The organism is Streptomyces sp. NPDC043996 (genome assembly GCF_056435225.1).
Genome location: NZ_JBWKEY010000001.1, coordinates 281,635 through 739,769, shown reverse-complemented (window position 1 = coordinate 739,769; position 458,135 = coordinate 281,635). Strand labels below are relative to the sequence as shown.

Annotated in this window: 396 protein-coding genes, 5 pseudogenes and 1 riboswitch (1 of these 402 running past the window's edge); of the genes and pseudogenes, 224 read left to right on the top strand and 177 right to left on the bottom strand. The window is 71.7% G+C overall.

Going from position 1 to position 458,135, the window contains the following annotated elements; genetic code table 11:
• A protein-coding gene (locus AC07A4_RS03320) for a DoxX family protein (protein ID WP_478592206.1) crosses the window boundary here: on the top strand, positions 1-206 show its end. 322 nt of this gene lie to the left of the window's left edge; 206 of the gene's 528 nt are visible here — the last part of the coding sequence; its start codon lies beyond the left edge, outside the window; the stop codon is at positions 204-206.
• Here the strand turns inward: AC07A4_RS03320 and AC07A4_RS03315 are convergent.
• Together AC07A4_RS03315 and AC07A4_RS03310 are read right to left on the bottom strand one after the other, a co-directional pair.
• Positions 203-445, bottom strand: coding sequence for a hypothetical protein (locus AC07A4_RS03315; RefSeq protein ID WP_478592204.1), 243 nt, complete (start codon positions 443-445; stop codon positions 203-205). The two genes, AC07A4_RS03320 and AC07A4_RS03315, sit on opposite strands and share 4 nt — an antisense overlap.
• A complete protein-coding gene (locus AC07A4_RS03310) occupies positions 432-1,763 on the bottom strand; it encodes a PspC domain-containing protein (protein ID WP_478592201.1) in 1,332 nt (443 codons plus the stop codon). The genes AC07A4_RS03315 and AC07A4_RS03310 overlap by 14 nt, the downstream gene beginning before the upstream one ends.
• Positions 1,764-2,172: 409 nt before the next feature.
• Here AC07A4_RS03310 and AC07A4_RS03305 point away from each other — a divergent pair, with 409 nt between their 5' ends.
• Together AC07A4_RS03305 and AC07A4_RS03300 are read left to right on the top strand one after the other, a co-directional pair.
• Positions 2,173-3,462 (top strand): PspC domain-containing protein, encoded by a 1,290-nt coding sequence (locus AC07A4_RS03305; RefSeq protein WP_478592199.1) that lies wholly within the window; start codon positions 2,173-2,175, stop codon positions 3,460-3,462.
• On the top strand, positions 3,459-4,229 hold the full coding sequence (locus tag AC07A4_RS03300) for a LuxR C-terminal-related transcriptional regulator (protein ID WP_478592196.1): 771 nt from the start codon (positions 3,459-3,461) through the stop codon (positions 4,227-4,229). Before AC07A4_RS03305 ends, AC07A4_RS03300 begins: the two co-directional genes overlap by 4 nt.
• 38 nt (positions 4,230-4,267) lie before the next feature.
• On the opposite strand, the gene AC07A4_RS03295 is transcribed toward AC07A4_RS03300, so the two are convergent.
• Positions 4,268-5,341 carry a C40 family peptidase gene (locus AC07A4_RS03295; protein WP_478592193.1) on the bottom strand — a complete coding sequence of 358 codons (1,074 nt, stop codon included), beginning with the start codon at positions 5,339-5,341 and terminating at the stop codon, positions 4,268-4,270.
• A gap of 338 nt (positions 5,342-5,679) precedes the next feature.
• On the opposite strand from AC07A4_RS03295, the gene AC07A4_RS03290 reads away from it, so the two are divergent.
• Complete coding sequence (locus AC07A4_RS03290) at positions 5,680-6,033, top strand: hypothetical protein (RefSeq protein ID WP_478592190.1); 354 nt, start codon at positions 5,680-5,682, stop codon at positions 6,031-6,033.
• 140 nt (positions 6,034-6,173) lie between these two features.
• Here AC07A4_RS03290 and AC07A4_RS03285 read toward each other — a convergent pair whose 3' ends face one another.
• Entirely contained in the window at positions 6,174-7,448 is a 1,275-nt protein-coding gene (locus AC07A4_RS03285) for a C40 family peptidase (RefSeq protein ID WP_478592187.1), read from the bottom strand.
• Between the two features lie 8 nt (positions 7,449-7,456).
• Positions 7,457-7,625: riboswitch (cyclic di-AMP (ydaO/yuaA leader) on the bottom strand.
• A gap of 232 nt (positions 7,626-7,857) precedes the next feature.
• Here AC07A4_RS03285 and pcrA point away from each other — a divergent pair.
• Positions 7,858-10,317 carry a DNA helicase PcrA gene (gene pcrA / locus AC07A4_RS03280; RefSeq protein ID WP_478592184.1) on the top strand — a complete coding sequence of 820 codons (2,460 nt, stop codon included), beginning with the start codon at positions 7,858-7,860 and terminating at the stop codon, positions 10,315-10,317.
• Between the two features lie 85 nt (positions 10,318-10,402).
• Here the strand turns inward: pcrA and AC07A4_RS03275 are convergent, their stop codons facing one another.
• Complete coding sequence (locus AC07A4_RS03275) at positions 10,403-11,917, bottom strand: M23 family metallopeptidase (RefSeq protein WP_478592182.1); 1,515 nt, start codon at positions 11,915-11,917, stop codon at positions 10,403-10,405.
• Positions 11,918-12,171: 254 nt separating this feature from the next.
• Positions 12,172-13,044, bottom strand: coding sequence for an esterase/lipase family protein (locus AC07A4_RS03270; protein ID WP_478592179.1), 873 nt, complete (start codon positions 13,042-13,044; stop codon positions 12,172-12,174).
• A 384-nt stretch (positions 13,045-13,428) separates the two neighbouring features.
• Between AC07A4_RS03270 and AC07A4_RS03265 the strand changes: the two genes are divergently transcribed.
• Complete coding sequence (locus AC07A4_RS03265) at positions 13,429-13,845, top strand: cobalamin B12-binding domain-containing protein (protein ID WP_478592177.1); 417 nt, start codon at positions 13,429-13,431, stop codon at positions 13,843-13,845.
• A gap of 99 nt (positions 13,846-13,944) precedes the next feature.
• Here AC07A4_RS03265 and AC07A4_RS03260 read toward each other — a convergent pair whose 3' ends face one another.
• Both AC07A4_RS03260 and AC07A4_RS03255 read right to left on the bottom strand, forming a co-directional pair.
• Positions 13,945-15,573, bottom strand: a complete 1,629-nt coding sequence (locus AC07A4_RS03260) for a DUF5691 domain-containing protein (RefSeq protein ID WP_478592174.1) — start codon at positions 15,571-15,573, stop codon at positions 13,945-13,947.
• 136 nt (positions 15,574-15,709) lie between these two features.
• Positions 15,710-17,074, bottom strand: a complete 1,365-nt coding sequence (locus tag AC07A4_RS03255; protein WP_478592171.1) for an SWIM zinc finger family protein — start codon at positions 17,072-17,074, stop codon at positions 15,710-15,712.
• Between the two features lie 202 nt (positions 17,075-17,276).
• On the opposite strand from AC07A4_RS03255, the gene AC07A4_RS03250 reads away from it, so the two are divergent.
• The 5 genes from AC07A4_RS03250 to sucD all read left to right on the top strand — a co-directional run bounded on the left by AC07A4_RS03250 (position 17,277) and on the right by sucD (position 24,946).
• Positions 17,277-18,431 (top strand): ATP-binding protein, encoded by a 1,155-nt coding sequence (locus AC07A4_RS03250; RefSeq protein WP_478592169.1) that lies wholly within the window; start codon positions 17,277-17,279, stop codon positions 18,429-18,431.
• Positions 18,428-21,142 (top strand): DUF5682 family protein, encoded by a 2,715-nt coding sequence (locus tag AC07A4_RS03245; RefSeq protein WP_478592167.1) that lies wholly within the window; start codon positions 18,428-18,430, stop codon positions 21,140-21,142. Before AC07A4_RS03250 ends, AC07A4_RS03245 begins: the two co-directional genes overlap by 4 nt.
• Positions 21,143-21,363: 221 nt before the next feature.
• Positions 21,364-22,485 (top strand): VWA domain-containing protein, encoded by a 1,122-nt coding sequence (locus AC07A4_RS03240; RefSeq protein ID WP_478592165.1) that lies wholly within the window; start codon positions 21,364-21,366, stop codon positions 22,483-22,485.
• 372 nt (positions 22,486-22,857) lie between these two features.
• On the top strand, positions 22,858-24,039 hold the full coding sequence (gene sucC / locus AC07A4_RS03235) for an ADP-forming succinate--CoA ligase subunit beta (RefSeq protein ID WP_478592162.1): 1,182 nt from the start codon (positions 22,858-22,860) through the stop codon (positions 24,037-24,039).
• 22 nt (positions 24,040-24,061) lie between these two features.
• Complete coding sequence (sucD, locus tag AC07A4_RS03230; protein ID WP_478456357.1) at positions 24,062-24,946, top strand: succinate--CoA ligase subunit alpha; 885 nt, start codon at positions 24,062-24,064, stop codon at positions 24,944-24,946.
• 65 nt (positions 24,947-25,011) lie between these two features.
• Here sucD and AC07A4_RS03225 read toward each other — a convergent pair whose 3' ends face one another.
• Complete coding sequence (locus AC07A4_RS03225; RefSeq protein ID WP_478592159.1) at positions 25,012-26,103, bottom strand: sigma factor-like helix-turn-helix DNA-binding protein; 1,092 nt, start codon at positions 26,101-26,103, stop codon at positions 25,012-25,014.
• A gap of 108 nt (positions 26,104-26,211) precedes the next feature.
• Here AC07A4_RS03225 and AC07A4_RS03220 point away from each other — a divergent pair, with 108 nt between their 5' ends.
• Entirely contained in the window at positions 26,212-27,750 is a 1,539-nt protein-coding gene (locus AC07A4_RS03220; RefSeq protein WP_478592157.1) for a cell division protein PerM, read from the top strand.
• A 262-nt stretch (positions 27,751-28,012) separates the two neighbouring features.
• On the opposite strand, the gene AC07A4_RS03215 is transcribed toward AC07A4_RS03220, so the two are convergent.
• Positions 28,013-28,912, bottom strand: a complete 900-nt coding sequence (locus tag AC07A4_RS03215) for a hypothetical protein (protein ID WP_478592154.1) — start codon at positions 28,910-28,912, stop codon at positions 28,013-28,015.
• Between the two features lie 287 nt (positions 28,913-29,199).
• Between AC07A4_RS03215 and purN the strand changes: the two genes are divergently transcribed.
• On the top strand, positions 29,200-29,820 hold the full coding sequence (gene purN / locus AC07A4_RS03210; protein WP_478592151.1) for a phosphoribosylglycinamide formyltransferase: 621 nt from the start codon (positions 29,200-29,202) through the stop codon (positions 29,818-29,820).
• A complete protein-coding gene (purH, locus tag AC07A4_RS03205; protein WP_478592148.1) occupies positions 29,817-31,406 on the top strand; it encodes a bifunctional phosphoribosylaminoimidazolecarboxamide formyltransferase/IMP cyclohydrolase in 1,590 nt (529 codons plus the stop codon). Before purN ends, purH begins: the two co-directional genes overlap by 4 nt.
• A gap of 154 nt (positions 31,407-31,560) precedes the next feature.
• On the opposite strand, the gene AC07A4_RS03200 is transcribed toward purH, so the two are convergent.
• Positions 31,561-32,274: an RDD family protein gene (locus AC07A4_RS03200; protein WP_478592145.1), complete on the bottom strand. Its 714-nt coding sequence runs from the start codon at positions 32,272-32,274 to the stop codon at positions 31,561-31,563.
• A gap of 246 nt (positions 32,275-32,520) precedes the next feature.
• On the opposite strand from AC07A4_RS03200, the gene AC07A4_RS03195 reads away from it, so the two are divergent.
• The 4 genes from AC07A4_RS03195 (at position 32,521) to AC07A4_RS03180 (ending at position 36,285) form a co-directional block, all read left to right on the top strand.
• Positions 32,521-33,378: a bifunctional methylenetetrahydrofolate dehydrogenase/methenyltetrahydrofolate cyclohydrolase gene (locus AC07A4_RS03195; RefSeq protein WP_478592142.1), complete on the top strand. Its 858-nt coding sequence runs from the start codon at positions 32,521-32,523 to the stop codon at positions 33,376-33,378.
• A 16-nt stretch (positions 33,379-33,394) separates the two neighbouring features.
• A complete protein-coding gene (locus AC07A4_RS03190; protein ID WP_478592139.1) occupies positions 33,395-33,958 on the top strand; it encodes a DUF3017 domain-containing protein in 564 nt (187 codons plus the stop codon).
• A gap of 480 nt (positions 33,959-34,438) precedes the next feature.
• Positions 34,439-35,599 carry a sensor histidine kinase gene (locus AC07A4_RS03185; protein WP_478592137.1) on the top strand — a complete coding sequence of 387 codons (1,161 nt, stop codon included), beginning with the start codon at positions 34,439-34,441 and terminating at the stop codon, positions 35,597-35,599.
• Positions 35,596-36,285: a response regulator gene (locus AC07A4_RS03180; RefSeq protein WP_478592134.1), complete on the top strand. Its 690-nt coding sequence runs from the start codon at positions 35,596-35,598 to the stop codon at positions 36,283-36,285. The genes AC07A4_RS03185 and AC07A4_RS03180 overlap by 4 nt, the downstream gene beginning before the upstream one ends.
• A 49-nt stretch (positions 36,286-36,334) precedes the next feature.
• On the opposite strand, the gene AC07A4_RS03175 is transcribed toward AC07A4_RS03180, so the two are convergent.
• Positions 36,335-36,751, bottom strand: coding sequence for a hypothetical protein (locus tag AC07A4_RS03175; RefSeq protein ID WP_478592131.1), 417 nt, complete (start codon positions 36,749-36,751; stop codon positions 36,335-36,337).
• Between the two features lie 335 nt (positions 36,752-37,086).
• Here AC07A4_RS03175 and AC07A4_RS03170 point away from each other — a divergent pair, with 335 nt between their 5' ends.
• The 7 genes from AC07A4_RS03170 (at position 37,087) to AC07A4_RS03140 (ending at position 45,709) form a co-directional block, all read left to right on the top strand.
• On the top strand, positions 37,087-37,887 hold the full coding sequence (locus tag AC07A4_RS03170) for a peptidoglycan-binding protein (RefSeq protein WP_478592128.1): 801 nt from the start codon (positions 37,087-37,089) through the stop codon (positions 37,885-37,887).
• Positions 37,884-38,846, top strand: a complete 963-nt coding sequence (locus AC07A4_RS03165; RefSeq protein WP_478592125.1) for a helix-turn-helix domain-containing protein — start codon at positions 37,884-37,886, stop codon at positions 38,844-38,846. Before AC07A4_RS03170 ends, AC07A4_RS03165 begins: the two co-directional genes overlap by 4 nt.
• Positions 38,847-39,460: 614 nt before the next feature.
• A complete protein-coding gene (locus tag AC07A4_RS03160) occupies positions 39,461-40,813 on the top strand; it encodes a DUF2690 domain-containing protein (protein WP_478592122.1) in 1,353 nt (450 codons plus the stop codon).
• Between the two features lie 603 nt (positions 40,814-41,416).
• On the top strand, positions 41,417-42,406 hold the full coding sequence (locus AC07A4_RS03155; RefSeq protein WP_478592120.1) for a malate dehydrogenase: 990 nt from the start codon (positions 41,417-41,419) through the stop codon (positions 42,404-42,406).
• Between the two features lie 209 nt (positions 42,407-42,615).
• A complete protein-coding gene (locus AC07A4_RS03150; RefSeq protein ID WP_478592118.1) occupies positions 42,616-44,469 on the top strand; it encodes a hypothetical protein in 1,854 nt (617 codons plus the stop codon).
• Between the two features lie 32 nt (positions 44,470-44,501).
• The gene (locus tag AC07A4_RS03145) at positions 44,502-44,888 is read left to right on the top strand and encodes a hypothetical protein (RefSeq protein WP_478592116.1); all 387 of its coding nucleotides are present in this window, start codon (positions 44,502-44,504) and stop codon (positions 44,886-44,888) included.
• Between the two features lie 5 nt (positions 44,889-44,893).
• The gene (locus AC07A4_RS03140) at positions 44,894-45,709 is read left to right on the top strand and encodes a hypothetical protein (protein WP_478592114.1); all 816 of its coding nucleotides are present in this window, start codon (positions 44,894-44,896) and stop codon (positions 45,707-45,709) included.
• Here AC07A4_RS03140 and AC07A4_RS03135 read toward each other — a convergent pair.
• Positions 45,678-47,117, bottom strand: coding sequence for an MFS transporter (locus tag AC07A4_RS03135; RefSeq protein ID WP_478592112.1), 1,440 nt, complete (start codon positions 47,115-47,117; stop codon positions 45,678-45,680). The genes AC07A4_RS03140 and AC07A4_RS03135 overlap by 32 nt on opposite strands.
• Positions 47,118-47,209: 92 nt before the next feature.
• Here AC07A4_RS03135 and AC07A4_RS03130 point away from each other — a divergent pair, with 92 nt between their 5' ends.
• A complete protein-coding gene (locus AC07A4_RS03130) occupies positions 47,210-48,142 on the top strand; it encodes a LysR family transcriptional regulator (protein WP_478592110.1) in 933 nt (310 codons plus the stop codon).
• 102 nt (positions 48,143-48,244) lie between these two features.
• Here the strand turns inward: AC07A4_RS03130 and AC07A4_RS03125 are convergent, their stop codons facing one another.
• Positions 48,245-48,697 (bottom strand): hypothetical protein, encoded by a 453-nt coding sequence (locus AC07A4_RS03125; protein ID WP_478592108.1) that lies wholly within the window; start codon positions 48,695-48,697, stop codon positions 48,245-48,247.
• A gap of 358 nt (positions 48,698-49,055) precedes the next feature.
• Between AC07A4_RS03125 and AC07A4_RS03120 the strand changes: the two genes are divergently transcribed.
• Both AC07A4_RS03120 and AC07A4_RS03115 read left to right on the top strand, forming a co-directional pair.
• Complete coding sequence (locus AC07A4_RS03120) at positions 49,056-49,301, top strand: helix-turn-helix transcriptional regulator (RefSeq protein ID WP_478592106.1); 246 nt, start codon at positions 49,056-49,058, stop codon at positions 49,299-49,301.
• 3 nt (positions 49,302-49,304) lie between these two features.
• Positions 49,305-49,859 (top strand): hypothetical protein, encoded by a 555-nt coding sequence (locus AC07A4_RS03115; protein ID WP_478592104.1) that lies wholly within the window; start codon positions 49,305-49,307, stop codon positions 49,857-49,859.
• A 20-nt stretch (positions 49,860-49,879) separates the two neighbouring features.
• On the opposite strand, the gene AC07A4_RS03110 is transcribed toward AC07A4_RS03115, so the two are convergent.
• Positions 49,880-50,707: a hypothetical protein gene (locus AC07A4_RS03110; protein ID WP_478592102.1), complete on the bottom strand. Its 828-nt coding sequence runs from the start codon at positions 50,705-50,707 to the stop codon at positions 49,880-49,882.
• A 187-nt stretch (positions 50,708-50,894) separates the two neighbouring features.
• Here AC07A4_RS03110 and AC07A4_RS03105 point away from each other — a divergent pair, with 187 nt between their 5' ends.
• From AC07A4_RS03105 to AC07A4_RS03085, 5 genes are all read left to right on the top strand, one after another.
• Positions 50,895-52,424, top strand: coding sequence for an aldehyde dehydrogenase family protein (locus AC07A4_RS03105; RefSeq protein ID WP_478592100.1), 1,530 nt, complete (start codon positions 50,895-50,897; stop codon positions 52,422-52,424).
• A 112-nt stretch (positions 52,425-52,536) separates the two neighbouring features.
• Positions 52,537-54,096 (top strand): GMC family oxidoreductase, encoded by a 1,560-nt coding sequence (locus tag AC07A4_RS03100; RefSeq protein WP_478592097.1) that lies wholly within the window; start codon positions 52,537-52,539, stop codon positions 54,094-54,096.
• Entirely contained in the window at positions 54,089-55,198 is a 1,110-nt protein-coding gene (locus AC07A4_RS03095; RefSeq protein ID WP_478592094.1) for a quaternary amine ABC transporter ATP-binding protein, read from the top strand. The genes AC07A4_RS03100 and AC07A4_RS03095 overlap by 8 nt, the downstream gene beginning before the upstream one ends.
• The gene (locus AC07A4_RS03090) at positions 55,198-57,165 is read left to right on the top strand and encodes an ABC transporter permease (RefSeq protein ID WP_478592091.1); all 1,968 of its coding nucleotides are present in this window, start codon (positions 55,198-55,200) and stop codon (positions 57,163-57,165) included. Before AC07A4_RS03095 ends, AC07A4_RS03090 begins: the two co-directional genes overlap by 1 nt.
• A gap of 1 nt (position 57,166) precedes the next feature.
• Positions 57,167-58,150: an ABC transporter substrate-binding protein gene (locus tag AC07A4_RS03085; protein WP_478592088.1), complete on the top strand. Its 984-nt coding sequence runs from the start codon at positions 57,167-57,169 to the stop codon at positions 58,148-58,150.
• 154 nt (positions 58,151-58,304) lie between these two features.
• Here the strand turns inward: AC07A4_RS03085 and AC07A4_RS03080 are convergent, their stop codons facing one another.
• The 3 genes from AC07A4_RS03080 to AC07A4_RS03070 all read right to left on the bottom strand — a co-directional run bounded on the left by AC07A4_RS03080 (position 58,305) and on the right by AC07A4_RS03070 (position 59,993).
• On the bottom strand, positions 58,305-59,024 hold the full coding sequence (locus AC07A4_RS03080) for an isocitrate lyase/PEP mutase family protein (RefSeq protein WP_478592085.1): 720 nt from the start codon (positions 59,022-59,024) through the stop codon (positions 58,305-58,307).
• Positions 59,021-59,473, bottom strand: a complete 453-nt coding sequence (locus AC07A4_RS03075) for a carboxymuconolactone decarboxylase family protein (RefSeq protein WP_478592082.1) — start codon at positions 59,471-59,473, stop codon at positions 59,021-59,023. The genes AC07A4_RS03080 and AC07A4_RS03075 overlap by 4 nt, the downstream gene beginning before the upstream one ends.
• Positions 59,474-59,534: 61 nt before the next feature.
• Positions 59,535-59,993: a carboxymuconolactone decarboxylase family protein gene (locus AC07A4_RS03070; RefSeq protein WP_478592905.1), complete on the bottom strand. Its 459-nt coding sequence runs from the start codon at positions 59,991-59,993 to the stop codon at positions 59,535-59,537.
• A 134-nt stretch (positions 59,994-60,127) separates the two neighbouring features.
• Here AC07A4_RS03070 and pdxR point away from each other — a divergent pair, with 134 nt between their 5' ends.
• Positions 60,128-61,561, top strand: coding sequence for a MocR-like pyridoxine biosynthesis transcription factor PdxR (gene pdxR, locus AC07A4_RS03065; protein WP_478592079.1), 1,434 nt, complete (start codon positions 60,128-60,130; stop codon positions 61,559-61,561).
• A gap of 288 nt (positions 61,562-61,849) precedes the next feature.
• Here the strand turns inward: pdxR and AC07A4_RS03060 are convergent, their stop codons facing one another.
• Positions 61,850-62,602 (bottom strand): SDR family oxidoreductase, encoded by a 753-nt coding sequence (locus AC07A4_RS03060; protein WP_478592076.1) that lies wholly within the window; start codon positions 62,600-62,602, stop codon positions 61,850-61,852.
• A gap of 132 nt (positions 62,603-62,734) precedes the next feature.
• On the opposite strand from AC07A4_RS03060, the gene AC07A4_RS03055 reads away from it, so the two are divergent.
• Positions 62,735-63,208 carry an RrF2 family transcriptional regulator gene (locus tag AC07A4_RS03055; protein ID WP_478592073.1) on the top strand — a complete coding sequence of 158 codons (474 nt, stop codon included), beginning with the start codon at positions 62,735-62,737 and terminating at the stop codon, positions 63,206-63,208.
• A gap of 34 nt (positions 63,209-63,242) precedes the next feature.
• Here the strand turns inward: AC07A4_RS03055 and AC07A4_RS03050 are convergent, their stop codons facing one another.
• The 7 genes from AC07A4_RS03050 to AC07A4_RS03020 form a co-directional block, all read right to left on the bottom strand.
• On the bottom strand, positions 63,243-64,556 hold the full coding sequence (locus tag AC07A4_RS03050; protein ID WP_478592071.1) for an ABC transporter permease: 1,314 nt from the start codon (positions 64,554-64,556) through the stop codon (positions 63,243-63,245).
• Positions 64,553-65,239, bottom strand: coding sequence for an ABC transporter ATP-binding protein (locus tag AC07A4_RS03045; protein ID WP_478592069.1), 687 nt, complete (start codon positions 65,237-65,239; stop codon positions 64,553-64,555). The genes AC07A4_RS03050 and AC07A4_RS03045 overlap by 4 nt, the downstream gene beginning before the upstream one ends.
• Complete coding sequence (locus AC07A4_RS03040) at positions 65,236-66,438, bottom strand: peptidoglycan-binding protein (protein WP_478592066.1); 1,203 nt, start codon at positions 66,436-66,438, stop codon at positions 65,236-65,238. Before AC07A4_RS03040 ends, AC07A4_RS03045 begins: the two co-directional genes overlap by 4 nt.
• Before the next feature lie 80 nt (positions 66,439-66,518).
• On the bottom strand, positions 66,519-67,412 hold the full coding sequence (locus AC07A4_RS03035; protein ID WP_478592064.1) for a hypothetical protein: 894 nt from the start codon (positions 67,410-67,412) through the stop codon (positions 66,519-66,521).
• 30 nt (positions 67,413-67,442) lie between these two features.
• Positions 67,443-67,841: a hypothetical protein gene (locus tag AC07A4_RS03030; RefSeq protein WP_478592062.1), complete on the bottom strand. Its 399-nt coding sequence runs from the start codon at positions 67,839-67,841 to the stop codon at positions 67,443-67,445.
• Positions 67,842-67,849: 8 nt separating this feature from the next.
• Positions 67,850-68,260 (bottom strand): hypothetical protein, encoded by a 411-nt coding sequence (locus AC07A4_RS03025; RefSeq protein ID WP_478592060.1) that lies wholly within the window; start codon positions 68,258-68,260, stop codon positions 67,850-67,852.
• Positions 68,261-68,667: 407 nt separating this feature from the next.
• Positions 68,668-69,492, bottom strand: coding sequence for a hypothetical protein (locus AC07A4_RS03020; protein WP_478592903.1), 825 nt, complete (start codon positions 69,490-69,492; stop codon positions 68,668-68,670).
• A 250-nt stretch (positions 69,493-69,742) separates the two neighbouring features.
• On the opposite strand from AC07A4_RS03020, the gene AC07A4_RS03015 reads away from it, so the two are divergent.
• From AC07A4_RS03015 to AC07A4_RS03005, 3 genes are all read left to right on the top strand, one after another.
• Positions 69,743-70,825 carry a glutathionylspermidine synthase family protein gene (locus tag AC07A4_RS03015; protein WP_478592058.1) on the top strand — a complete coding sequence of 361 codons (1,083 nt, stop codon included), beginning with the start codon at positions 69,743-69,745 and terminating at the stop codon, positions 70,823-70,825.
• Between the two features lie 81 nt (positions 70,826-70,906).
• Positions 70,907-71,545, top strand: coding sequence for a hypothetical protein (locus AC07A4_RS03010; protein WP_478592056.1), 639 nt, complete (start codon positions 70,907-70,909; stop codon positions 71,543-71,545).
• Between the two features lie 98 nt (positions 71,546-71,643).
• Positions 71,644-72,081: an ankyrin repeat domain-containing protein gene (locus AC07A4_RS03005; RefSeq protein WP_478592053.1), complete on the top strand. Its 438-nt coding sequence runs from the start codon at positions 71,644-71,646 to the stop codon at positions 72,079-72,081.
• Here the strand turns inward: AC07A4_RS03005 and AC07A4_RS03000 are convergent.
• From AC07A4_RS03000 to AC07A4_RS02985, 4 genes are all read right to left on the bottom strand, one after another.
• The gene (locus AC07A4_RS03000) at positions 72,078-72,956 is read right to left on the bottom strand and encodes a hypothetical protein (RefSeq protein WP_478592051.1); all 879 of its coding nucleotides are present in this window, start codon (positions 72,954-72,956) and stop codon (positions 72,078-72,080) included. The two genes, AC07A4_RS03005 and AC07A4_RS03000, sit on opposite strands and share 4 nt — an antisense overlap.
• 112 nt (positions 72,957-73,068) lie before the next feature.
• The gene (locus AC07A4_RS02995; protein ID WP_478592049.1) at positions 73,069-73,350 is read right to left on the bottom strand and encodes a DUF397 domain-containing protein; all 282 of its coding nucleotides are present in this window, start codon (positions 73,348-73,350) and stop codon (positions 73,069-73,071) included.
• Positions 73,347-73,580 (bottom strand): DUF397 domain-containing protein, encoded by a 234-nt coding sequence (locus AC07A4_RS02990; protein WP_478592046.1) that lies wholly within the window; start codon positions 73,578-73,580, stop codon positions 73,347-73,349. Before AC07A4_RS02990 ends, AC07A4_RS02995 begins: the two co-directional genes overlap by 4 nt.
• Positions 73,577-74,413 carry a helix-turn-helix domain-containing protein gene (locus AC07A4_RS02985; RefSeq protein ID WP_478592900.1) on the bottom strand — a complete coding sequence of 279 codons (837 nt, stop codon included), beginning with the start codon at positions 74,411-74,413 and terminating at the stop codon, positions 73,577-73,579. The genes AC07A4_RS02990 and AC07A4_RS02985 overlap by 4 nt, the downstream gene beginning before the upstream one ends.
• Before the next feature lie 148 nt (positions 74,414-74,561).
• Here AC07A4_RS02985 and AC07A4_RS02980 point away from each other — a divergent pair, with 148 nt between their 5' ends.
• Positions 74,562-74,990, top strand: coding sequence for an ATP-binding protein (locus AC07A4_RS02980; protein WP_478592044.1), 429 nt, complete (start codon positions 74,562-74,564; stop codon positions 74,988-74,990).
• Between the two features lie 15 nt (positions 74,991-75,005).
• Here AC07A4_RS02980 and AC07A4_RS02975 read toward each other — a convergent pair whose 3' ends face one another.
• On the bottom strand, positions 75,006-75,530 hold the full coding sequence (locus AC07A4_RS02975) for a DUF6879 family protein (protein WP_478592042.1): 525 nt from the start codon (positions 75,528-75,530) through the stop codon (positions 75,006-75,008).
• Positions 75,531-75,686: 156 nt separating this feature from the next.
• Between AC07A4_RS02975 and tnpA the strand changes: the two genes are divergently transcribed.
• From tnpA to AC07A4_RS02950, 5 genes are all read left to right on the top strand, one after another.
• Positions 75,687-76,109, top strand: a complete 423-nt coding sequence (gene tnpA, locus AC07A4_RS02970) for an IS200/IS605 family transposase (RefSeq protein ID WP_478592897.1) — start codon at positions 75,687-75,689, stop codon at positions 76,107-76,109.
• A complete protein-coding gene (locus tag AC07A4_RS02965; protein ID WP_478592039.1) occupies positions 76,106-77,314 on the top strand; it encodes an RNA-guided endonuclease InsQ/TnpB family protein in 1,209 nt (402 codons plus the stop codon). The genes tnpA and AC07A4_RS02965 overlap by 4 nt, the downstream gene beginning before the upstream one ends.
• 126 nt (positions 77,315-77,440) lie before the next feature.
• Positions 77,441-77,965: a DUF6879 family protein gene (locus tag AC07A4_RS02960; RefSeq protein WP_478592037.1), complete on the top strand. Its 525-nt coding sequence runs from the start codon at positions 77,441-77,443 to the stop codon at positions 77,963-77,965.
• 1,199 nt (positions 77,966-79,164) lie between these two features.
• Positions 79,165-79,686: a DUF6879 family protein gene (locus tag AC07A4_RS02955; RefSeq protein WP_478592034.1), complete on the top strand. Its 522-nt coding sequence runs from the start codon at positions 79,165-79,167 to the stop codon at positions 79,684-79,686.
• Positions 79,687-79,820: 134 nt separating this feature from the next.
• The gene (locus AC07A4_RS02950) at positions 79,821-80,495 is read left to right on the top strand and encodes a hypothetical protein (protein WP_478592032.1); all 675 of its coding nucleotides are present in this window, start codon (positions 79,821-79,823) and stop codon (positions 80,493-80,495) included.
• Positions 80,496-80,515: 20 nt separating this feature from the next.
• On the opposite strand, the gene AC07A4_RS02945 is transcribed toward AC07A4_RS02950, so the two are convergent.
• From AC07A4_RS02945 to AC07A4_RS02935, 3 genes are all read right to left on the bottom strand, one after another.
• Positions 80,516-83,503 (bottom strand): tetratricopeptide repeat protein, encoded by a 2,988-nt coding sequence (locus tag AC07A4_RS02945; protein WP_478592030.1) that lies wholly within the window; start codon positions 83,501-83,503, stop codon positions 80,516-80,518.
• 533 nt (positions 83,504-84,036) lie between these two features.
• Positions 84,037-84,375 (bottom strand): hypothetical protein, encoded by a 339-nt coding sequence (locus AC07A4_RS02940; protein ID WP_478592028.1) that lies wholly within the window; start codon positions 84,373-84,375, stop codon positions 84,037-84,039.
• Positions 84,376-84,509: 134 nt separating this feature from the next.
• Positions 84,510-85,376, bottom strand: coding sequence for an MmyB family transcriptional regulator (locus AC07A4_RS02935; protein WP_478592026.1), 867 nt, complete (start codon positions 85,374-85,376; stop codon positions 84,510-84,512).
• A gap of 136 nt (positions 85,377-85,512) precedes the next feature.
• On the opposite strand from AC07A4_RS02935, the gene AC07A4_RS02930 reads away from it, so the two are divergent.
• From AC07A4_RS02930 to AC07A4_RS02920, 3 genes are all read left to right on the top strand, one after another.
• Entirely contained in the window at positions 85,513-85,800 is a 288-nt protein-coding gene (locus tag AC07A4_RS02930; protein WP_478592024.1) for a tautomerase family protein, read from the top strand.
• Positions 85,801-85,803: 3 nt separating this feature from the next.
• Positions 85,804-86,892 (top strand): Kelch repeat-containing protein, encoded by a 1,089-nt coding sequence (locus AC07A4_RS02925; RefSeq protein WP_478592021.1) that lies wholly within the window; start codon positions 85,804-85,806, stop codon positions 86,890-86,892.
• Positions 86,893-86,980: 88 nt separating this feature from the next.
• A complete protein-coding gene (locus tag AC07A4_RS02920; RefSeq protein ID WP_478592018.1) occupies positions 86,981-87,331 on the top strand; it encodes a hypothetical protein in 351 nt (116 codons plus the stop codon).
• A 90-nt stretch (positions 87,332-87,421) separates the two neighbouring features.
• Here the strand turns inward: AC07A4_RS02920 and AC07A4_RS02915 are convergent, their stop codons facing one another.
• The 3 genes from AC07A4_RS02915 to AC07A4_RS02905 all read right to left on the bottom strand — a co-directional run bounded on the left by AC07A4_RS02915 (position 87,422) and on the right by AC07A4_RS02905 (position 89,902).
• Positions 87,422-87,868 (bottom strand): hypothetical protein, encoded by a 447-nt coding sequence (locus tag AC07A4_RS02915; protein ID WP_478592016.1) that lies wholly within the window; start codon positions 87,866-87,868, stop codon positions 87,422-87,424.
• Between the two features lie 220 nt (positions 87,869-88,088).
• The gene (locus AC07A4_RS02910) at positions 88,089-88,964 is read right to left on the bottom strand and encodes a polysaccharide deacetylase family protein (RefSeq protein ID WP_478592013.1); all 876 of its coding nucleotides are present in this window, start codon (positions 88,962-88,964) and stop codon (positions 88,089-88,091) included.
• Positions 88,965-89,155: 191 nt separating this feature from the next.
• Positions 89,156-89,902 (bottom strand): polysaccharide deacetylase family protein, encoded by a 747-nt coding sequence (locus tag AC07A4_RS02905; RefSeq protein ID WP_478592011.1) that lies wholly within the window; start codon positions 89,900-89,902, stop codon positions 89,156-89,158.
• On the opposite strand from AC07A4_RS02905, the gene AC07A4_RS02900 reads away from it, so the two are divergent.
• A complete protein-coding gene (locus AC07A4_RS02900; RefSeq protein ID WP_478592958.1) occupies positions 89,901-90,065 on the top strand; it encodes a hypothetical protein in 165 nt (54 codons plus the stop codon). The genes AC07A4_RS02905 and AC07A4_RS02900 overlap by 2 nt on opposite strands.
• A gap of 6 nt (positions 90,066-90,071) precedes the next feature.
• Here the strand turns inward: AC07A4_RS02900 and AC07A4_RS02895 are convergent.
• The 4 genes and pseudogenes from AC07A4_RS02895 to rocD all read right to left on the bottom strand — a co-directional run.
• Positions 90,072-90,269, bottom strand: a pseudogene (locus tag AC07A4_RS02895) (NADPH oxidoreductase); the annotation flags it as partial.
• Positions 90,270-90,774: 505 nt separating this feature from the next.
• Complete coding sequence (locus AC07A4_RS02890; protein ID WP_030359456.1) at positions 90,775-91,431, bottom strand: class I SAM-dependent methyltransferase; 657 nt, start codon at positions 91,429-91,431, stop codon at positions 90,775-90,777.
• 230 nt (positions 91,432-91,661) lie between these two features.
• Positions 91,662-93,071: a transposase gene (locus AC07A4_RS02885; RefSeq protein ID WP_478592009.1), complete on the bottom strand. Its 1,410-nt coding sequence runs from the start codon at positions 93,069-93,071 to the stop codon at positions 91,662-91,664.
• Between the two features lie 307 nt (positions 93,072-93,378).
• Positions 93,379-94,581 (bottom strand): ornithine--oxo-acid transaminase, encoded by a 1,203-nt coding sequence (gene rocD / locus AC07A4_RS02880; RefSeq protein WP_478592006.1) that lies wholly within the window; start codon positions 94,579-94,581, stop codon positions 93,379-93,381.
• Between the two features lie 338 nt (positions 94,582-94,919).
• Here rocD and AC07A4_RS02875 point away from each other — a divergent pair, with 338 nt between their 5' ends.
• A complete protein-coding gene (locus AC07A4_RS02875; protein WP_478592004.1) occupies positions 94,920-96,197 on the top strand; it encodes a serine hydroxymethyltransferase in 1,278 nt (425 codons plus the stop codon).
• Between the two features lie 4 nt (positions 96,198-96,201).
• Here AC07A4_RS02875 and AC07A4_RS02870 read toward each other — a convergent pair whose 3' ends face one another.
• From AC07A4_RS02870 to AC07A4_RS02860, 3 genes are all read right to left on the bottom strand, one after another.
• Positions 96,202-96,909 (bottom strand): hypothetical protein, encoded by a 708-nt coding sequence (locus AC07A4_RS02870; RefSeq protein WP_478592001.1) that lies wholly within the window; start codon positions 96,907-96,909, stop codon positions 96,202-96,204.
• Positions 96,910-97,094: 185 nt separating this feature from the next.
• On the bottom strand, positions 97,095-97,925 hold the full coding sequence (locus tag AC07A4_RS02865) for a hypothetical protein (RefSeq protein ID WP_478591998.1): 831 nt from the start codon (positions 97,923-97,925) through the stop codon (positions 97,095-97,097).
• Entirely contained in the window at positions 97,918-98,550 is a 633-nt protein-coding gene (locus AC07A4_RS02860; RefSeq protein ID WP_478592894.1) for an RNA polymerase sigma factor, read from the bottom strand. The genes AC07A4_RS02865 and AC07A4_RS02860 overlap by 8 nt, the downstream gene beginning before the upstream one ends.
• A gap of 277 nt (positions 98,551-98,827) precedes the next feature.
• On the opposite strand from AC07A4_RS02860, the gene trpS reads away from it, so the two are divergent.
• Positions 98,828-99,841: a tryptophan--tRNA ligase gene (gene trpS / locus AC07A4_RS02855; protein ID WP_478591996.1), complete on the top strand. Its 1,014-nt coding sequence runs from the start codon at positions 98,828-98,830 to the stop codon at positions 99,839-99,841.
• 112 nt (positions 99,842-99,953) lie between these two features.
• The gene (locus tag AC07A4_RS02850; RefSeq protein WP_478591993.1) at positions 99,954-100,526 is read left to right on the top strand and encodes a 2'-5' RNA ligase family protein; all 573 of its coding nucleotides are present in this window, start codon (positions 99,954-99,956) and stop codon (positions 100,524-100,526) included.
• 21 nt (positions 100,527-100,547) lie between these two features.
• Here AC07A4_RS02850 and AC07A4_RS02845 read toward each other — a convergent pair whose 3' ends face one another.
• Together AC07A4_RS02845 and AC07A4_RS02840 are read right to left on the bottom strand one after the other, a co-directional pair.
• Entirely contained in the window at positions 100,548-101,303 is a 756-nt protein-coding gene (locus tag AC07A4_RS02845; RefSeq protein ID WP_478591990.1) for a decaprenylphospho-beta-D-erythro-pentofuranosid-2-ulose 2-reductase, read from the bottom strand.
• 525 nt (positions 101,304-101,828) lie between these two features.
• A complete protein-coding gene (locus AC07A4_RS02840; protein ID WP_478591987.1) occupies positions 101,829-103,256 on the bottom strand; it encodes an FAD-binding protein in 1,428 nt (475 codons plus the stop codon).
• Between the two features lie 144 nt (positions 103,257-103,400).
• Here AC07A4_RS02840 and AC07A4_RS02835 point away from each other — a divergent pair, with 144 nt between their 5' ends.
• The 4 genes from AC07A4_RS02835 to AC07A4_RS02820 are packed head-to-tail and all read left to right on the top strand — an operon-like array spanning position 103,401 to position 106,294.
• A complete protein-coding gene (locus AC07A4_RS02835; protein ID WP_478591984.1) occupies positions 103,401-103,913 on the top strand; it encodes a phosphatase PAP2 family protein in 513 nt (170 codons plus the stop codon).
• A gap of 34 nt (positions 103,914-103,947) precedes the next feature.
• Positions 103,948-104,916, top strand: a complete 969-nt coding sequence (locus AC07A4_RS02830; RefSeq protein ID WP_478592891.1) for a decaprenyl-phosphate phosphoribosyltransferase — start codon at positions 103,948-103,950, stop codon at positions 104,914-104,916.
• A complete protein-coding gene (locus AC07A4_RS02825) occupies positions 104,913-105,386 on the top strand; it encodes a GtrA family protein (protein WP_478591981.1) in 474 nt (157 codons plus the stop codon). The genes AC07A4_RS02830 and AC07A4_RS02825 overlap by 4 nt, the downstream gene beginning before the upstream one ends.
• Positions 105,374-106,294, top strand: a complete 921-nt coding sequence (locus AC07A4_RS02820; protein WP_478591978.1) for a YihY/virulence factor BrkB family protein — start codon at positions 105,374-105,376, stop codon at positions 106,292-106,294. The genes AC07A4_RS02825 and AC07A4_RS02820 overlap by 13 nt, the downstream gene beginning before the upstream one ends.
• Here the strand turns inward: AC07A4_RS02820 and AC07A4_RS02815 are convergent.
• On the bottom strand, positions 106,245-107,498 hold the full coding sequence (locus tag AC07A4_RS02815; RefSeq protein WP_478591977.1) for a D-alanyl-D-alanine carboxypeptidase family protein: 1,254 nt from the start codon (positions 107,496-107,498) through the stop codon (positions 106,245-106,247). The genes AC07A4_RS02820 and AC07A4_RS02815 overlap by 50 nt on opposite strands.
• A 112-nt stretch (positions 107,499-107,610) precedes the next feature.
• On the opposite strand from AC07A4_RS02815, the gene AC07A4_RS02810 reads away from it, so the two are divergent.
• Positions 107,611-107,853: an SCO4848 family membrane protein gene (locus AC07A4_RS02810; protein WP_478591975.1), complete on the top strand. Its 243-nt coding sequence runs from the start codon at positions 107,611-107,613 to the stop codon at positions 107,851-107,853.
• Between the two features lie 2 nt (positions 107,854-107,855).
• Positions 107,856-109,103 carry a metallophosphoesterase gene (locus AC07A4_RS02805; RefSeq protein WP_478591973.1) on the top strand — a complete coding sequence of 416 codons (1,248 nt, stop codon included), beginning with the start codon at positions 107,856-107,858 and terminating at the stop codon, positions 109,101-109,103.
• Here the strand turns inward: AC07A4_RS02805 and AC07A4_RS02800 are convergent.
• Both AC07A4_RS02800 and AC07A4_RS02795 read right to left on the bottom strand, forming a co-directional pair.
• The gene (locus AC07A4_RS02800) at positions 109,069-110,541 is read right to left on the bottom strand and encodes a sensor histidine kinase (RefSeq protein WP_478592888.1); all 1,473 of its coding nucleotides are present in this window, start codon (positions 110,539-110,541) and stop codon (positions 109,069-109,071) included. The two genes, AC07A4_RS02805 and AC07A4_RS02800, sit on opposite strands and share 35 nt — an antisense overlap.
• An 86-nt stretch (positions 110,542-110,627) precedes the next feature.
• On the bottom strand, positions 110,628-111,362 hold the full coding sequence (locus tag AC07A4_RS02795) for a response regulator transcription factor (protein WP_478591971.1): 735 nt from the start codon (positions 111,360-111,362) through the stop codon (positions 110,628-110,630).
• Positions 111,363-111,546: 184 nt separating this feature from the next.
• Here AC07A4_RS02795 and AC07A4_RS02790 point away from each other — a divergent pair, with 184 nt between their 5' ends.
• Positions 111,547-114,249, top strand: coding sequence for an MMPL family transporter (locus AC07A4_RS02790; RefSeq protein ID WP_478591969.1), 2,703 nt, complete (start codon positions 111,547-111,549; stop codon positions 114,247-114,249).
• Positions 114,250-114,332: 83 nt separating this feature from the next.
• Here the strand turns inward: AC07A4_RS02790 and AC07A4_RS02785 are convergent.
• Positions 114,333-114,869: pseudogene (locus AC07A4_RS02785) on the bottom strand (RNA polymerase sigma factor); the annotation flags it as partial.
• Positions 114,870-114,928: 59 nt separating this feature from the next.
• The gene (locus tag AC07A4_RS02780; protein ID WP_478592885.1) at positions 114,929-115,354 is read right to left on the bottom strand and encodes a hypothetical protein; all 426 of its coding nucleotides are present in this window, start codon (positions 115,352-115,354) and stop codon (positions 114,929-114,931) included.
• A 326-nt stretch (positions 115,355-115,680) separates the two neighbouring features.
• Here AC07A4_RS02780 and AC07A4_RS02775 point away from each other — a divergent pair, with 326 nt between their 5' ends.
• The gene (locus tag AC07A4_RS02775; protein WP_478591966.1) at positions 115,681-115,857 is read left to right on the top strand and encodes a hypothetical protein; all 177 of its coding nucleotides are present in this window, start codon (positions 115,681-115,683) and stop codon (positions 115,855-115,857) included.
• A gap of 164 nt (positions 115,858-116,021) precedes the next feature.
• Here the strand turns inward: AC07A4_RS02775 and AC07A4_RS02770 are convergent, their stop codons facing one another.
• Entirely contained in the window at positions 116,022-116,438 is a 417-nt protein-coding gene (locus tag AC07A4_RS02770; protein WP_478591964.1) for a VOC family protein, read from the bottom strand.
• Positions 116,439-116,616: 178 nt separating this feature from the next.
• Between AC07A4_RS02770 and AC07A4_RS02765 the strand changes: the two genes are divergently transcribed.
• Positions 116,617-117,240 carry a Uma2 family endonuclease gene (locus tag AC07A4_RS02765; protein WP_478591962.1) on the top strand — a complete coding sequence of 208 codons (624 nt, stop codon included), beginning with the start codon at positions 116,617-116,619 and terminating at the stop codon, positions 117,238-117,240.
• 55 nt (positions 117,241-117,295) lie between these two features.
• Here AC07A4_RS02765 and AC07A4_RS02760 read toward each other — a convergent pair whose 3' ends face one another.
• The 5 genes from AC07A4_RS02760 to AC07A4_RS02740 form a co-directional block, all read right to left on the bottom strand.
• Positions 117,296-118,057 carry a succinate dehydrogenase iron-sulfur subunit gene (locus tag AC07A4_RS02760; protein ID WP_478591960.1) on the bottom strand — a complete coding sequence of 254 codons (762 nt, stop codon included), beginning with the start codon at positions 118,055-118,057 and terminating at the stop codon, positions 117,296-117,298.
• Positions 118,057-119,811 carry a succinate dehydrogenase flavoprotein subunit gene (gene sdhA, locus AC07A4_RS02755; RefSeq protein WP_478591958.1) on the bottom strand — a complete coding sequence of 585 codons (1,755 nt, stop codon included), beginning with the start codon at positions 119,809-119,811 and terminating at the stop codon, positions 118,057-118,059. The genes AC07A4_RS02760 and sdhA overlap by 1 nt, the downstream gene beginning before the upstream one ends.
• 16 nt (positions 119,812-119,827) lie before the next feature.
• Positions 119,828-120,310: a succinate dehydrogenase hydrophobic membrane anchor subunit gene (locus tag AC07A4_RS02750; protein WP_478591956.1), complete on the bottom strand. Its 483-nt coding sequence runs from the start codon at positions 120,308-120,310 to the stop codon at positions 119,828-119,830.
• Between the two features lie 8 nt (positions 120,311-120,318).
• Positions 120,319-120,699 (bottom strand): succinate dehydrogenase, cytochrome b556 subunit, encoded by a 381-nt coding sequence (gene sdhC / locus AC07A4_RS02745; protein ID WP_478591954.1) that lies wholly within the window; start codon positions 120,697-120,699, stop codon positions 120,319-120,321.
• Between the two features lie 148 nt (positions 120,700-120,847).
• Complete coding sequence (locus AC07A4_RS02740) at positions 120,848-121,372, bottom strand: 2-oxo-4-hydroxy-4-carboxy-5-ureidoimidazoline decarboxylase (protein WP_478592882.1); 525 nt, start codon at positions 121,370-121,372, stop codon at positions 120,848-120,850.
• A 285-nt stretch (positions 121,373-121,657) separates the two neighbouring features.
• Here AC07A4_RS02740 and AC07A4_RS02735 point away from each other — a divergent pair, with 285 nt between their 5' ends.
• The 3 genes from AC07A4_RS02735 to AC07A4_RS02725 all read left to right on the top strand — a co-directional run bounded on the left by AC07A4_RS02735 (position 121,658) and on the right by AC07A4_RS02725 (position 124,603).
• Positions 121,658-123,283 carry a beta-N-acetylhexosaminidase gene (locus AC07A4_RS02735; RefSeq protein ID WP_478591951.1) on the top strand — a complete coding sequence of 542 codons (1,626 nt, stop codon included), beginning with the start codon at positions 121,658-121,660 and terminating at the stop codon, positions 123,281-123,283.
• Between the two features lie 108 nt (positions 123,284-123,391).
• Positions 123,392-123,895, top strand: a complete 504-nt coding sequence (locus AC07A4_RS02730) for a hypothetical protein (RefSeq protein WP_478591948.1) — start codon at positions 123,392-123,394, stop codon at positions 123,893-123,895.
• Positions 123,896-123,991: 96 nt separating this feature from the next.
• Complete coding sequence (locus AC07A4_RS02725) at positions 123,992-124,603, top strand: hypothetical protein (RefSeq protein WP_478592880.1); 612 nt, start codon at positions 123,992-123,994, stop codon at positions 124,601-124,603.
• Between the two features lie 28 nt (positions 124,604-124,631).
• Here the strand turns inward: AC07A4_RS02725 and AC07A4_RS02720 are convergent, their stop codons facing one another.
• Entirely contained in the window at positions 124,632-126,038 is a 1,407-nt protein-coding gene (locus tag AC07A4_RS02720; RefSeq protein WP_478591945.1) for an FG-GAP and VCBS repeat-containing protein, read from the bottom strand.
• A gap of 240 nt (positions 126,039-126,278) precedes the next feature.
• On the opposite strand from AC07A4_RS02720, the gene AC07A4_RS02715 reads away from it, so the two are divergent.
• Positions 126,279-127,166: a hypothetical protein gene (locus tag AC07A4_RS02715; RefSeq protein WP_478591942.1), complete on the top strand. Its 888-nt coding sequence runs from the start codon at positions 126,279-126,281 to the stop codon at positions 127,164-127,166.
• 81 nt (positions 127,167-127,247) lie between these two features.
• Here AC07A4_RS02715 and AC07A4_RS02710 read toward each other — a convergent pair whose 3' ends face one another.
• From AC07A4_RS02710 to AC07A4_RS02685, 6 genes are all read right to left on the bottom strand, one after another.
• A complete protein-coding gene (locus AC07A4_RS02710; RefSeq protein ID WP_478591941.1) occupies positions 127,248-127,616 on the bottom strand; it encodes a hypothetical protein in 369 nt (122 codons plus the stop codon).
• 121 nt (positions 127,617-127,737) lie between these two features.
• Positions 127,738-128,103: a hypothetical protein gene (locus tag AC07A4_RS02705; protein WP_478591939.1), complete on the bottom strand. Its 366-nt coding sequence runs from the start codon at positions 128,101-128,103 to the stop codon at positions 127,738-127,740.
• A gap of 105 nt (positions 128,104-128,208) precedes the next feature.
• Positions 128,209-129,216 carry a radical SAM/SPASM domain-containing protein gene (locus tag AC07A4_RS02700; protein ID WP_478592877.1) on the bottom strand — a complete coding sequence of 336 codons (1,008 nt, stop codon included), beginning with the start codon at positions 129,214-129,216 and terminating at the stop codon, positions 128,209-128,211.
• 646 nt (positions 129,217-129,862) lie between these two features.
• Positions 129,863-130,336 carry an NUDIX domain-containing protein gene (locus AC07A4_RS02695; protein ID WP_478591936.1) on the bottom strand — a complete coding sequence of 158 codons (474 nt, stop codon included), beginning with the start codon at positions 130,334-130,336 and terminating at the stop codon, positions 129,863-129,865.
• Positions 130,337-130,576: 240 nt separating this feature from the next.
• Positions 130,577-130,783 (bottom strand): hypothetical protein, encoded by a 207-nt coding sequence (locus tag AC07A4_RS02690; RefSeq protein WP_478591934.1) that lies wholly within the window; start codon positions 130,781-130,783, stop codon positions 130,577-130,579.
• On the bottom strand, positions 130,780-130,953 hold the full coding sequence (locus AC07A4_RS02685) for a hypothetical protein (RefSeq protein ID WP_478591931.1): 174 nt from the start codon (positions 130,951-130,953) through the stop codon (positions 130,780-130,782). The genes AC07A4_RS02690 and AC07A4_RS02685 overlap by 4 nt, the downstream gene beginning before the upstream one ends.
• 168 nt (positions 130,954-131,121) lie before the next feature.
• On the opposite strand from AC07A4_RS02685, the gene AC07A4_RS02680 reads away from it, so the two are divergent.
• The 5 genes from AC07A4_RS02680 (at position 131,122) to AC07A4_RS02660 (ending at position 134,894) form a co-directional block, all read left to right on the top strand.
• Positions 131,122-131,949 carry a Scr1 family TA system antitoxin-like transcriptional regulator gene (locus AC07A4_RS02680; RefSeq protein ID WP_478591929.1) on the top strand — a complete coding sequence of 276 codons (828 nt, stop codon included), beginning with the start codon at positions 131,122-131,124 and terminating at the stop codon, positions 131,947-131,949.
• Positions 131,946-132,128: a DUF397 domain-containing protein gene (locus tag AC07A4_RS02675; protein WP_478591926.1), complete on the top strand. Its 183-nt coding sequence runs from the start codon at positions 131,946-131,948 to the stop codon at positions 132,126-132,128. Before AC07A4_RS02680 ends, AC07A4_RS02675 begins: the two co-directional genes overlap by 4 nt.
• 93 nt (positions 132,129-132,221) lie before the next feature.
• Positions 132,222-132,638, top strand: a complete 417-nt coding sequence (locus tag AC07A4_RS02670; RefSeq protein WP_478591924.1) for a hypothetical protein — start codon at positions 132,222-132,224, stop codon at positions 132,636-132,638.
• A gap of 382 nt (positions 132,639-133,020) precedes the next feature.
• Positions 133,021-133,692 (top strand): RNA polymerase sigma factor, encoded by a 672-nt coding sequence (locus AC07A4_RS02665; protein WP_478591921.1) that lies wholly within the window; start codon positions 133,021-133,023, stop codon positions 133,690-133,692.
• Positions 133,692-134,894, top strand: a complete 1,203-nt coding sequence (locus AC07A4_RS02660) for a hypothetical protein (protein WP_478591918.1) — start codon at positions 133,692-133,694, stop codon at positions 134,892-134,894. The genes AC07A4_RS02665 and AC07A4_RS02660 overlap by 1 nt, the downstream gene beginning before the upstream one ends.
• 462 nt (positions 134,895-135,356) lie before the next feature.
• Here AC07A4_RS02660 and AC07A4_RS02655 read toward each other — a convergent pair whose 3' ends face one another.
• From AC07A4_RS02655 to AC07A4_RS02645, 3 genes are all read right to left on the bottom strand, one after another.
• Positions 135,357-136,310, bottom strand: coding sequence for a L,D-transpeptidase family protein (locus AC07A4_RS02655; protein ID WP_478591915.1), 954 nt, complete (start codon positions 136,308-136,310; stop codon positions 135,357-135,359).
• Between the two features lie 82 nt (positions 136,311-136,392).
• Entirely contained in the window at positions 136,393-136,896 is a 504-nt protein-coding gene (locus AC07A4_RS02650) for a MarR family winged helix-turn-helix transcriptional regulator (RefSeq protein WP_478591912.1), read from the bottom strand.
• On the bottom strand, positions 136,893-138,386 hold the full coding sequence (locus tag AC07A4_RS02645) for an FAD-dependent monooxygenase (protein ID WP_478591909.1): 1,494 nt from the start codon (positions 138,384-138,386) through the stop codon (positions 136,893-136,895). The genes AC07A4_RS02650 and AC07A4_RS02645 overlap by 4 nt, the downstream gene beginning before the upstream one ends.
• 28 nt (positions 138,387-138,414) lie before the next feature.
• Between AC07A4_RS02645 and AC07A4_RS02640 the strand changes: the two genes are divergently transcribed.
• Entirely contained in the window at positions 138,415-139,080 is a 666-nt protein-coding gene (locus tag AC07A4_RS02640) for a TetR/AcrR family transcriptional regulator C-terminal domain-containing protein (protein ID WP_478592875.1), read from the top strand.
• Positions 139,081-139,143: 63 nt separating this feature from the next.
• Here AC07A4_RS02640 and AC07A4_RS02635 read toward each other — a convergent pair whose 3' ends face one another.
• Together AC07A4_RS02635 and AC07A4_RS02630 are read right to left on the bottom strand one after the other, a co-directional pair.
• Complete coding sequence (locus tag AC07A4_RS02635) at positions 139,144-140,103, bottom strand: CU044_5270 family protein (protein ID WP_478591906.1); 960 nt, start codon at positions 140,101-140,103, stop codon at positions 139,144-139,146.
• Positions 140,100-140,648 carry an RNA polymerase sigma factor gene (locus AC07A4_RS02630; RefSeq protein ID WP_478591904.1) on the bottom strand — a complete coding sequence of 183 codons (549 nt, stop codon included), beginning with the start codon at positions 140,646-140,648 and terminating at the stop codon, positions 140,100-140,102. Before AC07A4_RS02630 ends, AC07A4_RS02635 begins: the two co-directional genes overlap by 4 nt.
• A 529-nt stretch (positions 140,649-141,177) precedes the next feature.
• On the opposite strand from AC07A4_RS02630, the pseudogene AC07A4_RS02625 reads away from it, so the two are divergent.
• Together AC07A4_RS02625 and AC07A4_RS02620 are read left to right on the top strand one after the other, a co-directional pair.
• Positions 141,178-142,088 (top strand): annotated as a pseudogene (locus AC07A4_RS02625) (glycosyltransferase family 2 protein).
• A complete protein-coding gene (locus tag AC07A4_RS02620) occupies positions 142,085-143,425 on the top strand; it encodes a polysialyltransferase family glycosyltransferase (protein ID WP_478591901.1) in 1,341 nt (446 codons plus the stop codon). Before AC07A4_RS02625 ends, AC07A4_RS02620 begins: the two are co-directional and overlap by 4 nt.
• Before the next feature lie 18 nt (positions 143,426-143,443).
• On the opposite strand, the gene AC07A4_RS02615 is transcribed toward AC07A4_RS02620, so the two are convergent.
• Both AC07A4_RS02615 and AC07A4_RS02610 read right to left on the bottom strand, forming a co-directional pair.
• On the bottom strand, positions 143,444-144,784 hold the full coding sequence (locus AC07A4_RS02615; RefSeq protein ID WP_478592872.1) for a polysialyltransferase family glycosyltransferase: 1,341 nt from the start codon (positions 144,782-144,784) through the stop codon (positions 143,444-143,446).
• 113 nt (positions 144,785-144,897) lie between these two features.
• Positions 144,898-145,878: a glycosyltransferase family 2 protein gene (locus AC07A4_RS02610; protein WP_478592870.1), complete on the bottom strand. Its 981-nt coding sequence runs from the start codon at positions 145,876-145,878 to the stop codon at positions 144,898-144,900.
• A 198-nt stretch (positions 145,879-146,076) separates the two neighbouring features.
• Here AC07A4_RS02610 and AC07A4_RS02605 point away from each other — a divergent pair, with 198 nt between their 5' ends.
• From AC07A4_RS02605 to AC07A4_RS02545, 13 genes are all read left to right on the top strand, one after another.
• The gene (locus AC07A4_RS02605; RefSeq protein WP_478591898.1) at positions 146,077-147,522 is read left to right on the top strand and encodes a DUF6716 putative glycosyltransferase; all 1,446 of its coding nucleotides are present in this window, start codon (positions 146,077-146,079) and stop codon (positions 147,520-147,522) included.
• A 125-nt stretch (positions 147,523-147,647) separates the two neighbouring features.
• Positions 147,648-148,934 (top strand): cytidylyltransferase domain-containing protein, encoded by a 1,287-nt coding sequence (locus AC07A4_RS02600; RefSeq protein WP_478591895.1) that lies wholly within the window; start codon positions 147,648-147,650, stop codon positions 148,932-148,934.
• Positions 148,935-148,948: 14 nt separating this feature from the next.
• On the top strand, positions 148,949-149,890 hold the full coding sequence (locus AC07A4_RS02595; RefSeq protein WP_478591893.1) for an N-acetylneuraminate synthase family protein: 942 nt from the start codon (positions 148,949-148,951) through the stop codon (positions 149,888-149,890).
• A gap of 223 nt (positions 149,891-150,113) precedes the next feature.
• Positions 150,114-151,268, top strand: coding sequence for a hypothetical protein (locus AC07A4_RS02590; RefSeq protein WP_478591891.1), 1,155 nt, complete (start codon positions 150,114-150,116; stop codon positions 151,266-151,268).
• A gap of 670 nt (positions 151,269-151,938) precedes the next feature.
• Positions 151,939-153,189, top strand: a complete 1,251-nt coding sequence (locus tag AC07A4_RS02585; protein ID WP_478592868.1) for an amidohydrolase — start codon at positions 151,939-151,941, stop codon at positions 153,187-153,189.
• 327 nt (positions 153,190-153,516) lie between these two features.
• Positions 153,517-154,608 carry a BMP family lipoprotein gene (locus AC07A4_RS02580; protein ID WP_478591889.1) on the top strand — a complete coding sequence of 364 codons (1,092 nt, stop codon included), beginning with the start codon at positions 153,517-153,519 and terminating at the stop codon, positions 154,606-154,608.
• A 406-nt stretch (positions 154,609-155,014) separates the two neighbouring features.
• On the top strand, positions 155,015-156,070 hold the full coding sequence (locus AC07A4_RS02575) for a BMP family lipoprotein (RefSeq protein ID WP_478591887.1): 1,056 nt from the start codon (positions 155,015-155,017) through the stop codon (positions 156,068-156,070).
• Between the two features lie 213 nt (positions 156,071-156,283).
• A complete protein-coding gene (locus AC07A4_RS02570) occupies positions 156,284-157,915 on the top strand; it encodes an ABC transporter ATP-binding protein (RefSeq protein ID WP_478592865.1) in 1,632 nt (543 codons plus the stop codon).
• Entirely contained in the window at positions 157,912-159,042 is a 1,131-nt protein-coding gene (locus AC07A4_RS02565; protein ID WP_478591884.1) for an ABC transporter permease, read from the top strand. The genes AC07A4_RS02570 and AC07A4_RS02565 overlap by 4 nt, the downstream gene beginning before the upstream one ends.
• Entirely contained in the window at positions 159,039-160,301 is a 1,263-nt protein-coding gene (locus tag AC07A4_RS02560; protein ID WP_478591882.1) for an ABC transporter permease, read from the top strand. The genes AC07A4_RS02565 and AC07A4_RS02560 overlap by 4 nt, the downstream gene beginning before the upstream one ends.
• Entirely contained in the window at positions 160,298-160,690 is a 393-nt protein-coding gene (locus AC07A4_RS02555; protein ID WP_478591880.1) for a cytidine deaminase, read from the top strand. The genes AC07A4_RS02560 and AC07A4_RS02555 overlap by 4 nt, the downstream gene beginning before the upstream one ends.
• Positions 160,691-160,790: 100 nt before the next feature.
• On the top strand, positions 160,791-162,068 hold the full coding sequence (locus AC07A4_RS02550) for a thymidine phosphorylase (protein WP_478591878.1): 1,278 nt from the start codon (positions 160,791-160,793) through the stop codon (positions 162,066-162,068).
• A 356-nt stretch (positions 162,069-162,424) separates the two neighbouring features.
• Positions 162,425-162,781: an STAS domain-containing protein gene (locus tag AC07A4_RS02545; protein ID WP_478591875.1), complete on the top strand. Its 357-nt coding sequence runs from the start codon at positions 162,425-162,427 to the stop codon at positions 162,779-162,781.
• Here the strand turns inward: AC07A4_RS02545 and AC07A4_RS02540 are convergent.
• On the bottom strand, positions 162,692-163,675 hold the full coding sequence (locus AC07A4_RS02540; protein WP_478591873.1) for a sigma-70 family RNA polymerase sigma factor: 984 nt from the start codon (positions 163,673-163,675) through the stop codon (positions 162,692-162,694). The genes AC07A4_RS02545 and AC07A4_RS02540 overlap by 90 nt on opposite strands.
• Before the next feature lie 176 nt (positions 163,676-163,851).
• A complete protein-coding gene (locus tag AC07A4_RS02535) occupies positions 163,852-165,144 on the bottom strand; it encodes an MFS transporter (protein ID WP_478591870.1) in 1,293 nt (430 codons plus the stop codon).
• A 63-nt stretch (positions 165,145-165,207) separates the two neighbouring features.
• On the opposite strand from AC07A4_RS02535, the gene AC07A4_RS02530 reads away from it, so the two are divergent.
• Positions 165,208-166,170: a LysR family transcriptional regulator gene (locus tag AC07A4_RS02530; RefSeq protein WP_478591868.1), complete on the top strand. Its 963-nt coding sequence runs from the start codon at positions 165,208-165,210 to the stop codon at positions 166,168-166,170.
• Between the two features lie 378 nt (positions 166,171-166,548).
• Positions 166,549-168,270, top strand: coding sequence for an FAD-binding oxidoreductase (locus AC07A4_RS02525; RefSeq protein WP_478591865.1), 1,722 nt, complete (start codon positions 166,549-166,551; stop codon positions 168,268-168,270).
• A 97-nt stretch (positions 168,271-168,367) separates the two neighbouring features.
• Here AC07A4_RS02525 and AC07A4_RS02520 read toward each other — a convergent pair whose 3' ends face one another.
• Entirely contained in the window at positions 168,368-169,132 is a 765-nt protein-coding gene (locus tag AC07A4_RS02520; RefSeq protein WP_478591862.1) for an alpha/beta hydrolase, read from the bottom strand.
• A gap of 102 nt (positions 169,133-169,234) precedes the next feature.
• Here AC07A4_RS02520 and AC07A4_RS02515 point away from each other — a divergent pair, with 102 nt between their 5' ends.
• Both AC07A4_RS02515 and AC07A4_RS02510 read left to right on the top strand, forming a co-directional pair.
• Positions 169,235-170,428: an adenosine deaminase gene (locus AC07A4_RS02515; RefSeq protein WP_478591860.1), complete on the top strand. Its 1,194-nt coding sequence runs from the start codon at positions 169,235-169,237 to the stop codon at positions 170,426-170,428.
• Between the two features lie 131 nt (positions 170,429-170,559).
• Positions 170,560-171,018, top strand: coding sequence for an ATP-binding protein (locus AC07A4_RS02510; protein WP_478591858.1), 459 nt, complete (start codon positions 170,560-170,562; stop codon positions 171,016-171,018).
• A 70-nt stretch (positions 171,019-171,088) separates the two neighbouring features.
• Here the strand turns inward: AC07A4_RS02510 and AC07A4_RS02505 are convergent, their stop codons facing one another.
• The 5 genes from AC07A4_RS02505 to afsQ1 all read right to left on the bottom strand — a co-directional run bounded on the left by AC07A4_RS02505 (position 171,089) and on the right by afsQ1 (position 174,905).
• Positions 171,089-171,292, bottom strand: a complete 204-nt coding sequence (locus AC07A4_RS02505) for a PspC domain-containing protein (protein ID WP_478591856.1) — start codon at positions 171,290-171,292, stop codon at positions 171,089-171,091.
• Positions 171,293-171,392: 100 nt separating this feature from the next.
• Positions 171,393-171,941: a VanZ family protein gene (locus tag AC07A4_RS02500; RefSeq protein ID WP_478591854.1), complete on the bottom strand. Its 549-nt coding sequence runs from the start codon at positions 171,939-171,941 to the stop codon at positions 171,393-171,395.
• 92 nt (positions 171,942-172,033) lie between these two features.
• Entirely contained in the window at positions 172,034-172,639 is a 606-nt protein-coding gene (locus tag AC07A4_RS02495) for a hypothetical protein (protein WP_478591852.1), read from the bottom strand.
• Positions 172,636-174,330, bottom strand: a complete 1,695-nt coding sequence (locus tag AC07A4_RS02490; protein ID WP_478591849.1) for an ATP-binding protein — start codon at positions 174,328-174,330, stop codon at positions 172,636-172,638. Before AC07A4_RS02490 ends, AC07A4_RS02495 begins: the two co-directional genes overlap by 4 nt.
• Positions 174,228-174,905 carry a two-component system response regulator AfsQ1 gene (gene afsQ1 / locus AC07A4_RS02485; RefSeq protein WP_030562528.1) on the bottom strand — a complete coding sequence of 226 codons (678 nt, stop codon included), beginning with the start codon at positions 174,903-174,905 and terminating at the stop codon, positions 174,228-174,230. Before afsQ1 ends, AC07A4_RS02490 begins: the two co-directional genes overlap by 103 nt.
• A gap of 212 nt (positions 174,906-175,117) precedes the next feature.
• Here afsQ1 and AC07A4_RS02480 point away from each other — a divergent pair, with 212 nt between their 5' ends.
• Entirely contained in the window at positions 175,118-175,897 is a 780-nt protein-coding gene (locus AC07A4_RS02480; RefSeq protein ID WP_478591846.1) for a SigE family RNA polymerase sigma factor, read from the top strand.
• A 232-nt stretch (positions 175,898-176,129) separates the two neighbouring features.
• On the opposite strand, the gene AC07A4_RS02475 is transcribed toward AC07A4_RS02480, so the two are convergent.
• From AC07A4_RS02475 to AC07A4_RS02465, 3 genes are all read right to left on the bottom strand, one after another.
• Entirely contained in the window at positions 176,130-176,819 is a 690-nt protein-coding gene (locus AC07A4_RS02475) for an ATP-binding protein (RefSeq protein ID WP_478591844.1), read from the bottom strand.
• A 730-nt stretch (positions 176,820-177,549) separates the two neighbouring features.
• Positions 177,550-177,939, bottom strand: a complete 390-nt coding sequence (locus AC07A4_RS02470) for a peptidase inhibitor family I36 protein (protein WP_478591842.1) — start codon at positions 177,937-177,939, stop codon at positions 177,550-177,552.
• Positions 177,940-178,715: 776 nt separating this feature from the next.
• A complete protein-coding gene (locus tag AC07A4_RS02465) occupies positions 178,716-179,108 on the bottom strand; it encodes a hypothetical protein (RefSeq protein WP_478591839.1) in 393 nt (130 codons plus the stop codon).
• 434 nt (positions 179,109-179,542) lie between these two features.
• Between AC07A4_RS02465 and AC07A4_RS02460 the strand changes: the two genes are divergently transcribed.
• The 5 genes from AC07A4_RS02460 to AC07A4_RS02440 all read left to right on the top strand — a co-directional run bounded on the left by AC07A4_RS02460 (position 179,543) and on the right by AC07A4_RS02440 (position 186,294).
• On the top strand, positions 179,543-182,323 hold the full coding sequence (locus AC07A4_RS02460; RefSeq protein WP_478591837.1) for an nSTAND1 domain-containing NTPase: 2,781 nt from the start codon (positions 179,543-179,545) through the stop codon (positions 182,321-182,323).
• A 585-nt stretch (positions 182,324-182,908) separates the two neighbouring features.
• The gene (locus AC07A4_RS02455; RefSeq protein ID WP_478591835.1) at positions 182,909-183,487 is read left to right on the top strand and encodes a hypothetical protein; all 579 of its coding nucleotides are present in this window, start codon (positions 182,909-182,911) and stop codon (positions 183,485-183,487) included.
• Between the two features lie 122 nt (positions 183,488-183,609).
• A complete protein-coding gene (locus AC07A4_RS02450) occupies positions 183,610-184,956 on the top strand; it encodes a hypothetical protein (protein ID WP_478591833.1) in 1,347 nt (448 codons plus the stop codon).
• The gene (locus tag AC07A4_RS02445) at positions 184,953-185,537 is read left to right on the top strand and encodes a hypothetical protein (protein ID WP_478591830.1); all 585 of its coding nucleotides are present in this window, start codon (positions 184,953-184,955) and stop codon (positions 185,535-185,537) included. The genes AC07A4_RS02450 and AC07A4_RS02445 overlap by 4 nt, the downstream gene beginning before the upstream one ends.
• Before the next feature lie 10 nt (positions 185,538-185,547).
• Positions 185,548-186,294, top strand: coding sequence for an ABC transporter ATP-binding protein (locus tag AC07A4_RS02440; RefSeq protein WP_478591828.1), 747 nt, complete (start codon positions 185,548-185,550; stop codon positions 186,292-186,294).
• Positions 186,295-186,355: 61 nt separating this feature from the next.
• On the opposite strand, the gene AC07A4_RS02435 is transcribed toward AC07A4_RS02440, so the two are convergent.
• Positions 186,356-186,928 (bottom strand): HAD domain-containing protein, encoded by a 573-nt coding sequence (locus AC07A4_RS02435; protein WP_478591826.1) that lies wholly within the window; start codon positions 186,926-186,928, stop codon positions 186,356-186,358.
• 97 nt (positions 186,929-187,025) lie between these two features.
• Here AC07A4_RS02435 and AC07A4_RS02430 point away from each other — a divergent pair.
• Positions 187,026-187,704: pseudogene (locus AC07A4_RS02430) on the top strand (transposase); the annotation flags it as partial.
• Between the two features lie 216 nt (positions 187,705-187,920).
• Here the strand turns inward: AC07A4_RS02430 and AC07A4_RS02425 are convergent.
• From AC07A4_RS02425 to AC07A4_RS02415, 3 genes are all read right to left on the bottom strand, one after another.
• Positions 187,921-188,559, bottom strand: coding sequence for a response regulator (locus tag AC07A4_RS02425; RefSeq protein ID WP_478591823.1), 639 nt, complete (start codon positions 188,557-188,559; stop codon positions 187,921-187,923).
• Positions 188,560-188,739: 180 nt separating this feature from the next.
• Positions 188,740-189,246 (bottom strand): zinc finger domain-containing protein, encoded by a 507-nt coding sequence (locus AC07A4_RS02420; RefSeq protein ID WP_478591820.1) that lies wholly within the window; start codon positions 189,244-189,246, stop codon positions 188,740-188,742.
• Positions 189,247-189,435: 189 nt separating this feature from the next.
• A complete protein-coding gene (locus tag AC07A4_RS02415; protein WP_478591818.1) occupies positions 189,436-189,837 on the bottom strand; it encodes a hypothetical protein in 402 nt (133 codons plus the stop codon).
• A gap of 411 nt (positions 189,838-190,248) precedes the next feature.
• Between AC07A4_RS02415 and AC07A4_RS02410 the strand changes: the two genes are divergently transcribed.
• The 7 genes from AC07A4_RS02410 (at position 190,249) to AC07A4_RS02380 (ending at position 197,640) form a co-directional block, all read left to right on the top strand.
• Positions 190,249-190,866 carry a TetR/AcrR family transcriptional regulator gene (locus AC07A4_RS02410; RefSeq protein ID WP_478591816.1) on the top strand — a complete coding sequence of 206 codons (618 nt, stop codon included), beginning with the start codon at positions 190,249-190,251 and terminating at the stop codon, positions 190,864-190,866.
• A gap of 726 nt (positions 190,867-191,592) precedes the next feature.
• Positions 191,593-192,483: an excalibur calcium-binding domain-containing protein gene (locus tag AC07A4_RS02405; protein WP_478591814.1), complete on the top strand. Its 891-nt coding sequence runs from the start codon at positions 191,593-191,595 to the stop codon at positions 192,481-192,483.
• Between the two features lie 232 nt (positions 192,484-192,715).
• Positions 192,716-193,321, top strand: coding sequence for a hypothetical protein (locus AC07A4_RS02400; RefSeq protein ID WP_478591812.1), 606 nt, complete (start codon positions 192,716-192,718; stop codon positions 193,319-193,321).
• Between the two features lie 1,199 nt (positions 193,322-194,520).
• Positions 194,521-195,180, top strand: a complete 660-nt coding sequence (locus AC07A4_RS02395; RefSeq protein WP_478591810.1) for a DedA family protein — start codon at positions 194,521-194,523, stop codon at positions 195,178-195,180.
• Positions 195,181-195,248: 68 nt separating this feature from the next.
• Entirely contained in the window at positions 195,249-196,445 is a 1,197-nt protein-coding gene (locus tag AC07A4_RS02390; protein ID WP_478591808.1) for a sensor histidine kinase, read from the top strand.
• Positions 196,436-197,080 carry a response regulator transcription factor gene (locus tag AC07A4_RS02385; protein ID WP_478591805.1) on the top strand — a complete coding sequence of 215 codons (645 nt, stop codon included), beginning with the start codon at positions 196,436-196,438 and terminating at the stop codon, positions 197,078-197,080. Before AC07A4_RS02390 ends, AC07A4_RS02385 begins: the two co-directional genes overlap by 10 nt.
• A 116-nt stretch (positions 197,081-197,196) precedes the next feature.
• Positions 197,197-197,640, top strand: a complete 444-nt coding sequence (locus tag AC07A4_RS02380; protein WP_478591803.1) for a hypothetical protein — start codon at positions 197,197-197,199, stop codon at positions 197,638-197,640.
• Between the two features lie 79 nt (positions 197,641-197,719).
• Here the strand turns inward: AC07A4_RS02380 and AC07A4_RS02375 are convergent, their stop codons facing one another.
• The 4 genes from AC07A4_RS02375 to AC07A4_RS02360 all read right to left on the bottom strand — a co-directional run bounded on the left by AC07A4_RS02375 (position 197,720) and on the right by AC07A4_RS02360 (position 203,536).
• Positions 197,720-198,625, bottom strand: coding sequence for an aldehyde dehydrogenase family protein (locus AC07A4_RS02375; protein ID WP_478591800.1), 906 nt, complete (start codon positions 198,623-198,625; stop codon positions 197,720-197,722).
• Positions 198,626-200,083 carry an aldehyde dehydrogenase family protein gene (locus AC07A4_RS02370; RefSeq protein WP_478591797.1) on the bottom strand — a complete coding sequence of 486 codons (1,458 nt, stop codon included), beginning with the start codon at positions 200,081-200,083 and terminating at the stop codon, positions 198,626-198,628.
• A 5-nt stretch (positions 200,084-200,088) separates the two neighbouring features.
• A complete protein-coding gene (gene deoC, locus AC07A4_RS02365; RefSeq protein WP_478592863.1) occupies positions 200,089-201,066 on the bottom strand; it encodes a deoxyribose-phosphate aldolase in 978 nt (325 codons plus the stop codon).
• Positions 201,067-201,277: 211 nt separating this feature from the next.
• On the bottom strand, positions 201,278-203,536 hold the full coding sequence (locus AC07A4_RS02360; protein WP_478592860.1) for a glycosyl hydrolase family 18 protein: 2,259 nt from the start codon (positions 203,534-203,536) through the stop codon (positions 201,278-201,280).
• A 413-nt stretch (positions 203,537-203,949) separates the two neighbouring features.
• Here AC07A4_RS02360 and AC07A4_RS02355 point away from each other — a divergent pair, with 413 nt between their 5' ends.
• Positions 203,950-204,597: a PH domain-containing protein gene (locus tag AC07A4_RS02355; protein ID WP_478591794.1), complete on the top strand. Its 648-nt coding sequence runs from the start codon at positions 203,950-203,952 to the stop codon at positions 204,595-204,597.
• Between the two features lie 184 nt (positions 204,598-204,781).
• Here the strand turns inward: AC07A4_RS02355 and AC07A4_RS02350 are convergent, their stop codons facing one another.
• From AC07A4_RS02350 to AC07A4_RS02335, 4 genes are all read right to left on the bottom strand, one after another.
• Complete coding sequence (locus AC07A4_RS02350; protein WP_478591792.1) at positions 204,782-206,002, bottom strand: mannosyltransferase family protein; 1,221 nt, start codon at positions 206,000-206,002, stop codon at positions 204,782-204,784.
• Positions 206,003-206,198: 196 nt separating this feature from the next.
• Entirely contained in the window at positions 206,199-207,884 is a 1,686-nt protein-coding gene (locus tag AC07A4_RS02345; RefSeq protein ID WP_478591789.1) for a phospho-sugar mutase, read from the bottom strand.
• Positions 207,885-207,933: 49 nt separating this feature from the next.
• A complete protein-coding gene (locus tag AC07A4_RS02340) occupies positions 207,934-208,758 on the bottom strand; it encodes a purine-nucleoside phosphorylase (protein ID WP_478591786.1) in 825 nt (274 codons plus the stop codon).
• Between the two features lie 238 nt (positions 208,759-208,996).
• Entirely contained in the window at positions 208,997-209,434 is a 438-nt protein-coding gene (locus AC07A4_RS02335) for a gamma-glutamylcyclotransferase family protein (RefSeq protein ID WP_478591784.1), read from the bottom strand.
• Positions 209,435-209,831: 397 nt separating this feature from the next.
• On the opposite strand from AC07A4_RS02335, the gene AC07A4_RS02330 reads away from it, so the two are divergent.
• Together AC07A4_RS02330 and AC07A4_RS02325 are read left to right on the top strand one after the other, a co-directional pair.
• The gene (locus tag AC07A4_RS02330; protein WP_478591782.1) at positions 209,832-211,280 is read left to right on the top strand and encodes an NAD(P)H-quinone dehydrogenase; all 1,449 of its coding nucleotides are present in this window, start codon (positions 209,832-209,834) and stop codon (positions 211,278-211,280) included.
• 215 nt (positions 211,281-211,495) lie between these two features.
• Complete coding sequence (locus AC07A4_RS02325; protein WP_478591779.1) at positions 211,496-212,479, top strand: DeoR/GlpR family DNA-binding transcription regulator; 984 nt, start codon at positions 211,496-211,498, stop codon at positions 212,477-212,479.
• A gap of 193 nt (positions 212,480-212,672) precedes the next feature.
• Here AC07A4_RS02325 and AC07A4_RS02320 read toward each other — a convergent pair whose 3' ends face one another.
• Both AC07A4_RS02320 and AC07A4_RS02315 read right to left on the bottom strand, forming a co-directional pair.
• Positions 212,673-213,221 (bottom strand): TetR/AcrR family transcriptional regulator, encoded by a 549-nt coding sequence (locus AC07A4_RS02320; protein ID WP_478591777.1) that lies wholly within the window; start codon positions 213,219-213,221, stop codon positions 212,673-212,675.
• Between the two features lie 147 nt (positions 213,222-213,368).
• The gene (locus AC07A4_RS02315) at positions 213,369-215,141 is read right to left on the bottom strand and encodes an acetyl/propionyl/methylcrotonyl-CoA carboxylase subunit alpha (protein WP_478591775.1); all 1,773 of its coding nucleotides are present in this window, start codon (positions 215,139-215,141) and stop codon (positions 213,369-213,371) included.
• Between the two features lie 358 nt (positions 215,142-215,499).
• Between AC07A4_RS02315 and AC07A4_RS02310 the strand changes: the two genes are divergently transcribed.
• Positions 215,500-215,973: a hypothetical protein gene (locus AC07A4_RS02310; protein ID WP_478591773.1), complete on the top strand. Its 474-nt coding sequence runs from the start codon at positions 215,500-215,502 to the stop codon at positions 215,971-215,973.
• 19 nt (positions 215,974-215,992) lie between these two features.
• Here the strand turns inward: AC07A4_RS02310 and AC07A4_RS02305 are convergent, their stop codons facing one another.
• Positions 215,993-216,604, bottom strand: coding sequence for a Maf family protein (locus AC07A4_RS02305; RefSeq protein ID WP_478591770.1), 612 nt, complete (start codon positions 216,602-216,604; stop codon positions 215,993-215,995).
• 50 nt (positions 216,605-216,654) lie between these two features.
• Positions 216,655-216,783 carry a morphogenic membrane protein MmpB gene (gene mmpB, locus AC07A4_RS02300; RefSeq protein WP_478591768.1) on the bottom strand — a complete coding sequence of 43 codons (129 nt, stop codon included), beginning with the start codon at positions 216,781-216,783 and terminating at the stop codon, positions 216,655-216,657.
• A gap of 134 nt (positions 216,784-216,917) precedes the next feature.
• On the opposite strand from mmpB, the gene AC07A4_RS02295 reads away from it, so the two are divergent.
• A complete protein-coding gene (locus tag AC07A4_RS02295) occupies positions 216,918-218,381 on the top strand; it encodes an FG-GAP-like repeat-containing protein (protein WP_478591765.1) in 1,464 nt (487 codons plus the stop codon).
• Positions 218,382-218,421: 40 nt separating this feature from the next.
• On the opposite strand, the gene AC07A4_RS02290 is transcribed toward AC07A4_RS02295, so the two are convergent.
• Together AC07A4_RS02290 and AC07A4_RS02285 are read right to left on the bottom strand one after the other, a co-directional pair.
• Complete coding sequence (locus tag AC07A4_RS02290; RefSeq protein ID WP_478591762.1) at positions 218,422-218,628, bottom strand: acyl-CoA carboxylase epsilon subunit; 207 nt, start codon at positions 218,626-218,628, stop codon at positions 218,422-218,424.
• Between the two features lie 27 nt (positions 218,629-218,655).
• A complete protein-coding gene (locus AC07A4_RS02285; protein ID WP_478591759.1) occupies positions 218,656-220,302 on the bottom strand; it encodes an acyl-CoA carboxylase subunit beta in 1,647 nt (548 codons plus the stop codon).
• A 127-nt stretch (positions 220,303-220,429) separates the two neighbouring features.
• Between AC07A4_RS02285 and AC07A4_RS02280 the strand changes: the two genes are divergently transcribed.
• From AC07A4_RS02280 to hutH, 5 genes are all read left to right on the top strand, one after another.
• Positions 220,430-221,293: a biotin--[acetyl-CoA-carboxylase] ligase gene (locus AC07A4_RS02280; RefSeq protein WP_478591756.1), complete on the top strand. Its 864-nt coding sequence runs from the start codon at positions 220,430-220,432 to the stop codon at positions 221,291-221,293.
• A 236-nt stretch (positions 221,294-221,529) separates the two neighbouring features.
• The gene (locus AC07A4_RS02275) at positions 221,530-222,669 is read left to right on the top strand and encodes an adenylate/guanylate cyclase domain-containing protein (protein WP_478591754.1); all 1,140 of its coding nucleotides are present in this window, start codon (positions 221,530-221,532) and stop codon (positions 222,667-222,669) included.
• Between the two features lie 84 nt (positions 222,670-222,753).
• Positions 222,754-223,548, top strand: a complete 795-nt coding sequence (locus AC07A4_RS02270; RefSeq protein WP_478591752.1) for an enoyl-CoA hydratase/isomerase family protein — start codon at positions 222,754-222,756, stop codon at positions 223,546-223,548.
• A gap of 138 nt (positions 223,549-223,686) precedes the next feature.
• Positions 223,687-224,826, top strand: a complete 1,140-nt coding sequence (locus AC07A4_RS02265; RefSeq protein ID WP_478591750.1) for a GGDEF domain-containing protein — start codon at positions 223,687-223,689, stop codon at positions 224,824-224,826.
• Positions 224,827-225,020: 194 nt separating this feature from the next.
• Positions 225,021-226,568 (top strand): histidine ammonia-lyase, encoded by a 1,548-nt coding sequence (hutH, locus tag AC07A4_RS02260; protein WP_478592857.1) that lies wholly within the window; start codon positions 225,021-225,023, stop codon positions 226,566-226,568.
• Positions 226,569-226,592: 24 nt separating this feature from the next.
• Here hutH and AC07A4_RS02255 read toward each other — a convergent pair whose 3' ends face one another.
• The 6 genes from AC07A4_RS02255 to AC07A4_RS02230 form a co-directional block, all read right to left on the bottom strand.
• Complete coding sequence (locus AC07A4_RS02255; RefSeq protein ID WP_478591747.1) at positions 226,593-228,056, bottom strand: APC family permease; 1,464 nt, start codon at positions 228,054-228,056, stop codon at positions 226,593-226,595.
• Positions 228,057-228,191: 135 nt separating this feature from the next.
• Positions 228,192-233,228, bottom strand: coding sequence for a glycosyl hydrolase family 18 protein (locus AC07A4_RS02250; protein WP_478591744.1), 5,037 nt, complete (start codon positions 233,226-233,228; stop codon positions 228,192-228,194).
• A 146-nt stretch (positions 233,229-233,374) separates the two neighbouring features.
• Positions 233,375-233,563: a DUF397 domain-containing protein gene (locus tag AC07A4_RS02245; protein WP_478591741.1), complete on the bottom strand. Its 189-nt coding sequence runs from the start codon at positions 233,561-233,563 to the stop codon at positions 233,375-233,377.
• Complete coding sequence (locus tag AC07A4_RS02240; protein ID WP_478591739.1) at positions 233,560-233,748, bottom strand: DUF397 domain-containing protein; 189 nt, start codon at positions 233,746-233,748, stop codon at positions 233,560-233,562. Before AC07A4_RS02240 ends, AC07A4_RS02245 begins: the two co-directional genes overlap by 4 nt.
• Positions 233,745-233,942 carry a DUF397 domain-containing protein gene (locus AC07A4_RS02235; protein WP_478591737.1) on the bottom strand — a complete coding sequence of 66 codons (198 nt, stop codon included), beginning with the start codon at positions 233,940-233,942 and terminating at the stop codon, positions 233,745-233,747. The genes AC07A4_RS02240 and AC07A4_RS02235 overlap by 4 nt, the downstream gene beginning before the upstream one ends.
• Positions 233,943-233,952: 10 nt before the next feature.
• The gene (locus AC07A4_RS02230) at positions 233,953-234,804 is read right to left on the bottom strand and encodes a helix-turn-helix domain-containing protein (protein WP_478591734.1); all 852 of its coding nucleotides are present in this window, start codon (positions 234,802-234,804) and stop codon (positions 233,953-233,955) included.
• A gap of 144 nt (positions 234,805-234,948) precedes the next feature.
• Here AC07A4_RS02230 and AC07A4_RS02225 point away from each other — a divergent pair, with 144 nt between their 5' ends.
• Genes AC07A4_RS02225 through AC07A4_RS02215 form a run of 3 tightly spaced genes read left to right on the top strand, consistent with a single transcriptional unit; the run spans position 234,949 to position 236,398 of the window.
• Positions 234,949-235,422, top strand: coding sequence for an ATP-binding protein (locus tag AC07A4_RS02225; RefSeq protein ID WP_478591733.1), 474 nt, complete (start codon positions 234,949-234,951; stop codon positions 235,420-235,422).
• Positions 235,419-235,808 (top strand): hypothetical protein, encoded by a 390-nt coding sequence (locus AC07A4_RS02220; RefSeq protein WP_478591731.1) that lies wholly within the window; start codon positions 235,419-235,421, stop codon positions 235,806-235,808. The genes AC07A4_RS02225 and AC07A4_RS02220 overlap by 4 nt, the downstream gene beginning before the upstream one ends.
• Positions 235,805-236,398, top strand: coding sequence for a Uma2 family endonuclease (locus AC07A4_RS02215; protein WP_478591729.1), 594 nt, complete (start codon positions 235,805-235,807; stop codon positions 236,396-236,398). Before AC07A4_RS02220 ends, AC07A4_RS02215 begins: the two co-directional genes overlap by 4 nt.
• Before the next feature lie 7 nt (positions 236,399-236,405).
• On the opposite strand, the gene AC07A4_RS02210 is transcribed toward AC07A4_RS02215, so the two are convergent.
• Positions 236,406-236,648, bottom strand: a complete 243-nt coding sequence (locus tag AC07A4_RS02210) for an LAETG motif-containing sortase-dependent surface protein (RefSeq protein WP_478592854.1) — start codon at positions 236,646-236,648, stop codon at positions 236,406-236,408.
• A gap of 142 nt (positions 236,649-236,790) precedes the next feature.
• Between AC07A4_RS02210 and AC07A4_RS02205 the strand changes: the two genes are divergently transcribed.
• The 3 genes from AC07A4_RS02205 (at position 236,791) to AC07A4_RS02195 (ending at position 242,214) form a co-directional block, all read left to right on the top strand.
• On the top strand, positions 236,791-237,126 hold the full coding sequence (locus AC07A4_RS02205) for a hypothetical protein (protein ID WP_478591727.1): 336 nt from the start codon (positions 236,791-236,793) through the stop codon (positions 237,124-237,126).
• A gap of 245 nt (positions 237,127-237,371) precedes the next feature.
• Positions 237,372-238,622, top strand: coding sequence for a L,D-transpeptidase (locus AC07A4_RS02200; RefSeq protein ID WP_478591725.1), 1,251 nt, complete (start codon positions 237,372-237,374; stop codon positions 238,620-238,622).
• A gap of 319 nt (positions 238,623-238,941) precedes the next feature.
• Positions 238,942-242,214 (top strand): S8 family peptidase, encoded by a 3,273-nt coding sequence (locus AC07A4_RS02195; protein ID WP_478591722.1) that lies wholly within the window; start codon positions 238,942-238,944, stop codon positions 242,212-242,214.
• A gap of 41 nt (positions 242,215-242,255) precedes the next feature.
• Here AC07A4_RS02195 and AC07A4_RS02190 read toward each other — a convergent pair whose 3' ends face one another.
• A complete protein-coding gene (locus AC07A4_RS02190; RefSeq protein WP_478591719.1) occupies positions 242,256-242,645 on the bottom strand; it encodes a YybH family protein in 390 nt (129 codons plus the stop codon).
• Positions 242,646-242,670: 25 nt separating this feature from the next.
• Between AC07A4_RS02190 and AC07A4_RS02185 the strand changes: the two genes are divergently transcribed.
• The gene (locus AC07A4_RS02185; RefSeq protein ID WP_478591717.1) at positions 242,671-243,087 is read left to right on the top strand and encodes a winged helix-turn-helix transcriptional regulator; all 417 of its coding nucleotides are present in this window, start codon (positions 242,671-242,673) and stop codon (positions 243,085-243,087) included.
• On the top strand, positions 243,084-243,881 hold the full coding sequence (locus tag AC07A4_RS02180) for a globin domain-containing protein (RefSeq protein WP_478591714.1): 798 nt from the start codon (positions 243,084-243,086) through the stop codon (positions 243,879-243,881). The genes AC07A4_RS02185 and AC07A4_RS02180 overlap by 4 nt, the downstream gene beginning before the upstream one ends.
• A 126-nt stretch (positions 243,882-244,007) precedes the next feature.
• Here AC07A4_RS02180 and AC07A4_RS02175 read toward each other — a convergent pair whose 3' ends face one another.
• Positions 244,008-244,904, bottom strand: coding sequence for a helix-turn-helix domain-containing protein (locus AC07A4_RS02175; RefSeq protein WP_478591712.1), 897 nt, complete (start codon positions 244,902-244,904; stop codon positions 244,008-244,010).
• 159 nt (positions 244,905-245,063) lie between these two features.
• Between AC07A4_RS02175 and AC07A4_RS02170 the strand changes: the two genes are divergently transcribed.
• The 3 genes from AC07A4_RS02170 (at position 245,064) to AC07A4_RS02160 (ending at position 247,204) form a co-directional block, all read left to right on the top strand.
• Complete coding sequence (locus tag AC07A4_RS02170; RefSeq protein ID WP_478592851.1) at positions 245,064-246,158, top strand: NAD(P)-dependent alcohol dehydrogenase; 1,095 nt, start codon at positions 245,064-245,066, stop codon at positions 246,156-246,158.
• 117 nt (positions 246,159-246,275) lie between these two features.
• On the top strand, positions 246,276-246,635 hold the full coding sequence (locus tag AC07A4_RS02165) for a DUF1330 domain-containing protein (protein WP_478591709.1): 360 nt from the start codon (positions 246,276-246,278) through the stop codon (positions 246,633-246,635).
• A gap of 179 nt (positions 246,636-246,814) precedes the next feature.
• On the top strand, positions 246,815-247,204 hold the full coding sequence (locus tag AC07A4_RS02160; RefSeq protein WP_478591707.1) for a VOC family protein: 390 nt from the start codon (positions 246,815-246,817) through the stop codon (positions 247,202-247,204).
• Here AC07A4_RS02160 and AC07A4_RS02155 read toward each other — a convergent pair whose 3' ends face one another.
• The 4 genes from AC07A4_RS02155 to AC07A4_RS02140 all read right to left on the bottom strand — a co-directional run bounded on the left by AC07A4_RS02155 (position 247,205) and on the right by AC07A4_RS02140 (position 251,238).
• The gene (locus AC07A4_RS02155) at positions 247,205-248,008 is read right to left on the bottom strand and encodes an alpha/beta fold hydrolase (RefSeq protein ID WP_478591704.1); all 804 of its coding nucleotides are present in this window, start codon (positions 248,006-248,008) and stop codon (positions 247,205-247,207) included.
• The gene (locus AC07A4_RS02150; RefSeq protein ID WP_478591701.1) at positions 247,978-249,228 is read right to left on the bottom strand and encodes a phosphorothioated DNA-binding restriction endonuclease family protein; all 1,251 of its coding nucleotides are present in this window, start codon (positions 249,226-249,228) and stop codon (positions 247,978-247,980) included. The genes AC07A4_RS02155 and AC07A4_RS02150 overlap by 31 nt, the downstream gene beginning before the upstream one ends.
• A gap of 102 nt (positions 249,229-249,330) precedes the next feature.
• Positions 249,331-250,038: a peptide-methionine (S)-S-oxide reductase MsrA gene (msrA, locus tag AC07A4_RS02145; RefSeq protein WP_478591700.1), complete on the bottom strand. Its 708-nt coding sequence runs from the start codon at positions 250,036-250,038 to the stop codon at positions 249,331-249,333.
• Between the two features lie 81 nt (positions 250,039-250,119).
• Entirely contained in the window at positions 250,120-251,238 is a 1,119-nt protein-coding gene (locus tag AC07A4_RS02140; RefSeq protein WP_478591697.1) for a hypothetical protein, read from the bottom strand.
• 121 nt (positions 251,239-251,359) lie between these two features.
• Here AC07A4_RS02140 and AC07A4_RS02135 point away from each other — a divergent pair, with 121 nt between their 5' ends.
• Positions 251,360-252,514, top strand: coding sequence for a cystathionine gamma-synthase (locus AC07A4_RS02135; protein ID WP_478591695.1), 1,155 nt, complete (start codon positions 251,360-251,362; stop codon positions 252,512-252,514).
• Positions 252,515-252,546: 32 nt separating this feature from the next.
• Here AC07A4_RS02135 and AC07A4_RS02130 read toward each other — a convergent pair whose 3' ends face one another.
• The 3 genes from AC07A4_RS02130 to AC07A4_RS02120 form a co-directional block, all read right to left on the bottom strand.
• Complete coding sequence (locus AC07A4_RS02130; RefSeq protein ID WP_478591693.1) at positions 252,547-252,801, bottom strand: hypothetical protein; 255 nt, start codon at positions 252,799-252,801, stop codon at positions 252,547-252,549.
• Positions 252,798-253,286: a sigma factor-like helix-turn-helix DNA-binding protein gene (locus AC07A4_RS02125; RefSeq protein ID WP_478591691.1), complete on the bottom strand. Its 489-nt coding sequence runs from the start codon at positions 253,284-253,286 to the stop codon at positions 252,798-252,800. Before AC07A4_RS02125 ends, AC07A4_RS02130 begins: the two co-directional genes overlap by 4 nt.
• A gap of 266 nt (positions 253,287-253,552) precedes the next feature.
• Positions 253,553-254,059 carry a MarR family winged helix-turn-helix transcriptional regulator gene (locus tag AC07A4_RS02120; RefSeq protein ID WP_478591689.1) on the bottom strand — a complete coding sequence of 169 codons (507 nt, stop codon included), beginning with the start codon at positions 254,057-254,059 and terminating at the stop codon, positions 253,553-253,555.
• Positions 254,060-254,230: 171 nt separating this feature from the next.
• On the opposite strand from AC07A4_RS02120, the gene ilvA reads away from it, so the two are divergent.
• The 3 genes from ilvA (at position 254,231) to AC07A4_RS02105 (ending at position 257,702) form a co-directional block, all read left to right on the top strand.
• Positions 254,231-255,460: a threonine ammonia-lyase gene (ilvA, locus tag AC07A4_RS02115; RefSeq protein ID WP_478591687.1), complete on the top strand. Its 1,230-nt coding sequence runs from the start codon at positions 254,231-254,233 to the stop codon at positions 255,458-255,460.
• Positions 255,461-255,840: 380 nt separating this feature from the next.
• Positions 255,841-256,860 carry an ATP-binding cassette domain-containing protein gene (locus AC07A4_RS02110; RefSeq protein ID WP_478591685.1) on the top strand — a complete coding sequence of 340 codons (1,020 nt, stop codon included), beginning with the start codon at positions 255,841-255,843 and terminating at the stop codon, positions 256,858-256,860.
• Entirely contained in the window at positions 256,857-257,702 is an 846-nt protein-coding gene (locus AC07A4_RS02105) for an ABC transporter permease (RefSeq protein WP_478591684.1), read from the top strand. The genes AC07A4_RS02110 and AC07A4_RS02105 overlap by 4 nt, the downstream gene beginning before the upstream one ends.
• A 62-nt stretch (positions 257,703-257,764) precedes the next feature.
• Here AC07A4_RS02105 and AC07A4_RS02100 read toward each other — a convergent pair whose 3' ends face one another.
• Together AC07A4_RS02100 and AC07A4_RS02095 are read right to left on the bottom strand one after the other, a co-directional pair.
• Positions 257,765-258,280, bottom strand: coding sequence for a GNAT family N-acetyltransferase (locus AC07A4_RS02100; protein ID WP_478591682.1), 516 nt, complete (start codon positions 258,278-258,280; stop codon positions 257,765-257,767).
• A 69-nt stretch (positions 258,281-258,349) separates the two neighbouring features.
• Positions 258,350-259,675, bottom strand: coding sequence for a tetratricopeptide repeat protein (locus AC07A4_RS02095; protein WP_478591679.1), 1,326 nt, complete (start codon positions 259,673-259,675; stop codon positions 258,350-258,352).
• A 328-nt stretch (positions 259,676-260,003) separates the two neighbouring features.
• Between AC07A4_RS02095 and AC07A4_RS02090 the strand changes: the two genes are divergently transcribed.
• Complete coding sequence (locus AC07A4_RS02090; RefSeq protein WP_478591677.1) at positions 260,004-260,210, top strand: hypothetical protein; 207 nt, start codon at positions 260,004-260,006, stop codon at positions 260,208-260,210.
• Between the two features lie 239 nt (positions 260,211-260,449).
• A complete protein-coding gene (locus tag AC07A4_RS02085; protein WP_478591674.1) occupies positions 260,450-260,923 on the top strand; it encodes an NUDIX domain-containing protein in 474 nt (157 codons plus the stop codon).
• 253 nt (positions 260,924-261,176) lie between these two features.
• Here the strand turns inward: AC07A4_RS02085 and greA are convergent, their stop codons facing one another.
• Both greA and AC07A4_RS02075 read right to left on the bottom strand, forming a co-directional pair.
• The gene (gene greA / locus AC07A4_RS02080) at positions 261,177-261,674 is read right to left on the bottom strand and encodes a transcription elongation factor GreA (RefSeq protein ID WP_478591672.1); all 498 of its coding nucleotides are present in this window, start codon (positions 261,672-261,674) and stop codon (positions 261,177-261,179) included.
• A 176-nt stretch (positions 261,675-261,850) separates the two neighbouring features.
• Positions 261,851-262,282, bottom strand: a complete 432-nt coding sequence (locus AC07A4_RS02075; RefSeq protein ID WP_478591669.1) for a DUF4307 domain-containing protein — start codon at positions 262,280-262,282, stop codon at positions 261,851-261,853.
• A 124-nt stretch (positions 262,283-262,406) separates the two neighbouring features.
• Between AC07A4_RS02075 and mca the strand changes: the two genes are divergently transcribed.
• Together mca and AC07A4_RS02065 are read left to right on the top strand one after the other, a co-directional pair.
• Positions 262,407-263,288: a mycothiol conjugate amidase Mca gene (mca, locus tag AC07A4_RS02070; RefSeq protein WP_478591667.1), complete on the top strand. Its 882-nt coding sequence runs from the start codon at positions 262,407-262,409 to the stop codon at positions 263,286-263,288.
• Positions 263,289-263,549 carry a hypothetical protein gene (locus tag AC07A4_RS02065; protein WP_478591665.1) on the top strand — a complete coding sequence of 87 codons (261 nt, stop codon included), beginning with the start codon at positions 263,289-263,291 and terminating at the stop codon, positions 263,547-263,549.
• Between the two features lie 82 nt (positions 263,550-263,631).
• On the opposite strand, the gene AC07A4_RS02060 is transcribed toward AC07A4_RS02065, so the two are convergent.
• The 4 genes from AC07A4_RS02060 to AC07A4_RS02045 form a co-directional block, all read right to left on the bottom strand.
• Positions 263,632-264,651, bottom strand: a complete 1,020-nt coding sequence (locus AC07A4_RS02060; RefSeq protein ID WP_478591663.1) for a hypothetical protein — start codon at positions 264,649-264,651, stop codon at positions 263,632-263,634.
• Complete coding sequence (locus AC07A4_RS02055) at positions 264,648-265,943, bottom strand: CHAT domain-containing protein (RefSeq protein WP_478591660.1); 1,296 nt, start codon at positions 265,941-265,943, stop codon at positions 264,648-264,650. The genes AC07A4_RS02060 and AC07A4_RS02055 overlap by 4 nt, the downstream gene beginning before the upstream one ends.
• A gap of 4 nt (positions 265,944-265,947) precedes the next feature.
• Positions 265,948-268,377 carry a tetratricopeptide repeat protein gene (locus tag AC07A4_RS02050; protein WP_478591658.1) on the bottom strand — a complete coding sequence of 810 codons (2,430 nt, stop codon included), beginning with the start codon at positions 268,375-268,377 and terminating at the stop codon, positions 265,948-265,950.
• Positions 268,378-268,442: 65 nt separating this feature from the next.
• Positions 268,443-271,667 (bottom strand): tetratricopeptide repeat protein, encoded by a 3,225-nt coding sequence (locus AC07A4_RS02045; protein WP_478591655.1) that lies wholly within the window; start codon positions 271,665-271,667, stop codon positions 268,443-268,445.
• Positions 271,668-272,003: 336 nt separating this feature from the next.
• Here AC07A4_RS02045 and AC07A4_RS02040 point away from each other — a divergent pair, with 336 nt between their 5' ends.
• On the top strand, positions 272,004-274,028 hold the full coding sequence (locus tag AC07A4_RS02040) for a thioredoxin domain-containing protein (protein WP_478591652.1): 2,025 nt from the start codon (positions 272,004-272,006) through the stop codon (positions 274,026-274,028).
• Between the two features lie 270 nt (positions 274,029-274,298).
• Positions 274,299-274,817 (top strand): hypothetical protein, encoded by a 519-nt coding sequence (locus AC07A4_RS02035; protein ID WP_478591650.1) that lies wholly within the window; start codon positions 274,299-274,301, stop codon positions 274,815-274,817.
• 83 nt (positions 274,818-274,900) lie between these two features.
• Here AC07A4_RS02035 and AC07A4_RS02030 read toward each other — a convergent pair whose 3' ends face one another.
• Together AC07A4_RS02030 and trhA are read right to left on the bottom strand one after the other, a co-directional pair.
• Positions 274,901-275,668 carry a Mut7-C RNAse domain-containing protein gene (locus AC07A4_RS02030; RefSeq protein WP_478591647.1) on the bottom strand — a complete coding sequence of 256 codons (768 nt, stop codon included), beginning with the start codon at positions 275,666-275,668 and terminating at the stop codon, positions 274,901-274,903.
• 89 nt (positions 275,669-275,757) lie between these two features.
• A complete protein-coding gene (trhA, locus tag AC07A4_RS02025; RefSeq protein ID WP_478591645.1) occupies positions 275,758-276,489 on the bottom strand; it encodes a PAQR family membrane homeostasis protein TrhA in 732 nt (243 codons plus the stop codon).
• A 264-nt stretch (positions 276,490-276,753) separates the two neighbouring features.
• Between trhA and AC07A4_RS02020 the strand changes: the two genes are divergently transcribed.
• The gene (locus AC07A4_RS02020) at positions 276,754-278,586 is read left to right on the top strand and encodes a phosphoenolpyruvate carboxykinase (GTP) (RefSeq protein ID WP_478591642.1); all 1,833 of its coding nucleotides are present in this window, start codon (positions 276,754-276,756) and stop codon (positions 278,584-278,586) included.
• Between the two features lie 260 nt (positions 278,587-278,846).
• Here the strand turns inward: AC07A4_RS02020 and AC07A4_RS02015 are convergent, their stop codons facing one another.
• Together AC07A4_RS02015 and AC07A4_RS02010 are read right to left on the bottom strand one after the other, a co-directional pair.
• Positions 278,847-279,272, bottom strand: a complete 426-nt coding sequence (locus AC07A4_RS02015) for an SCO4983 family protein (protein ID WP_478591639.1) — start codon at positions 279,270-279,272, stop codon at positions 278,847-278,849.
• Positions 279,273-279,362: 90 nt separating this feature from the next.
• A complete protein-coding gene (locus tag AC07A4_RS02010) occupies positions 279,363-280,574 on the bottom strand; it encodes a pyridoxal phosphate-dependent aminotransferase (protein ID WP_478591637.1) in 1,212 nt (403 codons plus the stop codon).
• Between the two features lie 216 nt (positions 280,575-280,790).
• Here AC07A4_RS02010 and AC07A4_RS02005 point away from each other — a divergent pair, with 216 nt between their 5' ends.
• Complete coding sequence (locus AC07A4_RS02005; protein ID WP_478591636.1) at positions 280,791-281,684, top strand: S1 family peptidase; 894 nt, start codon at positions 280,791-280,793, stop codon at positions 281,682-281,684.
• Between the two features lie 10 nt (positions 281,685-281,694).
• On the opposite strand, the gene AC07A4_RS02000 is transcribed toward AC07A4_RS02005, so the two are convergent.
• Both AC07A4_RS02000 and AC07A4_RS01995 read right to left on the bottom strand, forming a co-directional pair.
• A complete protein-coding gene (locus AC07A4_RS02000; protein ID WP_478591633.1) occupies positions 281,695-283,311 on the bottom strand; it encodes an N-acyl-D-amino-acid deacylase family protein in 1,617 nt (538 codons plus the stop codon).
• Between the two features lie 256 nt (positions 283,312-283,567).
• The gene (locus AC07A4_RS01995; RefSeq protein ID WP_478591631.1) at positions 283,568-284,869 is read right to left on the bottom strand and encodes an alanine racemase; all 1,302 of its coding nucleotides are present in this window, start codon (positions 284,867-284,869) and stop codon (positions 283,568-283,570) included.
• A 339-nt stretch (positions 284,870-285,208) separates the two neighbouring features.
• On the opposite strand from AC07A4_RS01995, the gene AC07A4_RS01990 reads away from it, so the two are divergent.
• From AC07A4_RS01990 to AC07A4_RS01975, 4 genes are all read left to right on the top strand, one after another.
• A complete protein-coding gene (locus AC07A4_RS01990; protein ID WP_478592849.1) occupies positions 285,209-286,312 on the top strand; it encodes a sugar kinase in 1,104 nt (367 codons plus the stop codon).
• Entirely contained in the window at positions 286,309-287,073 is a 765-nt protein-coding gene (locus AC07A4_RS01985) for an IclR family transcriptional regulator (protein ID WP_478591628.1), read from the top strand. Before AC07A4_RS01990 ends, AC07A4_RS01985 begins: the two co-directional genes overlap by 4 nt.
• Positions 287,070-287,489 carry a RidA family protein gene (locus tag AC07A4_RS01980; protein WP_478591625.1) on the top strand — a complete coding sequence of 140 codons (420 nt, stop codon included), beginning with the start codon at positions 287,070-287,072 and terminating at the stop codon, positions 287,487-287,489. The genes AC07A4_RS01985 and AC07A4_RS01980 overlap by 4 nt, the downstream gene beginning before the upstream one ends.
• A 186-nt stretch (positions 287,490-287,675) precedes the next feature.
• A complete protein-coding gene (locus AC07A4_RS01975) occupies positions 287,676-289,187 on the top strand; it encodes a GntP family permease (RefSeq protein WP_478591622.1) in 1,512 nt (503 codons plus the stop codon).
• A gap of 83 nt (positions 289,188-289,270) precedes the next feature.
• Here AC07A4_RS01975 and AC07A4_RS01970 read toward each other — a convergent pair whose 3' ends face one another.
• A complete protein-coding gene (locus tag AC07A4_RS01970; RefSeq protein ID WP_478591619.1) occupies positions 289,271-289,540 on the bottom strand; it encodes a hypothetical protein in 270 nt (89 codons plus the stop codon).
• 334 nt (positions 289,541-289,874) lie between these two features.
• Between AC07A4_RS01970 and AC07A4_RS01965 the strand changes: the two genes are divergently transcribed.
• From AC07A4_RS01965 to AC07A4_RS01950, 4 genes are all read left to right on the top strand, one after another.
• Positions 289,875-291,032 carry a macro domain-containing protein gene (locus tag AC07A4_RS01965; RefSeq protein ID WP_478591617.1) on the top strand — a complete coding sequence of 386 codons (1,158 nt, stop codon included), beginning with the start codon at positions 289,875-289,877 and terminating at the stop codon, positions 291,030-291,032.
• A gap of 333 nt (positions 291,033-291,365) precedes the next feature.
• Positions 291,366-292,049 carry a hypothetical protein gene (locus tag AC07A4_RS01960; protein ID WP_478591614.1) on the top strand — a complete coding sequence of 228 codons (684 nt, stop codon included), beginning with the start codon at positions 291,366-291,368 and terminating at the stop codon, positions 292,047-292,049.
• Between the two features lie 2 nt (positions 292,050-292,051).
• On the top strand, positions 292,052-292,723 hold the full coding sequence (locus tag AC07A4_RS01955; protein WP_478591611.1) for an RES family NAD+ phosphorylase: 672 nt from the start codon (positions 292,052-292,054) through the stop codon (positions 292,721-292,723).
• Positions 292,720-296,733: a CHAT domain-containing protein gene (locus AC07A4_RS01950; RefSeq protein WP_478591608.1), complete on the top strand. Its 4,014-nt coding sequence runs from the start codon at positions 292,720-292,722 to the stop codon at positions 296,731-296,733. The genes AC07A4_RS01955 and AC07A4_RS01950 overlap by 4 nt, the downstream gene beginning before the upstream one ends.
• On the opposite strand, the gene AC07A4_RS01945 is transcribed toward AC07A4_RS01950, so the two are convergent.
• Complete coding sequence (locus AC07A4_RS01945; RefSeq protein ID WP_478591605.1) at positions 296,714-298,792, bottom strand: caspase family protein; 2,079 nt, start codon at positions 298,790-298,792, stop codon at positions 296,714-296,716. The genes AC07A4_RS01950 and AC07A4_RS01945 overlap by 20 nt on opposite strands.
• Before the next feature lie 169 nt (positions 298,793-298,961).
• Between AC07A4_RS01945 and AC07A4_RS01940 the strand changes: the two genes are divergently transcribed.
• The 5 genes from AC07A4_RS01940 to AC07A4_RS01920 all read left to right on the top strand — a co-directional run bounded on the left by AC07A4_RS01940 (position 298,962) and on the right by AC07A4_RS01920 (position 303,940).
• Positions 298,962-299,456 carry a hypothetical protein gene (locus AC07A4_RS01940; RefSeq protein WP_478591602.1) on the top strand — a complete coding sequence of 165 codons (495 nt, stop codon included), beginning with the start codon at positions 298,962-298,964 and terminating at the stop codon, positions 299,454-299,456.
• Between the two features lie 59 nt (positions 299,457-299,515).
• Positions 299,516-301,291, top strand: coding sequence for a hypothetical protein (locus AC07A4_RS01935; RefSeq protein WP_478591599.1), 1,776 nt, complete (start codon positions 299,516-299,518; stop codon positions 301,289-301,291).
• 80 nt (positions 301,292-301,371) lie between these two features.
• On the top strand, positions 301,372-301,596 hold the full coding sequence (locus AC07A4_RS01930) for a hypothetical protein (protein ID WP_478591596.1): 225 nt from the start codon (positions 301,372-301,374) through the stop codon (positions 301,594-301,596).
• Positions 301,593-302,213 (top strand): hypothetical protein, encoded by a 621-nt coding sequence (locus AC07A4_RS01925; RefSeq protein WP_478591593.1) that lies wholly within the window; start codon positions 301,593-301,595, stop codon positions 302,211-302,213. The genes AC07A4_RS01930 and AC07A4_RS01925 overlap by 4 nt, the downstream gene beginning before the upstream one ends.
• A gap of 161 nt (positions 302,214-302,374) precedes the next feature.
• Positions 302,375-303,940, top strand: coding sequence for an AAA family ATPase (locus tag AC07A4_RS01920; RefSeq protein ID WP_478591591.1), 1,566 nt, complete (start codon positions 302,375-302,377; stop codon positions 303,938-303,940).
• A gap of 70 nt (positions 303,941-304,010) precedes the next feature.
• Here the strand turns inward: AC07A4_RS01920 and AC07A4_RS01915 are convergent, their stop codons facing one another.
• Positions 304,011-305,354 carry a M14 family metallopeptidase gene (locus tag AC07A4_RS01915; RefSeq protein WP_478591589.1) on the bottom strand — a complete coding sequence of 448 codons (1,344 nt, stop codon included), beginning with the start codon at positions 305,352-305,354 and terminating at the stop codon, positions 304,011-304,013.
• 298 nt (positions 305,355-305,652) lie between these two features.
• Here AC07A4_RS01915 and AC07A4_RS01910 point away from each other — a divergent pair, with 298 nt between their 5' ends.
• Positions 305,653-307,002, top strand: a complete 1,350-nt coding sequence (locus AC07A4_RS01910) for an Nramp family divalent metal transporter (RefSeq protein ID WP_478591586.1) — start codon at positions 305,653-305,655, stop codon at positions 307,000-307,002.
• A 67-nt stretch (positions 307,003-307,069) separates the two neighbouring features.
• Here the strand turns inward: AC07A4_RS01910 and AC07A4_RS01905 are convergent, their stop codons facing one another.
• Positions 307,070-308,107, bottom strand: coding sequence for a chitinase (locus AC07A4_RS01905; RefSeq protein ID WP_478591584.1), 1,038 nt, complete (start codon positions 308,105-308,107; stop codon positions 307,070-307,072).
• A 1,603-nt stretch (positions 308,108-309,710) separates the two neighbouring features.
• Between AC07A4_RS01905 and AC07A4_RS01900 the strand changes: the two genes are divergently transcribed.
• The 13 genes from AC07A4_RS01900 (at position 309,711) to AC07A4_RS01840 (ending at position 329,977) form a co-directional block, all read left to right on the top strand.
• A complete protein-coding gene (locus AC07A4_RS01900) occupies positions 309,711-312,422 on the top strand; it encodes a laminin G domain-containing protein (RefSeq protein ID WP_478592846.1) in 2,712 nt (903 codons plus the stop codon).
• A 114-nt stretch (positions 312,423-312,536) separates the two neighbouring features.
• Positions 312,537-319,556 carry a polymorphic toxin-type HINT domain-containing protein gene (locus AC07A4_RS01895; protein ID WP_478591582.1) on the top strand — a complete coding sequence of 2,340 codons (7,020 nt, stop codon included), beginning with the start codon at positions 312,537-312,539 and terminating at the stop codon, positions 319,554-319,556.
• A gap of 671 nt (positions 319,557-320,227) precedes the next feature.
• Positions 320,228-321,133 carry a hypothetical protein gene (locus tag AC07A4_RS01890; RefSeq protein ID WP_478591579.1) on the top strand — a complete coding sequence of 302 codons (906 nt, stop codon included), beginning with the start codon at positions 320,228-320,230 and terminating at the stop codon, positions 321,131-321,133.
• A gap of 116 nt (positions 321,134-321,249) precedes the next feature.
• Positions 321,250-321,966, top strand: a complete 717-nt coding sequence (cpaB, locus tag AC07A4_RS01885) for a Flp pilus assembly protein CpaB (RefSeq protein WP_478591576.1) — start codon at positions 321,250-321,252, stop codon at positions 321,964-321,966.
• Between the two features lie 110 nt (positions 321,967-322,076).
• Positions 322,077-323,702 (top strand): CpaE/TadZ family protein, encoded by a 1,626-nt coding sequence (locus AC07A4_RS01880; protein ID WP_478591573.1) that lies wholly within the window; start codon positions 322,077-322,079, stop codon positions 323,700-323,702.
• 179 nt (positions 323,703-323,881) lie between these two features.
• Positions 323,882-324,304, top strand: coding sequence for a TadE family protein (locus tag AC07A4_RS01875; protein WP_478591570.1), 423 nt, complete (start codon positions 323,882-323,884; stop codon positions 324,302-324,304).
• A gap of 4 nt (positions 324,305-324,308) precedes the next feature.
• A complete protein-coding gene (locus tag AC07A4_RS01870) occupies positions 324,309-325,649 on the top strand; it encodes a CpaF family protein (protein ID WP_478591567.1) in 1,341 nt (446 codons plus the stop codon).
• 64 nt (positions 325,650-325,713) lie between these two features.
• Positions 325,714-326,661, top strand: coding sequence for a type II secretion system F family protein (locus AC07A4_RS01865; RefSeq protein ID WP_478591565.1), 948 nt, complete (start codon positions 325,714-325,716; stop codon positions 326,659-326,661).
• A gap of 64 nt (positions 326,662-326,725) precedes the next feature.
• On the top strand, positions 326,726-327,616 hold the full coding sequence (locus AC07A4_RS01860) for a DUF5936 domain-containing protein (RefSeq protein ID WP_478591563.1): 891 nt from the start codon (positions 326,726-326,728) through the stop codon (positions 327,614-327,616).
• 276 nt (positions 327,617-327,892) lie between these two features.
• Positions 327,893-328,087 carry a hypothetical protein gene (locus AC07A4_RS01855; protein WP_478592844.1) on the top strand — a complete coding sequence of 65 codons (195 nt, stop codon included), beginning with the start codon at positions 327,893-327,895 and terminating at the stop codon, positions 328,085-328,087.
• Positions 328,084-328,701 carry a pilus assembly protein TadG-related protein gene (locus AC07A4_RS01850; RefSeq protein ID WP_478592842.1) on the top strand — a complete coding sequence of 206 codons (618 nt, stop codon included), beginning with the start codon at positions 328,084-328,086 and terminating at the stop codon, positions 328,699-328,701. The genes AC07A4_RS01855 and AC07A4_RS01850 overlap by 4 nt, the downstream gene beginning before the upstream one ends.
• A 32-nt stretch (positions 328,702-328,733) precedes the next feature.
• A complete protein-coding gene (locus AC07A4_RS01845) occupies positions 328,734-329,327 on the top strand; it encodes a hypothetical protein (protein ID WP_478591561.1) in 594 nt (197 codons plus the stop codon).
• Between the two features lie 47 nt (positions 329,328-329,374).
• On the top strand, positions 329,375-329,977 hold the full coding sequence (locus tag AC07A4_RS01840) for an OmpA family protein (RefSeq protein ID WP_478592840.1): 603 nt from the start codon (positions 329,375-329,377) through the stop codon (positions 329,975-329,977).
• A gap of 13 nt (positions 329,978-329,990) precedes the next feature.
• Here the strand turns inward: AC07A4_RS01840 and AC07A4_RS01835 are convergent, their stop codons facing one another.
• Positions 329,991-330,500, bottom strand: a complete 510-nt coding sequence (locus tag AC07A4_RS01835; protein WP_478591559.1) for an N-acetyltransferase — start codon at positions 330,498-330,500, stop codon at positions 329,991-329,993.
• Positions 330,501-330,922: 422 nt separating this feature from the next.
• On the opposite strand from AC07A4_RS01835, the gene AC07A4_RS01830 reads away from it, so the two are divergent.
• The 12 genes from AC07A4_RS01830 to AC07A4_RS01775 all read left to right on the top strand — a co-directional run bounded on the left by AC07A4_RS01830 (position 330,923) and on the right by AC07A4_RS01775 (position 345,619).
• The gene (locus AC07A4_RS01830; RefSeq protein WP_478591557.1) at positions 330,923-331,252 is read left to right on the top strand and encodes a hypothetical protein; all 330 of its coding nucleotides are present in this window, start codon (positions 330,923-330,925) and stop codon (positions 331,250-331,252) included.
• A gap of 135 nt (positions 331,253-331,387) precedes the next feature.
• Positions 331,388-331,699: a pore-forming ESAT-6 family protein gene (locus AC07A4_RS01825; protein WP_478591554.1), complete on the top strand. Its 312-nt coding sequence runs from the start codon at positions 331,388-331,390 to the stop codon at positions 331,697-331,699.
• 83 nt (positions 331,700-331,782) lie between these two features.
• A complete protein-coding gene (locus tag AC07A4_RS01820; protein ID WP_478591551.1) occupies positions 331,783-332,202 on the top strand; it encodes a DUF6507 family protein in 420 nt (139 codons plus the stop codon).
• On the top strand, positions 332,199-335,093 hold the full coding sequence (locus AC07A4_RS01815; protein WP_478591548.1) for a hypothetical protein: 2,895 nt from the start codon (positions 332,199-332,201) through the stop codon (positions 335,091-335,093). The genes AC07A4_RS01820 and AC07A4_RS01815 overlap by 4 nt, the downstream gene beginning before the upstream one ends.
• Complete coding sequence (locus tag AC07A4_RS01810; RefSeq protein WP_478591546.1) at positions 335,068-335,955, top strand: pentapeptide repeat-containing protein; 888 nt, start codon at positions 335,068-335,070, stop codon at positions 335,953-335,955. The genes AC07A4_RS01815 and AC07A4_RS01810 overlap by 26 nt, the downstream gene beginning before the upstream one ends.
• 60 nt (positions 335,956-336,015) lie before the next feature.
• The gene (locus AC07A4_RS01805) at positions 336,016-336,327 is read left to right on the top strand and encodes a hypothetical protein (protein ID WP_478591543.1); all 312 of its coding nucleotides are present in this window, start codon (positions 336,016-336,018) and stop codon (positions 336,325-336,327) included.
• Positions 336,328-336,343: 16 nt separating this feature from the next.
• Positions 336,344-337,678, top strand: coding sequence for a type VII secretion integral membrane protein EccD (eccD, locus tag AC07A4_RS01800; RefSeq protein ID WP_478592838.1), 1,335 nt, complete (start codon positions 336,344-336,346; stop codon positions 337,676-337,678).
• A 12-nt stretch (positions 337,679-337,690) separates the two neighbouring features.
• Complete coding sequence (locus AC07A4_RS01795) at positions 337,691-338,854, top strand: CpaE/TadZ family protein (RefSeq protein ID WP_478591541.1); 1,164 nt, start codon at positions 337,691-337,693, stop codon at positions 338,852-338,854.
• A gap of 13 nt (positions 338,855-338,867) precedes the next feature.
• On the top strand, positions 338,868-342,932 hold the full coding sequence (gene eccCb, locus AC07A4_RS01790) for a type VII secretion protein EccCb (protein ID WP_478591538.1): 4,065 nt from the start codon (positions 338,868-338,870) through the stop codon (positions 342,930-342,932).
• Positions 342,929-344,359 (top strand): DUF6177 family protein, encoded by a 1,431-nt coding sequence (locus AC07A4_RS01785; protein WP_478591536.1) that lies wholly within the window; start codon positions 342,929-342,931, stop codon positions 344,357-344,359. The genes eccCb and AC07A4_RS01785 overlap by 4 nt, the downstream gene beginning before the upstream one ends.
• Positions 344,360-344,391: 32 nt before the next feature.
• Positions 344,392-345,147 (top strand): class I SAM-dependent methyltransferase, encoded by a 756-nt coding sequence (locus AC07A4_RS01780; RefSeq protein WP_478591533.1) that lies wholly within the window; start codon positions 344,392-344,394, stop codon positions 345,145-345,147.
• Positions 345,148-345,244: 97 nt separating this feature from the next.
• The gene (locus AC07A4_RS01775) at positions 345,245-345,619 is read left to right on the top strand and encodes a winged helix-turn-helix transcriptional regulator (RefSeq protein ID WP_478591530.1); all 375 of its coding nucleotides are present in this window, start codon (positions 345,245-345,247) and stop codon (positions 345,617-345,619) included.
• A 294-nt stretch (positions 345,620-345,913) separates the two neighbouring features.
• On the opposite strand, the gene AC07A4_RS01770 is transcribed toward AC07A4_RS01775, so the two are convergent.
• Both AC07A4_RS01770 and mgrA read right to left on the bottom strand, forming a co-directional pair.
• On the bottom strand, positions 345,914-346,276 hold the full coding sequence (locus AC07A4_RS01770; RefSeq protein ID WP_478591527.1) for a DUF192 domain-containing protein: 363 nt from the start codon (positions 346,274-346,276) through the stop codon (positions 345,914-345,916).
• A 329-nt stretch (positions 346,277-346,605) separates the two neighbouring features.
• Positions 346,606-347,643 carry an L-glyceraldehyde 3-phosphate reductase gene (mgrA, locus tag AC07A4_RS01765; RefSeq protein ID WP_478591525.1) on the bottom strand — a complete coding sequence of 346 codons (1,038 nt, stop codon included), beginning with the start codon at positions 347,641-347,643 and terminating at the stop codon, positions 346,606-346,608.
• Positions 347,644-347,950: 307 nt separating this feature from the next.
• Here mgrA and AC07A4_RS01760 point away from each other — a divergent pair, with 307 nt between their 5' ends.
• From AC07A4_RS01760 to AC07A4_RS01745, 4 genes are all read left to right on the top strand, one after another.
• Positions 347,951-348,712 carry an isoprenyl transferase gene (locus AC07A4_RS01760; RefSeq protein ID WP_478591523.1) on the top strand — a complete coding sequence of 254 codons (762 nt, stop codon included), beginning with the start codon at positions 347,951-347,953 and terminating at the stop codon, positions 348,710-348,712.
• A 296-nt stretch (positions 348,713-349,008) separates the two neighbouring features.
• The gene (locus tag AC07A4_RS01755; protein WP_478591520.1) at positions 349,009-350,331 is read left to right on the top strand and encodes a PhoH family protein; all 1,323 of its coding nucleotides are present in this window, start codon (positions 349,009-349,011) and stop codon (positions 350,329-350,331) included.
• A 522-nt stretch (positions 350,332-350,853) separates the two neighbouring features.
• Entirely contained in the window at positions 350,854-351,591 is a 738-nt protein-coding gene (locus tag AC07A4_RS01750; protein ID WP_478591518.1) for an aggregation-promoting factor C-terminal-like domain-containing protein, read from the top strand.
• A 164-nt stretch (positions 351,592-351,755) separates the two neighbouring features.
• A complete protein-coding gene (locus tag AC07A4_RS01745) occupies positions 351,756-353,384 on the top strand; it encodes an AI-2E family transporter (RefSeq protein ID WP_478591517.1) in 1,629 nt (542 codons plus the stop codon).
• 127 nt (positions 353,385-353,511) lie between these two features.
• On the opposite strand, the gene AC07A4_RS01740 is transcribed toward AC07A4_RS01745, so the two are convergent.
• Both AC07A4_RS01740 and AC07A4_RS01735 read right to left on the bottom strand, forming a co-directional pair.
• Complete coding sequence (locus AC07A4_RS01740; protein ID WP_478591514.1) at positions 353,512-354,042, bottom strand: alkyl hydroperoxide reductase; 531 nt, start codon at positions 354,040-354,042, stop codon at positions 353,512-353,514.
• Positions 354,043-354,044: 2 nt separating this feature from the next.
• A complete protein-coding gene (locus tag AC07A4_RS01735) occupies positions 354,045-354,599 on the bottom strand; it encodes a peroxiredoxin (protein WP_144320706.1) in 555 nt (184 codons plus the stop codon).
• 132 nt (positions 354,600-354,731) lie between these two features.
• Here AC07A4_RS01735 and AC07A4_RS01730 point away from each other — a divergent pair, with 132 nt between their 5' ends.
• On the top strand, positions 354,732-355,670 hold the full coding sequence (locus AC07A4_RS01730; RefSeq protein WP_478591510.1) for a LysR substrate-binding domain-containing protein: 939 nt from the start codon (positions 354,732-354,734) through the stop codon (positions 355,668-355,670).
• A 125-nt stretch (positions 355,671-355,795) separates the two neighbouring features.
• Here the strand turns inward: AC07A4_RS01730 and AC07A4_RS01725 are convergent, their stop codons facing one another.
• Genes AC07A4_RS01725 through AC07A4_RS01715 form a run of 3 tightly spaced genes read right to left on the bottom strand, consistent with a single transcriptional unit; the run spans position 355,796 to position 359,441 of the window.
• Complete coding sequence (locus tag AC07A4_RS01725) at positions 355,796-358,234, bottom strand: FtsX-like permease family protein (protein ID WP_478591507.1); 2,439 nt, start codon at positions 358,232-358,234, stop codon at positions 355,796-355,798.
• A complete protein-coding gene (locus tag AC07A4_RS01720) occupies positions 358,231-358,917 on the bottom strand; it encodes an ABC transporter ATP-binding protein (RefSeq protein WP_478591505.1) in 687 nt (228 codons plus the stop codon). The genes AC07A4_RS01725 and AC07A4_RS01720 overlap by 4 nt, the downstream gene beginning before the upstream one ends.
• Positions 358,914-359,441, bottom strand: a complete 528-nt coding sequence (locus tag AC07A4_RS01715; RefSeq protein WP_478591503.1) for a PadR family transcriptional regulator — start codon at positions 359,439-359,441, stop codon at positions 358,914-358,916. The genes AC07A4_RS01720 and AC07A4_RS01715 overlap by 4 nt, the downstream gene beginning before the upstream one ends.
• Before the next feature lie 308 nt (positions 359,442-359,749).
• Here AC07A4_RS01715 and AC07A4_RS01710 point away from each other — a divergent pair, with 308 nt between their 5' ends.
• Positions 359,750-362,224 (top strand): transglycosylase domain-containing protein, encoded by a 2,475-nt coding sequence (locus AC07A4_RS01710; protein WP_478591501.1) that lies wholly within the window; start codon positions 359,750-359,752, stop codon positions 362,222-362,224.
• 96 nt (positions 362,225-362,320) lie between these two features.
• On the opposite strand, the gene AC07A4_RS01705 is transcribed toward AC07A4_RS01710, so the two are convergent.
• From AC07A4_RS01705 to AC07A4_RS01690, 4 genes are all read right to left on the bottom strand, one after another.
• Complete coding sequence (locus tag AC07A4_RS01705; protein ID WP_478591498.1) at positions 362,321-364,393, bottom strand: SpoIIE family protein phosphatase; 2,073 nt, start codon at positions 364,391-364,393, stop codon at positions 362,321-362,323.
• 56 nt (positions 364,394-364,449) lie between these two features.
• Entirely contained in the window at positions 364,450-365,127 is a 678-nt protein-coding gene (locus AC07A4_RS01700; RefSeq protein WP_478591496.1) for a class I SAM-dependent methyltransferase, read from the bottom strand.
• A 116-nt stretch (positions 365,128-365,243) separates the two neighbouring features.
• The gene (gene fomD, locus AC07A4_RS01695) at positions 365,244-365,930 is read right to left on the bottom strand and encodes a cytidylyl-2-hydroxypropylphosphonate hydrolase (RefSeq protein ID WP_478591493.1); all 687 of its coding nucleotides are present in this window, start codon (positions 365,928-365,930) and stop codon (positions 365,244-365,246) included.
• Positions 365,931-366,212: 282 nt separating this feature from the next.
• A complete protein-coding gene (locus tag AC07A4_RS01690) occupies positions 366,213-367,616 on the bottom strand; it encodes a class II fumarate hydratase (protein WP_478591491.1) in 1,404 nt (467 codons plus the stop codon).
• Positions 367,617-367,778: 162 nt separating this feature from the next.
• On the opposite strand from AC07A4_RS01690, the gene AC07A4_RS01685 reads away from it, so the two are divergent.
• Positions 367,779-369,347 (top strand): ricin-type beta-trefoil lectin domain protein, encoded by a 1,569-nt coding sequence (locus tag AC07A4_RS01685; RefSeq protein ID WP_478591488.1) that lies wholly within the window; start codon positions 367,779-367,781, stop codon positions 369,345-369,347.
• Positions 369,348-369,470: 123 nt separating this feature from the next.
• Here the strand turns inward: AC07A4_RS01685 and AC07A4_RS01680 are convergent, their stop codons facing one another.
• A complete protein-coding gene (locus tag AC07A4_RS01680; protein ID WP_478591485.1) occupies positions 369,471-371,141 on the bottom strand; it encodes a fumarate hydratase in 1,671 nt (556 codons plus the stop codon).
• A gap of 221 nt (positions 371,142-371,362) precedes the next feature.
• On the opposite strand from AC07A4_RS01680, the gene AC07A4_RS01675 reads away from it, so the two are divergent.
• Together AC07A4_RS01675 and AC07A4_RS01670 are read left to right on the top strand one after the other, a co-directional pair.
• Positions 371,363-372,031, top strand: a complete 669-nt coding sequence (locus tag AC07A4_RS01675) for a DUF1707 SHOCT-like domain-containing protein (RefSeq protein ID WP_478591483.1) — start codon at positions 371,363-371,365, stop codon at positions 372,029-372,031.
• Between the two features lie 180 nt (positions 372,032-372,211).
• The gene (locus AC07A4_RS01670) at positions 372,212-372,631 is read left to right on the top strand and encodes a WhiB family transcriptional regulator (RefSeq protein WP_478591481.1); all 420 of its coding nucleotides are present in this window, start codon (positions 372,212-372,214) and stop codon (positions 372,629-372,631) included.
• A gap of 143 nt (positions 372,632-372,774) precedes the next feature.
• On the opposite strand, the gene glpX is transcribed toward AC07A4_RS01670, so the two are convergent.
• On the bottom strand, positions 372,775-373,809 hold the full coding sequence (glpX, locus tag AC07A4_RS01665) for a class II fructose-bisphosphatase (protein ID WP_478591479.1): 1,035 nt from the start codon (positions 373,807-373,809) through the stop codon (positions 372,775-372,777).
• 191 nt (positions 373,810-374,000) lie between these two features.
• Between glpX and AC07A4_RS01660 the strand changes: the two genes are divergently transcribed.
• Entirely contained in the window at positions 374,001-374,549 is a 549-nt protein-coding gene (locus AC07A4_RS01660) for a DUF4245 domain-containing protein (protein ID WP_478591476.1), read from the top strand.
• A gap of 94 nt (positions 374,550-374,643) precedes the next feature.
• Here AC07A4_RS01660 and AC07A4_RS01655 read toward each other — a convergent pair whose 3' ends face one another.
• The 4 genes from AC07A4_RS01655 to AC07A4_RS01640 form a co-directional block, all read right to left on the bottom strand.
• Positions 374,644-375,234 carry a malonic semialdehyde reductase gene (locus AC07A4_RS01655; protein ID WP_478591473.1) on the bottom strand — a complete coding sequence of 197 codons (591 nt, stop codon included), beginning with the start codon at positions 375,232-375,234 and terminating at the stop codon, positions 374,644-374,646.
• Between the two features lie 272 nt (positions 375,235-375,506).
• Positions 375,507-375,746: an exodeoxyribonuclease VII small subunit gene (locus AC07A4_RS01650; RefSeq protein WP_478591470.1), complete on the bottom strand. Its 240-nt coding sequence runs from the start codon at positions 375,744-375,746 to the stop codon at positions 375,507-375,509.
• A gap of 9 nt (positions 375,747-375,755) precedes the next feature.
• Positions 375,756-376,964: an exodeoxyribonuclease VII large subunit gene (gene xseA, locus AC07A4_RS01645; protein ID WP_478591468.1), complete on the bottom strand. Its 1,209-nt coding sequence runs from the start codon at positions 376,962-376,964 to the stop codon at positions 375,756-375,758.
• Positions 376,965-377,030: 66 nt separating this feature from the next.
• The gene (locus AC07A4_RS01640; protein ID WP_478591466.1) at positions 377,031-378,434 is read right to left on the bottom strand and encodes an APC family permease; all 1,404 of its coding nucleotides are present in this window, start codon (positions 378,432-378,434) and stop codon (positions 377,031-377,033) included.
• A gap of 95 nt (positions 378,435-378,529) precedes the next feature.
• On the opposite strand from AC07A4_RS01640, the gene AC07A4_RS01635 reads away from it, so the two are divergent.
• On the top strand, positions 378,530-379,516 hold the full coding sequence (locus AC07A4_RS01635) for a 4-hydroxy-3-methylbut-2-enyl diphosphate reductase (protein ID WP_478591463.1): 987 nt from the start codon (positions 378,530-378,532) through the stop codon (positions 379,514-379,516).
• Positions 379,517-379,592: 76 nt separating this feature from the next.
• Positions 379,593-380,342 (top strand): polyphosphate--glucose phosphotransferase, encoded by a 750-nt coding sequence (gene ppgK, locus AC07A4_RS01630; RefSeq protein WP_478591461.1) that lies wholly within the window; start codon positions 379,593-379,595, stop codon positions 380,340-380,342.
• A gap of 139 nt (positions 380,343-380,481) precedes the next feature.
• Here ppgK and AC07A4_RS01625 read toward each other — a convergent pair whose 3' ends face one another.
• Complete coding sequence (locus AC07A4_RS01625; protein ID WP_478591459.1) at positions 380,482-381,147, bottom strand: DUF6542 domain-containing protein; 666 nt, start codon at positions 381,145-381,147, stop codon at positions 380,482-380,484.
• A 289-nt stretch (positions 381,148-381,436) separates the two neighbouring features.
• Here AC07A4_RS01625 and ychF point away from each other — a divergent pair, with 289 nt between their 5' ends.
• A complete protein-coding gene (ychF, locus tag AC07A4_RS01620) occupies positions 381,437-382,525 on the top strand; it encodes a redox-regulated ATPase YchF (RefSeq protein WP_478591457.1) in 1,089 nt (362 codons plus the stop codon).
• A 260-nt stretch (positions 382,526-382,785) separates the two neighbouring features.
• Here ychF and AC07A4_RS01615 read toward each other — a convergent pair whose 3' ends face one another.
• The 7 genes from AC07A4_RS01615 to AC07A4_RS01585 all read right to left on the bottom strand — a co-directional run bounded on the left by AC07A4_RS01615 (position 382,786) and on the right by AC07A4_RS01585 (position 393,690).
• A complete protein-coding gene (locus tag AC07A4_RS01615) occupies positions 382,786-384,675 on the bottom strand; it encodes a tetratricopeptide repeat protein (protein WP_478591455.1) in 1,890 nt (629 codons plus the stop codon).
• Positions 384,672-385,814, bottom strand: coding sequence for a Wadjet anti-phage system protein JetD domain-containing protein (locus AC07A4_RS01610; RefSeq protein WP_478591452.1), 1,143 nt, complete (start codon positions 385,812-385,814; stop codon positions 384,672-384,674). The genes AC07A4_RS01615 and AC07A4_RS01610 overlap by 4 nt, the downstream gene beginning before the upstream one ends.
• Positions 385,786-390,285 carry a coiled-coil domain-containing protein gene (locus AC07A4_RS01605; RefSeq protein WP_478591450.1) on the bottom strand — a complete coding sequence of 1,500 codons (4,500 nt, stop codon included), beginning with the start codon at positions 390,283-390,285 and terminating at the stop codon, positions 385,786-385,788. Before AC07A4_RS01605 ends, AC07A4_RS01610 begins: the two co-directional genes overlap by 29 nt.
• A complete protein-coding gene (locus tag AC07A4_RS01600; RefSeq protein ID WP_478591447.1) occupies positions 390,278-391,081 on the bottom strand; it encodes a hypothetical protein in 804 nt (267 codons plus the stop codon). The genes AC07A4_RS01605 and AC07A4_RS01600 overlap by 8 nt, the downstream gene beginning before the upstream one ends.
• Entirely contained in the window at positions 391,059-392,579 is a 1,521-nt protein-coding gene (locus AC07A4_RS01595) for a hypothetical protein (RefSeq protein ID WP_478591445.1), read from the bottom strand. Before AC07A4_RS01595 ends, AC07A4_RS01600 begins: the two co-directional genes overlap by 23 nt.
• A 455-nt stretch (positions 392,580-393,034) precedes the next feature.
• Positions 393,035-393,427 (bottom strand): PIN domain-containing protein, encoded by a 393-nt coding sequence (locus AC07A4_RS01590; protein ID WP_478591443.1) that lies wholly within the window; start codon positions 393,425-393,427, stop codon positions 393,035-393,037.
• Positions 393,424-393,690, bottom strand: a complete 267-nt coding sequence (locus tag AC07A4_RS01585) for a hypothetical protein (RefSeq protein ID WP_478591440.1) — start codon at positions 393,688-393,690, stop codon at positions 393,424-393,426. Before AC07A4_RS01585 ends, AC07A4_RS01590 begins: the two co-directional genes overlap by 4 nt.
• 377 nt (positions 393,691-394,067) lie before the next feature.
• Between AC07A4_RS01585 and AC07A4_RS01580 the strand changes: the two genes are divergently transcribed.
• The gene (locus tag AC07A4_RS01580; protein WP_478591438.1) at positions 394,068-394,778 is read left to right on the top strand and encodes a hypothetical protein; all 711 of its coding nucleotides are present in this window, start codon (positions 394,068-394,070) and stop codon (positions 394,776-394,778) included.
• Between the two features lie 221 nt (positions 394,779-394,999).
• Positions 395,000-395,182, top strand: a complete 183-nt coding sequence (locus AC07A4_RS01575; RefSeq protein WP_478591436.1) for a hypothetical protein — start codon at positions 395,000-395,002, stop codon at positions 395,180-395,182.
• A 210-nt stretch (positions 395,183-395,392) separates the two neighbouring features.
• Here AC07A4_RS01575 and AC07A4_RS01570 read toward each other — a convergent pair.
• From AC07A4_RS01570 to AC07A4_RS01555, 4 genes and pseudogenes are all read right to left on the bottom strand, one after another.
• Positions 395,393-395,973, bottom strand: a pseudogene (locus AC07A4_RS01570) (Uma2 family endonuclease).
• Between the two features lie 232 nt (positions 395,974-396,205).
• Positions 396,206-398,086: a DNA/RNA helicase domain-containing protein gene (locus AC07A4_RS01565; RefSeq protein WP_478591434.1), complete on the bottom strand. Its 1,881-nt coding sequence runs from the start codon at positions 398,084-398,086 to the stop codon at positions 396,206-396,208.
• Between the two features lie 110 nt (positions 398,087-398,196).
• On the bottom strand, positions 398,197-400,260 hold the full coding sequence (locus tag AC07A4_RS01560) for a DUF2075 domain-containing protein (RefSeq protein WP_478591432.1): 2,064 nt from the start codon (positions 400,258-400,260) through the stop codon (positions 398,197-398,199).
• Positions 400,261-400,422: 162 nt separating this feature from the next.
• Complete coding sequence (locus AC07A4_RS01555) at positions 400,423-400,551, bottom strand: DUF6408 family protein (protein WP_478591430.1); 129 nt, start codon at positions 400,549-400,551, stop codon at positions 400,423-400,425.
• A 284-nt stretch (positions 400,552-400,835) separates the two neighbouring features.
• On the opposite strand from AC07A4_RS01555, the gene AC07A4_RS01550 reads away from it, so the two are divergent.
• Positions 400,836-402,266 carry an amidase gene (locus AC07A4_RS01550; protein WP_478591427.1) on the top strand — a complete coding sequence of 477 codons (1,431 nt, stop codon included), beginning with the start codon at positions 400,836-400,838 and terminating at the stop codon, positions 402,264-402,266.
• 59 nt (positions 402,267-402,325) lie between these two features.
• Here AC07A4_RS01550 and AC07A4_RS01545 read toward each other — a convergent pair whose 3' ends face one another.
• Complete coding sequence (locus AC07A4_RS01545; protein ID WP_478591425.1) at positions 402,326-403,564, bottom strand: MFS transporter; 1,239 nt, start codon at positions 403,562-403,564, stop codon at positions 402,326-402,328.
• A 39-nt stretch (positions 403,565-403,603) separates the two neighbouring features.
• Positions 403,604-404,239, bottom strand: coding sequence for a malonic semialdehyde reductase (locus AC07A4_RS01540; RefSeq protein WP_478591422.1), 636 nt, complete (start codon positions 404,237-404,239; stop codon positions 403,604-403,606).
• 276 nt (positions 404,240-404,515) lie between these two features.
• Between AC07A4_RS01540 and AC07A4_RS01535 the strand changes: the two genes are divergently transcribed.
• The 8 genes from AC07A4_RS01535 (at position 404,516) to AC07A4_RS01500 (ending at position 414,764) form a co-directional block, all read left to right on the top strand.
• Positions 404,516-405,022, top strand: coding sequence for a MarR family winged helix-turn-helix transcriptional regulator (locus AC07A4_RS01535; RefSeq protein ID WP_478591420.1), 507 nt, complete (start codon positions 404,516-404,518; stop codon positions 405,020-405,022).
• Between the two features lie 380 nt (positions 405,023-405,402).
• Entirely contained in the window at positions 405,403-406,986 is a 1,584-nt protein-coding gene (locus AC07A4_RS01530) for a S8 family peptidase (protein ID WP_478591418.1), read from the top strand.
• A gap of 286 nt (positions 406,987-407,272) precedes the next feature.
• A complete protein-coding gene (locus AC07A4_RS01525; RefSeq protein WP_478591417.1) occupies positions 407,273-408,025 on the top strand; it encodes a GntR family transcriptional regulator in 753 nt (250 codons plus the stop codon).
• 204 nt (positions 408,026-408,229) lie between these two features.
• Positions 408,230-409,975, top strand: coding sequence for a purine-cytosine permease family protein (locus tag AC07A4_RS01520; protein WP_478591415.1), 1,746 nt, complete (start codon positions 408,230-408,232; stop codon positions 409,973-409,975).
• A gap of 207 nt (positions 409,976-410,182) precedes the next feature.
• Positions 410,183-410,365, top strand: coding sequence for an SPOR domain-containing protein (locus tag AC07A4_RS01515; RefSeq protein ID WP_478591413.1), 183 nt, complete (start codon positions 410,183-410,185; stop codon positions 410,363-410,365).
• A 24-nt stretch (positions 410,366-410,389) separates the two neighbouring features.
• Entirely contained in the window at positions 410,390-410,785 is a 396-nt protein-coding gene (locus tag AC07A4_RS01510; protein ID WP_478591411.1) for a (deoxy)nucleoside triphosphate pyrophosphohydrolase, read from the top strand.
• 333 nt (positions 410,786-411,118) lie between these two features.
• Complete coding sequence (locus AC07A4_RS01505) at positions 411,119-411,559, top strand: ATP-binding protein (protein WP_478591408.1); 441 nt, start codon at positions 411,119-411,121, stop codon at positions 411,557-411,559.
• A gap of 142 nt (positions 411,560-411,701) precedes the next feature.
• Positions 411,702-414,764 (top strand): SpoIIE family protein phosphatase, encoded by a 3,063-nt coding sequence (locus tag AC07A4_RS01500; protein ID WP_478591405.1) that lies wholly within the window; start codon positions 411,702-411,704, stop codon positions 414,762-414,764.
• Between the two features lie 63 nt (positions 414,765-414,827).
• Here the strand turns inward: AC07A4_RS01500 and AC07A4_RS01495 are convergent, their stop codons facing one another.
• Together AC07A4_RS01495 and AC07A4_RS01490 are read right to left on the bottom strand one after the other, a co-directional pair.
• Positions 414,828-415,523 carry a PspA/IM30 family protein gene (locus AC07A4_RS01495; protein WP_478591402.1) on the bottom strand — a complete coding sequence of 232 codons (696 nt, stop codon included), beginning with the start codon at positions 415,521-415,523 and terminating at the stop codon, positions 414,828-414,830.
• A complete protein-coding gene (locus tag AC07A4_RS01490; RefSeq protein WP_478591400.1) occupies positions 415,520-417,238 on the bottom strand; it encodes a coiled-coil domain-containing protein in 1,719 nt (572 codons plus the stop codon). The genes AC07A4_RS01495 and AC07A4_RS01490 overlap by 4 nt, the downstream gene beginning before the upstream one ends.
• A 102-nt stretch (positions 417,239-417,340) precedes the next feature.
• On the opposite strand from AC07A4_RS01490, the gene AC07A4_RS01485 reads away from it, so the two are divergent.
• The gene (locus AC07A4_RS01485; RefSeq protein ID WP_478591398.1) at positions 417,341-418,075 is read left to right on the top strand and encodes an SMI1/KNR4 family protein; all 735 of its coding nucleotides are present in this window, start codon (positions 417,341-417,343) and stop codon (positions 418,073-418,075) included.
• Here AC07A4_RS01485 and AC07A4_RS01480 read toward each other — a convergent pair.
• The 5 genes from AC07A4_RS01480 to AC07A4_RS01460 all read right to left on the bottom strand — a co-directional run bounded on the left by AC07A4_RS01480 (position 418,063) and on the right by AC07A4_RS01460 (position 423,637).
• Positions 418,063-419,328: an alpha/beta hydrolase family protein gene (locus AC07A4_RS01480; protein WP_478591395.1), complete on the bottom strand. Its 1,266-nt coding sequence runs from the start codon at positions 419,326-419,328 to the stop codon at positions 418,063-418,065. The two genes, AC07A4_RS01485 and AC07A4_RS01480, sit on opposite strands and share 13 nt — an antisense overlap.
• A 174-nt stretch (positions 419,329-419,502) precedes the next feature.
• On the bottom strand, positions 419,503-420,372 hold the full coding sequence (locus AC07A4_RS01475; RefSeq protein WP_478591392.1) for a succinate dehydrogenase/fumarate reductase iron-sulfur subunit: 870 nt from the start codon (positions 420,370-420,372) through the stop codon (positions 419,503-419,505).
• On the bottom strand, positions 420,369-422,297 hold the full coding sequence (locus tag AC07A4_RS01470) for a fumarate reductase/succinate dehydrogenase flavoprotein subunit (RefSeq protein ID WP_478591390.1): 1,929 nt from the start codon (positions 422,295-422,297) through the stop codon (positions 420,369-420,371). The genes AC07A4_RS01475 and AC07A4_RS01470 overlap by 4 nt, the downstream gene beginning before the upstream one ends.
• 97 nt (positions 422,298-422,394) lie before the next feature.
• Complete coding sequence (locus AC07A4_RS01465) at positions 422,395-423,228, bottom strand: hypothetical protein (RefSeq protein ID WP_478591388.1); 834 nt, start codon at positions 423,226-423,228, stop codon at positions 422,395-422,397.
• Between the two features lie 94 nt (positions 423,229-423,322).
• Positions 423,323-423,637 (bottom strand): hypothetical protein, encoded by a 315-nt coding sequence (locus AC07A4_RS01460; RefSeq protein WP_478591385.1) that lies wholly within the window; start codon positions 423,635-423,637, stop codon positions 423,323-423,325.
• 791 nt (positions 423,638-424,428) lie between these two features.
• Between AC07A4_RS01460 and AC07A4_RS01455 the strand changes: the two genes are divergently transcribed.
• The 14 genes from AC07A4_RS01455 to AC07A4_RS01390 all read left to right on the top strand — a co-directional run bounded on the left by AC07A4_RS01455 (position 424,429) and on the right by AC07A4_RS01390 (position 442,458).
• The gene (locus AC07A4_RS01455; RefSeq protein ID WP_478591382.1) at positions 424,429-426,822 is read left to right on the top strand and encodes an ABC transporter family substrate-binding protein; all 2,394 of its coding nucleotides are present in this window, start codon (positions 424,429-424,431) and stop codon (positions 426,820-426,822) included.
• A 211-nt stretch (positions 426,823-427,033) separates the two neighbouring features.
• Positions 427,034-428,941: a translational GTPase TypA gene (gene typA, locus AC07A4_RS01450; RefSeq protein WP_478591379.1), complete on the top strand. Its 1,908-nt coding sequence runs from the start codon at positions 427,034-427,036 to the stop codon at positions 428,939-428,941.
• A gap of 502 nt (positions 428,942-429,443) precedes the next feature.
• Positions 429,444-431,075: a peptide ABC transporter substrate-binding protein gene (locus tag AC07A4_RS01445; protein ID WP_478591376.1), complete on the top strand. Its 1,632-nt coding sequence runs from the start codon at positions 429,444-429,446 to the stop codon at positions 431,073-431,075.
• An 80-nt stretch (positions 431,076-431,155) separates the two neighbouring features.
• A complete protein-coding gene (locus AC07A4_RS01440; RefSeq protein ID WP_478591374.1) occupies positions 431,156-432,082 on the top strand; it encodes an ABC transporter permease in 927 nt (308 codons plus the stop codon).
• Entirely contained in the window at positions 432,075-433,031 is a 957-nt protein-coding gene (locus AC07A4_RS01435) for an ABC transporter permease (RefSeq protein WP_478591371.1), read from the top strand. Before AC07A4_RS01440 ends, AC07A4_RS01435 begins: the two co-directional genes overlap by 8 nt.
• 11 nt (positions 433,032-433,042) lie before the next feature.
• Positions 433,043-434,095 (top strand): ABC transporter ATP-binding protein, encoded by a 1,053-nt coding sequence (locus AC07A4_RS01430; protein WP_478591368.1) that lies wholly within the window; start codon positions 433,043-433,045, stop codon positions 434,093-434,095.
• Positions 434,088-435,245: an ABC transporter ATP-binding protein gene (locus AC07A4_RS01425; protein WP_478591366.1), complete on the top strand. Its 1,158-nt coding sequence runs from the start codon at positions 434,088-434,090 to the stop codon at positions 435,243-435,245. The genes AC07A4_RS01430 and AC07A4_RS01425 overlap by 8 nt, the downstream gene beginning before the upstream one ends.
• Before the next feature lie 165 nt (positions 435,246-435,410).
• Entirely contained in the window at positions 435,411-435,977 is a 567-nt protein-coding gene (locus AC07A4_RS01420; protein WP_478591363.1) for a SigE family RNA polymerase sigma factor, read from the top strand.
• Positions 435,970-436,629: a hypothetical protein gene (locus AC07A4_RS01415; RefSeq protein WP_478591360.1), complete on the top strand. Its 660-nt coding sequence runs from the start codon at positions 435,970-435,972 to the stop codon at positions 436,627-436,629. The genes AC07A4_RS01420 and AC07A4_RS01415 overlap by 8 nt, the downstream gene beginning before the upstream one ends.
• A gap of 170 nt (positions 436,630-436,799) precedes the next feature.
• Positions 436,800-438,419: a peptide ABC transporter substrate-binding protein gene (locus AC07A4_RS01410; protein WP_478591358.1), complete on the top strand. Its 1,620-nt coding sequence runs from the start codon at positions 436,800-436,802 to the stop codon at positions 438,417-438,419.
• Positions 438,420-438,486: 67 nt separating this feature from the next.
• Entirely contained in the window at positions 438,487-439,410 is a 924-nt protein-coding gene (locus AC07A4_RS01405) for an ABC transporter permease (protein ID WP_478591355.1), read from the top strand.
• Positions 439,403-440,371, top strand: coding sequence for an ABC transporter permease (locus AC07A4_RS01400; protein ID WP_478591353.1), 969 nt, complete (start codon positions 439,403-439,405; stop codon positions 440,369-440,371). The genes AC07A4_RS01405 and AC07A4_RS01400 overlap by 8 nt, the downstream gene beginning before the upstream one ends.
• Positions 440,372-440,378: 7 nt before the next feature.
• Positions 440,379-441,443, top strand: a complete 1,065-nt coding sequence (locus AC07A4_RS01395) for an ABC transporter ATP-binding protein (protein WP_478591351.1) — start codon at positions 440,379-440,381, stop codon at positions 441,441-441,443.
• Complete coding sequence (locus AC07A4_RS01390; protein WP_478591349.1) at positions 441,391-442,458, top strand: ABC transporter ATP-binding protein; 1,068 nt, start codon at positions 441,391-441,393, stop codon at positions 442,456-442,458. Before AC07A4_RS01395 ends, AC07A4_RS01390 begins: the two co-directional genes overlap by 53 nt.
• A 363-nt stretch (positions 442,459-442,821) precedes the next feature.
• On the opposite strand, the gene AC07A4_RS01385 is transcribed toward AC07A4_RS01390, so the two are convergent.
• On the bottom strand, positions 442,822-445,008 hold the full coding sequence (locus tag AC07A4_RS01385; RefSeq protein WP_478591346.1) for a S9 family peptidase: 2,187 nt from the start codon (positions 445,006-445,008) through the stop codon (positions 442,822-442,824).
• Between the two features lie 170 nt (positions 445,009-445,178).
• Between AC07A4_RS01385 and AC07A4_RS01380 the strand changes: the two genes are divergently transcribed.
• The 8 genes from AC07A4_RS01380 to AC07A4_RS01345 all read left to right on the top strand — a co-directional run bounded on the left by AC07A4_RS01380 (position 445,179) and on the right by AC07A4_RS01345 (position 452,998).
• Positions 445,179-445,373 carry a hypothetical protein gene (locus tag AC07A4_RS01380; protein ID WP_478591343.1) on the top strand — a complete coding sequence of 65 codons (195 nt, stop codon included), beginning with the start codon at positions 445,179-445,181 and terminating at the stop codon, positions 445,371-445,373.
• Positions 445,374-445,485: 112 nt separating this feature from the next.
• Positions 445,486-446,394, top strand: coding sequence for an N-acetyl-1-D-myo-inositol-2-amino-2-deoxy-alpha-D-glucopyranoside deacetylase (mshB, locus tag AC07A4_RS01375; RefSeq protein WP_478591341.1), 909 nt, complete (start codon positions 445,486-445,488; stop codon positions 446,392-446,394).
• A 137-nt stretch (positions 446,395-446,531) separates the two neighbouring features.
• Positions 446,532-446,900 (top strand): DUF6113 family protein, encoded by a 369-nt coding sequence (locus AC07A4_RS01370; RefSeq protein ID WP_478592836.1) that lies wholly within the window; start codon positions 446,532-446,534, stop codon positions 446,898-446,900.
• A 140-nt stretch (positions 446,901-447,040) separates the two neighbouring features.
• Positions 447,041-449,113, top strand: coding sequence for a hypothetical protein (locus tag AC07A4_RS01365; protein ID WP_478591338.1), 2,073 nt, complete (start codon positions 447,041-447,043; stop codon positions 449,111-449,113).
• 165 nt (positions 449,114-449,278) lie between these two features.
• Positions 449,279-450,238 (top strand): ABC transporter ATP-binding protein, encoded by a 960-nt coding sequence (locus AC07A4_RS01360; RefSeq protein WP_478591336.1) that lies wholly within the window; start codon positions 449,279-449,281, stop codon positions 450,236-450,238.
• Positions 450,239-450,315: 77 nt separating this feature from the next.
• Positions 450,316-451,107: an ABC transporter permease gene (locus AC07A4_RS01355; RefSeq protein WP_478591333.1), complete on the top strand. Its 792-nt coding sequence runs from the start codon at positions 450,316-450,318 to the stop codon at positions 451,105-451,107.
• The gene (locus AC07A4_RS01350) at positions 451,104-452,342 is read left to right on the top strand and encodes a sensor histidine kinase (RefSeq protein WP_478591331.1); all 1,239 of its coding nucleotides are present in this window, start codon (positions 451,104-451,106) and stop codon (positions 452,340-452,342) included. The genes AC07A4_RS01355 and AC07A4_RS01350 overlap by 4 nt, the downstream gene beginning before the upstream one ends.
• Positions 452,339-452,998, top strand: a complete 660-nt coding sequence (locus AC07A4_RS01345) for a response regulator transcription factor (RefSeq protein WP_478591328.1) — start codon at positions 452,339-452,341, stop codon at positions 452,996-452,998. The genes AC07A4_RS01350 and AC07A4_RS01345 overlap by 4 nt, the downstream gene beginning before the upstream one ends.
• Positions 452,999-453,037: 39 nt before the next feature.
• Here AC07A4_RS01345 and AC07A4_RS01340 read toward each other — a convergent pair whose 3' ends face one another.
• The 3 genes from AC07A4_RS01340 to AC07A4_RS01330 form a co-directional block, all read right to left on the bottom strand.
• Entirely contained in the window at positions 453,038-453,940 is a 903-nt protein-coding gene (locus AC07A4_RS01340; protein WP_478591325.1) for a transglutaminase family protein, read from the bottom strand.
• A 446-nt stretch (positions 453,941-454,386) separates the two neighbouring features.
• Positions 454,387-455,241: a transglutaminase family protein gene (locus tag AC07A4_RS01335; RefSeq protein ID WP_478591323.1), complete on the bottom strand. Its 855-nt coding sequence runs from the start codon at positions 455,239-455,241 to the stop codon at positions 454,387-454,389.
• Between the two features lie 114 nt (positions 455,242-455,355).
• The gene (locus AC07A4_RS01330; RefSeq protein WP_478591320.1) at positions 455,356-456,396 is read right to left on the bottom strand and encodes a GNAT family N-acetyltransferase; all 1,041 of its coding nucleotides are present in this window, start codon (positions 456,394-456,396) and stop codon (positions 455,356-455,358) included.
• A gap of 143 nt (positions 456,397-456,539) precedes the next feature.
• On the opposite strand from AC07A4_RS01330, the gene fdxA reads away from it, so the two are divergent.
• The gene (fdxA, locus tag AC07A4_RS01325; protein WP_030686520.1) at positions 456,540-456,860 is read left to right on the top strand and encodes a ferredoxin; all 321 of its coding nucleotides are present in this window, start codon (positions 456,540-456,542) and stop codon (positions 456,858-456,860) included.
• A 94-nt stretch (positions 456,861-456,954) separates the two neighbouring features.
• Positions 456,955-458,049: a bifunctional succinyldiaminopimelate transaminase/glutamate-prephenate aminotransferase gene (locus tag AC07A4_RS01320; protein ID WP_478591317.1), complete on the top strand. Its 1,095-nt coding sequence runs from the start codon at positions 456,955-456,957 to the stop codon at positions 458,047-458,049.
• Positions 458,050-458,135 lie beyond the last annotated feature (86 nt).

Here is a 458,135-nt window from a genome sequence, read left to right as displayed (position 1 = left end):
TCGCCCGGATCGCCGCGCTCGGCGGCGCCCTGATCTCGCTCAGCCTCTGGCTGACGATGAGCTGGTCCGCCGAGCCGTACTACTACGGCAACGACCTCGCCTACCTGATGGCCTGGCTGCCGCTGGTGCTCGCCGGGGCGTCCTACCTCTCCGTGGACGCCTGGCTCGCCCAGCGCCGGGGCGCGTTCGGCCCGATGCCGCGCTAGGGGGCCTCGCCCGCGTCGGTGACCGCCGCGTCCTCGGCGCGGTTCGCGCGGGCCTTGCGTATGCCGTGGGCGACGGTCGCCGTGGCGCCCGCCAGGCACAGACCTCCGACGATCATCGGGATGATCGCGAACCAGGGCGTGTCCCACAGCCCGCCCGCGTCGCCCGCGAAGACGAGCCCGGCCAGGGCCACGAAGAAGCCCGCCACCAGCCTGCCCGGCTGGAACTCATGACGCAGCACGTGCCACCTCCGCCTGTCCGACGCCGACCTCGAGCCGCAGGTCGAGCGTGCCGCCGCCCTTGGCACCCGCGGGTGGGTCCAGGGTCACCGTCTTCTCCTTGCCCGGGGCGATGTCCACGTCCTGGCTGCTGTCGCTCGGCAGCTGGATGTCTCCGACGCCCACCTCGACCTTCAGATCCACCGTGGCGTCCTTCGGCACGACCACCTTCAGCCGCCCGGCGCCCACCTCGGCCCGGGTGCGCAGCGTCTGGTCCCCGCGGAGGTCGATCCGGCTCAGGTCCAAGGTGGCGACGCCTGTGCCCAGCTCGTACCTCGGACGCACGTCCGCCGTGGCGGCCGGGGTCCAGTCCCTGCGTATCCACTCCGTCGTGATGTTCTTCGGCAGGGCTGCGGAGCCCGCCATGAGGGCGGCGACGATCACGGCGAGCACGAGGGAGCCCGCGCCCGTGCGCCCCAGGAAGGAGCTGATCGCGATGCCGAGGCCCAGCACGGCGAGCGCGCAGGCGAAGCCCGTCTGCAAGCTGGTGCCGAGCGGGTGGTCCTCCCAGGTCACGCCGGTGCCGACGCAGGCCGCGAGCAGGGCGGCCAGGAACACCCAGCCGCCGAGCCGGCGCGGCCCGCGCGGGGCGGGCTCCTGCGCGGCGGGGGACGGGGCGCGCCAAGGCGAGGCGTGGCGGTCGTCCGGCTGATACTCCACCGCGATCGAGTCCGGGCCCCAGAAATAGCTGACCGTCCCGTCGAGCTCCTTGGAGAGGGGGCCGCGCCACCATGAGGGTGCCCCCGCCATGGGCGGGGCCTTGGTCTCTGGCGGGGCGTCGGCCACGGCCTGGGCGGCCGCCGGGTCGGGATCGGGGGCGCCGCGCTGTCGCGACCAATACCCCGCGCCCGCGAGGAGCAGGCCGAGGACCGCGGCGAACGTCAGCGCCTGGCCGTTGCTCAGCAGGGTCAGGAACACGCCGCAGCCGACGAGCGCGAAGAGCACGGCCGCCAGCGCGTGGCCGTCCACGCGGGCGGTCAGGAGGCGGCGTGCCTCGTTCTCCTCCTCGTCCTCGTAGGGAATGAGGAGCCAGGTGAAGCCGTAGAAGACGAGCCCGAGTCCGCTGGTGACCGCGAGCACGGCGAGGCCGATGCGGAAGATCACCGGGTCCATGTCGCAGTGCCGCCCGAGCCCCGCGCACACGCCGCCCAGCTTGCGGTGCCGGCGGTCGCGGCGGAACTTGCGCTCGCGGGCGGCCTCCGCGCCCGGCTCATCGGCCGGGGCGGAGAGACCGTCGCGTGGCGGGGCCTGAGGGCCCGGCGCGGGCTGCTGATCCGTCATGGCTCCATGGTGACGGTCCCGGACCGCCCGCGGCAGCCGGGACAACCCTGGCCGAACCCTGATATCGCCCCTGACCGACCCGGACGACCGCCCCTGATCGACTCGACGACCGACTCGACGATCGCCCCGGAGCCGGAGCCGGAGCCGGAGCCGGAGCCGGAGCCGGAGCCGGAGCCGGAGCCGGAGCCGGAGCCGGAGGCCCGACGGGTGTGGGCCGAAGCCTGGCGCGGGCAGCGGCCGCGGGCGGTCCGGCCGCTCTGAACTGTTCCGGGCGGCCGCGGCCGGTCCGGCGCTCTGGGCGGTCCGGCCACTCTGGGCGGTCTAGGCGGTCCAGGCGGTCCGAGATCAGGGGAGTCTCCGGGGTTGACCCTGATGCCCCCGGCCCCGCCCCCGTGTGACCATCGATGACATGCCCGAAGCCGCAGCTGTATCCATCGAAGACGAGCGGCCGCTGCGGAAGCTGTACCGCAGCGGTGAGGGCCGCCTGCTGGGCGGGGTCGCGCGCGGTCTCGCCGGGCACCTCGGGCTGCCCGTGATCTGGGTGCGGCTCATCTTCATCGGGCTGTTCACGGCGAACGGCCTCGGCGCGCTGCTCTACGCCGCGTTCTGGTTCTTCGTGCCGCTGGGCGTGGGCGGCGTGGCGGCGGCGCAGCGCCCCTCGGTGGTCACCACGGAGACGGCGGCGGACGGCCGCCGCAGACTCGTCGCCCGCAAGCCCGACAAGGGCCAGATCGTCGCGCTCCTCGCGATGCTCGCCGTCGCCATGGTCTTCGTCGGCAGCGTCGAGCTCGGCGGTCCGACGAAGGCGTATCTCTGGCCGACGCTGCTCGTCGCCGCCGGTGTCGCCCTCGTCTGGCGCCAGGCGGACAACGCCCGCAGGGCCCGCTGGATGGAGGTCGGCCGCAAGCGCCGCACCCTGACGATCGCCCGGACCGCGGCCGGGGTGCTCCTCGTCGGCGTCGGTGTGTCCGGCATCTTCGTGCTGCGCGGCGCCGGGTCCGACCTGGGCGCGGCGCTGCAGGCGGCGCTCGCCGTGCTCGTCGGCATAGCCCTGCTCGCGGGCCCCTATCTCATCCGCATGACCCAGGACCTCTCCGAGGAGCGGCTGATGCGCATCCGGGCCCAGGAGCGGGCGGAAGTCGCCGCCCACGTGCACGACTCCGTGCTGCACACCCTGACGCTGATCCAGCGCAACGCGGACAACGCGGGGGAGGTCCGCCGCCTCGCCCGCGCCCAGGAGCGCGACCTGCGCGCCTGGCTCTACAAGCCGGAGGGCACCGGCAAGGACGAGGCGGAGGAGCCCGACACGCTCGCCGAGGCGGTGCGGCGCGACGCGGCGGAGGTGGAGGACAAGCACGGCGTCCCCATCGAGGTGGTCGTCGTCGGCGACTGCCCGCTCGACGAACGCCTGAAGGCACAGACGCAGGCCGCGCGGGAAGCGATGGTGAACGCCGCCAAGTACGGTGGCGAAGGCGGCGCGGTGCAGGTCTTCGCCGAGGTCGAGGGGGAGACGGTCTTCGTGTCCGTCCGGGACCGCGGACCGGGCTTCGACCTGGACGCGGTGCCCGAGGACCGGATGGGCGTACGAGAATCGATCATCGGCCGTATGCAGCGCAACGGCGGCACGGCGCGGCTGCGCGCGGTGCCGGGCGGCGGCACGGAAGTCGAGCTGGAGATGGAGAGGACGGCGGCGACATGAGCGACGCGACCGGAGCGGGCGGGCCCGAGCGGCAGGGGGCGCCCGGGGCGGCGGAGCCCGGTGACCGGCCCGCCGGGGCCGAAGAGGCCGTCGGCGCGGGCCCGGGGCGGCACGTGCGGGTCGTCCTGGTCGACGACCACCGCATGTTCCGCACGGGAGTGCAGGCGGAGATCGGCCAGACCGAGCGCACGGGCGTCGAGGTCGTCGGCGAGGCCGCCGACGTCGACCAGGCGGTCACGGTGATCACGGCGACCCGGCCCGAGGTCGTGCTGCTCGACGTGCACCTGCCGGGCGGCGGTGGCGTGGAAGTGCTGCGCCGCTGCGCGCCGTTGATGGCGGACCTGGAGAGCCCGGTGCGATTCCTCGCGCTCTCCGTGTCGGACGCCGCCGAGGACGTCATCGGTGTCATCCGGGGCGGTGCCCGCGGCTATGTCACCAAGACCATCACCGGTACCGACCTGGTCGACTCGATCTTCCGTGTCCAGGAGGGCGACGCGGTGTTCTCGCCGCGGCTCGCCGGTTTCGTCCTGGACGCCTTCGCGTCGACGGACGCGGCACCGGTCGACGAGGACCTGGACCGCCTCACCCAGCGCGAGCGCGAGGTGCTGCGCCTCATCGCGCGCGGGTACGCGTACAAGGAGATCGCCAAGCAGCTCTACATCTCCGTGAAGACGGTCGAGTCGCATGTGTCGGCGGTCTTGAGGAAGCTCCAGCTGTCCAACCGGCACGAGCTGACACGGTGGGCGACGGCGCGGCGCCTGGTGTGACACCGCGGGACGGCTGAGGGCGGTCGGCACGGCGCGCCTCAGGCCACCCGCGTGGCCCCCGCGAACGGCATCTGGTCGATGGGGGCGAGGCGGACGGGGGCGCTGGGGTTGGGGGCGTGGATCATCTGCCCTCCGCCCACGTAGAGGCCGACGTGGCTGATGCCGGAGTAGAAGAACACCAGGTCGCCCGGCTGGAGTTCGGAGCGGCCGACGCGGCGGCCCGCGTCGATCTGGGCATAGGTCGTGCGCGGGAGCGAGAGCCCCGCGGAGCGGTACGCGGCCTGGGTGAGGCCGGAGCAGTCGAAGGCGCTCGGGCCCGTGGCGCCCCACACATAGGGGCTGCCGAGCGCCTTGTAGGCGTACGACACGGCCTGTCCGGCGCGGGCGGTGGGGGCCTTGGCGGGGGTGCCGGAGGCGGCGTCCCGCGTGTTCCCCCGCGACGCCTGCTCCTGGGAGCCGTCGGAGCCGTCGGTGCGCTCGGCGGCGGCCAGGCGGGCGCGTTCGTCGGCGGTCAGCCGGGCGAGCAGCCGCTTGGCCTCGCCGAGCTTGCCGGTCACGGTCTTCTTGTGCGTGCGCAGCTCCGCCTGGCGGGACCTGAGGTTCGCCAGGGTGTCGTCGGCCTCGCCGCGGAGCTGGTCGAGCTCGCGGACCTGCCGCTGTACGTCGCTGACCTCGGCGGCCTGGCGGCGGCCGACGCGGTCGGCGACGCTGGCCCGGTCGAGGAACGCGTCGGGGTCGGAGGAGAGCGCCAGCTGGACGGACGGGTCGACGGCGCCGGTGCGGTACTGAGCGGTGGCCAGCGAACCGAGGCCCTGGCGCGTGGAGTTGAGCCGCTCGGTCTTGCGGGCGGCCTCGTCGCGCAGGTCCTTCAGGGACTCCTCGGCGCGGTCGGCCTTCTCCTTGGCGCCGTTGTACTTCTCGGTGGCGACCTCGGCCTCGCGGTAGAGCTCGTCGACCTTGGCCTTCACCTCGCCGGGGGTGAGCTGCGGCTCGGCGTGCCCGGTGCCTTCGAAGGCGGTCGCCGTGGCGGCCGAGGCGAGGGCGAGGGTGGCCGCGGTACGGGCCGTATGGCCGCTGAGCGGGCGCTGTCGGGGCTTGCGGTGCTGCGCCACGGAGGCTCCACGTCCTTCCACTGCGGCCGGGTCCGGTGTCCGGCGACGCCGCGCACAGGGGGAGCGTGACGCCGCCGGACCTCTCGGCGGTGGTGTCCAGCTAGCCGCCCCTGGTCCGGACGGCGATGGGGAGCCGGTCACCGGTGAAGGACGCTAAACCTGGCCGTCACCGGGTCGTGTCACGTTGTGCGGAAGTGGCGGGTGCGGGCCGCTCGCGACCGGACCTGACCGGCTCGCGGGCCGCTAGGCGCCCGCTTCGCCCGTGCCCGCGACCGATGTGGCGGTTGTGCCCCACCTGCCTGAAGGAAGCTGATACGGGCCCGGTTAGGCTCCGCCCCATGGACGTACTCATCCATCTCTTCGTCGGCCTGCACATCATCGGCATCGCCTCGCTCCTGGGCGGCTTCCTGACCCAGATGAAGGCGATGGGCGAGGGCACGGCCCGCTTCAGCCCCGCGATGCTGCACGGGGCGCTGACCATGCTGGTCACCGGCGTGGCCCTGGTCGGCCTGAACCAGGCCGACGACAACGAGGTCAACAACATCAAGATCGGCGTCAAGCTGGCGCTGCTGATCGTGATCCTCGCGCTCGTGTACGTGAAGCGGGACGAGGAGAAGGTCGAGAAGGCGGTGTTCGGCGCGGTCGGCGCCCTGACGACGGCGAACATCTTCATCGCCGTCCTGTGGACGTAGGGCGCACACCGCCCGCCACGCGCGCGTGGGCCCGCACCCCCTCCGGGTGCGGGCCCACACACGTATCAGCCCTCTACGTACGCGTATCAGCCCTCTACGTAGAGGGCGGGTTCGCTATCGCTCCTCTACGGAGACGGCGGTCACGCGGGTCGTACCACGCTGTGGATCGGCATGTAGTAGATCGACTCGACGCGGACGTTCGCGCCGGGCTTCGGGGCGTGGATCATCTTGCCGTTGCCGATGTAGATCCCGACGTGGCTGATGTCGTCGTAGAAGAAGACCAGGTCGCCGCGTTTGGCGCTGGACGTCGACACCTTGGTGCCGGTCTTCACCTGGTCCCAGGTGGTGCGCGGCAGCGAGATCCCCGCGGTCTTCCACGCGGCCTGGGTGAGCCCGGAGCAGTCGTACGAGCCGGGCCCGGTGGCGCCCCACACGTACGGCTTGCCGATCTGCTGCTCGGCGAAGGAGATCACCTTCTCGGCCTTGGCGGCGTACCCGCTGTCGGTGTCTCCGGACCCGGACCCGGACCCGGTTCCGGATCCGGTGTCTGACCCCGTCCCGGCCCCCGAACCATCGCCGGAACCCTGGTCCCGGTCCCGGTCCTGGTCGCGCTCCCGCGCGCGCTCCCGTTCGGCGGCCTTCTCGGCCTTCTCAGCCTTCTCAGCCTTCTCGGCTTCCTCGGCCTTCCGCTTACGCTCCGCCTCGGCGTGCTCGCGCGCCAGCTCGGCGGCCTTGCGCTGGGCCGCCTCTTCCTTCCGCTTCTCGATCGCGGCGAGCCGTGCCTTCTCCTCGGCGGTCAGCTTCGACAGCATCGAGCGCGCCTGGGTGAGCTTGGTCTGGACGGTCCGTTTGCTCGACTTCAGGTCGTCGCGCGAGTCGCTGAGCGACCGCAGGCTCTTGGTGGCTTTGGCGCGCTGCTTGGCCGCCGCGACCGTCTGCGTCTGGTAGTCGTCGACCGCCTTCTTCTGGCGGCTGGTGAGCCGGCCCGCCAGGTGGTTCTGGTCGAAGAACCCCTTCGGGTCGTCGGCGAGGAGCAGCGCGGCGGTCTCGGAGACGGCCCCGGTGCGGTACTGCGCGGCGGCGAAGGAGCCGAGCTCCTGACGGGCCTCGTTCAGCCGGTCCGTGCGCTGGGCCACGTCGTCGAGGATCCGGTCGACCTTCTTGCGCTGCTTGTCGGCGCGCTCCTTGGCCGAGTTGTACTTCTGGGTGGCCACTCCCGCCTGGTGGTAGAGGTCGTCGACCTTCTTCTGGACCTCTTCCAGGGACGGCTTGCCGGGCTCGGACGGGGCGGACGGCGCGGCGTTCGCGCTCTGCGAGAGCACGGCCACCGAGGTCAGGGCGGCCGTCGTGATGCCGAGGGCGGGGGCGTTGCGGATGCGGGCGGGTCGGCTGCGCGGCTTGCGGTGCGACGCCAAGGTCGGCGACTCCTTCCGTGGACCGCCTACCGGGTTAGCTGTCGGGTTCGGGCGGGTGGTTCGGAAGGCTGCCCTACCGTCCCGTACTGCGTACGGGACCGATTCACCCCGGGATCATGGTGGGTCCCCGGCTCCACGAGCGTCGCGGCGACGCGTCGGACTCGGCGGAGGCCACGCGTGACCGGCGGGGATCGCCGGTGGGGGACGTGCGGCCCGCCGAGCACGCTAGCCAACTCCTGTGGCGTCGGGGAAGGTTGATGTTCGATATGCCCGATACGTTTTCGTTACTTTACGAAGCCCTTGGCGTGACCCTGATGCGCTGTCGCGCAGGGTGACGGTGCGGGGGCGGAGCGTGGATGGCCGGAACCCGGAGCGGGTTGTCAGTGCGGCCGCCTAGACTCGGGAGGCGATGAGCAGCCTCTTTGACGACAGCTTCCTGGCGGACCTCAAGCCCTCGCAGGGCACCGAGGAGCAGCCCCCGCCGCCGCCCGAGGACAGCGCTCCGGAGCCGATGCCGGACGATCTGTTCGACGGGAAGTTCGACGCGCCCATGACCTCGGACGCGTACTACCGGGACGGCGCCCCACGCCCGGCGATCGACCCGGCGACGCTGCTCGACGGCCTGAACGAGAACCAGCGCGCGGCCGTCGTGCACGCGGGCTCCCCGCTGCTCATCGTCGCGGGCGCGGGCTCCGGCAAGACCCGCGTGCTGACCCACCGCATCGCGTATCTGCTCGCCGAGCGCGGCGCGCACCCCGGCCAGATCCTCGCGATCACGTTCACGAACAAGGCCGCGGGCGAGATGAAGGAGCGCGTCGAGCAGCTCGTCGGCCCGCGCGCGGCCGCGATGTGGGTGTCGACGTTCCACAGCGCGTGCGTGCGCATCCTGCGCCGCGAGTACAAGAAGCTGGGCTTCACGTCCTCGTTCTCGATCTACGACGCCGCGGACTCCAAGCGCCTGATGGCCCTGGTCTGCCGCGACCTCGACCTCGACCCGAAGAAGTTCCCGCCGAAGTCGTTCAGCGCCAAGATCTCGAACCTGAAGAACGAGCTGATCGACGAGGAGGACTTCGCGGGCCGGGCCGCCGACGGCTTCGAGAAGACCCTCGCCCAGGCGTACGCGATGTACCAGTCGCGGCTTCGCGAGGCCAACGCCCTCGACTTCGACGACCTGATCATGACGACGGTCCACCTCCTGCGCGCCTTCCCGGACGTCGCCGAGCACTACCGCCGCCGCTTCCGCCACGTCATGGTCGACGAGTACCAGGATACGAACCACGCGCAGTACGCCCTCGTGCGCGAGCTCGTCGGCCCCTCCGGGGACGCCGCCGACGGCGACGGGCCCGGCGAGCTGTGCGTCGTCGGCGACGCCGACCAGTCCATCTACGCCTTCCGCGGCGCCACCATCCGCAACATCCTCCAGTTCGAGGAGGACTACACGGACGCGACCACGATCCTCCTGGAGCAGAACTACCGCTCCACCCAGACGATCCTGACCGCCGCCAACGCGGTCATCGAGCGCAACGAGTCCCGCCGCCCGAAGAACCTGTGGACGAACGCGGGCGCGGGCGCCCGCATCACCGGGTACGTGGCGGACACCGAGCACGACGAGGCGCAGTTCGTCGCCGACGAGATCGACCGCCTCACCGACGCGGGCGACGCCAAGGCGGGCGACGTCGCGATCTTCTACCGGACGAACGCGCAGTCCCGAGTCTTCGAAGAGATCTTCATCCGCGTCGGCCTGCCCTACAAGGTCGTCGGCGGCGTCCGCTTCTACGAGCGCAAGGAAGTCCGCGACGTCCTGGCCTATCTGCGGGTCCTCGCCAACCCGGAGGACGGCGTCCCGCTGCGCCGCATCCTGAACGTGCCCAAGCGCGGCATCGGCGAGCGCGCCGAGGCCATGGTCGACGCGCTCGCACAGCGCGAGAAGATCTCCTTCCCGCAGGCCCTGCGGCGCGTCGACGAGGCGTACGGCATGGCGGCCCGCTCGACGAACGCGGTCAAGCGCTTCAACACGCTCATGGAGGAGCTGCGCACCGTCGTGGAGTCGGGCGCGGGCCCGGCGGTCGTCCTGGAGGCGGTACTCGAACGGACCGGCTATCTGGCCGAGTTGCAGTCCTCCACGGACCCGCAGGACGAGACGCGCATCGAGAACCTCCAGGAGCTCGCCGCGGTGGCCCTGGAGTTCGAGCAGGACCGCCCGGACGGCGAGACGGGCTCGCTCTCCGACTTCCTGGAGCGGGTCGCCCTCGTCGCCGACTCGGACCAGATCCCGGACGAGGAGGACGACGGCTCCGGCGTCATCACGCTCATGACGCTGCACACCGCCAAGGGCCTCGAGTTCCCCGTCGTGTTCCTCACGGGCATGGAGGACGGCGTGTTCCCGCACATGCGCGCCCTCGGCCAGACCAAGGAGCTGGAGGAGGAGCGGCGCCTCGCCTACGTCGGCATCACGCGCGCGCGTGAGCGGCTCTATCTGACGCGGTCCTCCATGCGCAGCGCCTGGGGCACGCCGTCGTACAACCCGCCGTCGCGTTTCCTGGAGGAGATCCCGGAGACCCATCTGGACTGGAAGCGGAAGGGTTCCGTCGGCGCGCCCGCGTCGTCGGGTCCCGCCGCCGGGGTGGCGTCCTCGCTGTCGTCGTCGCGTTCGCGCGCGGGCGGCGCGCAGGGGTTCGCCACGCGCCGGGCGTCCGAGAAGCCGGTGGTGTCGCTCGCCGTCGGCGACCGCGTGACGCACGACCAGTTCGGCCTCGGCACGGTGGTCGGAGTGAAGGGCACGGGCGCGAACGCCGAGGCGTCGGTGGACTTCGGTGGCGGTAAGCCGAAGCGGCTGCTGCTGAGGTACGCGCCGGTGGAGAAGCTCTGACAGCGTCGCTCGCGGGGCCCTCCGGGGCCCCGTAGAGGGCGTCGCGTCACGGGGGCGTCGCGCCGGTTTGCAGTAGTGGCGCGTACTACGTCGGGTCGAGCCCGTGGCTGCGCAGCCACGGCAGCGGGTCGATGGCCGAGCCGCCGCCCGGCCGGACCTCGAAGTGGAGGTGCGGACCGGTGGAGTTGCCGGAGTTCCCGGAGTAGGCGATGACGTCGCCCGCCTTCACGGGACCGCTGGCCACCTTGTTCGTGGAGAGGTGGCAGTACCAGGTCTCCGTGCCGTCCTTGGCGGTCACTATCGCCATGTTGCCGTAGGCGCTGTTCCACTTCGTGGAGACGACGCCGTCGGTCGCGGCCATCACGGGCGTGCCGTACGACACCGGGAAGTCGATCCCGGAGTGCGCCGACATCCAGTTGACGCCCGCCTGGCCGTAGTACGCGCTCAGGCCGTGCTGCGAGACCGGCAGCGCGAACTTCGGGCGCAGCCGCTCCTTGCGGGCCGCCTCCGCGATCGCCTTCTTGTGCGCGGCGTCCTTCGCGGCCTTGAGGTCAATACGTTCCTGCGTACGGCTGGCCCGGTCGGCGAAGTCCCCCGCGTCGGCCGAGAGGTTGGCCAGCTGGGTGTCGAACTTGCTGTTCGCCGCGGACGGCTGCACCGACGCCGAGTCCGGCGCGGAGGCCCGCGCCTCCTTGTCGTCGTCGCCTCCGCCGAGGCCGCCCACCGTCGCGGCGGCCACGCCCGCGACGCCCATCACGCACGCCGAAGGAACGGCGACGGTGAGCAGCGCGGAGCGCTTCGCGGGGGAGCGGCGCGAACGGGAACGCGTGCGCGGGGCGCCACCCCGGGGGGCTCGCGGGCGCTCGGCGGGGGCGTGTTCGTCGTGCCCCGCACCAGCTTCGATGTCGCCGAGTTCGTCGGCGGGCGTGTCGTCGGGGGTGAACTCGTGCGGCTCGTAGGCGTCGCCCGTGTCGGCCGGGGCGCCGTTCGCCGCGTACGCGTCGTCGTACGTCTCGGACGTGGGCGTCGTCGCGCCGTACGCGTCCTGCTCGCCGTCCGAGTTCCAGGCGGTGGCGTCGTAGGCGCCGGTGTCGAAGACCTGGGTGGACCACTGGCCGGTCCCCGGGGCGTCGGTCCAGGAGTCGGTGGACCAGGCGGCCGTGCTGTCGGGGCCCGGCTGCGAAGGAATGTCCGTGAGCTGCTGGTATCCGGTGCTGCCCCACAGCGTCGCCGCGTCGTGGCCGCCCGTGTCGTACGCGGACTGGGCCGGGGCGCTGAACGCGTCCTGGCCAGGGGTCTGCGGGGCCGTCGTGGCCCACTGGCCGGTGTCGTAGCCCTGGCCGGGCAGCTCGCCGAAGAGCGGGTCGGAGGGGAAGCCGCCGCCGGGGATCGCGAAGCCGGAGCCAGAAGTGTCGAAGACACCCGTGCCGTCGTGCGCACCCGGCGCGTTGAACCCGGTGGCGGTGAACGTGCCGGTGGAGTAGCCGTCGTACCCATAGCCGAGGTGCTGTGCGCTCTGGTCGTAGGACCCATAGGGCGCGTAGTCGGCGTCGGGTGCCGGGGCCGGAGCGGGGGTCCCCGGCGGGTGACGGTCGTTCACCAACTTCTCTTTCGCCTCGACAGCATGGGCTGGCAGCGCAGTGCCCGCGACTGTACCCGGCGGTATGCGGGCGCGACAATCTTCGGCAGGTTCCGTGCTCGCCGGAAACGGGCATTCGGCCGTCTTTCGGCGGACTGCGGACGCAGGCTTGGCCTGGCGTTCGAGGAGTGTTCGAGGTCGGCCGGGGTGCGCGCGCCGTTTCGGCAAGGGGGCGCGCCGACCGGGCGGGGGTGTTCCGCGCGGCCCCGGCGGTGTCAGGCGACCGTCAGACCTCCCGTCGACGCGGAGGCGCTGGCTCCGGGCTCCACGAGGTCGAGGGCCTGGCGGATCGCCGACGCCATGGCGGGGTGCACCGGCAGGGCGAGGTGGCCGATGCCCGAGACGCGGACGTTCCGCGCGATGAGGTCCGGATGCTCGACGCAGGCCGTCTCGACCGGGTCCATGATCTGGTCCAGCTCGCTCCAGAAGCTCACGAACCGCGTACGGCAGCCGGGCGCGGGCCGCCGCAGCTCCTGGACGACGTCCGAGCCGGGGCGCATCTGGCGGACGATCGGGTGCGCGTCGGCGAGCGGCGCGACCCGGGTGCCGCCGTGCGGGGTGCCGAGCGTGACAAGGGCGCGGACGCGGGCGTCGCCGCCGAGCCGCTGCGCGTAGTAGCGGGCGATGAGGCCGCCGAGGCTGTGGCCGACGATGTCCACGCGCTCGTGCCCCGTGCGCTCGCAGATCTCCTCCACATGACGGCCGAGCAGTTCGGCGGCCTTGCGGATGTCGCAGGTCAGCGGGGAGTAGTTGAGGCACTCGACATGCTGCCTGCCGTGCTGGGCGAGGCTGCGGCGCAGCAGCACGAACACGGAGCGGTTGTCGATGAAGCCGTGCAGGAGCAGGACCGGGGGTTTGCCCTGGGACGGCAGCCGCGGCGCGTCGGGCGGCGGGGACGGAGGTGACGAGCGGCCCTCCTGGACGATGCCCGAGGGATACAGGAGCAGGTGTCCGGCGAGGATCGCGAGCTCCAAGGCGGTCGCCTTCAGCAGGGCGAGGGAGAGCCCGGCCAGTCTGGGCGCGAGCAGCGCACCGCAGAGACGAAAGGGCTGGGCCTTCGTGGCCGTCTTGACCCTCGTGACCGTCATGTCGACCTCCCGGTCGGCACGCGGGCAGACACTCCTGTCCCCCGTGTGCCTCTCATGGGAAGCCGTGGCCTAGGCCTGCTGAACCGCGCTGCGCCGCGCCGGGCGCGACGCACCGCGACCACCGTGCCGTGCGGCTGAACGGCGCGGTGGTGCGGCGGCCTCGCGACGGCTCCCCTCGCGCGCTCCCCAGGCGCCCCGTCGTACGGGAGCCGCGCGTGGCTAACGTGTCCCACCGTGTGATTTCCCCCTCCCTCTCCACCGCGAAACGGCGGGGTGCGGGATGCTGGAGATAACGTTCGTTCACTTACCCTGCCGGTGCGGTGCGGGGTATCCGTGCCGGGACGGCTGGATTCCCGTACGGGATGTCTGTACATGGAGGCAGTGATGGGTGTGGGAGCCGGTCCGATCCGCGTGGTGGTCGCCAAGCCGGGGCTCGACGGTCACGATCGCGGAGCCAAGGTGATCGCGCGGGCGCTGCGCGACGCCGGCATGGAGGTCATCTACACCGGCCTGCACCAGACGCCCGAGCAGGTGGTCGACACGGCCATCCAGGAGGACGCCGACGCGATCGGCCTGTCCATCCTGTCCGGCGCGCACATGACCCTGTTCGCCCGTGTCATCGAACTCCTCAAGGAGCGCGACGCGCAGGACATCCAGGTGTTCGGCGGCGGCATCATCCCCGAAGAGGACATTCCGCCGCTCAAGGAGCTGGGCGTCGCGGAGATCTTCACCCCGGGGGCGACGACGACGGCGATCGTGGAGTGGGTCAGGGAGAACGTGCGGCAGCCGACGGAGGCGTAGCCTTCGGCGGCGCGCGGGGCCCGGCGCGCGCGGGGTGCGGGGGTTTCGCTCCGCACGGCGCGGACGCGACGGCTCGGTGTTCGCCCGGCGGCTCGCTGCTCACCCGGTGAGCTCCTCCCGCATCGTCGCGCGCAGGCGCAGCGTGGTGACCAGGCGTTGGAACGCCTCCGACCAGTAGCCCCCGGCCCCGGGCGAGGCGTCCTCGGGTTCGTCCGTGCGGGCCGTGAGGGCGTCGAGGCGGACCGCTTCGGCCGGGTCCAGGCAGCGTTCCGCGAGCCCCATCACGCCGCTGAAGCTCCAGGGGTAACTGCCCGCGTCCCGGGCGATGTTCAGCGCGTCCACCACCGCGCGCCCCAGCTCCGGCGACCACGGCACCGCACAGACGCCGAGCAGCTGGAAGGCCTCCGACAGGCCGTGCGCGTCGATGAAACCCGCCACCCACGCGGCCCGCTCGGGCGCGGGCAGGGCGGCGAGGAGCTTGGCGCGCTCCGCCAGGGACACCGCGCCCGGTCCCGCCGCGTCGGGCGCCGATGGAGAGCCGAGCAGGGCCCGCGACCAGGTCGCGTCCCGTTGGCGCACGGCCGCGCGGCACCACGCCGCGTGCAGTTCGCCGCGCCAGTCGTCGGCCACCGGGAGCGCCACGATCTCCGCGGGGCCGCGGCCGCCGAACCGGGGCTGCCAGGTCGCGAGCGGCGCGGCTTCCACCAACTGGCCCAGCCACCAGGACCGTTCGCCGCGCCCCGCGGGCGGTTTGGCGACCACGCCGTCGCGCTCCATGCCCGCGTCGCACTCGTGGGGCGCCTCCACGGTGAGCGCGGGCGTGCCCGCGGTGCGGTCCAGGGCCACGCAGGAGGAGGCGCGGTCGGCCATGCGGGCGGCCAGCGCCGACTCCGGCAGGGCGGAGAGGAGCTCCGCCGCCGTGGAGCGGACGTTGCGGCTGCGGTCGCCGAGCGTCCGCTCCAGGAACGGCTCGTCGGCCGGGCCGAGCCCCGTGCGCAGCGAGTCCAGGAACATCAGCCGGTCCTCGGCGCGCTCCGTCGGCCAGGTCCCGGCGAGCAGTTCGCGCCCGGCGTCCGGGTCGCGCGTCCGCAGGGCGGTGAGCAGGGCGACCCGCTCCGCGAACAGCCCCTCCTGCCACCGGCGTTCGACCTCCTGGCCCTCGTCCTCCTGTGGGCCGACCGCTGGCGCGCGGTGCGGGGCGGCGCGCAGGGCGAACTTCCAGTCCGGGTTCAGCCCGGCCAGCCACAGGGCGCGCGGGCCCGCGAAGGCCAGGGCCTGGGGGCGCAGGTCGGTGCGCCCGCGCGCCGCGTTCAACAGGGCGGGCAGCAGCTCCGGTGGCGCCTTGAAACCCTGGTCGTTGGCCAGGGCCAGCCACTGCGGGAGCAGCTCCATCAGGTCGGGCGCGGTGCCGCGGCGGCCGCCCCCTGACGCCGGGTGGTCGGTCAGCAGGGAGGCGAGCCTGCGCCCGGCCGCGGGCGGGACGACGGGCCGGGTGTCCTCGGGGGCGGGCTCGGGGAGCGGTGCGGCGGGGGCGGGGCGCAGGCCCGCGCGGCGGCGCACCGTCTGGACCGCCGCCGCGTCCAGGAGCGCGGCCGGTGCCTCCTTGCCGGGGGCGGTGTGCGGTGGTGTGCGGCGGTCGGTGCCCAGGAGTGCCGCCGTGACGAGCTCCTCCCAGGGGGTGCCGGTGAACGCCGCGGCTGCCCGCGCGTGGGTGGTGGGTGTGGTCATCTTCGCTCCCTCGGTGGGGCGTTGTGGATCACGTATGGGCTGGGGCTGGCCCCGGGTCAGGCGGCGGGCTCGTGCGGCGGACTCCGCCGTCCTCACAGCCGTACGGTCTCCGGCTTGCGGTCGTACGGCCTCGGCCTCACAGCCGTACGGTCTCCGCCTTGTCGTCCGCCCAGGCCGCCAGCGGTGTGAAGCCCTGGTGGCCGCATTCGCCGAAGACGGTGAGCGGGGCGCCTCCGGACAGGGCGACCAGGCGCCAGAGGCCGGAGCGCGAGACGGCGGAGCCGGTGAGGGGCAGGGCCAGGTCGCCGTCCGCGTCGGACAGTTGCCAGCCCGTGCCGTCCGGGACCGGTATCACCCCGTCAAGGGTGGCGGGCCAGGCGTCCAGCCAGGGGTCGGCGCGCAGCGCGTCGCCGTAGCGGGCCGCCGCCTGGGCCGGGGTCAGCCCCGGCGGGTGGCCCGTGGCGGGGCTCGGGGCGCTGAGCTGCTCGCCCAGGTCGGCGCGCAGGCCGGGAGAGGCCGGGTCCGCGGCGTACGGGACCAGCTCCGCGTCCAGGGCCGTGCCGACCGGCAGGCTCAGGGCGGGGGCGCGGCCCGCGGCGCCGTACGAGAGGAGCAGGGCCGTGCGCCCGGACCGCTCGCCGTGCAGCCAGACGCGGCGCGTGGTCAGCTTGCTGTCCGCCGTGTCGTACTGCGCGAGGACCTGCCAGACGTCCCGCACCGGCGGACCCTGGGCCGGTGCGGACAGGCCGACACGGGAGCGGACCGTGGCCGCCAGCGGCTCCGGCAGCCGCTCGCGGCGCAGCCAGCCCGAGGTGAGAAGCCGCAGCAGTGCGCACTCCTCCAGGAGCCGGGCGGGCCAGCCCGCGCCGGAGGACGGTATGGCGCCCAACTCCCGGACGCGGGCGGCGAGTCCCGGGGCCTGGGCGTCGACCATGCGCGCGGCGGTCTCCTCCCATAGGCCGTACCCCGCCTGCTCGGCGGTGGCCAGGCCGCCGCGCAGCAGGTCGGCGAGGCGCCGCTCCAGCTCCGTGGCCCCGGCCGTGATGTGCTCCGCTCTGCGCTCCGCCCGCTTGCGGGCCGCGTCCGGGTCAGCGGTCCGTCGCGGGGCCGTGGCCGGACTCCGCTTGGCCTCCGCCTTCTCGCGTCGCGCCGCCAGCCACTGCGCGGCCCACTCCGGCCGCTCCCCGGCATCCGGCACCAGGGCCGCGCCCTCTTCGCCGGCCCAGAGCAGCAGCAGGCCGAGCGCGTGCTTGCACGGGAACTTGCGGCTCGGGCAACTGCACTTGTACGCCGGGCCCGCCGCGCCCGCCACGTCGACCACTGTCTGGTACGGCCTGCTGCCGCTGCCCTTGCACAGTCCCCATACCGCCCCCTCGCCGGAACTTCCCGCTCCCGACCACGGCCCGGCCGTGCCGAGCCTGCTTCCCGCCTTGCGTGACGATGCGTCAGGTGCCAGTGCCAGCACCTGGTCCGCCGTCCAGCGCACCCCCTGCTGAGTCATGTCTCCGACGGTAGGTCCCGGCACTGACAATCAGCGGTCGACAGGGCGTTCGCGCAGTTCAACGCCGTGCCGGGGTCGATTGTCAGTGGCGTGGTGCACGGTGGAACCACATCGCGGCCAAGCCGTCGGCCAGGCCGCGTCGTTGCCGACGCATGCGCGTTCCGGGGTCGCTGGCGCATGCCCGAGCTGGAGGGGGACCACCATGACCGTTTCCGTGGAGCGGACCGGAGGGGGCGCCGCGCCCGAGGTGGCGCGCGAGGGCGGGGACGAGGCCGCCGCGCAGGCGCTCAGGCCGCACGCCGAGACCGCCTTCGCCGCCGAACTCGCCGCCCTCGCCGCCCTTGACGACCGGCCGCGCCCGGCCCGCTGGCGGCTCTCGCCCTGGGCCGTGGCGACGTATCTGCTCGGCGGCACCCTGGCGGACGGCACCGTGATCACGCCCAAGTACGTGGGCCCGCGCCGCATCGTCGAGGTCGCCGTCACCACGCTCGCCACCGACCGCGCCCTGCTCCTGCTCGGCGTGCCAGGCACCGCGAAGACCTGGGTGTCCGAGCACCTCGCCGCGGCGGTCAGCGGCGACTCCACGCTGCTCGTGCAGGGCACGGCGGGCACCCCCGAGGAAGCCATCCGCTACGGCTGGAACTACGCGCGGCTGCTCGCCCACGGCCCCAGCAGGGACGCGCTCGTGCCCAGCCCGGTGATGCGTGCCATGGCCGAGGGCATGACGGCCCGGGTCGAGGAGCTCACCCGCATCCCGGCGGACGTCCAGGACACGCTCATCACCATCCTGTCGGAGAAGACCCTGCCCATACCGGAGCTGGGCGAAGAGGTGCAGGCCGTCCGCGGCTTCAACCTGATCGCCACGGCGAACGACCGCGACCGCGGGGTCAACGACCTGTCCAGCGCCCTGCGCCGCCGCTTCAACACGGTCGTGCTCCCGCTGCCGGAGAGCGCGGACGCCGAGGTCGACATCGTCGCGCGCCGCGTCGACCAGATCGGCCGTTCCCTCGACCTGCCCGCGGCGCCCGACGGCATCGACGAGATCCGCCGCGTCGTCACGGTCTTCCGCGAACTGCGCGACGGCGTCACGGCGGACGGCCGTACGAAGGTGAAGTCGCCGAGCGGCACCCTGTCCACGGCGGAGGCGATCTCCGTGGTCACCAACGGCCTGGCGCTCGCCGCGCACTTCGGGGACGGCGTGCTGCGCCCCAGCGACGTCGCCGCGGGCATCCTCGGCGCGGTCGTGCGGGACCCGGCGGCGGACCGCGTGGTCTGGCAGGAGTACCTGGAGGCGGTCGTGCGCGAGCGCGACGGGTGGAAGGACTTCTACCGCGCGTGCCGTGAGGTGAGCGCATGACCAGGACCACGACCACGGCCGCCCCGCGCGCGGGAGGCCCGCTGCTTCTCGGGGTGCGGCACCACGGTCCCGGCTCGGCGCGGGCGGTGCGGGCCGCGCTCGACGCGGCGGAGCCCCGCGTGGTCCTGATCGAGGGGCCGCCGGAGGCCGATGGCCTGGCGCCGCTCGCCGCCGAGGAGGGCATGCGGCCGCCGGTCGCGCTGCTCGCGCACGTCGTGGACGAGCCGGGGCGGTCGGCGTTCTGGCCGCTCGCCGCGTTCTCCCCGGAGTGGGTGGCGATCCAGTGGGCCGTACGCAGGGGCGTGCCGGTGCGGTTCATGGACCTGCCCGCCGCGCACGCGCTCGCCCGCCGCGCCGAGGAGCCCGAGGCGGAGCACGTCGACGGGGCCCCGGGAGCACGGCTCCCCGCGCGCAGGGGGGACCCCATCGGGTCGCTCGCCGAAGCCGCCGGGTACGACGATCCGGAGCGCTGGTGGGAGGACGTCGTCGAGCACCGAGGGGCGGGCGGCGACCCGTTCGCGCCCTTCGAAGCGCTCGCCGAAGCCATGGGGGTGCTGCGCGAGACGTACGACGAAGGCCACGGCGACGGCCACGACGGTGACGGCGATGCCAGCGATGGTGACGGCGACAGCGGCGATGGTGACGGCGACGGCAGCCATGACCGGGACCTCCTCCGCGAGGCCTACATGAGGCTCCAGGTGCGGGCGGCGCAGCGGGAGTTCGGCGCGGACGGGACCGCGGTCGTGTGCGGGGCGTGGCACGTGCCCGCGCTCCGCAGGAAGACGACGGCGGCCGCCGACCGGGCCCTGCTCAAGGGGCTGCCCAAGGTCAAGGTCGACATGACCTGGGTGCCGTGGACGCACCGGCGCCTGGGCCGCGCCAGCGGGTACGGGGCGGGCATCGAGTCGCCCGGCTGGTACGGCCATCTCTTCGCGGCGCCCGACCGCCCCCTGGAGCGATGGCTGACGAAGGTCGCGCGGCTCCTCAGGGCGGAGGACCGGCCGGTGTCGTCCGCGCACGTCATCGAGGCGGTACGGCTCGCCGACACGCTCGCGGCGATGCGCGGGCGGCCGCTCGCGGGCCTCACCGAGACGATGGACGCGGTACGGGCCGTGATGTGCGAGGGGTCGGACGTGCCGCTCGCGCTGGTGCGCGACAGGCTGGTCGTGGGCGATGTCCTCGGGGAGGTGCCGGAGTCCGCTCCCGCCGTCCCGCTGCAGCGGGACCTCACCCGGAGCCAGCGGGCGCTGCGGCTCAAGCCGGAGGCGCTGGAGCGGGAGCTTGAGCTGGACCTGCGCAAGGAGAACGACGCGGCGCGCAGCCGCCTCCTGCACCGGCTGCGGCTCCTTGGCGTCGCGTGGGGCGAGCCCGCCGAGTCCCGCGGCAGCACGGGCACGTTCCGGGAGACCTGGCGGCTGCGGTGGGAGCCGGAGCTGTCCGTACGGGTCGCCGAGGCCGGGGTGTGGGGCACGACGGTGCTCGGCGCCGCGACGGCACGGGCGGAGTCGGACGCGGTGGGCGCGGAGGCCCTCGCCGACGTGACGGCGCTGGCGGAGCGCTGCCTGCTGGCCGAGCTGCCGTCCGCGCTGCCGGTGGTGATGCGGGTCCTCGCCGACCGGGCGGCGCTGGACGCGGACGTGGGCCACCTGGCGGAGGCCCTGCCCGCGCTGGTGCGGTCGCTGCGCTACGGGGACGTGCGCGGGACGGACACCGGGGCCCTGGGAGAGGTGGCGCTCGGCCTCGCGGAGCGGGTCTTCGTGGGCCTTCCCTCGGCGTGCGTCGGGCTCGACGCGCAGGCTGCGGAGCGGGTGCGGGGGCACGTGGACGGGGTGCACGGCGCCGTCGGGCTCCTCGGCGACCTGGCGGCACCGGCCGCGCCGGGGACCGGTCCGGCGGCACCCGGCACCGGCGGCGGCCTCCGCTCCCGGTGGCGGAGCGTGCTGCGTGGGCTCGCGGAGGGGGAGCGGGTCGCGGGAGTGGTCCGGGGGCGGTGCGCCCGGCTGCTGCTGGACGACGGAGCGCTGGCGGAGGGGGAGGCGGCACGGTTGATGGGCCTTGCGCTGTCGCGCGGGACCGAGCCAGGGGAGTCGGCCGCGTGGATCGAGGGGTTCGTCGGCGGCGGCGCGGGCGGCGGCATGCTGCTGGTACACGACGAGCGGCTGCTCGGCCTCGTCGACCAGTGGCTCACCGGGGTGTCGGACGAGGCCTTCGTCGACGTCCTGCCCCTGCTGCGGCGGACGTTCTCCGCGTACGAGACGGGCGTGCGGCGCACGCTGGGCGAGCTGGTGCGGCGGGGCCCCGGCCAGGCCGGGGCCGTGACGGTGACCGAAGGGGTGCCCGGCTTCGCGCCGGAGCTCGACCCAGGGCGCGCGGACGCCGTCCTGCCCGTCCTTGGCCTGCTGTTGGGGCTCGGCGAAGGCGGCGGCGGGCGCGGCGAAGGCACCGTGCGCGACAGCGCGGACGACGGCGACACCGGCTGGGGCGGCGGGCGCGGGGACGGGCGCGGCAACGGCGGTTCGAGCGGGGGCCGCAGCCCGGCGGCACGGGCGCGGGTCGGCGGCCTGGCGCTCAAGGGCACGGGCACGGCGGTGCGGAGCAACTGCCTGGTGGGGGACGCATACCTGGCGGGGGACGCAGGCCCTGCGGGGAACGGAGGCCTTGCCGGACGCGGGGACCTGGTGGATCACGGCGGATGGGCGGGGGCGGCCTGATGGCGGACGTCAGCGAGGCACGAGCACAGGAACGGCCCCAGGCGCTGGCACCGCCACAGGCGCTGGCGGCGCCCCATTCCCAGTCCCAGCCTCAATCCCAGCCCCAGCCCCAACCTCAACCTCAACCCCAGCCCCAATCCCAGCCTCAACCCCAGCCTCAACCCCAATCCCAACCCCAGCCCCAACCCCACGCACAGGACGAGCGCCTGCGGCGGTGGCGGATGGTGCTCGGGGGCGGGGAGGCGGACGGCACCGGCTGCGCGCTCGGCGGGCGGGACGCGGCGATGGACGGTGCGCTGTCCGCGCTGTACGGGCAGGGGGACAAGAAGGCGCGGGGGCAGGGGCGCGCGGCGGGGCTCGGGGCGTCGGCGCCGTCGGTCGCGCGCTGGCTCGGGGACATCCGGACGTACTTCCCGTCCTCCGTCGTCCAGGTCATGCAGCGCGACGCGATCGACCGGCTCGGGCTCTCCGCGCTGCTCCTCGAGCCGGAGATGCTGGCGGCGGTGGACGCGGACGTCCACCTGGTCGGCACGCTGCTCTCGCTGAACAAGGCGATGCCGGAGACGACGAAGGAGACGGCGCGCGCCGTGGTGCGCAAGGTGGTCGAGGACCTGGAGAAGCGCCTCACCACCCGCACCCGGGCCACCCTCACCGGCGCCCTGGACCGCAGCGCCCGGGTGAACCGCCCGCGCCACCACGACATCGACTGGAACCGCACGATCGCGGCCAACCTGAAGAACTACCTGCCCGAGTACAAGACCGTGGTCCCCGAGCGGCTCATCGGATACGGGCGGGCCTCGCAGGCGGTGAAGAAGGAGGTCGTGCTCTGCGTCGACCAGTCGGGGTCGATGGCGGCGTCCGTCGTCTACTCCTCGGTGTTCGGAGCGGTGCTCGCCTCCATGCGGTCCATCGACACGCGCCTAGTGGTCTTCGACACGAACGTGGTCGACCTGACGGAGCAGCTCGACGACCCCGTGGAGGTGCTGTTCGGCACGCAGCTCGGCGGGGGCACCGACATCAACCGGGCACTGGCCTACTGCCAGGCGCGGATCACCCGGCCCGCGGACACGGTCGTGGTGCTGATCTCCGACCTGTACGAGGGCGGCATCCGGAACGAGATGCTGAAGCGGGTCGCGGCGATGCAGGCGTCCGGGGTGCGTTTCGTGACGCTGCTCGCGCTGTCCGACGAGGGGGCGCCCGCCTACGACCACGACCACGCCGCCGCGCTCGCCGCCCTCGGCGCCCCCGCCTTCGCCTGCACCCCCGACCTCTTCCCGGAGGTGATGGCGGCGGCGATAGAGCGGCGCCCGCTGCCCATACCGGACGTGAATACGCACCGGTAACAGGAGGCGTCACCTGATCGCGCAAGCGAACGAGCGGGCCTCGTCGCCCTCGCGTCGCGACGGGGCCCGGCCCCTCCGGAACCCGTGGGCCCCGGCGCCGCACGGCGCCTCGCACCCCCTGCGCCCCCCTCCGCATAGCACCGCGCGCACGATCTGTGACCGTCATCACCGCGCAAATGTGATCTGCGATTTAGGGACGCGCGGCCCACGGCGATAACCTGCGAGACGGACATGCCGCGTACCGGACTCTTCGGCTACGCCTCCCTTGTGACAGCGCAGTCACGTTGCCCTTCGCGGCACGCCCACGCAGAGCACGCAGAGACTGAAGCCGCTGCACGGCGGCGCGAGATCACTGAAAAGGGACGGACGCGCGTGGACCTGTTCGAGTACCAGGCGAGGGACCTCTTCGCCAAGCACGGTGTACCGGTGCTGGCCGGTGAAGTCATCGACACGCCTGAGGCGGCGCGCGAGGCCACCGAGCGGCTTGGCGGCAAGTCGGTCGTGAAGGCGCAGGTGAAGGTCGGTGGCCGCGGTAAGGCCGGCGGCGTGAAGCTGGCCGCCAGCCCGGACGAGGCCGTCGCTCGCGCGACGGACATCCTCGGGATGGACATCAAGGGCCACACGGTCCACAAGGTGATGATCGCCGAGCTGTCTCCGGAGATCGAGGCGGAGTACTACGTCTCGTACCTCCTCGACCGCACCAACCGCACCTTCCTCGCCATGGCGTCGGTGCAGGGCGGCATGGACATCGAGGAGGTCGCGGAGAAGACCCCCGAGGCCCTCGCGAAGGTCCCGGTCAACGCCGTCGAGGGCGTGACCATCGAGAAGGCCCGCGAGATCGTGGCCCAGGCGAAGTTCCCGGCCGACGTGGCCGAGGGCGTCGCCGAGGCGATGGTCACCCTGTGGGACACCTTCGTCGCCGAGGACGCGCTCCTCGTCGAGGTGAACCCGCTGGTGAAGACCAAGGACGGCCGCATCCTGGCCCTGGACGGCAAGGTCTCGCTCGACGAGAACGCCGACTTCCGCCAGCCCGACCACGAGGCCCTCGAGGACAAGGACGCAGCCAACCCGCTCGAGGCTGCCGCCAAGGCCAAGGGCCTCAACTACGTCAAGCTCGACGGCGAGGTCGGCATCATCGGCAACGGCGCGGGCCTGGTCATGTCGACCCTGGACGTCGTCGCGTACGCCGGCGAGAACCACGGCGACGTGAAGCCCGCCAACTTCCTCGACATCGGTGGCGGCGCCTCCGCCGAGGTCATGGCGAACGGCCTGGAGATCATCCTGGGCGACCCGGACGTCAAGTCCGTCTTCGTCAACGTCTTCGGCGGCATCACCGCCTGTGACGAGGTCGCCAACGGCATCGTGCAGGCGCTCGCGCTGCTCAAGTCCAAGGGCGAAGAGGTCAGCAAGCCGCTGGTCGTCCGTCTGGACGGCAACAACGCCGAGCTGGGTCGCAAGATCCTCTCCGACGCCAACCACCCGCTGGTGCAGCGCGTGGACACCATGGACGGCGCGGCCGACAAGGCCGCCGAGCTCGCTGCGGCTGCGAAGTAAGGGACGAGGGACTCAGACCACCATGGCTATCTTCCTCAACAAGGACAGCAAGGTCATCGTCCAGGGCATGACCGGTGCCACGGGCATGAAGCACACCAAGCTCATGCTCGGTGACGGCACGAACATCGTCGGCGGCGTGAACCCGCGCAAGGCGGGCCAGTCGGTCGACATCGACGGCACCGAGATCCCGGTCTTCGGCACCGTCGCCGAGGCGATGGAGAAGACGGGCGCCAACGTCTCCGTCCTCTTCGTGCCGCCGGCCTTCTCCAAGGCCGCCGTCGTCGAGGCGATCGACGCGGAGATTCCGCTCGCGGTCGTCATCACCGAGGGCATCGCCGTGCACGACTCCGCCGCGTTCTACGCGTACGCGAAGTCGAAGGGCGACAAGACCCGGATCATCGGCCCGAACTGCCCGGGTCTGATCACCCCCGGTCAGTCCAACGCCGGCATCATCCCGGGCGACATCACCAAGCCGGGCCGCATCGGCCTGGTCTCGAAGTCCGGCACGCTGACGTACCAGATGATGTACGAGCTGCGTGACATCGGCTTCTCGTCGGCCGTCGGCATCGGTGGCGACCCGGTCATCGGTACGACGCACATCGACGCGCTCGCCGCGTTCGAGGCCGACCCCGACACCGACCTGATCGTCATGATCGGCGAGATCGGCGGCGACGCCGAGGAGCGCGCGGCCGACTTCATCAAGGCGAACGTGACGAAGCCGGTCGTCGGCTACGTCGCGGGCTTCACCGCGCCCGAGGGCAAGACGATGGGCCACGCCGGTGCCATCGTCTCCGGCTCCTCCGGCACGGCCGCCGCGAAGAAGGAGGCCCTGGAGGCCGCCGGTGTGAAGGTCGGCAAGACGCCGACCGAGACGGCGAAGCTGGCGCGGGCGATCCTCGCCGGCTGACGCCACGGCTCCGCAAGGCGGGCCCGCACCCCATCACGGGGTGCGGGCCCGCCTTCGTCGTGCGGCTAGCTCGGTTGCGGGGTCAGGCGTTCGGGGCCCGGGTGGGGGGCGGACCGAAGCTTCTGCTTCAGGGTCTCGTCCTCGTAGCTGAGGGGCCCGGGGCCCATGCGCGGGGGTACGCCGCTGATGGCGCGGCCGGGCGCCTGGGGCGCTTCGTAGTGGGTGGGCGCGGTGCGCAGGGTGAGCGCGGTGGCGGTGACGATCAGCGCGGTGAAGGCGATGGCGGCGTGGGTCCACAGGCGCGCGCGGCGCTCGCTCCCGGCGCGTACGCGGGCCGGGCGCGGGACGGCGAGCCGTTCCGCGCGGCCCAGTGCGGCCAGGCGCTCGGGCAGGGCTTCGGGGCCGAGGTCCGCGAGGTGGGCGGCGACCGTCTCGCGGGCGCGCAGTAGCCGGCTCGCCGCGGCCGGGGTGCTGGCCTCCGTCTCCGCGGCGGTCTCGGGCAGGTCGAGGCCGACGCCGTCGTAGAGCATCAGGGTGCGGCGCTGGGCGGGCGGCAGGTCGAGGAGCGCGTCGAGGACGGCGCGGTCGGCGGGTGCGGCGGGCGGGGCCTCGGGGTGCCGAAGGCGGGGGCGGAGGCGGTGCCAGGGCGACATCGCGTACTCGTACGCCGCCGCCCTGACCCAGCCCGCCGGGTCGCGGTCCACGGCGACCTCCGGCCAGCGCTGCCAGGCGAGTTGGAAGGCGCGCTCCACGGACTCGGCGGCGAGGGCGCGGTGGCCGGTGAGGGCGTACGCCTGCCGCAGCAGGGCGGGGGCCGTGCGGACGCACAGGGTGTCGAACGCCTCTTCCGGGGTGGCCGCGGGCTCGGGGGCGTCGGGGCCCTCCGGCGCCACGACGGCTTCGGCGGCGGGCTCGACGGCCGTCTTGGCAGCGGCCTCGGCGGCCTCGGCGGCCTCGGTGGCCAGGGACTCCAGGAGCCTCGCGTACGCCGCGCGTCTGCTGCCGCGGGGGTCCGTGCGGCCGGACTCCCAGGAGCGGACCGTCTCGCGGGCGACGCCCACCAGCGCGGCGAGTTCGGCCTGGCTCAGCGACTTCGCCTCGCGCAGCCTGCGGCGTTCCTTCGGGGGCGGTAGGGGGACGGCCGGGCTCTGGGTCATGGGCAGCCGTTCCTCCGTACGGAAAAGAACATAAACGTATATTGAGCGACACATCCGGTATTCGCGTGTTACGCGGAGAAAGCGCGTGTCGTTGGGAGCATGGCGCGCGTGACCCATGTGACCGAACCTGGCTCCGGCTCCGACTCCGAATCCGGCGCCTGGCCGCCGCCGCAGGAGCAGCCGCCTCCGGCGCCCCCGGCGGCCCCGGCCGGGACGGCGCGTGACGCGACGTCAGGCATCGCCACGGGGGTGCTGGGCGGGGCGATCGCGGCGGGGCTCGGGCTCGGCGCGTTCGCGGTGCTGGTGATCGCGCTGTGGATCAGTTCGCCGTACCCGGACAGCGGGCTCGACGGGGCGCTGCACCTGGCGGCGTCGCTGTGGCTGCTCGCGCACGGCACCGAACTGATCCGCGCGGAGACCCTGTCCGGGGTGCCCGCGCCGGTGGGGGTCACCCCCCTGCTGCTGCTCGCGCTGCCGTGCTGGCTGCTGTACCGGGCCGCGCGGGACGCGGCGGACCCGGACGGGCGCGCGCTGGGCCTGCGGGCCGCGTGGTGGGGCGTGGTCGCGGGCTATCTGCTGGTGGGCACGGCGGCGACGCTGTACGCGGCGGACGGCGACCTCGCCCCGTCCTGGCCGAGCGCGGCCTGGCACGTGCCGCTCCTCGCGGTCGCCGCGGCGGGCTGTGGGGTGTGGGCGGCGCACGGGCGCCCGCGCGGGCCGCTGCCCGCGCCGCTGCGCCGGGCCTGGGAGGCGCTGCCGACCCCGGTGCGCCGCCCCTTCGGTCTCTTCCGGTCCTCCGCTCACGTCGTACGGGAGCGGGTGCTCGTCGCGGTACGGGCCGCCGTGGCTGGAACGGTCGTTCTAGTGGGCGGGGGTGCACTGCTGGTGGGGGTGTCCCTGGTGTTGCACGGCGGCCTGGTGCGGGAGTCGTTCCTGGACCTGACCGGGGTGTGGTCGGGGCGGTTCGCGGTGCTGCTGCTCGCGCTCGCCCTTGTGCCGAACGCGGCGGTGTGGGGTGCGGCGTACGGGCTCGGGCCCGGGTTCGCGCTCGGCACCGGCACGGTGGTGGGGCCGCTCGGGGCCGGGGACGCGCCGCTGCTCCCGGTGTTCCCGCTGCTCGCCGCGGTGCCGGGGGCCGGTCCTGGCTCGCCCCTCACCTGGGCGGTGGCGGCGGTGCCGGTGGCGGCCGGGGGCGCGGTCGGCTGGTTCACGGCGGCCGCGTGCGCCGCGGGCGACCGGGACGCGGCGTGGACGGCGGGCCGTACCGCCCTGGTGGCCGTCGGGGCGGCGCTGGCCTGCGGGGTCGCGTGCGCGGGGCTCGCGGGGGCGGCCGGGGGTGCGCTCGGCGTCGGGGTGCTCGCGGAGTTCGGGCCCGTGTGGTGGCTCACCGGGGTGGCGGCGGTGGGATGGACGGCGGCGGTGGGCGTCCCGCTCGCCCTGGCGGTACGGGCCTGGCGCCTCCGCGAGCCGCGGGCGCCCCGGCCCTGGTGGCCGCGCCGACTGTGGGCGGCACACGCACCACGGTGGCACCGCCGCCCCGCCCCCACACCGCCCCCGCCCCCGGAGGCGTCACCCCCGCCCCCGCCTCCGATCCCCCTGTTCGAGCCGTACGACTTCCTGCCGCCCCCGGGGGACCCCCAGGACTAACGCGCCCCCGGCGGCTTCGGGCTGTGCCCACCCGTTCCGCCCTCTGGGCGGACCAGCTGCCCACAGCGCGGGGGTGAAAAGGGCGGCCGCCGGCCCGCCCGTCCGGTGGGCGAGGGCAAGCGCGCAGCGCGGAGATTCAGCCCGTCCGGCGTTTGAGGACGAGGCGCGAAGCGCCAATGGTTTTGAGCGGGGGGACGGGGGCGGCCAGCACCCGGAGCGGGAAGGGGCGGGCCTGGGGCGCACCGCGAGGGCGAGCGCCCGGCTAGTCGCGGTCGGTCAGGAGCGGCCGCAGCTGCTTCGGCAGGAGGTCGTCGCAGGCCTGCCGCGACTCCCCGGTCAGCGCGTCGTCACGGCACGTGTAGTAGTCCTGGTAGACCAGCTGCGCCCCGAACGTCGCGAGCACCATGACCAGCGCGAGCGACGCCGTCACCAGGCCGCTGATCGCCGCCGTGGTCTGGGGCCGGGAGCTGCCCGCGGGGCGCGCCTCCGGCGTTGCCGGGTCCGGCCGCCGGGGCTTGGCCCGCAGCGCGCTGATGCCCCAGTACGCCCCGAGCGCGCCGAGCAGCAGCGCGACGTAGTCCCAGCCGAAGAGCGCGAAGAAGAACGCCCACATGCCGGAGAGCAGCGCGTAGCGCGCCCGGCGCTGGGCCGGGTCGGTGGGGTCCCAGCGCAGGCCGCCCTGGCCGCCGGAGCCACCGGGCCCGTCCTGGCCTTGGCCCTGGCCCTGGCCGCGAGGCCGGTCGCCGAAGCCGCCCTGGGAGCGGCCGGGCTGCTGGTCGCTCCACTGGCTGCCCCAGGGGGAGCCGCCCTGGCCGCCGTCCGAGCCGTTGCCGCCCTGATCGCCGGAGCCGGAGCCAGAGCCGGAGCCCGGCCCGTGCGCGGGCCGCCGCGGCTGCCACGGCTGCTCCGGCGCGTTCTCGGGCGGCGGCGCGAAGGGGTTGTCCTCCTTGGCACCCGGCGCCGCGGGCGAGCCCTGCCCGCCCTCCGAGTCCTCGGGCGCCGAAGACGCCGAGGATGACGAAGACGAAGACGACGCCGCCCCCGGCCGCCCTTCCCGGAGCAGCACCGAACCCGGACCGGGTGTCGAGCCGTGGCGCCCTTCGTGGGGCAGGCCGTGCGCGGCTGCGAAGGGTGGCGAGAGGCGGAGGCTGCGGTCCGGCATCAGGTGTGCGTCTTCCCCTTGTGTAAAGCCCTTGTTCAGAGCCTTGGTCGAGCGTGGCGGCCCGGCTCTGCGGAGCAGGGCAACTCGGCGATGAAGCTTGGCGACTCGGCGTTCGGGCGTCTGCCCCCACAGACGCTACCTTCCGGGCGCGCCCCCGTCCCGTGAGGGGCCGTCTGGTGTGCCGGTATCGTTGCTGACGGTCGGCCGCTTCGTAGAGTTCCCCGTATCGGGGGACGCGAAGCCTTCGTACGACCATACAAAGAGCACTCCCGAGAAAGGGCCCCGTCGTGGCCAAGGCCAAGCGCCTCGTCGTGCTGGTCTCCGGATCAGGCACGAATTTGCAGGCATTGCTCGACGCTATCGCCGAGCACGGCCCCGACGCCTACGGCGCGGAGATCGTGGCGGTCGGCGCCGACCGCACCGGCATCGCGGGCCTGGAGCGCGCCGAGCGCGCGGGCCTGCCGACGTTCGTGTGCCGGGTGAAGGACCACGGGACGCGGGCGGAGTGGGACGCGGCGCTCGCCGAGGCGACGGCCGCCTACGCGCCGGACCTGGTCGTCTCCGCCGGTTTCATGAAGATCGTCGGCAAGGAGTTCCTCGCGCGGTTCGGCGGGCGCACCGTCAACACCCACCCCGCGCTGCTGCCCAGTTTTCCCGGGGCCCACGGCGTCCGCGACGCGCTCGCGTACGGCGCGAAGGTCACCGGGTGCACCGTCCACTTCGTCGACGACGGCGTCGACACCGGCCCGATCATCGCGCAGGGCGTGGTGGAGGTCAGGGCCGAGGACGACGAGAGCGCGCTGCACGAGCGCATCAAGGACATCGAGCGAAGCCTGCTCGTCGACGTCGTGGGACGCCTCGCCCGCGACGGCTACAGCATCGAGGGACGAAAGGTAGTTATCCCGTGACCGCCGAAGGTACGACGACCCAGACACCCCAGAGCGGAGCCGATCAGCGGCCCGTCCGCCGCGCGCTGATCAGCGTGTACGACAAGACCGGCCTGGAGGACCTGGCGCGCGGCCTGCACGAGGCCGGGGTGGAGCTGGTGTCGACCGGTTCCACCGCCGCGCGGATCGCCGCCGCGGGCGTCCCCGTCACCAAGGTCGAGGAGCTGACCGGCTTCCCCGAGTGCCTGGACGGCCGCGTCAAGACGCTGCACCCGCGCGTGCACGCGGGCATCCTCGCGGACCTGCGCCTTGAGGCGCACCGCAAGCAGCTCCTGGAGCTCGGCGTCGAGCCGTTCGGCCTGGTCGTGGTGAACCTCTACCCGTTCCGCGAGACCGTCGCCTCCGGCGCGAGCGTCGACGAGTGCGTCGAGCAGATCGACATCGGCGGCCCCTCGATGGTCCGCGCCGCCGCCAAGAACCACCCGTCGGTCGCGGTCGTGACGAGCCCGTCCCGGTACGCCGACGTCCTCGCCGCCGTCCGCACCGGCGGCTTCGGCTTCGCGGCACGCCGTGCGCTCGCCGCCGAAGCGTTCCAGCACACCGCCGCGTACGACATCGCGGTCGCCAACTGGTTCCTGGAGACGGAGTCCGGAGCCGACGAGCGCTTCCCGGCCTTCATCGGCGCCGCCTTCGACCTGAAGAACCAGCTCCGCTACGGCGAGAACCCGCACCAGAAGGCCGCCCTCTACACGGACGGCCGCGGCGGCCTGGCCGAGGCCGAGCAGCTGCACGGCAAGGAGATGTCGTACAACAACTACACGGACACGGACGCCGCCCGCCGTGCCGCGTACGACCACGACGACCCGTGCGTGGCGATCATCAAGCACGCCAACCCGTGCGGCATCGCGATCGGCGGCAACGTCGCCGAGGCGCACCGCAAGGCGCACGCCTGTGACCCGCTGTCCGCGTTCGGCGGCGTCATCGCCGTCAACCGCCCGGTCACCAAGGAGATGGCCGAGCAGGTCGCCGACATCTTCACCGAGGTCATCGTCGCGCCCGACTACGAGGACGGCGCGCTCGAGGCGCTCACCAAGAAGAAGAACATCCGGGTCCTGCGCGCCCCGCAGGCGCCGTCCGCGCCCGTCGAGGTCAAGCCGATCGACGGCGGCGCGCTGCTCCAGGTCACCGACCGCCTCCAGGCCGACGGCGACCACCCCTCCAGCTGGACCCTCGCGACCGGTGACGCGCTGTCCCCGGGCGAGCTGGCCGAACTCGCCTTCGCCTGGCGGGCCTGCCGCGCGGTGAAGTCCAACGCGATCCTGCTTGCCAAGGACGGCGCGTCCGTCGGCGTCGGCATGGGCCAGGTCAACCGCGTCGACTCCGCGAAGCTCGCCGTCGAGCGGGCGGGCGAGGAGCGGGCCCGGGGCGCGTACGCCGCGTCCGACGCGTTCTTCCCCTTCCCCGACGGCCTGGAGGTCCTGACCGCCGCGGGCGTCAAGGCCGTGGTGCAGCCCGGCGGTTCGGTCCGCGACGAGCTGGTGGTCGAGGCCGCGAAGAAGGCGGGCGTGACGATGTACTTCACGGGGACGCGGCACTTCTTCCACTGAGCGGTACGTCTTCCGGCAGTACGTCTTCCGGCAGTACGTCTTCCAGCGGTACGTCTTCCAGCGGTACGGATACGGCCGCTGGGCGGTCCGGATACGGCGCGGGCGCCGCACCCCTGTCGGGTGCGGCGCCCGCGCCGTCGCGTGCCGTGGCCGGTCAGTTGTTGGACCGCTGGATGACCATCGTCTTGGCGACCTTGTCGTGCCAGCCCTGCTGGCGCCCCGACTTGTCCCAGAACGGGGACAGATAGACGAGGAACTGGCCGATGCCGCAGGCCAGGGAGCCCACGAGCGGGATGATGTAGCGGAGGAACGCGGCCCCGACCCCCGGGTTCCTGCCGGTCTCCGCGTCGACGACGCGGATGCCGACGGCGAGCTTGCCGAGCGTGCCGCCGGCCAGGGCGGTCATCAGCCACTCGTACACCAGGCCGACGACGCCGATGACGACGACGACGGCGCCGATCTTGGCGGCGAGGTCGGAGGACGCGTCTTCGATGCAGCTGTCGTAGTTGGCGGTGCCGGGCTCGCAGTCCTTCGCCTTGTTGAACGCGCTGACGGCACCGCCGGCGGTGAGCAGCGCGAGGATGATGGCGAACGCGACCCCGTCGATGACGCGGGCCCCGAAGCGGCGCCCCATCGAGGCCACGGTCGGGCCCATCCCGCCCGGGTAGCCGTAACCGCCGGGCTGCTGGGGATAGGCGCCGTACGGCTGCTGGGCCTGCTGCGGGTACGGGGCGTAGCCCTGACCCGGATAGCCGCCCTGCTGCGGCGGGACGCCCTGGGGGGCCTGCTGGGGGTAGCCGTACCCGGGGCCGTGGCCCGGCGGGGGCTGGTTGGGGTCTTGGGGCGGGGGCCCGTAGGGGTTGCTCATGGTGGGGATTCCTCCGTGGGGAACGCGTGCGGGGACGGCGCGGCACGCGCGGAGGAAACGTTCACCAGGAGCGTCGGTCCCCCCGACACCGGCCGCGGCACTGAGGATGCATCGTTCTGTAGCGCCGCCGTGTTTGTCCAGTTGCGCCCCTAAACGTTGTGCGAGTGCAATCACCAGGCAGCACACGGGTGCGCGGGAGCCCCACCGGATTGGTGCCCGGGCGTGCTCATCCGGGAGGATGGGGCCATGACCGCCCAGATTCTCGATGGCAAGGCCACCGCAGCAGCGATCAAGTCCGAACTGACCGCCCGCGTGGCGGCCCTGAAGGAAAAGGGCGTCACGCCCGGCCTCGGCACAGTCCTGGTCGGCGACGACCCGGGCAGCCAGAAGTACGTCGCGGGCAAGCACCGCGACTGCGCGCAGGTCGGCATCGCCTCCATCCAGCGCGAACTGCCCGCGACCGCCTCCCAGGAGGAGATCGAGGCGGTCGTGCGGGAGCTGAACGAGGACCCGGCCTGCACCGGCTACATCGTGCAGCTGCCGCTGCCCAAGGGCATCGACGAGAACCGCGTCCTGGAGCTGATGGACCCGGCCAAGGACGCCGACGGCCTGCACCCCACGAACCTGGGCCGCCTCGTCCTGAACGAGCCCGCGCCGCTGCCCTGCACCCCGTACGGGATCATCCGGCTGCTGCGGCAGCACGACGTGGAGATCAAGGGCGCCGAGGTCGTGGTCATCGGCCGCGGCGTCACCATCGGGCGCCCCATGCCGCTGCTCCTGACCCGCAAGTCGGAGAACGCCACGGTCACGCAGTGCCACACCGGCACCCGTGACCTCTCCGCGCACCTGCGCCGCGCCGACATCATCGTGGCCGCCGCGGGCGTGCCGCACCTGGTCAAGCCGGAGGACGTGAAGCCGGGCGCCGCCGTGCTCGACGTCGGCGTCTCGCGCGACGAGAGCGGGAAGATCCTCGGCGATGTGCACCCCGGCGTGGCCGAGGTCGCCGGATGGCTCTCGCCCAACCCGGGCGGCGTGGGCCCGATGACGCGCGCCCAGCTCCTGGTGAACGTGGTCGAGGCCGCCGAGCGCGGTGCCGCGGCCTGAGCCGGGAGTGGCCGCCATGAGTGCTGACGCCAAGGACGGGACCGAGCGGCCGGGAGCCGCGGCCCGGACGGAGCAGCCGGAGGAGCCGGGGCAGTCGGGGCAGCCCAACGGGCCCACGGAGCCCACGGAACGGGATGAGCCCACCGCCAAGGGCGCCGTGAGCGCGCCGGGACCCGACGGCGCGCCCCGCAAGACCTCCCGGCGCTTCCCCCTGTTCACGCGGGACACCGCGCGGCCCGAGGGCGGCGGCCGTGCCGCGCCGGGGGACGCGCCCGCGCCCGCGCGGCAGTGGCCGCTGCTCGCCGTCGTGTCGGTGGTCGCCTTCGGGCTGCTCCTGACCGCGTTCGACGTCTTCCGGGTGGGGACGATACTGGTCGGGCTCGGGCTGCTCGCGGGGGCCGTGATGCGCTGGACGCTGCCGAGCGTCGGCATGCTCGCGGTGCGCTCGCGGTTCACCGACATGGTGACGTACGGGGTCCTCGGCCTGGCCATCGTGCTGCTCGCGATGATGGCGCAGCCCAAGCCGTGGCTGGTGATCCCGTTCCTGGACGACACGCTGCACTTCACGATCAGCAGCTGACCGCGCGGCAGCTGGCCATGCGGTAGCTGATCACGCAGTAGCTGTCCGCGGCCCCGGACGCCCGGGGCCCGGACACACCGACGGCCCGTACTCGCCAGGAGAGTACGGGCCGTCGGCCATGGGGCAGGTGGTGCTCTGGCGGCCGTGTGCCCGTTTCCCCCGCGCGCCCCCGCACGAGGCCACGACCTCAGTGGTCTCTGGTGTGCCGCCGCGTCGCCGCGACGGCTGGGAGCGGGCCCGAACCCCCGTGCAAACCCCCGTTCATCGAGCCCGCGTCCCCTTCCCCCGTGCGCGCCGTTGGTGGGGCGGCGCGGGTGGTGGTGCTGAGCCAAGAAACTACGCGCGGTGGGTACCCCCCGTCGTCCCGTGCCGGGTTGACGTTCGTGTACTGCCCTGGGAGTAGGCGTGTCCGGACTGCAACCAGCGTGGTACGGCGAAGGGTTGATGTTTACTCGTCGGTACGCGCGTTACGCTGCGGCGATGCGTCTCCGCCCGTTCACCGTCGATGTGCTGCTCGTCCTGGGGCAAGCGGCCAACGTGGCGTTGACCGGACACCAGGCGGAGAAACTCGGCTGGCCCGCGCTCGACCTCCGCGGCTACACCCTCGTCGCCCTCGTGATCCTGCCGACCCTCGCGCGCTCGAAGGCGCCGGTCGCCGTCTGTCTGTCGACGTACGGCATCTGGGCCGTGTACATGGCCTACGGCTACTGGCCCGTGGTGACGTCCGTCGGCCCGATGGTGTGTCTCTACACGGTCGCGGTCCAGCGTTCCATACGGACGTCCGGGTACTGCGCGTGTGTGCTCGTGGCCGTCTGGATCTTCGGCGGTGTGGTCAGTGACTACCCGGACACCATCCCCACCATCACCGTCCAGGCGATCTGCTTCAACGCCCTGGTGTGGCGCATGGGTTACCTCGCGCGCCGCTCCGCAGAACTGGCCCGCAAGACGCGCGCCGAGCAGCAGGAGAAGGCCCACCGGGCGGTGCTCGAGGAACGCGGGCGCATCGCGCGCGAGTTGCACGACGTGGTCGCCCACCACATGTCGGTGATCTCCGTGCAGGCGGGCCTCGCGAAGTTCGTCTTCGACTCCGACGCGAAGACCGCGCGCGCCGCGCTCGGCACCATATCCGGCACCAGCGCCGAGGCCCTTGAGGAGATGCGGCGCATGCTGCGGGTGCTGCGGGACCAGGAGGCCGAAGGACTGGTGCCGGACGCGCCGATGCCGGGCCTCGCCCGCATCGAGGAGATGGCCGAGCGGGTGCGGGCGGGCGGCGTCCCCGTCGAGTTCCGGGTGACGGGAACGGCGCGGCCGATCGCCCCCGGTGTCGAACTGTGCGCGTACCGAGTGGTCCAGGAGGCCCTCACCAACGTACTCAAACACGCCCGGCGGGCGAGCGCCGTGGTGGAGCTGAACTACCACCGCGACCACATCGAGGTGTCCGTCACGGACGACGGGGAGGGGGTGATACCGGACAGAGCGGGACGGAGCAGCGGGCATGGCTTGATTGGCATGCGGGAGCGGGCCAAGCTCTACGGCGGGACGATCAGCATCGGGCCGCGCAGTGTGGGTGGGTTCGCCGTCAGGCTGACTCTGCCCACGTCGGCGCGGGCCTCGCCGCCGGGAGACGATGCCACCGCATGACAGCACGCATCAGGGTCCTCGTCGTGGACGACCAGTTCCTCATCCGCGCTGGGCTCGCCGGCGTGCTGCGGGCCGCGCCCGGCATCGAGGTGGTGGGGGAGGCGGGCGACGGCGCGGAGGCCGTGGAACTCGCCGCGCGGACCCGGCCCGACGTGATCCTCATGGACATCCGCATGCCCGGCATGAACGGCATCACGGCCACCGAGCGCATCCTCGCGGCCGCCTCCGAACCGCCGCCGCGCGTGCTCGTCCTGACCACGTTCGACCTCGATGAGTACGTGTACGGGGCGCTGCGCGCGGGCGCGGCCGGGTTCCTCCTGAAGGACTCCGGGCCCGAGCGCCTCCTCGCCGCGGTGGCGGCGGTGGGCAGCGGGGACGCGCTGTTCGCGCCGAGCGTCACGCGCCGTCTGGTGGAGGCGTTCGCGGTGCGTTCGGGGGTCGTCCCCGAGGGCGTCGAGGCGCCGCCCGACCTCGCGGCGCTCACCGGCCGCGAGGTGGAGGTCCTCAAGCTGATCGCGCGCGGCCTGTCCAACGCGGAGATCGCCGACCGCCTCTACATCAGCGAGGCGACGGTGAAGACGCATCTGAACCGCACGATGAACAAGCTGAACCTGGACACCAGGGCCCAGGCCGTGGTGATCGCCTATGAATCGGGCCTGGTGACACCGGGCGCCTCGGGCCTGTGAGAGCCCGTCCCCGGGGCGCCCGGGTCCCTCGTTCATCCGTGGCTGTCTCTCAGCAGGTCACGGTCTTGTCGTAGGAGCCGAAGGGCCAGCTGTAGCGGGCCCACGCCCGGTGCTTGAGGGCGTAACAGCGGGAGTCGGGACCGTGCTTGACGACGATCTTGACGCGCATGAGGCGCCCGCAGCGGTTGTTCACGGTGGCCGAGCGGCCGCGCACCGACCGCTGGACGCAGGCGGGCGCCGTGCCCTGCGCGGCGGCCGCGGACGCCTCGGCGGTCCGGTTCCCGGCGGCCGCGGTGGGTGCCGCGGCCGCTTCCGGGGCGAGGGCGAGCCCGCCGCCGAGGACGGCCGTGACCGCGAGGCCGACGGCGGCTCCCCTGGCGTAGGACCGGGCGCGCGCGGCCGCCCTGCCCCAGCCGGTGTCGTGGGTGTCGATGGTGTTCATGTGGACGCGTGTGCCTTTGGGCATGGAGTGATTCCCCCCGTGGATGCGGCGTACCGCCGTGAATGCGGTGTTCCGTGGTGGATGCGGTGTTCCGTGGTGGTGCGCCATCGACTGTGCCGAGCCGAATCGGTCTCGCTCCACAGCGACGGGGCGTGGTGGGCGGCTGTGGGACGTCCCATGCACTGACCTGCGCGGATTCTGCGGCCGTGGGCGCGGGAGTGGGACGTGGGAGGCGCCGGGGGATGGCCATTTCACGCGTGCGGGACCGGCCGGAGGGAACCGGAATGGGTGCATCCGGCATCTTTCGAAGCACAAGGGGCCACGCGCCCGGGGGACTTGTGCGCGACTGGGGTGGGAAGATGCCGCGTTGGAAAGAACTGCCCGCGCACCTGGAGGAGCAGGAGCGCCAACTCCTCGTGCAGCTGCGGAGGATGAAGGACCACAGCGGGCTCAGCCTGGCCTCGCTCGGGGCCAGGACCTCGTACAGCCGCTCCTCGTGGGAGCGCTATCTGAACGGCAAGAAGCCCGTTCCGCGCGCCGCCGTCGAGGAGTTGGCCCAGGTGTGCGGCGCGGACCCGACCCGGCTCCTCGTGCTGCACGAGGTCTCCCGGGTGGCGGACGGGGTCGAGGACGAGGTGCCGGAGCGCGCCGCCGAGGGGCCGTCGTCCTCGCCGGTGACACGTGAGAGCGCGGCGACCGCACCGGGCGCGGCCGCGCCCGCCGCGGCGCCCGTCGTGCGGCCCGCGCCCCGCACGGTGCGGCTGCGCCCCGCGCTGACGGCCCTGGGGCTCGCCGTGGCCGCCGCCTTCACGGGCGGCCTGTTCGCCGGGCAGGCGTTCTCGGGGGACCGGGGCGACGAGGGCCGTGGTGTGTACGCGTACGAGGAGGGGCGTACGTACGCGTGCGAGGACGGGCGTGCCGACGGCGCGCGGTACGCCGGGTACAGCATGAGCCGGACCGCGATCCTGGACCGGGGGTCCAGCGGCTGGGAGGCCGTCGAGGCGCAGTGCCTCCTGAAGCGGCACGGCTTCGGCGCCGGGGACGTCGACGGGGCGTACGGCGACGGCACCAAGGCGGCGGTGAAGGAGTTCCAGCGGGCGCGCGGCCTGGTGGACGACGGGATCGTCGGGCCCGACACCTGGGGAGAGCTGCGGAAGTGAGAGTGCGGGAGGAGCGAAGGGACCGGCGCGGGGACGGGCCCGCCCTCGCGCCTCCCGCGTGTCTGCGGCTGGCCGGGGCGCTGCGGGAGTTGCGCGAGCGCACCGGCCTGAGCCTCGTGGCCCTCGGCAGGCGCACCGCGTACAGCAAGTCGTCCTGGGAGCGGTACCTCAACGGCAAGAAGCCCGTGCCAAGGAAGGCCGTGCTCGCCCTGTGCGCGCTGGCCGAGGAGCCGCCGGGGCGGCTCCTCGCGCTGTGGGAGCTGGCGGACGCGGCGTGGAGCGGCCGCTCGGCACGGCCGCGGGACGGGGCCGGGGCGGCCGTGGGGGCGGCCGCCGGGGCCGACGGCGCGGCGGCGGACGGGCCCGGGGGATCGGCGCACGACACGGTGCACGGCACAGCGCACGGCACAGCGCACGACACGGCGCACGACACGGCCGAGGGCGCCGGGGCGGCCCGGTCCGGGCGGCGCTGGGCGGTGGCCGGGCTCGTGGCCGCCGTCGTGCTGGCGGGCGGCACGGTCGCGGGGCTCGCGGTCGCGGACGGCGGCGACGCGAGCCCGCGCCGCCCCGCGAGCGCGGCCGGGCCCTACGAGCCGCGCTGCGTGGGCGCCGCCTGCGAGGGCAAGGAGCCCAAGGCGATGGGCTGCGGCGGCCCGGGGCAGGTGACGTCGGTCGCCACCCGGTCCCTCGCGCCCTCGCGCCGGGTCGAGCTGCGCCACGGCACGGCGTGCGCGGCCGTGTGGGTGCGGGCGAAGGGGCTGCTGCCCGGCGACCGCGTGGAGCTCACGGTGCCGGGGGCCGCGCCGAAGCGGCTGCGGGCCGCGACGGCGGGCGACACCCGGCGGTATCTGGCCACCCGGATGACGGCCCTCAAGGGCGGCGCGGGCGGCGGCGTCCGGGGCGCGAGAGTCTGCGTGACCCTCGTGGACGGCGCGGGCAAGGAGTGCTTCTCCGGCTGATGTCCGCAGGTCACACACGTGAGACGGCGCCCGTCCTCTCCCCCGTGGGAGGACGGGCGCCGCCGTCTTTCCGGAGTCGGTCGTGCGCTCTCCGTGTGACTCAAGCGTCATGGACGCGCCATGTCCGCTTCAAGGGCCGCCTGTTCCCTGTGGCATGGAAGTGACCATTCCGCAACGGTGTGCCGGGGGCGCTACGGCTGCGCGACGGGGTGCGGACGCCGTTCCGCGCTGGGGCGCGGGCGCGGGCGGCAATCCCCCTGAAAGGTCTGTTTTCGGCTCCTGGGGCGCCGTGTTCGATAACACGGCACCGGAGAGGCGCATTTCAGTGTCAACCCCTACAACCAGGACGGTTCTTGGGTGTCCGGGTGCGGGAGCCGGGGTTCCGCATCGTGGAGTGCGATGTCGGTGGGACACTGTGCGTGGACCGCGGAGCGTGCGACGGGGCACATCTGGCCCAAATGCTCCCGTGCGCCCCCAATCCGGGAACTGTCATCCTGGCTCGACGCATCTCTCTGGGTAGTGCCAGAACCGGAGCGTTCGGGGGCTGTGCGGGTCACGGGCCAGGCGGCACGATGCGTGGGGGATCAAGCACGCACGGGGGGATTGGGGGAGCGATGCCTCGTTGGAAAGCGCTACCGGACGACCTCGACCCACAGGTCAGGGAGTTCGCGAGCCAGCTGCGCAGACTCGTCGACCGCAGCGGGCTCAGCATCGCGGCGGTGGCCGACCGCACCGGCTACAGCAAGACGTCGTGGGAGCGCTATCTGAACGGGCGGCTGCTCGCCCCCAAGGGCGCGATCGTCGCCCTCGCCGAAGTGACCAGTACGCCCGCGGTGCACCTCGTCACCATGTGGGAGCTGGCGGAGCGCGCCTGGAGCCGCTCCGAGATGCGGCACGACATGACCATGCAGGCCATTCGCATCTCCCAGGCCCGCGCGGCCCTCGGCGAGCTCGGCACGTCGGCCCCGGCCAAGGACAAGGGCCGCGAGAAGAGCAGGGAGAAGAGCCGGGAGAAGAGCGGCGACAAGAGCGGTTCGGGTACGGGCAGGCCGCGCGGCGGCGTCGGCGCCGTGACCGGCGTCGCGGGCCCCGCCGGGGTGTCCCCGACGGTGCCGCCGCGCCAGGACGGCGTGCGCTACGGCGCGCAGGCGGCCGGGGGCGCCGCCAGGACCAGGCCGGAGTCGTACGCGGGGCCGGGGGCGGCCTCGGGTGCGGGTGCGGTGGCATCGCCGACCACGCCGTCCGGCCCGGCAAGCCCGGCCGCCCCGGCTGGTTCGCCCGAGGGTTCGTCCCCGTACCCGTCCTCACTGTCCTCCTTGTCCTCGGCCTCGGCCTCGTACGACGCCTCGGCGACGCCCCCGACGGCGGCGGCGTCCGCCCGTGCCTCCGCCGCGACGTCGTACGGCGGCGGGGCCCCGACGGCGCCGCGGCCCTCGGCCCCGGCGGTCGGCCCCGACGGGAAGTCGCCCGACGGGCAGCGGCGCAAGCGCAAGCTGACGATGTTCCTCGCGGGCGTCGTCGGCGCGCTGGTCGTCATCGCGGCGGCCGTGTTCCTCACCGGTGTCGGCAAGGACGACGACGGCAAGAAGGCGGGCCCGTCCGTCGCGCCCACCACCTCCACGGCGGACCTGCCCGCGGGCGTCGAGTGCAGCGGCGCGCAGTGCACCGGCAAGGACCCCGAGAACATGGGCTGCGGCGGCGAGTTCGCGCGGACCACGGCGCGGGTGACCGTCGGCCCGAAGACGCTCGTCGAGGTGCGCTACAGCAAGACCTGCGGGGCCGCGTGGGCGCGGATCACCCAGGCGAAGCCCGGGGACAAGGTGCAGATCCAGGGGGGCCGGGCCCGGCAGAACGGCACGGTGGACGCGGACGCCGACGCGTACACGCCCATGGTGGCCGTGAAGTCCGGGGCCCAGGCCAAGGCCTGCGCGACGCTGGCGTCCGGCACGCGCACCTGCACGAAGTAGCTGCCGCTGGCTTGCGGGGTGCCCGGGGTGCCGGGGGCCCTTGGCGTTGCGGGGTGCCCGGCGGCTTTGGGGCTGTGCCCACCCGTCCCGCCGTGCGGGACGATTGCCCACAGCCGGTGGGCGGGTGCGGGTGGGAGGCGGCTTCCGTTCCGCGGCGGGGGCGGCTGGCGGTGCGGGTGAGGGTGGCGTTGCGGAGCCGTGGGGTGAACGGGCGGGTGGGTGGGAAAGCCCGCGGCGAAGCCCCGGGGCGCGGGCCGGGTGGCGGGGAACTTCGCCGGGGGCGGGGCGCATGAGGCGGGCTGACGGGGGCAGGCGCACCGTACCCCCACGGGAGTGGTCACACCCCCACAGGCGGCCGCCACATCACCCTCTCCCGAGGTGGCGGCCGCCACCCCTGGCGGGCGGGTCAAGGCCCAGGGGCCAGGACTTGTGGGGTGAGCCACACCGCCCTGGTGCCCCCGGTGAGAAACGGCGCGATAGCCTGACCGCGGATCTCTCTTGATGCCAAGAGATCGATCATCGAGAGGCGATCGAAGGGGCGTCGGCGGGGATCCAGCACATGGGGCAGGGACCCCCACCGCCAGCTGTCTTACGGAGATCGCCATGACCCGCACTCCCGTGAATGTCACCGTCACCGGCGCGGCCGGCCAGATCGGCTACGCGCTGCTGTTCCGCATCGCCTCCGGCCACCTGCTCGGCGCGGACGTTCCGGTCAACCTGCGCCTGCTGGAGATCACTCCGGCGCTGAAGGCCGCCGAGGGCACCGCGATGGAGCTCGACGACTGCGCCTTCCCGCTGCTGAACTCGATCGAGATCAGCGACGACCCGAACGTGGCCTTCGACGGTGCCAACGTCGCGCTGCTCGTCGGCGCACGGCCGCGCACCAAGGGCATGGAGCGCGGTGACCTCCTGGAGGCCAACGGCGGCATCTTCAAGCCCCAGGGCAAGGCCATCAACGACCACGCCGCGGACGACGTGAAGGTCCTCGTCGTCGGCAACCCGGCCAACACCAACGCGCTCATCGCGCAGGCCGCCGCCCCGGACGTACCGGCCGAGCGCTTCACCGCGATGACCCGCCTCGACCACAACCGCGCGATCTCGCAGCTGGCGAAGAAGACCGGCACCACGGTCTCCGAGATCAAGAAGCTCACGATCTGGGGCAACCACTCGGCGACCCAGTACCCGGACGTCTTCCACGCGGAGATCGCGGGCAAGAACGCCGCCGAGGTCGTCAACGACGAGCAGTGGCTGGCCGACACCTTCATCCCGACCGTCGCCAAGCGCGGCGCCGCGATCATCGAGGCCCGTGGCGCGTCCTCGGCCGCCTCGGCCGCCAACGCCGCCATCGACCACGTGCACACGTGGGTCAACGGCACGGCCGCCGGCGACTGGACGTCCATGGGCATCCCGTCGGACGGCTCCTACGGCGTCCCGGAGGGCCTGATCTCCTCCTTCCCCGTCACCACCAAGGACGGCAAGTACGAGATCGTCCAGGGCCTGGAGATCAACGAGTTCTCCCGCGCCCGCATCGACGCCTCCGTCAAGGAGCTCGCGGAGGAGCGCGACGCCGTCCGCGCCCTCGGCCTCCTCTGATCCACGTCTGATCGACATCTGACCGGCCTCGCGGCCGTGTCACCCGCCGCCCCCGGCGCCGCTGTCCCACGCGGCACCGGGGGCGGTTCGTGTCTCGTCAGTTCGAGGGACATCCGTCCATTCCCCCCACCCCGCGCCCGCGCGCCCGATACGGTTCCAACGCCGTTGAGGGCAATCGGAGTTGAACGTGGCATCGGGGGTGCCGGGAGATGCAGGAGACACCGCCCGCGGGGCGGTACGCGCACACCGAGGCGACCCGGCTGCTGAGCGCCGGGGCGCGCGAGAACGCCGACTTCCGCAGACGAGTCATCGGCGAACTCATCGGCCACGCCGAACGCCCGGTCGCGCCGCCGCTCGGCGCGGACGTCCTCCCGGTGCTCGCGCACGCGCTGCGCGCCCGGCGCGAGGAGATCGTCACCGCGCTGCTGCTGCTCGCCGTCTGGGCCGGGTTCCTGGCCACGGACGCGGTCGTCGCGTGGGACAACCTGGCGGACAGCTCCGGCGGCGAGACCGACCTCTCCTTCTGGGACACCGTCATGCTCGCCCTCAACGGCGAGGACTTCGGCGGCGTCGAGGCCGACGCGGGCGGCCTGGTGCCCGGCGGCTGGGCGCCGCTGTACGCGGCGGTCAGCGTGCTCCTGTGGTGCGGCCGGGTCGTCTCCGGCCGGGACACGGGCGTGGGGGCGCCGCTGCGGCCGGTGCGCCTTCCCGCCGTCCTCGCCTGGCTGCGCGCCCGCTTCGGCTGGCTGGTGACGTTCAACGCCCGCCTCTTCGCCTTCGTGTACTGGTTCGCCGCGTTCACCGGCGTCAAGGACACGCCGTACCCGGTGATCTTCCCGCTGCTGCTCGCGGTCGTCGTCTGGCGCCACCGGTTCCGCGGCAAGCGCGTCCTGCGCGAGCAGCTGTCCCGGCAGGTCTTCGCCGAGACCGGGCAGCCGTCCCTGCCCGCCCGCTATGAGCGCATCGCCGCGTGCGTCCGCCGCGAGCAGGACACCCCGCTGACCCTGTACGACGCCAACCGCCCCTTCGTCGGCGCCGGAACGCCCCGCAAGCCCTGGTCGGTCGTCCTCGAACTGACCCGCGCCGGGGGCGACGGCGTGCCGTCACAAGGCGGGCGGCCGCTGACCGCGCGCGAGGTCATCGACATGATCGACCCGCGGCTCCGGGCCCTGCGCCAGTCCGCGGGCGCGACCAGCAGGGACCGCCTGCGGGACCTGGAGATCGAGGAGTTCGTCTACCTCCCGGCCGGAGCGGGCCGCGACGAGGAGCTGTACACCGGGCAGGACGGCAAGACCGCCCTGGTGTACGACGCCGACGAGGCGCGGCGGCACATCCTGGAGGCGGTCGGCGAGGGCGGGGAGGCCCGGCGGCACTTCCTGCGCATCCGGGTCGGCGCCTGGAACGAGCAGGTCGTCGTCTCCCTCCTGGTCCGGGTGCACACCCAGGGCGGGATGCTGGTCCTCGAAGTGGTGCCGCACGTGCTCGGCCCCGTCCTGCCCGAGTTCCGCCGGGTCGACGCGGTCGCCGCGAGCGAACCGGAGGGCCCCGTGCGCGACGCCCTGCGCGCCTGCGTGGACGGGCCCGCCTACGGCGTCGCGATCGGCATCGACGCCCTGCGCGCGCTGCCGTCGCTGCTCCCTTCGCTGCGGCTGTGGCTCACGGCGGAGCCCGAGGAGCCCGCGAAGTCCGCCGGGGGACACGCGAAGCCCGCCGGGCCGCTGCCGAGGGCCCTCCGGCTGCTGCGCGCCCTCGGCGCCCGGCTGCTGCCCGCGCCCTCGGCGCCGCCGGACGCGCCCCTGGTCTCGCTGCGCCAGCTCGCCGCCACCGACGATCTTTCCCTGTTCCAGGAGATGGACGTCGCCCGGTACACCCGCACGCTCCAGGACCGCATCGGCGAAGGCGTCCGCGACGCCCTGCGGGCCAGCGGCTACCGCACGGACCGCCTGGAGCAGCACATCACGCAGATCAACAACAGCGGCGTCTACATCAAGGAGATGTCCGGCGGCGCGCTCGCCACGGGCACCCACGGCCAGGCGACGCACACGGACAAGACAGCGGTGTGAGGGAACGTCATGAGTGAGGGGCTGGGGAAGGCATGAGCGAGGACGAGAAGACCGGCGGCGGCGCGAACGTCAGCATCGGCTCGGTCAGCGGGGGTTCGCTGGCCTTCGGCGAGCACGGCAAGGCGGAGTCCACCAACTTCACGACGGTGGTGGCCAAGGCGGAGTACGCCGAGCTGCTCACGGCGGTCCGCAGGCTCCGCGGTGAGCTGGCCGGAGCCGCGCGCACGGCCGACGACGACGCGCTCGACGCCGAACTCGCCGAGGTCGAGGGCGCGCTCAACCGCACGGGCCGCGTCGAGGCCGGGCCGCTGCGGCGGCTGCGGGACCGCCTGACGGGGTACGCCTCCGCCGCCACGACGGTCGGGGTCGTGACGGCGGTCGCGCAGGCGGTCGGCCAGGCCCTGGGCGCGGCGGGCTGAGCAGCGTGCGGATCTTCGACAGGGACCGCGGCGAATGGGTCGGCCGCGAGCAGGAGCGGGAGGTCGCCGCGCTGCAGCGGCGGGACGCGGCCCGCCAGCGCACGGCGGTGCGCGGCACGGTCGCGGTCCTCGCGGCGTGCGGGCTCGCCTTCGGCACCTGGGCGCTCGGCTGGAAGGACGAGCCGGAGCCGTCGGTGTACTTCGTCGCCCCCGAGTCCGCGGACGGCGCGAACGCGAGCGACTCGGCCTCGGGAGGCTCGGACCCGGCCGACGGGAGCACGCCGTCGCCCTCGTCGACGGACGGCGCGCTCGGCTCCGAGGCCGCCCCGCCGCAGGGGTACGAGACCGTGACGGACCTGGAGGGCTTCCGGGCCGCCGTGCCGGTCGGCTGGAGCCGCACCAGCACCGACGCGATCCACGGCTTCGACATCGTCCACTACCGCAACGCCGACCGGACCAGGCGCCTGCAGGTGTACGAGGTCAGCGAGCCGACGCCGTACGAGTCGCTGGAGACCTACGTCGACGACGACCGGGTGAAGGAGGACAGCGGCTTCCAGAAGCTGTCCCTGAAGCGCCTGGACGCCGACGGCCGCCCGGCCGCCCGGCTCACGTACCTCAAGGACGAGATCGACGGCGAACCGGACGTCGGCGGCTGGTACATCGTGGACCACCGCTTCCAGGCGGCCGACGGCAAGCTCTACGCGCTCACGGGCTACGGCCCCGAGTCGGAGGGCAGGGACGCGGTGCGGGAGCTGGTGACCAACGCCCTCGACTGGTTCTGCCCGCCGCTCACGCAGTGCCCGGCTCCCGGCGGCGGCTGAAGCCCGCCGTCACCAGGGCCGCGGCGATCACCACGACGACGCCGACCACGCGCAGGGCCCCGGCCATGCCCGCGGTGAAGTCGGCGGCCCCGCCGGTGTGCCGGGGGCCGGTGTGCGCGGCGAGGACCGTGCCCGTGACGGCCACGCCGAGCGCCGCGCCCACCTCGCGGGCCGAGGTGCCGAGCCCGGAGCCGAGGCCCGCCTGGTGCGGGGGCAGCGAGGTCACCACGCCCATCGTCAGGGCGGGCATGCACAGTCCTGTGCCCGCCGAGATGACGAGCAGCCAGCAGGCGTACAGGGCGTAGGGCGTGCCGGAGCCGGCGGTGGAGGTGCCGAGCAGGCCCGCGCCGATGAGCAGGAGGCCGCCGCCGATCACCGGGCGCGGCGAGGCGGACCAGCGGGCCGCGAGCCGCGGCACGAGGGCCATGCCGATGGTCAGCGGCACGATGGCGAAGCCCGCGCGGGCCGCCCCGTACCCCTTCACGTACTGCAGGTACTGCGAGTTGACGTAGAAGAGCGAGAACAGGCCGAAGAACGCGGCGGCCGTGCCGAGCGCGGAGGCGCTCAGGCGCCGGGAGCGGAAGACGCGCGGGTCGAACAGGGGCGCGCGGGAGCGCAGCGCGTGCGCGGTGAACGCGCCGAGCAGGGCCGCGCCCGCCGCGAAGGCGCTCAGGACGCGGGCCGAGCCCCAGCCGTGGAGCGGGCTCTCGATGATGCCGAAGAGGACCGCGACGAGACCGGCGACGAGCAGCAGCGTGCCGAGCGGGTCGAGGGACGGGGCCGCGTCGGAGGGGGCGGTGCGCGGGACGGCGCGGGCGACGGCGAGGGCGAGGAGCGCGGCCAGCGGCAGCATGATCCAGAACAGGGCGCGCCAGGGCTGGTACTCGCCGATGAGCCCGCCGAACGCGTTCCCCGCGAAGCCGCCGAGGCCCGTGGCCAGCGTCCAGGAGGCCAGGGCGCGCGGCCGCTCCTCGGGGGCCGCGACGCGCACCAGGATGGACATCGTCGCGGGCATGATCAGCGCGGCCCCGGCGCCGGAGACACCGCGTCCGGCGATCAGGAGCGCGGGCGAGGTGGCGAGCGCGCTGACCGTGGCGCCCGCGGCGAACAGGCCGAGCCCGGTGAGCAGCGCGCCCTTGCGGCCGTACCGGTCGCCGAGCGCGCCCGCCGGGATAAGGAGGCCCGCGAAGACGATCACGTACGCGTCGACGGTCCACAGGACCTGGCTGGCCGAGGGGTGCAGCGAGGACGAACTCAGCTGCGGGATCAGCAGGTTGATGGCGGCGACCATGCTCTGCGCGACGAGGACGCAGGCGCACAGGACGAGGAGCGTGGACCGCTGGAGCGCGGCCCGTGGGCGGGCGGCCGGATCCGTGGCCGGGGCGTCGTTCAGGGCAGCGGAAGGCAAGGCTCCTCCTCGGGAGCGGGGTGGTGGGGGATGCGTGGCCACCGTAGGCTCGCCCGGTACCTGCTTTCCAGTGCAACTTTCGCAAGGAGTGATTGCGTATGACGCAATCAGGCGATCCCCTCGCGCCGCGCCCCGACGTCGACCTGAATCTGCTGCTCGCCCTCGACGTCCTGCTCGACGAGCGCAGCGTGCGGGGTGCCGCGGCCCGGCTGCACCTGTCGGAACCCGCGACGAGCCGCACCCTGGGCCGCATCCGCAAGGCGCTCGGCGACCCGGTCCTGGTGCGGGCGGGCCGCCAGATGGTGCCCACGCCGTACGCGCTCGCGGTGCGGGCGGAGGTCAGCGCGGTGGTGGAGCGCGCCCGCGGCGTTTTCGCGGGCCCCGGCGCGCAGGACCTGCGCACCGTCGAGCGCACCCTGACGATCGTGGGCCAGGACGCGCTGGCCGCCGCCTACGCCCCGGAGCTCTTCGCCCGCGCGGCCGCGGAGGCGCCCGGGGTGCGGCTGCGGTTCCTCCAGGAGAGCCATGTGGACGCGCCGGTCCTGCGCGAGGGCGTCGCTGACCTGGAGGTCGGCGTGATCGACACGACCGCGCCCGAGGTGCGCGCCGAGCACTTCTACGACGACGTGATGGTCGCCGTCGTGCGCCCCGGACATCCGCTCCTGGAGGGGGAGATGACGGTCCGCAGATTCGCGGGGGCGGACCATCTGACGGTGTCGCGCAAGGGCCGGATGTCGGGGCCGCTGGACGCGGCGCTCGCCGAACGGGGGCTGCGGCGGCGGGTGGTGGGCACGGCGGGGACGTACCCCTCGTCGCTGTTCATCGTGCTGCACACGGACCTGGTCGGCCTCGCGGGCTCCTCCTGGGCCCGCCCCCTGACCGAGACCCTGGGCCTGGTGACCTTCCCCGTGCCGCTGGAACTCCCGCCCCTGAAGCTCGGGATGGCCTGGCATCCCCGCCACGACGCCGACCCGGCCCACGCGTGGCTGCGCGGGTGCGTGCGCGACGTGGTGCGGCGCGTGTGAGTACGTGTGAGTGCGGGCACGGGCCGGGCGCGGTACGTGCGCGGGCCCGGGCCGCCGTGCGGCGGTCCGGGCCGTTGGGTCCACGAGGAGGGGGTGGGCCGATCAGAACTGCGGCTGCTGCTGTTGGGTCATCGGTGACTGCTGCGGCTGCTGCTGCTGTTGCTGCGACTGGTGCTGGGACTGCTGGATGGCGCCCCTGGGCACCTCGATCTCCACGCCGCGGACCAGCATCCGGTCGTCATAGGCGACGCGGACGGCCTGGCCGGACTGGATCGCGATGACGACGGCCTGGATCGCGAAGTCGCTCGGGTCGAGCAGCTGCACGGGGCGCCCGTCGACCAGCAGGAGCATGGCGCGCTCGACGCCGGGGAACGGGACGATCGGGGCGCGGACGGCCTGCGCGTAGCCCACCTGGTACTGGCCCTGCGGCTGCGTGCCGGGCTGCTGGCCCAGCTGCTGGAGCAGGCCCTGGAACGGCTGCTGCTGGCCGAACTGCTGGAGCTGCTGCTGGAGCTGCGGGGGAATGAGCCCCGTGCTCTGCGGTGCGAACGTCATGCCTGTCCTTCCCTTCGCTCCGGTCTGTCTGGTCTCTCCGGTCTCCCGGCTTCGTTGGGGGTGGGGTGCCTCCGGTCGCCACCTTCGTACCGGGTGGTGGACCTGGGTAGCCGCACAACGCGACAAAACGGAGAGACGGGGTGAGGGTGTCGATACAAGACATGGTTCGCTTTTCACGGGCCGCCCGCCCCCGTCCGTACGAGGTCGGACGCGGGCCCCCGCGCCTGGCGCGGGGCGTCAACCCGGCTTCCGGACGATTCGCCTCCGGGCGTCCTGGCCGGGCGCCGTCCACGATCTCCGGCCGGAAAGTGGCCCTTCGCTGTTGCCCGTCTGCTGAGGAATGTAGTACTTCTTATACATGAGCGAGCAAGTCCACAACAGGCTGGCCGTGGTGCGCGCCGAGCGAAAGGTGTCGCGCCAGAGCCTGGCCGAGGCCGTGGGCGTCCACTACCAGACCATCGGCTACATCGAGCGCGGGCAGTACAACCCGAGCCTCGACCTCGCCCTGAAGATCGCGAAGTACTTCGGGCTGCCCGTCGAGGCGCTGTTCGCCCTTGAGCCGTTCCGCCCGCTCACGGACCAGCTGTACGGGAGGGACCAGTAAGTCATGGAGCGCCAGGAGCAGTTGACCGCGTACGACCGCCGCATGCACGCCCTGATGAACCGCACGGAGGGCGCGCCCCTGTATCGCACGGCGGCCCGCCGCCGCGCCGCCGTGTGCGCCCACATCGCCCTGACCGCGGGCGCCGTCGCCGCCTGGCTCGGCCTGGTCGTGGGCGACGCGGCCTGGTCGGGGTATGTGATGTTCGGCCTGATGTTCCCCTGGAGCGTGGCCACCGGGGTCATCAACGGCGCCACCCGCGGCCTCCTCGAACTGCGCCCCCGCGCCCTCGACGAGCGCCAGCGCGCCGAGCGGGACCGGGTGCGGGCCCGCGCCCACCAGATCATGACCTGGCTGCTGCTCGCGGCCGTGGCCGGCACGGGCGTCGCCGGGTTCGCGGGCGCGGACGTCAAGGCGCTGGTCTTCCAGGTGATGTTCTGCGCCTTCGTCACGCACTGGCTGATGCCGCTGTGGGTGGCGGGCCTGTCCGCGCGGGACGAGCCCGCGGAGGACTTCGCGGACGACGCGGACGACTGCGCGGACGGCCTCGTCGTCGCCTAGGGCCCGAGCGGTCCCTCACGTCACGTGCGTCCCAGCTGCTCCTGCAGCTTCCCGATGTCCACGGACTCGCCGGCTGACGGCGTCTTCGTGGGCACCGGCTTGTCGTAGTCCGAGAACGTCGTCGTCTGGTCCGTGTCGCTGTCCTTCTCCGTCGCGCGGATCGGGTACGGGGTGCCTTCGGAGGCCACGTACAGCGTTTTGTCCGTGCCGTCCTCGGTGCCTGTCAGCGGGATGACCTTCGTGCCCGCGACCGTCGTCTCGGCGCCCTTCTTCAAGTTCTTCACGTCACCGGAGTCGTCGGAGTCATCGGAGCCGTCGCTGTCGCTGGCGTCCTCGTTCACGTTCCGCTGGAGCTCCTTGAGGTCGCACACCTCGGCGAGGTCCTTGAGCATCGCGTCATTCGTGGTGCCGTGCAGATAGCGGCCCTTGAACAGCTCGGCCGCCGCCGCGCCCTGGCCCTGGGGGACCTGGTTGCGCCAGAACGCCTCGTCGGGCTTGAGCCACACCTTGTCGCCGCGTTTGACCAGGTCGGCCGTGCCGCCCTCGCGCGCGAAGGTGAGGGTGCCCGCGCAGTTGCCGTCGCGGTCCAGGGTGAGGTCCATGGTGGCCGGGTCGTCCTTCTCGGCGTCCGGGCTCTTGTCCTCCAGCTTGACGCGCACGGACGTGGCGTCGAGCAGCGCCTGCTTCGCCTTGTCCGAGATCTCCTGGGCGCTGAGGTCCGCGGTCTTGTCCTTGTCGCTGTCCTTGCCCTTGCTCTTGCCGCCGTCGCCGTCGTCCGACGAACACGCGGGGACGAACAGCGCCAGGGCCGCCGTGGCGCAGACCGCGGTCGCGGTCCGTGTCCGCATACGGGACATTCGACTCATCACGTCACCTCCGGTGACAGAACGTGCTTCGAGCGTACGTTCCACCCCGTATACCCGCACACGCAGTGACACAGCGCACCTTCGGCCACTGATTGCGCATGGATCTTCGAGGCCAGGGCAGGTGCACCCGGCTACCACGAGTGATCAGGTGGGGCAATCAGGGCAGAACATGCCAGGAACGGAAGGCAACAGGGACGTGTCCGCACAACAGACCATCCACGTCGGCGGCGAATGGCGCGTGGCCGTGTCCGGCGCCACGCGCGAGATCCTCGACCCCGCGGACGGCAAGCCCTTCGCGCTGATCGCCGAGGGCGGCGCCGAGGACGCGGACGCCGCGATCGCCGCCGCGCGCCGCGCCTTCGACGAGGGCCCCTGGCCCGCCACGCCCGTCGCCGAGCGCGCCGCGCTCCTGCGCCGCGTCGCCGACCTGCTGGTGCGCGACCGCGAGGAGATCGGGCTCCTGGAGAGCCGCGACGCGGGCAAGACCCTCGAAGAGGGCCGGGTCGACGTCGACTGCGTCGCCGACGCCTTCCGGTACTTCGCCGACCTCGTGATCGGCGAGGGCGCGGGCCGCGTCGTCGACGCCGGGTCCGACGACATCCACAGCGTCGTCGTGCACGAGCCTGTCGGCGTCTGCTCGATGATCACGCCCTGGAACTATCCGCTGCTCCAGGCCAGCTGGAAGATCGCGCCCGCCCTCGCGGCCGGGAACACCTTCGTCATCAAGCCCAGCGAGATCACCCCGCTCACGACGGTCGCGCTCATCGAGCTGCTCGTCGAGGCCGGTCTGCCCGAGGGCGTCGCCAACATCGTCACCGGGCCCGGCCACACCGTCGGCGCCCGCCTCGCCGACCACCCCGACGTGGACCTGGTGTCCTTCACCGGCGGACTCGTCTCCGGCACCAAGGTCGCCCAGGCCGCCGCCCTCGGCGTGAAGAAGGTCGCCCTCGAACTCGGCGGCAAGAACCCGAACGTCGTCTTCGCCGACGCCTGCGCCACCGACGAGGCCTTCGACACGGCCGTCGACCAGGCCCTGAACGCCGCGTTCATCCACAGCGGCCAGGTCTGCTCCGCGGGCGGCCGCCTCATCGTCGAGGAGTCGGTGCGCGAGCGCTTCGTGGCCGAACTCGCCCGCCGCGCCGAGAAGATCAAGCTCGGCCGCGGCACCGAGGACGGCGTCGAGTGCGGCCCGCTCGTCTCCGCGCAGCAGCGCGAGAAGACCGAGGGGTACGTGGCCTCCGCGCTCGCGGAGGGCGCGGTGCTCCGCTGCGGCGGCAAGCGGCCCGAGCCCTCCGCCGCCCGGCCCGCCACCGGCTACTTCTACGAGCCGACCGTCCTCGACCAGTGCCACCGCGAGATGAAGGTGGTCCGCGAGGAGGTCTTCGGCCCGGTCCTGACCGTGGAGACCTTCCGCACCGAGGACGAGGCCGTGGCCCTCGCCAACGACACCGAGTACGGCCTCGCGGGCGCCGTGTGGACCGCCGACGCCGGGCGCGCCCGCCGCATGGCCCGCCGCATGCGCCACGGCACCATCTGGATCAACGACTTCCACCCCTACCTGCCGCAGGCGGAATGGGGCGGCTTCGGCAAGAGCGGCGTCGGCCGCGAGCTGGGCCCGGCCGGGCTCGCCGAGTACCGCGAGGCCAAGCACGTGTACCAGAACCTGGCGCCCGCGCCGGTCCGCTGGTTCAAGGGCTGACCCCCGCCAGCACCAGCCCCCCCAGGGCCCGCGGCCCCGCACCCGAACACCCGCTTACGCACGACCCCCTTTACGCGCAAGCACCTTGGCAGCGACGAGGAGCAGTACCCCCATGACTGGAACGCCTGAGAACCCCGAGGCAACGGCCGAGTTCGACTACGTGATCGTCGGCGGCGGCACCGCAGGATCGGTGATCGCCTCACGGCTCACCGAGAACCCCGACGTCACCGTCGCCGTGATCGAGGGCGGCCCGAGCGACATCGACCGCGAGGACGTCCTGACGCTGCGCAAGTGGCTCGGCCTGCTCGGCGGCGAGCTCGACTACGAGTACACGACGACCGAACAGCCGCGCGGCAACTCGCACATCCTGCACAGCCGCGCCAAGGTCCTCGGCGGCTGCTCCTCGCACAACACGCTGATCTCGTTCAAGCCGCTGCCGTCCGACTGGGACGAGTGGGAGGCCGCGGGCGCCACCGGCTGGAACGCCCAGGCGATGGACCCGTACTACGGCAAGCTGCGCAACAACGTGGTGCGCGTCGCCAAGAAGGACCAGAACCAGATCGCGAGCGACTGGATCGAGGCCGTCAAGGAGGCCCTCGACGTCCCCGAGGTCGTCGGCTTCAACGACCGGCCCTTCGACGAGGGCGTCGGCTTCTTCGACCTGGCGTACCACCCGGAGAACAACAAGCGCTCCTCGGCGTCCGTCGCCTACCTCCACCCGCACATGGAGGCCGGTGACCGCCCGAACCTCCACCTGTTCCTGGAGACCTGGGCCTACCGCCTGGAACTCGAAGGCACGACCGCGCGCGGCGTCCACGTGCGCGCCAAGGACGGCGCCGAGAAGCTGCTCACCGCCCGCCGCGAGGTGCTCGTCTGCGCGGGCGCCGTGGACACCCCGCGCCTGCTCCTGCACTCGGGCATCGGCCCGAAGGCGGACCTGGAGGCCCTCGGCATCCCGGTCGTCCACGACCTGCCGGGCGTCGGTGAGAACCTCATCGACCACCCCGAGTCCGTCATCGTCTGGGAGACCAACGGGCCGATCCCCGGCAACTCCGCGATGGACTCCGACGCGGGCCTGTTCGTGAAGCGGGACCCGGCCCACAAGGGCCCGGACCTGATGTTCCACTTCTACCAGATCCCCTTCACCGACAACCCCGAGCGCCTGGGCTACGAACGCCCCGAGCACGGCGTGTCGATGACCCCGAACATCCCCAAGTCCCGCGCCCGCGGCCGCCTCTACCTCACCTCGGCCGACCCCGAGGTCAAGCCCGCCCTGGACTTCAGGTACTTCGAGGACGAGGGCGACTACGACGGGCGGACCCTCGTCGACGGGATCAAGCTGGCCCGCAAGGTCGCCGAGGCCGAGCCGTTCAGGAAGTGGCTCAAGCGCGAGGTCTTCCCCGGCCCGGGCATCACCGACGACGCCGAGATCGGCGAGTTGGTGCGCAAGGCCGCACACACCGTCTACCACCCTGCGGGAACCTGCCGAATGGGTGCTTCCACTGATGAACTTGCCGTCGTCGACCCGGATTTGAAGATCCGCGGCCTCGATGGAATCCGTATCGCGGACGCATCCGTCTTCCCGACGATGCCCGCCGTGAACCCGATGATCGGAGTGCTCATGGTCGGGGAGAAATGTGCCGAGCTGCTGGGGGGTGACGCCCGTGAGTGAGGCCGTCACCGCCACCGCCGCCACCACCACCGACACCGCGTCCGGGGCGCCCGTCTTCGCCGTCGAGAACCTGTGGAAGGTCTTCGGCCCCAAGTGCGAGCGGGTCCCGGGCGATCCGGAGCTGACCTCCCTCACGCCCGCCGAGCTGCGCGAGCGCACCGGCTGCACCGCCGCCGTGCGGGACGTGTCCTTCGAGGTCAACAAGGGCGAGGTCTTCGTCGTCATGGGCCTGTCCGGCTCCGGCAAGTCCACGCTCGTGCGCTGTCTGACCCGCCTCATCGAGCCGACGGCGGGCTCCGTCGCCATCGACGGCGAGGACGTCCTCGCGATGGACAAGAACCGCCTGCGCGAGCTGCGCCGCCACCGCGCCTCCATGGTCTTCCAGCACTTCGGCCTGCTTCCGCACCGCACGGTCCTCGACAACGTCGCCTACGGCCTGGAGATCCAGGGCGTCTCCAGGGCCGAACGCCGCGAGCGGGCCGCCGAGGTCGTCGCCAAGGTGGGCCTCGAAGGCCTGGAGCAGCGCAAGCCCGGCCAGCTCTCCGGCGGCCAGCAGCAGCGCGTCGGCCTCGCCCGCGCCCTCGCCGCCGACCCCGAAGTCCTCCTGTTCGACGAGCCGTTCAGCGCCCTCGACCCGCTGATCCGCCGCGACATGCAGGAGGAGGTCGTGCGCCTGCACCGCGAGGAGGGCCGCACGATGGTCTTCATCACCCACGACCTCAGCGAGGCGCTCAAGCTCGGCGACCGCATCGCGCTGATGCGCGACGGCCGCGTCGTCCAGCTCGGCACGCCCGAGGAGATCGTCGGCTCCCCGGCCGACGACTACGTCCGCGACTTCGTCCGGGACGTGCCGCGCGAGCAGGTCATCACGGTCCGCAGCGCCATGCGCCCCCTCGACCCCGAATCGGAGCAGGACGGGCGCGGCCCCGCGGTCGCCCCCGACGCCACCGTGTCCGAGGCCATCGAGGCCGTCGCCCGCTCCGGCTTCCCCGCCCGCGTCATGGACGAGGGCCGCTGCCTCGGCGTCGTCGACCAGGAGCACCTGCTCGGCGTGGTCGCGGGCGTGCCCGCGCGGCGCGCGGCCGGCGAGGGGGTCAAGTAATGGCCACCGCCACCGCCTCCACTCCCGTACGAGATACCGGCGTCGGGGCCCTGCTCCGCCACCGCGCCGTCACCAAGCTCCTGCTGCTCGCTGTCGTCGCGGCGGTCGCCGTCCCGATCGTCAACGCCAAGTGGGCCTCCGGCGCCTGGCCGGACGCGCTCACCGTCGACCTGTCCGAGCCGCTCGGCAAGGCCAGCGACTGGATCATCGACAACCGCGACAGCCACCCGCTGTTCACGTACTTCCTCGGGCACGTCTCCAACGCCGTCGTCCTGTCCGTGCGCGGCGTCTACCTGGTGCTTCTCGCGGCGGGCTGGGCGGGCGTCACGGCCGCCGCCGGGGTCATCGCCTGGCGCGTGGCGGGCGCGCGGCTCGCCGTGACGGCGGCCGCCGCCTTCGGGATCTGCGGTCTGCTCGGCATGTGGGTGCCGACGATGCAGACGCTGGCCCTGATGACCGTCGCGGTCCTGGCGTCCGTGCTCCTCGGTCTGGCGCTCGGCCTCGCCGCCGGTCTCAACGACCGGATCTTCCGCATGATGCGCCCGGTCCTCGACACCATGCAGGTCCTCCCGGCCTTCGCCTATCTCCTGCCGGTCGTCCTGGTCTTCGGCATCGGCGTGCCCGCCGCCGTCTTCGCGACGGTCGTGTACGCGGCTCCGCCGATGGCCCGCCTCACCGCGCTCGGCCTGCGCGGCGCCGACGGCGGCGTGATGGAGGCCGTGGCCTCGCTCGGCGCGACCGGCCGCCAGCGGCTGCTCTCCGCGCGCCTTCCGCTGGCCCGCAAGGAGCTCCTCCTCGGCCTCAACCAGACGATCATGATGGCGCTCTCCATGGCCGTCATCGCCTCCGTCATCGGCGCGGGCGGCCTCGGTGACCGCGTCTACCAGGCGCTCGCCTCCGTCGACGTGGGCCAGGCCCTCGCCGCGGGCATCCCGATCGTGCTGCTCGCCGTGGTCCTGGACCGCGTCACGGGCGCGGCGGGCGAACGCCTGGGCGCGCACGCGGTGGACACCTCACCGCTCCGGGGCTGGCGCGGCTGGTCCCTGGCCGCCGCCGTGGCCCTCGCCGCCGCGCTCGCCACCCGGTTCGCCGACCGCCTGGAGTGGCCGACGAGCTGGGTCGTGCAGATCGCCGAGCCGGTGAACACCGCCAAGGACTGGATGGTCGACCACCTGTACACGGGCGTGCCCGTGGTGGGCGGCACCGCCGACTGGGCCGCGCACTTCACGACGTACGTACTCGACCCCGTGCGCGACGGCCTCCAGGGCCTGCCCTGGTGGTCGCTGCTCCTCATCGTCGCGGCCCTCGCCTGGGTGATCGGCACCTGGCAGACCGCCCTCACGGCCGTCCTCGCGATGGCGGCGATCGGCGTGCTCGACGTGTGGAACGCCTCCCTCGACACGCTCTCGCAGGTCCTCGCGGGCGTCGCCGTGACCCTGGTCCTCGGCTTCGCGATCGGCGTGGCGGCCTCCCGCAGCCGACGCCTCGAACGCGCCCTCCGCCCGGTCCTCGACGTCTTCCAGACGATGCCGCAGTTCGTCTACCTGATCCCGGTCGTCGCGCTCTTCGGCGTCGGCCGCGCCCCCGCGGTCTTCGCCGCCGTCGTGTACGCGCTGCCCGCCGTCGTCCGCATCACCACGCAGGGCCTCAGGCAGGTCAGCCCCGCCGCGATGGAGTCCGCGAAGTCCCTGGGCGCCACCAACTGGCAGGTCCTGCGCCAGGTCCAGCTGCCGCTCGCCCGCCCGGCGCTGCTCCTCGCCCTCAACCAGGGCGTCGTGCTCGTCCTCGCCGTCGTCGTCATCGGCGGTCTGGTCGGCGGCGGCGCGCTCGGCTACGACGTCCTCGCCGGGCTCGCCCGCGGTGACCTGGCGACCGGCCTGGTCGGCGGCATCGCGATCGTCTGCCTCGGCCTGATGCTGGACCGGGTCACGCAGCCGACGGAACGCCGCGCGAAGAAGGGAGCCTGACATGGGTACGCGTACGACACGTACGACGTGTACGCGCGTCATCGCCTCGGTCGGCGCGGGCGCGGCCCTGCTCGCCCTCTCCGGCTGCGGCAAGGCCGACATGAGCAAGCAGGCGTCCCCGTACGCGAACGCGGCGGGCGCCAAGACCGTGACGCTGTCCGTGCAGTCCTGGGTGGGCGCGCAGGCCGACGTCGCCGTCGCCGAGTACGTGCTCAAGCACGAGCTCGGCTACCGCGTCGACAAGGTCCAGATCGACGAGATCCCGGCCTGGGACGCGCTCAGCCAGGGCCGCGTCGACGCGATCATGGAGGACTGGGGCCACCCGGACCAGGAACAGCGCTACATCAAGGACAAGAAGACGATCGTCCCCGGCGGCGACGTCGGCGTCACCGGCCACATCGGCTGGTACGTCCCCACGTACTTCGCGAAGAAGCACCCCGACGTCACCGACTGGAAGAACCTCAACAAGTACGCGAAGGACTTCCGCACCCCCGAGTCCGGCGGCAAGGGCCAGCTCATGGACGGCTCCCCGTCCTACGTCACCAACGACAAGGCCCTCGTCGAGAACCTCGACCTGGACTACAAGGTCGTCTTCGCGGGCTCCGAGGCGGCCCAGATCACCCAGATCGAACAGTTCGCCAAGCAGAAGAAGCCGTTCCTGACCTACTGGTACAAGCCCCAGTGGCTGTTCAAGAAGGTCCCCATGACGGAGGTCAAGCTGCCCGCCTACAAGGAGGGCTGCGACGCCGACCCCGCCGCGATCAAGTGCGCCTATCCGCACACGCCCCTCCAGAAGTATTTCAACGCGGACTTCGCGAAGAACGGGGGCGCGGCGGCGGCCTTCCTGAAGCGCTTCAAGTGGTCGGAGGCCGACCAGAACGAGGTCTCCCTGATGATCGCGGACAAGAAGATGTCCCCCGAGGACGCGGCGGAGCGCTGGCTCGCGGATAACGAGGCCAAGTGGAGGGCGTGGCTGCCGAAGTAGCCCGCACCCCGTATCGGCGCTCCGCGCCTCGTCCTCAAACGCCGGACGGGCTGGAACCACCGGTAGGTTCTAGCCCCTCCGGCGTTTGAGGAGCGGGGTCTGGGGCGGAGCCCCCGTTCGGGAAGGGGCGGGTCTGGGGCGTCCCACGCGGGCCCTAGCGCAGCTGTCGCGCCATGTCCCCCAGCGCCGCCATGGCCCGCCGGTGCAGCCCAGGCCCGAACGTGACCCGGGTCGCGCCGAGTTCCCCGAGCTCCCGGGGCGAGGCCCCACCGGTCACCGCGAGAGCGTTCAGCGGCGCCCCAATCGCGGAGCGCAACGCGGGCAACACCTCCACCGGCGCCTTGATCACGTACACGCAGTCCGCCCCGGCCTCGACGTACAGCCGCCCCCGCGCCACGGTCTCCTCGAAGTCCGCGACCCCTCGCAGATACGTGTCGACGCGCGCGTTGACGAACAGCTCGCGCCCGGCCACCTCCCGCACCGCCGCGAGGTAGTCGGCCTGTTCCCGGGAGTTCTTCAGGCTCCCGGCGGCCGAGGAGTCCTCCAGGTTGCACCCCACGACCCCGGCGTCGAGCAGCCGCCCCACCAGCTTGCGCGCGGGCAGCCCGTACCCGTCCTCGACGTCCGCGCTGACCGGCACGGACACGGCCCGCGCGATGCGCCCGACGGCCTCGAACATCTCGCGCGGCGGCACGGAGCCGTCGGCGTATCCGAGGGCGGCGGCGACGCCCGCGCTGGGCGTGGCGAGGGCCGGGTGCCCGGCCTCCTCGAAGACGCGGGCGCTGGCCGCGTCCCACGGCCCCGGCAGGACGAGCGGGTCGTCGGGTGCCCGGTCGCGGTGCAGGGCGCCGAAGGCCTCGGCGGTGGCGGTCACGCGTGCGCCCCGGGCTGGTAGGTGGGCGGGTTGCGGATGCTGACGTTGATCCGGTTCCAGGCGTTGATGATGGTGATCATCGAGATGAGCTGGCCGAGTTCGGCCTCGTCGAAGTGGGCGGCGGCCCGCTCGTACACGGCGTCCGGCACGAACCCGTCGGTCAGGACGGTGATCGCCTCCGTCAGGGCGAGCGCGGCCCGCTCCCGCTCGGTGTAGTGGTCCGCCGCCTCCTCCCAGGAGTTGAGGAAGTAGATCCGCTCGTCGGTCTCGCCCGCGATGCGCGCGTCCTTGATGTGCATGTCGATGCAGTACGCGCAGTGGTTGATCTGCGAGGCCCGGATCATCATCAGATGCTTGAGGTGGACGTCCATGCCCTTGGCGGCGGCGTTGTTGGCCTCCAGGAGGGCGTTGAAGACGGCGAGTTGGATCTTGGCTCCGCGATTGCTCATGGAATGTCAGCTCCTACGGGTAGTACGGGTAGTACAGGTAGTACGGGTGGTACGGGGGACGTCAGTCGGCCGGGCGGTGGGCGGTGGAGCCCGGGGTGTAGTGGCCGGGGACCATGCGGCTGGTCACGGCGAAGCGGTTCCAGCCGTTGATGAGGGTGATCGCCGCGATCAGATGGGCCAGTTCGGTGTCGTCGAAGTGGGCGGCGGCGCGCGCGTACACCTCGTCGGGGACGAAGCCGTCGGTGAGCACGGTGACGGCCTCGGTGAGCTCGATCGCCGCGATCTCCCTGGCGGTGTAGAAGTGCCTGGACTCCTCCCACGTGCTGAGCTGCACGATCCGCTCGACGCTCTCGCCCGCGGCGAGGGCGTCCTTGGTGTGCATGTCGAGGCAGAACGCGCAGTGGTTGATCTGCGAGGCGCGGATCTGCACCAGTTCGAAGATCACCGGATCGACGCCGTTCTTCGCGGCCGCGGCGAGCCGGATCATGGCTTTGTACGCCTCTGGGGCATGCTCGGCCATGTTGAGGCGGGGAGTGTGCTCGGGGAGGCGGTCGTCGGAGCCGCGGTGCGGGGGAGCGGCGGATGTCTGCGGTGTCGTGGTGGCCATGTCCTCGAACCTACGCTTCGATTAGCCCACCGGTATGGTCCATTCCCATGGAAGAATCGTGGGCCACTTCGGCGGGTGACGACGCGTCCGGCACGGGTGGCTGGAGCGTTGACCTGCATCTGGACGCGGCCGGCGCGGGGCCGCGCGCCGGGGTGCGCAAGAGCCTGACCGACGCGCTGCGCGAGGCGGTGCGCGGCGGCCGCCTCGCCCCCGGCACCCGCCTGCCCTCGTCCCGTACGCTCGCCGCCGACCTCGGCGTCGCCCGCAACACGGTCGCCGACGCGTACGCCGACCTCGTCGCGGAGGGCTGGCTCACCGCCCGCCAGGGCTCGGGCACGCGGGTCGCGGAGCGGGCCGTGCCGCGCCCGGCGGCGCCCGCCCGCCCCCGGCGCACCGGCGGCGCCCTCCGCTACGACCTGATGCCCGGCACCCCCGACGTGACGTCGTTCCCGCGCGCGGAGTGGCTGAAGGCGGCCCGCCGCGCGCTCGCCGCGGCCCCCGACGACGCGTTCGGCTACGGCGATCCGCGGGGCCGCGTGGAGCTGCGCACGGCGCTCGCCGCGTACCTCTCCCGCGCTCGCGGCGTGCACGCCGACCCCGACCGGATCGTCGTCGTACCGGGTTTCATGCACGGTCTGACCCTCCTGTCCGGACTGCTCTCCGCGCGCGGGGTGCGCCGGATCGCCGTCGAGTCGTACGGCCTCGATCTGCACTGGGACCGGCTCGCGGGCGCGGGCCTGCGCACGGTGCCGCTCGGCGTCGACGCGCTCGGCACGCGCACGGACGGCCTCGACGGGCACCGGGCGCTGCTCGTCACCCCCGCGCACCAGTTCCCGACGGGCGTGCCGCTGCACCCCGACCGGCGGGCGGCGGCCGTCGACTGGGCCCGGAGTGTGGACGGCCTGATCCTGGAGGACGACTACGACGGCGAGTTCCGCTACGACCGCCAGCCCGTCGGCGCGCTCCAGGGCCTGGACCCCGACCACGTCGTCTACCTCGGTACGGCGAGCAAGTCCCTGGCCCCCGGGCTCCGCCTGGCGTGGATGGTGCTCCCGGCGGCGCTCGCCTCCGAGGCCGCCGAGCTGAAGTACGCGGCCGGTGCCTCGAACGGGGTCCTCGACCAGCTGACGCTCGCGGAGTTCCTGACGTCCGGCGCGTACGACCGGCATGTGCGCGCGGCGCGGCTGCGGTACCGGCGCCGCCGGGACCAGTTGGTCGCCGCCGTCGCCGAGAGCGCGCCCGAGGTCCAGGTCACCGGCATCGCGGCGGGGCTGCACGCGGTGCTCCAACTGCCGCCCGGTACCGAGGAGTCGGTGGTCCAGGCGGCGAGCTGGCAGCGCCTTGGCCTGCAGGGCCTGTCCCGCTTCCGCCACCCGGAGGCGACGGCTCCGCGCCGGGACGGCCTGGTCGTCGGCTACGCCACGCCCCCCGACCACGCCTGGCCCCCCGCCCTCGCGGCCCTGACCCGGGCCCTCCCCTGACCCCGTGTCCTCAAGCGCCGGACGGGCTATCTCCCACCCGCCCACCCTTACACCTGCGGCTGCAACCGCACCCCCCGACCTAGCGGCTCGCGCGTGGGTGGGTGGGAAAAACAGCCGGAGCAAGCGACGGTTTCAGCCCGTCCGGCGTTTGAGGACAAGCGCGAAGCGCGGTGATTCAGCCCGTCCGGCGTTTGAGGACGAGGCGCGGAGCGCCGAAAGGCTGTGAGCGGGCCCCGAGGGCAGCCGCCCCGGAGCGGGAAGGGGTGGGCCTGGGGCGCGCCGCGAGGCCTACCCCCGGCCCCCCTCCGCCACCAGCCACTCCTCAAACGTCGTCGGCACGATCCGCGCCCCCGCGCCAGGCAGCAACACATCCCCCGCCATCCCCGGCCCGAACACCCCCGACCACGTGGGCACCAGCGAAACCACCCGCCCCCGCGCCTGGTGCGTACGCCGCGCCATGTCCACGAGATCCTGCGTCCCGGGCCCGGCCACATCGGCGTACCGCCCCTGAGGCGCCCCCGCCACGACCTCCGCGAGCACATCGGCGACATCCCCGGGCGCGACCGGCTGCACGAGCAGCGGCGCGACGGTGGCGACCCCGTCCCGCTCGGTCCAGCCGGCGACCATCGCGGCGAAGTCGTGGAACTGGGTGAACGGGACGATGGTCCACGGCACCGGCCCCGCCTCCACGAGGCGCTCCTGCTCGCGCTTGCCCGCGTAGTGGGCGTTGCCCTCGATGCCGTGGATGCCCACGATCGAGAGCAGCACGTGGTGCCGGACCCCGGCCCGCTCCCCGGCGGCGAGCAGCTGGCGCGTGGTGGCGCCGAAGAACGCGACGGTCTCGGCGGGGTCGGTGGCCGTGCAGTTGGTGGTGTCGACGACGGCGTCCACCCCGGCGAGGGCGGCGTCGAGGCCTTCCCCGCTGACCAGGTCCACGCCGAGCGACCGGCTGATCCGTACGACGTCGTGCCCGGCCTTCTCCAGCGCGGTGGCGGTGCGGGCCCCGATGTTCCCGGTGGCTCCGGCGACGGCGATGCGCATGACGTACCCCTCCACATGAGTCTGCTGCCCCTGCGGCGTCCCGAATGACCCCGTGGCGCCCCACGACAGTATCCAGGACTAAATAGATCCGCAATATCCGAGATCTGGGATGTCCGAGATAGACTCACCGCCATGAAGCTGCCTGTGAGCACGGAGTGGGTGTTGCACTGCGCCACGTCGCTGGCGCAGCTCGACCCCGGGGCGACCGCGTCGGCCGCGCAGCTCGCGGGCTACTTCGAGCTGCCGCAGGCGTATCTCGCCAAGCAGCTCCAGCCGCTGGTGAAGGCGGGGGTCCTGGCCGCGACCACCGGCCCCCGGGGCGGTTTCCGCCTGGCCCGCCCGGCGGCCGACATCACCTTCCTGGACATCGTCGAGGCGGTGGACGGCGCCGCCGCTCCCTACGAGTGCCGCGAGATCCGCCAGCAGGGGCGGGGGGCGCTGCCCCCCGAGCAGTGCCGTGCCGTGTGCCCCATCGCCGCCAAGATGGCCGCCGCGCACGCCGCCTGGCGCGACAGCCTGGCCGGGGTGACCCTGGCGGACGTCCTGACGGAGATCCCCGAGGAGGCCCCGGCCCGCACCCGGCGCTTGCTGACCGGCGCGGGCTGACCGGCGCGGGCTGAGGGCCGCCGGGGCGCGAGCGTCACCGGCGCAGTGCCTCCACCGGCTGCACCCGGCTCGCCCGCCACGCGGGATAGAGCCCGGCGAGGACGCCCGTGCCCAGGCCGATCGCCGGTGCGATGGCGACGGTGGCCGGGTGGATGACGGGCGTCCAGTCCCGGGCGATGGCCACGGCGAGCACGGTGCAGCTGCCGACACCGCTGCCGACGAGGCCGCCGAGCGCGCCGAGCATGCCCGACTCGGCGAGGAACTGCCCGGCGATGTGCCGGGCCCGCGCCCCAAGGGCCCTGCGCAGCCCGATCTCGCTGGACCGCTCAAGGACGGAGACCAGCGTGATGTTGGCGATGCCGACGGTGCCGACCGCCAGGCAGATCGCCGCCAGGAGCAGGAACAGGTCGTTGAGGTCGGAGGTGACGGACCCGCGCAGGGACTTCGGGTCCGGCGGCGAGGCCGACTTGAACCTGCTGACGTGCGCGGGGTCGAGGGCCAGTGGCGCTTCGGCGGCGATCTGCCGGGCCGCTCCCATGTCGGTGGTGATGAGCATCTTCGCGCTCTTGTCCCGTGGGGCTCCCCAGAGTTCGCGCGCGGTGGTGTCGGGGATGAGCACCGACATCAGGAGGTCGGGCTTGCGCTGGACGTCGGACAGGACGCCGATGACCACGAACGGCTTCTCGTCGATGAACAGGGCCGGGCGGGTGCTCAGCGTGGTGATGCCGAGGCTTTCGGCGAGGCCGGTGCCGATGACGGCGACGCGGTCGCGCTCGGTGGCGTGGAAGGCGTCGAAGGTCCGGCCTTCGTACAGGACGGGTTCGATGGCCCGCAGCAGCCCGGGGGTGGCGGCGACGACACCGGGCTGCTCCCCGGCGGAGCCGTCGAGGGGGGTGGCGCGGACGGGGAGGCCGCCGCCGGTGCCGGAGACGTTCCAGTACACGCCGGTGCCCCGCACTCCGCGCAGCCCGCCGACGCGGGCGTCGGCGTCGCGGGGGAACGGCGGCCCCGTCGTGTCGTCCTCGCCGGTGTTGTCGGACACGGTGACCTCGGTGGCCTTCAGGGTGTCGAAGCGCGAGTCGATCTGGGACGAGGCGGTGGCCGTGAGCCCGAGGATGGTCACGAACGTCGCGACGCCAAGGACCGTGCCCAGGGCGGTGAGGGCCGAGCGCAGGGGGCGTTGCAGCAGCCCGGCGGTGGCCTCGGCCGCCAGATCACGCGCCGAGAAGCGCCCGGAGCGCGTCCGGTGGAGTCTGCGGAGGCGGGGGAGGCGGGGGAGGCGGGGGAGGCTGCGGAGGTGACGGAGTCGAGGGCGCCGGGGCCCGGCGCGGCGGAGCGTCGGTCTCACGGCCGCCCCACCACCCGCTCGCTCACCACACCGTCCCGAAGGGCGATCCCGCGCTGCCCGCGCCGGGCGACCTCGTCGGAGTGCGTGATGACCACCATGGTCATGCCCGAGGCGTGCAGGTCGTCCAGGACGTCGAGTATCTGCCGGGCGGTGACGCTGTCGAGGTTCCCCGTCGGCTCGTCGCACAGCAGGAGCGAGGGCCGCCCGGCGAGGGCCCGCGCGATCGCGGCGCGCTGCTGCTCGCCCCCGGAGAGGGTGCTGGGGGAGGCGTCGAGGCGGTGTCCCAGGCCGACCCTCCGCAGTTCCTCCCGCGCCCGCCGCGCGCGGACCGCGCGGGGCACGCGCTGGTACATCATCGAGAGTTCCACGTTCTCGGTGACGGAGCGGTGGGGCAGCAGGTGGAAGGCCTGGAAGACGAAGCCGATCCGCTCCGCGCGCAGCCGCGCCCGTTCGTGCTCCTTGAGGGAGGCGACGTCGGTGCCGTCGAGGCGGTAGTCGCCGCCGCTGGGCACTTGGAGCAGGCCGAGGATGTTGAGGAAGGTGGACTTCCCCGACCCCGACGGGCCGACCACGGTGACGTACTCGCCTCGGTGGACGCGCAGGTCACAGGGTTTGAGGGCGGGGACGGGCGGCGGCCCCGGGTAGGTCAGGCCGACCTGGCGGAAGTCGATGACGGGTGTCACGGGCCGCCACCGCCGTGACGCGCGCGCCCCACGATGACCTTGTCCCCTTCATCCAACTTCCCCTGGACGGCGGAGACATGGACGTACCCGTCCCCCACGGACCCGGTCCGCACGGCGACTTGGCGCGTGTCGTCGCCGGACACGACGGTCACCGTGGTCCGCGCGTCCGCACGGGCCGTGACCGCCGAGGTGGGGACGACCAGGACCGCGCCCTTGGACGCGGCCGCCTCGATGGCGAGTTGGACGTCCTGTCCCATCAGGGCGGCGGGCAGGGGCCCGTCAGGTTCGATCACCGCCGTGGACCCCGCGCCCCCTTCCTCTGAACCCTCAGCGCCCTCCGCGTCTTCAGCGCCGCCCTTGGAACCCGCCGCCGACGCGGTCCGCGTGACGGACGTGACGCGCCCCGTGGCCTCAGCCCCAGACGTCTCCGCGGTGATCCGTACGCGCTGTCCGCGCCGTACGAGCCCTTCTTCGTGCTCGCCGAGGCGGCCCTTGACGATCAGATCGCCGCTGGAGACCGTCATGACCTCCTCGTGGGCCTCGTCGCCGACGCTCGCCCGGAGCTTGTCGACGCGCGCGGGAAAGGCGGGCAGGAAGACCACCTCGTTCGCCGGGACCATCGCCCCGGCGGCGCCCCGCCCCTCGCTCCTCGGGCCCTCGCCCGTCCGGACGGGCGCGTATCCCATACGGGTGTACAGCGCGGCCACAGCCGCCTCGGTCCCGGGGCCGAAGTGCCCCGGCCGGTCGCTGTTGCGGGGGCCGCCCAGGCTCGCCAGGGCCTTCTGCAGCTGCTTGATGTCGTCGCCGCGGGCGCCCGGCTTCAGGTCCCGGTAGGCGGGGATGGCCCCGCGCAGGGCGAAGACGGGCCGCCCCGACACCTCAAGGAGCATCTTGCCCGGGGTGACGCGCCCTTGGGGCGTGACCCGGACCTTGGTGACGATCGCCCGCGACGCCTCCGTGTCCCGCGCCTCGGCCCTCACCTCGACGGTGCGACCGGCCGACACGCTTCCCCTGACGACGAGGTGGTTCTTGAGGACGCGGCGCTCGACGTCCGCCGTCAGGACGTCGGGCCGGGGCGGCCCCTTCTCCGCGGCCACCTGCCGCGGTGACTTCACGAAGGACCCCGCGGTGACCCCCGCCACGCCGAGAACGACGGAACCGGCCACGATGACGGTCCCGAGCCGCCGCGGCCGCGACATCTTCCTTCTGGCCTTCAACCTGGCCCTCAACCTGGCCTTCAACCTGGCCTTCAACGGCCCCTTGCGCGCGAGCATCGGACTCAGCGGCCCGCCGTCCGGCCGGAGAGCACGTCGTTGGCCGCGGAGACCTGCTCCTTGAGCTTCGTCCTGACCTCGTCGAGGGCGGCCGCGTTCTCCTCCACGGCCCGCCGCTGGTACCCCATCTCGACCGAGGACCACACGCCGACGACGTTCGCCTTCCGCTTGCACCGGACGTCCGCGACGGCCAGGTTCCGCTCCCGGCTTGTGGGCTCGTCGGACACCTTCCCCTCGCGTTCCAGGACGTTGATCGGTGTCTGGTGGGAGTACCCCTTCTCCTTCATGCAGGCGCTCCACTTCCTGAACACCGCGCGCACGCGGCTGTCGTTCCTGGCCTGGTCGCTGGATTCCAGGACCAGTTCGTCCGCGAGGCGCACGTCGACGTCCCTGGGGCCGCTGGCGAGGATCGTCCTGCTGGACTGCCGCAGGCATCCGCCCTGGGGGACCTTGATGCCGCGCTGTTCCTTCACGCGGCCCATCAGCACGGCGTCCTCGTCCTTCGAAGTGGTCGACGGGGGGCGGGTGGCCGACCGCGGGGCGCTGGGGTTGCGGTAGCCGTAGCGGCGGGCTTCGCCCTCGTCGGTCACTCCGTAGACGCGCGGCTTCGGAAGGTCGTCCGCGGCGGCCCGCGCGCCGAAGCCGTAGCGGAACCCGTACGTGCGCATGCACTTCGCCGTCAGCATCTCGATGGCCTGGTCGAGCGCGCGCCCCTCGGCGGGCGAACCGCGGTAGCTGTCCAGCGGATACGTCAGTCCGCTCGCGCTCACCCGGTGGACGATGTCGACGTCCGGCTCGCGCCCCCCGGTGTCACCGGAGTCCTGGTCGCCGCACCCGGCCAGCGTGAGCACCGCGGCCATGGAGACGACAGCGGCCACCGCGTGCCTTCCGCTGATCATGATGACTCTTCCCTCCCTGAGGAAGACCGGTCAGTTCGGGTGCTTGCCGAACCAGTTCACGAGGTACTGCCGGGTGTTCAAGATGGGCCCTTTGGACCGGTTGAGGTCGTCGCCTCGGGTACGCATCGACTTCTGCATGCCGTCGATCCTGCGCGTCGGCTCACGGAAGCGCCCGGCGTCCGAAGAGCCCTTCATGGCGGTCTTCAGGCGGTCCAGCTCCTCCGAGACGCTCAGCAGGTAGTCGCCGCAGTCGCCCTCGCCGCACCCCGACTGCAACGTCGCCTGCACCCGCGCCCAGGCGTCGCTCACCGGCTCCACGGCGGCGTCCTCGCGGCGGTCGGGACCGTCGTCGGACGACTGGGCGCACGCGGTGACGTGACTCAGCAGCAGCGCGCAGACAGCAGCGACACCGGCGCGGTATCGAGACACGGAGGTCCCTACCTGTAGTGCAGGTGGGAGCTGAAGGCGTTCTTGCGGCTGGCGGGCAGCTCGGGCCAGTCGCTGTACCCGATCGGGCCGCCCTCGCCCTCGCTGCCGTACTTCCAGACCTTGAAGCACCAGCCGTCGTAGTCGTAGTACTGGCACGCCTTCACGTTGTACTTCTTGTCCCGCAGCTTCACCGAGGCGCTGTTGTTGTTGATCTTCCCGCCGCTGCCCCGGTACTTGAGGCTGCCGTAGGCGCCGAAGGAGAAGGCGAAGTCAAAGATCCCGGACCGGTACGCGCTGTTGTAGTACAGGCAGAACTGGTCCGCTTTGCACTTCATGCTGGCCGCGGCCTCGGCCCCGGACGCGGTGGCCGAGCCCCCCACCGCGAGCAGTCCGGCGGCCATGGCCCCCGCTGTGGCCATGCTGGCAAGCCGATGGAATGTCACGTCTGCCTCCGTCTGGATCGGTCGACTCACTGTAGGTACGGCCCACATTTTTCACGGTTGTTAATTTCAGAGGCGGCAAGCAACTGGCTTGAAAACAACCACAATCGGAATGCTCAGGTATCACCTACAGCCCGCATGAGACGTGCACGCGCGGAGGGAAATGGAACGGTGAACCAAGTATTCCGCATCAGCACAGGTTGGCTGGTTAACGATGACCAACACCCCTAGATTTGCTGCCGGGACCCGTAAAGCCAAGCCGGCGAGGTGATCAAGGCCGTCCGGCGTTTGAGGACGAGGCGCGAAGCGCCAACGCAGTTGAGCGGAGGGCCGGGGGCAGCCGCCCCCGGATCGGGAAGGGGCGGGCCTGGGGCGCCCCGCGAGTCCTAGCCTTCGGCCGTCCCCTCCCCGAACCGCGCCAGCCCCAACGCCCCCACCACAGCCACCGCGAACCCCACCACGGCCAGCCACCCAAGCCCCTCCCGCGTCTGGTCCCCGAGCCAGGCCACCCCCACCACCGCGGGCCCCACGGTCTCCCCGATGACCATCCCGGCGGTGGCGGCGGTCACCGAGCCGCGCTGGAGGGCGGAGGTGAGGAGCAGGAAGGCGGCGCCGCCGCCGAGAAGGAGGGCGTAGACGGCGGGGTTCGAGGTCAGCGCCCCCGGAGAGACGCCGTCGACGAGGCGCACCCCCACCTCCACGACCCCGAACCCGAGCCCGGCCCCGAGCCCGAGCAGCGGCCCCCGTGCCCGCTCCGGAAGCCGCCCCGCCGCCGCGCCGAGCAGCAGGACGGCCAGGGCGACGCCCAGCATCGCGTACCGCAAGACCATCGAACCCGACGATTCCCCTTCCCCACCGGACGCGAGCCCGAGCATCGCGAGGCCCGCGCACACGACCCCCACCGCACCCCACTCCCTCCCGCTCAGCCGCACCCGCAACAGCCGCGCCGCGACGACCGCCGTCACGGCCAGGGAGGCGGCGAGGGCGGCGCCGACGGTGTAGAGGGGCAGGGAGCGCAGGGCCACGATCTGGAGGAGGAACCCGAGCCCGTCGAGGCCGAGCCCGACGACGTACCGCCACTGCCGGGCCGCGCGCAGCAGCAGCGCGGGGTCGACTCCGGACCCCGTGCCGGGCGCGGTGGAGCGCGCGGCCATCGCCTGCAGCACCGAGGCCGTGCCGAAGCAGACGGCGGAACCGAGCGCGCAAATCATCCCAAGGGTCACAAAGCGACTTTAGGGGAGGGGGGAGCGGGGAAGCACGGGCGGCGGCTCTCTAAGGTGGGGCGCTGATCGCGTACGTACAAAGTGCGTGGCAGGAGTACGACACGGGGGAGTGTCACCTGGCATGGCGGCAGAGAAGAAGCAGAGAGCGGAAGAACAAGGACCCGCGCGGCTGCGGCTTCGGCCGAGCGGCGTCGCTCCGGGCCGTCCCGGCATCCGGGGCGGGTGACCCCGGACCGCCATGGAACGCCGCACCACCACACCCCGCCCCGGCTGGCAGCGCACGGTCGAAGGGCAGGGCCTGAGCTGCCCGCTCACCCGTCACGCGGACGGCGTCGCGCGCCCGTACTGGGACGAGTCCGCGTACTACGTCTTCACCCGGACCGAGGTGAGGGCGCTGGCGGACGTCGTCGAGGAGCTGCACGCCATGTGTCTGACGGCGGCCGCGCACCTGGTCGAGCACGACCGCCTGGCTGACGTCGGCATCACGGACGCGCGCCTGGCCGCGCTGGTCACGCAGGCGTGGCACCGCCGCGCCGAACTGCCGTCGCTGTACGGCAGGTTGGACCTGCGCTACGACGGCGTCGGCCCGGCCAAGCTCCTGCGGTACGACGCGGACACCCCGACGTCGCTCGTGGAGGCGGCGCGCCCGCAGCGGCATTGGCGGGAGGAGCGCTTCCCGGACGCCAGCCAGTGGAACTCCCTCCACGAGCGCCTCGTCGCCGCCTGGCGGACGCAGGCCCGGTCGCTGCCGCCAGGCACCCCGGTGCACTTCGCGCACTCGGCGGGCGACGGCCTCGGCGAGGACCTGATGACGGTCGCCTATCTGCGGGAGACGGCCGATGAGGCGGGCCTCGCCACGGAGTCCATCTGCGTGGAGGACATCGGCTGGGACCGCCTGTCCGGCCGGTTCGTCGACCTGCGGCTCGGGTACATCCGCTCCTGCTTCAAGCTGTACCCCTGGGAGTCGTTGACGACGGACCGCTTCGCACCGTACGTCCTGGACACCCTCGACAACGGCGGCGGCGGTACGGGTACTACGCGATGGATCGAGCCCGTGTGGAAGATGCTCCTGGCCAGCGAGGCGCTCCGCGCGGTCCTCTGGGAGCTGTACCCGGGCCACCCGAACCTCCTGCCCGCGCACCTCGACGGCTCCCACGCCGACGCCGCCGCCCACGTCGACGGCAACCGGGTCGTGCTCGGCGCGTGGGTCGTGGCCGACGAGGCGGCGGGCCTCGGCATCCGGGAGTACGCGGGCCCGGCCACGGACGCGTACGCGTACGCGTACGAGTACGCGCGGTTCGTACCGCACGTGGTGCTCTGACCTCGGCTACACACCGTCCGCCCCCCTTATTCGTCACCCCCCACCCAGTCCCCCCACATGAATCACAGGATCAGGAAGCACATGAGCACTCAGCGAGCAGTACAAGTCCGTCGGCGTCTCGGCCTGGCGGCCACCGCCGTGATCACCGTCGTGGCCGTGGCCGCGTGCGGCGGTTCCGACGGCTCGGGCAAGAAGCGGGGCGGTTCCGGCGGTTCCGGCGGCGCGGCCGGTGAGGCGTCCGAGGCGCCCAAGAACCTCAAGGTCGGCCAGGCGGGACCGGTGCAGGAGGTCACCCGCTACAACAAGACCGGCAAGTTCGAGATCACGCCGACGAAGGTCAGCCTCGGTAAGTCGGAGGACCTCAAGGAGCTCAACGACCCGAAGAAGTACAAGGACCAGAAGGTCGCCTGGATCTACGTCAAGGCCAAGCACGTCGGCGGTCCGGCGGTGAAGGAGCCGATGGTCATGAGCAACGTCGGCGCGGAGACCGTGAGCGGCGGTCCCGCGCGGAAGTTCATCGTCATCGGCTCGCTCTCCAGCCAGCCCGCCGACTGCAAGGGCAGTGACGCCAAGAAGCAGTACGGCAAGGACGACTTCTGGAAGCCGGGCGAGGAGCGCACGGTGTGCGAGCCGTACCTGATTCCGGCTGACACCGAGGTCAAGGCCGTGACGTACTCCCAGGGCTTCTACAAGGAGCCCATCAAGTGGGCGCTGCGGTAGCCCTGTCCAGGGGCGGGGGACGGGCTTGGGGCCCGTCCACCCGGCCCGGTGCGCCGAAGCCTCGGATCCCCGTGGCACCGGCAGTTAATCTCAGTGCCATGAACCACCGGAAGCAAAAGAAGCTCTCCCAGCGCCTCTTCAGCGCGACGCTGATGGGCGACACCGCCACCGTGAAGGCGGTACTGCGGGCGGGCATCGCCCCCAACAAGCCGTACAGCGATGGCACCACCCCTCTGTATCTGGCATCCGTCACTGGAGAAGCAGACATAGTCCGCCTCCTCCTCAAGGCCGGTGCCTCCCCCGACGCCGAGAGCAAGGGCGGAATGGGCTCGGAGGGTACTCCGCTGTGCGCGGCCGCGTGCTGGGGACGCACCGGAATAGTGCGGGAGCTGTTGGCGCACGGCGCCGATCCGAACGCGCGCGAAGACCACGGAAGGGGCCGCTCCCCGTTGGATTGGGCCAACCAAGGTCCCCACCCTGAAACCGCCGAACTTCTCACCGCGGCGGGAGCTCTCGACCAGCTGGTAACGGCCTAAGCGCGGTGCGCGCGCAGCGCCGCGCGCACGGCGGGCGCGCCCCGGGCCGTTTCGGCGGCTCCGTGGCGCCTCCCTGCCTCCGCCCGCTCCTGGCGGCACGGCCCGCACCGGTCCTCCCCGGCCACCGGCCGGAACAGCGTCGGCCGCGTGTGCGGGCCCGCGCACTCCCGCAGGGCGGCGACCTGGGGCTGCTCCGCCGCCGTCGCGCGGGGCGGGGCCGGGTCGCTGAGCAGGTAGCGGACGAGGCCTCCTGGCCGGTGGATGACCGGGGGCAGGTTCCGTCGGATCTCGTTGCGTACGTCGTCGGGGGTGTGCCCGAGGGCCAGCCACCGCCCGGCGAGCTCGGTGAGCTGGGGCAGCATGCCGCGTGGGACGCGGAGCCGGGGGTCCAGGTCGGGGAGTCCTTCGACGAGGCGGTGCGCCTCCGGCTGCTCGGCGCGCTCCGGGGGAGGTTGGGGGGTGTTCACCGGGGGTGTCGCTTCTGGAAGGCCGCCGACGGTTCGGCACTCGGGTGCGCCGACGGTCGGCTGCCGGTCACTCGGCGGCGCGGCCCCGTCCCGTAACGCGACGGCCTCCGCCGATGCCAGCGGTACGTTCGCGATGAGCTGCCGGGTGCTCCAGCGCCCCCGCTCGCGCTGCTCACGCCACTCGTGGAAGTAGCCCTCGGCCTTCAACTCCCGCTTGGCCCGGTTGAATCCGGCCCGTCCGATGCCTGCGCTGCGCGCGGTGGCGGAGAGGGGTTCGTCCACCCCGTCCGGCAGGGAGAGCTGCCAGGTCAGGAGCCGTACCGCGTCCGAGCAGAGCCGGGGGTGGCGGAGGATCTCGTTCGGCACCTGGGAGAAGAAACGGGCCGGGGCGATAACATGGCGATGCATTGTCGGGTGCTCCTTTGTCAGCACTCGGCGTGAAGGCCCTCGCTGCTGGTTGCCGCCAGCGCGGGGGCCGTTTATCTGCGGTCACCGTACATCAACACGCGTGTGCGTACGGTCACTTCGGGGTGCGCCGTATGAAGTCCTCCCAGGCGGCGGGCGTGACGGTGAGGTGGGGGCCTTCGGGGTTTTTGGAGTCGCGGATGTGGATGGTGGTGGGGGTGGGGGCGACTTCGACGCAGTCGGCGGTGTCGGCGGTGCTGTGGGTGCTCTTGCGCCAGCCGACTTCTACGCACTCGGGCTCATCGGCGCTGCTGTGGCTGCTCTTGTGCCAGGCCACTTCGACGCAGTCCGGCCCGTCATCGGTGCTGTAGCTGCTCTTGAACCACTCCCGTGTCATGTGTCTCCCCGTACTTTCTCGATGAAGCCCACCCAGGCGGTGGGGGCGACGGTGAGCTGGGGGCCTTCGGGGTTTTTGGAGTCGCGGACGTGGATGGTGGCGGGGGTAGGGGCGACTTCCACGCAGTCCGCTGCGTCGGCGGTGCTGTAGCTGCTCTTGCGCCATGCCACTTCGACGCAGTCCGGCTCGTCGGCGGTGCTGTAGCTGCTCTTGAACCACTCCGTTGTCATGTCTCTCCCCGCACTTTCTCGATGAAGGCCAGTGAATCCCGAGGTGTGAGAGCCTGCGCCCGGATCATGCCATAGCGCATTTCGAGGATCTGGAGCTCTCGCGGATCGGTGATCACTCGGCTGATGAACTGGACTTCGAGGTGTCCGAGCGTGGTCCCGTTCTTGAGCTTGAGGAGCCGGAGTGGCCCGCCAAGCCCGGCGTTCTCCTCACGGTCCAACGGCAGGACCTGAACGGTGACGTTCCGCAACTGCCCGACCTCCAACAGGCGTTCGAGTTGCCTCTGCATCACCATCCTTCCCCCGTTGGAGCGCCGCAAAGTCGACTCACACTGCACAAAGCCGAAAACGGGTAGGCCTGACGCGTTGTCGACGATCTTTTGTCGAGCCACTCGGGCAGTCACGCGTCGCTCGACCTCGTCCTCAGGGAAGGGGGGTTGCCGGTTCCGGACCTCGGCTTCCGCGTACTCCTTCGTCTGCAACAACCCCGGGATCACCGTGTTGTTGTACGAGCACACCTCGACGGCCCGCGCTTCAAGCTTGGCCAAGTCCCGAACCTTCTTCGGATACCGCGCCTTCTCCGCATCGGGCTTCAGTGCCGCCAGGTGCCCACCCGCCCCCAGGAGCTCATCCGCCCGGTCTAGAAACTCCGGCCTCGGAATCCGCGCCCCACGCTCCACCTTGTGGATCAGGTTCTCCCCGTACCCCATCCGCTCCCCGAACTGCACCACCCGCAGCCCCGCGGCCTCGCGCCAGCACTTGATCTGCCGCCCGATGAGTTCGGCGATGGCGCTGGACTCGTCGTCGGTCTCGACCTCCCAACCCACTTCGTCCATGCCCTCGTTACCGTTACCGTTGCCGTCCAAGGGGTACCTCCCGTGGTCACGGGTACGGTTGGTACGGGTGGGGACACCTTCGTACAGCCACCGTACGTACTGGCATCGTCACTGTTCAGGCTAGGCGCCAGCCGCCACGCTCAGTTATGTGAATCCAGAAATCACCCGAACCACGCGTTCCGCGTGGCCCGCGCGGAGCTACCGCGTGCTGCTGCCCGCCACGCATCGTGGCGCACGCCGCGCCAGGCTGCTGGCGATCGAGAAACTCCGGTCCTGGGGACTGCCGTTCGAGGACGCGGGCCAGATCACGGCCGAGCTGGCGTCGAACGCGGCGGTGTACGGGCGTACGCCTGCGCGGGAGTTCACGCTGGTGCTGGAGGCGAGAGGCGACGGCGTACTACGCATCGAGGTGACGGACACGCGCGGTGACCGGCTGCCGGTGCTTCGGGACCCGGACGGGGAGGACGAGTCGGGCCGGGGCATGCTGATCGTGACGGCGCTCGCGGACCGCTGGGGCGTGGAGGTCGAGACGGGGGCGCGGCCGCGCAAGACGGTGTGGGCGGAGCTGAACGGCTGAGGGAGACGCCCGCGCTCAAGACCGCTGGTGCCGCTCCCAGTAGGCGGCGAAGGGCACGGCGGCGGCGAGGGCCCGGTCGCGGTAGCCCTGGTACTCGCTCAGCCGGTCCCCGGGCAGCAGCTCACCACTGATGAACGCGCCGGTGTCCGAGTAGTGCATGCGGTACACGTCCCGGTCGTCGAACACCCAGAAGTCGTGGTCAGGCAGGCCGTCCACGGTCTGCTCGGCGCGGTCGATGATCCCGATGGATTCACCGGCGGTGATGTTGCCGGGGTAGGCCGCCAGTTCGTACCGCAGATAGTCAGTCAACGGGGAGGTGAGGACGTGGACGCGGGACACCCGCTTGCCCTGGTCGGTCATGGACCGGACCCAGGGGTTGTCGTGCCACTCGGGACCCATGTCGCCACCGGCGAGGAAGCGGGCGATCTCGTCCCGCTCCTCGTCCACGTCGTACTGGGACAGGGTCTCAAGCCGAAACGCGGTCCGCTCGAAGGTGTCGAAGAGCCGCCCGAAGGCTTCACCGGTCAGCTGGGTGTCCATCAGGACCTAGCCAGGGGACGCCCCGCTTTAGCGGGGTGGGGAATGGCTTCTGGCCCCTGCTCTGACCTCGACTGTGCGTACGGAGTCGCACTGTTCACCTGGGCCCACCTTTCTGCCGCACTAGACCTGTGGCGTACGTATAGTGATTGTGTGACCGTGGCCAGGAAGGTTCGCCGATTCTCCGGTGGCGTGTACGACCTCGGGCTCCACATCGTGTGGTGCCCGAAGTACCGCCGTCCGGTCCTCGCCGGCCGGGTCGCGGAACGACTGGACGAACTGATCCGGCAGAAGGCCGACGAACGCGGATGGGAGATCATCGCCCTTGAGGTGATGCCCGACCACGTGCACCTGTTCGTGAAGCACGGCCCGAAGTCGTCGGCCTCGTACGTGGCGAACCAGTTCAAGGGCTTCACGTCACGCGTGCTGCGCGAGGAGTTCCCGCACCTGAAGTCGCGGATGCCCACGCTGTGGTCGTCGTCGTACTTCGCGGCCTCGGTCGGCGCTGTGTCGGCAGCCACGGTCGAGAAGTACATCAACACCCAGTGGGAACGCCCTTGGAAGAAGGGGGACGGCTCGTGATCCGCGCCTACAAGTTCCTCCTGCGCCCCACGGCCCGTCAGACGGCAGCGCTCGGCGAGATGCTGCGCGACCACCGCTCCCTCTACAACGGCGCCCTCCAGGAACGCCGGGACGCCTACCAGCACATCTCGAAGACCAGCGTCCGGTACGGTGACCAGTCCGCCCAGCTCAAGGAGATCCGCTCGTTCGACCCTGAGCGTCAGGGCCGCTGGTCGTTCTCCTCCCAGCAAGCCACCCTGCGCCGCCTCGACAAGGCGTTCCAGGCGTTCTTCCGCCGCGTCAAGGCCGGACAGACGCCGGGCTACCCGCGCTTCAAGGGCGTCGGGCACTTCGACACCGTCACCTTCCCCAAGGACGGCGACGGCTGCCGCTGGGACTCCACCCCCTACGACGCGCAGACCCGCGTCCGTCTGCAAGGTGTCGGGCATATCCGCGTGCACCAGCATCGGCCCGTGCAGGGCCGCGTCAAGACGATCTCGGTAAAGCGTGAGGGAAACCGTTGGTACGTCGTCCTCTCCTGCGACAACGTGCCCGCCGAGGAACTGCCGCCCACCGGGGGAAACGTCGGTATCGACATGGGCGTCGCCCACTTCCTGACCGCCTCGGACGGCGAACACGTCGCCAACCCGCGCTTTCTTCAAGCGAAGGCCGACGAACTGGCCGAAGCGCAGCGGCACCTCGCGACGTTCCCGAAGCGGACCCGGCAGCGCACCAAGCGCCACCGCGCCGCCGCCCGGAAGGTCGCCAAGCTGCACGGCAAGATCCGGCGGCAGCGCGCCGACTTCCACCACAAGACCGCCCGTACGCTGATCGCCGACCACGACGTGATTGCGCACGAACGACTCAACACGGCGGGCATGACCAAGAGCCCCGCACCCAAGGCCAACCCTGAGCAGCCCGGCAGCTTCCTGCCGAACGGTGCTGCCGCGAAGGCCGGACTCAACCGCAACATCCTCGACGCGGGTTGGGCGCAGTTCCTCGGAATCCTGGCGAACAAGGCTGAGAGTGCCGGTCGCCTGGTGGTTCCGGTGGACGCGCGCAACACCTCCCGCACGTGCCCCGAGTGCGGGCATGTCACGAAGGAGAACCGCGCCACCCAAGCGAAGTTCGAATGCACGGCGTGCGGGTTCGCGGCGAACGCGGACCACGTCGGCGCGACGAACGTCCTCAACAGGGCCGGGCTGGCCCTCTGCGCGGCGGCTTAGCCACCGACACAGGAAGCCCGCGCGTTTACGCGTGGGTGGAGTCACGTTTTCCCTTCGTCCGCAGGGCGGAGCGGGAAGGATAGCGTGAGCCGCGCATTCGGCTGCGGGTTCTGAGGGAGGCTGACCGTGCTCTTGGACGGCGACGGCTGGCGTCGGTTCTTCGACGCCTTCGAGCGGGAAGCGTGGCGGTTCGAGGCGCAGCCCACGTACATCATGCCCAAGGAGCAGGCGAACGTGGCCCGTTTCCTGCGGGGCGAGGACAAGCCCGCCGACCACAACGTCCGCTGGCACGATCGGGTGCGCGGATACGCGGAGTCCGGCAGGCGAGTCGGCCGTGTCCGCGTCGTACGCCAACCGCTTACGGACTACCAGCGGTACCAGTTCGCTTGGGGCATCCCCGGCAACATCGCGGCGGGCGAGGACATCCGGGTCCTGGACGTGACGCGGGACGACCACGGCCTGCCACTGACCGGGCGGGACTGGTGGCTGTTCGACGAGACCCGCGTGGCCCACCTGAACTTCCGGCCGGACGGCACGCAGATCAACCGCGAGGCCTATGAGGGCGACCCCGCCCCCTACCGGGAGTGGAAGCGGATCGCCCTGGAACGCGCGGTGCCCTTCGGGGAGTACATGAAGGGCTTTGACGTCTGACCCTGGCCCAGCGATTACTGTTCACCGCAGACTCTGTACGCCTCGTGGATAGGTATCGTAAACAGTCGGATCAATAACTCGGCCATGTTCAACCCGCTCCGTCAGCACCTCTTCCCGTTTAGCGATCGACCTCCTACGCTTCTTCGCGCAAGTGAAGCCGAACAGGAAGCAGGTGGCGGATGAGAACGATGGCTCCGTGGCCCATCAATGCCATCGACAAGTCCGGATGCGATCATCGGGTCTGGGTTCACAAGAATGTGAACAAAAAGGTGATGAGTACTGTATTCGGCCGGGGCAGTACGCTATCGGAATGCGTAAGATCAAGTATCCTGCCTGGATTGTCGTCGGCGAAAAGAAGACGTGCCCTCCCGGCACGGGCCCTTGATGGCATGCGGAACCCCGCCGATGCCGCATCGGCGGCAGTGAGAGTGTGAGGTATGCCGGAGCTGTTATACGAGTTCGCTCTAGTGTCATCCGATGAAGTGGCTCTGAGCACTGGCGAGATAGAAAACTATGCTGACGAACCCGAAGTGGCTCCTGCCCACTTCACGACGTATGCGGTTTCGTGGGTGGACTCCATCTCATGGCACATCACGGCTCCCTCCCCGGAACCTCTCCAGGTGACAGGGGAATTTCCCTCAGGCGTGAAGTTCGACTACAGTGCCACGCCAGGAATTCCAGGAACTCTGGAGGATGCTCGACACGTTTCGGTGTTCAGTCGCATCGAAGTGCCCGGGCGCACCAGGGCAGTGGTGTCAGTGGTTGGGACTCACCGGCTGGAAAAATGTGCGGTGTCGGGACCTGTTGTCGGTGAGATGACCAGCTCGCGCATCAGTGAAATCCGACTAAAAGTCACGCTGCTGACGCCCGAAGGGGAACATCGGGAAACTCGATACCTAAAAGCCGCAGTCTCCGCAGTGGGACGGCGTCATCCGGGAACGTAGCGAAAGCGACGCACCAGCCTCTTCGCTGGTGCACACCGCCATCCCGGCATGACGCAAGGCATCGAGGGCACGGGCCACGGTGCCACCGGCCAAGCCCGACGCGTCCCACGGCGGCGACGAGGGCCCGGTCGCGGTAGTCCTGTTACGGGGTCCTCCGATGCCCGGGCGGAGCGGACATGGACGCGCTGTCACGCACTCCGTATGGTCGTGGTCGACAACGGCTCGATGGCGAGCCCGTGTTGAGGGAGGCCTTCCGTGTTCCTGGATGGTGAGAGCTGGCACGAGAAGTTCCGCACCTTCCGGGCGGAGGCATGGCGGCTCGAAACGTTGCCCGCCTACAACGTCCCGCAGGAGGCGGAGGAGATTCGGGCCTTCCGTTCCGGCGAACGCATCGACCCGCATGCGTACGCGAACGACTACACCGAAGACCTGAAGAGAGTGCGTGGCGAGGGGAAGTCCAAAGGGCGCGTGCACATCGTCACCCGCCCGCTCACGGAGTACCTCCGCTACGAGTTCATGTACTACCGCCCGCACGTGTGGGCCGGTGAAGACATCCGCATCATGGACGTCACCGACCGCGTGAACCCGTTGGCAGATGTCCAGGACTTCTGGATGTTCGACAAAGCGGAAGTCGTCCTGATGCACTACGAGCCGGACGGCACCCAGATCAGCCGTGAGGTGTACGAGGGCGACGTCCGTCCCTACCTCGAGTACCAGCGCATCGCCCTGGCCGAATCGGTGCCCTTCGAGGAGTACGTGCGGGGCCTCGACGTGTGAGCCAGGCGTACCGGCCGGGTGCGCGACCCCGCCCCCGTTTAGGCCGTGTTGATCACCTGTTGAACCCCCACTGGCAACGTCCCCTCACGGCGGCCGCAGACCACGGTCGCCGGTAAACGGAGGGGAACACAGGGATGAAGCGCTCGCTCAGAGCACTGGTGGCCGGTGCGGTGGCCACCGTCGCGCTTGGCGCCAACGTCGTCGCGGCCGGGAGCAGTTCGGCCGACACCTGGCGCGGCAGTGGGTTCGACCGCAACTGCGCCCGGGGGAATGGGTCGATGGACCACCTCAGGTCCGGGATGTGCCTGCGCGCGGGGGACCACATCTCGACGCCGATCATCTTCGGCAGCTCCGGCCTCGGCGGCATGGTGGCCACGCAGGAGGGCTACCGCGCCGACTACCAGGAGGACGGGAACCTCGTCATCTCGCACTGGAAGACGTGGATCCCGCCGGAGGTCGGCGGCCCGCCCAACTTCACCAAGCTCGCCAAGCTGATCATGAAGTGTGCGGTGGGCGGCGACTGCGGCGAGGGCGACACGGTCGTCGACGTGCTCTGGACCTCCGGGACGAGCGGCAGGAGCGCGGGCGCGGCGGTCATGCAGGAGGACGGCAACTTCGTCGTGTACGACGACGACGGCCGCGCCGCGTGGAGCAGCGGCACCCACCAGTGCCAGGGCCGGTCCGTGTGGGCCCGCATGCAGAAGGACGGCAACTTCGTTCTGTACAAGGGGTACGCGGCCGGTGAGGGCGAGAGGCAGTGGCGGGCCGTCTGGTCCACCAAGGGCGGCCGCACGGGCGAGCCCTGCTGAGGCGCCCCTGACGTGCCGGGTCAGCCGGTGCCGCCGTGTCGTTCGGTGAGGAGGCGGTGGCACTGGCGGGCTCGGGCGGCCAAGGGGCCGTCGAGGGGGAAGAGTTCGGCCAGGTACAGGAGCGCTTCCCTGGTGGTCCTGTGGCCAGGGCGCGATGACAGGAAGTCGTCGGCTGCCTCGGCCACGTCGTGCTCCGGTTCGAGGACCACTCGCTGGAGCAGGCGGACGACGCGCCTACGGGAGGACTGCGACAGGTCGCGTGCGAAGAGCGCGGACCACTGCTCCGCGCTCGCCTCGGGGCCCGACTCGACCGTGTTGAGCATCGCCGTCTCGAAGAGGAGCGCGATGGTGTCGCCTTGGAGCGCGACGGCCCTGGTGAGGTCCTCGCGCGCTCGGGAGAGGTCCCCGGACCGCCGGTGGGCGACGCCGCGCAGGCGCAGGGGGCGGGCGTGCTCGGGGGCGGTGTCGAGGACGGCGGTGAGGTCCGCCACGGCGTCCCCGCAGCGCCCGGCGAGGAGGTGCGCGTCGCCGCGCTGAATGAGCACGCTGAGGTTGCCGGGCTCCGCGTCGATCACGGTGGTGAGGTCCGCGACGGCGTCGTCGAACCGGCCTGCCTGCTGGTGGATGGCGCTGCGGCACAAGAGCGCCAGCGTGTCGGCGGGGTTGACTTCGAGCACGGCGGCGATGTCCGCGAGGGCCGGTTCGTGCCGCTCGGCGTGGTAGTACGTGGCGCCGCGCAACGCGCGCGGAAACATGTCCGTGGGGTCGTGCTCCACCGCCGCGGTGAAGTCGGCGATGGCCTCCTCGTACCGACCGGCCTCCCGGTGGAGCACCGCCCGCTGCGTGAGCGCGATGGTGTAGGTCGCATCGAGGCGGAGCGCGGAGGTGTAGTCGGCGATCGCCTCCTCGCCCCGGCCGAGCTTCCGCAGGGCCGTGCCGCGCTGCACGAAGGCGAACGCGGAGTGGGGGCCGAGCTCGAGGGCCGCGGTGAGGTCCTTGACCGCGTCCTCGTACCGCTCCGTCTTGACGCGCGCGCAGCCGCGCAGCATCAGGGCCCTCGCATGGGCCGGATCGATGGCGAGGACAGCCGTCAGATCGGTGATCGCCTGCTCATAGTGGTCGGCCTGGAGGTGCAGGGCACCCCGCACGACCAGCGCGAGGTGATCGGCGGGCCGCAGTCCGATCACGGACGTGAAGTCGGCGATGGCGTCGTCGAGCTGGCCGAGCCCCTGATGGGCCCTGCCCCTGAACCCCCACGCCGTGGCGTCGCGGGGATTCAGGGCGATGGCACGGCTCAGCTCGGCGAGGGCCTCCTCGTGGCGCTCGGCCCTGCCGAAGCAGCGGCCACGGTGGCGGTGCGCCCGCCCCCGCCCCTCCGTGCTCAGCGGGCCGTGCTCAAGCAGCTCCGCCAGCGCCGTCAGGGCGGGCTCGTCCCCGGTGACCGCCGCCTCCAGCCTCCGGGCCCACGCCAACAACCCCGCGTCCGCCGTGTCGTACGCCGCAAGCTGCAGCACGTCCACCCACTGCCTCAGGACCGCCACGTCCCGCCCGGCGGCGTGGACGGCCTCCTCCAGGGCCGCCGTCAGTTGGCACGTCGGCTGGGCGCACAGGCGGTGGTACGTCTCGTCCAGGCGGTGCCGCAGCCAGCGCGCGTCGGTCCAGCGCTTCGACGGGGGCAGGTCCCGCTCGGCCGCGGCACGCCACGCGGCGTGCGCGTCGGCGAGGCGCAGATGGGTCTGGGTCCACCGCTGCGGGGAGTGCGCCAGCTGCTGGCGCACCATGCTGGCCCGTACCACCGCGTGGTAGTGCTTGAAGTCCCCGTGCCCGCTGACGAACGGCTGGCCGCACAGCCACGTCCACCGGCCCCGCGCCTCCTGCGGCACCGCCGCCGCGAAGACGTCCTCGTTCAGGCGGGGCGCGAGGGCGCACGCGAGGACCGCCTCGCGGTCGTGGGGATCGTTGACCCACTGCACGAACCGGTCCACGGCCACGTCCACGACGTCCGCGTCCGCGCCCACGTCCTCGGCGCTCTCGGGCTCGGCCAGGGCGAGGAGTTCGACGAGCAGCGGCAGGCCGAGGGACAGGCGCAGGACGGCGTCCACCACGCCCGGCTCCGTGACCCCGCGCGCCGCCAGCAGCGTCCGCGTCTCCGTCTCGGTGAACTCCGCGAGCGGTACGTCCACCACGTGCGCCCGCAGCGGCGCCCAGGGGCGCTCGGCCAGCACGCCACGCCCGGCCATCACCACGATCACGTTCATGGGCAGGGTGCCGGAGGGATCCTCCAGGAGGTCGCGCAGCCATGCGTCAAGGAGGCCGCCCGTCTGCTCCCACGTGTCGAAGAACAGCACCACCCACGGGTGCCGTCCGCACAACCGGCCGAGCTCCGCTACGAACGCCCGGTTCATGCCCGACGCGTCGACCCCCCGGCCCTTGCGGCCCCGGGACCGCGCCCCGGCACGCAGCCGGTCCAGGCCCTGCGCGGCCGCGTCCGGGTTCGCCATCGACGTGGCCGCGCCCACCCCGGGCAGGAACGACGCCGCGCCGAGCACCGCCTGCGCCGCGACCCGGCTCGACACCGAGGGGTCGGCCTGGACCGCCTCCGGTCCCTCCGCCAGGAGCAGTTCGGCGGCGGCCGCCTCCTGGTCCTTGCGGTACTGCTCCGCCGCCTTGTCGAACTCCTTGAGCGGGCCCGCCTGTTCGGCCAGCTGCCGGGCCAGCTCCACCAGGGCCTGCGGCACCCCGTGCGCGTCGCCCTCGTCCACCACGGCCGTCAGCGCGCCCGCCCGGCGCGCCGCCTCCTGCCACTGCCGCAGCAGCGTGGACTTGCCGACGCCGCCGACGCCCCGCACGTGGAACAGGAAGTCCGCGGGGTCCTGGGCCGACGCCGGGTCCTTGCCCAGGTTCTCCGAGAACAGCGACACCTGCGCCTGCCGGCCCACGAACCGCGCCCGCGTGCGCTCCCGGATCAACTCGCCCCGCGACCGCCCCCGGCTCCCCGCCCCAGCCATGCCCCTACCTCCACCCGGCGCGGTGCCCCCACCCCGGTCTACGCGAGCCCAACGCCCGCCATGCTGCCACTCACCGCACCGCCACGCGGGCGGTATGCGCAGCAGAGACGTTGTGAGCAGGGGAAGTTGGACTGGAGCAGGGAAGGAGCCTCGGTACCCTGCTGCTCATGGAAGCTGACCGAAGAGGCCAGGAGACGGGGGATACGTCTGCTCACGAGGCCGAGTTCACCCGCACTGAGTGCAAGGCGTGTGGGGCTGAGGTCCTGGGGCTGAACGGCCGCTTCGCTTGCACCCTCTGTGGGTGGTGCAACCACTGGTCAGAGGGGCACAACGAGTTGCCGTCCGCTGAGGAGGACCCGGACTCCCCCGGGAAGCGGTCGAGCCGTTAGCTAGAGCGCAGGTGAAGACGGCCCCGGCATGCCTTCTAGCGGAGCAGAGCGCTCCGCGCGGGGCATGGTCACCGGGACCGGTCAGGTGACGGCGGGGCCGGGAGAGGTGGCCCCGCCGTCACGTGCGGTGGGCTGGACCGCGATCTAGCTGAACCACACGCTGTGCGGGAGGGGCTCGAAGTAGCCCCGCTCGTCCCCGGGCGGCAGCGTGTCCATCTGCCGTTCACAGCCCCGGTCGTAGTAGACCGTGGCGGTGGCGTCCGTGAGGTTGTGGACGCTGTCCGCGCCCTGGAGGAGGAGGTAGCACTCGCCGTTGTCCGGGTCGGTGATCTCCAGGTCGCCGGACTCGGGCGAGTGGTAGTACAGCGTGCCCTCGGCGGCGTGGGCGGTGCTGGTGGGCAGCGCGGCGAACAGGGCGAGGGCGGCGCCCGCCGCCAGGGCTACGCGGCCGAAGCGCGTCGCTGAGAAGCGTGTGGTGGTCATGGACCCACGGTGTCGCGCGAGCGGGCGCGGCGGCCAGGGAGTCCACTCCCAGAGGGCCGGGAAGGCGGAGCGGGGGCGTGGGGTACGCGCGGGGTGCGCGCCGCCGCGCGCACCGTCGGCGCGCCCCGCCCCGGCTAGCGCGGCGGCCGGTCCCCGGCGGGCGCCATGTCCTGCGTCCCGATGACGGACAGCAGCTCCAGGCGCGCCGCCCCCTCCGTGCCGGGCGCCGCGGTGAGCCACAGCAGCCGCTGGTGGCCGTCCTCGCTGAACAGGGTGTGGCAGTCGACCTCGATGACGCCGAGCGCGGCGTGCGCGATCCGCTTGTGGTCGGCGCGGCGCACGGCCACGTCCCGGGTGTCCCACAGCGCCGCGAACTCGGGGCTGCGGCGGCGGAGTTCGGCGACCATGCGCGTGACGTCCGGGTCGCGGCCCCGGCGCGCGGCCACCGCGCGCAGGTCCGCCACGAAGACCTCCGCGTGGTGCGGGTGGTCCTCGGGTGGATAGATGTCGCGCGACGCCGGGTCGGTGAACCAGCGGTACACGAAGCTCGCCGCCGGCCCGCGCACCGCGGGCGGCGGCCCGAACAGGGTCGTGGCCAGGGCGTTTTGGACCAGCGTCTCGTGCAGGTCGGTGAGGACGAGGGCGGGCGTCGCCGCGTCGAGGCGGTCCAGGAGGCTGAGCAGGCCCGGCTCCACATGGGCCGTCGGGCCGTGCGCGGCCGGGGGGACCCTGCGCTCCGCCAGGTGGAAGAGGTGGTCGCGCTCGTCCCGGGTCAGGCGCAGCGCGCGGGCGAGGGCCGCGAGGGTCTGGTCGGACGGCTGGGCGCCGTGGCCGCGCTCCAGCTCCGTGTAGTAGTCGGCGGAGAGACCGGCGAGCTGCGCCACCTCCTCGCGGCGCAGGCCGGGGACGCGGCGCCGGGGCCCGGCGGTCAGGCCCACGTCGCAGGGGCGGACGCGGTCGCGCCGGGAGCGCAGGAACGCGGCGAGTTCGGGGAGGTCCACGCGGTCCATCCTGACCGGCGCGGGCGCGCGGAGCCAGGGGGTGGCGACCCCAGGGTCGGCGGCGGTCTGGCTCGCGCCGCGCCACGCCCCGAGGGTGGAAGCCGTCCGTCACCGGCCCGCGAAGGAGCTGCCCGCCATGCCGTACGCCAACTTCAAGGTCCCCGCCGGGACCCTCGACGCGCCCCAGAAGGAACGGATCGTCACCGCCGCCACCGAGCTGTACGTCAGCCTGTACGGCGAACGCGCCCGCGCCACCACCCTCGTCCTGGTCGAGGAGGTCCCCGACGGCGGCTGGGGCATCGGCGGCGACGTCCTCACCCTGGCCGTGCTCCAGCAGGGCCAGCCGAGGCAGCAGAGCCAGCAGGGCCAGCCGAGCCAGCACAGTCAGCCGAGTCAGCCGAGTCAGCAGAGCCAGGGGAGTTGAGTCGTGGCCGGTCACAGCGCCCCGCGCCGCCGCGCCGTCCTCGCGGGCGCCGCCGCCCTCGCCGCCGCGCTCGCCGCGCCGTCCACCCGGGCCCTCGCGCACCCGGGACACCCCGGGCCTGGACCGGTGCGGCCGGGCCCCGCACCCGAGTACGGCCGGGGCTGGCGGCCCCTGCCGCGCATCGGCGGCGGCCCCCGCCAGGAGCACGCCGTCGCCGCCATCGGCCGCACGGTGTACGTCGTCGGCGGCATCCACCCGCTCCCGGGCGGCACCTTCACCACCACCGGCCGCGTCGAGGCGTACGACACCCGCACCGGCCGCTGGACGACCGCCGCGCCGCTGCCCGTCCCCATGAACCACCCCAACCTCGCGGCCGTCGGCGGCAGGCTGTTCGTCCTCGGCGGCCTGGCGGGCGGCGCCTCCTGGGAGGCGGTCGGCGACGCGTTCGCCTACGACCCGCGCGCGAACCGGTGGCAGCGGCTCGCGCCCGTGCCGCGCGGCACGGAACGCGGCAGCGCCGCGATCGGCGCGCACGGCACGAAGGTCTACCTCGCGGGCGGCATGCGCACCCTCGCCCCCGTGCCGGGCGGCCTCCAGGACACCGTCGACACCGTGACGTCGTACGACGTCACGACCGGCCGCTGGCGGGAGCTGCCCGCGCTCCCCGACGCCCGCGACCACGTGGGCGGCGCCTTCGTCGACGGGCTCTTCTACGTCCTCGGCGGGCGCGTACGGGGGCAGGCGAACGTGCGGGGCGACGTGTTCGCGTACGACCCGCGCGCCCGCCGCTGGCAGGCGCGCACCCCGATGCCGACCCCGCGCGGCGGCCTCGCCGCGGCCGCCGTCGGCCCGGTCGTGTACACCTTCGGCGGCGAGGGCAACCCGGCCGGGGGCGCGCACGGCGTCTTCGCCGACACCGAGGCGTACGACACCCGGCGGGACCGCTGGCGGGTGCTCGCCCCGATGCCGGTGCCCCGGCACGGCACGGCCGCGGCCGCCGTCGGCGGGCGCGTGTACGTCCCCGGCGGCGGCACGGCCCTGGGCGGAGCCCCCGTGGACACGCATGACGCGTACGCTCCCTCGTCCGGGTGAGTCCTGGAATAGGGGGATATGGCGGTGGGGAGGGGCAACTGGGCTGGCAGAAGCCAGCCCGCCTACACCCCCCGAAAGGACCGCGCACATGCGCTTCCGTACCGCCCTGGCCGCCGCCGCGGGCGCCCTGACTCTGATCGTCACCGTGCCGACGTCGGCCACCGCGGCCGTGGGCGAGTTCCAGTACACGTACGTCGGCCTCGACGGCAATCCCCGGATCGGTATTCTCTTGGACCCGGAAGGCGGGGAGTGCATCACTTTGCCCGAGGTGGCGGACCCGGACTCCAGCTCGCCCGCCCACTCGCCGCGCAATAGGACGGACGCGTACGCCACAGTCTTCACGGGGCCGGACTGCGTCGGCGACGCGTTCACCCTGCGGCCCCACACCGGCTACGGCTCCGAGCGCCTCAAGCTCCGCTCGGTCGTGTTCTCCTCCTGAGCACCGGCTGACCCCCGCCGCGACGGCGCACGCCGCCCGCGCGCCTCACGCGCGCGGGCGGCGTGCCGTTTCAGGGCCGGTGGGCCCTCGTCACTCGCTCTCGACCGGGGAGACGTACTCCAGGGTCCAGGTCTCCTGGAACTCCGGCTTCGGCGGCGCGGCCTCGATCTGGGCGCCCCGGTGCCCGGCGCGCAGGGCGAGGCCCTTGTCGGTGAGGATCCTGACGCCGCCGATGACCCCCTCGAACGTGAACGCCGCGAGCTGGTCGCGGGCGGCGCTGTTGACCCAGAGCTTGTCGTCCTTGATCAGCAGGCCCGCCCCCTCGTGCGAGGAGAGGCGGATCACGTACGGCGAACCCGGCACCGGCTCCTTGGGCTCGATGATCCACTCCTGCTCGATCGGGAGCGGGTTGAACCGGTCGACGATGACGGGGGCACCGTGTTCGGTGACGTGCTCGGTCGCCGTCAGCAGCGACGACGGGCCGATGATGTGCGCGTGGATCTTGTAGACGCCGGGCTTGATCGGGATCGGAGGCATGGGCGGCACGTCCTCTCTCGCAGTCCGTCGTCCTCCGCGGCGGGCCGCCGTGGAGGACAGCAACCACCTTCGGCGAGCGCTCGCGGTTGACACACCACCAGAAATCGCCAAGTGGAATACGGCTCGGACTTATCGGTCCTCATGGCGAAAGAGCGGTCCTCATGGCCAAAGAGCGGCTCTCATGACGAAAGAGCAGGCCGAAACCTGCTCTTTCGTCTCGTTACGCGCTCTCGCCCCGCTGGGCCCGGTAGTGCTCAGCGATCTCGTCCGATGTCGTCGTCCACACGCCCGGGTGGTTTACGAGGTACTCCAGGGCCTGGTCCAGGTACTTGGCGCGGAACGCCTGGCCGATGACGAAGGGGTGCAGGGCCAGCGGCATGACGCGCCCGCTGTCCGTGGCCTCCGCCTCCGCGTGCAGCTGGTCGACCTGGTCCTTGAGCATCTGCACGAAGTCCGGGCCCGAAGTGGTCTTCCCGACGAACAGGTTGATGTCATTCAGCTCGACCGAGTACGGCACGCTGAGCACGCCCGGCTCGTTCAGTTCGAACGGCTGGTCGTCGGCCGTCCAGTCCAGGACGTAGTCGATGCCCAACTCCTTCGCCAGGCGCGGCGTGTTGAAGGTCTGCGTCAGGCCGGGGCCCATCCAGCCGCGCGGCCGCGTCCCGGTCGTCCGCTCGATCGTCTCGACGATGTCCTTGAGAGCCGCGCGCTCCTCGTCCTCCGTCAGGCCGGTGTGGAGGTCCGAGTTGGTCTTGCCGTGCGCGAGCCAGGCCCAGTTCCGTTCCTGGCCCGCCTTGATGATCTGCGGGTAGCGGTCGCCGACGTCGGAGTTGAGCAGGGCGCTGGCGCGCACGCCGTGCCGGTCCAGGGTTTCCAGGGTGCGCCAGAAGCCCACCCGCGCCCCGTAGTCGCGCCAGCCGTGGTTGAGCGGGTCCGGGGTGAGGACCGAGGTGCCCGGGTAGATGCTCGTGGACGGCTTGTCGACCTCGAAGTGCTCGATGTTCAGGCCGATGTAGAAGGCGACGCGCTTGCCCTCGGGCCAACGGATCGGCTCGCGCTCGACGATGGGGCTGTAGTCGTAGAGCTTGTTGTCCATCACACTCACCTCTGAAGTAACCCGTACTGTCCGTCGCTGTCCGCGGTGTCTCCGCTGTCCGCGGTGGCGCCGTGACCTCATGGTCGAACCCTCACACTGATGTGAAGGTCAAGACGGCCCGGGAAGTGGCCTCGGTCACGCGGTGTCGGTCACGCGGTGTCGCTCATGCGGTGTCGCTCACGCGATGTCGGTCACGCCGCGTCGAGGTAGTCCCGCAGGGCCGCCGGACGCAGTCCCGCCGCCCGCGCCGCGTCGAGCACGCGGTCCAGGTCGGCGGCCAGGTTCTCGTTGAAGTGAAGCAGCACGATGTCGCCCCGCTGGAGGTCGGGGGCGGCCGGCGGGCGGGCCGGGTCCCACGTCGTCTGGTCGTGCGTCCAGGTCACGACCGCCTCCGCGCCGCACGCGCGCGCCACGTGCCGGGTGTTCTCGTCGTACGTGCCGTGCGGGGGCCGCAGCAGCCGCGGCGCGTCGCCGAACGCGGCGAGCTGGCGGTCGCGGGCCCCGCACACCTCCCGCCGCTGGGCGTCGGCGCCGAGCCGCTCCAGGCGCGGGTGGCTGAGCGTGTGGTTCTCCACCCGGGCCGGTCCGTGCGCGAGGAGCCCCTGGAAGTACGCGGCCCCCTCCGGGTCCCGGTACGCGTCCGGCAGCAGGAACAGCGAGGCGGGGACCCGGCGTTCGAGCAGCACCTTCCGCGCCGCCGGGTCGCGGACCCAGCCGTCGTCGATAGTGAGGAAGACGACGGGGTCCGCGGTGGCGACCCGGGAGAGGACGGGCGCCGGGCGCTCGTCGGCGGCGAAGGACGGGGCCGCGGCCGCGGGGGTCACCGGGGCCAGGGGGAGGAGCGGGGCGAGGACGGCGGCGAGGGCCGCGGCGAGGAGCGCGGGGCGGAGGCGGAGCCTTGTCGCGCGGGGGCGGAGGCGAAGGCGGGGTCTCGGCATGTCCGCATCATTGGTGCAGACCAATTCCCGTGTCAACGGCGGGTCCACGCCCCGGACCAGGCCCACCGCGTACCTCACCGACCGGCTCGCCGAGCACCCCGTCAAGGGCCTCGTCAAGGGCCTCGTCCACGACCGCGAACGCGCTTTCGCCCGCCGTCAGTGAGCCGTACACGAACCGGACCGAGGACCGCTCGGGCGCGATGCCGCAGCACTCCGAGATCCCCGTGCGCAGCACGTGCGTCAGCGTCTCCTCCGAGCCCGCCGCCACGAACCGCTCCCGCTGGTACGCGGTCAGGCCGAGCCACAGCATCCGGGTCCGCGCGAGCGGGGAGCCGTCGCCGCCGTACGCGAAGCCGTGGTTCCACACCCGGTCGATCCAGCCCTTCAGGGGCGACGCGGTGGCCCCCGGCGGCGAGCCGGTCCCGGGCGTGCCGGGCGCCGCCGACTACGACGAGGCCGCCCGCCTTCAGCACGACGGCATGCGCGGCGCCGAGGAACTCGAACTCTGGACCGAGGTCTCCTTCCGCCTCTCCCGGCTCGGCCGCCTCGCGCTGCTCACCGGCGACGACGCCCGCGCCACCGACTACCACGAACGCGCCGCCCGCCTCGCCGCCCAGCGCTCCCACCGGCCCGCGCAGCAGTTCGCCGAGACCGGCCTCGCGCTCGGCGGCCGCCGCCGCGGCGACGCCGACACCGCCGAACGCCTGCTCCTTCCCTGGCTCGACTTCAACCGCCGCTTCGGCATCGCCTCCGGCACCGCGCTGATCCTCGCCCAGCTCGGCTACGTCGCCGAGGCGCGCGGCGACGCCCCGCGCGCCGAGCGGCTCCACCGCGAGGGCCTCGCCGCCGCCCGCGCCACCGATCCTGCTGGCTTATTGTGCGGTGGCCTCGACGGTGTCCTCCGACTTGCGGGCCAGCAAGTGGGCGTCGAGGAAGCCCCGCTCGGAGGCCGGGTCGTGGAGCAGCCGCGCGAACGTGACGAGCCCGGACCGGGCCAGCAGCTCGGCGAACCGGTCCGCCGGCCAGCTATAGGCGGGCGTCACCTTGTGGTCGAAGCGGACCGGCTCAGGCCCCTCGGTCCCAAAGAAGGACACCAGGAGCAGGCCCCCTGGTGCCAGGACACGCGCCTGCTCGGCGAGCAGCGCGGGCAATTCCCCAGGCGGGGTATGGATCATCGAGTAGTGGGCCAGCACGCCGCCGAGCGCGCCGTCCTCGACTGGCAGGGCCTCCATGCGCGCCTCGTCGAACTGCAGCGCCGGATGGGCCCGCCGGGCGTGGTCGACCATGGCTGGGGAGAGGTCGAGCCCGAAGGCATCCAGCCCCAGGTCATGCAGCATGGCCGTCAGATGTCCGGGCCCGCAGCCGACATCGGCCGCCCGCGGGTTCCCCGTCCCGCGCACGAGCTCGGCGAAGGTGCCGATCATGTTCCGCGAGAACGGCTGCGTCTCCAGCCGGTCAGCGAACATCGACGCATACAGCTCGACGACCCCGTCGTAGGCCGCCCTGGTCTCGTCCTGGTGCTCCGCCACGGGAAGGAAGTTAACACCCGCCGTTCGCAGCTGTTCTCCCACCTCGTGCCGAATCCCGCGCCCGTCGCCGCAGACGCTCTCGCTACCACGACAAGACCACCACCCGGCTCCGCAACGAGGCCGGTGGGACCCGGAGCCGATACGCCGTTGGCAACCCAGTCGGTCACCAACTGGCTGGGTTCCTCGGGAAACCGGCGACAGTTGATTAGGCGATCACACCAGTAAGACCCCTATTCGGTCACGCGGCGAGGGAGAGGTCGAGTCGGGCAAGGTGGCTGACGCGGGTGCGGTCGAGCGGGTGGCCGTTCCACCAGGCATCGAGGCGGATGAGGTGGAGCGCAACGGCGGAGAAGACGTGCTCCAGGTGGGTCTTCTGGAGACCGAGGTAGCGGGCACGTCTCATCCCGGTGACCGCGACGGCCTGGTGGATGGTTCCCTCGATGCCCGCGCGGGTTCCGTACCTGGCTCGCCACTGCTCGTCGTCCTGCTGGAGGCGGGCATGGCCGAGGACTTCTTGCAGCTCGCGGGGTTGCAGGGAGAGGGTCCGGCCGTCGGCCTTCGAGGTCGCGCACCGGGCAGGCAGCGAGCATGTGATGGACCGGTTCGGTCATTTCCGCGTCGGTCACTGGGGCGTCGGTGGTCGCGATACCGGTGATCAAGCGCGGCGGCGGCCCCTCGGCTCCAGGGGCCAGCGCCTGGCCGCCGACAGCCGGACCCTGGTCATCGGGATCGTCACAGGACTCACTGATGTGGATCTTGTAGCCGCTCCACCAGGAGCCCTGTTTGAGGCCGTAGCGCGCGTCGGTGTCGTACGGAGAGGCCAGCCTCAGTCTGCCGGGCGGGAGGTCTTTGCTCTCCCGCCGCTTCACCTCCGCTCCGGCTTCGGACACGGTGCGGTGGTAGTTCTGCACCCACATCGTGCGCAGGACCTGCACCGCCGGGAGTTCGCGCAGCCAGGCCGGCACGTCAGGGGCGTGCACCGCCTCCAGCAGCGCGAACCCGTCCCGGCCGTAGACCAGAGCCATCTCCTCGCGTTTGCTCGTGGAAGCCGGCGGATGCCAGGAGTGAGTCCGTGGGCCGTAGCGGTCGGCCCATTCCCGAACGGACACCGCCCCGGCCAGCCAGTCCGGGGCCGCGCAGGCCAGCGCCTCCAGCGTGGTCCGCAGTGTTTCCCCGGCCAGCTCCAGCCTGTTCAGGTCGCGGACCGCCGCCAGCACGCGGGTGGAGTCGGTGCGCTGCCTGCCTCCCGCCTTCACCAGGCCCCGGTCCTTGAGGGCGGTCAGCAGCAGGTCGAGCACCTTCTCCTCCATCCCGTGCTCGACCAGCCGCGTGCGGAACTCGGACAGCACTGAGGCGTCGAACCCGGGATCATCCAGCTCCAGGCCGAGCGCGTACTTCAGGTCCATGCCGTACCGCACCCGATGCGCTGCCGCCCGGTCGGTGAGGTTCTCGGCGAACTGCAACACCGTCACCAGCGCCAGCTGGCCCGGTGACCAGCCCGGCCGCCCTCTGGCTCCGAACGCCTCGGCGAACTCGGCGTCCGCGAACAACTCGCCCAGCTCGTCACGGACCCGCATCGCCAACGGATACGGGCCCCGTGCCGCCACCGCCCGCGCCACCTGCGCGGTCAGCTCAGGCACCTTCGGCTACGGCCTCGGCCGCATCGACTTCCACACCCCACCCGCGACCGGGAACGCCAAGACGGCCGCTGCTGTCCCGCCCAACGAGCCGCCAGCCCCGCCGGGCACGGAATAAGCCAGCAGGATCGCCACCGGGGACAACCGGGCCGGGGCCGTCGCCCTCGCCCTCGAAGGCCTCGCGGGCGCCCGCTCCCTCGCCGCCGATCCCGCCGACCCCGCCGACTCCTCCGGCCCGGCTGAGGCCGCCGTGCCGCCGCCGGGGACGCGTACGAGGAGGGGCGGGCCGGGCCGTCCCCGTTCGCGGCGGTTAGCCGAGCACCGTCCGCAGCTGGTCCAGGCCCCAGTCCAGGTCCTCCTTGCTGATCACCAGCGGGGGAGCGATCCGGATCGTCGAGCCGTGGGTGTCCTTCACCAGGACGCCGCGGTCCATCAGCTTCTCGGAGATCTCCCGGCCCGTACCGCACGACGGGTCGATGTCGACGCCCGCCCACAGGCCGCGCCCGCGCACCGCCGTCACCTTCCCGGAGCCCGCGAGCAGACCGAGCTCGGCGTGCAGATGCTCGCCCAGCTCCGTCGCCCGCTGCTGGAACTCGCCCGTCTCCAGCATCGCGACGACCTCAAGCGCCACCGCGCACGCCAGCGGATTGCCGCCGAACGTCGACCCGTGCTCACCGGGCCGGAACACCCCGAGCACCTCCGCGTCCGCGACCACCGCCGACACCGGCACCACGCCCCCGCCCAGCGCCTTGCCCAGCAGATACACGTCCGGCACCACGCCCTCGTGCTCGCACGCGAACGTCCGCCCCGTGCGGCCGAGCCCCGACTGGATCTCGTCCGCGATGAACAGCACCCCCCGCTCCCGCGTCAGCTCCCGCACGCCCGGCAGATATCCCGGCGGCGGCACAAGGACCCCCGCCTCGCCCTGGACCGGCTCCAGGAGCACCGCCACGGTGTCCTCCGTGATCGCGTCCCGAAGCGCCCCGAGATCACCGAACGGCACGATGTCGAACCCCGGCGTGTACGGGCCGTAGTCCGCGCGGGCCTCGGGGTCCGTCGAGAAGCTGATGACCGTCGTCGTCCGGCCGTGGAAGTTGTCGCGCGCCACCACGATCCTGGCCCTGCCGTCCGGGACGCCCTTGACCCGGTACCCCCACTTCCGTGCCGTCTTCACCGCCGTCTCCACGGCCTCCACACCCGTGTTCATCGGCAGCACCATCTCCTTGCCGCACAGGGCGCCGAGCCGCGTGCAGAACTCCGCGAAACGGTCGTGGTGGAACGCGCGCGACGTCAGCGTGACGCGGTCCAGTTGCTTCTTCGCCGCCTCGATGAGCCGACTGTTGCCGTGGCCGAAGTTGAGCGCCGAATACCCGGCGAGCATGTCGAGGTAACGGCGCCCCTCGACATCGGTCATCCACGCGCCCTCCGCGGACGCGACGACTACGGGGAGCGGGTGGTAGTTGTGCGCGCTGTGCGCTTCGGCAGAGGCGATGAGTTCTTCCGTGGCAGTCACGGCGTCTCCGTTTCTCGCGTTCGCACCTCGTTGTGCGAGTTCCTACGGCTACTAACGGCGCAGGGGGTGTTCTTGCGGTGTTTCCCAGGCACGTGGCCCAATTCCTATGGTCGCTCGCATCCTGGACGACGCACCCTGCCACCTTGTCGACCCCGATACGCTGGCTTCCACAGCGCGGCGACTGGCGCACAGGGAATCGACCCTGAGGAAGCCGCGCGAGGCAGAACCTTCGAGGTGCCGCCCTTCCCCAAGCTCTCGGCTCCGCTCGAGCAGGGGAGACCCCATCGGCACCCCGGGACCACGACCGGACACCATCACCGCTCGCCCCGGAGGACGCCATGACGCATCCCGTCACCCCCCAGCACCCCGCGCTCGCCGCCACCGACCCCGAACTCGCCGCCCTCGTCACCGCCGAGGAGCAGCTCCAGGCCGACACGCTCCGCCTGATCCCCAGCGAGAACTACGTCTCGGCCGCCGTCCTCGAAGCCTCCGGCACCGTCCTGCAGAACAAGTACAGCGAGGGCTACCCCGGCCGCCGCTACTACGAGGGCCAGCAGAACATCGACCAGGTCGAGCGCCTCGCCGTCGACCGCGCCAAGGCCGTCTTCGGCACCGGCCACGCCAACGTCCAGCCCTACTCAGGATCCCCGGCCAACCTCGCCGTCTACCTCGCCTTCGCCGAGCCCGGCGACACCGTCATGGGCATGGCCCTGCCGATGGGCGGCCACCTCACCCACGGCTGGGGCGTCTCCGCCACCGGCCGCTGGTTCCGCGGCGTGCAGTACGGCGTCCGCGAGGACAACGGCCTGATCGACTTCGACGCCGTGCGCGACCTCGCCCTCAAGGAGCGGCCCAAGGTGATCTTCTGCGGTGGCACCGCCCTGCCCCGCACCATCGACTTCGCCGCCTTCGCCGAGATCGCCCGCGAGGCCGGGGCCTTGCTCGTCGCCGACATCGCCCACATCGCCGGGCTCGTCGCGGGCGGCGCCCACCCCTCGCCCGTGCCGTATGCCGATGTGATCTCCACGACCACGCACAAGACCCTGCGTGGGCCCCGCGGCGCGATGCTCCTCGCCCGCGACGAGCACGCCAAGGCCATCGACAAGGCCGTCTTCCCCGGCCTTCAGGGCGGGCCCCACAACCAGACCACCGCCGCGATCGCCGTCGCCCTCCACGAAGCCGCGCAGCCCTCCTTCCGCACTTACGCCCACGCCGTCGTCGCCAACGCCAAGGCCCTGGCCGACGCGCTGCTCGCCCGCGGCTTCGACCTCGTCTCCGGCGGCACGGACAACCATCTGATCCTGATGGACCTCACCCCCAAGGACGTGCCCGGGAAGGTCGCCGCGAAGGCCCTCGACCGGGCCGGGATCGTCGTCAACTACAACACCGTGCCCTACGACTCCCGAAAGCCGTTCGACCCCTCCGGCGTGCGCATCGGCACCCCCTCCCTGACCTCGCGCGGGCTCGGCGTGGAGCACATGGCCGCGGTGGCGGACTGGGTGGACCGGGGCGTCCGCGCGGCCAAGGCCGAGGACGAGGACGCCCTTGCGAAGATCCGGGCCGAGGTGGCCGAACTCATGGCGGCACATCCGGCGCCGGGGCTGCCCACGGCGTGAGCCCTCACGCGTCCAGGAGCTCCTGACGGGGAGGCTCCCCCCGCGCAGGGGTGCGGCGGCGGTAGCGCAGCGCCGCCGCCGCACCCGCCAGGGCTCCCGCCGCCGCGCTGGGTATCGCCCACCGCCAGGCCGCCTCGTCCGCGGAAGAGCGCGGGCGGGGTGCGGCCGCCGCCGTGGTGGCCTTGGGCTCCTTGGGCTCCTTGGAGTCCTTGATACGGGCCGGGTACGGCTGCGCCGGGGATATCCCCTCGTACCCGTCGTCCGATTCCTGGCCCAGGACGCGCAGGGACTTCAGGAGGGCGCGCACGGCGCCCGGCCGCTGCGCCTTGTGCCAGGTGCCGGTCATCGAGTCGAGGTCCGTGGTCGTGTGGATCCAGACGGCGCCCTTGCCCTCGGGATAGACGTGGTCGAGGCGCCAGGGGCGGACGTCGTGGATCATCCAGGTGACGTTGATCTGGCGGCCGCCGAGCACGGTGAGCCCCGGCGCGGACTCCCGGGTGGTGCTTGCCGGGTCGCCGAGGAGCGCGGCCAACTGGTCGTACTCCTCGTCCGCGTAGTACAGCGAAGCCGACTCCGCGCTCGCCGGTGACGTCACCAGCACGCTCGTCGGGCCGCCCGCCGATGCCTTCGGTGTGGCTATGAACAGCGTCAGGATCAGCGCCAGGAACAGTGCCGGGACCAGTGCCGGGATCAGTGCCGGGGGCAGCGCCACGACAGGCACCGCCGCCGTCAGCCCCCAGGCCGTGTCCCTGCGCGAAGCCCTGCCCCTTCGGATGCGCACCATCGGCATCAGCCCCCTGTGGCTCTCCGGCGCGGGCCCTCCGCGCCGCCGTCGCACGTCACTTCGTCGCACGTCACTTCTGGTACACCGCCCGAGCCCGGCGGGTTCCCCTTTCGTCAGGACGACTTCGCCAGCTCCGTCGCCCGCCCCTTCGACGGCACCCCCTCAAGCCGCAGCGTCAGCCGCTCGCCGTGGGACCACAGCAGCGTCGGGCCCGCCGTGCGCACCGTGCGGGACCAGCGCTCGCCCGAGGCGTCCCGCAGCCAGAACTCCAGGCGGTGCGGCCGGGGGAACCACAGGGCCGGGGCGCCGCCGCCCAGGTCGACCCATTCGGGGTGGCCCTTGATGAGCTTGCTGAAGCCGGGGTCCAGGGGCGCCGGAAACGCGTCCAGGCGGATCGCGCCGCCGTCCTGGCCGCGCCAGCACAGGGTGATCCAGGAGCGGCCGCCGGGCGCCCGCGTGACCGTCACCGCGCGCGGCTCGCCCAGGGCCTTCGGCACCACCGGCCGGAACCCGGCCTCGCGCGCCGCCCGCTCCAGGGACACCGAAGGACCGCCGCAGCCGGGGGCGCCGCCCGAGGTGGGCGCGGGCGACGGGTCGTACCGCACCTCGACCCCGCCGAAGTCGAACCACTCGAAGACCGCGGCGCGCACCGGCGGCGTCAGCGCGAGGACCGTGAGCAGGCCGCACAGCGACGCCGCGACCGCGCGCCACCGCGACCGCAGGGCCCGCCGCAGCCGCCGCCACGCCTCCCGGAGCCGGTCTCCGGGGCCCGGGCGGCGCACCACCGCGCCCTCGGCGATGATCTGCGCCAGGACCCGCTCGACCATCGTCTCGCCGGTCTCCGGCCGGTCGAGCTCACGCCCGAGCGCCCGCAGCTCATCGGGAAGCCCCTGGGGCGGCCCCGCACCCGGCTCCCGCCGGTCGTCCCCGCCGGTCTCAGCCACGCCGCTCACCTCCCTCCAGCCCTTCCGGCCCTTCCGGCCCCTCCGGTCCCGACCCCCGTGCTCCCTCCGGCAGCAGCCGTTCCAGCTTGCGCAGCGCGCGGTTCAGCCGGGACTTCACCGTGCCGCGCGGCCAGCCGAGGGCCTCGGCCGTCTCCGCCTCGTCCATCTCGAGCAGATAGCGGTACGTCACGACCAGGCGGTGGTGCTCGCCCAGGCGGTCCAGGGCGGACAGGAGCACCGCACGGCGCTCGCGCTCCAGGGCCGCGACCGCCGGGTCCGCCGATTCCGGTATCAACGGATGCGCCTCGGTGAGCGCGGCCTCGCGGCCCGCCACCGAGCGCCGCCGCGCCGCCGACCGCACTGTGTTCCTCGTCTCATTGGCGACGATCGAAAGCAGCCACGGTCTGAACGCCGCGCCGTCCCGGAAACCGCCCAGCGCGCGATACGCCTTGAAGAAGGACTGCTGCACCACGTCCTCGGCGTCGGCGCCCGCGCCGAGCGCGGCCGCGGCTCTGAGCGCCGTGCCGGTGAAGGCGCGCACCAACTCGGCGTACGCCTCCGCCTCGCCGGCGCGCACGCGTGCGATGACCGCCGCCTCGTCGACGCCGATGCCGTCCCCCTCCAGCGCCCGCTCCGGCTCGAGCCCGCGCCCCGCCCGATGCCCCGGAGCATCCTCCAGAACCTTCCCCCGTGCACTCACACCTTTGGTACACCGCCCGGACCGAATCGGTTCCCACCCGTCGCGCCTCTGTCCTCGCCTCTGTCCTCGCTTCTGTCCTCTCCTCTGTCCGCTTTGTTCACGACTCTGTCCGCGCCTGTGTCCGCGCCTGTGTCCGCGACGAGTCCGCGACGAGTCCCGACCAGTTCCCGACCAACCGGCGGCACCTGAGAGAATGCTGGGCATGGCCTCTGACAGTCCTCGCGTGCTCTCCGGGATCCAGCCCACCGCGGGCTCGTTCCACCTCGGCAACTACCTGGGCGCCGTCCGCCAGTGGGTGGCCCTGCAGGAGTCCCACGACGCCTTCTACATGGTGGTGGACCTGCACGCGATCACCGTCCCGCAGGACCCGGCCGAGCTGCGCGCGAACACCCGCCTCGCCGCGGCGCAGCTGCTCGCCGCCGGTCTCGACCCGGAGCGCTGCACGCTCTTCGTGCAGAGCCACGTGCCCGAGCACGCCCAGCTCGCCTGGGTCATGAACTGCCTCACGGGCTTCGGCGAGGCCTCCCGCATGACGCAGTTCAAGGACAAGTCGGCCAAGCAGGGCGCCGACCGCGCCTCCGTCGGCCTGTTCACGTACCCCGTCCTCCAGGTTGCCGACATCCTGCTCTACCAGGCCAACGAGGTCCCCGTCGGCGAGGACCAGCGCCAGCACATCGAGCTCACCCGTGACCTGGCCGAGCGGTTCAACGGGCGCTTCGGCCCGACGTTCACCGTTCCCAAGCCGTACATCCTCAAGGAGACGGCGAAGATCTACGACCTTCAGGACCCGTCGATCAAGATGAGCAAGTCGGCGTCCACGCCGAAGGGCCTGATCAACCTGCTCGACGAGCCGAAGACCACCGCGAAGAAGGTCAAGAGCGCGGTCACCGACACGGACACGGTGATCAGGTACGACACCGAGAACAAGCCGGGCGTCAGCAACCTCCTCACCATCTACTCGACCCTCACGGGCACGGGTATCGCGGAACTCGAGCAGAAGTACGTCGGCAAGGGCTACGGTGCGCTGAAGACCGACCTCGCCGAGGCCATGGTCGAGTTCGTCACTCCGTTCCGGGACCGCACCCAGGAGTTCCTGGACGACCCGGACACGCTCGACAAGATCCTGGCCAAGGGCGCGGACAAGGCGCGTGCCGTCGCGGCGGAGACCCTCGCCCAGGCGTACGACAAGGTGGGCTTCCTGCCCGCCAAGCACTGAGCCCCACCCCGGGCACCACCGTCGCCGCACGGCGCGGCGGTGTGCCCTGCCCCTGCCCCTGCCCCTCTTCGCCCCCTTCTCAACCGCCCGCACACGACGACAGGAGTACGACGTGGGGACCGTAACGATCGGTGTGTCGATCGCGGTCCCGGAGCCTCACGGCAGCCTGCTCCAGGAGCTGCGCGCGGGCTTCGGTGACCCCGCCGCGCACGGCATCCCCACCCACGTCACGCTGCTGCCGCCGACCGAGGCGGACGCGGGCGCGCTGGCCGCGATCGAGGACCACCTGGTGGCCGTCGCGGCGGCCGGGCGCCCCTTCCCGATGCGGCTTTCCGGCACCGGTACGTTCCGCCCCCTCTCACCCGTCGTGTTCGTCCAGGTCGTCGAGGGCGGCTCGGCCTGCTCATGGCTCCAGGAGCGGGTCCGCGCCGCGTCCGGGCCGCTCGCGCGCGAACTGCAGTTCCCGTACCACCCGCACGTCACCGTCGCGCACGGCATCGCCGAAGAGGCCATGGACCGGGCGTACGAGGAGCTGTCCGGGTACGAGGCCGAGTGGCCCTGCACCGGCTTCGCCCTGTACGAGCAGGGGGCCGACGGGGTGTGGCGCAAGCTGCGGGAGTTCACGTTCGGCGGGAGCACGGTGCCGCCGCAGGCCGCCGCCCGGGACACACTGCCCGCGCGCTGACCCTCCCGGCACGGCGGCGCCTCACACCGGCAGCCGCCGGAACAGCGGGCGCGGCACATGCCGCAGCGCCGACATCACCAGGCGCAGCGAGCCCGGCACCCACACCGTCTCCGAGCGGCGCCGCAGGCCCGTCTCGATCGCCTCGGCCACCGCCTGCGGCGTCGTCGCCAGCGGGGCCGCCTCCAGGCCCGCCGTCATCTTCGACCGTACGAAGCCGGGGCGTACGACCATCACGTGCACGCCCGTGCCGTGCAGGGCGTCGCCGAGGCCCTGGGCGAAGGCGTCGAGGCCCGCCTTGCTGGAGCCGTAGATGAAGTTCGAGCGGCGGGCGCGCTCGCCCGCGACGGAGGAGAGCACGACGAGGGAGCCGTGGCCCTGGGCCTGCAGGGCGCGGGCGCAGACCAGGCCCGCGGAGACGGCGCCCGTGTAGTTCGTCTGCGCCACGCGGGCGGCCGCCAGGGGGTCGGCCTCGTCCTTGGCCTGGTCGCCGAGGACACCGAACGCGAGCAGGACCATGTCGATGTCGCCCTCCGCGAAGACCTTGCCCAGGGCGGTCTCGTGGGACTCGGGGTCCAGGGCGTCGAACGCGACGGTTCTGGCGTGGGCGCCCTGGGTGCGGAGCGCTTGCGCGGACCTTTCGAGGGTGGGGGAGGGGCGGCCCGCCAGCCAGATGTCGCGCGTGCGGTGTGCCGCCAGGCGGTGGGCTGTGGTGAGGGCGATCTCTGAGGTGCCGCCGAGGACGAGGAGGGACTGGGGGGCGCCGAAGGCGTCTTTCATGGGGGGCCTTTCTGGGGTGTGTGTCTGTTCGGTTCTGTTGGTGTTCCGCCGCGGCTGGTGTCGCCTCGCGGCACGCCCCAGACCCGCCCCTTCCCGAACCGGGGGCTGCCGCCCCCGTCCCCCCGCTCAAAGCAATCGGCGCTCCGCGCCTCGTCCTCAAACGCCGGACGGGCTGAAACACCGCGCTCGCCCTCAAATGCTGGACGGGCTGAAACACCGCGCTCGTCCTCAAGCGTCGGACGGGCTGGAGACTCTCGCCGCACTCGGACTAATCAGCCCGGCCGGGGAACTCCAGCCTGTCCGGCGTCTGAGGACAAGCCGCGAAGCGGCGAGCCTTTGAGCCCGTCCGGCGCTTGAGGACGAGGCGCGAAGCGCCGATGGGTTTTCAGCCCGTCCGGCGTTTGAGGACGAGCCGCGGAGCGGCGATTGAGGGGCGGGTGGGTGGGTGGGGAGAGAGTCTGTCCGGCGATTGAGGACGAGCGCGTCAGCGTGATGGGGGGCGGGCGGGTGGGTGGGGGAGTGAGGTCAGAGCGTGAGGCGGCGGGAGAGGTCTGAGCGGAAGAGGGAACGGGGGTCGAGGTCGGCGCGGAGGGCTCGGAAGGCGGGGACGCGGGGGTACATGGCCTCGAGGAGGTCGGGGCGCAGGCGGGAGTCCTTGGCTAGGTAGACGCGGCCGCCGGCGGCCGCGACCTCCTCGTCCAGGGAGTCGAGGAGCGCGGCGAGCCCGGGCAGCCCGGCCGGGATGTCCAGGGCCAGGGTCCAGCCGGGCATGGGGAAGGACAGCCAGCCGGGATCGGCCTCGCCGAAGCGCTTGAGGACGGCGAGGAAGGACGGGCACCCGCGCCCCGCGATCCGGTGCACGATGCGCCGCAGGGCCTCCTCCTGCCCGTACCCGACGACGAACTGGTACTGGACGAAGCCGCCGCGGCCGTAGACGCGGTTCCAGTGGGGGACGCCGTCCAGGGGGTGGAAGAACGTCGAGAGCCGCTGGAGTTCGCCGAGGCGAAGGCGTGGGGCCCTGCGGTACCAGAGCTCGTTGAACAGGCCCACGGTGGTGCGGCTCAGCAGGCCCTCGGGGATGAGGGAGGGGGCGGCGGGGAGCAGGCGCGGGCGGAAGGACAGCGGGGCCCGGCGCGCGCGGGCGGGCAGGGCGTCCAGGGGGGCGTGGTCGCCGCGGGTGAGGACGGCGCGGCCGGTCGCCGCGCCGCGCGCGAGGAGGTCGATCCAGGCGACGGAGTACCGGTAGCGGTGGTCGGTGGCGGTCAGGCGGGCCATCAAGTCGTCCAGGTCCGTGGCGCGTTCGGTGTCCACGGACATGAAGGACGTCGCGACGGGCACGCACTGGATCCGCGCCTTCAGGACGACGCCGGTCAGGCCCATGCCTCCCGCCGTCGCGTTGAAGAGCTTGCTGCCCGGCTTCACCGTACGGACCGTGCCGTCCGCCGTGAGCAGGTCGAAGGAGCGCACGTGGCGGGCGAACGAGCCCGAGACGTGGTGGTTCTTGCCGTGGATGTCGGCGCCGATCGCGCCGCCGACGGTGACGTAGCGGGTCCCGGGCGTCACCGGCACGAACCAGCCGAGCGGCAGCAGGACTTCCATCAGGTGGTGCAGGGAGACGCCCGCGTCGCAGACGACGGCGCCCGTGTCGGCGTCGATGGTGTGCACGCGGTCGAGGCCGGTCATGTCGAGCACGGCGCCGCCCGCGTTCTGGGCGGCGTCCCCGTAGGCGCGGCCCAGGCCGCGCGGGATGGTGCCGCGGTCCGCGCAGGCGCCGAGCGCGGCCACGGCCTCCTCACGCGAGCGGGGGCGCACCAGGCGGGCGGCGGTGGGGGCGGTGCGGCCCCAGCCGGACAGGGGGACGGCGGCCGCGGTGGGCCTCGCGGGCGCGGCGGACGCGGCGGTTTCCAGGGGCTTGGCGGGCGCGGCGGGCGCGGCGGCGGGCACGGCTGGCATGGCGTGACCGTATCGCCCTGATATGTTCCGCTTGCTCCCTCTGAGGGACTGTCCCGTGTTATTCGCCCTTAGTCTCACCGGAATGGGCGATTAAAAGAGTGTCACCCAACAATCCTGCAATTCGTGGGGTGTTGCCTAGGGCGCATGCATGACATGGACCACCGGCTCCTGACGGCCCTGCGCGACTGCGGCGGCGATCCGCGCGTGGCCGCCGCCGCCCGCGCCCTCTCCCACGGCGGTGAGCACGGCGCGCTGTGGATCGCCGCGGGCCTCACCGGCGCCGCCCTCGACCGCGAACGGCGCGGCGCCTGGCTGCGCGCCACCGCGCTCACCGCCGCCGCGCACCTGGCCAGCATGGGCGTCAAGCGCCTGGTGCGCCGACCACGCCCCGCGCACGTCACCCCCCTGGTGCGGACCGCGGGGCGGCACTCCTTCCCCAGCTCGCACGCCACCTCCGCGGCCGCGGCGGCCGTCGCCTACGGCGCGCTGCGGCCCGCGGGCGCCCGGATCGTGCCGCCGCTGGCCGCCGCGATGTGCGTGTCCCGCCTGGTCGTCGGCGTCCACTACCCGACCGACGTGGCGGCGGGCGCCGCCCTCGGCGCGGCCACCGCCTACGCGGGCGGCCCCTGGCTGAGGAGGGCCCGCCGCGATGGCTGAACGCACGTCCGCGATGGCGGAACACACCGCCGCGATGGCTGAACACACCGCCGAGATGGCTGATCGCGCCACCGCCCTCCTCGCCCCGCCCCGTTCCCCCGAGCCGCGAGGCCCCGGCCCCGGCGGCCTGCCGCTCGGCCTCCTGCGGACCGCCCGGCCCCGCCAGTGGGTCAAGAACGTCCTGGTCATCGCCGCCCCCGCGGCCGCGGGCGAGCTGTTCTCGCGGCACGCCCTGACCCAACTCGCGCTCGTCTTCGCCCTGTTCACGGCCGCCGCGAGCGCGGTCTACCTGATCAACGACGCCCGCGACGCCGACGCCGACCGCGCCCACCCCACCAAGTGCGCGCGGCCCGTCGCGGCGGGCACGGTCCCGGTGCCCCTCGCCTACGCCACGGGCGGCCTGCTCGCCCTCCTCGCGCCGCTCGCCGCCGCCGCGCTGTGCACCCCGCTCACCGCGGGCCTGCTCGCCGCGTACGTCGTGATGCAACTCGCGTACTGCGTCAGCCTCAAGCACGTGCTCGTCGTCGATCTCGCCGTCGTCACCACCGGGTTCCTGATGCGGGCGATGATCGGCGGGGTCGCGCTCGGGATTCCGCTCTCGCGCTGGTTCCTGATCACGACCGGCTTCGGCGCGCTGTTCATGGTCTCCGCCAAGCGCTACTCCGAAGCCGTGCAGATGGCGGGCAAGGCGGGCGCGACGCGGGCCCTTCTCACCGAGTACACCACCGGCTACCTGCGGTTCGTCTGGCAGCTCGCGGCGGGCGTGGCGGTGCTCGCGTACTGCCTGTGGGCCCTGGAGACCGGCTCCGCCGAGGGCACCGGCGTGCTGCCGTGGCGGCAGCTGTCGATGGTCGCCTTCATCCTCGCCGTCCTGCGGTACGCGGTGTTCGCCGACCGGGGCACCGCGGGCGAGCCCGAGGACGTCGTCCTGCGCGACCGCGCCCTCGCCCTGATCGGGCTCGCCTGGCTCGCGATGTACGGGCTCGCGGTCGCGGACTGGTGACCTCCGTGCGCCCCGCCCCGCGCGAGCTCCTCGGCTTCGCCGCCGTCGGGATCTGCGCGTACGCCGCCGACCTCGGGCTCTTCGTGTGGCTGCGGGGGCCCGCCGGGCTCGACCCGCTGACCGCCAAGGCCCTGTCGTTCGTCGCCGGGTGCACCGTCGCATACGCGGGCAACGCGCTCGGCACCTACCGGCGTACGGGCGCGCCCGGCGCCTCCCGGGCGCGCCAGTACGCCGTGTTCCTCGCCGTCAACGTCGCGGGCGCCCTCGTCCAGCTCCTGTGCCTGGCCGTCTCCCACTACGGCCTCGGCCTCACCTCGCAGCGCGCGGACACCGTCTCGGGGGCGGGAATCGGCATGGCACTCGCCACTGTCCTGCGGTTTTGGGGTACCCGGACCTTGGTATTCCGCTCACAGGCCCCGGAGACCACGCGGGCCGCACCAGGAACGGGGCAGGCGACATGGACTGGCTGAAGAAGGTGCCCGGCGTCGGGCCGTACGTCGAGCGCCTCACGCGCACCCACGCGTGGCGCTCCTACGAACGGCTCGACGAGGTCCACTGGGCCCGGCTCGCCGCCGCGATGACCTTCATCAGCTTCATCGCCCTGTTCCCGCTGATCACGGTCGCCGCCGCGATCGCCGCGGCCACGCTGTCACCCGAGCGGCAGCGCAAGATCGAGGACAAGATCTCCGAGCAGGTCCCCGGCATCTCCGACCAGCTCGACCTGAATGCGCTGATCGCCAACGCGGGCACCATCGGCCTCGTCGCGGGCGCGCTGCTGCTGTTCACCGGCGTCGGCTGGGTCGGCTCGATAAGGGAGTGCCTGCGGGCGGTCTGGCTCCTGGAGGACACCGAGGAGAACCCGTTCCTGCGCAAGCTCAAGGACCTGGGCGTGCTCGCCGGGCTCGGCGGCGCCGGGCTCGCCTCGCTGCTCGCCTCCGCCATCGCCTCGACGGCCGTCGGCTGGAGTGCCGATCAGCTCGGCGTCGACAAGGAAGGACCCGGCGGCGTCCTGCTTCAGGCGGCCGCCTTCGCCATCGCCGTCCTCGCCGACTTCCTGCTCCTGCTGTACGTCCTCACGCTGCTGCCCGGGGTGCAGCCGCCCCGGCGCGCGCTGATCGTCGCCGGACTGATCGGCGCGGCCGGGTTCGAACTCCTGAAGCTGCTGCTCGGCGGCTATATGAAGGGCGTCGCCGCGAAGAGCATGTACGGCGCCTTCGGCGTGCCCGTCGCGCTGCTCCTGTGGATCAACTTCACCGCGAAGCTGCTCCTGTTCTGCGCCGCGTGGACGGCGGTGCCGAGGAAGGAGCGGGAGGAGACGGCCGCGGCCGTCAGCCCCGGCGCCGCCGCGCCGACTCCGACAGCGGCCAGCGACGGTTGAGCAGGAACGCGCCGCCCGCGACCAGGACGACCACGCCACCGGCGATGCCGAGCGCGACGCCCATGCCGCCGGAACTCTTCTCGGAGGCCCGCGCCACGGTCTTCGCGTCGGCGCCGCTCTCGCCCGGGGCGCCCTTGCCCGCGCCGGTGTGCGCGCCCTTCGGCGGCACCAGCTCACCGACCGGCTTCACCTTGCCGTGGGCGGCGAAGCCCCAGTCGAGCAGCCGGGCCGTCTCCTTGTAGACGGCGTGCGGCTCGCCGGAGGAGGGGTTCATCACGGTGACGAGGAGCACCTTGCCGTCGCGCTCGGCGACCCCCGTGAAGGTGTTGCCCGCGTTGGTCGTCGAGCCGTTCTTCACGCCCGCGATGCCCTTGTAGGGCTCGACGCCGTCGGCGCCGGTCAGCAGCCGGTTGGTGTTCTGGATGCCGAAGGGCTCGCGCTTCGTCTTGCCCTTGTCGTTGCCCTTCTTGATCTTCTCCGTCTTGCCGGGGAACTCGGCGGTGGCCGTCGAGCAGTACTCGCGGAAGTCCTTCTTCTGCAGGCCGGAGCGGGCGAACAGGCTGAGGTCGTACGCCGACGACACCTGGCCCTTCTCGTCGTAGCCGTCGGGCGTGACGACGCGCGTGTCGAGGGCCTGGAGGTCCTCGGCGTGCTTCTGCATGTCCCGCACGGTCCGCGGCACGCCGCCGTTCATCTCGGAGAGGACGTGCACGGCGTCGTTGCCGGAGCGCAGGAAGACCCCCAGCCACAGGTCGTGGACCGAGTACGTCTCGTTCTCCTTGATGCCGACCAGGCTGCTGCCCGCGCCGACGCCCTGCAGGTCAGACAGCGCGACCTTGTGCTTCTGCGTCTTGGGGAACCTCGGCAGGATCGTGTCCGCGAACAGCATCTTCAGGGTGCTCGCGGGGGCCAGGCGCCAGTGCGGGTTGTGCGCGGCGAGCACCTTGCCGGACTCCGCGTCCGAGACGATCCAGGACCGGGCCGAGAGCTTCTTGGGCAGCACCGGAGCGCCCGCCCCCAGATCGGCCTGCGTGCCCGGCTGACCAAGGCGGGCACCGCCGACCGTCGACATCTTGGCGGGCGGCTTCGGCTGGTCGTCCTTCTTGCCGCCGGGCTTGTCGTCGGCGAGCGCGGGCACCGTCGCCGACAGGGAAAGCAGGGTCGCGGAGGTGATGACCAGGGCGGTCTTCTTCAGAGCGGGCACGGACGAGAACGTACAGGGCCGGGCCGGGCCCGCCGCCGCCGAGGTCACCCGGACGGTACGGCGCTCCCCACCCCGAAGGCGGCGGGCGAGGGCGGCTGGTGATACTGAGCCCATGAAGCTCAGCCGCCCCGTCTCCTGGTTCCTGCTCGCCTTCGGCGTGTGGAGCTGGGTCATCTGGATCACTTTCGTCAAAAACCTGTGGAAGGACGGCAGCGGGCTCGCCTTCGACGACGCGGACAAGCCCACCGGGTACTTCTGGGTGCACCTGACGCTCGCCGTTGTCTCCTTTGCCTTGGGGACGGCGGTAGGGGCCATCGGGTTCCGTGGACTGCGCGCACTGCGCCGAACGTCATAGCGGTGGGCGTCCTCGGGGTCGTCCTCGTCGTCATCGCGGTGGCCGCCGTCTTCTGCGCCCTGCTCTGGTACGTGTGGCGACGGATGGTGCGGGACACCACGGCGCGGGGGTCGTGGGGGCGGCGCCTGGGCACCGCGGCGTACGTCGCGGGCCCGCTGCTGATGTTCGCGGCCCTGGCGGCGGAGCGCGGCGGCGCCCCGTTCTGGCTCCAGCAGGCCTTGGCCTGGCCGGGCTTCCTGTGGATGGCGTTCGCGCTGTACCTGCTCCTGGCGCTGGTGGTGGGGGAGGCCGTACGCCCGCTGTTGCGACGGTGGCTGGAGCGCAATCCAGCCCGTCCGGCGCTTGAGGACGAGGCGCGAAGCGCCGATGAAGCGGGGAAAGGGGCGCAGCCCCAGACGAATGACCAGGCCGAGGGCACCCGGGACCTCTCCCGGCGCCTCTTCGTGGCCCGAACAGTAGCCGCGGGCGCAGCCACCGTCGCGGCGGGAACGGTGGGCTACGGCACGTACAGCGTGCTCCGCGGCCCCCGCGTGAAACGCGTCACCGTCCCCCTCGCCAAGCTGCCGCGCGCAGCGCACGGCTTCCGGATCGCCGTGGTGAGCGACATCCACCTGGGCCCCGTCCTCGGCGAGGGCTTCGCGCGGCGCGTCGTGGACACCGTCAACTCCACGCAGCCCGACCTCATCGCGATCGTCGGCGATTTGGTGGACGGCGACGTCGAGGACCTCGCGGGCGCGGCCCGCCCCCTCGCCGACCTGCGCGCACGCCACGGCAGCTTCTTCGTCACGGGCAATCATGAGTACTTCTCCGGAGCCGAGCAGTGGGTGGAGCACGTGCGCTCGCTCGGACTGCGGCCCCTGGAGAACGCCCGTACCGAACTGCCGTACTTCGACCTCGCCGGAGTCAACGACGTCCAGGGCGAGGACGAGGGCCAGGGCCCCGACTTCGCCAAGGCACTCGGCGACCGGGACCGCACCCGCGCCTCCGTGCTCCTCGCCCACCAGCCGGTGGTCATCCACGACGCCGTCGAGCACGGCGTCGACCTCCAGCTGTCCGGCCACACCCACGGCGGCCAGCTGTGGCCCAACAACTTCGTCGCCGACCTCGCCAACCCCACGCTCGCGGGCCTGGAGCGCTACGGCGACACCCAGCTGTACGTCACGCGCGGCGCCGGGGCCTGGGGCCCGCCCGTGCGGGTGGGCGCCCCCTCGGACGTCACGGTCGTGGAACTGGCTTCTCGACAGGCGTGAGCGGGCCCGGCACGGCGGGCGGCACCGGCACCCGGGGCAGCGTGACCAGGACCGTCAGACCCCGGCCGGGGGCCGTGCGGACCTCGGCCGTGCCGCCGTGCGCCGCCAGGACCCCGCGCACGATCGCCATGCCCAGGCCGCTGCCCGCGCCCCGGCCCGCCCGGAAGAAGCGGTCGAAGATCCGGGCCGCGTCCGCCGCGTCCATGCCGGGGCCGTCGTCGGCCACGGTCAGGCGGACGAGTCCGTCGCTCCGCTCCAGGGCGAGCGCCACCGGCGTCCCGGCGGGGGTGTGGGCCCGTACGTTGCCCAGGAGGTTGGCGAGGACCTTGCGCAGGCCCTGCTCGTCCGCCTGGACGAGGATCGCGCCGTCCGCGCGCACCGACAGCGGCCGGTCCGGATCCTGCGCCCGCAGGTCGTCCGCCGCGTCCCGCACCAGGCGGCTCACGTCGACCGTCCGCAGCCGCAGCTCGGGCCGCTGGTCGAGGCGGGCCAGGGTGAGCAGCTCCGCCACCAGGTGGCTCATGCGGTCGGCCTCGGCGTGCATCCGGGTCCACGCCCGCGAGCGGTCCTCCGGGTCGCTGAGCATGCCCCTGTCGTACAGCTGGAGGTAGCCGCGGATCGCGGACAGCGGGGTGCGCAGCTCGTGCGAGGCGTCCGCGACGAACTGGCGCAGCTGGGCCGCGCTGCGCTCACGGGTGTCGAAGGCCGCCTCGACCTGCTGGAGCATGGAGTTGAGCGCGAGCCGCAGCTGTTCGGTCTCCAGGACGGCGGCGCCGCTGGAGGGCACGCGCCGCTTCAGGTCGCCCTCGGCGATCGCGGACGCCGTCTCGACCATGTCCTCCAGGGGCCGCAGGCGCTGCCGCGCGGAGATCAGCGTCAGGACGGCGAGCAGCCCGAGCAGCACGGCGCCGAAGGCCAGGTCGAGGCGGAGCGCCTGGCGCACGCCCGCGTGCACGTCCTCCGTCGAGATGGCGATGGCGAGGACCGAGCGGTCGGCGAGGTGCACGCCGATCGCGCGGTAGGGGGCACCGCTCAGGGTGACGTCCGTGGGCGTCGAGCGGCGGCCGAAGCGCTGGGCGTCGCCGATGGCGGCGACCAGCTGGCGCTGCAGGCCGGACGAGGGGACGTAGCTGATGTCGACGGACTCGCCCGAGCGGTCGACCGCCACGATCACCGACTGCGTCGGCGTCAGCTCCTTGGCGCCGTCGGGGGTGCGCCGCAGCTCCTCGATCACCTCGTCGATCCCGGTCAGCGCCTGGAGCTGGGCCAGCGTCAGGGTGGTGTCGCGGAGCGAGGCGCGGGAGGTGGCGAGCTCGGAGTCGATCCTGTCGAGGAGGTAGTGCTTCATGCCGAGGACGCTCACCGCGGTCGCCGCCGCGATGCCGAGCGCGAGCAGCGCCACGTTCACCAGCGTGAGCTTGGCGCGCAGCGACTTCATGCCGAGGCGGCCGCGGCGCGCCGAACGCCCGGGGCCGGCGGGGCGGGTGGTGCGGGCGAGCCCGCCGAGCGGCCGGAGCGGACGCCTCATGCCAGGCCGTACCCGACGCCGCGCCGCGTGGTGATCAGCGGCGGCCCCAGCTGGTCGAGCTTGCGCCGCAGATAGCTGACGTACGTCTCCACGACGGTCGACTCGGCGGTGTGCTCGATGTGCCAGACGTGCCGCAGGAGCTGCTCCTTGGGCACGATCCGGCCGCCGTTGCGGACCAGGAAGCGCAGCAGGGCGTACTCGGTGGGGGTGAGCTGCACCGTGCGGCCGCCGCGGCGCGCGGCGTACGTCGTCTCGTCCAGCTCCAGGTCGCCGTAGCGCAGCGGCGGCCGCCGCGGCAGCACGTCGCCGGTCCGGGTGCGGCGCAGGACCGCGCCGACGCGGGCCACGACCTCGTCGATGTGGAACGGCTTGGTGATGTAGTCGTCGCCGAAGCCGAGCGCGCCCACGACCTCCGCGGGGGCGTCCCGCGCGGTCAGGAACACCAGCGCCAACTCCGGGCGGCGCGCCCGCAGTTCACGGCCGAGCGCCCGGCCGTCGCCGTCCGGCAGCATCACGTCGAGCAGCGCGCAGTCGGGCCAGGCGCCCTCGGCGAGCGCGAGGGCCTCGCGCACGGTGCCCGCCGTCATCACGTCGAAGCGGTGGAAGCGCAGGGCGATGGCGAGCACGTCGGCGATGCTCGGCTCGTCCTCCACGACCAGGACGGTGGCGTGGCGGGGCGCGGGGGCCGCCTCCGCGACAGGTGTTCCCCGGTGACCTTCGGCGTGGCTCATGTCCCCAGTATCGGGCGCTCGTTGAGCATCGTGCGGGCCCGCGTCTTGGAGTTCCTTGTGAATCAAGGAGGTTCACGCGCCGTCCGGGCACCGCGCCGCCGATGGTGGGGCGCGGGCCGGTGGGCCCGGCGGGACCGGCCGGGCGGACGGCGCCGCGGACGGCGCTGACGAAAGGGCGGACAACGTGGTGGCATGGGCGCGCTGGTGCTACCGGCACCGGCTGGTGGTCCTGGTGCTGTGGCTGGGGGCGCTGTGCGGCCTCGGCGTCGCGGGCGGCTCGGCGGGCCCCGACTACGCGAACGTCTTCTCCGTGCCCGGCACGGACTCCCAGCGCGCGCACGAACTCCTGACCGAGGCGTTCCCGGAGCGCGGCGGCGACACCGACACCGTCGTCTGGGAGGTCACGGGGCCCGGCCGCGACGCCTCGGTGCGCGACGCCTCCGTACGGTCGCGGATCGAGCCCGCGCTCGCCCAGATCGCCCGCCTCGACGGCGTCGGCGAGGTCGCCGGCCCCTACGCGCCGGGCCCGGCCGCCGCCGCCCGCGTCAGCGCGGACGGGCGGATCGCGTACGCGCGCGTCACCTTCGCGCGGCAGGCCGCCGAGGTCCCCGAGCGCCTGGTGCGGGACGTCGTCGACGCCGCCGAGCGGGCCGAGCGCCCGGGCCTGCGGGTCGAGCTGGGCGGCCAGGCCGTCGCCCGCGTCCAGGAGCCGCCCGCGGGCACCTCGGAGGCCGTCGGCGTCGCGGCGGCCTCGGTGGTCCTCTTCCTGGCCTTCGGCTCCCTGTTCGCCGTGCTCCTGCCGATCCTCACCGCCGTGTGCGCCGTCGGCGCCGGGCTGCTCGCCACCGTGCTGCTCAGCCACGTCACCGACGTGCCCGAGGTGGCCCCGCTGCTCGGCTCGCTGATCGGGCTCGGCGTCGGCATCGACTACGCCCTGTTCATCGTCACCCGCCACCGCCGGGGCATCCTGCGCGGCCTCGACCCCGAGGAGTCGGCCGCGCGGGCGCTCAACACCTCGGGGCGCGCCGTGCTGTTCGCGGGCGGCACCGTGTGCGTCGCGCTCGCCGGGATGCTCGTGACGAACCTGCGGTTCCTTGACGGGGTGGTCATCGCCGCGTCCCTCACCGTCGTCCTGAGCGTCCTCGCGGCCCTCACGCTGCTGCCCGCCCTGTTCGGCGTGCTCGGTGCGCGCGTGCTCAGCCGCCGCCAGCGGCGCCGCCTCGCGGCACAAGGCCCCGAGCCCGAGGAGCCGAGCGGCCTCGCCGCGCGCTGGGCCGCGTGGGTCCAGCGGCGCCCGCGCACCGTCGCCCTCGTCGCGGTGGCCGTCATGGCCGCCCTGTCGATCCCGCTGCTCTCGCTGCGCCTTGGCGCCACGGACCAGGGCAACCACCGTACGTCGACGACGACCCGGCAGGCCTACGACCTGCTCGCCGAGGGCTTCGGCCCGGGCTTCAACGGCCCCCTCCAGGTCGTCGTGGAGAAGGCGGACCCGGCCGCCACCGAGGACCTGGTGACCCGCATCCGCGCCACTCAGGGCGTCGCCGAGGCCACCACCGCGCCGCCCGCCGCGGCCGGGGACACCGCCGTCATCCAGGTGGTGCCCGCCACGTCCCCGCAGTCGAAGGAGACCGGCGCCCTGATCCACCGGCTGCGCGACGACGTGCTGCCCGAGGCGGGCGCGGACGCCCACGTCGGCGGGGTGACGGCGGTGTTCGAGGACTTCGCCGCCGTCACCGCGGGCAGGCTGCCGTACTTCGTCGGCACCGTCGTCGCCCTCGGCTTCGTGCTGCTCCTCGTCGCCTTCCGCTCCCTGGTGGTGCCGCTGACGGCGGCCCTGATGAACCTGATCGCGGCGGCCGCGTCCTTCGGCCTGCTGGTGGCGGTGTTCCAGTGGGGCTGGGACGCGGGACTCCTCGGCGTCACCGAGGGGGGCCCGATCACGGCCTTCCTGCCGGTGATCATGCTGGCGCTGCTCTTCGGCCTCTCCATGGACTACCAGGTGTTCCTGGTGAGCCGCATGCACGAGGAGTGGGTCCACACGCGGGACAACGCGCGCGCGGTCCGCGTCGGCCTCGCGGAGACCAGCCGGGTCATCAACTGCGCCGCCCTGATCATGATCTGCGTCTTCGCCGCCTTCGTGCTCAGCGGCGACACCGAGGGCGCCATGGCGGGCATCGGCCTCGCGGCGGCCGTCGCGCTCGACGCCTTCGTCCTGCGCACGGCCCTCGTCCCCGCCGTCATGCACCTCGTCGGCCGCGCCAACTGGTGGCTCCCGCCCTGCCTGGAGCGCCGCCTGCCGCACCTGGCCGTCGAGCCGAAGGACGCGCCGCCGCCCGCCCCCGAGGAACTGGAGGCCCTGGTGGCGGCGGCCCTCGGCCCGGCGACACCACCGCCCGCCCCGGCCACGGCCACGACGGCCCCTGCCGGCTGCGGGGGCCCCGGCGGATGCGGGGCGACGGGCACGTACGACGCGGCCGATCCGCTGCTGACGCCGGGGAGCTGCGAGCCGTACGAGCCGTACAAGCCGTATGGCCCGTACGGGCCGCGCGGCGAGGTCCCAGAGGAGCGGGCCTACGGCAACGGGCGGCGCGAGCGCGGCCCGCACACCGTCCACGGCTTCGTCATCACGCCCGACGGCGAGCCGATCCACAGCGTGCGGCTCACCCTGCTGTCCGCGGCGGGACGCCAGCTGGACCGGGTCTCGTCCCTGGCCGACGGCTCCTACGTCCTCGCGGCACCCGCCCCCGGCGTGTACCTGCTCGCGGTGACGGCTCCCGGATACGCCTCGAAGGCGCGGCACATCGTGCTGACCGGCGGGCCGTTGACGTACGACCTGGAGCTGGTGGAGGCGGTGGGCACCGGACCGCCCGGCGGGTCCGGCGGCTGAGGGCGCGCGCGGAGCACCAGGGCGCGCCCCGCGCGGCGGCGGCGCACAAGAGCGAGGGCCGCCCCCGGCGGCCCCGGTGACGGCCCCTTCAGCTGCGTCCGCAGCCGCCGCAACCCCCGGTGCAGCGCCATCCGGACGGCGCCCGGGCGTTTGCCCAGGACGCGGGCCGCGGCCGGGCCGTCCAGACCGACCACCACGCCGAGGTACACCGCCCGGCCCTGGTCCGGCGGCAGCGAGGCGACGAGCCCGAGCGCGTCGTCGGTCGACAGCGCCTCCAGCGCCTCCTCCGCGGTGTCCCGGGCGTCCGGCACCTCAAGCGCTTCGTCCTCGGAGAAGCCGATCCTGGGCCTGCTCAGGCGGCGTCTGAGGTGGTCGCGGGCGCGGTTGCGGGCGACGGCGCGCGCCCAGCGGCGGAAGTCGGCCCCGTCCCCCGTAAACCGCCGCAGATCCCGGGCGATCTGGAGCCACGCCTCCGACGCCACGTCCTCCGACTCGTCCCCCACGAGCCCGCGCACACAGCCGAGCAGCCCCGGGTGCACCCACTGGTACACGAGCGCGAACGCCGCCTCGTCGCCCTCCTTGGCCTCGGCGATGGCCCGCGTCAGCGCCGCGTCCCCGATCTTCGCGCGCCCTGGGCCCCCGGGCCCGCTCCCGTACCGCGACCGCGTGCGCGACGCGGTCACAGCGAACGGGCCGGTTCGGCCCCAGGCGGCGCCTTCTCGGCCCGTTCGGAGTGCCGCCCCGGCAGCGTGAGGTAGAAGGTCCGCAGGGACTCCTCGGCGCCCCGCTCGTACCGGTTGACGACCTTCCCCAGCGGGCTGCGCACCCGCCCGTCGGGCATCCGCACCCCCACGGCCTGCCCGAAGTACTGCCGCTGCGCCGCGTCGAAGTCGACCCAGACGGCGCCCGCCCGCCGCACGAGGACCTCACCGACGTACGCCCCGCACCCGAAAAGCGCGTGCGCGACCTCCGCGCGCTCCCGCCCGTCCGCGCGCAACCCGTCGAGCAGGCAGTCCACGACGCGCAGGCTGCGCACCGAGAAGTCCAGCGGCAGCCGGTGGCGCCGCGTCACCCGCGCGACGAACGCCCGCGCGCACCCCCGCATCTCCTCCGCACGCGGCGTTCTCTTCCCCTCACCGGCCACCGGTCCCCACCCCTTCGGTTCCGCTCCCTGCGTGGACGAGAGCGACGACCGCCCTCTCCGCATTAACAAGCGCAACCGGTATCCCTAGCGTCACACCCTTATCCGGTGCGCCTTCTCACACCCCAACTCGCCCTGGACGCACAACTCTTGAGCCGTATTGCGCGTCCCGGGCGTACTGGTTTGCCGTTTCGGTGCCACCCGACTTGCCCGGTTGTTCCGCTGAGTGGAACCAGGTCCAGACCATGCGGTACACCGTGCGGTCACCGATGAGTGAGAGGAGCCGACCGATGCGCGAGACGGGGGAGCCCGGGGAGTCCGGACTGTCGGAAGCCGTCGTCGAACTGACCGAGGAGGAACGGGCCGCGCTGGTCGGAGAGGTGCCCGACCGACGCGTGGCACTGAGCTGCGGCCTGCTGCTCGTGCTGTCCGTGGGCGCGTTCTTGTACGGGATGTGGCGGGGCTAGGCGGTGCGGGGCGGGCCCGCGGGCGGGCGGCTTCGCCTGGACGTGCGGAAGGCCGCGCCGCGGGGCACTCCGGAGTTCCGGCGGGCGGTGGCGGCGCGTGCCGTCGCCCGGTGCCGGAGCCCGCAGGTGGCGCGGCCTCGTTGGCGTCCGCGAAGACCCCGGCCTCAGGGCCGGGCCAGCTCCGGGCGCTTGGAGTAGTCGGTGAACCCGATGACGTTCCCCCACGGATCCGCGATCTCCACCGTCCAGCCCGTGGCCACGGACAGGGGCTCCGCGAGGACCGGGATGCCCGCGTCCGCCAGGGCCCGCGCCTTCGCCCGCGCGTCCCTGACCTCCAGCCAGACGCGGGGCGAGGGCCAGGGCGGGGGCCGGCGGACCGCGCCGTCCTCCACGCGCAGGAGCAGGCCCGGGGTCTCCGGACCCGCCTTCAGGATGGCGAGGCCCGCCTCGTCGAGGCGGTGCGCGACGGGGAACCCGGCGCGCTCGTAGAAGCCGACGGCCTCGGGCAGGTCACCCACGGGGAACAGGGTGTTGTCGAAGCCGAGGGGGGCGGTGGGGTCGGGTGGGGGGCTGTCTGACATGGCGTCAGCGTACGGACGCGGGGCCGGGCGGTGGTGGCGCCCTGCCGGGGTCGTCGCGGCCGTCTCCACCCCGGTGGAATCGCAAGGCTGGGGGACGTTCACTCGTTCGGCGGATAGTGATCCAAGGCCGTTGGGTACGCTGAAACGACAGGCGAGACTCCGTCCCATGGGAGCAACCATGAGCGCCGCACCCGACCAGGAGCACGAGCTTCAGGACGAGCCGGAGCAGTACCACTGGCCGATCCCGCCCGCCGGGGGCTGGACCGCGGACGACCTCGACCGGATTCCGGGCCTCCCGCCGCATACGGAGTTGATCGACGGGAGCCTCGTCTTCATGAGCCCGCAGCGCAGGTTCCACACGCGCACGATGTACCTGCTGGAAAGTGCCTTCCTGCGGCAGGTGCCGGACCACCTCGATGTCGACCGGGAGATGACGGTGAAGCTGGACGCGCGGAACCGTCCCGAGCCGGACATCGTGGTGTATCGCGCCGAGGCGGACACCGGAAGCCACCAGACGTGGTTCAAGCCGGAAGACATCGTCCTCGCCGTCGAAGTCGTCTCCCCCGACTCCGTCGACCGCGACCGCGAGGTCAAGCCCCGTAAGTACGCCGCGGCCGGTGTGCCCTACTTCTGGCGAGTCGAACAGGACGGGACCACGGATCTCCCCGTCGTCCACACCTTCGAACTGGACCCGGGTACCAAGGCCTACGGCGACACCGGCATCTTCCACGACCGCCTCAAGACCTCCCGCCCCTTCGACATCGACATCGACCTGACGGCCGTCGACCGCCGCAGGCCGTGAACACGAGGGCCCCGCCTCCCGAAGGGGAGACGGGGCCCTCGCGCGCGTGGGCGGCTCAGAAGCGGCGCGTGATCAGCGCCCGCTTGACCTCCTGGATCGCCTTGGTGACCTCGATGCCACGAGGACAGGCGTCCGTGCAGTTGAACGTGGTGCGGCAGCGCCACACGCCGTCCTTGTCGTTCAGGATCTCCAGGCGCTGCTCGCCCGCCTCGTCACGGCTGTCGAAGATGAAGCGGTGCGCGTTGACGATCGCGGCCGGGCCGAAGTACTGGCCGTCGTTCCAGAACACCGGGCACGACGACGTGCACGCGGCGCACAGGATGCACTTCGTGGTGTCGTCGAAGCGCTCGCGGTCCTCGGCGGACTGCAGCCGCTCGCGGGTCGGCTCGTTGCCCGTGGTGACCAGGAACGGCATCACGTCCCGGTACGCCTGGAAGAACGGGTCCATGTCCACGACCAGGTCCTTCAGGACCGTCAGGCCCTTGATGGCCTCGACCGTGATCGGCTTCGACGGGTTGAGGTCCTTGATCAGCGTCTTGCACGCGAGGCGGTTCTTGCCGTTGATCCGCATGGCGTCCGAGCCGCAGATGCCGTGCGCGCAGGAGCGGCGGAACGTCAGGGTGCCGTCCTGGTCCCACTTGATCTTGTGGAGGCCGTCGAGGACGCGCTCCTTGGGGTCGATCTCCAGCTGGAAGTCTTCCCACACCGCGTCCGCCGAGATCTCCGGGTTGAAGCGGCGGATGCGGAAGGTGACCGTGATGAGGTGGGACGAGGCCGCGGCTTCCGCCTCGACCTTGTCCATCGTCGGAGTTGCCATCAGTACTTACGCTCCATCGGCTGGTAGCGGGTCTGGACGACCGGCTTGTAGTCGAGACGGATCGAGTCCGTGCCGTCGTCGCCGACCTCGCGGTACGCCATGGTGTGGCGCATGAAGTTGACGTCGTCGCGGTTGGGGAAGTCCTCGCGGTAGTGGCCGCCGCGGGACTCCTTGCGGGCCAGGGCGGAGACCGCCATGACCTCGGCCAGGTCGAGCAGGTTGCCCAGCTCGATGGCCTCCAGGAGGTCGGTGTTGAAGCGCTTGCCCTTGTCCTGGACCGAGACGTTCTTGTACCGCTCGCGCAGCTCGGCGATCTTCTCGACGGCCGTCTTGATGGTTTGCTCCGTACGGAACACCATCACGTTCGCGTCCATCGTCTCCTGGAGCTCCTTGCGGATCTCCGCGACCCGCTCGGTGCCCGTGGACTCGCGCAGGCGCTCCACCAGGTCGACCACCAGCTCGGCCGGGTTCTCCGGCAGCTCCACGAAGTCGGCCTTCGCCGAGTACTCCGCGGCGGCGATGCCCGCGCGGCGCCCGAAGACGTTGATGTCGAGCAGCGAGTTGGTGCCCAGGCGGTTGGCGCCGTGGACGGACACGCAGGCGACCTCACCGGCGGCGTACAGACCCGGGACGACGGTGGTGTTGTCCGCGAGGACCTCGCCCTCGACGTTCGTCGGGATGCCGCCCATGGCGTAGTGCGCGGTCGGCTGGATCGGGATCGGGTCCGTGTAGGGCTCGATGCCGAGGTACGTGCGCGCGAACTCGGTGATGTCCGGGAGCTTGGCGTCCAGCTGCTCCGGCGGCAGGTGCGTGAGGTCCAGGTAGACGTGGTCGCCCTCGGGACCGCAGCCGCGGCCCTCGCGGATCTCCGTGTAGATGGAGCGCGAGACGACGTCACGCGAGGCGAGGTCCTTCATCACCGGCGCGTACTTCTCCATGAAGCGCTCGCCGTCCTTGTTGCGCAGGATGCCGCCCTCACCGCGGGCGCCCTCCGTGAGCAGGATGCCCATGCGCCAGATGCCGGTCGGGTGGAACTGGAAGAACTCCATGTCCTCGAGCGGAAGACCGCGCCGGTAGCAGGCCGCCTGGCCGTCACCGGTCAGGGTGTGCGCGTTGGAGGTCACCTTGAAGAACTTGCCGGTGCCGCCCGAGGCGTAGATCACGGCCTTCGCCTGGAAGACGTGGATCTCGCCGGTGGCCAGCTCGTACGCGACCACGCCCGCCGACTTCTTGACGCCGTCGACCTCGGTGATCAGCTGGTCGAGGACGTAGAACTCGTTGAAGAACTCCACGCCCTCCTTGACGCAGTTCTGGTACAGCGTCTGGAGGATCATGTGGCCGGTGCGGTCCGCGGCGTAGCAGGACCGGCGCACCGGGGCCTCGCCGTGGTTGCGGGAGTGGCCGCCGAAGCGGCGCTGGTCGATGGTGCCGTCCGGGGTGCGGTTGAACGGCAGGCCCATCTTCTCCAGGTCGAGGACCGCGTCGATGGCCTCCTTCGCCAGGATCTCGGCGGCGTCCTGGTCGACCAGGTAGTCACCGCCCTTGATCGTGTCGAAGGTGTGCCACTCCCAGTTGTCCTCCTCCACGTTGGCGAGCGCGGCGGCCATGCCGCCCTGCGCGGCGCCCGTGTGGGAGCGGGTGGGGTAGAGCTTCGTCAGGACGGCGGTGCGGCTGCGCTTCGTCGCCTCGATGGCGGCACGCATGCCGGCGCCGCCCGCGCCGACGATGACGGTGTCGTACTTGTGAATCTTCACTTCGGTCGCCTCGGCTCTAGCGGATGTTCGGGTCGAAGGTGAAGATCACCAGCGTGCCCAGGAGGATGGTGAACACCGTGGCGGTGTACAGCAGGCCCTTGAGCCACAGGCGCGTGTTCGGGCGCTCCGCGTAGTCGTTGATGACCGTGCGCAGGCCGTTCGCGCCGTGCAGCATGGCGAGCCACAGCATCAGCAGGTCCCAGACCTGCCAGAACGGGGACGCCCAGCGGCCCGCGACGAACGCGAAGCCGATCTTCGAGACGCCGCCGTCGAGGACCAGCTGGATCAGCAGGTGCGTGATGACGAGGACGACAAGGACGACGCCGGACAGGCGCATGAACAGCCAGGCGGCCATCTCGAAGTTGCCGCGCGTGGCGCGCGGCGTCTTCGAGGTCCGCTTGCGCGGGGCCTCGATGAGGGGCGCGGGGTGGTCGACGTCGTAGAGGGACGCGCCCTCGACGGGGCCCACTCCGGACTTCTCAAGCGTGGTGTCGGACATGTCTGGCCTCAGCTCCCGAAGACTTCGCGGACGGCGTGGCCGAGCACCGGGTACAGCGCGCCGACCATCAGCACGACCCAGATGCCCACGACGGTCCAGAGCATCTGCTTCTGGTAGCGCGGGCCCTTCGACCAGAAGTCGACGGCGATGACGCGCAGGCCGTTCAGGGCGTGGAAGAGGATGGCGGCGACCAGGCCGTACTCGAGGAGCGCGACGATCGGCGTCTTGTAGGTAGCCACGACCTCGTCGTACGCCTCAGGCGATACGCGGACGAGAGCGGTGTCCAGGACATGTACGAACAGGAAGAAGAAGATGAGGACGCCGGTGACTCGATGAGCCACCCATGACCACATTCCTTCCCGGCCGCGGTACAGCGTTCCAGCCGGCACGGAAGAACCCTCCGGGAGCGGGGATTGGGGCCGGCCGGCTTCTCTGTCGGACGAGCCCGGCCGGGTACGGTCCACCGGCCGCTCGTCATCGTATCGACGAGTTGTCGGTGGACTTGCCCGGGGTCCTCAGGTGTGATCAAACAAGCAATCAAACTGGTACGTACGGGCTATCGCGGCGGGCCTCGCCACGCCTCGCCGGGGGCGCGGCGGCCTGGGACCAGCCGCGGACCAGGCGCGTGAGCCGGGCCCTGGCCACCTTGCGCAGCTCCTCGGCGGCCAGGGCGCGCTCGTCCTCCTCGTCGTTGCCGAGCCGGGCGCGCAGGGAGTCGAGCAGGTGGTCGAGGGCCTCGCCGGGGGCGACGCCGTCCAGACAGACCACGAAGGCGTGCCCGAAGCGGCTCTCGTACGCGGCGTGCGCGGCGCGCAGGGCCGTGGCGGCGGCCGAGTAGGCGGAGCCCGGCGGCAGCGCCGGTTCGATCGGCTCGGCGGCCAGGGCCTCGGTGAGGTCGGCGGGCGTGAGGTCGTACGCGGCCTCGTCGGCGGCGGCGAGCAGGGCGTCCAGGTCCGGATAGGGCCGGTGGGCGACCACCTTGGCGGCCCAGTGACGGCTCGCACAGCAGGTCAGGAGGGTGCGCTGGGCATCGTCGGCCGCAGCCGCGTTCACGGTGTCCATGGCGTCCGTGACCTTCATGGCCTTCATGACCTTCATGACGTGCGGGGGATTCACGGCGTTCATCGGGTGCGGCGGTTCCGGTATGGCGCGGTGCGACGGCAGGGGGGCTCCTCGGCGGAGGGCAAGCGGGTGGAAGGTGCGGCGCCACGCTATCGAGGGGGTGCGTGAGGTCCGTGTCCGCTTCCTGGGATCGGTGTGTCGAATTCACTCGGATAGGAGAGTTTGGCGGTACGAAGTGGACGGGCGGGCCCCGGTCGGCCGGGGCTAGCGTGGGGGTGTGCAGGCATGGACACGTGGGGCCGGTGGGGCTCGGCGGCCGCTCCCGGGGCCGCCCGCGAGCAGGGGCGCGCGCCGGTGAGGCGGCGGCCGCTGGTGCTCGCCGGTGCCGCCGTCGCGGCGGGCGCCGCCGTGCTCACCCTCGCGCTGTGGCCCGGGGGTGACGGCGGCGGCACGGGCGGCGAGGCGGCCGCGCCCACGCCGCGGCCCACCCGGTCGTACGCGCTCTCCCAGGCCCCCGAGACCATCCCCGCCGTGCGCGAGCACACGCCCGCGCGGGGGCCGGGGTGGCGTCCCGGGCGCGAGGGGCGCGTCGTCGTCGGTGACGTGCGGCTGCGGGACGAGGCCCGGCTGCTCGCCGGTGAGCTGCGCCTTCGCTACGGCGGCGAGGCGCGGCCGCGCCGGGGAGACGTACGCCTTGACCTCGCGGGACGCGGGAACCCGGAGTCGTACACCCTCACCGTGAAGGACCGCGTGGTCCGTATCGCCGCGCCCGCGGAGGCGGGCGTCTTCTACGGCACCCGCACCCTCAAGCAGTCCGTGCGCGGCGGCGGCACCGCCCCCGAGGGCGTGGTGCGGGACGCGCCCGCCAAGCCGCGGCGCGGGTTCATGCTCGACGTGGCCCGCAAGCACTTCCCCGCCGAGTGGATCGAGCGGCGCGTCGAGGAGCTCGGCGACCTGAAGTACAACGAGCTCGGCCTGCACTTCTCCGACGACCAGGCCTTCCGGATCGCCTCCGAATCCCACCCGGAGGTCGTCTCCGCCGACCACCTCACCAAGGAGCGGGTGCGCCGCGTCGTCGACCTCGCCGCGCGCCGCCACATCACCGTCGTCCCGGAGATCGACTCGCCCGGCCACCTGGGCGCCGTCCTCAGCGCCCACCCGGAACTGCGGCTGCGCGACACGCGTGGCAGGGTCGCCCCGGGAGCCGTCGACATCGCGAACCCCAGGGCCGGGCGGATCGTCGACGAGCTCCTGCGCGAGTACGACGAGCTGTTCCCCGGCGCACGCTGGCACATCGGCGCCGACGAGTACCCCGCCCTCCTGGCCCGCGACCCCGAGGCCTCCTACCCCGGGCTCGCCGCCGCGGCCCGCGACCGGCTCGGGCCCGGCGCCCGCGTCCAGGACCTGGCCACGCGGTGGCTGAACGACCGGGTGCGCGCCATCAGCCCCGCGCGCTCCGTGCGGGCCTGGAACGACGGCTTCTTCCCCGGCGGCGTCGAGCGCGCCGACGCGGGCATCGAGGTGGCGTACTGGACCGGCAAGGAGCTCGGCGCCCGCGAGCCCGTCGCGTATCTGAAGGAGGGCCGCGAGGTCCTCAACTACAACGACGAGTACCTCTACTACGTCCTCGGCGAGCCCAACGACTTCACCTACCCCACCGGGCGGCGCATCTACGAGCAGTGGACCCCGCTGGTCCTGCGCGGCACCCGGCCCGTGGCCGCCGCCTACGACCGCCGGATACTCGGCGGCTCCTTCGCCGTCTGGTGCGACCTCGCGGGAGCCCAGACCACCGAGCAGGTGGCCGCCGGCATCCGCATGCCGCTGCGGGCGACGGCCCAGAAGCTCTGGGACGCCCGGCGCCCCACGCGGCCGTGGCCGGATTTCGTACGCCTGTCCGAGCGGATGGGCTGACGGCCGTCCGGCACGCGATGACGAGGCCCGACGGGCCGATTTCCGGCCCGTCCGGCGTTTGAGGACCCGGCCCGAAGGGCCAAAATGGCGGGAAAGAGTGGGGGGCACATGGGCTACTGGGGGTATTACGTCGTCGGCCGGAGCGAGCGCCCCCTGGGCGAACTCGGCGCCCTGGCGGCGGTGCGCGGCGAACTCGCGCTCCTTGAGCGGCGGTCCGACGGGTGGCAGGTCTGGGAGTGCCCGAGCGACGGCTCGGTCGACGTGGGGAACATGAACGTGCTCGCCGGTGAGACCGGCGCGCCCGCGCTCTTCGGCTTCGTCATGAACAGCGACTGCGTGGTCGTCGAGGCGGCCGCGCCGCGCGGCGGCGCCTGGGCCACGTGCCTGGCGCGGGACGCCATGGCCAAGTACCTGGGCGCGGACGACCTGACCGTCGAGGACTACTTCCTCGAACCGGGCGACGCCGCCGCGAGGGCACTGGACTGGGCCGCCGAGTCGGGCAGGTCCGCGCGGTCCGCCGCGCTCCTCGACGTGCTCAACGCCGACCCCGAGCCCTCGGCGGAGGAGCTGTTCTTCCGCTTCCTCGACCGGCTCGGAGTGCTGCCGCAGTAACCAGGTGCCACCCAGCGGTTTTCGGCCGCAGTGACGGAAACGGGCCGCTGGACGCTGTAAGGGCATGTGAAGCCTGAAGAGTCATGCGCGAGCTTGGTGGAGCTGATCGCCCAGGCCGACGAGACGGGGCTCGCCGCGAGCGGGCTCGCCTGCCTCGACCGGTGCGTGCCGCTGTTCGGCGACGGCGTCGACGACCAGGTCCTGCGGCCGCTGTGGGCGAGCCTCGCGGACGGCACGGCCTGGGAGGGGGCGCTGGCGGAGGTGCGCCGGGTCCTTGAGGGGGATGCCCAGGGAGCCGGGGGCGCCGGTGCGTCTCCTCCGGACGAGGTGGGCGGCGAGGGCGGGTCAGGTGGAGCGGGTGGAGCGGGTGGAGCCGGTGGAGCCGGTGGAGCGGGCGGCGTCGAGGCGGCCGTGCTCGCCCGGCGCATGCTCGCCGCGACGCCCGCTGCCCGCACCCCCGCCACGCTGCGCACCTGGGCCGACGGCTGCTCCGCCGCCGCGCTCCAGATCCACCGCCTCCTCGACGCCAGGGACCAGGGCGTCGCACCCCTGGTCTCGGCCGAGCTGCGCCGCCAGGTGCGGGTCCTGGAACTGCTCGGCGCGGCAGGGCCCGGCGGCGGCCTGCGCCAGGTGCTGGACGTGTCCACCGAGGGCCGCCGGGTGCTGCGCGCGGTCGTGTCGCGGCGGGCGAGGACATCGGGGGCCTAAGCCTTTAAGGCGGGCCCCGGCCTCTGGTTCACGGCGTCAGCGACTGGCCGACGCGCGCCCCGGCCGGGGTGCCCAGCTGCGCCTTTCCGTAGAGCACGCCGCTCGTCCGCAGGACCGTGCCGTCCTTGGCGGTGTCCAGCTGGAGCACCGTGCCGGCCCCCTGGTCCTCGCCCTCCGCGCCGATCGCGAGGTCCGGGCGGCCGTTGCCGTCGAAGTCCGCGAGCGCGACCGCGGAGCCGAGCTGGTCGCCGCTCTCGGTGACGCCGGGGACGTCCGGCTCGTCCTGGCTGACGGCGAGGGCGCCGGTGCCGGTCAGGCCCGTGGGCGAGCCCTTCAGGAGCAGCGAGGTGCCCGCGTTCACGCGGGGCGTGCCCGCGCGCGTGACGTCCTCGCCGGGCGCGCCCGTCAGGACGTCCGCGCGGCCGTCGCCGTCGACGTCGGCCGCGGCCACCGACCAGCCCATCGCGTCGCCCGCCTCGGCCGCGCCCGGGACCCCGGGGGTGGCCTGGTGCACGGTCGTCGCGCCGGTGGCGGTGAGGCCGCCGGGGCCGCCGTTGACGACGGTGACCTGGCCGCCGGTGTGCGCGCCTGACTCCGCGGTGTAGGGCTGGCCGATGGCGAGGTCGTCGTGGCCGTCGCCGTTCACATCGCCCGCCGCGAGCGAGCGGCCGCCCTTGACGGGCAGCTGGCCGACGCGGCTGAGGCCGGAGCGGGTGCCCTTGAACCACAGGACGTGTCCCTGGCCCGCCGGGTCGAGGTAGGACAGGGCGACGTCCGCGTACCCGTCGTGGTTGAAGTCGCCGGACGCGGCGTCCGGGTGCGCGAGGGCCCCGGCGGCGGACGTGAGCGTGCCCGCCGTCTCGTGGCCCGCGGCGAACCTGGCCGCCCAGCTGCCGCCGGTGCCCGTGGCCACGGTGAACACATCGGCCTTGCCGTCCGCGTTGAAGTCGCCGACGGCCAGGGCCGAGCCGAACCGGGCCCCGGTGTACGCGAAGTCCTCGGAGAGCTGCAGATCGGTGCCGGAGGTGAAGCGCGGGCCGTACAGCATCGTGACCGCGCCCCGGTCCGCGTGGCCCGCGGTGTCGTCCTCACCGGGCGCGCCGATCACCAGGTCGGCGCGGCCGTCGCCGTTCAGGTCGCCCCAGGCGGTCGCGGCGGCCCACTCGTCGCCGGGCTCGCTCGCGCCGGGGACACCGGGGCTCGCCTGGGTGAGGGTCTTACGGGAACCAGCGGCCGGGCCTCCGGGGCCGCCGGGCAGCACGGTCAGGGAGCCTTTCGCCTGGTCGGCGCGGGGGGTGGCGGCGCCGAGGCCGGCGGCGGGGGCGGCCTCCGCGGTCCCCTGGGGCGCCGCCGCGGCGGGCGCCATCGCTCCCGTACCGCTGAGGACCACGGCTCCCACGGTCAGCCAGATCCGGCGCGTCGTCCCGTACCCCACCGATAGGTCACCCCTTTTATGAGATCCCCGTGAACCCGCGAGTTACTAAGACACCGATGGGGCGCGAAGGGTTGCACGGAGCGAGGCGGAAAGTCGCGTGACGTATCCCGCATCGCGCGGATGTGACAACCGCGCCGCCGCGTGCGCAGGGTTCATGAGAAGCGTATGAGAGATCCGACGGACGGCTGACGCCCGACGAGCGGGTGAGCCGACGGGCGGATGAGGACGGTGGGGACTGTGGTGGCGAAGGCACGGCGCGGGACACAGGGCGGCGGGCACCGCCGGTGGACGCGGGCCGCGGCGGCCGCGCTCGCTGTCGGGTCGCTGGCGACGCTCGTGACGGCGTGCGGCGGCGAGCGGAAGCCGGTGCGGCTCTCCGGGGGCACGTTCGAGCGGGAGCTGCCGCGCGACGAGGCCCGGGGCCAGCTGCTCACCGAGGAGGCCGTCGACCTGCTTGAGTCGGCGCGCTCGATGCGGATCACCGTGGCCCAGACCAAGGGCTCCACGACCGGCGGCACCGCGCGGCGCCAGGAGGTGACGCTGCACGCCGACCGCGACAGCAACTGCGTCGGCACCATCAAGGAAGGCCCGATGCGCGGCGACCTGATCATGGTCGGGGGCCGTATGACGTACCTCCGCTTCCAGGACTCCTCCCTGGACTCGCTGCGCGCCCTGGCCCAGGCCCGCGGCCCCGAGGTCGCGGCACAGATGGAGCGGCGCCTCGCGAAGGTGCGCGGGAAGTACGTGAAGTTCCCCACGGGGGACGGCAGTTCGGGTCGCCGCGTGATGCCGTCGGCGCGGTGCGACCTCGACCAGCTGCTCAGCGGCCTCAGCGACATGGAGGGCGAGACGACGATCCGGGCGCAGGACCCGACGTGGCGCTACGGCCGGAAGGTCATACCGCTGGTCGAGAAGCAGAACGGCGCGGTCACCAGCGTGTACCTCGCCGCGGAGGGCAAGCCCCACATCGTCGCCATGGAGATGGAGGAGCGCTCGGGCACCCGCATGACCATGCGGATCTCGGACTACGACAAGCCGGTGGAGGCGGAGGCACCGCCCGCCTCCCAGACGATCGACGCGACGGAACTCCAGGGCCCGGGTCCTGGGTCGGGGTTGTTCGACGTCTGACGGCTCGAACGCGGGGAGGGCCGGGGCCGGGCCACCCCGGTTTGATGAGCGCCGGAGGGGCGCATCCAACCGGCGTGTGTCCTAGCCGCCCAGGCTGCCCTCGATGGCCTCGAAGATGTCCGCGTCGGTCTCCTGCTGCCATTTGGGGAGGTCGGGCCAGTCAGCGACATACCCCGGCTTCGGGTCCTCGAAGTGCTTGAACATCTGCGCGGTCCAGCACGTCGCCACGAACCGGCTCTTCTGCTCCCGGGAGAGTCTGGACGCGTGACCGCCGCTGATCTCGACGAACTGGCGGACCTGCTCGTACACGGCGCCTGCGGCCTCGCGCTCCCACTGGGGCGTGTCGCCCCAGGGAGTGACGTACCCCGCTTTGGGCTCTCCGGGGAAGTGCTGGTGAACTCCCGCGATCCACGCTTCCCGGAACAGTCGTGCACCGGCGATTTGCGACATGCCAACCCCTCTCGCTACAGCGTGCTCAGCGTGGCGATATCCGCCCTCAACTCCGCCACACGGTGATCCCTGCTGAGGGGGCCCAACTTCGTGCGGAGTGGACAGGGCCTGGACCAACGGGTCAGCGCTTGTCCGGTGGAAGAAGGCTCTTGAGGTACTGGCTGGCAGCGCTGACGAACTCTTCTCGGGCCTTCTTGAAGTCCGCCCAGTTCGGCTGTGCTGGGTCGCCCCTCTCCATGTCCCTAAGACGTTCGACGAGGGCTCGCCCCTCCTTGACTGGCCCTACCCCCTCAACGTCGATGACGTTGAACTTGGCCCGGGTGGTGTCGTATGCGCCATCGATTGCGGCGAGGGCCTGCTGATTGTCGTCGTACCGTCCAGCTTCGCGGTACCAAATGACCGTTCGCTCTGCGTCTACGGCGTTCAGGAACTCCGCATAGGCGTCCCGGCGGGCGAGATATAGCGTGATCTTGGCGGTGTCGTTCATACGCGGTACTCCAGTGGTGCACGCGGACTGAGGGCCGTTACGTTACCGATGCCGCCTCTAGATCACGGAGGAACGGGCACGATGCACTGGTTGGTGGAGGGTTCCTCAGCAGCCGGTATCGGAGATCCCCGGGTCTCGGTACCGGACGCTGCGACGCGGGGACATGCGAACCGGTTCTACGGTGCTGCGTTGCTGCCCGGCATGACCTTTGCCGCCTCCGTTGCCATCGCCGCCCGTGGGGGCACATTCGGCATCGGGCGCGCATGCCAGCTGCGGGGCGCAGGTCTCGAAGCTGGGGTTGCAGTTGGGCAAGCACATGTCTGGCTGGCAACCGTTAGCCCGGGGCTTGGTGTGGGGAAACGCCTCTTCGAGCACGCCGCGGACGTTACGCATCGCATCGCCGTCGTAGATTTCCGCGAGACTCTGCGTGTGGACGTTTCCCAGAGACATCCATCGGGCGAAGACGCACGGCCAGACCTCGCCGTTGGGGGATATCGCAAACTTCCCTCGCCCACAGCGCCCGCACAGATTGCCCACGGACGGTGTCGCTCCGTCCGCACCGCGGCCGTAGGGGCGGATGGTGTCGGTTCGCACATCTCGAACGCCGAGTTGCAGCAGCTCAGATGCCGCGTAGTCCGCGCGCTGTCCTCGGAGAACTGTGATCACGCTGCCGCGCATCTCGATTCCGAGGGACCGGGCCCGTTCGATGTTGGCGCGCGTACGGGCATGGGAGCCGCGCCCCTCCGTCACGTCCTCGTGGTCCTCGGGCGTATCGCTGTAGTAGCTGAAAGCGATGCGTACGCCGGGCAGCTGGAGCACTTCCCACACATCTGGATTGATGTGGGTCATGTTCGAGAAGACTTCGATGCGCATGGCGTACTTGCGTGCGTGCCGAACGAAGACGGGCAGGCTGGGGTGAAGCGTTGGCTCCCCGCCGATGAACTGCACATCTCGGACGCCTAAGCCGTTCAACTCATCGATGACCCGAAGCCAGTCATCGTCCTTCATGTCTCCGTGATCCCCTTGAGGAGATGAACCGGCGTAGCAGTGGCGGCACGCTAGATTGCAGAATCCCGTGATCTCCAACCATGCGAACCTGGGCCGAAGAGCCATGGCACTCATGTTCCCTCCTTGATGTCATCCTGGCCCGTGTCAAGAGGTCGTGGCCTGCGTGGCCACGCGCATTCCTCGCGCAAGGGCCTCGCGGCTCGTTTGCGCACCACCTTGATAGGCATCGTCGCCTCGGCCTCGAACATCGCGCGGCCTTCCTCTGCACTCGGGCTGAGCCAAGGCGCTGCCCATTCATCAGCGGAGACCACCTCCTGGTCAGTCTGCTCCGCGAGGCGGTCAGTGGAGCACCATTCCGGTGCGGGCCGTGGAGGTTCGGGCAGCTGCTCCAGAAGCCACACCAGCACTCGATCAGTGATGCAGCGCATGTCGCCCTCCTCCCCTACCAGGGATCTGTTGGCCTTGCCGAACAGCGGGCCCCCGGCCGGTGCGGTTGTTCCGGGGCCCGCTGCTGGCCCGGCAGCTCCACAGCCGGGGCCGGGCCATTCGCGTTCGCGTGATGGAAACGAACGCGCGGGCTTGTGAGGCCCCGGCTGGCGGAGGGACCACCTCGCATCGCCAGCCGGGGCCCATGGACCCACCACACCGTTGCCAGAGCTCAGGGAGGACAGCGGTGGGTGGACTGCCCTCGCCTACTCCGGTCCCTGCAAGGGGGTGGGAGACCCATTAGGCGAGGCCAGGGCTTGGGCGCTTACAGCGCGGGCTTTCCGCAGTTCAGGTAGGGAACTGCGTCTGGCTTCGCTTCATAAGCACGTAGGGCCGCACGGATACGTCGCTCTTGATAGGGCTCCGTGTGTGCCGCCACCTCTCGTTCGGCAACCCACGAATAGTGCCTGCATACCGTCGTGTCGATCAGGATGTCTTTCGCTTCTCCGACAGACCCGCAGCCGAAGACGAACACGTACTCCTCTGGTCCGTCGGCCTCCGGCATGATGTCCACGAGGAGCAATCTCTGCGGCCGCACGTCCAGCCCGGTGGCCTCGCGCACTCCACGCCGCAAAGCCACCTCAGGCAGCTCTCTGGCACGCACGCGGCACCCCGGGAGGGCCTTGCCTCGCATGCTGGTCGGCTGGATCAGCAGAATGCGATCTGTTTCGTCGACAACGACCGCGCCGACGCTGACCGTTCGCCGGGGCGGTGCCGAGAGCGCATCGCCATCACACATGGGTGAATCTCCTTGAATGCCTTGAGACGACTACAGGGTTGCTGCCTCGCCCCCGCCGGGATCCCGTTACGCGTGTGGTTCCATCCGGCAGGGGCGAGCCTTCTCCGCCCCCTTGAAGAGGGCGGAAGCTCTACGTCTGGCCCTTCACGGCCACGACGACGGCCATGACGATCAGCACGCCCAGGAGCAGGAGAGCGGCCACGCCCCCCGCGACTTCGCCCAACCGCGCCTTGGGGGCCATCACAGGCCCCATTTACTGAGAGGCTTGGCGGTGTCGGAGCTGAGGGCTTCCAGCGTGGTGGCCGGGCAGAGGTCCTTCGGGTTTGCGTCCCACTCCATCCCGCCCTTGAGTGGGCGGAGTTGAACGTACGGACCCTCGAAGCCCATGACTTCGCCGACGCGCTTCGTCTTTGAGTCGAAGACGACCTTGCCCAGCTGGGGCTTCACAGCAGCCTCCGCAGCCTGGCCTCGACGGCCTTCAGGTCGATGGTGTCCGGATAGCCGCCCCTCGGTTGCCACAGCACTAGTCCCCACGGCCCGAGCACTCGAGTGTGCTGCACCAGTCGCGCTATGTCGTCACTGCCGGGCTGGACGGCTGTGCCAATTTGGTCAGCCATCGCTTTACGCCCCTTGCGCGCCGGGGGGTCCCCGAAGGGTCGGATCGCAACGGGCGCCTCCGCGCTCCTTTGCATCGCGCTGCTGCTGGTCATCGGCTGTACCTCGTAGGGGAGTTGGCTCTTCCGTAGGACTCCCAGCCTGCTCACCTGCGGGTACGTTTACTAGGAGTGGAGATTCCGGAACCGGACTGCGGAACGAGGCATATGCCAGGCGCGAACGAGCTCGACCCAAGCGAGAGCCTTGAGGCGTACATCGGCGCCCAAGTCAGGGAGGCACGGCGAGCGAAGGGTTGGACGCAGGTAGACCTCGCCGGGAAGGTCTTCAGCAGCAAGAGCCGTGTTTCTGAGGTGGAGAACGGCGCACCGCTAGACCGCGACCTGGCGGCCAAGCTGGGTACCGTCCTTGAACTGGGTGACGCTCTTGTCGACTTGGTCAGGATCCTTGAGCAGACCACCGTTCGGGACTATGCGAAGCCGTATCTGACTAAACAGGACAAGGCGCAGATGATTCACACTGCGGGGTTCATCGTCCCTGGACTGCTTCAGACACCCGACTATGCCCGGGAGCTTCTGCTATCTGGGCAGGGCGGAGACCCAACGGGCGTCGAGTCGTACGTGAACCAGCGCATGGCCCGACAGAAGGTGTGGGAGCGCGAAGACCCACCATGGATGTCAGCCGTCATAGACGAAGCCGCACTGCACCGATCAAGTCAGGCACAGTTGGAGAAGTTGCTGGAGGTCCAGCAGACCCCCAACATCACCGTTCAAGTACTGCCGTTCGACGCTGGTCAGTACCTCACTGGAACGATCGTGATCCTTACCCTCTCCGATGGGAGCAGGGGCGCGTACACGGAGGGGTTCTACACCGGCAACTACTGTGAGGAATCAGCGGAGGTCATCCGATATCAAAAGTTCTATGATCGGGTCGCCGCAAGCGCGTTGACGGCCGAAGCGTCCACGAGCAGGATCCACGAAGCACTGAAGAGGTCGAAGTGAACGAGACCCCCAACTGGCGCAAGTCCTCCCACAGCGGAAGCTCCGCTAACGACTGTGTAGAGGTTGCCGACAATCAGCCACGCATCATGATCCGTGACACCAAGGACCATGCGGCCGGGGTCATCTGTGTGGCCCCCTCAGCTTGGGCCGCGTTCGCTGACCACATGAGCCGCAGCTGAAGCCATCACCTCGTAGCAAGGCACAGAACGACTGAAGGCCCCTCCCGATGCCCAGGAAGGGGCCTTCTGCTGCTCTCAGGCGGCGTCGTACTCGTGCGGTCGACCGCCGCGCTACTCCACCCACCGCGGATCGTCCAGCAGGCTCTCAGCGTCTGGCAGCTCGGCCCACGTTGGGTGGATCAAGGGCTTGTCTTCGCTCGTGATGGATACCGGCTCCGTGAGGAGGGGATCACGCCGGGAGGGCCGCAGGATGCCGGGCAGGTCAGTGCGCGGTGGCGGAGCACCAGGGGGAGGTTGGATCTTCCCGAGCGGTTCCGCATCCATGACTGGCGGCACAGCAAGGTCACGAACGATCTGGATGCCGGTGAGAACCCTGTGGAGGTCTCGGCGAACGTGAGGCACAACTCGCCCGGGTACACCATGGCGAACTACGGCCAGCGTCGAGTCGAAGGGGCCCTCAAGCTCGCTTCCGGTACGGCTGAGCGCATTGGCCTGGGGAGGATCGCATGAGGAGCGGGACGCGTTGGTCACGCTGTTGGTCACGCGAGCGGTTGGAAGCCGGAATCGCCGCTGACCAGGGCGGCAGGCGACGTGGGAACGGCCGGGGCCGCCACCCCCCACAGGAGAGGCCCCGGCCGTCACACGGTACGAACCGCGTGGCGGTCCGTACTCCCTACTGCGTCCGTGGTGCGTTTTCTGTCACACCTCGCTGAGTCACCCGCTAGTTGCATGTTGTACAAACATGGACGCGCACCGCTTTCACGCCGTAGCGTGCAGTTTCGCGCCGTGTTGCGACCCACCACCGCGGGCCGTCGCGGACGACCGCGAGCGGCGGACGGCGCGCAACGAGACCCGTGAGAGCCGCGCCGGGCCAGGCGCAGAGGGGCACGCAGTGCAGGGGGAGGACGACGCTGAGCTGACCGCCGCCGTGCTCGCGGCACAGGCCGGGGACGAGACCGCGTTCCGGACCGTGTACCGCGCCGTGCACCCGCGGCTGCTCGGTTACGTACGCACGCTCGTCGGTGATCTCGACGCCGAGGACGTGGCGTCCGAGGCATGGCTGCAGATCGCCCGCGACCTCGACCGGTTCAGCGGCGACGCCGACCGCTTCCGCGGCTGGGCCGCGCGCATCGCCCGCAACCGCGCGCTCGACCACATCCGCATGCGCGGCCGCCGCCCCGCCATCGGCGGCGACGAGACCGAGCTCACCGGCAAGCCCGCCACGGCGGACACCGCGGGGGAGGCCATGGAGTCCCTGGCCACCGACGCCGCGCTCGCGCTGATAGCCCAGCTCCCGCAGGACCAGGCCGAGGCCGTGGTGCTGCGTGTCGTCGTCGGCCTGGACGCCAAGAGCGCGGCCGAGACGCTCGGCAAACGCCCCGGAGCGGTCCGTACCGCGGCCCACCGCGGCCTGAAGCGACTCGCCGAACTGATGGGCTCCGCCGGGGACGCCCAGGCGCCCGGACTCGGCGCCGTACCCCCGCAGCCGGACCCGCACGGACGCGCGGTGCCCCCGTCCCGCTGTGTGACGCATTCGCGTACGCGGACGCAGAAGGACATGTGATGGCCGACGAGCAGGACAAGTGGCTGGACCGTGCCGCGGCGGAGCGTTTGCTTCGCGGCGAGCGGCTCGACGGCGTCGCCCATCACGACCGCGAACAGGCCGAGCGACTCGCTCAGACGCTCGCCGCGCTGTCCGCGCCGAAGCCCGCGAAGACCGGGGCGGACGGAGAACTTCCCGGTGAGAGCGGCGCCCTCGCCGCCTTCCGGGCCGCCCGCGGCGGTGACACCTGGGCTTCGGAAGCGGCTCCGGTGAGGCCTGATGCGGGTGTGACGGCTGGTGCAGCCGGTGCAGCTGGTGTGTTCGGTGCCGTGAGTGCGGGTGCGGGTGCGGGTGCCGGTGCCGGTGCGCGGGATGTGCCTGGTGTACGTGATGTACGCGGTGCGCCCGCTGCGGGCGGCGGTGACGAGCCCGTGCGCATCGGTGCCGCGGCGGTCCGCCCGGTGCGGTGGGGGCGGCCCGTGCGCCTCGGCATCGCGGCGGCGCTCGCCGCGTGCATGGCGGGCGGGGTCGCGGTCGCGGCCGGTGCCGGGGTGATCCCCTCGCCCTTCCAGCGGGCCGAGCGCACGCCCGCCACCAGCGCCTCCCCCCTGGAGCGGCCGGAGCGGCCGCTGCGCAGCCCGGCCACCGACAAGGCCGTGCCGCCCGACGAGGTGCCCGACGACGAGAGCTCCGCCCCCGAGGAGGAACCCTCGGACGACCCGGAGCGCTCCGTCCCCCCGAAGGAGTCCGAGACCTCCGAGGGCACGGACGGCGACGAGCGTCCGGAGGCCACGGAGAACCCTGGTCCGGGCGCCGAGTCCGGCGAGCGCGGCAGGAAGAACGGCCGCAAGTGGTACCGGCACGTGGTGTCGGCCTGCCGCGACTACCGCAACAACGCCCTGGGCGGCGACAAGCGCCGCCGCCTGGAGGAGGCGGCGCGGGGCGCGGACCGGGTACGGGAGTTCTGCGACCGGCTGCTTGACGGCAAGGGCGGCCAGGGTGGCAAGGGTGGCAAGGACGATGAGGACGAGGACGGGCAGCAGGGCGGCGGGGAGCACGGGCGCCCCGGCGGCGGTGACGATGACGACGACTCCGGCCACGGCCGCCCAGGCGGCGGTGGCCAGCACGGCGGCCGCCCCGGCGGCATCGGCCATGTCCCCCCGGTGACCCTGCCCCACCAGCCTCGGCCCGTCCCGTCCTACTCGGCTGCCCCGGTGTTCTGAGCCCCCTCCGGCGCTCCGCGCCGTGTCCTCAATCGCCGGACGGGCTATATCTCCCACCCGCCCACCCTTACACCTGCGGCTACCACCGCACCCCCCGACCTAGCGGCTCGCGGCTGGGTGGGCAGTTCAAGCCCGTCCGGCGTTTGAGGACGAGGCGCGAAGCGCCGATTGGCTTTGAGCGGGGGGACGGGGGCAGCCGCCCCCGGAGTGGGAAGGGGCGGGCCTGGGGCGCCCCGCGCGGGTGTGACCCAGGCCGCATCCACCCCCAGTAACATTCCACGCCCCCCCGGCGCAGTAAGTAGTGAGCCGACTGGTCATCGGCCCGCGCACGAGCCGGGGGTTCCCCCCGTACCTACGGCTCCGTGCCATTGGCGCGGGCGGAATTCGTTCCCCCGATTCCGCCCGCGCCCTCAACCCGCCCCCACCGGCCGCACCAGCCCCACGGCCCCGCCGGGCCAGGGCCTACCGGTAGATCACCACCCGGTCCCCGTTCTCGACCTCCCCGAAGAGGTCGGCGATCCGCTTCTTGTCGCGCACGTTCACGCAGCCGTGCGACGCCCCGTTGTACCCGCGCGCGGCGAAGTCGGAGGAGTAGTGCACGGCCTGCCCGCCGCTGAAGAACAGGGCGTACGGCATCGGCGTGTCGTACAGCGTCGAAACGTGGTCCCGCGACTTCCAGAAGACCTTGAACGCGCCCTCGCGCGTCGGCGTGTACTCCGAGCCGAAGCGCACGTCCATCGTGGAGACGACCTTGCCGTCGATCATCCACGTCAGGGTGCGGCTCTTCTTGCTGATGCACAGCACGCGCCCGGTCAGACAGCGCCGGTCGGGCTTCGCGGGCGGCATGCCGCCGTCGGGGTAGAGCTCGGCGCGCGAAGGATCGCGCGTCATCCGCCGCAGCCGCTCCCAGGTGCGGGTGTCCGTCGCACCGGTGGGCGAGAGGCCCCGCTTGCCCTGGAAGCCCTGCACGGCGGCCGTGGTGGCCGGGCCGTACAAGCCCGTCGGGTACTGGCGGAACCAGTCGAGCTGCCGCAGCCGGGCCTGGAGCTCGCGCACCATCGACCCCTGCTTGCCCCGGGCGAGGAGCACGGGCCCGGGCGGGGGAGGCGGCGACGGAGTGCTCGCGCGGGGCCGCGTGGGCGCCGGGCTCGGCGCGCTGGACGGCGGCAACTCCGCCCGCGAGACCGGGGACTTGATCCTCGGTGTGGGGGAACGGGTTGGCGTGGGCGGGGAGTTGTCCGAGGGTGAGCGGGCCGGAGGTCGGGCCTTCGCGTCGTCCTTCCCCGCCTGCCCGACGTCCCGCTCCGCGTCCTGCCCCGCCCTGTCGACCGCCTGCGCCGTGCAACCGCAGGCCAGGGCCAGCGCGACGGCCGCTCCCGCCGCCGTGCGTCCCCCGGCTGTCGCGCGCCTGCTCATGGACCCCCCATGTCACTTCGTGTCACTGCGATGGCCAATCCCACGAAGTGTTTCCCAAGAGCGAAGGATTGTGAACCCTGCCTCAGTGGTGCCAGGCGGTCCCCCGCACGTTGTGGATCATGCGCTGGAGCACCTTCAGCGCCCGTACGTACTCGGCGTCGTCGATGCCGTCGTGGATCTCCGCGCGGACCTGTCCCTGTCGCGCGGCGACCCGCGCGCGCAGCGCGTCGCCCTCGTCGGTGATGCGCAGGGTGCGCGTCCCGCCGTCGGTCGTCTCCTCGGTGAGGAGCTTGCGGCGGATCAGGGCTTCGATGTTGTGCTGGATGCCGCCCTCGCCGAACTCCAGGTAGCCGCGCAGGATGTCGATGACGGCGGCGCGGTCGCGGGCCTCGCCCGCGGGGACCTGGTTGAGGACCCACCACTGGGGCTGGGTGAGGCCCTCCTCGGCGAGCATCGTGCGGATGTGGTGCACGACGGCCTGTCCGGCCGCCGAACTCCAGTAGCCGATGGGCTGGTTGACCAGCTCGGCGTCGCTGTGGGAAGGGGTGAAGGGCGTCTGCGCGGCGTTCGTGCTCGTGTTCGTCATGCCTCAGAACGTATGACCTCAAGTTTGGTTGAGGTCAAATAGTTCTTCAGGCCCTCCGTGGCCTGGCCCGCCCAGGCGATGTAGCCGTCCGGGCGGATGAGGAAGAGGCCGGGGCTGTACGGGGTGAGTGTCTCCGTCTGGTGGGTGTGCAGCGACGGTCCGCCAGGGAGGGGGAGGCGGTGGTCGCCTCCGACCGCGAGCAGGGTGAAGTGCCCTCCCCGGAGCGCGTCGAAGACGCGGCCGGCGCCCAGGGGGCCGTCCGGGGCGCGATCGCCCGCGCGCGGGCCCGTCGGCCCGGTGCGCTCGTCCAGGGACAGCGAGGAGTCCCGGTACTCCAGGCCGAGTTGGCGCGTGGCCGCGCCCCTGCGGGCCTGGCCCCGGTGGATGCGGGTCGACAGGTCCAGCATCCGCGCCGCGTTGGGACGCCGCTCCTCCTCGTACGTGTCCAGGACGGCGTCGGCGAGGTGCGGGTGCCGCAGGGCGAGGCCGAGCTTCCAGCCCAGGTTGTACGCGTCCTGCACGCTGGTGTTGAGGCCCTGGCCGCCCGCGGGGGAGTGCACGTGCGCCGCGTCTCCCGCGAGGAACACGCGGCCCGCGCGGAAGCGGTCCGCGAGCGCGGCGCGCGGCCGGAAGTCGGAGGACCAGCGGACCTCGGTGACGTCGGCGGCGGCCAGATGCGTGCGGGCGGCGACGGCCTCGCGCACGCCCTCGGGGGAGGTGTCGGGACCGGAGCCGTCCGTGAACTGCGCGGTGAGCTGGAAGTCGGGGACGCCCGGCAGCGGGCACAGCGCGGTGAAGCCCACGCTCCCGTCGGCGGACGGCGGGAAGATGTGCCAGTTGTCGCGGTCGAGCGCGGCCTCGCGGAGGCGCACGTCGGCGACCAGCACGGGGTGCGGGTCGACGGTCTCGCCCGTCATGCCGACGCCGAGCGCGCGGCGCACCGCCGAGCGCCCGCCGTCGGCGGCGACGGCGTAGGCGGCCCGGACGGTGCCGCCGTCCGCGAAGCGCGCGGTCACGCCGTCCGCGTCCTGGGCGACGCCGGTGACCTCGGCGCCGAAGACCACCGTGCCGCCGAGCTCCGTCAGGCGCGCGTGGAGGATCTCCTGCGTGCGCCACTGCGGCAGCAGCCACGGGCCGGAGTAGGGCGCGCCGTCCGTCGGCTCCGGCTCGTCGAACATGCGGTGCTCGCCCTGCCGGACCCCGCCGGACCACACCATGCCGACCGGCGCGGGGCCGCCCGCGGCGAGCACGGCGGCCACGACGCCGAGGTCGTCGAAGACCTCAAGGGTGCGGGGCTGGAGCCCCTTGCCGCGCGAGCCCGGGAACAGGGCGGGCGCCTGGTCCACGACGAGCGCGCGCACCCCGCGCCGGGCCAGGTCGCAGCCGAGCGTGAGCCCGGTGGGGCCCGCTCCCACGATGAGTACGTCCGTGTGCGCGGCCGGGCCCGGGGCCGCGCCGGAGCCCACGTCCTTAACGTTGTTAAGTGCCATGCCCGGAGCATGCGCTTAACGGTGTTAAATTGTCAAGGTGGCTACGACACGACTGGACCGCACCCGCGTGGCGCGCGTCGCCCTGGACCTGCTGAACGAGACCGGCCTCGACGGCCTGAGCCTGCGCGCCATCGCCCAGCGCCTCGACGTCAAGGCCCCGGCGCTGTACTGGCACTTCAAGGACAAGCAGGCGCTGCTCGACGAGATGGCGACGGAGATGCTGCGCCGCATGACGGCGGACCTGGAGGGCGAGCCGGACGCCGACTGGCCCACCGCCCTCACCGCCGCGATGCGCGGCCTGCGCCGCCACCTCCTGCGCTACCGCGACGGGGCGAAGGTCTACAGCGGCACGCACTTCACGGACCTCTCGTACGCCGCCCCGATGGAGGCCCAGCTGCGCCGCCTGACGCGCGCGGGCTTCACCCCGGGCGCGGCGGCCCGCGCCTGGCTGACCGCGTACAGCTACACCATCGGGTACGTCATCGAGGAACAGGCCACGGGCCCCGGCCCCGACGAGGGCGCGGGCGAGGGCGGCTACGACCTGGCCGCCCGCGCCGAACGCCTCAAGGACTACCCGCTGGCCGTGGCGGCGGGCGAGGAGCTGTTCCGGGGCTACGAGCACGGCTTCGAGACGGGGCTCGCGGCGGTGGTCGCGGGGATCGGGGCGACGCTGCGCGAGGCGCCGGGGGCGTGATCCCGTCCGGTGAAGTGGGCTGCTGACGCGGTTGGTTCAGCTGGTGCGGTCGGTGTCGTCGGTTTAGTCGATGCGGTTGGTCCAGCCGGTCTTGAGGAAGGTCTTCCGGGTCGCGGGGCCGCCGCCGGGCGGGGTCTGGGTCTCCAGGACGCGGGCGGTCTTCGGGTCGATCACGAAGTGCGCCGAGGGCTGTTCGGGGGAGGGGGTGCGGCCCTTGCCGCGGGCCGTGGTGAACGTGACCGCCATGCCGGAGCGGCCACGGCTGTCCTTGACCGGGCCGCCCAGCTCCACGCCCGGGGTGCGCGCGAGGACCTTGAGGAGCGCGAAGCGCAGCCAGGGGCTCGCGGGCGACTCCTCCAGCAACTCCGTGACCTGGTCGAAGCGTTGCGCGGGCGCCTTCGGGAAGTCGTTGATGAGCCGGTCCGGGTCCGTGGGCAACTTGTCGAGCTGGGTTCCCGGCAGCCACCGCGAGCCCACCAGCCAGGCACCGACCTTCTCGCCCTTCCCGCGGACCGTCCCGTGCGGCCCCGTCTCCCAGCGGTTGCCCCGGAGGTCGCTGTGCCACGTCCGGACGCCTGCCCCCGCCGTCTCGGCGCGGACCATCCAGTACTTGTCGGGCTTCAGCGCGGGCTGGTTCGACGCGACAGCCGCCATCTTGGCCAGGAACGCGGTCGTCGACCTCGCCGACGCGGGAGCCCCGGCCTCGTCCGGCGCCGGACGCGCGACGGTGACCACGACGGTGCTGGCCACGGCGACGGCGGCGACCGCCGCCGTGGCCAGCACTCCACGCCGCGCGCGACGGCTCCGCTCCGGCGCCGCGCGCGACGGCTCGTGGGTCCCGATGACGACCAGCGGCTCCGCCCGCTCGGCCTGAGGCTCGCGCTCGCGTTCCGACTGCCGCGCCCACCGCTCGCGCGCGGCGGCGAGGGCGGCCGCCGACGGGGGTGCGACGGCCCCGGCGGCGATCAGTTCGTCGGCCCCCGGGAAGTCGAGGATCTCGTCGCGTTCCGTGCGTTCGGTCATGTCGGGTCTCCAGCCATGTCGCACGCGGTGCCGGAGCGCATGCGGTTGCGGGCGCGGTGCAGCCGGGTACGGGCCGTCGCGGCCGGGACGCCGACCACGCAGGCGGCCTCGCTCGGCGTCAGCTGCTCCCAGGCGACGAGCAGCAGCAACTCCCGCTCCACCGGCGGGAGTTCCTTCAGAAGCGTCCGGAGCCTGGGCGCCAGGGCGGCGGCCACGAGCCGGTCGTCCACGGCCTCCCACGGATCGTCGCTCCCGGCGGGCCTGAGCCCGTGGGGGCCCTGCGCGGCGAGAGCGCGCCAGTGCGCGGAGAGCACGTTCCTGGCCACGCCGAACAGCCAGGCGCGCGCGGAACCGCGCGCGGGGTCGAAGCCGCGCCGCGCCGCGTACGCGCGCAGCCACAGCTCCGCGTGCAGGTCGTCGGCGGCCTGGGGCGCGCGGCGCGCGAAGTAGCCGTGCAGAGCCGCCGAGTGCCGTTCGACCAGCGACGCGAAGGCGGCCGGGTCCCGCACCTCGTGCCGCTCCTGCTCGTCCGGGTCCTTGGCCACGGGCCCTCCCTCTCAGGGACCGCCCGTCGGCGGTCTCGCCCTGTACTTGTCGGCGGGCCGCCGGTGCGTTCGCGGGGCGTGCTCCACCGGCCCCCGGCCGTGGACGCCGACGCCGCGTCCGTGTCTCCGCGCCCGCGTGTTCGCCGCCGGGCGCCGCCGCGTTCGCGCCGAGGCCCGCGCGAAGCCACTTTCCGCTGCGCCTTCGATGCGGATCCGACGGCCAAGTTCCGTATCCCACCTGCCATTTCACGGGAGGGCGACGCCCGCGGGGGCGGCGTTCCAGTACGGGTTCATCGACGCGTGGCGCCTGGTTCAGCGCGAATTCACGGAGAAAAGGGCCGGGAGCCGACGGCCGGGGGATCCGGCCGTTGAGCGGGCCGGAATCCGCCTGTCAGCATCGGGCCGCCGCCGGGCGTTCGGCCCGGGAACCCCGAACCCGCGCGGCCCCGAAGGCGCCACGCCTTCCCGTACCGCAGGACCCGTACCGCAGACCCGTACCGCGAGTCCCTGAGAGAGCACAGGTGCGCGAGTGAGCAACCACCCACCGAAACTGTCCGTGATCGTGCCTTGCTTCAACGTCGAGGCGTACGTCCCGGACACCGTGACCAGCCTCGTCAACAACGACCGCGACGACTTCGAGTTCGTCTTCGTCGAGGACCGTTCCACCAAGGACCGGACCTACGAGGCGCTCCTGGCGCTCACGCGGCGGCTGGGGCGCGGCAGGGTGGTCCGGCACGAGCGGAACGGCGGTCTGGCCACGGCGCGCAACACCGGTCTCGACGTTGCCGAGGGGCCCTACCTCACGTTCCTGGACGGCGACGACTGGCTCGCCCCCGGCTATCTGGCCGCCCTCGTGGACCGCGCCGAGCGCCTCGGCACCGACTTCGTCCGCACCGACCACGTTCAGACGAACGGCACGGCCCGCGAGATCCACCGCGCCCCGGAAGGACGCAGGGACACCCCGCTCGACCCCCGGTCCTCCATCCTCCCCGTCGACGCCACGACCATGGTCGACTACCCGTACGCCTGGGCGGGCGTCTACCACCGGCGGCTGCTCGACCGCGGCCTGCTGCGCTTCCACGACGGGCTGCGCACGGCCGAGGACCGCCCCTGGATCTGGGCGCTGCACCGCGAGGCGGAGTCCTACGCCGTCACCAGCCTGCGCGGGGTCTTCTACCGCCGGGGCGTCACGACGTCCCTGACCCGCGTCGGCGACGTGCGCCAGCTGGACTGCGCGGCTACTGCGTGGTCATGGCGCACCAGCTCCTGGACCGCGACCGCTTCGACCGGGGCGTCCACGCCGAACTGCGGCGCAGGAGCGCCGAGGCGCTGGCGCGGATGACGGACGCGGAGCTCGACGAGGCGCTTGTGGGCATGGGGGAGAGACGGGTGCGGGCGCTTCGGGCCATACGCGGCGGCATGAAGCGGATCGCGACGTGATCCAGATCTTCTTCGCGGCCACCCAGTACGCCGCCGTCACCGTCACCGCCGCCCTCCGGGCGGGCCTGTTCGGGCCCCGCGCGGCCCACCGCCGCGTCCTCGTCGTCAGCAACGTCGCGGCCGTGCCGGAGGTGACCACCCCCTGGGACCGCGCGGCCGGTTCCGGCGCACTGCGCGCCGAGTTCGACGCCGTGCACTCCTGGAACGCGTGCATCGCGCCGCACCACCCCGCCGGATGGTCCCCGCGCGCCCAGGACGCCCCGCTGTGGGAGCGGGCCGTGCGCCTGGCCTGGGACCTGGGCGAGGAGCCCGTGGAGATCGCCTGCGAGTCCCTCCAGGCCAACCCCTCCCGGGCGGTGGCGGAGATCTTCGCCGACAGCCCGATCCACGTCTACGCCGACGGCCTGATGAGCTACGGGCCGACCCGCAACCGCGTCCCCCAGGGCATGAACACCCGGATCGTCCGCGTCCTGCACCTCGACCTCGTGCCGGGGCTCCGCCCCCTGCTCCTGTCCGAGTACGGCGTCGTCTCGGAGGCCGTCCCCACCGACGCCGTCGTCGCCGTCCTCGCCCGGATCGGCCAGGACGGCGCCCGGGCCCTCGCCGACGTCCTGACCGGCTCCGGCCGCCCCACGGCGGTCCTGCTCGGCCAGTACCTCTCCGCCCTCGACCTGATCACCCCGGACGAGGAGGCGGAACTGCACGCCCGCATGGTGCGGGCCGCCGCCCGGGCGGGGCACGACAGCGTGCTGTTCAAGCCCCACCCCAGCGCGCCCACCGCGTACGGCGCGTCGCTGGAGGCGGCGGCCGCCGCGCTCGGGGTGCGCCTGACCGTCCTGCGCGAACCCGTGCTCGCCGAGACGGTCTTCGCCCACCTCAGGCCGCGGCTCGTCATCGGCTGCTTCTCGACGGCGCTGCTCACCGCCGCCGCGTTCTACGGCATCCCCGTCGCCCGCGTCGGCACGGACCTGCTCCTCGAACGCGTGAAGCCGTACGAGAACAGCAACCGCGTCCCGCTCACCCTCATCGACGCGGCCCTGCCCGACGCCGAGCACGACGCCGTCGGCACCCCGCTGGCCCTGGACTCCCTGGCGCGCCGGGTGGGCCCGCTCCTGACCGCCGTCGGCTACTGCATGCAGGCCCGCAAGCACCGCGGCCTGCGGGACGAGGTGGCCGCGTGGCTGGACGCCCATCTCGCCGAGCACGCCCGGTACTTCAAGCGCCGCCGCCTGACCAGCCTTGGGCTGCCCGGCGGCAGCCCCGTCCGCGCGGCGGCACTGCGCCGCAACCCGGTGGTGCGGCGCGTCGTGCGCCGGCTCAGGGCCGCGCGGCCCTGATGCGCGCGGGCCGTGCCGTCACCCCAGCGCGGCCCGCTTCAGCGACCGGGCGCGGCGCGCCACCTTCCGCATCGCCGCGTTGCGCGGGATGAACGCGAGCTGCACCGGGATGCCGCCCGGCAGGGCGAGCGCCGTCAGGCGGCGCTTCTTGAAGTACCGCCACGTGCGGTCGTTCAGGTGCGCCGCCAGATACGACTCCGTGGCCGGGCGAAGCGCCGGGTAGATCTTGGGCTGCATCGCGAAGCCCACCGCGCGCACCAGGGAGGTCAGCGCCCTGAGGTCGGGGCGCGCGTCCTGGTGGACGACGGCGTCGCGGTCGGCCAGGTCGGGCAGCAGGGCGTCGACCAGGGTGACCGGGACGCGGTTGCTGTTCTCGTACGGCTTCAGGCGCTCCAGGAGCAGTTCGGTGCCCACGCGGGCGACCGGCAGGTCGTAGAAGGCCGACGCGGTGAGCAGCGCCGTCGAGAAGCAGCCGACGACGAGGGCGGGCCGCATCCGCTGGTAGAGGACCTCGGCGAGCACCGGCGTGTCCAGGACGGTCAGCTCGACGCCGAGCCGCTCGGCCTCCTGCTCCAGGCCGCGCGACCAGCGCGCCGGGGCCGTCGGGTGCGGCTTGAACACCACGCGCGTGTGCCCGAGCGCGGCGACGCCGCGCAGCATGGAGGCGTGCAGCTCCTCCTCCTCGTCGGCGGTCAGGATGCCGAGCGCGGAGAGGTACTGGCCGAGCAGCAGCGCCGGTTCGCTGACCTCGGGGAGCGCGTCGATGACGCCCGCCCGCTCCTCGTCGTCCGCGAGCTCGCCGAGGACCTTCACGAAGGTCTCCGTCGGCACCAGCTCCTGCTCCACGCCGAACTCGGTGAGCAGCAGGGGCTTGAGGCCAGGCACCAGGTCGAGGTGGAGCAGCCTGCGCACCCGCGTGCCGACCAGCGGGTCGAGCTTGCTGCGGGTGGGCCCGTAGCTCATCAGGCCGTCGGCGTAGACCTCGACGGGCGCGCCCTCGAAGATCCGCGCGACCGCGAGGGCCGGGTTGACCTGGATCGACTCCACGACCAGCTCGACGTTGTCGTCGCCGAGGCCCCAGGACAGGCGTACGTAGCGCTCCCACAGCGGCAGGTCGTCGCCGCGCGGGGACCAGCCGCCGGGGTGGAAGGGGGAGATCGTCTCGTTCCAGGACAGCACGCCGTCGAAGCGGGTCCGCAGCTTCGCGAAGCCGGGCATCGTGTCGATGGACGGCGTCGTCTCGGGCGTCGCGGAGTTGTTGGCGACGAGCAGGAGCCGCCGGTCGGCCGGGCCGAAGCGGTCGGCGTCCAGGGCGGCGGCCAGCGTGGCGACGCCGTACAGCGTGGACGCGAGGAAGATCTGCGTGGTCGCGCGGCTCCGGTCGGGGCGTGCGGCGACGAGGGCGGCGGCGTGCGGTGTGCGCGCCGGGGTCTCGGCGGTGCTCACGAGGGTGGTGTTCACGCGGGCGGTGTTCACGCGGCCACCTCCCCGGCGCCGACCGGACGGCGGCGAAGGCGGCGAAGCCGGGTGGCGCGCTGCAGGTCCATGGAGTCGAGGGCCTCGTCGAGCACGCGCTGCGGCATGCGCTTGAGGGCGGCCGCGCTCAGCGTCTTCAGTTTCCGTGCCACGGCGGGCTCGAACCTTTCGATGGAACCCAGGTGATGGGAGATGATCGCGCAATAGGTGCGGACCGCTTTGGGAAGCAGCTTGTCCGCGTCGCGATCTTCCGCGGTCTCCCGCACCACCTGGTCGAACGCCTTGATGAAATCGAGTTGGCGCACGTCGCCGATCTGTGTGAGCGACGAGGAAACACCGCGCCGGTAAAACACGCCGAGCAGGCTGACCGCGGCGAACGATTCCGCGTCCCGGTGCAGCCGCCAGATCCACGGCCGGTCCTCCGCCGTGCGCAGGCCGTGGGTGAAATGCAGCAGGCCCTGGTCGAGGAGCCGACGGTGGTAGATCCCCGCCCAGGCGAACGCGTAGTCCACCGACGTGGACCGGTCGGCGGGCAGTATGACGTCGCGCGGGCTCATGACGACCCCGCGCCTGCCGTGCGGGACACGGTGCACGCTGCGCGCGCGGGCCGTGCACTGCACATGGTCGGTGCGCAAGAAGTCGCACCCCAACTCCTCGATCGACGCGAGGAGTTGCTCGTAGTATCCGGGGGCGAGCCAGTCGTCCCCGTCCAGGAACGTGAGGTATTCGCCGCGCGCGGCGTCCAGGCCCGTGTTGCGGGCGGTGGCCAGGCCCCCGTTCTGCTCGTGTCTGAGGTGCACGGCGCCCGGGAGCTCGCGCGCTGCGCGCTCCAGGATGTCCGGCGTCTCGTCCGTCGAACAATCGTCGACGAGAATGAATTCGAAGTCGTCACGCGCGTTCGCACGCAAGGACTTCAAGGTGTCGGGCGCGTATTGCTGCACGTTGTAGAACGGCACGATGACGGAGAGCTTAACCACGTGCGAGACGTTAGGTGTCGGCCCGGCATTCGTCTTGACCGGTGGTGGGATGTCAGGTGAACGAAGCGTGGCGGAATGGTTAACCGGGCCTCCCGTCACCCGTATGCCGGGCTGATTCGCCATTCGTCGGCGCGCTGTTAACCGTTTGTTGCACCTGAGTTGGGCCGCGAATCGAAATGCCTTCCTAGCGTCTGCGATGTGCCAGTAAGCAACAAGACGACGCGGGTCGCCGTGCTCGCCGACTCCGACACCCGGTGGAAGTGGGGCGCGCTCACCGCGCGGCGCCTCGCCGGAGCCGCCGAGGGCGCTGAGACCGCCGGGGCCAGCGAATCCGCCGGGGCCAGCGAATCCGCGGAAGCCGCCGGAGCCGCCGCGGCCGCCGGAGCCGCCGGAGACGATGCCGCCCCGGGCGCCCTGGCCGGTCTGGCCGACGTCCACCTCGACGGGTATCTGCTGCGCGGCCGGGCCACACCGACGCCCCGCCAGCTCCAGGAGGTCGGGGTGCGCGCGGACAGCCTGCGCGAGGTCACCGCGATCGAGTTCCTGAACGAGATGGGCCGGGACGAGCAGGCCCCCGACATCCTCGTGCTCGCGCTCGTCGGCGGCGGCGTCCAGGCCGTCCTGCACGGCCTCGCCCGCGTCTGGGCCGGATACCGGCGGCGGCCCGTCGTCGTCACCGGCTACGTCGGCGTCGTCTACGAGAAGCTCGCCGACGGCCTGCTCCTGCGGCACGGCGCGGACGTGGTCCTCGCCAACTCCCGCCAGGACGCCGAGCGCTTCCGCGCCGTGTACGAGGGCGTGGGCGCCGACGCCAGCGGCGTCGTGGAGGCCGCCCTGCCCTTCCTCGGCGGCGAGCCCTACGCGCCCCGCGACCCGCACACGGTCGTCTTCGCCGCACAGCCCTCCGTACCGGACAAGCGCGCCGACCGGCTCTACCTCCTGGACCGCCTCATCCGGCACGCCCGCCGCCACCCCGACCGCGAGGTCCTGCTCAAGCTGCGCAGCAAGCCCGGCGAGCACACCACGCACATCGAGGAACTGCCGTACCAGAAGCTGGTCAAGGGCCTGGACGCGCCCGCCAACTTCCGCCTCGTCTACGGGCACATGGGCGAGGTCCTTGACCGCACCGACCTGCTCGTCACCATCAGCTCCACCGCCGCGCTCGAAGGCCTGCACCGGCGCGTGCCGACCGCCGTGCTCACCGATCTCGGCGTGCGCGAGGCGCTCGGCAACCACGCCTTCATCGGCTCCGGCTGCCTCGCCTCCTGGGACCAGCTCGACGAGGGCCACACCCCCGAGCCCGACCCCGACTGGGTCGCGCGGCAGGGCGTCGCCGCCGACGGCACCTACGCCACCGCCTACGACGAGGCGCGCCTGCGCGTCGCCGATCTCACCGGGCGCGCCCGCGCCGAGGGCCTCGCGCCGCTCGCGCCGTACTACACCCGCACCACCGCGCCCGGCTACCTCCCCGGCATCCTCGCCCGCCACCACCTCGGCCCCGACGGCGCGCCGCTGCCCGGCGCCCCCACCGCGGAGCGCGACCCAGGCCCCGTCCGCCAGGCGGTCCGCACGGCGGCCCGCGGCGCCTACCGCCACGGCGTGCAGCGCGTGGCGCCGGTGATCCGGCGGATGGGCGAGCTGTGATCCCGGCACCCGACGACGGGCGCGGCGGACGAGCGGGGCGCACCGGACGAGCCCCGATCCCGCCGCAAGGCCCGCACCCCCCACCCGGCACCACCGACACGCCAGGCACCCCTGAAGGAGCCGCCATGTCCCACCCCCACCCAGAAGGCGCCCGCCGCGTCCTCGCCGTCATCCCCGCGCGCGGCGGCTCCAAGGGGGTGCCCGCGAAGAACCTCGCGCCGGTCGGCGGCGTGCCGCTCGTGTCCCGCGCGGTCCGGGCGTGCACCGAGTCCCCGCTGGTCACCGATGTCGTGGTGTCCACCGACGACACGGTGATCGCGGAGACGGCCCGCGCCGCGGGCGCCGAGGTGGTGCTCCGCCCCGCGGCCATCGCGGGCGACACCGCCACCAGCGAGGCGGCCGTCCTGCACGCCCTCGACGCGTACGAGAACACGCACGGCGTGACGGTGGACGTGGTCCTGCTCGTCCAGTGCACGAGCCCCTTCATCGTCCGCGAGGACGTCGACGGCATCGTCGCCGCGATCGTCACCGGCGGCGCCGACACCGCCCACACGGTCGCCCCCTTCCACGGCTTCATCTGGCGCGACGCGGGCGACGAGCCCCCCGCCATCGAGGGCGAGCGCACCGCGGCCGAGGGCGGCTCGGGCCCATCGGTCCAGGTCACCACCACCGCCACCTCCGGCGGCTACGGCGTCAACCACGACAAGTCCTTCCGCCCGCGCCGCCAGGACCGCCCCCAAGACCTCCTGGAGACCGGCGCGGTCTACGGCATGGACGTGACGGGTTTCCGTACCCACAAGCACCGCTTCTTCGGCCACACGGAGCTCGTCCGCACCGACCCCGCGCGGGTCCTGGAGATCGACGACCCGCACGACCTGGCCCGGGCGCGCGCCCTGGCCCCGCTCTTCGACGCGGACCGCGACAGCGCGCTGCCCACCCGCGACGACATCGACGCGGTCGTACTCGACTTCGACGGCACCCAGACCGACGACAAGGTGCTTATCGATTCCGACGGACGGGAGTTCGTCACCGTGCACCGCGGTGACGGCCTCGGCATCGCGGCCCTGCGCAGGTCGGGCCTGACGATGCTGATCCTGTCCACGGAACAGAACCCGGTCGTCGCCGCCCGGGCCCGGAAGCTCAAGATCCCGGTCCGCCACGGCATCGACCGCAAAGACCTCGCACTGAAGCAGTGGTGCGAGGAGCAGGGCATCGCTCCCGAGCGCGTGCTCTACGTCGGCAACGACGTCAATGACCTCCCGTGCTTCGGCCTCGTCGGCTGGCCCGTGGCGGTCGCGAGCGCCCACGACGTCGTACGCGGCGCCGCACGCGCGGTCACCTCCGTCCCCGGCGGTGACGGCGCGATCCGAGAGATCGCCGCCTGGATCCTCGGCCCCTCCCTCAACAGTTAAGGAAAGTTCCTGCCATGAGCACTACGGCCTCCAACTCCCGCCTGCGCACGCTCGGTTCGAAGACCGCCGGGCCCGGCCACCCCGTCTACGTCACCGGCGAGATCGGCATCAACCACAACGGTGACCTGGAGAACGCCTTCGCGCTCATCGACGCGGCCGCCGACGCGGGCTGCGACGCGGTGAAGTTCCAGAAGCGCACGCCCGAGATCTGCACCCCGCGCGACCAGTGGGACATCGAGCGCGACACCCCCTGGGGCCGCATGACGTACATCGACTACCGCCACCGCGTGGAGTTCGGCGAGTCCGAGTACCAGGCCATCAGCGAGCACTGCGCCAAGCGCGGCATCGACTGGTTCGCGTCCCCGTGGGACACCGAGGCCGTCGCCTTCCTGGAGAAGTTCGACGTCCCCGCCCACAAGGTCGCCTCCGCCTCCCTCACGGACGACGAGCTCCTGCGCGCCCTGCGCGCCACGGGCCGCACGATCATCCTCTCCACGGGCATGTCGACGCCGAAGCAGATCCGCCACGCGGTCGAGGTCCTCGGCTCGGACAACATCCTGCTCTGCCACGCCACCTCCACGTACCCGGCGAAGGCGGAGGAGCTGAACCTCCGCGTCATCAACACCCTCCAGGCCGAGTACCCGAACGTCCCGATCGGCTACTCCGGCCACGAGACGGGCCTGCAGACCACCCTCGCCGCCGTCGCCCTCGGCGCCACGTTCGTCGAGCGCCACATCACCCTCGACCGCGCCATGTGGGGCTCCGACCAGGCCGCGTCCGTCGAGCCGCAGGGCCTCACGCGCCTGGTCCGCGACATCCGCACCATCGAGGCCTCGCTCGGCGACGGCGTCAAGAAGGTGTACGAGTCGGAGCTCGGCCCCATGAAGAAGCTCCGCCGCGTGGCCGGGGTCGTCGCGGAGACGGAGACCGCGGACCGCGAGCCCGTCGCCGTCTGAGGTCCTGACGTCCGCCACGGCGTACGGCTCGTGGCCCCCGCCGACGGGCGCGGCGCCCGCGCCCGTCGGCCCCCTCGGCGCCCCCGGGAGCGCACCGGTGCCGCTCCCGCACCACCCGCTCCCGGGCGGCCCCTTCTTTTCCTGTTCCTGCTCCTGCCTCCGCCTTCTCTGTTTTCTCCACTGACTCGCACCGACCCGCCCCATCCCGCACGGGAGGACCCCCATGTCAGCACGGAGCGCTCGCCGCGCCGCGAGGGCACCGCACGGCACGCTGGCGTTCGTGGAGTCGCCCGTGCAACTGCTCAACGTGCTGGAGTGGGCGCACGCGTCCACGACGCGCGCCCCCGGCTCCGCCGTCGCCCCCGGCGACCTGACCCTGGTGGTGCTCGCGCCCACCGACCCCATGACACGGGGCCAGCTGCGCCGCATGGCCGAACTGGCGCGCGCGGAGGGCCACCAGCTGCGCTGGGAGGAGGCGCGCGGCGGCGCCGCCGCGCCCTTCCACACGATCGGGGGCCTCGCGGGCCCGCTGCGCCGCGCCGCCCGGATAGTGATCGGCGACCCCTTCTCGCGCTACGTCCAGCTCCTGCTCACCATCACCCGGGCCCGTGACCTGGTCGTCGTCGACGACGGCACCGCCACCATGGAGTTCGTCTCCCAGCTCGCGGGCGGCGAGCGCCTGGTGCGCTGGCACCGCAGGGGCGGGCGCCCCGGGCCCCGGGACGTGGTGTTCATGCCGGTCTCGTCCTCGGCCCGCCGCCGTCTCACCCCGAGCGCGAAGGGCGGGCGCAGCGTGGAGGTCTTCTCCTCCATGCCGATCGACAAGGTCCCCGAGGGCGTGGCGGTCACCGCCAACGACTTCGCGTGGACGCGCTCCCGCTTCGGCCCGCCGCGCCTCACCAAGGGCTCCGACCTCGTCGGCACGTCCCTGGTGGAGACGGGCGTGGTGGACCTGGACCGCTATCTGGAAGCGGTGGCCGCCCTCTCCGGCACCCACGGCGCGGCCCGCTACTTCGCACACCGCCGCGAGAGCGCCGAGAAGCTGCACCGCCTGGCGGTGGAGACGGGCCTGCAGGTGATCCGCCCGGACCTCCCCCTGGAGCTGATCGCCCGCCGCGGCCCCATCGGCCGCACCATCCTCAGCTTCCCCTCCACGGTCGTCCACACCCTCCCCCTCGCCCTGGCCGGAACGGAGGTCAAGGTGGCGGTCATGGACATCGACCCCTCCTGGCTGACGGACACGGCGTCCCCCCGCGCCCAGGGCTTCCTCTCCGGCGTGACGGGCACGGCCCGCGACGTCCACCGCCTGGCCTCGGTACGGCACACCGCCCCGGCCCTCCCGACACAGCCCACCCGGCAGGCGGTGGCTCCGGCGTGAGTGTGCGGGCCGGTGGGAAGAGCACCGGCCCGCACGTCCGCCGCCCTGGTGGGGCCACCAGCGTCACGGCGGAGGGCCCCGGGCCCACGACACGGGGAGGCGTCGAGGGGCGAGGGGCCGTCCGGAGGGGCCGGCCTGATGGGGGGCGGCTCTCCTCCGCGCGACCCGTGACCCCACCGCCGTGGGGCCCAGGACCGGGCCGCGTGTCCCTATATTCGGCGGGGCGCGCGGGGCGGATTGGGGGTGCTGGATGATTTTTCGCCTGCCGGCGCGGCGCCCTCGGGCCCCGGCGCGAGCGGAGCCTTGGGCTCCGTCCGTTGACGGAATCAAGCATCCCGCCCCGCCCTGTCCCGGTACAGGACAAGCCCACCCGCACCCGCCCGCGCGTTCGACCGCCAGTTGGACATCCGCTCGACACCCGTCGGGCCCCCGTGTTGCGCGCCCGCCCTCGGCGCCTCACCGCGAGAATGAGTCGTTGGCCGAAAAGGAGGCTGTGCTGACCTGCGGTGATCGCATGGGGTGCGTAGGAGGTAACTGAGGTATATACCCTCCGCACCAGTCACACATGCGCACGCGGGCCAGGTTTCTTACCTCAATCTGGCTGAACTTTTGTTGATCGAGGCCGAGTTGACGGGCGGGGCGCCCTACCCTTCACAGGGTGAACCAATTGATGTCCCGCGCGTCCGAAGACGCGTCCGAAGGAGCCGAGTCCGCGCCGCCCGGCAACCTGTCCGGCGCGCTGCCCGAAGCGCTGCGCGCCGAACTCATCGCCTTCCGCCGCGACTTGCACATGCATCCAGAGCTCGGCAACCAGGAGTTCCGCACCACCGCGGCACTCAAGGCGCGCCTGGAGAAGGCCGGGCTCACCCCCCGGGTCCTCCGCGTCGGCACCGGGCTCATCTGCGACATCGGCGGCACCCCGGACGCCGCCGGGCGGCCGGTGATCGCCCTGCGCGCGGACATCGACGCGCTGCCCATCCCGGACACCAAGACGAGCGTGCCCTACCGCTCGACGGTCCCCGACCGGGCCCACGCCTGCGGCCACGACGTCCACACCACCGTCGTCCTCGGGGCGGGCCTCGTGCTCGCGGAGCTGGCGCGCGCGGGGCGGCTTCCGCACCCGGTGCGGCTGATCTTCCAGCCCGCCGAGGAGGTGCTTCCGGGCGGGGCGACCGACGCCGTCGCCTGCGGCGCGCTCGACGGCGTCGCCCGGATCATCGCCGTCCACTGCGACCCCCGCGTCGACGCGGGCCGCATCGGCCTGCGCCACGGCCCGATCACCTCCGCCTGCGACCGGCTCGAGGTCGCCCTCGACGGGCCCGGCGGCCACACCGCCCGGCCCCATCTGACCACCGACCTCGTCACCGCGGCCGCCAGGGTCGTCGCCGACGTCCCGGCGCTCGTCGCCCGGCGCGCGGACGCCCGTTCGGGGCTCTCGGTCACCTGGGGGCGCATCGACGCGGGCCACGCCTGCAACGTGATCCCGCAGCACGCCGAGATGTCCGGCACCATCCGCTGCCTGGACCTGGACACCTGGCGGCAGGCCCCCGACCTGGTGCACGCCGCCGTGCAGGAGATCGCCGACCTGCACCGCGCCAAGTCCACGATCAAGTACGTGCGCGGGGTGCCGCCCGTCGTCAACGACCCTGCCGTCGCCGACCTGTTGAGGGACGCGATGGTGGCCCGGTGCGGCGCCGACGCCGTGGAGAGCACCGAGCAGAGCCTCGGCGGCGAGGACTTCTCCTGGTATCTGGAGCACGTCCCGGGCGCGATGGCCAGGCTCGGCGTCCGCACCCCCGGCGAGCGCGGCGTCCGCGACCTCCACCAGGGCGACTTCGACGCCGACGAGCACGCGATCACGGTGGGCGTGGAGCTCTTCACCGCGGCGGTGCTCCTGGACGCCGCCACGCGCACCGCCTGACCGAAGGGGAAGGGCCCGCACCCTCCCCGTACGACCTCTGAAACACCCCCGCACCACCCGCCCCACGCGCCAGAAGCGCACGGCACACCGCGGCAGCACCACCGCCGGGCACCGGAAGACCGCGGCCGACTCCCAAAAGGAGTACGGCCGACACCCGGGAAACACCCGCGCGACACGCGCCGCCAGGAATCCGCGACGCCCCGCCACGAATCGATAACGGCCGTCGCCGAACCCGTTCCCCTCCCTTTCTACGCGCGTTAATGTGCGCCGGAATCCGCGCCGTCACGGGCGCGTCGGGGAACGTTCGAAACGTAAGGGGTGCGTCCTATGCGTCGACGTCGTCTGTCCAGGATTTCCCAGGTGGCTGTGGCGGTGGCGACGCTCGCCCTCGTGGCCACCGCGTGCGGCGAGACCAGCAGCGAGGCCAACAAGGACGACGGCGACGGCGGCGACGGCGGTGGCGAGAAGGGCGGCTACCGCGGCAAGGGCATCGGGCTCGCCTACGACATCGGCGGCCAGGGCGACCAGTCCTTCAACGACGCCGCGTTCAGCGGCTACGAGCGGGCCCGCGAGGACTTCAAGATCGGCGGCGTCGACATGGAGCCGGGCGACGGTGAGTCCAGCGCCGACAAGACCCAGCGCATCGAGCAGCTCGCCCGCCAGGGCTACGACCCGGTGATCGGCGTCGGATTCATCTACGCGCCCGCCATTCAGGAAGTCGCGAAGAAGTACCCGAAGACCACCTTCGGGATCGTCGACGACAACACCGTCAAGGCCGCCAACGTCGCCGATCTCGTATTCCACGAGGAACAGGGTTCCTATCTCGCGGGCGTCGCCGCGGCGAAGGCGACCAAGGTCAAACACGTGGGATTCATCGGCGGCGTGGACATCCCGATCATTCACAAATTCGAAGCCGGGTTCGTACAGGGCGTGAAGTCGGTCGACCCGAAGATCAAGATCGAGAAGCGCTATCTGACCGAGAAGCCGGAAGAAGGCGGGTTCGCCAGCCCGGACAAGGGGCAGGACGCCGCGAGCGGACAGCTCGAAGCGGGCGCCGACGTGCTATACCACGCCGCAGGGCTCTCCGGCCAGGGCGTGATCCAGGAGGCCGGGTCGAAGAAGAAGTGGGCGATCGGCGTCGACTCCGACCAGTACCGGCAGAAGGCGCTCGCCAAGCACAAGCGCTACATCCTCGGCTCGGCCTTCAAGGACGTCGGCGGGGCCGTCTACGACCTCACGAAGTCCGTCGTCGAGGGCAAGCCGACCACCGGCACCCAGCGCTACGACCTCAAGTCCGGGCGGGTGGGTTTCTCGGACTCCAATCCGGCGTACAAGGAGATGAAGGACGTTGTGGCCGCGGTCGAGCGGGCGAAGAAGGACATCATCGGCGGCAAGGTGAAGGTCAGGACCAGGCCGTAGCGATCAAGCCGGTCCGGCGGCCGAGGGCCCAGGGACCCGCCGTCGTGGGGAGGTTCACGTCGTACGTATAACCGGCGCCCCGCCCCCGGCACCCCCGTTAAGGAGTCGTACGTATAACCCGTTGCGCCCCGGCGGATCCGTCCCGCCGGGGCCGCGTCGCCGAGTCGACACCCGGCCGACGCCCGGTGGCCACAGCTCGATAACGGAGGGGACAGAAGGGTTCTTATGTCAGGTCTACGCGCGTTACGCTGCGGCGAAATCGCGCCGGGTGAGGCGCGCCGCACGTACGTCCTCGCGTACGCCTCCGTACGTTTTCGCAGCGTATGCACGCGCAGCCGCGCACCCCACGCAGCCGCCGCGACGTATCCGCGTACACGCCAGGTCCTTGTCTAAGGAGTTCGTCCCTATGCGCCGGGTGTCCCGAATCGCGCTCGCGTCCGCCGCGACCGCCGTGCTCGCCGTCACCGCCACCGCCTGCGGTGGCACCTCAAGCGATGCCGCCAAGAACAAGGACGGCGACAAGAACAAGGGCGTCGCCATCGCCTACGACATCGGCGGCGCGGGCGACCAGTCCTTCAACGACGCCGCGACGGCGGGCATGAACAAGTCCGCCAAGGACTTCAAGATCGGCAAGAAGGCCGTCGAGCCCACCGACGGCGAGTCCGACGCCGACAAGATCCAGCGCCTCACCGAGCTGGCCAAGCAGGGCTACAACCCGGTCATCGGCGTCGGCTACGCCTACGCGCCCGCCATCAAGGAGGTCGCGGCCAAGAACCCGGACGTCACCTTCGGCATCGTCGACGACGCCACCATCAAGGCCGACAACGTCGCGGACCTGGTCTTCAACGAGGAGCAGTCCTCGTACCTGGCCGGTGTCGCCGCCGCCAAGGCCACCAAGTCCAAGACCGTCGGCTTCATCGGCGGCGTCGACAACCCGCTGATCCGCAAGTTCGAGGCGGGCTTCGTCCAGGGCGTCCAGGCCACCGACAAGTCGGTCAAGGTCAAGCGCCAGTTCCTCACCGAGAAGGCCGAGGACGGCGGCTTCTCCAGCCCGGACAAGGGCAAGGAGGCGGCCAGCGGCCAGATCGAGGGCGGCGCCGACGTGGTCTACCACGCCGCGGGGCTCTCCGGTCAGGGCGTCATCGAGTCCGCCGCCGCCAAGAAGGTCTGGGCGATCGGCGTCGACTCCGACCAGTACCGGCAGAAGGCCCTCGACAAGTACAAGAAGTACATCCTCACCTCGGCCACCAAGGACGTCGCAGGCGCGGTGTACAACCTGGTGAAGTCGGTTCAGGATGACAAGGCCGAGGGCGGCATCGTGCGCGCCGACCTCAAGTCCGGCGGTGTCGGACTGGCCGACTCCAACCCGGAGTTCACCAAGATGAAGGACCTGCAGGCCGCTCTGAAGAAGGCCGAGCAGTCCATCACCACCGGCAAGATCAAGGTCAAGACGGCGCTGTAACCGCGCCGTCCCGGCCGTGGAACGGGGCGGGGGAGCGATGACGGGTCCGTGTTCCCGTCGGCCCGCTCCCACGCCCCGTTCCCACGGCCAGGGCCTCAACCACCGCACAGGACGCCGCAGTCGGCGGACGGGTGGCCACTGAGGCGTGAAGCAGGGGCACACCGCGTGCGCGGCGCAGGCCCCTTTCCTTTAAGTCCCCGAGGAGAGTGCGCCATCGACGCGTCCACCAGCCCTCCGCCCGCCGCCCGCACCGCGTGCGCCGTCGAACTCGCCGGCATCACCAAGCGGTTCCCGGGCGTCGTGGCCAACCACGACATCCACCTCAGCGTCCGCAAGGGCACCGTCCACGCCCTCGTCGGCGAGAACGGCGCCGGCAAGTCGACGCTGATGAAGATCCTCTACGGCATGCAGAAGCCGGACGAGGGCACCATCGCCGTCGACGGCGAGCAGGTCGCCTTCGCCAGCCCCGCCGACGCCATCGCGCGCGGCATCGGCATGGTGCACCAGCACTTCATGCTCGCCGACCAGCTGACCGTGCTCGAGAACATCGCCCTCGGCAGCGAGAAGCTGTACGGCATCGGCGCCGGGGCCCGCCGCAAGGTCCTCGAACTCTCCGAGCGGTACGGACTCGGGGTGCGCCCCGATGTGCACATCGAGGACCTCGGCGTCGCCGACCGCCAGCGCGTGGAGATCCTCAAGGTCCTCTACCGCGGCGCCACCACCCTGATCCTCGACGAGCCGACCGCCGTCCTCGTCCCGCAGGAGGTCGACGCGCTCTTCGACAACCTGCGCGAGCTCAAGTCCGAGGGCCTGTCCGTCATCTTCATCTCGCACAAGCTGGGCGAGGTCCTGTCCGTCGCCGACGACATCACCGTCATCCGGCGCGGCACCACGGTGGGCACGGCCGTCCCGGCCGAGACCACCCCGCGCCAGCTCGCCGAGCTGATGGTGGGCAGCGAGCTGCCGACGCCGGAGACCGCCGAGTCCACGGTCACCGACCGGCCGATGATCGAGGTCGAGGAGCTGCGGCTGCTCGCCGACGGCGAGTCGGGCCGCGCCCTGCTCGACGACATCTCCTTCACCATCCACGAGGGCGAGGTGCTCGGCCTCGCCGGAGTCGAGGGCAACGGCCAGACCGAGCTCATCGACGCCCTCATCGGCCTCAAGCACGCCGACTCCGGCACCATCCGGCTGGCCGGTGAGGACATCACCGCCTGGGCGACGCGCAAGCGCCGCGAGGAGGGCGTCGGCTACATCCCCGAGGACCGCCACCGCCACGGGCTCCTTCTGGAGTCCCCGCTGTGGGAGAACCGCATCCTCGGCCACGTCACCGAGAAGCCCAACACCCGCGGCAAGCGCGGCCTGCTGCTCGACATCAAGGGCGCCCAGGCCGACACCCGCCGCATCGTCGAGGAGTACGACGTCCGTACGCCCGGCATCGACGTGACCGCGGCCTCGCTGTCCGGCGGCAACCAGCAGAAGCTGATCGTCGGCCGCGAGATGAGCCACAAGCCGCGCTTCCTCATCGCCGCGCACCCCACGCGCGGCGTCGACGTCGGCGCGCAGGCGCAGATCTGGGACCAGATCCGCGAGGCCCGCCGCGAGGGCCTGGCGGTGCTCCTGATCTCCGCCGACCTGGACGAGCTGATCGGCCTCTCCGACACCCTGCGGGTGATCTACCGCGGCAGGCTCGTCGCGGACGCCGACCCGGCCACGGTCACCCCGGAGGAGCTCGGCTCGGCGATGACGGGCGCGGCCTCCGGCCATCTGGAGCACGTGGAGGCGGCCGCCGCCGCGGACTCCGTACACGAAGCAGCTGCAGGCCCGGAGGACGAGGCCCGATGAAGAAGTTCGACAAGGAGCGGGTGCTCCTCGCGGTGGCCGGACCGGTCATCGCGCTCGTCGCGGCCATGGTGCTGACCTCGGTCGTCCTGGTCGCCTCGGGCAAGAGCCCGATCGAGCCGTACAGCCTGATGTTCACGCAGGCCACGTACTCGGACACCCAGGTCCTGATCATCAACCAGGCCGGGATGTACTACCTGGCGGCGCTCGCCGTGGCCGTCGGGTTCCGGATGAACCTGTTCAACATCGGCGTCGACGGCCAGTACCGGCTCGCCGCCATGGTCACCGCCGTCGTCGGCGCGCACGTATCGCTGCCGTCGGGCCTCCAGATCCCGCTGCTCATCCTGGTCGCGATGCTCACGGGCGCGTTCTGGGCGGGCGTCGCGGGCATCCTCAAGACCACCCGCGGCGTCAGCGAGGTCGTCGCGACGATCATGCTGAACGCGATCGCGACGAGCGTCATCGGCTATCTCACCCTGGACGAGAACTTCGGCGTCCCCGTCGGCAACAACCAGACCACGGGCGTCATGCACTCCTCCGGCTGGTTCCCCGGCATCGAGATGGGCGCGGCCGGTGAGATCTACGGCTTCGTGGTCGTCGCCGTCCTCGCGGGCGTCCTGTACTGGCTCGTCCTCAACCGCACCCGCTTCGGCTTCGACCTGCGCGCCACCGGCGCGTCCCCGTCGGCGGCCGCGGCCTCCGGCGTGAACGCCAAGCGCATGGTGCTCACCGCCATGCTGATCTCCGGCGCCATCGCGGGCCTCGCGGGCATGCCGATCCTGCTCGGCGACGTGCACACGTACAGCCTGAGCTTCCCGACCGGACTCGGCTTCACCGGCATCACCATCGCGCTGCTCGGCCGGGGCAACCCGGTCGGCATCGCCTTCGCCGCCCTGCTCATCGCGTTCCTCGACAAGGCGTCCCCGGCGCTCGACTACGAGGGGTACGACAAGGAGATCGCGGTCATCATGCAGGGCCTGATCGTGATCGCCGTCGTGGTCTCGTACGAGGCCGTACGCCGCTGGGGCCTGCGCCGTCAGCAGCAGCGGGTCGGCGAGGAACTCGCCGCCGCCGCCCGCGACGCGGGGCCCGGCACCAACGACTCCGTGAAGGAGGTGGCCGCGCGATGAGCACCGCCACCGTCACCAAGGCCGCGCCCAAGCCGTCCGCGCCGGGCCGCCGCCGCATCTCGCTCCCCGTCCTCCTCCTGATCATCGCGGGCGTCCTCGTCCTCACCTCGCTGGTGCGGATGATCACCGACGCCCATGGCATCACCTCCACCGGCCAGATGTCCGGCGCGCTGCGCCTGGCCGTGCCGATCGGCCTCGCGGGCCTCGGCGGCCTGTGGGCCGAGCGCGCGGGCGTGGTCAACATCGGCCTCGAGGGCATGCTGATCCTCGGCACCTGGTTCGGCGCCTGGGCGGGCTACCAGTGGGGGCCCTGGACCGGCATCGTCTTCGGCGTGCTCGGCGGCGCCATCGGCGGCCTGCTGCACGCGATCGTCACGGTCACGTTCAACGTCAACCACATCGTGTCCGGCGTGGCCCTGAACATCCTCGCCCTCGGCACCACCCGCTATCTGTCGACGTACGCCTTCGAGGGCACGGACGGCGGCACCTCCAAGCAGTCGCCGCCGGTGGACTCGCTCGGCAAGTTCTCCGTGCCGGGGCTCTCCGACTGGCTGGTGGACCTCAACCAGAAGCACTGGTTCCTGGTCTCCGACCTCGCGGGCCTGCTCGGCGGGCTGCTCACCGATGTCTCGCCGCTCACCCTCATCGCCGTCGCCATGGTGCCGCTGAGCTGGTTCGTCCTCTGGCGGACCGCGTTCGGCCTGCGCCTTCGCTCCTGCGGTGAGAACCCGGTCGCGGCGGAGTCCCTCGGCGTCAACGTCTACAAGTACAAGTACATCGCGGTCGTCGTCTCCGGCGGTCTCGCGGGCATGGGCGGCGCCTTCCTGTCCCTGGTCGCCTCCAACATCTACCTGGAGGGCCAGACCGGCGGCCGCGGCTACATCGGCCTCGCCGCGATGATCTTCGGCAACTGGATGCCGGGCGGACTCGCGCTCGGCGCGGGCCTGTTCGGTTACACCGACAGCCTGAAGCTGCGGGGCGGCGGCACGAATGTCCACGCGCTGCTGCTTCTGATCGCCATCCTTCTCGTCATCGGTGCGATCTACCTGGCGTGGCGCAAGCGCTATGTCCCCGCGGCCGTCACCGCGGCGGTCTCGGCGCTGATGTTCGCCTGGTACGGCCTCACCGACGAGGTGCCGAACCAGGTCGTCACCGCCACGCCGTACGTCGTCACGCTGCTCGTGCTCTCGCTCTCCGCCCAACGCCTTCGGATGCCGAAGGCGGACGGCATGCCGTACCGGAAGGGACAAGGGAAGTGACCACCGCCGTCGACTGGGAGGCCCTGCGGGACGCCGCGCGGGAGGCCATGTCCCGTGCGTACGCGCCCTACTCGGGCTTCCCCGTCGGCGCGGCGGCCCTGGCCGACGACGGCCGCACGGTCACCGGCTGCAACGTGGAGAACGCGTCGTACGGCCTCGGCCTGTGCGCCGAGTGCGGTCTGATCTCCCAGCTCCAGCTGACCGGCGGCGGCCGTCTGACGCACTTCACCTGCGTCGACGGCAAGGGCGACATCCTGATGCCGTGCGGCCGCTGCCGCCAGCTCCTGTACGAGTTCGGCGGCCCCGGCCTGCTCCTGGAGACCTCCTCGGGCGTACGGGCCCTCGGCGAGATGCTGCCCGACGCCTTCGGCCCTGAGCACCTGAACTGAACGAAAGGCCCCCGCCGTCGGCGGGGGCCTTCTTCAACCCCCCTCTCTATGCGCGTAGAGTCCCGTCTGCGCACGACTTTCACTGCCGGAAGGACTTGTTATGGACGTCATCTCCGTCATCCGTACGAAGCGGGACCGGGGCGAGCTGAGCGACGAGCAGATCGACTGGGTCATCGACGCGTACACGCGCGGCGCCGTCGCCGACGAGCAGATGTCGGCCCTGGCGATGGCGATCCTCCTGAACGGCATGAACCGGAGCGAGATCGCCCGCTGGACGGCGGCGATGATCGCGAGCGGCGAGCGCATGGACTTCTCCTCGCTCTCCCGCCCCACCGCCGACAAGCACTCCACCGGCGGCGTCGGCGACAAGATCACGCTGCCGCTCGCCCCGCTGGTCGCCGCGTGCGGCGCGGCCGTGCCGCAGTTGTCGGGACGCGGCCTCGGCCACACCGGCGGCACCCTGGACAAGCTGGAGTCGATCCCGGGCTGGCGCGCCCTGCTCTCCAACGAGGAGATGCTGGACGTCCTGAACGGCGTCGGCTCGGTCATCTGCGCGGCGGGCGACGGCCTGGCCCCCGCCGACAAGAAGCTGTACGCGCTCCGCGACGTGACCGGCACCGTCGAGGCCATCCCGCTCATCGCCTCCTCGATCATGTCGAAGAAGATCGCGGAGGGTACGGGCTCGCTGGTCCTGGACGTGAAGGTCGGCACCGGCGCCTTCATGAAGACCCTCGACGACGCCCGTGAGCTGGCCTCCACGATGGTCGGCCTCGGCACCGACCACGGCGTGCGCACGGTGGCGCTCCTGACGGACATGTCCACGCCGCTCGGCCTCACCGCGGGCAACGCGCTCGAGGTCCGCGAGTCCGTCGAGGTCCTGGCGGGTGGCGGTCCCGCCGACGTCGTGGAGCTGACCCTCGCGCTCGCCCGCGAGATGCTCGACGCGGCGGGCCTGCCCGACGCCGACCCGGCGAAGGCCCTCGCCGACGGCTCCGCGATGGACGTCTGGCGCCGCATGATCGCCGCGCAGGGCGGCGACCCCGACGCGGCGCTGCCGGTGGCGCGCGAGACCCACGTCGTGACCGCGCCCGCCTCCGGCGTTCTCACCCGCCTCGACGCGTACGACGTGGGCGTCGCCGCCTGGCGGCTCGGCGCGGGGCGGGCCCGCAAGGAGGACCCGGTGCAGGCCGGGGCGGGCGTCGAACTGCACGCCAAGCCGGGCACCGCGGTGGTCGCCGGGCAGCCCCTCCTCACCCTCCACACGGACACCCCCGAGCGCTTCGCGTACGCCCTTGAGTCCCTCGAAGGCGCCTTCGACATCGCCCCCACGGGCACGGCGTTCACGGCGACCCCGATCATCCTGGACCGCCTGGTCTGACATCCCTCGCGGGGCGCCCCAGGCCCGCCCCTTCCCGCTCCGGGTGCGGCTGCCCCCGTTCCCCCGCTCACAGACATTGGCGCTTCGCGCCTCGTCCTCAAACGCCGGACGGGCTGAAACACCCGCACCCGGGCTTGAAATACCCGCATCCGGGAGATCAAGCCCAGCCCGGCACCATCAAGCCCGTCCGGCGATTGAGGACAAGCGCGGAGCGCGGCGATTCAGCCCGTCCGGCGTTTGAGGACGAGGCGCGGAGCGCCGATCACGGGGTCCGGGGCGGAGCCCCGGTTTCGGGAAGGGGCGGGGTGGGGGACAGCGCACCGATGAGTTCGCCCGCCCCGCCCGGTCCCCCCTACGTGGCAACCTCCCCGAACCTCATGGTCATCACGGGCCCCGTCCGCCAGGACGACATCCCGGCGCTCTGCGCCGAGCTGCGCCGCCTGGCCGAGGCCGGCCCTCCCGAGGTGGTGTGCGACCTGCGCGCCGTCACCACCGCGGACCTGCCCACGGTCGAAGCCGTCGCCCGCCTGCGCCTGGCCGCCCGCAGGGCGGGGACGGGGCTCCGGCTGCGGGACCCCACCCCGGCCCTGTGGGCGCTCCTGGGCCTCGTCGGCCTGGCGGAGCTATGCGTCGAGGTGGAGCGGGACCCCGAACAGCGGGAACCACCGCTCGGTGTCGAGGAAGCAGTGGAATCCGGCGACCCGGCCTCCTGAGATCTCGATGACCTGGACCGCCCAGGGGCTGAAGCCGCCCTTCTCGGGATCGGGCTTGTACTGCGCGAAGGCGGGCGTGCCGTTGGCCTCGACGGGGATGAGCCGCGAGCCCGCGCAGGCCGCGCCCATCGTGGACATGAAGCCCGTGATGTCCTGCGGGCCGCGCAGCCACAGGTCGAACGGGGGCATCGTCATCACGGCGTCCTCGTGGAGGAGGGCGGTGAGCGCCGCCATGTCGTACCCCTCGAAGGCCTTCACATAGCGGTCGAGGAGCTTGCGCTGCTCGTCGTCGAGCGGGTCGGACGTCGCCGTGTCGTCCGCCGGGCGCTCGGCGAGCGTCGCGCGGGCCCGCTGGAGCGCGCTGTTGACGGACGCGACGGTGGTGCCGAGCAGCTCGGCGACCTCGCTGGCCTTCCAGGCGAGGACCTCGCGCAGGATCAGCACCGCCCGCTGCTTGGCGGGCAGTTGCTGGAGGGCGGCGACGAAGGCGAGCCGCACGGACTCCTTGGCGACGGCGGCCTCCTCGGGGCCGCCGGCGGTGGGCAGCACGCGCGCGTCCGGTATCGGCTCCAGCCAGACGTGGTCCGCGCGGGGGTTGAGGGCGGCCTGCGCGAGGGGCGTGGCGGCGGTCAGGTCCATGGGGCGGGCGCGGCGGTTGCCCGCGTTCAGCATGTCCAGGCAGACGTTCGTCGCGATCCGGTACAGCCAGGAGCGGAGGCTGGAGCGGCCCTCGAACTTCTCATAGCTGCGCCAGGCGCGGACCATCGTGTCCTGCACGGCGTCCTCGGCCTCGAAGGCCGAGCCCAGCATGCGATAGCAATACCCCGTCAGCTCGACGCGGTGCTTCTCCAGGCTCGCGTCCAGCTCCGACGTCGCCCCTACGGTCCTGCTCATCCCGACCCACCCCTGTGCCTCTGCCGTACCGATGCGGAAGTGCCAGCACCTCGGAAGCTACCGCAGCCCACTGACAACGGCTTCCGGAGCGGTGAAAACGGCAGCTCACAGGGGTCGTTTGCGCTATGGGGGCGGCGCGGGCCCGACCGCCCGCGCCGCCCCGGCGCACCATGGCCTCAGTGGTGGGCGCCCACGGCCGTCACCCGCGCCACGCGCGTCCCGTACAGCGTGATCCCCACGACGCCCGCCACCGCGAGCACGCCGAGCGCGACCGTGCCGCCCCAGCCGCCGGAGTGGAAGGCCATCGCGCCGAGCGTGCCGCCCGCGCTGGCGCCCGCGTAGTACGCGGACTGGTAGAGGGCCGAGGCCTGCGCGCGGCCCGACGTGGCCGTGCGGCTCACCGAGGAGGAGGCGACGGCGTGGCCCGCGAAGAAGCCCGCCGTGATCAGGACCAGGCCGAGCAGGACACCGCTCAGCGACGACGACAGGGAGAGCAGCAGCCCGCCGGTGGTGGTGCTCGCGGCCAGGTAGAGGGCCCCGCGGCGGCCGAGCCGCGCGACGAGCTGCCCGGCGGCCGCCGAGGACGCCGTACCGACGAGGTAGACCAGGAAGATCGACCCGATGACGCCCTGCGGCAGCGAGAACGGGGCCTCGGTGAGGCGGTAGCCGATCACGGTGTAGACGGCGCCGAACACCGTCATGAACAGCGCGCCGATCGCGTACAGACGGCACAGCAGCGGGTTCGACAGGTGTGAACGCACCGTGCGGGCCAGGGACTTCGGGCTCAGCGTGCCCGGGGTGAAGTGGCGCGCCGCGGGCAGCAGCGCGCGGAAGGCGAGGGCGCTCAGGACCGCGAGGACGCCGACCACGCCCACCGCCCAGCGCCAGCCCCAGGCCTGCGCGACCCAGCCGGTGACGATGCGGCCGCTCATGCCGCCGATGGAGTTGCCCGCCACGAACAGGCCGATCGCGCCGACGAGCGCCCGGGGCCGCACCTCCTCCGCGAGGTAGGCCATCGCGGAGGCGGGCAGTCCGGCGAGCGCCGCGCCCTGGACGGCGCGCAGCGCGATCAGCGCGCCCACCGACGGGGCGAACGGCACGAGCAGGCCGACCGCGGCGGCGACGGCCAGCGATGCGGTCATCAGGGTCCGGCGGCCGAAGCGCTCCGAGAGGGCGCTCAGCGGCAGCACGAACAGGGCGAGCGCGCCGGTCGCGGCGGACACCGTCCAGCTCGCGGTGGACGCGCTCGCGCCCAAGTCGGCGGAGATCAGGGGGAGAAGGGCCTGCGTGGAGTACAGCAGGGCGAACGTGGCGACGCCCGCCAGGAAGAGCGCGAAGCTCATGCGGCGGTAGCCGGGGCCTCCGGGTGCCATGCGGGTGTCGTGCGCGGCGGTGGGCTCGGGAGCGGGGGACGACGGAGTGAGGGCGACCGCGTGGGTGGCGGACGCCCCGCTACTGGCAGGAGGCATGTCACGAACGTAGGACCGCCCGGTCTCATGCGTCCAATGCATAAAACGGCGATAATCCATCCCATGATGCATCAGCAGAGGTCAGCGGCCCGTCTGTCGCAGAACAGTGACACAGAGGACACAGATCACATCGTGCGGCTGCTCGCCCCGCGCCTGGCGTACTTCGCGGGCGTCGCCCGCACCGAGCACGTCACGCGCGCGGCGCGCGAGCTCCAGGTGCCGCAGTCCACGCTGTCGCGCGCGCTGGTGCGGCTCGAGCGGGACCTCGGCGTCGACCTGTTCGCCCGCCACGGGCGCACGGTCTCGCTGACCCCGGCCGGGCGCACCTTCCTGGCCTCCGTCGAGCGCGCGCTCGCCGAGGTCGGCCGGGCGGCGGAGTCCGTGCGCGCGGACGCCGACCCCGCGTCGGGGAAGGTGGCGTTCGGGTTCCTGCACACCATGGGGTCCGAGACCGTGCCGGGGCTGATCCGCGCCTTCCGCGCCGATCATCCGAGGGTGCGGTTCAGCCTCGTCCAGAACTACGGCGAGGCGATGATCGAACGGCTGCGCGCCGGGGAGCTCGACCTGTGTCTGACCTCGCCGGTGCCGGACGCCCCCGACCTCGTCGCCCGGCGCCTCGACGAGCAGCGCCTCAGGCTCGTGGTGCCGGACGACCACCGCCTCGCCGGGCGCAAGCGGGTGCGGCTCGCCGAGGCCGCCGACGAGGCCTTCGTGACGCTTGAGCCGGGGTACGGCCTGCGCCGGATCACCGACGCGCTGTGCGCCGAGGCCGGGTTCAAGCCGCGGATCGCGTTCGAGGGGGAGGAGGCGGAGACCCTGCGGGGCCTGGTGGCCGCCGGGCTCGGCGTCGCGCTCCTGCCGCCGCCCGCCGTGGCCAGGCCCGGCGTGGTGGAGCTGACGGTCACCGGGCAGCGGGCGGTCAGGGAGATCGGCGTCGCCTGGCTGGACGGGCATCCGGACACCGCGCCGGTGGCGGCGTTCAAGCGCTTCCTGCTCGGCAGGCGGGGGCAGTTGCTGCCGCGGTGAGGGCCACAGGGCCACAGGGCCACAGGGCCGCCGGTAGCGCCCGGGAGCCGCCGGTCGCGCCCGGCAGTCGCCCATAAGGCCCCCGGAAAAGTCCCAAAAGGCCACGGGAGACGTCCCGTTAGGGCCCGGGGTGAGTACGGGGTGAGCACGGGGTGCAACGGCCCGACGGAATGCCCTGAACACACCGGAAATGAATAGGACTTGCCAGTAGGACGAGTTGCACATGGTGCAACCAAATAGGTTTTCGCTGGCAGTTCGGACAGTTTTATCGATCCAGGTATTGCGTCACACCAGTAATGGTCATCTAGGCTCACGATCGATCATCGTTCGATGCTCCTTCAACTTCTTCACCATCCTTTCCTTGGGAGGAGTCTGACCATGGGCAAGATCGACCAGACCGGACCCGAAAGACCTCTGGGACGCAGGTCCCTCCTGACCGGCGCCGCCGCCGTCGCCGGTGGGGCGGCCCTCGCCACGACGGTGCCCGCGAGCGCCCAGGCCGCACCCCGCTCCGGCGCCGCGGCCGCCGCCTCCGCCGCGGCCGACCCGCAGTCGGCCGCGACGCCCGACTACGTCACCGTCAGCCCCAGCGACCCCCGCTTCCCCGACCTCGTGCGCGGCACCAACCAGCGCTGGGTCGCCAAGCCCGACTACGTCCGCCTGGTCACCACCACCGCCCAGGCCGTCCGGGCCGTGCAGGACGCCGTCACCGCGAACAAGCGCCTGACCGTGCGCAGCGGCGGCCACTGCTACGAGGACTTCGTCTACAACAAGGACGTCCAGGTCGTCATCGACATGTCCGGGATGACGCAGGTCTACTACGACAGCGCGAAGAACGCCTTCGCTGTCGAGAGCGGCGCCTCCAACCTCCAGGTCTACGAGACGCTCTACAAGGTGTACGGCGTCACGCTCCCGGCGGGCTCCTGCGCCTCCGTCGGCGCGGGCGGCCACATCTCCGGCGGCGGCTACGGCCTGCTCTCCCGGCTGCACGGCCTGACCGTCGACCACCTCTACGGCGTCGAGGTCGTCACGGTCGACAAGAACGGCACCGCCAAGGCGGTCGTCGCCACCCGCGACTCCACCGACGCCGCGCTCAAGGACCTGTGGTGGGCGCACACCGGCGGCGGTGGCGGCAACTTCGGCCTGATCACCCGCTACTGGCTGCGCACGCCCGGCGCCACCGGCACCGACCCCTCCAAGCTGCTCCCGAAGCCCCCGTCCGAGGTCTTCGTACACGCCACGGCCTTCCCCTGGAAGGACATGACGGAGGCGTCCTTCACCCGCCTGCTCCAGAACTGGGGCACCTGGCACGAGCAGAACTCCGCGCCGGACTCCAAGTACAACTCGCTGTTCGGCCTCCTGAAGCTGAACCAGAAGGCCAGCGACAACGCGCAGATCGCCCTGCTCACGCAGATGGACGCCACCGTTCCCAACGCCCAGGCCCTCCTGGACGACTACCTGGCCGCGATCTCCGCGGGCGTGGGCGTCACGCGCCAGGCCATGACCCTGCGGTCGGGCGAGCACGCGGCCATGCCGCAGTTCGCCAAGCCGCGCACGCTGCCCTGGTACATCGCGACCGACTGGCTCAGCGGCGGCAACCCCACGCTGTACGGCAAGTACAAGTCGGCGTACGCCCGCAAGGGCTTCTCCGTCACCCAGATCAAGGCGATGTACAAGCACCTGACGCGCACCGACTACAGCAACGGTGACGCGCTGGTCCAGATCGACTCGTACGGCGGCCGCATCAACGCCGTCAAGCCCGGCGACACCGCCGTGCCGCAGCGCGACTCGGTGCTCAAGCTCCAGTACCAGACCTACTGGACCGACGCGGCCGAGGAAGCCAAGCACCTGGCCTGGATCCGCGAGTTCTACAAGGACGTGTACGCGGAGACCGGCGGCGTCCCGGTGCCCGGCGACATCAACGACGGCTGCTACGTGAACTACCCCGACAAGGACCTCGGCGACGCCGCCTGGAACACCTCGTCGACCGCGTGGAACAGCCTCTACTACAAGGACAACTACGCCCGCCTGCAGAAGACGAAGGCGGCCTGGGACCCGAAGGACATCTTCCGGCACGCCCAGTCGGTCCGCCTGCCGTAACGGCCGAGGTTCCCCGCGCCCCGAACGGAAGCGCCCCGAAGGGGCGCGGGGAACTGCGCGACCAGCCACGACACACCCGCGGACGGCGACGAAGCACTCAGCCCCGCGGCGTTCTCCCGAAGCCGGAAGCGAGCGGCATCCGCAGCCCAATGGGCGGCGGAGCCGCGAGCGCGTCTTCTAATGGCCGGGCGAAGGCGTGCCCGTACAGCGCCCCCTGGACGAAGTCGGCCGCCAGGGCGAGGACCTCGTCGTGGTGCTGGCGCAGCCGGTGGCCGTCGGAGTGGACCTCGAAGCGGCACACGTCCCGGTTGCTCTTCTTCGCCCGCTCGGCCAGGCGGAACGACAGCTCGGGGTCGGTCCGCTCGTCGTTCGTGCCGTGCACGATCAGGACCCGCCGCCCCGCCAGCTGCTTGACCGGCTCGGGCGGCGCCGCCACATCGTCCTCCGGCAGCCACGGGGCCAGCGCGAGCACCGCCTCGACGGCGCTGTGCCCGCCCGCCCGCAGCGCCGCACGGCCGCCCATGTCGACCCCGGTGAGGCACACCGGCACATCGCCGTAGCGGCGCACCACCTCGTCCGCCGCCCACTCGGCGTCCCGCGCGAGCTGCGCCTCGGCCCCGTTCCAGCCGCTCGTCCGGTAGTGCACCGTGTGCACCGCCAGGCCGTCGTCGCGCCCGGCGCGGGCGAGCCGCCGCCCGAGCGAGCGCACCGCGGCGGTCGCGAGCAGGGAGGGCTTGCGGGCCGACGTCGCGTGGCCGCCCGGCAGGAGCAGCACCGCCGCGCTCACCGTCGAGGGACGCGTTCCGATCACGCGTCCGAGCCTGGCCGTGCGCGCGGGACGGGAGGTCGCTTGCTGAGCCATGGCAGAACAGTGTCAGAAGTCGCGGTGCATGCCACCCGTCCGCCGGGTCACTGTTACGTATCGACCAGTGAGTTCTACGCGCGTAGGAGTTAGAGTGCGAAAATGACGAGCCAGATCAACAAGATCACAGAAGGAAGCGGTCACACGGGCCGTGGCACCGCCCCTGGAATTCCGGATTCCGAACAGATCCGCCGCGCCCCCAAGGTCCTCCTCCACGACCACCTCGACGGCGGCCTGCGCCCCGGCACCATCGTCGACCTCGCCCGGGGATGCGGCTACGAAGGCCTCCCCGAGACCGACCCCGACAAGCTCGGCGTCTGGTTCCGCGAGGCCGCCGACTCCGGCTCCCTGGAGCGGTACCTGGAGACGTTCGCGCACACCTGCGCCGTCATGCAGACGCGCGAGGCCCTGATCCGGGTCGCCGCCGAGTGCGCCGAGGACCTCGCCGAGGACGGCGTCGTCTACGCCGAGATCCGCTACGCCCCCGAGCAGCACCTGGAAGCGGGCCTGACCCTCGAAGAGGTCGTCGAGGCCGTCAACGAGGGCTTCCGCGAGGGCGAGCGCCGCGCCAGGGCCAACGGCCACCGCATCCGCGTCGGCGCCCTGCTCACCGCGATGCGGCACGCCGCCCGCGCCCTGGAGATCGCCGAACTCGCCAACCGCTACCGCGACTCGGGCGTGGTCGGCTTCGACATCGCGGGCGCAGAGGCGGGCTTCCCTCCCACCCGCCACCTCGACGCCTTCGAGTACCTGAAGCGCGAGAACAACCACTTCACCATCCACGCCGGTGAGGCCTTCGGCCTGCCCTCCATCTGGCAGGCCCTCCAGTGGTGCGGCGCCGACCGCCTCGGCCACGGCGTGCGCATCATCGACGACATCAAGGTCGCCGACGACGGCACGGTCCAGCTCGGCCGCCTCGCCTCGTACGTGCGCGACAAGCGCATCCCGCTGGAGCTGTGCCCCAGCTCCAACCTCCAGACGGGCGCCGCGAGCTCCTACGCCGAGCACCCCATCGGCCTGCTCCGCAAGCTGCACTTCCGGGCCACGGTCAACACCGACAACCGCCTGATGTCCGGCACCAGCATGAGCCGCGAATTCGAGCACCTGGTCGGCACGTTCGGCTACACGCTCGACGACATGCAGTGGTTCACCGTCAATGCCATGAAGTCGGCGTTCATTCCTTTCGATGAACGACTCGCGATGATCAATGACGTGATCAAGCCCGGCTACGCCGAGCTGAAGTCCGAATGGCTGTTCCGCCAGACCGTCTCCACCAGCGGATCTGTCGACAGCTAAGCGGATTTTGTACGTCAACGAAACGGCCGGGAGCCCCCACTCCCGGCCGTTTCGCGCTGTTTGCGGGCCGTGCTGAAGGCTGTTTAACGTCGAGGACCGCTCAACGCCCCCGTATCAAGGACGCATTGAAGATGAAGCAGTCTGCCGCCAAGACCCTCGGTGTCGCCGCGCTCGGTGCCGCCTTCGCCGCAGTGGGCGCGGGTGCCGCGAACGCGGCCTCCACCGTGCCTGACCCCACCAGCGCCCTGGAGACCGTCACCTCGACGCTGCCGCTCGACCAGGCCGCGAGCACGCTGCCCGCCGGTGCGCCCGAGTCCCTCGCCGCGGGCCAGAGCGCCCTCGCGTCGGGCCTGAGTGCCACCCAGCCCGCCCTGGAGCACTTCGCCCCGGCCGCCGCCCTGCCCGCCACCGCGGCCGAGCAGGAGGACGACCAGGGCGAGGACAGCGACAAGGCCGCCGCCAAGCCGAAGCCCAAGCCCGCCCCCGACCCCGCGACCCAGCTGCTCGGCGGGCTGCCCACCGGCCCCGTCGCGGCGCCGGGCCTGCTCGGCAAGGGCCTGCCGACCCAGGGCCTCGGCCTGCCGCTCTGACCGCGGCCGTACGCGACTGACGGGGCGCACCCTTAGGGGGTGCGCCCCGTCAGTCGCGTACGGAGACCGGTCACCAGGCCGTCTTGGCCCGGGAGCCCTCGGCGGGCAGCAGCACCCAGAGCGCGAGGTAGAGCAGGAACTGGGGGCCCGGCAGCAGACAGGACACCGCGAAGATCACCCGCATCGTGTTCGCGGAGGTGCCGAAGCGGCGGGCGAGGGCAGCGCACACTCCGCCGATCACGCGGCCGTGGGAGGGGCGGACAAGGGCGGTCATGGTGGCTCCTTCATGGACCGTGGACGGGTCGGGAGGCCCCGGTGTCCGGGTGACCTCGTTGACCTCCACCGTAGGAGCACGAAGCGGGCGAAACGTCAGGCTAGGGGGCGATCCCGACCCTGGGAATCTTCGGGGTCGCCCCCTGAGGGGCCTCCTCCCGGGAGCGGTGCGCCCGGGGCCGCGTGCCCGCACGGCGGCGCAGCCTGGCGCGGGCGGCGGGCACCACGGCGAGGTGCGCGAGGCCCACGCCCACGGTGTTCAGGAACAGCGAGTCGACGTCCACGACCTGCCCCGGCACCCCGGTCTGGAGCAGTTCGATGCCCAGGGAGAGCAGCGCCCCCGCCGCGACCGTACGGGCCAGGGACGCCAGCGGCGACACGTCAAGACGGCCGCCCACCAGCGGAAGCAGCACGCCCAGCGGCGCCAGCAGCAGCAGCGCGCCGCCGATCTGCCGGGTCGCCTGCCGGGGCCCGCGCGCCAGGTCGGCCTTGATGCCCGCCAGCGGCTCCAGGTTCGCCGCGCTCACCCAGGGCACGTCCAGTGGCCGCAGCGTGATCCACGCGACGACCAGGAGGTGCGCGACGAGGAGGGCCCCTCCCGCCGCGCGCAAGCGAATGGCGGCACCGCGCCCGCCCGAGCCTTGACGCACGCCCCCCAAGACGCGGGAGGCGGCGGGATCGGTTCCGCGTGAGTAATAAAGCCCGGACGAACGGGAGGAGCGGGCGGCTGCGACCCCAGCGGTCAGGACTCCACCGGATACGACGGCAGCGCCACCGACCCGGGCCGGGCCCGGACCTCCGGCGGGCACTCGTAACGCCGCAGCGCGGTTCCCGCAGGGCCGCCCAGGACGACGGACCCGCCGTCCGACGCGGCGCTGTCCGCGTACGTGCACACCAGCTGCGCGAGCGCGGTCGGCGGCAGCTCCTGCGGCCGCCTGCTCAGCCGCAGCGTCTCGTCCGGCTCGCCACGGCGGGGCCCGCGCACGGTCATGCCGCGGCGCACCTCCGTGGCGTACCCCGCCTGCTTCTCGTCCTCCGACGGCGGCGCGGACAGGTCGTTCAGGAGCGCCTGCGCGATGCGGGCGCGGTCCGTGGCGGCGGTCCCCGCGGGGATGCGCACCGTCCGGTCGACGGCGGCGAGCCGCCCGGAGCACACCAGGAAGACCTGCACGGGCACGCCGGTGGCCTCGTCCCGCGCCGAGAGGCCGGTGGCCGAGGTCCCGCACGGCACCCGTGAGGGCGCGGCGCCGAAGTCGGTGGGCACCTCGGTGGAGCGGATGCCGCAGCCCGCGAGCAGGGTGGTGAGCGCGGCGGCGGCAAGGGCGGCGCTCAGGCCTCGCCTGGTCATGTCTCTTCCCTGCCTTCGTCGGAACGTTCCCCGGCCGCCTTGCCTTCCGCGCCCTCACGCTCGGGCTCGGGGGCCGTCAGCGGCGAAGGGTCCCGCGGCAGCCGCAGCGTGAACACCGCGCCGCCGCTGAGCGAGTTGGCGGCCGTGATCTCACCGCCGTGGATGTGCGCGTTCTCCAGGGCGATGGACAGGCCGAGCCCGCTGCCCTCCGACCGCGGCCGGGACGCGCTCGCCTTGTAGAAGCGGTCGAAGACGTGCGGCAGGACGTCCACGGGGATGCCGGGGCCGTGGTCGCGCACCGCGATGACCAGGCTGTCCCCGTCGAGCCGCACCGACACCTCCACCGGGGAGCCGCCGTGCTTGAGCGCGTTGCCGATGAGGTTCGCCAGGATCACGTCCAGGCGGCGCGGGTCGAGGCGGGCCATCACACCGCGCTCGGCGTCCAGCTCCACCGCGTCCAGCCAGGCGCGGGCGTCGATGCAGGCGGTGATCTGGTCGGCGATGTCGACGTCGTCGAGGACGAGCCTGGCGGTGCCCGCGTCGAAGCGGGTGACCTCCATGAGGTTCTCCACCAGGTCGTTGAGGCGCCGGGTCTCGCTGACCACGAGCCGCACCGCGGGCTCGATCATCGGGTCGACGCTGCCGGTCTCGGCGTCCAGCTCCTCCTCAAGGACCTCCGTCACGGCCGTGATCGCGGTCAGCGGGGTGCGCAGCTCGTGCGACATGTCCGCCACGAAGCGGCGGCTCGCCTCGTCGCGGGCGCTCATGTCCGCGACCTTCTTCTCCAGGTTCTCCGCGGTGCGGTTGAACGTACGGGAGAGATCCGCGAGTTCGTCCGTCCCCGACACCCGAAGCCGCGTGTCCAGCTTGCCCTCGCCGAGACGGCGCGCGGCGACCCCCAGGCGGTGCACCGGTTTCAGTACGGTCGTCGCCGCGGCCTGCGCGAGCAGCGCGGACCCCACCAGGGCCAGCGCCGTGGCGATCGCGAGAGACCAGCCGAGCGAGCTCAGGTCCTTCGCCTCCGGCTCCAGGGACTTGAGCATGTACCCGGTCGGCCCACCACCGACGATCTTGGTCCCGCCGACGAGGTAGGGCGTGCCGTGCTCGACGGTCCGCTGCCAGTACAGGTGGTACGGGCTCTTGTTGCCGTCGTCGAGCGCCTGCTCCTTCTTGACGGCGTCGCGCAGCGCCTCGGGCACCTTGGCGAGCGTGAACTCGTCCAGGTCGGAGTAGCCGAAGACCCGCTCGCCCCGGGCGTTCTCGCCGACCAGGAGCACGCTGTAGCGCTGGCTGCTCTTGGCCATCTGCCCGGCGGCCGCCTGCAGCGCGTCCTGCGTCGGGTTCGGCGGCAGCGCGCCCGCGCGGGTCTGCATCTGCTGCCGGAAGTCCTTCAGGGCCGCGTCCTGCGCGCGCGTCAGGACGGCCTCGCGGTTGAGCCAGTACGCGATGCCGGACGCCGACACCGCCGCGGTCAGCGCCACCAGGGCGAAGACCACGACGAGGCGAAGGCGCAGACTCGTGAAGCGCAGGCCGGACAGGATCGCCTTGCGGGCCGCGGGCAGGCCGCGGCGCTGGTCGTGCGGTGGGGTCACTGAGGCGTGTCCAGCCGGTAGCCCACGCCGCGCACCGTACGGATCAGCGTCGGCGACGACGGCACGTCCTCGACCTTGGCGCGCAGGCGCTGCACGCACGCGTCCACAAGCCGCGAGTCGCCCAGGTAGTCGTGCTCCCACACCAGGCGGAGCAGCTGCTGGCGGGACAGGGCCTGGCCGGGACGCCGGCTCAGTTCGAGCAGGAGCCGCAGCTCCGTCGGCGTCAGCTGGAGGTCCTCGCCGTTCTTCGTGACGGTCATCGCCGCCCGGTCGATCACCAGCGAGCCGAACGTCGCCGCGTCATTGGCCTCGCGCTCGCCGCGCCGCAGGACCGCGCGGATCCGGGCGTCGAGCACGCGTCCCTGCACGGGCTTGACCACGTAGTCGTCGGCCCCCGACTCCAGCCCCACGACCACGTCGATGTCGTCGCTGCGCGCGGTCAGCAGGATGATCGGCAGCTGGTCGGTGCGCCGGATGCGGCGGCACACCTCGAAGCCGTCGATGCCGGGCAGCATCACGTCCAGCACGATCAGGTCCGGCCGCTGCTCGCTCAGGAGCTTCAGACCGTCCTCGCCGGTGGCAGCAGTGGCCACCCGGTGGCCCTGGCGCGTCAGTGAGAGCTCCAGGGCCGTCCGGATGGCGTCGTCGTCCTCGATCAGCAACAGGGAAGGCACGAACGTCATTCTGTCCCATGGCGCGGGCGCAGTTCGACTGTTGACGGGCCTCCCACACCGCACCCACACGAGCGAACGCCTCCGCCGATCTTGAATAGGGGGAGGTGGGCCCCTGTGACAGGCCTGTGACAGTCGGCGGACAACGCCATGAAGTGGCTCGGGCAGAGTTTTGGTCACACGGAAATCCCAGACTCCACGACGGGGGGCGCGAGATGAACACGCTGCACAGCACCAGCTCGAGCGCAGTTGTCACGCGTCTGCACGACCTGGGCCGGAGTTCTGAGAAGCACGAGAAGTCCGGTGCCGTGAGCGGGCGGGGGTGCGCTCGCGGCACCGGGCGTCAGCACACCGCGTCGGCGAAACAGGGCCACCAGGCCTTCATGACGGTGGTTGACGCACTGAAGGGCGGCAGCGCGGGAGCTCACGGGGGAGCCGCGTACAGGGAGGAATCGGGGGAGCGGACGTCCCGATCGGAGGCCGAGTTCACGGCCTACGTCCAGGAGCACCGCGCCTCCCTGTACGCCACCGCCTACCACCTGACCGGCGACCGGTTCGAGGCCGAGGACCTGCTGCAGAGCGCCTTGTTCTCGACGTACCGCGCCTGGGACAGGATCAGCGACAAGGCCGCCGTCGGCGGCTATCTGCGGCGCACCATGACGAACCTGCACATCAGCGCCTGGCGCCGCCGCAAGCTCAACGAGTACCCGACCGAGGAACTGCCGGAGACCGTCGGTGACACGGACGCGATGCGCGGCACCGAACTGCGCGCCGTCCTGTGGCAGGCGCTCGCCCGGCTGCCCGAGCTCCAGCGCACCATGCTGGTCCTTCGCTACTACGAGGGCCGCACGGACCCGGAGATCGCGGACATCCTCGACATCAGCGTGGGCACGGTGAAGTCCAGCATCTGGCGCTCGCTGCGCCGGCTGCGCGAGGACGAGGTCCTCAGCCACGGCCGTGACCAGGAGGAGTCCTTCGGCGAGTTGGTCGCCTGAGGATCAGGGGGAGGAACACGGGGGCCGTCGCTCCTAGGGGGGAAGCGGCGGATAAGGAGGGGGAAACCGGGGGAAAGCACGGGGGATAGCGGGGATCACGGGGGATCCACGGGGGAAAACAGCGGGACCGGAAGGCCGGGGGGTCTTTCCGGTCCCGCGCTGTTGTCCGGGGCGCTGTCCGCGGCGGACCGCCGCGCACGGGGGCCCTCTCAGGCGGTCCGCACGGGGTGTCTCAGGTGAGGGTGGCGGTGTTCCGCGCCTTGACGCAGCGGCCCGCCGCGGCCGCCGCGAGGCGGCCCAGGGCCTCCTCCTTGCCGCAGGGGTGCGCGCCGAGCCCGGTCTGACGGGCCACGATGGCGCGCTCGGAACGCATCAGACGCCAGCCGCGCCGCAGCAGGAACGGCACGGACTTGCGGCCCTCGCGCAGATCGCGCAGCAGCCGGCGGCGGAACGTCGTCGACGGCCGTCCGCGCAGGCAGATCGCGTCCGCGAGCACGCCGAGCTCCCGGCAGCGCTCCACGATGTCCGCGGCGAAGATGCCCTCGGCGATGAACAGGGGCGTGCGCTCGATGTCGAGCGTCTCCTCGCCGACCCGCGCGCTCGTGGCGATGTCGTACACCGGGACGCGGGTGCGGCCCGTGCGGCACAGCTCCTCGATCGCGGTGATCGCGACGTCCGCGTCCCAGGACCGGGGCGAGTCCCAGTCGATGTCCGAGCTGCCCCCGACCAGCGGCAGCGACGGGTCGACGGCCTCCTTGTAGAAGTCGTCGAGGGACAGGACGGGCAGCCCGGTGCGGGCGGCGAACGACGACTTGCCCGAGCCGGAAGGGCCGGAGAGCAGGACGACTCGGGTGGGTATCGGAGGATGGGAACCCAATTCTATGAACCTTCTCACCTGCGGTTTTGCCGACCAGTCGGACATTTGCGTCGTACTTGACCCTGCTGGCTGCCGCTCGGTCCTGGTCGTTTCGTGGGGCGTGCGCACACGTGCGCACGCCCCACGAAACGACCAGGAGCAGCAGTCGGTGGTCTCGGGGCGCTGCCTGCCCGAGCCCTGGTGGCGCCGCCTTTGGTGCGCCCGCGAGGCATTATCCCCACTTGGGTGACGGTGGCATGAATCGGCTCTTCTTGCCAGGGAAGCTGCAGCCGGCTCACGGTTCTGTGCGAGCGATCAACGGATCGCCCAGCTCACTACGACGAGTGGACGCCCGTGAGGCCCGCATGGGAGACACACCTCAGGCGATGTTCATGATCGGGGCTGGTCCGGCCAAGGCGGCCTTCAAGGAACCCACGGTCCATGAGATCGTGGCCGCCGCCAAGGAGACCGCGCCCGTCATCGGGATCGGCTCCGCCGGGCGGATCGTCACCGTCGACCTGGGCGCGGAGTCCCCGCGCATCCTCGTCAACGCCTCCACATCAGCACTTCCCCGCACTTCCGGCACGATCGCGGGCCCACGTCCGTGTCCACCGACGCCACCAGCTGCGGTCGGGGCGTCCCCTTCCCGGCCGTGCCGCCACCGGACGCGGAACGCCATCCGCGGAGTGCGCTGCGGACGGCTCGCTGACCTGCACAGAGGATCGACTCAGTTGTCATGTCAGGAACCCAGGCGGCTTCTCGCCGCCGTCGGTCCGTGCCCGTTGGGCTCCTTCCTTCAGCAGGGGGCGATGTACCGCACGGGGCGCCAGTCGCCGGAGGCGCTACCGGACGGTGCTCCGGGGGTGGCGTAGATGAGCTGCTTGTTCTCGTTGTAGAACTTCGCCCTGGTGCCCGGGGGCATGTTGTTGTACCAGGATCTCCAGTTGAGGGCACTGGGGACTTCCTGCATGGAGCAGCCTGTGAACCTGGCCAGCAGATCCCTGTAGTTGGGCTTCTGGTAGAGGCAGAAGAAGCCGCGCGGGCAGTCTGCCGGGGCTGCTGTGGTGCTGCGTGGTGGAGCGGGCTGTGCCGGGGCCGGGACGGAGGCGGCGAGGACTCCGCTGGTGGCCAGTGCGGTGGCCACCAGCGCCATGACCGCGCCTCGGGCTGACGCCCTGCTCTGCATGGCGGGACTCCTTGGTGTCAGTGTGCAGATGGCAGACGCCCGTACAGATCCGCGATGCTGCACCCGGCCTCGTCCCTCAGGACCGGCGGGTGCTCCGCGTTCCGGACAGGAGTGCGCTCTGCGTGTTCGTCGTGGATGGAGCTGGGTGGATCGAGACTCATGACGTGGCTGTCTGGGCGGGTCCGGCAAGCGCATCGACCTGTGGGTACCGGCCCGTCGAGGCGAGGCTCGCCAGGCTCTGGCCGGGCCGGGGCAGCGCGACGCCCCGGTCGAGCTGTCCATGGTCATCGCGACGGCCAGGTTCTTGTAGAGCGTGCCGCACGTGTACGACTCGCGTTCCTCACCGGTGTAGTTCCTGCCCGAGTAGCCGCACAGGCGCTTTTCGGTACAAGTGTGCTGGGCCGTGGCCGGGTTGTTGCCGTTCAGGCCGCTGCCCAATTTCCGTACGTACTTCTCGCCGGGCAGCGGCAGCAGCATCCTGCCGTTCTTGTAGTTCTCGGCACGTCCGCTCTTCGTACCGTCAGCGGATGCCACCGGAGAGACCAGCGTGACAGCGGTCAACGCCATGACAGCTGCAGCAGGGTACTTGGACGCGCAGGGATCTCCTGAGAAGAATGGCGAGGGCGGGAGATCCGTCACGGCCTGCCAGAGGAAGCCTGACGATCCTGCCCCCGGTTCACGGCCTGTGCTCGAAGACCGGAAGGTTTCTTCGAGCACAGGCCCTGCCGTGCCGGGCTTGCGTTGTGCCGTGACTCACCCCGGGCCCGGGTGGCTCGTCAGCAGGCGTCGACGTACCACACCGGACGCCAGTCGCCGTGGGAGTCAGACGAGGGGGCTCCGGGGGTGGTGTAGATGAGCTGCTTGTTCTTGTTGTACATTTTCGCCCTGGTTCCCCTGGTCTGGTTGTTGTACCAGGAGCCACCGCTGTTGAGCCCGTCGGGGATCTCCTGCAGGTAGCAGTCCTTGTACCGGAACGCCAGACGCTTGAAGTTGGCGTCCTTGTAACCGCAGAAGTAGCCGTACGGACAGTCTGACGGGGCGGCGGCGCTGCTGCGTTCCGTGGTGGGCTGCGCCGGAGCCGAGGCGGATGCGGCGAGTACTCCGCTGGCGGCCAGCGTGGTGGCCGCCAGCGCCATGACCGCGCTGCGGCCGAGCTTCGTGCTTCGCAAAGTAGAACTCCTTGGTGTCAGCGGTCAGAAGGCAGACGCTCGTGCCGGTGGTCCCGCGTCCGGCCTCGTTCCCGAGGCTCGCCGGGCGTCTGCCCTCCTTGCGTGTGCTTGGTGCCGGCGCCCGGAAGGCCTCAGCCTGGCCGGGCGCACCCCCGTTCGTTCGTGCACCTCCGAGGGGGAGGGCTGGAGCGCCTGGGGCGGTCCGGCATCGAGTTCACCTCGGTGGGGTGTTGTTCATCAGCCCAGGTCCGTGGGGGTAAACAATCGGGTTCCGGCCGGGCGCGGGTACTGGGGATGGCTGACGGGCGGCTTGTCCGGCTTTTGCCGGATCCGTAGCGTGCCCCTCAAGCGATCATCCGGGTGTCGGGGGAATCAGGGTGGGGCGCAGGGAAAAGCCGGTTGATCCGACGGCGGGGCCGGTGGCACGGTTCGCGGTGGAGTTGCGCAAGCTGCGCGACGAGGCCGGGGGCATCGCCTACCGGGTGATGGCCGAGCGCACCGGCTATTCGATCACCGCGCTGTCCCAGGCCGCCGCTGGGGAGAAACTGCCTTCCCTGGACCTGACACTTGCCTATGTCAAATCCTGCGGAGGCGACGAACAGGGCTGGGAGCGGCGCTGGCACGCTGCCGTCCGCGAGGAGAGCGAGACCACGGCCGCCGACGAGGACACCGCAGAGGCGCCCTACCGGGGCCTGGCCCGCTTCGAGGCAGCCGACGCGCACCTGTTCTTCGGCCGGGATCACCTGACCGACCAGCTGATACAGCTCGCCCGACAGCACCCGGTCACGGCGGTCTTCGGCCCGTCCGGCAGTGGCAAGTCCTCTCTCCTGCGCGCCGGACTCATCCCGCGCCTGCGCCACAGCACGGACAGCGGGCTGCGCCCGGCGGCGATCCGCATCCTCACCCCCGGCGCACACCCCCTGCGCATCCGTGCCAACGCCCTGCTCCCCGCGGCACCCGGGGATAGGGAGACGTGGCTGGTCGTGGACCAGTTGGAGGAGATCTTCACAGAACGCAGCGAGTTCATCACCCGCCTGCTGGCCGCCCGCCACCCCAACAGTCGGCTGCGGGTGGTGCTGGGGGTACGAGCCGACTTCTATGCCCGGTGTCTGGAACAGCCAGGCCTGGACGCGGTCATCCGGGAAGCGAGCCTGCCGGTCGGGCGCATGACACTGTCCGAGCTGAGAGAGGCCATCGTCAAACCGGCCGCAGCCGAGGGCCTGATCGTTGAGCGGACGTTGACGGCGCATCTTATAAAGGAAGTCGGAGAGGAGCCGGGGGCACTTCCGCTGCTGGAGCACGCACTGCTGGAGACCTGGCGCCGACGCCGCGGCCGTACCCTGACCATGAAGGCGTACGAGGCTTCCGGCGGCCTCCGCGGCGCCATCGCCCAGACCGCCGAAGACTGCTACACCCAACTGACCCCCGCCCAGGCCGACACAGCCCGGCGCATCCTGCTACGCCTGATCACCCCGGGCGAGGGCACCCCGGACACCCGCCGCCCCATCGATGCGAGCGAGCTGGAAGAAGACCGGCGCACTGACACCCGCACCGTCCTCAACCTGCTGTGCCGCGCCCGCTTGATCACCCTTGAAGACACCGTCGTCGACCTGGCCCACGAGGCACTGATCACCGCATGGCCCCGGCTCCATGGATGGATCGAGGAAGACCGCGAACACCTGCGCGCCCACCGGCGCTTGACCGAGGCCGCCACAGCGTGGGCCGAACTCGACCGGGACTCAGGCGCCTTGTACCGGGGAACCCGCCTGGCAAGCGCCGAAGAACAGTTCCTCCACCCTCACCGTCACACTCACCTCACGGACGTGGAAAGCGCCTTCCTCAACGCCAGTACCGACGCCCGCGACCAGGAACAACACGCAGCCACCCGTACCACCCGACGGCTGCGCCGGTTCGCCATCGCCGTATCCGTGCTGCTCGCCCTGGCCCTGACCGCAGGTCTGCTTGCCTGGGATCAGAGCCGCAGCAGCGAGCGCCAACGACGGCTGGCCCAATCCCGGCAGTTCGCCGCGCAGTCCACCTCGCTCATGCGCAGTGACCCTCTTCGATCCATGCTGTTGGCGATTCGCGCGTACCGCACTGCCCCCACTGCGGAAGCCGTCACCAGGCTGTATGAAGCTGCTGCATTCCCACGCGAGCAACGACTTACGGGCCCCGAGAGTGTCCATGCTCTGGCGTTCAGTCCGGACGGCCGCACCTTGGCCACTGGCGGCCGCGACAACACAGTGCGCGTGTGGAATACCGTCACGGGGAAAGGCCGCACCGCCGGTGGCACCGGCCCTGCCGGACCGTTCTCCTCAGTGGCGTTTGGGCCAGGTGGTCACGTTCTGGCCACTCGCTATAGCGGACAAAAGAATCTGGTGATGCACCTATGGGACGTGACTGCGAGGAAATCACGCTTCCTTGTGGGCGATACCAGCAGCATCGGTAGGGTGACGTTCAGCCCGGATGGGCGCACTCTGGCCGCCCTCAACGAGGGTGGCAATTTACGACTGTGGAGCACCTCCACTGGAAAGAGCCGCGTGCTCACTGGCCACTTCAGTAACCCTCAGGCAATGGCGTTCAGCCCGGACGGGCGGACCTTGGTCATCGGCGATGCCGAGTGGGACTCAGCCAAGAACAGAGACATCCTCAAGATACGACGGCTCAACGTTGCCACCGGCAAGCCTCGCACTACTCTCATCGGCGAGACCGATGACATCACCACGCTGGCGTTCAATCGGGATGCCCGCACAGTGGCTGCTGGCAGCGAAGTCGGCACCGTGCGGCTGTGGGATGTGGCTACCGGAAAGTCGCGCGCTCTCGTTGGCGGTACCGGCCGCATCAACGTGGTGGCCTTCAGTCCGGACGGGCGCACCCTAGCTGCTGGCGGCATGGATGGCACTGTACGGCTGTGGAACACCACCACTGGCAAGAGCCGTAGCACCCTCACTGGTCATCTCAACAGCGTCGAGGCCGTGCTGTTCAGTCCGGACGGTCACACCCTGGCCACCGGTAGCCACGACAGCACGGTACGACTGTGGAATACGAAACTGATCACCCCGTCCTCGGCCATCAGGAAAATCTGTCGCAACATCTATCAGTACGTCACTCGTGGGCGCCCGAAACGCTCAGCGAGCAGAATCGACATCTCACGATTCCGATGTCCGCCACACGTGCTGGCTTGGGACCTGCGCATGACCGGGCGCGACCCATAGATGAAGGCGCTCTTCCTTCCCATTGACCTTTTCCCAACCTGGGACTCCCTCTCGATATCTCTGCATCAAAGGTGCTGAGCTTCTGGGGCTCAGGTCGGGTTATGGATCTCTGGGCGGGGTTAGGGTCCTTCTGATGGATCTCCGTGGCGTCGCGGCGTTCGGCACGCCCTGCAGGGCGAACTCGCGCTGATGCACGTACGAGGCGTACGTCGCCACTCCCTCACCATCGGCGCACCCAGGCGGCGCACCCACACGTCCGGCTCGAACCCGCCCCAAGACGTGCCCCCGTTCCGCGCGCTCGCCGAGCCACCTCACTCCCGCCTCCAACGGACGGTGGAGCGCCAGTTCCTCGGGCTCCAAGGCCAGGGCCGCCAGTGCGAGCCGACAGGCAGGTCCTTCGCGGGCTGAATCCTCCCCGCTATAGACGGGTCCATGACACGGAATTGTGGGCTCCGTCACGGCGTGTGATGTAACCCCCTGCTTATGTGATCTTCACCGAAAGGGCACACCGTCGTCACGCTCACGAGGCGTGGGGGCCTGCCGTTGTGCCCGACACCGCTGTTTTGGAGGGGGAACTCTAGAACTATGTCCACAGCCGCAACCCGTCATCGCATCCTCACCCGCACCTGCGCGGTACTCGTCAGCACGTTCACGGCGAGCACGCTGCTCACCGCCGCCGCCACGGCCGACGACACCGTTCCCGCCGGTGCCGCCACGGAGATCGCTGACGACGCGTCCGCCGTCGATACCAGCGAGGAGGGGCTGTTCGAGTTGCAGGCCCCGGACGAGGGCGGGATCCAGGCCCAGAACTTCACTAGTGAGATCAAGGGCTGGTTCACGGGAAACAAGGAGTCGCGTCACTGGGCTGACAACGACTACACCGAGATCAAGTTCACCGGGTGCTCGCTGAAGGGGACCGCGGGACACTCCCTGGACATCACGCTGCACCAGGCCATCCCGTTCGGCTTGGACAAGAGCATGGGAACGAAGACGTTCTCCAAGTGCTTCGACGGTTCGAGCAAGACGTCGCGGGGCGAGTGGGACGCGCACTACTCGGGCGGTGACAACCGGTACTTCACGATTCCCCGGCACAACGGATCCGAGCACATCCGGACTGAGTTGACGGTGAAGAAGGTGTACGTCGACGTCTCGAAGGCCGACTGACCACGGCTCACCTGATGTGACGCAGCCGGGAAGCGCACGTGCGCTTCCCGGCTTCTGCCCATTCTTCACAGAGCGGTCTGGTCTCCTTGAACCTTCGCACCCGACTCCGCACCACTCCAGCCGTGTGGACCGCGCCGGTCTGGCTCGGCATCATCGGCTTCTACTACTTCTACGCCCTGCACTTCGAAGACTCCTACGACGAGGTCCTCGCGGGCCCGCTGTGGGCACCTGAGCAGGTCGAGGTGGCCCTGTCCTACTTCTATGTCTTCGCCTATGCCATCACCCTCGGCCTCGCGGTCTGGGAAGGCGGGCGGCTGAGAAGAGACGGGGTGTGGCAGCTCGCGCCGGGCCGGTCCCGGTACCGGGTCGCTGCGCACACGCTGTTGCCGGTCGTCGCCGCCGGCTGGCTCATCCTCGTATTGCCGGTGGTGATGCGGCTGGTCGAGACCCGGCTCTTCCCGACTCCGGCCGCCCTGTCGCCGCTCGCCATGGCCATGGGCATCGTGTGTGCCTACGCGGTGCTCGGATGCGCCGTCGGCCATCTCACCCCCAGGATGATCTCCGCGCCGCTGTCGGCCGTCGCCGTCTTCTACGTCATCGTCGAAACCGTGAAGTACGACGACCCGCTGTGGCCCCGGCACGTCTCGGGTCAGCCGGACACGTCACTGGGCTTCGGCGAGCAGTACGGTGCTGCCACGCTCCTCATCCCCCTGCTGTTCGTCACCGCTCTGGCAGCCGCGGTGGCGGTGTGGTGGATACGCACAGCCGGAGCCAGCCGGTGGGCGATACGCGGCGCGTCCGCTGTGGCTGCGGTCGCGGTCATGGCAGCGTGCACCAACGTCGCCTCGGGATGGGCGATCGCGGACGGTCCCGTCACCTCTGGGCACGCGGCCGCGCGCTGCACCGGCCACGCCCCACGCGTGTGCATGGCTGAGACGGGCGGAGCCGTCGACAGACTCGACCAGGTCCGCGGGGAGATCGTGCGGTCGGTGGCCAAGCTCCGCCAGGCAGGAGTGAAGGTGCGAGTGCCCGAGACCGTCTCCGACAGCCTGCTCAACGGCCGCGACCGCAAGGGCTCCTCGGCCTCGACGTGGTGGCTGCCGCTGTCACGGCAGGCCGGACAGCTGGGCGGAGGCATGACGTTCATCCGCTACGCGGTCCTGCGCACCGCCGTCACCTTCCCCTGCGCCTTCCCGGTCTCGTTCGAATCGGGTCAGTCCGCCGACTATGTCGTCAACCACGACGCCGCCGTGCTGTGGGCCGCCACCCGCATCGACGCCGACAAGCCCTATCTGGCGTGGCGCAGGGCCGAGTACGGGGGCGCTCTGCGAAACCCCCGCGCAGTCCTGGCGAAGGTGCAAGAGCGCGTCGGCAACGCCCTCGAACTCCCCGCCAAGCAGCAGGCACGCTGGTTTCACAGGGAACAGGCCAAGGCCTGCCGCCTCGTCGGCCAGGGAGCAGCCTCGTGATCTGGTGGATCAAAGCACGGCTCCTGCTCCCCGTGCTCCTGCCCGGCGTCACGGCGTTCACGGTGATCGTCGCCGTCGCACACGACCGGTCCATCGAACTGCCGGGCATGCTGACCGCCGGGGGGAACCGCGTGTTCCTCATGCAGATCATCCCGCTCGTCATCACATCCACCCTGGCCCACAGCCTCGCCCAACGACTCATCGAGGCCGAGGCCCTGGCCACACGGAACCTACGCCGCCTGGACACGCTCCTGGTCGTGACGTGCGTGCTGACAGCAGCCCTGGCAGGCCTGTTCGTCGGAGCCGCCACGGGCTCTGACGAAGCGACCATGGTGGGCCGCAACACCGCCTTCCTCACCGGCGTCCTGCTGCTCGCGGAAGCGGTGCACCCCAAGGCAGCCACGGTCGCCCCGGTGGGGTGGGTCTTCGTGATCATGTTCCTCGGCCACGCCGACTACCACCGTCCGTGGCCGTGGGCCCTCACTCTGCACGCCCCAGCCAGCATGCCCGCCCTCGCCCTCTGCTTGCTCGTCTTCCTCGGCGGACTCGTCGCTCAGGCCCGCGTCCACCGTCACGTGTGAAAGGCCCCCTATGCCTGTCGAAATCGGCGCTGTTTCCTATGCCTACGGACGCAACAAGCCGCGCATCCTCGACCATCTCTCCTACACCACGCCAGAGGGCTTCACCGTTCTCCTCGGCCCCAACGGGGCGGGAAAGTCCACCCTGTTGAAGCTCGCCGCAGGCGTCAACCAGCCCACCACCGGCACCGTCCGTCTGGGCCGCCTGCCGTCAACCTCCCGGGAATACCGCACCAGGGTCGCCTGGATGCCCCAGACGATCACCGCGATGACGGGCCTCACCGCCCGCGAACAAGTCGCCTACACCGGCTGGCTCAAAGGCATGAACCGCGCTGACGCATGGACCGCGGCAAACACCGCCCTCGACCGTGTCCAGATGAAAGACCGCGCGGACACGAAGACCAAACAGCTCTCCGGCGGGCAGCTCCGGCGCGTCGGAGTCGCCTCATCCCTCGTCCACGACGCCCGCATCCTCCTCCTGGACGAACCCACCGCCGGAATGGACCCCACCCAGCGCCGCGTCTTCCGCGACCTGATCCTGCACCTCGCCACCGACGAAGTGCAGGTCCTGATGTCCACGCACGATGTCGCCGACCTGGCCGAAGAAGCCGACCACGTCACCGTCCTCACCGAAGGAGCCATCACCTTCACCGGCGCCACCCGCGACTTCCTCGCCCACGCACCCGCCGAAACCCCCGCAGGGCGCCGGGCCGAGGTCGCCTACACCGCCGTGTCCGCCTACACCACCACCTTGGGCTAGGACTTGTCCCGTAATGATCACGCGGCACGGCGTCGCAGCGGGTCGTCGGCCGGCTGCGAAGTCATTCAAGGCCGGTTGCCCATGCCGTCAGCGCGGCGAAGTCGTCGATGGCAAGGCCGCGTCGTGGGTCGACCCGGTGCAGTAGGGCGGGGCCGCCATGGTGTTCGTTCACCCAGGTACGATCCGCATCTGTGATCTCGTCGTCGACCCAGGCGAAGGCACGGCCTTTCGCCCACGCGACGATCTCAGGCGTCTTCCAGAGCACACTGTCTGCGGGCTCGGGCCGTGGAAAAAGCCCGGGAATGAAGGGCAGTTCGGGCAACCCCAGGACTGGCGCGACGAAGGTGTTGGCTTCTTCCTCCCACGTTGTCGCCCACACCAGATCGAAGGGAAGCGCCTCCAGCGCCGGGCCGTGATCCGGGTTGAGCCACACCCGCAGCGGCTTCGCGGGCTTGTTCGGCAGCCCCCACTCAGTCAGCCGGCGCCGCTCGGCGGCCTCCCACCGAGGGGTCAGCAAGCGGTGCGTCTGATAGCCATCGGGCCGACGGTGCGGCTTCGCGGCATACGGGTTCAGCGGTCCGTCCACATCCACGAACAGCACTGGGCGCACCCGCTCATCCCCCTGGTCCTGCATCGCACCGTACCGGTTGGTGACGAGAGCGCCGAACAGATTCCCGGGCAGGTGCTGAGCTCCATAACCGTGGGCTCCGGGGTAGTGGGACGATCTTGACATGGCAGCGGTGATCACGGCGTTACAGCCGTCCTGGACAGGCCCGTTCAGAGGGCTGAGCCCGCGCTGCTTCGGCACGCTGGTGACCACCCTGCGCTGTGAGGGAGCGAACGCGGTCCGATGAGGCCGACCGTGAAGCCTGGTCCTGGAAGATCGCGTTCTGCTGGTCGCGGCGTACTGGCGCACGAACTTGACGCTGCGCCAGCTCGCGCCGTTGTCCGGAGTCTCGAAGTCTGCAGCCGATCGCATCATCAGTCGCCCCGCACCGCTGCTCGCGCTGCGGCAGCGCAGACGGTTCGGCAAGGGCGCCGTGCTCATCGTGGACGGCACTTTGGTCCCCACGTCATGACCATTCGGTGGCCGAGCAGTCGAAGAACTACCGGTACTCCACCAGCCACCAGGTCGTCATCGACGCCGATATGCGGCTCGTCGTCGCCGTTGGCCAGCCCCTGCCCGATAACCGCAACGACTGCAAGGCATGGGAGTTGTCCGGCGCGAAGGCCGCCGTCGGCAACGCCACAGTGATCGCCGACGGCGGATACCGCGGCACTGGCCTGTTGATCCCGCACCGCCGCGAACCCGGCCAGGCCGAACACCCGGCCTGGAAAGAGGAGCACAATCGCTCACACCGCAAGGTTCGTGCTCGCGTCGAGCACACCTTCGCCCGCATGAAGAGCTGGGCGAAGCGCGCGAGGTTGCGGAGAAGCTACGGGCCGCTACCAATGGGCTGCTGCTCTGGACGTATTCGACCTTGCCTGCCGCGTCCAAGCTGCAGGTACACCCAAGCAAGCCGGAATGATCCTCACCTCACCGAACCGCTCATCCTGCCGGGGGGAGGCAGGGCTCGGTGGGGTCACGTTCAGCAGTAGTTGCGGCGTAGAGTTGCTCAACCGACCTCAGAACTCCGGTGACCCGAACCTGACTCGTTCCATCAGATCGATTACGTAGTGCACAATTTCAACTGGACGATGGGTTGCAGCAAAGATGCGACGATCCACTCCGAGTTCAGAGTCGAAGTTCACCGAGTGCACCACGACGGGGAGATCGATCTCCCTCCTCTCCAACTCGCGCAGCATGTGGATCCCCGCCTGAGGGTCTCCGTCACGATCGATGTCGCTGAGGAGGATGTCGTAGGAGCCACGGCGCAGCGAGGCCAACCCCTCTCTGGTCGAACGAGCCGTGTCTACGACCATGTCCAGGGAGCGGAAAAGACTGATCAAGGCACTGTTGTTCTCGGGGTGGTCGTCAATCCAGAGGATCCTGCCGCCCTTCAATGTGGCAGCCGCGTGGTCAAGTCTGTTCAGGACTCCACGCTTCACACTAGGAGTCACGGGGGTATCACTGTCCTCGGCGGCTTCGTCGAGTAGTTGACCAGCCATCTCCACCTCGATTCCGAGAGCCCGCAGTGCAGTGACCCTCGGGACCATTTTCTGGATGATCGTCCCTCGTAACGTCAGATAGACGACGGTGGCGAAGGTCGCCCAGAAGAAACTGGGCAGTGTGCCAATCAACTTGATCCATATCGCCTCGGGCATGGGGACATGTTCGTCCCTGGGCTCCGGCACTGCACAGCGAATGAGTGCATCCGTCGGATCTTCTGCGTGTTGCTTCCCCAAAGCTCACCGAGGACTATCCAGCGGCCCGCCGTGTGCTACGGCATCACACGGCCGGCTCCGGGCGAGGAGCGGGCCGTCGCGCTTCCTGCGGGGAGATCTCTACCGGGCATCCGGCACGGCGACCGGATGGTCGCCAAGGGCACCGAGCCGGGCGTCGATCACTTCTTCGGCCTCCCGCTGACGGCCGCCGTGGGGCTTCTCGGAGATGCGACCGTTGTTCGTACGGCACAGCTCACCCTCACCGGTCGCACGTACGCCGCAGTACTCTGCGTCGACTGCTGCGTCCCGGTCACGGCGTCGCCTGAGGGACGCGGCCTTGGACTCCCAGATCCCGATCCCCGCCATCGCCTCCGGGTACGTGATGTTCTCGTCCTCCTGCCCCGCTACCTGGTGGTGCGCGGCGCTTCGCGCGAGGTGGAGTGGCTGCCACAAGGTGGGCACGATGGCCGGGCCACCGTAGTCCTGGCGATCGGTGTCGCGCGCTGCGACTCCCCATGGGTCGCCCCGGTCGAAGCTTCGGGCGAGCGGGACGTCGCCCTCGACGATCCGGGCGACGAACGCCATGTGGCCGCTCAGTTTCCTGACGCTCGACGCGGTGGCGCGCATGTTGTCGATTTCGTCCGCGAGCGTACAGCGAACTGCCCCGTGGGGGCTGCGGGTTGGGGGTCGGCAGGAGGCCGGCGTCGGACGTTGTCTCCGACGCGCGGCGCGAATGGCCTGCTGTCAGTGGTCCAAGCGGTGCCAACAGGTCTGACCGGAGCCGAACCTCCAGCTCTAATGGCCAGCGCCAGCAGGTCAGCGCGGTGTGACGGCGCGGAGTTCGTCTAGAACCCCGAGAGCGCTCCATAGCCGCTCGACGATACCGTCGACGTCGTCGCTGTTTCCGGTGGTGCTCAACTCCGCGGCGGCGCGGCCGACGCTGGCGGCGAGCTGCTCGACCTCGGCGACGCCGTGGAGGAGTGTGTGAACGTCCCCGTGGGCGGCGGCACGAGTGCCGATGTCGAGGATGGTGACGATCCGGTCGAGGGTGGTCGAGATGGTGTCGATGCTCCGGGCGCGGGTGATGGTGTCATGCGTGGGGTCGGCGACCATGGCCGCGTCCAGGGCGCCCCGCATGCCGCGGGCGGTATCGGTCAGGCTGCGGCAGATGGCGGTGGCGGACCGGTACATGGCCCGGTAGCGCTCGAAGTCATCCACGGTCTGACGTGCTGTCCACCGCTTCAGCGCGTGTTCCCGCCGTATACCCGGCCAGTAGAGGCGCCAGGCGGCGTAGCCGACCGCGGTAGCTAGTGCCAGACACATGAGAGAGCCCGCAAGCTCACCTTCGATGAGGGCACCGAGAGCGGCGAGGGCGAGAAAGCTGGCGATTGCACATGCGATGCCCATCGGGAGAAAGAGGGCTGTGAAGGCATCGTGCGGTATCGATTGATCGTGTGGCTGGCGGGGTGCGTTCATGGGTGTCCTCTCATCGGGCGACAGGGCCCTTGACCTGATGTTTCTCTGCACCCCGACAGGATCCGAGCCTGCGGCACCCGCTTCAGCAGGGTGCGGCTCACCCTAACCACCCAAAACATTGTTGTTCAAGGTTTTCGATTGTAGGATCCGCTCATGAGTAAGCCCAGGGGGCCCTACGCCAAGACCACGGCGAAGCGGCAGCAGATCATCGACGCGGCCCTGGCCGCCTACGCCGAGGCGGGCAGCCGCAAGGTGTCGGTCCGTGACATCGCCCAGCGGGTCGATATGACCGACGCCGGAGTCCTGCACCACTTCGGCAGCAGGGAGGCACTCCTCACGGCGGTGTTGGAGGCGCGGGACGCTGCGGCCGAGCAGGCCTACAGCGGGCTCGCCAATCAGGGAGAGGCCAGCCTGCGGATCCTGGCCGACAACGCCTCAACCCCCGGGCTCGTCAAGCTCTTCGTCGACCTGGCCGCAGCAGCAGCCGAACCCGAGCACCCCGCCCATGCCTTCTTCACCGACCGCTACGCCCGCCACCGCCAGGCCCTGTCCACCTTTCTGGATGAGGCCACGGCCACCCATTCCGGCACCCCAGCACGCCCTTCCGGCGCTGGGGTGATGACGCCGGAGCGCGCGGCCCGGATCCTCATCGCCGTGACCGACGGCCTGCAACTGCAGTGGCTCCTGGAACCCGACATCGACATGGCCGCCGACATCGCCGCCCTGGCCGACGTCCTGCTCCCGGCCATGCGAGGCCACGAGAGCGGTTGATCCGCGACACCGTGGGCAGAGAGCCGGGATTCATTTCGCTGCCCAGCCGTGCCATGACATCGGGCGGACGCCGCGGACCATGCACAGCATGCGGTAAGACATGCGGTAAGAAGGGTCTGTCAGCAGAGGACACACGTGATGTGACGGCCGAATACCGAGGCCATCGGCCAGGCCGCCGACCGTGTGAACTCGGCCCGCTGCCCGTGAAGCCTGGCTTCACCTTCCAGGCCGACCTTGTGCTCAGCCGCCCACCGATACCCGCCCTCCGGCCGCGCTGTTCCCTCTGCCCTTCGGGTAGACCAGCCGGTGCACCGTCAACGAACTCGCCCGCAGCGCCCCGCTCGTCACTGGACCCTGTCACCCCGAGCAGGAAGGCCACCGCATGAGCCCTCAGTCAACGCTCCGGGCCGCACACTCCGGCCACCCGCCGGCCAGTTCGACTCTCCGGTCCCCGCTAGTCCATCGAGCCGGCCCGGGAGACAAGGGCGGGTCCATTCCAAACCCCCAACAGATGCGAGCGAAGCGCACGTGAACCCGTACAACCGCCCCTACCCCGCACCCCCGGCGGCCCGGCCTGAGTGGTGGAGGTCTAACTCAGCCCGTATCGCCGCGCTCGCCACTGTCCCGGTCCTCACCTTGATCTGGAGCGGCCTCGGTGTCCTCGCTCTGCTCGCCGCGATCACCCTCGTCTGGCTCGGTGCGTGGCCCAAGGGCGGAAAGATCGGGGTGACCATCGCCGCCGTCGTCCTGTGCGGGATGTGCCTGCCCGACACCGACGACGGGAAGAACACCAGCACCTCAGCGAAGCCGAAGTCGGCAGCGTCTCCTGACCGTGACGACGCCCCCACCGCCAAGGCTGTGAAGACGGCCGACTACACCGGCCGGAACCTCAAGGAGGCCCAGGCCCGGGCCAAGGCGGCCGGGTTCACGGTCGGCTCCCACGACGCTTCCGATCAGAAGCGATCCATCTGGATGCACTCCGCCTGGGTCGTCTGCTTCCAGAGGACGAGCAGCCTACCCGGCGACGGCAAGGGCATCGACTTCGCGGCGGTCAAGGCCGACGAGAAGTGCCCCAGCGCGGATGGCGGAGCGATTCCCTGGCCCGTCATGCCGGACGTGACCGGCAAGACCTTCAAGGATGCGCACAGGGCCGTCACCGACCTGGGCGTCCCCGCCGAGGATGTCGAAGCCGTAGCCGCGTACAGCAACGACACATTGCCCGCAGAGGGCAAGTACGACGCGTGGACGGTCTGCTCACAGCATCCAGCAAAGGGCGGGAAGGTCGACCAGATTGGCACGGCGAAGCTGCGCGTCTCGAAGCCGTCGAACGGCTGCCCCACAGCCGGTGAGGACTTCCCCGACCTCCCGGACAAGGACGACGATGGAGACCCCGACTATCGCGACCGTACTGACGACCGCAACACCAACACCAGCGGCGGCAGCACCGGCGGCGACTCTTCCTCGGGCGGCTCGTCCAGCACTGGCGGAGGTGGCGGCGCCTTTTACCGCAACTGTGACGCCGCACGCGCCGCAGGCGCCGCCCCCATCCACCGAGGCCAGCCCGGATACGCCCCCCACCTGGATCGCGACGGCGACGGAATCGGCTGCGACACCTGACCGCCGACTGCCCTCTAACTACTCCATTACTCCAGTGAAGACCAGCTACAGCCTAGCCATATAGCCAGTCCCGTCACCTGCCTGAGTGACGCTCAACTCACCCGCAGAGAGGCATTCCTCGTTGTCCGCTCCCACTCCTGATCCCAACACTTCCTTACCTCCAGCGCCGAGCGTTCCGCCTAAGGCCCACCGGAACCCGTGGAGGACGGCGTCCATCTGCCTCGCAGGCGTCTTGCTGGCGACCGTAGGCGGCCTCGTCTACGCCATCACATCCGACACCAGTGGCAAGGAAGATCTATCCTCCGATGGTTCTGCGCCGTCTCCGTCGATCTGGCAGGACACGCGCCCACCGCAAAGTCCAGAGACCGACCAATCTCCGTCCCCCTCGCCGAGTAGGTCCGCGGAATACAAGATCGGTCAACAAGCCCGTAGCGGCGGCGCGGTTGTCACCATTAATCATGTCCATGAGGCAGATGCCATCACGCTGATCGCTGGCCGAAAGGAGGCTGGTGATGGCGCGAAGTTCGTCACCCTGACGACGGTCGTCTTCAACGACGCAAAGCAGAGCATGGATCTGACTTGCAGCCTCCCGATCGTCAACGCTCTGATCGACATCGAAGGACGCCGCTACGACACCATTGATGACCTATACAAGGTTTCGGGAAACCCTGATTGTAATGATCAGCTTCAGCCTGGATTCAAGGACAAGATGAAGTTCATCTACCGAGTGCCCAAAGGAACTCGGATCGCGGAGTGGGAGTTCAGCGAACTCGATCTCGCGACCGGCCGGAAGCCGACTATCGTCCAGCTTGACACCAAGATGACCGGGGGTTCCTGACAAATCCGAAGCCCCGTGCTCACCACAGGCTCAACGGTCTGCCCGCCGCCGCTGCCGCTCTGATCCGACGGGTGATCTCAAGTCGGACTCCCTGAGTGCGAGCCCCGCACGTACCGCGGCGGCGACGTCGCGCGCGTCCGGCGGGTCTGCGGAGATCCGCCAGAGGACTAGTGGGGTCGCGTCGTCGCTCCAGGCACTCGGCCCGGTTCTCGGTCGGTATGCCGAGCCGCAGGTGTTCAGGCTGCTGACAGGAGTGGTTGTCGCAGGTGTGGCAGATCGTCGGGCTGTCAGTTCCCCAGCCCAGGTGGGGGATCACGTCATGGGCGAGCTGACACCCGTACAGGTGCGCTGGCACGGTGCCTCGGTGCGTCCGCCCCGGCAGGGAGGCAGCCCGGAAGCGGGGCGCGGCGGTTGGCCCGTACGGGTTGGCGGCAGTCTCACGGCGGCCGGTCTGCCGTGCCCAGCAGGGCCACCGACGGAATTGACTGACCTGCGGGAACGTGGCTTCCGTCAGGCGTCGATCCCGCGCGGCTGTGTCCGTGATCCCGGGTGATGACCGCTAACGGGAGCCAGCTGCGGTGCGGGCGCAGGCAGAGCCGTGATGCCCGGCCGACCGTCGACCGCGTTTCGTCACCTGGGCAAGCCCATTCCGTCGGTGGCACCAGCATGGAACCGGTCGCATCCGCTCCCCGATGCACCTCGAAGGACACCCCTGCTGTCACTGGTCCTTAGGGCACCGCGTGGCCCTCGCCGGTACGTGCACACGGTCGAGGGGTCGTCGCTTGCCGTCGGAGCGACGTGCTGGCGGCGTGCGTCCCTTGAGTCGAGGTCCCCCGCTATTTCGGTGCGCACATGTGTGCACCGGATCGGACGGCCTTGAGCGGATTTCCGCAGGTCAGAAGCAGTTCTTGAGCGTGAGTTCCGGAACATGGGAACTCACGAGAGACCAGTGTGAGGCATCCCGGCGGGGAAACGACCCGGTGGGGCGGTGTTTGATGGGAATGTCTCGTCGCGGCCGGGGGTTTCGCCCGGTCTGAGGGTGTGGTTTTCCGCAGGGTGGGGCCCGCGGTTGACCGTGCGAGGGTGGATGGATTCCCCCGTGGTGGGTGTGACCTCGGGTTTTTAGGCTGGTGGACAGCGGGTGGCGCGATCGTGCCACCGTCGCTTCCCTCCCCTCCACCGAACTTCTGAGGTGCTGCATGCGGTCCACGATCCTGGCCCTGTCCGAAGAGCCCGCCGGTGGCATCGCCGGGTGGGCCGCCGATCTCGTCGACCGGATGGGCGGCCCCGGAGCCGGCCTGGCCATCGCCCTGGAGAACCTGTTCCCGCCGCTGCCGAGCGAGGTGATTCTGCCGCTGACGGGGTTCGCGGCCGGACAGGGTGTGCTCAGTCTGGCGTCCGCGCTGTTCTGGACCACCTTGGGCTCGGTCGTGGGGGCGCTCGCGCTGTACTGGATCGGGGCGCTAATCGGGCGCGAGCGGATGCACGCGATCTGGGCGAGGCTGCCGCTGGTGAAGGTCTCGGACCTGGAGCGGACCGAGGACTGGTTCGCCCGGCACGGCACGAAGGCGGTGTTCTTCGGCCGCATGGTGCCGATCTTCCGGAGCCTGATATCGGTGCCCGCGGGCGTTGAGCGGATGGGGCTCGCGGTGTTCCTGGCGCTGACGGCCGCGGGCAGCCTGATCTGGAACTCGGTCCTTGTGCTCGCCGGTTACTGGCTGGGCGACCAGTGGGAGCTGGTCGAGGGCTATGTGGGCGTCCTGTCGAAGGCCGTCCTCGTCCTGGTGCTGCTCGCGGTGCTCGCGTTCATCGGCTCCCGTCTCAGCCGCGGGCGGCGGGCCCAGCACCGGCGGTCCTGATGGCCGGGGGCCCGTACGCCAGTGGTGATCTTGCCCAGCCGGACGCGGCGCCGCTAGGGTCGGCAACCGTGTGGGGGGAGGCGTCCGACGGCAGTGCCCAGGCCAGGGCCGAGGCCCCGGTGACGGCGGGCCCCGGGCCGGAGACCCCCGCGCCGGGGACCCGCCAGGCGGCCGGACTCCTGCTCGGCATCCCCACCAGCCTGCTCGCCGGGCTGTACTTCCTGACCGTCGGCCTCGCCCTCGCCCCCGCCCTGCTGTGGCCGCGCACCCGGCCCGCGGCCCGCCGGTCCCTCGCCGCGGGCGCCGCGCGGCTCACCGCGCTCGAGCGGCGGCGGCGGACCGCGTTCTTCGGCGACTCCTTTCCCGCCGCCCACGACCCCCGCAACGACCTGCCGTACCTCGCCGCCCGCATCGGTACGGGACTGCTGTCCGCCGTCGTGGCCGGGCTGCTCGGCGTCGGTGTGGTCCTCGCGGCGCTGCTCGCCGACGGGGTCGTGCGCGGCGGCACCCGCGCGGGCGAGCTCCTGGGGCAGGTGCTGCTCGGCGGCGTCCTGCTCTTCCTCGACGTCCAAGGGCTGCTTTCGCTGGCCGCGGCCGACCGGCGGCAGGCCAGGAAGTGCTTCGGGCCCTCCGAGCGGGAGCTCCTCCAGCGGCGCATCGCGGAGCTCGCGACCAGCAGGGCGGGCATCGTCGAGGTCGTCGACGCCGAGCGCCGCCGCATCGAGCGGGACCTGCACGACGGCGTACAACAGCGCCTGGTGGCCCTCGCGATGCTGCTCGGCCGCGCCAACCGCAACCCCGGCAAGGCCGCCGAACTGCTGCGGCAGGCCCACAAGGACGCCCAGGACGTCCTCGGCGAACTGCGCGAGGTGGCCTGGCGGGCCTACCCGTCGGCCCTCGACAGCCTCGGCCTTGAGGAGGCGCTCGCCGGGGTCGCCGAACGCTGCGGCATTCCGCTGCGCATCGAGTACGGGATCGCCGCGGAGCTGGAGCCGACGACGCGGACGGCCGCCTACTTCGTGGTGTCCGAGTGCGTCACGAACGCCGCCAAGCACTCCGGTGCCGGCCGCATCCACGTCAGCGTCCGCCAGGCCGGGGGCACGGTCGTCGTCCAGGTCCAGGACGACGGCCGCGGCGGCGCGGACCCGGAGGGCACAGGCCTGTCCGGGCTGCGCCGCCGGGCCGCCGCCCTCGACGGCGACCTGCGCGTCCACAGTCCCGTGGGCGGGCCCACCACCATCACCGCGGAGCTCCCGTGCGCCTAGTCCTCGCCGAAGACTCGACCCTGCTGCGCGAGGGGCTCGTACGCCTGCTCACCGAGGAGGGCCACGAGGTCCTCGCGGCGGTCGGCGACGGCGCCGCCCTCGTCGAGGCCGTGGAGGAACACGCCCCCGACGTGATCGTGGCCGACATCCGCATGCCCCCCACCCACACCGACGAAGGCATCCGCGCGGCCCTGGAGATCCGCGCGCGCCACCCCGGGGTGGGCGTGCTCGTGCTCTCCCAGCACGTCGAGAAGCGGTACGCGGCCCAGCTGCTCGCCAGCGACTCGGCGCGCGTGGGCTATCTGCTCAAGGACCGCGTCGCCCAGGTCGAGGAGTTCCTGGAGTCCCTGGAGCGGGTGCACGCGGGCGGCGCCGCCATCGACCCCGAAGTCGTACGCCAGCTCCTCGCCCGCACCACCCACGTCGACCCCCTCGCCACACTGACGCCGCGCGAGCGCGAGGTGCTCGCGGCGATGGCCCAGGGGCACACCAACGCGGCCATCGGCGAGAAGCTCCACATCGCGCAGAGCACGGTGGAGAAGAACATCAACACGATCTTCGAGAAGCTCGGTCTGACCCGGACCTCGGCCTACAGCCGCCGCGTCCTCGCCGTGCTGCGCTATCTGGACTCCTAGGGCCCGTTCAGAAGGGCCCTGGGGCCATGGCCGCGCGGCCTTTGGTGTGGATGCGTCGCGTCAACTACTCTGCGTGTGCTTGTGATTACACACAGAGATATCGGTAGGTGGTCCAGATGGCGCGAAACCCAGCCCGGTCCCAGGCGCGGAACGCCGCGCCCGCGGCGTCCTCCGCCCCCGCGAGGGCGCTCCTGCGGGCGGGCATCGCCGTGTCCGCGGCGGGCGCGGCGCTCGGCGTGGGCGCCCTCGACGCGAGCGCCGCGCCGCCGCCCGTCACCTCGCGGGCGGAAGGCGTCGGGAGCGTGGACGCGGCGGCGGCCGGGACGGCCCTGACGCAGGCCGTGGAGAGCGCCACGGCGGGTGTCGCAGGGCCCGCCAAGCGGCTGAAGCTCGACCCGCTCGCGGGCACGGGAGTGGACCCCCTCGACAACGCGGTGGGCACCCAGGTCGCCGACTTCAAGCCGCTCACCACGGCCGCGGCGACGGGGCCGGTGACCCAGGGCGGGGCGCTCAAGGACCTGCCGGTGCTCGGCACGGTGACGGGCGCGCTCCCCGGCTGACCCGCGGCCGGACGCACCGCGCGCCCACCCGCCGTTCGGGGCGGATGGGCGCGCGGGGTGGAACAGGTGGGCGGGCGGCTCAGTAGGCCGAGCCGGAGGCGCCCAGGGAGCCCGTGGGGTGCCAGACCGTCTTCGTCTCCAGGAAGGCGGTGAGGCGGTCCGTGCCCGGGGCCGCGGTCCAGGCGCTGTCCACAGCCTGTGGACGCAGGACGCGCTTCAGGTTGTCCGCCGCCGCGACCTCCAGTTCCTTGGCCAGGTCAGGGCCCGCGCCCGCGAGGTCGATGCCGTTCACGTCCTGGTGCGCCGCCAGCGGGGCCGCGAGCTCCGCCGCCTTGCCGGAGAGGATGTTCACGACGCCGCCGGGCACGTCCGACGTGGCCAGGACCTCGCCGAGGGACAGGGCGGGCAGCGGGGACTCCTCGGAGGCGATGACCACCGCCGTGTTGCCCGTCGCGATCACCGGGGCGAGCACGGACACCAGGCCGAGGAACGAGGAGTCGCGCGGCGCGACCACGGCCACCACGCCCGTCGGCTCGGGCGTGGACAGGTTGAAGAACGGGCCCGCGACCGGGTTCGCCCCGCCCGCGATCTGGGCGATCTTGTCGGTCCAGCCCGCGTACCAGACCCAGCGGTCGATCGCCGCGTCGACGATCGCCCCGGCCTTGGACTTCGACAGGCCCTCGGCGTCGGCGACCTCCCGCACGAACTGCTCGCGGCGGCCCTCAAGCATCTCGGCCACGCGGTAGAGGATCTGGCCGCGCAGATACGCCGTCGCGTTCGACCAGCCGCCGAACGCCTTGCGCGCCGCCACCACCGCGTCCCGCGCGTCCTTGCGGGACGACTGCGGTGCGTTGGCCAGCCAGTTGCCCTTCGAGTCGGTCACCTCGTACACCCGGCCGCTCTCGGAACGCGGGAACTTGCCGCCCACGTACAGCTTGTAGGTCTTGAAAACAGACAAGCGCTCGGACTTCTCGACGCTGCTCATTTATCGCTCACCCTTCGGGCTCGACGGGGCGAGGTACGCCTCCAGGCCGTGGCGGCCGCCCTCGCGGCCGAAGCCCGACTCCTTGTAGCCGCCGAACGGCGAGGTCGGGTCGAACTTGTTGAACGTGTTGGCCCAGACGACCCCGGCGCGGAGCTTGTTCGCGACCGCGAGGATGCGCGAGCCCTTCTCCGTCCAGATGCCCGCGGACAGGCCGTACTGCGTGTTGTTCGCCTTGGCCACGGCCTCGTCGGGGGTGCGGAAGGTCAGGACCGAGAGCACCGGGCCGAAGATCTCGTCGCGGGCGATGGTGTGCGCCTGGGTGACGTTCGTGAACAGCGTCGGGGCGAACCAGTAACCGGAGGAGGGCAGTTCGCAGGCCGGGGACCAGCGCTCGGCGCCCTCCGCCTCGCCCTGGTCGGCGAGCGCGGTGATGCGGGCCAGCTGCTCGGCGGAGTTGATCGCGCCGATGTCCGTGTTCTTGTCGAGCGGGTCGCCGAGGCGCAGCGTGCTGAGCCTGCCCTTGAGGCGGTCGAGCAGCTCCTCCTGGACCGACTCCTGGACGAGCAGCCTGCTGCCCGCGCAGCAGACCTGGCCCTGGTTGAAGAAGATGCCCGTGACGATGCCCTCGACGGCCTGGTCGATGGGGGCGTCGTCGAAGACGATGTTGGCGCCCTTGCCGCCCAGCTCCAGGGTGAGCTTCTTGTCCGTGCCCGCGACCGTACGGGCGATCTCCTTGCCGACGGCCGTGGAGCCGGTGAAGGCGACCTTGTTCACGTCCGGGTGGGCGGTGAGGGCCGCGCCCGCGTCGCCGTAACCGGGGAGGATGTTGACGACGCCCTTGGGCAGGCCCGCCTGGCGGCAGATGTCCGCGAAGAACAGGGCGGACAGCGGGGTCGTCTCGGCGGGCTTGAGGACCACCGTGTTGCCCGTCGCGAGGGCCGGGGCGATCTTCCAGGCCAGCATCAGGAGCGGGAAGTTCCAGGGGATGACCTGGCCCGCGACGCCGAGCGGCCGCGGGTTCGCGCCGTATCCGGCGTGGTCGAGCTTGTCGGCCCAGCCCGCGTAGTAGAAGAAGTGCGCGGCGACCAGGGGGAGGTCCGCGTCGCGGGTCTCCTTGATCGGCTTGCCGTTGTCGAGGGTCTCCAGGACGGCGAGCTCGCGGGAGCGCTCCTGGATGATGCGGGCGATGCGGAAGAGGTACTTCGCGCGCTCGGCGCCCGGAAGCGCGGACCACTTCTCGAAGGCCTTGCGGGCGGCCCGCACCGCGCGGTCGACGTCCTCCGCGCCGGCCCGCGCGACCTCGGACAGGACCTCCTCGGTCGACGGCGAGACCGTCTTGAAGACCTTGCCGTCGGCCGCGTCGGTGAACTCACCGTCGATGAACAGGCCGTAGGAGGGGGCGATGTCGACGACCGAGCGGGACTCGGGAGCCGGTGCGTACTCGAAAATCGATGCCATGGTGATCAGTCCACCGTCACGTAGTCAGGACCGGAGTAGCGTCCGGTGGCCAGCTTCTGGCGCTGCATCAGCAGGTCGTTGAGGAGGCTGGACGCGCCGAAGCGGAACCAGTGGTTATCCAGCCAGTCCGCGCCCGCGGTCTCGTTCACCAGGACCAGGAACTTGAGGGCGTCCTTGGACGTGCGGATGCCGCCCGCGGGCTTCACCCCGACCTGTACCCCGGTCTGCGCGCGGAAGTCGCGCACCGCCTCCAGCATCAGGAGCGTGTTGGCCGGGGTGGCGTTCACGCCGACCTTGCCGGTGGAGGTCTTGATGAAGTCCGCGCCCGCGAGCATGCCGAGCCAGCTCGCGCGGCGGATGTTGTCGTACGTCGACAGCTCACCGGTCTCGAAGATGACCTTGAGGCGCGCGTGCTGGGAGGCTTCCTTGACGGCGACGATCTCCTCGTACACCTTCAGGTAGTCGCCGGAGAGGAACGCGCCGCGGTCGATGACCATGTCGATCTCGTCGGCACCCGCCGCGACGGCCGCGCGGACGTCCGCCAGCTTCAGCTCCAGCGGGGCGCGGCCCGCGGGGAACGCCGTGGCGACCGAGGCGACCTTCACGTCCGTGCCCGCGACGGCCTCCTTGGCGGTGGCCACCATGTCCGGGTAGACGCAGACGGCGGCCGTGCGGGGCGTGGCGCGGTCCGTCGGGTCCGGGTGGACGGCCTTGGCGCCGAGCGCGCGGACCTTGCCCGCGGTGTCGGCACCCTCCAGGGTCGTCAGGTCGATCATGGAGATGGCCAGGTCGATGGCGTACGCCTTCGCCGTGGTCTTGATCGAGCGGGTCCCGAGCCCGGCCGCGCGCGCCTCCAGGCCGACCGCGTCCACGCCGGGGAGCCCGTGCAGGAAGCGGCGCAGCGTGGACGCCGACGTGGTGACGTCGGCGAGGGGGTGCCCTGCGGGCGCTGCGGTCCGTGGGGGTGGTGTCGTCGTCGGCATAGTCACGAGGGGAGCATATCTACGCGCGTAGCGGCCTGTACAGGGGGCGGTGGGGTGGGGCCTCGCGGGTGCGCCCCAGGCCCGCCCCTTCCCGCTCCGGGGGCGGCTGCCCCCGTTCCCCCGCTTACGGCCATTGGCGCTTCGCGCCTCGTCCTCAAACGCCGGACGGGCTGAATCAGCCTGCCCGGCGCTTGAAGTCGTGAACGTCACCTCACTTCAGGCCGTTGTCCAGTGCCGTCATCAGCGTGCCGGTGGGGGTGTCGCCGGACATTTCCCAGACCATGCCGCCTAGCAGGCCCTTGGACCTGATCCACTCGGTCTTCTTGCCGATCGACCAGGTGTCGTCGAAGCTCCACCACTGGCCGTTGTTGCCGGTGTAGCCGTAAGTGGAGATGGACTGTTCGTCGTGGTAGACGGTCAGGTTCGGGACGCTGGTGATCAGGTTGTGGTAGCCCCTGGTGCCCGCCTCCTCGGGGAACTGGCCGGTGGCCGCGCCGTTCGCCGCCTGCCACTCGCCCTTGACGCCGCCGTCGGCGACCTCCTTCCAGCCCCGGCCGTAGAACGGGAATCCGATGGTGAGCTTGCGCGGGTTGACCCCGGCGTCCAGATACGTCTGGATCGCCTTCTCCATGCTGAAGTCGAAGGGGTACGGGTCCTGGGCGTCGCGGCGCAGGTTCGCCTGGTGGCCGGTGCGCTTGGGCTCCCAGGAGTTGTCGCTTCCGGCGCCGTGGAAGTCGTAGCCCTGGACGTTGGCGAAGTCCAGGTACTCGAAGATCTTCCTGATGTCCCAGCCCGCCTCGATCTTCGCCGGGTCGGCCGGGGTGAACGCGGTCAGGAGCTTGTGGCTGCCGCCGGTGGCGTCCAGCTGCTTGCGGAACTCGGCGAGCAGCGCGGTGAGGTTGTTCTTGTCGGCGGCGCTGAAGTGATTGCCCGGGTGGCCCTCGGAGCCCGGCCACTCCCAGTCGATGTCGATGCCGTCGAAGACGCCCGCGCCGGTGCCGGGGCCGCCCGCGCCGTTGTAGACCGGCAGGTTGCCCTTGATCCACACGTCCACGCAGGACCTCACGAACTTCTCCCGCGACGCCGGGGTGGCCGCCGCGTCGGCGAAGAACTTCGAGAACGTCCAGCCGCCGAGCGAGACCACGACCTTCAGGTGCGGGTGCTTGGCCTTGAGCTTCTTCAGCTGGTTGAAGTTGCCGCGCAGCTTGCCCCAGCCGTCGTCGGCGACGCCGTCCACCGACTGGGCGGCGGAGAAGGCGCGGCCGTAGTCCGCCTCGGCGTCGCCCGCGCCGGTGCCCTCGTCCGGGTCCTGCGGGTTTCCGGAGACGCCCTTCACCACTCCGGCCAGGCAGGTGTGGTTGACCGGGTCGACGTTCTCGAACGCGTAGTTGATGACGTCCAGCTTCGCGGCCGCCCCGGACGTGTCCAGGTTCTTCACGAAGTGCTGGCGGCCGTAGATGCCCCACTGCGCGAAGTAGCCCACCTTGAGGTGGTTGCCGGGGCCCGCCGCGTCGTCCGTGGTGACGTTCACGGCGTTGGAGGCGGGCGAGGCGTTGTCGGCGGTGTCACGCGCCTTCACGGTGAAGGTGTAGGCCGTGGCGGGGGTCAGGCCCTCGACGGTCGCGGTGGTCGCCGAGGCCGGGACCGTCTTCGCCAGCGCGGTGCCGCGGTAGACGTCGTACGCGGCCACGGCCACGTTGTCCGTCGACTTCTCCCAGGCCAGGCTCGCCGAGACCTGCGTCTTGCCGGTCGCGCGCAGATTGCCGGGCGTGGTCGGCGGGGTCGGGTCGGTCGCCGGGTCGACGGTCGTCGCGGTGACCGGCGGACTCTCCGGGCTGGTGTTGTCGCGCCGGTCCTTGGCGCGGACGGTGAAGGTGTAGCGCGTCGCCGGGGTCAGGTCCGTGACGGTCGCGCTGTTCGTCGCCGAGGTCGCCACCACGGTGGTCCCGCTCAGGACCTCGTACTTCGTGACCGGGTAGTCGCCCGCGCCCGCCGGGGGCCAGGTCAGGGAGATCGTGCGGGACGTGGCCGTGGTGACCGTCGGGGCGCCGGGCGCGGTCGGGGGCTTGTCCGGCGTGCCGTCGCACTTGTCGCCGTTGACCGTGCAGCCCGTCGGCGTCCCGACCGGGCCCCGTCCCGTGAACGTGTAGCTGTACGGCTCGGTGGAGCCGCCCGCCGGGACCCGGCCGTTGTAGTACGCGTTCTTCACGGTGACGTGGCTGCCGGAGACGGTCGCCTCGCCGTGGGTGTGGCCGCTGATGGTGACGCCCGGCGGCAGGTCGAACTCCAGCGTCCAGCTGGCGGACGCGGCGGAGCCGCTGTTGCGCACGACGTACTTGCCCTGCCAGGACGTGCCGCTGCCCTCCGTGCTGAAGGCCGCGGTGAGGGTGCCCGCCGCGTGCGCGGGGGGTGCGGTGAGCGCGGTGAGCAGCGATACGGGGAGCAGCAGGGCGGCGAGCAGGGCCACCATCCGGTGGCGCAGGGCCCTGGCCGCTCCGTGCGCGGCTCTGGAGAACGTTTTGGTCAGGGCTGTGGTCAGGGCTGTAGTCAGGGCTTCGGGTAAGGCTCCGGGGGTTCTCCTTGATCTCCTTGCGGTGGGGCTCATGGCTCTCCTCGGGAAGCGGGAGGTGCGGGAGGTGCGGGAGGTGCGGAAGGTGCGGAAGGTGCGGGAGGTGCGGGAGGTGCGGGAGGTACGAGAGGTACGGGGGGCATCGGTAGGTCTCGCGTGCTGGTGGCTCCTCGCGGTGCGCGGGGCGGCGGCGTGTCCTGACGCCCGCCGTTGATTAGGCGTACATGACAACTCTTGACCGTACTAGGTCTGGACCAATCCCCATACCCCCGCCGCGCACGGGCCGCGCCATCGCGTCAGGCAGAATCAGCCGTATGACGAGCGACCCGCAGCCCACCCCGGCGGAGCAGGACCCGGCCTACAAGGACCGCGTCTACCGGTCCCACGCAGCCATCGCCGGAGGCGTCCTGCTGCTCGCGATCGGCGCCTGGCTGGCCGTCGACGCGCTGATCCGGGGCGAGGGGCGAACCCCCTGGCTGGCCCTCGCGGGGCTGCTCTTCGCGGTGCCGCTGGTCGTCGCCTTCACCGTGCGGCCCGCCGTCTTCGCCAGCGAGGACCGGCTGCGCGTCCGCAACCCGTTCCGCACGATCACGCTCCCCTGGGGGGCGATCTCCGGGCTGCGCGCCGGGTACTCGAACGAGGCCTTCACGCAGGACGGCACCAAGTACCAGCTGTGGGCCATCCCCGTGTCGCTGCGCGGCCGGAAGAGGGCCGCGCGGCGCCACGCCCAGCAGGTGGCGTCCGGCGATCCCGTCTCCAGCCAGGTGCGGCACGACGCCGCGGCGGCCAGTCATCTGCGGGCGCCCGGTGACCAGGCCATGGACGATCTGCGGGAGATCTCCGAGCGGCGTGAGGGGGCGGAGTCCGCGCAGGGGGAGCCGGTGGTTCGCTGGGCCTACGAGATCCTCGGGCCGTGCCTCGCGGGGGCCGTTCTGCTGGCGATCCTCCTTGGGGTGGGCTGAGCGGAGGGTCCCCGGCGGCTTCGCTTGAGCCCTCGCGGGGCGCCCCAGGCCCGCCCCTTCCCGAACCGGGGGCTGGCCGCCCCCGGGCCCCCGCTCAAAGGCATTGGCGCTTCGCGCCTCGTCCTCAAACGCCGGACGGGCTGAATACTCGCGCTTGCGCGGCTGGATCTTGCGCTTGCGTGTCTCACGGCGGGCCCAGCCACACCAGCAGCATGTGGCCGCCGAAGGCCGCCGAGGTCAGGGCCGCTCCGGTGAGGACCGGTACCAGTACCCGCGCTCGGGCCCGGGACAGGGCGACGGCGAGGGGGAGGAGCAGGGGGAAGGCCGGGAGCAGGAAGCGGGCCCGGGGGAAGTACACACCGCTGGAGCCGAGCACGATCGCGAGCATCAGGCCTGTGAACAGCAGCAGCGGCAGCGGCTGTGCGCGGCCCGCCACCGATACCGCGAACAGCACCACGGAGCCGAACAGGACCAGCGTCACCAGGACCAGGAACAGCTGCGGGCGCTCCACGACGAACAGGCTCTTCACCCAGCGCAGGGTGCCGACGCCGCCGTCCCACTCGTTGTGCCACCACTTCTGCACGGCGAAGTAGCCGTCCCAGCGGCCGAGCCGGACCCCCACCCACCCGACGTACGCGAGCCAGCCCAGCGGCGCGAGCACCGCCCCGGCGAGGGCCCGCCCCGAGAAGCCGCGGCGCAGCGCCAGGGCCGCCGTCACCGTGACCGCCGCGGCCACCGCGACGCCCGTGGGGCGGGTCAGGCCCGCGAGGGCGGCAAGGGCCCCCGCCGTCACCCAGCGGCCGGTGAGGACCGCGTACAGGCACCACGCCGCGAGCGCCGTGAACAGCGACTCCGTGTAGCCCATCCACTGCACGAGCGCGACGGGCAGACACGCCCAGAGGGTCACGAGCAGGACCCCGGCCCGCCGCCCGTGCAGCCGGTCGCCGACCTTGAAGATGCCCCACGCCGCCAGGAACGAGCAGACGAACGCGATCCCCAGGCCCACCGCCCCGCGCGGGTGCGGCAGCAGGTGCTCGCCCGCCCGGATCAGCAGCGGGTACAGGGGGAAGAACGCCAGGTTGTTCGCGTCGAAGGCGTGGCCGAGCGTGTCCGCGTACCCGTGCTCGGCGATCTTCAAGTACCAGTCGCAGTCCCAGGATTCGGCGAGGAGGTGCCAGACGCCCCGGTGCTCGCGGCGCGCCCAGAAGGCGAAGACCAGCAGGCCCAGGGTGCGCACGGCCGCGTACGCCAGGAGCGCGGGAGCCGCGTGCCGCAGCGCGTCGGCCACCCGCGCGCGTGGGCCGCGCGGCAGCCGCAGGGCGGTACGGGAGCGGCGCGAGGACGGCACGCGGGACGGCGCGGCGGCGGTGAGGCCGGAGAGGGGGGCGAGGGGTCCGTACGGCACTGCGGCTCCCGGGCGTGACGAACGAGCGTGACAAACGGGTGTGGCGAGCGGGTGTGGCGTGAGGGCGTGGCAAGCGGGTGTGGCGAAACGAAAGGTGCGCTACCGGTCGGACCCTTCCTGGGGTGACCGGCAGCGCACCTTCACGCTGCGTCAGTTGCCGCGTGGAACCACTCGTACGGGTGGAGCCGCGGGGGTGTCAGATCCCGGCCGCCGCCGCGAAGTCCCGCTTCAGGGCGGTCAGCAGTTCCGCCGCCCGCGCGTGGGCCGACGGCAGCGCGGCCCGGTCCGCGACCGGCACCACGACCTCCAGATAGCACTTCAGTTTCGGTTCGGTGCCGCTCGGCCGGACGATGACGCGGGCGCCGTCCAGCGTGTAGCGCAGGCCGTCCGTGGGCGGCAGCTTGTCCGTGCCCTGGGTGAGGTCCTCGGCGCGGGTCACGGGCAGGCCCGCGAGCTCCGCCGGGGGCAGCTCGCGCAGCCGGTGCATCGCGTCCGCGATCAGCGACACGTCCTCGACGCGCACGGACAGCTGGTCGGTGGCGTGCAGACCGTGCTCGACGGCCAGGTCGTCGAGGAGGTCGAGGAGGGTGCGGCCCTCCTCCTTCAGCCGCGAGGCCAGCTCGGTGACCAGCAGGGCGGCCGTGATGCCGTCCTTGTCGCGCACGCCCTCGGGGTCCACGCAGTAGCCGAGCGCCTCCTCGTACCCGTACCGCAGACCCTCCACGCGGGCGATCCACTTGAAGCCCGTCAGGGTTTCCTCGTACGGCAGGCCCGCCTTCTCGGCGATCCGGCCGAGCAGCGACGACGACACGATCGACTCCGCGAACGCGCCCCGCGCGCCGCCGCGCACGAGGTGCGCCGCGAGCAGCGAGCCGACCTCGTCGCCGCGCAGCATCCGCCACTCGGAGCGCTCGGCGTCCACGGGCACGGCCACCGCGCAGCGGTCCGCGTCCGGGTCGTTGGCGATCACCAGGTCGGGGCGCGCCTCGCGGGCCGTGGCGAACGCCAGGTCCATGGCGCCCGGCTCCTCCGGGTTGGGGAACGCGACCGTCGGGAACTCCGGGTCTGCCTCGGCCTGCGCGGCCACGAGGACCGGCTCGGGGAAGCCGGCCCGCGCGAACGCCGCGAGGAGGGTGTCCTTGCCGACGCCGTGCATGGCCGTGTAGACGGTCCTGGCGGTACGGGGGGAGCCGTCGGCCAGGACGGCGTCCGTACGCGCCAGATAGGCCTCCAGGACGCCCTCGTCGAGGGTCTCCCAGCCGCTGTCGGGGCGGGGGACGTCGGCGAGGCGGGCCACCGCGTCGATCTCGGCCGCGATCTCGCCGTCGGCGGGCGGCACGATCTGCGAGCCGTCGCCCAGGTAGACCTTGTAGCCGTTGTCGCGCGGCGGGTTGTGGCTCGCGGTGACCTCCACGCCCGCGACCGCGCCCAGGTGCCGTATGGCGAAGGCCAGCACGGGGGTGGGCAGCGGGCGCGGGAGCACGGCGGCGCGCAGGCCCGCGCCGACCATCACGGCCGCCGTGTCGCGCGCGAAGTCCGCCGACTTGTGGCGCGCGTCGTAGCCGATCACGACCAGGCCGTCGGTGTGGCCCTTGCCCTTCAGATACGCGGCCAGGCCCGCGGCCGCGCGGATGACCACGGCGCGGTTCATCCGCATCGGGCCCGCGCCCAGCTCGCCGCGCAGGCCCGCGGTGCCGAACTGGAGCGTGCCGCCGAAGCGGTCGGCCAGGTCGGCCAGGACGTCCGGCGTGTCCGCGGCCGCGATGAGCTTGGCCAGCTCCTCGCGGGTGTCCGCGTCCGGGTCCTCGTCGAGCCAGGCCTGGGCCCGCGCGAGGAGCGCCTCGCGGCCTTGGAGGTCCTGGTGTCCCTGGTGGTCCTGCACGTGTGGTCAGCCTCTCCGTGAGGGGGTCGTACGGCTCGGGGCGGTGGGCTCAGAGACGGCCGAGGACCTTGCCGAGCAGCTCGCCCATGCGGGTCGCGGAGTCGCGGCCCGCCTGGAGGACCTCCTCGTGGTTCAGCGGCTCGCCCGTCATGCCCGCGGCGAGGTTGGTGACCAGGGAGATGCCGAGCACCTCGGCGCCCGCCTCGCGGGCCGCGATGGCCTCCAGGACGGTCGACATGCCGACGAGGTCGGCGCCGATCGTGCGGGCCATGCGGATCTCGGCCGGGGTCTCGTAGTGCGGGCCGGGGAACTGCGCGTACACGCCCTCTTCGAGGGTCGGGTCGATCTCCTTGCACAGGGTGCGCAGCCGCGGCGAGTACAGGTCCGTGAGGTCCACGAAGTTCGCGCCGACGATCGGGGAGGTCGCCGTGAGGTTCAGGTGGTCGCTGATCAGGACCGGCTGGCCCGGGCGCATGCCCTCACGCAGACCGCCGCAGCCGTTGGTCAGCACGATGGTCTTGCAGCCCGCGGCGACGGCGGTGCGCACGCCGTGCGCGACGGCGGCCACGCCGCGGCCCTCGTAGTAGTGCGTGCGGCCCAGGAAGACCAGGACGCGCTTGTCGCCCACCTTGAAGGAGCGGATCTTGCCGCCGTGGCCCGCGACGGCGGGCGGCGGGAAGCCGGGGAGCTCGGTGACCGGGAACTCGGCCTCGGGGGCGCCGAGCGCGTCGACCGCCGGGGCCCAGCCGGAGCCCATCACGAGGGCGACGTCGTGGGTCTCGGCGCCGGTCAGCTCGCGCAGGCGGGCGGCGGCGGCGTCGGCGGCGGCGTAGGGGTCGCCCTGGATGTCGTCCGGAATAACTGAAGCGTTCACGCCGACGAGGGTAGCCGGTTAAGGCCTACGCGCGTAGATGATGATGCTCACGGGATGCGATTCGTGTTGTTGTGGTTTTCCACAAGGTGATCGCCGGGTGGGGCCTCGCGGGGCGCCCCAGGCCCGCCCCTTCCCGAACCGGGGGCTGCTGCCCCCGGGCCCCCGCTCAAAGCCATTGGCGCTCCGCGCCTCGTCCTCAAACGCCGGACGGGCTGAATACTCGCGCTTGCGCGCTGGATCAGCACGGGCGTTTGCGGAGTTCCATCGCGTAGTCGTGGGGGGCGCCCGCGGACTCCGCGGCGTCGGCGATCTCGCCCAGGTAGCGGGCCGAGGGCAGGCCGCCCTCGTAGCCGTTGAGGACGTACACCCAGGCCGGTTCCTCCGCGTCCAGCGTGTGCACCCGCACCCGCATCCGGCGGTAGATGTCGAGGCCGACGCCCTCCCAGCGGTCCATGGAGTCCTCGTCCATCGGCGCCACGTCGTACAGCGCGACGAAGACCTGGGAGCGCGGGGCCTCCACGATGGTGGCGAGCGCGCCCTCCCAGCCCATGTGCTCACCCCCGAACGTCAGCCGCCAGCCGTTCAGCCAGCCCGTCGCGCGCAGCGGCGAGTGCGGGGCGCGGCGCGTCATGAGCCGCGCGTCGAGATTGCCGGCGTACGCGGCGTAGAGCGACATGTCGTCGAGGGTACGACTTTCTGGCGGGGGCGCCTTACGCGGTTGCCGTTCTGGGGGCTGCGCCCCCATTCCCGGCTTTGCTGGTGCTTCGCGCCTTGTCCTTGAGCGCCGGACGGGCTGGGTCTTCGCGCTTGCGCGCTTGTCCTCAAACGCCGGACGGGCTTGTTTCCCGCGCTGGCGCGCTTGTCCTCAAGCGCCGGACGGGCTGGATCGCCGCGCTGCGCGCTTGTCCTCAAACGCCGGACGGGCTGAATCACCGTGCTGGTTCTCTCGTGCCGGACGGGCTGGATCACCGTGCTGGTTCTCTGGTGCCGGACGGGCTGGATCTGGGCTCGTCCGGGGGCTTTGGATGTGTCGGTCCGCCCCCGCTCGCTCGTCGCTCGGGCCGTGCGGGAGAATGGAGTACGTGACTCGGATCGTGATCATTGGCGGCGGACCCGGCGGATATGAGGCGGCCCTGGTGGCCGCCCAGCTCGGCGCGGAGGTGACCGTCGTCGACTGCGACGGTCTGGGCGGGGCGTCGGTGCTCACCGACTGCGTACCGTCGAAGACCCTGATCGCGACGGCCGAGGTCATGACGACCTTCGACTCGTCCTATGACGAGCTGGGGATCATCGTCGAGGACGACACCCCCCACATCGACCAGGCCGCGCGTGTCGTGGGCGTCGACCTCGGCAAGGTCAACCGGCGGGTGAAGCGGCTCGCGCTCGCGCAGTCGCACGACATCACCGCGTCCGTGACCAGGGCGGGCGCGCGCGTGCTTCGCGGGCGCGGGCGGCTCGAGGGCCAGCAGGCCATGGACGGGTCGCGGACCGTGGTGGTGCGCGCCGCCGACGGGTCCGAGGAGCGGCTCACCGCCGACGCCGTGCTCATCGCGACCGGCGGCCACCCGCGCGAGCTCCCCGACGCCCAGCCCGACGGCGAGCGCATCCTGAACTGGACCCAGGTGTACGACCTGGACGAACTGCCCGAAGAGCTGATCGTGGTGGGGTCCGGCGTGACGGGCGCCGAGTTCGCGGGGGCCTATCAGGCGCTCGGGTCCCGGGTCACGCTCGTGTCGTCGCGCGATCGCGTCCTTCCGGGCGAGGACCCGGACGCGGCGGCCGTCCTGGAGGACGTCTTCCGGCGGCGCGGCATGAACGTGATGGGCCGCACCCGCGCCGCCTCCGTCAAGCGCGTCGATGACCGCGTCGAGGTCACGCTCGCCGACGGGCGCGTCATCTCCGGTACGCACTGTCTGATGGCCGTCGGCGCCATCCCCAACAGCAGCGGGATGGGCCTGGAGGAGGCCGGGGTCAAGGTTCAGGAGTCCGGGCACATCTGGACCGACCGGGTCTCGCGCACGTCGGCGCCCGGCGTGTACGCCGCCGGTGACGTCACCGGGATCTTCGCCCTCGCCTCCGTGGCCGCCATGCAGGGCCGCATCGCGATGTACCACTTCCTGGGCGACGCGGTGACCCCGCTGAACCTGAAGACCGTCTCGTCGAACGTCTTCACCGACCCGGAGATCGCCACCGTCGGCTACAGCCAGGCCGACGTCGACGCGGGCAAGATCGACGCCCGGGTCGTCAAGCTGCCGCTCCTGCGCAACCCGCGCGCGAAGATGCAGGGCATCCGGGACGGCTTCGTCAAGATCTTCTGCCGTCCGGGTACGGGCATCGTGGTCGGCGGCGTGGTCGTCGCGCCGCGCGCTTCGGAACTGATCCACCCCATCTCGATCGCGGTCGACAACAATCTGACGGTGGAGCAGATCGCTAACGCCTTCACCGTGTACCCCTCGCTTTCGGGGTCGATCGCCGAGGTGGCCCGTCAGCTGCACACCCGTAAGGTGACGGGCGAGGCCTGATCCCTGCGGCCCCGGGAACCCCCGACGGCTGCCGGAAGTGATCCCTCCGGCGGCCGGATTCAACTCTTCGCAGGTCACAGCCTGTTGCCGACCATTCGTCCGGCATAGTCGCCGGGAGTACCCCTATACCACTTCCACCCCTGTCGTGCGTACAACTTCTGTAATTCGGCGCAAACTGCTGAAAGCAGACGGTCGTTGGGGTTACTGTCAGTTTCGTGTTCGCTGCAGAACGTCGCCAATTGATCCTCGAAATGGTGCGGGCCAACGGAGCGGTATCGCTCCGTGAGCTCGCCCGCGTCGTCCAGACCTCCGAAGTGACCGTACGGCGGGACGTGCGCGCGCTGGAGGCAGAAGGACTCCTCGACCGCCGGCATGGCGGTGCGGTATTGCCGGGCGGATTCACGCGGGAGTCCGGCTTTCCGCAGAAATCACATCTCGCGTCCGCCGAGAAGACGGCCATCGCCGACCTCGCGGCGGGTCTCGTCGAAGAGGGCGAAGCCATCGTCGTCGGGGCCGGTACGACCACGCAGGAGCTGGCCCGACGGCTCGCGCGGGTCCCCGGCCTGACCGTGGTCACCAACTCCCTGCTGGTGGCCCAGGCGCTCGCCCACGCCAACCGGGTGGAAGTCGTCATGACCGGCGGCACCCTGCGCGGCTCCAACTACGCGCTGGTGGGCAGCGGGGCCGAGCAGTCCCTGCACGGCCTCAGGGTCTCGCGCGCCTTCCTCTCGGGCAGTGGTCTGACCGCCGAGCGCGGCCTGTCCACCTCCAACATGCTGTCGGCGAGCGTGGACCGCGCGCTCGTGCAGGCCGCCGCGGAGGTCGTGGTCCTCGCCGACCACACCAAACTCGGCACGGACACGATGTTCCAGACCGTGCCGACGGACATCATCACCCGGCTCGTCACCGACGAGCCGCCCGCCCACGACGACCGTGCGGCGACGGAGCTGCAGGCCCTGGCCGACCAGGGCGTGCAGATCACCGTCGCCGGTGGCGCGGCGGGCCCCGGTCAGGCCCCCGGAGTTGACGCCGTGCCCACGGGCCGTCAGCCCCGCAGGGACGTGCCCCTGCCCGGCCAGCGGCGGGGGCACGGGTCCGGGGCGTCCGGGGCGGGGTCGCAGTTGCGGAGCGCGGCGGTCCTGGGGGAGGCGTCGGCGGGGGAGCGGTCCGCCCGGGTGGCGGACCTCCGCCGGCGGTAGCCCTCGGGGCGCGCACCGGTCAACTGCGTTGGCGCTTCGCGCCTCGTCCTCAAACGCCGGACGGGCTGAAACCGGCAGGTTCTAGCCCGTCCGGCGTTTGAGGACGAGGCCGAAGGCCGATTGCTTTGCGGGGGTGACAGGGGGCGGAGCCCCATGGTTCGGGAAGGGGCGGGCCTGGGGCGCCCCGCGAGGGTTAGTGCGGCCTGAGGCCCTGGAGGGTCAGGGTGAGGAGGCGGTCCGCCAGGTGCGGGTCGGTGGGGGTCTCCTCCGCGGCCAGCGCGATCGCGTTGGTCAGCTGGAGGAGGTCCTCGATGGGCACGTCCGCGCGCACCGCGCCCGCGGCCTGCGCACGGGCGAGCAGGGCCGCCCCCGCCTCCCGCATGGGGCGGCTGCACCGCGCCAGCGGGGTGCTGTCGTCGCGCGAGACGGTCATCAGGGCCCGCGCCAGGCCCCGGTACTCGCCCGCGTGCGTCACGATGGCCCGCAGCCACTCCACGAGCGCCGCGCACGGCCGCGGGGAGCCGAGCAGTTCCCGCGAGCGGGCGAGCAGATCGCTCACCGCGTCCTCGAACACGGCGCTCATCAAGGCGTGCCGGTTCGGGAAGTGCCGGTACAGCGTCCCGATGCCCACGCCCGCGCGGCGGGCGACGTCCTCCAGGGACGTGTCCGTGCCGTACTCCGCGAAGGCGGAACGGGCCTCCTTCAGCAGGCGCTGACGGTTGCGCTGGGCATCGGCACGCATACGCTCCTCCGTCCGGCTGTTCGGGCTTCGCTGTGGGCGCCGGACGAGCTAGTTATAGCCCGTCCGGCGCTTGAGGACGAGGCCGGAGGCCGAGCAACCGCGGCCCGGGGCGCCCACGCCAGCGGAGGGCGCCCACGCCAGGACGCGTCAGTCCTTGATCTCGCAGATCACCGCGCCGGAGGTGAGGCTCGCGCCCACCTCGGCCTGCAGGCCCTTGACCGTGCCGGAGCGGTGGGCGTTCAGGGGCTGCTCCATCTTCATGGCCTCCAGGACGACGATCAGGTCGCCCTCCTTGACCTCCTGGCCCTCCTCGACCGCGACCTTCACGATCGTGCCCTGCATGGGCGAGGCGAGGCTGTCGCCGGACGCCGCGGGGCCGGACTTCTTCGCCGCGCGGCGCTTGGGCTTGGCGCCCGCCGAGAGGCCCGTACGCGCGAGGGACATGCCCATGCCGGCGGGCAGGGAGACCTCCAGGCGCTTGCCGCCGACCTCGACGACGATCGTCTCGCGGTCGCCGTCCTCCTCATCGGCGTCGCCGCCCACGGGGGCGAACGGCGGGATGTCGTTGACGAACTCGGTCTCGATCCACCGGGTGAAGACCGTGAACGGCTCGTCGGAGCCGGTCAGTTCGGGCGCGAACGCCGGGTCGGCGACCACCTTGCGGTGGAACGGGATGGCGGTGGCCATGCCCTCGACCTCGAACTCGGCCAGCGCGCGGGCGGCCCGCTCCAGGGCCTCCTTGCGGGTGCGCCCGGTGACGATCAGCTTGGCGAGCAGCGAGTCCCAGGCCGGGCCGATGACCGAGCCGGACTCGACGCCCGCGTCCAGGCGGACACCGGGGCCGGACGGGCCCGCGAACTTGGTGACGGTGCCGGGGGCGGGCAGGAAGCCCCGGCCCGGGTCCTCGCCGTTGATGCGGAACTCGAAGGAATGGCCGCGCAGTTCGGGGTCGCCGTAGCCGAGCTCCTCGCCGTCGGCGACGCGGAACATCTCGCGGACGAGGTCGATGCCCGCGACCTCCTCGGTGACCGGGTGCTCCACCTGGAGACGGGTGTTGACCTCCAGGAAGGAGATCGTGCCGTCCATGCCGACGAGGAACTCGACGGTGCCCGCGCCGACGTACCCGGCCTCCTTGAGGATGGCCTTCGACGCGCGGTACAGCTCGGCGTTCTGCTCCTCGGTCAGGAACGGCGCCGGGGCCTCCTCGACGAGCTTCTGGTGGCGGCGCTGGAGCGAGCAGTCACGGGTGGAGACCACGACCACGTTGCCGTGGCTGTCGGCCAGGCACTGGGTCTCGACGTGGCGCGGCTTGTCCAGGTACCGCTCCACGAAGCACTCGCCGCGGCCGAAGGCGGCGACGGCCTCGCGCACCGCGGACTCGTACAGCTCCGGCACCTCTTCGAGGGTGCGGGCGACCTTCAGGCCGCGGCCGCCGCCGCCGAACGCCGCCTTGATGGCGATGGGCAGGCCGTGCTCCTCGGCGAAGGCGACGACCTCGTCGGCGCCCGCCACCGGGTCGGGGGTGCCCGCCACCAGCGGGGCGCCCGCGCGCTGCGCGATGTGCCGGGCCGCGACCTTGTCACCGAGGTCCCGGATGGCCTGCGGCGGCGGGCCGATCCAGATCAGACCGGCGTCGAGGACGGCCTGCGCGAACTCCGCGTTCTCGGAGAGGAAGCCGTAACCGGGGTGGACCGCGTCCGCCCCGGAGTCCTTGGCGGCCGCGAGGACCTTCCCCATGTCGAGGTAACTGGTCGCGGGAGTGTCACCGCCCAGGGCGAACGCCTCGTCTGCGGCCCGCACATGCAGTGCGTCCCGGTCGGGGTCCGCGTAGACGGCAACGCTCGCGATCCCGGCATCCCGGCACGCCCGGGCGACCCGGACAGCGATTTCGCCACGGTTGGCGATGAGCACCTTGCGCACGATGGCTCCCTCCTTGAAACAAGCCGAGTTTAGGGACTGCCGACACGCCCTTTCGACCCGTCCCCATTGGTGAGCTTGCCCACACGGAGCGTGATCCGAGGCCCGCCCGTTCCCCGAAATCCCTTGTCGCACCGTGGTACGCAGGGTCCTTCCCCGGCAGCGTAGCCCTCCGGTGTGGTCAAGGTCTCTGTGAGGCAGCGCTGCGGCGCGAGGTCTTTCTTTGTGGAGTCCCTACGAATGGCCCAATGAATCTTTGCCTTCCGCGCGGCTCTTGTCCCCCGGTTTACCCGTAAGTAGCGTGCTCGATGTCTCGGACGTACTCGCGGTAACAGCGTTGCCGCGCATCGGTGGAGAGTGGGTGGGTGCCGTGGGGCGCAGGCCGTTGGCGTGGGTGGGGGCGGTCGCGCTCGGGGCGGAGGCGGTCGGCGTCGGGCTCCTCAACTGGTTCCTCGGCCTGGTCGTCGAGGAGCAGGAGATGTCCCTCGCCGGGCTCGACCCGCACGCCATGACCGTCGCGACGTGGATCGCGGGCGGCGTCTTCGGCTGCTACCTCGCGCTGTGCGGCCTGCAGCTCGCGCGCGCCGCCGTGCGCGACCGCGCCCCGGGCGGCTTCGGGCGCGCCCTGCTGATCAGCGCCGCCGTGGCGCACGGGCTGCTCGGGGCGTTCGCGGTGGGCCTGGTGGGCTGGGGCGCGTTCGCGTGCGTGATGCTGGTGCTCGGGCTGATCGTGCTGACGCTGCTGGCGTACGACCGCCATGAGCGGCACGACCGTCACGAGCGGCGGTACGAGGGTCAGGGCGCCCCGGGTGACGGGGCGCCGCAGGCCGCCTGACGCTCCGGCGCGCGCCCGGCTAGGCCGCCCACAACGCGGTGATGCCGACGCCCAGTTCGGCCAGCAGGCGGCGCAGCATCGGCAGGGAGAGGCCGATGACGTTGCCGTGGTCGCCGTCGATGCCCTCGATGAACGGGGCTGAGCGGCCGTCGAGCGTGAACGCGCCCGCCACGTGCAGCGGTTCGCCGCTCGCGACGTACGCGGCGATCTCGTCGTCGGAGGGCTCGCCGAAGCGGACCACCGTCGACGCGGTCGCGGCCACGTGCCGCCCGGTGGCCGTGTCGTACACGCAGTGCCCGGTCTGCAGGACGCCCGCGCGCCCGCGCATGGCCTTCCAGCGGGCGGTGGCCTCCTCGGCGTCGGCGGGCTTGCCGAGGGCCTGGCCGTCCAGTTCGAGGACCGAGTCGCAGCCGATGACCAGGGCGCCCTTGACGTCAGGCCGTGCGGCGACCACCGAGGCCTTGGCCTCGGCGAGGGCCTTGGCGAGCTCGGCCGGGGTGGGGGCGGTGACGGCGTCCTCGTCCACGCCGCTGACGATCACCTCGGGGGCGAGTCCCGCCTGGCGCAGGAGGCCAAGGCGCGCGGGGGACTGGGAGGCGAGGACGAGGCGGCGGGTGGGCTGATCACTCATGGGGCCAGGGTAGTGGCGCCCCGGGGCGGGTGCCGGACGGGCTCGACGGGTCAGAGCACGCCCAGGATCAGCATCGCGACGATCATGGCTGCGGCCAGGAGGATGCCCGCGCGGCGCATTTTGGCCTGCATGTCGCGCATGTCCTTGGGTGGGTTGTTCTCCGGGTCGGACCACAGCATGGCTTTGATGGTCCGCGCCGCCGGGGGCGGCCGCCTGAGTACGCGTACTCAGGTTTCCCCGTTCATCCGTACAACCCCCTGCGGGTGCCCGGGCGTCAACTACGCGTAGCTTTCGGGGATTGGAGCGTCTTGATATGCACAGAATGCGCCGGAGTGTCCTGACGGCGGCGGCGACGGCCGCCGTGGCGGCCGCGGGGCTGCTGGTTCCGCTGGCCGGTACGGCGGCCGCCGCGCCCGCGCCCGCCGCGAAGGACATCGCCGACTTCAACGGCGACGGCTATGGCGACGTGGTCCTCGCGACCCCCGACGCCACCGTGAACGGCGTCAAGAAGGCCGGGCACGTGGCCGTGCTCTACGGGTCGAAGGACGGTGTCGCGGGCGGGCGCAAGCAGCTCCTCAGCCAGGCGTCGGCGAAGGTGCCGGGGGCGCCGGAGGAGCGCGACCGGTTCGGCGGCGCGCAGGACACCGGGGACCTGGACGGCGACGGGTACACGGACCTGGTCGTCGGCGTGCCGGGCGAGAACGAGCAGCGCGGGCTCATGACCGTGCTGTGGGGCGGCCGGGGCGGGCTCGTGCACGGCGGTCTGAGCCTGGCCCCGCTGCGCGCGGACGACATCCACTACGGCGGGGACGTGGTCGTCGGCGACTTCGACGGCGACGGCAAGCAGCACATCGCCACGCACTCCTACTGGGGCGCGGTCAGCCTGTCCGGCGACGGCTTCACCCGGACCAGGGCCCCCAAGCAGCAGCGCCTGAACCTCCACGGCGACGACGCCTTCCCGGTCGTCGAGCGCGTGGAGGCGGGGGACTACGACGGCGACGGCGACGACGACCTGATCGCCTCCGGCACCGCGAACATGGAGGCCGACGAGATGCGCGGCCGGATCTTCTACTGGCGGGGCGGCCGCACCGGCGTGACGTTCACCAGGCCGTCCAGCGCGCTGCCCGAGACCATCGTCGGAGTGGAAGGCTCCGGAGACGTCAACAAGGACGGGTACGAGGACCTCGTGATCACCGACAGGTCCGCGGCCAAGGGCGGCGAGGTCGGCGTCTACTACGGCGGCGGGCGCGGCCCCGGCAGCGGCGGCGGGACGGTGCTCGGCCAGGACAGCCCCGGCGTGCCCGACGAGGGCGAGGACGGCGACGGGTTCGGTACGAGCGCCTCGGTCGGCGACGTCGACGGCGACGGCTACGCGGACGTCGCGGTCGGTGCCCCGGGCGAGGACCTGGGCGCCGATCCCGGCAAGGCCGCCACCGGCGCCGTCTACCTCCTCAAAGGCTCCGCCGCCGGGCTCACCGGCACCGGCGCCCAGGTCCTGGACCAGGACACGCCGGGGGTGCCCGGCGCGGCCGAGGGCGACGACCGCTTCGGCTCCGCCGTCCAGGCGCGCGACACCGACGGCGACGGCAGGGCCGAGGCCGTCGTCGCCGCGTCCGGTGAGGACGTGTTCCCCGGCGCCCGCTGGAACGACGGCTCCGCCTGGGTGCTGCGCGGCGCGATGGACGGGATCACCGCCGCCGGGGCGTACGCGCTCAGCGAGAAGGCGTTCGGGCTCACCTATCAGAACAAGCGGTTCGGGTCGGTGCTCGGACGCTGAGCGGACCGGCCCCGGCCCGGCGAGGCCGGGGCCCGGTTCCTCACGCGGGCCAGAACGTGCGCCCCCACGCCGCCGGGCCGGGTTGGGGCAGCCGCTCCCTGGCCACGCGCGCCGGGTCCGCCCAGGCGTCCGGCGTGGCGGGCGCGCCGGACGGCGTGTTCGCGGCCGCCGCGGCGCGCGCCTGGACCACCGCCAGGGCGGCGGCCAGCTCCTCGGGGGTCGGGTTGCCCCGTACGACCTTGATCACAACTGCTCCCTTCGGTGGCGCGGGGGACTACAGCGGGATGTTGCCGTGCTTCTTCGGCGGCAGGGACTCCCGCTTCGTGCGCAGCTGGCGCAGCCCGCGCACCAGGTGCGAGCGGGTCTCCGACGGCATGATCACGGCGTCGATGTAGCCGCGCTCGGCGGCCGTGTACGGGTTCAGGAGCGCGTCCTCGTACTCCTGGATGAGCCGCGCCCGCGTCTCCTCCTGCGCGGCCTCGTCCCCGGCCGCCGCGATCGTGCGGCGGTGCAGGATGTTCACCGCGCCCTGCGCGCCCATCACCGCGATCTGCGCCGTCGGCCAGGCCAGGTTGAGATCGGCGCCCAGGTGCTTGGAGCCCATCACGTCATAGGCGCCGCCGAAGGCCTTGCGCGTGATCACCGTGATCAGCGGGACCGTCGCCTCCGCGTACGCGTAGATCAGCTTGGCGCCGCGCCGGATGATGCCGGTGTGCTCCTGCTCGACGCCCGGCAGGAAGCCCGGCACGTCGACGAAGGTGATGACGGGGACGTTGAACGCGTCGCAGGTGCGCACGAACCGCGCCGCCTTTTCACTCGCGTCGATGTCCAGACAGCCCGCGAACTGCATCGGCTGGTTGGCGACGATGCCCACCGGGCGGCCCTCGACGCGGCCGAAGCCGGTGAGGATGTTCGGCGCGAACAGCGGCTGCGTCTCGAAGAAGTCCGCGTCGTCCAGGACGTGCTCGATCACCGTGTGCATGTCGTACGGCTGGTTGGCGCTGTCCGGGACGAGCGCGTCCAGCTCCCGGTCCTCGTCGGTGGCCGCCAGGTCGGCCTCCTCCGGGAACGCCGGCGGCTCGCTCAGGTTGTTCGACGGCAGGTACGAGAGCAGGGACTTGACGTACTCAATGGCGTCCTTCTCGTCGCCCGCCATGTGGTGCGCGACGCCGGAGGTCGCGTTGTGCGTGCGGGCGCCGCCGAGCTCCTCGAAGCCGACGTCCTCACCGGTGACGGTCTTGATGACGTCGGGGCCCGTGATGAACATGTGCGAGGTCTGGTCGACCATCACCGTGAAGTCGGTGATCGCGGGGGAGTACACGGCGCCGCCCGCGCACGGCCCGACGACGAGGCTGATCTGCGGGATCACCCCGGACGCGTGCGTGTTGCGGCGGAAGATCTCGCCGTACATGCCGAGGGCCATGACGCCCTCCTGGATGCGGGCGCCGCCGGAGTCGTTGATGCCGACGACCGGGCAGCCCGTCTTCAGGGCGAAGTCCATGACCTTCACGATCTTCTGCCCGAACACCTCGCCGAGGGCGCCGCCGAAGACGGTGAAGTCCTGCGAGAACACGGCCACCGGGCGGCCGTCGACCGTGCCGTAGCCGGTGACCACGCCGTCCCCGTACGGGCGGTTCTGCTCCAGGCCGAAGTGGGTCGAGCGGTGCCGGGCGAACTCGTCGAGCTCGACGAACGAACCCTCGTCGAGCAGCAGGTCGACGCGCTCGCGCGCCGTCAACTTGCCCTTGGCGTGCTGCTTCTCGACCGCGCGCGCGGAGCCCGCGTGCTTGGCCTCCTCGATGCGGCGCCGCAGGTCCGCCAGCTTTCCCGCGGTGGTGTGGACGTCGGTCCCCGGATCACCCGGTGCGGGCTCCTGCCGGGGCTGCGCGGAGGTCTCGTTGGGCACGTGCGGCTCGGACATCGGGACGCGGCTCCCTGCCTGCTCAGAGGGGACGGTGAGGGCTGACGACGCTGGGCTACTGACTCGTAGCGTATCGGCGTGGATACGCCTGCGCAGTGCGGTGTTTGCCACACCTAGGCTGGCTTGCATGACGCCGTCGAATGACTCAGAAGACCCCGCGGGCCGCTGGAGCGACCTGGACCGCCCGCCCCTGAACGCCGCCGCCCTGCGCCGCGCCCTTGTCCGCGACGGCGGGCTCTACCGCTCCCTCGACGTGGTGCCCGTCACCGGCTCCACCAACACCGACCTCGTCGCGCGCGCCGACGAGCTGCCCGAGGGCACGGTGCTCGTCGCCGAGGAGCAGAGCGCGGCGCGCGGGCGGCTCGACCGCCGCTGGAGCGCTCCCGCGCGCTCGGGCCTGTTCTTCTCCGTCCTGCTGAAGCCCGCCGAGGTGCCCGTCGAGCGCTGGGGGTGGCTGCCGCTGCTCACCGGCGTCGCCGTGGCCACGGGCCTGTCGCGGGCGGCCGGGGTCGACACGGCCCTGAAGTGGCCCAACGACCTGCTCGTCACCGTCGGCGGCGAGGAGCGCAAGGCCGGGGGCATCCTCGCGGAGCGGGCGGGCGCCCAGGGCGTCGTCATCGGCGTCGGCGTCAACGTCAGCCTGCGCGCCGACGAACTCCCCGTGCCGGCGGCGGGCTCCCTCGCCCTCGCGGGCGCGGGCGGCACGGACCGCGATCCGCTGCTTCGGGCGGTGCTGCGGAGCCTGGAGCGGTGGTACGGGGACTGGCGGGGCGCCCTGGGGGATCCGCTGGTGAGTGGGCTCCAGGAGACGTACGCGGCGGGGTGCGCGACGCTTGGGCGGGCCGTGCGGGTGGAGTTGCCCGGGGGGCGGGACCTGCGGGGGGAGGCCGTGGCCGTGGATGGGGACGGGCGGTTGGTGCTCGCCACGGAGTCCGGGGGGCGGGAGCCCGTGGCGGCGGGGGATGTGGTGCATGTGCGGCCGCTGGGCTGAGGCTTCCCTCGCGGGGCGCCCCAGGCCCACCCCTTCCCGCTCCGGGTGCTGGCCGCCCCCGTTCCCCCGCTCACAGACATTGGCGCTTCGCGCCTCGTCCTCAAACGCCGGACGGGCTAAACCACGCCCGGCGATTCGTGGGGCCCTGCCTGGAGTCGGGAGTGAGCTGGGGCACACCTGCCGTAAAGTTGGCGCCGGTCGATATCTGACCGCGGCAGATCGGAAGGGCAACAGGCGTGACCGTCGACGACACCGGCTCCGGCCAGGGCGCACCCCCCGCCCCCGAAGCCGCGGCGCTCGAGAAGCCGGACGACGCCGAGCCCGGCGACGACAAGGACCCCCTCGCCCTCCGCCTCGAACAGCTCATCCTCGGCGCCGACCGGCGCTACACCCCCTTCCAGGCGGCCCGCAGCGCCGGGGTCTCCATGGAGCTCGCCTCGCGGTTCTGGCGGGCCATGGGGTTCCCCGACATCGGGCAGGCCAAGGCGCTCACCGAGGCGGACGTGCTCGCGCTGCGGCGGCTCGCGGGCCTCGTCGAGGCGGGCCTGCTGAGCGAGGCGATGGCCGTGCAGGTGGCGCGGTCGACGGGGCAGACCACCGCCCGGCTCGCCGAGTGGCAGATCGACTCCTTCCTGGAGGGGCTCACCGAGCCGCCGGAGCCGGGCATGACCCGTACGGAAGTCACGTATCCGCTGATCGAGCTGTTGCTGCCGGAGCTGGAGGAGTTCCTCGTCTATGTGTGGCGGCGCCAGCTCGCCGCCGCCACCGGCCGTGTCGTGCAGGCCGCCGACGACGAGGAGATGGTCGACCGGCGGCTCGCCGTCGGCTTCGCCGACCTCGTCGGCTTCACGCGCCTGACCCGGCGCATGGAGGAGGAGGAACTCGGCGAGCTTGTGGAGGCGTTCGAGACGACGGCCGCCGACCTCGTCGCGGCCCTCGGCGGGCGGCTCATCAAGACCCTCGGCGACGAGGTCCTGTTCGCCGCCGACGACGCCGGGACCGCCGCCGAGATCGCGCTGCGCCTCATCGAGACCATGGCCCACGACGAGACCATGCCCGAGCTGCGGGTCGGGATCGCCTTCGGCACGGTCACGACGCGCATGGGCGACGTGTTCGGTACGACGGTGAACCTGGCCAGCCGCCTGACCTCGATAGCGCCCCGCGACGCCGTCCTCGTCGACGGGGCCCTCGCGGAGGAGCTGACCAGGACCGGGGACGCGCCCGCCTCCGAGACGGAGGCCGCGGCCCTCGCCGAGCGCGCCGAGAAGGAGGGCGAGGAGCCGCCCCCGTACCGCTTCGCGCTGCAGCCGATGTGGCAGCGGCCGGTGCGCGGCCTCGGGATCGTCGAGCCCTGGCTGCTCGCGCGCCGGGACTGACCCGCCGCCAGGACGGGTACCCAAGGCGCGGTCCGGCTGACATGATCCCCGGGTAACGGTCGTTAACCGGGAGTTGGAGGGGCCATGGGCGAGCAGCGGTTCGGGGAGTTCGTGGGGGTGCGTCGGCACGGTCACGTGGCGGAGCTCGCGCTTGACCGGCCCAAGGCCATGAACGCGGTGTCCAGCGCCATGGCCCGCGCCCTCACCGAGGCCTGCGACGCCCTCGCCGCGGACCGGGACGTACGGGTCGTCGTGCTCACCTCGACCCACGAGCGGGCCTTCTGCGTCGGCGCCGACCTCAAGGAGCGCAACTCGCTCACCGACGCCGAGCTCGTCCGCCAGCGCCCCGTCACGCGCGCCGCGTACACCGCCGTCCTCGACCTGCCGATGCCCACCATCGCCGCCGTGCACGGCTACGCGCTCGGCGGGGGCTTCGAGATCGCGCTGTCCTGCGACGTCATCGTCGCCGACCCGACGGCCGTGGTCGGCCTTCCCGAGGTCTCGGTGGGCGTGATCCCCGGCGGTGGCGGCACCCAGCTCCTTCCCCGGCGCGTGGGCGCGGCCCGCGCCGCCGAGCTGATCTTCTCGGCCCGCCGTGTGGAGGCCGCCGAGGCCAGGGAGCTCGGCCTCGTCGACCTGCTCGCGGGGGACGGCGAGGACCGCGACGAGGCGCTCGCGCTCGCCGCCCGCATGGCCGCGAACTCGCCCGTCGGCCTGCGTGCCGCCAAGCGCGCCCTGCGCCTCGGCCACGGGCTCGACCTGCGCGCGGGCCTGGAGGTGGAGGACGCGGCCTGGCGCTCGGTGGCGTTCTCGGGGGACCGGGCGGAGGGCGTGGCGGCGTTCAACGAGAAGCGGAAGCCGGAGTGGCCGGGGGAGTAGTGCCCCTGGGCGGTGAGGGCTGAGGGCTGGGGCTGGGGGCTGGGGGGGCTGTCCAGGGTCTGGCCCGGGTCTGGCCTGGGTCTGGCCTGGGTTGGGTCTCGGATCTCCATATGTGTGGAATGTCCGTAACCTAGAGCAATGGCTGAGGACGCTCGACTCCGCGCTGTCGTGGCGCTGGCGCAGGGGATGGCCGCCGCGCACACCCCGCGCGAGTCCTGGCGCGCCGCCGCCCAGGGGGCCCGGCGGGCGCTGGACGGGAGCTTCGCCGCGCTGTCCGTGTGGGAGCGGGAGCGCGGGCGGCTGCGGGTCCTCGCGAACGTGGGGGATCTTGCCGAGGGGGAGCGGGAGTTCCCCGAAGACGAGGCGTACCCCGTCCACCAGTTCCCGGAGATCACCGAGTTCCTGCACGAGCGGTGGGCCGGCGGCGGCGAGCCGCACGCCTGGGTGGAGACCTCCCAGGGCCCCGGCGACGGCCACCCGGGCTACTGCCACCAGCGGGTCGCCGCGCTGCGCAGGCGCGGGCGCGGCGCCTGCGTGGTGGCCCCGGTCGTGCTGCGCGGGCGGGCCTGGGGCGAGCTGTACGTGGCCCGGCCGGTGGGCGAGCCCGTCTTCGACCGGGCCGACGCGGACTTCGCCACCGTGCTCGCGGCCGTCGTCGCCGCCGGGATCGCCCAGACCGAGCGCCTGGAGGAGGCCCGCCGCCTGGCCTTCACCGACTCCCTGACCGGCCTCGCCAACCGGCGGGCCGTCGACGTGCGCCTGGACGAGGCCGTGGAGCTGCACCGGGACGAGGGCGTGGTGGTGAGCCTCGTCGTCTGCGACGTGAACGGCCTCAAGCAGGTCAACGACCGCCTCGGGCACGCGGTCGGCGACCGGCTCCTGGAGCGGATCGGCTCGCTCCTCTCGCTGTGCGGGGCGATGCTGCCCGGCGCGCTCGCGGCGCGGCTCGGCGGCGATGAGTTCTGTCTGCTCTCGGTCGGCCCCTCGTCCGACGAGGTGGTGCGGGTCGCCGGTGAACTGTGCGTACGGGCCGCCGAGGTGGAGCTGGGGGACGGGGTGGCGTGCGGGGTGGCCTCCACGGGGGACGCGATCGGGGTGGTGCGGTCGGGGCGGCGGCTGTTCCGGCTCGCGGATGCCGCGCAGTATCGGGCCAAGGCCGCGCGGGCCGTGAAGCCGGTGGTGGCGGGGCGCGGGGGCGCGGATGATCCGGTGGTTCGGCTCGCCGATGAGGTGGGTGACCCTGCTCGGGGGGAGCGGCGGCGGTTCCGGGGGCGGTAGGCCCTCGCGGGGCGCCCCAGGCCCGCCCCTTCCCGAACCGGGGGCTGCCGCCCCCGGGCCCCCGCCCCACAAGCATTGGCGCTTCGCGCCTCGTCCTCAAACGCCGGACGGGCTGGAACCTGCGGACGGGCTGGATCGCCCCGGAAGAGGCAGTGACAGGGGGAGTTTCAGTGCGTACGCTCCTGAATATGGATATGCAGACCGTGGTCGTAGGGACGTCCGGCACCACCGCCGCGGACGTCGTCGCCGTCGCCCGTCACGACGCCCGCATCGAGATCGGTGACGACGCCGTCGTCGCCCTCACGTCGGCGCGGGAGATCGTCGACGCGCTCGCCGCCAAACCCGACCCGGTGTACGGCGTCTCCACGGGCTTCGGCGCCCTCGCCACCCGGCACATCGGCCCGGACCTGCGCGCCCAGCTCCAGCGCAACATCGTGCGCTCGCACGCGGCGGGCATGGGCCCGCGCGTGGAGCGCGAGGTCGTCAGGGCCCTGATGTTCCTGCGGCTCAAGACCGTCTGCTCCGGGCACACGGGGGTGCGCCCCGGCGTCGCGCAGACCATGGCCGACGTGCTCAACGCGGGCATCACCCCGGTCGTCCACGAGTACGGCTCGCTCGGCTGCTCCGGCGACCTGGCGCCGCTCAGCCACTGCGCCCTGACCCTGATGGGGGAGGGCGAGGCCGAGGGCCCCGACGGGCGGCTGCGGCCCGCCGGTGAGCTGCTCGCCGAGCACGGCATCACCCCGGTCGAGCTGCGCGAGAAGGAGGGGCTCGCGCTCCTGAACGGCACCGACGGCATGCTCGGCATGCTGGTCATGGCCCTCGCCGACCTGGACGTGCTCTATAAGTCCGCCGACGTCACCGCCGCCCTCAGCCTGGAGGCCCTGCTCGGCACGGACAAGGTCCTCGCCCCCGAGCTGCACGCCATCCGCCCGCACCCGGGCCAGGCGGCCGCCGCCGCCAACATGCTGGCGGTGCTCGCCGGTTCGGGCCTGACGGGACATCATCAGGACGACGCGCCGCGGGTGCAGGACGCCTACTCCGTGCGCTGCGCCCCGCAGGTCGCGGGCGCGGGCCGGGACACGGTCGCGCACGCCCGCACCGTCGCCGAGCGCGAGCTCGCCGCCGCCGTCGACAACCCGGTGGTGCTCCCCGACGGGCGCGTGGAGTCCAACGGCAACTTCCACGGCGCGCCCGTCGCGTACGTGCTTGACTTCCTCGCGATCGCCGCCGCCGACCTCGGGTCGATCGCGGAGCGCCGTACCGACCGCCTCCTCGACAAGAACCGCAGCCACGGCCTGCCGCCCTTCCTCGCCGACGACGCCGGTGTCGACTCGGGCCTGATGATCGCCCAGTACACGCAGGCCGCGCTGGTGAGCGAGATGAAGCGCCTCGCCGTGCCCGCCTCCGCCGACTCCATCCCCTCCTCCGCCATGCAGGAGGACCACGTCTCCATGGGCTGGTCGGCGGCGCGCAAGCTGCGCACGGCCGTCGACAACCTCGCCCGGATCATCGCCATCGAGCTGTACGCGGCCACGCGCGGCGTCGAGCTGCGGGCCGCGGACCCGGCGCTGACCCCGGCCCCCGCGAGCCGCGCCGTCATCGACGCCGTGCGCGCGGCGGGCGTCCAGGGCGCGGGCCCCGACCGCTATCTGGCGCCCGACCTCGCCGCTGCCGAGGCGTTCGTGCGCGGCGGCGGCGTCCTCGCGGCCGTGGAGCCCCTGACCGGACCGCTGGCCTGAGTCCCAGGCGGGGGCCGGTGCCGATCAGGATCTCGGCGCCGGCCCCCGCTGCGGGCCCTCGTCGGCCGCCCCGGCCGCCCCTCCCGTCAGGAAGTCCTCGCTGACCTCCTTCGGCCCGAACGGCCACACCTTCTCGCGGCGCGCCCACACTGCGAACGCCACGCAGCCGAGCGCGACCCACGCCAGGGACCACTCGATGGGGTGGCGGCCCGGGGAGTTCTCGTCGGCGTACCCGTAGATGACGAGCCAGCCCGCGAGGGCGACGAAGCTCGGCAGCGGGTACAGCCACATGCGGTAGGGGCGGCGCAGCCCCGGCTGGCGGCGGCGCAGCACGGTCAGGGCGAGGATCTGGGCGAGGGCCTGCACCAGGACCATCACGGCCGTCAGGAGCTGGATCAGGGTCGCGAGGTCGGTGTGGCGGCCCAGCAGGAAGCCCGCCGACGTCACCACGCCCATCGTCGCCAGGCCGAGTACGGGGAAGCGGTGCTTGGCGTGCAGCTTCGCGTACGGCCGGAAGAACACCCGCTCGCGGGCCGCGTCGAAGGGCACGCGGGAGCCGCCGAGCAGTCCCGCGAAGACGGAGGCGAAGGCGGTGATGAGGATCAGCACGGTCACGGTGTCCGCCGCGCCCTTGCCCCACGTCTCCTCAAGGACCGCCGACGCGACGGACGTCGACGCCACGTCGTCCGGGTCCGTCATCCGGTGCCAGTCGATGACGCCGAGCGTGCCGATCTGGAGGAGGAGGTAGATCGTCATGATGCCGAGGATGGAGAAGACGATCGCACGGGGCAGGGCCCGGCCCGGGTCCTTGATCTCGGCGCCCAGGTACGCGGCCGTGTTGTAGCCGAGGTAGTCGTAGATGCCGATGGTCAGGCCGCCCGCGAAGCCGATCCAGAAGCTGTTGCTCGTCACCTCGAACGCGTCGGACGGGTACGTGAACGCCATGTCGGCGTCGAAGTGCGTGAGCGAGGCGACGATCACGCAGCCGACGGAGAGGATCATCACGACCCACATCACCGCGGTGATCCGCGCGATGTGCTCGATGCCCCGCCACAGCAGCGCGATCACGACCGCGATCACGCCGAGGCCGATCAGATCGCCCGTCGTCTGGCTCATGTCCGGCACCAGATAGCCCAGGTACTGCACGAAGCCGACGATCCCGGTCGACATGCCGACCGGGATGAACAGCATCGCCGTCCAGACGAAGAGGAACGGCATCAGCCGCCCTGTGCGGTACTGGAAGGCCTGGCGCAGATAGACGTAACTGCCGCCGGAGCCCGGCATCGCGGCGCTCAGCTCCGCCCAGACAAGACCGTCGGCGAGCGCGAGCAGCGCGCCCGCGACGAACCCGGTGACGGCCTGCGGCCCGCCGAACGCCGCGACCATCAGCGGGATCGTCACGAAAGGTCCGATGCCGCACATCTGGCTCATGTTGATGGCGGTGGCCTGGAAGGGACCGATCCGGCGTGCGAAACCCTTCTCTGGCATGGGCTCTTGCATGGGGAGCCTCCTGGGCGCGGCGGTCGGGTCAAGCCGATCGACAACGGTACGGTCGATCGCCGCCGCGCCCAAGAGGTCGGACGTCATGGGGAGTTGGATCTCTATTGGATCTCTAGTGGATGGCTAGTCGTTGGGGCTGATGTCCCTCCACACGGGCTTCACGCCCGGCTCGTCGCCCTTGTTGGCCCACCACTGGGCGAGCCAGCGGCCGCCCTTGTGGGTGACGACGTCCCCCTTGTTGTAGTGGTCGGCGTCCCGGTCCCAGTCCGGCGCCGCGCACGGGGCCGAGGCGTCGGGCGGGTCGACGGTGTGGGTGCCCTGGCGCTTGTCGCCGGTGACGCCGAAGGTCTCGCCCTCGCTGGTCAGGGTGACGTTCGCCGGTCCGGTCGCGGGCAGGAAGTACTTCACCGGCACGTCCATGCTGCGGCCCGCGGGGATCTCCTGACAGGCCTCCAGGGTGATGCTGACCCGGTGGAACTCCCCCTTCAGGCCACCGGCGTTGGGCCCGGAGTGGCCGGGCTCGATCTCCTCGTACGCCTGCCAGTTGCCGTCCTTGACGACGGGCGGCGCGGACGTCGGCAGGTCGAAGGAGACCTTCACGCCCCCGGGGATGGCCTTGTCGCTGTTGTTGGTGATGCGCAGCTTGGGCTGGAGCGGCCACAGGTCCTCGGTCGGGTAGTCCGCGAACTCGACGTCCACGTCAAGGACTTGATCGGGCAGTTCCGTCTTCCCGGCCCGCTTGGCGCCGTACGGGCCGGCGTCGCGCAGGGACTCGTCGAGCTTCTTGGTGAGGGTGTAGCCCGGCACGCACTGGTCGGAGGCGTCCTCCGGGCACGCGTAGTCCCCGGCCAGCTCCCAGATCATCGCGCCGCCCGCGCCCTTGTCCTTGATGTAGTCGGCCTTGGCGGCGATGTCCTGTTCGTCCTGCGTGGTCAGGTACACCTTCTTGTCGTCGTTCCACAGCCAGGACGCCTTGAGGGTGTCGTCCCAGTGGCGGGTGTAGCCGTCGACGCGGCTGCCGGGGGCGTGGGGGTCTACGCCGTACTGCCCCAAGTAGCCCCCGCTGACCCCACGTTCGAGGTTCTTGGCGTGCCACATCGGGTTGGACCCGGCGGCCAGCGCGTCGCCCGCCGCGTTCTCGTCGTGCCAGATGTTGTCGACGCCGTCGGCTCCGGCGCCGCACGGCGTCTTGGAGACGTCCGGACCCGTGCCCTCCGGGCAGTCCTTCTGGTCGGGCAGCTCGGAGGTGCCCCAGAGCCCGTCGCCGGTGCCGCCCTTCACGTGCTTCCAGCCGCGCGTGTAGTACGGCACGCCCAGGTTGATCCGCCCGGACGTCATGGCGCCCCGCAGGTAGTGGTAGGACCAGTCCGTGTTGAAGTAGCCCACCTGCTGGTACTCCGGGTTCTTCTCCTTGTCGTAGATACCGGCGGCGGCCAGCTCGCCGTCCTTGCCGTCGTCGTACAGCGGGGCCTGCGGCCCAACGAAGTTGTTCCACGATCCATGGAAGTCGTACGTCATGGAGTTGACGAAGTCCAGGTACTGCAGCGCGCGGAAGTCCTGCTGGCCGCGCAGCAGATAGCCGGACGCGGAGGCGGCGGCGGTCAGTTGGTAGTACGTCCCGTCCTTCTCGGACGCCGCGTCGAGCTTTTCGCGCAGGGTCTTCATCAGGGCGGTGTTGCCCGCGTTGAGACCCTTGCGGCGGGCGTTGGCGATCGGCCAGTCCTCCGGGTTCCCCGCGTCCTTCAGCGACGTCGGGTACTCATAGTCAATGTCCGCGCCGTCGAACCCGTACGTCCGCAGGAAGTCCACGACGGAGTCGGCGAAGGTGTCGATGGCGGGCTGGTTGACGCTGCCGTCGTCGTTGTTGGTGAGGGTGTAGAGCCCGCCGGTCTTCTCACGCGAGCCGTCGGGGTTGAGTATTCCGCCGGTCTCGGCCCACCCGCCGATGGAGATCAGCGTCTTCACGCGCGGGTGCTTCTTCTTGTACTTGTTGAGGAGGTTGAAGTTCCCCTTGTACGGGAGCGAGTCGTCCATCTCCGCGCCGGGGACGTCCGGCCAGGTCATGCCCGTCGCCGGGTTGTCGGGGTCGTTCGTGTCGCCGACGGAGATCCGGTTGTTCTTGCTGACGTGCGCGAACGCGTAGTTGATGTGGCTGACCTGCCCCCAGGGGATGCTGTTGGGCAGATACATCGGCTGCCCGTTCTTGCCGGTGCGCCAGCCGGTGAAGTACCCGACGACGCGCCGCGGGTGCCGCTCACCCATCAGCTCGCGGCCCTTGTCGTCGTAGATCCGGCAGTAGGGGGTGTTGACGTCCTTGGTGGCGGTCATGCCGTCGGGGCGGCACTTGGGCTGGTCGCCGGGGTCGGTGGAGAAGGGGGCGGGGCGGTGGGGCTCGGGGTCGGCGGCGGGGGTGGGGCCGGTGCGCAGGGTGCGGCGGCCGGATGTCGCACCTTCGCCGGAGAAGATCGAGCCCTTCAGGGACGACCACATCTCCGTGATGGGCACCGGGCCCACCTCGATCTCGCTCTTGGCCAGGTCCTCGTCGAGGTACAGGCGCAGGGCGCGGGGGCCGTCGACCAGGTAGACCTGGGACCCGTTCGGCTCCGGGGCGAACGCGACCTTCTGCATGGCCGTGTCGATGCCGCCCTCGAAGCCGGTGCCCTTGAGGACGGGCAGGCCCTCGGAGATGTCCCGGGGCTCCATCACCCACTTGTCGCCGTTGCCGTCGATGTCCAGCTTGAAGACGGCCATCTGGTCGTCCTTGAACAGCATGATCCGGTCGTCGCCGATCCCCATCGCCGCGTCCACGCCTCTGGCGAACGGCGTGCCCTCGAAGAGCTGGAAGCCGGTGGTGATGGGCAGCGGGCCCTTGGCCAGCGAGTCGTCGGTGCCGTTCAGCGGGATCTCGACGCGGACGTACTGGCCGCCACGGAAGAGGATGAGCTGGCGCTTGCCGTACTTCTCCGCCTCGACGGCCGCGTCGAATCCGTTGACGAACGGGGTGCCGCGCAGGCTGGACCACTCCGAGGAGATGTCCTTCACCTGGCCGAGCGGTTCGTCGGCGCCCTCCTCGAAGCGGGCGTAGCGGCCGCCGCGGAAGAGGTACTGATTCGGGGGGCCGCTGTCGGCGGTGCGGACGGCGGCCTCGATGGCCGGGTCGCCGGACACGTCGACGTCACCGGGCTTGGTGCCGCGCTCGCCCCGGCAGGAGTACTCCCAGGGGGCGGTGTTGCCGTTCGCCTCCGAGGCGAACTTGTTCAGGCAGGCGCTCAGCGCCCGCTGCCCGTAGGCGTTGGGGTGGATCGACTCCTCTTTGTTGCCCTGACCGCTGAAGCCGGGCCAGAAGCGGACCCACTCGGCCTTCTCGGCGGCGACGGGGTCACTCAGCGTGTTGCTGGAACTCGCCTGCTCGGTCGAGTCGGCGCACAGCTCGTGCCCGGCGAACGCGTCCTGGAGGTCGAGGAACGAAGCGCCCCTGTCGCGCGCGACCGAGCGCAGCATCTCGCTGATCCTCGGGATGACGGAGCGGTGAGCCCAGTCCAAGTCGTCGTCCAGGAAAGGGCAGCCGCCGCTTTGATGGCGGCGCACGTCCTGGCCGTAGCGGTTGTCGCCACTCATCGGAAGGGGGTTCGGGTAGGACTGGAGGACCAACCGGTAGGCATCGGGGGCGTATCCGGCCTGGTCCATCGTCGACCGGATCGCGTCGATCGCGTCGGCCACCTTGGTGCGGGTCTGCGTCAGTCCCGTGTCGAACTTCTCCTGCTGGGTCTTGGAGCACTTGCGCCAGCGGACGGGCGGGTCGAGATCCGTCATGCCGTCGAAGTACGCCTCGGCGCAGTCCGTGAGGATGTCCGAGAAGCCCAGGTCGTTGCCGCCGATCGACAGCACGACCGTGCCCAGGTCGTAGTCGTCCGCGATCTCCGCCAACTGTTCCGTCTGCGGCGGTTCTTCCTTGAAGCGTTCACTGATGACGTGCTTCGTCTCGGCGCCGGAACACGCGATGTTGAAGCGCTGCGCCGACGGCACCCCGCCGAGGCCCGCGCCCTTGATCTCCGCGACGTCCGAGCGGTGACAGGCGTCGCTGCCGTCGGTGTTCTTCTCGTACACCCGCGTGCCGTCGGCCGTCCGGTCGGTTCCCCAGACGTCCCCCGACGAGCCGGTGTTGGCGTTGCCCTGCCAGCGGCCGCCCTCTCCGGAGATGTAGCTGTCACCCATCGACACGCTGGCGTTGGTGCATCCCGGTTCGTCGGCGCGCGCGGCCCTCGCATTGCCGGTGAGGCATTCCTTGATCTTGCTGACGTCCTCGGTCATCGTGACGGAGGGGTCGTGGAACGCCACCGAGTAGTGGTCGGAGCCGACGTTGGGCTTGCTGTTCAGGCGGGTGGCCTTGTACGTCGCCGGGGTCCCGTTGGCTATGAGGTAGTCGAGCTCTCTCTTCCCCCGGGTGGGCTTCCCGGACTTGACGACGCTGGCGCCGTCTGCGGCGACGGCCGCCTCAAGGGTGGGGGGTTCGCGGTTGAAGTCCCCGAGGATGGCCCAGTCGTCGCGGTTCTCGCTCCTGTTGTAGTCGCGGAGGGTGGTGTAGATCCCCCTGGCATTGTTCGTATCGCCGCCGGCGACGCCGTTGGTGGCGTGGACCGAGTAGTACCAGATGTCACCCCGCTTGACGCCGAGCGCCGGAAACGGATGGCTCTCCTTGCGGGGGACGCGTCCCTCGCTCTTCGGCATCTCCACCACGTCGACGTCGTCCTCGTCGATCGCGGTGTCACTGACGAAGGCGACGCCTCGGTTCATCGTGCTCCAAGGCTTGCCCTTGGACGCGACACGCAGGACGTAGTACGTGCGCCTGCTGCCGCCCTCGTCCACTTCCCACTTTGAGCGGTCCACGGTGCGGGCGCCGCGTGTGAGGGCGTCCTGCTCCGTTCCCGGGAGGTTCCTCGGAAGCTGTTCCGAATCCAGGTCGGCCCTGTCGCGGATCTCCTGCAAGGCCATGAGGTGGATGCCCTTTTCGCGCATCATCATCGGCACGGCGAGGGGGAGTCTGTTCTTCTTGTTGCCCGTGTTCCAGGTCGCGACCGTCGTGTCGGCCACGGCGGCGGACGCGGGCTGCGCGGCCCAGACGAGGGCCGGGAGCAGCCCGGCGATCAGCGCCAGGGCCAACGCGCCCACGATCGGGGCGCGGCGTCTTCTCGCCCCGGCGGCGTGGGGCTGTCGGGGTGGTACGGAGGGCGGCATGATTCCTTCTCAGGGCATGGGGGTGGGCATCTTGGCCGCTGAGAAGGTATGGGGTGGTAGTCAATAGGCGATCAACGGGCGTTGAACGGGTCCGCGCGCTGGTGGAGGGCGGCTATGAGGGCGCGGAACTGGCGGGGGCCGGTGGTGAGGGTGGCGGTGGGGGTGTCGCTTTCGCGGAGGTGGATGGTTCCGTCGGGGGATGCGGCGACGTAGACGCAGTTCGAGGCATCCGGGCTGAACGTGGATTTCTGCCAGTTCACGCGGCCATCCCGAGGTGCGGGTTGCGGCGCAGTGCCGATATCAGGGCCCGGAGTTGGGGGCGGCCGGTAGTGAGGGTGACGTGAGGGGTGTCGCTCTCGCGGAGGCGAAGGGTGCCGTCGGGAGTGACGGCGACGTTCACGCAGGCGCTGGCTTCCTGGCAGTACGAGGACTTCTGCCAGTTCATGATGCCTTTTGGGGGCGTGAGGTGCGGCGGAGTGTCTCTATGAGGGCGCGGAGCTGGTGGGGGCCGGTGGTGAGGATGGTGGTGGGGTCGTCGCTTTCGCGGAGGTGGATGTTGCCATTGGGGGCTGCGGCCACGTAGACGCAGTTGGCGGCCTGGCCGCTGTACGTGGACTTCTGCCACTGGATTTCGGGCACGGGTAGCTCCTCACAGGTCCTGGGCGATGCGGTGGATGAGCGCACGGGATGATTCTTCGGAAAGAGTCTGAGACTCCAGGCGGTCTAGTACGGAGCGATAGAGCTCCAACTGTGCCTCTGCATCCAGGAATTCACACCCATGGTCGGTGTCCAATGCCACGGTGTCGAGGCGTGGAACCGGCCCCACGGCGTAGGTGATGGGCTGGCCCGAGGTCGGAAACCTGGCCTCGCCGAACGGGATCACCAACAGAGTGATCGTATCCATGTCGCTCATCTCCAGCAGATGCATGAGCTGTTCGCGGGCGACATCCGGCCCTCCGTAGCCCATGCGCAGCGCTGCTTCGTGGACGACAGCCGTGTACTGCGTCGGGGTGCCCTCGAAGAGTACGGCTTGCCGTTTCACGCGAAACGAGACGTGGTGCTCGATCTCGTACGGGCGACGGGGCGGCATGGATTCGCGGATCGCGGCGCGCGAGTGGTCCAGGGTCTGGAGCAGCCCTGGAATGTGAACGGTGACTGCCACGCGCAGCTCATGCGCGTGGTGCTCCAGTTCGGCCAGGTCCAGCAGCGTGGTGGGGAGGATGTCGCGGTACTCCTCCCACCAGCCTCGCTTACGACCGCCCGTCATCGCGGTGAGCGCGTCGATGTACGGGTCGTCGGCGCACTGGTAGTTGCGCGCCAGCGTGCGCACGCGGTCGGCGCCAACGGCGTAGCGACCCGCCTCGATATTGCTGATACGGGCCTGCGGGCCGCCGAGGAGGCCCGCAGCGGCGGTCGAGGTGAGACCGGCCCGCTCGCGGAGCTTGCGCAGCTCGGCGCCGAGTCGTTGCTGCCGCAGGGTGACGAAGTTGTTGGCTGGCATCGGCCATCACCTTCCGTGGAACGTACCGGAGTTGTCACCCACACGGGTGAGAATGGAAGCTTCTTCGTCGCTCCCGCAGAAGACCTTACACTTCCACCGCTACGCTTGGTGCCCAATCAACTCCCTTCTGTGCAGGAGGCGTTCATGGCCACCGCATCCCCGCCCCACCCCTCAATCCCCACCTGGACCTACGCCCTCCACCTCCCCCACGACCCCCGCTCCCCCCGAATCGCCCGTGCAACGCTCCGTACCGTCCTCACCGCCCACGGCCTCACCCACCTCAACGACACCGCCGAACTCCTCACCTCGGAGCTGGTCACCAACGCCTACCGGCACAGCCCGGGCCCCGCAGCCCTCCGCGTGCGCGCGCTCGGCGTCGGGCGCGGGGTGCGCGTGACCGTGTGGGACACCGACCCGCGCATCCCGGCGCCCTTCGGGCGGGGCGGGCCCCGCGTCCCGGACGCGGAGGGGGTGGGCGGGCGGGGGCTCTTCCTCGTCTGCCAGTACGCCCACGCGTGGGGCGGCCGCCTGGTCGGGGACGACGTCTTCGGATACGGCGGAAAGCTGCTCTGGTTCGAGCTGGGGGACCGGCAGGCGGACTGGGTGGTCGCGGCGTGAGCGCCGTACCCGTGCGGGTGACCGGGCGCGGTCGCCTCCCGGTGGCGCTGGAGGAGCTCGTCGGACCCGTGAGGGGGCGGATCGCGCTGCCCCTGCACCTCGCCTGGTCCGGGCTGCGGGTCTTCGACGTCGGTGACGTGAAGCTGCTCCTGGGCATGTATCGAATCGTGCTGAACAACGGTTCGCGGGACGACTTCGTCCAGCACCTCAACGCGGAACTGCTCATCCGCCACTGGCCCATCCTGCGCAAGATGCTCGGGCGGGGAGTGCGCCGCCCCTGGGAAGGGGCGTTCCCCGAACTGCGGCGATCCGCCGTCGCGGCCCGGGCCGCCGGGGCTCCCGTGGAGGCAGCGACACGTTCTGTAGTCAATGGAGGACCGCGGTGACCACTGTGCCCCAGCGGCCTACCGCGGCCATAGAGCCACCTCTGGGCGAAGCCTTCGGCGACATGCTTCGCCTCGTCGAGGAACTCGACACACCTGACGGCTACAAGGCCGAACTCATCCGGGGGAAGATCATCGTGTCGACGTGGCCGAAGCCGCGCTACAAGAAGCCGATGAAGTCCCTCCGGCGCCAGCTCGAACCGCACGCCCCCGAGGGGCATGACGTCGACGTGGCGCCCTTCCTGTTCAGCTTCCCGGAGGCGGGCCGCGCCTTCGGGCCCGATCTGCACGTCGCCGACGAAGCCGCGTTCCAAGAGGAAGGGCGGCACGCGGACGGGGCCGCGCTCTCCCTCGTTGCCGAGCTAACCCCCGTATCCACCGAGGACGCCGACTGGCTGGACAAGCTCGACGTCTACGGGCGCCTCGTGCCCGTCTACCTCGTCCTCGACATGCAGGCCGAGGAGATCGCCGCCTTCTGGGATCCGTCACCCCGGGGGTACCGGTCCCAGACCGCCGTGCCCTTCGGGGGCACCCTGCACGTCCCCGAGCCCTTCGGCTTCGACCTGGACACCTCCGGGTTCACGGGGGACTAGCGAGCCCTCAGAGCGCCCCGCCGCCCTCCCGCCGTACCGAATACACCACGAACCCCGCCCCCAGACCCAGGAACGCCGCGCCCCCCGCCACATACGGAGTCGTGTCCACGCTGCCCGTGTCCGCCAGCCGGCTCTCAGCCGCGGCGGCCGGTGCCGCCTGGTGTTGCTCCGGTCCTGGGGTCGCCTTGGCCGAGGGGACGAAGCAGAGGGCGCTGAGCAGGGCCCCGGCTGCGGCGGCGGTGAGCAGCATGCGACGTGGTGCGATCACGGGATGAGTATCCCCCTTGTGGAGCTGGCGAATTGGCCGCTTGGGCGATGCCAATGAGGCGATGCTAATGAAAGGCGCGGGTCGTGCGGAAGTCGCGCCCGGAATGGGCCGTACCCTCCGACCCATGAGCATGAACGAGACATCACGCTTTGTACGGCTCCGTACCGAATTGATCATCGAGGTGGACGGCTCCGGCGACCTCACCGCCGCCGCGCTGCGCCGCGTCGCCGAGGACCACCAGGTGCCCGACGACGAGCGCGTCCACGCCGAATCCGCCGTCAAGGAGGACGACGCGGAGGCGCTCGCCTATCTCGTGGACCCGTTCGACCTGGTCAAGGAGTTGCCCGGAATCGAGCTGACCCAGGCCTCCTGGAGCAGCGAAGTGATCGACTACGACCCCGATTCGCCGGAGTGGGACCCGGACGAGCATGATGACGGTGAGGACGGCGAGGAGCCCTAGGGCTCACCCGCGGCACCGCGCACCGGTCAGCACCGGAAGCGAGACGGAGCCCCGGACGGCGACCGCCGCCCGGGGCTCCGTCGTCTCCTGAGCGCGCGGCGGTCCCGGCCGTCCCGCCCGGCGTGGCGTTCCCCACATCTAGGGTGGAAATGGAACGCGGGGGACCGGGAACTGCGTTAGGCGTGAAGCGGGATTACGGGACCCCCGGGTCTTGTGCGGATTCGGCAACGATGGAGATGCGTGGAATGACGGACAGTAAGCGGCGCAGAGGTCTGGTGGCCGTGTCCGCCCTGGTCGGCGGGGTGCTCATGCTCTCCGCCTGTAGCGGTGACGACGGCGGTGACAAGGGCGGCTCGGGCGGCAAGGAGTCGCAGCGCAAGGTCGACGAGGCCGCGGCGGAGAAGACCTCGGCCGCCAAGATCGCGATCGCGCCGAAGAACGGCTCCGACAACGCGGGCATCAACAACGACGCCAAGGTCACCGTGAGCGATGGCTCGCTCACGGACGTGGTCATGAAGGCCGAGGGCGGCGCCGCCGTGGCCGGGCGGATATCCGCGGACAAGAAGACCTGGAAGCCCAGCGCCCAGCTGGAGCGCGCCACCACGTACAAGATCACCGCGACCGCCAAGGACTCCGACGGCCGCAAGGCCCACGAGAACTCCTCGTTCACGACCGTCTCGCGCGCCAACAGCTTCATCGGCAGCTTCACGCCGGAGGACGGCTCCACGGTCGGCGTCGGCATGCCGGTCTCGCTCAACTTCGACAAGGCGATCACCGACAAGAAGGCTGTGCAGTCCGCCGTCAAGGTGACCTCCACCGGCGGCCAGGAGATCGTCGGCCACTGGTTCGGCAACCAGCGCCTGGACTTCCGCCCCCAGGACTACTGGAAGGCGAACACCACGGTCACGCTGAAGCTCGCCCTGGACGGCGTCGAGGGGGCCAACGGGGTCTACGGCGTGCAGCAGAAGACGGTCCAGTTCAAGATCGGGCGCAACCAGGTCGCCGTCGTGGACGCCAAGACCAAGCAGATGAAGATCACGCGGGAGGGGAAGGTCGTCAAGACCATCCCGATCTCCGCCGGGTCGCCCGAGAACAAGACGTACAACGGCAAGATGGTGGTCTCCGAGAAGTTCAAGGAGACCCGGATGAACGGCGCGACCGTCGGCTTCACGGACAGCGACGGCAAGGGCGAGTACGACATCAAGGACGTGCCGCACGCCATGCGCCTGTCCAGCTCGGGCACCTTCATCCACGGCAACTACTGGGGCTCTTCGTCGATCTTCGGCAATGTGAACACGAGCCACGGCTGCATCGGTCTGCGCGACGCCAAGGGCGCGGGCGACAAGTCGACCCCCGGCTCCTGGTTCTTCGAGAACACGATCACCGGTGACGTCGTGGACGTCCGCAACACCGGCGACAAGACGATCGCCCCGGACAACGGCCTCAACGGCTGGAACATGAGCTGGGCGCAGTGGAAGGCGGGCTCCGCCCTCTGATCCGCCGCTGCCCCGGCCACACGCACGGGCCCGCACCCCACCGGGGTGCGGGCCCGTCGTCGTGTCCGGGGCGGCGGCCCCCGCTTCTGTGTCCGGGGCGTTGCGGCGGCGTTTTGAACCGGCCAACGATCCCAACTATTTACATCTGCACGACAGTTGAACGGATATCGTCCCCCTCGACATACTGCGTGACTCAGTGCTTTCACCTTGAGGGGGAAACTTGAGCGGACAAGTGCGGAAAGCGAAAAGACCGATATCGGTACGGCGTGCGGGCGCGGCCACGGTAGCGGCCGCCGCGGCCGTGGCCCTCGCGGCGGGCATGACCACCCCGGCGCAGGCGGGGCCCGCCACCGCGATCGGTGCCGAGCGCGACGCCGTCAAGGCGCCGGGCGGCCACCACATCACGCTGCTCACCGGGGACCGCGTCACGGTCGACGCCAAGGGGCGCGTCACCGCGTTCGACCCCGCGAAGGGGCGTGCGGGCATCCCCGTGCGGACCAGCCAGCGCGACGGGCACACGCTCGTCGTCCCGGCGGACGCGCAGCGCCTGATCTCCAGCGGCAAGCTCGACCAGCGGCTCTTCGACGTCACCGAGTTGAGCCAGAAGGCCAGCCGCGACTCCCAGAAGCAGGGCCTGAAGGTCATCGTCGCCTATCAGGGCGCGGCGGCGCAGGCCAGGGCCGAGGTGCGGGACGCTGGCGGCACCAAGCTCCGCCACGCCCTCAAGACCCTCAACGCCGACGCCGTGCTCACCCCGAAGCGGGACGCGACGAAGCTGTGGCAGGCGCTCACCGACGGCGAGGAGCGCGGGGCGTTCCGCACCACCGCCTCCGGCATCAGCCGCGTCTGGCTCGACGGCACCCGCAGGGCGAGCCTCGACAAGAGCGTCAAGCAGATCGGCACGCCGAAGGCGTGGGAGGCCGGGTACAAGGGCAAGGGCGTGAAGATCGCCGTCCTGGACACCGGCGTCGACGCCACCCACCCCGACCTCAAGGAGCAGGTCGTCGGGGCGAAGAACTTCACCCCGTCGCCCGACACCAAGGACCGCGTCGGCCACGGCACGCACGTCGCGTCCATCGCCGCGGGCACGGGGGCCAAGAACGGCGCCTACAAGGGCGTCGCTCCGGAGGCGAAGGTCCTCAACGGCAAGGTCCTCGGCGACGAGGGCTCCGGCGACGACTCCGGCATCATCGCGGGCATCGACTGGGCCGTCGCCGAGGGCGCCGACGTGCTGAACCTCAGCCTCGGCGGCGGCGACACCCCGGGCGTCGACCCGCTGGAGGCCGCCGTCAACAAGGTCTCCAAGGAGAAGGGCGTCCTCTTCGCGATCGCGGCGGGCAACGACGGGTCGCCCGCCTCGGTCGGCTCCCCGGGCAGCGCGGACGAGGCCCTGACCGTCGGCGCGGTCGACGACAAGGACAAGCTCGCGGACTTCTCCAGCCAGGGCCCGCGCATCGGCGACGGCGCCATCAAGCCGGACGTGACCGCGCCGGGCGTGGACATCACCGCGGCCGCGGCACCGGGCAGCGAGATCGAGAAGGAGGTCGGCCAGAAGCCCGAGGGCTATCTGACGATCTCCGGTACGTCGATGGCGACCCCGCACGTCGCGGGCGCCGCCGCGCTGCTCAAGCAGCAGCACCCGAACTGGAAGCACACCGAGCTCAAGGGCGCCCTGACCGCGTCCACCAAGCCCGGCAAGTACACGCCGTTCCAGCAGGGTTCGGGCCGCATCGCCGTCGACAAGGCCATCAAGCAGACCGTCATCGCCGACCCGGTGTCGGTGAGCTTCGACACGCAGGTGTGGCCGCACGCCGACGACAAGCCCGCCACCAAGAAGGTCACCTACCGCAACCTCGGCACCGCCGCGGTCACCCTCGACCTGGCCCTGAAGGCGAGCGACCCCAAGGGCAACCCGGCGCCCGCCGGGTTCTTCAAGCTCGCCGCCAAGAAGGTCACCGTCCCCGCGGGCGGCACCGCCTCCGTCGACCTGACCAGCGACACCCGCCTCGGCGGCACCCTCGACGGCGCGTACTCCGCGTATGTCACGGCGACCGGCGGCGGCCAGTCCGTGCGCACCGCCGCCGCGGTCGACCGCGAGGTCGAGTCGTACGACGTGACCGTCAAGCACCTCGGCCGCGACGGCCAGCCGACCAAGGACTACGGCACCTCCCTGTTCGGCACCTCCAAGGCCACCGCGGACCGTGACTTCGACGTCTACGACCCGTCCGGCACCGCCAAGGTCCGCGTGCCCAAGGGCGGTTACGCGCTTGACTCCGGGGTCTTCGTCGACCCGGAGGACCTCGGCAAGGGCGCGGACTGGGTGGTCCAGCCGAAGCTGAACGTCACCAAGGACACGACGGTGACGGTGGACGCGCGCACCGCCAAGCCGGTCGACATCACCGTGCCCGCCGCCGACGCGAAGTCCGCCCTCGCGGCGCCAGTCTACGAGATCGTCAACGACGACTCCGGGTTCGGCTCCGGCTGGCTCCTGGACAGCTTCGCCGGGTTCCGCACCGGGCACATCGGCCCGAAGGTCACCGACGGCTCGCTGCGGCAGTCCTTCGACGCCCGCTTCACCAAGGGCGAGAAGACCGAGTACGACGTGGTGTCCGGCGGCAAGACCAAGCAGTTCGCCACCGGCTACACCAAGCACTACAAGGACGCGGAACTCGCCACCGTGAAGGTCGGCCTCGGCGCCTCCTCCAGCGGCAAGAAGGGCACGGTGACCGCGTTCGCCGAGCTGCCCGACGTCGGCTTCGGCTTCGGGCTCGGCGTGCCGCAGAAGGCGCCCGGCACCCGCACCCTGCATGTGTCCACGGCCGACAAGGTCAAGTGGTCACTGCAGTTCCGGCAGCTGGGCGGCGTCGGCGAGGACGGCTTCCCGGTCACCGACGCCTTGTACAGCCTGGGTGCCGCGCAGGCCTTCACCGCGGGCAAGACGTACGAGAAGACGTTCAACACGGCCGTCTTCGGGCCGCGTGTCGGCGGCGAGCTCGGCGTCTTCCGCGAGCGCAACGAGATCGCGGGCATCCTGCCGCTGTTCGCCGACGGCAAGACGCACGCGGGCAGCTCCACGTACACCTCGGTGAAGACCGTCCTGAAGCACAACGGCACCCAGATCGGTGAGAACACCGACCCGTTGACCGGCACGCCCTTCAAGGTGCCGGCCGGGGACGCCCAGTACCAGCTGTCGACGTCCGTCAAGCGGAGCGTCGCGGTGGCCGCGGCCTCCACGCGGATCGACGCGAGCTTCAGCTTCCGCTCCAAGAAGACCACGGCGGAGACCAAGCTGCCGGTGTCCAGCGTGCGCTTCAACGCGGCCGTCGGACTCGACAGCCGGGCGCCCGCCGACAAGAAGCAGTCCATCCCCGTGACCGTGCAGGGCGCGGCCGCCGGTGCGAACCTCAAGTCCCTGGCCGTCTGGGTCAGCTACGACTACGGGCGCAACTGGGAGCCGGTCGACGTCAAGAACGGCAAGATCTCGGTGAAGAACCCGGCCGCGGGCAAGGCCATCTCCTTCCACGCCAAGGTCAGCGACAAGAAGGGCAACAAGTCCACGCTGTCGATCTACAACGCGTACTACGGAAAGTGAGCCGCGGGCGGCACAGCGGCCAGCTGTGAGCTGCTCGGCCGCTAGCCGCTGACCGCCGGGTCACTCTGAGGCGCGGTGCCGAACGGACTGTCGATCACATATCGCCAGTACCCGTCGGCGCCGCGCCTCGCCACGTCCGTGGCCGTCGCGCGCACCTCGCCCCCGATCTCCCAGTCCACGATCAGCAGGGCGATGTCGCCCGCGACGTGGACGTGCCGGGGCGCCACCGAGATCGGCAGGCCAAGGGCGAGGAAGGGGGCGTTCTGGGCGGCGATGGCGGCCGCCCCGAGAACGGGGACGCCGGAGGCGGGGACGAAGGCGGCGTCGGTCTCGTACAGCTCGCGCACGGCGTCGGCGTCGCCGCTGTTGAACCGCTCGGCGAAGGCCGACGGGACGTCCTCGGGGCGCTGGGGCAGGATGAAAGTGCTCATGAACGGCACAGTAGGAGGCGTCCCCGTGGCTCACCGAACGGTAAGGCAGGCACCCCCGCCGCCGCCCGGCCTTCCCGACGACCCGCGCGCCCGCGTGCCCGCGCCGAGCCCCGACTGCCCCGTCGAGGTCGCCCTCGCGGCGCTGCGGGGCCGCTGGACGACGCTCGTGGTGCGCGAGCTGCTCGGGGGTGACGTGTACGCGTACAGCGAACTCGCCGCCGCGCTCCCACAGTTGTCCGACAAAGTGCTTGCGGAGCGGCTGGCACAGCTGCGCGCCGCCGGGGTCGTCCGGCGCACGCGCACCCCGGGCTGGCCGCCCACCGTGACCTATCAACTCACCCCGCACGGCAGGGATCTCGGTCCGGTGCTCCAGGCCCTCTGGGACTGGGGCGCGGCGGCCCCCGGCCGTGACGCCGCACACGAGGAAACCGGTACGCCATGAGCGCGAGCCCCGCCCACACCGTCGAGTACGTCCGCTACCGCGTGCCCGAGGACCGCGCCGCGGAGTTCCTGTCCGCGTACACCCGCGCCGCCGCGCCCCTTGCCGCCGCGCCCGAGTGCGTCGACTACGAACTCACCCGCTGCGAGGAGGACTTCGAGCACTTCATCCTGCGCGTCACCTGGACGTCGACCAAGGACCACCTGGAGGGCTTCCGCGGCTCGGAGCACTTCAAGGAGTTCTTCGCGTACGTCCGCCCCTTCGTCGAGCACATCGAGGAGATGCGGCACTACACCCCGACGGCCGTGCGCGGCTCCGGCTCCTCCACCCCGACGCTGTACGCGTGGGCGGGCGGCGCCGAGCGCTTCGAGCGCCTCACGGAGGTCTTCTACGAGAAGGTCCTCGCCGACGACCTCCTCGCCCCCGTCTTCGCGGGCCTCGCGCCCGAGCATGCGCGCCATGTCGCGCAGTGGCTCGCGGAGGTCTTCGGCGGGCCCGCCGCCTACTCCCGGGCGCACGGCGGCCCCGACGGCTCCGGCGCGCACGCCCACATGGTGGCCAAGCACCTGGGCAAGGGCATCACCGAGCCGCAGCGGCGGCGCTGGGTGAACCTCATCCAGGACGCGGCGGACGAGGCGGGGCTGCCGACGGACGCGGAGTTCCGCTCGGCGTTCGTCGCGTACGTCGAGTGGGGCACGCGCCTGGCCGTCTACTTCTCCGGCCCCGACGCGGCCCGCCCCACGGAGCAGCCGGTGCCGGCGTGGACGTGGGGGGCGGCGCCGCCGTACCAGCCCTAGGTTTCAGCCCGTCCGGCGTTTGAGGACGAGCCGCGGAGCGGCGATATGGGGGTCCAGGGGGCGGAGCCCCATGGTTTCGGGAAGGGGCGGGGTGGGGGAGGAGCCCCCGGCAGGGCCCCGGCAGGGTCACGGCACCCGGGTCGGGGGCTCGGCGCTCCAGCTGGCCAGCAGGCGCAGCGCCTCCGCCGAGGCGGACGCGGGCTCCGCGTGGTACGTGACGAGGCTCTGCTCACTGCCGTCACTGAGCCGCAGGTTCTCGAAGCAGAGCACGAGCTCCCCCACCACCGGATGCCGCAACCGCTTCACCCCGTGCGTCTTCTCGCGCACGTCATGCGTCGCCCACAGCCGCCGGAACTCCTCGCTCTTCACGGACAGCTCCCCGACAAGGGCGGAGAGCAGCGGATCGTTCGGATAGCAGCCCGCGTCCATCCGCAGGAAGCTCACGATGTCCGACGCCTTCTGGTCCCAGGTGTCCGCGAACAGCTCCCGCATGGCCTCGTCGAGGAACACCAGGCGCGCCCAGTTCCGCTCCTCGCGCGGCAGGCCCGCCCAGTCCCCGAACAGCGCGAGGGCCATCCGGTTCCAGCCGAGGATGTCCGAGCGCCGCCCGACGACGTATGCCGGTACGCCGTCCATCGCGTCGAGGAGCTGCTGCATCGCAGGGCGCAGCTGCTGGGTCCGCGGGACCCGCTTCTTCTTGTGGGCGGTGGGCTTCGCGAGGTGCGTGAGGTGCGCGTGCTCCGCGCCGCTCAGCCGCAGGGCCCGCGCGATGGCGTCCAGGACCTCCACCGAGACGTTGCGGCCGTTGCCCTGTTCGAGGCGCGTGTAGTACGCCACCGAGACCCCGGCGAGCTGTGCCAGCTCCTCCCGGCGCAGGCCAGGCACCCGCCGGTGCCTGCCGTAGCTGGGCAGGCCCACGTCGGCGGGGAGCAGCCGGGCCCTGCGGGTGCGCAGGAACTCGCTCAGCTCCGCGCGGCGGTCGAGGCCTTCATGGCCTTCATGGGCGGTGGCGTTCTCGTCCATGCGTTCCAGTATTCCGGTTCCGCCGCCGCTGAGCCTGATACCGCCAGTGGTACGCACACGGTGCGTAGGCACAGCGGAGGTCTGGGTGAGCGTCCGCACCGCTGACAGCCTCGAAGCATGAGCACAGAGACCACCGGCATGAGCACAGAGACCACTGCCATGAGCACAGAGGCCACCGCGCAGACCACCACCCACGCGGCCACGGCCGCCGCAGCCCGGCAGGTCCCCGCGTACGCCGCCGCCAAGGCGGGCGCCCCGCTGGAGCGCACCACGGTCCCGCGCCGCGCCGTCGGCGCGCACGACGTGCTGATCGACGTCAAGTACGCGGGCGTCTGCCACTCCGACATCCACCAGGCCCGCGACGGCTGGGGCGAGGGCATCTTCCCGATGGTCCCCGGTCACGAGATCGCCGGCGTCGTCGCCGAGGTCGGCCCCGGCGTCACCGCGTTCGAGGTCGGCGACCGCGTCGGCGTCGGCTGCATGGTCGACTCCTGCCGCGAGTGCGACGCCTGCCGGGCGGGCCTTGAGCAGTACTGCGTCCACGGCAACATCCAGACGTACAACGCGCTCGACAAGAACGGCGAGCCCACCTACGGCGGTTACTCCCGGCAGATCGTCGTCGACGAGGCCTTCACCCTGCGCATCCCCGACGGGCTCTCCCTGGAGGTGGCCGCGCCGCTGCTGTGCGCGGGCATCACCACGTACTCCCCGCTCGCGCACTGGAACGCGGGCCCCGGCAAGAAGGTCGCCGTCGTCGGGCTCGGCGGCCTCGGCCACATGGCCGTCAAGATCGCGTACGCGATGGGTGCCGAGGTGACCGTCCTGTCGCAGACCCTGCGGAAGAAGGACGACGGCCTGAAGCTGGGGGCCGAGCACTACTACGCGACCAGCGACGACGCCACGTTCGAGCAGCTCACGGGCGCCTTCGACCTGATCGTCTCCACGGTGTCCGCGCCGCTGCCCTTCGACAGGTACCTGGGCCTGCTGAAGTCGGACGGCGCGCTGGTCAACGTCGGCGCCCCCGAGGAGCCCGTCTCCCTCAACGTCTTCTCGCTGATGCTCGGCCGCAAGACCCTCGCGGGCTCCGCCATCGGCGGCATCCGCGAGACCCAGGAGATGCTGGACTTCTGCGCGGCGCACGGGATGGGCGCGGAGATCGAGCTGATCCGCGCCGACCAGATCAACGAGGCGTACGAGCGGGTGCTCGCCAGCGACGTGCGCTACCGCTTCGTGATCGACGCCGCGACGATCTGAGTACGGGCGGGCCGCCGCTCCGCCCTCGGCGGCGCTTACCTCCCGGGTCATCGACGGCGGCCCGGCGCGCGGCGCAGCATCGAAGGCGCACCCTGCCCGCCCCTTCGAGGAGAGCCGATGACCGCCTACGCCATCGCCCACTTCCGTCCCGTCTCCGACCCCGCCGACGCCCTGGACGACGTCACCGAGTACATCGACCGCATCCAGGCCACCCTGGACCCCTTCGGCGGCCGGTTCGTGGTGCACGGGGCGCGGGTGGAGGTCCTGGAGGGCTCCTGGCCCGGCTTCGTCGTCGTCATCGGCTTCCCGGACACGGCGGCGGTCCACGCCTGGTACGCCTCGCCCGCGTACCAGGAGATCCTGCCGCTGAGGCTGCGGCACATCACCGGTGACGCGATCGTCGTGGAGGGCGTGCCGACGGGGTACGACGCCTCGGAGCGGGCCGCCCGTATGCGGGCGGCGGCCGAAAACCCCTGACCGACCCTGACCGGATTCCGTCTGGGTCCGGCGCCCTAGGCCGCATGGCGCACCAACCCCCGACCCGGTGACCGATGTTGGGGGCGGCGGCCCGGACGTAGCGTGGTGGCTGTCAGACAGAGAGGTCAGACAGCCACAAGGCCGGGCAAGTCGGCCGGACAGCGCAGGAGGTCCGCACGATGACCATCGAGCTGAACCACACGATCGTCCACGCCACCGACAAGCACGCGTCCGCGCGGTTCCTCGCGGACATGCTGGGGCTCGAAGTCGGCGAGCAGTACGGCCCGTTCGCCCCGGTGACGATCCCCAACGGCGTCACGCTCGACTACTACGAGGGCGACGGCCAGCCGTTCGTGCCGCAGCACTACGCGTTCCTCGTCTCCGAGAGCGAGTTCGACGAGATCTTCGGCCGCATCCAGGAGCGGGGCCTCACCTACTGGGCCGACCCGTTCCACACGCGGAAGAACGAGATCAACACGAACGACGGCGGCCGTGGCGTCTACTGGGACGACCCCGACGGCCACAAGCTGGAGATCATCACCAGGCCCTACGGCTCCGGGGACGAGTGACTACGCCGCCGCATCGCCGCGCAGGAACGCGAGCACCAACGGCGTGGCCACGTCCGCGAACTCCTCGAAGTACGCGTGCCGGGCGCCCGGGATCAGCCGCATCCGGGCGTCCGCGATGCGCCCCGCGAGCAGCGGGGCGTTGGCCGCCGGATTGAAGGCGTCGTCGCCGCCGTGCACCACGAGCGTCGGCGCCTTGATCCGCGTCAGCGCGTCCCACGCGTCGTGCCGGGCGCTGGCCCGCAGATGGCGCCCCCGCGCGTGGGCGGGCATCGTGGGATCGCCGAGCGTGGCGAACTCCGTCCGCCCCGCCGCCGCCCGCGCGGCCAGCCACGCGGGCGTGTACATCAGCTCGCGCAGCGCCCGCTGTGCCGCCTCCTGATCCGGCTGCGCGAGCGCCCGCCGCACCTCGGGCCCGCGCTCCACGCCGTGCGGCGCGCCCGGCGACGTGCACCCGAGCACGAGGCGCTCCATCCGCGCCGGATGCTCCGCCGCGAGCCACTGCGCGACCCGCCCGCCCATCGACGTGCCGTACACATGGGCGCGCTCGATCCCCGCGTCGTCCAGCACGGCCACCACGTCGTCCGCGAACCCGCGCGTGCTGTACGAGTCGGTGTCCGGCCGATCGCTCTCCCCGGTGCCCCGCCAGTCGACCGTGACCACACTGAACCCGGCCGCGAAGTCCGCCACCACCGGATCCCACCACCGCCGACTGTTGGACTGCCCGCTCAACAACACCAGCGGCTCACCGGCACCACGCGTCTCGTAGTGCAGCGTTACACCGTCGGCGGCGCGGGCGAAGGGCATGCGGACTCCCCAGACGAGAACGAAACAACACACAGATGCCGCTCCCGCGCCACCTCGAGAAAGATCTCACGCAGGCGCTCACGGGTGCTGCCCCGGGTCTTGACGGCGTGACAGTTCGGACAGAGCGCGATCATCTGGCTCGGGTGGTCGCGGCCGCCGCGCGTGATCTCCACGACGTGGTCGACCTCCAGTATCGGATCCCCCCGGTCCGTCACGTCGTCCGGCTGTCCGGGGCAGGACGGGTTCTCGCACCGGCCTCCGCTGCGGCCGAGCACCGCGCGGCGGGCCGCAGCCGACCGTATGGGGTCCTGGGTCTCGCGCGGGCGGCGGTGCCCGCGCGCGGACTCCTCCCGCCGCTCGGCGAGGCCGCACCACCGCTCGTACTGCGCGGCCGCGACCAGGGGGTCGGCCGCCGGTGCGGGCGGGGGCGCGCCGACCGCGTCGTCGGCCACCGAGGCGTCGTACAGACCGAGGTCCTCCAGGAGCGGAGTCTCGTCGAGGCCGTCGAAGAAGCGGTCGACGACGGCCTGGATGACGGCGACGCGCGCCTCGCCCGAGGTGCCCATGAGGTGATACGCGGGCTCAAGGAGACCGCTCGCTGGGCGGTGCGCGGCGAACCAGCGGAGCAGTTCGGCGTCGCCGTGGGCGGGCGGGGCCGTCTCCGTGGCGCCGTGGAGCGTCCACAGGCCGGCGTTGTGCAGCGCCAGGACGGGGTAGTCGGGGCGGGGGCGCTCGCCCCGGAGGCCGTGCCGGGCCAGCAGACGGCTGAGCTCGGCGCTCGTCTCCTCCCAGGGCAGGGTGCGCGGCTCGCCCCGCAGGGCCCGGCTCACGGCCCACAGCAGGGTGATCGGCTGGTAGAGCCGAGGGCCGTTCGCGGCGCGGGCGACGCGCAGCCTGCTGATGCGGTCGACGAGGAAGCCGACGGAGACGGGCGCGGGGCTCCGCGTGTCCACGACCTCGAACCCCAGGTCCCTCAGGAGCCTCACGGCGTGGTCCCGGCCGCCGGAGAACTCCGAGGGCGCGAGCGGGCGCCGCCCCGGGGCGTGGCCGTGGGCGGCGCCGACGACGGCCTTCGAGTCGTAGTGCCTGCCCTCGACGGCCAGCAGATACCGCCGGGACGGCTGGAAGCCGTACCGCTCCAGGAACGCCTCGCGCCCGACGCGCTCGAACTCTTCGACGGCCTTCAGGACCTCGGCCGCGCTGATGTCGCTCAATGCCACGACGTCAACGGTAGAGGCCGCCACTGACATCGCCGCGGGGGCCCGTGGACGCGGTGGCGTCGCTCCACAGTGGTGTGACGGGGTGGTGTTACGGGGGTGGCGTTACGGCGCGGTCTCCGGAGCGGGGGCGATGCCTGTGGGGCAGGCGCGGCCCCAGTTGGTCTGGGAGGGGCTGGTCAGTTCGACGCCGGTGCCGCCGATGCCGCAGTACCCGTCGGGGTTCTTGTCCAGGTACTGCTGGTGGTAGGGCTCGGCGGGCCAGAAGGCGCGGCCCTGTGCGGGCAGCAGCTCCGTGGTGATCGTGCCGAGGCCCGCGCCGGTGAGGACCTGCTGGTAGGCCTCGCGGGAGGCGGCGGCGGTCTCCTCCTGGACGGGGGAGTGGGTGTAGACCGCGGAGCGGTACTGCGTGCCCACGTCGTTGCCCTGGCGGAAGCCCTGGGTCGGGTTGTGGGACTCCCAGAAGACCTTCAGGAGCTGCGCGTACGTGACCTTGGAGGGGTCGAACACGACGCGGACGACCTCGGTGTGGCCGGTCAGGCCCGAGCAGACCTCTTCGTAGGAGGGGTTCTCGGTGTAACCGCCCTGGTAGCCCACCAGCGTCGTCCAGACGCCGGGGGTCTGCCAGAACTTGCGTTCCGCGCCCCAGAAGCAGCCCAGGGCGAAGTCGGCGACCTCCAGGCCCTCGGGGTAGGGGCCCGACAGCGGGTTGCCGAGGACGGTGTGGCGGGAGGGGACCTCGAACTCGGGGGTCGCGCGGCCCTTGAGGGCCTCCTCGGGAGTCGGGAGCACAGGCGTGCGGCCGAAGATCATCGGGGTCCTCCTGGAGCGGGTGGTCGGCTGTGACAAGAACGCTCGGCCGCCGGGCGGAATTCCTCGGCCGCCGCGGGCGCGCTAGCGCGGCAGGGTGGCCGGGCTGCCGCCGTTGGCCTCATAGCCCGCGACCGCGAGGGCGCGGTAGACCGCGTAGTCCGCAGCCGGGTCGCCGGACAGCGTCCACGGCAGGGCGCCCACGTGGCCGTCGACGTGCACCAGCTGGTTCATGGCCTCGCCCCAGCGCTCGGAGCGCACCAGGAAGAAGACCAGGAGGTGCCGGACGTGGGCCAGCATCGGATCGTCCGGACGGGCCGAGTGCACCGCGAACTGGGCGCCCTCGACGGCCTTGGTGACGACCTCGCTCTCGTAGAAACCGCGCACCATGTTGACGTCCGGCAGGTGCTCGTACACCGCGAAGAGCGGGAGCGCGGAGAGCAGCGAGCCACGGGGCGCGCGGGCGGCCGCCGCCTCGGCGAAGGCGAACGCCTCCGCGCGCGAGCCGTGCCACTTCTCGCACCAGTAGTGCAGCGCCGCCAGGTGCGCGCCCATGTGCGCGGGCGCGCGGTCCAGGATCTTCAGCCACAGCTGCTCGAACTCCGCGCGCGGATACGCCAGGCCCCGCGCGATGGACAGCTCGATGACGTACGGCACCGGGTCGCCCGGGGAGAGCAGCGCCGCCTGGCCGCAGGCCGCCGTGGCCTCCTCCAGGATGATCCGGAACTCGTCCGTGCCGGGCGTCGACGTGCGCCACGCCTGCTGCACCAGGAACTCGGCCTGCACGGCCGCCCCGCCCGCGTCCTTCTCGGCCTCCGCGCGCCACACCCGCAGCCACTGGCCGCCCGGGGTGTCGCTGACGCCGCCGGGGCGCCGCTGGAGCTCCAGCGAGGCCGCGCCCGCGAAGGCCTGCACGCGCTGCCAGCGCCGCTCCCCGTGCACCTCGGTCCCGGCGAGCAGCTGCGAGGCCGCGCGCCAGTCCTGGGTGCGCTGCACCAGGTCCAGGACCTCGACCAGGTCGGCGTCAGGACCCGGCATGCGGATGTCCAGGTCCTCCTGGCGCGCGAAGCCGTAGTTCGCCGGGTCCGCCGCGTCCGGGGCGCCCGGGTGGACCTGGCGGATCCCGGCGCGCCTGCGCAGCAGGATCGGCCCGAGCACCGCCCCGATCATGAGCACTGCCATCAGGACCCAGAGAATCTCCATGCCTACAAGCGAACCAGACGGCTGTGACAATTGGCCAACCTGGACGTCCGCGCAGGCCAAACAGCTCGTCGGGACCGCCCCGCACGGCCCGCGGCCCACTCCCGCACTACGCTCGGGCCGCATGAGTGACTCGCACAGCAGCCAGAGCTTCGAGACCGTCGCCATCCACGCGGGCAACACCGCCGACCCGCTGACCGGCGCCGTGGTCCCGCCCATCTACCAGGTGTCCACGTACAAGCAGGACGGAGTCGGCGGACTGCGCGGCGGCTATGAGTACAGCCGCAGCGCCAACCCCACCCGCACCGCGCTCGAGGAGAACCTCGCCGCCCTCGAAGGCGGCCGCCGCGGCCTCGCCTTCGCCTCGGGCCTCGCCGCCGAGGACTGCCTGCTGCGCACGCTGCTCGCGCCGGGCGACCACGTGGTCATCCCCAACGACGCCTACGGCGGCACGTTCCGGCTCTTCGCGAAGGTCGTCTCGCGCTGGGGCGTGGAGTGGTCCGTCGCGGACACCTCGGACGCGGCGGCGGTCCAGGCGGCGCTCACGCCGCGTACCAAGGCCGTCTGGGTGGAGACCCCCTCCAACCCGCTCCTCGGCATCACCGACATCGCCGCCGTCGCGCGCGTCGCCCACGAGGCGGGCGCCCGCCTCGTGGTGGACAACACCTTCGCGAGCCCCTACCTGCAGCAGCCGCTGGCCCTGGGCGCCGACGTCGTCGTGCACTCCCTGACGAAGTACATGGGCGGCCACTCCGACGTCGTGGGCGGCGCGCTCGTCGTCAACGACGACGCCCTCGGCGAGGAGCTCACCTACCACCAGAACGCGATGGGCGCGGTCGCCGGGCCCTTCGACTCCTGGCTGGTGCTGCGCGGCGTGAAGACGCTCGGCGTCCGCATGGACCGCCACAGCGAGAACGCGACCCGCGTCGCCGAGATGCTGGGCAGCCACGCGCGCGTGACGAAGGTGCTCTACCCGGGTCTGTCCTCGCACCCCGGCCACGAGATCGCCGCCAAGCAGATGAAGGCGTTCGGCGGCATGGTGTCCTTCCAGGTCGAGGGCGGCGAGGAGGCGGCCGTCGAGGTCTGCAACCGCGCGCGCCTGTTCACCCTGGGTGAGTCCCTGGGCGGCGTGGAGTCCCTCATCGAGCACCCGGGCCGCATGACCCACGCCTCGACGGCGGGCTCGGCCCTTGAGGTCCCCGCCGACCTGGTCCGCCTGTCCGTGGGCATCGAGGCCATCGACGACCTGCTCGCGGACCTCAAGCAGGCCCTCGGCTAGCCAGTACGGCGCACCACGCCGCCGCTCGCGGGCTACCAGCGCGTGAGCGGCGGCGTCGTCCGCGACGGCGGCTCCACCCAGGGCTGCGCCGTCGCCGCCCACACGGCGAACGCCACCGCCGCCGCGAGCAGCAACAGCCACAGCAGCCGCCGCGCCGCCGTGCGCCGCCGCAGGGCGCGGGTGCCCCTGCGCACCGCCTCGGCGTGCACGTCGGGCGGCACGGCCGTGCGCACCCCCGCGTCCAGGAGCGCGCGCACGGCGGACTCCCTGCGCTCCTGCTGGCTCATGACGAGGGCACCTCCCCGAGGGCGGGCGGTACGGCGGGAGCGGGCCCCCGGGGCGGATGGAGCACCGTCACCACGGCGCGGGCGCACACCGCACGGACCCGCTCGGCGGGCAGCCCGAGCAGCGCGGCGGTCTGTTCCTCGGCCACGCCCTCGTACAGGCGCAGCACCAGCACCAGGCGCTCCAGCGGCGAGAGCCGGGCGAGCAGCCCGCCCCGGCCGCGGTAGCGCCACCAGGCACCGCGCGCGTAGCGCACGGCGAGGCGCGTCCGGGCGTGGTCGTAGGGGTCCTCGCCGCGCAGCCGGTCCCAGGAGGCGTACGTGGCGGCTAGGGCGCCGGTGAGCAGCCCCCGCGCGCGCGGGTTGGCGTCCGGCGGCTCCCCGGTGAGGAGCGTGGCGGCATGCAGAAGACGCCCTGCCGCGCCCGCGACGAACGCCTGGAACTCCCGGGCGCGGCGGGCCTGTTGGGCGGCCTGCCGCTCTCGCACCGCGCCTCCCGCCGTTCGGCTGAGGGTGACTCGGTTTTCATCTGAGGCCAGGCACGGCGGCCGGGTCAAGAGCCGTGCGCGAGCGGAAGCACCCGCTCGGGCACCTTGTGGCGGGTCTTGGCGGTAGGTCTTGGTGGTGGGTCTTGGCGGTGGGGCTTATCGGAGTGAGCCACGCCCCCGCGCGGTCCTCCCGTACGAAGTGATCGGTACGGGCGTACGCGCGCGGGGGCAGGGGCCGCGGTAGTCGGCGGACCGCGGCCCGGTGCTCAGGAGTCCGCTGGTGCCAGGGTGTCCGGCTGGGAGTTCTGCCGCGCGGAGAGCGCGCAGTTGAAGCGCGTCAGGAGCGCCGTGAAGCTGGAGCGCTCCTCGGGCGCCCAGTCCTGCGTGAGTTCGGCCATCAGCTCCCGGCGCGAGGAGCGCACCTCGTCCAGGCGGGACTGCCCGCGCGGCGAGAGCTGGAGCACCACCGCACGCCCGTCCTCGGGGTGCGAGGTGCGCTTGACCAGGCCGGTGTCGACGAGCGGCGCGACCTGGCGGGTCACGGTCGAGGAGTCGATGCCCATGCTTGCGGCGAGCGCCTTGACTCCCATCGGTCCTTCCTTGTCGAGTCGGTTGAGCAGGAGATACGCGGCTCGGTCCATGGAGTTGCGGACCTGGCCGACGCCGCCGAGACGGGTCTGCTCGGCACGCCGTGCGAACACCGCTACCTGGTGCTGCAGGGTGTCGAGGAGGCCGGGATCACTGGCGGTCGTCATGTCCGGAGTTGTGGGCATGGCCGTGGGCTCACTTCATGGGAAGGGTGGTGGGTTGGGGGACAGGGTACGGGGTCCCGGCGTTACCCGTACCGGCGCTGCGCAAACCTGTCTCATGGCCGTGCCACATCAACACGCACGCGCGCGTGGACAGAAGCGTCGTTGGCGGGTGTGAACTGCGAGACTGCGGCCATGAACAACCGTGCGACACAGTCCTTGCCGGCAGTGACGCTGGACGACGTCCGGGGCGCCCAGAAGATCCTGAGCGGCGTGGCCCGGGCGACCCCCATGGAAGGCAGCCGCTACCTGTCGCGCCTGATCGGGTCCCCGGTGCACCTGAAGTGCGAGAACCTTCAGCGGACCGGCTCGTTCAAGCTGCGCGGGGCCTATGTGCGCATCGCGGGCCTGCTGCCCGAGGAGCGGGCCGCCGGAGTGGTCGCCGCGAGCGCGGGCAACCACGCGCAGGGCGTCGCTCTCGCCTCCTCGCTGCTCGGGGTGCGCTCGACGGTGTTCATGCCCGTCGGGGCCCCGCTGCCGAAGGTCGCGGCGACGCGCGAATATGGCGCGGAGGTGCGCCTGGAGGGCGAGGTCGTCGACGAGACGCTGGCCGCGGCGCAGGAGCACGCCCGCAGGACCGGCGCCGTCTTCATCCACCCCTTCGACCACCCCGACATCGTCGCCGGGCAGGGCACGGTGGGCCTGGAGGTCCTGGAACAGTGCCCTGAGGTCCGCACGCTCCTCGTCGGCGTGGGCGGCGGCGGGCTCGCCGCGGGCATCGCGGTGGCGGTCAAGTCGCTGCGCCCGGACGTGCGCGTGGTCGGTGTGCAGGCGGTGGGCGCCGCCGCGTTTCCGCCCTCGCTGGCCGCGGGCCGCCCGGTGTCGATCGACAACCCGGTGACGATAGCGGACGGGATCAAGGTGGGACGTCCCGGCGACGTGACATTCCGGATCGTCGAGGAGCTGGTCGACGATGTCGTGACCGTTTCCGAGGACGATCTCTCCAGCGCGCTGCTGCTGTGCCTGGAGCGGGCCAAGATGGTCGTCGAACCCGCGGGCGCGAGCCCGGTCGCCGCGCTCCTGCGCACTCCGGCCGCCTTCGAGGGGCCGGTGGTGGCGCTCCTGTCCGGCGGCAACGTCGACCCGCTCCTGATGCAGCGCGTGCTGCGCCACGGCATGGCGGCGGCGGGCCGCTACCTGGCGCTGCGCCTGCGGATTCCGGACCGGCCCGGGGCGCTTGCCGCGCTGCTGCGGACGCTGTCGGCGGCCGACGTCAACGTCGTCGACGTGAGCCACTTCCGCATCGATCCCCAGCTCGGGCTCACGGAAGTGGAGGTGGAGCTTCAGCTGGAGACGAAGGGGCCGAGGCACTGCGTGGAGGTGGGCGGGGCGCTGCGGAAGGCGGGCTACACGATCCTGGACTGACGGCCGCGATCCGGAACGACGCCGCCCGCCGGGGCGAACGGTGGGCGGAGCCGGGCGGGGCGAACGGTGGGCGGAGCCGGGCGGGCGCGGAGCGGGGCCGTGGGCCGAGCCGGGCCGTGGGCGGAGCCGGGCCGTGGGCCGAGCCATGGTTGGAGCCGGGCCGTGAGTGGAGCCGGTCGATCCCGGCGTTTTTCACAGGGCCCGCAAGGGTGGTTTTCCACAGGCCTACCAGGGTGGTTTTCCACAGGCTTGCGAAATCCCGTTGAGCGGACGCGATGTATCGCGTTAACGTGTGATTCACGCCACTGGCTGTCGGGCGAGTGAGGTCCGGCGAACCTAGGCTTTTGGTCAGGAATCCACCCACACATGGGAGACCCCCTATGCCAGGCGCCATCTACGCCGAAGGCCTGGTGAAGACCTTCGGCGACGTAAGGGCTCTGGACGGCGTCGATCTGGATGTCCCCGAGGGCACCGTGCTCGGCCTGCTCGGGCCGAACGGCGCGGGAAAGACGACGGCGGTCCGCTGCCTCACGACGCTGCTCACCCCCGACAGCGGCAGAGCGGTCGTCGCCGGGATCGACGTGCTCAAGCATCCTAACGAAGTGCGGCGATCGATCGGCCTTTCCGGCCAATTCGCAGCGGTGGACGAGTATCTGACGGGTCGTGAGAACCTCCAGATGGTCGGCCAGCTCTACCAGATGTCGGCGAAGCAGGCCAAGGTCCGCGCGGGCGAGCTCTTGGAGCGGTTCAATCTGAGCGACGCCGCCGACCGCATGTCCAAGACGTACTCGGGCGGCATGCGCCGCCGCCTCGATCTCGCCGCGGCACTCGTCGTCTCACCGCCGGTGATGTTCATGGACGAGCCGACGACCGGCCTCGACCCGCGCAACCGCCAGCAGCTGTGGGAGGTCATCCAGGAGCTCGTCGCGGGCGGCACGACCCTGCTCCTGACCACGCAGTATCTGGAGGAGGCCGACCACCTGGCGCACGACATCTGCGTCGTGGACCACGGCCGCGTCATCGCCCGCGGCACCTCCGACCAGCTCAAGGCCCAGACCGGCGGCGAGCGCGTGGAGGTCGTGGTGCACGAGCGCGACCACATCGCCACCGCCACCGAGGTCCTCGCCGGCTTCGGCAAGGGTGAGGCCACCGTCGACCAGCACACGCGCAAGCTGACCGTGCCCGTCGCCGGCGGCGCCAAGCTCCTTGCCGAGGTCATCCGCGAGCTCGACGCCCGCGGCATCGAGATCGACGACATCGGCCTGCGCCGCCCCACTCTCGACGACGTCTTCATCTCCCTGACCGGCCACATGGCCGAGGTCGTGGACGAGGAGAACGGGTCGAACGGCGCCGACGCCACAGCCGACAAGGACAAGCACCGGAAGGGGGCCTCCCAGTGAGTGCCATCAGCGACACCGGGCCCGTCGCCAGGCCCGCGGGCGGCATCGGACAGTCTCTGCGGGATTCCTTGGTCGTGGCCCGGCGGAACTTGATCCGCATGAGCCGGATCCCCGAGGTGATCCTCTTCGGCCTCATCCAGCCGATCATGTTCGTGGTGCTGTTCAGCTATGTCTTCGGCGGCTCCATGAAGATCGGCACCAGCACCAGCCCGGAGGAGTACCGCAACTTCCTGATGGCGGGCATCTTCGCCCAGACCGTCACCTTCGCCACGGCGGGCGCGGGCGCGGGCATCGCCGAGGACATGCACAAGGGCCTGATCGACCGGTTCCGCTCGCTGCCCATGGCGCGCGGCGCCGTCCTGACCGGCCGCACCATCGCCGACCTGGTGCAGACGGCCCTGACGCTGCTCGTCCTCGCGATCGTCGCGCTCCTGGTGGGCTGGCGGATCCACGAGGGCATCGGCAAGGCCCTCGGCGCCTTCCTCCTGCTCCTCCTCCTCGGATACGCCTTCACCTGGGTCGGCGCGCTCATCGGCCTCTCGGTCCGCACCCCGGAGGCGGCCACGTCCGGCGGTCTGATCTGGCTCTTCCCGGTCACGTTCATCTCGAACGCGTTCGTGGACTCCGGCAACATGACCCCCTGGCTGCGCCACGTCGCCGAGTGGAACCCGTTCAGCGCCACCGTCCAGGCCTGCCGCGAGCTCTTCGGCAACCCCGGAGTCTCCCAGTCCGACGCCTGGCCCATGCAGCATCCCGTGTGGGCCTCGGTGATCTACTCGATCCTCATCATCGTCCTCTTCCGCACCCTGGCGGTCCGCAAGTACCGCTCGGCGGCGGTCTGACCCCCCGGCCCGCCTTCCTTCGGGGGAGGCGGGCCGCACTGCCCGAGGCTGAGAGCCCCGGGTCACGTGTGACGGCTCATCCTCTTGGCCATGACGGCGTACACGGGCGAGTCTTCGGAGGGCTTTGCCTCGCCTGTTTTGCTGTAACCCCAGCGTTCGTACATGGCCTGAACCCTGGAGCGGCCAACCTCTACTTGGAGCGTCACCACGTCCGCGGTCACCTCCTGGAGCAGCGCGTCATGGATCCGCTGCGCCCGACCAGTGCCACGCCACTTGGGAATCACCATGAGCTCGGACAGCGCGAACGTCGAACCCCTGAGGGTGGAAGGGCGTCGGTGCCCTTTCCACCAGCCACCCGGCTTGAGCATGGAGCCGTAGGCATAGCCAACCGGGCCACCCTGTTCCCAGCCCGAGACGCATTGCCAGGCTTCTCGTGAAGACCAGAGATCAACGAAGTACGAGAAGCGCTCACGTGAGTGGAACGGGTCCGGATCGTCGGCGTACGCCTCGTCATGGATGTCCAGCAGCAGAGATCGCACGTCTCGCGCGTCGGCGTGCGTGTAGCGCTTCAGATCCATTCGGCGGACTCCTCGAGCCACTCGACGACTTTGGGGGCCATCGGAGGCTCTGACCGTTGCCCTCTTCCGTCAAAGCCTGGCCGGGAGGTCCTGAGCTCTTTGGTGCAGCTGTGCTGCTGTGGAGTTGCGTAGATGCGGCCGGATGAGCGACCTCATGCGCTGGATCTTCGCGTCCGCGCTGCCGGACTGTACGAGTGGATAGTCGTCGAGTACGCGCCCCCAAGTGGCACAAGCTTCTTCCAGATGCCCGAGCTCTAGCTGCCGCTCGGCCAGGAGGGCGTTGTAGCGGACGCTGCTCCTCCGGTAGTGGGCGTGGCGGAGGCGATCCGACTCCTTGAGGGAATCGACGGAGCCTTGCTTGTCGCCGAGCTCGTAGCGCACCTGGGACACGTGGTAGGCGAGGGACGAAGGTGCGTAGCTCCCGAAGGCCTTGGCCTTGGACTCCGCCTTCTCCATGGCCACTTCGGCCTCTTTGATGAAGGCCAGCGCCGGACTCTTGGAGTGGGCGGCCGCGTACGCGTGCGCTTGCTGTCCTGCGAGGAACGCGCGCATGCGGGGCCCTGCGGCGGGAGACGCCGCCGCGGCGGAATCCGCGAGGCGCCTCGCGTGCTCGGCGTGGCCGAGGTCGATCGCCTGCAGACTCATACCCCGCAAGGTCGTGCAGAACGTCAGGTGGTCCTCGGCCGCTACGGCGAATTCAAGGGCCTTCAGGTAGTACCGCTGTGCCATGCCGTGGAGACCTTCGTCCACGGCCATGAACCCGGTCAGATAGAGGAGGTCGGCCGTGGCCGACAGCAGGGACCGGCGGACGGGCTCTGAAGCCTCGGCTCGTAGGTGCGGAGCCACGGTGTTGACCAGGAAGGCCGCGGCCATGGGGCGTGCGTGGCGCCCGCCGAACTTGTCGTCCAGGCTGGAGAGTTCTTCCGTCATGGCGGCTACGGCGTCGACCTCACGGAAGCCGATCCGGTGGGTGCGGCCGGACTCCACGGCGGCCAGGCGCCCCACCGTGTCGGGCCAGTCCGGCACGGTGACGGCGACGGAGAAGAGTGTGGCGCCGAGTACGCCACGGCGGGACGGGTCCATGTCGTACCTCCCGAGCTCGATCAGCTCCTCCACGGTATCCGCGTGCTTCACGGTCTGATCGCTTGGAGATTCGAATCCCGCTTCGGTGAAGGTGACAGGGCGGTTGAGGCGACGGGAGAAGGCCTCGACGATGATCCCGGGCACACTCCCGCGAGGGGTCGTGCCGCCGAGCCAGTGGTGGACGGCTGACGCGTTGTACTTCAGGGGGGTGCCGATCTCGCCCCCAGCCCGGTTCACAGCTCGTGCGCACTGGCTGAGGGTCCAGCCGCTGTCATCGAAGAGGCGCTGCAGGGACTCGTTCGGCTTCGGCATGTGCGCCAACTCCCCGCGCCCATAGGCGCTTTAAACGCTCTAAAAACGGCGGTGCGTTGCCACGGTACCCCCGCCCGTAGCGATGCGGTTACGTAAAGGCAAGGGAGATCGCCTGAGGCCGACAACGGCCAGCGGATGGAGCCGTGACCATGGCTGATGGGGCCAGTGCCCGAGCGTGGACGGGGGCTGACGATGTGGATGAGCTGACGGTGTTCGTCGAGGCGGTGGGCGTCTGGGGGCTGGCTCCGCCCTGGGTCCACCGGGGCCCCTGCGCCGAACCTACCCCGCCCGTCTTGCGGGCCGTCGAGGCTGCGCTCGGGAGGCTGCTGTGAAGCCCGAGCCGCGCAGCGTCGTCTTCGACTCGCGGAAGAAGCTTGTCGGTGAGGTCATGGGTTTTGAGGGGCCGTACGTTCAACTTCGGCCGCTCAAGGGCGGGATGGAGTGGGACGCCGGCCCGAAGGACCTGCGCCCGGCCGCCACGCTGCAAGCCCTCGGCTCCGAGGGTTCCGCGCCGCTCGGTGAACGGGGTGCGTGATGGCTCCCAAGGCGCGGATGGACGGGATCGCAGGCGGCGCGGTCGCCCTGCTGCTCCTGGTTCTGGTGATCGCCTGCGCCGTCTTCCTGGCCATGAAGGGTCAGGGCTAGAACGAACGCTCTAACTAGGAGAGCGGAGAAGGCTCGCCCCTGCCGGATGGAACCACGCGCGTGACGGGATCCCGGCAGGGGCGAGGTAGCAACCCCGAAGCCGCCTCAAGGCAATCAAGGAGATTCACCATGTGTGATGGCGATGCGCTCTCTGCGCCGCCCCGGCGAACGGTCAGCGTCGGCGCGGTCGTTGTCGACGAAACAGATCGCGTGCTGCTGATCCAGCCGACCAGTATGCGAGGCAAGGTCCTTCCGGGGTGCGGTGTGCGTGCCCGGGAGCTGCCTGAGGTGGCTCTGCGGCGTGGGGTGCGCGAGGCCGCGGGGCTGGACGTGCGGCCGAAGCGTTTGCTTCTGGTGGACGTCATGCCGGAGGGGGACGGGCCGGAGGAGTACGTGTTCGTCTTCGGCTGCGGGTCTGTCGGGGAAGCGAAGGACATCCTGATCGACAAGACGGTATGCAGGCACTATGCGTGGGTTGCTGAACGAGAGGTGGCGGCACACACGGAGCCCTATCAAGAGCGGCGCATCCGTGGGGCCCTACGCGTTCACGAAGCGAAGCCGGACGGGGTCCCGTACCTGATCCGCGGAAAGCCCGCGCTGTAGGCACCCAAGTAAGCGCCCGAGTAGGCGCCCAAGCCCTGTCCCCGCCTCATGGGCCTCCCCCTCCCTCGCGGGGACCGGAGCAGGCGGGGGCAGTCCACCCGCCGCTGCGCTCCCTGAGCTCTGGCAACGGTGTGGTGGGTCCACGACCCCGCGCGGTTCGTCTCCCTCACGCGAACGCGAACGCGGATGCCCCGGCCCACGGCGAAGCCCCCGGTGCGTGCGGGCGGACCGGGGGCTTCGGGGGCGGTGGGGCTCAGCCCTGGTAGGGCTTGGCCTCGAGGATCTTGACTGAGGCGAGCTTGCCGTTCGGCAGTTCGTACTGCGCGTCCTCGCCGATCTTCTTGCCGTTCACACCGCTGCCGAGCGGGGACTGCGGGGAGTACGTCTCGATGTCGTCGCTCGCGTACTCCCGGGAGGCGAGAAGGAAGGACAGCGTGTCGTCCTCGTCGCCGTCGAAGGCGATCGTGACGACCATGCCGGGGGCGACGACGCCGGTCGCGGCGGGCGCCTCTCCCACCTTCGCCTGCTCCAGGAGCTGGGTCAGCTGGCGGACGCGGAGCTCCTGCTTGCCCTGCTCCTCCTTGGCCGCGTGGTACCCGCCGTTCTCGCGCAGGTCGCCCTCCTCACGCGCCGCCGCGATCTTGGTTGCGATCTCGGTGCGCGCGGGACCAGACAGGTACTCAAGCTCTTCCTTGAGCTTGTCGTACGCCTCCTGGGTCAGCCAGGTGACGTTGTCGCTGGTCTGGGTCACAGGTGCTCCTCGTAGGTACTGGGAATACAAAGCATCGCCCTACCCAGAAGGATGTTCCCTAACGGGTGGGCGAAACCACGAGCCTAACAATTCCGGGCGCGGAGGGGGAGGACATATGGCATCAGAACCGCGTTAGCGCAGGTGAGCGCCGGGGGAAAGACTCAGGGTCCGTCCGGTCAGTCGGAGTGGCAGCTGACCAGCGAGGCGCTGGTGGCACGCTCGGTCGTACGGAGCGTGACGCGCTTGTCCACGCGCCCCTTGTCCTGGTCGAAGCGGAAGTCGGCGCGGCCGACCTCGGCGCCGCTCTCAGCCTGGGCGCGGACGGTGCAGTACCCCTTGGCGCCCGCGTCCTTGCGTACTTCCAGGTGGAGCTCGACGGCCTTGGCGGAGACGGCGTCGAAGGTGATGACCTCGGCGCTGATCTTCGTCCCGGCGATGGAGTCGTAGCCGAACCAGCCGACGACGCCGAGCATGAGGACGCCGAGCACCGCGCCCACCGCCTTGAGCTTGCGGTCGGCGCGCTCGTCGGCGGAGCGGGAACGTCCGTATCGGCCCTCGGGGGGCCTGGTGTCGGAGCCGTCGCTGTCACGGCCGCTGACCGCGGTCATGATCGTCCTCCACTGGACACTGGGAACGGGGGTCGTCGGAATTTTCCGCCCCCCGGTTCCGTCACTATAGAAGCCGCCCATTGCAGTGGATGACCGAGGGCGCCCAATTACCGAGGAACGAGTCTTGACTGAGCAGCTGCGACTGATGGCCGTTCACGCCCACCCCGACGACGAGTCGAGCAAGGGCGCGGCCACGATGGCCAAGTACGTGTCCGAAGGGGTGGACGTGCTCGTCGTGACCTGCACGGGCGGGGAACGCGGCGACATCCTCAACCCCAAGCTCCAGGGCGACACGTATATCCAGGAGCACATTCACGAGGTCCGCAAGAAGGAGATGGACGAGGCGCGGGAGATCCTCGGCGTCCAGCAGGAGTGGCTGGGCTTCGTCGACTCGGGGCTGCCCGAGGGCGACCCGCTGCCGCCGCTGCCCGAGGGCTGCTTCGCCCTGGAGGACGTGGACAAGGCCGCGGGGGAGCTGGTGCGGCAGATCCGCGCGTTCCGGCCGCAGGTGATCACCACGTACGACGAGAACGGCGGGTATCCGCACCCGGACCACATCATGACCCACAAGATCTCGATGGTGGCCTTCGACGGCGCGGCCGACGCGGAGAAGTACCCCGAGGGCGAGTTCGGTCCGGCGTACCAGCCGAAGAAGCTGTACTACAACCAGGGCTTCAACCGCCCCCGCACCGAGGCCCTGCACCAGGCGATGCTGGACCGGGGCCTGGAGTCGCCGTACGGCGAGTGGCTGAAGCGCTGGGACGAGTTCGAGCGGGTCGAGCGCACCCTGACCACGCACGTTCCGTGCGCGGAGTTCTACGAGATCCGGGACAAGGCGCTGATCGCGCACGCCACGCAGATCGACCCCGACGGCGGCTGGTTCCGCGTTCCGATGGAGCTCCAGAAGGAGGTCTGGCCCACCGAGGAGTACGAGCTGGCGAAGTCCCTCGTCGATACCTCCCTCCCCGAGGACGACCTCTTCGCGGGCATCCGCGACAATGCCTAAATGAGCGCAAGCCTGGCAATGACGCATCTCGTCCCCCTCGCCAAGGAGGTGGACGAGAACAAGGTGACCCCCGGTGTCCTCGGCTTCATCGTTTTCGCGGTGATGGCGCTGGCTGTGTGGCGGCTGATGAAGTCGATGAACCGGCACATGGGCAAGGTCGACTTCAAGGAGGCCGCGGACCCGGCCGCCGAGGCCGAGGCCGAAGCCGGGGCCGAGGCCGGGGCCGCCGCCAAGGCCGATGCCAAGGCCGAGCGGGCCTGACACCCCCCGCCGGGGGCACCGCGTCCGCCGGACCTGCTCGCCGTCACTGGCGGATCACCGTGAGCGGATCACGGTGAGCGGATCACCGTGAGTGGTCCGCCAGTGACAGGAGCAGATGCGCGGACTCCGGCCGCAGATGGTCGGAGTGCGCGCCCGCGGGCCCGCGCCCGCGGACGAAGACACGGCCCGCGTCCACGCTGACGAAGCGGTGGTCGAGCACGTCGTGCGGATACGCGTCGTCCGGGGCCCGCATCCGGATGGCGGAGACGGGCGCGGGCGCCGTGCCGATGCCCGCGTGCCCGATGCCCACGCGCTTCTCCGCCCGCAGGTGCCAGAAGCCGGTGGCGCGGTCGGCTCGCGAGTACGTGGCCACGACCGGGCCCCGCAGCGGCGCGCCCGCGAGGGCCGTGAACGTCTCCGCGAACGCGTCCCGTGGCGCCGCCATCTGCAGCAGCAGCATCGAGTCCACGGTGAAGGGGCGCCCGGGCGGCGCGGGCCTGCTCCAGCCGAGCGTGCCGCCGCCGGGCCCCGCCGCCCACTGCACCGCCTCGCACAGGAAGCGGCAGCCGAAGGAGTGCCCGACCAGGTGCAGGTACTGGCCGCCCCGTGTGGCGAGGACCGGCGCCGCGCGCGGGTCGCCGCGGCGGGCGTCCAGATAGCCGAGCAGCTGCCCGATGACGCTCGCCGCGTGCCCGTCGGCGCTCATGGCGTGTGCGCGGTCCCGGACGCGCCGGTAGCCACCGAGCGACGGCAGCGACCGCGAGGGCCAGCGCACCAGGACCGGCCAGGGCGCGAAGCCCCGGCCGGGCGCCCCGGGGGCGAGCCCCGGGTACAGCTCCCGGCGCCGCGCCAGCTGCCGCTCCACGAGGTCCAGGAGCTCGGCCAGGGCCTGCCGGGACGAGGCGGGCGAGGTCTGCCAGCCGTGGACGTACACGACGATGTCCGTCGCCCACGGCGGCGGCGTGAGCCGGGCGGCGAAGTGGTCGAGGAGGCCCGCCGGGGGCACGGGCGCGGGCCCCGCGCGCGTGGGCCGCAGCGGCCATCCGCGCTCATCGAGGTCGACGACGGCCCCCGCGCCCCGGTCCTGCCCGTCGGCCGTCACGCGGTGCGTTCCAGCCTGCTGTCCATGCCGCTGTGCAGGGCGTACGCGAAGCCCAGCGGGTTGCGGCAGGTGTCGGCGAAGTGCCGGGCCAGGGCGTGCGCGATGGCGCCCGCGGTCTCCCGCCCGGCCAGATAGCGGGTCACGAACGCGAGCGCGTACTCGGCGGCGAACCGCTGCGGCATCTCCACCTGCGGCCCGAGCACCCCGCAGGCGCCCGCCTCGAACAGGGCCCGCCCCAGGTACGCCAGGTCGGCGTTGCCGGGAAGCCCCGCGTAGCAGGCGTTGAGCAGCACGAACGGCCGGAACGGCACGCAGTCGCGCGGCGGCGGGCGGTGGGCGCGCAGCGTGTAGGCGTCGATGGCGAGCTGGTCGGTCAACTTCAGGACGAGGTACGGGGGTTCGTCACCGGAGGTGCACGCGGTGAAGTGGCCGTGGCACCAGAAGTACATCAGCTGCTCGTCGAGCCGCTGGTCCCGCAGGGCGCGCTCGAGCTCCGCGCGGGTGGTGCGCTCCACCATCTCGCCGCCCGCGGCGAGCGCGGCGGCGACGTCGGCGGCCCGGGTCAGGCCCTCCGCGTCCACGGCGGTGTCGTGGTTCAGGCTCACCGCCGGTGCCGTACGGGACGGCGGGTCCCGGTCGTCGGCGACGCGCGCGTAGGCGTCGCCGCCGGTCTGCTCGATCTGGTGCCGATAGCCGAGGAACCGGGCGAACACGTCCGCGAGCGGCGGCTCCCGTTCCTGCGGAGCGGCCGGGAGGCACAGCATCGGCCACGGCAGGAACAGGTCGGAATGGAAGCGCACGCGCAGCGCGTCCCGGCACCCGAGCGCGTCCGCGAGGAACCCCCGGAACAGCTTCAGGGCCTCGTCCTCGCCGCCGAGGAGCACGTCGAACAGCAGCTGGGCGCCGTACAGGGCGAGCCGGTCGAGCGTGGCGCGCAGCTCGTCCTCGGGCTCGCGCGTCAGGTCGACCCCGTCGGCGTACGGGAATCCGCCGTGCCGGGGGCGGCCTTCGGCGTCCAGCGGCCGCAGCGCCACGAACTCGTCCCGCCACAACTGCCGAAGGCGCGCGGCCACGGCCCGCACCTCGCCGGGCCGGGTGGCAAGGGTCACCGTGTGCTCCGACCCGGCGAGCGAGGGCACGGCGGGCCCGTACATCCAGGCCCGCACCGGCTCGTCCGCGCGCCGCGCGTCGAAGCCGACGACGAGGTCAGGCGGGCGGATGGCGTGCCGGGGGAGCCGGGTGAAGCCGTGGCTGGGGTCCTGGGTGACGCGGGTGGGGAGGTCCTGGGGCATGGGGTCAGGGCCTCCGCAGGGACTCGGGGGTCAGCCCTGCCCCGGGTCCTTCGCCGTCGCCCTCGACGACGTCGATGTACGTCTCGACCTCCTGCAGGACGGTGGCCGTCTCCAGGTGCTCGATGGTGAAGAGCAGCCGGTGCCGTCCCGCGCGGCGGGGCGTGAACAGGAACTCGGCGGCGTCCGCCTCGCGGGGCGAGGGCCGCAGCGTCACCGCGTGCGCGGGCTCGACGTCGGCGCCGGTGAGCGGCGTGGCGCGGGCGGTCAGCCAGGGCAGCCCGGTGGCCCGGTCCGACCAGGGGTGCTCGGGGCCGGGCAGCACCCGCAGCGCGATCCGCGAGACCGTTCCGGCGGCGGAGCGGTCGTCGAGCAGGGTGAGTCGGACGTGGGAGTGGGTGGTGAGGGAGAGGGTGGCGTGGGCGAAGTGGGTGCCGGGTTCGGGGATGGTTAGGCGGGCGGTGAGGGGGATGTGGTCGGTGAGGCGCCCGATGTGGTCGGGGTGGAGCCGATCGGTCCAGTACAGGCCCGTGGGGTCGTCGAGGCTTTCGAAGAGGCGGCGGGCGACGGTGTGGAGCTCGTGGGCCACGAAGGACGAGTCGCGCCGCAACCGTGCCGCGTGCTCCAGGAGCGACCAAGCTTCGCCATGGGGGCACCCCAACTGGCGGAAATCCGTGGGCGCGGCCGGGGTCACAGCGTGTCGCGTCACCATCCCCCCGATGACCACCTTGGGCAGCACCGTGTCGTAGTGCTTGGCCCACGCGAGACCTAGCAGGTCCGTCAGGTCGGAGAACTGCCGGTGAGCAATCCGGAGCAGCTGGTGGGCCTCGTCCGCGTTGCCGCCCAGCGACCGGGCCACGGCCAGGTACAGGGACGTCCAGGCCTGGCCCCGTACATCCCCGTTCGCGCCGTGATGCGCGTAGGCCGTCGCCAACCCTGAGACGGCCTTCGTGGCATCCCCGTGCACGAGCGCCGCCTTGCCGAGCTCGGTCGCGGTCCACGCCAGGCCTTGGAGGTCGCCGATGCCGTTGAACCTGTTCCTGGCGTCCTCCAGGAGCTTGCGCGCCTCCTCCAGATCGCCGCGGATCAGCCGCAGGCGGCCGTACTGGTGGACGGTCCAGGCCTCTCCCCGTACGTCCCCACTCACCTGGTGGGCCTCCACGGCCCGCCGCAGCAGTCGCTCGGCTCCCTGGAGCCGCCCCTGGTCGCACCGGATCGCGCAGCGTGTGAGCAGGGCCCAGCCGTCCGGTCGACGGCGGCGCCGGAAGGGCCTTCGGTCCAGGTCATCGAGGGTCTCGAGGGCCTCGGTCAGCTTCCCCAGATGGCGCAGGGTGATGGCCCGTTCCAGGACGGCGCGCGGGTGATGCTGCTCCTCCAGTGCCTCAAGGGCACGGCGGGGCTCGCCCGTCTCCCGGGCGGCGACGGCCGCCGTGACGCGCAGGAAGTCCCAGGAGCCGGTCGCGCGCCACAGGGTCTGCCGAGCCCGCAGCAACCTGAACCGGCCCTGTTCGGTGATCAGATACGGTTCCAGGCGCTCCAGCAGGGCCCGTGCCGCCCCCGCGTGCCAGTACCGCAGCCGTACCAGCAGGTCGACGTACGCGTCCATCGCCGGGCGGGGGTCCACCGTGCCGTCCAGGACCGCCCGCGCCAGGGACCGGTCCAGGTCCATGCCGTTGAGCCCGGGCCGGGGCCGCACGTGCCGGTACCAGCCCTCCCGGGTCTGCTGGAGGTACCCGTGCGCGGTCAGTTCCCGCAGCGCCAGGGAGCGCCGTGAGCGCACCCGGTCCGGGTACAGGGCGTCGGCCACCGTCGCGTCGAACTCGTCGCCATCCCAGGGCTCGACGGCGGCCAGCAGCCTCCGTGCGACGCTGTCGAGCGGCCGGGACTGCGGTGTGGCCCCGGCAGCATCCACCTCGTACCGGAACCAGGCCCTCCCGGTGTCCTCGTGGGCACGGTCCGAGACGGCGATGACGCGGGCCCCCGTGTTCGCGACCAACTGTTGGCTGAGCCGCAACAGTTCTGCTCCCGGAGTGCCGTCGGGCACGCCGTCGAGCACCACCAATCTCCGGTCCAGCCGGAGACAGGTCAGGCACCTGCTGATCAACTCCTCGCGCAGGAGCTCGGGTTCGGTGGCCAGCAAGCGGGACATCGCAGCCGTCGAATGCCTGCGCGGCATCGCTTCGAGCAGCCGCAGCAGCACCCTCTCCGGTGCCGCCACGTCCGTCGCCCCCACCGCCAGCCACACCGGTTCGATCCGCCATCCCGGGGGTGCGCCTCGGGCGAACCGGGCCAGACGTGCCGCGTACGCCGAGGTGTGCACCGGCTGCGGACCGTACAGCTCAAGGAGCCTCGAGCTCCCCCGCAGGAAGTCGAGCACCCCGGCAGGCAGGTCCTCCACGCGGGACGGCACGGCGTACGGGCCGCGCGCATCCGGCACCCAGCCCCCCATAGCCACCACCCCCGTCCGCCACCAAACCCGTCAACCCCCCCACTATCCCGCCCTCATTGAGAAGGCGTAACCGGAACCCCCATGATCTCCCGAGCATGCCGGTTAGGTGTCATGCCGAGCCGCCACCCCTGCCAGCCCGCCTCCAGCTCCGCCTTCCGCTCCAGGAACAGGGCGTACGCCTCCACGTACTCGTCGAGCTTCCCGTCCCGCAGGGGGTGCCCGGCGCGGGTGAGCTGGGCGAGTTCCTCCTGGGCGACGGCGACGCCGATGTCCCAGCCGCCGGGGGAGGCGTAGGGCAGGAGCGTGGCGCGCAGGAAGTGGGCCCAGTCCTCGCCGCGGCGGTCGCCGTAGGAGGCGAAGAGGGTGATGGCCTCGTCGCACAGGGAAAGGGCGGCCTGCGTACGGGAGTTGCCCGCGTCGATGACGGCCAGCTCCAGGCAGGTCCAGCCCTCGCCGTGGGCGACGCCGATGCGCTGGAAGTCGGCGCGGGCGTCCACCAGGAGCTGGCGGGCGAAGCCGGAGTTGCGCAGGGAGCCGGTCCGCTCGGCCCGCTGGTCGCGGGTGACGCGCGCCGAGTGGTGGCGGGCGCAGGCCAGGCCGTACACGTCCCGCATCCGGGAGAACATGGTGCGGGCCCGCTCCAGGTCGCGCACCGCCTGGTCCAGGTCGCCGGTCTCCTCTAGGGCCTGGCCCAGGTAGTACAGGGACCAGGCCTCGCCGCGGGCGTCCTCGTTGTCGCGGTGGCGCGAGACAGCCTGGCGCAGCCCGTCGACCGCGGGCGAGGGGTCACCGGCGACGAGGCGGGCCCGCGCCAGCTGCGTCAGCGCCCACGCCTCGCCGCGGGCGTCGCGCGTACGGCCGTACAGGTCGAGGGCCTGGCGCAGCTCGCTCTCCGCGCGCGGTACGTCGCCCATGCGCAGGCACACCTGCCCGAGCTGGAAGTGCGTCCAGGCCTCGCCGTGCACGGACTCGGTCTCGCGGTGCAGGACCAGGGCCGTGCGCAGCATGTCCTGGGCCTCGTCGAGGCGGGAGCGGTCGCGTTCGACGGCGGCGAGGGCGTGCAGGGTCCAGGCGCGGTCGCCCGCGAGCTCCTCCGCGACCTGGAGGTCCAGCGCCTCGCGCAGGCGGGACGCGGCCTCCGACAGGTTGCCCTGGTGGTGCAGGGTGATGCCGAGCGATCCGAGGGCGCGGGCGGCGGCCGCGTCCTGGTGGGCCTCGAAGTACAGGTCGACGACCGAGGACAGGGTGGAGCGGGCCTGGTCGAGCTCGCCGAGCTGACGGGCCGCGATGCCGGTGCGCCACTTCACGTTCCGGCCGAGCAGGCCCTTGTCGACGGCCTGCGCGAACTCGCTGATCTCGCCCAGGCGGTAGAGGTCGCCGCGCAGCAGGCAGTAGTCGCACAGCGCGCCGAGCAGGCCCAGCACGGTCCGCTGGTCGACGCCCTCGGAGTGGCGCAGCGCCGCCGTGATGAAGCTCGACTCGTCGTCGAGCCAGCGCAGCGCGGCGTCCAGGGACGTGAAGCCGTGCGGGCCGAAGTGGTCGGCGCGCGTGGACGTCTTGCCGTCGACGAGGCGGATGACGGAGTCGGCGAGCTCGCCGTAGCTGACGATGAGGCGTTCCTGGGCGGCGCCGCGCTCGGCCGGGTCCTCCTCGTCGGCGAGGCGGGCCCGGGCGAAGGCGCGGACGACGTCGTGCAGCCGGTAGCGGCTGCCCCGCACGTGGTCCACGAGGCCCGCGCGGGCCAGGGCGGTCAGCTGCCGGGCGGCCTCCTGCTCGGTGGCCCCGAGGAGCGCGGCCGCGGCCGCCGCGCCGAGCGAGGCGCGCCCGGCGAGCGAGAGCCGCCGCAGCAGGCGGCGCGCGCTGTCGGGCTGGTCGGCGTAGCGCAGCCACAGGGCGCGTTCGGCCGGCTCGACGGGCCCGTACGCGCCGAGGTCGGCGACGAGCTCCTCGGGCGTGCGCGGCCCGAGCGCGGAGCCCGCGGCGCGCAGCGCGAGCGGCAGGCCCCCGCACAGCTCCCGCAGCCGGTCCAGGGACTGGGCGTCGTACGGCTCCGGCAGGTCCTGCGCCACCTGCCGGATCAGCTGCTCGGCGCCCGCGTCGTCGAGCGCGGCCACCGGCAGCTGGTGCACCCGGGCGGGCAGGTCCGCGGGCAGCGCCAGAGGCTCCCTCGCGGTGACGAGGACGAGGCTGTCGGAGCGCTGGGGCACCAGCGTGCGCACCTGCTCGGGGTCGCTCGCGTCGTCCAGGACGATCACGACCTCAAGGCCCGTCAGATGCTGGTGGTAGAGCTCGCTGAGCCTTCTGACCTGCTGCTCCTGGGTGGAGCGCTCACGGAAGAGCAGCTGGTCGCGGGGCGCGCCCAAGCGGTTCAGGAGGTGAAGGAGTGCGTCCCGCGTGGACAGCGGCGGCGTGTCCGGGCTCTCCCCGCGCAGGTCCACCACGCAGGCCCCGCGGAACTGGTCCCTCAGGTCGTGCGCGGCCCGTACCGCGAGCGCGGAGCGGCCCGCTCCGGGCGTGCCGTGCAGCACCACCACCGTCGGCATGGTCTGGGTGCTCGCCCGGGCGGCGTGCACCCACTGGGCGATCCGCCCGAGTTCGGCCCGCCGTCCCGCGAACTCCCCGTCCGGCCTGGGCAGGTGCGCGAAGGACTGCTCCAGGACGGTACGCCGCCGGGCCGCCGCGCTCTTGTCGGTGCCGCGCAGCCGGGGCGCCGCCTTCGACGCGCCGCCGCGCTCGCCGACGCCGCCCTTCGACGCGGCCGTAAGCACCCGCTGCTGGTCCAGGAACGGCCGGATGCCCCGCACCTCCAGCGCGGTCAGCCACTGGAGCCTGAGCTGCTCGGGGCCGCCGGGCTGATGGACGGTGCCCGCGTGCCGCTGGGCCGCGGGGACGTGGGACGCCGTCACCTTCGCCACGGTCGCCGCGAGCCCGGCGACCGCGACGGCGCCGCCCGCGCCGAGCGCCGTGCCGCCGTCGGTGCCGAGCACGAGGTCGGCCACCGCCGCGGCGACGGCGGCCACGGCCACCACGAGCAGCGGCGTCCCCGCCGCCTCCCGCGCGTACCGCTGGCCGAACGTCAGCTGCCCGGCCGCCGACTCGTCCAGGGCCCGCGTGTAGGCCTCGTACTCCTCAGCGGCCGTCCGCTCCATGGCGTCCAGAGAGGCCCGCGCCCGCGACAGGAGCACACCGCCGTCGGTGCGCCCGCCGGTGCGCCGCACCTCTTCCTCCACCGCCCGTGCCAACAGCCGCTCGGCTTCGGCCCGATGGCTGTCCCGCATGTCGTCCCCCTCAAAGAGGAGCACGCCGCGCGACCCCCGCCCGCGCACGTGCCCGCGTACCCTCGCGCGGCACGTGTCCACGCGCCCCGCCCTGCACGGGTGCACGTACCCCGTAGCCTCTACATGTACGTGTCAGTGTGCGGGGAACACGCGGCGTATGCGAGGCCACGCACGGCAGCGCCCCGAAGGGGCGCGAGGCGATGTCGATATGCGGCTCCGCCGCGTGGGCGCGCTCAACCCCCACACACCCGCAGCCGCGAGAACAGCGAACCAACCGAGTTCCGAGGCGCGCCGGGTAAACCCGCCGTCAGGCGCTCCGTGAGCGAGGATGGCCCCATGCCGAACCGACTGGCCCACGAGACGTCCCCCTATCTCCTCCAGCACGCCGACAACCCCGTCGACTGGTGGCCGTGGGCGGCCGACGCGTTCGCCGCCGCCCGCGAGCGCGGCGTTCCCGTCCTGCTCTCCGTGGGATACGCGAGTTGCCACTGGTGCCACGTCATGGCGCACGAGTCCTTCGAGGACGAGGCGACCGCCGCGCTGATGAACGAGCACTTCGTCAGCGTCAAGGTGGACCGCGAGGAGCGCCCCGACGTCGACGCCGTCTACATGGAGGCCGTGCAGGCCGCCACCGGGCAGGGCGGCTGGCCCATGACCGTCTTCCTCACCCCGGACGCCGAACCCTTCTACTTCGGCACCTACTTCCCGCCCGAGCCGCGCCACGGCATGCCCTCCTTCCGCCAGGTCCTCGACGGCGTGCACCGGGCCTGGCAGGACCGGCGCGAGGAGGTCGGCGAGGTCGCCGCGAAGATCGTCAGGGATCTGTCGGAGCGTCAGCCCGGCTACGGCGGCGACGAGCGGCCCGGCGAGGCGGATCTCGCCGCCGCGCTGCTCGCCCTCACCCGGGACTACGACGCCAGCCACGGCGGCTTCGGCGGCGCGCCCAAGTTCCCGCCGTCCATGGTCATCGAGTTCCTGCTGCGCCACCACGCCCGCACCGGCGCCGTCGGCGCCCTGGAGATGGCCGCCGACACCTGCGAGCGCATGGCCCGCGGCGGCCTCTACGACCAGCTCGGCGGCGGCTTCGCCCGCTACTCCGTGGACCGCGCGTGGGTCGTGCCGCACTTCGAGAAGATGCTGTACGACAACGCGCTGCTGTGCCGCGCCTACGCCCACCTGTGGCGCGCCACCGGCTCCGAGCTGGCCCGCCGCGTCGCCCTGGAGACGGCCGACTTCATGGTCCGCGAGCTGCGCACCAACGAGGGCGGCTTCGCCTCCGCGCTCGACGCCGACAGCGTGGACGCGGCGGGGCGTCTCACCGAGGGCGCCTATTACGTGTGGACGCCCGGCCAGCTGCGCGAGGTGCTCGGCGACGCGGACGCGGAACTCGCCGCCGCGCACTTCGGCGTCACCGAGGAGGGCACCTTCGAAGAGGGCGCCTCCGTCCTCCAACTGCCCCAGACGGACGGCGCGGTCGCCGACGCCGACCGCCTGGCTTCGATCCGCGCCCGGCTGCTCGCGGCCCGCGCCGAGCGCCCCGCGCCCGGGCGCGACGACAAGGTCGTCGCCGCCTGGAACGGCCTCGCCATCGCCGCGCTCGCCGAGACCGGCGCCTACTTCGCGCGGCCCGACCTGATCGCCGCTGCCGTCGGCGCGGGCGATCTGCTCGTACGCCTCCACCTGGACGACCGCGCCCGCCTCGCCCGCACCTCCAAGGACGGCCGCGTCGGCGCCAACGCCGGTGTCCTGGAGGACTACGCGGACGTCGCCGAGGGCTTCCTGGCGCTCGCGGCCGTGACCGGCGAAGGCGTCTGGCTGGACTTCGCGGGCCTGCTCCTGGACCACGTCCTGGTGCAGTTCACCGACGACGAGACGGGCGCCCTGTACGACACGGCGGCCGACGCCGAGCGCCTCATCCGGCGGCCGCAGGACCCCACGGACAACGCGGCGCCCTCCGGCTGGACCGCCGCCGCAGGGGCGCTGCTCGGCTACGTCGCGCACACCGGCGCCGCACCGCACCGGCGCGCCGCCGAGCGGGCCCTCGGCGTCGTCAAGGCGCTCGGGCCCCGGGTGCCCCGGTTCATCGGGCACGGCCTCGCCGTCGCCGAGGCCGCCCTCGACGGGCCCCGCGAGGTGGCCGTGGTGGGCGAGGTGGACGGCCCGATGCACCGGGTGGCGCTGCTCGGCACGGCGCCCGGCGCCGCCGTCGCCGTGGGCCCGGCGGACGGGGAACTGCCGCTGCTCGCGGACCGGACCCTGGTGGACGACCGCGAGACGGCGTACGTGTGCCGCGACTTCGTGTGCGACCGGCCCACGACGGACCCGGCCGACCTCGCGGCGGCGCTGGGCGCCCTGCGCTGAACCCCCGCCCCCGGAAGGCGAGCCCCTGACGGCAGGCCGCCGTGCGCCCCCTGACGGTCAATCGCCCCGCGCGGCTGCCCGCCGATTGTCCTGCTTCTGTCACGGCAGGGGGCGCACGGGCACCTTGTGCTCCTTGTGTGACCATCGGCGTGATACCAATACGGGCGTCGCAGTGGCGTAAGGAGCCGCTGTGAATGTTTGGCATCGTTCTGTCAGTTGGCCCCTGCGAACAGGGGCACCGGGGGAGAGGTACTCACCGCAGTGAACCGCATGACGCGTACGACCGCCGCAGCCCTGGGCACGGCCGGGCTCATCACCGCCGCCCAGCTCGGCCTCGCCGGCCCCGCCTCCGCGACGGGTGACTCCACTCAGCGCGCCGCTTCCGCCTCCAAGCCGAGCGGCGGCGAGACGTTCGCCGCGACCAGCGCCGCCTGCCCGATCGACATCGTCTACACGTCGCGCTTCTACATCGGCCGGGGCGGCTGGGTGACGGGCAACGGCCTGTACTTCGGCATCAAGAACAAGAGCAACCAGAAGTTCTCGAAGGTGAAGTTCACCGTCACCAACGTCAAGAACATCCGCTTCGGCCGGGCGACGGCCAAGGGCGGCAAGATCACCCACAAGACGTCGCGCTCCGTCACCGTCTATGACAAGTCGTTCGCGGGCAAGGCCAAGCTGGGCGTCCAGGTCCGCACCCGCCTGCTGAACAAGAACAGCTACAAGGTGAAGTTCCAGGTCCGCGGCAACGGCTGGAACTGCGCCGTCAACCAGGGCACCTGGGGCAACTAGCCGACAGCGGCACTGAAGACGCGGCACTGAAGACACAGCACCGGGGTTCAAAGGCGGCGGCCTTTGAACCCCGGTGTCGTGTGTCAGGACCGGTGCGGCGCCCGGAGGCGTTCGGTCTCCGCGAGGGCCCAGCGCACGATCCCGTCGAGCCGCTCGTGGTGGGCGCCGCGCCAGTAGACCCGGCCGCAGGAGCCGCACTGCGCGAACACGTCGTACGACCCGCGCGTGCCGCCTTCGAGCCGCTCGGCCACGTCCTCCTTGCGGGCGGCCCGCAGCGCGCCGTTGCAGGCGGTGCACCGCGTCCACGGCCGCAGCGGGGGCGCGAAGCGGTGCAGCACGTCCCGCAGCTGCTCGTCCGGCTGGTCGCTGTACACATACGCCCCGGCCCACAGCTCGCGGCGGCGAAGCAGCCCCCGGTCGCGGCTCAGGAGTACCCGGCGCTCGGCGGCGGACAGCGCGGCGAGCGCCGGGTCGCCGATGTCCTTGCTCTCGTACGCCGCGTCCACGCCGAGCAGCCTGAGCCGCCGGGCGAGCGTGCCCAGGTGTACGTCGAGCAGGAAGCCCGGGGCCTCGTCCGCCGCCTCGTCCGGCCGCTCGGGGAGCCGCTGGGGGCGCGGCACCGCCCGCACTTCGACCCGCTGTCCGGCGGTGGGCACATGACCGGTGGGGACCTCGTGCCCGTCCACGACCAGGGCGCCGACCTCGGTGAGCGGCACGCCGAGGGACTCCACGACGTGGCCCAGCGTCGACGCGCCGTCGGTGACGGCCGTGCTCGGGCGGCCCCGGCGCTCGTGGGCCACGAACAGCGCGAGGCCGGGTGCGAAGTCGATGAGGATCTCCGGACCGTTCATGGGGCCCAGGATGGCACGGGCGGCACGGCGCGGGACGGGGGATTCGCACACCCGGCGGCGCCCCGGGGCGCCGCCGGGTGTGCGGTGCCTCAGCCGTGCTGGTAGGCGACGAGCGAGATGCCCACGTAGTGCACGGCGAACGCGGCGAGGGTGAAGGAGTGGAACACCTCGTGGAAGCCGAACCAGCGCGGGGAGGGGTTGGGGCGCTTGATGCCGTACACCACGCCGCCCACGCTGTAGAGCAGGCCGCCGACGACGACCAGGACGAGGACCGCGATGCCGCCCGTGCGCAGGAAGTCCGGCAGGAAGAAGACGGCCGCCCAGCCCATCGCGAGATAGCAGGGGGTGTAGAGCCAGCGCGGGGCGCCCACCCAGAAGACGCGGAAGACGATGCCCGCGAGCGCCGCCGCCCAGATGCCCCACAGCAGCCAGGCGCCCTTGGCGCCGGGCAGGAGCAGCAGCGTCAGCGGGGTGTACGTGCCCGCGATGATCAGGAAGATGTTCGCGTGGTCCAGGCGGCGCAGGACGCCGTCCATGCGCGGGGTCCAGTCGCCCCGGTGGTAGAGCGCGCTCACGCCGAACAGCAGGCAGGCCGTGAGGACGTAGATCCCGCAGGCGACACGCCCGCGCGTGGAGTCCGCGAGGGCGGTCAGGAAGAGGCCGGAGACCAGCACCGCGGGGAACATCCCCGCGTGCAGCCAGCCGCGCAGCTTCGGTTTCGCGGGGAGCGGCGGGGTCGGTGCGGCGGTGGCGGCGGCGTCCGGGGAACCAGGGGGGATGGCTCCGGAGTTCGTGATCGCCTCGGGGACGGGAGCGGTCATGGCCCGCATCGTACCTACGGAACCGTAAGTTACGTATCAAAGCGGTGAATCTCGATCCTATAAGTGGCCATGCTCACGCCTGTGAGTGGTCTTGCTCACGAGTGGTCATGCTCACTCCGCTCACGTGTGCGGCCCTCTGGACAGATGGGCACGCGCGACGGATGATCAAATGAGTGCGGTCGGCACCGGATGAGCAGCTACGAAGCGTCCGGGTCGCAGCCCCCACGGGGCAACCAACCACAAACCCCTCATCAAGGAGCGATCGTGGCGCGCGACATCGCGGCTCCCCTCACCGTCCCCACCACCCACCAGGAGCTCCTCTCCTGGGTCGACGAGATCGCGGCACTCACGCAGCCGGACAGCGTGGTCTGGTGTGACGGATCCGAAGCCGAGTACGAGCGCCTGTGCGGGGAGCTCGTCGCCAAGGGCACCTTCAAGAAGCTCGACCCGATCAAGCGGCCGAACTCGTACTACGCGGCCTCGGACCCGACGGACGTCGCGCGTGTCGAGGACCGCACGTTCATCTGCTCCGAGAAGGAGGCGGACGCGGGGCCGACGAACCACTGGAAGGCGCCTGCGGAGATGCGGGAGATCTTCCAGGGCCAGGACGGCACGGGGGGTGTCTTCCGCGGCTCCATGCGCGGCCGGACCATGTACGTCGTGCCCTTCTGCATGGGCCCCCTCGGCTCGCCGCTGTCCGCGATCGGCGTCGAGATCACCGACTCGGCGTACGTCGCGGTGTCGATGCGCACCATGACCCGCATGGGCCGCCCCGTCCTGGACGAGCTCGGCTCCGACGGGTTCTTCGTGAAGGCCGTCCACACCCTCGGCGCCCCGCTGGAGCCCGGCCAGGCGGACGTGCCCTGGCCCTGCAACTCCACCAAGTACATCTCGCACTTCCCCGAGACCCGCGAGATCTGGTCCTACGGCTCCGGCTACGGCGGCAACGCCCTGCTCGGCAAGAAGTGCTACGCCCTGCGCATCGCCTCCGTGATGGCCCGCGACGAGGGCTGGCTCGCCGAGCACATGCTGATCCTCAAGCTCACGCCGCCGCAGGGCGAGTCGAAGTACGTGGCCGCCGCGTTCCCGTCCGCCTGCGGCAAGACCAACCTCGCCATGCTGGAGCCGACCATCTCCGGCTGGACGGTCGAGACCATCGGCGACGACATCGCCTGGATGCGCTTCGGCGAGGACGGCCGCCTGTACGCGATCAACCCCGAGGCGGGCTTCTTCGGCGTCGCACCCGGCACCGGCGAGCACACCAACGCCAACGCCATGAAGACGCTGTGGGGCAACTCGGTCTTCACCAACGTCGCGCTCACCGAGGACGGCGACGTGTGGTGGGAGGGCATGACCGAGGAGACCCCGGCACGCCTGACGGACTGGAAGGGCAACGCCTGGACGCCGGAGTCCGCAACGCCCGCCGCGCACCCGAACGCCCGCTTCACCACGCCCGCCGCGCAGTGCCCGATCATCGCGCCCGAGTGGGAGGACCCCAAGGGCGTGCCGATCTCCGCGATCCTCTTCGGCGGGCGCAGGGCCAGCGCCGTGCCGCTGGTCACCGAGTCCTTCGACTGGAACCACGGGGTGTTCCTCGGGGCCAACGTGGCCTCCGAGAAGACGGCCGCGGCCGAGGGCAAGGTCGGCGAGCTGCGCCGCGACCCGTTCGCGATGCTGCCCTTCTGCGGGTACAACATGGGCGACTACATGGCCCACTGGGTGGACGTCGCCAAGGGCAAGGACCAGTCCAAGCTCCCGAAGATCTACTACGTGAACTGGTTCCGCAAGAACGACGCGGGCAAGTTCGTGTGGCCCGGGTTCGGTGAGAACAGCCGCGTTCTGAAGTGGATCGTGGGCCGTCTGAACGGTACGGCCGACGGGGTCGAGACTCCCATCGGTGTGCTGCCGACGGCCGCGTCCCTCGACACGGACGGCCTTGAGCTGCCCGCCGCCGATCTGGACTTCCTGCTGACCGTGGACAAGGAGATCTGGCGGGAGGAGGCTGCGCTGGTGCCGGATCACCTGAACACGTTCGGTGAGCACACGCCGGTGGAGCTGTGGGACCAGTACCGGGCGCTGGTCGCGCGACTGGGCTGACCCTGCCGGGGGCTTCCCCCACCCCGCCCCTTCCCGAAACCATGGGGCTCCGCCCCCTGGACCCCCGAAAAGCAATCGGCCTTCGGCCTCGTCCTCAAACGCCGGACGGGCTAGATCGTGCCGGACGGGCTGGAACGTGCCGCAACCGGCAGGTTCCAGCCCGTCCGGCGTTTGAGGACGAGCCGCGGAGCGGCGATCAGGCCGCGCCGACGAAGCACCCGGCGGCGATCAGGCCGCGCTGGCCAAGCGCCCGGCGGCGATCAGGCCGCGCTGGCCAAGCGCCCAGCGGTGCCGCGACCAGCGGCGTCATGGGACTCCATCCGCTCCGCCGCCAAGATCGCCGCGCGAGCGTCCGCGCGGGACGCGGCCACGACCAGGGCGCGGCCCGCGAGGGCGTGGGCGCGCTGGTGCAGGGCGGAGAGATGGGGTTCGTGGATGGCGGCGGCCACCGCCGCGCGGACCGGGGGGTGCCCGCCGCGCAGGCGGGCGACCTGGGCCGCGAGGCGCTCGGCGGCGGTGTCCAGGTCGGGGTCGGGGGCGAGGGCGCGCAGCTCGTCGGTGACGGCGAGCAGGGCGGCCAGATGTCCGGCGAGCTGGATGTCCAGCTCCTCCTCGCGGCTTCGGTGCGGAAAGTCGCCCGGGTCGGCCATCGTGTGGACCGACTTGGTGCGGATCGGCTCGTACATGAGATGGGTCTCCCAGCTGTTGTGGGTCCCATCCTAGCTTAGATTCTGTCTAAAGTTGAGTCGCATCCGATCCGGGCGCCCGTCCGGGCGTCACGGCTGGCTGTAGCCGTCCAGGAACGTGCCGATCCGGGTCACCGCGTCCGCCAGGTCCGGTGCCGTCGGCAGCGTGACGACGCGGAAGTGGTCGGGCTCGGGCCAGTTGAAGCCGGTGCCGTGGACGACCATGATCTTCTCGGCCCTGAGCAGGTCGAGCACCAGCTGGCGGTCGTCCTTGATCTTGAAGACCTTCGGGTCGAGCCGCGGGAAGAGATAGAGGGAGCCCTTCGGCTTCACGCAGGTGACGCCGGGGATCTGGGTCAGGAGCTCGTACGCCGTGTCGCGCTGCTCAAGGAGGCGGCCGCCCGGCAGGACCAGGTCGTTGATGGTCTGCCGGCCGCTGAGGGCGGCGACCACGCCGTGCTGGCCCGGCATGTTCGCGCACAGGCGCATGTTGGCGAGGATCGTGAGGCCCTCGATGTACGAGGAGGCGTGGGCCCTGGGGCCGGAGATGGACATCCAGCCGACGCGGTAGCCCGCCACGCGGTACGACTTCGACATGCCGTTGAAGGTGAGCGTGAGGAGGTCGGGGGCGAGGGCCGCGGTCGCGGTGTGCTTGGCGCCGTCGTACAGGATCTTGTCGTAGATCTCGTCCGAGCAGACCAGGAGGTTGTGGCGGCGGGCGATGTCGGTGAGGCCGCGCAGGACGGCCTCGTCGTAGACCGCGCCGGTCGGGTTGTTCGGGTTGATGATCACGAGCGCCTTGGTGCGGTCGGTGATCTTGCGCTCGACGTCGGCGAGGTCCGGCATCCAGTCGGCCTGCTCGTCGCAGCGGTAGTGCACGGCGGTGCCGCCGGAGAGGGAGACGGCCGCGGTCCACAGGGGGTAGTCGGGCGCGGGGACGAGCACCTCGTCGCCGTCGTCGAGCAGGCCCTGCATGGCCATCACGATCAGCTCGGAGACGCCGTTGCCGATGAAGACGTGCTCGACGTCGGTCTCGATGCCGAGGGTCTGGTTGTGCATCACCACGGCGCGGCGGGCGGCGAGCAGGCCCTTCGCGTCGCCGTAGCCGTGCGCGTCGCCGACGTTGCGGAGGATGTCCTCCAGGATCTCCGGCGGGCACTCGAAGCCGAACGCGGCGGGGTTGCCGGTGTTGAGCTTGAGGATGCGGTGACCTGCCGCTTCGAGCCGCATCGCCTCCTCGAGCACCGGGCCCCGGATCTCGTAACAGACGTTGGCGAGCTTCGTCGACTGGATCACCTGCATACCGCCGAGCCTACTCGGGCGGGGCGCCTCGGGCGGGGAGAGCTCGGTCACTGGCGGCGGTGGGCGGGGGCGCGTCCTCGTGGTCCTCGTGGGCCGTTCTTGGCCGTACGCGGTCTTGTGGCGGGGCCCGGCGACCCCAACAATGCGCATGACAAAACCGAAGAACCTTCGGTCACGCAGTCATTCGGTCACACAGTCAGCTGAGGGGACCCCCACATGAACAAGCCTCTCGTCGGTGCCGCTTTCGCCGCCCTGCTGCTCGGCGCGACGGCGATGCCCGCGGCCGCCGTCAGCGACGAGGCGCCGTCGTCCGACAAGCGGGCGGCGGCCGCGCAGCCCGCCGCGGCCACCCAGGCCAAGGCGAAGGCCAAGGCCAAGGCCGTGACCTTCGCCGGGACCGTGGCGCTGAGCAACTGCTCCGGCTCGGTCGTGCGCGTGCCCAGCTCGCAGCCGGGCGACCGCGCGCTCGTGATGTCCAACGGCCACTGTCTGGAGACCGGTTTCCCGGCCCCCGGCCAGGTCATCGTCGACCGTCCTTCGACCCGCAGCTTCACGCTCCTGAACGCCAGCGGCGGCAACCTGGGCACCGTGCGCGCCAGCAAGATCGCGTACGGCACGATGACCGACACCGACGTCTCGCTGTACGAACTGACCAGCACCTACCGCGACATCGAGAGCCGCTACGGCATCAAGGCCCTCGAACTCGACTCCGCGCGCCCGGCGCAGGGCAAGGCCATCACGGTCGTGTCCGGCTACTGGAAGCGGATGTACAAGTGCAACGTCGACGGCTTCGCCTACCGCCTGAAGGAGGGCCGCTGGACCTGGAAGGACTCGGTCCGCTACACCTCCGCGTGCCAGACGATCGGCGGCACCTCGGGCTCGCCGGTGGTCGACGACGCCACCGGCAAGGTCGTCGCCGTCAACAACACCGGCAACGAGGACGGCCAGCGCTGCACCGACAACAACCCGTGCGAGGTCGACGAGAACGGCAACGTCACCGTCCGCCAGGGCATCAACTACGGCCAGCAGACCTACACGATCGTCCCCTGCGTCGGCGCGGGCAACAAGATCGACCTGAGCCGTCCGGGCTGCACGCTGCCCAAGCCCTGACCCTCGGGGATCAGGTTCCGGTCCGGCGCACGGCGCGTCCCGCGATGACGTCCGTGCGCCGCCCGTCCTCGATCACGGACTTCCCGTCGATGAGGACGTGCGGGATGCCCACGGGCGGCGTGCGCGGCGCCTCGAACGTCGACCCGGCCGCGACCGTCTCCGGGTCGAAGAGGACGAGGTCGGCGCGGTAGCCCTCGCGCACGTACCCGCGGTCGGGCAGCCGCAGCCGGGCGGCGGCCCGCGACGTCAGGTGCGCGACGCACTCCTCCAGGGAAAGGACCCCCAACTCCCGTACGTACCGGCCGAGGTACTGCGGGAACGTGCCGTACGCGCGCGGGTGCGGCTTGAAGCCCTGCAGGATGCCGTCGCTGCCGCCGGTGTGCACGCGGTGGCGCATGATGGCCCGCACGTTCTCCTCGTGGCCCACGTGCTGGAGGATCGTCGAGCCGAGGCGGTCGTTGAGCAGCAGCCGCCGGGCCGTCACCCACGGCTGTTCGCCGCGCATGTCGGCGGAGCGCTGGAGGGTCTTGCCGACGCAGGAGGCGAGCCCCGGGTCGGAGACGCCCGAGATCTCGATGGTGTCCCACTCGATCGGCACCCCGTGGCAGCCGTCGGAGCCGATGACCTCCAGGTGGTGCCGGATGCGCTCGGCGGTCTCGTCGTCCTGGAGCCGGGCGAGGATCGCCTCGGGGCCGCCCTCGCTGGCCCAGCTGGGCAGCATCGCCACGAGCGTCGTGCACCCCGGGGTGTAGGGGTAGGTGTCGAGCGTGATGTCGGCGCCCGCGTCGAGCGCCTCGTCCAGGAGCGCGAGCAGGTCCGGCGCCTTTCCCTTGTTCACGCCGAAGTTCATGGTGGCGTGCGCGAGGTGCAGGGGGCAGTCGGCGGTGCGGGTCAGCTCCACCATCTCGCGGTACGCCTCCAGGGCGCCCGCGCCGTAGCTGCGGTGGTGGGGGCAGTAGTAGCCGCCGTACCCGGCCACCACCCGGCACAGCTCGGTGAGTTCGGCGTCCTTGGCGTACATCCCGGGCGTGTACGTCAGGCCGGACGACATGCCGACCGCGCCCTGCTCCATGCCCTGGGCGACAAGCTCCTTCATCCGCTCCAGCTCCGCGGGCGTCGCCTCGCGGTCCTCCCAGCCCATCGCGTACATCCGGACCGTGCCCTGCGGGATCAGGTACGCGGCGTTGACGGGGATGCCGCGGCCGCCGTGCGCGCGGTCCAGGCGGTCCAGGTACTCGCCGACCGTGCGCCAGTCGAAGTCGATGTCGGAGCCGTCCCCGTTCCACCCGGTGATCGCCTTGCGGACCTCGGCCAGGGTGCGGTCGTCCACCGGGGCGTACGACAGGCCGTCCTGGCCGATGACCTCCAGGGTGACGCCCTGGGCCGCCTTCGCGCTGTGGTCCGGGTCGCGGAGCAGGGCCAGGTCGCTGTGCGCGTGCATGTCGATGAAGCCGGGGGACAGGGCGAGGCCCTGGGCGTCGAGGGTGCGGGGCGCTGTCGGGCGGGGGCCCGGGGTGCCCTCCGGGTGGATCTCGGCGATCCTTCCGTCCTGTAGCGCTACGTCCGCCGTGTACGCGGTGTCGCCGGTGCCGTCGATGACGCGCGCTCCGCGGATGACCAGGTCCATGGGGGTGCCTCTCTGGGTGCGGGTGGTGTGGCCTCGCGGGTGCGCCCCAGGCCCGCCCCTTCCCGATCCGGGTGCGGCTGCCCCCGTTCCCCCCGCTCAACTGCATTGGCGCTCCGCGCCTCGTCCTCAAACGCCGGACGGGCTGGATCTCCCGGCCGTGGCTGCGACAGTTTTAGCCCCTCCGGCGTTTGAGGAGCGGGGTCTGGGGCGGAGCCCCAGGATCGGGAAGGGGCGGGTCTGGGGCGTCCCACGCGGGTCAGAAGTACGTGCGGATGTAGTCCGTGACCGTTCCGTCCGCCTCGACCAGAGGGATGAGCTGCCACTTGTCGAAGGACGTACAGGGGTGCGAGAGCCCGAAGCCGACCCAGTCGCCGACCTCCAGGTCGGCCTCGGGGCCGGTCCGCAGCCATCCGTGCTGGTCGGAGAGCGCGTGCACCTCGATCCCGGTCGCGGGCCGCTCCACCCCGTCCCGCCGCACGACCTGCGCCTCGGGCAGGTCGAGGTCGTACGCCGCGTCCCGCTTGCCCGCGTTGATGAAGGCCTGCTCGGGCGTCGGCCGCGACACGACCTGGGCCCACAGCCGGAAGGCGGGCTGAAGGGCGCCCTCGTCGGGCACGCGGTTGAAGGGGGTGAGGTGGCGGTAGTGCCCGTCGTCGTGTGAGACGTACGCGCCCGAGCGCAGCAACTTCAGGACGGGCAGGGAGAGTTCGGGGATCTCCGCGAACACGTCGGCCACCGCGTCGAACCAGGCGGAGCCGCCCGCGCTGATCACGACGTCGCCGGGCGGATCCGCCTTGAACCGGCCCGCCGCGTCGAACTCGGCGGCCAGCGCGACCAGGCGCCGCAGATAGGCGCGCACCCGCTCGGGGGTGGCGTCCGGCACCTCGCCCTCGTACCCGGCGACGCCCGCGAGCCGCAGCGTCGAGGCGGCCGCGACGGCGTCGGCGACGGCCGCGCAGTCGGCCCCGGTGCGGGCGCCGGTCCGCGCGCCCTCGCCCGCGGCGAGTTCCACGACGACCTCGACACGGCGGCGCGCCCCGGCGGCCCGCAGCGCCGCGTCCATCAGCTCCACGCCGCGCACGGAGTCCACGTAGCAGAGGAAGCGGAAGTCGGGGTCCCCGTCCAGCTCGCCCGCGAGCCAGCGCAGCGCCGCCGCGTCGACCAGCTCGTTGGCGAGGAAGATCCGCGCCATGCCGAACTCCCGCGCCACGCGCACCTGGTGGGGCACCGCCAGGGTGACGCCCCAGGCGCCGTGGTCCAGTTGGCGCTGGAAGAGCCGCGGCGCCATGGACGTCTTGCCGTGCGGCGCGAAGACGAGGCCGTGCCGGGCCGCGTACGCCTCCATGAGCGCGAGGTTGTGCTCCAGGCGCTCGGCGGACAGGGCGAGCACGGGGGTGGTGAAGCCGCCCGTGAACAGGGACCGGCGCTCGGCCGCGAGCTCGCCCACCGTGAGTCCTTCGGCGTCGGGCGGCAGGCCCTTGAAGCGGTGGTCGACCCGCTCCTCAGCCAGGCGGGCGAGGGCGTTCGCGGCTCGATCGGCGGGCGTGTCGGCGGCCATGGGCGCCTCCTCAGGGAGTGCGTTGCATATACTGCAACGTTCATTGCGTATGTCGCTTACTGCTGTCTAACATCCGAGCCAACGTCGGGTCAACGGATCCGGCCACCTGGCCCCCGAGCCGGACCGGACCGGCGCCCGCGGGCGCCTTCGGCCCGGTCCCGGGCCCGACGAGTCCACAGGACCGCGCCCCGCGCGCGGCGCCCGCCGAGCGACGAGTGAAGGGCTGACACCAGCGTGACCGGAGCAGACGGAGCCACGACCCCCGGCGCACCCGACGGTGCGCCGGGCGGAGCGACCCCGGGCCCGACCCGCCATGGGGGCGGCGCCGCGCCCGGGGTCGTGGTGCCGGGCGCGAGCGGCACCCCGGGCACCGCGCAGGGCAGCCCCGCGGGCCCGGACCTCGACGTCGTCGCCCTCGGCGAGTCCATGGTCACCTTCCTGCCCACGCGCCCCGGGCGCCTGGCCGACGTCCCCGCGTTCGAACGCGGCATCGGCGGCGCCGAGTCCAACGTCGTGTGCGCCCTCGCCGCAGCCGGGCACCGCACCCGCTGGGTCAGCCGCGTCGGCGCCGACGGGTTCGGCGACCACCTCGTCGAGGCGATCGGGGCGTACGGGGTCGACACCTCCGCCGTCGGCCGGGACCCGCGCCGCCGCACGGGCATCTACTTCCGCACCGCCGACGACCGCGACAGCGACGCCCACGAGGTCGTCTACTACCGCGCGGGCTCGGCCGCGTCGGCGATGTCACCGCGGACGGTGGCCCACGACTCCCTGTGGTGCGGGCGCGTCCTGCACCTGTCGGGGATCACGGCGGCGCTCTCCGCGGACTGCCTCGCCCTGGTGCGCGCGCTGTGCGACCGGAAGCCCGGACGCCGCGCCCTCGTCTCCTTCGACGTCAACCACCGGCCAGGCCTGTGGCCCGAGGCGGGCGAGAGCCCCACCGTCCTGCTCGACCTGGCGCGCGGCGCCGACCTCGTCTTCGTCGGCGTCGACGAGGCCGCGGCCGCCTGGGGCGTCACCGGCGGCCCCGCGGCCGTCCGCGCCGCGCTCCCCGAACCCGCCCACCTCGTCGTCAAGGAGGGTGCCCGGGGCGCCACCGTCTTCGCCACCGACCACGCCACCGGCCGCGACACCGTCACCTTCGTCCCGGCCCCGCGCGTCGACGTCGTCGCGCCGGTCGGCGCCGGTGACGCCTTCGCCGCCGGCTTCCTGTCCGCGACCCTGCGCGGCCTGTCCGCCGAGCGGCGGCTGCGCCACGGCCACCTGCTGGCCGCCGCCGCGCTCACGGTCCCGGGCGACCTCGCGGCCCCGCCCGCGCGCGAGCACGCCGACGCGCTCGCCGCGCTCGACCCCGCCGCCTGGGAGACACTGCGCCTCGGCCCCGGCTGGACGGCCACCCCCGGCCCCACCGAGGCCGACGAGGAGGAGGTACGTACGCCATGAGCCAGACCGTCGACCGTGCCCTGACCATCCTGCCGCTGCTCGCCGAGGGCCCGGCCGACCTGGGCCAGGTCGCCGACCGCCTCGGCGTCCACAAGTCCACCGCGCTGCGCCTGCTGCGCACCCTGCACGAACACGGCCTGGTCTTCCGCCAGTCCGACCAGCGCTACCGCCTGGGCGCCCGCCTCTTCGCGCTCGCCCAGGAGGCCGTCGAGCACCTCGACGTCCGCGAGATCGCCCACCCCCACCTCCTCGCGCTCAACGACCGCTGCGGCCACACGGTCCACCTCGCGGTGTACGAGGAGGGGGAGGTCGTCTACATCGACAAGGTGGAGAGCCGCTACCCGGTGCGGATGTACTCCCGCATCGGCAAGTCGGTGGCCATCACCGTCGCCGCCGTCGCGAAGCTGCTGCTCGCCGACTTCCCCGAGGCCGAGCGCCGCGTCATCGCCGAGAAGCTCGACTACCCCACGTACACGTCCCGTTCGACGCCGAACGCCGCCGCCTTCCTCAAGGAGCTGGCGCTGGTGCGCGAACAGGGCTGGGCCACCGACCTCGGTGGCCACGAGGAGTCCATCAACTGCGTCGGCGCGCCCATCCGGGGCGCGGACGGCCGGGTCGTCGCCGCCATGTCGGTGTCCGCGCCGAACGTCGTCGTCACCGCCGAGGAACTCCTCACCCTGCTGCCGCTGGTGCGCCGCACCGCGGAGGCGATCAGCCGGGAGTACTCCGGCAAGGCCCCTATCAAGGAAGCAAGTTCATGACCGACAGCAACGCGAAGACCGCGATCACCCCGGCCACCCACACCGCCCCGCCCGCGAAGTTCTCCCACGGCGTCAAGAAGGGCAACATCCTCCAGGTCGCGGGCCAGGTCGGCTTCCTGCCCGCCGAGGAGGGCAAGGCGCCGACCCCGGCGGGCCCCACCCTGCGCGAGCAGACCCTGCAGACCTTCGCCAACGTCAAGGCGATCCTCGAAGAGGGCGGCGCGACCTGGGACGACGTGATGATGATGCGCGTCTACCTCACGGACGTGGACCACTTCGCGGAGATGAACGAGATCTACAACCAGTACTTCGAGGAGCAGGGCCTCAAGGCCCCCGCCTCCGCCCGCACCACCGTGTACGTGGGCCTGCCCGCGGGCCTCTTGATCGAGATCGACGCGCTGGCCGTCCTCGGCTGAGGCCCCGGGACGCGCATCGCGTTCCCCTGACGCCGCGGCCGCGGGCCCTCACCCCCGAGCCCGCGTCCGCCGCGTCGCCACCCCCCACCACACGCCTGTCATCACGACGCGGCGCCCGACACCCCCTGGCGCGCCCCGTCGCGATCCCCCCTGCCCAGAAAGCCCCATGCACTTACGAGGTCAACGATGTCCCCGTTCGCCCCCTCGGGCTCCCCCGGAGCCCTCACCGCGCTCGCCGCGGCCGCGGAACCGGAGAAGATCCCGCACACCGGCGGTCTGATGCTCCTGCTCGACGGCACGGCGGGACTGCTCACCGTCGCCGCCCTCGGCATCCTGCTGCTCCTCTACCTGATCATCAAGGTCAGGCTCCAGCCGTTCGTGGCCCTGCTCGCCGTCTCCATAGCCGTGGGACTCGCCGCGGGCCTCTCGGTCACCGAACTCTTCGGCACGGTCCAGAAGTCGACCGCGACCTCGCTCATCGAGACCGGCATGGGCGGCATCCTCGGCCATGTGGCGATCATCATCGGCCTCGGCACGATGCTCGGCGCGATCCTGGAGGTCTCCGGCGGCGCCGAGGCCCTCTCCTCGCGGCTGCTCAACCTCTTCGGCGAGAAGCGCGCCCCGGTGGCCATGGGCCTGACGGGCCTGATCTTCGGCATCCCCGTCTTCTTCGACGTCGGCATCTTCGTGCTCGCGCCGATCGTGTACGCCGCCGCCAAGCGCAGCGGCAAGTCGATCCTCCTGTACTGCCTGCCGCTGCTCGCGGGCCTGTCCATGACCCACGCCTTCCTGCCCCCGCACCCCGGCCCCGTGGCCGCCGCGGGCCTGCTGAACGTCGACCTCGGCTGGGTCATCCTCATGGGCGCCGTCTGCGGCATCCCGGCCGTGCTCGCGGCCTGGGTGTACTCCGCCTGGATCGGCAAGCGGATCTTCGTGCCCGTGCCGCAGGACATGCTGGAGGCCTCCGAGGAGGCGAAGGCCGCCGTCGCCGAGGAACAGCGGGCGCAGGGCCTGACCCCGACGGAGCAGCCGGTCGCCCTGAGCACCGTCTTCCTCATCATCGGCACCCCGCTGCTGCTGATCCTGCTGGCGACGTTCTCCTCCATCGCCTTCGACCCGTCCACCCTCCGCAGCGTCATCGAGTTCTTCGGCCACCCCTTCGTCGCCCTGACGATCGCGCTCCTGATGGCGTACTACCTGCTCGGCATCCGCCGCGGCTGGTCGCGCAAGTCCCTGGAGACGGTGTCCACGGCGTCCCTGAAGCCGGTCGGCAACATCCTCCTCGTCGTCGGCGCGGGCGGGGTCTTCGGCGCCGTCCTCAAGGGCAGCGGCGTCGCCGACGCCCTCGCCGACACCTTCAACGACGTCGGCCTGCCGATCATCGTCCTCGCCTACCTCATCTCCCTGGTGCTGCGCGTGGCCCAGGGCTCGGCGACCGTCGCCATCGTCACCACGGCGGGCATCGTCGCCCCGCTGCTCGCCGAGGGCGACTACTCGCACGCCTTCACCGCCCTGGTCATCATGGCCATCTCGGCGGGCTCGATCTTCGCCTCGCACGTCAACGACGGCGGCTTCTGGATCGTCGCCAAGTACTTCGGGATCTCCGAGCGGGACACCCTGAAGACCTGGACGGTCCTGGAGTCGGTCCTGTCCGTCGCGGGCTTCGCGGTCGCGGCGCTCGTGAGCCTGTTCGTCTAGCCGAACGGCACCGCGCGGCACCGCGCGCACGAGGGGGCGGGGGCACCCGGCGGACCGCCAAGTGCCCCCGCCCCCGCGGCGGTTCACGCCTTGTGCAGGGCCGCGCCCTCCTGACCCGGGCGCCGCGGCAGCCGCGCCCCGTCGTCGCGCCGCCGTCGCAGCGCCCGCAGCGGGCGGCGCACTCCGCAGCAGCGGCCCGCCCGGGAGCCGGTGTTCGCGGCCGTCCGCGCGACGTCCGCCGCCAGGGCGACGAGCACCCCCGCCGCCGCGCCGACGGCGGCCAGGGCGGCACGCCGCCGCGAGCGGGCGGAGGGTGTCGAGAGCATCGAGAGCATGGAGGAGATAGTGGGCATAGCGGGCATGAAGCACTCCCTCTCCGAGGTCCGGTCAAGTAGTCCGGTCAACGGGTGATCCGTTTTTGCGATCACCCGCCCAGAGGCTGCGCCCGGCGTGGCCCGATATGCGCGCGGGGGCCGGAATCAACCCCTGTGAGTGATCAATAACGCCCGCAGGGTGGCGCGGCGGCGGCCGCCCCGGCGCCGGTTTCCGCCCCGAAGCCGCCCACGGCCCGCCCCGTCCGCGCCCGGCGCCCGGTGTGCAATGGAGAGCGAGGGGCAGGCACGGAGCGGGAACGGAGGGGGTGGGCGGGGCTTGTGACGGGTGTGACGCGGTGCGATCCTTGCCGCCATGCCGGTCACTCCTCGTCCGCCCGATCACGGATCGGTACTCGCGGAGGTGAGGAGAGTGCGACGCGCCGGAGTCGTCAGGCTGCGCGAGCTCGACACCCCCGAGCTGGTCCGCGTCGCCCGTGAACTGCACCCGCCCGGGAGCGGGTTGACCGACGCCTCGGCCGTCGAGCGGCTCCTGCGCGGCGCCGTGTCCGCCGTCGGCGGGGGCACCCTCCAGGTCGCCGCCGAGTACAGCCTCGGGCTCGCCCAGGGCACCCGCGACTGGCCCGCCGCCGACCGGCGCAGGCGCGCCGCCCAGGAGTACGGCGTCAGCGTCGAACGCTTCCGCAAGCACCACGAGTTGATCGTGCTCGGGCAGGTCGCCGAGCAGATCGTCGGCATCGGGGCACGCGCCCTCGCGGGCTCCGGCGACCCCCGCGCGGACGCGGGCGGGACCGTACCCGCGGGGGCCGAAGAGCGGCCGCCGGAGCGCCTGTTGGTGCCGCGCGCGCACCGCGAGGTGCCCGTCCGCGTCGCCGGGCGCACCGTTTCCACGACCGTGCACGTCCATTCCGTGGACCTGCTGCGCGACGTCGACGTCGTCGTGTCGCCGTCCAACACCTACTTCGCGCTGCCCGCCGCCTACAAGTCGTCCGTCGCGGCGACGCTGCGGCGGGCCGGGGCGCGCCAAGACCCCTCGGGGGGCCTCGTCGAGGACCACGTCCACGACGAGTTACGGGGGTGGGCCTCCCGGCACGGAGTGCCGGGCCGGGGGGCCTCGCCAGGGACGGTCGTCGCGACCTCCGCCGGGGCGCTCGCCGAGCAGGGGATACGGCGGATCTACCACGTCGCGGTGGCCGTCCCCCGGCCCGGCACCAACGACTACGACGTACAGGCCGCCGACGTCACCCGCGGCGTGACCCGCGCCTTCGCCCTCCTGCGCGAGGAGTCCGGGCACGGCGGAGGGCCGCCGCTCACCTCGATCTGCCTGCCGCTGCTCGGCGCCGGCCGCGGCGGCCTCTCGCCCCTGGAGAGCTTCGCCGCGCTGTGGGCGGCCGTGGAGGCCGAACTCGCCCGCGGCGCCGCGTGGGACGTGCACTTCGTGGTACGCCGCCACGCCCGCGCCGACCTCGTCGAACGGCTCCTGACCGGCCTCGGCGGCGGAGCCGCGCGATGACGCGCTACCCGGGCGCCCACCGCCCTCTGGGCCGCCCCCGTGACAACCGCCCCAAGGGTCGCCCGCGGGCGGTGGGCGGCACCCGTACAGGAGGAGCGGCGCCGTGAACCCCTACCTTGTCCTCGCCGTCGCGGCGGCCGAGTGGGATCGTGTCGCGGTTCGTCTGGAGGGTGCGTCGCGCGTGCGTCGTGCGGTTTCTGGCCGGGCTCGGTGGCGGGGTCGCGCGATGACGCGGTATCCGGGCGCCCACCGCCCCTTGGGCCGCCCCCGTGACAACCGCCCCAAGGGTCGCCCGCGGGCGGTGGGTGGCACTCGTACAGGAGGAGCGGTGCCGTGAACCCCTACCTTGTCCTCGCCGTCGCGGCGGCCGAGTGGGATCGTGTCGCGGTTCGTCTGGAGGGTGCGTCGCGCGAGCGTCTGGCCGCGCTCCTCGCGGACGTACGCCGGGAGGGCGCCGACGAGACGGTCCGGCGGGCCGCCGCCGAGGACGCCGCCGGGCTCCTTCGGGAGCGGCTGCCCGAGGAGTTCGGCGGGGCCGGGCCCGCCGGGCGGCAGGGGCGGCTCGTCCTGAGCGTGCCCGACGCCGGGAGCGATCCGCACCCCGTCCACCACGGCTACGTCGCCGAGGACCTGGCCGTGCTCCTCATGGACGGCCACCGCATGGTCGGCCCCGTGCTCGGGCCCGTCCGCGACCGGCTGCTCGCCGCCCCCGCCTGGGACGCGGCCGCCGTGCGCCGCCGCGGCGGGCGGCCGGACGCGCCGGGGCTCATCCGGCTGCCGGGAGTCGGCGGGCGGGCGCGCCTGCCCCGCTTCCAGTTCGGCGGGGACGCCCGGCCGCTGCCGGTCGTCGTCGAGGTCAACACCGTCCTCGAAGCCGACCGCGACCCGTGGGGCGCCGCCGACTGGTGGCTGTCCGGCAACGCCTGGCTCGGCGACCGGCCCGCGAGCCTCCTCGGCACCGGCGGCGAGGCGCGGCTCGCCGACACCGCGCGGCTGCTGATGGAGGAGGAGGACTAGGCGTGCCGAACTACCGCCCGCCGGCCGCCCTGACCGGCACCCCCGGCAAGGCGACGCTGCCGAGCGGCACGACCCTGTACCGCGTGCACTCCGCCCGCCGCGACGCCGCCGCCTTCAACCCGCGCCCCGCGCACTGCCTGTACGGCGGCGGCCGCTTCGACGGCACGCCCTGCGACCCGTACGCCTACCTCTACGCCGGACTCAGCGCGGCCGCGGCGGTCTGCGAGGCGCTGCTGCGTTCCCTGCCCTTCGACCCTGAAGGCGGGCCGCGGCTGCTGCCGCGGGCGAGCGTGGCGGGCCGCCGCCTGAGCGTGCTGCGGCTCACCGCCGACCTCGACGTCGTCTCGCTCCTGACCGGCCGCGACCTGGCCGCCGTGCACCAGGACAGCTGGCTGGTGCACACCGAGGCCCACGACTACGCGTACACGCGCGACTGGGCGCACTGGATCCGCGGCCACACCGAGCCCTGGGCGCGCGGCCTGCTGTGGTCCGCCAAGCGGGAGCCGGGCGAGCACGCCGTGGTCCTCTTCGGCGACCGCTGCCCGCCCGGCACGGTGTCCCCGGTCGAGGAGGCCGCCGTCGACTTCGGCACGGCCGAGGGCCGCGAGTGGCTGGACGCCCTCGTGGAGCCGTACGCCATCAGGCTCGCGCCGGAGGAGGGGTCCGCGCTGTGACCGCCGACGCCGATGACCTCACCAGCGAGGACCTGTACGCCGAGCGGGCCGCCCTGCTGGACGCGCTCGCCGCGCTGCCCCCCGACGACCCGGACGGGCCCGAACGGTGGGGCCGGGCCGGGCATCTGAGCTACGTCGCCTTCCTGTGGGAGCGCCGCCCGGACGACCTGCGCCAGGCGGCCGAGGCCTTCGAGCGGGCCTTCGCCGCCCCCGGGGACTCGGCCGACTGGGCCCTGTGGCGGGCCGCGTACGCGCAGACCGTCCTGTGCCAGTACACGGACGACCCTGGGCCCGCGCTGCTCGACACCGCGCTGCGGCTGCACGAGGAGGCCGCCGCCCACGCCACCGTCCACGCCGCCGCGCTCGGCCCCGCCGTCCTCGTCGAAATACGTACGAACCAGGGCTACTTGTGCCTGGACCGGGTCCTGCGCTTCGGCGGCGAGACCACCGCCGCCCAGGCCGCCGCCGCGCACTACGGCGAGGTCCTCGCGGCCGCCGACCCCTCCAGCGACCTGCCGGGCGTGCGCTACAGCAGGGGCGTCGCCCTGATGGAACACGCGTGGCGGGCCCTGGACAGGACCGGTCTGGAAGAGGCCAGAGGGGAGTTGGTCCGCGCCCTGAGCGAGGCCCGGCAGCGGCCCGGCGACCCGCCCGACTGGGCCCAGGAGGCCGCCGTCAGGGCCGCGACGATCCGCGTCGTCATCTGGAGCGCCTGGCCGGACCCGGCGCTCGCCGCCGCCGCCGAAGCGGAGGCCCTGGAACTCCTCGCCGACCCCGAGACCGAGAAGGTCATCAAGCCGCGCTACCTCGACGGGTTCGCACGCGCGCTGTACGAGGGCGCCACCCTGCGCGGTGACGCGGCGGGCCGCGAACGGGCCGTCGGCCTGGTCCGGCGCGCGGTCACCGAGTGGCGGCCCGAGCGGGACGGACGCATCGCCGCGACCGCGTTCTTCCTCGGCCTGTGGCAACAGTCGCTCTTCCAGGACGACCCGGCCCCGCGCCGCGTCCGCGACGTCGCCGAGGCGGCACGGCTGCTCCTCGCCGACGAGGGCGACGACGACATGGGCCGCAGGGCCAAGGAGATGGGGAGGGTGTGGGTGGGCTGGGCCCGGTTCATGGGCGCCGAGCTCGGCCTCGAACCGGACAGCGACGGCCTGTTCCCCGGGTCGAAGGGCGACGAACTGGGCCTGGACCAGGTGATCCAGGAGTTCATGAACGCCCTGGAGGAGGGCCGCACGTACATCGACCACAGCAGGGTGTTCGAGGGCTTCCCCGGCATGTCGGCGGGCTCCACGGGCCTGGAGGGCGCCCCCGCGCGCCTGGAGCGGGCCTTCGCGGCCTGGCTCCGGACGGAGTCGGAGGAGGAGCGCGCGACGGTGGCCCTGGAGATCCTCCCGTACGTCACGGTCATCGACCAGATCGTGCCGATCGGCCCGAAGCACAAGTACGCGCTGATCGACTGCGTCCTCGCCTTTAGGCCCGACGACCCCGACTGGCAGCGCCGCGCCCACGCCGTCGTCGCGAGCGTCCGCCTTGGGGAGGAGACCGCGGGCGGGGGCGACGGCCTCGACGAGGTGATCGACCACTTCACGCGGGCCGGGGCGCCCGCGGACCCGGAGGCGCCGCCCCCGCCCGCCGACTCCCCGGACGCCGACCAGCGGCACCGCGACCGCGTGGCCTTCGGCCGCATGCAGGCCTACCGCCAGCGCGGCCTCTACGCGGGCACCGGCGACGACCGCGAGACCGCGCGGGCGGAGTGGGAGCGGCTGCGCGAAAGCCCGCACATCGGCGAGCACACCCGGCGGGTCACGGACGCCCACCACGCCGCGCTCGCCGCCCAGGAGGCCGCGGCGCGCGGCGACCTGGACGCCGTCGACCGGCACGTCGGCGAGGCGGCGCGGGCCCATGACGCGCTCGTCGACGACCACCCCGGGCGCGCCGAACTCGGCACGCTGATCGAGAACGTCCTCATGGTCAGGGACGCGCTCGCCGCCTCCCTCGGCCGCCCCGCCGCGCCCCCGCCCGTCGCCCGCCTCACCGCGGCCCGGCTCCGCGCCGAGGCCCGGCGGCTGCCGCGCGACCGCCACGCCTGGGTCCTCGGCGACCAGGGCCTCATCCGCTTCGCCCGCGCCTGCGACCCCCTCGACCCGGACGGGCTCCAGGAGGCCATGGGGCTGCTGCGGGAGGCGTACGAGCTGAGCGAGGAGGGCGGCGACGACTGGCTGCGGTACGCGGCGGGGCTCGGCGTGTGCCAGTGCACGGCCGCCGAGTCCGAGCGCGACCCCGCCGCCCGCGCCCGCGGCGCCGCCGCTGGACTCGCCCTCCTGGAGCGGGCGTTGAAGGGCTGCGGCGGCCCCGAACACCGCCTGTACGCCGCCACCGGCCTCTCCCTGGCCCGCGCCCACCGCACCCGCGACGACCGCCGCCGCGACGACCGCGCCGCCGCCCGCCGCACCGGGCTCGACGCGCTGCGCGGGCACGCCTGGGCCGCGCTGCTCCAGTCCGGTACGGGGCACGCCGCGCAGGCCGCCGCGCAGGCCACCGCGGCGGCCGTCGAAGTCGCCGCCTGGTGTCTGCGCGACGGGGCCCTGGAGGAAGCGGTGCGGGCGCTCGACGCCTGCCGGGGCCTGGTGCTGCACGCGGCGGTGACCTCAAGCACCGTGCCCGAGCGGCTCCTCGGCGCGGGGCGCCGGGACCTCGCCGAGGAGTGGGAGGCGTGCGCGGCGGCGGCCGGGCAGGCCACGCCGACCGTGCCCAGCGCGCTGCGCCGCCGCGTGCTCGCCGCGCTCACGGGCTCCGACGGCGCGCAGGACAGGCTGCTCCTCGAACCGCCCGCCGTCGACGAGATCGGCCGCGCCCTGCGCGCGCTCGGCAAGGACGCCCTGGTGTACCTGGTGCCCGCCGCCGAGGGCGTGGGCGGCACCGCCGTCGTCGTCACGTCCGGCGGCGCCGCGCACGCCGTCGCGCTGCCCCTGCTCACCGAGGACGCGCCGCCGCTGCGGGCCTACGACCCGGCCGCCGGAGCCGGGCGCGACCTGGGCCCGGTGCGGCCCGGGCCCCGCCTTCCGCCGCTGCGCGAGCAGCTGGACCGGCTGTGCGGCTGGGCCTGGTACGCGGGTATCCGGCCGCTGTTCGACGTGTTCAGCGCGCCAGGACGCGAGCCGCGCCTGGTGCTCGTGCCGATGGGCCGCCTGGGGCTCGTGCCCTGGCACGCCGCGTGGACGGACACCGCCGCAGGGCGCGGCTACGCGCTGCACGAGGCGGAGATCTCGTACACCGCGTCCGCGCGCCTGCTGTGCGAGGTGGCCGCGCGGCCCGCCGTGCCGCACACCGGGGCCGCGCTCGTCGTCGGCGACCCCACCGGAGACCTGAGGTACGCGGGCGAGGAGGCGGACGCCGTGCGGCGCGCGTTCTATCCGCGCGGGCAGTTCCTGGGGCGCCGCGCGGGCGGCGCCGCCGACGGCCCCGGCACCCCGGCCGAGGTGGTGTCCTGGCTGACCCGGGCCAGTGACGACGAGGGGGCTGAGGGCGCCGTGCTGCACCTGGCCTGCCACGCCGCCGTCGCCCGCGACGCCCACCGCACCGCCTACCTCGCCCTGCACGGCGGTGACCTCGCGGCGGAGGAGCTCACCGAGGCGATGGCCGCGGGGCGCAGGGGGCGGCTCGGCCTGGTGCTCCTCGCCGCCTGCCGCAGCCATGTCTCCGGGCACGGCGACAACGAGGCCTACAGCCTCGCGACCGCGTTCCTGGTCGCGGGGGCGCGCTCGGTGGTCGGCTCGCTGTGGCCGGTGCCCGACGACGCCACGTCCGTCCTGATGTTCATGGCCCACCACTTCCTGCGCACCGAGGGCGAGCCGCCCGCGCGGGCGCTGCGCCGCGCCCAGCTGTGGATGCTCGACCCGGCCCGCGTACTGCCCGCCGCGCTGCCCGCGCCGCTCGCCGAGCGGGCCCGCAGGATCGACCCGGACGACCTGAGCGCGTGGGCGGGCTTCACGCACCTGGGGCGGTAGGCGCGGCCCCCGGCACGACCGTGCGCAGGCACAGTGTGCGGGCCGTCCAGAGGCCGGGCGACGCGGCCGAGCCGACCCGGCCCAACTCCCGCGTCCCGGGCGGCCGTCGAGGGGCTTCGACGCGCAGCACGTCAAAGCCGGCGGCCGGGCGCGAGCGCGCCGTCGCGCCGCCGTGCGGGTCCCAGGCGGGCAGGTGGAACGGCACCGTGTTCAGCTCGCCCTCGGCGACGATCAGCTTCAGCCAGTCCCGCGCGTACGCCCCGGGGACGGCGGGGCGCGACGCGGGGAGCGACAGCTGCACCGGGTCGCCCTCCAGCGCGTACCCGGTGTGGCCGGGGCCGATGAGGTCGCCGGGGAACAGCGTGGAGTGGCTGGCGTAGCTGTCGGTGAGGTCGAGCAGTACGCACCACAGGGTGCGCCTGGGGGAGCGGTTGTGGAGCCGGATGGAGACCCACGGCTCCCGCGGCCCGGCCGCGTCCGGCCCGTCGGTCCCGTCAGCGCCGTCCGTCCAGTCGGTGCCGTCCGTCCCGTACGCGCGGACGATCTCGCCGCTGCCGTCCGGCACCAGCGCCTGGCCCGGTGGCGCGCCCCAGGGCGTGATCTCCACCTGGACCAGGTTGTCGAGCACCGAGGGCCTCGGGGTGAGGTCGCGCAGCTGGTGCCAGCGCGTGAGGTGCGCGAGGCAGTCCACCACCCGCAGCGCGTCCTCGTGCGTGCCGGTGAACGGCAGCGGCCCGGTGAACGGCGTCCCGTCCCGGCGGAGCACCAGGGCGCGGCCGTCCCGCACAAGGACCCGGAAGTGCGGGTCGCCGGTGTCCTCGGGCGCCCCCACGGCCCTCAGCAGCGGCGCGGGCACCCCGCCGGGACCGGCCTGGTCCAGGGCGGACCGCAGCGCGCCGACGGCGTCCGGGGCCGCTTCGAAGGCCACGGTGGCGGGCGCGAGCGCGAGGGCGGAGAGGGCCACGGGGTAGGCGCGGTCCGGGTCGGGCTCCCAGCCGACGGGGGTGACGAGGGCGCGGTCGGCGCGGACGTCGCGGGCGCGGACGACGGGGGCTTCCGGCTCGCGGTCGGGGGCCGCGGGAGCGGGGGTGTCCGGGGAGGCGTCCCCGGACGCCTCCCCGAGTGTCTCCCCGGGCGCCTCCCGGGTCTCCTCCCGCACCACCCGGAACTCCGTCCCCTCCGCCCCCGCCCCCTCGCGCAGCCCGTGCCCCGTCCCGCAGTCGACCTCCCAGCCCTGGGGGCCGTACCGCAGCCGGTGCGGTCCTGGGGTCTGGGCCAGGGCCCCGCCGAGGAACGGCCGGTCGGCGATGCCGGGCGCCGCCGGGTAGAGCACCGGCCGCTGGAGCCCGCCGCCGCGCTGCACGCGCGCGTCCGCCGCCGCGAGCAGTTCGCGGTACGTGGCGTCCGGGCCCGCGGCGCGGACCGCGCCGAGCAGCGCGTAGGTGAACGCGCCGTGCGGGCGGCCGCCGAAGTGCCCCTCGTACGACAGCTGGTCCAGGCGGCTCGCGGCGAGCAGGACGTGCCGTTCCTGGTCCTGGCGCGGCGGCACGTCCCGGGCCAGGAGCGCGGTCGTCGGCGGCCCGGCCGGGGGCGCGAAGCGGGCCGTGAGGCCGTCCACGTCGCGGGTCGCGCCGCCGGAGAAGCAGCAGTCGACGACCGCCACGACGTGCGCACCGCGCGCCGCGACTTCGTCGAGGAGCGCGCCGAGCCGCTGGTCCGTCAGCGTCCCGTCCGTGCACAGCAGGGCCTGCGAACGGCCGGTCGCCTCGGTCAGGAGCGCGCTCCCGGACGCCCACGTGTGCGTGCCGTGCCCGGAGAACCAGAACACCGCCGTGTCGCCAGCCCCGGCCGCCCCCAGGAACCGGCGGACGCCGTCCTCCACGGCCGCGACCGTCACCTCGGCGTCGCGCACGACGGCGGTCCGCGCCGCGCCGCCGGTGCGGTGCGCGAGCAGCGCCCGCGCGGCCTCGACGTCGTTGACACAGCCAAAGAGCGGCCGTGCGAGGCCCCCCGGAGGGTAGGCGTTGATACCCGCCAGGAACGCGTACAGATCCGTCATGGCGGAGAGTGTGTCAGCGCGCCCCGGTCGAAGGGGCGCCGATTCGGGGCGGGAACGGGGCGTTTTCCGGGTCTCCTTGGGGCGCGTATCAGCCAACGCGCGCTATCGCAGGCATGATTGACGAAACATCACTAGTCTGCCTGTCTCGTGTCAGCAGTCGGGGGAGCACATGGGCCACTTGGAGCGGCCGCGGCGGATCGTGGGGCCGGGCGCGGGGATGGACGCGGGGACGCGCGAGGCGGCGAACGCGGGGACGCGCGAGGCGGCGGCGCCGACCGCCGCGGGCGGTGTCCGGCCCGCGCGCCGCGAGCACTTCCGGCCGCGCGGCCGTGAGCTGCGCGAGGCGGTCGCGCGCCTGGACTCCGGGCTCGACGCGCGGGCGTGCCGGGCGCTCGCGGACCGCGTCCGCGCGGAGTACGACACCGCGTACGGCGTCGTCCCCCTCGGCCTCCTCGCCCGCTGCCGCCTCGGCCCGCCCTACGTGGACCACCGACTCGACCTCTTCGGCGTGATCCTGCGGCACTTCGCGCCGTCCGACCCCGTGCCCGCGCCGTTCGCGGCCGCCCGGACGCTGGTGCGCTCCGGCGGCTACGCCTACGTGGAGGTCTACACCGACGGCCTCCTGATCCCCGTACTGGACGACGGGACCGCCGTACGCCCCTGAGGGCCCCGGCCCGCACGGCGCCCGGCCGCACCCGCTCACGCTGAATCGGAGAGACGCGCATGCTCGAACGGGACCTGGCCCTGCACAACAAGGTGCAGCACGTCACCCAGCTCGTGCTCGGCATCGCCGAGCAGGTGCGGTCGGTGTCCGGGCAGGTGGTGGCCGTCGAGGACGGCCAGCAGCGGACCCGCGACGAACTCCAGGAGCTGCGCGCGGAGTTCCTGGCCTTCGTCGAGACCGCCCGGCTCACCGCCAACGTCCAGCGCGCCGAGACCCGCGTCGGCGTCATCCAGGACCAGGTGGACCACGAGTTCGGCCACCACAAGACGGTGCGGCGCACCGCCGTGGGCATGCTCCAGGCCTTCGACCTCGGCCTGGTGTCCGAGGACACCGTACGGACCGTCGGCGACCAGCTGATGATCCAGACCCCGCGCTACTGGCTCGCCCCCGCCCTGGTCGCGCTCGCCTCCTGGTCCGCCGACGACCGCGCCCTGTGCGACCGGGCCGTGGAGGAGGCCTTCCGCCGCTCCCCGGACCGCACCTCGCTGTTCTTCGCCCTGGTCCTTCGCCGCCAGGGGCGCGAGGCGGCCGCCGTGCGCTGGCTGCGCCACTACCTCCTGGCCCAGGACCCGGCGGCCCTCGGCCGCGAGTTCGCCGTCATCCTGGAGTCCATCGCCCAGGGCGCGTTCGGCCTCGCGGGCCGCGAGCTGCTCGCCCGCACCCTCACCGGCTGGCGCGCCCGCCTCCTCGACGACGAGCCGAAGCGGGACAAGCAGGTCACGCGCTGGCGCGACGAGATCGAGGGGCTGCGCCCCGGCTCGGCCACCGAGGCCTTCCCGCGCCTGGCCCTGGTGACCCCGCAGTGGCCCGAGCTCGACGACGTGCTGCGCTCGGCGGGCGCGCACCAGGCGGTCCTCGACAAGTACCGGGCCATCATGGAGGGCGAGTTCACGACGTCCCAGCGCATCGAGGACGCCGTCGACGACATCCTCGACCGCCTCGTGTCCGAGTACGACGACGAGGAGCTGCCGCTCCGCCGCGACCTCGCCTACCACCACGCCGTCATCGACCACGACGGCGACCTGGCCGCCGCCCGCAAGGCCGCCGACGCCGACGCCGCCTCGTACAGCGAGACCCTCGACTATCTGACCGTGCAGTCCGCGGCGGCCCTGAACCCGCCCGCGATCGGCACGTCCAGGGCCACCCAGCGCCTCGCGGTGGCCAGCTGCCACGAGTGGTTCCTCCAGGCGCACACCGGGTTCACGCGCGACTACCGGAGCAAGGTGCCGCAGGACGTGCGGGCCGCCTACTCCAACGCCCTGACCGTGGCCCAGACGCCCTTCCGGCTGCCGCGCTGGGAGCTCTCCTTCGCCCGGCCCCTGGACGAGCTCGAACGCTCCCTCGGCGACCACTGGGACCGGCACATCGAGCCCTTCGTCGAGCGGTTCGCGTACCCGCTGGCGCGCAAGGCCGCCGGGCTCGGCGCCGCCGTGGTCGCCGTCCTGGTGCTCGGCGGGCTGCTCAACCTCGCCTTCGGCCTGGTGGCGGGGGTCGTCACCGGCCTGGTGGGCGGCCTCGTCATCCGCCACCGGGAGCGGGCCGCGCGCCGGATCCAGGACGGGGCCCGCGCCCACCTGGAGCAGCACAGGGACGTCTCCCTGGTCCAGCTGCGGGCCGCGGCGGCCGAACTCACCGACTGGAACGAGCGGTTCAGAGCCGCCGACGCCGTCGAGGCGCGCTGCCGGGAGCTGATCGTGTCCCTGGAGACCGCCGTGCACGGCGGCGGCTCACCGTTCGAGGGCCGCACGGTGGCCCGCGACCGGGCGGCGTCGTGACCGCGGGCGCCGTACCGGACGTACCAGATGTACCGGATGTGTCGGAGGTACCGGGTGTATCGGAGAAGGAGACAGCAGCGATGAGTTCCGCGCCGGACACCCCGACCCCGCCCTCTGATTCCCCGCTCCCTGACTTCCTGCCCCCTGGCTCCCCGCCTCCCGCCGCCCCCTGGGCCGCCGTGCCGGGTGCCGCCGACGTGCGGCGCGCCACCAGCAGGCTGCGGCGGACCGTCGAGGGGCTGCCCGACTGGGAGCCGCTGCCGCCGGGTGAGACGCTGGTGCGCCGCGGCCGGGGCGGAGCGTGAGGTTCCGCCGTCGGCGGGGTGCCGCGCCGCCACCGGAGGCACCCGCCAACCCCGAGCCGGAGACCTTCTGGGGCCACGGCGGCCCGTACCACGCCTGGGTGGACTTCCTGCGGCGCTGGGCCGCCGAGGAGGACGTACGCGCCGACGTGCTGCCCGCGCTCGCCGACGACCGGTTCGCGGGCGAGACCTGGGAGCGGCTCGCGCGCCATCTGAGCACCGCGCTCGACCTGCGCCTGCGCGCCTGGGGCGGCCGTCTGACCCGGGCCCTGTACGCGACCGCCGACGAATTCTCCTACGGCCGCGAGCTCGCCCAGGCGCGCGTGGGGCTGCGGGCGATCCGCGCCGTCGCGGGGCACCCGGGTCTGCCCGACGCCCTCCGGGACGGCGCGGCCGAGCTGGTCGACCGCCATATCGCCGCGCTCCAGGAGCAGTTGGAGCGCGGGCTCGACGAAGCCGAGCGGTCCGGCGCGTTCGACGCGCGCCACGCCGAGCGCCGCCGCCGCACCCTGCGCGACAACCCCCTGACGGCGGCCACCGCGCCGGAGGCCCCCGCCGACCCCTGGGGCGCCCGCGACCCGACCGGGCCGCCGCCACGCCGCCGCGTCGTCACCGACTGACGCCACACTCGCACCCGCCCCTTCACTCGCACCCGCCCCTTCACTCGCACCCGCCCCTTCACTCGCACCCGCCCCTTCACTCGCACCCGCCCCTTCACTCGCACCCGCCCCTCCACCCGCCCCCGCCCCTGCCGCCGCCGCGCTGAAAGGCCCCCACCGCCATGTCGAACTACGCCGAGAGCCTGCGCCACCTGGAGAGCTACCTCTCCGCCCGTGTCCCGGTGATCGGCATGCGCAGCATCGAGCAGCGCCGCGCCCTGCGCCTGATCGGCGAAGCGGCGCGGCAGCCGCGCCGCAGCGGCATGCCGTTCTGGATCTACACGCGCGCCACGGGCCTGCGCGACCTGCGCACCAACGCGCCCGTCCACGAGGACCGTTCGCTGACCGGGGCGATGGACTTCGCGGCCGCGCAGTTCAGCTCCAGGGCGAACGCCACCGTCGTCCTCGTCGACCCCGACCACCTGGCGGACGACACCCCCGTCACCCGGCACATCGCCGAGCTGGCCCGGCTCGCCGACGACAACATGGGCAGCATCGTCCTGCTCACCGACGCGCCGATCTGGAGCGGCCTGCAGCGCCTCGGCATGAGCCTGCACCTGGACCTGCCGGACCCCGAGGAGACGTACGGCACGCTCACCGGCTTCCTCAAGGACCACCAGGGCCACCTCCCCATCGAGTGGACCGAGGACGACGTCCGCCGCGCGGCCGAGTTCCTGAACGGGGTCACCGAGGCGGAGTGCGTCAACCTCATGGCGACCATCGCCGCGAAGGGCTCCATCGAGCGGGACGACGTCCTGGGGCTCGCGGGGGCCAAGGACCGCATCTTCAGCGACCTCACGGGCCTGGAGAAGGTGGCCTTGAAGGAGGGCGACTACGCGGTGGGCGGGCTCTCCAGCCTGCGCGAGTGGCTGCGCCGCAAGCACCGGCTCATGCACGCCGACCTGCGCGGCACGGGCCTGCGGCCGCCGCGCGGCGTGCTCCTGGTCGGCGTGCCCGGCTGCGGCAAGTCCCTGTCGGCCAAGGCCATCGCCCACACCTGGCGCCTGCCGCTGTACCGCCTGGACATGGCCAGCATCCACGGCAAGTGGCTCGGCGAGTCCGAGGGCCGCTTCCGGGAGGCCCTCGCGATGGCGGACCGCGTCGCGCCCTGCGTGCTGTGGATCGACGAGATCGAGAAGGGCCTCGCGGGCCGCGACGACATGACCGGCGTACCGCAGCGGATCACCGGCCACTTCCTGTTCTGGCTCCAGGAGTCACGCTCACGGGCCTTCGTCGTCGCGACCGCCAACGACATCCGGAGCCTGCCGCCGGAGCTCCTGCGCAAGGGCCGCTTCGACGAGCTCTTCTTCGTGGACCTGCCGGACGCCGGTGACCGCAAGGAGATCATCGAGCTCCACTACCGCCGCTATCTGCGCGCGGAGCCCGAGCCGCGCGAGGTGGAGCGGCTCGTGGACCTCTCCGAGGGGTTCGCGGGCTCCGACATCGAGGCGGCGCTGCGCGAGGCGGGCGAGGAGGTGCTCCTGAACGACGGGGCCGCGCCGCTCAAGCCGTCGTTCCTGCCGGACGTCTTCGCCAACACGGTGCCGATGAGCCGGGTCGACCCGGAGCGGATCGAGCAGATCAGGACCTGGGGCCGGGAGCGGGCCGTGCCCGCGGGCCGGGCGGCCGTGAGCCCGGCACCGTCAGGTGCCGGGCAGACGCGCCGCCTCGTGTTCATGGACGACTGACGGCCGTTTCCTGGACGACTGACGCTGTTGCCGCTCAGCGCCCGCTCACCGCCCGGTGGTCAGGGCCCGCTCACTGCCCGGAGCAGTACTGCTGTTCCTTCCCGATCGACCGGTACATACAGTCCGAGTTCTCCAGGAGCTGGAGCACCGCGTCCCGGTTGCGGGATGTCTCGCGCTCGATGACCTCGTCGGGCGGGTAGAAGCCGCCGCCGCCGGACCTCGGGTACATCTCGAAGGTGTAGCCGAAGATCTTCTGGCTGCCCCAGAGGTAGTCGTCGATGGTGCCGTCGGTGATGTAGAGGTCGCTTGACTGCTCGGGCGTGTAGCCGTTGCTCGCGGCCATCTTGCGGCCGACGGTGGCGAAGGCGTCGTGGTCGTCCTGGGTCAGCCCTGGCGCCGTGTCGTTGTACGTGTACCCGTACGGCCAAAGGACCAGCTCGCTGTACGTGTGGAAGTCGATGCCCGCCTTGATCTGCTGCTTGCCGCCGACCACCCGGCTGCGCACGAAGTCCGCGACGACCTTGACCTCGGGCGCGGACTCGGGGGCGCGGCCCCGGTAGGTCTCGGAGCCCGGGGTGCCCGAGGAACCGCCGCAGCAGCCCCACTTGAAGTTCCAGTTGCGGTTCATGTCGGTGCCGGTGGCGCCGCCCGGGTTGGGCTGCCGGTTCAGGCGCCAGCTGCGGTAGGAGCCGGTGGCGATGTCGTACTCGCCGCCGTCGGGGTTGAGGTCCGGCACGATCCAGATCTCGCGCTCGTTGAGCATCTTGGTGACGCGCGCGTCGCTGCCGTAGCCCGCGCCGAACTCCCGCAGCAGATAGAGGGCCATCTCCACCGTCAGGTGCTCACGGGCGTGCTGGTGGTGGGTGAAGAGGACCTCGGGCTCGTTCTCGTCCGTGGAGACGTTGTCGCTGATCTTGATGGCGACGATGTCCCGGCCCTGGTAGGACTTGCCGATCACGCGCTTGCTCATGATGTTCGGGTACTGCTGGAGCCGCTGGTCGATCTCCGCGGTCATCTCCGCGTAGTTGTGGTAGCGGGAGTCGGCGGGCGGGAAGTCCCGCACCCGCACCGGCCCTTCGCCCGAGCGCTTGGGCGGCGCGGGCAGCGCCTTGAGGGTGTATCCGAGCGCGCGCAGCTTCCTGGCCTGGGCGGCGTTCGCGGAGACGACGACCCCGTGGTCATCGGCCTCGTCGATGGAGACGCCGGTCGCCGCGAGCGCCGTGCGGGCACCGCGCGTGGCGGGCCCGGGCACCGAGTACTGGCGGATCTCGTCCTCGGCCGCTGCCGCCGCTGCCGCCTTCTTGGCCGCGGGCGATGAGGAGTCGGACGCGGTGGCGCTGAGGGGCGCCGCGACCGCGAGGGCGAGCACGGCCGCCACGGCGGCTGATCTCTTTCCGCGTATGCGAAGTCGCATGAATGCTCCTGTGGGGGTGGGGGGGTGGTGCACTGCGACGCGTGGGGTGCGGTGAGCGGTGAGCAGGCCCATGGTGCAGTCCTGGCATGTTCTGGTCAATGCGCCTTTGAGCCGACTGTGCCGGGCCTGTGGGTCAGCTGTGCCGGGCCCGGGAGCCAGCTGTCCCGCCCTTGGGGAGCCAGCGGTGCCGCCCCCCCCCGGATTCGGCCGTAACCGCCGCGAGCCAGCGGCCCTCCCCACCCCCACACCCCACGCACGACCCCTTGTGCACCCCGCACCCATGCGCTTTCTTGATCGCATGGCCGAAACCAGAGACGGATCGAGCACCGCGGGGGGCGGCACGCACGCGCCCCGCAAGTCCAGTTGGAAGTACATCGGTCCCGGCATCGTCGTCGCCGCGACCGGCGTCGGCGCCGGTGATCTGGTCGCGACCCTGATCGCGGGCAGCAACTTCGGCTACACGCTCCTGTGGGCCGCGGTCATCGGCTGCGTCGTGAAGATCTCGCTGGCGGAGGCGGCGGGACGCTGGCACCTGTCGACAGGGCGCACCCTCTTCGAAGGATGGGCCTCCCTCGGCCGCTGGACGACGTGGTTCTTCGTCGCCTACGTCGTCGTGTGGGGCTTCGCGTACGGCGCCGCGGCGATGTCGTCGTCCGGGCTCCCGCTCCAGGCCCTGTTCCCCGATGTGATGGGGCTGAAGTGGTGGGCGATGCTCACCGGCGTCGTCGGCCTGGTCTTCGTCTGGTTCAACAAGTACGAGGTGTTCGAGAAGGTCATGACGGTCCTGGTCGGCGTGATGTTCGTGGTCACGGTGTACCTGGCCGTCCGCGTGACCCCGAACCTCGGCGACGCCTTCGCGGGCCTGCTCCCCGTCCTTCCCGACGAGAAGGACTCCGTCCTCAACACGCTCGGCCTGATCGGCGGCGTCGGCGGCACGATCACGCTGGCCGCGTACGGCTACTGGGTCAACGCCAAGGGCTGGACGAACGCGGGCTGGATGAAGGTGATGCGCCTGGACAACCGCGTCGCGTACATCACCACGGGCGTGTTCGTCCTCGCCATGCTCTTCGTCGGCGCGGAGCTCCTGCACTCCGCGAACGTCGCGATCGCCAGCGGCGACAAGGGCCTGGTCCAGCTGGGCGACATCCTGGAGAAGGAGTACGGGAACGCCACCGCCAAGCTCTTCCTCATCGGCTTCTTCGCCACGTCCTTCACCTCGCTCATCGGCGTCTGGCACGGCGTGAGCCTGATGTTCGCGGACTTCGTCGAGCACTACCGCAAGTCCCGGGTCCAGGCCGGGGCCGCGGCCTCCGCGGCCTCCACGGCCTCCACGGGCGAGGAGGTCGCCTCCGGCGCCCGCGAGCGGTCGGTCCCCTTCCGCGCCTACCTGCTCTGGCTGACCTTCCCGCCGATGATCCTGCTCTTCCAGGGGCAGCCCTTCCGCCTGATCATCATCTACGGGGTGCTCGGCGCGGCCTTCATGCCGTTCCTCGCCCTGACGCTGATCTGGCTCCTCAACTCCTCCCGCACGCCCGCCGAGTGGCGCAACGGCTGGCTCAGCAACGGCATGCTGGCGATCGCGGGCCTGCTGTTCCTGGTCCTGTGCGTCAAGCAGATCACGGACCAGGACTGGGGCAGCTTCTTCTGACGCCAGTGGGTGTACGACGACGACGGCGCCGCCACGGAAGCGGCGGCGCCGTGCGCGAGCCGGGCGCCTACGGCAGCCCGTGCACGTGCGGCCCCACCGCCTTGGACCAGGCGTTGCCGTTCAGGGCGTCCCAGTTGGTGGACCAGGTCATGGCCCCGCGGATGCCCGGATAGGTCTTCGACGGCTTGAACGAGCCGCAGTTGGTGCCGCGCGCCAGACAGCTGAGGGCGTTGTTCACGACGGTCGGCGACACGTACCCCGACCCGGCCCCGCGCGGCGACGCGGGCGTCCCGATGCCGACCTGCGACGGCGCGAGGCCGCCCTCCAGCTGGATGCACGCGAGCGCGGTCAGGAAGTCCACGGACCCCTGGCTGTACACCTTTCCGTCGCAGCCCAGCATCGATCCGCTGTTGTAGTACTGCATGTTGACGACGGTGAGGATGTCCTTCACGTTCAGGGCCGTCCTGAAGTACGCGTTGGACGTCGACTGCATGTCGATGGTCTGCGGCGCCATGGTGAGCACGAACCCAGGACCGGCCTTCTGCGCGAGTGACTTCAGGGCCTGCGTCATGTACGTGGCGTTGAGCCCGTTCTCCAGGTCGATGTCGACGCCGTCGAACCCGTACTCCCGCATGAGCGCGTGCACGGAGTTCGCGAAGTTCGTGGCCGCCGTGGGGCTGTTCACGGACACGGCCCCGCGCTCGCCCCCGACCGATATGATCACGGACTTCCCGGCCGCCTGCTTGGCCTTGATGTCGGCCTTGAACTGCGCCACGGTGTACCCGCCGAGCCCCGCCGAGTCCAGGTTGAAGGTCACCTGCCCCGGCTGCCCGGTGGCATCGGCGAAGGCCACGGCGATGATGTCGTACTGATCCTGCACCTGGCCGAGCCGCTGCACGGTGGCCCCGTTGTTGAAGTTCTGCCAGTACCCGGTGACGGCGTGCTTGGGCACGGCCCGGTTCTGCGCCTGCGACTGCGCCCCGGACTCCCGGGCGTCGGCGGCCCCGGCTCCTTGGGTGGCGACCCCGGTGAGCGCGAGCCCGAGAGCGGCGATCCCACCGACGAGCACACTCCTCGCGCGGTTCGTTCTGCGAACGCGGTCCATCTTCTGCCTCCGTGGGGGGAGTTGCGAAGGGAGGTACGAGAACGGTGGCCACCGCTGGTCGTCCAAGGTGGTCCAGACCAATGGGGTTGTCAAGAGTTCATACATGTTGCCGTGGGGTGGCGGCGCGATAGCGCAGAGTGAGCACCCATCCTCGGGGGCTGGCCGGTTCCCCTCCCGCTCTCACCTCAGAGAACCCTCTTCGCATCGCTCCAGCAAAGGAGTTGAGGTCAAACCTCGTCGCGGGCGTCAGTTGGGAATGGCCAATTCCGGGCGCCCGTCGGCCCGTAATGCTCACGGATGGTAGCGAGCAGCGTTCTGGCCGCAACTAACCGGAGCTTCAAATTCCACTCCATATCGCCCGATTGAGGGCGTCTGTCGGCGTGGAATTGCGGCGCAGGTCACCTTGACGCAGGGAACCGGCTCCGCTTTTACTCACTCGGCCTGCAATGTGTGAAGTATTGGTGACTCTGGGGTGGGGATTGTGGATCTGGGGTGGAGGCATCGCCGTGCCCGAAAACAGCGAAGCTCACGGCGTGTGACGGGAGGTCTCGCGGCGGCCGCGCTGGTGCTCACGCTGCAGCCCGTGACCGCGTTCGCAGTTCCCGGGAGCGAGGCGCGGGCGGCAGCACCGGAGGCGCCCCTGACCGAGCGGTCCGCGTCCCAGCGCGCGTCGGCGACCGGTGAGCCCGTGGAAGTGGCCGCGGAGCGCACCGAGTACACCACCACCATGGCCAACCCGGACGGCTCGTTCACGCTGACGCAGTCCACGGAGCCCCAGCGGGCCCGGGACCAGAACGGGGCCTGGCGGGACATCGACGTCACCCTGGAGAAGCGGGCGGACGGCACCGTCGGCCCCAAGTCCGCCGTGGTGGACCTCTCCTTCTCCGGCGGCGGCAGCGGAACCGGGCTCCTGAGCCTCGGCACCGGCGACCAGCGCCTCAAGCTGGGCTGGCCGACGCCCCTGCCCGAGCCGGCCCTCGACGGCGCGACGGCCACGTATGCGAACGTGCCGGTCAAGGGCGTGGACCTGCAACTGACGGCGACGGCCGAGGGCTACCGCGAGGTGCTCGTGGTCAAGTCGGCGGAGGCCGCCGCGAGCCCCGAGCTTGAGAAGGTCCGGCTCGCCGTGCGCGGCGAGGGCCTGAGCGTGACCCCGGGGGAGGGCGGCGGGCTGCGCGCGGTCGACGCCGACGGCAACGCCGTCTTCCGCGGTCCTTCCGGACAGATGTGGGACTCCGCGGGCGACACCGCGACCACGCCCGCGCCCCGCAAGAGCCTGCGCGCCATCGCCCCCGAAGACCGCCCCGCGAAGAAGGGCGCCGCCGAGGACCCGGCGCAGCCCGGCCAGGGGGACACGACCGCCGACCTGCCCGTGACCGTCGGGAACGGCACGGTGTCGGTGACCCCCGACCTGGACCTGCTGCGGGGCGAGAAGACCGTGTACCCCGTCTTCATCGACCCCCCGATGGGCCTCGGCCTCTCCGAGTGGACGAAGCTGTCGTCGGACGGCGACAAGTTCTGGAAGTTCAGCGAGCCCAAGGGCGTCGGCCGGTGCGGCATCGCCGACGGCTACTACTGCGACCTCGGCGGCTACACGGACCGGATGTACTTCGAGTTCGGTGCCTCCAAGCTCTCGGGCAAGCACGTCCTGGACGCGACCTTCCGCGCGTACGAGACCTGGTCGTTCAACTGCCAGCCGCACTGGGTCGACCTGGAGCGCACGGACAACATCTCCGAGGGCACGCGCTGGCCGGGGCCCAAGCGCCTGGACCAGATGGGCGACCGGTACGTCTCCGCGGGCCGCGGCAGCCTGTGCAGCCCCGAACAGCCCAACTCCTGGATCGAGTTCAACGACAACCCGGACGAAAAGGACGAGAACCTCACCTCCACGGTGCGCTCCCTCGCCAACGGCAAGATCTCACGCCTCACGCTGATGCTGCGGGCCAAGGACGAGGGCGAGCCGCGCGCCTGGAAGCGGTTCGACAACAACGCCGAGCTCAAGGTCCAGTACGCGCATAAGCCGGGGGTGCCGACCTCGGTCGGTGCCATCCCCGGCACGGGCAACGGCAAGGCGCAGTGCCGCCCGGCCAAGGACCCCGTGACCGTCACGGTGGACACGCCGAAGATCCAGGCCCGGGTGCAGACCAAGGTCGAGCAGCACCAGGGCGAGGAAGAGGGCTCCCTCCAGGCCGAGTTCGTGATGCAGCGCTCCAGTACGGACACGACCTCGGGTTCGTGGTCGGACGTCTGGGACGACTACGAGCCGGACAAGGGCTGGGACCCCGACGGCACACTGGAGAAGACCGTCACCACCAAGCGGGCGGACGGCGGCCTGTACCGCTTCAGGGCGCGCACCCAGTCGCACTGGGTCTACGGCGGCAAGGACGGCGACCTCTTCTCCCCGTACTCGAAGTGGTGCTACCTGCGCATCGACTCGACGGCGCCGAAGGAACCGACGATCGATTCCTTCGCCCCGTACAGCGAGTGCACCGCCAACAAGTGCGCCGCGAACGGCGGCCCGGGCGAGACCGGGGTGTTCTACTTCAAGCCGAACAAGGCGGACAGGGACGTCAAGCAGTACCGCTGGCGGTTCCTGACGTCGGAGGCCGATGCCACCAAGACGGTGCTGGCGCAGGACAGCGGTTTCGCCGTGGCGCTCGTCCAGCCTGGCTTCGCGGGCACGCAGACCCTGTCCGTGGAAGCCAGTGACCTGCAGAAGGACAAGGAGGGCCGCGTCCGCTGGGGACCGCCCGCGGAGTTCGTCTTCAAGGTCGGCACTGCCCCCGGGACCACCGGCCGCTGGCGCTTCGACGACGCCCGGCCCGGCTCCGACAGGACCACGGCCAACGACACCGGCCAGGTCGGCGCGCGCCACGACGTGATCCTGCGCGACGAGGCCGCGACCGGCTGGTCGACCATGGGCCGCCGCGGCGCCGGGGACTACGCGCTGCGCCTGAACGACAACCAGACCGACCCCGACAAGCAGGTCGGATACGCCTCCACGGACGGCGTCTCGGTCAACACCCAGGGCTCCTTCACGGTGTCGGCGTGGGCGTACCTGACCGACGACAAGGCCAACCGCGTGGTGCTCTCCGCGCCCGGCGAGCACGGCTCGGCCTTCACCCTCTACTACTCCTCCGCCCTCAAGAAGTGGGTGTTCAACCGCACGGACCAGGACAAGAACGGGCCTGTCTACATCCGCTCCACCGCCGACGCGGAGAATCCCCCGCTGAAGGTCTGGACGCATCTCGTCGGCGTCTTCAACACGAAGGGCAACGCCGACGAGAAGGACGACACGATCCAGCTGTACGTCAACGGCAGGCCCCAGGGCGATCCGGTGGTCCTGGCGGACGAGGCGAAGACGTACACCCCGTGGACGGCCGACCGGAACATGATGGTCGGGCGGAGCAAGGTGGACGGCTCCTACGGCGAGTACTTCCTGGGGCGGATCGACGAGGTCGCGACGTGGCAGCGGGTGCTGCAGCCGAAGGAGATCCGCGAGGAGAGCCGCCTGGAGCGCGCGGGCCTGCCCACCAACGAACTCGTCGGGCACTGGGACGCCACCATCTCCTCCGGCGGCCAGGTCATCGAGAGCCCGGAGGACCCGGACGACCCGTCCAGCGCGTCCTTCCCCTACCGCCGGGGCCCGCTGGACCTCTCCGCCTCCGGCGCCCGCCTGACCGGTGAGGACGCCACCTCCCTCGTCCTGGACGGCAAGAGCGGCTACGCCTCGGCCGGCGGCCCCGTCGTCGACGAGACCGGTTCGTTCACGGTCTCGGCGCGGGTGCGGCTGACGAAGGCCGAGTTCGAGGGCAAACCCGTCGGCTACCGGGCGCTCGTGGCGGGGCAGGCGACACCGGTGGGGAAGGAGTCGTCGTGGGCGTTGTGGGTGGAGAAGGTCGGCGCCGACGCCTACCGCTGGAAGTTCGGGCGGACCGCGGTCAAGGCCGACGGCAAGGTCGTCGGCAGTGCGGTCGTCGAGGCCGAGGAGCCGTTCGGCGCGAAGGACAAGGAGTGGGACACCTGGGTCGATCTGACCGGGGTCTTCGACGCGGGCGTGGACTTCACCGACGACGAGGGTGAACAGCGCTTCGGCGTGGCCAAGCTGTACGTCGGCGCGCTCCCGCAGCAGGGTGGGGACGACGCAGGTCTCGGCAAGCCCCAGCAGGGCGACGGCGTCCTGACGGCGGGGCGCGGCTCCGCGAAGGGCGCCACTGGCCACTACCTGCCGGGTGACCTCGCGAAGCTGCGGGTCTGGACCGGCGCGATGACGCGACAGCAGGTCACCGACCAGATCGCGGAACCGTCCACGTAGCACGGCACGGCATCCGGCATGGCGCGGCCGCGCCGGATGCCTTCCCCTCTCTCCCGCACTGGATTTCTACGGCGTGGGGTCGCCGACGTGCGACCCCACGCGAGGAGACACGCAATGAGACGACTGGGTACCGGGCTGCCCGGAACCAGCAGATCAGCGAGACGCCGATGGAGTGGGCGGATCGCGCTGGTCACGGGCCTCGCCCTGCTGCCGGGACTGCTGTCCCCGGTGGTGTTCACGAACACGGCGTCCGCGTCGACGGACCCGCTGGGCCGCCCGAAGCTGGACGCGCCGCGCTCCGCCAAGGTCTCGCCGTTCACCGTCAAGGCCAACGAGAAGAACGCGGCCGCTGTCCGGAAGTCCGCCGAGGCCGGTCGGCGCGCCGCCGACCGGGCGCGGGGCGACCAGCGGCGCGGCGTGGCCTGGCCGAAGGGCGGGACGGCGAAGCTCGAGCTGTCCGGCTCCCGCGTGGCCAAGGCGAGCCCCGGATCGCTGCCCCTCACCCTCTCCGCGCCGAAGGCTGCGAAGGGCGCACCACAACAGACCGCCGACGCCCTCAAGGTCGAGGTCCTGGACCAAGGCGAAGCGCGCAAGCTCGGGGTCAAGGGCGTCGTGCTCACGGCCACGGCGCCAGAGGAGGGGGGCCGGGCCCAACTGAGCCTCGACTACGGGGCATTCGCCTCCGCCTACGGCGGTGACTGGGCGGGACGCCTCCAGGTCCTGCGGCTGCCGGACTGCGCCCTCGAAAGCCCGGGCAAGGCCGACTGCCGTACCCGGGAACCGGTCAATTTCACCAACGACCGCAAGGACGAGCAGCTGAAGGCGGCGCTGTCCTTCCCCGCCGCGAAGCCGGGCGCACAGACGGGCCGGACCATGGTCCTCGCCCTGGCCGCGGGCACCAAGTCCGGCTCCGGCGACTACAAGGCGACTCCGCTCGCCGCCTCCTCCACCTGGGAGGCGGGCGGCTCCTCGGGCTCCTTCACCTGGACGTATCCGCTGCGCGCTCCCGCCCCCGCGGCGGGCCCTTCGCCCGACCTGACGATTTCCTACGACTCCGGGAGCGTGGACGGCCGCACCGCCTCCACCAACAACCAGGGCACGGTCATCGGCGAGGGCTTCGACCTCACCTCCTCCTACATCGAGCGCAAGTACGGCTCGTGCGAGGACGACGGGCACGACAAGAAGTACGACCTGTGCTGGAAGTACGACAACGCTTCGCTGGTGCTGAACGGCAAGGCCACCGAGCTGGTCAAGGACGACACCAGTGGCGAGTGGCGGCTGAAGAACGACGACGCCTCGACCGTGAAGCGGCACACCGGCGCGAGCAACGGCGACGACAACGGCGAGTACTGGACCGTCACCACCGGCGACGGCACCGCGTACACCTTCGGCCTGGACAAGCTGAAGGGCGCGGGCGCCGATGACCGCACCGACTCGGTGTGGACCGTGCCGGTCTTCGGAGACGACGAGGGCGAGCCGGGCCACTCCGACGGCAGCGGCTTCTCGGACCGTGACAAGAAGCAGGCCTGGCGCTGGAACCTCGACCTCGTCGAGGACACCCACGGCAACGCCATGACGTACTGGTACGAGGCCGAGCACAACAACTACGACAAGCTTGGCGACGACAACACGGGCACCGACTACACGCGTGGCGGCTACCTCAAGGAGATCCGCTACGGCCAGCGCGCCGACGCCCTCTTCTCCGCCGCCCCCGCGGCCTCCCACAAGGTCACCTTCAGCTACGCCGAGCGCTGCCTCGCCTCCGGCACCGGCTGCGACGAGCTGACCGAGGACAAGCGGGACAACTGGCCGGACGTGCCCTTCGACAGCGTCTGCAAGGACGACAAGAAGTGCACCGGGAACGTCGGCCCGTCCTTCTTCACCCGCAAGCGCATGACCGGCGTGAACACCTACGCGTGGAACGCCGCCCTGGACAAGCCCGCCTACTGGGCGGTCGACGGCTGGAAGCTGAAGCAGCTGTACCTCGACCCGGGCGACACCGGTGACAGCACCGACCAGTCCCTGTGGCTGGAGGAGATCCAGCACACCGGCAAGCGCGGCGCGGACGACATCGCGCTCGACCCGGTCAAGTTCACGCACCAGTTCCTGCCCAACCGCGTCGACGGCGCCTCCGACGACATCCTGTCCCTGGACAAGCCGCGCCTGCGGACGGTCACCTCGGAGACGGGCGCGCAGACGATCGTCTCGTACCGGCCCGCCGAGTGCGTCGCCGGGGAGAAGATGCCGAAGCCGGACGAGAACACCCGGCGCTGCTACCCCGTGTACTGGTCCCCGAACGGCGAGAAGACCCCCAAGCTCGACTGGTTCCAGAAGTACCCGGTCACCGCCGTCTCCACCACGGACCCGCGCGGCGGCGCGGAGGCCGTGCAGCACGCCTACGAGTACTCAGGCGGCGGCGCCTGGCACTACAACGACGACCCGATGACGCCCGCCAAGGAGCGCACCTGGTCGGTCTGGCGCGGCTACGAGAAGGTCACCCACTACACCGGCGACACGGACAGCGACCGGTTGAAGGAAGTCAGCGTCTACCTGCGCGGCATGGACGGCGACCGCGTGGCGGGGTCCGACGACAAGACCCCGGATCCCGACAAGCGCAGGAAGGCGGAGGTCAAGGGCGTCAAGGCGCCCGCGATCACCGACTCCGACCAGTACGCAGGCTTCGCCCGCGAAACCGTGACGTACAACGGCGACACCGAGGTCTCGGCGACCGTCAACGACCCCTGGTCGAAGCGGACGGCCACCCAGCACAAGTCGTACGCCGACACCGAGGCGTACTACGTCCGCTCCGCCGCTACCCACGAGCGGACCCGCGTCACCAGCGGCTCCGAGCCCCGTGACCGGGTGCGCACCACCAAGACCGCCTACGACGAGTACGGCATGCCCGAGACGGTCGAGGACCAGGGCGACGCCGACGTCACCGGCGACACCCTGTGCACGCGCACCTGGTACGCCCGCAACGCCGACCAGGCCCTCAGCTCCCTGGTCTCCCGCACCCGCACGGTCGCCAAGGCGTGCTCGACGTCCACCGCGGACCTCGACCTGCCCGCCGAATCCGACCGCCCGGGTGACGTCGTCTCCGACACGGCGGTCGTGTTCGACGACCCCGACGCCACGAAGTGGACGTCCACGCAGAAGCCGACCAAGGGCGACGAGACCTGGTCCGGCCGCGCGAAGTCGTACGCCGCCGATGGCGTCGCGTCCTGGCAGAAGGCCGCCACGACCAGCTACGACACGCTCGGGCGCCCCCTGGAGACCAAGGACGCCAACGGCCTGACGACCGCGACCACGGCCTACGAGCCGAAGGCCGCGGGCCCGCTGACCTCCTCCAGCGTCACCAACACCAAGGGCCACAAGACCACCACCGACGTGGACTTCGGCACCGGCGCCACGGTGAAGATCACCGACCCGAACGCCAAGGTCACCGAGACCGCGTACGACGCGCTCGGCCGCACCAAGCAGATCTGGCTGCCGAACCGCCTCCGGGTCGACAAGACGCCCAACTACGTCTTCGACTACAAGGTGACCAGCAAGGCCATGTCCTGGGTGTCCACCGGCACCCTGAAGGGCGACGGCTCGGGCTACAACACCAGCTACGAGTTCTTCGACTCCCTGCTGCGCCCGCGCCAGACGCAGGTCCCGACCCCGGTCGGCGGCCGACTCATCGGCATCACCCTCTACGACGACCGCGGCCTCGCCGTCAGCAGCCAGGGCGAGACCTGGGACGAGACGTCCGCGCCGAACAGCACGCCGGTGCAGACCGAGGGCAGCCAGGCGCCGACGCAGACGGACACCACGTACGACGCGGTGGGCCGCCCCACGAAGACCGTCACCAAGAACTACGGCGTGACGCGCTGGACCACCACCGCGTCCTACACCGGTGACACCGTCTCCAGCAGCGCCCCGGACGGAGGCCAGGCCACGGCTGAGGTCACCGACGCCCGCGGGCAGACCGTCCTGCGCCGCGAGTACGGCGGCCCGAAGCCGACCGGCACGGACTTCACCAGCACCCGGTTCACCTACACGCCGGGCGGCCAGCAGGAGACGATCACCGGGCCCGACAAGTCCAAGTGGTCTTACTCCTACGACCTCTTCGGCCGCCAGATCAGCGCCGACGACCCGGACAAGGGCGCGACGACCACGACGTACGACAGCCTCGACCGCACCCTGACCACGACCGACGTCGAGAAGCGGAAGCTGCTGTACGGCTACGACGACCTGGACCGCAGGACCGGCATGTGGCACACCGAGAAGTCGGACGCCACCAAGCTGGCCGCCTGGACCTACGACGACCTGGCCAAGGGTCAGCAGGACACCGCGGTGCGCTACGACGGCGGCCTGTCCGGCAAGGCGTACACCCGCAAGGTCACCAGCTACACCCCGCTGTACGAGGTCAGGGGCAGCGAACTGACCCTGCCCGACGACGATCCGCTGGTCGCCGCGGGCGTCCCCAAGAAGCTCTCCTTCGCCACGGGCTACCGCTTCGACGGCACCGTCAGCCAGAGCACCCAGCCCGCGGTCGGCGGCCTCAAGACCGAGACGGCCGGCTATGAGTACAACGCCCTGGGCCTCCAGACGGGCATGGACGGCCTCACCGGCTACCTGCACGGGGCCGCCTTCTCGCCGCAGGGCGACCTGCGCCAGATGACGCTGGGCATGAGCGGCGCGAGCGCGGAGAAGAAGGCGTACCTCAACTACGACTACGAGGCGGGCACGCGCCGCCTCACCCGCTCCTACGTCACCGACGACGTGCACGGCTACATGCCCCAGGAGCTGAAGTACACCCAGGACGACGCGGGCAACGTCCTGTCGATCCTGGATGCCACCACCCAGGGCGGCACGCAGAAGCCCGACCACCAGTGCTTCGCCTACGACGGCTACAGCCGCCTCACCGAGGCCTGGACCCCGAAGACCGCCGACTGCGCCGCCTCGGGCCGCAAGACCGCCAACATCGACGGCGCCGCCCCCTACTGGACCTCGTACACCTACAACGAGGCGGGCCAGCGCGCGTCCGAGACCCAGCACAAGGCGGCGGGCGACGAGACGACGAAGTACGACTACGGCACCCCCGCGGGCCAGCCGCACCCGCTCGCGAAGACCACCGGGTCCCGGGCGGCCACCTACGAGTACGACAAGACCGGCAACACGACCAAGCGCCCCGGGCCGAAGGCCCAGCAGAACCTGACGTGGAACACGGAAGGCAAGCTGGCCAAGACCCTCGAAGGTGCGGCGGAGACCGGCTACTTGTACGACGCGGACGGCGAACTCCTCATCCGCCGGGCCAAGGGCGACGGAGACACGGTCCTCTACCTCGGCGCCACGGAAGTCCGCCTGACGACGAAGGGCACCAAGAAGACCCTCTCCGGCACCCGCTACTACACGGCCAACGGCCAGACCATCGCGGTCCGCACGGCCACCGCGGGCGCCACCGAATCGCAGCTCGACTTCCTGGCCGCCGACCACCACGGCACCTCCAGCCTGGCGCTGGACGCGAAGACGTACGAGGTGTCCAAGCGGTACGTGTCCCCCTTCGGTTCGCCGCGGGGAGAGAAGACCCCGAAGTGGCCGGACGACAAGGGGTTCTTGGGGAAGCCGGTGGACAAGGGGACTGGACTCACGCATATCGGGGCGCGAGAGTACGACCCGGCGATAGGGCAGTTCATCAGCGTGGACCCGCTCATGGTGCTGGATAAGTCGCAATCGTTCAACGGCTATGCGTACGCGGACAACAGTCCGGTGACCTTCGCCGACCCGACCGGCCTTGCGAAGGGGCTCGGAGACATCTTCTCCGACCTTGGCAAGAAGCTGTCATCCGGGATTCGCAACATGGCGAATCAGGCGGTCAATCGGGTGCTGAATCACCTGGGCACGGCTCCGACGAGCAGTAGGGGATATACGCCCCCTGCCTCGACCTCGGCCACTCAGGTCGGGTTCTCATGCTTCTTCACGGGATTCATTACGCGCTGTGGGGGCGGCGGCGGAGCGAAGAGGGGTCCTGCGGACAGTGGACCGCTGAATCCATGGAAGCTCGGCGGTGAGATGTTCCTGCCTGATGTGGAGTCGTGGAAGGGGTGTTGGAACGACTTCGGCTGGAACGGCGACTGTGGCAGTACAGCGGGGGACGCACCGTTTTTCAAGCCTTGGAAGGCGCTGAAGCGGTTTGGTGACCTCCTCAAAAAGAAGGGAAAGGCCCCAGAAGGAAAGAGGGAGCCTGAACTTGATCCGGACTGCACCGAGTGCTTCCTGGCCGGCACTGATGTCCTCCTGAGTGACGGCGAGACCAAGGACATCGAGGACATCCGCCTCGGCGACAAGGTCCTCGCCACCGACCCCAAAACCGGCAAGACCGGCGCCCGCAAGGTCACACACCTGATCGTTACCGAGGACGACAAGCACTTCAACACCCTGTCCATCGCAACGGATGACGGCATCGAGACCCTCACGGCGACGCACGAACACCCCTTCTGGTCCCCGTCGGAGGGCCGCTGGATGGAGGCCAGGCGCCTCAAGCCGGGCATGACACTCCGAACGGACCAGGGTGACACGGTCGTGGTGACGAAGAACCACGCCTTCACGAAGCGGGCGCGGACGTACAACCTCACGGTTGAAGGAATCCACACGTATTATGTGCTGGCTGGGGAAACTCCAATCCTTGTGCATAACTCGGGGCCCTGTCCGAAGGTTGTCGCCAGGCAGAATAAAGTCGCCGACAAGTTCGGTGGCGTCAAGGTAGGCCAGGGTTACAAGTTTCCAAACAGGAGGGCTGCGCGGCAGGCTGCTTCTGAAATGGTGGGGAACCTGGGGTCGGAGGCAGAGGCAATCAGGGCTCATGATTTTCGTGGTGGGCCACACTGGATGAAGAACTCCAATATGGTGATCGGTCGGAGATCTGGTGACGGTGGCGCTGGCTGGCGTGACGACTTCCTCGGACATGACTTCGGGAAGGGGGGTTCGCTCGGTGCGCACGTTAACGTCTGGGGCCCCGGCCTCGACAATAAAATGCATCTATTCTATAGGAGGGCGCGATGGGTGCATGGTGGGACATGCAGTGCGACCACGGGCATGTGTGGTCGATGTTCCGGGAGAGCGAGGCGGAACCGGAAGTCGATGCCCTAGTCTGCAAGGAGGACGGCCTTCAGGCGGTCACCGTCACGAGACGCCCTCTTGCTGACCGGACAGAGATTAGAATCCTGCCCGCGGCATGGGAAAGGGAAGGGCGTTTCGGCCGCTCGGATGAGTATTTCTTCGAGATTCGATCGAGAGCTACTCCAGAGAAGGTGCTAAGGTCGGAAGTTCCCATGTCATGGGATGAGGCAATTCGATGCGCGGCGATGTTTCGAGGCGTCCAGTGGGGTCAAGCTGAGCGGCGCTGGCGGAATATTCGAGTGTTGAGAGTGGGGTAGTTTGGCCCTCATCCGGGCCTTGATCAGGTTCTATCCAGCAGGCTTCGCCAGGGCTCAGGCCTAGCGAAGCCTGCTGGATGGGGTGCCGATTTTGCTAGCCATATGGCGCGTGATCGCTGGGGTGGCTGGTACGCGGCAGTGTCTCCAGCCAGTCTCCCGACACCCTCGTGCGGGTTACGACGGTGAGGCGCAGGCGGTATTCATCGGCCCGCCAAGCGCTCCATGGGTACCCCTGCCACGCGGGCGCAACGCGACAACCCGTAGGTGAACACTGCGAAGTTGGGTGTTAGCGCGGCCCCCACGTGGATATGGTGCTCAGCTAGAGGCGCACGTGCACGCTGACGTGCCGATGGGAGTGTGAGACTCGGAGCCGGGGGTGTGCGCATGCCGACCGCGATAGCCGTCACCAGCCCGGAGCTGGTGCTGCCTTCGCCCGATCGTCACACCCCGACCGCCACCGTGTTGAAGAGCGCCGGGCAGTCGTCGAAGACGTACTCGCTCGATCAGGCGCTCACCGAGATGCACCAGCTCATCGAGTACCACGGGTACGTGATCGTGCTGTGTCCCGCGTCCGCGCCGCAGGCGGTACGGCATCGGCTGCACGCGATCCGGTCCGTGCTCGAAAGCGACCGGATCGCGTTCGTGCGCAGTGAGCTGCCGCCGCTCGGGCTCTCCGTGCTTGCGCTCCAGTTACGGCAGTTGTCCGTCTGCGACTTCAGCCCGGGTGTGCTGGCGAGCGCGGCGCGGCTGCTCAGCCACTACATCTACGCCGGCGCCGTCCTCGGGTCCGTCGCCAAGCTCGACCGCGTGCCCGTCACCCTGCGGTCGCACACCAAGTCATGGGTTCCGGGCACGCAGTTCGCGGTACTCGCCGCCCCGCGGACCGCGATGGTGAAGGCGACGGAGGACGCGGTGCTGCCCGCACCGGAGTTCGGCACGAAGCTGTTGTACGCGACGGGGCAGCTCGGCGCCGAGTGGGTGACCGAGACGCTCGCGGCCGCCTGGCAGGTGCAGGGCGCCGCCGACGTCCCGTTGCCCGGCGACTCCGCGCGCTGGTGGGCCACCGGCAAGCTCGTCGAGTTCGCCGCGGCCATCCCGGACATCTCCGTGCTCTACCAACTGGTGTCGTCCGTGCGGAGGGAGGACTGCCACTGGTGCGGTCTCGAACTCATCGGCGACCGCTGCGCGTTCTGCGCCGCGCCGCTGCCCCCGCCGCCCGAGCGGGCCGCCGCGCCCCCCGTCGCCGAGGTGACCACCGGCACGCGGGCCCTGCCCCGCGGCGCCACCTAGGCCCCCGGGCCGCCGCGCCCCCCTGTCGCCGAAGTGACCACAGGACCGCGCACCATCCCGCTCACCGTCCGTAGCCACACGCACTCGCTGCACGATCGAGGTAGGTAGTCCGGCCCATGAACTCACGCCAGCGCCGCGGTGTCATCCTGCTGGTCCTGTCGGTCCTGTGCGCGATCGGCGCCTTCGCGGGCGTCCTTTCGGTGATCCGGGACGCGAACTCGAAGGTGGGCCCGGAGACCGACGCGTACGAACTGAAGGCGGACGTCGCGCCCTACAAGGAGCTGGAGCCGGGGCAGTTCAAGAAGGTCACGATGCCCGAGCGGTGGCTGTCCGAGAACGCCGTCACCAACCTCCGGGAGATCCGCGGGAAGATCGCCGTCACCCAGCTGCGCAAGGGGTCGCTGCTGCAGAGCGACATGATCGTGAAGCGGCCCGAACTGGAGCCGGGGCAGCAGGAGATCGCCATCATGATCGACGCGGCGACCGGCGTCGCCGGGAAGATCACCCCGGGTTCGACGGTCAACATCTACGCCACCTTCAAGGCCGAGACCGACCGCGGCAAGGACCAGTCCAAGGTCATCGTGCAGGGCGCCAGGGTCATCGACGTCGGCAAGCTGACCGCACTCGACCCCGACCGGGACCGCGACGATCGCAGCCGCCGCCGTGCCGACGAGGCCGTGCCCATCACGTTCGCCCTCGACACCCGCGACGCCCAGCGCGTCGCGTACGCCGAGTCGTTCGCCTCGCACGTCCGGCTCGCCCTGGTCGGGCAGGGGGGCGAGGCGGACGTCCCGCGCGGGGACCGTACGTACACCCTCGACGAGGACAAGTAGGGGAGCCGCCGGATGAACGGTCCCTCGTACCGCCGCGCCGGAGCGGAGCGCCGTGCCGCAGCGGGCCACCGCGCCGCCGCGCGCCGCCGCCCCGCCCAGGGAGGCCGCCCATGACCATCCGCATCCTGCCCGCCGTCGGCGACATGGAGGCGGCCCGCGCCCTCACCGGCCTCGCCGCCCAGCTCCCGGACGCCGAGCCCGCCGCGCCCGTCGCCGACTCCACCGCGCTCCTCGACACCCTCGCGCAGCTCGCCGCCGAGTCCCTCGAGGAGCTGCCCGAGGTCGTCCTCGTCCACGAGCGCATCGCCCCCGTCCCGGCCCTCGACCTCATCCGCGACCTCGTCCTGCGCTTCCCCGCGGTCGGCGTCGTCCTCGTCAGCGCCGACTCCAGCCCGGCCCTCCTCACCGCCGCCATGGACTGCGGCGCCCGCGGCATCGTCACCTACCCGCTCGGCTACGACGCCCTGGCCGAGCGCGTCCAGGCCGCCGCCTCCTGGGCCACCGGCATGCGGCGCCACCTCGGCACCGGCGCCGTCGAGCTGTACGGCGCGGCCGCCGGCACCGCCGCCCCCGGTGGCGGCCAGGTCGTCGCCGTCACCGGCGCGAAGGGCGGCGTCGGCACCACCCTCACCGCCGTCCAGCTGGCGCTCGCCGCCCAGGCCTCGGGGCGCACCGTCGCCCTGCTCGACCTCGACCTCCAGTCCGGCGACGTCGCCTCCTACCTCGACGTGCAGTTCCGCCGCTCCATCGCCGACCTGGCCGCCATCAGCGACCTCACCCCGCGCGTCGTCCAGGACGTCGTCTACGCCCACGAGACCGGCGTCGGCCTGCTGCTCGCCCCCGCCGACGGCGAACGCGCCGAGGAGATCACCGACCGCGTCGCCCGGCAGACCGTCAGCGCGCTGCGCGGGCGCTACGACGTCGTGGTGGTCGACTGCGGTACGTACGTCACGACGGCGGGCGCCGCCGTCGTGGAGATGGCCGACCAGGCCGTGCTGCTCCTCACCCCGGACGTCGTCGCCGTACGCGCCGCCAAGCGCATGGTCCGGCTCTGGGACCGCCTCCAGATCCGCAAGGCCGAGGAGACGGTCACCGTCGTCAACCGGCAGGCTCGCGGCACCGAGATCCAGCCCTCCCTCGTCGCCCGCGTCACCGGCACCCGCGCCGCCCGCACCACCGTGCCGGACGCCCCCAAGGAACTCCACACCGCCGTGGACGCGGGCCGCCTGCACGACCTCGACGCCAAGTCCACCGTCAAGCAGGCGCTGTGGGGCCTCGCGGGCGAACTCGGCCTGGTGGAACCGGAGGCCGGGAGCGGCCGCAAGGGCGGGCGCGGCCTGCGGCGCGCCGCGAAGTCCGACCGGGGCGCCGTCACCCTCGAATTCGCCGGGATGTTCCCGCTGCTGCTCGCCGTCGTGGGGCTGCTGTGGCAGTGCGCGCTGTACGGGTACTCGTACTCCCTGGCGGGCAACGCGGCGGACGAGGCGGCGCGGGCCGCGACGGCGGCACTCGCCGTGCAGGGCGGCGACATGCAGGGCGCCTGCTCGCAGGCCGGACAGGAGCATCTGCCCTCGGCATGGCAGGACAGCGCCGACATCTCCTGCGGCCAGGACGGCGACGTCATCAAGGCCCGGGTGACCTTGCAGGTCCCGGTGTTCTTCCCCGGCGTCGACGCGGGCTGGGAAGTCGACGCGGAGGCGGGCGCCGCGGACGAGAGCGAGGAGGGGGCGTCGTGACGGCCTTTGGATCGGCTCGGGGGGTGGGTTTCGGTTCGGGTCGGGGGGTGGGTTTCGGGTCGGCCCGCCGCGCACCCTTCGGGTCTCCCCGCCGCGAGGCGTCCGGACCGGCCCGGCGTACGGCCTTCCTGGCGCCTCGCCGTGCGGCCTCCGGCAGCGCCGACTCAGGTCAGGCGCCGGTGCGCCGGGGGCGGGCGCGGCGCTCGTACGACGACAAGGGTGTCTCCATCCTGGAGTTCGCGGGCTTCCTGCCCGTCCTCCTCCTGGTGGGCCTCGCCGCCATCCAGCTCGGCCTCGTCGGGTACGCCGCCAGCCAGGCCGGATCGGGGGCGCGGGCGGCGGCCCGGGTCGCCGCGCAGGGCGGCGACGGAGAGGCCGCGGGTCTCGCGGCGATGCACTCCGGCCTGGACGCGGACGTATCGGCGCCGCGCGGCCCGGAGACGACCACCGCCACCGTCACCGTCCAGGTCCCCACCCTCCTCCCCTTCGTGGACACCGACTGGGAGGTCGAGAGGACCGTGACCATGCCCACCGATGACACCGACGCCACCGGAGACAGCGGCGGCCCCGGCGGCCCCGGCGGCTCACGGACAGGAGGCTGACCGGATGAGCCTGCGCTCCCGCATCGCGGCGCCCGACACCACCGCCGCGCCCAACCGCGACGACGGCCTCGTCGCCACGTACCGCGCCAAGCTGCTCGAAGAGATCGACCTCGCCGAGATGTCGTCCCTGACGGCGGCGGACCGCCGGGTCCGGCTCGAGCGGGTGCTCGGCCACATCATCAGCCGCGAGGGCCCGGTCCTGTCCGCGTCCGAGCGGGCCCATCTGATCCGCAGGGTCGTCGACGAGGCCCTCGGGCTCGGCGTGCTCGAACCGCTCCTCGCCGACGCCTCCATCACGGAGATCATGGTCAACGGCCCCGACTCGATCTTCGTGGAGCGCGCGGGCCGGGTGGAGCAGCTGCCCCTGCGGTTCGCGTCCGAGGACCAGCTGATGCAGACCATCGAGCGGATCGTCTCCACCGTCAACCGCCGGGTCGACGAGTCGAACCCCATGGTCGACGCCCGCCTGCCCACCGGCGAGCGCGTCAACGTGATCATCCCGCCGCTGGCCCTGACCGGGGCGACCCTCACCATCCGCCGCTTCCCGCGCGCCTACACGCTGCCCGAGCTGATCGGGCTCGGCTCGCTCGACGAGCACATGCTGATGCTGCTCGCCGCGTTCGTCCGCGCCCGCTTCAACGTCATCGTCAGCGGCGGCACGGGCTCCGGCAAGACCACCCTCCTCAACGCGCTCTCCGGACTGCTCCCGGCCCATGAACGCATCATCACCATCGAGGACTCGGCGGAGCTCCAGCTGCAGCAGGAGCATGTGATCCGCCTCGAATCCCGCCCCCCGAACGTCGAGGGCAAGGGCCAGATAACGATCCGCGACCTCGTCAGGAACTCGCTGCGCATGCGCCCCGACCGCATCATCGTCGGCGAGGTCCGCGGCGGCGAGACCCTCGACATGCTCCAGGCGATGTCCACCGGCCACGACGGCTCCCTGGCCACGGTCCACGCGAACACCGCCGAGGACGCCCTCACCCGGCTCCAGACCCTGGGCTCCATGTCGGAGGTGCAGGTCCCCTTCGAGGCGCTGCGCGACCAGATCAACTCGGCCGTGGACGTCGTCGTCCAGCTCGCCCGCCACGCCGACGGCTCCCGCAAGGTCGCCGAGATCGTGCTCCTCGTCTCCCACGGCCGCCAGCAGTTCCGCATCGCCCCCGTCACCCGCTTCGTCCCGCACCCGATCGGCCCCGACCGGGTCGTCCACGGCTACTTCGAGCACCTGCCGCTGCCACGCCCCGTCGCCGAGCGCCTGTACGTCGCGGGCGAACCGGTGCCGCCCGGCTACGGCGTGGCCGAGGCCATCGACGTACTGAACACGCGCGAAGCGATCGGCTGAGGAGCCCGCGAGACCGACAGCCGCCCGCGAGACAGCTAGACCCGAGGAGACATAAGGACCCCCGATGAACAACCCCACGCTCCTGGCCCTGGGAGCCACCCTCCTCACCGGCACGCTCGCCGTCGCCGGGCTCCAGACGTACGCGTCCGGGCGCGCCCAGCGCCAGGCCCTGGAGGACCGCCTCGCCGCCGAGGGCGGCCCCGCGGCCCTGGAGAGCGGCGGCCGCAGGCGCCGCTTCACCGCCGTCGACCGGCGGCTGCGCCGCACCCGCCTGGGCCGCGAGCTCCAGCTGCGCCTGTCGGCGACGGGCCTCGACCTGACGCCCGGCGAGTTCTTCTCGTACGTCACGGCGGTCGTCGCCGCCGTATGGCTGATCGCGGCGGCGTCCCTGGCCCCCTTCTTCGGCCCGATCGCGGGCGTGGTGGCGGTCTGGGGAGCGGTCATCTTCCTCAACTGGCAGCGCCAGAAGCGCATCGAGGCCTTCATCAACCAGCTCCCGGACGTGGCCCGCATCCTCGCCAACGCCACGGCCGCGGGCCTGGCCCTGCGCACCTCGCTCGCCATGGCGGCGGAGGAGCTGGAGGCGCCCGCGGGCGAGGAACTCTCCCACGTGGCCCACCAGCTGACCCTCGGCCGCTCCATCGACGACACCCTGGAGGAGCTGGCCAGGCGGCTCCCCTCGCGCGAACTGATAGTGCTGGTCACGACGTTGGTCCTGTCCAACAAGGCGGGTGGCTCAGTCGTCAACTCGCTGCGCAACCTCACCCAGACCCTGGAGGACCGCAAGGAGACCCGGCGCGAGGTCCGCACGATGCTCTCGGAGGTCCACGCCACGGCCTTCACGGTCCCGCTCCTGGGCCTGGGCTCCCTCCTTCTGATCAACTCCTCGAATGAGGGCGCCCTGGAACGCGTGACCGGCTCCCCGCTGGGGCAGACCTTGATCCTGATCTCACTCGGCCTCTACGCGGTGGGTTTCTTCGTGATCCGCCGCCTCGGCAAGATCGAAGTATGACTCCGGGCCGCGCGCACACGACGACTCCGGTACGCGACGACACGGGACGGGAGGTGGAACGCCCATGACGGCACTGCTCCTTGCCGCGCTGATGGGCCTGGCCGTGGCCGGGGCCTGCGCCGGCATCCGCATGTACCGCGCCGAGGCGAAGCTGCCGCCCGACCTCGCGGTCGCCCTGGAGGTCGGCGCGAGCCGCGTCTCGGCGGCGGGCGGGGCCGTGGACCGCCTGGGGATGCGATTCGCGCCACTGGTGCTGCGGCTCATGGGCCCGAAGCGGGTCGCGGCGAAGCGCCGCAAGATAGACATGGCGGGCAACCCCGGCGGCCTCACCATCGACCGCTACGCCGCCCGCCGCGCCGTCTACGGCGTCTTCGGTGTCGTCCTCGGCCTGGTCTTCCTCACCAACGGCCAGCCGCTGTTCGCCGCCATGACGTTCGCCTTCGGCGCGCTGGCCGCCGACGCCCTGATCTGGCAGGCCATCCGCGAACGCCGCGAGGTCATCGACCGTACGCTCCCCGACTTCCTGGACGTCCTCGCCGTCGTCGTCTCCGCGGGCCTGGGCTTCCGGCAGGCCCTCGACCGGGTCGCGGAGAAGTACGAGGGTCCGTGGGCGGATGAACTCCGCATCACCCTGCGCCAGATGGACATGGGCGTCAGCCGCCGCCAGGCCTTCGACGAACTGCGCAAACGCAACTCCTCCGAACAGGTCGCCCAGTTCGTCTCCGCCCTCCAGCAGGGCGAGGAACTGGGCTCCCCGATCGCCGAGACCCTGATCCAACTCGCCACGGACATGCGCCGCACCGACGCCCAGAACTCCCGCCGCCGCGCGGCGAAGACCATCCCCAAGGCGACGTTGGTGACGTTGGTGTTCATGCTGCCCGCCACGATGATGCTCATTGGGGCCGGGATGTTCCTGGGGTCGGGGTCGGACTTCGGCTCGATTCTGGGGCGGTGATGTTCGTGAAAGGTTCTTCGACCGTGCAACCCGGTGTGGGACAGTCGCCGAGGGGCGATGGACCACCGCGGGAAGGGCACGGTATGAGGCCGTCGCGAGCGAATGAAGGAACGAGGAAAATACGCCAACTCGTGTGGGGTCCCGCTAAGGGGTTGCGCGAGCGCTCCCCAGGGGCACGTGTTGTGGCGTACGTTGCGCGAATCGAGCGCGGAGTCGGGTTCCGGTGGGAGAGAAAGGTCGTCCGTCGTGCTGAAGGAACGCGTGCTGGAGGCATGGGTGAAGTGGACGCTGACGGTGTCCTCACGTGTGAGTCGGGTCCGAGGGAGCGAGGGAGACCGGGGGGCGGGTTTCGTCGAGTACGCGGGGTTGATGATTCTGATCGCCGGGATCTACACGCTGATCGACGGGCTGGCGCTGGACAGCAAGATCTCCAAAGCCATCGGCGACGCGGTGGGCGACGTCATCGGCTGACGATTGGCTCCTTCGGGGACGATCGGGGTCAGACGCTGCCGATCTACATATGGCTGACCGCCATCTTGCTCTTCGTCGCACTCGCGTTCTTTGCCTTCGCCCAGGCGGCGTCCGCGCGGAACGGTGCTCAGTCGGCCGCCGACGCAGCCGCGTTGGCCGCCGCGCAAGCTGCGCGGGACGACTTGCTCGAGGAGTTGGGAAAGGCGATCGAAGCCGGGGAGGACGGTGATTGGCTCGATTGGCTCGAAGGCCGTGAGCATCCGTCCGGTGACGGAGGGCCAGAGGACGCGGCAGGGGTGTTGGCCGCTGACAACGACTCCAAGGTCACGGGCTTCGATCGGAGCGAGGTCAACGGCTACCTGGGTTACCAGGTGCAGGTCACGACCAACTACACCGTGGGCGACTCGATCATCCCAGGCACGGAATCGCAGCATGCGAAGGCCGACGCGACCGCCGTCATCAAGCCTCGGTGTGACGTCGGCACACCGACTGACCCGGAAGAATCGGTCGAGTTCTCCTGCGACGGTGAAGTGACCGAGATCGATCCGGACGACTTCGACCTGGACGACTTGCCGGATGCCTCGGACCTCTTCTCCGTGCGTCTGGCCAAGTGACAAGTGACGACTGGGAAAAGGAAGCCGCTGAAATGAAGCTTCGGCGCACCATGAAGACCCGCAGGGTAATGACCGCGGTGGCGATCACGACTGGGTTGGTCCTCACGGTGGCCAGCTGCGGTGGCGGGGACGACGACGACTCGAAGTCGGACAAGAAGAGTTCGTCCGCCCCGCCCGCCGACAACGGTGACGATGGGGGCAAGGAATCGAAGGAGCCAAACGAAGACCAGCCCCTCGCCGAAGCCAAGGGCGACGGTGTCAATATCGTGATCGAATCGGCCCAACGGGATGCCGGTGGCTTCCTCACCGTCTCGGGCAAGGTGACCAACGCGTCCGGAGGGCTCTGGACCGGTGGTGAGTGGCGAGGCGACGAGCGGGAACTGCGCAAGAACGGCGGGTCGATAGCCGGCGCGAGCCTCGTCGACAGCACAGGCAAGAAGAAGTACCTGGTGCTGCGTGATACGAGTGGCCGCTGCCTTTGCACCAAGTTCGAGGGAGGCGTCGAGTCCGGCCAGACGGTCGAGTGGTTCGCTCAGTTCCCGGCTCCGCCCGAGGAGACGACCAAGGTCAGCTTCCAAGTCGGTGCGATGCCACCCGCCCCCATCGAGATCTCCGAGGGCGAGTGACCATGACCCCCCGCCCCCGGAAGCCGACGGCGATCACGGTGACCGTCATGGCCGCGGCGCTCGTCCTCGTGGCCCCGCAGGCCTGGGCCGACGACGACCCCTCCGCGCCCCCTGGCTCCTCCACCACCTCCCCGCCCCCCAAGGTCGACGCCAACAGCCCCGGGCTCAAGCTCGCGGACGGGGCGACGCTCGCGCCCGCCAAGGTGCTGGACATCAAGTCGGTCGTCGAGGACCTCGGGGGCGAGGAGCGCAGGGAGGACACCAACACGGACGTGAAGTTCGCGCTGCAGGCGGAGGTTCTCTTCCCGAAGGACAGCGCGAAGCTGAACCCGGAGGGGAACGCCCGCATCGAGGCGATCGCCGACGAGGCGAAGGTGCAGAAGGCCACGGACGTCCGCGTCTTCGGCTTCACCGACAACCTCGGCAGCTACGCCCACGGCAAGAAGCTCTCCAAGGACCGCGCGGAGGCCGTACACGACAAGCTGGCGAGCTTCCTCGGCCCCGAGGTCACGTACTCGGTACGCGGCTACAGCGAGGACTACCCCATCGCGGACAACGGCTCGGAGGAGGGCCGGAAGAAGAACCGCCGGGTGGAGGTGTCGTTCCCGAGGGGAGGGACGGGGGACAGCGGGACGCAGGGCCAGCCCTGAGGGCGGGCGGCGCCTACCCCCGCCCGGTAGTCGACCGGTAGCGCACCTCTTCGAACGGCCAGGACGTCGCCAGCCAGTCGGCGAGCGCCTCGGCCAGGGCACCGTCCAGCTGGCGGCGGTCGGCCCGCACCCAGGAGCGCACGACGGCGGGCACGACACCGGGCGCGCCCTCGGGCTCACCGTCGCGCGGCGGGTAGACGTACACGCATCCGATCACGTCCCCGCCCGGCTCCTCCAGGACCGTGTACGTGAATCCGCGCCGCGCGTCGAAGTCGTCCGCGTGGGATTCGAGGTCGCGCAGGTTGTCGGCGAGGCTCATCCCCTCGACCGGGGGCCACCCGCGCTCCCGGAAGTCAGGGGTGGACCGGATGTACGCGATGCTCGCCGTCCAGGCGGCGTGATCGGCGTCGTTGTGCTGAGGCCCCAAGGGCTCAAGGCGGAACCCGTCACCGGCGAGGGCGAGGGGGACGACGAAGTCGGCGGGGACGAAGGCGGAGTCGGGGGCGGAGCGGTGGGAGGACATGCGGCGCATGGTAGGCAGGCGGTGCCGGGGGTGACGAGGGAGTTTCGGCCGCGTCCGACGACACCCCGGCGCACGGGCACGCCGGACCGCCCGTGATGACCCGCGGGCACCGCCGATCGTCTCCCGCCGTCACGCACCCACCGCGCGGTTCCAGCCACACCGCACGTGCACGGCAGCACCCCAACCTCCGGCACGGCGGGCGGAACTCCCGGATTCCGCGAGGTCGGTGGGCCGCGTCCCCCGCGACCCCGGTGGCGCGATCGCGCCACCGCCGCTCCAACCGCGTTGCGTCTGCAACGCGTCGTGCGTGAGCATGTCCGTTGCGCTACGCGCCGTGTGTGACGCGCGGGCGGACGGTGAGATGACGGCTCCGGTGCGACGACAGGGTGTGCCGGACGAGTTGGGTCTGGGGGTGCGAGTGCGTGAAGTTCGACATGGGTGACACGACGCTTGCCGTACTGGGGAAGAACACGGCGGGTTCGAGTGACGACTTGGGGGCGCTGATCAGGGCGCTGGTGTCGGCGGCCGAGCCGCTGGAGGGGAAGTTCAACGGGGCGGGCAAGGCCACGTTCGACTCGTTCAAGCTGCGCGCGGACGAGATCACGGCCGCCCTGAACGGCTCGCTGCAGTCGATCCTCGGCGGTCAGGCGGGCATGGACGAGGCGTTCGCGACCGGCACGCAGGAGCAGTCCGACAACGCCCACCGGAACATGGGCGCGGCCAACTTCCAGGCGGCCCGCTTCTCCGGCTGAGCGACGGCCACGGGGTCGTACGGGACCGTGCAGGTCCGTACAGGTCCGTACAGGTCCGTACGGGGCCGTACAGGGCCCCGAATTCCACTTCGACATGTCCCGCGACATGTCCACCGCGACACGGGGAGTTCTGCCATGGCTGGCAATCAGGACCGGCGTTCGTACGACACGGGCGCCTCCGCCGACGTACAGGGCGGTCTGCACATCGTCATCGGGCAGCTGGAGCGGGTGCTCGGCGACCGCGACCGCGCGGTGAAGGCGGCGATGGCCGACTACCAGGCCGACGGGGTCTCGGACGAGTACCACGGCAAGGAGGCCCGCTGGAACAAGGCGGCGAACGAGGTCCGCGAGATCATCCGCCTGGTGCGCTCGACGCTGGAGGAGAACGACGGGACGGCGCAGACGACGCTGGCCAGGGCTCGGGCCGCGGTCAACAACATCGGCTGAACGGCTCCCGGCGGCGGGAGGTTCGAAGGACGTCCCGGAAACCGCGACGCGGTCCGGGCCGACGGGGATCGAGGGGGCGTGCAGTGACGGCGTGGGACATCCAGCCCGGCGGGGTCGGCGGTGTGTTGCAGCGGGCCGGGGGCGCGGCCGAGCGCATGGCGAAGGCCGGCGGCGAGATGCAGAAGACGCTGCCGGGCGCGGCGGCCTCGGCGGGCACGATCGCCGAGGGCGGGCACGAGGGGGACGGGAAGCCGGGGCCGGACGGCAAGGGCGGGAAGCAGGGGCCGGTGGCCTCCGCCCTCGGGGTGTTCGCGCGGCAGTGGAACGACGACCTGCTGTCCATCTCGCGGCGGGCCGCGAGCTCCCTGCTCGGCGCGCACTTGGCCACCCAGGCGTACGTGCGGGGCGATCTCAAGATGGCGGCGAGCAAGAACCGCGACGCCATCAACGGCATCGTGCCCGACATGCCAGGAGCCAAGGGCGGCGGGGGTGGTGGGAAGTGAGCAACGAGCCCATCGACCCCAACGGCATCCCCCAGTTCACCGGTGACCTGGAGCAGTTGGAGCGGGACGTGTCCGACCTGCGGCGCGAGGCGTCGCGGTTCCGGGACGCGGGCGGGGACGTGCACTCCGACTTCCAGGGGCTCTCGGCGTTCTACGAGGCCCCGGAGGCGGAGCAGCTGTTCGCCACGACGAAGCCGGTCCAGACGACGGCGGACGCGTTCGCCGACGACCTGGAGAAGGTGGCCGGGGCGCTGAGCGGTTACGCGACCCGGGTCCGGCCGATCGTGAAGAAGCTCAAGGACCTCCAGGTCGAGGCCAGCGCCTTCTACATCGATGAGGTCTCCACGGACGACGACTGGCGCAAGGATGACGACAAGCGGGATCACAACAACCGCCTTGTGGAGGAGGTCAAGGCCGCCACGCAGGCCTTCCGCTCGGCCGAGATCGACTGCCACAACAAGATCACGACGCTGGTCGGCGGCGTTCAGCTGAGGCCCAGCAGCGACGGCACGTCCAGCTGTGACACGTACGGCTATACCGATGAGGTGCTCGACCAGGCGGAGAAGTTTCCCTGGGGCGGGAAGGTCGAGAAGGACCGCGACGGCCTGGACTGGCTTGCACACAAGGCGGTGGACGTCGGCAAGGGCTTCTTCGTGGACGGCCTGGGCGGTGCGGCGAAGGCGCTGTACACGCTGGTGGGCGGGGACGGCGCGGACGCCGCCGGGGAGGCGTGGACGAACCTGGCCAAGCTGGGGACCGGTCTGGCGCTCACCATGAGCCCGGCGGCCAGTGCCTTCTGGATGGTCAAGGACGACCAACTGCCCCCTTGGCTGCGGGATTCCCGCCGGGCCGTCGTCGACACCGGCAAGGGCCTCATCGCGTACGACGAGTGGAGCAAGAACCCGGCGCGGGCGGCGGGCCTCGTCGGCTTCAACGCGATCACCATCCTGGCGACGCGGGGCGCCGGTGCCGCCGCCAAGGGCGGCGCGGCGGCGAAGACGATCTCGGGCATCAGCAAGTTCGGCCGCGCGGTGGATCCCTTCACGTACGCGGCGAAGGGGGTGCAGTTCGGGGCCACCAAGGTCGGGGACCTGATGGTGCGGCTGAAGGACCTGCGCCCCGGCGCGGCCGCGGGCCTGCCGGACGGTTTGTACCGGCCGGTGGAACGGGGCGCGGGTGCACCTACCAGACCTGCTTCGCTGCCTGATGACGCGATGTTCGTGGGCACTGACGCCAAGGGCAACGCGGTCTACATGACGGACAGAGGAGTCATCTCCGTTCACCGCGGCCCCCTCGACGTGCCCGAGCCCTCACGGGTCGCGCCACGCCAGCCGGTGCTGGTCGGCGCGCGGGACGGCGACGGAGCGCTGGGTCCTGGCGGCACGGCGGGCGGCGACCTGCCCGGAGGCGCCGCGGCCGGCGAAGGCATCGGCTCGGCCGGTCGGCACCTTCCCGGCGGTGGCGCGTACGACGCGGGCCGCGGAGCGGCAGCCAGCCACGATCCGTCCGTCGGCCACCCGGACGCCCACCCCGGATCGGCTCGTGGAGGAGCCGCGGGGCATGCCGGTGATCCGGCGGGTGGGCGGGGTGACGGTGCTCTGCCCGGTGAGGGGCACGGCGGTGGCAGCGGCGGCGCTGGCGGTTGGGGTGAGGGCCCACCAGGGGACGGCCCGCTCGGCAACTCGGCGGACGGGGCTTGGGCCGGTGAGAACGGCCTGCGGCTCAGCCCGGGCGAGAATTCCGCGGTGGACGACTTCCTGCGGCAGTCGGCGGACGCCGAGCCGCACATCACGCAGGCCATGCGGGACGTCACGCGGAATGTGGGTGACGGACGGCTGATCGGACTCGATTTCCGCCTCAAAGGAGAAGACTCCCTCAAGCGGAAAGTCGCCACGGATCTCCTGGAAGACGCCGGGCTCACCCATGAGTACGCCCTTGGCGGCATCAAGGACTCCATTCGTTACACGGTTGAAGTCCCCACGCGCAACTACACGCGTGGTGTCCAGCAGGTGCTCGAAAGCCTCGAGGCGCGCGGTTTCACGAATGTCACGTTCAAGAACACCTGGGACGCGCAAGGGTATAAGGGAATCAATTCGACATGGCGTGACCCGAGGACGGGAAGGGTCTTCGAAGTACAGTTCCACACACCGGAGAGCTTCGCGGCCAAGATGGACGGCCACGCTCTCTATGAGAAGGAGCGCCTCCCCGGGGTGTCCCATGAGGACCTCGCTGCGATCCGGAGCGAGCAGCGGGACCTTTTCGGCAGAGTCCCCGTCCCCTCCGGAGCCGACGTGCTCCACCTCGACGACTCCTTGCGTGGCACGGGCTCCGCTGACACGGTCGCCCCCGGCCCGGGTATGCGGGGAGACCAGTCCGTCCACGGCAATGGGCCGCCGGACGAGCTGTCGCCCGCGGGCCGTGCTGAGAACGACAAGCACCTGCACGGCCTCGCGCAGCGGCATGTTGATGACTTCGACCGGCTGAAGCAGGACCCGGACCACAAGGGGAAGGTCAAGCCGTCCGAGATGGACGAGGCCCGAGTCGCGCTCGACCTGCGGGAGAAGGGCAAAGTGCCGACTGATATCCAAAGGCCGCCGGGTGCCAACCAAGGGGATTTGTATTCACCGGGTACCGGAGAGTTCTACGACATCAAGGGAGTGCACTCGGACTGGCCGCCGCTCAATAACGTCCGTGACAAGTCGCTTCCGTTCAAGGGAGCGTACAATCCGGCGAACAACGAGAGCTGGGTGCGGAAGCTGGAGGACCAGATCGTCACCAGAGGGCGTCTGGTTATCCTCGACATGCGCAATGCCAATCAAGCGGCGATCGACGATGTGAGGGCGATCGTCGAGCGAAACGGGTGGAGTGATCGAGTTGTCTGGTATCCGTGACGCGGGCCGGCACGTCAGAGCGATGCCGCGTGACGGCGAAGCCGTGGCAGCCCTGCGGGAGTGGACGGAACGCCCCGACTCCCTCCTGGACGCCTCGGGGCTCGACCTGTCGGGTGCCGACCTGTCGGGTGCCGACCTCGCGATGAGCCTGTTGACGCGGACGGTTCTGCGCGGGGCCAGGCTTGTGGGCTCGGACCTGTACCGGGCGCATCTTGAGGGAGCGGTTCTCGACGTGGCCGACTTGTCCCAGGCGTCCCTCGTGAAGGCGGAGCTCGACGAGGCTTCTCTGCGGGGTGCCACGCTCGATGCAGCGGATCTCGGCAGCTGCGAAATCTGGTCGGCGGACGCGCGGTCGGCCCGCTTGCGTGGAGCCAAGCTCGACGGCGCCTCACTCCTTGGTGTCAGGCTGCAGGGAGCCGACCTTACGGGTGCCTCGGTGCGGGAGACTTCCCTGAAAGCCGAACTCGACGGCGAAACGGTGGTGCGGGACCTCTCCGGAAGCCTGTACGGCCCCGCGGTCATCGAGGATGAGGGTGCTCGGCGTGAGATCGCCGGTTCGGAGCTGGAGCGGTGGCTGAACGGCCGCGGTGCTCGCGTGCGCGTTCTGAACTCGCCTTCCGTCGAGGTGACGTACTACGCCAAGGTCGGTGAGGGCTATTCGCGTGCGAACCCTCGCGGGGTTGTCAGGCGGCGTGTTGTGGACGGGGTGTCCTATGACGAGGCGTTCACGAGGAACCTGAGGTGGGAGTCCACCGAGTACCTGAGGCGCTATGAGCTCGGGCACAACGAGGTCAGCCACGTCGAGATCACCGAGGCGGAGGCATCCGCGTTCATCCAGGCGGTCACGAGCAGGCTCTCCTAGCGGGTCGACAGGGGATGGCGGCATGGCGCGGTGGGGACGGACGGAGAGGCGGGGACGGTCATGGCGGCCCAGGACTACGACAGTCAGTTGCTGGAGAGCGTTTCCGTTCGGCGGCGGCGGCTTCGGGACGCGTTGTTGTTCGGTGCGGAGCGGCAACGGCGGGGGATGGATGAGCGGTTGGGGAAGGTGTTCGGGGGGATCGTGATCGCGGCCGTGATGGGTGCGGGGTGCGTGGGGTGGTCCTTCGTCGAGCATCGGGTGATGAAGGAGAGGGAGAAGCAGAACGAGAGGTCGGGGGTTTCCTCTTCGGTTTCGCAGGTGTCTTCGGTTGGTGCGGCCGAATCACCCGTCATGGCGGCATTCTCTCGGTGATAGGTTCGAACTTGTGATATCTGCGGGGGCGTTGAGCCGGGTGACCTTGGTGGGGGAGCGGCGGCGGGTGGATCTCGTGCTGCCCTCGCGGGAACCCGTCGGACTGCTGCTGCCCGAGGTGTTGCGGCTGCTCGACGACCGGGTGGGCGAGCGGCCGCAGTTGCGGTACCTCGTCGGGGTCGACGGGACCGCGATCGCGCCGGACGCCACGCTGGAGTCGGCGGGCGTCGCCGACGGGGCGGTGCTGCGGCTCGTGCGTGCCGAGGACGCGCCCTCGGCGCCGGTCGTGCACGACGTCACCGACGAGGCCGCCGACGACGTGGACGTGCGCGGTTGGCGGTGGGGGCCGCGGGCCCGGAGCGTGGTGTGCGGGGTCGCCGCGGTGGCGTGGGCCCTGGCCGCCGGGGTCCTTGCCCGGCAGGAGTTCACCGCCGGGCGGGCGGGCGCCGGACTGGTCGGGGCGGCCGTCGTCGTGGGGCTCGGCGGTGTGGTGTGCGGGCGGGTGCGGCGTACCGCGCTCGCCGCGACGCTGATCGCCGCGACCGCCGGACTCGGCCTCCTCGGGGCCTGGAGCCTCGCGGACGCCGGTGGCTGGCCGGTGGCCGGACGCCTGGCCGGCGCGGGCGGCGCCCTCGCCGTGGCGCTGCTGCTCCTCGGATGGTGCACCCCGCTGGGCCGCGGCGCGTTCGCCGGCTGCGGGGCGCTCGTCGGAACCGTCGCCGCCTGGGAGGTGGCCCTCGGCCTTCAGGGCGGCGAGGACCCGGCGCGTGTCGGTGCCGTACTCGCCGTCCTCTCGGTGGTCGCCCTCGGCGTACTGCCCCGGCTCGCCCTGATGGCCTCCGGCCTCTCCGGGCTCGACGACCGGCGCTCCGCCGGGGCGTCGATCAGCCGGTACCAGGTCGGCGTCGCCCTCGCCGCCACGCACCGTGGCCTGGCCCTCGCCACCCTCGTCCTCGCCGCGTCCGCCGCCGTCGCCGGTGCGCTCGTGCTCGGTGACGTGTCGGCGTGGTCGGTGCCGCTCGCCGTGGTGACCGCGCTGGTGCTCGCGCTGCGGACGCGGGCCTTCCCGTTGGTCGGCGAGGTGGCCGTGCTGCTCGTGGCCGCGGCCGTCGTGGGCGCCCGGCTCGCCTGGGTGTGGCTCGGCCACTCCGGCGCCCCCGGCCCGCTCGCGCTGCTCACCGGGCTCGCCGTCGCCCCGCTGCTCATCCTCGCCGTACGCCCCGCCGAGCACGTACGGGTCAGGCTGCGGCGCGCCGGGGACCTCCTTGAGTCGGTGGGCGTCATCGCCCTCGTGCCGCTGCTGCTCGGCGTGTTCGGTGTGTACGGGCGTCTGCTCGACACCTTCGCGTAGGAGGTGGGGGACATGGCACAGGGGCGGGACTGGCAGCGCGATGTGCTGCGGGAACTGAGCGCGCCTACGAGTACGGGTACGGGTACGGGCACGGGTACGGGCACGGCGGAGGGGGGTGCGGTGGAGACGCGTACGCCGATCGCGCCCGCGGCCTCCGACGCCTCGGGCACGGAGAGGTTCCCAGCCACACCGGCCACACCGGCCACCCCACCTGTCCCTGCCGCACCGGCCACCCCACCCGTCCCAGCCACCCCAGCCACTCCCTCCCCCACCCCCACACTCGACCCCCGCCTGGCCCTGGCCCGGACCCGCCCCCCGCACGGCGACTCCGCCCTCCGCCGCACCAGCCGCACCCTCCGCAGGCTCACGGCGTCCGCCGCGCAGGAGGTCGCCGAGGAGTCCCGTACCGCTCGGGAGATCCAGCAGCCCGTCACCACCGGCCGCGTTCTCGCCGTGACGTCCATCCGGGGCGGTGTCGGCAAGACGACGGTCGCCGCGCTGCTCGGCCGGGCGTTCACGCACTACCGGCACGACCCGGTGCTCGCCCTGGAGGCGGACGCCGCGCTGGGGACGCTGCCCGTGCGGATGGGCGCGGATTCGGTGCGCTGGGCGTGCGGGGACCTCGCCCGGATGCTGACGCCCGACATGCGGCTCACCGACCTCACGGGCTATCTGGTGCCGGTCAGCGACGGCGGCTGGCTGCTGCCCGCGAGCCGGGGGCAGGTCGGCCCGCCCCTGGACGTGGCGACGTACCGCACCGTCACGCTCGCCCTGCGCCGCTACTTCGCCGTCACCGTCGTCGACTGCGAGACGCTGCCGGGCGAGGTCGCCCGGACCGCCATGGACACCGCGCACGCCCGTGTCGTGGTCGCCCCGATGACGCCCGAGGGCGTGGGCGGGACCCGGCTCGTCCTCGACTGGCTCGGGCAGCTGCCGCACTCGGCGCTCGCCACCACCGTCGTCGCGCTCAGCGCGGGCGCGCCCGACATGACCCTGAACACGAAGGCCGCCGCCGCGCACCTGCGGGAGACCGGGGTGACCGTCGTGGCCGTGCCGTACGACCGGCACCTGGCCGGTGGCGGCGCCATCGACCCGTCCCGGCTCGCCGACGCCACCCGGCAGGCGGCCACCCGGCTCGCCGCGGAGGCGATGCGGCGCGCGGTACGGGTGCGCTGAGGAGAGGCCCACGATGACCCACCACCTCGTCCACCGCCCGGCCCGCTCCACGCGCCCCCCGGCCGCCCCCGCCCAGCACGTCATCGAGCCGCCGCCGAACCTGCCCGAGGGCAAGACGGGCAACGCGGCCACCGCGCTGCTCCCCATGGCCGGGGTCCTGAGCTCGGTCGTGATGATGACCGTCATCCGCAACAGCCAGTTCGCCGCGCTCGGCGCCATCGTCCTGGTGTGCGCGCTCCTGGGCGGCGTCGCCCTGTTCTGGTCGCAGCGCGGCAAGGCACAGCGCACGCGCCGTACGCAGCGCGAGCGGTATCTGGAGTACGTGGAGGAGCAGCGCGTCGAACTCGGGGGTACGGAGAGGGAGTTGCGGCAGCGCGCCCGGCTGCTCAATCCGCCGCCCGTCGCCCTCTACGACCTGGCCCGCGACCCGGCCCGCCGCTGGGAGCGCCGCAGGGCGGACGCCGACTTCCTCGACGTGCGCGTCGGCACCGGTGCCGTGCCCGCGCAGGATGTGGTGATCGGGCAGAACAGCGCGAGCGGGGTCCTTACGCCGCCGGACCCGTTCATGCTCAACGAGGCGCGCGCCCTTCAGGCGCGGTTCGCCGTCGCGCCCGACTTCCCGCTGACCGTGCCGCTCGACCGGGCGGGCAACGTCAGCGTCATCGGCGACCGGGACGGCGTACTGCGCGTGGCCCGCGCGCTGCTCGCGCAGACGGCCGTCACGCACGCGCCGGACGACGTGGCGATCGCCCTCGGCGTGCCCGGCGACCGCATCGACGACTGGGAGTGGGCCAAGTGGCTGCCCCACGTCCTCGGCCCGGACGCCGCCCCGGAGGCCTCGGACGCCGCCCCGGAGGCCTCGGACGGCCCCGACGCGCCCGTCGCCGTCCGCCGCATCGCCCCCGGCCTCGCCCCGCTCGCCCGCCTGTGCGCCGCCGACCTGCGCCGCCGGGCCTCGTACGCGGCCGAGGTGCGGCGCGGCCTGTCCGACCGGCGGGCGCTCCTGATGGCGGACCGGATGCTCGTCGTCAGCGACGCGCACGGCGGGACGGCCGTCGAACTGCCGCGCCCGGACGCGGCGGTGGGGCTCGCGGAGATGGGCGTCACCGTGCTGCACCTGCTCGCCGAGCAGGTCCACGAGCCCGACGAGGTCAGCGTCCGCGTCACCGTCGACGGCGACGAGGTGACCGTCGAGGACCTCAGGACGCCCGAAGGGCGCCGCTCCCAAGGCATCGCCGACGCGCTCGGCGTGCCCGGCGCCGAAGGCCTCGCCCGGCTCGTCGCGCCGCTCAGGCTGTCCGCCGAGTCCGCCGCCGACGGCACCCCGGTGTCGGGGCCCGTCGACTTCCCCGCGCTGCTCGGCGTCGACGACCCCGCCGCCCTCGACCTGCGCCACCTGTGGTCGCCGCGCGGCGACCGCGACGTCCTGCGCGTGCCCATCGGCGTCGACGACCGGCACGAGCCTGTCCTGCTCGACCTGAAGGAGTCCGCCGAACTCGGCATGGGACCGCACGGCCTGTGCGTGGGCGCCACCGGCTCCGGCAAGAGCGAACTCCTGCGCACCCTCGTCCTCGCGCTGACCGTCACCCACCCGCCCGACGACCTGGCGATGGTCCTCGTCGACTACAAGGGCGGCGCGACCTTCGCCCCCTTCACGGGCCTGCCGCACGTCGCGGGCGTCATCACCAACCTGGAGAACCAGGCCGACCTCGTCGAGCGCGTCCACACCAGCCTCGCCGGGGAGATCACCCGCCGCCAGCGGGTCCTGAAGGACGCGGGGAACGTCGCCGACATCGGGCACTACGCCGCGTTGCGCGCCAAGGACCCGGGCCGGGGTCTTGAGCCGCTGCCGCACCTGTTCGTCGTCATCGACGAGTTCGGCGAACTCATCACCGCCAAGCCGGACTTCATCGACCTGTTCCTGTCCATCGGGCGGATCGGCCGGTCCATCGGCGTGCACCTGCTCCTGTCGAGCCAGCGCATCGAGAGCGGCAAGCTGAAGGGCCTGGAGACGTATCTGTCGTACCGGCTCGGCCTGCGGACGTTCTCCGCCGACGAGTCCCGCACCGTCCTCGACACCGTCGACGCCTTCCAGCTCCCGCCCCTTCCCGGCTTCGGCTATCTGAAGGTGGACACCTCGACGTACACGCGCTTCAAGGCCGGGTACGTCTCCGGGGCGTGGCTGGGGCCCGCCCTGCCCGACACGGTCGACGCCGGGCCGCGCGCCTGGGCCTATCCCGCGTTCAACGCGCCCGCGCGGGACGCCGAAGCCGCTACGGAGGCGTCCGGCGCGCGGGAGCGGGAGACCGGCGCGCGCGAGCGGGAGACCGGGCCCACCGTCATGTCCACCATGGTCGACCAGCTCGCCACCGCCGCCCCGCCCGTGCGCCGCATCTGGCTGCCGCCGCTGCCCGACGCCATCGCCCTGGACACCGCGGCGGGACCGCTCGGCGTCTCCGGGCGCGGTCTGCACCTCACCCGGTCCGACGGCCATCTGCGCGTGCCGCTCGGCATCCTCGACGACCCGGCGAGGCAGTGGCAGGGGCGGTGGACCCTCGACCTGAACGTCGCGGGCGGACACGTCGCCGTCATCGGCGGCCCGCAGTCCGGCAAGACCACCCTCCTGCGCACCCTCACCCTGTCCCTCGCGCTCACCCACACCCCGGCCGAGGTGGCCGTGTACGGGCTCGACCTGGTCGGCGGCGGGCTCACCGCGCTCGGTGGCCTGCCGCACGTCGGGGGCGTCGCGTCGCGCGCCGACCGCGAGCGCCTCGCCCGTACCGTCGCCGAACTGACCGCCCAGCTCGCCCTGCGCGAAGAGCTGTTCCGCGAGCACGGCATCGACTCCCTGGACCACCTGCGCCGACTGCGCGCCCAGGGCGGCCTGCCCGAGCTCGGCTCCACCGACCTGGTCCTTCTCGTCGACGGCTTCGGGGCGCTGCGCGAGGAGTACGAGGACCTCGACGACGCCGTCGCCGACCTGCTCAAGCGGGGCGGCGGCTACGGCATCCACGTGGTCGCGGGCATGCTGCGCTGGAACGACGCCCGCATCGCCACCCAGTCCCTGTTCGGTACGCGGATCGAGCTGCGCCTCAACGACCCGAGCGACTCCACCGTCGACCGCAAGCTCGCCGAGACGTTCACGGCCGCCACCCCCGGCCGGGCCCTCACCAGCGGCAAGCTGTTCGCGCAGACCGCGCTGCCCCGCACGGACGGCGGGACCGGCACCGGTGACCTCGGCACCGCCCTGGAGGACGCGGCCCGCACGGTCGCCGCCACCTGGCACGGCGAACTCGCCGCCCCCGTCCGGGTCCTGCCGCTCGACCTGCCCGCCGCGCGACTGCCCTCGCCCGCCGCGGCACCGGACCTGGTGCCGATCGGCGTCGACCAGGACACCCTCGGCCCCGTCCACCTCGACCTCTTCGACCGCGACCAGCACCTCCTGGTCCTCGGCGACAACGAGTGCGGCAAGACCAACCTGCTCCGCCTGATCACCCGTCAGCTCACGGCCAGGTACGGCCCGGAGGAACTCGTCTTCGGCGTCTTCGACCCCCGCCGGGGCCTGCGCGGACACGTCCCCGAGCCCTATCGCGGCGGCTACGCCCACAACGCCAGGCTGGCCGCCGCGCTCGCCGCCGGCATCGCCGCCGAACTCGACAAGCGCCTCCCCGACACCGCGGACCCCGACGCCCCCGACCCCGCCGAACCCGCCTTCACCGGCCCCCGCGTCGTCATCCTCGTCGACGACTACGACATCCTCGCCACCGCGGGGCAGCAGCCCCTCGCCCCCTTCCTGCCCTACGTCTCGTCGGCCCAGGACATCGGCCTGCACTTCGTCGTGGTCCGCCGCGTCGCCGGGGCGTCCCGGGCCATGTACGAGCCCTTCCTCACCGCCCTGCGCGAGACCGGCGCCACCGCCCTCCTGATGACGGGCGACCGCACCGAAGGCCAGCTCTTCCCCGGCGTCCACCCCTCCGCGCAGCCTCCGGGCCGGGGCACCCTCATCCGCCGAGGCCACCGCCCCCGCCTCATCCAGACGGCCCTGACCAGCGAAACCGCCGCCGAGGAGACCCCGTGACCAAGGACGTCATCGCCCTGACGCCCACGATGCCCGACCCGATGGCCCTCCTCGCCGGACTCCACGCGGGCGGGCCCGGCCTGGGCGTGACCACCAGCGCCGATGACGCGGTCATCCACCTGTGCACGTCCGGGGGGCGCCCCCTGGTGTCGGTCGAGGCGCCCGTCATCGTGCACACCCCGGGCGAGGCCGAGCGGCTCCTCGGCGACGAGGTGCCGGTGCCGGAGGTGCCGTACTGGTGGACCGAGGCGCGCGCCTCGACCGCCGTACCGGGGGCCGATGACCTCGCCGGGTCCTTCTGCGGCCGCCTCACCCTGCTGCTCGGGGGGACCGCCTGGCCGGGGGACGCCGCCACCGTACGCGTCGTCGAGACCCCCGGCGACCGCGACCTCACGGCCGTCCCGGCACCCGAGGGCGCCCTGCCCGCCGTCGACGTCCGCACCGAATCCACGGCCGTCGTCATCGCCGACCGGCCCGTCGTCGCGCTGACCGCCTGGCTCTCGGACGTGCTGCGCGCCACCGTCACCTCCGGCCGCGCCCTGCACCTCGTCACCCCGCCGCACGCCCGCCTGACCCTGCCCCTGCGCACGGCCCTGTCAGGACCGCCGAACCGCTGGGTGGTCCAGGACCCCGACCAGGGCTACTACGACGGCCTGTCCGGAGCCGTCCTGCACTGGCGGGGCGGCACCTTCACGCCCGTGCTCGACGAGCACGGCGATGCCACCATGGCGGAGGCCTTCAAAGCGTCCGCGCCGGGCACCGACCGGCAGCTCACCCTCTCCTTCCGCACCCACCACGCCCCGGACGCCGCGCTGGTGCTCGGCCGCTCCCTGGAGACCGCGTGGCGCCACCTCACCGGCGCCGCCCCCGTCGGCTGGGGCACCGCCGAACCCATCAACCTGCCGTGGTCGCCACGCCAGTTGACCGACCTGGCCCGGGGCCGCGCGCCCGACCCGAGCCACCTGCTCGCGGTCGGCGCCGCCGGGCGGCCCGCGCTCGCCACCCTGCGCGTCGCCCGCACGGAGTCCGGCGTGGCCGAGGACGTCACGCTCACCCTCGGTCTTGGCGCCGACGAGCCCCCGCCGCTCGACGCCGTGGCGCCGCTCGCCGAGGCGCTGGTGGCCGAGCACGGCCTGAGCACCCTGCTCGTCCTCCTCCGCCGGGCCCGCCGCGACCTCACCGTCCCGGCCCGCTTCGAGCTGCCGCCCGTCCCGGTCTCCTTCACCCTGGGCCCCACCGACGTCCGCGCCATCGGCCTCGCCCACGCCGCACGGCCGCCCCTGCCCCGCCGCCCCACCCGGCTCGGCCCCGCCACGACCCCGGCCCTGCACTACGCGTTCGGCGACGGAACCGACGCGTCCGCCTGGACCGACCTGGCCGCGCTCACCGGCCACCTGAGGATCCCGGGACCGGAGCGCTGGGCGTGACCCGCCTCCGCCGGGCTTCGTACGATCACTCCATGCGCACCTTCGACGACCTGCTCACCGAAGCCGAGGCCGCCCCCACCGAAGGCTGGGACTTCTCCTGGTTCGAGGGCCGGGCCACCGAGGCGCGGCCCTCGTGGGGGTACGCGCGCGCCATGGGGGAGCGGCTCGGGCGGGCCGAGGCGTCGCTCGACATCCAGACGGGCGGGGGCGAGGTCCTCGCCGCCGCGCCCGCGCTGCCGCCGCTCGCCGCCGCCACCGAGGGGTGGGCGCCGAACGTCGCCAAGGCGGCCGCGCTCCTTCACCCGCGCGGGGTGGTCGTCGTGGCCTCGCCCGAGCACGCGCCGCTGCCGTTCGCGGACGGCGCCTTCGACCTCGTCACCAGCAGGCACCCGGTGGTCCCGCACTTCGACGAGATCGCCCGGGTGCTGCGGCCCGGCGGGACGTACTTCGCCCAGCACGTGGGGCCCGCCAGCGCCTTCGAGCTGGTGGAGTACTTCCTGGGGGAGCAGCCCGCGGCGGTGCGCGGCGCGCGCGACCCCGAGGGGGAGCGGGCCGCGGCCGAGGCGGCGGGGCTCGACGTGGTGTCGCTCAGGGCCGAGCGGCTGCGGATGGAGTTCTTCGACGTCGGTGCCGTGGTGCACTTCCTGCGCAAGGTGGTGTGGATGGTGCCGGGGTTCACCGTGGACGCGTACCGGCCGCGCCTGCGCGAGCTGCACCGGCTGATCCAGGACGAGGGCCCGTTCGTGGCCCACAGCACCCGGCACCTGTTCGACGCCCGCAAGCGCTGACCGCGGGGTCGGCTGTACTGTCGATCCGGTAAGTGGCACGGCCGTGGGCTCCGCGCCGGTCGTGCGCGGCAGCCGTACGCGGACGAGGAGTTGGGGCATGGCGAAGGGCAAGGGACCGTACGCCTGCGGTCTGGACGCGGCCGTGGACGTCGTCGGCGGCAAGTGGAAGCCCATGATCCTGTGGGCGCTGTACGCGGGCGGCACCCTGCGGTTCGGGGAGCTGCGGCGGCACGTGCCCGGCGTCAGCGAGAAGATGCTGATCCAGCAGCTGCGGGAGATGGAGGCGGACGGCATCGTGCACCGCGAGGTCTACCGCGAGGTGCCGCCCAAGGTCGAGTACTCCCTCACCGACCTCGGCCAGTCCCTGAACAAGGCCCTGGAGCCGCTCGGGATGTGGGGCGACCGGAACATGGAGCACCTGGTGGCGGCCCAGGCGGCCCGGGCGGCGGACGGGGCGAAGCGCAGCGCGTGAGCTTGCGCGTGGGGCGCGTCGCTGGGCCTGGGGGCGCGCCGCCGATCCGGGGGTGCGCCGCTCGCGAACGCCCGTACCCGGCAGCGTAATTCGGGCAATTCAGGTCGACCCGGTCGCCGATTCAACATTGTTATCGATTGTTGGGGACACCGACTCGATTCGGCCGTCGAACTCGCGTAAGTTCAGACCAACGCTAATTCGCGAGCGCAAAGCTGCGCGGGCGGTGCCGCGCAGTGGAGGGGGCTGCGCGGCCTCGTGCGCGCTCCGCCGGGACGCGGGCGCCGCGCCGTGCTCCTAAGCGCCGTCGCCGCCTGTGCCGTCGAGATCAAGCACCAGGCGTACGCCCCCACGCACCCCCCACGCCGCCATCGCCCCGGCCTCCGCCTCCAGGACCCGGCGCGCCCGCGGCCGGGGCAGCCCGATCCGGCCCGGCCGCATCGTGCGCACCGCGAGGACCCGCCCCGTCCGGTCCAGATACGCCACGTCCACGGCGAACCGCATCCCCAGCGTGTGCACGGCCCGTGTGCGCGTGAGCAGCAGCGCGCCCCGCACGCCGTCCCGGCCGAGCAGCCCGCGCCGCCGCGCCTGGGGCGAGTCCGCGACCTCCAGCGCGATCCGCACCGGGAGCCCGGACCCGGGCACCGTCACCGTCGCCATGCCGCGACGCTAGCGCCCCCGCCGTCAAGCGCGCGCCCCGGGCGCGCGTCACCCTTCGGAGCGACCACCTCCCTGACGCGATTCCGCCGCGAGGGCCGAAAACCATGGGGAGAACGGGCTCAGGCAGTCGCCGGGCGGTCTCGGAGAGTAGTTGTGGCACGCCGATGCACCAACGAACACTTACGAAGGGTTATGGTGGAAACCCCCCCTCGGGCCGGTCCGTATCCCCCCCCACGGACCGGCCCGTTTCTTTTGGGTCCGCGGGCGCCCGCACAGGCGCCCGGCGCGCCCCCGCCGGGGGCGCGCCGGTCAGCTCCCGTCAGCTCCCGTCAGCTCCGGTCGGCCCAGATGTTCGTCCCCGGCGTCGACACCGCGAACGTGTCGATCTCCGCGAGCTCCGCCTCCGTGAGCTTCGGCCCCGACAGCGCGGCCACGTTCTCCTCCAACTGCCGCACGCTGGAAGCGCCGATGAGCGCGGACGTCATCCGCTCATCGCGAAGCACCCAGTTCAGCGCCAGTTGCGCGAGCGACTGACCCCGCCGGGACGCGATGTCGTTCAGGCCATTGAGACGGCGTACGACCTCGTCGGAGAGGAGCCCCGGGTCGAGGGACTTGCCCTGCGTGGCGCGCGAGCCCTCCGGGATGCCCTTCAGGTACTTGTTCGTGAGCAGCCCCTGCGCGAGCGGCACGAAGGAGATGCAGCCCATGCCCTCCGCCTCCAGCGTGTCGAGAAGCCCGTCCTCCTCGGTCCAGCGGTTGATCATCGAGTACGAGGGCTGGTGGATGAGGGGGCGCACGCCCATCTCCCGCAGCAGGCGCGCGGCCTCCGCGGTCTGCTCGCTGTTGTACGAGGAGACGCCCACGTACAGCGCCTTGCCCTGCTGGACCGCGGACGCGAGCGCGCCCATGGTCTCCTCCAGCGGGGTGTCCGGGTCGAAGCGGTGCGAGTAGAAGACGTCGACGTAGTCCAGGCCCATGCGCTTCAGCGAGGCGTCCAGGGAGGAAAGGAGGTACTTGCGGGAGCCCCACTCGCCGTACGGGCCGGGGTGCATGAGGTAGCCCGCCTTGGTCGAGACGATCAGCTCGTCCCGGTAGGGGGCGAAGTCCTGGGCGAAGAGCTTGCCGAAGTTCAGCTCCGCGCTGCCGGGCGGCGGGCCGTAGTTGTTCGCCAGGTCGAAGTGGGTGACGCCCAGGTCGAAGGCGCGGCGCAGGATCGCGCGCTGGGAGTCGAGGGCGCGGTCGTCGCCGAAGTTGTGCCAGAGGCCGAGCGAGACGGCCGGGAGCCGCAGGCCGCTCCTGCCGGTGCGGCGGTACTCCATCGTGTCGTAGCGGGCCGGGGCGGCCTGGTAGGCGGGGGTGTCGTTCATGGTCCGACGCTACGGCAAGCCGCGCTGCTTCCGGAGGTGGTGGGGCGGGCCCTGCCGCCGCCTGGCCTTTCTTCTGCCCGGGGCCCCGCCGTGTCGCGCTGCGCGCTCGTCCTCAATCGCCGGACGGGCTGAGTCTCGCGCTTGATCTGGCACGTCCGTTGGGGCCGGTTCTGTTGGTACCCGGGCCGGGGGACCGGCCGGGCAGCGGTACCCTTTCGGCTTCGGGTACTGCCCTGTGCCCCCGGATGCCCGGCCCGTCGGCCGCCCACCGGGGCGGCGGCCAAACTTTCGTGAGAGGTGGAATCTCGTGAGCTTGCGCGACCTGGTGTACCGGCTGTACGCACACCGGGTGGAGGGCCGCCTCGACCACGACCAGGTGCCCAAGCACATCGGCGTCATCCTCGACGGGAACCGGCGCTGGGCCAAGGCCTCCGGAGGCACCACCGCCCAGGGCCATCAGGCGGGCGCGTACAAGATCGAGGAATTCCTCGGCTGGTGCGCCGAGACCGACGTCGAGGTGGTCACGCTATGGATGCTGTCCACGGACAACCTCGACCGCCCCGACGAGGAGCTCGTCCCGCTCGTCGGCATCATCGAGGGGACGGTCCGTAGCCTCGCCGCCGACGGCCGCTGGCGCGTGCACCACGTGGGCACCCTCGACCTGCTCCCCGACAGCACCCAGCGCGTCCTGAAGGAAGCCGAACAGGCGACCGACACCAACAAGGGGATACTCGTCAACGTCGCCGTCGGCTACGGCGGCCGCCAGGAGATCGCCGACGCCGTCCGCTCGCTGCTGCTCGACCACGCCGAGCGCGGCACCTCCATCGAGGACGTCGCCGACAGCGTGGACGTCGAACAGATCTCCAAGCACCTCTACACGAGCGGCCAGCCGGACCCCGACCTGGTGATCCGCACGAGTGGCGAACAGCGCCTCTCGGGCTTCATGCTCTGGCAGTCCGCTCACTCCGAGTACTACTTCTGCGAAGTCTTCTGGCCGGCGTTCCGGAAGGTGGACTTCCTGCGTGCGCTGCGTGATTACGCCGCGCGCCACCGTCGTTACGGCGGATGACGGCCCTGCGGGATGAGGCCGCGGTAACCGGGAGTTAACCAACGCGCCGTCATATGCCATGGCATGGCTGCGCTTGTTCGAGGGAATAAGCCCTGCAGGTCGGCGTCCGATTCACGGACGCCGTATCTCAGCGGACGGCACGGGGCCGTCCGCCCGGGAGGCCCTTTGCGCAAGGACGACCGCGCGCTGAGCGCGGACGACACGGAGGGCCGGTGCCCGGCCCGCGCATGGCGGCCGGAGACCGGTCCAGTTCCCTCCGTCGCTCCCCGACCTCATCCGAGGGGGTACGTCCTTCCGTGGTGACCAGCACGAAGCGCCAGCAAGGCCGGCGCACCTATGTTCTCGACACCAGTGTCCTGCTCGCCGACCCGAACGCGCTGTCGCGTTTCGACGAGCACGAAGTGGTGCTGCCGATCGTCGTAGTGACGGAGCTCGAGGCCAAGCGCCACCATCCTGAACTCGGCTACTTCGCCCGGCAGGCCCTGCGCCTGCTCGACGACTGCCGCATCCGGTACGGGCGCCTGGACGCCCCCATCCCGATGGGTGGCCTCGGCGGCACGATGCGCGTCGAGCTCAACCACTCCGACCCCGGCGTCCTGCCCGCCGGCTACCGACTGGGGGACAACGACTCCCGCATCCTCGCGGTGGCACGCAACCTCCAGGCCGAGGGGTACGACGTCACGGTCGTCTCGAAGGACCTGCCGCTGAGGATCAAGGCGTCCTCCGTCGGCCTCCTCGCCGAGGAGTACCGCGCGGAGCTCGCCATCACGGACTCCTCCGGCTGGACCGGGATGTCCGAGCTCACCCTCTCCGGGGAGCAGGTCGACCTCCTCTTCGACGCCGAGACGCTGTACGTGCCGGAGGCGGCGGAGCTGCCCGTGCACACCGGCCTCACCATCCAGTCCGAGCGCGGCAAGGCGCTCGGCCGGGTCACGGCCGAGGGCACCGTCAAGCTGGTGCGCGGCGACCGCGAGGCCTTCGGCCTCAAGGGCCGCAGCGCCGAGCAGCGCGTCGCGCTCGACCTGCTGCTCGACCCGGACGTCGGCATCGTCTCCATGGGCGGCCGCGCGGGCACCGGCAAGTCGGCGCTCGCGCTGTGCGCGGGCCTGGAGGCCGTCCTGGAGCGCCGCCAGCACCAGAAGGTGATGGTCTTCCGGCCGCTTTACGCGGTGGGCGGGCAGGAGCTCGGCTATCTGCCCGGCACCGAGGCCGAGAAGATGGGGCCCTGGGCACAGGCCGTCTTCGACACGCTCGGCTCGGTCGCGGGCAAGGAGGTCATCGAGGAGGTGTCCGCGCGCGGCATGCTGGAGGTGCTCCCGCTCACCCACATCCGCGGCCGCTCCCTGCACGACGCGTTCGTCATCGTGGACGAGGCCCAGTCCCTGGAGCGCAACGTCCTCCTGACGGTCCTCTCCCGGATCGGCGCGAACTCCCGGGTGGTCCTGACCCACGACGTCGCCCAGCGCGACAACCTCCGGGTCGGCCGGTACGACGGAGTGGTCGCCGTCATCGAGAAGCTGAAGGGGCACCCGCTCTTCGCCCACGTCACGCTCACCCGGTCCGAGCGGTCGCAGATCGCGGCGCTCGTGACCGAGATGCTGGAGGACGGCCAGATCTGACCCACCCGGACGACGGGCGGCGCCCCGCGGGCCACGAAGGACCGCGGGGCGCCGCCCGTTTCGCGCGTACGGTCACTTTGGCGTCGTCTGCGGCTTCCATGCCGGTTCGCGGCTGATACGAGGTCACGGGGGAAACGGGGCACGACAGTTGGCCGTGAGCCGTGAAGCGCGCGAGCCTACTGGGGTTGCGGCCCCATGCGTCTGGGTTTCCGTAAAACCGCTGGGGCAAACGGGATGTGAGCTTTCACACGCAACGCGGAATTGCCTCCCGGTATCTCGCTACGGCAGAGTCTGGGTCCTGTCAGGCCCCGCATACGGCACTCCCGTACCCCCAGCGGTACGGAACAACAGAACTTCATAGTGGTAGCCGTATGCCGCCCGAAGCACCACGCGGCGCTCCCGCCACGGGAGTTGTCGACCGGGCCCGCGCCTCCTGTGACCGAGTACCAACCGGAGGCCAGCGCCAGGGGCACGATTGCGCCCGCGAGGTCACCTATGCGGGCGATGCTGGAAGGAAACCGTGTGAGCCGGATTTCGGTCCGGGGATTCGCAGTGGCGTCGGCCACCGCGGTCACCACCGTCGGCGCTGTCGTGGGCGTTGCCTCGGGCAACACCCAGTCCTCGAGCGACGACCTCGAGGCGACGGCGAGCGACGCGACTCTCCTCGCAGACATACCGGCCGGCGACCAGGCCCTGGTGCAGACCACCTCGGTGGCGCAGCAGGCCGAGGCCCAGGCCACGGCCGCCGACTCGGCCGCGAAGAAGTCCGCCGCCGAGGCCGCCCGCGTCCAGGCCGCCAAGAACGCCGTCGCCAAGCAGCAGGCGGCGAAGCAGGCGGAAGCGGACAAGAAGGCCGCCGCCAAGGAAGCCGCGGCGAAGAAGAAGCAGCAGGAGAAGGAGCGCCTGGAGAACAAGGCGAGCCGTTCCTCCACGCGCGACGCCTCCGACTTCGCACCGCAGGGCTCCTACACGGTGTCCCAGGTCCAGGCGATGGCCCGGCAGATGGTCCCCGCGGGCCAGTTCCAGTGCTTCAGCAACATCGTGAACCACGAGTCCACGTGGAACTACCGCGCCACCAACGCCTCCTCCGGCGCGTACGGCCTCGTCCAGGCGCTGCCCGCCTCGAAGATGGCCACCGCGGGAGCCGACTGGCGCACCAACCCGGCCACGCAGATCAAGTGGGGCCTCAACTACATGAACGAGCGCTACGGCAGCCCGTGTGGTGCCTGGTCCTTCTGGCAGGCGAACAACTGGTACTGACGGGGACAAGGCGGTCATCCGGCGCTGACCCGCGCTGATCCGCCCGTACCCCACGCAACCGTTTGTGGCCCCTCACCGTCCTCCGGTGAGGGGCTTCGCCCGTGTACGGTCAGTTCGAAGGCTTCGGGGGCCAGGCGGGGACAGACGGGGGAAGAGGACGGATCATGTCGCGAGTACCGGGGTGGCGTCGTCGTGTCGGCGCCGGCCTCACCAGGCTGGGCCAGCGCGTCGGTGCGGGCGCCGGAGCGGACGGCTCCGGACCGGTCGCGGAGGCCGAGCCGCAGCCGAGCACCGGGCGAAACGTACCGCCTGAGGAGAACCCGGCGAACACGCCGCCCGGGACGCCGACCACGGACGTTCCGAGCGGGCGGGCCGCCGACAACGGCTCCGCCGCGTCGGACACCAAGGACACCGTGCCTACGGTGTCCGCCGTAGGCACGGCGTCCACCGTCGACGCCGTGGCCGACGCGGCCGAGCCGTCACCGCCGGGGCCGACGGGGCCGAAGCTGTCCCTGCGGAAGCGCTACGCCGACCTGGTGCGGCACGCCGCCGACGCCCGTGACGCCGACGACGAGCGGTCCGACGCGGCCGCCGCCGAGTCCACCGCCACCGACCAGGTGCCCGCGCCGCCCACCTACGCCCCCGCGATAGCCGCCCGGCCCGACCCCGTCGCCAGCGTGCCGTGGGGCGTGCGCGTCGCCGCCGAGGCCGGGTGGCGGCTGCTCGTCCTCGCGGGCACCGTCTGGGTCCTGATGCGGGTCATCAGCGCCGTCCAGCTCGTCGTGTACGCGTTCATCGCCGCGCTGCTCATCACCGCGCTGCTGCAGCCGACGGTGACCCGGCTCACCCGGTTCGGCCTTCCGCGCGGGCTCGCCACCATGGTCACCGCCGTACTCGGCTTCGTGGTCATGGGGCTCGTGGGCTGGTTCGTGGTCTGGCAGGTCATGGAGAACGTCGACACGCTCTCCAGCCAAGTCCAGGACGGCATCGAGGACTTGCGCAAGTGGCTGCTCAACAGCCCCTTCCACGTCACCGAGGACCAGATCAACGACATCGCCAAGAGCCTGCGCGAGGCGGTCGGCGCGAACTCCGAGGAGATCACCTCCGCCAGCCTCGAAGGCGTCACCGTCATCATGGAGACGCTGACGGGCATCCTGCTCGCGATGTTCTCGACGCTCTTCCTGATGTACGACGGGCCGCGCATCTGGAAGTGGTGCCTCAAGCTGGTGCCCGCCGCGGCCCGGCCCGGCGTCGCGGGGGCGGGCCCGCGCGCCTGGCGCACCCTCACCGCGTATGTGCGGGGCACGGTGATAGTGGCCCTCATCGACGCCGTCTTCATCGGCCTCGGCATCTACTTCCTGGGCGTGCCCATGGCGGTGCCGCTGGCCGTCTTCATCTTCCTGTTCGCGTTCATCCCGCTGGTGGGCGCGGTGGTCTCCGGCGCGCTCGCGGTCGTCGTCGCGCTGGTCACGCAGGGCGTGTTCACGGCCGTGATGGCGCTCGTGGTGGTCCTCGCCGTGCAGCAGATCGAGGGGCACATCCTGCAGCCGTTCATCCTCGGCCGCGCCGTGAAGGTGCATCCGCTGGCGGTCGTGCTCTCCGTCGCGGCGGGCGGCATGATCGCGGGGATCGGCGGGGCCGTGGTGGCGGTGCCGCTGGTCGCGGTGGCCAACACGGTCGTTGGATACCTCCGGGCGTACGCCAAGGAGCAGGCGCTCCGCCAGGCCGAGGCCACGGCGGCCGAACCCGCCGCCGAGGCCACCACCAAGCCCCGGACCCCGCAGGACGCCTAGCGCCTTAGCGCCGTCCCCGGCTCCCCAGGACTCTGGCGCCCCCGGTCACCGGGGGCGCGCGAAGGCCCCGCTCGCGGTGTGCGAGCGGGGCCTTCGTGTGAACAGCGTGGCCAGTGTGGCCGAAGGCTTACGAGAGGCGAGCCTCGGACTCCAGCGTCACGCCCACCGCCTGGATCACCGAGGCGATCTTGAACGCCTCCTGGATCGTGTCGCGGTCGACGCCCGCCTTGCGGAGCACCTGCTCGTGCGAGTCGAGGCACATGCCGCAGCCGTTGATCGCGGAGACGGCGAGCGACCAGAGCTCGAAGTCGACCTTCTCGACGCCCGGGTTGCCGATGACGTTCATCCGCAGGCCCGCGCGCATCGTCCCGTACTCCGGGTCGGAGAGCAGGTGACGCGTGCGGTAGAAGACGTTGTTCATCGCCATGATGGCGGCCGCGGACTTGGCCGCGGTGTACGCCTCAGCGGAGAGGTTCGCCTTCGCCTCGGGCTCAAGCTCCCGCAGCACCTGGGCGGAGCGGGATGCGATCGCGCAGGCGAGCACCGTGCCCCACAGCTGCTGCTTGGGCAGCTCGGAGTTGCCGATGACCGAGCCGAGGTTCAGCTTCAGGTCCTTGGCGTAGTCCGGGACGGCCGCCTTCAGCTCATCGAGGGCCATGCTCACTCACCGGCCAGGAGCGCGACCGCGTCCAGGGTGTCCTCGCCCTTGCTCCAGTTGCAGGGGCACAGCTCGTCCGTCTGGAGAGCGTCGAGGACCCGCAGGACCTCCTTGGGGTTACGGCCGACGGAACCGGCGGTCACCATCGTGAACTGGATCTCGTTGTTCTGGTCGACGATGAAGACGGCGCGCTGCGCGAAGCCGTCCTCGCCCTCGATGCCGAGCGCGCGCATGAGCTCGTGCTTGGAGTCGGCCAGCATCGGGAAGGGCAGGTCGGTCAGGTCCGGGTGGTCCTTGCGCCAGGCGTGGTGCACGAACTCGGAGTCGCCGGAGAAGCCGAGGACCTGGGCGTCACGGTCAGCGAACTCGTCGTTCAGCTTGCCGAAGGCCGCGATCTCGGTCGGGCACACGAAGGTGAAGTCCTTGGGCCACGCGAAGACGATCTTCCACTTGCCTTCGTAGGTCTTGTGGTTGATCTGCTCGAACTCCTTGCCCTTCTCCAGCGAGACACAGGCAGTCAGGTCGAACTCGGGGAACTTGTCACCGACAGTGAGCACGCGCTCTCCTTGCAGCGATTGGATACCCCCGGTAAGGGGTTCCATGGGGTTGGACTGCTGACGATCGTGGCACAGGGTGCATTGATTAGGGAAATAGCTACACTCGGTCCTGTTGATTGGAGGTAGTTATCAGTGGCTGCCGTACATAGGGGCAAACAGCCCAGCCTGGCGCAGCTGCGCGCCTTCGCCGCCGTCGCCGAGCATCTGCACTTCCGGGACGCGGCGGCCGCGATCGGGATGAGCCAGCCCGCGCTTTCGGGGGCCGTCTCCGCGCTCGAGGAGACACTCGGTGTCCAGCTCCTGGAGCGGACCACCCGCAAGGTGCTCCTGTCCCCGGCGGGGGAGCGGCTCGCCGTCCGGGCCAGGGCCGTCCTCGGCGAGGTCGAGGCGCTCCTGGAGGAGGCGGACGCCGTGAAGGCGCCGTTCACCGGGGCGCTGCGGCTCGGGGTGATCCCGACGGTGGCACCGTATCTGCTGCCGACGGTCCTCACGCTCGTCCACGAGAGGTATCCCCACCTGGACCTCCAGGTCCACGAGGAGCAGACGGCGTCGCTGCTCGACGGGCTCGCGGCGGGGCGGCTCGACCTGCTGCTGCTCGCCGTGCCGCTCGGCGTGCCAGGGGTCACCGAACTGCCGCTGTTCGACGAGGACTTCGTGCTCGTCACGCCGCTGGACCACTGGCTCGGCGGGCGGGAGGGGATTCCCCGCGACGCGCTGCGGGAGCTGAACCTGCTGCTGCTCGACGAAGGGCACTGCCTGCGGGACCAGGCCCTCGACATCTGCCGCGAGGCGGGCCGGGACGACGCGCCCGTCACCACGACCGCCGCCGGTCTCTCCACGCTCGTCCAGCTCGTCGCGGGCGGGCTCGGGGTGACGCTGCTGCCGCGCACGGCCATACGGGTCGAGACCAGCCGCAGCAGCCAGTTGCTCACCGGGTACTTCGCCGACCCGGCGCCCACGCGGCGCGTCGCGCTCGCGATGCGCTCGGGGGCGGCGCGGGCCGCGGAGTACGAGGAGCTGGCCGAGGCTCTGCGGGGGGCGCTGCGGCCGCTGCCGGTGCGGGTGTTGTAGCGCTGGGGCTGCTTGTCGGCCGCAGGCTGTCCTGGGCTGGTCGCGCAGTTCCCCGCGCCCCTTCGGGGCGCTTATGCCGCTGGGGCGGGAGTGGGTGAACTCCCGCCCCAGCTGACGTATTCATCTCACTCCGTCCGCAGACCGTCCGGGCGCATCATCCGCCACAGCGGTGGCAGGCTCAGGGCCGTCACGACCGCGACCAGGACCGCGCCCGCTCCCGCCAGCGGGAGGAACACCAGCCAGTCCGTGACCTGCTTGGCGATCATGCGGCACATCACGGCGCCGAGGGCCAGGCCGCCGGTGACCGCGAGGGCCAGGCCCAGGGCCACGGGGATGGCGGTCTGCCACAGGACCGACCAGCCCATGGAGGTGCGGCGGGTGCCGAAGGCGGTCAGGGCCGCGAGGAGCCGCTTGCGCTCGCGCAGTTGCTCCAGCATCGACACCAGCATGGACGCGGCGATCAGCATCATCGTGGCGATGGCACCGGCCTGCAGGCCCTTCTGGACGGACGCGTACTGCTTGTCGCGCTCGATCATGCGGATGGTCCCCACGCGCACCAGCGGATCCATGCGGGCCGCGGTGTTGCGCACGTGCTCCTCGGCGTCCGGCACGCTGCGGTCGGTCTGCACCATGGCGTTGGTCGAGGCGTCCGCCATGCGGTCCACGTCGACGGCGCGCGGTGTCGCGAAGATGCCGTAGTACTCGTCGCCCACCGGGTCGGGCCGGGCCTGTACGGTCCGGGTCGACTTCGGCAGCGTCCACGGGGAGTGCTTGCCGCGCGGCTTGCCGTCGTAGGTGAACCAGGACTCGGAGTTGAGGTCGATCGGCTTGCCGGGGGTCGCCACCATGTCGACCTGCGCGGTCATCTGCCGGTCCCCGGAGCGCACGATGAACGTGTCGCCGTCGGCGCAGGACTTGACGCGCGCCAGTTCGCGCAGCGTCTCGCAGGTGCCGACGCGCAGCTCCGTGGTGGGCCGGTAGCCGTCGGACTCCTGGCCCTTGGGCAGCTTGCCGGGCTTGACGACGTACGTCGAGACGCTGCCCATGACGTTCTTGACGCCCTTGGTGGCGCGGAAGTCGTCGATCATGCGCTGCGCGAGCGCGCCGCTGGCCTGCGACGAGTGCACGGTGAGCTGGGCGCGGCGGGGATCTTGGTCCGTGACGGTGTTGAACTCGTCGTGCATGGACGCGAAGAGCATCTGCAGGGCGACCGCGCCCGCCACCGCGACCGTGATGCCGCTGACCGCGCGGGCCGCCGTGCCGCTGCTCAACTGCAGGCGGCGGGTGGCCAGCTGCCAGGGCACGGGCCCGCCGCGCAGCCTGGCCACGGCGGCCTCGACGAGCCAGGGAAGGAGCGTGGCGAGGCCGACGAGGGCGAGGGTCGCGCCGACGGCGATGACGTAGACGTGCACGTCGGCCGTGGTGGACTGGGTCGAGATGCGATCCTGGCCGAGCAGGATCCCGAGGCCGATGACCGGAAGGAGCAGCCGCCACCACAGGCGGCGCTTGCGCGGCGCCGAGCTGCGGACGACGCCCAGCGGCTCGATGGTGACCGCGCGCAGGGACACCAGGGTGACCACCACGGCGGAGACGGGCACGGCCACGACGATCAGCGCGGTGAGCCCCGGCAGCGGCACCATGTCGGACGGGAAGGCGCTGACCTTCCAGATGTCGACCATGCCGACCAGCTGCCGGGCGAGCAGGAAGAACACGGCGCCCGCGGCAAGCCCGAGCAGCGCGCCGCAGAGCGCCTCGCCCGCCGCGATCCGCCGCACCGCCCGCCGGTCCGCGCCGACCAGGCGCAGCGCGGCGAGCCGCTGGTCGCGGCGCTCACCGCCGAAGCGGACCGCGGTGCCGACGAAGATGACCACCGGGGTGAGCAGGACGACGCAGATCAGCACGATGAGGACGACCAGGAGCGGGTCCAGCGGCTCGGCGGGCTCCTTGTAGCCGAAGGACTGCGAGCGGTAGGCGCCGTCGCCCTTGGTCAGGGAGTCGGAGCCGAGGTAGTAGTACAGCTCCTTGGGGTGCATCAGGCCCGCGTCGCCGATGGTGCCCACCTGGCGGTAGTGGCTGAAGCGCTCCTTGAGGAGCTCGCCTTCGGAGCTGTTCATCAGGTCCCGCAGGGCGGGCGAGACGACCATCTCGCCGGCCTTGGGCAGCGCGTCGAGGCCGGGCGGCAGGGCCGGGTGGGCGCCGTCCGCGCGCAGCATCCGGCCCGCCACCTCGGAGTCGCGGAAGTCCGTGCCCACGTTGATGGACAGGACCGAGGTGTCGCCGGGCTTGACCTGCTTGCCGTTCATCTCGGCGAGCGGGGTGCGCGCCGTGGAGCGCGCGTCGCGCTTGTTCAGCATGTCAGGGACGGACGCGGCGCCGAGCAGCAGCGCCACGCCGAGGCCCACGCCGACGGCGGTGAGGATCGTGCGGGTCCAGCCCTGCCGGCCGCCGCCGACCGCGAAGCGCAGGCCCATGGCCAGGTCACGGGCCCAGGCGCGGACGCCGGTGGGGCCTGCGGGCGGGGCGGGCGCCGGGGCCACGGCCGGCTCGGTCCGGGTCGTGCTCATACGAGGCGCTCCATGTCCCGTGACTTGCCGTCGCGGACGACGATCTCGCGGTCGGAGTACGCGGCCACGCGGGTCTCGTGCGTGACGAGGACGACGGCGGCGTTCGTGGACCGGGCCGCGTCGGTGAGCAGCTCCATCACGCGCTCGCCGTTGAGCGAGTCGAGCGCGCCGGTCGGCTCGTCGGCGAAGATCACGCGCGGGTTCGTGGCGAGGGCGCGGGCCACGGCGACGCGCTGGCCCTGGCCGCCGGAGACCTGGCCGGGCCGCTTGGCGCCCACGTCGTCGACCTCCAGGCGCTCCATCCAGGCCAGGGCGATCCGCTCGGCGTCCTTGCGCTTGGCGCCGTTGAGGCGCAGCGGAAGCGCCACGTTCTCGACGCAGGTCAGCTCGGGCACCAGCTGGCCGAACTGGAAGACGAAGCCGAACTCGCTGCGCCGCAGGGCGCTCAGCGCGGTGTCCGTCATGCCAGTCAATTGGTGGCCGTTGTATGAGATTTCGCCCTCGTCGGGGCGCACGATTCCGGCCAGGCAGTGCAGCAGCGTCGACTTGCCGGACCCGGAGGGGCCCATCACGGCGACGACCTCACCGGGATGTATGGAGAACTCGGCGCCGTCGAGCGCGGTCGTGGGGCCGTAGGACTTGCGCAGTCCGTGGGCGGTGAGCAGGGAACCGGCGGGGGTCATGCGGGGAGTACCTCCTTGGCGAGCCGGCCGAGCCGGGCGGAGGTCAGTTCCAGCCAGCGCAGGTCGGCCTCCAGGTGGAACAGGGCGTGGTCGCAGATCAGCTGGTCGGCGAGGTCGCCCTTGCGCTTGCGGTCGGTGAGCATGCGCATCATGCGCAGGTGCTCGGCCCGCTGGGTGTCGAGGATCTCGGCGGCGTCGCGGTGCGTGAGCAGCGCGAGGACGACCTTGGTGTAGAGCGTCGACTGGAGGTAGGGCTCGGGCTTCTCCGGCGTGGCCAGCCAGCGCTGGACGTCGGTGATGCCGGCCTCGGTGATGGCGTACCGCTTGCGTTCGGGGCCGTCGCCCGCCTCTATCCCGTCGACCTCGACGAGCCCGTTCTTCAGCAGCCGCGACATGGTCGAGTAGACCTGGCCGTAGTGCAGCGGCTTGTCGTGCCCGAACTTCTCGTCGAAGGCGCGTTTGAGGTCGTAGCCGTGGCGGGGGCCGGACTCAAGCAGGCCGAGCAGAGTGTGACCAATGGACATGCGGAGCACTATACACACCAGGTATACGTGCCGTGTATACGCCCAGTGTGTAGCGATGCGGCTGAGCGCATCGGCGAAAACGGGAGGCAACCGTACGCGCCTTCGAGGAGTCGATTCCGATGGGAGTGGCAAGGGTTCCCCTGGTGCGGGTGCTCATTGTCACGTCCGGAAAAGGCCGGATCGGAGGCTATTTGTCCTTAGGCGCGGTGTTAGCTTCATGAGCTGACCTGCCCCGTACGTGGCCTTCGAGGCGTACGGGACGTACACGCGGTACGAGAAGAACGAGACGAAGCGGAGCGACGACAGTCATGGGCCGAGCCGAAGAGCGAAAAGCGCGGCAGCGCGGCGCGCGCCGGGCAGCGCGAGGCCTCCCGGCCGACGGCGCCCCGGCCACCGGCGCTCCCGAGGGCGGCACCCCCGCCGAGAGCCCCGCCGGTCCCGGCCCGGACGCCGCCACCGGCGCGGACGCCACCCCCGGCTCCGGCGGTTCGGGTGAGGGGCGCCCGGCCCGGCGTACGCGCCCCGCCAAGCCCAAGCGCACCGGCATCCGCCGCTTCTTCACCTGGAAGAAGCTCCTCGGCTATTTCTTCGGCTTCATCCTGCTCGGCATGCTCGGCTTCGTCGTGCTCTACCTGGTGGTGGACATACCCAAGGGCAACGCCCTGGCGAAGAAGCAGAGCAACATCTTCAAGTACAGCGACGGCTCGATCCTGTACCGCGACGGCGAGGTCAACCGCGAGATCGTCGACCTCGACAAGGTCCCCAAGAAGGTGCAGCGCACCTTCGTCGCCGCCGAGAACAAGTCCTTCTACAAGGACACCGGCGTCGACTTCAAGGGCACCGCGCGCGGCGTGCTCAACACCCTGTCCGGCAAGGGCAAGCAGGGTGGCTCGACGATCACCCAGCAGTACGTCAAGAACTACTACCTGTCGCAGGAACAGACCGTCACGCGCAAGCTCAAAGAGCTGGTCATCTCGCTGAAGGTGGACCGCGAGAAGAGCAAGGACAGCATCCTCGCGGGCTACATCAACACCAGCTACTACGGCCGCGGCGCCTACGGCATCCAGGCCGCCGCCCAGGCCTACTACGGCATCGACGCCACGGAGCTGAACGTCTCGCAGGGCGCCTACCTCGCGGCCCTCCTCCAGGCGCCGAGCTCCTACGACTACACCACCGCGACGCCGACCGGTAAGAAGCTGGTCGAGGAGCGCTGGAACTACGTACTGAACAACATGGTCGGAGAGGGCTGGCTGGACTCCAGCGAGCGCGACGGCCTGAAGTTCCCCTACCCGCACGCGCCCAAGGCCCGGCCCGAGATGAAGGGCCAGACCGGCTATCTCGTCGAGGCCGCCAACGACGCCCTCGAGCAGCAGCTCATGAAGCAGGGCTACACCAAGTCCGAGGCCGAGGCGCAGATAGAGGCGGGCGGCTACACCGTCACGCTCAACATCGACCGCAAGAAGCAGGCCCTGCTGGAGAAGGCGGTCGAGCGCAAGCTCACCGACAAGCTGAAGTCGGACAAGGACAGCCCGGACGCACGGGTGCAGGCCGGCGCGGCGTCCGTGGACCCGAAGACCGGCGGGATCGTCGCGATGTACGGCGGCCGCGACTTCCTCAAGCACTACGTCAACAACGCCACCCGCCAGGACTACCAGCCCGCCTCCACCTTCAAGCCGCTGATCCTCGCGGCCGCCCTGGACGAGGGCGCCACCACGCAGGACGGCAAGCCGATCACGGCCAACACGATCTACAGCGGCCGCAGCGAGCGCCCCGTCAAGGGCAGCGACATCGGCTTCGCGCCGCCCAACGAGGACGACCACTCCTACGGTCCCGTCACCGTCCAGACCGCGATGAACAAGTCCATCAACTCCGTCTTCGCGCAGATGGGCGTGGACGTGAAGATGGACAAGGTCCTGGAGGTCGCGGGCAAGCTGGGCATGCGCACCAAGGGCCTGCCCGCGGTGCCCGCGCAGACGCTCGGCACGATGGGCGCGAGCCCGCTGGACATGGCGGGCGTGTACGCGACGCTCAACAACCACGGCAAGAAGGTCACCCCGCAGCTGGTGAAGTCCGTCGAGCACAAGGACCGCACCATCGACCTGCCGGACGCGATCGGCGACCAGGTCATCAGCCGCGGCGCCGCCGACTCCGTGACGTCCGTCCTGACCGGCGTCGTCGACGACGGCACCGCCCGCGCCTCCGTGCGCCAGGCGCCCAACCGCAAGGGCCAGCAGGTCGCGGGCAAGACCGGCACCTCCGACAACAACAAGTCGGCCTGGTTCGTGGGCTACACGCCGAAGCTCGTCACGTCCGTGGGCCTGTTCGGCGAGGCGCCCGAGACCTCGGGGAAGCTCAAGCGGGGCGACCAGGCCTCCATGAAGGGCTCGCTCGGCCGGCAGCGCATCGACGGCGGCAGCTTCCCGGCCGAGATCTGGGCGGCGTACACCTTCAACGCGACCGGCTCGCGCACCAAGTTCAACCTGGACACCGACATGGGCGCCGCCGTCGCGCCGCCGCCGGAGCCGACCACGCAGGCCCCGCCGACGCCGACGACGCGGCCCACCGAGCCGGACGAGAAGGACAAGCCGAGCACCAAGCCGCCCACGACGAAGCCCCCGACGACACCGCCGCCGACGACGAAGCCGCCGACGACACCGCCGCCGACGGACCCGCCGACGACGCCGCCCACCACGCCGCCCACGACGCCGCCGACGCCCACCTGGGGCATCCCGGACGACCCGGACGACGCACGGGCCGACAGGTCGGACAGATCCGACGACTGACGAGTGACGACTGACGGCGAAGGTGCCCGGAGCCAGCTGGCTCCGGGCACCTTCGCCATTTTCAGTCTTCAGCCGCTGTGAGTCGTCGGCCGGTGGTCACGCCGACGGGTTCAGCTCGAACCAGACCACCTTCCCCGTGCTCAGCCGCGTGGCGCCCCAGCGCCGCGCCAGCTTGTTGACCAGGTAGAGCCCGCGTCCGCCCTCGTCCGTGGCGCGCGCCTGCCGCAGCCTCGGCAGCTGCGGCACGTCGTCGCCGACCTCGCAGCGCAGCACGTCGGTGCGCAGGAGGCGCAGCGTGATCGGGCGCGTGGCGTACCGCACGGCGTTGGTCACGACCTCGCTGACAAGGAGTTCGACCGCGTCGTTCAGTTCGGTCAGGCCCCACCGCTCAAGGGCGCTGCGGGCCAGGCGGCGGGCGCGCGACGGCGTGGCGTCCTCTGGTTCCAGGAACCAGTACGCCACGTCGCTCGGCGCGATGCCGTCGAAGCGGGCGGCGAGCAGCGCGATGTCGTCGTCCCGGTCGCCGGGGCCGAGCATGTCGAGCACCTCGTCGCAGAGGGCCTCCAGGGGCGGCGGGTGGTCGGGCCCGGTCAGCTGGGCGGTCGCGGCGAGCCGCTCGCGCAGCTGCTCTATCCCCGTCCACACGTCGCGCAGGCGGGACTCCACGAGCCCGTCCGTGTAGAGCAGCAGCGTCGCGCCCGCCGGGGCGTCCAGCTCCACGGCCTCGAAGTCCACGCCGCCCACGCCGATGGGCGCGCCCGGGGGCACGCGCAGGACCTCCGCGCGCCCGCCGAGGTGAAGGAGGACAGGCGGCGGATGGCCCGCGTTGGCGATCGTGATGCGGTGCGACACCGGGTCGTACACCGCGTACAGGCAGGTGGCCATGCGGTCCGAGCCGAGGCGCTGCGCCTGTTCGTCGAGGTGGTGCAGGACCTCCTGCGGCGGCAGGTCGAGCCCGGCGAGGGTCTGCGCGGTCGTCCGCAGCTGCCCCATGATCGCCGCCGATGTCATCGAGTGCCCCATCACGTCGCCCACGACCAGGGCGACCCGGCTGCCCGGCAGCGGGATCGCGTCGTACCAGTCGCCGCCGACGCGGGCGGTCTCGGCGGCCGGGAGGTAGCGCGAGGCGAGCCGCACGCCGGTGGCGCGCGGCAGGGTCTCGGGCAGCATCGTGCGCTGCAACTCGTCCGCGATGTACGCCTCGCGGCCGTACAGGACGGCCTTGTCGATGCCGAGCGCGCTGTGCGTGGCGAGCTGCGCGGCGACCAGGAGGTCATCCGCCTCGAAGGGGGGCCGGTCCGGGCGGCGCAGGAAGACGGCCGCGCCGATGACCCGGCGCCGCCCCCGCAGCGGCGCCAGGATCGCCCGCTGGCCGCCGGGGACCGTCCGGCCCTCGCCGAGCAGCTCCGGCAGCGCGCCGAGCGCGACGGCGGAGTCCGCGAAGACGGGCCGCACGCCGCGCAGGACGTGGTCGAGCGCGCTGTTGACGTGCACCTCGCACAGCTCCGCGGCCGTCGACAGGTCGGACTGCACCTGGAGCGCGGGCAGCGTGCCGCCGTCGGTGTCGTGGGACTCCGGGATGCGGTCGGTGCGGCGAAGGCGCAGCAGCAGCGCCCCGACGGGGCGCTCGTCGCCCACCGGCAGCGGGTCGCGCAGATAGACGAGGATCGCGTCCGCGAACGTGGGCACCGTGGCCCGGCACAGGCCCATCACGATCTCGTCGAGGTCGATGCCCCGGGCGATGCGCCGCGTCGCCGCGCCCACGAACCGCAGCCGGTCGCCGTCGCGCCGCATCGCCGCAGGACCCGGCGGCCGCGGCCGTCCCGCGCGCCGCTCGGCGCCGTCCGGCGGTCCGGGGAGCGCCGTGGGCGGCTCGGCGCCGGGCCTGGACTCCTCGGGGCCGGGGCGGGCGGGGCCGGGGACGCCCTCGGGGACGGGGCGCGGGCGGTGGCCGCCGGGCCCGTCCGGGACCGCCGTCGAGGACTGGGCGTGTTCGCTGCCCGCGCCCTGCTCACCCGTACGGGCCTGCGCGGGCAGGGCGTTCATCCCCGCGGAGCCGCGCACCTCCGGCTCCGGGGCGCGCAGCAGCGCCCCGCGGGGATCCGCGGGGGCGGGTGGCCGGGCAGCTGGTGCCTTGCGGCCCTCGTAGGGGCTGAGGTGCTCCGTCACGCGTTATGAATCCGTCCGTCCGGGGCTGCGCGCCGCGCGCGCCGTCCAAGCGTTGCTCAGCCGCGTCGGCAGTGCAGGAATAACTGGTGCTCAGGTGGTACGTCGGCGCTCGCCGGGGCGTACGCGTACGACTCCTCGTGGGCGATGTCGAAACCGGCTTCCCGCACGATCTGCCGCAGTTCGTCCCGCAGGTAACCGGATACCCGGATCGCGTGTCCCAGGAACGGGATCGCCGCGTCGTCCAGGTCGGCCTCGACCATCGAAAGGGCGAGCAGGCCACCAGGTCTGAGCAGTGACCGCAGCAGCCGAAGAGCAGACGGTATCTCCTCACGGGGCAGCATCAACAGCGAGAAGAAACAGGCAATTCCGTCGAACTGCCCCACAGCGCCCGGGCCTTCGCCGCCGATCCGCAGGTCCGCGAGGTCGACGCGGCGGAATTCGGCCGCGGGTGACGGCACGTTCTTGCGCGCCAGGTCCAGCATTCCGGCTGACAGGTCGACGCCGAGGACGGTGTGCCCCGCGCCGGTGAGCTGCTCCGCCGTCGGCAGGCCCGTGCCGCAGCCCACGTCCAAGACGCGCGACCCCGGCGGCAGTTCGGCGGCGAGCCGGTCACCGGCCGCGAGCTGGCCCTGTTTGTGCGGGAACGCGACGTCGTACGCCGCGCCGATGGCGTCGAAGGCCTCGGCCTGGCCGGTGCGGTCGCGGCCGCCACGCGCTCCGTATTCCTCGCTCACGTTCAGCCGCTCCTCGATGACATCCTGTCAGGCCGCGCGGGGGCACCAAGAGTTACCGCTGTGCGCCCTTGCGGAGGACGATCCTACGTTTGAAGTACGGGGGCGCATCAAGGGTCTCATGAGGAGACATGCGCGGGCGTGCGGTCCCAGTCACCCGGGAGGGCGGGAATCCGCCAGCTCGGGTCCGGCCGCCAGTTCTCCCAGCCGTCCGTGAACGGACCGCCCCACGCCTCGATCGCGGCCACGGCGTCGCGGCCCGCCCGCCGCACCGCCGTCACCTGCTCCTCGTCGAGCAGCCCCGCGCGCCGGGCCTGTGCGAACTCGTCCTCGTCGTGCCAGCGCCAGCTGCCGTCCGGGCGCACGGAGATGTCGAGAAAGTGGTCCTCGGAGTCGATGCCGCCCGCCCAGCGGGTACGGGGCTCCTCCAGGTTCACGTACCAGTTCTTGAAGAGCCAGCCCGGCTCCCAGAACAGCCACACCGACCACGGCTCGCGCGGCCGGGCCAGCTTCAGCACGCCGGTGCCGAACCAGTGGTCGCGGCGGGTGGTGCGGGGCTTGGTGTACCGGGTGGCGAGCGGCTCCTCGTGCACCGGGGTGCCGTCCGCGAGGACCGGTTTGACGCACTCCGTGCCCGGGGCCAGCCAGACCGCGAGCAGGTCCGCGGTGTCCTCCACGACGGTGACGGGGCGACAGATGTGGACGTTCTCGCCGCCGTTCTCGCGGTAGCGCCACAGGATGGGGGTGCCGGGGGTCCAGCGGGGGGCCGCGTGTCGTTCCGTCGTTCGGTGGAGGTGGTCTGTCATGAACAGATATTAGGGCGCGCGTGGTGTTCCCTGCCGGGAGCTCCCCAATCCCGCCCCTTTCCCGAAACCATGGGGCTCCGCCCCCTGGACCCCCGAAAAGCAATCGGCCTTCGGCCTCGTCCTCAAACGCCGGACGGGCTAAAACCATCCGGCTCGGGCCGCGAAGATCCAGCCCGTCCGGCGTTTGAGGACGAGGCGCGAAGCGCCAATGTCTGTGAGCGGGGGAACGGGGGCAGCCGCACCCGGATCGGGAAGGGGCGGGCCTGGGGCGCCCCGCGAGGGCTACGGGCGGGTCATGCGGAGGACGTCCAAGGCCGCGTCCAGCTGCTCCAGGGTCAGAGCGCCCCGCTCCACGTACCCGGCGTCAAGGACCACGTCCCGAATCGTCCGCCGCTCCGCCAGCGCCCGCTTCGCGACCTTCGCCGCCTCCTCGTACCCGATGTACTTGTTCAGCGGAGTGACGACGGACGGCGAGGACTCCGCGTACTCCCGCGCCCGCTCCCGATGGGCGACGACCCCGTCGACCGTGCGGTCGGCGAGCAGCCGCGACGCGTTCGCGAGGAGCCGCACCGACTCCAGGACGTTCTTCGCGATGACCGGCAGCATCACGTTGAGCTCGAAGTTGCCCGCGGCCCCGGCGGTCGCGACCGTCAGGTCGTTGCCTGTGACCTGGGCGGCCACCATCAGGACGGCCTCGGGAATGACCGGGTTGACCTTGCCGGGCATGATCGAGGAGCCGGGCTGCAGATCGGGGAGGCTGATCTCGGCGAGCCCGGTGCGCGGCCCGGACGCCATCCAGCGCAGATCGTTGGCGATCTTCGTGAGGCCGACGGCGACGGTCCGCAGCTGCCCGCTGGTCTCGACGATGCCGTCCCGCGCGCCCTGCGCCTCGAAGTGGTCGCGGGCCTCGGTGAGCGGAAGCCCGGTCGCCCGCGCCACCTCGGCGATGACGGCGGCGGAGAAGCCGGGCGGGGTGTTGATGCCGGTGCCCACGGCGGTGCCGCCGAGGGGGAGTTCGGCGAGGCGCGGCAGGGAGGCCCGAAGGCGCTCGACGCCGTAGCGCACCTGTGCGGCGTACCCGCCGAATTCCTGCCCAAGAGTGACGGGCGTCGCGTCCATCAGGTGCGTACGCCCGGACTTGACGACGTCGGCGAATTCCTCGGCCTTGCGCTCAAGGGAGGCGGCCAGGTGCTCCAGGGCCGGGATCAGATCGCCCGTCACGGCCGCCGTGGCCGCGATGTGGATGGAGGAGGGGAACACGTCGTTCGACGACTGCGAGGCGTTGACGTGGTCGTTCGGGTGGACGTCACGGCCCAGGCGCTCGGTCGCGAGGGTGGCGATGACCTCGTTGGTGTTCATGTTCGACGAGGTGCCGGAGCCGGTCTGGAAGACGTCGACGGGGAAGTGGTCGTCCCAGCGCCCCTCGGCGACCTCGCGGGCCGCGCCCGCGATGGCGTCCGCGACGTCCTGGTCCAGGACCCCGAGCTCCGCGTTGACCTTCGCCGCGGCGGCCTTGATCTCGGCGAGCGCGGCGATGTGGGCGCTCTCCAGGCGCTGCCCGGAGATGGGGAAGTTCTCCACGGCGCGCTGCGTCTGGGCCCGCCACTTGGCGCCCGCGGGCACCCGCACCTCGCCCATGGAGTCGTGCTCGATCCGGTACTCGCCGCCGTCGACGCCGCCGTTCATGTTCCGCCCGTCCTTCCGTTCTGCCCGTTCCGTGCCGCCCGTGGCGGCCCCGGGGCCGCCCGCAACTGCCTCAAAAAGGTGAGCACTTGTCTTGTTCAAAGTATTCCCAAGGCCCTTACCCACCAGTAAAAACCCTGGGTAACACCAAACCGGGGAGGCGCAATGAAGCGCGTGACACGCGTCGGACGCTACGGCGCGGGCCGGCTGCGAGGGACGGCCGCGGCGGCCGCGGCCCTCACGGCCCTGATCGGCGGCGCCGTGGCGGCCGGTCCCGCCCAGGCCGCGCCGGACGGGCCCGGCGGCCCGGAGGGACCGCGGACGACGGCGGCCGTGCCGCTGTCGCCGGAGCTGGAGAAGGTCCGCGCGGCGGAGGCGGCGAAGCTGTACGGCGACCCGGCCGAGCGTCCGCTCGACGCCCGCAAGACCGGCCTCATCTCGCTCGGCGACAGCGAGATCAGCGGCGAGGGCATCGGCCGCTACGAGCCGGGCACCGACGGCCCGGACAACTGGTGCCACCGCTCGCCGGACGCCGCGATCCACCGCACGGGCATCCCCGTGGACGTCACGTACAACGTCGCCTGCTCCGGCGCGACGACCGCGAACGTCCGCATCGGCGGGCAGAAGCAGTACGCCGACGAGCTGGTCCAGAGCGACAACCTCGCCATCAAGGCCCGCAACACCAGGATCAAGGCGATCATGCTGGTCATCGGCGCCAACGACGACCTGCAGTTCGCGCCCGTCATGACCGACTGCGTCACCCGCTACCTCACGCTCCAGGGCCCGTGCGCCCCGAAGTACAAGGACGGCTGGCAGGCCCGCGTGGACGCGCTCGTGCCCAAGGTCGAGCAGACCGTCCGCGACCTGCGCACCGTCATGAGCCAGGCCGGGTACGCCGGAAGCGACTACAAGCTGGTCGTCATGGGCTACCCGAGCCCGATCGGCCCCGACTTCCGCGACAACCCGGACTTCCCCGGCAAGCTCGCCTGCGGCGGCCTGGGCTACGACTCCGACACCGAGTGGGGCCGCAACGAGGCCGTGCCCGCCTTCGAGCGCGGCATCCGCAAGGCGGCGCGGAACACCGGGGCGCACTACCTCGACAACTCCCGCCTCTTCCACGGCCACGAGGTCTGCACGGAGAACACCTGGGCGCGGGGCCTGTACGTCGAGCTGTCCAACCCCTTCCCGCCGGACTCCAACTCGGTGCGCCAGTCCTTCCACCCCAACGCCCGCGGCCACGGCGCCTTCGCCTCCTGCCTGACCCAGCTGTACACCTCGGGCTGGGAGGAGGGCGGCTGCGCCGACCCCGCGAGCACGGGCAGCGCCAAGCTGTACAAGGGCGGCTGGGACGACGCGTACAAGCCGCTGAAGAACGCGGCCACCGGCACCTGTGTCGACGCCGACGCCTCCAGCAGCCGCAACGGCACCAAGGTCCAGGGCTGGGACTGCACCGGCAACCGCAACCAGACCTGGTGGTACGACACCGAACGGCAGTCCCTGCACACAGGGCTGACCCAGGACCGCTGCGTGGACGTGCCCGAGGCCGCCTACAAGGAGGGCACGGCCGTCACCCTGTGGAACTGCCACGGCGGCGCCAACCAGAAGTTCGTCCAAGAGGCGGACACCCTGCGCCCCACGGCGGCAAAGGACCTCTGCCTGACCCTCGCGGCCCCCAAGGACCCCCTACGCCTCCAGAAGTGCACAGGCGCGACAAACCAGCAGTTCCGTATCTAGCCCGTCCGGCGTTTGAGGACGAGGCGCGAAGCGCCAACAAGGGGGGAAAGGGGGCGAAGCCCCCAGACGGGACGGGTAGGGGCGGCGGGGGCGAAAATCCCCCGCCGCCCCTACCCACGGCCGCTAGCCCAGCCCGGGCCCCCGCACCGGAATGGACGTGAACGTCGGCGCCGGCGCCGGATCCTGGAAGAAGTCATTCCCCTTGTCGTCGACGACGACGAACGCCGGGAAGTCCTCCACCTCGATCTTCCAGACCGCCTCCATGCCGAGCTCCTCGTACTCGACGACCTCGACCTTCTTGATGCAGTCCTGCGCGAGCCGCGCCGCGGGCCCGCCGATCGACCCCAGGTAGAACCCGCCGTGCGCGTCGCACGCGGCGGTGACCTGCTGCGAGCGGTTGCCCTTGGCCAGCATCACCTTGGAGCCGCCCGCCGCCTGGAACTGCTCGACGTAGGAATCCATGCGCCCGGCGGTCGTCGGCCCGAAGGAGCCGGAGGCGTAGCCCTCGGGGGTCTTCGCGGGACCGGCGTAGTACACCGGGTGGTCCTTCAGGTACTGCGGCATCTCCTCGCCCGCGTCGAGCCGCTCCTTGATCTTGGCGTGCGCGATGTCGCGGGCCACGACCAGCGGTCCCGTCAGCGACAGACGGGTCTTCACCGGGTACTTGGTGAGCTCGGCGAGGATGTCGTCCATCGGCCGGTTGAGGTCGATGCGGACGACGTCCTCGTCCTGCGCCTCGAGGTGTTCGTCGGTCGTCTCCGGCAGGAACCGCGCCGGGTCCGTCTCCAGCCGCTCCAGGAAGACGCCCTCGGCGGTGATCTTCGCGACGGCCTGCCGGTCCGCCGAGCAGGACACGGCGATGGCGACCGGGCAGGAGGCGCCGTGCCGGGGCAGCCGCACCACGCGCACGTCGTGGCAGAAGTACTTGCCGCCGAACTGGGCGCCGATGCCGATCCTCTGCGTCAGCTCGAAGACCTTCTCCTCCAGGTCCTGGTCGCGGAAGCCGTGCCCGAGCGGGGAGCCCTCGGCGGGGATCTCGTCCAGGTAGTGCGCGGAGGCGTACTTCGCGGTCTTCAGCGCGTACTCGGCGGACGTGCCGCCGACGACGATCGCCAGGTGGTACGGCGGGCACGCGGCCGTGCCGAGCGAACGGATCTTCTCCTCCAGGAACTTCATCATGGAGGCCTCGTTCAGGACCGCCTTCGTCTCCTGGTAGAGGAAGGACTTGTTGGCGGAGCCGCCGCCCTTCGCCATGAACAGGAACTTGTACGCGCCGCCGTCGGTCGCGTACAGCTCGATCTGGGCGGGCAGGTTCGACCCGGTGTTCTTCTCCTCCCACATGGTGAGCGGAGCCATCTGCGAGTAGCGCAGGTTCAGGTTCTGGTACGCGTCGTAGATGCCGCGCGAGAGGGCCGCCTCGTCGCCCCCGGCCGTCAGCACGTTCTGGCCGCGCTTGCCCATCACGATCGCCGTGCCGGTGTCCTGGCACATGGGGAGCACGCCCGCCGCCGCGATGTTCGCGTTCTTCAGCAGGTCAAGGGCGACGAACTTGTCGTTCGACGACGCCTCGGGGTCGTCGACGATCTTCCGCAGCTGCGCCAGGTGGGCCGGGCGCAGATAGTGCTGGATGTCGTGGATCGCCTCCTCGGCCAGCTTGCGCAGCGCCTCCGGCTCGACCTTGAGGAACGTGCGCCCGTCGGCCTCGAAGGTGGAGACGCCCTCGGCGGTCACCAGCCGGTACGGCGTGGTGTCCTCTCCCAGCGGGAGCAGATCGGAGTACGCAAACTCTGGCATGACGCCCAATTCCTCACTCGGCAGACTGCGGCGCGGCCTCCGTTGGCAGCGACCAGACCAGCGTAGAACGCGGGAAACCCGTGGCTCTTGTGAGGTAAGGCTCAGTTGGCGTCGGCCGCCCGACGTCCGGCGTCGGGCGCCACGGCGCACGCCCCGCGCCCTGGGACGCACCCCTCGCCAGGGCTAGTCGCGATCTATCGCGTTTCGGTACTGTGCTGCGGGTGGACCTAGAGAAGCGTTCCCAGACACCTTCCGCCAAGGAGCCCGTGGGGCTCCGGGCCTCGGACGCCGACCGAGACCGCGTGGCCGACATCCTCGCCGAGGCGCTCGCCGAGGGCCGCCTCGACGCGGAGGAGCACGGCGAGCGGATCGACGGGGTCTACGGCGCCAAGACGCTCGCCGAGCTCGAGCCCCTCGTGGCGGACCTGCCCGCCTCCGAGGCGAAGCCCCGGCCCTTCGAGGCGGCGCCGTCGCGCCCGTCGCCCGGCGCGATCCCCGAGTCCCCCGACGAGACGCTGCTCGCCGTGTTCGGCGACGCCCGGCGCACGGGCAACTGGCGCCCGGGCCGCCGCACGCACGCGTTCGCCTTCTTCAGCGACGTGGTCATCGACCTCAGCGAGGCGGTCTTCGAGCACCGGCAGGTCCTCATCAAGGGCTTCGCCGTCTTCGGCGACATCAGGGTCCGGGTGCCGGAGAACGTCTCGCTGCGCGGCCGCGGCACCAGCGTCTTCGGCACCGTCGAAGTGGACACCCTCGACTCCGGCGACCGGGATGCCCCGGTGGTCTTCGTGGAGGGCTTCGCGGTCTTCGGGGACATCAAGGCCCGCCCCAAGCAAGGGAAGTTCGTGCGTGACCTGCGCCGATTCCTGGGCAAGCGAAAGCCGGGCTGACCCGGCCGCGGAGTGCCCGGACGCGGCGCGGCGCGAAGGCGGCGACGGCTTTCGGCCAGGCGCGGCGGCTACGAGGAATCGGAACTTCCGCGCATGGGGACTCAGTGCATAGGCCCGCACACAGCGGGTAGAGCTTCGTGCATCGTCTCTCGCTCGCGAAGCCGTCGTCAGGAGTAGACCGTGCTGCAACCGACGCATCAGTCCCTGCAGGTCGCCGCTGTCCCGGCCGATGGGGCCTCCCCTGCACGCGCGCAGCCCAGTGCGTGGGGAAGGGTGCCAGTGCGCGAGCGGGACCAGGACAACCCATGGCATTCGGACGCCGTCTGCCGCCGGGACGAGGCCGGATTGTTCTTCGCCCCGTCCAAGGAGCCGACCGCCGCCCGCCTCTCCCGCGAGGAGGCCGCGAAGCGGGTGTGCGCCCGCTGTCCGGTCATGATCGAGTGCCGCGAGCACGCCCTGCTCCAGCCCGAGCCGTACGGCGTCTGGGGCGGTCTGACCGCCGCCGAGCGCCGCGTGGTCCTCGCCCGGCGCCGCCGCCGCGACCTGGACCTGAAGAAGGCGGCCCGCGCGGCCACGGGCACGGTCGCGGCCGCGGGCTAGACGCCGCGCCGGCGACTCGGGGTGCCGCGCCGGAGCTCTCGGACCGGCCCCGGCCGCCGCCCGGCGCGGGACGTCAGGCACGTACGGCGACGGGGGCGCTCCCCGCACGGAGCGCCCCCGTCGCCGTACGCGGCCCCGCTCGCCTACTTGGCGCGGTCGAAGTCGATGGCGCTGTACGCGCGCAGCTTCGAGAGCCGGTGATCGGAGTCGATCTTCCGGATGGTGCCGGACTTGGAGCGCATCACCAAGGAGGACGTCGAGGCCATCTCGGCGCCGTAGCGCACGCCGCGGAGCAGCTCGCCGTCGGTGATGCCGGTCGCGACGAAGAACACGTTCTCGCCGCTGACCAGGTCGTTCGTGGTGAGCGTGCGGTCCAGGTCATGGCCCGCGTCGAGCGCGCGCTGCTTCTCCTCGTCGTCCTTGGGCCAGAGCTTGCCCTGGATGACGCCGCCGAGGCACTTGATGGCGCAGGCGCTGATGATGCCCTCCGGCGTGCCGCCGACGCCCATCAGCAGGTCCACGCCGGTGCCCTCGCGCACGGCCATGACCGAGCCGGCCACGTCGCCGTCGGAGATGAACTTGATGCGCGCGCCGGTCTCGCGGATCTCCTTGACGATGCCCTCGTGCCGGGGCCGGTCCAGGATCATGACCGTGACGTCCTCGGGCGCGGACTTCTTGGCCTTGGCGACCCGGCGGATGTTCACCGACACCGGGGCGTTGATATCCACGTAGTCGGCGGCCTCGGGGCCCGTGACCAGCTTGTCCATGTAGAACACGGCCGACGGGTCGAACATGGTGCCGCGGTCGGCGGCGGCGAGGACGGCGATCGCGTTCGGCATGCCCTTGGCGGTCAGCGTGGTGCCGTCGATCGGGTCGACGGCGATGTCGACCTCGGCGCCGGTGCCGTCGCCGATGCGCTCGCCGTTGAAGAGCATCGGCGCCTCGTCCTTCTCGCCCTCGCCGATGACGACCACGCCGTTCATCGAGACGGTGTGGACGAGGGTCCGCATGGCGCGGACGGCGGCGCCGTCGGCTCCGTTCTTGTCGCCGCGGCCGACCCAGCGGCCCGCGGCCATGGCGGCGGCCTCGGTGACCCGGACCAGCTCCAGGGCGAGGTTGCGGTCGGGGGCCTCCGGGGAGACCTCCAACTCGGACGGGAGGGAGTGATGCTCGGTCATCGAGGCGCACCTTTCTGATACGACGACGGCCGGATGAGGTGATGCCTTTACGACGACGGCCGGATGAGGGTGATGCCTTTGACTCTATCCGCAGGTCGACAGGATGAGCAGAGGGCCCCACGTTTGAGCGGGCGCCCGACGGGCGAGGGGTCCTGCCGGGCCCTCGCGGGGGACCTGCGACGATGGGGGGCGTGGCAGGCAGAACTGGCAAGCAGACCGTGCGGAACATGCTGCTCTCGATGGCCGTCATCGGCCTGGTCGTGGCAGCCATCTATGTCTTCATCCCGCACGACGAATCCAAGGAACCCGTCAAGCGGGTGGACTACCGCGTCGAGCTCCTGACGGCCCGGCGGGCCGCGGCGTATCCGGTGGCGGCGCCCAAGGGGCTGCCCTCGTCGTGGAAGCCGACCTCGGTGCGGTACAACGGCGCGGCGCACGACAGCTGGCACCTGGGCTTCCTCGACCCGTCCGGCGAGTACGTGGCGATCAAGCAGTCCACGGGCAAGCGGTCGGAGTTCATCGACGAGGTCACGCAGAAGGCCGCGAAGACGGACGCCACGCAGAAGATCGCGGGCAAGACGTGGCAGCGCTACAAGGGCACGCGCTACGACGCCCTCGTCCTGGAGGACAAGGGCGCGACCACGGTCGTGCTCGGGACGGCGTCGTTCGACCAGCTGACGGCGATGGCGGAGTCCCTGGAGATGAAGCGCACGCCGGTGGAGCCCGTGGGGAAGAGCTGACCCGCGCGCGTTCCCGTGTCATGCCAGAGGCCCCCGGCGGCGTGCCGGGGGCCTCTGCCGTGCGTGGCGGGGGCGCCGCGCCTCAGACCGTGCCTCAGACGGTCGTGATGACCTCGTCGTACGCGAGGCGCGGGGAGCGCGGGAACCAGGCGTCGTCGCCCGGCTTGCCGATGTTGACGACCATCAGCGGGGTGTGGTCGTCGTCCAGGAACTCCTTCTGCACACCGGCGAAGTCGAGCCCGGTCATCGGGCCCGCGGCCAGGCCCGCGGCGCGGATGCCGACGATGAAGTAGGCGGCCTGCAGGGCGCCGTTCAGGCCCGCGGCGCCCTCGCGCACCGCGCGGTCCGAGAAGAACGCGTCCTTCACGCCCGGGGCGTGCGGGAACAGCTGCGGCAGCTCCTCGTGGAACTCGTTGTCCGCGGAGAGGATCGCGACCAGCGGGGCCGTCAGGGTCTTGGGGCGGTTGCCCTCGGCCATGTGCTGCACCAGGCGCTCACGGGCGTCCTGCGAGCGCACCAGGGTGACGCGCAGGGGCGACTGGTTGAAGGCGGTGGGGCCGTACTTGACCAGGTCGTAGATGGCCTGGATCTGCTCGTCGGTGACGGGCTCGTCGGTGAAGGTGTTCGCGGTGCGGGCCTCACGGAAGAGCAGGTCCTGGGCGGCGGGGTCAAGAACGAGGGACATCTCTTTCAACCTTCTCGATACGTACGTCAGGGGCGGGGACGTGAGTGTGGTCCGGGACGCCGCCGTGGGGGCGGGGCCCCGGGGGCCAACGAGGACGACAGTATGCGAGCGAGGTTCAACTTTCAACTAAAGTGGGGGCTGGAGTGACCGAGGTAACACGCGGGGTGAGGGGGTGGGCCCCGGGGAGGGGGCGGGCCTCGGGGTGAGGGGGCGGGCCCTTCCCGGCACGCCCGGGCCGGGAGCTTCGCCCACGGGCGGGGCCAGCGCCGAGGTCAGTCCTCCGCGGCCAGCGCGGCGTCGAGGCGGGCCCGGGCGCCCTCCAGCCAGCGCCTGCACACCCCGGCCAGCTCCTCGCCCCGCTCCCACAGCGCCAGGGACTCCTCCAGCGTCGTACCGCCCGCCTCCAGGCGGCGCACCACCTCGATGAGCTCGTCCCGCGCCTGCTCGTAACCGAGCGCGTCCGCGGCGGCGGGCCGCTCCTCGGCGTCCTTGGCATCCGTGTTGCTGGTCATGCGCCCACCCTAAATGTCGACTCGTACGGAGAATTCGCCCTCGGCGACCCGCGCGCGCAGCTCCTCGCCGCCCGTCACCTCGTCCGCCGCGCGGACCACGGAGCCGCCCTGCTTCTGCAGGACCGCGTACCCCCGCTGGAGGGTCGCCGCGGGGGAGAGGGCCACCACGCGCGCGTGGGTGTGCGTCAGCTCCGACTCGGCGCGGTCCAGGAGGTGGCCGAGCGTGCGGCGCGCGCGGTCGACGTACGCCGTGACGTGCTCCTCGCGCTCCTCGACCATGCGGTGCGGGTGCTCCATCGCGGGCCGGGCGAGGGCGTGCGCCAGGCCGCGCTCCTCGCGCTCCAGGAACGCCGTCACGGCGCGCCGCGCCCGCTCCCGCAGGAACGCCACCCGCTCGGACTCCTCGCCGACGTCCGGCACGACCTTCTTCGCGGCGTCCGTCGGCGTGGAGGCGCGCAGGTCCGCCACGTGGTCGAGCAGCGGGTTGTCCGGCTCGTGGCCGATCGCGGACACCACCGGCGTACGGCACGCCGCGACGGCGCGCACCAGCTGCTCGTCGGAGAACGGAAGGAGGTCCTCCACGCTGCCGCCGCCGCGCGCCACGATGATCACGTCGACGTCGGCGCGCGCGTCGAGCTCCTTGACCGCCTGCACCACCTGGGGCACCGCGTGCACCCCCTGCACCGCGACGTTGCGCACCTCGAAGCGGACGGCGGGCCAGCGGTGGCGCGCGTTCTCAAGGACATCGCGCTCGGCGGCCGAGGCGCGGCCGCAGACCAGGCCGATGAGCTGCGGCAGGAACGGAAGCGGCCGCTTGCGGTCGGCGGCGAACAGGCCCTCACCGGCCAGCGCCTTCTTCAGCTGCTCCAGGCGGGCAAGGAGTTCACCGACGCCGACCGGCCTTATCTCGGCCGCCCGCAGGGACAGCTGGCCCCGCGGCGCGTACCACTCCGGCTTCGCGTGGACGACGACCCGGGCGCCCTCCGAGACGACGTCCGCCACCGCGTCGAACACCTGGCGGTAGCACGTCACACTCACCGAGATGTCGTGGGACGGGTCGCGCAGGGTCATGAAGACCACGCCGGCGCCCGGACGGCGGGACAGCTGCGTGATCTGCCCCTCGACCCACACCGCGCCGAGACGGTCGATCCAGCCCCCGATGAGGCGGGACACCTCGCCCACCGGGAGGGGGGTTTCTGCGGACGTGTTGAGACCCATGCCGCCGAGACTAGCCCCAGCCTCTGACAGCGCCGCCGCTCCGCGACGGAGCCTGTCGCCTCGCGGTCACCGGGGGACCTCGTCCCTCCGTACCCCCTGCACCACCAGCACTCCCAGCCCCACCGCCAGCCAGATCGCGCCCACCACCTGGGCCGTGCCGGAGGCCTCGGTGATGACCGCGACCACGATCGCGGTGCCCAGGACGGGGACGAGGACGTGGCGCCACCAGCTGACGGGGCCGCCCTGGCGGCGCACCGCGAACCAGCCCACCACGCTCGCGTGCAGCAGGGCGAAGGCGGTGAGGGCGCCGATGTCGACCACCGACACCAGGTGGTCCATGCCGTCGTCGCGGCGGGCCGCCCACACCGCCGCCACCAGGGTCACCGTCGCCGCGCACAGGAGGGCGACACGAGGCGTGCCGGACTCCGTGCGGGACAGGACGCGCGGCAGACGACGGCCGCGCGCCATCGCGAAGAGCAGCCGTCCGGCGGCCGCCTGCCCGGCAAGGGCCGCGAACGCCGCCCCGATCGCCTTGCTCACGGCCACCAGGTCGTGCAGCCAGCCGCCGACGGAGGTGTCCACGGCGGAGTAGAACGCCGATCCCTGGTCACCGGGGTTCGCGGCCAGGTCGGCGGAGGACACCGGCGTGAGCAGCGCCACCAGGTAGGTCTGCGCCACGAACAGCACGCCCGTGAGGGCCAGGCAGAAGAGCACCGCCTTCGCCACCTTCGCCGACCCGCCGGTGACCTCCTCCGCGAACGAGGCGATGGCGTCGAACCCCAGGTAGGAAAGGACGGCCACGGACACCGCGCCCACCACCGCCGACAGCGCGAACGCGCCCTGCGTACCGTCGCCCGTCAGCGGCGAGAGCCAGCCCCGCTCCGCGCCGTCCCGCGCGAGGACCACGATCGCGGATACCACGAACACCACCAGGACCACGATCTCCATGGCGAGCACCGCGAAGCCGATCCGCGCGGCGGGCCGTACGCCCCACAGGTTCAGGGCGGTCGTGACGACCACCGCGATCGCCGTCCACACCCACCGGGACACCTCCGGCACCAGCTCGTGCATCGCGATCCCGGAGAAGAGATAGGCGACGGCCGGGATCAGCAGGTAGTCCAGCATCGCCATCCAGCCCGCGACGAAGCCCGCGCCGTTTCCGAGCCCCACGCGCGCGTACGCGAAGACCGAACCGGCCTGCGGGACGACCTTCACCATCTGGGCGTAGCTGAAAGCGGTGAACGCCATCGCGACCGTCGCCACGACGTACACCAGTGCCACCGCGCCGTGGGACTTCGCGTCGAGCGTCCCGAAGACGCCGACCGGCGCCATCGGGGCGATGAAGAGCAGCCCGTAGACGACGAGGTCACGGAAGCCGAGGCTGCGCCGCAGCCCCCGGCCCTCGTCGGCTGCGGCGGAACCCTCACCTCCGTCGGGCGGCTGGGGCGCGTTCGTGGTGTGGGCGGACATCGGGCCTCCGGGTTGCCTCCGCTGGTCGCACAGTGGCTCCAGTCTCCCCACAGAGGCGATCTTTGACCTCTCGTACGCGGCCTTACGATGGGCCTATGACTGCAACGCCTGGCTCCCGCCGTGTCCTGCTCGCCGCTCCCCGTGGCTACTGCGCGGGCGTGGACCGTGCCGTGATCGCCGTCGAGAAGGCCCTGGAGCAGTACGGGGCCCCGATCTATGTCCGCCACGAGATCGTCCACAACAAGTACGTCGTGCAGACCCTGGAGAAGAAGGGCGCGATCTTCGTCGACCAGGTGGACGAGGTGCCCGAGGGCTCCATCGTGATGTTCTCCGCGCACGGCGTCGCGCCGACCGTGCACCAGGAGGCCGCCGAGCGGCAGCTCGCCACGATCGACGCGACCTGCCCCCTGGTCACCAAGGTCCACAAGGAGGCCGTCCGCTTCGCCAAGGAGGACTTCGACATCCTCCTGATCGGCCACGAGGGGCACGAGGAGGTCATCGGCACCTCCGGCGAGGCCCCCGACCACATCACCCTGGTCGACGGCCCGGACGACGTGGCGAACGTCGAGGTCCGCGACCCGGACAAGGTCGTCTGGCTCTCGCAGACCACGCTCTCCGTGGACGAGACGATGGAGACGGTCGGCGCCCTGCAGAACAAGTTCCCGAACCTGCTCTCGCCGCCCAGCGACGACATCTGCTACGCCACGCAGAACCGCCAGACCGCGGTCAAGAAGCTCGCCGAGGACGCCGACCTGGTCATCGTCGTCGGCTCCAAGAACTCCTCGAACTCCATCCGCATGGTCGAGGTCGCCCTGGAGGCGGGCGTGCCCGCCTCGCACCTGGTGGACAACGCCGGCGAGATCGACGAGGCCTGGCTTGAGGGCGTGACGACGGTCGGCCTCACCTCGGGCGCGTCCGTACCGGACGTCCTCGTGGACGGCGTACTCGAATGGCTGGCCGAGCGCGGCTACGCGGACGTGGAGACGGTGAAGACGGCCGACGAGTCGATCACGTTCTCGCTGCCCAAGGAGCTCCGCCGCGATCTGCGCGCCGAGGCCGCGGAGCTGTCCGCGAAGAAGTGACCGCCGCGGCGGAGCGGCCGCGGTGGAACGGGTGACCGCCGGGTCACTGTCAGTCCGGCGTCGTACCGTGGGGTCCATGCAGATCTTCGGTGTGGACATCGGCGGATCCGGGATCAAGGGCGCCCCCGTGGACCTGGACCGGGGGGACCTGGCGCGGGAGCGGCACAAGGTGCTCACGCCGCACCCGGCCACGCCCGAGAGCGTGGTCGAGCGCGTGTGCGAGGTCGTCGAGCACTTCGGCTGGACGGGCCCGGTGGGCGCCACCTTCCCCGGCGTCATCACGCACGGCACGGCCCGCTCGGCGGCCAACGTCGACAAGAGCTGGATCGGCACGGACATCCGCGGCCTGATCTCGGCCCGGCTCGGCGGCGCCCCGGTGACCGTCCTGAACGACGCGGACGCGGCGGGCGTCGCCGAGATGCACTTCGGCGCGGGCCGCGGCCGCACCGGCACGGTCATCGTGCTCACCCTCGGCACGGGCATCGGCAGCGCGGTCTTCACCGACGGCAAGCTGGTGCCGAACACGGAGCTCGGCCACCTGGAGCTGAACGGCCACGACGCGGAGCGCCGCGCCTCCTCCAAGGCCCGCGAGGACGAGGACCTGACCTGGGAGCACTGGGCACGCCGCGTGCGGAAGTATCTGGCGCACGTGGAGATGCTGTTCTCGCCCGAGCTGTTCATCATCGGCGGCGGCGTCAGCCGCAAGGCCCACAAGTTCCTGCCCCTGATCGAGGGCGTCCGGGCGGAGCTGGTTCCGGCGACGCTGCAGAACAACGCGGGGATCGTGGGGGCGGCGATGTCGGCGGGGGCTGCCGCCGGGGCCTGACCGGCGAGGGGCGCGGGGTGGTCCCCGCGCCCCCTTTTTTTCGGCCTTCGGCCTCGTCCTCAAACGCCGGACGGGCTGAATCCGTGCCTGGAGTCTCTTCTGCACGCCGGTCGGGCTGAATCCGTGCCTGGAGTCTCGTCTACGCGCCGGTCGGGCTGGACATCTGCTTGCGGCCTTGGCTGCCGGGGCGAGGCGGACGCCTGTCCTGGTACTGCTGGCGGGTCCGTAGGCGTTTGCGGGCCATCAGACGGATCTTGCGTACGGTGACGATCACCCCGGCGACCAGCGTGCCGCCGTACAGCCAGCCCGCGTGCAGGGCCAGTGAGGTGAGCAGCCCCATGAACTGGCCGCCGAAGCCGCCCGCACCCTCGGCGATGGGCAGCACCCCGGCGGCGAACGCGATCGGCACGGCGACCGGCGCCGTCACCAGGTCCGCGGGCCGCACCCACAGCGCGGTCAGCGCGCTCACGGGCAGGAACAGCACGCCGTACGCGACGAGCGAGCCCCCGAAGAGCAGCCGCAGCAGGCAGGCGAGGAGGAACATGACGGCGGCCGCGAACAGACCGCTGCCGAGCCCGGTCAGGCGCGGGTTCGGCATCCGGCGCAGCGCGCGGTACAGCGGCATCCGGGACAGGGCGCGGTAGACCGGGGTTCTGCGCAGGGCGCGGGTGAGCGGGGACGAGGGGCCGGGGGGCCGGGAGGCGGCCCGGTAGACCGTCGCCGACTCCGTGGGGCTGCCCTGGCCGGGCAGGGGCGCGGTAGGGCGCGGCCGCGCGCGCGGGGGACGGGTCCTGTGTTGCTCCACCGGACCAACCTAGGTCCGGACGGGTGGGGAACCGGCGCTGGGACACGCGTTTTGGCCGACCTTGGTCCGGCGTTCGACGCGGACGCGGTAAGGGGAGGCGGTAGCGGACGGAGCGCGGCGGCGGGTACACCGTAGACTGGTGGATCGCGCCCCGGGCAGTGCGGGGCCGACGAGGGCCCCGGACGCCGGGGGACGGCGAGCGCAGCCGCCCGCCTCACGGGCCGCCCGCCCGGCCCTCGCACCAGTCCCACTCCACAGCCCCAGCTCTCACGTAACGGGAAGTCGCCACGTGTCGCTCACGATCGGAATCGTCGGTCTGCCCAATGTCGGCAAGTCGACCCTGTTCAACGCCCTGACCAAGAACGACGTCCTCGCGGCCAACTACCCGTTCGCGACGATCGAGCCGAACGTGGGCGTCGTGGGCGTCCCCGACCCCCGCCTCACCAAGCTGGCGGAGATCTTCAGCTCCCAGAAGATCCTCCCCGCCACCGTCGACTTCGTCGACATCGCGGGCATCGTGCGCGGCGCGAGCGAGGGCGAGGGCCTGGGCAACAAGTTCCTGGCCAACATCCGCGAGTCCGACGCGATCTGCCAGGTCATCCGCGCTTTCGCCGACGAGAACGTCGTGCACGTCGACGGCAAGGTCTCGCCCAAGGACGACATCGAGACGATCAACACCGAGCTGATCCTCGCCGACCTCCAGACCATCGAGAAGGTCCTGCCGCGCCTCCAGAAGGAGTCGCGCATCAAGAAGGACATCGCGCCGAAGGTGGCTGCGGTGGAGGCGGCCAAGGAGATCCTCGAGAAGGGCGACACGCTCTTCTCGGCGGGCATCGTCCAGGGCTCGGAGCGCGCGGAGCTCCTCCACGACCTGCACCTCCTCACCACCAAGCCGTTCCTCTACGTCTTCAACGTCGACGAGGACGAGCTGACCGACGACGCCTTCAAGGCCGAGCAGCGCGCCCTGGTCGCCCCCGCCGAGGCGATCTTCCTCAACGCCAAGCTGGAGGCGGACCTCGCCGAGCTCGACGAGGAGGACGCCCTGGAGCTCCTCCAGTCCGTCGGCGCCGAGGAGCCCGGCCTCGCCACGCTCGCCCGCGTCGGCTTCAACACCCTGGGCCTGCAGACCTACCTCACCGCGGGCCCCAAGGAGTCCCGCGCGTGGGCCATCAAGCAGGGCGCCACGGCCCCCGAGGCGGCCGGTGTCATCCACACCGACTTCCAGAAGGGCTTCATCAAGGCCGAGGTCATCTCCTTCGCGGACCTGGTGGAGACGGGCTCGGTGGCCGAGGCCCGCTCGGCGGGCAAGGCCCGCATGGAGGGCAAGGAGTATGTGATGCAGGACGGGGATGTGGTGGAGTTCCGGTTCAATGTGTAATCAGAGAATTACCGTACGTTAAGGAAATGCGTGGATCTGGGGTCGAGCCCTCTCGGGATCTCGGCCCCTTCCGTGTCGTTGGGCGAGCGATACCCGCTCGGTGCCGTCGAGGTGGCCTTGTCCTCTCGAATCCCACTTCAAGTAGCGGTCGGCTCCGAATGAAGGGGAAAGGGACAGCTCCCCGCGAAATGCCACTCTGGCTGGAGTGTGGTCCGTTTCGGCCGTAGCGTGCGAGACAAGGTGGATTTGATGTCGGGTGGTCAGCACTTCGTCATTGCCATCAAGCGGCGTATGACGTGGTGATCCCCGTCGAAAATTCGACGAAGGCCATCGCATGTCCAACGCATGGCCGATTGGTGCACCGGACGACCCAAGTCCGCCGATAGTAGGTAGCAATGTGCGGCGGTCCAGAGAGTGTCTGGATGGCCGGGAGGCAAGGTCTCCTGCCGGTATTTCAGGGTCTCTTCCAGCAGCGGCAGGGCTTTCCGGAAGTCGTTCAGAGCGACGAGACAGAGCGCCAGGTGATGGGCTGTGTCCAGGGTGTGCTGATGGCGGACACCGAGGTGGTCGATTTGGAGACGGTGAATGCGTAGGCCCAGCCGATAAGCGGAGTCCGGTTCCTGCGGCGTCTGAAGCCGTGCCAGGTAACTTCCCGTACGCATTGCCGGTCTGCTTTCCTCGCCGAAAATCTTGCATTGCTCCAGCCAGGATTCTTTGGCAAGCTGGCACGCGTCAGAGTGGTGGCCCTTGGCGCCGAGGTCGAGCGCGCAATCCGCTAACACGGCCAGAGTGCTGGGATCGTTCGGTCCCAGGTTTCTCTCCCTTTCCCAGTAGACCTGCAAGTTGAGTCGCTCGGCGTCTTCGTAGTGCCCACGTCCGAAGTGGGCACGAGCCAGCACTGACATCACCACCAGTTCATCGGCTCGACATTGCGCGAGGTGATCCGCCCATGCAGTGCGAAGATTGCACAGACCGTCGATGACCTCCTTGTATCTGCCGCTGTCCACCAAGTAGCCGTATGTGTCAAGGATCGCTTTGCGGCCAGGCCCCGTGTGGACGTTCGCGGGATCGAGAGCGAGGACGGATGGAGTCACCAGCGCCCAGTCGCCCCACGCTCCCTCCGTTGCGGCTTGCTCTGGCGTCGCTGCTACCAACAACTGCTCCGCCATTGCAAAGGCGCCGACCTCGTCTTCAGGGCGGGTGACGAGCAGGTCGCGGATAACTGCGCCACTGATTTCATCGAGCCTCGCCGCCCCCGTCTGTAAAATCATCAGCCCTCGATCACGTAGACCTCCCAGTCTGCGATGCAGGTCGCAAAGAGTCAGGAGGTACTGTGCATCCGAATCCGATACTTCCCAGCGGTCCCCTCTCAGCGCTCGGGTAGGAAACGGATCAGGGCCGAGAACGGCCAGTGCATGAAGGAGATGAAGCATCCGCCGGTCCTCCTCTGATCCGCTCGCAAGCACATTCGCTGCCTTCAACAGTCGGCCTGCCAGCGATCTCGGGAAATCGGATGAGCGGTACCCGCTGAGGATTTTCGAAGCACTGGACTTCAACTGTTCCATTACTTGCCCCGGTGTCATGCCGCTCGTCAACCAACTCGCTGCGTTCTCCATGGCAAGTGGCAGGTCGTCCAACGCGCCGGCCAGAAGCGTGGCGTCGGCTTCTGTGAGTCCATGGACCCGTGTCCTCAGCAGGCGTACCGACTCCTCTCGGGGCAGCACCGGAACCTGGATGACACGAGCGATCCGCTGCCAGACCCCGGTGTCGGCCCGCGATGTGATCAGTACTTTGGTTTCGTCCCGGGGCAGATACCGGACGACCTCTTCTGGGTCCGACACCCCGTCCAACACCAGAAGATGAGGTCCCGTGCGTCCGCGGACAGTGGTGAGGCAGGCGGCGATCCGTTCGGCCGGTTGACCAGAACCGGCAGCTGTCACGTCGATCCAGCTCACGTCTGGGTACCGAGAGTGCAGCCGATGAGCCAGTTCACCGCTCACCATTGTCTTCCCGATGCCCACTCGCCCGTTGAGTACGACCGGTACGCCGTCATCTGCCCGATCCAGATATCCGGGAAGAACGTCGTCCACCAGTTCGGCACGTCCGAGGAAACTCGGATCGCGGTGCGGGAGCGCGAAACTCTCGTTCATCTGTCCAGGCCCCTGAGCCACTCGCTGTTCGACTTCAGATACCGCAGGTTGACCCATTCCTGGGCGAGGCGATCCTCGCCGCACAACAACGCGGTCGCTTGGGCCTGGTGCGAAGGACCAAGCCAGCGGACTCGGTCGCTTGCCTGTTGTGTCGTAAGGCGTCTCTCCTTGCGCGGCAACGGGGTGCCGATGCGAAACAGTGCGTCGTAGAGCCCGACCGCAGGCAGAACTGCGGGGAGGTCGTTGTCCTTGTCGGCTTCCTCGGCGGCCGCCGCCGGGGTCGACAAGCCGGTCGGGTCGAGGTCACCGAAGTACCGAATCTTCGCGATCTTGCCGTGTCGCAGCATCTTCACACTGGCGAGTGAGGCCAAGAACGCACTTCCCATCCCACAGGCCACGTAGCCGACTGCGTGGTCCTTCATCCCGTCCAACGCTTCTATCAACGACCAGCACGTGGTGACGTTCTCTACGACCAGGAGAATGTCACCGTCGCCGACCTGCCCGTAATAACCGTCGCTCTCTGCGATGAGCCTCTCGGTGAGGATTTGGGGCGGCGCTGAATACATTTGCAGTAGTTTGTAGAGGGATTCCCGGTCTGAGAAGAACGGCCCCCCCAACTCGTCGAACGCCTTTTCTTCGGCATCGAACCATCCCGAGTAGGTGCGACTGCCGAAGATGTCAAGAGCACGCTCACGTTTTGGCGCAGGACTCATGTCAGGCTCGGAGAGGAACCAGTTGTTGACCGCGCGATAGCCGATCCGGGTTCTGAGTGCGGCGTCGTCCCAGTACCTGGCCACCTCGCGCATCTTCGGATGCAGCGGTGGGAGGGGCTCCCGTACCTTCTTCGCCGCCTGGTGGGTGGGCAGCACCCACACGCCCTTCGGCAACGGAATCTTCTCCCCGTCGTCGCCCTTCATCGCCGCGATGGCCCCGTACTTGTACAGCTCGTCCAGACGGCGGCTCAGAACCACCGACTCCAGCTCGCCCTCCACCTTCGGATGGGGCACCGTACGGAAGACACGACGCAACGCCGACAGAGAGACGCTTGCCTTACGCGTGCCGTCCCACTTCTTCTGCGAACGGGCGTGTTTATGAAGCGCGTTCAGCAGCTCACGCGCGGGACGACTCAGATCGGTCAACGCTTTCTTCCTTGGAATCCTGGTGGTGGTTGTGCTCTGCCTCGGCACGTGCGTGGTACCTGATGGAGGTGATCACCGGGTTCTCACCCTCCTCAAGAGGCTCGAGAAGATGCTTCCTTCTGTCGCCCACGACGGTGAGGTACATGCGGTGTGCGCGTAGGTCGGCGTCATTGCGTAGACGGATGACGAGCGGAAAGGAGTCCAGGACCGCCAGGTCGTTCAGCCCTGTGGTGTAGACGAGTTGGACACCCAGCGCACGGGCGACCGACTGCTGAAGCCGCAGCAGGTAACCGGCCGAGGCACGACCGATGGGGTTGTCCAGGAACAGCACACCCGAATTCCGGCGGTGCTGGACCCTGCCCTTCTCGTTCGCGCGCAGCGCTGCCATGGTGCAGTAGAGAACGATGGCCGCGGTCAGCACCTGGCCACCCGAGAAGAGGTCCTTCATGGCCGAGACGGGCACCCGTTCCGTCCGTAGAACGGCGTCAGGCTTGAGGATCCGCACTCGGAACCCCTTAGGAGCCACTGCTTCCGTGACTCCGCGCAACAGCAGGGCCAAGCCGTCCCGTTTGATCTCCTTTCCCTGAATCACTGCTTCGGCGGTCTCGTCCACGACCGTGCCGAGCCGGTCCTCCAGTGCTTCTTCGGAGACCTCGGTGAAGCGGATCCGCAGGAATTCCTGCTCGGACCACTCCTGTAGCCCTCTGGGCAGCCGGGAAAGGGACTGCGCCCGCTTCAAGGTCCGCAGTGCCTCCTGCACCTGCTGGCACAGTTGGAGCACGATCTGCCGACGGTGACGATCGATGGAATCCAGGTCCACGGTCAGGCTACGGAGTCTGGGGCGAAGGCTGTCACTCCATTCGGCCGCCCGCGCCGGCTGTTCGGCACGAGGACAGGACTGGATGACGGTTCGGCTGGGGGAGGGCACCCCCCCGAACCGCGCGTCCGCGGCGAACCCGACCAGTTGGTCAGTCAGCGTTCGTTCTTCGGCGAGTGCCGCCTCGACCTTTGTCCCGATCTGGTCGTACTCGGTCTTCAGCATGGCGTGTCGGTCCCGGGCTGCCGAGACACCGCCCTCATAGGGTATGTCGTCTTCGCGAGGCTCACCCGACCGGGACAGGACGGTGATCAGGTCCGTGAAGTTCTGCGCGGAGGAGCGCAGAGCGGCGGCCGTGCGCTCGGCGCGCTCGCTGTGGTAGGCGAGTTCGCGCCGGATACGTTCCGCCTCGTCCCGATCGTGCTCCGCGGCTTCGATCAGGCGCATACCGTGCAAGACGTGAAGCGGCTGGCCGTAGGGAGCGAGATCCACGTCGGTGAGCGGTTCCGGAAAGTCTTTGAGGACCGCTCGATGCTCCGCGACACTCGCATCCGCCTCGGACAGTGAGCTCTGGCGGTCGGAGACCGCCTGTTCGGCACGGCGTTGAGCGGCGGCCCGGCTCGCGCCGTCCACTCCGTCGGGACCGTTCAGCAACGCCTGGGCGGCTTTTCGTGTTTCGGGAGAATCATCACCCAGCTCCTGCGCCGCTTGTTTCTCGCGTTGCTCTGCCTGGCGCATGTCGAGGAGCAGGTCGGCTCCCACGGATGCCCGTTCGTACTCGATGGCCGCGGCCTCGTAGGCACGGCGCAGCACGGGGAGCGGTTCCGCCGGAGCCTCTGACCTGTTCTCCGCGATGGCGTCGGCGCCCGGAAGCTCATTCAGTTCGGCGGTCATACGATGTGCGGAGCCGGTCAGGCGGTCCATCGTGCGCACGTGCTCGGCGCTGGCGGCGCGGTGGCTTTCGGCGGCCGTTTCCGCCTGTTGAGCGGTCTCTCGTGCTCGAACCTCGGCTGTCCGCGCCTGGTCTACAGCGGTCTGCCAGTCGGGGATCCGCACCTCCTGGCCGGCCAGCCCACGCAATGTGGACTTACGGGTTTCCAGTGCCGACTGCGCCGTACGAAGCGGCGGAATGGCTTCGCGAATGGCCTTGAGACGGGCGGCTGCGACCTCACGCTTCTCGGTCTGCTCGGTCAGCTCCTTCTGGGCCTCGTCGTGAGCCTGCGCCCGGACGGTGACGATCTCGCGCAGTTCGGTGAGCTTTCCGTCAGGGAAGTCCGCCCGCCACTCCTCAAGGCGGTTGAGCAACGTGAGGAACACACGTTGCCGAGCGTCCCACTCCGCGATCCGCGCGCGGTGTTCATCATGGCGACGACCGAGGGCGAGCCGCTCCTCCGCGGCTGCCCTCTCGTCGTACAGTGCCGGATGCGGAGGCACCACGAAATCCAGCCCTGAGAGCGATACATCGGGTTCGTGCATGTCCGTGGTGGTTCCCAGGGCCACCAGCGTGCTGGGCCACAGCTTCCGGGAGGCCAGGATCTCCGTGGCCCGCGCCGTCTGCTCGGGATCGTTCAGGAGTACACCCGTAACCAGATGCGGTACGCGCTCGATGAGCGCACGACGCCGCTCGACCCGGGGCAGACCAGCGAGGTAGTCCCAGCCGGTATAGGCGTCGACACCGGCTTCGCGCAGTGTCTCGCACGCTTCCGCAGCCTCCGGGGAGGGTGGCAGTAGTTCGTTTGTCTCCAACGCGAGCCTGGCACGTTCGTCACGGACCATGGCGATACGGATCTCGGTCCTTGCCACATCGGCGGCATCACGTCGCTGAGCGAGCTTGCCGACCAGTCTGGGAGCGTCCACCTCAAGGTCGAGACGTTCGATGTCCAGGAGTGCGAAGGGCTGGATCTCCGCTTCCAGCGCACGGGTGCGCTCGTCGGCTCTCGTCCAGTCGCGGCGGGCCAGATCAAGAGAGTGCCGGGTCTCGGCCAAAGCTTGCTCGGCGGTTTGGCAAGCTCGGCGGGAAGCATCGTGAATCCCCGCCGCGTCCTCGGCGGCGGATTCCTGCCGGGATATCTCCTCGGCGTTCTGGCGGGCCTCCTCCTCGGCTTGCCTCGCGGCGTCACGAGCCGTCATGCCGTCGCTCAGCAGACCTTCGCGCATGGCGTCCGCGAGGTCGTCCCGCACTTCCTGGATACGGGCGTCGAGTGCCTTGGCCTGTGCCCGGTGCTCGGCAGCCAGGCCGACGGCCGCGTTGTATTCGGCCTGAGCCTGCTCGGACAGCGTGTGTTCGCTCTCTGCCTGATGTCGCGCCGTCTCCGCCTGCTCAGTGAGGCGCTGTGACATGGTGCGCAATGCCCTGACGAGAACCTCCAGCGCGGCGTCCCGGGCCTGCAGTGCCGGAAGGGCGGCTTCCTCAGTACGCCGGACCAGCTCACGCAAGCGGTTCGCGTTGGCGGTCGCTTCCAGGCACTTGGCCAGGCGGGGTACGACCTTCCAGGCGCGTTCGGTCTCCTGCGCCCGGTTCCACGCGGCGCGGGCTTTCTGCTGTTCCTCCTCGGCTTCGTCCAGCTTCAACAGCGCTGTGAGACGGCCGAGTTCACGAGCAGCGTCCGTGAGTTTCTCGTGGTGGAGCACCGCCCGTCGTAGGTCGCCGCCGAGGCGTTCGGCAACCACCTCGCTCGCCTTCGCGGCTTCGGCCTCACGGAACGCGCGTACCTTCACCGAACGGACAAAGGCGTCCAGCGTCTTCCTCGCGGCCCGCTGCTCCTCCTGGGCGGTGAGAGCGGTGATGTGGACGCCGGCCAGCGGTTCGAGGAACTCCAACGCGCCGGCCACGAAGTCCCGTTCCAGGGTCAGCGCACCACGCCTCCCGAGCTTGTCGCCGTAGGAGTTCAGTAGGTTGGCGAGATCTTGTGCCGGTCCGGTGGGCACCACGGCCGACAACAGGAACTCGACGAAAGCGGCGTCGCTGGCGAAGGAGAAGACGTCGGCAGCCTCACCCTCCCCGGCGTTCATCGCCCGTTGGTAGCGGAAGAGTTCGGGATCCAAGCCGAGGTCGGTGAGTCGTTCCGTCCACTCGGACTGAACGCGGAAATGATCGAACTCGAGTTCGGGATCAGTCCGCTGTGCCTCGTCGAGTTCGCCGATGAAATCGGTCAGCCGTAGATATCGTCCGTCCTCGGCCACAGGGAGGGTGTCGAGTGTGGTCCCCCGTGTAGGGCGGAAGTGGTACCAGCGTTCCAGCAGGTTGGACGGGTCCTGAGCCGCCTTGAGGTGGCGCCACTCGGCGACTTTGCCGGTCACCAGCCGACGCCCGCTGCGGGTGTGTGTCCACTCCAGCGCGATGTGGGCCACATCGTTGTCGAGTACGAAGCCGCTCAGCGTACGAGGATCACGGGCGCCCACGACTTGCCGGCGTCCGGGCAGCAGGACCGAGAAGATCAGCTTGATCAGTACGGACTTGCCGCCGCCGTTCTCAAGGAAGAGCACCGTGGCCGGAGAGGGGCGCCGGGCAGGTTGCTCGTCTCTGACGCTGAACAAGGTGGCGGGGCGGTCGGCGATGGGATCTCCGACGCCGCTGAAGTCCAGGAGAACGTTCTCGTAGCGCGCCGCCTTGGGCCCGACGGACTGCAGGAGCACTCGGGACAGTTCATACATCTTCCGGGGCCTCCGCCACGGTTCCCGGTCCGGTCGTCACAGCCATGGGAGGGACCACGCCTAGCGCCACCAACTCCTCGAAGGCGCTGGTGGCCGCGAGTTCACGAACCTGAAGCTGGTAACGCCGTGTGGTCTGGAAGACGTCATCGCCGGCGTTCTTCATCGGAGTCAGGAAGCCTTGCTCCGCGAGGAAGTTCAGAGCCCGGGAGACCATGCCCTTGGTGGTGTTCATCGCTCGACGCTTGTCCTTGGTGGGGAATGCCTCCGGGCGGTTGGCATACGCGTGCCACGCCAATTCCAGTTCCGGTGCGTCACTGGGTACGTCGGCCGACTCCTCACGGGCCGCCGCTTTTTCACGCAGCCTGTCGCAGGCTTCGCGAACGACGGCGTCGACCACGTCGACATTGACCCTGCCGACGTACTCGTCTTTGGCGAGGTCGTCCGGCCGGGGAAAGGACACCGCGGCGACGGCAAGGTGGATGATGCCGTGCAGAAAACGCTCGGCGTAACCGCCTTCCTTCTGAGTGCGGCGGGCGTAGGTTTCCATCCTGGTCTCGAAGGGAGAACCGCCGTCGGCCGCGATCGCGAGGCCGATGTCCTCGTGTTCCCCCAGCACCCTGAGCCCCAGACCGGCGGCGATCCGTCCGGTCAACGTCCGGAACGCGCCGTCGTGCCGGTAGCGGCGCAGAAGTTCCCGATAGGCGTTGTCGCGACTCGGCAGCTGCCGAGGGCGCATCGCGAAAGCGAGCAGCTGTGCGGCCTGCTCGGCGTCATCATCCGTGAAGCGAGATCTCATCACCGAACTCCTCGTGCCGAGCCGTACCCGGCTCCTCCGATCCTGGGACGACTGGCCTTACGCCCGCTTTTGTGAGCCACAGTTCATCGCCGCCGAACTGCGTGTTGTGAAGGGGATTCCCGGTAGGCACGGCGATCAAGACCGCAGGTACCTGCTCACGCACCGCGTCACCGACGGACGGATTGAAAGCGTGTGCCGCCCGGTGCATCACCAGCCGCGCGACCTGAGGCTCATGGCGGCGCGCACGTGCGAGCAAGTCGCTCAGAGACGCGGAGCCATCGGGCAAGGAAAGGATCTCGCTCGCCAGCCTAAAATGTTCGGGGGTGAACAATTCCCGTTCCGGCACAGGGTTGAACTGAGGATCTCGGACCTCGCCGGCGAATCTCTCGGGCTCCGAGGGTGGTTGCAGAAGACGCGCCACAAGTGACGGCAGCGTGAGAACCTCAGGGGGTGCCGGGGCGACCGCCCCACGGAAGAAGTCGTACACCGGCCCAAGTGCTTGGCCCACTGGAAGTCCGAGCAGCGGTACGAGCAGTTGTCCGTGCAAGTGGAGCGCGGCGCGCTGTGGTTCGCCGGAGAACAGCTGACGGTCTTGTTCGGAACGGAACTGATCACCCGCTTCCTGTACGGCTTTCTGGAGCTGCATATGACGGCGGATGCAGTCGCGGACGATCTCTACGAGTTCCGCTGCCCGCTGCTTGTGGCGCGGATCGTCGGAGTCGTCCCGCGCGGCGGTGATATTGGTCAGGATGGCATGCTCCGCCGTGTAGCGGCCCTCGATGTGTTCAAGCGCGTCCAACAGCAGGTCTGGTACTACCCGTTCCCAGTCCACCGTGCGAACGTCGCGACGGGTGGCATCGAGGTAGCGACGTAGTGTCTCTCCATATTGGACCGTGCGGTACCTGGCCTGTTCGGCGGCGAGTTTGGCGTCGGCGAGCCGACCACGCCTGATGAGGTTGTCGAGTTTGACCTCGGCGGCGATCTGCGCGGATTCCACGTCTGTGTCCAATGCGCCGACGAGTACGTTGATGGCCTCGTCGGTGGCCCGCAGTGAAAACCCGTCGGATGTCGACTGTTCCACCAACAATTTGAAGTCGAACTCGAAGCGGTTGTAGGTCCCCTCATCCCCGACAAGTCCATAGTGCCAGGAGAATCCACGTTCGATGGTGCCGACATTGATCAGCCGCTGGAGCACCCAGTCGGCCACAGCGGCGTGCTCGGCGTCGCCTCTGTCGGGCGCCTGGGCAGCGACGAAGTGTTTTACCTGTTCAAGTACCTTGGCGTGCTCAGCTCCGGCGTCGAAGTCCATCGCGATCGTGACCTGATCGATCGTGTGCAACGCGATTTCGGCCATGTGATACACCTTGGCATCTGCCCAGTCCAGCGATGCCTTGCGCTGATCCAATGCCTGCAACGGTGCTGTACAAGCTAGCGCCTTGACGCGGCGAACCAGTCCTTCATCAGGCAAGTGAGGCGGGTGGGGCAGATCGTGATGCACGATCAGTCACGCTAGCACCCCCTACACCATCATAAGCGAGGATCCTCGGATATCCGGTTCGACGACTCCCGTCACTCACGATTGAGCCGTAGGTCGAAATTCGTCGCTCACGAACTGACGTTCCCCTGTTCGGTGGCGATCCGGGCGCCTGCGAGTACCGGGCAGATCCAGTATTCGGATTCCCTCATTCCGCTACAAGCTGCGCCAGATGAATCAGTGCAGGGTCTGGCTGTAACAGGACTTGATCGAGCGGGCGGTGACGATTTCAGCGTGGGTGCCAGAGCGGCGGTGCATGTAGAGCGAGCCTTTCGTCTTTCGGGAAGAGTGCAGGTCGCGATGGGGGATAACACCATGCTGGCGGGCAGTGAGAGCGTTACGCGAGCAGGTGGCAACATCCGTCTGCGCCTCGGCGATCTCTGAGCCTGTACGGGCTGGTCGTTGGAGATGGCCGGCGCTTAAACGGTGCGGATGACGGGGGCGGGTTTGATGTCGTGGGCGTCGATGAGGGCGTGGATGTCGTGCGGGTCGGAGGTCCAGATGATGGCGCCGAGGCTGGATGCCATGGTCACGACGGTGGCGTCGACGATGTCGGAGGTGCCGGCCTTGCCGCAGAGGATGCCTGCGGTTTTGGCGGTTTCGAGGCCGACCGGTACGACGTGGCATCCGGCGAGGAACTTGCCGAGTCTGACTTGGCGGCGGGAGTCCCGCCATGCCTGGCTGACGACGACGGACGGGACGTGGATGTCCCGTCCGTCTTCCAGGGCCAGGCTGTGTCGGGCCCACATGCGCCGGTCGTCGTTGTCGATGGCGATGAGTACCCCGGCGTCGTACAGGTAGGGGATGTTCACGCGGCTGAGGCTCCCGAGCTGCTGAGGTATTCGGCGTCGCCAGCGGCCAGGTCCGCGCGGGCGGCGGCGAGCTCTTCCGGGGTGAAGGCGCCGTGCTCGGCCTGCCACTCCTGGATGACGGCGCGGCCGGCACGTAGGCGTAGCTCGCGTTCGGCTGCTCCGGCGACGAGGCGGGAGAGCGGGATGCCTTCTTCCTCGGCGGCTCCTGCCAGGGCTTCGACCAGGGATTCGTCGAGGGTGATAGTCACCTTCTTGGTAGCCATACATTAACCATAGTGCGGTATGGCCTCCGGTGTCGATGTGCGCTTCACGCGCCAGCGAGCGTTGGGGTGCGAGCGCGTGCGGTGAGGGGGCTCGGTGGGCCCAGAGCTGCGGGTGAGGTTGGGGCCATAGTCGCTGGAAAGAGCGGATTGGCGAAGAATGCCTTGCTGGGTCCTGGAGCGCCAGTGCACGGTTTCGAGCACGGGCCAGGCGACGCATCGGGGCTTGGGTGGCGAGCGTTTTTCAGAGGTGCAAGAAGGACGTCCGGGACCGGAACTTCCCCTGTGACCGTCCGCGGTGTCGGCACGGGTGGACGGTGCGGTACCGGGAGCCGGGCGGTAGGCGAGGGCGGCAGCGGGAGAGGTCGTTTGCCCGGCGAGTGGGCTCGGGTGGTGCGGATGCATTCGCCGACAAGGTCGAGAACGACAAGAAGGCCGACGTTCGTTTCGATCCTGTGCCTGGGCGGGTGTCATTGCAGGTCTGGGCTCAGGAGTGGCTGGAGCGTCGGATCATCGGTGAATCGACGCGCCGCAACTACGAAGGGTTCATCCACAACCATCTCGTGCCGCGACTGGGACGGAAGATGCTGGCCGGGCTGGCACGGCGCGACTTCGAGGGGTTCGCCAAGCGACTGCACTCCTCTGGCGCCGGGTTAGCGGTCTCCACGATCAACGATCGGTTGGTAATGGTGGCCGCGATGCTAGAGGTGGCCGTCGTTGAGAAACGCATCCCGCACAATCCCGCCCGCGGCGTCCTGGTATCCCGGGCAGTCTCGTGCGCGGTAGACGAGGACGAGATTCCCACGCTGGACGAGGTTGATTTGATCGCGGGGCACATCGCCCCGCAGTACCGGCTCGCGGTTTACCTGCAGTCGGACACCGGCCAGCGCCCCAGCGAGGCCCTCGCATTCTCCACCGAGTGCCGACGGTCTGGCTTCGTCAGGGTCCGCTGGCAGGTCAGCCCCAAAGCGCACCGCGATGACTGCCGCACAACCTTCGTGCCGCTCAAGTACCGAACGGAGGGCGAGTGCCGGGATATCCCGGCTGCTCCGTTCGTCGAGCAGGAAATCGACGGCCACTTGTCGCGGTGAGCGCCAGTGCCCGTGGCCTTCATAGGGCTTAGCGGCAGACGTCGGCGGCTGGAGGTCTTCTTCTCCCCGCGTCAGCGTGGCAAGGGTGCGATGCCCACCGCCTCCACCTTCGGATACCACTTCAAGAAGGCGTGCGTGGCGGCAGGCGTGGTCGACGTGGACGGCAAGGCCAAATACACGCCCGGCAGCCCGGCAGTCTGCGGCACTTCTTCGCCTCGACCATGCTGGCGAACGGCGTGCCGATCCGCGAGTTCTCGCGCTGGCTCGGTCATAAGTCGATCAAGACGACGGTAGGCATCTACGGGCACCTAGTCCCCGAGGCGTGGGGTCGTTGCCGAGACGTCATGCAGAGTGCCATGCGTCCGGCGGTCGAGGAGCCAGGCGAGTCTGTCTCCGCGGCTTGACGTGCTGGATGAGTCTCGACGGTGCTGGATACGATCACCTGAAGGAAAGTTTTCGCAGGTGGGAGCGCTGTATTGAAGGTTTCGCTTCAACATGTAGCTGCCTCGTCGCTACGCGTTAGGTAGTCTCATCAAGTGTGCAGGCCAGAAGGGGTCGGACTCTCTATCGAGTCCGACCCCTTCTGTATTCCCGTGCTGACTTGGTGCTGACTTTCAGTTGCCCCGCGGAGGTGTGAGCTTGTCGAGGTCGAGGCTGATCTCGAAGGGCACCGGGCGCTGGAGGGTGCCTCGGAAGATGCCGACGGGCGCGTAGGCGCCGGTCGGTTTGTCGAGCTCGTAGACGTGGACGACAGGTGCGCCATCCTCGTCCTCAACGCACCAGTAGTGCGGGATGCCGGCCTCTGCGTACTTGCGGAGCTTCACGGTGCGGTCGCGGTGGGCGGATTCCGGGGACACGGCCTCGACGACGAGCTTGACGTCCTCCGGGGCGTACCAGGTGGGTCGGGGTCGTAGGGCAGGTCCGTCAGCAGGAGGTCCGGCTCCGGGCGGTTGCGGGCATCGAGGCGGATCGTCATCTCCCGCTCGACCTCGAAGCCGGTCGGCGCCTGTGCCATGAGTGTTGTGGTCAGGGCGGTGACGAGGCGGCGATGCCAGGACCGCTGTGGCGACATCATGAAGACGAGGGCTCCGTCGATGAGCTCGGTGTGGCGTGGTGCCTCGGGGAGGCGGTCCAAGTCCTCCACGAACCAGCCTTCCGCGCGCGGCGGGCGCATCCAGCCGGGCAGTGCAGTCATGGCTTCACGGTAGTGCCTGCGGCTCAAGCCGAGCAGCGAACGGCCCGGCTAGCTGGAGAGCTGCCGTATTCGGCCGCACGCTCATCAGAACGGAACGGCAACTCGGTCGCGGCCCCCGTTGCGGGGTGGCCGATGAGCTGCCGCTCGCCCGCGCACGGGGCCAGAGGATCTCGTACGGGCGTGGCAGCGCCAACGGCCGCGGAGCGATGATGTGCCCCTTTTGAGGGGCACATCAGATCGTGGTGAGGATCGAGGTCGCGCCGGTCAGCTCCCGCAGCTTTCGCTGGGTCTCGGCGTCGGTCGAGTACACCACCGTGCCGATCATTCCCCGGGTCAAGAGCACCTTGTACGTGTTGCGAATCAGCTGATCCACATCCGCGTCCGGGGTCGACTTCTTGAAGACCGGGTCCTTGGACGCCGTGCGGTCGGTGACCCAGCGATCGCCTCGCCACACAAGATCGGGGCCGATGATGACGCCACTCCAGTCGTATTCGAAGCCCTGTGCTGTGTACACGCATCCCACTTGGCCGAAGCCAGCCGGATCGGTGGCCCACAGGGCGGCCGGAGGCGCCCCTCCGACGGCCCGGTCACCGAAGACGTTCCAGGGGCGTTCCCACGTGCCGATGGTGACGTCAGCCGGCAGCGCCTGCCCGGCCGGCACCTTCTTCGTCCACTTCCAGCAGTAGCCCGCTGACATGCGCGCACTGTAGGCCTGCGAGCGGCGGTCCTCGAGGAAGGCCTCCATTTCCTCCGGAGTGTCCGCGACCACGAGCTGCATCTTGTCGTCGGGCTCCCATGCCACAGGTCCACCGGCCTCGAGCCCCAGCAGCCGGACCACCCACCGCAGATACGCATCGCTGCCACCGCACCGGAACTGGCTGTCCAGCGGCACCACCTGGCAGCTGAGCCCCTTCTTCTCGGCGGCCTCCCTGATCTGTGCGACCGTGCCCATCTCGCCGGGCCGAACGACCTGGTGCTCGTCCAGCAGGAAGACCGGGACGCGCGCCGCGTCGATGAGTTCCTCGATCTGGGCTTTGCCGGTGCGGTTCGACGCCGGTGTGTAGCGGTTGGCCGATGTCTCACGGATGCGGTGGGCTTCGTCGCAGATCAGGACGTCGAGACCGTTGCGCTCGGCGGTCATGAAGCTGTTGAAGTACTTGAACAGATCTCGTACCACGGGTTTCCGGGCGCCCGCGACCTTCCTCATCGTCGTGGTGAACGAGTTGGAGCCCGTCGCGTGCAGTGCGGTGACGCCCTGCCGGTACAACTCGCCGAGGAGCGAGAGCGCGATCACGCTCTTGCCGGTGCCGGGCCCGCCGGTGACGACCACGACCTCCTTGTGGTCGGCCCGTTTGGCGTGGTGGACGGCGTTGAGGACCGTGCGGTACGCGATCTTCTGCTCGTCCAGCAGTACGAACTGCTCCCGCTCGCGCACCTCCTGAGCGGCCACCTTCATGAGCTGCCGGGACGGGCCGATCTTCCCGTTGATGAGTTCGTCCGCGGCCGAGGTGCAGGACTCGGCACTCAGCTTCGAACGCAGAAAATCGATGAACTCCCCGCGCCGCGCCCCGATGAAGAGCTGGCCGTGCTCGTTCTGTTCGGCCTCGAAGAGTCCGCTGACGCCGAACTCGGTGGCATTGTGCAGATAGGCGGCGCCGCTGACGCGTTCCGGGTGCTCGGCCAGTGCTCCGTTGAAGGAGACGAGGTACTCGCAGTAGCCGCGCACCTGGTCGACGGGGTTGAGTACGGCCCGGTCGTATCCGTCGAGGCGGCACAGCGACGGATCGTCGTCGTCCGGCTCGGCGCTGCTCCACTGCTTCAGCTCTACGACGACGTACGACGGCAGACTGGTCTCGGGGTGCACCCCGGCCAGGACGGCGTCGGCCCGCTTGCTGTTCAGGGGCAGTCCGTACTCCAGGAGCATCTCCACCTGCCCGAGCCCCGCGTCGTTGAGCGCGCTCGCGAGCACCGGGATGCTCCGCTCCCAGGAACGGACTTCGGAAGAACCCGGTCGGTGACCGTGCACGTGCACGAACTGTTCCGTCAGACGGAGGAAGAGAGCACCGGAGAGGCACTCGGCGGCCACCGTGGCGGCGGAGTCGCGGAACAACAAAAGGTGCCCCCAGGCAGCACGAAGGAACTCGTGCGGGTGGGGGCATGTCCTTGGTGACTCCGCCAGGCGGAGCGGAAGCCCGGCGGGCCGCAGCTACGACGGGATCAAGGCTACCCGTGACGTTTGCGGTAGGCGGGTGGCAGCTGGGCCCCCTCAGCGGTGAGCTTCGGCTGGGCGCCGTCGTAGTGCTGCATGCCGATGGTGCCCGTGATGAGCCTGCGCAGTTCGTTGTGGGTTTCCGGGTCGACCGCGTAGACCACCGTGCCGACGACGCCGCGGGTGAGAAGCACGTGGTAGGCGTTGCGGATGCACCGGTCGACGACCGAGTCGTCGACCGGGCCGCGGAAGGCGGGGTCGTGGGAAGCAGTCCGGTCGACCCTGAACTTTCCCTCGCGGAACAGCAGATCGGGTCCGATGATGACGCCGTTCCAGTCGTATTCGAAGGTCTGTGCCGTGTAGACGCAGCCGATCTGGTTGATGCCCTGGGCGTTGGTCGACCACAGATCCGACTTGGGCGCGTTCGGCACGCTGTGCTCTGGCTTCACGTTCCAGGGCCAGTGCCATTCGCCGATGCGGACGTCGTCGACGAGCTGATCCCCGTCCGGATTGCTCCACGGCCAGCAGAAGCCCGCGGTGATGCGCGCCGTCGCCCCTTCATGGCCACGTTCCTTGATGAACCGCTCCATTTGCTCGGGAGAGTCGGCGACCGTGAGCGTCATCCTCCCGTCCGGTCGCCAGGTGACCGGATCGGAGACGCCCAGCCCCAACAGCTGCTGGACCCAGCTCTGGTACCGCTTGCTGCCACCCGCCCGGAACGTTCCCTCCAGATCCGTCACTTCCACCAGGCAACCGCTGCTCTCGGCGAGCTCCTTGAGGTAGCTGGCAGTGCCCACCTCGTCCGGGCGGATCGACTGGTGGTCGTCGAGTAGGAAGATCGGCACCTTGGCGGCCCTGATCAACTCGGTCGCCTGCGGCCGGTCGTCGTCCCGGAGCTCTTTGGGCGTCCAGCGGTAGGTCGAGCTGCGCCGCATGCGGTGTGCCTCGTCACAGATCAGGACGTCGATGCTGTCCGGCGGCGTGGCGGAGAAGCTGTTGAAGTACTGGTACAGCTTGAGAGCTGCGGTGTTCTTGCTCGACAGCTGCCCCTGGCGTGCCGTGCTGAGCATGATCTCGCGCAGAGTCTCCGTGTACGCGTGGGATCCGCTGGCCAGCACGGCCTCGCGGCCGTTGAGCCCGAGCGTACGGTGTAGCTCCAGCGCCACGGCGCTCTTCCCGCTGCCGGGGCCGCCCCGCAGGATGTAGACGCGTTTGCGGTCTGGCTCGAGGTCGGAGACAGGGGTGGGGGCGGTGTCGACGTCGTGGAAAAGTCCGACGTCGAAGCCGGTGCGGGGGGCGGCCCTCTCGATGTGCCGGATGATCCGGTCGACTGCCACGTACTGCTCGTCGAGGAGCGTGAGGCCGCCGCCGGTGACGGACCGCTGCCGTGCCACATCGGTGACCTTGAGCAGCGGATCACGGCGAGCCTCGTCCAGCGCGCGTGCGGCTCGCTTCCCTGACGCGGGGGCGAACCGTGAGGTGAGGGCCTTGTGGAACAGTTTCAGGTCGTCGAGTGTGTACAGAAAGCCGTGGTCGCTCTCAGGCAGGTCGAACAGTGCCTCCACGTCCGCGTCCCGCGCGTTGTGCAGCAGCGCCACCCCCATCAGCCGATCGTCGGTCTCTCGAAGGTGGGGGAGGTAGCGCACCATGTACCCGCAGTAGCGCTGGACCTGTCGTACCGGGTGCAGTTTGTTCTTCCCGTCGCCGAACCCGAGGTCGACGGCGATCGGGCAGCGGGGATCGACCGTGGCGTGCCGAACCTGCTTCAGTTCCACCGCGAGGTACGAGTCGGTTCCCGTGCCGGGACGCTGGCCGCACAGCACCAGGTCGACCGCGGAGTTGGTGTGGGGCAGGTCGACCTCGACCTGTACTTCCACTCCGCCGAGGCCACAGTCCAGCAGGGCCTGGACCACCACGGGAATGCTGTTGTTCCAGGACGCGACATCGCCTTGATCGGCCGGGCGTCCCGTGGTGCGGGCATGCTCTTCGAGCAGTCGTTCGGTGAGGGGGAGGAGGGGGGATCCGGCACGGGCGACTATGAGTGGACCGAGCTCGGCCGCGGACAGTTGCAAGAGCACGACAGTTCCCCAGGCACGAAGTGACTCGTGCGGGTGGGGGCATGTCCTTCGTGGCTCCACCGAAGCGGAGCGGAAGCCCGGCGGGCCGCAATGACGTCTGCAGATTACCCGGGCTGTGGAGGAATGAAGGGCGGGCCCGGAAGGCCCGCCCGCCGCCCTGGCTCAGCCGAGGCGGTGCACCACGTCCTGCGCCAGCGCCCACATCAGGTTCGAGCCGAGGCTCGCCGTGATGCCCACCAGGACATCACGGATCCAAACGCGGTGCTTGGGCGTGTACTCGACGGCAGCCATCGGAATGCGTCCCCTTCGGTTGTGACCGGTGACGGTGCCGGATGGCTCCCGCCGGGAGCGCACCTTGGCGCGGTGTCACCGAACCGAAAGGACCAGCGTCTCCGCGGGTCGCGTCGCGTAGTTCCTCCGAGGAGGGCACGCGGTGCGGGTTTACGCTAGCTGACGACTGGGCTCCCTGGTCAAGGAGTTATCGCGCCGCAGTGCCCAGGTGGTGCGTGTACTCAGGTGACACTTCGGCGCGAAGATGCCCCGTTGACGCTCTGCGGCCGTCGCCTCCACCGTGGATGCTCATGGGCGATGACGATCTCTGTTTTCTGGGTGCTGTGGAGTTGGCTCGGATGGTGCGGGAGCGGGAGGTTTCCGCGCGGGAGTTGGTGGGGGCGGTGCTGGCGCGGGGGGAGCGGGTTAACCCGCTGGTTAATGCTGTTGTCACGTGGGATGTCGAGGGGGCGCTTGCGGCGGCTGGGCGGGCGGATGAGTGGCTGGTTGGGGGTGGGGAGGTGGGGGTGTTGCATGGGTTGCCTGTTGCGTTTAAGGACACGCATATGACGCGGGGGATGCGGACCACGTGGGGGTCGGCGGTGTTCGCCGGGCATGTGCCCGAGGAGGACGAGCTGGTGGTGGGGCGGTTGGTGGGGGCGGGGGCGGTGCGGTTCGGGAAGACCAACGTGCCGGAGTTCGGGGCGGGGTCGCATACGTACAACGCCGTGTTCGGGGCCACGCGGAATCCGTACGACCTCGGGCGGTCGGCGGGTGGCAGCAGCGGGGGTGCGGCGGCCGCGCTCGCGGCGGGGTTGCAGCCGATCGCGGACGGCAGTGACATGGGCGGCTCGCTGCGGAATCCGGCCTCGTTCTGCAACGTGGTGGGGCTGCGGCCCACGCCGGGGCGCGTGCCGGCGTATCCGACGGCGAACGTGTGGGACACCCTTACCGTGCCGGGGCCCATGGCGCGCGGCGTCGCCGATGTGGCGCTGCTGCTGTCCGTGATGGCGGGGCCGGACCCGCGCTGCCCGCTGTCGCTGGAGGCGCCGCCCGCCGCGTCGTTCCGGGCGCCGCTGGAGCGGGACACGCGGGGGCTGCGGGTCGCGTGGGCGCCCGATCTGGGCGGGCGGGTGCCCGTGGACGCGGACGTGCGGGAGGTGCTCGAGAGGCAGGGCGCGGTGTTCGAGGCGCTGGGGTGGCGGGTCGAGGAGGACTGCCCCGATCTGGACGGGGCCGACGCCGTGTTCCGGGTGCTGCGCGCGCAGGCGTTCCAGCTGGGTCTCGGGGCGGTCCTTGATGAGCATCGCGCGCTGCTCAAGGAGAGCGTGGTGTGGAACGTGGAGGAGGGGCGGAGGCTGACCGGGCCCGACCTCGCGGCGGCCACGGCCGAGCACACCCGGATGCTGCTCGCCGCGGTGGGGTTCTTCGAGCGGTACGACGTGCTGATCGCGCCGGTCAGCCAAGTCGCGCCGTTCGCGGTGGAGTCGGAGTACCCGGCGGTCGTGGGCGGGCGGGCGCAGGAGACGTATATCGACTGGATGCGGTCGGCGTTCTTTGTCTCGCTGCTTGGTGGGCCCGCGCTTGCCGTGCCCGCCGGGTTCACGGCGGACGGGCTGCCGGTGGGGATTCAGATCGTGGGGCCGCCCCGGGCCGAGCGGGCCGTCCTGGAGGCGGGCGCCGCCTTCGAGGCCGCGACGGGGTGGGGGCGCGTGCGGCCCCGGCTCGGGGAATGAGCCGCGGCCCCCGCCGGGGAGGGCGGGGGCCGTTCGCGTCCTGGGCCGTCAGGGGGTGCCTAGCCGAGGACGAGCAGGGTGGCGATGCCGGGGCCGAAGGCGCCGCCGAGCTGGTAGCTGAGGGCGAAGAGGCCGATCGCGGTGGGGCGCTGGGCGGCGGTGGTGGCGGACGCGGCGTGCACGGACAGCGTCGCGTTGGCGCCGGTCGCGGTGAACGCCGCCGCACCGGCCGCCAGCAGGAGCAGCGCGCCCGAGTCCGCGAAGGCGGCGGTGAGCGCGGCCGTCACGCCGACGGCGACCAGGACGGTCCGCACCGCCGCGCGCCCCATCCGGGCTGAGCCCGCCGCGAGCAGCCAGGACGCCGCGGAGGCGACGAGCAGCGTCACCAGCTGGCCGGTCCCGATCGCGCCGGTGGTCCAGCCCGCCCGGTCCTGGAGCAGCCGGGGCACGGCGAACAGGAGGGTGAAGTACGAGGTCGACAGGGCGGCGCCGAGCACCGCGGAGGTCAGGAAGAGGGGGGAGCGAAGCAGCTTCGCCGGTACGAAGCCCTCGGGGCGGCGGCGGATGTGCGCGGCGAGCAGCACCGCGGCGACCAGGGCTCCGGCGAGCGCGGGCAGCGGGGCGGTCGGCAGCAGGATCAGGGAGGTGGCGAGGGCGATGAGGAGGGCGGCGCCGCGGGCGTCGAAGCGGCCGGGGGCGGGCGGCGTGCGGTCCGCGTACCGGGAGACCGCGGGGACCGCGAGGAGCGCGAGCGCCGACGCGGCGAGCGCGAGCCGCCAGGACACCGCGTGCGTGAGGGTCGCGCCGAGCAGCGGGCCCGCCGCGCCGAGGACGCCGAAGCCGGAGCTGATCACGCCCATGCGGCGGGCGTCGCCCGCGAGGTTCATCGCGATCGCGACCAGGCCCGCCCCGCCGAGGGACTGCGCGGCGCGCCCCGCGAGGGCCATGGGCAGCCAGGGCGCCGCGGCGACGAGCAGGGTGCCGCCGGCGACGAGGGCCGCGCTCAGGCGAAGGACCGTGGCGGCGCCGCGCCGCCTGAGGAGTCCGGCGAGCAGCGGGGTGCCCGCCGCCATCGCCCAGGCGAAGGCGGTGACCAGCCAGGTCGCGGTGGCCGTGGGGACACCGAGGGAGCGCGCCATGTCCGGCAGGATCAGAACCGGGGCGTTGGCCCCGGCGGCGACGGGCGCGGCGAGGAGCGCCAGCCAGAGGATGGGCACCCGGCCCGGGCGGGCGGGTGCGGCGGCCGGGGTGACCGGGGTGACCGGGGTGGCGGTGGCGGCGGGCGCGGTGGTGGACATGGGAACCCCCTGAAGCGAATGGTGTGCGGCGGGCGGACGTCAGACCACGGAGACGACGTCGTCGTACGGCAGGCGCGGCGAGCGCGGGAACCAGGCGTCGGCGCCGGGCCTGCCGATGTTGACGACCATCAGCGGCTCGTGGTCGCCGTCCAGGAACTCCGCGCGCAGGCCCGCGGCGTCGTACCCGGTCATCGGCCCGGCGGCGAGCCCGGCCGCGCGGACGCCGACGACGAAGTACGCGGCCTGGAGGGCGCCGTTGAGCAGCGCGGACTCCTCGCGGACGGCGCGGTCGGAGAAGTACAGGCGGCCCGCGTCGGGCGCGTGCGGCACCAGGCGGGGCAGCTCCTCGTGGAACTCGTGGTCGGCGGCGAGGATCGCGACGAGCGGGGCGGCGGCGGTCTTGGCGCGGTTGCCCTCGTCCATGTGCCGCAGGAGCCGCTCGCGGCCCTGCGGGGTGCGGACGAGCACCACGCGCAGGGGCGACTGGTTGAAGGCCGTGGGCCCGTACTTGACCAGGTCGTAGACGGCCTGGATCTGCTCGTCGGTGACGGGCTCGTCGGTGAAGGTGTTCGCGGTGCGGGCCTCACGGAAGAGCAGGTCCTGGGCCTCGGGGGCGAGGGAGAGAACGGGGCGGGCGGTGTGAGCGGTGGGGGCGGAGAGGGCTGCGGTGGACATGGGCGTGCTCCCTTAGGTCGTCGAGGTCGTCGAGGTCGTCGAGGTCGTCGAGGTCGTCGAGGTCGGCTAGGTCATCTAGGTCATCTAGGTCGACTGAGTCGTCTTCGCCTTCGTTTTCTGAAGACTGAAAGTCTCAACGTTGAGATAAAAGCACGGGGTTTCGTTTAGCGTCAAGTGTCTTAAGGTTGAGAAGATGTACGTTGAGGGGGCGACCCCGGAGGGACCGGCGGAGCCGGTGGCCCGCCGAGGGGCCCGACCAGAGGGAGAGTGACCGGGATGAGCGACTTCGTGGACGCGATCGTCGGCCAGTGGGAGAAGGAGCGCCCCGAGCTGACGGAGGACCTGTGGCCGGTCCAGCTGTTCGCCCGGGTGCAGCGCATGCACCGGGTCATGGACCGCGAGGCCAAGGCGTTCTGCGCCCGGCACGGCATCGAGAACGGCGAGTTCGACGTCCTGACGACGCTGCGCCGCTCGGGCCCTCCGTACGCCCTGACGGCGGGCGCCTTCCTCAAGGCGGCCATGGTGACCTCGGGCGCGATCACCAACCGCATCGACCGGATGGAGGCCAAGGGTCTGGTGGAGCGGGTCCGGGACGGCGCCGACCGGCGCACCGTCAAGATCCGCCTCACCGAGCAGGGCAAGGAGCTCACGGACAAGCTGATGGTCGAGCACCTGCGCAACTACGCCCGGCTCCTGGAGGGCCTGGACCGCGGGGAGGTCGAGCGCGCCGCCGGGCTGCTGCGCGAGCTCCTGGAGCTGCGCGGCGACGGGCCGATCGAGTAGCCGTCCGGTCGAGTAGCTGTCGGCCGATCGAGTAGCCGTCGGCCGGTCGGGCGGCCGTCGGCTGATCGGTCGCCCCCCCAGGGAAGGCGGTTTCGCGCCAGGTGCCAGCCCGCCCGCGGGGTGGTTTCCGGCCGGGCGCGGGCGTTTCGCGAGGCAGTGATGCGCGCCCATGGCGAGGACATGGCAGCCCATGGCGAGGACATGGCAATCCCGTTACGTCCGAACCCGGCCCTTGTGGGTTTCCTATGGATCCGTCAATCTTTCGACGGCGACAGGGAGTTGAACATTGATCAACTCAACGTAGGCATGTCGGCGCTGCATTGTCATGCCCCTGTCGCGGCCCCCCACCAGCGCACCACCGATCGAGGAGGACCCCTCAGATGGCAGTGACGCGTCATACCCGCCGAAGACTGTCCGGTGCCGGCACCCTCGCCCTGACCGCCGCCACGGCCGTCGCCCTCGGCGTCGTGTCCGCGCTCCCCGCGAGCGCCAGCGCGCAGGCGACCGAAGGTCGGATCCAGTACGCGGGCGCCCCCGGCGCGGTCGCGAACAGCTACATCGTCACGCTCGACGAGGACGCCGCCAAGGCGGACTCGGCCAAGGGCCGCGCGCTGGCCAAGGAGTACGGCGCGGAGATCGAGCGCACGTACAAGAAGGTGCTCAACGGCTACGAGGTGCAGGCCTCCGAGACCGAGGCGAAGAAGTTCGCCGCGGACCCGGCCGTCGCCTCCGTCGTCCAGAACCGCACGTACACGGTCGCCGCGACCCAGCCCAACCCGCCGTCGTGGGGTTTGGACCGCATCGACCAGCGCAACCTCCCGCTGGACCAGAAGTACACCTACCCGGACAAGGCCGGTGAGGGCGCCACCGTCTACGTCATCGACACCGGCGTCCGCAAGAGTCACCAGGACTTCGGCGGCCGGGCCTTCGACGGCTACGACGCCATCGACAACGACAACGTCGCGCAGGACGGCCACGGCCACGGCACGCACGTCGCCGGCACCGTCGGCGGCACCGCGCACGGCGTCGCCAAGAAGGCGAAGATCGTCGGCGTCCGCGTGCTCAACAACCAGGGCTCCGGCACCACCGCCCAGGTCGTCGCGGGCATCGACTGGGTGACGCGCAACGCCACCAAGCCCGCCGTCGCCAACATGAGCCTCGGCGGCCCGGCCGACAGCGCGCTCGACACGGCCGTGCGCAACTCCATCGCGGCGGGCATCACCTACGCCGTCGCGGCGGGCAACGAGTCCACCAACGCCTCGACGCGCTCGCCCGCGCGCGTCACCGAGGCCATCACGGTCGGCGCCACCACCAACACCGACGCCAAGGCCAGCTACTCCAACTTCGGCACCGTGCTCGACCTGTTCGCCCCGGGCTCGGGCATCACGTCGGCGTGGAACACCAGCGACACGGCGACCAGCACCCTCAACGGTACGTCGATGGCCTCGCCGCACGTCGCGGGCGCCGCCGCGCTTTACGTGGCCGAGAACCCGTCCGCCACCCCGGCCCAGGTCTCCCAGGCCCTGGTCACCGCCGCCACCCCGAACGTGGTCGGCAGCCCCGGCACCGGTTCGCCCAACCGCCTGCTCTACGTGGGCCCGGGCGGCACCAACCCGCCGGGACCGAAGTTCGAGAACGGCGCGGACTTCTCCATCACCGACAACTCCGCCGTGGAGTCCCCGCTCACGGTCTCCGGCGTCCCGGGCAACGCTCCGTCGACGCTCAGCGTGCCGGTCAACATCAAGCACACGTACATCGGTGACCTGAAGGTCGAGCTCGTCGCCCCCGACACCACGGCGTACGTCCTGAAGGACTTCGGCGTGGGCGGCAGTTCGGACGACATCAACACCTCGTACACGGTCAACGCGTCCTCCGAGACCGCCAACGGCACCTGGAAGCTGCGGGTGACGGACAACGCGGACCAGGACGAGGGCACGCTGGACATCTGGGGCCTGCAGTTCTGAGCCTGACCTCGATTCCGCCTCCGGTTCCGGGTGACTGACCTCGTCCCCGTGGTGCGGCTCCGGCCGCGTCACGGGGACGAGGCGCGTCCGGGGGCGTTCGCCTCGGACGGTGGGGGCAACTTCGCTGATCACGGTGGTAGTTGAGGGCTATAACGCCTGAAAGGACCTGCGTAAAGCCCTGCGGGCCAGGAAATCATCACTTCGGGTGATTCCTTGGCCTAGGGTTGCGGGCCACAACCGACGGTTGCCACGCTGTTGCTGTCTGTCAACCTGATGGGAGTGGCCAGTGACTTTCGGTGAGCAGCCGGCGTATCTGCGCGTCGCGGGTGATCTCCGCAAGAAGATCGTCGACGGTTCGCTGCCTCCGCACACCCGGCTCCCCTCGCAGGCCAGGATCCGCGAGGAGTACGGCGTGTCGGACACGGTCGCCCTGGAGGCCCGCAAGGTCCTCATGGCCGAGGGCCTGGTCGAGGGGCGCTCCGGATCCGGCACCTATGTGCGTGAGCGCCCGGTGCCGCGCCGCATCGAGCGCACCGGCTTCCGCGGCCCCGGAGCCTCCTCGCCGTTCCGGCAGGAGCAGTCCGCCGACGGCGTCCGCGGCACCTGGGAGTCCCGCAGCGAGCAGGCGGAGGCGAACGGCGCGGTCGCGGAGCGGCTCGGCATCCGCGTCGGCGACCGCGTGATGTGCACCAAGTACGTCTACCGGGACGCGGGCGAGACGATGATGCTCTCCACCTCCTGGGAGCCGCTCGCCGTCACCGGGCGCACCCCCGTGATGCTCCCCGAGGAGGGGCCCCTCGGCGGCTGCGGCGTCGTCGACCGCATGGCCGCCATCGACGTGATCGTGGACAACGTGGCGGAGGACGTCGGCGCCCGCCCCGGACTCGCCGAGGAACTGCTCGCGCTCGGCGGCGTGCCGGGCCACGTCGTCCTGGTCGTGCAGCGCACGTACTACGCCTCGGGGCGCCCCGTGGAGACCGCGGACATCGTCGTCCCCGCGGACCGCTACCGGGTGGGCTACCACCTGCCCGTCCGCTGACCCTCGTACGCCGAACCCGTCCGCTGAAACCCGTCCGCTGAAACCCGTGCGCTGAACCCCCGCGCGCGGGGCGTGATCGCGTGTTAACGCCCGCCCCGCACCCGTAACACCCGGGCAACGCCCGATGACGGCGGGCCGTCACGCGAGGCTCCTACCTTCCCTCCCCGTACCCACCCGCAGTCCGGCCGGAAGCCAGGAACCCACATGACGGATACGGTCACGCCCGACGACGAGCACGCGGCGGCGGGCCCGCCGCCCCGGCGCGCCTACGCCAAGCTGGCGGCGGACGAGAGCCGCGAGGACTACTCGCTGCGCTACGCCCCGCACTCCTTCCGCCGCTGGTCGCCCGCCATGGTCGCCTCCACCGCGCTCGGTGGCATCGCCTACCTCGCCGACTTCGCGATCGGCGCGTCCATCGTCTTCACCTACGGCTTCACCAGCGGACTCGCCTCGATCCTCACCGCCGCCGCGGTCATCTTCGGCACCGGCGTCCCAATCGCGCGGGCCTGCGCGACGTACGGCCTCGACATGGACCTGGTGACCCGGGGCGCGGGGTTCGGCTACTTCGGCTCGACGCTCACCTCCCTCATCTACGCCTCCTTCACCTTCATCTTCTTCGCGCTCGAAGGCTCGATCATGGCGCAGGCCATGCACCAGGCCGTCGGACTGCCGCTGGAGATCGGCTACTTGGTGACGACGCTGATCGTCATCCCGATCGTCTTCCGGGGCATGGGCGCGCTCGCGAAGGTGCAGGCGTGGACCCAGCCCGTCTGGCTGGTCGGGCTCGCCCTGCCCTTCGTCGTCCTCGCCTTCGAGGCGCCCGGGGCCTGGGGCGCGTTCGGCTCGTTCGAGGGGACGGAAGGCGCCGGGCCCGGCTTCTCCTGGATCGGCTACGGGCTCGGCACCGGCGTGGCGCTGTCCCTCATCGCCCAGATCGGCGAGCAGGCCGACTACTTGCGGTTCATGCCCGCCAAGACCGAGGCGAACAGCAGGCGCTGGAATCTGGCCGTTCTCGCGGCCGGGCCCGGCTGGGTCGTCATCGGCGCCGCCAAACAGCTCGGTGGCGCGTTCCTGGCCTTCGTGGCCCTGGCAGCGGTCGGCAGGACACACGCCCTGGAACCGATCGCTCCGCAGATCGAGGCGCTGCGCCCCTGGCTTGGCTCGTTCGCGCTGCCCGCCGCGGCCGTCTTCGTCATCGTCTCCCAGATCAAGATCAACGTAACGAACGCCTACAGCGGCTCGCTGTCCTGGTCGAACTTCTTCTCCCGGCTGACCCACCGGCACCCGGGCCGCGTCTGGTACATCTTCCTCAACCTCGCCATCGCACTGACGCTGATGGAGATGAACATGTTCGCCGCGCTCAACACGCTGCTCGGCTTCTACGCGAACGTGGGCATCGCCTGGATCGTGGCCGTGGCGGCCGACCTCGTCATCAACAAGCGCTACGGCTGGAGCCCGCCGTACATCGAGTTCAAACGGGCGTACCTGTACGCGGTGAACCCGGCGGGGTTCGGTGCGATGGCGATCGCGTCGACCGTCTCGATCCTGGCGTTCTTCGGGGTGTTCGGGCGGTACGCGGAGGCGTTCTCCACGTTCATCGCGGCCGGGCTCGCGCTGACGCTCTGCCCGCTGATCGCGTGGGCGACCGGGGGCCGTTACTACCTGGCGCGGCCCAACCCGGTGAACGGTCCGCACGTCGCGGTGGCGGACGTGACCGCCACCCACACCTGCGCGGTGTGCGCGACGGCGTACGAACTCCCCGACATCGCCGACTGCCCCGTCCAGTCCGGGCCCATCTGCTCGCTGTGCTGCTCGCTCGACGCCGAGTGCGGTGACCGGTGCCGCAAGGAGCCCCTGAGCGGGCCCGTCCTCATGCCGCTGCCGAGCGTGCCCGCCGAGGGGGCGCGCGCCGTGGGAGTGCCGGGGTCAACGGGTCGTAAAGAGGGCTGAGTCGGGGCTTGTCACGAGCGGTGCCGACCGTTGGAGGGGGCGCGTCCGGGAGGACGCGCCCCCTCCGCGCTGGCCGATTGCGTATCTCTTTGTGCAAAGTCGTATCCGCTGCGTAAAGGTCGGGCGTAAGCTCGGGCATATGCGGAATGCGGTTTCCTTACTGATCGAGGCGTGGGGTGCGCCGGGGGCGGGGAGCGGAGGGACGGCATGAACGACGGGACGGTCATACTTCCCTGGCTCGTGATACGGCAGGACGACAACGGCAACCGCTACCGCGTCGGCAGGTACGCGACGAAGGCCGAGGCCCAGAAGATCGCCGACAGCCTCGATGACCGCGGCCACCAGCAGCTGTACTGGGTGGAGCGGCTGAACCAGAACGGCGGTCGATGACGTCGCGGGCGTAGGCTCCGGCGCATGACTGAGCGGATCGTGGTGGTCGGGGCCGCCCTGTACGACGGCGAGCGCCGACTCCTCGCCGCACGCCGCAGCGCGCCCGCGGAGCTCGCCGGGCGCTGGGAGCTGCCCGGCGGCAAGGTGGAGCCCGGCGAACGGGACGAGGACGCGCTGGTACGCGAGCTCAAGGAGGAGCTGGGCGTCGACGCGGAGCCGGTGGCTCGGGTGCCCGGCGAGTTCCCCCTCGGGCGGGGGTACGTGATGCGGGTGTGGCGGGCCCGGCTTGTCGCGGGGGTGCCCAGGGCCCTTCAGGACCACGATGCCCTGCGGTGGCTTGAGCCGGGGGAGGAGTGGGCGGTGGAGTGGCTGCCGGGGGATGTGCCCGCGGTACGGGCCCTGGCGGGCGCGCCGTTCTGAGGTCGCCGCCGCTCCGCGGCGGCCCCTGGTTCCCGCCGCTCCGCGGCGCTGGGGTTCCCGCCGCTCCGCGGCGTTTTCTCCCACCCGCCCGCCCGTGACGCGGTGGTTTCCGGGCGCCCTCCCCGATACCCCCTCACCCCCCGATACCCGCGAGCGCCAGCACCCAGGAGTGCCCCGCCCGCGGCACCGGGATGCAGGGGTACAGGGGGGCGTGCGGGGTTAGGGGAGGGTGGGTTGCGCGCTGTGTACGCCGTTCGTGCCACAGTGCCACCTTGAACACGGTAATCCCACCGGGATATCGGGTATGTGCCCATTAACCCCATGAAACCGGACATGGTTCCGCCGCTGGGCTGGGAAGTGATCGGCGTGATCGACACCGAAGGCGACTGCGCCGAGTGGGACTTTCCCGCGGACCCGAGCGCCGTCCGCAGGGCCCGCGCGGTCGTCCGGCAACAGCTGGGCGCCTGGGGCCTCGCTCCTTTGGGCGACGTCGCCGTGCTCCTGGTCAGCGAGCTGGTGACCAACTCCCTGCGGTACGCGTCGGGACCCATCGTCGTCCGCCTGGTCCGGCCGAGCGGCCCCCTGGGCACCCTGCTCGTCGAGGTCTCCGACCCCGTACCCGACCCGCCGCGCGAGCGCGTGGCCGCACCCGACGACGAGGGCGGCCGCGGCATCCAGCTCGTCGCGCGGTCCTCCAGACGCTGGGGCACACGTCCGGGACGGACGGGAACGACGGGGAAGACGGTGTGGTTCGAGCTGGCGCTGCCCGGTTAGAAGACAGGAAGCACCGGCACGTACAAGTGCGCGGACGGGGCGCAAGGCGGTCACGGGCCAAAAAGGGTTGAGTCCGTGCTGTGATCGTGAACGGCGTGTGGGGCGGCACCGTAGTGCTGGATACTGCGGGCAGCCACATCCGGTGACCGGTGCCGGACGCGGTGAGCTGGAGGGGACGGTTCGCGTGAGCGAGATACCAGCGAAGGCAACGGGTTCGACGCGGCCGACGGCACGGGCGGGGCACACGGGCCCCACCGGGCCCGAGGAGCCGGCGGGGACCGCGGAGCCCGGCACGGGCCGCGGCGCGCGTGCCACCGCAGGTGGCGGCGTGGACCACGGCCCGGGCGGCGGCGTGCGCGACGACGGCCGGGGGGCCGCGGGCGGCGCCGCGGGCGGGCGCGCGGACGTCGGCGCGGGCGAGAGCCCGGGTGCCCGCGGCGAGGTAGCCGAAAACGGCCCGCCGCACGGCGCCCGCGAACCCGGCGACGAGGACGTAGACGACGACGCGTCCGACGCCGTAGGCCCCCCTGCGGCCGCTGGCGTACCCGCCGCCCGACCCGGCGCCGACGCGCGTCGCCGCGCGCGCGAGGGCACCCCCGCGCGCGTCGAGCACCCGCCCCTCACCCCTGACGACGTCACCTGGCAGAGCAGCCCGCCCGGGTCCCTCTACGACTACATCAGGGTGGCGTCGTTCTCGATCGGCCCGGACGGGCTCGTCGACCAGTGGAGCGGCCGCGCCGAGCGGCTGTTCGGCGTGGCCGCGCGCGACGCCGTCGGCAAGGACCCGATCGAGGCGTTCGTCGCGCCCGAGCTGCGTCCGCGCGGCCACCGCAAGATGGCCGAGATCCTCGACGGCCGGGAGTGGACCGGATCGGTCCCGTTCCACCTGCCCGAGCCGGACGAAGGACCCGCGGGCCCGGCGGCGCCCGGCCCGGGCGGCACCAGGGAAGGCATCGCCGAGGTCTACGTCATGCCCGCGCGGACGGCGGACGGCGAGCGGTCCGCCGTCTGTATCGTCGTCGACGTCCAGGCGCTCCGGCAGATCGAGACGGACCTCGCCGCCTCGCAGGCCATTTTCGGACAATCCCCGTTCGGTTTCCTGCTGTTCGGCACGGACCTGAAGGTGCAGCGCGCCAACCGCCGCTTCGCGGCCGTCTTCGGCGGCGGCGTCGACGACCACCGCGGCCGCACCGTCCACGACTACCTGCCGCGCCACGAGGCCGACCGGCTGCAGGCCGCCCTGCGCCGCGTCCTGGAGACCGGCGAGGCCGTCACCGACATGCAGATCGTCGGCCCCGCCCCCGGCAGCAACGACCGCCGCCACTGGACGATCAACCTCTACCGCGTGCACAGCGGCTCGGGCCGCCCCATCGGCATCGCGGGCCTCGGCAACGACGTGACGAGCCGCCACGCCGCCGCCCGCGAGGCCGCCCACGCCCGCCGCAACCTCGCCCTCCTGAACGAGGCGGGCGCCCGCATCGGCAACTCGCTCGACCTGGAGACCACCGCCCGCGAGCTCCTCGACGTCGCCGTCCCCGGCTTCTGCGACCTCGCCTCCGTCGACCTCTACCAAGGCCTCCTCGACGGCGACGAGACCGCCCTCACCCGCCAGGGCCTCGCCGACGGCAGCGCCGATCTGCGCCGCGTCGCCTTCGCCAGCGCCGTCGCCGACGCGCCCTTCCCCGACGGCGCCGGACCCATCGACGTCGGCTCCGTGCACCGCTTCCCCTTCACCTCGCCGTGCGCCGACGCCCTGCGCACCGCGCGCCCCCGCCTGATCGCCGCCGACGAGGGCTCCGGGGCCGGACACCGCCTCACCAGCGGCCTCATCCAGTCGACGCTCGCCGTGCCGATGGTCGCCCACGACACCGTGGTGGGCCTCGCGAAGTTCTCCCGTACGAAGGGCAGCGAGCCGTTCGGCGAACGCGACCGCGCGCTCGCCGTGGAACTCGCCGCGCGCGCCGCCGTCTGCATCGACAACGCCCGCCTCTACCGCCGCGAGCACGAGCGCGCCCTGATACTGCAGCGCTCGCTGCTCCCGCCCGGCGACCCCGAGGCGGCCGGGCTCGACATCGCCTGCCGCTATCTGCCGGGCAACGCGGCCACCGAGGTCGGCGGCGACTGGTTCGACGTCATCGAACTCCCCGGGCACCGCACCGCCCTCGTCGTCGGCGACGTCATGGGCCGCGGCCTGCGCGCCGCCGTCGCCATGGGCGAACTGCGCTCGGCCGTGCGCACCCTCGCGCTGCTCGACCTGGAGCCCGCCGAGGTGCTCGAGGCCCTCGACGAGATCGCCCGCGGCCTCGGCAACCCCGCGGGCCCGCGCCGCACCTCCCGCCCGTCGACGGCGCACCCCCAGGGCCACGACGCCGACGACCTCGCCGAGGTCTACCTCGCCACCTGCGTGTACGCCGTGTACGACGCCGTCACGCGCCGCGTCACCTTCGCCAACGCCGGCCATCTGCCACCCGTCCTGGTCGAACCCGGCGAGAGCGCCCTCATGCTCGACGTGCCGCCCGGCATGCCGCTCGGCGTCGGCGGCGAGCCCTTCGAGGAGGTCGACGTCGACCTGCCCGAGGACGCGCTGCTCGCCCTCTACACCGACGGCCTCGTCGAATCCCGGGACCACCCCCTGGACGAGGGCCTGACCGCGTTCGTCGGCGCGCTCACCGACCCCGCGCGGGCCCTGGAAGACATCTGCGACCACGTGCTCAGCACCCTCGACACCCACCACGGCGAGGACGACATCGCGCTGCTTTTGGCGCGCGTGCAGGGGCTGCCCGCCGAGCACGTCGGCGACTGGGCGCTGCCGCGCGAGCCGCGCTCGGTGGGCCACGCCCGCGAACTGGCGTGCGCGCGGCTGCGGGAGTGGGGCCTCGACGCGCTCGTCGACACCGCCGAACTCCTCGTCAGCGAACTCGTCACCAACGCCCTGCGGTACGGCGAGGGCGAGATCCGGCTGCGCCTGCTGCTCGACCGCACCCTGGTCTGCGAGGTCTGGGACGGCGGCCTGGTGCAGCCGCGCCGCCGCCGCGCCCGCGACACCGACGAGGGCGGGCGCGGGCTCCAGCTCGTCGGCCTGCTCAGCGCCGCCTGGGGCTCGCGCAGGACACCGCGCGGCAAGACCGTGTGGTTCGAACTGGCCCTGCCCGACGGGGACGCGCCGCCCATGGACGCGGCCGAGGCGCTGATGAGCCTGTTCTGACCCCCCACCTGGGCCCCGCGCCCGCGTTCCCCTGACGGGCCGCCTCGCCTCGCCGGTGCGACGTCAGGTCGTCGCCTTGAGCGCGGCGAGGCGGGCCTCGACCTCCGCCTCGTCCCGCAGGCCCGCCACCGGGGCGAACCCCTCGGCGAGCGCGGCCCCCTCGGGACCGTCCGCCCGGCGCAGCACCTCGGCGAACCGGTCGAGCTCCGGCTCCGGTGCCAGCGCGCTCACGTGCGCTGCGCCGTCGGTGCGGGGGACGCGGGCCCGCGCGGCGCGGGCGTGGGCCAGCAACTGGTCCCGCCGCGTGCGCAGTTCCGTCAGCTTGATCCGCAGTGAGTCCAGGCCGTCCGCGAGGGCCTCGGCGGCGTCCCGCCGCGCGGCAAGGACCTCCTCCAGTTCCCTCGCCTGCCCCTCCCACCGCAGCTGCCGCCCGAGCGCGGCCTTGGCGAGGCCGTCGCACCGGTCGGCGAGGTCGGCCCGGCCCTCCCGCCGCAGGGCGTCGGCCCGCCTGCTGGCGTCGCGCGCCCGCGCTCCCCACGCCGCCGCCGTCTCCCCGTCCTCCCAGCGGTCCCGCTCCAGCGGGCGCGCGTCGGCGACGGCCACGGCGGCGTCCGCCCGCCCGGCCTCGCCGATCACGTCCGTGTAGGCGCCGATCAGCTCTTCCAGCGCCCTCCCCGGATCCTCCGCCTGGTCGATGAGGGAGCGGAGATCGGCCCGGGAGAGCCGGACCACGCGTCCCAGGAGTGTCCGCCGCGTCATGTCCGTCCTCCTTCGCCGAGACGCCCGCGGGTCCGGGGCCCGCCGAAGCGCCGCGGCCCGCCGCCGCCCGGTCCGCCCCCGACGAGAATCCCCCCGACCACCGCCCCGCCCACGCCGCTCCCGGGGACGGCGCCCTCGTACGGATTGCCGTACGCCCGCACGTCCCGCTCGGCGACCGCCCGCGCCCGCCGTGCCAGGGCGTCGGCCCGCTGCGCCTCGGTCACCCGGAAGCTCTCGGCGCTCTCGGCGCCCTCGACCCGCGCGGCCTGCGCCCGCGCCAGCCGCCGTTCGGCCTCCGCGAGCCGGGCCCGCGCCTCGAGACCCACCGCCCCCCGGTGCGTCGTCACGTAGTCCCCGGCGGCGGCGACCGCGCCGCGTGCGAGGAACACCGCCCGGTCGAGGAGCGACCGCGACCGGGCGTCGGCGCCCTCGCTCCGCCGCGCGCCCGCGAGGCCGTGGACAAGCGCCGCGTCGGCCTCTCCCACCCGGCGCAGCGCGTCCACCGGGTCATACGCCCCCGCCGCGGCCGCCCGCCGCGCCTCCGCCACCACCGACTCCGCCTGCGCGGCCCGCCCTCGCAGCTCAGCGCCCGCGCCGCCCGCCGCGGGCCCCGCCAGGAGTTCCCGCACCTCCGCGAGGTCGGCCTCCGCCCCGTCGAGCGCGCCCGGCAGCCACCCGTCGGCCCGCGCGAGGTCACCGGCGAGCCGCACGACGGCGGCGGCGAATGTGCCCGCCTGGTCGATGGCGCCCTCGGCCGCGCGCAGCCCGACCACGGCCGCCTCGCTGTCGCCCACGTCAGCGCTCGCCCGCGCTCCGTTCAGCCGAACCGTGGCGAAGACGAGCCGGTCCTTGGCCTGCTCCACGTTCCCGACGACCGCCTCGATCGCCGTCGGCGCATACGCCGCCCGCAGCTCCTTCAGCGCCGACTCCGCCTCCATGGTGCGGGCGTTGGCCTGCCGGAACACCGTCTCCGCCTGCTCCAGGGCGCGGGCCGTCGAGCCCTCGAGCGAGCGCAGTTCATCGAAGGCGGCGGCCTCAGCGTCCAGCCGCCGTCCCGCCTCCGCGCAGCGGGCGACGATCTCGTCCAGCATGCGGCGCCGGGTCGCGTCGTCCTCGAAGGAGGCGTCGTCGTCCAGCCGCCGCCGCAGCCGGAACGCCGCCGTCAGCTCCGCGCGGGCCTGCTCCAGGGCCCGCGCGAACGGCCGGACCTCCGACTCACCGAACCCCGCCGTGGCGAAGGCCAGTTCCTCGGCGCTGGCGCGCACCGCGTCGTCCATCTCCACCAGCAGGCGCCCCGCTCGCGCGTCAAGCTCGGGCAGCGCGGTCGCCTGCGGCCCCTTGGGGCTTGTGCCGCCGGGGGTCGTCCGCGTGGTGAAGCGCCGCCTGCGCCGTCGGTAGGCCACCGCCGCGAAGGCCCCCGCCACTCCTACGGCGACGACGGGCAGCACCAGGTCACCCGCCACACCGTCGTCATCGCCGCCCGAAGCGGCCGAAGCGCCTGAGGCGCCCGAAGCGCCCGAGGCGGCCGAAGCGGCCTCCCCTGGGGGAACCACCCACTCCGCACGCGCCACGGAGGTCGCGTGCGCCGCCTGTGCCCCGGTGCTCTCCGTCGTCGTCGCGTGCGCCCACGCCGCGGGCCCCGGGAGCCCGCACCACAGGAGCAGCGCGGCGGCCACGGCCCGCGCGGCGGCGCGCGACGGGGAGGACGACGTCACATCTGGCAGCGTAGGTCGGCCTCCGGGGCCCCGCGACCGGGGGACGGAGTCCCTTTCGTACGGTGGCGGCGGACGGGTCGGCGGAGACAGGGGAGGGACCTGGTGGACGAGGTTTGGGCGGGCGTACGGGAGCGGGTGCTCGCCGTGCGTGAGGCACCGCACTGGCGTGAGGTGTTCGGCGCCGACTGGCCCGGAAGGCACGGGCATGGGTTCCGTCTGGAGCCGGTGCTCACCGAGGCGGAGGTGCGGGCGATCGAGCGCCGGACGGGCGAGGAGTTCCCCGGCGAGTACCGCACGTTCCTCCTCCAGGTCGGCGCGGGCGGCGCGGGCCCGGACTACGGCCTGTTCCGGCAGCGCCCGCCCGCCCCGGACGAGGAGCCTGCCCCGGATGCGGAGCGCACCCCGAACGAGGAACCCGCACCCCGCCCCCGCGCCCTCCCCTTCCGCCCGGAAGCCACCGACGAACTGGAGGCCCACGAGGCCGAGCAGCCGCGCGCCGAGCACTACGACGGGCGTGATGGGGACGGCGGCGAAGAGGCCCTGCGCCGTGACTACGCGGCCTGGGAGAAGCGCTACGACGAGCTCTATGACGCCCTGACCGACGGCACCCTCGTGCTGGGGCACCAGGGCTGCGGCTACTACAGCCTGCTGGTCGTCGCGGGCCCCGAGCGCGGCACCATCTGGGACGACGTGCGGGCTGTGGGCGAGGGTGTGCGGCCGGTGGCGTCGCCGGAGCGGCCGCGTGTCACGTTCGCCCAGTGGTACTTGGGGTGGCTGGAGCGCGCCGAGCGGACGGCGGTCCGGCCGCCGTCGGCAGCCCTCGGTCAGGGGACGTAGCGCATTTCGGGGAAGCGGGGCGACGAGCCGTCCAGGAGGTGGTCGTCCTGGTGGCGCAGCCAGCGGTCGAAGAAGGAGGCCACATAGGCGCGCTGGGCGGATATCGCCCGCTGGGGGTCCACCGTGCCGATGTTCTTCTCGACGACGGCGCGGGGGAGGCCGGACTGGGGCAGAACGGCGGCGAGGTCCGTGTACGTCTGGTGCTTGGCGCCCTGGAGCGTGAAGTCCCGCTTCCAGCCGGGGCTGCGGGTCCAGAAGGACCGCCAGGAGGGCTCCGTGGTGTGGTCGCTGCCTTCGCGGCCCATCAGGAGCAGCGGGCGGTCGACGCCGTTGCGGGCGACCGGCATGAGGTGGGTGCCCTTTGGTTCGCCGTTGTACTCCAAGGTCCCGTCCAGGTTGATGGCCGCCTTTACGCGCCGGTCCTCGTACATCGTCTCGGCGGCGGCGATTCCGCCCGCGGACTGGCCGAACATGCCGACGCGGCCGCGGTCGATCACCTTGGACAGGCCGTGCGGCAGGTCACCGAGCCGGTCGAGGACGAACTTGTCGTCGGCGACCCGGATGGACAGGACCTTCTTCAGGAGCCGGGACAGCGACGCCTCGTCGTGCACCTGGGCGAGGGCGTCCCGCAGGGGCTTGTCGCCCTTGACCGAGCCGTCGGGGAACTGCACGCCCGGGGACTCATAGGTGTGGTCGACGGTGATGACGACATAGCCGCGGCTGGCCATCTCCTCGACGAGCGCGGTGCCCCAGGTGCGCGGGTCGTTGGCCCCCGCCGCGTACACCAGCACCGGGCGGCGTCCGTCCCGTGTGTCCACCGGGGCTCCCTGGCGGGCGTGTGACCGCATGCCCGCCCAGTCGACGGTTCCCTTCGGAATCCCGTGCGGTGCCGCGGCGTCCCAGGCCTCGGCCGCGCCCGGCGCCATATACGGGGCGGGCTTGGGGCCGGGCGTCTGCCGCGCCGGATACCAGACGCTCACCATCAGTTCGCGGAACGGCCGCGAGGTGACCCAGGGGTCGGTGCGCGTGTGGTCGACGAGGCGGGTGGAGAGGGTGCCGACCGGGTGCGGTCCCGTCGGGGCGGGCAGCGCCGGGCGGACCGCGTCCGGTGCGTGGGCGCCCGAGGTGCCCCCGGACTCCTGCGCGAAGGCCGGTGCGGCGCCCCCGGCCCCCAGCGTCACCGCCGCCACGAGCCCCGCGGCCACCAGCACCTTCAGCGAGCGCGGACGACGCCGCGCGGTACGAATCTCCATGCCTCCATGCTGGCCGCCGCCCGCCCCCGGAACCATGGGGGCGATCAAGAGAATCGCCTGGGGGATTACCCCCACAAAGCCCCCGGCCCAGTGCCTCGCGCCCCTGGCCCAGCGCCTCGCGCCCAGCGCCCCGCGCCCAACGCGCGCCCCGAGCCCCTCACTTCCGCCCCCCGGCTACACCCCCCGCCGCCGAATCTTGTTCCCCAGCCACACCAACGGGTCGTACTTCCGGTCGACAGCGCGCTCCTTCAACGGAATCAGCGCGTTGTCCGTGATGTGGATGCCCTCCGGGCAGACCTCGGTGCAGCACTTGGTGATGTTGCAGTAGCCGAGACCGTGCTCCTCCTGCGCGGTCGTCTTGCGGTCCAGGCCCTCCGTGGCGGCCGCGTCCAGGGGGTGCATGTCCAGCTCGGCGACGCGCATCAGGAAGCGCGGCCCCGCGAACGACGTCTTGTTCTCCTCGTGGTCACGCACCACATGGCAGGTGTCCTGGCACAGGAAGCACTCGATGCACTTGCGGAACTCCTGGGAGCGGTCCACGTCTTCCTGCATCATGCGGTACTCACCGGCCCCCAGCTCCGGCGGCGGCACGAAGGCGGGCACCTCGCGCGCCTTGGCGTAGTTGTAGCCGACGTCGGTCACCAGATCGCGGACGACGGGGAAGGCGCGCAGCGGCGTGACGGTGATCGTCTCGTCCCGCGTGAACACCGACATGCGGGTCATGCACATCAGCCGCGGCCGCCCGTTGATCTCCGCCGAGCAGGAACCGCACTTGCCCGCCTTGCAGTTCCAGCGGACCGCCAGGTCCGGCGCCTGGGTGGCCTGGAGGCGGTGGATGATGTCGAGCACCACCTCGCCGTCGTTGACCTCGACCTCGAAGTCCTCCAGGCCGCCGCCCTCGGTGTCGCCGCGCCAGACCCTGAACCGCGCCTGGTACGCGCTCGACGCGGAGCCGGAAGACGAGCCGGAAGACGAGCCGGAAGACGAGCCGGAAGAGGAGCCGGAAGAGGAGCCGGAAACGGAATCAGATGCGGCAGTGCTCACTCGTAGAGCTCCTCTTCGGCGAGGTACTTGACCAGCTCCTCCTTGTCGAAGAGAGCGAGCAGGTCGGGGCGGATGGGGTCGGTCGTGACGCGTTCGAGGTCGATCTGGCCGCGCACGGGGTCCGTGGCCGCGAGGCCGCCGGTCGGGTCGGTGAGGCGGCAGAGGAGGTTGAGGCGGCGCCAGTCGCGGTTCATCCCGGGGTGGTCCTCGCGGGTGTGGCCGCCGCGGCTCTCCGCGCGCTCCAGGGCCGCCCGCGCCACGCACTCGCTGACCAGCAGCATGTTCCTGAGGTCGAGCGCCAGGTGCCAGCCCGGGTTGAACTGCCGGTGGCCCTCGACCCCGGCCCGGCGCGCCCGTACCCGCAGCCCGGCGAGCTTCTCCAGGGCCTGTTCCATCTCGCCCTCGCGGCGGATGATGCCGACGAGGTCGTTCATCGTCTGCTGGAGTTCCTGGTGGAGGGTGTACGGGTTCTCCGGCGTCGCCCCGTCCTCGGGGCCCTCGGCGCTGAACGGACGCAGTGCCTCCGCCGCCGCCGTGTCGACCTGCGGGTCGTCCACGATCGGCCGTACGGCGAGCTCGTCCGCGTACCGCGCCGCGTACAGACCGGCCCGGCGGCCGAAGACCAGCAGGTCGGAGAGGGAGTTGCCGCCGAGCCGGTTCGAGCCGTGCATGCCGCCCGCGACCTCACCGGCCGCGAAGAGGCCGGGCACGCCGCGCGCCGCCGCCGTGTCGGATTCGACCGCGATGCCGCCCATCACGTAGTGGCAGGTCGGCCCGACCTCCATCGCCTCGGCGGTGATGTCGACGTCGGCGAGCTCCTTGAACTGGTGGTACATGGACGGCAGCCGACGCCGGATGACCTCCGCGGGCATCCGCGTGGACACGTCGAGGAACACGCCGCCGTGCGGGGAGCCGCGGCCTGCCTTCACCTCGGAGTTGATGGCGCGCGCGACCTCGTCGCGGGGCAGCAGCTCCGGGGGGCGGCGGTTGTGGTCCGGGTCCTCGTACCAGCGGTCGCCCTCTTCCTCCGACTCCGCGTACTTCTCCTTGAAGACGTCCGGAATGTAGTTGAACATGAACCGCTTGCCCTCGGAATTGCGCAGCACCCCGCCGTCACCGCGCACCGACTCGGTGACGAGGATGCCTTTCACCGACGGCGGCCACACCATTCCCGTCGGGTGGAACTGCACGAATTCCATGTTCAGCAGCGGGGCGCCCGCGAGGAGGGCGAGCGCGTGCCCGTCGCCCGTGTACTCCCATGAATTCGACGTCACCTTGAAGGACTTCCCGATGCCGCCGGTGGCGAGCACGACGCTCGGCGCCTCGATCACGAAGAAGCGCCCGCTCTCCCGTTCGTAGCAGAACGCCCCGCTGACCCGGTCGCCTTCCTTCATGACGCGGGTGACGGTGCACTCCTGGAAGACCTTCAACCTGGCTTCGTAGTCGCCGAATTCCTTCTTGTCCTGCTGCTGGAGCGCCACGATCTTCTGCTGGAGGGTGCGGATCAACTCCAGTCCCGTACGGTCGCCGACGTGGGCGAGCCTTGGATATTCGTGCCCGCCGAAGTTCCGCTGCGAGATGCGGCCGTCCTTGGTGCGGTCGAAGAGCGCGCCCCAGGTTTCCAGCTCCCACACCCGGTCGGGCGCCTCGCGCGCGTGGAGTTCCGCCATGCGCCACTGGTTGAGGAACTTCCCGCCGCGCAGCGTGTCACGGAAGTGCACCTGCCAGTTGTCGCCGGAGTTCACATTCGCCATGGCCGCCGCGATGCCGCCTTCGGCCATCACCGTATGGGCCTTGCCGAACAGCGACTTGCAGATCACGGCCGTACGGGCGCCCTGTTCGCGCGCCTCGATCGCGGCCCGCAGACCCGCGCCCCCCGCGCCCACCACGACGACATCCCACTGCTGCCGTTCCACTTGCGACATCAGAGCGCCCCTATTTCATTCGTTCACTCATAGCTTGCCGTTTGCTGGTCGATGGTTCGAAGGTTCGCAGGGCGAAGCTTCGAAAGGTCGTCGGTGGTCAGAAGAGCTTCGGGTCGTCGAAGGCGCCGGAGGCGATCAGATACACGTAGAAGTCGGCGAGTGCCACGCTCACCAGTGAGGCCCAGGCGAGCTGCATATGACGGCCATTCAGAGCGCCTACCCACTGCCAAAGGCGGTAGCGCACCGGATGCTTGGAGAAGTGCTTGAGCTTTCCGCCGACGATGTGCCGACAGGAGTGGCAGGACAGTGTGTACGCCCAGATCAGCGCGATGTTCACCAGGAACACCAGGGTGCCGAGCCCCATGTGACCCCAGGCGTAATGCTCGTCGCGGAAGGAGAGCACGGTGTCGTACGTGAGGATTCCGGCCACGGGGACGGCCGCGTAGAAGAAGTACCGGTGGATGTTCTGCAGGATCAGCGGGAAACGCGTCTCACCCGTGTACGACGCGTGCGGTTCGGCGACCGCGCAGGCGGGCGGTGACGCCCAGAATCCGCGGTAGTAGGCCTTGCGGTAGTAATAGCAGGTGAGGCGGAAGCCGAGCGGGAAGATGAGGATGAGCAGCGCGGGCGAGAGGCCCCACCAGCTGCCGAAAAGATCCCAGTTGGGGCCGTTGCGCATCGGCTCGCAATTGTCGGCGAGACACGGCGAGTAGAACGGCGAGACGTACGGCGCCTGGTAGTAGTCGGCGTTCGCGAACGCCCGCCACGTCGAGTACGCGATGAAGGCGAGCAGTCCGGCGGCGGTCGCGGCGGGCTGCAGCCACCAGCGGTCCGTCCGCAGATGGGCAGCGGCGATCGCGGCGCGCGTGCCGTGCCGTACGCCGCCGGGGGCCGTGCCCTTGTTCAGATGGGGTTCGGTGCCAGTGGCCAACGAGGCTCCACTCCTTCGTCGACGGATGGGTTGCGACGGGTGGGGCGGGGCGCGCGGTCCGCGGGGCCGCGCGCCGGGCGGGGTGCGGGGTGCGTTAGGGCGCGCGGCGGTCGCGGGCGCCCAGGCCCTCGTCGTCCGTGTCCGTCCACAGGGATCGGTCGTACGGTGTGTCCGGTACGGGCACCATGACGGGCCGCGCCGGTGGGGGCGGGGGCGTCTTCTGGGTGGACGGGGCGGCCGCCTCGCGCAGCAGCGCGACGCTCTCGCGCAGGTGGTCGGTGTCCATGCGGACCCGGCGGAAGTCGACGCCCGCCAGTTCTGTTCCGGCCCGCTGCTCGACCAGGCCCACGGTGCGGACCAGGTCGTCCACGCAGCGCTGAATGGCCGTCAGATCGTCCTGCAGTGCCATGACTTGCCCTCACTTCGGGGTGCGGGTGGCAACACGCGTGTGACGCTCATGCGCCTGCGAGTGTTGCGCGTCACATCGCTGCTTGGGAAGGGATCTGCAGGGAATCGCTGTGGGGTGGCGCATGTCCGCCGGGGGCGCTCCGCGCCCGGTTCGCGCCCCTGCCTGTGGCCCCGGGGTGGCCTGCCCCCCCCTCCAACCGCATTGGCGCTCCGCGCCTCGTCCTCAAACGCCGGACGGGCTGAATCTCCGCGCTTCGCGCTTGTCCTCAAGCGCCGGACGGGCTGGATTTCCGCGCTTCGCGCTTGTCCTCAAGCGCCGGACAGGCTGAATTCCTGCGGCCGGGCTGGAACACCTGCATCGGCCCGAACGCGCGCACTCGGACTGAAAGCCCTGCACCGGACTGAACCCCGCACTCGGACTTGAAAATCCTGTGCCGGGCTGCCTGCCCCCCCGCACCCGAACGATCCAGCCCAGCCCGGCACCATCGAGCCCGTCCGGCGATTGAGGACAAGCGCGCAAGCGCGGGTATTTCAGCCCGTCCGGCGTTTGAGGACGAGCGCGAAGCGCGATGGAGGGGCGGGTGGGCGGGGGAGAGAGGGCCCGCCCGGTGGTTGGGCCGCCTGGGTGGGTTCTGGGGGGCCGCCCGCCGTGTCGCCCCCCGCCACGGGACCCCGTCGCGTTCAGTGGAGGCGATACATGTGATCAACTCCATATTTCCCCCGCAATACCGCCAATCGTGCACCCCACGCCACGGCACCCCGTCACCAGACCCGGCCCCGGAGGTACCCGTCATGCCCCACGACCGCGCCAGGCCGCGACCGGTCCGCCGGACGGCCACGGTCCGCTCCGCCGTGTTCCTCGTCGCCGGAGTCCTCGCGCTGCCCGCCCTCGCGGGCTGCGGCGCGGACGAGGAGACGAGCACCCCCGCGGCCGGGCAGGACATCGCCCCCGCGGCCCGGGACCGGGTGGCCGACGGGGGCACCCTGAAGTGGGCGGTCGACGCGCTGCCGGAGACGTTCAACACCTTCCAGTCGGACGCGGACGCCGCCACGTCCCGGGTCACGAGCGCCGTACTGCCCTCCCTGCACCGGCTCGACGCCCGCGGCAGGGTCACGGCCGACCCCGACTTCCTCGAGTCCGCGAAGGTCGTCGAGCGCGAGCCCAAGCAGGTCGTGCTCTACAAGCTCAACCAGCAGGCGGTGTGGAGCGACGGCCGCGAGATCGGCGCCGATGACTTCGCCGCCCAGTGGCGGGCCCTGTCCGGCAAGGACAGCGCGTACTGGACCGCCCGCAACGCGGGCTACGAGCGCATCGAGAAGATCGAGCGCGGCGCCAACAACCTGGAGGTGCGCGTCACCTTCGCCCAGCCCTATGCCGACTGGCGCTCGCTGTTCTCGCCGCTGTACCCCAAGCAGGTCATGGGCACCCCCGACTCCTTCAACGACGGCGCGCGCACCCGCCTGAAGGTGACCGCGGGCCCCTTCGCCCTGAAGGACGTCGACCGCGGCAAGGGCGAGGTCACGCTCCAGCGCAACCCGCGCTGGTGGGGCAGCCCCGCCAAGCTGGACCGGCTCGTGCTGCGCTCGGTGCCGCGCGACCGCCGCACCGCCGCCCTCGCCGAAGGCAAGGTCGACCTCGCCGAAGTCGACGCCGACGAGGCGTCCCGCATCGCCCTCGCCCACCGCGACCAGGGCGCCCCGGGCCCCCTCGCGCACGGCCCCGGCGCCCGGCTCACGCCCGCCGACGCCCTGCGCTCCTGGGCCCTCGCCCACGGCTCCGACGACGAGGCCGCCGCGGCCGAGCAGGAGGCGCGCGAGAAGACCGGCGAGGCCGCCCAGCGGTACGCCGACGAGCAGAAGGACCTGCGCGGCTACGTGGTCCGCAAGTCCCTCGAACCCGCCTACACCCAGCTCGCCCTCAACGGCTCCGAGGGCCCGCTGGCCGACGACCGCGTCCGCCGCGCCGTCGCCCGCGCCCTCGACCGCGACGCGCTCGCGGAAACGGTTCTCAAGCCGCTGGGCCTGCCCGCCCACTCGGTCGGCAGCCACCTCGCGCTCGCCGGTCAGGACACGTACGCGGACAACAGCGGAGCCCTCGGCGACCAGGACACCGCCGAGGCACGGGCGCTGCTCGCCGACGCGGGCTGGACGCCGGGCGGCCCGCTCAAGGAGAAGTACAAAGAGAAGGAGAAGGAGAAGGAGAAGGGGCGGGCCGGGGAGAAGAAGGACGGCGTCGCCGGTGGCGAGGCGGACACCGACGACGGCGGCGACGACGGCACGTACATCGTCGGCGACGACGACCAGAAGCCCAGCGGCGACGACGACCAGAGGCCGGGCGACGACGACCAGAAGCCCGGCGAAGCCGGTGTCTCCATCCTGGCCCCCGCCCCCGCGGCCGCCTTCCAGCAGGCCGCCCTGACGCGGCAGGCCGACGCCCTCACCGCGCCCCGCGAGGCCGACAAGGAGAAGCGGAAGGACCCGGGCGGCCCGGCCAGGAAGCACACGGAGAAGCACGCGAAGAAACACACGAAGAAACACACGAAGAAGCACGCCCAGGGCGGCGCGCCCGGCGCCTACGCCCCCAAGGGCACCGCCGCCCCCGCGCCCGCGTCAGGACCCCTCGCCAAGGACGGCAAGCCCCTCACGCTCCGCTTCGTCCTGCCCTCCGGCGACGGCTCGCAGGCGCTGCGCGGCGTCGCCGACCGGATCTCGCGGATGCTGGAGCGCATCGGCGTGCGCACGGAGATCGCGAAGGTCGCCGACGAGAGCTACTTCAAGGACCACATCGCCTCCGGCCAGTACGACCTCGCCCTGTACTCCTGGCCCGGCTCCGCCTTCCCCGCCACCGACGCCCGCCCGATCTACGCCAAGCCCGTGCCCGCCGCCGACGGCTCCCTGAACGTGGAGCAGAACTACACCCGCGTCGGCACCGACCACATCGACCAGCTCTTCGACCAGGCCCTGGCCGAGCTCGACGAGGGCGAGATGCGCTCCCTGGTGAAGAAGGCGGACGCCCGCATCTGGGCGGCGGCCGGATCCATCCCCCTCTACCAGCGCCCCCAGCTGGTGGCGGCCCGCCCGAACCTGGCCAACGCGGGCGCCTTCGGCTTCCAGACTCCGCTGTACGAGAACATCGGCTTCCTCAAGCCGGGAGCCAAGCCAGGTCCAAGCCCGTCCGGCGACTGAGGAGAGGACGAGCCCGAAGGGCGACAGACGGCGCCCCGAGGCATGGCGGAACCCCGCCCTCCGAGGGGTGCCGGAGGTCCCGCCATGCCGCCCACGGCGAGGCCACGTAGGATGGGGTAAGGCCGTGGCGTGTGTCTGCCCGGCAGGGCCCGCGTACGCATAGGAAATGTACGCGCAGCCTTCCACTCTTCCCGGGAGAAGCGCACCTCGCATGCCCACGCGCCACGACATTCGTAACGTCGCCATCGTCGCCCACGTCGACCACGGCAAGACGACCATCGTCGACGCCATGCTCAAGCAGGCCGGCGCCTTCGCCGCGCACGCCGCTGAGTCCCTCGACGACCGCATGATGGACAGCAACGACCTGGAGCGTGAGAAGGGCATCACGATCCTGGCCAAGAACACCGCGGTCAAGTACCACCCGAAGGACGGTGGCGACCCGATCACGATCAACATCATCGACACCCCCGGCCACGCCGACTTCGGTGGCGAGGTCGAGCGCGGTCTGTCGATGGTGGACGCGGTCGTCCTTCTGGTCGACGCCTCCGAGGGCCCGCTGCCGCAGACGCGCTTCGTGCTGCGCAAGGCCCTGATGCAGCGCCTGCCCGTCATCCTGTGCATCAACAAGACGGACCGCCCCGACTCGCGGATCGACGAGGTCGTCAACGAGACGTACGACCTCTTCCTCGACCTGGACGCCGATGAGGACCAGATCGAGTTCCCGATCGTCTACGCCTGCGGCCGTGACGGCGTGGCCTCGCTGACCAAGCCCGAGGACGGCACGGTTCCGGCGGACAGCACCAACCTGGAGCCGTTCTTCTCGACGCTCCTCGAGCACGTCCCGGCCCCCGAGTACGACGAGTCGGCCCCGCTCCAGGCCCACGTCACCAACCTGGACGCCGACAACTTCCTCGGCCGCATCGCGCTGCTCCGCGTCGAGCAGGGCGAGCTGCGCAAGGGCCAGACCGTCGCCTGGATCAAGCGCGACGGCTCGATCTCCAACGTCCGCATCACCGAGCTGATGATGACCGAGGCCCTGACCCGCAAGCCCGCGGAGGTCGCGGGCCCCGGCGACATCTGCGCCGTCGCGGGCATCCCGGACATCATGATCGGCGAGACCCTGGCCGACCCCGAGAACCCGATCGCGCTGCCGCTGATCACGGTCGACGAGCCCGCGATCTCCATGACGATCGGTACGAACACCTCGCCGCTGGTCGGCCGCGGTGGCACCGGCAAGGGCGCGGACGCCAAGGCGGCCGTCAAGGACCGCAAGGTCACCGCCCGCCAGGTCAAGGACCGCCTGGACCGCGAGCTGATCGGTAACGTCAGCCTCCGTGTCCTGGAGACGGGACGCCCGGACGCCTGGGAGGTGCAGGGCCGCGGTGAGCTGGCGCTCGCCATCCTGGTCGAGCAGATGCGCCGCGAGGGCTTCGAGCTGACCATCGGCAAGCCCCAGGTGGTCACCCAGGAGATCGACGGCAAGACCCACGAGCCGGTCGAGCGCATGACCATCGACGTGCCCGAGGAGCACATGGGCGCCGTCACGCAGCTCATGGGCGTCCGCAAGGGCCGGATGGACAACATGTCCAACCACGGCTCCGGCTGGGTGCGCATGGAGTTCGTCGTCCCGTCCCGCGGCCTCATCGGCTTCCGTACGGAGTTCCTGACGAACACGCGCGGTACGGGCATCGCGCACTCCATCCACGAGGGCCACGAGCCGTGGTTCGGCACCCTGCAGACCCGTAACAACGGTTCGCTGGTCGCCGACCGCTCGGGCGCGGTCACGCCGTTCGCGATGATCAACCTCCAGGAGCGCGGTGTGCTGTTCACCGAGCCCGGCACCGAGGTGTACGAGGGCATGATCGTCGGTGAGAACTCGCGCTCCGACGACATGGACGTGAACATCACCAAGGAGAAGAAGCTCACCAACATGCGTGCGGCTTCCGCGGACAACACCGAGAACGTGGTGCCCCCGCGCAAGCTCTCCCTGGAGCAGTCCCTGGAGTTCTGCCGCGACGACGAGTGCGTCGAGGTCACCCCGGAGGCCGTGCGCATCCGCAAGGTCGTCCTGGACCAGAAGGAGCGCAGCCGCGCGGCGTCGCGCGCCAAGCACGGCTAGTCGCCCGCGCGGCGCGGTCTGACCGCGCCGCGGGACCGCTGTCGAGGCCGGTTCCCGTCACACCCTCCGGTGTGGCCGGGAACCGGCCTTCGGCGTATCCGGGGAGCGGTAGCGTTGCCGACGTCACGGAGCACCTCCGCCAAGGCCCCTTCGGGCCCTCTCGGCAACCGGTTTTCGCCCACGATCTGTCCGCAATGCGGACTCTGTTGACCGTTAGATGGGTAACACGTCCGTTTCGCAACCATCTATCTGGGATCGGTTTGTCCGGATTTTGGAAGTTGTACTGGCCAGGTGTGATTGAACCGAGACCAAAAGGGTGTGGTCGGGCCGTACCTCATGGCTAATAGTTGACCGCGTATAGCTCGGGTCAATGGGTCACGCGCTGTGGGGAGCGCCGACTCACGAGCACACTGGGGTACTCGATCTCCGCCGGCAGGGGTGTCGGCGCGGTTTCACGTACCCCCTCTTGTAGCGAACAAGTGGACTCATGAGGAGGAACCCCATGCGTGGTGCCAGGAGCGCCAAGTGGGTTGGGGGCGCGGTTGTCATCGCCCTTGCCGCGACGGCCTGTGGTGGTGGCGACAGCGGTAGTGACGACAAGAACCGGGCGATCGACAAGAACGGCACCTTCGTCTACGCGAGTGGCGAGCCGCAGAACCCGCTTCAGCCGGCGAACACCAAGGAGGCGTACGGAAGCGACGTCATCCACACGCTGTTCACCGGTCTCGTCGACTACACGCCGGGCACCGGCAAGCTGGTCAACATGAACGCCGAGTCGGTGACGCCGTCCAAGGACAACAAGACCTGGACGGTCAAGCTCAAGCCGGGGTGGAAGTTCCACAACGGCGAGGCGGTCACGGCGAAGTCGTACGTCGACGCGTGGAACTGGGCGGCGCACACGCCGAACAACCAGACCAACAGCTCTTGGTTCGCGGACATCGCCGGTTACGCCGACGTCCACCCCGAGAAGGGCAAGCCGAAGACCGACAAGATGTCGGGTCTGAAGGTCAAGAGCGACAACGAGTTCACGATCACGCTGAACTCGGGCGTTCCGTACTACGCGTACAAGCTGGGCTACGAGGTCTTCTCCCCGCTGCCCTCGGGCTTCTTCAAGGACCCGAAGGGCTACGGCGAGAAGCCGGTCGGCAACGGCCCCTACAAGTTCGCCAGCTGGGACCACAAGAAGTCCATCAAGGTCACCCGCTACGACAGCTACCAGGGCCCGAACAAGGCCAAGAACGGTGGCGTCACCTTCAAGAACTACGCCTCTTCCGAGGGCGCGTACAAGGACCTGGTGTCGAACAACGTCGACTCCATGAACCAGGTCCCCGAGGGCGAGCTGGCCAACTACCAGGAAGACCTGGGTGATCGCGCGATCAACCAGGACTACTCGATGATCCAGACGATCGCGTTCGCCCGCTACACCAAGCAGTGGAAGAACATCGACGTCAAGGTCCTGCAGGGCCTGTCGATGGCGATCGACCGCGACACCATCATCAAGACGGTCCTCAACAACACCCGTGAGGCCGCCACCGGCTGGGTCGCCAAGGACATCATCGGCTACCAGGGCGGCGCCTGCGGCGAGTACTGCAAGTACGACCCCAAGAAGGCGAAGGACCTGATCAAGGCCGGTGGCGGTGTCCCGGACAACAAGGTCTCGATCCAGTACAACGCCGACCAGCCGCACAAGGGCTGGGTCACCGCCGTCTGCAACAGCATCAAGCAGGCGACCGGCGTGACCTGCGTCGGCGACCCGAAGACCGACTTCCAGGCCGACACGCAGACGCGTGACGCCAAGAAGGTCAAGTCGATGTACCGCTCCGGCTGGGTCCTCGACTACCCGTTCAACGGCAACTTCCTGCGCGACCTCTACGGCACCGGCGTCGGCGGCAACCAGAGCGGCTTCTCGAACAAGGACTTCGACAAGCTGACGGCGAAGGCCGACAAGGCCCAGACCACCGAGCAGTCCGCGGAGCTCTACAACGAGGCCGAGAAGAGCCTCCAGAACAGCTTCCCCTCCATCCCGCTCTGGTACGGCAAGCTCCAGACCGGCGCCTCCACCAATGTCACCGGCTTGAAGTTCGACCAGCAAGCAGCGCCGATCTTCACTGAAGTCCAGGTGTACAAGAAGTAGTTCGCGAGGGCTCAGCCCGTGGTGCCGACCGGTGATCCCGGTCGGCGCCACGGGCGGCTTCGCACAGGACGGAGGCTTCCATGGGGCGCTACGTCGCGCGGCGACTGCTCCAGATGATCCCGGTCTTCATTGGGACCACTCTTCTCATTTTCCTGATGGTCAATGTGCTTCCCGGCGACCCGGTACGGGCGCTGTGGGGGGACAAGCCGCCGGACCCGGCGCAGATGGAGGCCATCCGCCACCAGCGTGGTCTCGACCTGCCACTCTGGGAGCAGTATCTGCACTACATGAAGAACCTGGCCGTCGGTGACCTGGGCACCAACATCGGTGGCCGGCCCGTGGGCGACATCCTCAGCCAGGCGTTCCCCGTGACCGTGCGCCTCGCTCTGCTGGCCTTCGGCATCGAAATGGTCCTCGGCATCGCCCTCGGCATGCTCGCGGGCGTGCGCCGCGGCCGCATCGTGGACAACCTGATCCTGGTCTTCACGCTGCTCGTCATCTCGGTGCCGGTGTTCGTGCTCGGCTACATCGTCCAGACGGTGTTCGGACTCCAGCTCAAATGGACCGAGCCAACGGTCCAGGACGCCACGGACATCACGCAGTTGATCCTTCCGGCGGTCGTCCTCGGCTCGCTCTCGCTGGCGTACGTCGCCCGCCTGACGCGCACGAGCATCGCGGAGAACCTGCGCGCCGACTACATCCGCACCGCCGTCGCCAAGGGCCTGCCCAAGAGCCGGATCATGACGCGGCACCTGCTGCGCAACTCGCTGATCCCGGTCGTGACCTTCCTCGGCACCGACATCGGCACCCTGATGGGCGGCGCGGTCGTCACCGAAGGCATCTTCAACGTGCCGGGCGTCGGCAATACCCTGTTCGACGGGCTCGCCCGCCGTGAGGGCCAGGTCATCGTCGGCACGGTGACCATCCTGGTGCTCGTCTACCTGGCCGCGAGCCTGATCGTCGACCTGCTCTACGCGGTCCTGGACCCGAGGATCCGTTATGCCTGACGTCACCAAGACCACGCAGCCGGACGCGGCCTCCGACGTCGCGGCCACGGCGGTCGCCGAGAGCGCGGCGGGCCCGGCGCCCGGCAAGCCCCGCTCGCTTGCCGCGGACGCCTGGCGGGACCTGCGCCGCAACCCGTTCTTCGTGATATCCGCGCTGCTCATCGTGCTGCTCGTGACGATCGCGTTCTTCCCGGGCCTGTTCACGAGCGCCGACCCGACCAAGGGCGATCTGCGCAACCACTTCCTGGAGAAGCCGAGCTACACCCACTTCTTCCAGCCCGAGTGGTTCGGCTACGACGGCCAGGGCCGCTCCATCTACGCCCGCGTGCTGTACGGAGCCCGCAACTCGATCACCGTCGGCATCTGCGTCACCGTCGCCGTCACCATCATCGGCTCGATCCTCGGCATGCTCGCCGGTTACTTCGGCGGCGTCTGGGACGCGCTCATCTCGCGCCTGACGGACGTGTTCTTCGGCGTTCCGTTCCTGCTCGGCACCATGGTCGTCATGAACGCGGTCACCGACCGCACGGTGTGGACCGTGGTCGGGGCCCTCGCGGTGCTCGGCTGGACCCAGATCACCCGCGTCATGCGCGGTTCCGTGATCACCACCAAGCACTCCGACTACGTGGTCGCGGCCAAGGCGCTCGGCGCCAGCACCTGGCGGATCCTGATCCGGCACATCCTGCCGAACGCGGCCGCTCCCGTGATCGTCGTCGCGACCATCGCGCTCGGCGGCTACATCACGGCCGAGGCGACCCTGTCCTTCCTCGGCATGGGCCTGTCGGACGACGCGATCTCCTGGGGCAGCGACATCTCGGACGCCGCCAAGCAGCTGCGCAACGACCCGCACATCCTGTTCTTCCCGGCCGGCATGCTGAGCCTGACCGTCCTGGCCTTCATCATGCTGGGCGACGCCGTGCGCGACGCCCTCGACCCCAAGCTGCGCTGAGGGAGGCGTACGTGACCACCATCGAGAAACAGGCGGACGTGCCCGCCCCGCGCAGCGGCGAGCAGGCACCCCTCCTCGAAGTCCGCGATCTGCACGTGGAGTTCCACACGCGTGAGGGCGTGGCCAAGGCCGTCAACGGCGTCAACTACACCGTGGAGCCCGGCGAGACGCTCGCCGTGCTCGGCGAGTCCGGCTCCGGCAAGTCCGTGACCGCGCAGGCGATCATGGGCATCCTCGACATGCCGCCCGGCCGGATCCCGAAGGGCGAGATCCTCTTCCGCGGCCAGGACATGCTCAAGATGTCCAACGAGGAGCGCAGGAAGGTCCGCGGCCGCAAGATCGCGATGATCTTCCAGGACGCGCTGAGCTCCCTGAACCCGGTGCTCAGCGTGGGCTACCAGCTGGGCGAGATGTTCCGGGTGCACCAGGGCCTCAGCCGCAAGGAGGCGAAGGCCAAGTCCATCGAGCTGATGGACAAGGTCAAGATCCCGGCCGCCAAGGAGCGGGTGAACGACTACCCGCACCAGTTCTCCGGCGGCATGCGCCAGCGCATCATGATCGCGATGGCGCTCGCCCTGGAGCCGGACCTGATCATCGCCGACGAGCCCACCACGGCCCTCGACGTGACGGTCCAGGCGCAGGTCATGGATCTGCTCGCGGAGCTGCAGCGCGAGTACAACATGGGCCTGATCCTCATCACCCACGACCTCGGCGTGGTCGCGGACGTGGCGGACAAGATCGCCGTCATGTACGCGGGCCGGATCGTGGAGACGGCGCCCGTGCACGAGCTGTACAAGCGCCCCGCGCACCCGTACACGCGAGGTCTGCTCGACTCGATCCCGCGCCTGGACCAGAAGGGCCAGGAGCTGTACGCGATCAAGGGGCTGCCGCCCAACCTCCTGAAGATCCCCACGGGGTGCGCGTTCAACCCGCGCTGCCCCAAGGCGCAGGACATCTGCCGCACCGAGATCCCGGCGCTGGCCCCCGTGGCCGAGCGGGACGGCGCGGATCTCGTGGGCCGCGGCAGCGCCTGCCACTTCTGGGAGGAGACGATCCATGGCTGAGCTCAAGAAGGGCGACGGGCCCGAGGACGCCGTGGACGCCACGCCGAACGTCTCCGAGGTCGAGACGGTGGACGCGGCCACGACGGAGGAGGCGGTGGCGGCCATCGAGGCGCCCGCCGAGCGTGGCGAGCCGATCCTCCAGGTCCGCAACCTCGTCAAGCACTTCCCGCTCACGCAGGGCATCCTCATCAAGCGCCAGATCGGCGCGGTGAAGGCGGTCGACGGCATCTCCTTCGACCTCTACCAGGGGGAGACGCTCGGCATCGTGGGCGAGTCGGGCTGTGGCAAGTCCACGGTCGCCAAGCTCCTGATGACCCTGGAGCGCGCCACCGCGGGCGAGGTCTTCTACAAGGGCCAGGACATCACCAAGCTGTCCGGGCGCGCCCTGAAGGCGGTCCGCCGCAACATCCAGATGGTGTTCCAGGACCCCTACACCTCGCTCAACCCGCGCATGACCGTCGGCGACATCATCGGGGAGCCCTTCGAGATCCACCCCGAGGTGGCCCCGAAGGGTTCGCGCCGCCAGAAGGTCCAGGAACTCCTGGACGTGGTGGGCCTCAACCCCGAGTACATCAACCGCTACCCGCACCAGTTCTCGGGCGGTCAGCGCCAGCGCATCGGCATCGCCCGCGGCCTCGCGCTCAACCCCGAGATCATCATCTGCGACGAGCCGGTCTCGGCCCTGGACGTGTCCGTCCAGGCCCAGGTCATCAACCTGATGGAGAAGCTCCAGGACGAGTTCAACCTGTCCTACGTCTTCATCGCGCACGACCTGTCGATCGTCCGGCACATCTCGGACCGCGTGGGCGTGATGTACCTCGGCAAGATGGCGGAGATCGGCTCCGACGAGCAGATCTACGACTACCCGACGCACCCCTACACGCAGGCGCTCCTCTCGGCCGTCCCGGTCCCCGACCCGGAGGCCCGCGAGGGCCGCGAGCGCATCATCCTCACCGGCGACGTCCCGTCCCCGGCCAACCCGCCCTCGGGCTGCCGCTTCCGCACCCGCTGCTGGAAGGCGCAGGACAAGTGCGCCGAGGAGATCCCGCTGCTCGCGATCCCCGAGCGCTTCAAGGGCCAGGACACCCCGGCGGCCCACGAGTCGGCCTGCCACTTCGCCGAGGAGAAGGACGTCGTGCACGCGGCGTGATCCCCCTCGCCCCACCAACGAAGGCGCCCCCGGCCGGATTCGGCCGGGGGCGCCTTCGTGTGCGGCACCGCGTCGGGCGCAGGCCCGGACAGCGGACGTAACATCGCCGCCCTCCCGGGCGTGTACCAGGCGAAGGACAACGACCGGGCGAGGGAACGGGGGACGATGGGCAAGGACCGAGAGGGGCCGGACGCCGCGCGGCGGGTGGAGGAGTTCGACGCGTTCTACGCCGCGACGGCCAAGCGCGTCGTCGCCGCCGTCTACGCGATGACGGGCGATCTCGCGGAGGCTGAGGACGCCGTCCAAGAGGCGTACGTACGGGCGTGGCAGCGCTGGGGGCGGATCACCGGCGGGGGCGACGACCCGCTGCCCTGGGTGCGGACCGTGGCCGCCCGCCTCGCGATCAGCACCTGGCGGCGGACGCGGAACCGCATGCGCGCCCAGTTCCGCCACGGCCCGCAGGCGGACCTGCCGGACTTGTCGGCGGACCGGGTGGCGCTGGTGGCGGCGCTGCGCGAACTGCCGCTCCGGCAGCGGCAGGCGGTGGTCCTGCACCACCTCCTCGACCTGCCGGTGGAGCAGGTGGCCCGGGAGACGGGTGCGTCGAACGGCGCGGTGCGCACGCGACTGAGCAGGGCGCGCAAAGTGCTCGGCGCCCGTCTGACCGACGACGAGGGCACGGGGGCGGGCCGCCCCGCACCCCGCGCCGAGGAGGTTGCGAACCATGGCTGAGGTGAAGGTCGAGGAGCTTCTCGACGACGTGGTGGTACGGCTGCCGAGCGCGGCGGAGGTGCGCGCGCGGGGCGGGCGGCGGCGGACCCGGCGCCGGGCCGCGGGCGTGGGAGCGGCCGCGGCGGTGGCCGCGGCCGGGGTGCTGGTGTGGGCGGGCCTGCCGGGCGGCGACGGTCGGCAGGTGCGTCCGGCGGTGCGGCCGAGCGGCCCCGCGATCGTCGTCGAGGGCATGCCGCGGATCCTGCCCGCCGACGAGGTCCCCGGCGACGACCGCTGGCACTGGCGGGCCGTGGAGGAGGACACGGACGACTTGCCCCTGCCGCGGATCGCGGACGGCGGCGTGTGCCCCGACTCGTTCCGTGAGCGGAAGACCCCCGAACACGTCCAGTACTCCGCCGCGTATTACTCCGATGAAGCCGACGGCGCCGCTTCCGCGAGCCACCGCGTCGTCTCCTATGCGAACCCGGAGGTGGCCGGGCGCGAGCGCGCGGCCTACGAGGCGGAACTGACGGCCTGCGGTCTGACGTACCGGGGCGGCGAGCGGCCGCACTGGTCGGGTACCGCCGCCGGCGACGGCACCCGCCTGCGCGTCACCGTGCAGCAGAGCGGCAAGTGGCTGTCGGTGGTGGAGGTGCGGATCGAGTCCTCCTGAGGCCGGGCGGGCCCGCGGCGCCGTCCGGGTGACGCGGGCCCCCGGATGCGTACATCCGGATGGCCTCCCCCCCTCATACGGCCGGGCTAAATGTGCGGTTGGTGCGGTGTGCCGTGATATTTGCGGTATCGCGCCCGCTCAGGCGCGCTGAGTGATCGAGGAGGCACTTCATGCGTGGAGCCACGCACGCCAAGTGGGCCGCATGCGCGGTGGCCGTCGCGCTCGCGGCGACAGCCTGTGGTGGTGGGGGCGGCGGCGACAGCTCCGGGGTCGTGAGCTCCTCCTGGGGCGACCCGCAGAACCCGCTGGAGCCCGCCAACACCAACGAGGTGCAGGGCGGCAAGGTCCTCGACATGATCTTCCGGGGGCTCAAGCGGTACGACCCGAAGACCGGCGAGGCCAAGAACATGATCGCCGAGTCCATCGAGACGAAGGACTCCCAGAACTTCACCGTCAAGATCAAGGACGGGTGGAAGTTCAGCAACGGGGAGGCCGTCACCGCGAAGTCCTTCGTGGACGCCTGGAACTACGGCGCGCATCTCAAGAACAACCAGAAGAACGCGTACTTCTTCGGCTATATCGAGGGCTATGACAAGGTCCATCCGGAGAAGGGCGACGCGAGCGCGGAGACCCTGTCAGGGTTGAAAGTCGTTGATGCGAGGACGTTCTCCGTGAAGCTCACGCAGAAGTTCTCCACCTGGCCCGACACCCTCGGCTACCCCTCGTTCGCGCCGCTGCCCAAGGCGTTCTTCGACGACCACGCGGGCTGGCTGTCCAAGCCCGTCGGCAACGGCCCCTTCACGATCAAGTCGTACCAGAAGGGCTCCAAGATGGAGCTCAGGAAGTGGGACGACTACACCGGCGACGACAAGGCGCAGAACGGCGGCGTCGACCTCAACGTCTACACCGACAACAACACCGCCTACAACGCCCTCATGGCGGGCGACCTCGACCTCGTCGACGACATCCCGGCCGCGCAGCTGAAGAACGTCAAAAACGACCTCGGGGACCGGTACATCAACACCCCCGCCGGGATCATCCAGACCCTCGCCTTCCCGTTCTACGACAGCAAGTGGAACAAGCCGGGCAGCGAGAAGGTCCGCAGGGGCCTGTCCATGGCGATCAACCGGGAACAGATCACCGACACGATCTTCCAGAAGACGCGCACCCCCGCCAAGGACTGGACCTCGCCGGTGCTCGGCAAGGACGGCGGCTACAGCGACAGCGCCTGCGGCGACGCCTGCGTCTACGACCCGGCCAAGGCCAAGAAGCTCGTCGAGGAGGGCGGCGGCATCCCCGGCGGCACCCTGCGGATCTCGTACAACGGGGACACCGGCTCCCACAAGGAGTGGGTGGACGCCGTCTGCAACTCCATCAACAAGGCCCTCGGCAACAACAGGTCCTGCGTCGGCAACTCCATCGGCACCTTCGCCGACTTCCGCAGCCAGGCCTCGCAGCAGAAGCTCGACGGCGCCTGGCGCGCGGGCTGGCAGATGGACTACCCGCTGATCCAGAACTTCCTGGAGCCGAACTACTACACGGACGCCTCGTCGAACGACGGCAAGTTCTCCGACAAGGAGTTCGACAAGCTCATCAACGAGGCCAACGGCGAGACCGACAGCGCCAAGGCCGTCAGCACCTTCCAGGACGCCGAGAAGATCCTCGCCAAGGACATGCCCGCCATCCCGCTCTGGTACCAGAACGGCAGCGCCGGCTACTCGGACCAGGTCTCCGACGTCTCGCTGAACCAGTTCAGCGTGCCCGTCTACGCGGAGATCAAGGTCAACTGAGCCGAGCGGAGCGGCCGCCCGGAGTGCCTGGCCGGGCGGCCGCTTCCCCTACCTCCGGAGCGAGCCCATGGGCCGATACGTGATCCGGCGCCTGCTGCAGATGATCCCGGTCTTCTTCGGCGCCACCCTGCTGATCTTCCTGATGGTGCACGTGATGGGCGACCCCATCGCGGGCCTGTGCGGCGACCGCAAGTGCGACCCCGCGACCGCCGCCCAGCTGAAGAAGGAGTTCGGCCTCGATAAGCCCGTGTGGCAGCAGTACGCGACGTACATGGGCAACGTCTTCACCGGCGACTTCGGGACCGCCTTCAACGGCCAGAAGGTCACCGAGCTGATGTCGACCGCGTTCCCCGTAACCATCCGGCTCACCCTGGTCGCCATCGTCTTCGAGATCGTCATCGGCATCACCCTCGGTGTGATCACCGGCCTGCGGCGCGGCAAGCCCATCGACACGGCCGTCCTGCTCATCACCCTCGTGGTGATCTCGATCCCCACGTTTGTGACCGGTCTGCTGCTCCAGCTGCTGCTCGGCGTCGAGTGGGGCGTCATCAAGCCGTCCGTCTCCTCCGACGCCAGGCTCGACGAGCTGCTCGTGCCGGGCCTCGTGCTCGCCTCCGTCTCCCTCGCCTACGTCACGCGCCTGACCCGCACCTCCATCGCCGAGAACCGCCGCGCCGACTACGTCCGCACCGCCGTCGCCAAGGGGCTGCCCCGGCGCCGCGTCATCACCCGGCACCTGCTGCGCAACTCCCTCATCCCCGTCGTCACCTTCATCGGCACCGACGTGGGCGCGCTGATGGGCGGCGCGATCGTCACCGAGCGGATCTTCAACATCCACGGCGTCGGCTACCAGCTCTACCAGGGCATCCTGCGCCAGAGCACCCAGACGGTCGTCGGCTTCGTGACGGTCCTCGTCCTCGTCTTCCTGGCCGCGAATCTGATCGTCGACCTGCTGTACGCCGTACTCGACCCGAGGATCCGCTATGCCTGAACCTCACGAGCCCGAGGGGGCCATCGCCGGGACCGGCGCGGGCGGCGCGATGGACCTCGCCACCAGCGAGGCCGGCAGCCTCGCCCCGGGCAGCCCCGGCGGCGGGCCCACCGCGCCCGCCCGCAGCCTGTGGTCCGACGCCTGGCACGACCTGCGCCGCAACCCGGTCTTCCTGCTCTCCGGCCTGATCATCCTCTTCCTGCTCTTCATCTCCCTGTGGCCGTCCGCGATCGCCTCCGGGGACCCGCTGGACTGCGACCTCGCCAACGCGCAGAAGGGCTCGTCGCCGGGCCACCCCTTCGGCTTCGACGGCCAGGGCTGCGACGTCTACACCCGCACCGTGTACGGGGCCCGCGCCTCCGTCACCGTCGGCGTCTGCGCCACCCTCGGCGTCGCGCTCCTCGGCTCCGCGCTCGGCGGCCTCGCCGGGTTCTTCGGCGGGGTGTGGGACGCGATCCTCTCCCGGATCACCGACATCTTCTTCGCGATCCCGGTGGTCCTCGGCGGCCTCGTGCTGCTTTCCGTGGTCACCTCAAGCACCGTCTGGCCCGTCATCGGCTTCATGGTCCTGCTCGGCTGGCCGCAGATCTCCCGCATCGCCCGCGGTTCGGTGATCACGGCGAAGCAGAACGACTACGTGCAGGCGGCCCGCGCGCTCGGCGCCTCCAACTCCCGGATGCTGCTTCGCCACATCGCGCCCAACGCCGTCGCCCCCGTGATCGTCGTCGCCACCATCGCGCTCGGCACGTACATCGCCCTCGAGGCCACCCTGTCCTACCTCGGCGTCGGCCTGAAGCCGCCCACCGTCAGCTGGGGCATCGACATCTCCGCCGCGTCCCCCTACATCCGCAACGCCCCGCACATGCTGCTGTGGCCCGCGGGCGCCCTCGCGGTCACGGTGCTCGCGTTCATCATGCTCGGCGACGCGGTGCGCGACGCCCTCGACCCGAAGCTGAGGTAGGCGCCCCATGGCGAACACGGCCGACACGGCATCCGACACGGCGCCCGGCACCGCCTCCGGCGCGGCGCCGACCCTGCTCGACGTGCGCGGTCTGCACGTGGAGTTCCGCACCCGCGACGGCGTCGCCAAGGCGGTCAACGGCGTCGACTACTCCGTCGCGGCCGGGGAAACGCTCGCGGTGCTCGGCGAGTCAGGATCCGGCAAGTCCGTGACCGCGCAGGCGATCATGGGCATCCTCGACATGCCGCCGGGCCGCATCACCGGCGGACAGATCCTCTTCCAGGGCCAGGACCTGCTGAAGCTCAAGGAGGAGGAGCGGCGCAAGATCCGCGGCGCGGGCCTCGCGATGATCTTCCAGGACGCGCTCAGCTCCCTGAACCCGGTGCTCAGCGTCGGCGACCAGCTCGGCGAGATGTTCGTCGTCCACCGCGGCATGTCGCGCAAGGACGCCCGCGCCAAGGCCGTCGAGCTGATGGACCGCGTCCGCATCCCCGCCGCCAAGGAACGCGTCGGCCAGTACCCGCACCAGTTCAGCGGCGGCATGCGCCAGCGCATCATGATCGCCATGGCGCTCGCGCTCGAACCCGCCCTGATCATCGCCGACGAGCCCACGACCGCCCTCGACGTGACGGTCCAGGCCCAGGTCATGGAGCTGCTCGCGGATCTTCAGCGCGAGCTGAACATGGGCCTGATCCTCATCACCCACGACCTCGGCGTGGTCGCCGACGTCGCCGACACCATCGCCGTGATGTACGCGGGCCGCATCGTCGAGAAGGCCCCCGTCCACGAGATCTACAAGGCCCCCGCCCACCCCTACACCCGGGGCCTGCTCGACTCCATCCCGCGCCTGGACCAGAAGGGCCAGGACCTCTACGCCATCAAGGGCCTGCCGCCCAACCTCATGAACATCCCGCCAGGATGCGCCTTCAACCCGCGCTGCCCGATGGCCCAGGACGTGTGCCGCACCGACGAACCCCCGCTCGCCCGGGTCACGGACGAGGGCCGCGTCGCGGGGGCCGGTGGAGACCGCCACAGCGCCTGCCACTTCTGGAAGGAGTGCCTCCGTGGCTGAGCCCATTCTGGAAGTACGAGGCCTGGTCAAGCACTACCCGCTCACCCAGGGCATCCTGATCAAGAAGCAGGTGGGCGCCGTCAAGGCGGTCGACGGCGTGGACCTCGACCTCGGCCGCGGCGAAACCCTCGGCATCGTCGGGGAGTCCGGCTGCGGCAAGTCCACGGTCGCCAAGATGCTCGTGAACCTGGAGCGGCCCACGGCGGGCGCGATCCGCTACCGGGGCGAGGACATCACCAAGCTGTCCGGGCGGGCCCTGAAGGCGGTCCGCCGCAACATCCAGATGGTGTTCCAGGACCCCTACACCTCGCTCAACCCGCGCATGACCGTCGGCGACATCATCGGCGAGCCGTACGAGATCCACCCCGAGGTGGCCCCGAAGGGCTCGCGCCGCCAGAAGGTCCAGGAGCTCCTGGACGTGGTGGGCCTCAACCCCGAGTACATCAACCGCTACCCGCACCAGTTCTCGGGCGGCCAGCGCCAGCGCATCGGCATCGCCCGCGGCCTCGCCCTGCGGCCCGAGGTCATCGTCGCCGACGAGCCGGTCTCGGCCCTGGACGTGTCCGTCCAGGCCCAGGTCGTCAACCTGCTTGAGCGGCTGCAGAGCGAGTTCGACCTGTCGTACGTGTTCATCGCGCACGACCTGTCGATCGTGCGGCACATCTCCGACCGGGTCGGGGTCATGTACCTCGGCCGGATCGTGGAGACCGGCACGGACGAGGAGATCTACGAGCATCCGACGCACCCCTACACACAGGCGCTGCTCTCCGCCGTGCCGGTGCCCGATCCGGAGGCCCGGGAGCACCGGGAGCGGGTCATTCTCAGCGGGGACGTGCCGTCTCCGGCGAATCCGCCGTCGGGGTGCCGGTTTCGTACGCGGTGCTGGAAGGCGCGGGAGCGGTGTGCCGTGGAGGTGCCGGAGCTGGCGGTTCCGGAGGCGTTTCGGGGGGCTCGGGGGGCGGCGGTGCACGCGTCGGCGTGCCACTTCGCGGAGGAGAAGCGGGTGGTGCCGTAGGCCTCGCGGTGCGCCCCAGGCCCGCCCCTTCCCGATCCGGGGGCGGCTGCCCCCGTTCCCCCGCTCAAAGCCTTTCGGCGCTTGCGCGCCTCGTCCTCAAACGCCGGACGGGCTGGATCGTCGCCTGCGCGGGTTGTTTTCCCACCCACCCACGCGCGAGCCGCTAGGTCGGGGGGTGCGGTGGTAGCCGCAGGTGTAAGGGCGGGCGGGTGGGAGATATAGCCCGCGCCGAGTTACACGGGGGCAACCCCGGCGTCGCGGGAGCGAAAAGAGCGCGCCCCACCATGGGGGGCGTACGGCCGTGCGGGTGCCGTCAGGCCGGCCGGGGCGCACCATGTCGCCCCGGCCGGCCGCCGCCCCGGCCTACGGCAGGCCGAGCGAGCGCTTCAGGAAGTCGACCTGGAACAGCAGCAGGTTCTCGGCGACCTGTTCCTGGGGGGTCATGTGCGTGACCCCGGACAGGGGGAGCACCTCGTGCGGCCGCCCGGCGGCGAGCAGCGCGGAGGACAGCCGCAGGGAGTGCGCGACCACCACGTTGTCATCGGCGAGCCCATGAACGATCAGCATCGGACGGTGCGGCTCCGCCGGGTCCACGAGCCCGTCGTCGCTGACGAGGGAGCTGTGGCGGTAGACGTCGGGCGAGGTGTTCGGGTCGCCCAGGTACCGCTCCTGGTAGTGCGTGTCGTACAGGCGCAGGTCCGTCACCGGCGCCCCGACCACGGCGGCGTGGAAGACGTCGGGGCGGCGCAGCACCGCCATCGCCGAGAGGTAGCCGCCGAAGGACCAGCCGCGGATGGCCACGCGGTCCAGGTCGAGCGGGAACCGCCCGGCGAGCGCGTGCAGGGCCTCCACCTGGTCGTCGAGGGTACGGGGCAGATCGTTCTTGACGGCCTTCTCCCAGGCGGGGGAGCGCCCCGGGGTGCCGCGCCCGTCGGCGACGACGACCGCGAAGCCCTGGTCGGCGAGCCACTGCGGGGCGAGGAACATGTTCCGCGCCTTGAGGACCCGCTGGGCGTGCGGGCCGCCGTAGGGGTCGAGGAGCACGGGCAGGCGCTCACCGCTCGCGGGGTCGTACCCCGTGGGGAGCAGGACGGCGCACGGAATCCGCCGTGCGCCCGCCTCGGTGAACGTCACGCTCGGGGTGATGTCCGGCTCCTGCGCGAGGGAGGCGACGGTGGCCGTCTGCTTGCCGTCGCGCAGCACGCGGACGCGCGCGCCGAAGTGATCAAGCGTGGCCGAAACCAGCACCGTCACATCGCCCGCCCGCACCGCCGAGTGCACCCCCGGCTCCTGCGAGACCCGCTCGACCCCGAGCTCGTTGACGCGGTAGACGTGCACCTCGCCGAGGTCGGGATCGGTGGCGGCCTCGCCCGCTGACGCCGAGATCAGGACGGAGTCGTCGGTCACGTCGAGCACCGCGCGGACATGCAACTGCGGTCCGGTGAGCGGCCGTTCGCCGACCGCGAGGACCCGCGCGCCACCCTCGTCCGCGATCCGTACGAGCTGCCCGCTGGGCGACCAGCAGGGCGCCCCGGGGAACAGTTCAAGCCAGTCCTCGTCCTCGTCGGCGTGCACCATGCGCGTGGTCCCGCCGTCCGGGTCCACGGCCAGGTACAGCGTGCTGCGCTGGTCGCGGGACTGCACGAGCAGCAGCGGGGCCCCGTTCGCCGACCAGTGCGCGCGGGCCAGGTACGGATAGCGCTCGCGGTCCCAGACGACCTCCGTGCGGCCGCCCTCCAGATCCACCACGAACAGCCTGACCTCGGCGTTGGGCGTGCCCGCCGCCGGGTAGGCGACCTGGGACGGCTCCCGGTCCGGGTGCGCGGGGTCGGCGATCCACCAGCGCCGCACGGCCGCGTCGTCGACCCGCGCGACAAGCAGCCGGTCCGACTCCGGCGACCACCAGAAGCCCCGGAAGCGGTGCATCTCCTCGGCCGCGATGAACTCCGCGAGTCCGTACGTCACGGTGTCGGCCTCGTCGGCGCCGGGCGCCGCGAGGGCCCGGTCGCCGGTGCCGTCGGCGGCCGTGACGCGCAGGGCGCCCCCGGCGACGTACGCGATGTGACGGCCGTCCGGCGATGGACGCGGGTCGATCACCGGGGCGGGCGCGGGCAGTTCGCGCGCCGTGCCCGCGCGCAGCTCGGCGGCGAACAGCCGCCCCGACAGGGCGAAGGCGGCCAGCTCCACCGCCGCGTCCGTGGCGTAGCCGACGATGCCCGCGCCGCCCTCGCGGGTGCGCTCGCGCCGCGCCCGCTCGGCGGCGGAGAGCCGCTCCTCGGAGCCGCCGAGGAGCACCCGCGGATCGGCGGCGATCCGCTCGGCGGCGGGCCCGTCGGCGCCGTCGGCGAGATCGAGCACCCACAGCTGGCTGGCGCGGTCGGTGCCGGAGGCGGAGCGCACGAAGACGACGCGGGAGCCGTCGGGCGCGGCCGTGAACGAGCGGGGCGCGCCGAGTGAGAAGCGCTGGGTACGGGCATGCTGGCGCGGGAAGGAGAGCCGCTGCGCCGAGCCTTCGAAGGGGCCGGTGGTGTCCGGGTGCTCGGTGGTCATCCTCCGAGCCTAGGCGGGATGCGCCCCTCGTGACGCGGTGCTCCGACTCATGCCATTCCACGGATAGTTATGATCCGTAGCGCGTGGTGGGTATGACCTTGCTGGCGGCTGGGGTAGGACTCCGCGGGCAGGGCTGGGGTGCGGCTTGGGGAAGTGGGAGGTGATCCGCCGTGGTGCTCTCGGTCTCGGTGGTGCTGCTGCTGGGCATCGTCGTGGTCTTGCTGGTGCGGAAGCAGGGGCTCAAGACGATCCACGCGATCGTCTGCGCGCTGCTCGGCTTCTATCTGGCGAGTTCGTCGCTGGCACCGACCATCGACGAACTGTCGACGAATCTGGCGAACGCGATCGAGGACATAAAGTTCTGATCAAGGGCGTGACGTGGAGACGGTCGCCCCCGAGGGGGCCCCGTCGGCCGCCGCGGCTTGGAGCGCGCGGTGGGCGCGCGGACCGGACGCGCCGGGCTCGTAGGCTGTTCCCATGACGGAACCGCCCGCCCGGCGCCTGCTCCTCGTGCACGCGCACCCCGACGACGAGTCGATCAACAACGGCGCGACCATGGCCGCCTACGCGGCCGCGGGCGCCCGAGTCACGTTGGTGACCTGCACGCTCGGCGAGGAGGGCGAGGTCATCCCGGCCGAGCTCGCGCACCTCGCCCCCGACCGCGAGGGCACGCTCGGCGCGCACCGCGTCGGCGAGCTGGCCGCCGCGATGAAGGAGCTCGGCGTCACCGACCACCGCTTCCTCGGCGGCGGCGGCCGCTACCGCGACTCCGGGATGATGGGCGTCGAGCAGAACCACCGCCCCGGCGCCTTCTGGGCCGCCGACGTGGACGAGGCCGCGGACCACCTCGTCGAGGTGATCCGCGAGACGCGCCCGCAGGTGCTCGTCACCTACGACCCCGACGGGGGCTACGGCCACCCCGACCACATCCAGGCCCACCGCGTCGCCATGCGCGCCGTGGACCTCGCGGCCGCGCCCGCCCACCGCGCCGACCTGGGCGAGCCGCACGCCGTCGCCAAGGTGTACTGGAACCGCGCGCCCCGCTCGGTGGTCGAGGAGCGCTTCGCCCGCCTCGCCGACGAGCTGCTCGCGTCGCCGTTCACGGCGGCCGCCGCCGTGACGGACGTCCCCGGCGTGACGGACGACGAGCGGATCACCACGGGGATCGACGGACGGGCCTTCGCCGCCGCCAAGGCCGCGGCCATGCGGGCCCACGCCACGCAGATCGAGGTCCGCGAGCCGCTGTTCGCGCTGTCCAACGAACTGGCCCAGCCGATCTTCGACATCGAGTACTACGAGCTGGTGCGCGGCGAGCCGGGCGCGGCGGACGGGGTGCGCGAGACGGATCTGTTCGCGGGCCTCGATCTCGAAAGGGTGACGCGGTGAGCACGCGGTCCAAGGCATCGTCCTCCTCCCAGCCCGCTGAGCCCTCGAAGCCGTCGGGGGCCGCCAAGGCGTCCGCGGCCTCGAAGCCGGTCGCGCCCGCCAGGCCCGCCGCGCCCGGCGGCTTCCTCGCGCAGCCCCTGAACATCGCCCGGGCCGTGGGCTACGTGGTCCTCTTCGTGCTCGGCGCGGTCGTCGGCGCCGCGGGCGCCCTCGTCCAACAGGGCTGGTTCCCGGGCGGCTTGCTGCTCGCGCTCCTCGGCTCCGCCGGAACGTTCTACGGCGGACTGCGCGCGACCGGCACCAGAGCCGGGGCGCTCGCGCCCGCGGGCGGCTGGCTCGTCGCGGTCATGCTGCTGACCGCCACCCGCCCCGAGGGAGACTTCGTGTTCGGGGCCGGGCTCGGCTCGTACGTCTTCCTCCTCGGCGGCATGGGTGTGGCTGTGATGTGTGCCACGCTCTCGCCCGGGGGGCAACCAGGCGGGCCCGACGCCCGACTTGGCAAGTGACGTACCACTTCGGCCCGTGTCCCGCAGGGGTTTGACGCCGGTCACGGGGTAGCCGCCGACGGCGGCCAGTATGGTGGTGCGCGCCGCCGAGCCGCCCGAGTGGTCGAGACGGGCGGCGGAGCCAACCAGGAGAACCTGCCTTGAGTCGTGAAACTGACAGTTCGTCTTCCGGTCCCCAGGGACGCACGGGAGCCGCGTACCCGTCGGGGACGCCGCCGTACGGCTCGCCCGCGCAGGGCGTCGGCCCGAACGGAGCGGACGGCGCCGGGCTCGGGCCCGGCGACGAGCGGCCCGGCGAACCCAGGACCGAGACCACGCTGACCACCCGCATCCGGATCAACATCCCCGGCTCGCGGCCCATCCCGCCGGTCGTCATGCGCACCCCCGTGGGGGACGCCGACGGCGACAGAGGCGCGGAGCCCGGGCACCGGGACGACCCGGGTCCCGGCGCGGGCGCCCTGGGCGCCCCGGCCGACGCGCCGTCCTCCGCCCCCGCCGCGCCCGGCGCCCCGCAGGCGTCCGCCGCCGGCGGCCCCGAAGGCCCCGCCGCCGGCGCCGACGGCGAGAAGACCAGCGACTGGTTCGCGCCGCGCAAGGGCGGGGCGCCCAAGGGCCCGTCCACTCCCGGCGCCCCCGGTCCCTCTTCGGGCACGGGTTCGGGCGACTCCGGCGCCTCCAGCGCTTTCGATGTGTCCGCCGCCGTCGCGGCCGGGCCGCTGGGCGGCGGCCCGGAGCCGCGCCGCGACGACCCGTACTTCACCGGCGACGGCACCCGGCCCGCCGGGCCCACCGGGGGACCGGTCACCGGGGACGGCCCGCTGCTGACCCCGGAGCCCGACCCGTTCGCGCCGGACCCGGCCCCCTACGCGGCCGCGCCCGACCCGTTCGCGGGCGGCCCCGCGGGCCACCAGGGCCCGCCCGGAGCCGGTGGCCCCCTGGGCGGCCCCGGCGGCCCCCTGCACCCCGGCGGCCCCGGCCGCCTCAGCGACGACACGGCGATCCTCACGCCGCAGAAGCCCGCGCCCGGCTCCGGCGGCCCCGGCACCGCCCGTCCGCCCGCGTCCGGCGTCCCGGGCGGCCCCGGCACCAACGTCTCCGGCGACACCCTGACCAGCGGCATCCCGGTCGTCCCGCCCGCGCAGAGCTCCCCGTTCGCGCCGGGAACGACGGGTACGCCCGGCGCGCCCGGCGAGCCGATGGCGCCCACGCCGCCGAAGGCGCCCGAGCCGGAGCGGAAGGCCCCGGCCGCCCCCGCGCCCAAGAAGAAGGGCCGCAGCAAGCTGGTCATGCTGGTCGGCCTGACCGTCGTCCTCGGCTGCGGCGCGTACGGCGCGGGCCTGCTGATGAACCACGCCGACGTGCCGAAGGGCACCACCGTGCTCGGCGTCGACATCGGCGGCGGCACCCGCGACGAGGCCGTCAAGAAGCTGGACGCCGCGCTCGGCGCCCGCGTCACCAAGCCGCTCAAGCTCACGGTGGGCGGGGAGCAGGTCACCCTCAAGCCGGAGCAGGCGGGCCTCACGCTCGACAGCCAGGCCACGGTCCGCGAGGCCGCGGGCAGCGACTACAACCCGGTGTCGGTGATCGGCGGCCTGTTCGGCGGCGAGCGCGTCGTCGACCCGGTGATGCCCGTCGACGAGGAGAAGCTGGCGGCCGCCCTGGAGCGCGCCGCGGGCGGCTCGGGATCGGCCAAGGAGGGCACGGTCACCTTCAAGCCCGGCAAGGCCGTCGCCGTCTACGGCAGGGCGGGCAAGGGCATCGACGCCGACAAGGCCGCGGACGCGGTCGCGGAGGCGTACAAGAAGCAGGTCGAGACCGGCAGCGCGGGCGGCGTCGCGGTGCCCGTCAGCAACCGCAAGCCGACGGTCTCCAACGCCGAGGTCGACCGGTTCATGCGGACGTTCGCCAAGCCCGCCATGTCTGCCAACGTCACCATCAAGGCGGGCGCGAGCGGCGGCATCCCGCTCGGCCCCGCGAGGTCGCTGCCGCTGGTCCTCGGCGTGAAGGCCGTCGACGGCAAGCTCGTCGAGACGTACGACCTCGTGAAGCTCAAGGAGCTCTACGGCAGCACCTTCGACGGCGTCCTGATCCAGCGCGGCAACGGCAAGAAGACGCCGGTCCAGCCGACGGACGTGGCCCAGGCCATGGGCAAGGCGCTGCGCGGCAAGACCACCGCCGAGCGGACCCAGGTCATCGAGACCAACCCGAACTGACCGCGTCCCACGACGCCGGGCGGGCCCAGGACACCGGGCCCGCCCGGCGTTCGCGTTTCCCGGGGCAGCGGGCCGCGGGGCGGTCCGTCACGTCTCCCGCATGACATCTGTCATGCGGATGTCACCACCCACGACACTGCCGTCGTACCGCCCTGACCAGCAACGATGGTGCACATGACGACGACAGGGAACAACACGCCGGGGACCGCGGGCGGCGCTGTGCGGTTCGCATCGGTGACCAAGTCCTACGGCGCGGTACGGGCCGTCGACGGCCTCAGCCTCGCCCTGCGCCCGGGGGAGACCGTGGCGCTCCTCGGGCCGAACGGCGCGGGCAAGTCGACCACCCTCGACCTGCTGCTCGGGCTCAAGACCCCCGACAGCGGCACGGTGAGAGTGTTCGGCACGAGCCCCCGCGAGGCGATCACCGCGGGCCGGGTCGGGGCGATGCTGCAGAGCGGCGGGCTCATGGACGAGGTCTCGGTCCACGAGCTGGTGCGGCTCGCCTGCGACCTGCACCCGCGCCCGTACCGCGTGCAGGACGTCCTCGCCCGCGCGGGCGTCACCCAGATCGCCGACCGCAAGGTCAACAAGCTCTCCGGCGGCCAGGAGCAGCGCGTCCGCTTCGCGCTCGCCACCGCCGGGGCCAACGACCTGATCGTCCTGGACGAGCCGACGACCGGCATGGACGTCAGCGCCCGGCAGGCGTTCTGGGCGACCATGCGGGAGCAGGCCGACCAGGGCCGCGCGGTCCTCTTCGCCACGCACTACCTGGAGGAGGCCGACGCGATCGCCGACCGCGTCCTGGTCCTGCACCGGGGCCGTCTCCTCGCGGACGGCACCGCCGCCGAGATCAAGGCGAAGGCGGGCGCCCGCAAGGTCAGCTTCGACCTGGAGGAGCTGCGCGCGCCGGACGGGCGGACCGCCCTGGAGCTGCGCGAGCTGCCGTTCGTCACCGGCCTCGACGTCTCCGGGCAGACGGTCCGGCTCCAGTCGACCGACGCCGACGCCACGGTGCACGCGCTGTACGGCCTCGGTGTCTACCCGCGGAACCTGGAGGTCGCGGGCCTCGGCCTGGAACAGGCCTTCGTGGCGATCACCGAGGCGGAGGAGGCCAAGGCGTCATGACCGGAACGACCACCACCACACCTCCCGCCCCGTCCAGCACCCCACCCAGCACCCCACTCAGCACCATGGAGACGCACATGAGCACGGCAACAGCGACCGCCCGGCGCGCCACGGCGGGCTTCTCCTCCGCCTCGCTCGTCCGCCTGGAGATCAGGCGCTCCATGCGCAACCGGAAGTTCCTGTTCTTCTCGGTGCTCTTCCCGGCGCTGCTCTTCCTGATCACTGCGGGCGGCCAGGACGCCGACGCCACGATGCCCGACAGCGGCGGCCTGAGCGTCCCGGCGTTCATGATGGTGTCCATGGCGTCGTTCGGCGCGCTGACGGCCGTCCTGATGGGCAACAGCGAGCGCATCGCCAAGGAGCGCGAGGACGGCTGGGTGCGCCAGCTGCGCCTGACCAGCCTGCCGGGGCGCGGCTACGTGCTCGCCAAGACGGCGAGCGCGGCCGTGGTCAGCCTGCCGTCGATCCTCGTGGTCTTCGTGGCCGGGGCCGTCGTCAAGGACGTACGCCTGGACGCCTGGCAGTGGCTCGCGCTGACCGGCGTGATCTGGGCGGGCAGCCTGTGCTTCGCCGCGCTCGGCGTGGCCGTCGGCTACCTCGCCAGCAGCGACACGGCACGCCCGATCGCCATGATCCTGTACTTCACGCTGTCGGTGCTCGGCGGCCTGTGGATGCCCTCGGCCACCTTCCCGCACTGGCTGCGCACCCTCGGCGAATGGCTGCCCACGCACGCCTACGCCGGGCTCGGCCGGGCCATCGAGCTCGGCGGCGCGCCCGACACCCGGGACGTCGTGCTCCTGGTCGCCTACTTCGTCCTGTTCGCGGCGGGCGCGGCCTGGCTGTACCGGAAGGACACACTGAAGGCGTGAACGAACCACTGGACCTCGAACGCCGTCACCCCATCCTGGCGTTCGGCCACCCCCCGTCGGACAGCCGCGCGACCCGCGTGAAGGCCGCCTGGATCGCCATCTGGCTGGTGTTCATGGCCGCGCCGGTGAAGGACCTGGCCGACGGCGGCCGCTCGGCGGCGGCGACCGTGTGCGGCGCGCTGGGGCTCCTGGCGTTCGTCGTCTGCTACCTCACGATGGTCTTCCGGTACACGACGAGGGTGCGCGTCTGGCACTCGGTGCACGCCACGTACGGCACCCTCGTGGCGCTCGCCACCGCCCTGTCGATCTCCATGGACAGCGCGTGGCTCGGCCTGTGGGTGTACGTCGCGGTGTGCGCGGGCGCGGTCCTGCCGATGCGGCAGGCCCTGTGGACGGTCCCGGCGGTCACCGCGCTGATGCTGGTCATCGGGGTGTACGCGCAGGGCGTCGGCGTGGGGGACCTGGTCACGGGCCTGGGCGTGACGACCTTCCTGGTCGGGTTCGCCATGACCGGCGTACGCCATCTGATCCGCACGACGGTCCAGCTCCGCCAGGCCCGGGCCACGGTCGCCCAGCTGGCCGCCAACGAGGAGCGGCTGCGCCTCGCCCGCGACCTGCACGACCTGCTCGGCCACTCGCTGTCCCTGATCACGCTGAAGAGCGAGCTCGCCGGGCGGATGCTGCCCGAGCACCCCGGCAAGGCCGCCAAGGAGGTCGCCGACATCGAGCGGGTCAGCCGCCAGGCCCTGGTGGACGTCCGCGAGGCGGTCACCGGATACCGCAGGCTGACCCTGCCTGGGCAGCTCGCGGGCGCGCGCACCGCGCTCACCGCCGCGGGCGTCGAGCCGGGCGTGCCGCTCGGCCCGCCGGACGGCGTCGACGTGCCCGAGGAGGGGGAGGCCGCCCTCGCCTGGGCGCTGCGGGAGGCCGTCACGAACGTCGTACGGCACAGCGGCGCGCGCCGCTGCGCGGTCACCCTCACCCAGCGCCAGACCCTCGCGGGCCCCGTCCTCGAACTGGCCGTCGAGGACGACGGCGTGGGCCTCGCCCCCGGCGCCGGGCACGGCAACGGCCTGACCGGGCTCACGGAGCGCCTGGAGGCCGTCGGCGGCGTCCTGGAGGTCACCTCGGGCCCCGGCCGCAAGGGCGGCGGCTTCCGGCTCACCGCGCGCGTGCCGCTGGAGCCGGGCCGGGAGCGGGAGGCCTCGGGGTCCGCTCTAGGATCGTCCGCATGACCGGCACGCACACTCCCGCGGCCCCCGACCCGGCGGATTCTGGGGGCGCCCCGGTCCGGGTGCTGCTCGCCGAGGACCAGTCCATGGTCCGCGAGGCGCTCGCGGCCCTGCTCGGCCTGGAGCCGGACATCGAGGTCGTCGCCCAGGTCGCCCGCGGCGACGAGGTCCTCGCCGCCGCCCGCGCCCACGCCGCCGACGTGGCCCTGCTCGACATCGAGATGCCGGGCCGCACCGGCATCGAGGCAGCCGCCGAACTCCGCGCCGAGCTGCCGGGGGTGAAGGTCGTGGTGCTCACCACGTTCGGCCGCCCCGGCTATCTGCGCGGCGCCATGGAGGCCGGAGCCCGCGCCTTCCTGGTGAAGGACGCGCCCGCCGCCCAGCTCGCCGACGCCGTGCGCCGGGTCCTCGCGGGCGAGCGCGTCATCGACCCCACGCTGGCGGCGGCCGCCCTCGCCGAGGGCGCGAACCCGCTGACCGACCGCGAGCGCGAGGTGCTGCGCGCCGCCGCCGACGGCTCCACGAACGCCGAGCTCGCCGCCGCCCTGCACCTCTCCCAGGGAACCGTCCGCAACTACCTGTCCACGGCCATCCAGAAGCTCGCCGCGCGCAACCGCGCGGAGGCCGTGACCGTGGCGCGGGACAAGGGCTGGCTCTAGGCTCCCCGGCCCGCCGGGCCCCAGCTGACCGCCCCTGGCTCAGTTGAGCCGCGCCCGCGCCGCCCGCGCCTGGCGCCGCACCCGGTCGGCCGTCGCCTCGTCGGTGGCGGACAGCGCGTCGGCGTACGTGTCGAGCTCGGCGGCGCCGGTGCCGAAGTCGCCGCGGTCGACCAGGAGCCTGGCCCGGTCGTAGTGCAGCCGGTCCGCGGGCGCGGGCAGCAGCAGGGCGAGCTCCACGGCCCACAGGGCGACGTCGGAGCGCTCGGGCCGGGCGGCGGCCCAGGCGCGGATGTTGTTCAGGACGCGCAGCACGATGTCGCGCGCGCCGACGGGCCGCAGCATCACCGGGTCCAGTGGGGCCCCGGTGGCGCCCGCGACCAGCAGCCGCGCGTCCGTACAACTCAGTACGCGCCCCCCGCCGAACGGATCGGAGAGCACGCGCTCCTCGCACCGGCCGGGCCCGCCGCAGGCGTCGTACGGGCCGCACGCCCCGCCCCCCTCGGGCGCGTCGGCGCTGCCGAAGCCGACGACGAAGTGTCCCGGCAGGGCGACACCGTGCACGGGGGCGCCCGCGCGCCGGGCCACCTCGATCCACAGCACCGAGAGCAGGATGGGCAGGCCGCGGCGGCGCCGCAGCACCTCGTGAAGGAGCGACGACTCCAGGCGCCGGTAGTCGCCGGGGCGGCCCGCGAACCCGTAGCGCCCGCCCAGGAGTTCCGCGAGCGCCAGGGCCCAGGCGCGCGGTCCGCCCGGGCTCGGCGGCAGGCGCCCCGCGAGGTGGTCGAGGGCGCGGCGTGCCATCGCCATGCCCGCCTCGTCGAGGGCGGGGTCCGCCTCCGTGCCGATCAGGAGGCACAGCGTCGCCAGGTCCGGCCGCTCGGCCCTGGCCTCGTCCGCGAAGGCCCGGCGCCAGCGGGTGGGCCGGGCGGGTCGGGGGTGCATACGTCCTTGGTGCCCGACCCGGTGGCCCCCAAGCCCGGGGTCTGGCCTCGGGCCCCGCTCAACCGCCTTCGACGCTGACGCGCCTCGTCCTCAATCGCCGGACGGGCTTGATCTCCGCGCTCGCGCGCTTGTCCTCAATCGCCGGACGGGCTGAATCACCGCGCTTGCGCGTTTGTCCTCAAGCGCCGGACGGGCTGAAACGCCCGCACCCGGGCGAACAAGCCCGGCCAGGCACCATCAAGCCCGTCCGGCGTTTGAGGACGAGCGCGTCAGCGCGATGAAGGGGCGGGTGGGCGGGGGAAAGAGCCTGTCCGGCGATTGAGGACGAGCGCGGAGCGCGATGAGGGCGGGCGGGTGGGGGAAAGCCCGTCCGGCGATTGAGGACCAGGCGCGGAGCGCCGGTGCAGGGGGGCTGGGGGGGCGGAGCCCCCAGGGGGACGCAAGGCCTAGTTGAGTTTGGCGCGGGCCGCGCGGGCCTGGTGGCGCACCCGCTCCGCCGTCGTCGGCTCAATCGAGTCGACGACGGCCGCGTACTCCTCAAGCCCCCGCGCCCCCTCCAGAAAGTCCCCGCGCTCCACGAGCAACTGCGCCCGCTCGTACCGCAGCCGCGCCGGATGCGACGGCAGCAGCAGCGAAAGCTCAAGCGCCCACAGCGCCACGTGCGACCGCTCCGAGCGGGCGGCAGCCCACGCGCGGATGTTGTTGAGGATGCGGATCATGATGTTCAGCGGATTGGCCGCCGTCAGGAGGGCCGGGTTGAGCTTGCCGCCCGACGCCTGCGCCACCAGCTGCTCGGCGTCCGCCCCGGTCAGCAGCCGCCCCCCGTTGAACGGGTCCGCGAGGACCTGCTCCGGCTTGCCGTACGCGTCCGGGCTGCCGAAGCCGACGACGAAGTGCCCCGGCAGGGCGACGCCGTACACGGGGGCGCCCGCGCGCCGGGCCACCTCGATCCACACCACCGAGAGCAGGATCGGCAGGCCGCGCCGGCGCCGCAGCACCTCGTGCAGCAGCGAAGACTCCAGGACCTGGTAGTCGGTGGCCGTGCCGTGGAACCCGTGCCGCCCGCCGAGGAGTTCGGAGACCGCCACGGCCCACTCGCGGGGCCCGCCGGGGCGGTAGGGAAGCTGCCCGGCGAGCGTGTCAAGATCGACCTGCGCCGCGTCGATGCCCGCCTCGTCGAGCTCCGGATCCGCCTCCCCGCTCAGCAGCAGGCACAGGAGGGACAGGTCGGGCCGCTCCGACCTGGCCTCGTCGGCGAACCTGCGCCGCCATTCACTGGACTTCGCGGGCTGTGCGCGCATCCGTTCCTCTGTCGTTTCTGTGTGGGCCCGACCGGCCGGGCCGAGGAGGTGGTGCCGGGGAGCTGTTTCCCGTGCTCTGTCCGTCGTACGCGTCGCCGCTGGCGGCGGCGACGCTCAGGCGGTCGGTCCCGTCGGCTCCCGGTAGTGGTGGTAACGGTGGTGGACGGCGAATCCCATCCCGTCGTACAGCGCCCGCGCGCCGCCGTTGTCCTCCTCCACCTGGAGCCAGGCCGCCGAAGCGCCCTCGTCGAGCGCCCGCCGCGCGAGCGCCGCCATCACCGCCCTTGCGAGACCGCGCCGCCGCATCGCCGGATCCACCTCCACCGCCATGAAGCCCGCCCACCGCCCGTCGCTCACGCACCGGCCGATCGCCGCCGGAGCGCCCCGCTCGCCGGGCACGGAAGCGAACCACACCGAGGGCCCGCCCGTCAGTACCTTGAGCACATGCGGTCCCGGCTTCCCGGAGCGCTGGTAGCGCCGCAGCCACGCCTCGTCGACGTCGCGCGAGAGCGTCACGCGGGCGGTGTCCGCGTCCAGGTCCCCGACCGGCGCGAGCGCGGCGACGTGCAGTTCGGCTGTCACCTCCCGCACCCAGCCGCGCTCTTCGAGCCGCGCGCACAGCTGCTCCTGGGTGCCGTCGGCGCCGGTCGCGGTCTGTACGTACGCGGGCAGGCCGCGTTCGGCGTACCAACGGCGCACCCGGGCCAGCGCCTCGTCCAGCGGACGGCCCGGATCGCCCAGCGGCAGCACGGAGTTGGCCCGCCGCGTGAACCCCGTCCGCGGCCCGTCCGCCGTCGACGGGTCCGCCGCGGCGCGCAGTTCCCAGTCGCCGAGCCGCTCGCTCTCCACCGGCGGCCAGGCCCGCGCGGACACCCGCGCGAGCTCCTCGTACGTCGCCGCGGGGCCCCGCCTGCGCGCCGGGGCGGCCGGTACGACCTTCCCCGCGACCAGGGCATTCTCCATGATCCGGACGCTTCGCCCGTCCCGGCGTGTGATCACGAGCACATCGTCAGTCCACGATGTGAGAACACCCACCGTGTCGGTGAACTTCGCGCCAGGTGCCCCCTCCTCGGCCAGGCGTCGGACTGAGACGCGTTTGCCCACGTCAGAAGGGGTAATTCGGACCTCGAGCCGTCCGCCCGCAGTGAATTCCACAGCTCTGTACGCCCCTCCTGTTCGGATCATGCCCGGGAACGGAGATACTAGGTGCGGGCATCGACGACGCCGCGCTCCCGCGCGCCAGGCGAGCGGAGCCTGAGGACGGCCCGCCAACGCCCGTATCGAGGAGGAACGACAGCGTGACCTACGTCATCGCGCAGCCTTGTGTCGACGTCAAGGACAAGGCGTGCATCGAGGAGTGCCCGGTCGACTGCATTTACGAGGGCAACCGGTCCTTGTACATCCACCCGGACGAATGCGTCGACTGCGGAGCCTGCGAACCGGTCTGCCCGGTCGAGGCGATCTTCTACGAGGACGACACTCCTGAGGAGTGGAAGGACTACTACAAGGCGAACGTCGAGTTCTTCGACGAGCTCGGCTCGCCCGGTGGCGCCAGCAAGCTCGGCCTGATCGAGCGCGACCACCCCTTCGTCGCCGCGCTGCCGCCGCAGAACCAGTAAGCGGCCGCACCCGCGCCGCCCCGGTCCCGTACGGCCACGCCCGCTGTACGGGACCGGGGCGTTTGTACAGACCTACGCACCGCTGGAGCCACCCGTGCCCGCACTTTCCGAACGCCTTCCCGCCTTCCCCTGGGACAAGCTGGAGCCGTACAAGGCCACGGCGGCCGCGCACCCCGACGGCATCGTGGACCTGTCCGTGGGCACCCCGGTGGACCCGGTGCCCGAGCTGATCCAGAAGGCGCTCGTCGCGGCCGCGGACTCGCCGGGCTACCCCACGGTGTGGGGCACCCCCGAACTGCGGGACGCGATCACCGGCTGGTGCGCGCGCCGCCTCGGCGCCGACGGCCTGACCCACCGCCACGTCCTGCCGATCGTGGGCTCCAAGGAACTCGTCGCCTGGCTCCCCACCCAGCTGGGCCTCGGCCCCGGGGACCGCGTCGCCTACCCGCGCCTGGCCTACCCGACGTACGAGGTCGGCGCACGCCTGGCCCGCGCGGAGCACGTGGCGTACGACGACCCAACTGAGCTGGACCCCGCGGGCCTGAAGCTCCTGTGGCTCAACTCTCCCTCCAATCCCACGGGCCGTGTCCTGTCAAAGGACACCCTGACCCGTGTGGTGGCGTGGGCGCGCGAGCACGGCGTCCTCCTCGTCAGCGACGAGTGCTACCTGGAACTGGGCTGGGAGGCCGACCCCACGTCGGTCCTGCACCCGGACGTGTGCGGCGGTTCGTACGAGGGGATCGTGGCCGTCCACTCCCTGTCCAAGCGGTCGAACCTCGCCGGGTACCGCGCCGCGTTCCTGGCCGGGGACGCCGCCGTACTCGGTGAGCTCCTCCAGATCCGCAAGCACGGCGGCATGATGACGTCCGCCCCGACGCAGGCGGCGGTGATCGCGGCCCTCGGCGACGACGCCCACGTCCAGGAGCAGCGCGAGCGCTACGCCGCCCGGCGCACGGCCCTGCGCACGGCCCTGCTCGCGCACGGCTTCCGCATCGAGCACAGCGAGGCCAGCCTCTATCTGTGGGCCACCCGCGACGAGTCCTGCTGGGACACCGTCGCCCACCTCGCCGCCCTCGGCATCCTCGTGGCCCCCGGCGACTTCTACGGCGAGGCGGGCGAGCGGTTCGTGCGCGTGGCGCTGACGGCGACGGACGAGCGGGTCGCGGCGGCGGTGGCGCGCCTCGCCTGACGCGCGCGCCGACGACACGCACGACGAAGGGGTGCGGGGAGCCACCGGCTCCCCGCACCCCTTCTCCGTACTCCGTGGACGTACTC

What these genes read in the sequence shown, in the direction of transcription:
- AC07A4_RS01930 (WP_478591596.1), top strand. Translation starts at nt 301,372, where the DNA reads ATGAGTTCCGCGCCGGACACCCCGACCCCGCCCTCTGATTCCCCGCTC.
- AC07A4_RS02600 (WP_478591895.1), top strand. Translation starts at nt 147,648, where the DNA reads ATGTCCCACCCCCACCCAGAAGGCGCCCGCCGCGTCCTCGCCGTCATC.
- AC07A4_RS01355 (WP_478591333.1), top strand. Translation starts at nt 450,316, where the DNA reads ATGAGCACGGCAACAGCGACCGCCCGGCGCGCCACGGCGGGCTTCTCC.
- AC07A4_RS01455 (WP_478591382.1), top strand. Translation starts at nt 424,429, where the DNA reads ATGCCCCACGACCGCGCCAGGCCGCGACCGGTCCGCCGGACGGCCACG.
- AC07A4_RS03245 (WP_478592167.1), top strand. Translation starts at nt 18,428, where the DNA reads ATGACCAGGACCACGACCACGGCCGCCCCGCGCGCGGGAGGCCCGCTG.
- AC07A4_RS01655 (WP_478591473.1), bottom strand. Translation starts at nt 375,234, where the DNA reads ATGTCCCTCGTTCTTGACCCCGCCGCCCAGGACCTGCTCTTCCGTGAG.
- AC07A4_RS02710 (WP_478591941.1), bottom strand. Translation starts at nt 127,616, where the DNA reads ATGTCGCAAATCGCCGGTGCACGACTGTTCCGGGAAGCGTGGATCGCG.
- AC07A4_RS01725 (WP_478591507.1), bottom strand. Translation starts at nt 358,234, where the DNA reads ATGAGCACGACCCGGACCGAGCCGGCCGTGGCCCCGGCGCCCGCCCCG.
- AC07A4_RS01840 (WP_478592840.1), top strand. Translation starts at nt 329,375, where the DNA reads ATGGCCGCGGCGCTCGTCCTCGTGGCCCCGCAGGCCTGGGCCGACGAC.
- AC07A4_RS01880 (WP_478591573.1), top strand. Translation starts at nt 322,077, where the DNA reads ATGACCATCCGCATCCTGCCCGCCGTCGGCGACATGGAGGCGGCCCGC.
- AC07A4_RS01415 (WP_478591360.1), top strand. Translation starts at nt 435,970, where the DNA reads ATGGCTGAGGTGAAGGTCGAGGAGCTTCTCGACGACGTGGTGGTACGG.
- AC07A4_RS01825 (WP_478591554.1), top strand. Translation starts at nt 331,388, where the DNA reads ATGGCTGGCAATCAGGACCGGCGTTCGTACGACACGGGCGCCTCCGCC.
- AC07A4_RS02130 (WP_478591693.1), bottom strand. Translation starts at nt 252,801, where the DNA reads ATGAGCCAGCAGGAGCGCAGGGAGTCCGCCGTGCGCGCGCTCCTGGAC.
- AC07A4_RS01540 (WP_478591422.1), bottom strand. Translation starts at nt 404,239, where the DNA reads ATGTCCACCGCAGCCCTCTCCGCCCCCACCGCTCACACCGCCCGCCCC.
- AC07A4_RS02170 (WP_478592851.1), top strand. Translation starts at nt 245,064, where the DNA reads ATGAGCACAGAGGCCACCGCGCAGACCACCACCCACGCGGCCACGGCC.
- AC07A4_RS02635 (WP_478591906.1), bottom strand. Translation starts at nt 140,103, where the DNA reads ATGACCGAACGCACGGAACGCGACGAGATCCTCGACTTCCCGGGGGCC.
- AC07A4_RS03150 (WP_478592118.1), top strand. Translation starts at nt 42,616, where the DNA reads ATGCAGGAGACACCGCCCGCGGGGCGGTACGCGCACACCGAGGCGACC.
- AC07A4_RS02975 (WP_478592042.1), bottom strand. Translation starts at nt 75,530, where the DNA reads ATGGACACCCAGCTGACCGGTGAAGCCTTCGGGCGGCTCTTCGACACC.
- AC07A4_RS03260 (WP_478592174.1), bottom strand. Translation starts at nt 15,573, where the DNA reads ATGACCACACCCACCACCCACGCGCGGGCAGCCGCGGCGTTCACCGGC.
- typA (WP_478591379.1), top strand. Translation starts at nt 427,034, where the DNA reads ATGCCCACGCGCCACGACATTCGTAACGTCGCCATCGTCGCCCACGTC.
- AC07A4_RS03115 (WP_478592104.1), top strand. Translation starts at nt 49,305, where the DNA reads ATGGAGCGCCAGGAGCAGTTGACCGCGTACGACCGCCGCATGCACGCC.
- AC07A4_RS01900 (WP_478592846.1), top strand. Translation starts at nt 309,711, where the DNA reads ATGTACTTCGAGTTCGGTGCCTCCAAGCTCTCGGGCAAGCACGTCCTG.
- AC07A4_RS01555 (WP_478591430.1), bottom strand. Translation starts at nt 400,551, where the DNA reads ATGGCTGCCGTCGAGTACACGCCCAAGCACCGCGTTTGGATCCGTGAT.
- AC07A4_RS02320 (WP_478591777.1), bottom strand. Translation starts at nt 213,221, where the DNA reads ATGCGTGCCGATGCCCAGCGCAACCGTCAGCGCCTGCTGAAGGAGGCC.
- AC07A4_RS02530 (WP_478591868.1), top strand. Translation starts at nt 165,208, where the DNA reads ATGATGCATCAGCAGAGGTCAGCGGCCCGTCTGTCGCAGAACAGTGAC.
- AC07A4_RS01805 (WP_478591543.1), top strand. Translation starts at nt 336,016, where the DNA reads ATGGCGGCCCAGGACTACGACAGTCAGTTGCTGGAGAGCGTTTCCGTT.
- AC07A4_RS01775 (WP_478591530.1), top strand. Translation starts at nt 345,245, where the DNA reads ATGGCGAAGGGCAAGGGACCGTACGCCTGCGGTCTGGACGCGGCCGTG.
- AC07A4_RS01965 (WP_478591617.1), top strand. Translation starts at nt 289,875, where the DNA reads ATGCCGGTCACTCCTCGTCCGCCCGATCACGGATCGGTACTCGCGGAG.
- AC07A4_RS01985 (WP_478591628.1), top strand. Translation starts at nt 286,309, where the DNA reads ATGAGCCAGACCGTCGACCGTGCCCTGACCATCCTGCCGCTGCTCGCC.
- AC07A4_RS02010 (WP_478591637.1), bottom strand. Translation starts at nt 280,574, where the DNA reads ATGCAGGTGATCCAGTCGACGAAGCTCGCCAACGTCTGTTACGAGATC.
- AC07A4_RS03170 (WP_478592128.1), top strand. Translation starts at nt 37,087, where the DNA reads ATGCCGCGTTGGAAAGAACTGCCCGCGCACCTGGAGGAGCAGGAGCGC.
- eccCb (WP_478591538.1), top strand. Translation starts at nt 338,868, where the DNA reads ATGACCCACCACCTCGTCCACCGCCCGGCCCGCTCCACGCGCCCCCCG.
- AC07A4_RS01420 (WP_478591363.1), top strand. Translation starts at nt 435,411, where the DNA reads ATGGGCAAGGACCGAGAGGGGCCGGACGCCGCGCGGCGGGTGGAGGAG.
- AC07A4_RS03225 (WP_478592159.1), bottom strand. Translation starts at nt 26,103, where the DNA reads ATGACCCAGAGCCCGGCCGTCCCCCTACCGCCCCCGAAGGAACGCCGC.
- AC07A4_RS03255 (WP_478592171.1), bottom strand. Translation starts at nt 17,074, where the DNA reads ATGACTCAGCAGGGGGTGCGCTGGACGGCGGACCAGGTGCTGGCACTG.
- AC07A4_RS03155 (WP_478592120.1), top strand. Translation starts at nt 41,417, where the DNA reads ATGACCCGCACTCCCGTGAATGTCACCGTCACCGGCGCGGCCGGCCAG.
- AC07A4_RS02795 (WP_478591971.1), bottom strand. Translation starts at nt 111,362, where the DNA reads ATGAGCCACGCCGAAGGTCACCGGGGAACACCTGTCGCGGAGGCGGCC.
- AC07A4_RS01435 (WP_478591371.1), top strand. Translation starts at nt 432,075, where the DNA reads ATGCCTGACGTCACCAAGACCACGCAGCCGGACGCGGCCTCCGACGTC.
- AC07A4_RS01335 (WP_478591323.1), bottom strand. Translation starts at nt 455,241, where the DNA reads ATGCGCGCACAGCCCGCGAAGTCCAGTGAATGGCGGCGCAGGTTCGCC.
- AC07A4_RS02940 (WP_478592028.1), bottom strand. Translation starts at nt 84,375, where the DNA reads ATGACCACCACACGCTTCTCAGCGACGCGCTTCGGCCGCGTAGCCCTG.
- AC07A4_RS01690 (WP_478591491.1), bottom strand. Translation starts at nt 367,616, where the DNA reads ATGAACGGCGGCGTCGACGGCGGCGAGTACCGGATCGAGCACGACTCC.
- AC07A4_RS02915 (WP_478592016.1), bottom strand. Translation starts at nt 87,868, where the DNA reads ATGCCTCCGATCCCGATCAAGCCCGGCGTCTACAAGATCCACGCGCAC.
- AC07A4_RS03195 (WP_478592142.1), top strand. Translation starts at nt 32,521, where the DNA reads ATGACCGCCCAGATTCTCGATGGCAAGGCCACCGCAGCAGCGATCAAG.
- AC07A4_RS01445 (WP_478591376.1), top strand. Translation starts at nt 429,444, where the DNA reads ATGCGTGGTGCCAGGAGCGCCAAGTGGGTTGGGGGCGCGGTTGTCATC.
- AC07A4_RS01890 (WP_478591579.1), top strand. Translation starts at nt 320,228, where the DNA reads ATGCCGACCGCGATAGCCGTCACCAGCCCGGAGCTGGTGCTGCCTTCG.
- AC07A4_RS03290 (WP_478592190.1), top strand. Translation starts at nt 5,680, where the DNA reads ATGGACGTACTCATCCATCTCTTCGTCGGCCTGCACATCATCGGCATC.
- AC07A4_RS01860 (WP_478591563.1), top strand. Translation starts at nt 326,726, where the DNA reads ATGACGGCACTGCTCCTTGCCGCGCTGATGGGCCTGGCCGTGGCCGGG.
- AC07A4_RS02355 (WP_478591794.1), top strand. Translation starts at nt 203,950, where the DNA reads ATGACGAGCGACCCGCAGCCCACCCCGGCGGAGCAGGACCCGGCCTAC.
- sucD (WP_478456357.1), top strand. Translation starts at nt 24,062, where the DNA reads ATGGCTATCTTCCTCAACAAGGACAGCAAGGTCATCGTCCAGGGCATG.
- AC07A4_RS02760 (WP_478591960.1), bottom strand. Translation starts at nt 118,057, where the DNA reads ATGGCAACTCCGACGATGGACAAGGTCGAGGCGGAAGCCGCGGCCTCG.
- AC07A4_RS02580 (WP_478591889.1), top strand. Translation starts at nt 153,517, where the DNA reads ATGCGTCGACGTCGTCTGTCCAGGATTTCCCAGGTGGCTGTGGCGGTG.
- AC07A4_RS02155 (WP_478591704.1), bottom strand. Translation starts at nt 248,008, where the DNA reads ATGCCCTTCGCCCGCGCCGCCGACGGTGTAACGCTGCACTACGAGACG.
- AC07A4_RS03310 (WP_478592201.1), bottom strand. Translation starts at nt 1,763, where the DNA reads ATGACGGATCAGCAGCCCGCGCCGGGCCCTCAGGCCCCGCCACGCGAC.
- AC07A4_RS03145 (WP_478592116.1), top strand. Translation starts at nt 44,502, where the DNA reads ATGAGCGAGGACGAGAAGACCGGCGGCGGCGCGAACGTCAGCATCGGC.
- AC07A4_RS02360 (WP_478592860.1), bottom strand. Translation starts at nt 203,536, where the DNA reads ATGGTGGCCCTGCTCGCCGCCCTGCTGCTCCCCGTATCGCTGCTCACC.
- AC07A4_RS02160 (WP_478591707.1), top strand. Translation starts at nt 246,815, where the DNA reads ATGACCATCGAGCTGAACCACACGATCGTCCACGCCACCGACAAGCAC.
- AC07A4_RS01865 (WP_478591565.1), top strand. Translation starts at nt 325,714, where the DNA reads ATGAACAACCCCACGCTCCTGGCCCTGGGAGCCACCCTCCTCACCGGC.
- AC07A4_RS02140 (WP_478591697.1), bottom strand. Translation starts at nt 251,238, where the DNA reads ATGGAGATTCTCTGGGTCCTGATGGCAGTGCTCATGATCGGGGCGGTG.
- AC07A4_RS03215 (WP_478592154.1), bottom strand. Translation starts at nt 28,912, where the DNA reads ATGCCGGACCGCAGCCTCCGCCTCTCGCCACCCTTCGCAGCCGCGCAC.
- mmpB (WP_478591768.1), bottom strand. Translation starts at nt 216,783, where the DNA reads ATGCTGTGGTCCGACCCGGAGAACAACCCACCCAAGGACATGCGCGAC.
- AC07A4_RS01640 (WP_478591466.1), bottom strand. Translation starts at nt 378,434, where the DNA reads ATGTCCGCCCACACCACGAACGCGCCCCAGCCGCCCGACGGAGGTGAG.
- AC07A4_RS02030 (WP_478591647.1), bottom strand. Translation starts at nt 275,668, where the DNA reads ATGAACGGTCCGGAGATCCTCATCGACTTCGCACCCGGCCTCGCGCTG.
- AC07A4_RS01345 (WP_478591328.1), top strand. Translation starts at nt 452,339, where the DNA reads ATGACCGGCACGCACACTCCCGCGGCCCCCGACCCGGCGGATTCTGGG.
- AC07A4_RS03110 (WP_478592102.1), bottom strand. Translation starts at nt 50,707, where the DNA reads ATGCGGACACGGACCGCGACCGCGGTCTGCGCCACGGCGGCCCTGGCG.
- AC07A4_RS02845 (WP_478591990.1), bottom strand. Translation starts at nt 101,303, where the DNA reads ATGAAAGACGCCTTCGGCGCCCCCCAGTCCCTCCTCGTCCTCGGCGGC.
- AC07A4_RS01400 (WP_478591353.1), top strand. Translation starts at nt 439,403, where the DNA reads ATGCCTGAACCTCACGAGCCCGAGGGGGCCATCGCCGGGACCGGCGCG.
- AC07A4_RS02735 (WP_478591951.1), top strand. Translation starts at nt 121,658, where the DNA reads ATGGACACGTGGGGCCGGTGGGGCTCGGCGGCCGCTCCCGGGGCCGCC.
- AC07A4_RS03010 (WP_478592056.1), top strand. Translation starts at nt 70,907, where the DNA reads ATGAGCACTCAGCGAGCAGTACAAGTCCGTCGGCGTCTCGGCCTGGCG.
- deoC (WP_478592863.1), bottom strand. Translation starts at nt 201,066, where the DNA reads ATGCCGACGACGACACCACCCCCACGGACCGCAGCGCCCGCAGGGCAC.
- AC07A4_RS02265 (WP_478591750.1), top strand. Translation starts at nt 223,687, where the DNA reads ATGGCTGAGGACGCTCGACTCCGCGCTGTCGTGGCGCTGGCGCAGGGG.
- xseA (WP_478591468.1), bottom strand. Translation starts at nt 376,964, where the DNA reads ATGGGTCTCAACACGTCCGCAGAAACCCCCCTCCCGGTGGGCGAGGTG.
- AC07A4_RS02655 (WP_478591915.1), bottom strand. Translation starts at nt 136,310, where the DNA reads ATGAGCAGGCGCGCGACAGCCGGGGGACGCACGGCGGCGGGAGCGGCC.
- AC07A4_RS03125 (WP_478592108.1), bottom strand. Translation starts at nt 48,697, where the DNA reads ATGACGTTCGCACCGCAGAGCACGGGGCTCATTCCCCCGCAGCTCCAG.
- AC07A4_RS01835 (WP_478591559.1), bottom strand. Translation starts at nt 330,500, where the DNA reads ATGTCCTCCCACCGCTCCGCCCCCGACTCCGCCTTCGTCCCCGCCGAC.
- AC07A4_RS01780 (WP_478591533.1), top strand. Translation starts at nt 344,392, where the DNA reads ATGCGCACCTTCGACGACCTGCTCACCGAAGCCGAGGCCGCCCCCACC.
- ppgK (WP_478591461.1), top strand. Translation starts at nt 379,593, where the DNA reads ATGCAGATCTTCGGTGTGGACATCGGCGGATCCGGGATCAAGGGCGCC.
- AC07A4_RS01650 (WP_478591470.1), bottom strand. Translation starts at nt 375,746, where the DNA reads ATGACCAGCAACACGGATGCCAAGGACGCCGAGGAGCGGCCCGCCGCC.
- AC07A4_RS03185 (WP_478592137.1), top strand. Translation starts at nt 34,439, where the DNA reads ATGCGTCTCCGCCCGTTCACCGTCGATGTGCTGCTCGTCCTGGGGCAA.
- AC07A4_RS01975 (WP_478591622.1), top strand. Translation starts at nt 287,676, where the DNA reads ATGTCCCCGTTCGCCCCCTCGGGCTCCCCCGGAGCCCTCACCGCGCTC.
- AC07A4_RS01615 (WP_478591455.1), bottom strand. Translation starts at nt 384,675, where the DNA reads ATGAACGAGAGTTTCGCGCTCCCGCACCGCGATCCGAGTTTCCTCGGA.
- AC07A4_RS02575 (WP_478591887.1), top strand. Translation starts at nt 155,015, where the DNA reads ATGCGCCGGGTGTCCCGAATCGCGCTCGCGTCCGCCGCGACCGCCGTG.
- AC07A4_RS02085 (WP_478591674.1), top strand. Translation starts at nt 260,450, where the DNA reads ATGTGTGATGGCGATGCGCTCTCTGCGCCGCCCCGGCGAACGGTCAGC.
- AC07A4_RS02470 (WP_478591842.1), bottom strand. Translation starts at nt 177,939, where the DNA reads ATGCAGAGCAGGGCGTCAGCCCGAGGCGCGGTCATGGCGCTGGTGGCC.
- AC07A4_RS02110 (WP_478591685.1), top strand. Translation starts at nt 255,841, where the DNA reads ATGCCAGGCGCCATCTACGCCGAAGGCCTGGTGAAGACCTTCGGCGAC.
- AC07A4_RS02190 (WP_478591719.1), bottom strand. Translation starts at nt 242,645, where the DNA reads ATGAGCACTTTCATCCTGCCCCAGCGCCCCGAGGACGTCCCGTCGGCC.
- AC07A4_RS03305 (WP_478592199.1), top strand. Translation starts at nt 2,173, where the DNA reads ATGCCCGAAGCCGCAGCTGTATCCATCGAAGACGAGCGGCCGCTGCGG.
- AC07A4_RS02095 (WP_478591679.1), bottom strand. Translation starts at nt 259,675, where the DNA reads ATGCCGAAGCCGAACGAGTCCCTGCAGCGCCTCTTCGATGACAGCGGC.
- AC07A4_RS01600 (WP_478591447.1), bottom strand. Translation starts at nt 391,081, where the DNA reads ATGAGATCTCGCTTCACGGATGATGACGCCGAGCAGGCCGCACAGCTG.
- AC07A4_RS02180 (WP_478591714.1), top strand. Translation starts at nt 243,084, where the DNA reads ATGAGCGCGAGCCCCGCCCACACCGTCGAGTACGTCCGCTACCGCGTG.
- AC07A4_RS02435 (WP_478591826.1), bottom strand. Translation starts at nt 186,928, where the DNA reads ATGCAGGACCAGGGGGATGAGCGGGTGCGCCCAGTGCTGTTCGTGGAT.
- AC07A4_RS02380 (WP_478591803.1), top strand. Translation starts at nt 197,197, where the DNA reads ATGGCGCGAAACCCAGCCCGGTCCCAGGCGCGGAACGCCGCGCCCGCG.
- AC07A4_RS02595 (WP_478591893.1), top strand. Translation starts at nt 148,949, where the DNA reads ATGAGCACTACGGCCTCCAACTCCCGCCTGCGCACGCTCGGTTCGAAG.
- AC07A4_RS02950 (WP_478592032.1), top strand. Translation starts at nt 79,821, where the DNA reads ATGAAGCGCTCGCTCAGAGCACTGGTGGCCGGTGCGGTGGCCACCGTC.
- glpX (WP_478591479.1), bottom strand. Translation starts at nt 373,809, where the DNA reads ATGACCGAGCATCACTCCCTCCCGTCCGAGTTGGAGGTCTCCCCGGAG.
- AC07A4_RS01935 (WP_478591599.1), top strand. Translation starts at nt 299,516, where the DNA reads ATGCTCGAACGGGACCTGGCCCTGCACAACAAGGTGCAGCACGTCACC.
- AC07A4_RS02395 (WP_478591810.1), top strand. Translation starts at nt 194,521, where the DNA reads ATGCGGTCCACGATCCTGGCCCTGTCCGAAGAGCCCGCCGGTGGCATC.
- AC07A4_RS02705 (WP_478591939.1), bottom strand. Translation starts at nt 128,103, where the DNA reads ATGAACGACACCGCCAAGATCACGCTATATCTCGCCCGCCGGGACGCC.
- AC07A4_RS02900 (WP_478592958.1), top strand. Translation starts at nt 89,901, where the DNA reads ATGTCCGCATCATTGGTGCAGACCAATTCCCGTGTCAACGGCGGGTCC.
- pdxR (WP_478592079.1), top strand. Translation starts at nt 60,128, where the DNA reads ATGGAAGAATCGTGGGCCACTTCGGCGGGTGACGACGCGTCCGGCACG.
- AC07A4_RS01720 (WP_478591505.1), bottom strand. Translation starts at nt 358,917, where the DNA reads ATGACCCCCGCCGGTTCCCTGCTCACCGCCCACGGACTGCGCAAGTCC.
- AC07A4_RS01405 (WP_478591355.1), top strand. Translation starts at nt 438,487, where the DNA reads ATGGGCCGATACGTGATCCGGCGCCTGCTGCAGATGATCCCGGTCTTC.
- AC07A4_RS01685 (WP_478591488.1), top strand. Translation starts at nt 367,779, where the DNA reads ATGAAGCGCGTGACACGCGTCGGACGCTACGGCGCGGGCCGGCTGCGA.
- AC07A4_RS02135 (WP_478591695.1), top strand. Translation starts at nt 251,360, where the DNA reads ATGAGTGACTCGCACAGCAGCCAGAGCTTCGAGACCGTCGCCATCCAC.
- AC07A4_RS02650 (WP_478591912.1), bottom strand. Translation starts at nt 136,896, where the DNA reads ATGACGAACACGAGCACGAACGCCGCGCAGACGCCCTTCACCCCTTCC.
- AC07A4_RS02335 (WP_478591784.1), bottom strand. Translation starts at nt 209,434, where the DNA reads ATGTCGCTCTACGCCGCGTACGCCGGCAATCTCGACGCGCGGCTCATG.
- AC07A4_RS02505 (WP_478591856.1), bottom strand. Translation starts at nt 171,292, where the DNA reads ATGACCGCCCTTGTCCGCCCCTCCCACGGCCGCGTGATCGGCGGAGTG.
- AC07A4_RS02985 (WP_478592900.1), bottom strand. Translation starts at nt 74,413, where the DNA reads ATGGACGAAGTGGGTTGGGAGGTCGAGACCGACGACGAGTCCAGCGCC.
- AC07A4_RS02225 (WP_478591733.1), top strand. Translation starts at nt 234,949, where the DNA reads ATGGCCACCGCATCCCCGCCCCACCCCTCAATCCCCACCTGGACCTAC.
- AC07A4_RS02195 (WP_478591722.1), top strand. Translation starts at nt 238,942, where the DNA reads ATGACCACCCCGGCGCAGGCGGGGCCCGCCACCGCGATCGGTGCCGAG.
- AC07A4_RS03300 (WP_478592196.1), top strand. Translation starts at nt 3,459, where the DNA reads ATGAGCGACGCGACCGGAGCGGGCGGGCCCGAGCGGCAGGGGGCGCCC.
- AC07A4_RS02475 (WP_478591844.1), bottom strand. Translation starts at nt 176,819, where the DNA reads ATGTCCGACTGGTCGGCAAAACCGCAGGTGAGAAGGTTCATAGAATTG.
- AC07A4_RS03240 (WP_478592165.1), top strand. Translation starts at nt 21,364, where the DNA reads ATGGTGCTCGGGGGCGGGGAGGCGGACGGCACCGGCTGCGCGCTCGGC.
- AC07A4_RS03055 (WP_478592073.1), top strand. Translation starts at nt 62,735, where the DNA reads ATGAAGCTGCCTGTGAGCACGGAGTGGGTGTTGCACTGCGCCACGTCG.
- AC07A4_RS02305 (WP_478591770.1), bottom strand. Translation starts at nt 216,604, where the DNA reads ATGAGTGATCAGCCCACCCGCCGCCTCGTCCTCGCCTCCCAGTCCCCC.
- AC07A4_RS03020 (WP_478592903.1), bottom strand. Translation starts at nt 69,492, where the DNA reads ATGATTTGCGCGCTCGGTTCCGCCGTCTGCTTCGGCACGGCCTCGGTG.
- AC07A4_RS02200 (WP_478591725.1), top strand. Translation starts at nt 237,372, where the DNA reads ATGACGGACAGTAAGCGGCGCAGAGGTCTGGTGGCCGTGTCCGCCCTG.
- AC07A4_RS01715 (WP_478591503.1), bottom strand. Translation starts at nt 359,441, where the DNA reads ATGTCCATTGGTCACACTCTGCTCGGCCTGCTTGAGTCCGGCCCCCGC.
- AC07A4_RS01940 (WP_478591602.1), top strand. Translation starts at nt 298,962, where the DNA reads ATGGGCCACTTGGAGCGGCCGCGGCGGATCGTGGGGCCGGGCGCGGGG.
- AC07A4_RS02280 (WP_478591756.1), top strand. Translation starts at nt 220,430, where the DNA reads ATGACGCCGTCGAATGACTCAGAAGACCCCGCGGGCCGCTGGAGCGAC.
- AC07A4_RS01425 (WP_478591366.1), top strand. Translation starts at nt 434,088, where the DNA reads ATGGCTGAGCTCAAGAAGGGCGACGGGCCCGAGGACGCCGTGGACGCC.
- AC07A4_RS01795 (WP_478591541.1), top strand. Translation starts at nt 337,691, where the DNA reads ATGGCACAGGGGCGGGACTGGCAGCGCGATGTGCTGCGGGAACTGAGC.
- AC07A4_RS02535 (WP_478591870.1), bottom strand. Translation starts at nt 165,144, where the DNA reads ATGCCTCCTGCCAGTAGCGGGGCGTCCGCCACCCACGCGGTCGCCCTC.
- AC07A4_RS02550 (WP_478591878.1), top strand. Translation starts at nt 160,791, where the DNA reads ATGGACGTCATCTCCGTCATCCGTACGAAGCGGGACCGGGGCGAGCTG.
- AC07A4_RS02750 (WP_478591956.1), bottom strand. Translation starts at nt 120,310, where the DNA reads ATGTCCGACACCACGCTTGAGAAGTCCGGAGTGGGCCCCGTCGAGGGC.
- AC07A4_RS01495 (WP_478591402.1), bottom strand. Translation starts at nt 415,523, where the DNA reads ATGACGCGGCGGACACTCCTGGGACGCGTGGTCCGGCTCTCCCGGGCC.
- AC07A4_RS01515 (WP_478591413.1), top strand. Translation starts at nt 410,183, where the DNA reads ATGAACGACGGGACGGTCATACTTCCCTGGCTCGTGATACGGCAGGAC.
- cpaB (WP_478591576.1), top strand. Translation starts at nt 321,250, where the DNA reads ATGAACTCACGCCAGCGCCGCGGTGTCATCCTGCTGGTCCTGTCGGTC.
- AC07A4_RS02035 (WP_478591650.1), top strand. Translation starts at nt 274,299, where the DNA reads ATGACGCGTACGACCGCCGCAGCCCTGGGCACGGCCGGGCTCATCACC.
- AC07A4_RS02835 (WP_478591984.1), top strand. Translation starts at nt 103,401, where the DNA reads ATGCATGACATGGACCACCGGCTCCTGACGGCCCTGCGCGACTGCGGC.
- AC07A4_RS01360 (WP_478591336.1), top strand. Translation starts at nt 449,279, where the DNA reads ATGGTGCACATGACGACGACAGGGAACAACACGCCGGGGACCGCGGGC.
- AC07A4_RS03000 (WP_478592051.1), bottom strand. Translation starts at nt 72,956, where the DNA reads ATGCATCGCCATGTTATCGCCCCGGCCCGTTTCTTCTCCCAGGTGCCG.
- AC07A4_RS02075 (WP_478591669.1), bottom strand. Translation starts at nt 262,282, where the DNA reads ATGACCGCGGTCAGCGGCCGTGACAGCGACGGCTCCGACACCAGGCCC.
- AC07A4_RS03180 (WP_478592134.1), top strand. Translation starts at nt 35,596, where the DNA reads ATGACAGCACGCATCAGGGTCCTCGTCGTGGACGACCAGTTCCTCATC.
- AC07A4_RS01340 (WP_478591325.1), bottom strand. Translation starts at nt 453,940, where the DNA reads ATGCACCCCCGACCCGCCCGGCCCACCCGCTGGCGCCGGGCCTTCGCG.
- AC07A4_RS01915 (WP_478591589.1), bottom strand. Translation starts at nt 305,354, where the DNA reads ATGCGACTTCGCATACGCGGAAAGAGATCAGCCGCCGTGGCGGCCGTG.
- AC07A4_RS01460 (WP_478591385.1), bottom strand. Translation starts at nt 423,637, where the DNA reads ATGGCACTGCAGGACGATCTGACGGCCATTCAGCGCTGCGTGGACGAC.
- pcrA (WP_478592184.1), top strand. Translation starts at nt 7,858, where the DNA reads ATGAGCAGCCTCTTTGACGACAGCTTCCTGGCGGACCTCAAGCCCTCG.
- AC07A4_RS01740 (WP_478591514.1), bottom strand. Translation starts at nt 354,042, where the DNA reads ATGGCCCTCGATGAGCTGAAGGCGGCCGTCCCGGACTACGCCAAGGAC.
- AC07A4_RS01605 (WP_478591450.1), bottom strand. Translation starts at nt 390,285, where the DNA reads ATGTATGAACTGTCCCGAGTGCTCCTGCAGTCCGTCGGGCCCAAGGCG.
- AC07A4_RS02040 (WP_478591652.1), top strand. Translation starts at nt 272,004, where the DNA reads ATGCCGAACCGACTGGCCCACGAGACGTCCCCCTATCTCCTCCAGCAC.
- AC07A4_RS02700 (WP_478592877.1), bottom strand. Translation starts at nt 129,216, where the DNA reads ATGGCTCTTCGGCCCAGGTTCGCATGGTTGGAGATCACGGGATTCTGC.
- AC07A4_RS02005 (WP_478591636.1), top strand. Translation starts at nt 280,791, where the DNA reads ATGAACAAGCCTCTCGTCGGTGCCGCTTTCGCCGCCCTGCTGCTCGGC.
- AC07A4_RS02945 (WP_478592030.1), bottom strand. Translation starts at nt 83,503, where the DNA reads ATGGCTGGGGCGGGGAGCCGGGGGCGGTCGCGGGGCGAGTTGATCCGG.
- AC07A4_RS01680 (WP_478591485.1), bottom strand. Translation starts at nt 371,141, where the DNA reads ATGCCAGAGTTTGCGTACTCCGATCTGCTCCCGCTGGGAGAGGACACC.
- AC07A4_RS02205 (WP_478591727.1), top strand. Translation starts at nt 236,791, where the DNA reads ATGAGCATGAACGAGACATCACGCTTTGTACGGCTCCGTACCGAATTG.
- AC07A4_RS02210 (WP_478592854.1), bottom strand. Translation starts at nt 236,648, where the DNA reads ATGCTGCTCACCGCCGCCGCAGCCGGGGCCCTGCTCAGCGCCCTCTGC.
- AC07A4_RS02930 (WP_478592024.1), top strand. Translation starts at nt 85,513, where the DNA reads ATGCCGTACGCCAACTTCAAGGTCCCCGCCGGGACCCTCGACGCGCCC.
- AC07A4_RS02455 (WP_478591835.1), top strand. Translation starts at nt 182,909, where the DNA reads ATGTCCACAGCCGCAACCCGTCATCGCATCCTCACCCGCACCTGCGCG.
- AC07A4_RS03090 (WP_478592091.1), top strand. Translation starts at nt 55,198, where the DNA reads ATGGCCACCGCCACCGCCTCCACTCCCGTACGAGATACCGGCGTCGGG.
- AC07A4_RS02740 (WP_478592882.1), bottom strand. Translation starts at nt 121,372, where the DNA reads ATGGACACCGTGAACGCGGCTGCGGCCGACGATGCCCAGCGCACCCTC.
- AC07A4_RS03105 (WP_478592100.1), top strand. Translation starts at nt 50,895, where the DNA reads ATGCCAGGAACGGAAGGCAACAGGGACGTGTCCGCACAACAGACCATC.
- AC07A4_RS03175 (WP_478592131.1), bottom strand. Translation starts at nt 36,751, where the DNA reads ATGCCCAAAGGCACACGCGTCCACATGAACACCATCGACACCCACGAC.
- AC07A4_RS01745 (WP_478591517.1), top strand. Translation starts at nt 351,756, where the DNA reads ATGTCGCGAGTACCGGGGTGGCGTCGTCGTGTCGGCGCCGGCCTCACC.
- AC07A4_RS02830 (WP_478592891.1), top strand. Translation starts at nt 103,948, where the DNA reads ATGGCTGAACACACCGCCGAGATGGCTGATCGCGCCACCGCCCTCCTC.
- AC07A4_RS02330 (WP_478591782.1), top strand. Translation starts at nt 209,832, where the DNA reads ATGGAGTACGTGACTCGGATCGTGATCATTGGCGGCGGACCCGGCGGA.
- AC07A4_RS01870 (WP_478591567.1), top strand. Translation starts at nt 324,309, where the DNA reads ATGAGCCTGCGCTCCCGCATCGCGGCGCCCGACACCACCGCCGCGCCC.
- AC07A4_RS03025 (WP_478592060.1), bottom strand. Translation starts at nt 68,260, where the DNA reads ATGGCCACAGCGGGGGCCATGGCCGCCGGACTGCTCGCGGTGGGGGGC.
- AC07A4_RS01585 (WP_478591440.1), bottom strand. Translation starts at nt 393,690, where the DNA reads ATGGCTACCAAGAAGGTGACTATCACCCTCGACGAATCCCTGGTCGAA.
- AC07A4_RS02775 (WP_478591966.1), top strand. Translation starts at nt 115,681, where the DNA reads ATGCGCGAGACGGGGGAGCCCGGGGAGTCCGGACTGTCGGAAGCCGTC.
- AC07A4_RS03015 (WP_478592058.1), top strand. Translation starts at nt 69,743, where the DNA reads ATGGAACGCCGCACCACCACACCCCGCCCCGGCTGGCAGCGCACGGTC.
- AC07A4_RS02585 (WP_478592868.1), top strand. Translation starts at nt 151,939, where the DNA reads ATGTCCCGCGCGTCCGAAGACGCGTCCGAAGGAGCCGAGTCCGCGCCG.
- AC07A4_RS02840 (WP_478591987.1), bottom strand. Translation starts at nt 103,256, where the DNA reads ATGCCAGCCGTGCCCGCCGCCGCGCCCGCCGCGCCCGCCAAGCCCCTG.
- AC07A4_RS03070 (WP_478592905.1), bottom strand. Translation starts at nt 59,993, where the DNA reads ATGGCCGAGCATGCCCCAGAGGCGTACAAAGCCATGATCCGGCTCGCC.
- AC07A4_RS03265 (WP_478592177.1), top strand. Translation starts at nt 13,429, where the DNA reads ATGGGTGTGGGAGCCGGTCCGATCCGCGTGGTGGTCGCCAAGCCGGGG.
- AC07A4_RS01550 (WP_478591427.1), top strand. Translation starts at nt 400,836, where the DNA reads ATGCTCATGGGCGATGACGATCTCTGTTTTCTGGGTGCTGTGGAGTTG.
- AC07A4_RS02515 (WP_478591860.1), top strand. Translation starts at nt 169,235, where the DNA reads ATGACGAGCCAGATCAACAAGATCACAGAAGGAAGCGGTCACACGGGC.
- AC07A4_RS01480 (WP_478591395.1), bottom strand. Translation starts at nt 419,328, where the DNA reads ATGGAGATTCGTACCGCGCGGCGTCGTCCGCGCTCGCTGAAGGTGCTG.
- AC07A4_RS01510 (WP_478591411.1), top strand. Translation starts at nt 410,390, where the DNA reads ATGACTGAGCGGATCGTGGTGGTCGGGGCCGCCCTGTACGACGGCGAG.
- AC07A4_RS02495 (WP_478591852.1), bottom strand. Translation starts at nt 172,639, where the DNA reads ATGACCAGGCGAGGCCTGAGCGCCGCCCTTGCCGCCGCCGCGCTCACC.
- AC07A4_RS01575 (WP_478591436.1), top strand. Translation starts at nt 395,000, where the DNA reads ATGCTGGCGAACGGCGTGCCGATCCGCGAGTTCTCGCGCTGGCTCGGT.
- AC07A4_RS01920 (WP_478591591.1), top strand. Translation starts at nt 302,375, where the DNA reads ATGTCGAACTACGCCGAGAGCCTGCGCCACCTGGAGAGCTACCTCTCC.
- AC07A4_RS01505 (WP_478591408.1), top strand. Translation starts at nt 411,119, where the DNA reads ATGGTTCCGCCGCTGGGCTGGGAAGTGATCGGCGTGATCGACACCGAA.
- AC07A4_RS01980 (WP_478591625.1), top strand. Translation starts at nt 287,070, where the DNA reads ATGACCGACAGCAACGCGAAGACCGCGATCACCCCGGCCACCCACACC.
- AC07A4_RS01545 (WP_478591425.1), bottom strand. Translation starts at nt 403,564, where the DNA reads ATGTCCACCACCGCGCCCGCCGCCACCGCCACCCCGGTCACCCCGGTC.
- AC07A4_RS02770 (WP_478591964.1), bottom strand. Translation starts at nt 116,438, where the DNA reads ATGTCAGACAGCCCCCCACCCGACCCCACCGCCCCCCTCGGCTTCGAC.
- AC07A4_RS03085 (WP_478592088.1), top strand. Translation starts at nt 57,167, where the DNA reads ATGGGTACGCGTACGACACGTACGACGTGTACGCGCGTCATCGCCTCG.
- AC07A4_RS02370 (WP_478591797.1), bottom strand. Translation starts at nt 200,083, where the DNA reads ATGGCATCGATTTTCGAGTACGCACCGGCTCCCGAGTCCCGCTCGGTC.
- AC07A4_RS02800 (WP_478592888.1), bottom strand. Translation starts at nt 110,541, where the DNA reads ATGAAGTCGCTGCGCGCCAAGCTCACGCTGGTGAACGTGGCGCTGCTC.
- AC07A4_RS02270 (WP_478591752.1), top strand. Translation starts at nt 222,754, where the DNA reads ATGGGCGAGCAGCGGTTCGGGGAGTTCGTGGGGGTGCGTCGGCACGGT.
- fomD (WP_478591493.1), bottom strand. Translation starts at nt 365,930, where the DNA reads ATGACAGACCACCTCCACCGAACGACGGAACGACACGCGGCCCCCCGC.
- AC07A4_RS02695 (WP_478591936.1), bottom strand. Translation starts at nt 130,336, where the DNA reads ATGTGTGATGGCGATGCGCTCTCGGCACCGCCCCGGCGAACGGTCAGC.
- AC07A4_RS03060 (WP_478592076.1), bottom strand. Translation starts at nt 62,602, where the DNA reads ATGCGCATCGCCGTCGCCGGAGCCACCGGGAACATCGGGGCCCGCACC.
- AC07A4_RS02410 (WP_478591816.1), top strand. Translation starts at nt 190,249, where the DNA reads ATGAGTAAGCCCAGGGGGCCCTACGCCAAGACCACGGCGAAGCGGCAG.
- AC07A4_RS01995 (WP_478591631.1), bottom strand. Translation starts at nt 284,869, where the DNA reads ATGGCCGCCGACACGCCCGCCGATCGAGCCGCGAACGCCCTCGCCCGC.
- AC07A4_RS02255 (WP_478591747.1), bottom strand. Translation starts at nt 228,056, where the DNA reads ATGCCAGAGAAGGGTTTCGCACGCCGGATCGGTCCCTTCCAGGCCACC.
- AC07A4_RS02995 (WP_478592049.1), bottom strand. Translation starts at nt 73,350, where the DNA reads ATGACACGGGAGTGGTTCAAGAGCAGCTACAGCACCGATGACGGGCCG.
- AC07A4_RS02230 (WP_478591734.1), bottom strand. Translation starts at nt 234,804, where the DNA reads ATGCCAGCCAACAACTTCGTCACCCTGCGGCAGCAACGACTCGGCGCC.
- AC07A4_RS02120 (WP_478591689.1), bottom strand. Translation starts at nt 254,059, where the DNA reads ATGCCCACAACTCCGGACATGACGACCGCCAGTGATCCCGGCCTCCTC.
- AC07A4_RS02295 (WP_478591765.1), top strand. Translation starts at nt 216,918, where the DNA reads ATGCACAGAATGCGCCGGAGTGTCCTGACGGCGGCGGCGACGGCCGCC.
- AC07A4_RS02780 (WP_478592885.1), bottom strand. Translation starts at nt 115,354, where the DNA reads ATGCGGGGGTGCGCGCGGGCGTTCGTCGCGCGGGTGACGCGGCGCCAC.
- AC07A4_RS01535 (WP_478591420.1), top strand. Translation starts at nt 404,516, where the DNA reads ATGAGCGACTTCGTGGACGCGATCGTCGGCCAGTGGGAGAAGGAGCGC.
- AC07A4_RS02480 (WP_478591846.1), top strand. Translation starts at nt 175,118, where the DNA reads ATGAACACGCTGCACAGCACCAGCTCGAGCGCAGTTGTCACGCGTCTG.
- AC07A4_RS02920 (WP_478592018.1), top strand. Translation starts at nt 86,981, where the DNA reads ATGCGCTTCCGTACCGCCCTGGCCGCCGCCGCGGGCGCCCTGACTCTG.
- AC07A4_RS02175 (WP_478591712.1), bottom strand. Translation starts at nt 244,904, where the DNA reads ATGGACGAGAACGCCACCGCCCATGAAGGCCATGAAGGCCTCGACCGC.
- AC07A4_RS01635 (WP_478591463.1), top strand. Translation starts at nt 378,530, where the DNA reads ATGACTGCAACGCCTGGCTCCCGCCGTGTCCTGCTCGCCGCTCCCCGT.
- AC07A4_RS02510 (WP_478591858.1), top strand. Translation starts at nt 170,560, where the DNA reads ATGAAGCAGTCTGCCGCCAAGACCCTCGGTGTCGCCGCGCTCGGTGCC.
- AC07A4_RS03005 (WP_478592053.1), top strand. Translation starts at nt 71,644, where the DNA reads ATGAACCACCGGAAGCAAAAGAAGCTCTCCCAGCGCCTCTTCAGCGCG.
- AC07A4_RS01905 (WP_478591584.1), bottom strand. Translation starts at nt 308,107, where the DNA reads ATGGACCGCGTTCGCAGAACGAACCGCGCGAGGAGTGTGCTCGTCGGT.
- AC07A4_RS01395 (WP_478591351.1), top strand. Translation starts at nt 440,379, where the DNA reads ATGGCGAACACGGCCGACACGGCATCCGACACGGCGCCCGGCACCGCC.
- AC07A4_RS03250 (WP_478592169.1), top strand. Translation starts at nt 17,277, where the DNA reads ATGACCGTTTCCGTGGAGCGGACCGGAGGGGGCGCCGCGCCCGAGGTG.
- AC07A4_RS02240 (WP_478591739.1), bottom strand. Translation starts at nt 233,748, where the DNA reads ATGAACTGGCAGAAGTCCTCGTACTGCCAGGAAGCCAGCGCCTGCGTG.
- AC07A4_RS02100 (WP_478591682.1), bottom strand. Translation starts at nt 258,280, where the DNA reads ATGGATCTGAAGCGCTACACGCACGCCGACGCGCGAGACGTGCGATCT.
- AC07A4_RS02055 (WP_478591660.1), bottom strand. Translation starts at nt 265,943, where the DNA reads ATGCCCCAGGACCTCCCCACCCGCGTCACCCAGGACCCCAGCCACGGC.
- AC07A4_RS03120 (WP_478592106.1), top strand. Translation starts at nt 49,056, where the DNA reads ATGAGCGAGCAAGTCCACAACAGGCTGGCCGTGGTGCGCGCCGAGCGA.
- AC07A4_RS02065 (WP_478591665.1), top strand. Translation starts at nt 263,289, where the DNA reads ATGAGCGCAAGCCTGGCAATGACGCATCTCGTCCCCCTCGCCAAGGAG.
- AC07A4_RS01845 (WP_478591561.1), top strand. Translation starts at nt 328,734, where the DNA reads ATGAAGCTTCGGCGCACCATGAAGACCCGCAGGGTAATGACCGCGGTG.
- AC07A4_RS02015 (WP_478591639.1), bottom strand. Translation starts at nt 279,272, where the DNA reads ATGTACGAGCCGATCCGCACCAAGTCGGTCCACACGATGGCCGACCCG.
- AC07A4_RS03100 (WP_478592097.1), top strand. Translation starts at nt 52,537, where the DNA reads ATGACTGGAACGCCTGAGAACCCCGAGGCAACGGCCGAGTTCGACTAC.
- AC07A4_RS03200 (WP_478592145.1), bottom strand. Translation starts at nt 32,274, where the DNA reads ATGAGCAACCCCTACGGGCCCCCGCCCCAAGACCCCAACCAGCCCCCG.
- AC07A4_RS02910 (WP_478592013.1), bottom strand. Translation starts at nt 88,964, where the DNA reads ATGGACAACAAGCTCTACGACTACAGCCCCATCGTCGAGCGCGAGCCG.
- AC07A4_RS02810 (WP_478591975.1), top strand. Translation starts at nt 107,611, where the DNA reads ATGAAGCTCAGCCGCCCCGTCTCCTGGTTCCTGCTCGCCTTCGGCGTG.
- AC07A4_RS02525 (WP_478591865.1), top strand. Translation starts at nt 166,549, where the DNA reads ATGGGCAAGATCGACCAGACCGGACCCGAAAGACCTCTGGGACGCAGG.
- AC07A4_RS03035 (WP_478592064.1), bottom strand. Translation starts at nt 67,412, where the DNA reads ATGATCAGCGGAAGGCACGCGGTGGCCGCTGTCGTCTCCATGGCCGCG.
- AC07A4_RS01530 (WP_478591418.1), top strand. Translation starts at nt 405,403, where the DNA reads ATGGCAGTGACGCGTCATACCCGCCGAAGACTGTCCGGTGCCGGCACC.
- AC07A4_RS02645 (WP_478591909.1), bottom strand. Translation starts at nt 138,386, where the DNA reads ATGGCACTTAACAACGTTAAGGACGTGGGCTCCGGCGCGGCCCCGGGC.
- AC07A4_RS02905 (WP_478592011.1), bottom strand. Translation starts at nt 89,902, where the DNA reads ATGCCGAGACCCCGCCTTCGCCTCCGCCCCCGCGCGACAAGGCTCCGC.
- AC07A4_RS02520 (WP_478591862.1), bottom strand. Translation starts at nt 169,132, where the DNA reads ATGGCTCAGCAAGCGACCTCCCGTCCCGCGCGCACGGCCAGGCTCGGA.
- AC07A4_RS01770 (WP_478591527.1), bottom strand. Translation starts at nt 346,276, where the DNA reads ATGGCGACGGTGACGGTGCCCGGGTCCGGGCTCCCGGTGCGGATCGCG.
- AC07A4_RS01945 (WP_478591605.1), bottom strand. Translation starts at nt 298,792, where the DNA reads ATGACGGATCTGTACGCGTTCCTGGCGGGTATCAACGCCTACCCTCCG.
- trhA (WP_478591645.1), bottom strand. Translation starts at nt 276,489, where the DNA reads ATGACCGCTCCCGTCCCCGAGGCGATCACGAACTCCGGAGCCATCCCC.
- msrA (WP_478591700.1), bottom strand. Translation starts at nt 250,038, where the DNA reads ATGATCTTCGGCCGCACGCCTGTGCTCCCGACTCCCGAGGAGGCCCTC.
- AC07A4_RS02990 (WP_478592046.1), bottom strand. Translation starts at nt 73,580, where the DNA reads ATGACAACGGAGTGGTTCAAGAGCAGCTACAGCACCGCCGACGAGCCG.
- AC07A4_RS02590 (WP_478591891.1), top strand. Translation starts at nt 150,114, where the DNA reads ATGTCAGCACGGAGCGCTCGCCGCGCCGCGAGGGCACCGCACGGCACG.
- AC07A4_RS02820 (WP_478591978.1), top strand. Translation starts at nt 105,374, where the DNA reads ATGGACTGGCTGAAGAAGGTGCCCGGCGTCGGGCCGTACGTCGAGCGC.
- AC07A4_RS01970 (WP_478591619.1), bottom strand. Translation starts at nt 289,540, where the DNA reads ATGCCCACTATCTCCTCCATGCTCTCGATGCTCTCGACACCCTCCGCC.
- AC07A4_RS02565 (WP_478591884.1), top strand. Translation starts at nt 157,912, where the DNA reads ATGAAGAAGTTCGACAAGGAGCGGGTGCTCCTCGCGGTGGCCGGACCG.
- AC07A4_RS02660 (WP_478591918.1), top strand. Translation starts at nt 133,692, where the DNA reads ATGGCCGACGAGCAGGACAAGTGGCTGGACCGTGCCGCGGCGGAGCGT.
- AC07A4_RS02375 (WP_478591800.1), bottom strand. Translation starts at nt 198,625, where the DNA reads ATGAGCAGCGTCGAGAAGTCCGAGCGCTTGTCTGTTTTCAAGACCTAC.
- AC07A4_RS02420 (WP_478591820.1), bottom strand. Translation starts at nt 189,246, where the DNA reads ATGCGCGCCACCGCGTCGAGCGTCAGGAAACTGAGCGGCCACATGGCG.
- AC07A4_RS02730 (WP_478591948.1), top strand. Translation starts at nt 123,392, where the DNA reads ATGGGCTACTGGGGGTATTACGTCGTCGGCCGGAGCGAGCGCCCCCTG.
- ilvA (WP_478591687.1), top strand. Translation starts at nt 254,231, where the DNA reads ATGAACAACCGTGCGACACAGTCCTTGCCGGCAGTGACGCTGGACGAC.
- AC07A4_RS02425 (WP_478591823.1), bottom strand. Translation starts at nt 188,559, where the DNA reads ATGCCCGAGGCGATATGGATCAAGTTGATTGGCACACTGCCCAGTTTC.
- AC07A4_RS01440 (WP_478591374.1), top strand. Translation starts at nt 431,156, where the DNA reads ATGGGGCGCTACGTCGCGCGGCGACTGCTCCAGATGATCCCGGTCTTC.
- AC07A4_RS01910 (WP_478591586.1), top strand. Translation starts at nt 305,653, where the DNA reads ATGGCCGAAACCAGAGACGGATCGAGCACCGCGGGGGGCGGCACGCAC.
- AC07A4_RS01710 (WP_478591501.1), top strand. Translation starts at nt 359,750, where the DNA reads ATGGGCCGAGCCGAAGAGCGAAAAGCGCGGCAGCGCGGCGCGCGCCGG.
- AC07A4_RS01385 (WP_478591346.1), bottom strand. Translation starts at nt 445,008, where the DNA reads ATGACCACCGAGCACCCGGACACCACCGGCCCCTTCGAAGGCTCGGCG.
- AC07A4_RS02045 (WP_478591655.1), bottom strand. Translation starts at nt 271,667, where the DNA reads ATGCGGGACAGCCATCGGGCCGAAGCCGAGCGGCTGTTGGCACGGGCG.
- mgrA (WP_478591525.1), bottom strand. Translation starts at nt 347,643, where the DNA reads ATGAACGACACCCCCGCCTACCAGGCCGCCCCGGCCCGCTACGACACG.
- AC07A4_RS01520 (WP_478591415.1), top strand. Translation starts at nt 408,230, where the DNA reads ATGACGGATACGGTCACGCCCGACGACGAGCACGCGGCGGCGGGCCCG.
- AC07A4_RS03190 (WP_478592139.1), top strand. Translation starts at nt 33,395, where the DNA reads ATGAGTGCTGACGCCAAGGACGGGACCGAGCGGCCGGGAGCCGCGGCC.
- AC07A4_RS03075 (WP_478592082.1), bottom strand. Translation starts at nt 59,473, where the DNA reads ATGAGCAATCGCGGAGCCAAGATCCAACTCGCCGTCTTCAACGCCCTC.
- AC07A4_RS03270 (WP_478592179.1), bottom strand. Translation starts at nt 13,044, where the DNA reads ATGACGGTCACGAGGGTCAAGACGGCCACGAAGGCCCAGCCCTTTCGT.
- AC07A4_RS01470 (WP_478591390.1), bottom strand. Translation starts at nt 422,297, where the DNA reads ATGTCGCAAGTGGAACGGCAGCAGTGGGATGTCGTCGTGGTGGGCGCG.
- AC07A4_RS02285 (WP_478591759.1), bottom strand. Translation starts at nt 220,302, where the DNA reads ATGTCCGAGCCGCACGTGCCCAACGAGACCTCCGCGCAGCCCCGGCAG.
- AC07A4_RS02560 (WP_478591882.1), top strand. Translation starts at nt 159,039, where the DNA reads ATGAGCACCGCCACCGTCACCAAGGCCGCGCCCAAGCCGTCCGCGCCG.
- AC07A4_RS02540 (WP_478591873.1), bottom strand. Translation starts at nt 163,675, where the DNA reads ATGAGCAGGACCGTAGGGGCGACGTCGGAGCTGGACGCGAGCCTGGAG.
- mshB (WP_478591341.1), top strand. Translation starts at nt 445,486, where the DNA reads ATGACGGAACCGCCCGCCCGGCGCCTGCTCCTCGTGCACGCGCACCCC.
- AC07A4_RS02875 (WP_478592004.1), top strand. Translation starts at nt 94,920, where the DNA reads ATGACGCATCCCGTCACCCCCCAGCACCCCGCGCTCGCCGCCACCGAC.
- AC07A4_RS01410 (WP_478591358.1), top strand. Translation starts at nt 436,800, where the DNA reads ATGCGTGGAGCCACGCACGCCAAGTGGGCCGCATGCGCGGTGGCCGTC.
- hutH (WP_478592857.1), top strand. Translation starts at nt 225,021, where the DNA reads ATGCAGACCGTGGTCGTAGGGACGTCCGGCACCACCGCCGCGGACGTC.
- trpS (WP_478591996.1), top strand. Translation starts at nt 98,828, where the DNA reads ATGGCCTCTGACAGTCCTCGCGTGCTCTCCGGGATCCAGCCCACCGCG.
- AC07A4_RS02440 (WP_478591828.1), top strand. Translation starts at nt 185,548, where the DNA reads ATGCCTGTCGAAATCGGCGCTGTTTCCTATGCCTACGGACGCAACAAG.
- AC07A4_RS02685 (WP_478591931.1), bottom strand. Translation starts at nt 130,953, where the DNA reads ATGGCTGACCAAATTGGCACAGCCGTCCAGCCCGGCAGTGACGACATA.
- AC07A4_RS03160 (WP_478592122.1), top strand. Translation starts at nt 39,461, where the DNA reads ATGCCTCGTTGGAAAGCGCTACCGGACGACCTCGACCCACAGGTCAGG.
- AC07A4_RS02765 (WP_478591962.1), top strand. Translation starts at nt 116,617, where the DNA reads ATGAGCGCCGCACCCGACCAGGAGCACGAGCTTCAGGACGAGCCGGAG.
- AC07A4_RS03040 (WP_478592066.1), bottom strand. Translation starts at nt 66,438, where the DNA reads ATGTCGCGGCCGCGGCGGCTCGGGACCGTCATCGTGGCCGGTTCCGTC.
- AC07A4_RS02165 (WP_478591709.1), top strand. Translation starts at nt 246,276, where the DNA reads ATGACCGCCTACGCCATCGCCCACTTCCGTCCCGTCTCCGACCCCGCC.
- AC07A4_RS01895 (WP_478591582.1), top strand. Translation starts at nt 312,537, where the DNA reads ATGAGACGACTGGGTACCGGGCTGCCCGGAACCAGCAGATCAGCGAGA.
- AC07A4_RS02000 (WP_478591633.1), bottom strand. Translation starts at nt 283,311, where the DNA reads ATGGACCTGGTCATCCGCGGAGCGCGCGTCATCGACGGCACCGGCGAC.